This is a genomic window from Carnobacterium funditum DSM 5970, assembly GCF_000744185.1.
GTDB classification, from domain to species: Bacteria; Bacillota; Bacilli; order Lactobacillales; family Carnobacteriaceae; genus Carnobacterium_A; species Carnobacterium_A funditum.
Map to the genome: position 1 here is coordinate 346,029 of NZ_JQLL01000001.1, position 461,373 is coordinate 807,401.

Here is a 461,373-nt window from a genome sequence, read left to right on the forward strand (position 1 = left end):
AAAAAGAATTATTAGAAAACATCGTTGCATCCATTTCAACTGGAATACTGTACTACAATCAAGACAAAACACTCTTGATGTCTAATCCTTTAGGAGAAGAATTCTTGCGCAATTGGTATACTTCACAAAATATCGAAGAATATCAATTGCCAGAATTTTTGGAAACTAAAATTGATGAAGTTATCAAAGAATCTGAAAAAGTTGTTCATGATACAGTGGTAAACGATTTTTATTTTCAACTATCATTTGTGCCTTTATTTGATGAAGACATGAAAAATGTACGTGGTGTTTTAGTTTCGTTGAAAGATTTGACAAAAGAAAGACGCTTGGATAAAATGAGAGTTGATTTTATTAATAATATTTCTCATGAATTACGAACACCTTTGGTTATGATTCAAGGTTATAGTGAAGCTATTATTGACGATATAGCTGAAACTACTGAGGAAAAACACGAAATGGCGGGCATCATTAGTGATGAAACAAAACGAATGAATCGTCTTGTTAATGAGATGCTTGATTTGTCTCGGATGGAAGCTGGTTATATTGATTTGATTATTGAAGATGTTAAGTTAGAAGATTTTTTGAAAAATGTTCTATCCCGCTTTAAAAGAATCGCTAAAAAAAGCAATGTGCAATTATCATTGAAAATTGATCCAGATATTCAATCTTATCCGATGGATACAGATAGAATGACTCAAGTGTTTGTCAATTTGATTCATAATGCTATTTATCATACTTCAACGACCCATCGAGAAGATGCGAAGGTAGAAATTCGAATTCAGCTAGATAAAATCATAGATGAAATTCAAATGGATGTCGTTGATAACGGTCCAGGTATTTTAGAGGAAGATATTCCTTATATTTTTGATCGATTTTATAAAGCGGATAAATCTCGTGTAAGCAATAAATCTAATAGTGTTGGAACCGGAATCGGATTGTCAATAGTCAAGAACATTGTCGAAGAGCACGGTGGATATATTGAAGTCACTAGTTTGCTGAATGAAAGAACTACTTTTAGGATTCACTTCCCGTATTTAGAGAATGCAAAAGATGCTAAGGAATTGTAAGAGAACTTGCAAATAAAACTGAAATAGCTTATACTAAATTTGTACATTAGATGTACTAATAAAATAGACGATTCGTCTTCAGGGGCAGGGTGTAATTCCCGACCGGTGGTATAGTCCACGAACCAGATAGCATTTCTGGTTGAACTGGTTTAATTCCAGTACCGACAGTAAAGTCTGGATAAAGAAGATGGGGCTTATTTGAATATGATACTGTTCATATGCTCTGTTTAATTTTTCTGAAGAGAAATTAGACGAGCGTATTTTTTTATGGTGTTTTTTTTAGTAAGCTCAAGAATGCTCAAGCTGATGAATCCTTTTAGGAGGATTTTTATGCAAAATTATAATACAAGAAAATTAGTTGGGGTTTCCATGCTTGCTGCGGTTGCGTTCGTACTAATGTTTTTTGCTTTTCCAATTATACCGGGAGTTACTTTTCTGAAAATTGATTTCAGTGATATCCCTGTCTTGCTAGGTATGTTTTTATATGGACCGGTAGCAGGAATAGCAGTAGCTGTAATTCGAACGATTCTTCACTATGTGCAAACAGGAGGAGACGCAGGGTATCCAATAGGGGATATAGCTAGTTTAATAGCCACTGTAGCTTATTCTTTACCTATTTACTACGTTATGAGAAATAAGACGGAAAGCGCTAAGAATGTTCTATTGGCTAATGTTTTAGGTACAGTATCATTGACCACAATACTATCCGTGTTAAATGCTTATGTGCTCATTCCACTTTATTTTTTAGTACTGAATTTCAGTGTCGGACCCATACAAAAATATATTTTTTACGGCGTCATTCCTTTTAATTTAATTAAAGGAATTGTAGTCAGTACAGTTTTCATCGCTTTATATAAAAAGTTGAAACCTTGGATAATACAAAATCAACTTATTGAACTAACTTATTCCAAATATACAACAACAGAAAAAAAATAAATAAAAAATGATTTCGTGAATCTTACGAAATCATTTTTTATTTATTTTTTAAAGAATTTCTATCTATTTTTTGGTATATTAATCTTATACCACGAATGGAAAATAAGAAGGAGTTGTGCTGTTGTGGAAAGTTTATCATATCTTGATTATTTTTATTTATCTTTATTTTCACAAGCCCACTCAAAAAAATCTTCTACGATTTATCATATACTTACCGGTAAAAAAACAGCTTCTATTCTTTATAGTGCTGAAAAATACCAATTAACTCATTTTTTCTCCTTATTTCCAAAATTAAATCGAGTTGAATTTAATAATAGCATAAAAAAAATGACTAATTTGAACTATCTTTTATTATCAGAAGAAAAAGAAGACTATTATTTATCAACTAGCGGGGAAAAGAATTATTACGATTATTTTGTCGATCATTATTATCCTAAACAGTTAAATCAGCTACAAAATGGACTCGCTCTTATCCATTTTTGGCGTACGCTTACATTAGTTACACAGGTTCTTTCTGAAATTAGGTATAAAAACAAACATTATGTACCGATAGAAAAAGAATGGGAAAAACAAATTTGGCTCAAAAAATGGCTCAAAAAAAATGGCGAAAATAAACAAGAATTAGCTATAGAATTTGGAAAAGAGTGGATTCTAATTTTGGATAAACTACCTTTATTAAATGCAGAAATAGTAGCAGTTAATCTATCTGGTCATGAGAATACTGGTAAGACTCAAAAACAACAAGCAGAAAAGTATAAGAAAGAGTCTGTTGAAGTCAATTTACTATTGTTAGATTCTCTAGCTTTGATTGGAAAAATAATGAAGCAACATCAAGAAAAAATGCCTTTGTTTTTTTCTATTTACAAAGAAATGCTTCACACTTATGATGGAACCACAAAAAGTACAGCGATTACTAGACAGTATCTATCAAAGGGTTATTCGCTTGAAAAAATTGCAAAGCTTCGTCAACTTAAATCAAGTACGGTTAATGAACATGTTATTGAGATAAGTATTATGGATCCTTCATTTAATCTTTCTACTGTTTTACCGATAGACAAGCTTGAAGAAATTAAGCAACTCTTGAAAGAAATGCCGACTATTACGTATCAAGAAATAATCAGAATAAAGCCGGAAGCTCTATTTTTATGGTACCGTCTAGCTCAAATAGAAAGGAATCGGGATAGTGACTAATCAAGAAAAAATTAAAAGTATTCTTCTCAAACAGTTCGGCTATACTCATTTTCGTAAGGGACAAGAAGAAGCTATTTTAGCAGCCTTAGCTGGAAAAGATACGCTTGTTATGTTGCCAACAGGTACGGGTAAGTCCGTTTGTTACCAAATAACGGGTTACAGCTTAGAGGGTATCGTTATTATTGTCTCGCCCTTGTTATCATTGATGCAAGATCAAGTCGATCAAATGAAATTACTGGGAGAAAAAAGAGTTACAGCAATAAATAGTTTGATGAGCAGTGAAGAAAGAAGATGGGTATTATCTCGTTTAAATGAATATAAATTTATATTCTTATCACCAGAAATGTTGCAGCAAAATTATGTATTAGCCAAACTTAAAACGATGGAAATTAGCATGATGACCATTGACGAAGCTCACTGTATTTCGCAATGGGGGATGGATTTTCGCTTGGAGTACCTAGGGTTAGGAACGGTTCGAAAAGAATTAGGCTATCCATTAACGATGGCTTTAACAGCGACAGCTACTGAAAGGGTTCGCGAAGAAATTTTAACGTCGCTATGTTTAGAGCAAAATAACACAGCACAAATTCTTTATTCGGTTGACCGTCCAAATATTGCCTTAAAGACAATAAACTGTCATCAGGATAAAGATGAGCGATTGTTAAAAGAAATAAAAAGTTTATCCAAACCAGGTATCATTTATTTTTCTAGTAAGAAAAAAGCGGATAGGATTGCTTTGTGGTTAAAAGAAGAAACAGGATACACTGTTGAAAGCTACCATTCTGATATTATCAATGAAGATAAAATCAAAATACAACAACAGTTTATACAAAATGAAATAGACATTATTTGTGCGACCAGTGCTTTTGGGATGGGAATCAATAAAGAAAATATTCGGTTTGTTATTCATTATCATATGCCAGCTAATGTTGAATCTTATTTACAAGAAATTGGAAGATGTGGGCGAGACGGGCAAGAAAGTATAGCAATATTACTTTATCAAGCAGGCGATCAATTTCTTCAAAAACGGTTACAAGAACAGAGTTTACCAAATACAGCTATGTTAGAGTATGCCTATCGTCATGGAAAAGTATTTGAAGGAAGTTCTAGTGAGACTCAACAACAAATGATTGAAAATTATCTTTCTTCAGGTACGACGATAGAGCAAGCTAAATCTCAGATACTTGGAAGAGTACTCCAAAAAGATCGACAATTAGATTATATGATGCAATATAGTCAAACAACAGATTGTAAAAGAAAGTATCTTTTACACTATTTTAATGAAAAATTAACTGAAAAACCAATTCATTGTTGTTCAAGTTGTGGCTTTAATGATGATTTTTATGACAGTATACAAGAGAAAGACACGTCAACTCATTTTTATGAATCAAAAAATTGGAAAGAAAAAATAACAAAACTGTTTTTGTTAGAGAATAAGTAAGACAAGTTTAATTAAATTATGTTACAATAAAAGCGAATATCTTTAGGAGGAGTACTTTATGGCTAAAAAAAATTCTAAAAAGAATCAAGATAAAGAAATCTGGTCACGCAAATTTGAAACTAACGATGATAATGAAAACAATAAATATTCAAGAGCTGCTCGAAAAAAAGCTGAAGGAGGAATTTCTCCAATATTAACGTCTCTTTTTATTTTTTTAGCACTGTTGATTATATTGCCAACAGCTACCTATCTTTGGTTTATGAACGAGCGCAGTGATGCGGAAGAGTTTAAACCAGATAGCGATAAAATAACCATTACGCAAAATAGTAGCAGTAAAGAATCTAGTTCTGAAAAACAAGATTCTTCTTCTGAAAAAACTTCAGTATCCGTATCAGAAGAAACTAGTACTCTAGAGATTCCAGCTAAATCAGAATCCAAAGTTGAAGATGAAGTAATTGAAGAGGTACCAGAACAATCCGTTCCAAAAGAAGAAGAAGCACCAGAGACAGCAGTAGTTTCAGAAACTGAAATCGAAAAACCAGCTTTAGAAGAAACCGGTAATACGTATACAGTAGTTGCAGGAGATAACCTTTATCGGATTGCCTTGAACCATGGAATGACAACAGACGAATTGAAAACAATAAATGGTATATCTGGTAACGATGTCGCTGCCGGGACAGTATTGAAAGTAAAATAATTACATGTTTGAATAAATAAAAGCCGTCTTAGGACGGTTTTTATTTTGAAAACAGAAAGAAGGTCTTTTAAAATGACTAATAAAATGATGATTGCTATTGATGGACCAGCTTCTGCTGGGAAAAGTACGGTTGCTAAAATATTAGCGAATGAGTTAGGCTATATTTATTGTGACACTGGAGCGATGTATCGAGCGTTAACATACGAAGCGTTGCAACAAGAAATCGATTTAGAAAATGAAGAGGATTTAATTTATCTATTAAAAAATAGTGAGATTTCTTTCGAACCTTCTGAAAAAAGCCAAAGGGTCTATGTAAACCAAGAAGAAGTAACAGAAGCTATTCGTCAACCAGATGTAACTAATTCAGTTTCTGTTGTTGCGGCACACGGTAAAGTTAGAAAAGAATTAGTAATAAGACAACAAAAAATCGCTGATGAAGGCGGAGTCGTTATGGATGGGCGAGATATTGGCACAACGGTCTTACCAAATGCAGAAGTGAAAATTTTTCTGATAGCTAGTGTGGAAGAACGAGCTGAAAGACGGTATAAAGAAAATAGGTTGAATGGGATTGACACTTCTTTAGAAATACTAAAGAAGGAAATTTCAGATCGCGATTACAAAGATTCACATAGAGAATCTTCTCCTTTAACTAGAGCAGAAGATGCTGTATTATTAGACACAACTCGTTTAGATATCCAACAAGTTGTTAGCAAGATAAAAGAAGTTGTCGCTTCAAAATCTATTCTGGGTTAACGAGTAGTAGCCTATTTATTACCAGTTGAGTGATATCCTATCTATAAAAAATAGGCCATTTTCTTTATAGATAAAAGAATTTCGGACAATAAACACAAAATTTGGTTTATTTTAAATAAAAAATTAAGAAATAAACGAGTAAAGCTGTTTTCGTAGGCCTTTTTGTAGCATTTTTTTATAATATTGGTTAAAATAGAATAAGAAAGATTTATTTGGCTAAATTAGGAGGACAAAAACATGACAGATCAAAAGGACAAAAACGAAGGATCAGAACAAGAATCAATGTTGGAAGCTTTAGATAGTGTGCAAGAAATTCACATTGGTGATACTGTTCAAGGAGAAATTTTAAAAATTCAAGATAACAAACAAGCAATTGTCGGTATTCTTGGCGGAGGTGTTGAGGGGGTAATTCCTAATAATGAGTTATCTGCCGTACCTTTTGAAGATGTTACAGAAATTGTAAACGTAGGCGATATTGTCGATTTAGTTGTAATCAAAGAAATAAAAGAAAAAGATAATGGTAGTTTTTTATTATCTAAACGTCGTATCGATGCTAAACAAGTATGGGAAAAAATCCAAAAAGATTTTGATGAAGGAACCATTATTGAAGCGCCAGTTAAAGAAGTTGTTAAAGGTGGATTAGTTGTAGATGTAGGAGTTCGAGGATTTGTACCAGCATCAATGGTAGATATTCAATTTGTAGATGATTTTTCAAGTTATAAAGGAAAAACATTAGCTTTTAAAATTATGGAAATAGAACCTAGCGAAAATCGTTTGATTCTTTCACATAAAGCCGTTCTACAGGCTGAAAGTGACTTAACTAAAAAGAAAGTTATGCAAGAATTAAAAGAAAACGAAATTGTAAAAGGAAAAGTTGCTCGTTTAACGAATTTCGGTGCTTTTATTGATTTAGGTGGAGTTGATGGATTAGTTCATATTTCTCAAATTTCCTATGAACATGTCAAGAATCCAGCTGATATATTATCAGTAGGACAAGAAGTTGACGTAAAAATCCTCTCTGTTGATGAAGAAGCTGGACGCGTCTCATTATCTATCAAAGATACGCTACCTGGACCTTGGGACAATATTGAAGAGCGTGCCGCAGTAGAAGCTGTTTTAGATGGTACGGTTAAGAGATTAACAAGTTTTGGGGCATTTGTTGAAGTATACCCTGGAGTAGAAGGGCTCGTTCATATTTCTCAAATTTCCCATAACCATATTGCTACACCTCACGAAGTTTTAAGCGAAGGTCAAGAAATTAAAGTAAAAGTGTTAGATTTAAACACTGAAGATCAACGCTTATCATTGAGTATTAAAGCATTAGAAGATAAACCAAAACAAGAAGCAAAACATGAAGAAGAAAAATATGACATACCAGAAACAGATTCAGGCTTTACCATTGGTGATATTCTTGGAGATCAACTTTCCGATATTACTTCTGATGAAGAAGACACAAACGAAAAATAATCTATTTTAAACACAAAACAAAGACATGTGGCATATTCTTTAGCCACATGTCTTTGTTTGTCTAAAATGTAAAATAAGAATAAAAAGATGAAGTTTTCTATAATAAGCGGTTTCATTAAGCAAAAGCTTGCAAATTCAAGCTTTGTTCTATAAACTAACTAGATGAATAAGAAATTAATTAGAAGGGGGCTAAATCAATGGCTAAACCAGTTATCGCCATCGTTGGTCGTCCAAATGTAGGGAAATCAACAATTTTTAACCGAATCGTAGGCGAACGCATTTCAATCGTAGAAGATATTTCAGGAGTAACAAGAGACCGTATTTATTCTCAAGCTGAATGGTTAGGGAAAGAATTTAATCTGATTGATACAGGTGGAATTGACTTAGGAGATGAACCATTTCTCGATCAAATAAAATATCAGGCAGAAATTGCAATGGAAGAAGCAGATGTTATTATCTTTATTACGAATAGTAGAGATAGTGTAACGGATGCAGATGAAAATGTAGCGAAGATTTTGTATCGCACAAATAAACCAGTGTTGTTAGCAGTAAATAAAGTAGATAATCCAGAAATGCGCGCGGAAATATTTGACTTTTATACTCTTGGACTGGGTGATCCCTATCCTATTTCAGGAAGTCACGGGTTAGGTCTTGGTGACTTACTTGATGCAGCAATCAGCCACTTCCCTGAAGAAACAGAAGAAGAGTACGATGATTCAGTAATAAAATTCAGTCTTATCGGACGACCAAATGTTGGTAAATCTTCTATTGTTAACGCTATGCTCGGTGAAGAACGTGTCATCGTATCAAGTGTAGCGGGTACAACTCGTGATGCAATTGACACAGAGTTTACAGATGGTGAAGGAACGGAATTTGTAATGATTGATACAGCGGGTATGAGAAAACGCGGTAAAGTATATGAAACAACTGAAAAATACAGCGTAATGAGAGCTCTTAGAGCGATAGAACGTTCGGATGTTGTTTTAGTTATCTTAAATGCTGAAGAAGGCATAAGAGAACAAGATAAAAAAGTTGCCGGCTATGCACATGAAGCAGGTAAAGGAGTTATCATTGTTGTAAATAAATGGGACACTCTTGATAAAGATAATAATAGTGTTAAAGATTTTGAAAAAGATATCCGTAGTGGGTTTGCCTATTTGAGTTATGCTCCAATTGTTTTTGTTTCAGCCATAACGAAACAACGCTTGAATAAATTACCTGAGTTAATTAAACGAGTTAGCGAGAATCAACGTTTACGTATTCAGTCATCTGTCTTAAACGACGTGATTTTGGATGCTGTAGCAATGAATCCTACTCCTACTGATAAAGGGAAAAGATTGAGAATCTTTTATGCTACTCAAGTGGCCATAAAACCACCAACATTTGTCGTATTTGTAAATGATCCTGAGATGATGCATTTTTCATATTCCCGTTTCTTAGAAAATCGGATACGAGATACATTTGTTTTTGAAGGAACTCCAATACGAATCCTTACACGTCAAAGAAAATAATGCTTAAAATGATGGTTTGAAAGAAAAAAAGTCGTATTTTAACATATTTATCAGAGTGTTACAAACAATACTATTTTTTACATGTAAAAGCTGAATAAATATCGCAAAATCGATTAAAATCATTGCAGTAACAGCATTTATATGATATCTTTTTAGATGAAATGTAATTTGCAAGGTTTAAAAAAGCATTTCGTACAGCTTCATTTTTGGACCACTCAAAAATGATATTATGATTTTTATTTGCTTCGTAAAAAAAGCATTTATTCTTCTTTTCGGGGAGGTGAAATATACATGGCTAATAAAGCAGAGTTAATCGAAAACGTAGCAACTTCTACAGGTTTGACTAAAAAAGATGCAACTGCAGCAGTAGATGCTGTCTTTGAAACAATCCAAACAACTTTGAGCAAAGGTGAAAAAGTTCAAATCATTGGTTTTGGTAACTTCGAAGTTCGCGATCGTGCTGCACGCAAAGGACGTAACCCTCAAACAGGGGAAGAAATCCAAATTGCTGCAAGCAAAGTTCCAGCATTCAAACCAGGTAAAGCACTTAAAGACGCAGTAAAATAAGTAGTACTTAAAGACCCTTGAGAAATCAAGGGTCTTTACTTTTTTTAATTTTTTTCTTTATAACTATCAAAAAACTAGCAGGAATTTACCATCCGCTAGCTTAAAGTTTTTTGAATAGGGTAAAATGTTTAAAGATTGTAGCGAGAGAGAGACACTATTCGTCAATTTAGCATGGTATTTGTTCAAAGCAATTGATAAGTGCTTTTACAGATACACCTAGTAGGGATAATAAAGAGACCTACGAACATCTAAGGGCTATAGGGGTTAAATTTTTGTCGGAAAGGCTAAAATGACATCTTACAAGCTTAAATGACGAAATAATCGAATCATTATCTCAGGAGTTATCATTCGAGAGACAGAAAAGGAAGGTTTATTTTAAAAAAATTTTTTCTCTTTACTCAAATTCTAATTCAACTAGCATCTCATCTAGACTTTCTAATGATTCGGTTTTTTCTATATACTCAATCCAAGATTTTCGAGGATCAGATGAATTTTCTTTAACCACCCATTTAAATTTATCGTAGACATTTTTCATTAATTCTAACCATAATTTATCAACGGCTCGATCCATTTTTGCTTCATTCCATTTTTTAGCAGGTGCTCTTCTGACATTTCGAGCCACTTGGTCGTCCAAAGCTTTTTGGTAGAACGCATCTTTAGCGCTTAAATTCTGTTCCATGTATGCTACAAATTCTTTAAAGTTCATTAATTTTCACCACCTAAAAGATATTATTACTAGAAGTAACTTTGATAAATCAAATATATTGTTTCGTTCAATTCGGAAAATGTTCAGCCTAACTTCCTGTATCAGTAACTTTACCATGAAATAATAACTTTATGGTCTAATTTTTAAAATAAATGAAGGAGAAGCTAAATGAAAGAATACTGACGGTGAAACTTTATGTAAGATACGATGTGCAAATGATAGCATATTGAAAATAGTTATAACAGATATCTCTATAGAAATATCAATTAATCTAGGTATATGTGCCTTTGGATTTCGACAAAAACACTCTATTTTTTTTAATTTTATTGTATAAGCTTTTGCAAATGTCCATAGAGAGATGAGTACCTTTAATTAAACAATAGATTGTTTAGTAGAAAAAGATGTGTATACAAGAGTCGTTTAATTTTGTTCTAATGGAGTCTTTTTTACTTCTGCAACCTAAAACATTTGTCCCCAAATGAATCTTGAAATATGTTAAAATTAACGTACATAAAATTAGCAATTGTATATGAAAGAGGTGGGTTAAATGCATAATGGAGATAAAATGATTGAAGCTCTTGAGAGCAATCAACTTGAGGAGGCAAATACATTTTTCAAACAAGCTCTGCAGGTTGATTCTGATGAACAGTTATATGATTTAGCCGATAATTTATATCATTTAGGTTTTTTAGAAGAAACAAAAAGAATTTATAAACAATTGTTAGAAACGCATACTGAAGATGACGAACTAAAAATTGGCTTAGCTGAAATCGAAATTGAATCCAATAATATAGACGAGGCAATGGAATGGCTTCTACAAGTATCAGAAATGAGTGAGTCTTATCCACAAGCGTTACTTGTTCATGCTGATTTATATCAAGTACAAGGACTATTTGAAGCAAGCGAACAAAAACTATTAAAAGCAAAAAAATTACTACCTGACGAACCCGTTATTTACTTTGCTTTAGCAGAACTTTATTTTTCAATGGGTAAATACGCTCAAGCGATTCGTGGTTATGAAGAATTGATGACTCAAGGCAATAATGAATTCTCCGGTATAAACTTAGCCTCTCGTTGTGGCGCTTCATATAGTGCGCTAGGCGACTTAGAACAAGCAAGTTTATACTTTGAACAGAGTGTGGAAGAAAATGAAACAGTAGATGCTTTATTTGAATTAGGGATAACGTACTTTCAACAAAAAGAGTTTAAACGTGCAAACGAGTTGTTTTTTAAATTAAAAGACTTGGATCCAAGTTATACTTCTGTTTACCCCAATTTGGCAAGAGGTCTAGAAGAAGAAAATCACCTTGAAAAAGCAGCTGAAATTATACGAGAAGGACTGCAAATGGACCAATACAATTATGAACTATTTTCTGTAGGTGCAGAAATTGCTCTTAAGTCAGAACATGAAGAAATAGCTGAAGAATATTATCTTGCAGCTCAGGTATTAGCACCTGAAAACGAAGGGCTGCAATTAGCTTATATCAATTTATTATTGAAACAAGAACGCTTCGAAGATGCCATTAAGATTATCGAAGAAGCATTGTCTCATGAGCAAGTTGATCCTCAATTTTATTGGAACGCTGCTTTAGCGTATGACAAATTAGAAAATTATGAAAAGGCAGATAAGTCTTTTCAACAAGCCTATTCTTTATTAAACCAAAATAAAGAATTTTTGAAAGACTATATTTACTTCTTAAGAGAATCTGGGGAAAGACTCATTATCAAAACAGTATTATCTGAATATTTGTTATTAGAACCATCTGATGGAGAAATGTTGGAGCTTTCGGAAGCTATTAATACAAACTATTAGTGTATTAGGTTATAATGATAGTGAAATTCGAATAAGGAGGTCTTAAAATGAACATCAAAGTATCTTTAGAAGCAAAAAAAGAATTTCTTGGATGGTTTCTAGATCGACATCAACTGAAAAGAAGAGAATCGATGTGGATATTAAACTATTTGTTAAATCATGATATTGTTTTAGGTAAAGTTCACTTTGTTGAGCATGTTGAAACCACACCTAGAGGAATGATGATGTCGACTATCGAAACAGATAGCAAGCCGTTTTTATTTTATAAAGAGGGTGTCTTATTCGAAGATCCTGAACAAGCGTTTCATGAAGTCAGATTAAACTGGCATGAAAATATTTACCTGGAATTAATTTTTGAAGAATCTTGGAAAGCACACCAATATCTCGGTGTTTTAGAAGATAACCCATTCCATAAGTGGAATGACTACATTGATACAGAACTAAATAAAGAAGTGGAAAAAGCTTTGGCCACACTATCACTAAATAAGAAAATCCAACTGATGATGGATCGAATAGATACTGCTTTAGAAAATGATGATCGAGAAAGTTTCATTCGGTTGTCTAATAATCTGAAAGAAATCAAAAAAAATATAGCCACGCATGAAAAAAAACCAAATCATTAAAATGGTTGGTTTTTTTTGATATTCAGAGCGTATTAAAATAAACTTCAACTCTTGCATCTTATCCCTTTTTTGGTACTATTAAAAAGAATCAAATTAGAATTAGTGAGGGTATTTTTACTTTAAAATAACAAAATAACAAAAAGTAAATTGATAAAAGTAGAAAAACCAAGAAAATTGTTAATTTAAATAGTCTGATGAAAGGATGAAAAAAATGATTAAAATAGTAGTGGCAGGATTTAAAGGGAAGATGGGCTCAACGGCAACAAAAATGGTTTTAGAAAATGAAAATTTTACTTTAGTAGGTGTCTTGGATCCGATAGTAGAACAAAAAAAGCTAAATGAAATTCCAGCGTTCTCTTTTGCTGATGTGCCGATTTTTAATGACAAAGAATCGATGGTCAAAACAGTTGATGCAGATGTTTGGATTGACTTCACGATTCCTGATGTAGCGTATGAAAATACCCGATTTGCATTGGAAAATGGCATTCGGCCGGTAGTAGGAACGACTGGTTTTTCTGAGAGTGACGTTAAAGAATTAACAGAATTATCGATTTCTAACAAAACTGGCGGATTGATTGCTCCTAATTTTGCTGTTGGAGCGGTATTGATGATGCAATTTTCAGCTAAGGCGGCACAATATTTCCCGGATATAGAAATAATTGAACTGCACCATGATAATAAATTAGATGCACCAAGCGGAACAGCCATTAAAACAGCTGAAATGATTTTTAAAGAAAGAGGCGAACACAGTCAAGGACACCCGGATGAAAAAGAAAGTTTAGTGGGGGCTCGTGGAGCTGATTATAAAGGCATGAAAATTCATAGTGTCCGTCTTCCTGGATTAGTAGCACACCAACAAGTACAATTTGGTAGTGTGGGCGAGGGACTTACCATACGACATGATTCATACGATCGTTCTTCCTTTATGACAGGAGTAGCTTTAGGCTGCAATAAAGTGATGGAGTTGAAAAAAGTTGTTTATGGATTGGAAAATATTTTATGATAAATGAAAGTCCTTTGTTTAGTAAGGCGTTACCTATTATTGAAGACATAAAAAAAGCCGGTTATGAGGCCTATTTTGTGGGTGGCTGTGTTCGTGATGCTTTATTAAATAAAGAAATCAATGATGTTGATATAGCTACTAGCGCGTTCCCGGCAGAAGTTAAAGCTATTTTCCCTAAAACCATCGATGTGGGAATTGAACACGGAACAGTGATGGTTTTGAAAAATGATGAGACCTATGAAGTAACAACCTTTCGAACAGAATCTACTTATCAAGATTTTAGAAGACCTGATCAAGTTGTTTTTGTTCGCTCACTAAATGAAGATTTAAAGCGTCGCGATTTTACGGTCAATGCGCTTGCGATGACTCAAGATGGTGAAGTCATTGATTTTTTTGATGGGGTCAACGATTTAAAAAATGGATTAATAAAAGCCGTTGGTTCTCCTGAAGAACGTTTTTTCGAAGATGCGCTTCGTATGATGAGAGGTGTGCGTTTTGTTAGTCAATTAAATTTTATAATGGATTCTGAAACAAAAAAGGCTATTCATATTCATCATGCTTTACTAGAGAAGATAGCGGTTGAAAGAATTCAAGTAGAATTTATAAAACTATTACTTGGCGAAGGACGTCAAAAAGGGTTGAATTTATTTGTTGAATCAGAATTATATCTTTATTGCCCTGGATTAGCAGGTTACCAAAAAGAATTAGTTTGTTTCTCTACTTTAAGAAACAGCCAAAATCACAAATTAATGTCTTCATTATCTGCTTGGACGTTACTATTATTTGCTTTGGGGAAAAAGGAAGATGAAGTTAATCTGTTCTTGAGATCGTGGAAATGTTCGAAGAGAATGATACAGCAGGTTAAGATAGCTTTAAAGGCCTTGACTATAAGAACAAAACAGCCATTAGATGATCTTTTATTGTACCAATCTGGTTATGAAATTATCCGAGAAGTAGAAGAACTGTTAACGTTTTTAAACAAAACTGCGGATTTAAGCAGACTTCAAAAGCTAAACAACCAGTTGCCAATAAAAGATAAAAAAGAAATAGCGGTTACCGGTTTTGATTTATTAGCTTATTTTGATGCAAAGCCGGGTAAGTGGCTAGGTGAAGCTTTAGATAAAATAGAAGTAGCAATTGTACTAGGCGAAATAAATAATGAAAAAGAAGCTATTTTAAGTTGGTTATCAACAACGGACAAAGTAAACATATAAGAAGCATAAAAAATAACCTGTTAATTTTGTGATTGCAATAATCTGAAAATTAAGTAAAAAATTATTAAGAGCCTCTACTTAGAGTTGAAACCAATCAACTCTAAGTAGAGACTCTTTTTATTTCATTAGTCATTGCAATTAGATTGAAAAATTCTTTAATAGGGGAAAGTTTTTAGAATTCGTGGATTGTAAGATTAAGCTATACAAATAAAAAAGCCATTCGTGATACACTCTAATTGTATTTCCAACCATAGAAAACAAGGAGTGATCACAAATGACCTATACCCATATTACCATGGATGAACTAGTGATGATAGAAGCTTATTACCATCAAGGTATTCCAGTTGCTAAAATAGCTGCTTACTTGAATCGTACTCGAACACCGATTAATAATGTTATCAGGTTCTTCAGAGCAGGACATACAGCTTTCGAGTATTACCTACGGTATAAGAAAAACAAGAAGCAGTGTGGACGCGAAAAAGTTGTTTTACCAGAAGAACAACATCTTTATATCAAGGAAAAAGTAGCTGAAGGCTGGACGCCTGATGTCATTATTGGCCGTAAAGAAATGACAATAGACTGTTCCGTACGAACACTTTATAGACAATTTAAAGAAAAAACATTCGATGAAGCTACCCTTCCAATGAAAGGGAAAAGAAAGCCTAACGGACATCAAGAACGTAGAGGTAGACAAGCTTATAAACGAAATATCTCTGAAAGAATAATAGATTATCCAACATTTAAAGAAGAATTTGGTCATATCGAAGGAGATACCATTGTAGGTGTCCGCCACAAAAGTGCGGTCATTACTCTAGTAGAGATTTTATCGAAAGCTATCATTACCTTAAAGCCCAAAGGGCGTAAAGCCTGCGACATTGAGAGTGCTATGAATCAATGGTTCCAATCCATACCAAAAAAATTATTCAAATCAATTACTTTTGATTGCGGTAAGGAGTTCTCCAACTGGAAATCTTTGTGCAACCAGCATGATGTCGCTATCTACTTCGCTGACCCTAGAACGCCTTCACAACGAGCTTTAAACGAGAATTCTAATGGGCTTCTTCGAAAAGATGGATTGCCAAAAGAAATGGATTTCAACGAAGTTGATCAGGCTTTCGTATCGTCTGTTGCACACAAACGGAATATAATTCCAAGAAAGTCATTAAATTACCAAACACCGCTGGAAGTTTTTATGAGTTACATGGATGAAGATATTTTGTATAGCTTAATTTGACAAATCAGAATTTAAATAAACGTAAATAAAGAAGAAAAAGAAGAAGAATTTAATTTTCGTCTAATTAGTTGGTAAAACTATTCTGGTGTGAAATTCTATGAATGATTCAGATAAAAGAGAAGTATAATCGGTTAATGCCCTAATAAAATAATATGTAAAAAAATTAACTAACCATATCTAATAGAAAACCATAGTCATAGCTGATAAGTTATGACTATAGTTAGGATTGTTCAATAAAATCAACGCTGTATTATGGAAATAGAGAAATAGCCTATTATTTCTGGGAATGCTACTATTATCTACTCAGACTATTTTCCTTTGTCTTCCTCTTCAGCTTCATCCGAGGACTCGCTCTTAACAGTTCCCTTTTCATCAGCGAGGTTGGTATCGCCGGCTAAATCCTTATCAATGTCATAGGAACCTGCTACTTCAGAAAAGTAACGGTTGTAACGCTTTTTAAATTGTTCCAGGATATACTCTAGGAATACTTTAATAATTGCAAATAAAGGTACGCCTAAAATTAATCCGATAATCCCTAAAAGATTTCCCATCACTAATAAAACAATAATGATGGTTAGTGGATACATCTTTAGGTTTTTACCCATAATAGTCGGTTCAATAATATTTCCTTGAATAAACTGACCACCTCCCCATACAAGAGCCATTTTGAATAACATCCATGGTGAAGTGAAAGCAGCGACAATCAAAGCGGGAATAATGCCAATCGTTGCACCAATAAAAGGGATGATAGCTGTAACGGCAGCGATAATAGCCAACACAAAAGCATAATCCAATCCGATAATCAGATACCCAAAGAATAATAAAATTCCTAAGCTGAGAGCAACTAAAATTTCTCCTTGAATATACGATCTGACTATATTAGAAACACGAGTCGAGACCGTTTGAACATCATCACGAAAAATAGGAGGAATTATCTTCATCATAAAAGGTTTGAATTTTCCTTTGTCTGCTAGCATAAAGAAGAGAACAACTGGGAAAGTAATAATAACCGATACGACAGTTGAGATAGTGGAAAAGACGCCAACGATTTTTTGGGAAGAACTCCCAATCCAGTCCATTACTTTCGTAGGGATATTTCCGACTGTGCTATCCAAACTATTCATAGCATCTTTATAATAACTTTCAAACACACTTCCGGAAACAACCCCTTCCAAACGCTGTTTTAACGTATCGACATAATTAGGGAATTCTAAAACAAATTCACTGATTTGTTCGGATAAAATAGGAATCAAAAGAACCAATCCGTATCCGACTAGAATTAAGAAAATAACAAAGACAATAGCAGTGCCAAATTTCCTTTTGAGACCACGTTCCTCCATCCAGGAAATTAAAGGATCCAGTAAGTGATAAAAGACTACCGCAAGAATTAAAGGACCGATAATAGTAGTAAAGGCAACTTGTAATGGTTGGAAAATAAAGGATACTTGATTGAAAATCATGATAAGGAGAGCCACTAAAATTAACACAACCAAAGTGAAAACTAATTTTTTGCCGCCCCAGAAATTAATGAAATGCATATCTTCATATATTTTTGTTTTTTTATTATTATTTTCTTTTTGCATGATTCCACCTCTTTTGAATACTATTTTTCTTTATTTTAGCATACAACCACCTGATTTATCTTCTCTCAAGGTATGAAAAGAAGACCTGAAAATAAGAAAGTGAAGTACAATAGGTACTCATTATATCATTTTTTAAAGCAAGAGTAGTATTCTCAAGGCTATCTTATTGAGTAACTTAAATATAAAAATTCTGACTCAAAATGATCTTGAATTTGTTCAACAACCATCGGAATACCATAATCAATTGGAATAGGTACATCTATTGATAACCTATTATTTCCTTTCTGTTCCTTTCCTTTCTTTCGCCAGGAAGGAATTCAATCCAGCATTCAATTAATTTTTAGATCATAAAGAAAAAAATCTGATTTTCATCTCATTATCTAATAGAATTTTTCTTTTGTAAAATTCTATTAGTGATTCAGGTATAACACTAACTATTAAATAATTTAAAAGATTGTACATTTAATCACAATAAAATAATCGAAACACTTTCTTTTTATTTAATTTATGATAAAATGAAATTGTTCAATGAGTATTACTACAAGCGAAGGAGAGATAATATGAAAAAAGAAGTAACTGCGTTAAAGTTCTACTTAAGAAATGGTGAAACATGGACAATTAAAAAAGAATACATTGGAGATTTATGGATTAAACAAATTAGTAAAAGTTTTGGACGCATTGGAGGCGGCGAGTTAGAAGAAATCTACCCTTGCGAATCTTTAAAAATTGAAATCCTTCCAAATGCAGAGCAAGTCAAATCCGCTGATATTAACCTAGGTGGTTTAGAATTAGGGATGTTTGAAAGAATAACAAAACAACCAGATATTGAAAAGATGGATATTCTTTATGCGGTACCTGGAGATAAAACTGCAGAAGAAATAAATGAGAAAGATAGAGTCTACTTCCCATATCAAGCAGGAGATGTTGATGGAAATGATAATGACTATCAAACTGGATTTATTTCTGAAGATGGCCATTTATTTATTGTTATTGATCCGAATAAAACAGCTGAAGAGATTTACTCAAATAAATAAAAAAAATAACTACTACGGCCGTAAAATGTCGTAGTTTTTTTGTGTTTTTTATTGGTTCATAGTATGATAGTCAAAGAGAATAATTATTAAGAAATAAGAATTAGGTGACTAAAGTGAAAGAAAAAGTTACATATGCAGTTGTGGATATTGAAACAACTGGCGGCAACGTAGCAAATGGAGATCGTATCATTCAATTTGGCTGTGTATTGATAGAAGAGGATAAAATTGTACAGCAGTTTGCTGTTGATATTAATCCATTAGCGAATATACCCAAAAAAATTGAACTATTGACCGGCATTACAAATCAAACAGTTGCAAATGCTCCTTATTTTGAAGATGTTGCTCCAACGATTTTCAACTTACTAGATGGGTGTATTTTTGTTGCGCATAATATCCAATTTGATTATGTTTTTTTAACTCAAGAGTTAAAAAGATGTGGCTTGCCTTCATTGAGAAATAAAGGAATAGATACGGTTGAATTAGCACAGATTATTTTGCCGACAGAACCGAGTTTTCGTTTAAATGATTTAGCAACAGCATTTGACTTCACACATCAAAACCCCCATCAAGCTGATAGTGATGCTTATGTAACAGCAGAATTATTTTTACTATTGAAAAGAAAGTTAAAAAAACTACCCTTGGTGACTGTTGAGCAATTAGTTGAATTAGCTGAACATTGTACAATGAATACAAATTTATTCTTTATGGATGCGCTAAATGAAATGTATGATGAGCGTCTGTTACTGCCCAAAACATTATTCGTTAAAGAAGGATTGGCATTATGTAAAAAACAGGTATTAATGGAACAAAACTCTCATCGTATCCAAGCATCTTACCCTGTTGATACTGCAGATAAGGAAAATTTATTTCATAATCAGTTAACTGTTCGATTATTGCAAAACGAATTGATGGATGAAATATATGAGTACTTTTTTGAAAATAACTTAGAACATTTTGTGATTGAAGCTGCTACTGGAATTGGGAAAACATTAGGCTATTTATTGCCCTTATCTTATCTTGCAACACCAGAGAACCCAGTCATTATCAGTACCCATACAACACTCTTACAAAAACAATTATTTGAAAAAGATATGGTACAGTTAAATTCAATTGTTCCATTTACAGTTCAGGCGGTTATTGTAAAAAGCAAGCAACACTACCTACATTTATCTAAGTTTCGAGAAGTCTTAAAAGAACCGTTTGAAAATTTAACAGATACTATTTTAAAAATGCGGACATTAACTTGGTTAACTGAGACAGTTACAGGGGATATAGACGAATTAAATTTGACCAATTATTTGCAACCATTTTGGGAGAAGGTTCGTCATAGAGGATGGACCGATAACCGTTTAAAAGATCCCTTCTTTGAGCAAGATTTTTATCATCATGCACAAGAAAAGATAAAACATGCCAGTATTATTATTACAAATCATGCTTTTCTTTTCCATGATTTAAAACGTGATGAGCCAGTTTTGCCGGCATCAGAACGGGTTATCATTGACGAGGCTCATCACCTGCCAGATGTAGCAACAGAGGCTTCGAGTGACAGTTTTTCTTATTACCATAATCAAAAAATGATTAAAAAAATTGGGAAGCTAACAGATGAGAAAAGTTTTGTAAGTCAATTGAATCATTTGAGCCAGAGCACTACAATAATAAACCCATCACAACTTAAGTTGATGGAAATGAGTGTTTTAACTTTAGAAGAAGATCTATCTGATTTTTTTGAAGCCGTGCTCCTATACGCTCAACAAGAACTGATGGATTCAAATACCACTACTAATCAAGTAGATTTACAATTTTTTAAAACAGAAAAATGGACGGTAGACTTAAAAAAACTAACTAAAAAAATTAGTACCGTATTAAATGATTTAGTGTTTTTTGGACAGGAAATTATCCGTCAAACGTCCTCTCAAAGAGAACAATATACTTACTTAGAGAGGTATTTATTAGATGATTTTTTTGAAGTGATAACGATTGTTGAAAAACAAAAAAATATTTTTATTCGTATTTTCCAAAAAAATAAACAAAATGAACTAACTTGGTTTTCATTCAAACAAAAAAATCCAAAAAATAGTTTTGTAATTAAACAATCTATCATTGATAGCAGTTTATTCATAAAAAAATATTTAGTAGAAAAAAATAAATCTATTTTGTATATTGGAGCAACATTGTCTATCAACTCAGATTTCACCTATTTTGAAAATCAATTGGGCGAATTTAATTTACGGAGATTGTCTATATCCAGTCCTTATAACTATGAAAAACAAGCTCGACTTTGGATTCCGGAAGATTTAAAACCAATTAAACAATTATCAAAAGCAGATTATGCTGAAATGATAGTGGGATATTTAGAGTCAGTAGTTAAGATAACAAATGAAAACATGATGGTTTTATTTACAGCGAATGAAACGTTACAAGATGTTTATGATTTGCTCCAACAACAGTCTTCCTTTTCAGGTCGAGAGTTATTGGCACAAGGAATCTCAGGAAGTCGAGATCGGATGTTAAAACGATTTTTCAATTCAACTGGTGGAATCTTATTAGGAGCAGACAGTTTCTGGGAAGGTGTCGATTTACCAGGAAAGTCATTAAAAATAATTGTAGTGACTCGCTTACCATTTGAATCTCCTGAACGTCCTTTAGTTAAAGCGAAATATAATTGGTTAGAAGAACAAGGCTTAAATCCTTTTGTAGTAGATGCTCTTCCTAAAGCCACTCTTCGGATGAAACAAGGCTTAGGACGCTTGATACGTTCTGAAACGGATAAAGGTGTCATGATTGTTTTAGATGACCGTTTAGTTAAAATGGCTTATGGCCAAAAAATAATGAAGTCTTTACCAGTTCACTTAGTAAAAGAGGTCGTTTCAAAAGAAGAGTTAAAAAGAAAACTGACTCTTTTTTTAAATGAGCGTTGAACTGATTTTAAAATACACGACTAACTAAAGTGGGGATAAAATGAAAAAAGGTATCATCAGTCTCTTAACAATCACAATGGGAATAGTCATCATTTTTTCTGTTTTCATTTATACGAAAAGTAGGCAGCCCTTGATGCAGGCCAGAGAAGAGACAACTAAAATTGCTCAAGAAAGTTCTAATTTAATGACTGTAAATAAGTTTTACTGGTATAACAATAAACAAACTTATTTTAGTGTCTCTGGAGTAAATAAAAAAGAAGAAAGCATGATGGTGATTGTTGAGCAAAAAGGCGGGAAGGTTATTGTTTTAAATCCAGGGGAATTCATTAGTGAAAACGAAGCAAAAAAAATAGCTTACACAGAAATGAAACCTAAAAAAATGTTAGAAACTAGAATCGGTTTAGAAAACGGCATACCCGTTTGGGAAGTAACTTACGAGCAAAAAAATGGAAAATTAGGGTATTATATTGTAACAGCTAAAGATGGTAAATGGGTTAAAGACATTAAAAATATTTAAATTCATTGAGTAAACCAAAGGAAATAAGAAATTTTATTAATTTTTAATGCTAACTTGCGTAAAGTTAGTTATACTTAAGAAGTATGAACATCATTTTGAAGAATGAAAGTAATTTATATGAAGTTAAAGGGGTTTAGGACTGTGAAAAAAATTTCGATTATAGAATCTAAAGATAATGTAGGAAAAGAAGTTACCATAGGCGCTTGGGTAGCAAATAAGCGTTCTAGCGGAAAGATTGCTTTTTTACAATTGCGTGATGGTTCAGCTTTTTTTCAAGGAATTGTAGTGAAAAGTGAAGTTGGAGAAGATGTATTTCAATTAGCCAAAGGTTTAAGTCAAGAAACGTCTATTTTGATTACTGGGGATATACAAGAAGATAGTCGTTCAAAGTTTGGCTATGAGATTGTTGTAAAAAATATTGAGGTTATTGGTGAAAGCCATGATTATCCCATTACACCAAAAGAGCATGGAACAGAATTTTTGATGGATAACCGCCATTTATGGTTGCGTTCAACAAGACAACATGCCATCATGCAAATACGTAATGAAATCATTCTAGCAACTTATAAATTTTTCAATAAAGAAGGATTTATAAAAATTGATCCGCCCATTTTAACAGCTAACGCAGCTGAAGATTCAACAGAACTATTCCATACTGAATACTTTGATGAAGAAGCTTATTTATCACAAAGTGGTCAATTATATATGGAAGCCGCAGCGATGGCATTTGGAAAAGTTTTTTCATTCGGGCCAACATTCCGTGCAGAAAAATCTAAAACTCGACGTCATTTAATTGAATTTTGGATGATGGAGCCTGAAATGGCATTTATGGATCATGAGCAAAGCTTAGAGGTTCAAGAGCAATATATTGCCTACATTGTTCAAAGTGTTCTAGATAACTGTGATCATGCGTTATCGGTATTAGGGCGAGATAAAGAAGTGTTGGAAAACTATACAAAATTACCGTTCCCAAGAATTTCTTACGATGATGCAATCACATTATTAAATGATAATGGTTTCGATGAAATCAAGTGGGGAGATGATTTTGGTTCTCCTCATGAAACATTTATCGCTGAGCAATTTGATAAACCAGTCTTTATTTTAAACTACCCTAAAGCCATTAAAGCCTTTTATATGAAACCACATCCAGATCGCGATGATGTTGTGCTATGTGCCGATTTGATTGCTCCTGAAGGATACGGAGAAATTATTGGAGGTAGTGAGCGTGAAGTTGATTTTGAAGCATTAACAGCTCGCATTAAAGAATTTGGTTTAACTGAAGAAGACTATGCTTGGTATTTAGATTTACGTAAGTATGGCTCAGTTCCACATTCTGGTTTTGGATTAGGATTAGAAAGAGCTGTAACATGGATTTGTGGTACAGAACACATTCGCGAATCTATCCCGTTCCCGCGTTTATTGAACCGTATTTATCCATAGATAGAAGATCATAAAAAACAGTAACTTAAGTTTTCTTAAGTTACTGTTTTTTATCAAGTAGTAAGTAGGCGAGTTTCGATAAACAATCCTTTATTATTTGAATGCAGGAATGAAATAGAGTTAGGAGAGAAAAATGAAATGGATAATCAACTTTTAAAAGAATGGTTGGCTGCTGGAAATACGACAATTTCAAATATTCTTTTAAGAAAATATAGAGACATCGGCTTAACAAATGAACAGTTAGTTTTACTATTACAGTTAAAATCTTATTTGGATAGCGGAATATTTTTCCCTGATACTGAAGAAATTGCAAAGCGAATGGGTATTTCATCTGCAGATGCTTTTCAGGGTATTCACGATTTAATCCAAAAAAATGTACTAACCATTGAAACTGAAAAAAACTCCGAAGGAAAAACAAATGACCGATACAGTCTTTCTTTACTTTGGGATAAATTAGCTTTGTTATTGGTTCAAACTAAAATAACTGCCCAACATCAAGAACAGCAGATAGTTGAAAAAGACCTGTATCAACATTTTGAATCTGAATTTGGTCGAGCGCTATCTCCAATTGAAATTCAAACCATTGGGATGTGGTTAGATGATGATAAATACTCTATTGAATTGATTGAAATGGCTTTAAGAGAAGCTGTTTTAAGTCAAGTATACAATTTGAAATACGTTGATCGAATATTATTAAACTGGGAACGTAAAAATATTCGTTCTAAAGCTCAAGTAGAAAAAGAGGCTCAAAGTCGTCGACAAAAGAATGGACCAGAGACCAAACGTCCAACAGATAAAAAATCAGGAGCAAAAGTACCGCTTCACAACTGGTTAAATGATTCAAACTGAAAAAAAGGGGGGCTTTAACTTGTTGAGCAAAAAGAAAACAATTGAACTCATTGAAGCGATGGGGGAACTTTTTCCAGATGCAGAATGCGAATTGGTTCACCGTAATACCTTTGAACTATTAATTTCTGTATTGTTGAGTGCACAAGCAACTGATGTATCAGTGAATAAGATAACTCCTAATTTGTTTGAAAAATACCCAACCCCTGAAGCTTTTTCGAAAGCACCAATTGAAGATATAATGGAAATGATTAAAACGATTAACTTATATCGAAACAAATCAAAATATATTAAAGCTTGCTCTCAAAAATTAGTCGCTGACTTTAATAGCGAAGTACCCCAAACAAGAAAAGAATTGGAATCTCTATTGGGTATTGGCAGAAAGTCTGCGAATGTCGTTTTAAGTGTTGCTTTCAAGATCCCTGCTATAGCCGTAGATACACATGTTGAAAGGGTAGCTAAGCGTTTAGGTATTTGTTCTCCGGATGCAACCGTTCGTGAAGTAGAGGAGACACTTATGAAAAAACTACCCCCAGAAATGTGGAGCATCGCGCATCATCGGCTTATATTTTTTGGACGTTATCAATGTACAGCTAGAAGTCATGATCATACTGTTTGTCTTCAGTTATTAGGCCAAAAATAAAAATTCAAATTAAAAATAAAACAGACTAAACCAATCTTTTTCAAGATGATGGTTTAGTCTGTTTTTTTGGTTTTAACAGAGTTTCTTACTCTTCTTTACTTACAGAATCTTTTTTAGTTGTTGGTTTCGAAACTGGATTTTTTAAAGATTCACTTGAACTGCTACTTTTTATGCTGTTTTGACTTGCAGATTCATCTTTACTTTCAGAACTACTTTCAGAACTGTTTTCTGGTTCGGAACTTTCTAAGGAACTTTCTAAGGTGCTTTCTACAGAACTTTCTACAGAGCTTTCTTCTGAACTTTGAGATGAACCATCTGCTGAACTGCTATCCTTTTCTTCCTTTTTTGGAGGAATAGTGAGAGAGGTCGTTGCTTTTGGGCCAATTTTATCTTTAATTTTAACCGATAGAGTAATATCCGTTTTTCCTTCAGAAGGATTTTGAACGATATAAGATAAATCTGAGGTTTCGAATGTTTGACCTGCAACGGTTAAGATATAACTAACAGAATCCGTTTTATTGCTAGGGTCATATTTGTCCCATTTGATAGCTATTTCTTCTTTTTCTTTATCGTATTTTGCTGTCAGGCCGCTCGGAGCTTTTAATTTTTCTCCAAAAGTAGAAGAGACACTAGTCGGTTGCGTTCCTTTGACAAACAATTCTTTAACAATTTTATCAGTAGGAGTGTTTGGACCTGGAAGTTTTGCTGGATTTGACCCAGCTTCTATGGCAACTTCTACAACTGAAGAAGGTTTTTTCCAATCGGTGTTCTCGACAGATTGAGAAACGTAAGACATCAACGAACGATAAATTTTTCGTGGCAATTGTTGAGAACTAGTACTCAAGAAATTTCCATCTTCAAACTTTTTGTCGTATCCTACCCAGACAGCGATAGAATAGTTACTGGAATAGCCATTAAACCATGAGTCTGGCGCGCCATCATTTGGAATATTGTATTTTACTTTTTCTTCATCTGTATAGTTTGTTGTTCCAGTTTTACCAGCTTGAGGTACTCCTTCAATTGGAACCAAATTTTGGTTTGAACCTGAGTTAACAGTGTCTTTTAAAATATCCGTTATCATATACGCTGTTGAATCTTTCATGGATTGTTTAGATTCAGGAGTTAAATCAATTTCTTCACCATTTTGCAGTGTAACTGTTGAAACAGTATAAGGTTCAGTGTACATTCCACCGTTTGAAAAAGCAGCAAAAGCAGCCGAAAGCTCAATTGGCGTAATTTCTCCACCAATAGCATTTGATTCAACTAAACCTACTTCATTGTTCCATTTAGAAGGGTCAATGCCAACATTTTTCAAGAAGGATGTTGCATCGGCATAGCCAACTTCTTGAAGAGTTTTAGCAGCTGGAACATTTCGAGAATCGATTATTGCTTTTCGCATACTGATTGGCCCTAGATATTTTCTGTCATAATTATAAAGAGAACCACCAGTATTGTATTCGTAAGGTTCATCTACTATCTGCTGATAGGTAGAGTAATTTAAATATTCTATAGCTGGTCCATAAGTAGAAAGAGGTTTTATAGCTGAACCAACACTTCTATTCATTTCAGCAGCACGGTTAGTTCCTAATTGTACTTCTTGATTTCTTCCACCACCCATTGCCTTTAATTGCCCAGTTTTAGCATCCACCATGGACACAGCAGCTTGTAGATTTTGATCTGGAAAATTGACGTACTCATCAGAGTTTAGAATATCAAACAATCTTTTTTGTGCATCCATATTTAAATTAGTTTGAATGGTTAAACCAGCTGTATGAGGGTCCAAATTAGTTTTTTCTTCAACTTCTAAAATAACTTCTTTTAAGTAAGAATCAAAAACTAATTCGTTTGACTGTTCTTCTGTACGGTTAACAAGGTTTTCTTCTACTGAAATTGATTTAGTTTTTTTTGCATCTTCAGCGGACAATTTGTTGTTTTCTACCATCATATCTAATACTAAATCTCGACGCTCCTTAGCTTTATCGGGATAAGTTTTAGGATTGTAGGTATTAGGAGATTGTGGCAATCCAGCTAACATAGCTGCTTCTGGTAAAGTTAAGTTAATTAATTCTTTACCATAATAATAATCACTGGCGGTACTCATGCCATAATTATTATCAGACATGTAGACCTTGTTAATATAAAATGTAAGAATTTGTTCTTTAGAATATTGACGTTCCAATTTTAAAGCTAGCCATGCTTCTTGAGCTTTTCTCTTTAACGTTTGATCGGCTTCGTCTGTAGAAAAAACAGATAATTTGATTAGTTGCTGTGTAATGGTACTTCCTCCTTGAGAAGCAAAACCATTTGTTACGTTAGCTAACGCGGCGCCAGCAATACGAATTGGATCAATACCGTTGTGTTTATAAAAACGTTGATCTTCGATAGATACAATAGCATCTTTTAACACTTGAGGCACTTGATCTTCAGTGACAACGTCACGTTTTTGTCCACCAAGAGTGTAAATAACGTTTCCTTTATCATCTAAAATATCAGATGAAATAGAACCAGTAATGTCTTCTTCAGTCAGCTCAGGTGCAGAGCTAGCATAATAGACAAACAATCCTGCGCCTCCTATAAAAATGGCTGCTAGAAGTGCAATAGCCATTAAAATAACTTTCTTAAAAATTGGCTTTGAAGCTTGTTTTTTATTTTTTGTAGATTTAGAACGTTTCTTTTGGTCGGATTTTTTCTTAGAGACGCGTGACATGGTTTCTTTTTTTTCTGACATATATACTTCTACTCCTTAAAATTATATAAGATAGGAAAGCAGTCCTGCTTTTCTTTTTGTATCCTAACTCTAACTAGTTATTTTTAGCAATTAATTGATCGACAACTGATAAATAAGGAATTCGTGGCGATAATCCATAATACATCTCATAACCTATTTTTTCAAGGTTTTTTAGAGGGATAGATTTCCGACCATTTTCTTCTTGTTTGTGCCAGTATTCAATCAGATAACTTGCTTCTAAAAGAAAGAGTCTATTGCTAGATGAAAAACGTAGAATTACAAAACAAATAGCTGATTGCTTAAGACATTCTTGCATATGTGTTATTTGATGTTGATGGAAATTTTTTAAAGGAAAAGATTCTTTATTTTTTGTTTCTTTCGCTTCGAAATCCAAATAAAAACTGTTGTAAACACCGTTGTAGTCAGTAGTTGAAGCTTGGCGAAAATAGGCTTCTTTTATAACAGCAGCACTTCTTTTTGGGTAATCAACCTTAACAATCTGTATAGGAGTTGGCTTTTTGTGAATAACTGCCTTGTTAAAGGCCAGGTAATAAGCATTGCTTTCATTTAATTCCTCTTCTAGGGTCATGCCTCTTTTACTAAAGGATACCTCTTTCTTTTTCGTTTGCTTTTTACCATTTTTTTCGGCATCATGAGAGTAACTCTCGCCATTAGGGTACCTTATAACCAATCTTATCACGCTCCTGTGATTCATTATATCAAATACTTCGCTCGAAAGAAAAGGAGAATGAGAATACATGGTAACAAATTTATTAGTTAGCGGCTATCGGTCATTTGAATTGGGCGTATTTAAAGACGATGATCCTAAAGTTGTTATTATAAAAAAATGTTTAAAAGAAGAAATCAGATCCTATATTGAAGAGGGGGTTAAGTGGATATTAACTACTGGACAATTTGGTATTGAACAATGGACGATTGAGGTAGTCGATGAATTAAAAATAGACTATCCGGAGATCAAACAAGGAATAATCTTTCCCTCTTTAGAATTTGGTTCAAATTGGAATGAAAAAAATCAAATGAAATTAATGCAATCTAAGAAAAAAGTAGACTTTGTAGAATCGGTGTCCCATCAGCCGTATAAAGATCCATCTCAGCTTAAAAACCATCAAGCATTCATGCTCGAACACACTCAAGCGGCTTTATTGGTTTATGACCCAGAGAATGAAGGGAAAACAAAATGGCTTTACCAAGCTATTTTAAAAAAGCAAGAAGTTGGAGAGTATGATTGTCGATTGATCGATTTTGATCAATTACAAAATACAACTATAGATGAATAAGTGTTAATCAACAATTAAAATGCATTTTAAAGAAGAAAATATAAATTAATTAAAATTTAGTTTATATTTTTACTTATCTTTGCTATAATAGCAACAAGAGATTAATGCCGTATTATCAATGAAAGATAAAAAGAGGTGTAGTCATGGCAGATAAAGTATTAACAACCAAAGACATATTACAAAAAGAGTTTAAAACTAGTATGCGAGGATATAACCCTACGGAAGTAGATGAATACCTAGACGATGTGATTCGTGATTATGAATTATATAATAAAGAACTTACACAGCTAAAAGCTGAAAATGAAAGGTTATTAAGTAAAGTAGATGAATTAACAAAACAAGCTACTTTAACTAAGCCAACCTATTCAACGCAGCCCAGTAGTACAGTAACAAATTTCGATATTTTAAAACGTTTGTCTAATTTAGAAAGACATGTTTTTGGTTCAAAACTAGATGAACATGATGAACATGAAGAAGAGTAGTAAATAATAAGTTTAATAATCATTTGTAAATTTCGGGTAATTGCAGTCTAGCTTGACTAGATTGAGGAAAGTCCATGCTCGCACAAGCTGCGACGCTTGTAGTGTTCGTGCTTAGCGAAACAATAAGCTAAGGCCTTTATCTTTTGATAAAGTGACGGCAGAAAAAAAGTCTAAGGTCTTTAAAAACTATGACTGAGTATTCTTGAAAGTGCCACAGTGACGAAGCAATGTTGGAAACGGCATTGGTGGAACGCGGTAAACCCCTCGAGCGAGCAACCCAAACTTTGGTAGGGGCACTTTTCCTAGGGAATTGAACCGATGGAAGAGGCAGTAATTGCAGACAGATAATTACCTCCGGATAAAATGACCCTGACAGGATATCTGAGACAGAACATGGCTTACAGAAATTTACAAATTCAGGTATAAAACCCTCCTTTTCGGAGGGTTTTATATTTATATTATGTATCAATGAAGAGCAAATAAAAAACAAGCAAAAAAGAATTGGAGCTAATAAAATGAGACAATTTAAACTTGTTGCAACTGCCGCTAGCGGTATCGAGGCATTAGTTGGAAAAGAATTACGAAGTATGGGTTATGAATGTGAAGTAGAAAATGGAAAAGTATTTTTTAATGGGACAGAAGAAGATATTGCCAAAACGAATGTCTGGTTAAGAACTGCAGACCGAGTTAAAATAATTGTTGGTGAATTTGATGCTTTTGAATTCGATGAATTATTTGAAAAAACAAAAGCTTTACCATGGGAGGATTTACTTCCCATGGATGCTAATTTCCCAGTTGCAGGAAAATCAATCAAATCAACTCTTTATAGTGTATCTGACTGTCAAGCATTGGTAAAAAAAGCAATTGTAGACCGTTTAAGCGCGGTTTATCACCGTAAAACGCGATTGCCTGAAACAGGTGCTTTGTACCAACTTGAGGTAGCTTTACTAAAAGATAAAGTAACATTAACACTAGATACTACGGGATCAAGTTTATTTAAACGTGGTTACCGAATTGCAAAAGGTGGAGCACCACTAAAAGAAAATATGGCTGCAGCTTTAGTCTCTTTGACAACTTGGCGCAAAGACCGTCCGTTTTATGATCCAGTTTGTGGGTCTGGTACCATTCCAATTGAAGCTGCTTTAATTGGTCGTAATATTGCACCAGGAATCAACAGAGGTTTTGCATTTGAGAACTGGGAATGGTTTGATAAAACTATTATTGATAACGTTCGAGCTGAAGCCAAGGCTGCAATTGATCACGATGTTGAATTAGATATTATGGGCTCAGATATTGATGCTAAAATGATCGAAATAGCTAAACAAAATGCGATTGAAGCAGGTGTCGGAGACAGTATCGTCTTTAAACAAATGCAATTAAAAGATTTCACTACTGAAAAAGAGTATGGTGTTATTCTAGCTAATCCTCCTTATGGTGAACGATTAGGGGAAGAAGAAGAAATACAAGCACTCTATAAGCAAATGGGTCAAGTATACCGGCCATTAAAAACGTGGAGCAAGTATATTATAACAAGTGATTTAACGTTTGAATCTGTTTATGGTGAACGCGCTACCAAGAAACGAAAATTATATAATGGGGCCCTTAGAACAGATTTATTTCAATATTGGGGAACACGCCCACCACGTACAACTCGTAATTAAAAAAGATCCAATAAAAAAAACGAAAAAGATTAGAAAATTAATCTTTTTCGTTTTTTTGTTTGTTAAGTAGTATTTTTAATCTTTTGTTTAAGGCTTGGCGAGCAAAGTGATCAGCTTCTTTGTTTTGCGATTCTGGAATCCACTGAATAATAAAGGACGGAAATGATTTTAATTGTTCATTAATAAAAGACAAATATATATTAAACAGATTATTTTTCACATAATTGCGCTCGATGGCAGAAACAACAATTTTACTATCTGAGTAGATGACTAATGTATGATTCGTTAATTGATTTTCAATAAGATAATTCAAACCAGACGAAATAGCTTCAAATTCTGCTTGATGATTGCTTAACTCATCTTCAAGGGGGAAGGATAACTGGATATGTAGTTCGTTTCCAATGATAATAATACCAACTCCGCTAGGCCCAGGATTTGATTTAGTTGATGCGTCAGTGTACATTCTCAACATGTATTATTTTCCTTTCGGCTTCTAAATTTGTTTTTTTAAAAACATATGCTATGATAAATGCAAAATAACTATTATGAGATAGAGGATGAAAAATGAAAAAAGTGAAAACTGTATCAAAAATCCGGCTTTCTTTAGAACCGGCGTTTCAAATAATATATTGGTCCATTTGTTGGCTTACTCTTTTTTTAAGTCTGATTCTTATTTTGGAAAATCAACACCCGGTCTTTAGTTTTGTTATAGGGAGTTTTTGGTTTGTGCTTTTATACTTTGGATTTGGCTCTACTGCAACATTTTCAGAAGATAAATTAGATATTCGTTATTTTAGAGGGATAAAAAATAAAAGCTATCCACTATTATCAACCTTTACTAAGCTGTCTTTTTCAGAACATCGACTGATTAAACTAGAAGGAAAAAATGTCAAAGAACCACTGATACTCTATTTAAACAAAAAAAACAAGAAAGTTTTCATAACTTTTATTCAACAATCTATTCCAGAAATTAAGATAGAAGAAGTCAATGATAGTAGAAAAAATGAACTAAACCAAGAATAGCAAAAAACGATACCTCACTATGAGGTTATCGTTTTTTTCTTAGGGAAATAAATTATAGTTAACCATTTACTTTAAAGAAGTTCTTCAACGACAACACTTGTAGCCTGAGGGCCTCTAGTACCTTCAACGATTCTAAATGAAACATGTTGGCCTTCGGATAAAGTTTTAAAACTGTCTCCTTCAATTCCAGTAAAATGAACAAAAACATCATCTTGGTCATTGTACTCGATAAAGCCATAGCCTTTTTCGTTGCTAAACCACTTAACAATTCCTTTTTCCATCTGTCAGTCCCCCTTAATAAATTTTTCGACAAAATTTAGCCAACTTGTGCGTAAAAATAAAGAGGATACAAGAAGAAATGGCCTAATTCCATTATAAGAATGTTAACCGCTTTCGTCAACAATAGTTAACGCAATAGTTTGTATCTAACACAGACTACTATTTATTATGTTCATAATCATCATTTTTATTTTTGGTTGTCTATTATGTAATAAGAAACAAAAGAATAAAAGTAGCCTATAAAACCAAAGATTTCTAAATACATAGTTTAGTTAGAAGATGAGGAGCGTAACAGACTTCTCTCGTTGTTGTACGTATCTTTCGTTCATATCTTATTGATGAAAAATAGAACGAGTTGAAACAAACTTATAAAGCGGATGTAAGCTATGAAAACTATTTTAACTCAGCAATTAATGCAGCTAGCAAAGGAACGAAATAGCGAATTTCTGTTGAAGGTTTTTTATGGGGAGCTGGTCCAGAGCATCCTCGTTTTATGCTGGTTGGAGAGGCTCCTGGAGAAGTGGAATCGCTAAATGGCATACCGTTCACTGGCCGAGCTGGAAAAGAATGGATAAAATTTTTTGAGTTTTTAGAGATGCCACGAGAAAAAGTAGTCATCACGAGCATCTTTAGAAGTAGGCCGTTTTATGAAAGGGAAAAATTAGATAAGAAAACTGGTGAACGTTTTATCCGTAAGTGCAATCAGACACCTACCTAGAAAGAAATAGTAGCTCATGGCCCATTATTAGATTTTGAAATTAAAACGATAACTCCACCTATTATTTTAACAATGGGAAATGTAGGATTACACAGATTAATTGGCAATTAATCCAACATCATGGAAATTCATGGCCAATTATACGAAGGTCCCGTTTTAGAATTAGCTTCAATAGACTCGACTCCTTTTACTTGGACAGAGAAATATACCGTATATTTCCAATAGTTCAGCCTGCTTCTATTTTTTATAATTGAAAATGACTCGATTTAATTTATCAGGATTTAGCATGGTTTAAGCCACACATTTAAAAGAATATGAAGTAGCTGTATCTTTTGTGTTAAAATGAGGAAGATTAAAAAATGAGTGCTTACTACGGGAAAGTGGAGATTGAATATGAAAGAAATGAAAGTAATCAATTTAACGAAAACTTATGGAGAAAAAACTTTATTTGACGACATTAGCTTCTCAATTCAAACAGGAGAACGAGTTGGTTTAATTGGTGTAAATGGTACCGGTAAAAGCAACTTATTAAATGTTATCACAGGTAAAGATAGTGGTGAAAAAGGTGAAATTCAAACACCTAAAGGCTATACGATGGGGTATTTATTGCAAGAACAAGAGTTTGACGAAGAACTGACTGTTTTTGACACCATCTTTGAAGGCGATACTCCTATTTTAATTGCTTTAAGAAATTATGAGAAAGCACTTGAAAATTTAATTTTAGATCCAATGAATGAAAAGTATCAAAATGCTTACTCTAACGCAGAGCAAGGCATGAATGACCACGATGCTTGGTTAGCTGAAACGAATGCAAAGACTATCTTAAGTAAGTTAGGCGTTATTGATTTAGAGCAATCCATTGCTACATTATCTGGAGGACAAAGAAAACGAGTTGGACTAGCTCAAGTATTAATACAAGAGCCTGATTTACTAGTGTTAGATGAGCCAACAAACCACTTAGATTTTAAAACAATTACGTGGTTAGAAAATTATTTGAGTTCCTATCGAGGTGCATTATTATTAGTAACGCATGACCGTTATTTCTTAGACAGAATTGCAAATCGAATGATTGAATTGTCTCATGGGAAAGCGATTATGTACTCTGGTAACTATGAAAGTTACATTATAGCTAGAGCAGAACGTCAAGAAGCTTCCATTCGTGCAGATCATAAGAGAAAACAACTTTATACAAAAGAATTGGCATGGATGCGAACTGGAGCAAAAGCTCGTTCAACCAAACAACAAGCTCGAATTAATCGCTTCTCTGATTTAGAAGAAAATCTTCATCAATCAAATGTAGATGATTCAGTTGAAATGAATCTAGAAGGATCGCGCATTGGGAAACGTGTTTTTGATTTAAAAGATGCCTCATTAACTTTTGTGGGCCATCCTATCATCGAAAATTTTAATTTATTGATTCAAGCAAAAGACAGAATTGGTATTAGTGGTAAAAATGGTGCTGGAAAATCAACTCTATTAAATGTACTCGCTGGAAGAATAAAATTAGATTCAGGAGAACTTGTAGTTGGTGAAACAGTTAAAGTTGCTTACTACACACAAATGACTGAAGAAATGGATCCTAAAAAACGAGTCATTTCATTTTTACAAGAAGTAGGCGAAGAAGTAGAAACAACTAATGGAGAACGCATTAGTGTGACCAATTTATTAGAACAGTTTCTATTTGAGAAATCGAGTCATGGTACGTTAATAGGAAAATTATCCGGTGGAGAAAAAAGAAGATTGTATTTATTGAAATTATTAATGCAAAAACCAAATGTCTTATTAATGGATGAACCAACGAATGACTTAGACATTGCAACGCTAACGGTCTTAGAAGATTATATTGAGACCTTTCCTGGTGCTGTTATTTCTGTATCGCATGACCGTTACTTCCTTGATAAGACGACAGAAAAATTGTTAATCTTTGAAGGAGAAGGTAAAGTTATTCCTTACTTTGGAAATATTACGGATTATATAGCGGAAGAAGAAGATGAGAAGATAGAATACCAAGAAAAAAAATCTTCTGAAAAAACGATTAATAAAGATGGGGATTCTTCTTCAAAAACTATAGAAAAAGAAGATACAAAAGAAAAATTAACTTATTTAGAGCGCAAAGAATGGGATAACATGGAACAAGATTTACTTGGTTTAGACGCTGAAATTATGCGAATTCAAAAAGAAATGAGCGAAAATGGCAGTAACTCCGCTTTATTGCAAGAACTACAAGAAAAACTTTCCACCCTTGAAAAAACGGTCGAAGAGAAAATGACAAGATGGGAATACCTAAGTCAGTTTGAAAACAACTAAAGCATCCAGGAGGAATAATTTTGGAAACGGAATATTTAAATTTAGGAGAAAAAGTCATGTTAGAAGGCACATTAAAACAGGATAGGACGGGAACAGGAACAAAAAGTCTATTCGGCCATCAGATGCGCTTTGATCTTCAAAAAGGTTTTCCTTTATTAACAACCAAACGCTTGCCTTTTGGGTTAATCAAGAGTGAGTTGTTGTGGTTTATTAAAGGAGATACGAATATAAAATATCTTTTGCAACACAATAATCATATCTGGGATGAATGGGCGTTTGAACGCTATGTAAATAGCGTCGATTACTCAGGACCAGATATGACTAATTTTGGAAAAAGAGCGATAGTAGATGCTGAATTCAAGCGTGTATACACATCTGAAAAAGCTCTCTTTTGCCAACGGGTATTAGAAGATGATGAATTCGCTACGCAATATGGAGAATTAGGAAATGTGTATGGCTCGCAATGGCGACACTGGAAAACATCACAAGGAGAAACAATAGATCAATTAAAAGATGTTATTGAGATGATTAAATCTAATCCTGATTCCAGAAGATTAATTGTTACCGCTTGGAATCCGGAAGATGTACCAACTGTGGCTCTTCCTCCTTGTCACACTTTATTTCAATTTTATGTTGCGGACGGGAAATTAAGTTGTCAATTGTATCAAAGAAGCGCAGATATATTTTTAGGCGTTCCTTTTAATATTGCAAGCTATGCTTTGTTGACTCATCTTATAGCACATGAAACAGGTTTAGAAGTAGGCGAATTTGTTCATACTTTAGGTGATGCACATTTGTATTCCAATCACTTAGATCAAATGGCTGAACAATTGACAAGAAAACCTAAAACATTTCCTGTTTTAGACTTAAATACTGAAAAAATGAGTATCTTTGATTTTGAAATGGGAGACATTCAAATAAAAGATTACGATCCACATCCGAGCATTAAAGCTCCGATTGCTGTTTAAAAATTACTAAAGAAATGGGTGATACAAATGATTGCATTTTTATGGGCACAAGACGAAAATGGAATAATTGGAAACCACGGCACACTTCCTTGGACTTTACCTAACGATTTAAACTATTTCAAAAAAATGACACAAGAAAATGCAGTCGTAATGGGTAGAAAAACATTTGAAGGAATGGGCAAACGACCATTACCCAATAGAGTAAATATCATTTTAACAACAGATCAAAATTATCAAGCTAGTGGTGTTGAAGTCATGCATAGCGTAAATGAAGTGATAGCTTTCGCTAGGCAATATGAAAAGGACACTTTTATCACTGGTGGAACAGCTGTTTTTAAAACATTTATGCCATTTGCAGAGGTATTGTATAAAACAGTCATACACGCCGAATTTGAAGGAGATACGACAATTCCAGATATTGATTGGAATAAGTGGAAACTCGTTCACACTGAAGCAGGTTTGGTGGATGAACGCAATAAGTATCCTCATGACTTTGAAACGTATTACAAAAAGTGAAATAAAAAATGCATCTCTCAAAAAATGAGGATGCATTTTTTATGTTTATTTTACATTTAATCAATCAAACATAAAATAGACAGCATAAAAAAACTTCAAGTGCAGGTCGCAGGTCCACTGCTAGAACCGTTAGATAAAAGAACAATCCTCCTCCAATAGTCAAAAAATAGTCAAAAAAAATACTCTGTGTTATCGCGTCAAAACTGCATTTAGAACTAAGCACTTTCTTGAGAAAACAGTATGAGGGTGTGTATTTTTTTCATTCATTTAATAAGCCTTCTTTTTTATACCCTTCTCTGCTTAAACCTTTCTAGATAAGTATACGAGGATTCAAGAATCTGTTATACTACTTTATATGTACTCTCTACAAGTAAATAAAACCACTGTCTGAAAAATGAGTAAAAATTAAGCTTACTTATATCAGGGTTATAAAAGAAATTTTATTTAGAAAGATGGGATAAAAAAGAAATGAATAAAATAGCTATAGTAACTGATTCATCTGCCCAATTAAGTTCAGATGAGATTAAAAGATTAGGTATTCATGTCTTACCCTTAACCATTTTAATCGACGACAAAACCTATATAGATGGAGAAAATATTCAAAAGGTTGAATTCATGAACTTAATGGAGAAAACAACCAACTTACCAAAAACGAGTCAACCTCCTCTTGGCAAATTTTTAGAACTTTATGATAAGCTTGGAGAAGACGGTGGTGAAGTGATTTCTATCCACATGACTGAATCTTTAAGTGGGACAGTTAATGCTGCTAGGCAAGCTGCTCAAATGACAGAGACTAAAGTAACAGTCATTGATAGTAATTTTACTGATCGTGGACTTGCTTTTCAAGTTATTGAAGCTGCAAAGTTAGCAACTAATGGCGCCAATGAAGAGACCATTTTAAATAAAATCGAAGCAGTAAAGGCACGTACAAGTTTGTTTATTTGTGTTAGAACGTTAGATAATCTAGTTAAGGGTGGAAGAGTTAGCCGAGTAGTAGGTACAGTCTCTAATCTAATGAATATGAAGTTAATTTTTGAATTAGTAGACGGGAAATTGGAAAGTCGAGTAAAAGGTCGTGGCATGAAGCCAATAAATAAATGGAATCAAGCATTAAAAGAAACGTTAACGCAGACCAAAAATTTAGCTGAAGTTTCGTTTTCACATGCTGCTGATTTTGATTATGTAAATGATTTGAAAGAAGATTTCCAACTTGTAATGCCAGATGTTCTAATGACAATGGATCATACGGGTCCAATCATTGCGACTCACACCGGAAAAGGCGCGTATGCCATCATTTATTATGAAAAACAGGGAATTTAGATTTAGTGGTAAATGGAGGTGAATCATACGATGAAAGTAGTACGTTCTTTCTTAATTACTTGCCTAATCTTAGCAATAGGTACGTTTATCGTTTTTCAAGGATTAAATTTAGTTATGAATAAAGATAAAATACAAGAAAACAAGCAATCGGCCAATCCAAAACAAACTATTCATTTTTTAGCAATAGGTGATTCATTGACCAAGGGTGTAGGGGATAGTACTCAAAATGGTGGCTATGTACCGTTAGTTGCAAATCAATTAAAAGAAACTCGTGGAATAGACAACGTAACCACAAAGAACTATGGTATAACCGGTGAACGAAGTGATCAGATTTTAAAAAGGGTTCAACAACAAGAAGACCTTCAAGTAGATATAAAAAGAGCAGATATTATCGTTTTATCAGCGGGCGGCAATGACCTTGTCCAAACGTTTAAAAAAGAAAAACTTAAAATTAACCAAGAGAGTTTTCTTCAACCAGAAAAGAAATATAAAAATAATCTTTCTATGATCTTAAAAAAATTGAATAAACAAAATCCAAAGGCTCAAATTTATGTTTTCGGTCTGTATAATCCATATGATTCTCTTTTCCCAGAAATGACTGAAATGAAAGATATTCTTCTTTCATGGAATACAGCTACTAAATTGATAGCTGAAGAGAATAAAGCTACTTATTTTTCATTGAGCAGTTTATTTAATGGAGCAGAAAGACCAACCATTTCTAAGATAAATAAGTCATCTGAGAAAATAGATACCAGTTCTTTGTTATACGAAGAAGATTTGTTTCATCCAAATGATAAAGGTTACCAGTTAATAGCCAATGAGTTATATCGTGCTATTATAGACCATAAAAAAATATCCGATTAATGACTAAACTTTATTAGAGAGGAATTTAATATGGAAGAAAAGAGTGAAAAGAACAGACTTAATTATTGGAAATGGGCATTTTTATTGCTGTTATCAATTGTGTTAGGGAGCGTAATTTGGTTATCCTCTCAATTAACACCTTTTATCCAAGGTGAGCCTAATTTATCTTTAAATGAGTCTAAAAAAGAAGAAATGACTTTTCAAATTCAAGCGCGTAAAAAAGATCTGAATCAATTAGTTACAAAATATATTGATGAAGAACTATCAAATAAGCAAGTTGACTTTAATTTTATTTTAGATGAACAAGCTCAACTATCAGGAACCTTTCAATTATTTAGTCGTGATGTAGGATTTTCATTGTTTTTAGACCCGTTTGTAATGGAAAATGGAAACCTTCAATTTAAAGCAACTAGAATTTCAGTTGGAGCTTTAGATTTACCTATTTCCTTTGCGATGAATCTGATAAAGTCTCAGTTAAAAGTCCCAGAGTGGGTAGCTATTGATACAAAAAAAGAAATCATTGTGTTTAACTTAAATGAATTTTATTTAAAAAGTGGCATGCATTTTACTGCTGATAAAATAGATTTGGAAAAGGATGACATCCGTTTAAATGTTTTTTTACCCAATAATTAAAGCTACAAAAACAAATTTTCTGATTCCTCTAGAAAAAATATAGAAAAAAGGAGCACAACACATTTATGCGAACTTCATTTTATCACTATTTAATGACAGAAAGAGACCCACACAAAAAAGATACTATTACATTATTTGCTAATGAGGCCTATCTTGATGTTGGCTTTCCGAAACAGTCAGATGATTATCAAAAAATAAGCCATTATCTAGAATTAAATGGCGATTATTTACCAGAAATGTCTATCTTTGATGAAGCTTGGGAAAGATATTTAGAAAAAGATAAATAATGGGAGGAGTAAAAAAATGAGCACACATATTAATGCAAAAGAAGGAGAAATAGCTGAAACGATTTTATTACCTGGGGATCCATTACGTGCAAAATATATTGCTGAGACATTTTTAACAGATGTAGTGCAATACAATACTGTCCGTAATATGTTTGGTTATACAGGAATGTACAAAGGAACAAGGATTTCTGTTCAAGGTACTGGGATGGGACTTCCATCAATGATGATTTATGCAGAAGAACTTATTACAAAATACAATGTTCAAAACTTAATGCGCGTCGGTACTGGCGGCGGCATGAAAGATACCATTAAAGTTAGAGATGTTGTTTTAGCGCAAGGAGCGACAACGGATTCTAGTATCAACCGCCATACATTCCACAATCAGGTAGATTTTGCTCCACTGGCTAATTTTGAACTATTGAAAACAGCTTACGATATAGGGATGGAAAAAGGGTTGAATGTGAAAGTCGGGAACGTTTTATCAGCGGATCGTTTTTATAATGAAGAGTTAGATAAAAAGAAATTAGCTGATTATGGTGTTCTGGCTGTTGAGATGGAAGCAGCAGGATTATATACATTAGCAGCTAAATATGACCGTAAAGCATTAACAATACTGACAATAAGTGATCATTTATTAACAGGAGAAGAGACCACATCTGAGGAGCGAGAAACTACTTTTAACGACATGATGATTCTTGCTTTAGAAACAGCTATTAAATTACCTCAAGCCTAATCATTAAACGAAAGAACACGTATACCTATTCGAAAGGAGTTGCCATATGCAAGATGAACCAGAAAAGAAAAAACAAAGTAAAGTTAAGATAAAAACTTATTTAATTTCTTTGTTTATCGTTGCTGCTGTTTCAATCGGTGGAACTTATATGCTGACAAACCAATCAAATCAAGACATTCCCGTTAAAAAACAAGACGATACTCAATCAGGGAAACTATCTAAAGTTGAAGCGGTGTATGATCAACTTTTAAGTCAATATTTTAAAGATGTTGATGGTGATATGCTTATCGAAGGTGCATTAACTGGAATGGTTGACGCAATTGGAGATCCCTACACACAATATCTCGATGTTTCAGAAGCAACGTCTTTAAATAATACTATTTCAGCTTCTTTTGAAGGTATCGGTGCTGAAGTAATGAAACAAGGTGATTCTATTATGATTGTTTCTCCTATAGCCGGTTCTCCCGCAGAAAAAGCGGGATTAAAACCCAATGATATCCTATTAAAAGCTGACGATAAAGACTTAACAGGACTATCTTTAAACGAAGCGGTTTCATTTATCAGAGGTGAAAAAGGCTCTAAGGTTGTTTTGACGATTCGACGTGGAGAAACTCAGTTTGAAGTGTCTGTTACTCGAGATACAATTCCAGTAGAAACAGTCGTTTATAACTTAGATAAAGAGCATCCAACGATTGGCTATATTTCTATTAATAGTTTTTCAAATCCAACGTATGACGAATTAGTCACGGCTGTAAAAGAGTTGCGCACTCAAGGAGCTAAATCTTTTATTTTTGATGTTCGACAAAACCCTGGTGGTATATTAGATGGAGCTTTGAATATATCTAATATGTTTGTTGAAGAAGGTTCTATTATTATGCAAACACAAGAAAAAGACCAAGAACCCGTTAAATTAACAGCCGATAAGGAAACAATGGGTGAATTTAAGGTCACAGAACCTTCTGTACTTTTAGTAGATGAAGGAAGTGCTAGTGCATCAGAAATCCTTGCCGGCGCATTGAAAGAGGCTGCTGATATCCCTATTATTGGAACTAAGACATTTGGAAAAGGAACGGTTCAAACCGTTGCTAGTTTTTCAGATAATAGCGAGTTGAAATTAACGATTGCCAAATGGTTAACACCATCGGGTAAATGGATTAACGAAAAAGGAATAGAACCTACTATTCCAGTTGAATTACCGGACTATACAAAACTATTAATCATTGACAGCACAAAAGAATACCAATTAGGGGACGTTTCAGACGAAGTTGAAAATCTTGAAAAAGTATTTGAAGCTTTAGATTATGAAACAGGTCCGGTTGATGGGTATCTCGATGAGCAAACGGTTTCAACAATCAAAGAATTTCAAACAGAGCAAAAATTAGAAACAACTGGTGTAGTAACTGGAGATACAGCTGCAGCAATGATCGAAGATTTACGTACTTTAATAAAAGATAATGACACACAATATGAAAAAGGATTAGACTATTTGAAAGAATAAGCTACTTCCGTTAATAAGATTAAAAAAGGGATTTAGATGATTATTTCCCCCTTTTTTAATCTTACTTTTATTGAAAATAAATAGTTATTTCCATCTTTTTCTTGTATGATAGAAACAAATAGACTAGTTTGGAGCGACAGTTATGGAGAAAAAAACTTGGAAGAGCCATTTGTGGGATTGGTTTAAACCCTTTTTGTTTGCGGTGGTACTGACAATTTTCTTTCGGAATTTCATTTTTTTGCCAATGACTATTGAAGGTGCTTCAATGATACCAACATTTCAGCAAAATGATGAAATCATAGTAAGAACGATATACCACATCAATCGATTTGATTTGATTGTTTTTAAAGATGATTCTAACCGAATACTAGTAAAAAGAGTTATTGGGTTACCTAATGAGACACTGCAGTATGAAGACGATCAATTGTATATAGACGATGTATTAATCAAGGAACCATTCCTAAACAATTCATTAGTCGAGCGTGCTAGTGGGACGTGGACATCTAATTTTACGTTAGAAGAAATAACAGGTCAGATAACCATTCCTGAAGATGAATATTTCGTTCTTGGAGATAACCGTAGATCTAGTAATGATAGTCGTTATTTTGGTTCTGTTTCTGCATCTGATATTATTGGTGAAACATCGATGATTTATTATCCATTTAAACGTTTATCCTTTGTTCAATAATTTAATAGAAAGTAGTGGTAATCAGTGAGTAAAACAACTTATTCAGATGGAAGAGATTCACAGACAGAAAGTTTCGAACCAAGAAAAGCTCGATATACGAATGGTGGAGAATATTCAAAAAATAATAAGAAAAAGAGTTTTGCTTCTGAGGCAGGAAATACTTTATTATATGTTATTATAGCCATCATTATTTTTTTTCTTATTCGTCAATTCTTGTTTGTACCCGTAAGTGTTGATGGCGATTCAATGTATCCCACACTTCACGACAATGACCGTCTAATTTTAAATAAAGTCGAAAAGACAAATCGATTCGATATCATTGTTTTTCCAGCACCTGACAATCCTGATGAGCCAACTATTTCAGATAAGCAATACATTAAGAGAGTTATTGGTGTGCCTGGTGATGAAATTATGGTGGTTGATGAAACATTATATGTAAATGGTGAAGTGGTTAAAGAACCTTACCTAGAATCGGTTAAAACTAAATTGGTTCCAGGAGAAACGTTAACCGATGATTTTACTTTAGCATCCGTGACAGGCATAGAAAAAGTTCCAGATGATTCCTATTTTGTAATGGGGGATAATAGGACTAATTCGTTAGATAGTCGAATATTTGGGTTTATCGATGAAACGACTGTTTCAGGAACAATAGATGTTCGTATTTGGCCTTTGAATAGTTTTGGTATGCTAAATAATTAAAAAAGAGACACCACCAAAAAAAGGAAGAGGCCTTTTCGCCCCTTCCTTTTTTGGAATGGTGAAAGGAGAAAAGATATGACAACAATTCAATGGTTCCCAGGACATATGGCTAAAGCCAGAAGGCAAGTTACAGAGAAACTTACATTAGTCGATGTTGTATTTGAGCTAGTAGATGCAAGAATTCCATTGTCTAGTCGTAACCCGATATTAGATGAATTAATTGGAGAGAAACCCCGTATAGTTATTTTAAACAAAAGCGACTTAGCTGATAGTGTCTTAGTTCAAAAATGGGTTGCTTATTTTAATAATCAAGGTATTTCAGCTGTTCCTATTGTAGCACAAGAAGGCATGGGGATGAAAAAAGTTATGAGCGAAGCGAAGAGATTATTAAAACCTAAATTTGATCGTATGGCAGCACAAGGACGCAAACCTCGTCCAATTAGAGCCATGAGTATTGGTATTCCAAATGTAGGTAAATCTACCCTTATTAATCGATTCATAAAAAAAAATGTAGCTCAAACGGGTAACAAACCTGGGGTAACTAAAGCCCAACAGTGGCTCAAATTAAATAAAGAACTTGATTTGTTAGATACACCAGGAATTTTATGGCCGAAATTCGAAGATCCTGAAGTAGGTAAGAAACTTGCTCTAACAGGAGCAATCAAAGACACCATTTTACAATTAGATGATATTGCTTTATATGGCTTAGAGATAATGAAAGAAAAATATCCAGCAAACCTTGCTGCACGTTATCAATTATCTGAAACAGAGATGGCATTAGAATCGCCAGAGTTATTGATGTTAATAACTGAAAAAAGAGGATTCATCGATGATTACAGTCGAGCAGCAGAAATGATTGTTTATGAAATACGTAGTGGAAAAGTTGGTCGCTATACTTTAGATGATATTCCCGAAAAATCTCCTAACGAAACGAGAAAAAACTAAATGGAAAAACCATTATCTGTTGCTGCAATTAAAGCTCTACTAAGCGAGATTGATTATCCACTAGATGAACGCATTTCTATTTTTCAAGTGGACCAAAGAAAAGGTGTTGTAGCAGCTTTAAAGACTTGGGAAAAACGATTAGAAAAGCAGCAATTAAAAGAAGATAAATTCAAAAAAATGCTGCAAAACGAACAAGCAATTTGGGGTAGAGGATTATCTTTTATTGCTGGAATTGATGAAGTTGGTCGTGGACCTTTGGCTGGTCCAGTAGTAGCAGCAGCTGTCATTTTGCCAAAAGATTTTCAAATCCTAGGAATCAATGATTCAAAGCAGTTATCAAGTGAAAAAAGAGAAAAATTTTTCATAGAAATACAAGAACATGCTTTAGGAATAGGAATAGGCATAAAGGATCATAGTATCATTGATGATATTAATATATACCAAGCAACGAAGTTAGCTATGTTGGAAGCTGTTCAACAACTGCCACAGACTCCGGGATATCTATTGATTGATGCTATGAAATTGCCAACAACTATTCCTCAAGAAAGTCTAATAAAAGGCGATAGCAAAAGCCTATCTATTGCTGCAGCCAGTATTGTTGCAAAAGTGACTCGTGACCGTATGATGAGCGAATATGATCTTTTGTATCCTGGCTATGGATTTGCTCAAAATGCCGGATATGGAACGAAAATTCATTTAGAAGGTTTAGCAAAATTGGGTGTTTGTCCAATACATCGCCACTCTTTTGCACCTGTTAGAAATACAGTAAACAAAAAAAGATTTTGAACCAATGACACAATACTATCCAATTACATCACGGATAGTATTTTTTTGTAGTAAATAAAATAATGAATGGAGTATAGCATTGCGGATAATTTACTAGAGGGATGCACCATAAAAACAGAAACCCAAAGGAGAAAGCAATGGATAAACAGCTTCTGGAACAAAAAATATTTCATTTAGCACATTGTCAAGGAATAGGCCCAATCAGTCAGGTTAGAATGATCTCAGCGCTACTAGATAATAGTCGATTAACAGCTTACCAATTAGCCATATGCGCTCATTTACCAACTAAAAATAAAGATGCTTTTTTAGAAAGCTATGCCCGTATTGAACCAGAAAGACTAAAGGAAAAGTATAAACTACAAGGAATTCAATGGATTACATTATTGGATAGAAGCTATCCTGAATATTTAAAAAACATTTATAATCCGCCAGCAATTTTATTTTATAGAGGAAATTTAAAACTATTAGAAAAAAATTTGTTAGCTATTGTAGGTTCAAGAAAAAATACGCCTTATGGAACTCTAATATTGGACAAATTATTACCTGAATTGATTGGAAAAGGACTCGTTACCGTCAGTGGATTAGCAAAAGGAATTGATTGCGCTGTTCATCAAAAAACAATGTTGCTAGGTGGAAAGACTATCGCCGTAATTGGAACGGGTTTAGACTACTCCTACCCTTATGAACATAAAAAACTACAGAAAGATATCGGGGATCACCATTTGGTTATCTCAGAATATCCATTAGGAGTAAAACCATTGCCTTATCATTTTCCAATGCGAAATAGAATCATTGCTGGCCTATCTTTAGGTACATTAGTTGTAGAAGCAAAAGAGCATAGTGGTAGTTTAATTACAGCTAATTTAGCTTTGCAAGAAGGGCGAGAAGTGTTTGCTGTTCCTGGATCAATTACGAGCCTTTATTCAGCAGGAACAAACAATTTAATTATGCAAGGAGCAAAATGTGTTCTGTCTGCTACTCATATTTTAGAAGAGTTTATTTTTGATAAAGATAGCCATTAAATGACGCTAATTATTTATATAAACACTCTCTTTTCTTCTATATTATAGATAAAAATATAGATAAAAAAAGACCTTTTTCAATTTTTTTTAATTACTATAGTTGACAAATGGGTATGAGATGGCATAAGATGATTAACGATTTCTCTTTTGATTTAAAAATGATCAAAGATAGAAAATATGAGCTCACTTGAAAGGAGCATTTCATTGGCCTATAAATACCTCGTAATTGTTGAATCACCAGCTAAAGCAAAAACAATTGAAAAATATTTAGGTAAGAATTACAAAGTGGTTGCTAGTTTAGGTCATATACGTGACTTACCGAAAAGCCGCATGGCAATTGATGTAGAAAACAATTATCAACCCGAATACATTTCGATTCGAGGCAAAGGACCTTTAATTAAAGAATTAAAAAAATTCGCGAAGAAAGCTGAAAAAGTTTATCTCGCAGCTGACCCGGATAGAGAAGGGGAAGCAATAGCATGGCATCTTAGCCATTTGTTAGGATTAGATATAAACGATAAGAATAGGGTAGCGTTTAATGAAATTACCAAAGAGGCTGTTAAAGGGGCTTTTAAAGAGCCTCGTTCGATAGATATGCAATTAGTGGATTCTCAACAAGCTCGCAGAATACTTGATCGTCTTGTAGGGTACACGCTTAGTCCTATTCTTTGGAAAAAAGTAAAAAAGGGATTAAGTGCGGGACGTGTTCAATCCATCACACTCAAACTAATTTGTGAACGAGAAAAACAAATTGCTGACTTTAAACCTGAAGAATATTGGAGTATTGAAGGAAACTTTAAAAAAGGCACTAAAAAATTTAAAGCACATTTTCACGGTTTAAATAATAAAAAAATGGACCTTAAAAATGCAGCAGATGTTAAAAAAGTTATTCAAGCAATTAAAGGCGATGAGTATGAGGTAACAAAAGTAACCAAAAAAGAACGCAAAAGAAATCCAGCATTGCCGTTCAAAACAAGTAGTATGCAACAAGAAGCTGCTAGGAAATTAAATTTTAGAACACAAAAAACAATGATGATTGCTCAACAGCTTTATGAAGGGATTTCTTTAGGGCGTGGTGGAGCGGTAGGCTTAATCACTTACATGAGAACAGACTCAACAAGAATAGCAGATTCTGCTAAAAATGAAGTCGTCGAATACATCACGAAAGAATTTGGTCCAGAATTCTCTGCTTCAAAACCACGTGTAGGTAAAAAGGCAGCTAGTGCACAAGATGCCCATGAAGCTATTCGTCCATCCAGCGCGATGCGAACACCAAAAGATATTGAAAAGTATTTAACAAAAGATCAATACAAACTATATAACCTCATCTGGTCAAGACTAGTCGCTAGTCAAATGACACCTGCGATATTTGATACAGTAAAAGTTGATATTACCCAAGATACCGTTTTGTTTAGAGCAAATGGCTCAACGTTAAAATTTCCAGGATACCAAAAAGTATATATTGAAGGTACTGATGATGGTAAGGAAGAAAAGGCCAATATTTTACCAGAACTTACAAAAGGAAATTTAGTGACCGCTGTTGATATTGAATCAAATCAACATTTTACTCAACCTCCTGCACGTTTTTCTGAAGCTACTTTAATCAAGACATTAGAAGAAAACGGCGTTGGACGCCCATCAACATATGCTCCTACACTTAACACTATTCAAAAGAGGTATTATGTTAAGATCCAAAGTAAACGCTTTGAGCCGACTGAATTGGGCTTAATTGTCAATAATTTAGTGGTAGAAAACTTTCCACAAATTGTTGATATTCATTTTACTGTTGAAATGGAAGAAGATTTAGATGCGGTTGAAGAAGGAAAAGAAGAATGGACAAATGTTATTGACCGTTTTTACAAACCCTTTATTAAAGAAGTAGAGAATGCTGAAGAAAATATTGAGAAAATTCAAATCAAAGATGAACCGGCTGGATTTGATTGTGAGTTATGTGGACACCCAATGGTCATCAAACTGGGACGATATGGAAAATTTTATGCTTGTAGTAATTTTCCAGAATGCCACAATACAAAAGCGATTGTAAAAGAGATTGGGGTAACTTGCCCATTATGTAAAGAAGGACAAGTAATTGAAAGAAAATCTAAGAAAAATCGTTTATTTTACGGATGCGATCGTTATCCTGCTTGTGAGTTCGTATCATGGGATAAACCAATTGGCAGAAATTGTCCAAAATGTGATCATTATTTAACTGAAAAGAAAACTAAAGGAAAAACACAAGTTGTCTGCAGTCATTGTGATTACAAAGAAGAAACTCAAAAATAAAGGTCGGATAACTGACCGATAACTAAATGATACTAAATTGTTTAAAAATTCAGTAAATTTGAAATGCAATCAAGTTAATCAATTGTAATCCTTTTACTTCTATGATAAAGTAATTTTGTCATATGAGTGGAGGGATTTTTTTTGAGCAATCATGAATTAAAAAAGATATTTTTATTGTATTTAATTACTGAACGTCATTATTCTGAACTCACTAAAAAAGCTTATGAGGAAGATATTAATGACTTTTCGGATTTTTTGTCGGCCACTGGTGAACCGCGTTATGAATCAGTCAGCCTACAGGATGTTCGTATTTTTTTAGGAGAATTAAGTGAACGTCAGTTAAGTCGAAATACGATTTCTAGAAAAATATCTAGTCTTAGAGCTTTTTATCAATTTCTTTTAAAAAATCATGTGGTAACTGAAAATCCTTTTTCTTATATTCATCTAAAAAAGAAAACGCTTCGTTTACCTCGTTTTTTCTATGAAAAAGAAATAGATGCTTTATTTAAAGCTGTTAAAGGCGAAAAGACATTAGATTTTCGAAACGAAGCTCTTTTGGAAGTTCTTTATGGAACTGGAATCCGTCTCAGTGAATGCAAAAACATACAAATGAAAGATATTGATTTTGATTTAAGCGTTGTTTTAATTCATGGAAAAGGAAACAAAGAACGCTACGTTCCATTCGGTCATTATGCAGCAGCTGCGATTCAAGAATATCTTGAAAAAGGTCGAACGGTGTTGATGAAGAAATACCAAAAAGAACATTCCTATCTTTTTGTAAATCAATATGGTGTACCGATATCAACTTCTGGAATTGAATACGTTCTAAATCAAATCATTAAAAAAAGCAGCTTAACTTCTAAAATACATCCCCACATGTTAAGACATACTTTTGCAACACACTTATTAAACAACGGAGCAGATATGAGAACAGTCCAAGAATTATTAGGACATGCTAGTCTATCTTCAACGCAAATTTATGCCCATGTTACAAAAGAGCATTTACAAAAAAATTACCGTAAGTTTCATCCAAGGGCTTAAACATACAAGGAGAACAAATGGTATATTAATGGAGGAAAAATGATGACAACATTTCATGCAACAACAATATTTGCAATACAACACAATGGTACTTGTGCGATGTCTGGAGACGGTCAAGTTACGATGGGTGAAAGTGTCATAATGAAAGGGACCGCTCGTAAAGTTCGTCGGATTTATAACAACCAAGTATTAGTCGGTTTTGCCGGTAGTGTAGCTGACGCTTTTACTTTAGAGGAAAGATTCGAAGGAAAATTAAATGAATACAAAGGAAACTTGACTCGTGCAGCAGTTGAATTAGCAAAAGAATGGCGTTCAGATCGAGCACTTCAAAAATTAGAAGCTTTACTTATTGTTATGAACAAAGATGAAATGCTAATGGTCTCAGGATCAGGAGAAGTGATTCAACCAGATGACGGCATTTTAGCTATCGGATCTGGTGGGAATTTTGCGCTTGCTGCAGGAAGAGCGTTAAAAAAATATGGTAAGGATTTAACTGCAGTAGAGATTGCAGAAGAAAGTTTAAATGTTGCAGCAGATATTTGTGTTTATACGAACCACAATATTATTGTTGAAGAATTATAAGGACGTGATAAAATGATAAATACTTTAGAAAATATGACACCAAGAGAAATTGTTAGCGAATTAGATAAGTACATCATTGGTCAAAAAGAAGCAAAAAAATCTGTTGCCGTAGCTTTGCGTAATAGATATAGACGTCTGCAATTAGATGAGGCCATGCAAAAAGAAATAACGCCTAAAAACTTGTTAATGATTGGACCAACAGGGGTTGGGAAAACTGAAATTGCTCGCCGCTTGGCATCGATTGTTAAAGCACCATTTATTAAAGTAGAAGCTACTAAATTCACAGAGGTTGGTTATATCGGACGAGATGTTGAATCAATGGTTCGCGACTTAGTGGAAGCAGCAATAGTGATTGTAGAAAAGCAACAATACTCAAGAGTGTATATCAATGCTGAAAAAAATGCGGTTAATCGTTTAGTCAAAATTTTAGTTCCAGGTATTAAAAAAGAAAAAAAGCAATCCAATGCATCAAATCCATTTGAGTCTATGTTTCAAAACATGAACTTAAGCCAGGAAAAACCTGTTGAAGAGGAAGAGGAAGTTAACGAAACCATTACACTTAATCGTGAAACGATAAAAAAACAAATTCGTAGTGGACAGTTGGATAATAGAGAAGTAACCATCGAAATAGAAGAGCACAAAAAAGGAACAAGCTCTCCTATGAATGCTGGTTTGGAACAAATGGGAATTGATTTGAATGAAACATTGGGTGCTTTGCGTCCAAAGAATAAAGTCAAGCGATCCGTTACTGTAAAAGAAGCTTTAGAGATTTTGATTCAAGAAGAATCAGAAAAATTAGTGAATCAAGAAGATGTTTATTCTCAAGCTATCCACTTAGCGCAGAATTCTGGAATTATTTTTATTGATGAGTTTGATAAAATCACGTCTAAAAGTAGTCAATCTGGCGAAGTATCTAGAGAAGGCGTTCAAAGAGATATTTTACCAATTGTTGAAGGGTCACAAGTGTCAACTAAATATGGCACAATACAAACCGATCATGTTTTATTTATTGCTTCTGGTGCTTTCCATGTGTCAAAACCAAGTGACTTAATTCCTGAATTACAAGGACGTTTTCCAATCCGAGTAGAACTAGATGACTTAACAAAAGAAGATTTTGTTAAGATTTTGACAGAACCCAATAATGCTTTAGTTAAACAATATATTGCAATGATTGCTACTGATAATATTGATGTAATTTTTACTTTTGAAGCGATAGAAAGATTAGCCGATATTGCTTATCGTGTAAACCATGAAACAGAGAACATTGGCGCTCGACGTTTACACACAATTTTAGAAAAACTATTAGAAGATTTACTGTTTGAAGCTCCTGATATGCAAATGGGCGAAATTACTATTACAAAAAACTATGTAGATGAAAAAATTGCCCATATTGTTGAAGACAAAGACTTAAGTAGATATATATTATAATAGTTACGTGGAGGAATAACACATGAGTGGATTGCTTCAAAAGATGCGTATGATTAATAATATGCTCCAAAAAAAAGGTGGCGTAGTAAATACTGAGATAGCTAAAGAAGGTCAGTTGCTTTTTAATGATATGGCAAGTATTTTAGCCGACATTTTAAATGTAAATGCTTATTTAATCGATGAATCAGGAACTCTATTAGGTTTTAGCGAAAAGCATAAAATTAATAATGAGCGTGTAAAAGAAATGCTAAAAGCTGAAAAATTCCCTTTTGGCTATTCTAACAGTATGCTCGAGATCACTGAGACACGTGCAAATATTGGGATAGAGAGTGATTATACAATCTTCCCAATTGAAACACGAGATATGTTTACAAATGGCCTAACGACGGTCATCCCAATCTACGCAGCAGGTGAAAGATTGGGGACTTTAATCTTAGCGCGCCTTTTCCCAAAATTTGATGATAACGACTTAATTTTAGGAGAACATGCTTCTACGGTAGTTGGTATTGAAATCTTATATAAAAAATCTACTCAAATAGAAGATGAAGCTAGAAATAGTGCAATGGTTCAAATCGCTCTTAAGACATTGTCTTATAGTGAAATGAAAGCTGTAAAAGCTATTTTTGAAGAACTGGATGGCACAGAAGGTCGTTTAACTACGTCCACCATCGCTGATAAAATTGGTATTACACGTTCAGTTATTGTAAATGCATTGAGAAAATTGGAGTCTGGTGGTATTATCGAGTCTAAATCCCTCGGGATGAAAGGAACTTATATTCGTATCCACAACAAAAAATTTATAAGTGCTTTAGAAAAAGAAACGTTTTATTAAGACACTTAAGATGAAAAGGGAGTTGGTAACTGTGATTAAATTAGAAAACCACTATATAACTGTTACAATTAATGAAAAAGGTGCAGAACAAACGAGTTTGAAAAATAAACAAACCGGTGTTGAATATATATGGCAAGGAGAGGCATCTGTTTGGGGGAGGCATGCTCCTGTTTTATTTCCTTTTGTTGGACGTTTAAAAGACAATCAGTATCAATACGAAGATAAAACGTACAGTATGCCACAACATGGTTTTGCTAGAGATCGAGTGTTTGACGTTACAAAACAAAGTGAAACAGAAGTAACGCTATCTCTTTTTTCAGATAAAGAGTCTAAAGACGTTTACCCTTTTGATTTCCGCTTGAGTATTACCTATCAGTTAAACGAACAATCGGTTAACGTAAGTTATCAAGTTGAAAATGTTAATCAGAATCAACCTATGTATTTTTCAATCGGCGGACATCCTGGTTTTAATGTGCCCTTAACTGAGGATACCACTTTCGAGGACTATTACTTAAGTTTTTCTCCAAAACGTTCAAGAACGATTATTCCTTTAAAAGGAGCTTATATCGATTTCGAGAATCGTACTTTAGGACAGACAAATACAGATATAGCTCTAAGATGGACCCTTTTTGATGATGATGCTCTTATTTATGAAACTAAAAATAAAAATATTTTTTCTATTCTTTCGGATAAAACAAAACGTGGCATTTCTTTTCGTTTTGAAGGATTCCCATACGTAGGTATCTGGTCACCTGCAAAGTTAAAGGCACCTCTCGTTTGCATAGAGCCCTGGTATGGGATAGCAGATACAGCTGATGCAAGTGGCCTATTAGAAGAGAAGTTAGGGATCCAACAGCTAAAAGCTGGCGAAGTGTTTGATTGTGATTACACAATTACTATTCACTAAAGTAATAAAAGCCTGACAGATTATACCTGTCAGGCTTTTATTTCCTGTTTTATATTATTGCTGATGATTCTTTTTGTTTTTTGTATACCCGTATCCAAAAGGAACTTTACTTTCTGTACCAAGTCGAATTCTTTTTATGTTCTCTTTATGCCGGTAAATAATAAAAATGGCTAATATACTTGCTATGATTGTCAATATCCAGTCATTTGTTATCAGGCTAGAAGGGGCAATAATTAGTGAACCAAGGATACTTGAAAAACTAACCATCCTTGAGAAATATAAAATAACTAAAAATAACGAAACACAAAAAACGAAAAATGGTGGATTATATGCTAATAAGACACCCGCACTAGTGGCAACTGCTTTCCCACCTTTAAATTGAGCGAAAAGTGGAAATGTATGCCCGACTACTGCTCCAAGTCCAACGACCATAGGATTTAAATCAGAATTTAAAAGATAAGGGAGACTACCCGCAGCTGTTCCTTTTAACACATCGGCTAACAAGACGGTGACTCCAGCTTTAAAGCCTAAAACGCGAAAAGTATTTGTCGTTCCTGAATTACCACTTCCAAACTCTCGGATATCTTTTTTATATACTTTTTTACCTAGCCATACTCCAGATGGAATTGAACCGAGTAAATAGGCTACCATAAACATCAAAATAATTTTTACCATCTTATTCACTCCTAACTCAGCAAATTATTTGCCAATACGCTATATTTTACCATTTATTTTATTCTAAGGCTAGTGAAATTAAAACTGAAGATGTGCTGAAAACAAGATAAAAGTAAGTTAAACAGGACCTGAAAAAACAGTTACATAGAATTTTTGCTTGCTTTTCAATAACGGAACTAGTTTAATAAGAAGGCAGAGTGTATTTTTAAAATAACCGAACGTACTTTCGTTTTTTTAAAAGAATTAACGATTTTTACTTTTCAATCACATATAGTTAGAGTATTATTGAATAGATACTTAAAGAATCAAACGGATGAATACGAAGTGATGTACTAACTTAATGACCAAGAATAGATAGGATTAAGTTAAAGTGGTTTTTAAGTTTGACACTAAGTATCACGTAATAAGGATTTAAGGAGTTTTTTGAATGCCCAAAAAGATAAAAACAGCATATGACGATACGTCCATCCAAGTTCTAGAAGGACTAGAAGCTGTCCGTAAAAGACCTGGTATGTATATTGGTTCGACTGACACAAGAGGATTACACCATTTAGTGTACGAAATCGTTGATAATTCTGTGGATGAAGCTTTATCAGGCTATGGAAATGAAATTGTTGTTACCTTGCATAAAGACGATAGTGTTAGTGTGAAAGATAATGGTCGTGGAATGCCAACCGGAATGCATTCTTCAGGAATCCCTACTGTACAAGTCATATTCACCATTTTGCACGCTGGTGGTAAGTTTGGTCAAGAAGGCGGATATAAAACATCAGGTGGTCTTCACGGCGTAGGAGCAAGTGTTGTTAATGCACTATCCGAATGGCTGACAGTCAACATTGTTCGTGATGGTGTAGAATATCAACAAAAATTTATCAATGGTGGAAAACCATCTGGAATGTTAACAAATAAAAAAAGTAGTCGTCAAAAAAATGGAACAACCGTTCATTTCAAACCAGATACAAGCATTTTTTCAACCATCAAATACTCGTACGATCTGTTATCAGAACGATTAAGAGAATCTGCTTTTTTATTAAAAAACTTGCGCATTGAATTGATTGATGAAAGAAGCAATCAATCTGAAGTTTTTCATTATGAAGAAGGAATAAAAGAATTTGTTGCTTATTTAAATGAAGACAAAGATACACTGACTCCGATTGCTTATTTTTCTGGAGAAAACAATCAAATTGAAGTAGAATTTTCTTTCCAATATAATGATGGGTACTCCGAGAATATCTTGTCTTTCGTTAATAATGTCAGGACTAAAGACGGCGGAACACATGAATCTAGTATGAAGACAGCTTTGACGAAAACTTTTAACGAATATGCCAGAAAAGTTAATTTATTAAAAGAAAAGGAAAAAAATCTTGAAGGAAGTGACTTCAGAGAAGGACTTTCTGCAATTATTTCTGTACGAATACCTGAAGATATGTTGCAATTTGAAGGACAAACTAAAAGTAAGCTTGGATCAGCACAAGCACGAGGAGCTGTCGAAGCGGTTATAAGTGAACAGTTAAGCTTTTACTTAGTAGAAAATGGCGAAAATAGCCAACAGCTTATTCGTAAAGCTCTTGCTGCCAGAGAAGCAAGAACTGCTGCCAGAAAAGCACGTGAGGAAAGTCGTAATGGGAAAAAACGCAAAAAAAATGATTCCTTATTATCCGGTAAGCTAACGCCCGCTCAAAGTAAAAATGCCAAGCGAAATGAATTATTTTTAGTCGAGGGAGATTCAGCGGGAGGTTCCGCTAAACAAGGGAGAGATCGTAAATTTCAAGCTATCTTACCTTTACGTGGAAAAGTAATCAATACTGAAAAAGCAAAGTTACAAGATATTATGAAAAATGAAGAAATTAATACAATGATTTATACTATTGGTGCAGGTGTGGGTCCGGAGTTTGATATAGAGGCTTGTAATTACGATAAAATCATCATTATGACCGATGCGGATACAGATGGCGCTCACATACAGGTTCTACTACTGACATTTTTCTACCGATATATGAAACCTTTGTTTGAGGCCGGAAAAATATATTTAGCCATGCCTCCTCTTTATAAGCTATCAAAAGGAATAGGTAAAAAAGAAAAGATTGCTTATGCATGGACAGATGATGAACTTGTTGGGATAACAGAAACTTTCGGGAAACAATATATCTTACAACGCTACAAAGGACTAGGTGAGATGAATGCTGACCAACTATGGGAAACTACTATGGATCCAGATACAAGAACGCTTATACGTGTGAGAATCGACGATGCTGCGCAAGCAGAGCGACGCGTATCTGTTTTAATGGGCGATAAAGTTGAACCTCGTCGTAAATGGATTGAATCTCATGTAGAATTCTCTCTTGAAGAGGGCAGCAGTATCCTGGATAATGAACAACTTATGGAGACATCGGAATTAGAAAACGAAGGAAGTGCTATAGATGGAAAGTAGATCGGATGTTCAAGAATTGACTCTTGAAGAAGTGATGGGAGATCGATTTGGTCGATATTCAAAGTATATTATCCAAGAACGTGCACTGCCTGACATTCGTGATGGCTTAAAACCTGTTCAACGTCGGATATTATATGCAATGAATGTAGAAGGAAACACGTCAGAAAAAGGATTTCGAAAATCTGCCAAAACGGTGGGGAATGTGATTGGTAATTATCATCCTCACGGCGATAGTAGTGTGTACGAAGCGATGGTACGATTAAGTCAGAACTGGAAACAACGAGAAGAACTAGTTGAAATGCATGGGAATAACGGAAGTATGGACGGCGATCCTCCTGCAGCAATGCGTTACACAGAAGCTCGCTTGTCTAAAATTTCTTCAGAATTATTAAAAGATATAGACAAAGAAACGGTTGATTTCGTCTTGAATTTTGATGATACGGATGAGGAACCGACTGTTTTACCCGTTAGGTATCCTAATTTACTGGTTAATGGAGCAACAGGTATCTCAGCAGGTTATGCAACCGATATTCCTTCACATAATTTAAGTGAAGTTATTGATGCAACGGTCTATTTGGTTGATCACCCTAAAGCAACAGCTGTCGATTTGATGACCTATCTAAAAGGTCCTGATTTTCCAACAGGTGGTATTTTACAAGGAGTAGATGGCATAAAAAAAGCCTATGAAACGGGCAAAGGAAAAGTGATTCTTCGGTCGAAAACACACATAGAAGAGTTAAGAGGCGGCAAACAACAAATCGTTATTAGTGAAATTCCATATGATGTTAATAAAGCTGTGCTTGTTCGGAAAATGGATGAAATTCGTCTGTACAAAAAAATTGACGGTATTGCAGAAGTTCGTGATGAGTCAGATAGAACAGGGTTGCAAATTGTTGTAGAACTAAAAAAAGATGTTAATGCGCAGGGCATATTGACCTACTTATTAAAAAGTACCGATTTACAAGTTTCGTATAACTTTAATATGGTAGCTATTGATAAAAAGAGACCACAACAAGTGGGAATCGTTAGAATGATAGAAGCTTATCTTGAACATCAAAATGAAGTAATTGTTCGACGAACTCAGTTTAATCTTAGAAAAGCAGAAACTAGGGCACATATCGTTGTCGGTCTGATTAAAGCACTTTCTATATTAGACGAAGTTATTACAGCTATTCGTGCTAGTAAAGATAAGAAGAATGCAAAAGATAATCTTATCGAACAGTTTAAGTTTACCGAAGAACAAGCAGAAGCGATTGTGTCTTTACAATTGTATCGTTTAACCAATACGGATATCACTGCTTTGGAAAGTGAAGCTGAAGCATTAGAAAAGGATATTGCATCCTTTAAAAAAATTCTTACTAGTTCTGTTGAAATGAAACGTGTAATGAAAAAAGAACTTTCTGAAATCAAGAAAAAATATGCTAGTCCCCGTCGTACAGTCATTGAAAATGAAATCGAAGAATTAAAAATCGAAACAGAAGTTTTGGTCACACAAGAAGAAGTGATGGTTTCGGTAACTAAAGAAGGTTATATCAAGCGGACTAGTTTGCGTTCATATGGAGCTTCAAAACCTGAAGAAATCGGTGTTAGAGAAGGAGATTACCCTATTTTTGTAGAGCAGTTGAACACATTAAATCATTTGCTCTTGTTCACAACTAAAGGAAACATTATATATCGTCCAGTCCATGAAATAGCAGAATTCAGATGGAAAGATATTGGAGAACATCTTTCTCAAAATATTGCGCTCGGCCAAGAAGAGACGATTCTGAAAGTTTTCGGCTTAAAAATATTGGATTCTTCAGCAACCTTTACTATTATTAGTAAAGAAGGATTTATTAAACAATCGAATGTAGATAGTCTTTTTGGTCGCAGTTACCTTACAAAGTCATTTATAGTGATGAAATTGAAAACAGAAACAGATAGAGTTGAAAATGTAATCTTCACAGAAATTCAAAAAGATAAAGATGTTTTCCTTATTACTCGAAGAGGATTTGGCTTAAGGTATCCTTTAGCTGAAGTGCCGATAGTAGGAGCAAAAGCAGGTGGGGTTAAATCAATTAACCTGAAAAAAGATGACTATGTAGTTAACGGCATAGTTTTTGATGCAACGGCTTCAAAAACCGAAGTATTAATTCTTACCCAAAGAGGTTCCGTTAAAAAAATGAATATCAATGATTTTGATACTCTAGGAAGAGCAAAACGTGGTTTATTAGTACTAAGAGAATTAAAAAGTAATCCACACAGAGTAGCGTTTTTATTATGTGGTAGTAAAGGTCAAGAATATACTGTACTGACAGAAAAAGATAAAGCAATCCATTTATCAAGTTCTACTTACCAGATAAGTGATCGTTACTCTAATGGTTCATTTATTTTAGATGAAGTAAATGACGGAATCCCTTTAGACGTTCAAAAAGATATTTTTTATGCATTAAAAAAAGAGTAGTTAAAAAGATGAACAGATAAAACTGTTCATCTTTTTTTCTGTACTACAAGACTTGAATTAAAATAAGCATGTGTTAGTACAGTCGTGGGAATAGCGCTTTATTCAATTTTTTTCTTTTACATGTGAATTGATAATCATTCTCAGTTAGATGTAATGATTAAATTAAATACACCTATATATAAGGGTTTTTAAAATGAATGTGACGAAAAAATGAAATTTATTTTATTTTAGGCTACTAATTAGTTTGTTTTATAATGTTCATGTGTTATACTGAGCAAGAAGAAGCTGTTACAGTCAAACGATAGTTAACTAACAAGGAGGCTCATTAAAAATGGAACAATGGACAAAATTTAAAGGTAGAGTATGGCAAGAAGAAATCGATGTTCGTGACTTTATTCAACAAAACTTTAATCAATATAACGGTACTGATGAATTCTTAGCAAGTCCTACTGAGGCAACCTCAGCACTTTGGGAACAAGTTATGGATTTAAATACACAAGAACGCGATGCAGGCGGAGTATTAGATATGGATACCAAAGTTGTATCAACGATTACTTCTCATGCAGCTGGTTATTTAAACAAAGAATTAGAACAAATCGTAGGTTTCCAAACTGAAAAACCATTCAAACGTGGATTGCAACCATTCGGTGGTATTCGTATGAGTGAACTATCTGCTGAAGCATATGGTTTTGAAATTGATCCAGAAGTTTCACATATCTTCCGTGATTACCGTAAAACCCATAATCAAGGCGTTTTTGATGTTTATACGCCAGAAATTCGTGCTGCCCGTCGTAGCGGTATTATTACAGGTTTACCAGATGCATATGGCCGTGGTCGTATCATTGGTGATTACCGTCGTGTGGCATTATATGGAATAAATCATTTGATTGCAGATAAGAAAAAAGACTTAGCTAACACTGGTTACGGTACAATGAGTGACACCGTTATCAGAGATCGTGAAGAAATCAATGAACAAATTCGTGCATTAGCAGAATTAAAAGAATTAGGAAATATTTATGGATTTGACATCTCACAACCTGCCAGTAACGCAACAGAAGCATTCCAATGGTTATATCTTGGTTATTTAGCAGCAGTGAAAGAGCAAAATGGAGCAGCGATGTCTTTAGGTCGTACTTCAACATTCTTGGATATTTATATAGAAAGAGATTTAGCAGCTGGAACATTAACAGAAGAACAAGCACAAGAAATTGTTGATCACTTTGTTATGAAACTTCGTTTAGTTAAATTCTCTCGTACACCTGAGTACAATGATCTATTTTCTGGAGACCCAACATGGGTAACAGAGGCCATTGGTGGTATGGGTGAAGATGGACGTCATTTAGTAACAAAAAGTAGTTACCGTTTCTTACACACATTATCAAATCTAGGACCTGCTCCAGAACCAAACTTAACTGTATTATGGTCAACTCGTTTACCTGAAAACTTCAAAAAGTTTTGTGCTAAAGCATCTATAGAGTCTAGTGCAATCCAATATGAAAATGACGATGTTATGCGTCTTGAATGGGGCGATGACTACGGAATAGCTTGTTGTGTATCAGCAATGCGCATCGGTAAACAAATGCAATTCTTTGGTGCTCGCGCTAACTTAGCAAAAACATTGTTATATGCTATTAATGGTGGAGTAGATGAAAAATCTAAAGTGCAAGTTGGACCTAAATATCAACCAATCACTTCAGAATATTTAGAGTACGATGAAGTAATGGACAAATACGATACGATGATGGAATGGATTTCTGGGTTATATTTAAACACGTTGAATATTATCCACTTTATGCATGATAAGTATTCTTATGAAAAACTTGAAATGTCATTACACGACACTGATGTAATGCGGACAATGGCTACAGGAATTGCTGGATTCTCAGTTGTAATTGACTCTTTATCAGCAATTAAATATGCTAAAGTTAAAACAATTAGAGATGAATCTGGTTTAGTTATCGATTACGAAATTGAAGGAGACTATCCTAAATTCGGAAACAATGATGATCGTGCTGATGAAATTGGTATCTGGTTATTGAAAACATTTATGTCAAAAGTGAAAAAACATCCAACTTATCGCGAATCAAAACATACGACATCTATTCTTACAATTACATCAAATGTAGTTTATGGTAAGAAAACAGGTAATACTCCCGATGGTCGTCGTGCAGGTGCACCATTTGCTCCAGGAGCAAATCCTATGCATGGTAGAGATACACATGGAGCGTTAGCAAGTTTGAATTCAGTTGCTAAAATTCCATACAAATATTCGTTAGATGGAATTTCAAATACATTTTCTATTATTCCAAAAGCTTTAGGAAAAGAGAATGACGTTCAACAATCTAATTTAGCTAGCATGTTAGATGGATATGTTAAAAAAGGTGGACACCACTTAAACGTAAATGTCTTTAATCGTGAAACATTATTAGATGCTATGGATCATCCAGAAAACTACCCACAACTTACGATTCGTGTATCAGGTTACGCAGTTAACTTTATTAAATTAACTCGTGAACAACAAATGGATGTTATTAATCGTACTATGCATGAAAGCATGTAATTAATAGATTGATGATTTAGAATTTAAAGATAAAGGAGCTAACTATCATGTCTGATTCAGCTATCGGCTATGTTCATTCAACTGAAAGTTTTGGTTCAGTTGATGGTCCAGGAATTCGTTTCATTGCATTTATGCAAGGGTGTCGTATGAGGTGTGAATTCTGCCATAATCCAGATACATGGAATATGGGCGGCGGAACACCTTATACCGCAGATGAGTTATTGGGAGAAGCATTAGCTTACCGTGAATACTGGGGAGAAGAAGGAGGAATCACAATAAGTGGTGGAGAACCTCTTTTGCATATTGATTTTTTAATAGAATTATTCAAAAAAGCAAAGGCTGAGGGTGTGCACACAACATTAGATACTTGTGGCCAACCATTCACTTATGACGAACCTTTCTTTAGCCGTTTTGAAGAATTAATGAGTTATACAGATTTATTATTATTTGATGTGAAACAGATTGATGATGAAAAGCATAAAAAATTAACAATGATGTCAAATAAGAATATTTTAGATATGGCTCGTTATTTATCAGATATTGGCAAACCAGTCTGGATTAGACATGTTTTAGTTCCAGAACGATCTGACTTTGATGAAGATTTGATAAGATTAAACGATTTTATCGAATCGTTAGATAATGTTATAAAGGTTGAAATTTTACCTTATCATAAGTTAGGTATTTATAAGTATGAAGCATTAAAAATACCTTATAAACTAGATGGTATTGAACCACCTACTGCAGAGCGTGTAGAAAATGCAAAACGATTATTAAATATAGACCGATATAAACAGTCTATATTATTATAATTTACGTTTATTTTAAAACTTTACAAAAAAAGAGTAACTTCTAGTTGCTCTTTTTTTATTTGTTTATTACACTACCACTATAAACTAATCTTTGAAAAGAATGAGGTGGAAGAATGATAAAAGATAAAAATCTAATGTTTTATTCAAAAGCATTAGATTATTTCCTGCAAATTGTAGAAACAAGGAACTATACCAAAGCTGCTACTATTTTAGGAATCTCTCAACCAGCTCTAACGCAACAAATAAAAAAAATTGAAAAAAAGGTGGGGGCGCCTTTATTTTATTCAAGTGGAAGAAAACTGTATCTAACCGATGTTGGTCATTTAATGTTGCAAATGGCACACTCTATCAATACGATTTTAAACAATACCGCTGATACAATCCAGACAACAATTAACTCAAATAAAGGTGAGATAAAAATCGGTTTATTATCATCGATAGAAGATAAAATATTTACTCAGTTTATTAATGCGTATTATAAAGATAATCCAAATATAAAAGTAACATTATATATGTTAACGCGAGATAATATTTGGAATAAGTTAGAAAACAATCAAATTGATCTTGCAATCATGTATTTACCAGATTATAAAATAAAAAATTGGGACCCTTATATTAGTAAGAAAATAATTGATGAAGAATTAATGTTTCTGCCCCATAAAGCAGAAATGATTAATCAGGATTCTATAAAGCTTATTCAGACGATTAATCAAAAATGGGCCGTTTATCCAGATACATATTATATTAATGATTTATTACGTGAAGAATTTAAAAATCAATTAACGAATTGGCCGTCTATTTCCGCTTATTTAACGACTCCAGAACAACTGTATCGTTTCAGCAAAACAACTAAAAGCTATACAGCATTACCTCGTTCTTTTGTTGAAGCTCAAAAAGAAGAAAAAGAAATAAAAGCAATGAGCTTTGATCCTAAAATTTCATTTCAGCTCTCTTTTGTTTATCGAAATGATAAAGAACAAGTGCCACGAATTAACAAATTTTTAACTAATTTCACTGCATTTTTAAAAGAAGAAACTTATTATAGTAGACTAAAAACATAATTTAGTGAATAATAGAGATATAATTAAGATAATAAAGGAGAGTTTTAATCATGAATAAAGTTTTAATTTTCGGTCATAAAAATCCAGATACAGATGCTATTGCATCTGCCATTTCATTTGCCTATTTACAAAATGAATTAGGAGTAGAATCAGAAGCAGTTGCCCTAGGTGAAGTTACTGAAGAAACACAATATGCTTTGAATCATTTTAACTTTAAAGCACCACGAGTCATACAAACAGCAGCAAACGAAACAAATCAAGTTATGTTGGTGGATCACAACGAATTTCAGCAAAGTGTTTCAGATATAGATAAAGTGGAAGTACTGGCTGTAGTAGATCACCATAGAATTGCAAACTTTGAAACAACTCATCCATTGTATTACCGTGCTGAACCTGTTGGATGTACAAATACTATTATTTTGAAATTGTTTAAAGAGAATGACATTGCTATTCCAAAAGAATTAGCAGGATTAATGTTATCAGCTATTATTTCAGATAGCCTGTTGTTTAAATCACCAACTTGTACTAATGAGGATGTAAAAGCAGCTAAAGAATTAGCTAAACTAGCAGAAACAGATACCGATGCCTATGGTTTAGAAATGCTTAAAGCAGGTACAAATCTTAGTCATAAATCTGCAACTGAATTACTTGATATGGATGCAAAAAGTTTTCCGATGGGTGACAAAAATGTTCGTGTAGCTCAAGTAAATGTAGTAGATGTGAATGATGTGTTTTCTAAACAAGTAGAAATAGAAAAGACAATGTTAGAATTAAGCCTAGTAAATCAGTATGACTTATTTATCTTAGTTGTAACAAACATATTAGATAGTGATTCAGTCATATTAGCAATGGGTGATCCAATTGCAGCGGTTGAAGAAGCATTCAAGATAAAGTTAGAAAACAATAGAGCTATTTTAAAAGGTGTTGTTTCAAGAAAGAAACAAATTGTCCCACAATTAACAGAAGTATTGACTAAATAGATAAAAGTTTAAACTAGAACAAACTATAAGAGGTTTGTTTTAGTTTATTTTGTTTAAAGTGAATTTTAAGAACAGCTATAGACATAGACCAACGAATTAAACTGGAATGAGCTTAAAACATACTAGAAAAACAGTATAAATTGATTGAATGGTATTTTTTAATAAAGTTAACTACTCCGTATAATATATATTATGTAAACTAGATAAAATTTGTAAATGATCCTCTGCTATCTACAGGATCTATTTTAGCCATTCTCTCTTATAGCGAATTATGATATAAAAATGCAAAAAATATTTTTATTCTATTTTATTTTTAAAGTTAACACTTCGTACGTTTTTATATCTGTTTATTTTGTCTATTATTCTATTTTATTATTACTTTAGCAGTATTTATAACCGAACGGAATTTATAAACGAATAAAATAAATTAGTTAAAATATAATTAGTAATTATATAAAAATTCAAATGGTTTAAACAAGTTGCTATAAAGTTGTTAAAATAAAAAATTATACGCAATTTATCATTTAGACTAAATTGCGTATAATTTAAGTTTGGATTTTCAAACTATTTTGTTGATCTATAAGATTTATACAACTAACTAGTTAAAATTTGCTATAATGATTCTCAAATAAACGGATTTAACTTAATATAATGGACTATATATTGATTTTACACGTATTTAACTAGATTTAACATGACTTATATTGATTTTAAATCGATTTAAAATGACATTTTAATACAAAAAATCAGTAAAAACAAGGTGTTTCACGTCTGTTTTGCTCTGCCCCGCCCTTCTTTTTGAAAGAATCAACGAAAGATCGAGGCCCTAGAATGAAATTCGAAATAAGTTGTCTTAATTTTCTCCATTTATTTCCAAAATTGCCATTTACTTTTTTTCTCTTCAAAATTTTCATGAAGTGGTTTCTTTGATTTTTTTAAACGATTTTCAAATTTTTCTTTCATAAGTTTTTCAATATTTTTTAAATCTGGATATTTTCCATCTTTTTCACCTTTTGCAATAACTGTTAGGACCTCTATATAGCTCAATGCTAAAGCTGTAGTCATAATAGATGCAGTAGCTCCACTGATTACTCCTCCGACAATTGTTCCTACACCTGGGATGAATTTAATAACATTGGAAACAATGTACCTGCCGGCGTAAGTAGCTCCTCCAGTTCCTCCAACTGCAGCTAGCATACTTGTGATCGTTGCTTTATCCATTGATATACCAAAAATTGCTGTAATATGAGCTAGCAAAGTTAGTTGCATTGGAACTAACACTGAAGCATCTGAGAAAGGAATTGGCATAAAGCCTACTCCGAACGAGGTAGCTATATATTTAGAGGCCCAACTTCGTGCAGATTTTGCTTTCCGTTCAATATCTACTTGTTGGGCGTTATTAAAAGCTCTTTTTTGTTCCTCTGGAATGATTTGAAAGCTCATTTCGATAAGTTTTTTCAATCCGAATGGCGTGATTGAAACCTCATTTGAAATAACAAATTCTTGTGCCATGACATTTACTACTCCATAAATAGGTAAGTTTAAATTTTCAATATACTTCTTAAATTCTTTTGCCTGATTTCCAATGGATTGTGTTAAAACAACCACAACCGGAATTTTAGTGCTTAATTTTTTAATTAAGTCTAATTCTAAGGGTTCTATTCTTGAAGAGTTGGCATTCACACAATAATAAACTAAATGAATCTCTTCATCAGAAGTAGAAGTTGTTTTTTTACCTTCTGATATCGTATCAAAAATTTCTTTTAATACCTCTTGTTGTGCTTCATTATTTAGTTCTAAACCTCGTGTATCGTATAAGACAACTGGTACGCCATCTTTTGTTATCCTTCTTAAGTGTTTAGTAATAGGACGACCAATCCCGGTTTCAGCTAGATTTTCACGAAAAACGCTATTAATTAGCGTACTTTTCCCAACGCCAGTTTTACCAATTAATAAAATACTGATGGGTTTTATGTTCTTTAGTTCGTTTTCTGTTTTATTCATAATATCATCTACAATATTAAAATTCTTAGCCATTTTTTTCATAATACCCTCCTAAATCTGATGTATAAAGCAGCTGTTTAATTCTTTTTTCAAATTAATTTGCTTGTAGTAGCTCAAATCAGATCTTTAAATGTATCGCCATTTTCTGAATATTCAGATTTAAATCCTCTGTCAAACCCGATACATCCTTTGTTCAGAAGTTCCATCCGTAAAGTTAACTGATACAATATACCCTTGTGCTTACTGTTGAAGACGCCTATCTCCACCGGCTCCAGCAGCGTGTATTGTTTCTTGGTAATCCCCCTCTTCTAAGTAAGCAATTCCTTGAGCTTGGTGAGCACAAAATCCTGCCAAAGAATCCACTTGAAGTCGAATTTAACTTGCTATTTATTGCATTCCGTTTCGCTTAACTGGTTTCGAATAGTGCTTAACTGGTTTGAAAAACCTCATTGAGTTTGTACCTGATAAACAACTTCGTGAGCCAAAACAGATGCCTTTATAAAATCACTAGCTGCATTAAATGGTTAGCTTAATTTATTATAAAAACTTAAATCAATAAAAGGTTTGAATCTCCTGGACAATAAAAAGATCCTGTTAAATCTCCTTACTGTTCCATAAGCTGATTGAACTGACCCAGTGAAAAAGTACCAATGTTGATTCTTCACATTGGTAACTATAATCTTGAAAATCATATTAGTAGAATAACAATACTATCTACCCCACCGCTAATTAACGTCTTCCCTTCTACACTACTTCCTCTACGGTCTTATATCTTTGCAACGCATAGATGTCATCGTCCTAAATTAAATTTTTATCTATTAAATTAAAACTATCATATCATTTTTTATATTAAGACAATAAACGATAAGATGCTTTTAATGAATATTTGTAAAATTATTGGGTGATTTAGTCATGAATCACTCAGAAAAGTAAAATTTTTTAAATGACATCAAAAAACCTCAGAAATAGATAACCTGAGGTCGTTCCTTAAAAAACAAATTTTATTGTTGGTCATTTACTTTTAGTTGTTCTACTTTATTAGGCTGCCATCCTTTAGTGTCAATCCAACTTAAAAAGACACGATAAGTTTTTGTTTGCTGAGTGTCAGAAATTGTAGCAACTACTTTTTGATCTCCGTTATTTTCTACACGCCATTCGATCATATCTGCTACAGAAAGACCAGTAGCAGTTGCACTTGCTTGTTTTATCTCTATTCTATCTTGTGAGCCATCATTATAATCCGTTGTATGTGTGCCTTCTTGTTTTGTTTCTACCGGTTCCCAATTCCCAGTAACAGCTGATGTAACATTATCATCTGAAGGATCTGTTTTTTCAGTTTTTATCTTTTCTTTATCTTCTTTATCTTCTTTATCTTTTTCGCTATTTTTCACTTCGTCGCTTTCTTTTTCTACTTTATTAGATGAAGAAATAGACGAAGACTCTTTCTCAACTGACTCTTCTTTCACTGGTAAAGAGGTACTCTCTATATCACTTGAAAAAGTTTCCATAGATTCATTTGAAGCCTTGTCTTCACCACCACCAAGTACCCACACACCAAAGATAAGCAGCATAAGGACCATTGTAACAGAAATAATCAAGATCACGACTCTCGAAATAGTACGGTTTTTCCCGTTTTTATTAGAGCGCGTTGGTTTATTAGCATTTTTCATAAAAGTACCTTCCCTTTCTATATCTACTTATAAGAATAGCATAGTTTTCATTGAAATGGCTATTGGTAATAGGTTACAATTGTATGCCTCTATTATTACACTTTATTTCTTTATTTCATTATCATTTTTTATTAGATAGTAAAAAATAAATACTTTTTCAACTTAGTACGTTATACTAAATATGCAACAAAATTAAGAATTCAATGAATGGAGTGGTAAAATGACAAAAAAAATTCGTATCGGTTTAGTAGGCTATGGGAATATAGGAAAAGGCGTAGAATTAGCGCTGGCTGGATTTCCTGATATGGAAGGGATTGCCGTATTTACCAGACGTAACCCTGAAGAGTTAGATTCTAAATTTAAAGCTGTCAGTTTAGACAATATTCTGGACTACAAAGATCAAATCGATGTATTAATTTTATGTGGAGGATCAGCAACAGATTTACCTGAACAAGGTCCCGCTTTAGCAAAAGATTTTTCAACAATTGATAGTTATGATAACCATAACAATATACCACACTATTTTGAAAATATGGATACGTCAGCTAAAACTGCTAACCAAGTTAGCATCATTTCAGTTGGATGGGATCCTGGCTTATTCTCAATCAACCGTGCTATTTTAGAGTCTATATTACCTAGTGGAGAAACCTATACATTTTGGGGAAAAGGATTGAGTCAAGGACACTCAGATGCTATTCGTCAAATTAGTGGTGTGAAATATGGTGTTCAATATACTATTCCGATTGAAAAATCATTAGAAGAAGTTCGAAGTGGTAATAATCCTGAACTTTCTACTCGTGAAAAACATGAGCGCGTCTGTTATGTTGTAATTGAAGAACAGGCAGATCAAAAATTAATTGAAACAACGATTAAAACAATGCCAGACTATTTTGAACCATATCATACGACTGTTCATTTTATTGATGAAGAAACATTTAAAAAAGATCATAAAAAAATGCCACATGGTGGGTTCGTTATACGAACAGCTATTTCAGGTAATGATAATAAACAAAAAGCGGAATTCCAACTTGAATTAGAAAGTAATGCTGAATTCACCTCTTCTATTTTAGTTGCTTATGCACGTGCTGCTTATAAATTTAAAAAAGATGGGAAAACAGGTGCTTTCAGTGTACTAGACGTTCCACCAGCTTATTTATCAGCTAAAAGTTCTGCACAACTTAGAAAAGAATTACTTTAAAACAGATTAAATAAAAAAATGACACTATTTTCTTTTTTATAGAAAATAGCGTCATTTTTTTATTTAATTTGATTTGAAACGTTTTAAAGGTCTAGCGACAATTGGGGCAATAATTCCTGCAGCGACTGCTTCAGCAATCCCATTAGTTAATACAATCGCTCCCAAAGCCTTAGCTAGACTAGAAACATCGACATTCAAAGCCATTGCGTAATCATCTTTATAAAAAATATAAATGAAAAATAGAACCAATATCGTATTAGTTAAAGAAGCTAAAATAGAAGAGATAATCATCCCAATCGATTCTTTCCCATTTTTCTTTTTGATAAGATGAAAAACATAACCAGCAACAAAACCGACAAGAATACGAGGAACAATAGAAATAATTGGGTTCGTAAACAACAATAAATCTAACGGGGAGGCCGGCGCAATAAATGCCTTAATTAAGCGACTAACTCCCCAAACGCCTCCGATAATCATGCCGTCTTTTGTTCCCAATGTCAATGCTGCAATAATAACAGTGATATGTATAATTGTTGGATTTAATGGTGGGATTGGAATATATCCTAAAAGTGGAACAAAGTTTTGTACTAAAATGATAGCTGATAAAATCCCTAGAATAGATATACGATAAGCCTTTCTATTTCTTTGATACATTTATACCCCTACTTCCTATATAAAAAATTATAAAAACAACTCATTTAATTAGTATAATACAACATTTTAAAAAGAATAGCATTAGAAAAAAGCAGAATTTATTATAATTTTAAGAAAATAGTGTAAGTTGTCCTATAGGGAAAGGCAAAGAATCTGTTGAATGTCCAATTTCTTTTGTTTTAATAACAGAAAAGTTGTATTTCTTTGCAAAATACAAAAGCAGCTCTATTAATTCACTTTCTTGGTTTTCACTTTCGATAGTAGTAAATTGGCCTAATAAAATAGCCTGACACGATTGCATGATTCCGGTTTGTTCTAGTTGGTTTAAATAACAGGATATTTGCTCTATTTTCCCTCCTCTAGCTTCTAATAATAAAGTGAAATTAGAGCATGTAGGCCAATAAGGAGTTCCTGCAAGTTTTAACATACAACGAATATTTCCACCTATCACAATACTATTAACCATTTTAGGTTCTGTTAACCACGTGTAATTTAAGTCTTCCAATGTCAAATTATCCATAAAAAAATGTTGAAAAGTATTTTTTTGTTTTATATCTTTTAATAGATTTGACAATTGATAATTATACCCGATTGAGCCCGTCTGTGTGAAAACAGCGTTTAGTACAACCGTCAAGTCACTATAACCAACAAATGGTTTATTAGCTGCTTCAATAGCCGTGTAATCAAGATGTGTCAAAATACTATTAGCTGAATCACCACCGGATAAATCAAATATCATTTTTATGGAAAAATCATTATAGAAGGTCATTAAAGCTTGAGCTCTTTCCATAGGTGTGCCGCTAAATACAGTTTTGTTTTTTTGAAAGATTGTTGGGGCTAAGATAGGTTGTAAGTGGAAATAATCTTTTAAAAGTTGGACCAGTTTTGTTATTTCAGGTTCCTCTTCTAATCTCTTTCCGTCAGAACAGCAAATTAAGCCAATTTTATCACCTGCTTTTAACATAAAGTAGATTCTCCTTTTTATGTTTTTATAAAAAAATAAAAAGCCGACGATCAAAAATTTGATTGTCGGCTTTTTTGTACGATTAGTCTTTAGTATTTTCAAAAGCAGCAATATAAAGTTTCATATATTCAGGTAAATCAGGCGGTCTACGACTGGATATGATATGCCCATCTGTAATAGCTGGGACATCATGCCAGATTGCTCCTGCGTTGGTCATGTCGTCTTTGATACCCGGCGTACTCGTGACATTAACTCCGTTTAAGATACCCGCAGAAATTAATACCCAACCAGCATGACATATTTGACCAATTGGTTTCTTTTCTTCGTTAAAATAAGTTATGAAATCAATGACTTCAGGATAACGTCTTAATTTATCCGGAGACCATCCACCAGGCACCAAGATACCATCATAATCTTCTTTTTTTATCTCATTAAAACCAAAGGCAGAAATCGCAGGGACTCCATATTTACCAGTGTATTGTTTATTTGCTTCTTCCCCGACTAAATCAACTACAGCTCCAGCTTCACGCAATCGATAAACTGGATACCATAATTCTAAATCTTCAAAATCGTCACTTACTAATGCAATGATTTTCTTATTTGTTAGACCCATTTTTTGTCACTCCAATTCATTTATTATTATCTTAGTGTACCAATTAGTCTAAAGATTTGTAAATAATTTTGCTTGTATCTAATAAAAATTGACTAGACTCACTATAAATTTTTATTGAAATGAGATAGGAAAATAATTAAAATGAAGGGTTACTAGCTTTTTAATTCATTCGCTAAACGAATTCGTCGATTGACGCGACCTAATAGAACCAACAATAACTTTTTTTCATCATTTGGCCAAGCTTTAAATAAATCAGTCACATAAAATTCAATCTCAAATTGCACAGCATTTATCAGTTGATGGGCCTCTTTTGAAATGCTTAAATATTGAAGACGTTTATCTGTTTTTGATTCTTTAAAAACAAGCCCTTTGTGGACTAAAGAATTAATCTGTCTGCTAAGTGTTGATTTATCTAACGAAAAAATTGCTGTCAATTCTTTTAATGTCAAAGGCTGTTCAACAAGTTGACTCATGATATAAAAAGAGGATGGATTAAGTTGATTCTTTTTTAAAATCTTTGTTTCTATTGTAGCATAGAGTTTTTGGAATTCGTTTAATTGATCAACCAGTTCATGAGCAGATATGTCTATTTCCATAAAATAATCCTCTTTTCTTAACTATGTTGTATAACGAAACTAATCTAGTTTCATTATACAACATATCACAATAAAGCTTTTAAATCAACAAGAAACGTCTTTTTATAAAATAGTTTTGATTTTTTTCCACTTACAAATTTTGGAATTAACTTAATAACATCTCGTCACTTAACAGTTGGCTTTTTGTGCTCTTTTGAAATAAATCTAAAACTTCTTCAACAGTTAAATCCTGTTTGTCTTTACCGGAAAGATCAATAATAACTCGGCCTTTATCTAACATAATTAAACGATTTCCATAATTAAGAGCATCTTGCATATTATGGGTGATCATCAAAGCAGTTAAGTCTTCTTCTTCAATTCTTTTGCGAGTTAGTTCTAAAACAACACTTGCTGTTTTTGGATCTAGTGCTGCTGTATGTTCGTCTAATAACAGTAATTCTGGTCTTTTCATTGTAGCCATCAAAAGAGCAATCGCCTGTCTTTGTCCACCTGAAAGTAATCCCATTTCACTATCTAATCTTTTTTCTAAACCTAAGTCTAATTTTATCAATAAACGTTCAAAATATTCTCGTTCTTTTGATGAACTTCCTCTCCTCATAGTCCTTTTTTGACCACGACGGTAAGCAATCGATAGATTTTCACTGACCGTCATTCTTGGCGCGGTTCCCATCAAAGGATCTTGAAAAACTCTTCCTATCATATTCGCACGTTGCTCTTCTTTTAATTTTTTAATTTCTTCATCATTAATTTTGATTGAGCCCTTATCAATTAGAAAAGTTCCGGCAATGCTATTTAATAAAGTAGATTTCCCAGAACCATTCCCACCAATAATTGTGATAAAATCACCTTTTTTTACAGTTAAATTTAATTGGTTTAAAACGTTATTTTGATTAGGAGTACCTGGGTAAAATGATTTTGAGATATCTTTTAAAATTAAAACGTCATTTTGTGTCATCATTAAAACCTCTCTTTAGTAAAAAAATTTAAATTTAGCTTTTGCCTTAAACTTGGTAAAGCTAAAAATATAGCTAGTATGAAAGCTGATATTAATTTTAAATCGTTTGGTTGCAGTCCGATGAGCAAAACAAACATAATGATGAACCGATAAATAATAGCACCTAGTACCACACAAATTAAGCGATTAACAAACGATAAATTACCAAAGATAACTTCACCAATAATAACGGAAGCTAAACCAATAACGATAGTTCCAATACCCATGCTAATATCTGCATAACCATTGTCTTGAGCGATTAAAGCTCCTGCTCCAGCTACAATACCATTTGAAAGCATCAATCCTAATATTTTAGTTTGGTCAGTAGAAATTCCTAGTGAGCGTGCCATTTTCTCATTATCACCAGTAGCAATAATGGCTTGACCTAATTCAGTTCGGAAGAACAGAAAAAGAAATAGTATCATAAATGTCACTAAAACCAGACCTATAAAAATAGTATCAAACTGATTAGGTAAAGATAAGGATTTAAATAAATCAGTTATTTTAGCTTCTCCTAACAGGCTTAAATTTGCTCGATTCATAATTCTTAAATTAATGGAATACAAACCTGTCATTGTTAAAATACCGGCGAGCAAGCCTGGTATTTTAGCTTTAGTAATTAAAAATCCGGTAATAGATCCAGCTAATGCACCAATAAGAAAAGCTATTGCAGTAGCCACTAGCGGATGTATTCCGGCTATAATCAAACGAGCGCATACTGCTGCGCCTAGTGGGAATGATCCTTCAGCCGTCATATCTGGCAAATCTAAAATACGATAAGTTATAAAAATTCCTAAAGCCATTATACCCCACAATAACCCTTGTGCAGTAGCTGTTGTAATTAATTCCATATTTTTCCCTGCCTTCTTTAGTCTATTGACTGTTCATTTTATCTAAAACGTGTTGGGGAATAGTAATTCCTAGTTGTTTAGCTTTTTCTTCATTAATGATTATTTCTCCTTCTTTTAAATACTGTATAGGCATAGTTTGGGGGTTGTTTTCTCCTTTAAGCACAGTAGCAGCCATCTTACCTGTTAATTTTCCTAACTCGTACTGATTTAATCCGACAGTGGCTAACCCACCCTCATTAACCATGGTGTCGACAGCTGGAAATACAGGTATTTTCTTGTTATCTGCTGCGGCTACTAACGTACTCATTGCGCTTGCAATCGTATTATCAGTAGGAACCCAAACTGCATCTACTTGGTTAATCAATGAAGAACTTACTTGCGAAACATCGTTCGTGGAAGAGACTGTTGAAATAATTGTTTCATATCCCATTGATGCGGCTATTTCTACAGCTTGATTCGCTTGAACGATAGAATTATCTTCGCTTGACGAATAAAGAATTCCTATTTTTTTTGCATTTGGAAGAATTTCTTTTATTAACTCAAATTGTTCTTTTATAGGTGTTAGATCACTTACTCCTGTGATATTTCCACCTGGCTTTTTATTGTTTTTTACTAAGCCAGCACCTTCTGGATCCGTCACTGCCCCAAGAATAATAGGGATTTCCTTTGAACTATTTGCTAAAGCTTGAGCAGAGGGTGTAGCAATACCAATCATCAAATCTGCATTATGGCTAACGAAACGTGTGCTCATTGAATTTAAATTACTCTGATCTCCTTGTGCATTTTGAAAATCTAAATCCATCGTCTTACCATCCACAAATCCTTCTTCGTTTAACGCGTCAATAATGCCTTCGTAAATAACGTCTAATGCGGGGTGGCTTGTTAATTGTAAGACTCCCACAACAGGTAACCTTTCCTTATTCACTTCAATTGAGTCACCTTTTTCTTTAAAAAAAGCGATAGTTAATACAATGCTCAACAAGCTGATAAAGCCAATCATTTTTTTCATTCTTCCTGCCTCCAGTCATTTTTCTTTCATTTTTTTGAAATGGTAAGACTTATTTTTTACTGTTCCTTTTTAGATGTTAAAAACTCATAAAAAAATAAACAGCTACACAAGAAGCACTTGTGGTAGCTGTTTACATACAACAACTCCACATAGAATAAATAAAAGTCTACTCTATGCGGAGTTATTTCCCGATTGCTTAAATAAACCAACATAGATACTCATTCAGAATACTTCCTGAAGGTTGTATCTATGAAACTATCTCATAAATCAACCTGTCTATCTTGATTATGCCAACGGCTATTTAGTTCCTTACTAACGATTACAAAATTTATCATGATAGACACTCCTTTATATTGGTTTTAAAAGCTATTTACGTTAGTTTACTAGGAGTTTTAATAAGAGTCAAGTATATATTTAAGAAATAGAAATAAAAATTTAATCCGATAAACAAACAGTTCGGTTTTCAAGTGGTTGAAGTGGCCGATTTGTTTTTCCAACATTTTCTTTAAAGGCTTGCAGTAAACCTTTACGCATGTATGTTTGATTTTTAAAAACAATCCAATTAACTGGACCAATAGTTGGAGGCGTTGTTAAAGAGCCGGTATAATGAAAGTACTGCCTTTTAATGGGCAATAATTTAGCGACATCAACTGGCACCAACAATCCTCTTCCTGAAATTCTTGGATTTAAAGCTAGACTATCTATTCGAGACTTTTCTAAATTTGCTGGTTCTTTATTAGGAATCACAGTAATACCTAATACTAAGAGCTCGTTATCCTTAGATCTATGAACTAGATGCATTTCTAAAGGAAAAGATTCTTGGTTAATGTGATGTTCACTAGGCAAATGAAAATGGATATCGTCTAAAACATATTTTTTATAATCGAAAAAAAGAACATTTAATTTCTCGTTCGGTAATGGTGTCAAATGAACGGTATGATTAAAAAATGACGTTTCAAATTGAGTTAAATGATACCTTAAGTTTAAGGATTTTTGATTTTGATTTTTTTTAGTATATTGCTCACTTAATTGTATAGGTGACTGTAAACTGCCTTCTTCTGCTTTTTTAAAAGCTTCACAAATGTTTTTCCAATTTTCTGGTCTTCGTTCTCCTTCGTAATACCAATCCATCTGTTTCTCCTTTATCATCATAAATTTATAAAAAATAAGTTAAATAGATAATACCTTTTTTGAGCAGACTTTTTCAAGTAATTTATCTTCTAGACGAATAATGTTATAATAAAAAATGAGAAGATAAACTATAATTGGTCATTTAATCAATTATAGTTTAATTTTAATAGCGAAATCAGCTAAGCTTTTTTCACTTAAGTTATAGAAAGAAGGATAAAAAACATGTCATTTGATGGAGTATTCACTCATGCAATGGTTGATGAATTAAAAATAGGTCTTAAAAATGGGCGGGTCTCAAAAGTACAACAACCGTACAAAAATGAAATTGTTCTTGTTATGCGCGCAAACGGAAAAAATCATAAACTACTCTTATCTGCTCATCCCAGTTATGCTCGTATTCAACTGACAGATATTCCATATGAAAACCCTAGTGCACCACCTAATTTCTGTATGGTTATGCGTAAGCATCTAGAAGGAGCTATTTTAGAAGATATACAACAAGTAGGCAATGATCGTATGATTCATTTTACGTTTAAAAGTCGTGATGAATTAGGAGATATTCAAAATGTTATGTTGATTGTTGAATTAATGGGTCGACACAGTAATCTATTTTTAGTAGAACAAGATACCAACCGCATCATTGATACAATCAAGCACGTTCCAGTAAGCCAAAATACTTTCCGAACCATGATGCCTGGTTCAACGTATGTTAACCCACCTTACCAAGACAAGGCCGATCCTTTTGAAACTGGAAAAACAAAAGCGATACAAGACGTTGAAAACGAAGAAGAATTGTCCTTACAACAACTCATTCAAAAAGAGTATCAAGGTATTGGGTCTGAAACAGCTAAGGAGCTAGCTTATCGCAGTGACGGTCAGTTAGAAAAATTCCAAGAAACTATGGACTCATTTGTTGAAACGATACGGATAAGAAAACTTACGCCTACTTTAACCACAATGAATAAAAAAATATTTTTCACACCAATTCCCTACGTTAGTTTAGATGGAGAAACTGAAACTTATCCTACTTTAAGCATTCTGTTAGATCAATACTATCAGGTTAAAGCTGAAAAAGATCGCGTGCAACAACAAGCTTCTGATTTAATCCACATTGTTCAAGTTGAACTGCAACGCAATATTAAAAAAATGAAAAAACTTAAAAAAACGATGCAAGAAACTGAATTAGCTAATGACTATCGCTTACGCGGAGAGATACTGACAGCTTATCTACACGAACTACACAAAGGTCAAAAAGAAGTTACTTTACCCAATTTCTATGATGATGATCAGCCACTAACGATTCATTTAAATCCGAGAAGTACGCCATCTCAAAATGCACAAAAGTTTTTCTCAAAATACCAGAAACTAAAAAATGCTATTATCTTTGTAACGGAACAAATCCAGTTAACAAACGAGGAAATCGATTACTTAGATTCCGTGTCCACGCAATTGGAGCTTGCTACACCGAAAGATGTTGCTGAAATTAAAGAAGAGTTAGTCCAACAAGGTTATTTAAGAAAAAAATACAAAAAGAATAAAAAAAAGCAAAAGAAACAAAAAGCGAGCAGTCCAGATAAATACATTTCTAGCGATGGAGATACGATATTAGTAGGAAAAAACAACTTACAAAATGACTTGTTAACAATGAAAACAGCTAGAAAATCCGATATTTGGCTTCATGCTAAAAATATCCCGGGTTCTCATGTTATCATTCAAAACAACAGTCCTTCTGAACAGACCATTAGCGAAGCTGCTAACATTGCTGCCTATTTTTCTAAGTCTCAACTTTCAGCTTCTGTACCAGTTGATGTCGTAGAAGTTAAAAAGATTAAAAAACCGAATGGTGCGAAACCAGGATTTGTTATTTATGAAGGGCAACAGACTGTTTTTGTAACACCAGATAAAGATTTGGTTAAAGATTTAAAAGAATAAAAGATACCTATCTATTTATTAAAGCACCACTCCTATTCTTTATACTCATATACTTGAAAATATAATCAAAAAAATATACGCTATAGCTATTCTTTATTCGCTATAGTGTATATTTTTTTAGTGCTTAATCATTCCAATGGATAGGATCTTGCTTCCATTTTTTCAAAAGAGTCATTTCTTCTTTTGAAATATCTCCAGTTTCTAATGCCACTTCAATTAAAGTTGTATAATCGGTTAATGTTTTTAAAGGCATCTGATGGTTTTTAAAGTTTTCATTTCCTTTTAGCAATTCATATGTGAAGATAGCTGCTATTCCAAGAACGATAGCATCACTTTGAATAATGGCAGTAGAAGCCTCAAGAACACTTCCTCCTGTTGAAATGAGATCTTCAATGACTACTACTTTTTGTCCAGGTAATATTCGTCCTTCAATTTGATTCCCTTTGCCATGTTCTTTAGCTTTTCCACGTATATAAATCATTGGTAAATCCAAGATATCCGCAACCCATGCAGCATGAGGTATACCAGCTGTAGCTGTCCCAGCAATCACCTCTACGTCAGGATAGTTTTCTTTTATTAATTCAGCCATATTTTGTGCAATTTCTTTCCGAATGATTGGATAACTCATTGTAATACGGTTATCGCAATAAATTGGGCTTTTCATGCCGCTAGCCCAAGTAAAAGGCCTAGCGGGACTTAAACTAACCGCCTCAATATCTAATAAATGTTTTGCAATTATTTGTTTACTATTCATTTAATTTCCGACTCCGTTCCATTGATTTTTGATTGCAAGATATGCAGTTAACGGGTCTGCTGCCAATGTAATCGGACGTCCAACGACAATATGACTTGCTCCATTTTCTTTAGCAAAAATTGGGGTTGCGATTCTTTTTTGATCTCCTTGTTCAGCGCCATTTAATCGTATTCCCGGTGTGACGCATAAAAAATTAGAAGTCGTTTGTTCTTTTATCAAACGAGCTTCTAAAGCTGAACAAACAACCCCATCTAAACCAGAATCCTGGGTTAATTGTGCGGAATGTATCACACTTTGTAATAAAGGGACTTCAATCAACTGTTCAGTGCGCATAGCTTCTTGCGTGGTAGAGGTTAATTGAGTAACGGCTATTAATTTGGGGCGCTCACTTCCGGCTGGAGTTCCGGCAAGGATTCCTTCCATTGCCGCTTTCATCATTTCTTTTCCACCCGCAGCATGTACATTTATCATATCAATATCTAAAGCGGCCAACCCTTGCATAGAACGTTTGACGGTGTTCGGGATATCGTGTAACTTTAAATCTAAAAAGATTTCATGTCCGAGACTTTTTATATACTTCACAATTTCTGGACCATTTTGGTAATACAGTTCCATCCCAACTTTTACAAATAAAGATTCTTCTTTAAATTCACTTAAAAAATGGTTTATTTCTGAGCTTGTAGAAAAATCTAATGCAACAATTGGTTTAGTATTCATTCCGTCTTCCTTCTTTCACTTCTGTTATTAACCCTTCAATACTCTCTATCCCTAATTCTTTCATTCGGATAGGAAGAGCTTCTATTATTTCTTTACATGCTAGTGGGTTTTTGTATTGAGCCGTTCCAATAGCAACAGCACTCGCTCCAGCCATAATCATTTCGAGAACATCATCAGCGGTAGAAACGCCCCCCATCCCAATAATCGGAATAGAAATAGCCCTTGAAACTTGGTAAATCATCCGTATTGCTAGTGGTTTGATTGCTGGTCCAGATAACCCTCCAGTTTTATTTGAGAGGTACGGTTTTCTTGTATCTAAATCAATCGCCATACTTAAAAGTGAGTTAATCATACTGATACCGTCTGCACCACCCTTTTCAGCTGCTTGAGCAATGGCAACAATATCCGTTACATTGGGCGTCAATTTCACATAGACGGGCACAGTGGCTATTTTTTTGACTGCTTCAGTCATCAAGCGAACGGCTTCTGGATTAGAACCAAACGTTAAGCCGCCTTCCGCAACGTTCGGACATGATACATTCAATTCAATAGCTTTTACATAGGGCGACTGGCATAATTTTTTTGTTACTTCGACGAATTCTGCTGTCGTTGTACCAGCTACACTTGCGATAACAGGAGTGTCGAAATCTTTCAATGCAGGCAACTTTTCATTCACAACGACATCTACACCAGGATTCTTCAAGCCAACCGCATTCAAAAGGCCAGTGTCTAAATGATGGTAACAAGGTTTTGGGTTTCCTACTCGAGCTTGGCTAGTTGTTGATTTAATAATGATAGCGCCTAATATACTATAATCAAAGTCATCCCTGTACCGCTCACCGAGTCCAAATGGTCCGCTGGCTGGCATAATAGGATTTTTTAGTTTAAGACCAGGTAACGTAACTCCTAATTGATTCATCTATTTTCCTCCTAATACTTAGGTCATTTTTTACTTTATATCAGAAATATTCATTTAGTTGCTTAGCCATTTAACTCTTCTAATTTTGTGCTGATAAAAAAGCGAATGCTATAATGATTGAGTCATAAATGTCCTAGCTTCTAAAACACTTAAAATAGCTGCGGCAGTATCCAGAGAAGTCAATAAAGGGATCCCATGTTCGATTGTGCTTTTTCGAATAAGCTCTCCATCTTTCACATCTTTTTTTGTACGACCTGTTGTATTGATAACCAGTTGGACTTTTCCTTTAGCAATAACGTCTAAAATGTTCTCTGATCTTGTTTCATCTAATTTAGCAATAGTTTGAACAGGTATCTTTTTATTGGCTAAAAACTTTTCCGTTCCGCTCGTTGCAATAATCTGATAACCAATTTGATGAAACCGTTGTGCTATAGAGTAAGATTCTTCTTTATCTTTATCGGTTAAGGTTAACAAAACTGTGCCATAATCAGCTAAATGCAAAGAACTGGCTTCAAAAGCTTTGTAAAGAGCCTTCTCAAGAGTGCGATCGCTACCCATCACTTCACCTGTTGACTTCATTACTGGGCCTAAAAGCGCGTCCACTTTTTGCAGTTGAGCAAAAGAAAATACTGGCGCTTTAACATGAACTAGCTTGGATTCTATTGTTAATTCAGTTTGATACCCTTGACTTTTTAAAGACTGACCTAAAATAACATTGGTCGCAACTTCAGCTATCGGTATTCCGGTTACTTTGCTTAAAAAAGGAGCTGTGCGACTTGCATGAAAATGAACTTTACTAATGTAAACTTGGTCTTCCAATACAACAAATTGACAATTTATCAATCCAATACAGCTTAAATGTTGGGCCAATTGTTTGGTATATTGAATAATGATTCGTTTTGTTTCTAACTTTAAAGATTGTGGCGGGTAAACAGCCATTGAATCTCCAGAATGAATTCCTGAACGCTCAATATATTCCACAATTCCAGGGATTAAAATAGTTTTCCCATCACTGATAGCATTTACTTCTATTTCTATCCCATTTATATACTGAGAGATCAATAAAGCTGAATAGGGAGAATGATTGAGTGAACGGGTCATATATTTTTTTAAATCTAGTTGATTTTCAATGATTTCTAGCTTTTTCTCGTTGAATTTTGAAACCGGTCTAATTAATACTGGATATCCTATTTGGTTTGCATTAGAAAGAGCATCCTTTTTATTTGTGACTATCGCGCTGATCGATTTAGGGATTCCTGAGTCATTTAGTGCCTCTTCAAAAGATATAGGACTCTGGCTATGAATAATATCAGAAACTGTTGTACCCAATAATGAGACCCCTAATTGATTTAGCGATTCAGCTAACTTAAAGGCTGCCTGTCCACCAAACTGTATCATTACACCAATAGGATTTTCTAAACGAATCACATGCATAACATCTTCTAATGTTAATGGTTCAAAATACAATTTATCAGAAATCAAAAAATCAGTTGAAACCGTTTCAGGATTGTTATTTATAATAATCGCTTCATACCCAGCTTTTTGAATGGCTTTAATAGAATGGAAAACAGCATGATCAAACTCTATACCTTGACCAATACGTGTTGGTCCTGACCCTAAAACTAAAACTGACTCTTTTGAAGTTACAAAACTTTCATTTTCCTCTTCATAAGTACTATAAAAACCAGCTACCTTTGCCTCAAGATCTTGTGAATAAGGCCCTAACTTTTTATAAACAGGAATAACATTATGCTCATAGCGAAATGCTACAATTTTTGATGCAGTTGTTTCCCACAGCAAAGCAACAAACTCATCTGAAAAACCAAAAGATTTAGCGTATGCTAGCTTATCTTGATCAAAGTAATGATTCCTCAACTCTTTCTCAATTTCGATAATATGAGCTAACTTATCTAAGAAAAACAAGTCAATGTTTGTTTCTAGAGCTAGTTTTTCGATAGGGTAATCCCTTCGGATAATTTCAGCTAAATAAAACAAACGGTTATCTTGAGCATGGCTAACTTTTTGGAACACTTCTTCGTCTGTAGCAAAAGCTGTTTCTTCTAAAAAGACATGGGAAACACCAATTTCTAAAGAACGAACGGCTTTTAATAATGATTCTTCTAGGGTTCGCCCGAACGACATAGTCTCTCCAGTGGACTTCATTTGCAAGCCCAGCCCCCTATCCCCTTTTTCAAATTTATCGAACGGCCAATGAGGAATTTTTGAAACGATGTAATCCATTGCCGGTTCAAACTCGGAAATAAATTTAGTTGTACCTGGGTTTTTTATTTCATCTATTGTCAAGCCAACAGCAAGTTTGGTTGCGACTCTTGCGATAGGATAGCCCGTTGCCTTACTGGCTATTGCAGTTGAACGATTGACACATTGATTCACTCCAAGGATAAAATACTCTAAGGTGAGGGGATCTAAAGCAAAACGAATCGTGCAACTTCCTTCAATTTTTAAAGCGCAGATAATGGTTAAGGCAGCATCACGAAGGATTTGATGTTGTTTATCCGTTAACGTTTGGCTAGGAGCGAACACAATGGAGTCTCCTGTATGTATACCGACAGGGTCAAGATGTTCTAAATTGCAACTAACCATGGCTTGGTTTTTTTTATCGCGAATGACCTCGTATTCTACTTCTTTATACCCTGCAACATTCATTTCAATTAAACACTGATTAATTGAAGAACGCATTAAACTTTTGCTAACAGCTGTCTCTAACTCTTCTATATTTCTACAACTTACTTTAACAGATCCTACTTTATTGCTCATAGACATGACTACTAAAGGAAATACCACTTTTTCAGAAAAAAGAACGGCCTCTTGAACAGTTTTGACAATAACACTTTCAAGAATGGGTTCATTTAATTCTTTCATTAGCTTTTTGAATAAATCCGGGTGCTCGGTTTGTTTAATAGCTTGTAGTTTCGTCCCTAATAACTCAATTCCTAATTCATCTAAAAGACCTGAATCAGCTAATTCCATTGTTGCATTTAAAGAAGTTCGTCCACCTAATGTTGGAATAAGGGCATCTGGACGTTCTTTGCGTAATATTTTGGAAATAAACTCCAAAGTAAGAGGTTCAATGTAAACACGATCAGCAATCCCTTTATCCGTCATGATAGACGCAGGATTTGAGTTAATGAGAATAACTTCATACCCTTCCTCTTTAAGGGATAAGCAAGCTTGTGTTCCCGCATAGTCAAACTCTGCTGATTGTCCAATAACAATTGGTCCTGAACCAATAACCACTATTTTAGTTAAGTCTGTTCGTTTGGCCATACACTCTTTTCCCCCTTCCAAAAATCAATCAACTCCATAAATTGATCAAATAAATGTGTTGCATCATGCGGTCCTGGTGCAGCATCTGGATTAAATTGAACACTGAACGAAGGGTAATGACGGTGTCTTATTCCTTCAACAGAACCATCGTTTAATTCGACATGAGTAACCAACAGATTCGTTTGATCAATTGATTCATAATCGACTAGAAATCCATGGTTTTGTGTAGTTAAATAAAGACGATCTGAAGCCATTTCTTTTACTGGATGGTTTAAACCTCGATGTCCTACTTTCATTTTAACGACACTACAACCATTAGCTGATGCCATCAATTGGTGGCCTAACCCCGTTCCAAATACAGGGACTTTACTTTGAATGGCTTTAATCATCGTTAAAACTTGAGGCAAGTCATTAGGATTACCAGGACCATTTGTTAACAATATGCCATCAGGCTCTAAATTTAAAATAGCTTTAGCAGGTGTATCGTAAGGCAGTACCGTTACTTGGCAGTCTCTTTTATTTAATTCTTTTAACAAGCTATGTTTTAAGCCAAAATCAATAACAATAATATTCCGTCCATTCCCTGGACTAACATATGGTCTAGATGTAGACACTTGCGCTACTTGTTGAATAGGTAAAACCGTCGCCTTTAATTGATCGAAGGCATGATTAAAATCGTCTTGAACATCAACGATTGTCCCACGCATGACCCCTTTTCTTTGAAGAAGATGCATTAATTTCCGAGTATCGATTCCAGCAATTCCTGGAATTTTTTTATTTTTCAAAAATTCGTCTAAATTCATATGACTATGCCAATTCGAGGGCACACGTGCAAACTCTTTAACAATAACCGCTTTACAAGTTGGCTCAATAGATTCATAATCATTCCGATTAATCCCTGTATTTCCGATTGAAGGATAATTAAAAACGATCATTTGACCATTGTATGACTGGTCAGTAATTATTTCTTGGTATCCAGTCATCCCTGTTGTAAAAACCACTTCTCCGATAGTATCAATTAAAGAACCAAATCCTTTTCCTTTAAAGACTGTTCCATCTTCCAACAGTAATATTCGATCCATACTTAACGCTCCTTTTTATAAACAACTTTTCCATCAACGATGGTCATTAATGTTGTGCCTTTTACTGTCCAATTAATAAATGGTGTATTTGTAGCTTTAGATAGAAAATCTTTAGCAAAAATGCCCTTTTCTGTATTTAAATCAAATAAGGCAATATCTGCTGGATAGCCAGTTTTTAGTACACCAGTATTTAATCCAAAAACAGTTGCCGGCTTAGTCGTTAACCAGCTAACTAATTGGGATAATGTCACTATACCAGGACCTACTAAAAATGTATAAAGTAAAGAAAAAGCTGTTTCACTTCCTGTAATGCCAAACGGTGAATTTAACATACCCTTATTTTTATCTTCCTTTGTATGTGGAGCATGGTCAGTAGCTATCATATCAATTGTACCATCTAGTAAACCTAAAATCAGAGCTTCACGATCTTTTTTGCTTCTTAAAGGTGGATTCATTTTGTACATACTTGTGTCTGAAGGAATGTCTTCTTCTGATAGCAACAAATGATGTGGAGTAACTTCAGCTGTTACAGATATCCCAGCACGCTTTGCATCTCTTATCACTCGAACACTTTCTTTTGTTGAGACATGACAGACATGATAATGAGCACCTGTAGCTTCACTAATCAATACATCTCTGGCAATATGACTAGCTTCTGTAATACTTAATATGCCAGGTAGACCTAACTCTTTATTACGGACTCCTTCGTGCATCACTCCACCAAATAGTAGCGAATCATCTTCTGTATGAGCAACAATGGTTGTTTTATTCTTTGCCGCTTCTATCATAGCTTTATACATGGTTTTTGCTGTTTGCACACCGACTCCATCATTTGTGAAAGCAAATGCCCCCGCAGCTAATAGAGCTTGTTGATCGGTTAAGTGATGGCTTGTTAGTCCTTTTGTTATGGGAGCATATTGCAAGACATTGATTACAGCATCCACTTTTATTTTTTCTTGAACAGCGCTCATCTTTTCAACTGTATCTGGTTCTGGATTGAGATTAGGCATAGCACATATTGTGGTGAAACCACCTCTAGCTGCTGCCATAGTTCCTGTTTTAATTGTCTCTTTATCAGGAAATCCAGGTTCTCTTAAATGAACATGGACGTCAATTAACCCTGGTGTCATTAGGGCTCCTTGTGCATCAATAATGTCTAGACTGTCTATTTCATCCGGTTGAGCTAGCGTTTGTCCAATTCCGATAGAATGGATACAACCCTTATCAAGTATAATCTCAGTACGGACGAATTGTCCATTTTGACTTATCGTAACAGCGTTTTTAATCCATAATGACATGATTATCCCCCACTATTTTCATTTTTTTTATTTTCCAATACAGCTTCTAAAATAGCCATCCTTGTATAAACACCATTTGTCATCTGAGTTACAATCCGTGATCGTGCGCATTCCATTAGAGAACCTTGTAGTTCTACATCGCGATTAACTGGCGCAGGATGCATAATGATTGCATGATCTAACATGTGGCGTTCTCTTTTTTCGTTCAATCCATACATTTTTAGGTAGGCAGATTTAGAAAAAGCACCATATGTTTCATGTCTTTCATGTTGTACTCTTAAAAGCATGACAACGTCGACACTTGCTATCAAATCATCTAATGGTACGTATTGACCATATTGATCAAATGATTCATCGTACCATTCAAGTGGACCTGAAAAAAAGAGAAGAGCGCCAAGTCGTTGCAACATTTGCATATTTGATCTTGCAACACGCGAATGGGTTAAATCTCCGACAATCGCTATTTTTAATCCTTCAAAATAACCGAATTCTTCATAAATAGTCATCAAGTCTAATAGACATTGGCTAGGGTGTTGACCTGCCCCATCACCGCCATTAATAATGGCACAAGATATTGTAGAGCTTTCAACGAGTTCTTTATAAAAAGCTTCTGAACCATGACGGATAACAGCGACGTCTAAACCAATAGCAGACATAGTTAAAACAGTATCATACAAGCTTTCTCCTTTAGAAACACTGCTAAGGGATGGTTCAAAATCGATTGTTTTCATGCCGAGTTTATTTTCTGCCATTTCGAAGCTTTTGTGTGTTCTTGTGCTATTTTCAAAAAATAAATTAACGGCATATTTATCTTCATAGTATGGTGGGATTGCACCATTTTTAAATTCTTTTGCCCGCCTTATCAATTGAAGTATCTCTGTATTCGTTAGCATTTCAATTGAAACAAAATGATTTAATTGATTTACTTTTACTGTTCCATCCATTTTATCTCCCCCAATCAGATTTTTGCTAAATAAAAAACCCAAAAGTCTAAAGGAGACCGTTGGGTTCTATCATTTTACTTTTACACACAGTAATCCTGCACTAGTAAAATGTGATAGTGACCTTTTGTGTCTCTCTGGACTCAATTAAAGCTTCACGTTAGTTAATTTAATTTTTGAATTAAAACATGATCTTCTCCGTCAATTTCTTGAACGGCAACTTTGATTTGCTCTTCTAATGAAGTTGGAATATTTTTCCCGACAAAATCGGCACGAATCGGTAACTCCCTATGACCTCTATCCACTAAGACCGCTAAAGATATTTTCATCGGTCTGCCAATATCCATTAGTGCATCTAAAGCAGCACGAATCGTTCGTCCAGTAAACAAAACATCATCAATTAAAATAACTTGTTTGCCTTCAATACTTACAGGTATATTGGATCCTTTTATTTCTGGCTCACGGTTATCACTTGTGTGAACGTCGTCGCGGTATAATGAAATATCTAACTCTCCTACTGGAATGGATACTGCTTCTAGTTCTTTCATTCGATTAGCAATCCGTTGTGCAAGATAAATACCTCTGGTTTTAATTCCGACTAGAACCAAATCCTCCAATCCTTTGTTTTGTTCAATTATTTCATAAGTAATTCGCGTTAACGCACGTTTCATTGCGGCTCCATCAACTACTTCTACTTCAGATTTAAACTTCATTTTTCATCTCCTTTAGGAATAGTATCGTGTTTTTATTTTTAGTAATAAATAAAATATTAAAAAAATGCCCTCTTAGCCTATTAGGTAAGAGGGCATCTAGAGAGAGCAACTATTTTTATCTAAAAAATAAAATTAGCGATTCACTCGTACGTGTATGCTCCTTCTTAGTCTCACAGGACTGGAATTAAAGGATTTCTTCAATTTTCTTCTAATCAAAACTCTACATTGTTGAATACAAAAAGTCAACGAGTTTCTCTTAATTCAGTAAGGGTATCTTCAAATAATTTAGGCAGCGGAGCTTCAAAAGTTAAAAAGTCGCTTGTCTTTGGATGCTTAAATCCAAGAACACGGGCATGAAGATACTGTCCTTTTCCGGGAAGTGTTTTTCTCGGTCCATAAATGGGATCTCCTGCTAAAGGATAGCCAATATATTTCATATGAACTCTGATCTGATGAGTTCTTCCCGTCTCTAATTTGAGAGATACCAACGTAAAATCTTTAAACCGTTCTAAAACTTGAAAATGGGTTACAGCTGAACGTCCGTCATCGATGATATCTTGTTTTTTACGGTCATTCTTTGAGCGTCCTACAGGTGCGTCAATGGTCCCTTTATCATGAGGAATGACCCCGTGAACTAGCGCATAGTACTCTCTTAAAGAAGTATGATCTTTTAACTGCGCTGCAAGATTTTCATGAGCTAAGTCATTTTTTGCAACCATCAACAAGCCACTCGTATCTTTATCAATACGATGCACAATTCCAGGTCGAATCGTTCCATTTATTCCGGATAAATCTTTTACATGATACATTAATGCGTTGACTAAAGTTCCTGTTTGGTGTCCAGCCGACGGATGAACAACCATTCCTTGCGGTTTGTTAATAACCAACATATCTTCGTCTTCATAAACGATTTCAATAGGGATATTCTCGGCTTCAACATTAAGCGGAATTAAATCTGGTTCAATAATAGCGATGATATCTCCAGATTGCACTTTATAATTGGGTTTTGCAGCTTTGTTATTAACGGTCACATCGCCTTCTTTAATCCACTGTTGGACATGAGAGCGAGTGAACGTCGGAAGTAATTCAACAATCACTTTATCCAAACGGCCGGTTTCGTTTTCTATTTTAAATTGATAAGTTTGAGACATGTAAAAACTCCTTTTTAATTGTAAACTAATGGTTTAAATCTCTTTTTTTCTCTTGTTCATCTAAAAATACGTACAAAATCATTAGTGCTACGCCAATGGATAACGCCATATCAGCAACATTAAATATTGGGAAATCAATAAACTCCAAACGAATCATATCTACAACGTATCCTAAACGAATGCGATCTATCACATTACCTATGGAACCTGCCAGAATAAACGATAAGGATAAGGATAGCAATCCACTTTGATGGCCATATTTTTGCAAATAATAAATGACCACGACAACAACAACAAATGTAACGCTATAAAAAAACCACATTTGTCCTTCTAAGATACTCCATGCAGCACCTGTATTTTGTAGATACATCCATGATAAAATATTCGGAAAAACTTCTACCACTTCATGTAAGTTTATATTTGCGACGGTCAAGTACTTTGTTAATTGGTCGATTCCTATAATCAAAAGAGCTAGAGCATAATATAAAAACATTTGTAAACCTCACTTTATCACAATATATGAATATGAACTGTCCTTTCATTTTACATGATAACGCCGATTAGTGATAGGTTTTTATTATTTTTATCTATTATAAGTAATATTAGTTGGCGTTTATCTTAAATAGGGTGTACAATTAATGTCAGGCAAAGAAAGGAGATTATTATGAAAAAACCTATTATTGAAAAAGTTTGGCAAATCAAAGGTTTGCTATTTAAAAATGATGATTACCAATTTGCGCTAGATTTAGAAGATAGCGAAAATCGAGTGAAGATGCGTTATATTATTATCGAGTCCCATTCTGTTTCTTATCAAAACGATTTAGAAATTGGGTATAATCAAAAAGATTATTGTGTATTCATCAGTAAAGATGATGCTAAAAAAAGTTTGTATTCCATTGCATAGGTAGACATAGTAATTCGTCCATAAGGGTTACCGTCTTCTTTTTTTTAAATCCCCTCCTTTAATTGGATGAGGATTATTTTTTTGTCATTTTTTCTAAAATATTATAAAAATATGAATAAAAACTAAAGTTATCATTTTGGAAAAAGGCTGTCTTTTGATATAATAATTCACGTTGTTGTTAATGGAGCTATGTCTTTATCGGATTATAGTCCTTCACTGTTTAAAATTTGATGAAAAAAGGAGATATAAACTAATGAAAAAACATGCTACAGCAGCTTATGTTATGACTGCAGCTTTCTTTTTAACTGGTTGTGCAAATGACGGAATTGTGGAGGCTTTAAAGAGTACTGAAACGATTGAACCGATTCAACAAACGATTGTTTCTGAAATAAATGCTGTTACAAAGCAAGAAAAGGGGTTACAAGAAACCTTCGAATTGGCTTTATCTAAGGAGCAAAAAACAAATCCATTTACGGATGAAAACTCGGCTGTATTCAAAAATATCGAAGAACGCAAAAATTCAGTTAAAACAATCAACGAATCAACAACTAAACTAAATACTACTCAAAAAAGTTTAGTTGAAAATGATGGTGACAAACTACCTGAAGATACGATGAATTCTTTAACAGATAGTATGAAAGAATTAAGTACCTCTCTTAATGAATACACTAAACAATACAGCAAAAACCTAGTTGAAGAAGAAAAATACTTTAAGTCACTCGGTACAAAAGAAGCTACTTATCAAACACTAACTGATGGAATGACCACTGTTAATGAATTGGATACATCAAATAAAGAACAATTAAAAAAATTAAATAAACAATTTAACCAATTAAACAAGTACCGTACAGAGGCTGAAAAAACATTAAACTCATTGTCAGACTCAACAAAATAACGATTGGAGTGATAAAAAAATGAAACAAGTAGTTTCAATTTGTGGAGTAACTTTAATCAGTGCTTTGCTTCTAAGTGCCTGTCAAACAAACGATCCAGTTGCTTCCGGAACAAAATCAGACACTTCCTCTCTTACTCAGTCTAGCGAAAGCGACTCGAGTGCGATGAACGTATCGAGTGAGAGTGATTCATCTGAAAAGGGAACTGTAGCTGAAGAATCTCAATCTATAGAATATACCTATCAAGTCAATCCAGCTATTTTTACTATTGAACCAATGAACGAAGCAGATAATAAAAAAGTCGCTTTATTAACGTTTGATGATGCTCCTGATAAGCATGCAGTTGAGATTGCTAAAAAGTTAAAGTCTATTGATGCACCGGCTGTTTTTTTTATTAATGGTATGTATATAGAATCAGATGAAGGCAAAGAAATGCTGAAAGAAATATATGATATGGGATTCGAAATTGGGAATCATTCACAAACTCATGCAAACTTAAGTGCCATTAGTCCAGAAGAACAACGCGAAGAAATAGTAAAAACAAATGAGTTGATTTATGAAACAATTGGAATAAAACCTCGTTTCTTTAGAGCTCCATTCGGAGTAAATACAGATACATCAGCAGAAATCATCGAACAAGAAAATATGGTATTTATGAATTGGACCTATGGTTATGATTGGGAAGCAGAATATCAAAATCCCCAAGCCTTAACGGATGTTATGTTACATACGGAATACTTAAACGAAGGAGCAAACTTATTGATGCATGATCGCTCTTGGACAAATGAAGCAGTTGTTGGTATTGCAGAAGGTCTGAGAGAAAAAGGATATACATTAATAGATCCAGCACTTATTCTATCGCCAGAAAGAGAGGAATCTACTAAATAATGAATTACAATAAAATAACAACTAGTCTCTTATTAAGTTTGTTACTACTTGTGTCTTTTCCCTTAATAACTCAAGCAGAGAAACCTGTTAAGAATCCATTAATTGAAATTAATAGCCTCCCTCTTTTAAGTATCCCGAAACAATTTCCTGCACAATTTGCTTATGATAGTGGAATTGAAATTGCTTATCCTGAAGATGGTGTCAAAGGGGTCTACCTAACAGCTTACTCTGCTGGTGCACCAAAAAGAATGGCGGAATTATCTGAATTCGTCACATCCAGTGGTTTAAATGCGATGGTTATTGATGTAAAAGATGATATTGGACATCTGACTATGGATGTCAAATCAGATAATAAACTCATTCAAGAAAGCACACAAAACTATGTATCCGATCCAGAATTAATGATGAAAAACTTAGAAAAAAATCAAATTTACCCTATTGCTCGAGTCGTTGTTTTTAAAGATACTTTGCTAGCAGAAGCTAAACCAGAATTATCTTTTAAACGTTCGGACGGCAGTGTTTGGAAAAACAGTAATGGTGATGCGTTTGTGAACCCCTTCTCCAAAGAAGTATGGGATTACAATATTGAAGTAGCCAAACAAGCAGCAAAAATGGGATTTAAAGAAGTGCAGTTTGATTATGTTCGTTTTCCAGAAGGATTCGAAACTCAAAGCGATAGCTTAAGTTACACTCGTGGTGCTTATAAAGATAATGAGTTAGATGATGTGCAGCAACGTGTGGCTGCTGTGACGGACTTTGTTGAATATGCGCGTGAAGAACTACGCCCATACGGAGTCGAAGTTTCTGTAGATATTTTTGGTTATGCTGCTACGGTTCCAGAAGCTCCAGGAATTGGACAAAACTTCAGCAAAATTTCTGAAAATGTTGATGTGATTTCTTCGATGATTTATCCTAGTCATTGGGGGTCTTATTTTGGAATTGCAAAACCAGATTTAGAACCTTATAAATTGGTCCAAGAATACATGAAAGTTGAAAATAAATTATTAAGTACATTAAAAACGCCTCCTAAGTCAAGACCATGGTTGCAAGACTTTACTGCATCTTATCTAGGAGCTGGCAACTATATAAATTATGGTGCCCCTCAAGTATCTGATCAAGTTCGAGCATTACATGAAGCTGGCGTAAATGAGTTTCTATTATGGGATGCAAAAAACAGTTATACTCCAGGCGTAAATTACAACTTAAAATAAAAAACTCTTTTTTATAAAAATAATGGCTCCCTTCTTGTCTTATTGTATAGACGAAAAGGGAGCTTTTTTATTCTTTTTAGGCTAAGGTACTGAAACCAATTCATTGTTAGCTAGCAAACACAGGTAAGCTTGTGTAACTGGTTTATTTAAGATAAGTTCTAAGGCATTTCGATACAAATTCATTTGACCTTTATATTTTTCTAACATTTTTTCGCCGGCAGTAGGCCCATAGTGAGCAACTTGATCTGTTTTATAGTCAAAAAGAATAAGTTCATTCTCATATTCTAAATACCCATCAATAATCCCATGAATCAAAACATTATCTTCAGCATCAGGGTCTAAATCTGTGAATATTCTGTCAGCTTTTATTAATAACGAAAAAGGTGCTTCTCTTTTAACTTGTTGAGGATAAGTTAATAATAATTGTCCCAATTGACTTTCAAAAAAGTGAATAATTTTATCACTTTCTATTTTTTCAGCTACTTCCGATTGCATCATTCCACGATCAGCTAAGTTCATTATTAATTCAGTAATGGAACTAGCTGTAACAGGAGCAAAGAGATTAATAGATTGCATCACTAAATGTGTTGCCGTTCCAATTTCCGCATTTGTCGGGGCGCTCATTTCTGCCATAAATCTAGGACGCAGCAACTTGTCTTCCACGTAACGATTTTGATTTCGTGGCTGATTAACGTCTATTTTTACCATCAGCTCATCAGCAGGTTCTTCAAATAATCGTTTTATTTCTGAGACAGATTGATAACTAGTTGTATGAGTAGACCTTTCATAGCGATAAGAGTAATCCATCAAAGCTACTGCTTCATCCAATAGTTCTTGTTCCTCTATAACTAGTTTATTTTTTGAAACAGAAGCATCTAGTTTTTCAACCCACTTTTCATCTATCTCAAGGTCTTCTTGGATCATTTGTTCCTGAATCATACTTTCATCATAAAAATGAATCGAAAATTTAGCTGGATGATTTTTAACGTAAACGTTATTAGCTGTTATGGAAAGAAAGTCATTTTCTCCATCTGAATGTCTCATTAATGAGAGTCCAACCCACTTCATTAAGCTAGTTGCTGTTAGGCGAATATCGCTAGGCAAAACAGTTGGTTGATGACCACCTATTATTCCCCACTCTTTGTAGGCAGATTCTTCATCTTTATAAGAACCAATTAAAAATAATTTTTCCTCTGCACGTGTTAGAGCTACATATAATTTCCGCATTTCTTCTGATAACAGCTTAGCTTTTCGCTCAACCTTCAAAGCGATACCAGGTAATGAGGGATACCGAATGTGGCTTTCTTGATCTTTATATTCTGTTCCAACTCCGTACACCTCATTAAATAAATAACTTTTTCTAATATCTTGCAAATTAAATTGCTTCGTCAAATCCAACACAAATACAACGGGAAATTCTAATCCTTTACTTGCATGAATCGTCATCACACGTACCGCATCTTCATCTGCTGCGATAGCTTTTGGTTCAGCTAAATCTTTATCTTTTTCTTGCATTTTTTCAATAAATCGAACAAATTGAAAGAGTCCTTTAAAACTAGTTTGTTCATAGCTAGCCGCTCTTTCGTATAAGGCATGAAGATTTGCCTTACGTTGTCGTCCAGAACTCATGCCGCCTACATAATCAAGGAAATGAGTGTCTTTATAAATTGACCAGATTAACCCCACTAAATGCTCTCTTCTAGCTTCTTCTCTCCATTTTTTTAAATGCGTTAAAAATAAATCTATTTTATGAAATAACGCAGTTGTAAAAGCGCTAGCTTTATCTTCTCCAGGATAAGAGGCATAAAATTGATTAAGCGCTTCGTAATAGTCCCCCGTTTTTTGACTAATCCGAATAGAAGCCAATTCATTTTCATTTAGTCCAACAATTGGTGAGCGCAAAACAGCGGCTAAAGGAATATCTTGATAAGGATTATCAATAATTTTAAGCAAAGACATCATAATCGTAATCTCTGTAGTCTGAAAATAATTTTGTGTATCATTAACATGCAATGGAATAGACAGACGATTAAATATTTCTAGTAAAACCAAATTATTTTTCTTAGTAGGCGTCAGCAATACAATATCTTGGTATTTAATAGGACGATTGCATTTCAGTTTTTTATCATAAATGGGGAATTCTTCTTGAATCAATTGCTGAATTTTTTGCCCCACCATTAATAGTTCTCCTTGTGTCTTATCTTCGATTTGCATATCATAATCTAATGATTCTTCATCCGAATCTTCATCAGTGGTTTCTTTTCCTTTTTCATAAATGAGTATCTCTGTTGCATGCTGATTTGTTTCAGGAAAATCATTGAATCCTTGAATCAATTTAGCTGGTTCATTATAATCCATTTGACCAACTGATTTATCCATAATTTGTTCAAAAATTAAATTCGTAAATTGTAAAATTTCACCACGAGAGCGAAAATTTTCAGCTAAAATGATTCGCTCCCCCCCGTTTCTTTCGCCATATTGTTCGTATTTTTCTAAAAACAACCCAGGGTCAGCCAATCTAAAGGAATAGATAGATTGTTTTACGTCTCCCACCATAAAGAGATTTCCGTCTTTTGTGTTATCTTGCGTTAACCAATACATAATATTTTCCTGAAGCTGATTGATATCTTGGTATTCGTCAATCATCACTTCTTTAAACTTTTCTCTGTAGTGGATAGAAGCCTCTGTCGGCGTCCACTTCTGTTCTTCATTTTTAGCTAGAATTTGCAAAGTAAGGTGTTCTAGATCGTTAAAGTCTAATAAATTCCGTTCATTTTTTCTTTCACGGTAGGCTTGTGTAAAAATTTTTGTTACACGAGCCATTTCTTGAACAAGTGGAATAGCTTTTGACATCATATCAATTTGTTTTTCTAATGGTGTATTAAAATAAGCCTCTTTCATTTCCCCATAACGAGTCTTTGCTTGATCCCTAAATACTTTCATTTCGCTGCCCGCTTCTATCAAGCTATCCTCTACTGATTTTTTAACCGGTTTCCAACGAATGAATTCAAACGATTGTACTAACTGGTATGCATCTTGATAGGCATCAGCTTGAATAAGCTTGAATACCTCTGCAAAATGTGCTGCTTCGCTAGCAACTATTTCCGTTTGTTTCGCTAACTCCTCAGCACCATCCCCAATTTCAGCAGCAGTTATGTCTAATTCATTTAAACTAATTAAGATATCAGACATTTGAGGTTTCAATAATTTTTGAAATAACGTTCCTTTTGAAAAAGATTCAAGCTCGTTTTCATATAGGTCATAAAGGTGATCCAACCAATAAGCCGGATCGGGATTAGCTCTAGAAAATTCATAAAGTGAAAAGATAAGATCGGTCAACCCAACATCGCTACGGTCATTAGAATAAGCACGTGCTAAATCATGGAACGAATTTGTTTCAGACCCATAAAGAGATTCTCTAACCTCTTCCCACACGGCTTCTTTTAGTAAAATAATTTCTGTTTCATCTGTCAGTAATCTAAAAATCGGATCCAAGTCAATTAAAAAATAATAACGACGAATGACTTGTAAACAAAAAGCATGCAGTGTGCTGATAGATGCTTGAGTTAAGAGAGACATCTGTCTAACTAAGTGTTGCTTTTGTTCAGGATTACTTTCGCTAGTTATAGCTTGTTGAATAGCCGTTTTTATTCGTTCTTTCATTTCTCTGGCAGCAGCTTCTGTGTAGGTGACAATCAATAAGTCATCTACGTTAACACCAGCTTTAATTTTTTCAATCACTCGTTGTACCAAAACAGTTGTCTTACCTGAACCAGCTGAGGCAGAGACTAGAATGTTATGACCAGATTCATAAATAGACTGCCATTGACCATCTGTAAATCGGCTATTTAACGGTTTAATTGGCAATTGACTCATTCATTCCCCTCCTTTTCTTCTAAAATCATTCTAAGAATATCTTCGCGTGTCCGTTTCTCTTCTCGTCGATAATTATTTTCTGGTAGCATATTATCAAACTGAGAAACTGCCCTAAATTCGCCGTTTACAGTAGAAATATGTTGTCTTTTTTCATAAAATGGGTTCAGTGTTGTTACACCCTCTATAATTGCATTTCCAGCCTCTAAAATTAGTTTTTGATTGTGCATTCTTAAAGCAGCCATTTCTTCGAGTGTAACAAACTTACTCGATTTCAACGATTCATTTTTAAGTTGTTTAAACGGGTACACTAATGAAGCAGCGGTAGGTTCAATCGTATGGTCAAGAGCTAGTAGTAATTCTTCTTCTTCCAACAGAAGGCCATCTAATTTAAATTCTTTTAGCAATTCTGTTGTGATGGATTCTTCATTTTTTATTTGAGTATCTTTGATAAAGGGATTTTTTACATGAACATAAAATGCTCCTGCTGGTTTAGCTGAGTGGCCAATTAACTCATTGGCATTTAACAAAGCAGTATCCAAGTAGGTAATCATCTGCATTGCTAAGCCATAATAAGCATCAAAATAATTAAAGGTATGTGCACTTGATTTATAATCCACAACACTTAAATAATGTTGATCTTCTAGTACTAACGAATCAACACGATCAATTTTACCGCGTATGAATAATTGCCCCCCATTTTTCAAAGGAAAAGATAGACCTTCAACACCTTTTTGGTTTGCTAGCTGACCAAAGAGTACTTCTGTTTGAACAGTCTTCGTATTCGTTCTCCTGCTCTGATTACCAAGAGCCCACGCCATCTTTTTAACGGTTTGGCTTAATTGACTGCGGATGAACTTCATACGGTTAGAAGCCGATAGAATTGAGAATTTTGGTTTTTTAAACATAACGGCAAGAACTTCATCTGTAATAAGTTCAACGGTTTGAGTATTCAACTCGGACAGCGTCAAATCTCGGGTTAACAGGGATTTAAATAACTGATCTAATGCATCATGAAAGAATTCCCCAGTTCCTGCTGGAGATAGCCCAAATCTCTCACGTTCTTTTAATCTAAGTCCATATTGTAAAAAATGATTATATGGATCAGCATAAAAAGTTTCTAAGCGAGACACCGATAAATACAAATCTTTTCCGTATAAACTTGTGGCTATCTGACTTTTTAAAGGATGTGGGATATTTTTCTTTACTAAGCTATTCAACAAGTGATGAAAAACAGTTGTTAAGTTTTTGTCTCGTTTAAAATAACGGTAAATACCTGTCCAAAATGGCGACAATTGTCCTTTTTGATCTTGTTCTTTACGGAGAACCAATAAAAGCTGGCTCATTGTACTTTGTTTCGTCCCTACAAAACTTAACGTTTCCTTAAAGGTAGGATTTTCTAACGAAATGACTTCTCCAACTTTGAATTGAATCGGAAGAGCGAACCCTTTTACTATGCGTTCCACATAAGGGGAAATTTTTGAACCTTCTTTGGAATCACTGCTAAGCGGATAAGAGAAAATAAGTTTTTCTGAAGAATCTAAAAAAGCATTGTAGGCAATAAATGGTTCAGATGCCATCAAAACTTCCGATGATGGTTTTAGATATTTTCCGGATACTAAAAATTCAGCAAAAAAAGACCGATCTTCATTTGTTAACATACTTTTATTTTCATTTTTAGCAGGCAAATGAATATCTGTCATACCTAGTAAAAAGGTTACCTTCGCTGTGCCTATACGTGTCCCTTCAAGACCAGAAAAAATAACTTGATCAATATTAGGCGGCACAATACTATAGGATGCATTTTCAAAACCAGCAGATAAAATAGCTTGGAAACTTTCCATTTCAAAGTTTTCTTCTCCTAAGACTTCTACGTATTCATCTAACAGTTGTAGAAGAACCGACCAAATCTGTTCATGCTTTTTAGCCGTTTCTAACTCATTGCTTTCAATAGCTTGATCTCTCCAAAAAGTTAATTGTGTATCCACTCCGATTTTTTCCAAAAAAAGATACATTATTTTTGCAGCTTCAGCACCCGTTTTAGCTTTTTCAAGTTGAGTGAAAAAAGGCAATAAAGCATCTTTTAATAAAAACCTAACTTGATTAGCCGTTTGCTCAATTAACTGATCGGAGTCTGACTGGAAATCTGTGTCATCATAATAAAATTTAGTATAATGCCATGGATCTTTCATCGTCCAATGGAATCCTTCATAGCCATATGCCAATACAACATTTTCTGTAACGTCAATCTTATCACGAAAATCGTTAACGTGATTTTGAATGGATTGGATTCGAGACTTTCTTTCAACAGGCAGTTCAGCTGTTAATTCAGGAACAAATAACTCTGTCCGCAATAAGCGCATGACATCTGCATAACGCCAATTTTTACGTTTAATCGTCAATAAAGCATCAATAAACTCAACTAATGGATGTTGGTTCATTAAATCTGCACTATCGATAAAGGTTTCAATACCATTTTCCGCAAAAATTGGACCTAGAATCGTTAAATAATCGTTAGTATTTCGAGTTAAGATTAAAATATCTTTGTACCGATATTTTTCACTTTTTATCATTTTTCTGACTTCTTTTGCTACATGTGTTACTTCGGCTTGTTTATCTTCAGCTGCCCATACTTCAATGCAATCATCCATTGGAATTTGTTGTTTTCTATTGCTAAAGTCAATTGGAGTTAATTTATTTGTTTCAACCCAAAAGTCTTCTAATTGATTCAATTCTTCACAATATGAAGCATTAATTTGTTGAATGATTCGATCAGGAGCAACTGGTATATTTTCAATACGAGCAAGTTGATATAATTTGTAATAGGTTTCGCCAGCTGCTTGAAATAATTCATGCATTTCAGGTTTCTCGCTTGGATAGCCTTTATCTAATGTTAAAGAAATGGTAACTTTTTTAGCTGACTGCATTAAAGCTAGAATTAAAGCTTGTTCTTGAGCAGTAAAGCGAAAATAACTTTCAATATAAATAGTTGTATCCGAAAGATCCATTTTACGTAATTTTTCAATTAACGCTGTTAAAATATCCTCTGTTTCAATATATTTCCCTGCCAAAGAGGCATCAAAGGCTTGATACAATAATGAGATATCTTTTAATTTTAATTGGAAATCAACCTCTTGCGGGCTGGACCCTAAGCTGTTAACCAACACAACTAAGTCATCTTGTGTGATTCGACCTGTTCTTAATTCTAAAAATAAATCCGTTAGTTGTTGAACAAAACCGGTTTTCCGCACTTCCCCACGATAAATAACCAGTTGCTCTTCATAATCAATTAATAATTTACGGACAAGCATAGATAATCCCGAAGTCGTTAGTTGTGGTTTGATAAACGTATCGGTATCTTGAAGCCAATACCACGCTAAGCGATTAAAACTAAAGACTTGAAGATTCATCATACCCATCATCTTATTTTCGTTAAATGGCGGAAGTTCTCCAATTTTTTCGAGTACGGTCATTTCAGCCTCAAATTTAATATGATCGGGAACTAAGTAAAATACCTTCGCTTGTTTATTTGTGGCAAGTATATTAGCGATTTCATCTAGCATAAAGCCTCTTTTATCACGGTTAGCTCGGCCTAATATAAACTGCAACCCCATATAACATTCACCTCATCTACTATTTTTTATATCTCTAATCTAAGAGATAGTCTTATTAGCGTGTCCAATTAACCTCCGCTGCATAACTAAGTATAACAAAAACACTTCAAAAGTTAGGTTTTTAAATCTAATTTTGAAGTGTCTATGATGGATTAAATAAAACGTGCGATTTAATAGATTAGTCAAAAACTAAAAAGTAAAGAATAATACTAAGCATCACGATTATTCCAAAAGAATAGGTTATTTTAAACTTAAGTTCTCTGGTCTTATGTCTAAACAGATACATGCCAAGTAGACCACCTAAACCTCCGCCAACCAGTCCGAGTGTCAATAATCTTTTTTCAGGAATTCGCCATTTGTGTTGTCGAGCTTTCTTCTTATCGAGTCCCATCAAAATAAATAGCCAGCCATTTAAAGCAACGATATAAGCTACTAAATAAGTTACCATTAGTTTTTGTTTTTTGCATTTAAAGAAACAATTTCAACAATGACATCTGTAGCTCTCTGCATACTTTCTACTGCAACGAATTCATAACGACCATGAAAGTTTTCTCCACCTGCGAATATGTTTGGGGTTGGCAATCCCATAAATGAAATTTTGGAACCATCCGTCCCACCTCTAATGGGTTCAATAATTGGCTTGATACCCAGATTTTTCATCGCTTGTTCGGCTAGATCAACGACTGTCATATTTTTTTTGATGATTTCGCCCATATTGTAATAAGAATCTTTTAACTCAACAAAAATGCGTTCAACTCCGAGTTGTTCATTTAATTCTTTTGCGACGTGTTGAATGAAGGCTTTACGTTCTTCAAATTTAGCACGGTCATGATCACGAATAATATAGTCCATTCGAGCCTCTTCTACTTCTCCAGTCATACCTAATAAATGGAAAAAACCTTCTCTGCCACTTGTTTTTTCAGGAACGTCATTTTGAGGTAAAGCAGCATCAAAATCTAATGCGATTTTTAATGCATTAACCATCGTATCTTTTGCTGTTCCAGGGTGAACATTTTTACCTTGAATGTTTACAATTGCTGAAGCAGCATTAAAACTTTCGTATTCTAATTCCCCGACCGGTCCACCATCCATTGTATAAGCAAAATCGGCATTAAAATTTGCTACATCAAAAAGATTGGCGCCGATTCCAATTTCCTCATCAGGACCAAAAGCAATTCGAACAGTACCATGCTTAATCGTTGGGTCAGCAATTAAAATTTCCATCGCTGTCATAATTTCAGCAATACCAGCTTTATCATCAGCACCCAATAAAGTAGAGCCATCTGTAGTAATTAACGTTTTTCCAATATAATTTTTTAAATTAGGAAAATCCTTGGGTGATAACACAACATTTTTTTCTTCATTTAAAATAATTGTAGTTCCATCATAATTTTCATGAAACTGTGGATGAATATTTTTGGAATTAAAGTCAGCTGTATCCATATGTGCAATGAAACCAATTGTTGGAACGTCCTCATCAGTGTTTGCTGGTAATGTAGCTGTTACATAGCCATTATTTTCATTGTAAGAAATATCATTCAAACCAATGGTAGTCAATTCAGCCATCAGCGTTTTAGCAAATGTTACTTGTGAGAGTGTTGATGGAATCGTTGTACTTGATTCATCAGAACGTGTCTCCGTTTGAACATATCGAACAAAGCGAGGAACTAAATTTTTATACATAAAAAAACTCCTTTTTTAATACTCAAATTTTAATCATTCTACTTCATCTTTTAAAAGATGAATCAGATAAAACGATAAGGATCGGTATTTAATGTTGATGAACTAACGTCTAGATCCCAATTCAGTTCTTTACTCCAAGTGGTAAACAGACCCACAAGTTCTGTTTTACAAATACTTTCAATATGATGCCCAGGATCAATGACAGTCAGCCCGGAAGCGAGCATATCATGGCCAACATGATAATAAACGTCTCCTGTAATGTAAACCTCTGCGCCTTTTTTTACAGCATCTGGGTAAAATTTCCCAGCATCGCCACCACAAATAGCTACCCGTTGAATCATTTGAGAGGGATCATTTGTTATATACCGTAAGCCAGTTACACCAAAAACAGATTTTATTTTTATTGCAAATTCCTCTACAGAAATTGGGGCCTCTAGATTACCAACGCGTCCTAACCCATATTCGTCTAGGTAATTTTCTATCGTATAAATATCGTAGACCGGTTCTTCATAAGGATGGGTAAAAAAAAGTGCTTTTTCAACTTCAGAAGTTAATCTTTCTGGGAACATGACTTCAATACGCGCCTCTTGAACTTTTTCAATTTGATCTATTTGTCCGATATGTGGATGTGCTTGATTAACCGGAGTAAAACTTCCAGTTCCTTCAACAACATAAGTACAGTCCTTGTAGTTAGGGCCCACTTCCCCGGCACCTGCTTGAGTCAGTGCTTTAATCATGCTATCTTCATTAGCTAGTGGAACAAACACAACCAATTTTTTATATTTTTCTTTTTTTGTAACGGTCATAATTTCAGTATCCGTAATCCCAATTGCTTTTGCTAACCAGGCGTTCATACCATTCGTTGCTACATCAAGATTTGTATGGGCAGCATAAACTGAGATATTATTTTTTAATAGATTGGCATACATATTGATTTGTGGATCATCCGTTATGAGATTTTTTGCAGGCCGAAAAATGGGTGGATGATGGGCGAAGATTAAGTCCACTTTTTTTGAAATAGCTTCTTGTACAACTTCAGGGCGAACATCTAAAGTTACAAGCACTTTTTTTATTGGTTTATTTAAGGTTCCAATGGCTAATCCAACGGGATCTCCCTCTTCAGCTAAGTATGTGGGTGCAAATTCTTCAAATTTTCGAATCAGATCATACCCTAAGATGTCTTTCACTTTAACAACTCCTTAATAGCATCAATTTTGTTCTTAAAATCATATATTTTATCAGACTGATCTGTAGAAGATTTAGTTAAATCAGCTAATATCTGTTCGTTCTTTGCTAATTCAATCATCCATTTTTTTATAAATAATGGAGACCTTTCTTCTCTTAAGAAAAAACCAAATGCAATATCCTCCCCCAAAAAGGGAACGTTTAGTTTATTAGACTTTTCAGCGATTATGATTTCATATATTTTTTTATTTTCTTCGACTAATTCTTCTGCAATAACTTGATAGTTGTGTTCAATCAGCCACATTCTTAATTCGGCCTCATCTTTATTTGGCTGCAAAACGAGTCTTTCTTTACCTGTTAATTTCCCCATTTGATAACCTTCATCTAAAATGGTCGCGATTAAAACTCCACCCATACCACAAATTGTAACAACGGAAATCTGATCAGCATCAGGTGTAATTACTTCTAGTCCATCTCCTAATCGAACAAATACTTCATTTTGTAAGTTTAAACGTTTCACCTGATTTTCGGCAATCTGAAACGGTCCTTCAATAATCTCACCAGCAACAGCAAACTCAATCTTACCCTCCGTCGCAAGGACACAAGGTAGATACGCATGGTCTGATCCAATATCGGCTAGTCTTGAACCTTCAGGTACATAACTAGCTGCTCTTTCTAAGCGTAATGATAATTGTTTTATCTTCATTAATTTCCTGTCACTTCTTTCATTATAAAATTAATTTTTAAAGAAACTTTCATCTAATAAATAGCCTTCAGCTGCTTCTTTTGTTTTGAAAATGGCTTCCATTTTACCATCGGGCAAATTAACCGACCACATAGGGTTATCATATATCAAACGCAATACATCTCCGTTTTGGTCAAACCACAACTCGGAGTAACCTTCTTCATATCCGTCACTTGTTTTTTTCAAAAAAGCTAAAGCTTTATCAAGCAATCTCCTTATTTCTTGTTCATCAGCATCTAGTACTGAAATGTATCCTTTACTTGTTTCTTCTTTAGGTAAATACCCTGCATAAATGAGCGCATTCCCATTTTGATGGAGAAAACGAACGACTACCGTTTTGTCAACTGCGCTACTTTCAAAATGATAGTTGATTCTGTTCAATGAAACAGGTGCTGCGGTTAACTCTTTATACTCATCAAATAGAGCTTTTTTTTCTTCAAATGATAACATGTATTCTCATCCTCTCAAACTATCCTACTTTATTATTATAACAGTTTTTTTTAAATCGTGCTTTAATATGTTCAAACAAAAAACCAAGCAAACGGAAAATTCACCTGCTTGGTTTTTTACGAATATTTAGTTTATTCTAAGAAATCTTTTAACTGTTTTGAACGGCTTGGATGGCGTAATTTACGTAAAGCTTTGGCTTCTATCTGACGAATACGTTCGCGAGTTACACCGAATACTTTACCAACTTCTTCCAAAGTTCTTGTCCGACCATCATCAAGACCAAAACGTAAACGTAAAACATTTTCCTCTCGATCCGTTAATGTATCTAACACATCTTCAAGTTGTTCTTTCAACAGTTCATATGCTGCATTTTCTGCCGGGCTTGTTGCATCATGATCTTCAATAAAATCTCCTAAGTGAGAGTCATCTTCTTCACCAATTGGGGTTTCTAATGAAACGGGTTCTTGAGCAATTTTTAAGATTTCGCGTACTTTTTCAGTTGGGAGATCCATTTCTGCACCGATTTCTTCAGGTGTAGGTTCTCTTCCTAAATCTTGCAACAATTGGCGTTGAATGCGAATCAATTTATTGATGGTTTCAACCATATGCACGGGAATACGAATAGTACGCGCTTGGTCAGCAATAGCACGTGTAATCGCTTGGCGAATCCACCAAGTAGCATAAGTTGAAAACTTAAATCCTTTGGTATAATCAAATTTTTCTACAGCTTTCATTAACCCCATATTACCTTCTTGGATAAGATCTAAAAATTGCATTCCGCGTCCTACGTAACGTTTAGCAATACTAACAACTAAACGTAAGTTAGCTTCTGCTAATCGTTGCTTTGCTTCTTGATCGCCAGCTTCAATTTTTTTAGCCAGCATAACTTCTTCTGCAGCAGTTAATAAATTAACTCGGCCAATTTCTTTCAAATACATACGGACAGGATCGTTAATTTTTACGCCTGGAGGAGCCGTTAGATCTTCTGGTTTCTCAGCTTGTCCTTTTCGCTCTTTAGCTAACATTTGACGAACAGTTGGACCACCATCATCTCCCACAACACCAATTCCGCTATCTTCTACTTGTTGAATAAGTGCATCCATTTTATCGGCGTCTAATGTATAAGGAGTAGCCAATTTATTGGTTAAATCATCATAATGAATCGTTCCACTAGGTTTGTATTCTTTAATTACTGTCTTTACTGCATCTTTGTAAGATAATGTTATTACTTTTTTTTCTTCAGCCATAAAAAAATGCCTCCCCTTTTTCAATCTCACTTTTTTTTAACGCTACCCATTTTTTAATAAGCGGGACAGATCGACAATCTCAATCATTAATATTCTTAATTGAGCTTGATCACCTTTTTTAGCAGCCTCGGTCATTGCGTCTTTCGTTTGTTTCAATTGAGATTCTAATAATGATTTTCTTGAAATAACATCAATGTAGTCTTTAATTTCTTGTGGAGTAATCTCAACACCAAGAGATTGAAACTCAATTTCAACTATTTTATTTTTTAATTGAGTTTCTTTTACAAAATCGATAAAAGCCTCAATTGAAGTATCTGACAGAGTATATTGCGCATGTTCTTGAAAATTTTCATAATACAAATACAGCATTTGGTAATCATCATGAACAAAATAGAACTCTTCTGACAAATTTTTAATTTGAATCCTAACTTCTTCAAAATGAAACAATCGATTGAGTAATAATTGTTCAGCTCGTTCAACAGAGTCTAATTTCCCTCTTTGATTATGAACTTGAGGAAAAGTCGTTGAACGTACGTCTGGACTAGGTGTGTTCTTTTTGGGTTCTTTAGAACGTTTTTTTTGTTGCTCATAAAAGCGTAACTGAAACTGTTCGTTCAAAGAATCAATAGAAATATCAAATTCAACAGCTAATTGTTTCAAGTACATTTCTCGTTCGACTGCAGATGTGATTGTCAACATTTCGGTTAATATTTTCTCAATGTACCCAAGTCGCTCGCTTTCGTTCTTTAAGTTCACATCACGACGATAATAGTCCATTTTAAAACTAAACAAGGTATCTCTTCCGTGAGAAATAAGCTCTTTAAATACGGACGCACCTTTTTCGTTAATAAAATCATCCGGATCCATACCGTCAGGAAAAGATAGAATAGCTAAATCAAAATCTGATTGTTCTGTCAGTAAATCAGCTGCTCGTTTAGCAGCCTCAACCCCGGCATCATCACCATCGTAAGCAACCAACACTTGATCCGTTATCCGTTCTAGCATCTGAATCTGTTCATTCGTCAAACTTGTTCCCATTGAGGCTACACCATTTTGTATACCCACTTGCCAAGAAGCAATAACATCCATAAAACCTTCAAATAAAACAACTTCTTTTTCCCGTCGAACAGCTGGTCGTGCTTTATCAAAATTAAATAATACGCTTCGCTTATTGAAAAGATATGTTTCAGGACTATTCAAATATTTAGGCCCTGTTTCGAAGTCTGAAGTTTCAAACAGTCTCCCAGAAAAACCGACTACTTTTCCTTGTTGGTTACGAATAGGAAACATAATTCGATTGGAAAAACGATCTAGCAAGTCTCCATTTTCTTTTTCAATAAACAAACCAGATTCTTTTAACAATTCTTCTGGATAATCTTTGCCAACTAAATACTGTTGCAACAATGTACGCTCATGCGGAGCAAAACCGATACCAAACGTTTCAATTGTTTCTTGTGTCAATCCTCGTTTTAACAAATATGCTAAAGCTTCTTCACCTGCAGTTGTTTGTAACAAAATATGATGGAACAATTCAAGACTCTCCTCATGAATTTTAAAAAGAAAGTCTTTTTTTGAGTCTTTATTTTGCAGTTTTGCTTGTTCTCCACTAACTAATGCTTCGTCGACTTCAATCTGACTTAGTTCAGCTGTCTTCAAAACGGCCTCAGGAAAAGTTAACCCATCAACCTCCATCAAAAAAGAATAAACGTTTCCTCCGCGACCACAACTAAAGCAATGAAAAATTTGCTTTTCTTCAGTCACAGAAAATGATGGAGTTCGTTCATCATGGAAAGGACAAAAGCCAAAAAAGTTTTTCCCTTTCTTTTTGAGTTGTACGTATTGACTAATAACATCTGTAATATTGGTTTCTTGCCTGATTTTATTGACGGTTTCTTCAGGAATCCTCATTGCCAAACCATTCACCTCTTTAGTCAAATAAAACGCACTTTCTGACTACCAATGTAAGTAGCTAAGAAGTCGCACCAAATAAATCAGTGCGACTCAGTCTCTCCATTCTCTATAGACAGAAATATTCAAGTTTTATTATATCATATAAAACAGGTGTAGACAACATATTAACACCTAATCGTTTTTTACTTTCATAATCGAAGACGTAAAGCTTTTCCTAGCATTCAAAGATTTCCAAATAATAGAAGCAATTCCGAAATCAACCATGCTGTGTATAATGGTACCAATCCCTACCATTAGAAAAACAGATTGTAAAAATCCTTGATTATAATACGTATCTGTTACATTTCCTCCAAAGTAAAAAAAAGAAACGACTGCTACTTCTGCAACGGCATGAACCACACCAATAACAAATGAAAAAAATTGTGCTTTTAGTGGATTACCAATGATTTCTGGGTGGTTTTTCACCCAAAAGGCCCCTACGATAGCAAATATCACATGAGTCAACGCTCTTAATGCAACAACCAAAGGAAATCCGCTAATCAAAAATCCAAAAGCTGTTCCCAAAGCAACGAAAACTGCAATAGCTGGAGAAATAAATAGAGCAATAAATATAGCTACATGGCTTCCTAAGGTAAAAGAAGCGGGTTCTAAAATAATTTTAACTGGGGAAATAATTGGTATCATAATACCAATAGCTATAAGTAAAGCTGATATTGTTAATTTATGAACGTTTTTTGTATGCATCTGAACATCTCCAATTTAATATCATTGCGCAAGTGTCAAGACACCTGCATAATTATATTATAAAGAAATTAAATTAGATGTCAAGACAGTTATTTAATCTTGATACAACAGGTTTTCAACTGATAGCTGCTGAATGATTCTATCAAAAATTTCTTTATCTTTACATGCAATTGTATGCAAATGAACACCTTGTGTTAACTCTGACAATAAGTTTGCTTGTGATTTATTTATTTTTCGAAGAAATTGGTCAGCATCATGTCGAGATCCAATATTCAACTGTCCTTTTAACTCACCGTAGACGGGATGCTCTACAATGACGTCAATTAGCTCTCCACCATTGTCCACTATTGCATATAATTCTTTTTGAGTTTCGTCAGCTTTATGTGTACAAGCAATTTTTCTTATATATCGCTCATCTTGACTTTCTTCAATATTTAAAACATACCCTTTAGGTGTTGCTGTAATATCTATTCCTGTAGCTCTAATTAAAGCAATATCGCCAACAATAATCTGGCGACTAACTTTTAATTTTTTCGCTAATACAGAAGCACTTATCGGCGTTCTGTTTTTTTTTAAAGTACCTACTATGTTGTTTCTCCTTGTAGAAGGCTCCATATCTTCATTCCTTTCAGTTTAGTAAACAACAACATAGACATTATTGAAGTTGTTATTATTTAAATTTATTTAAGAACAGTCTAATAATATTATTAATACGTTTTTCATCTTATGTTTCGTATTTATTCTATTAGACTAAAAATTGAGCTTCATACAATCGCCGATAGGATCCATTTAAGGCCATCAATTCATCATGACTCCCCTCTTCAGATATGCCTCTTTCATTTACAACAATTATCCTAGTAGCATGTTTAATCGTCGCTAAACGATGCGCGATAATGAGAGTTGTCCTTCCCACCGACAAAGAGTTCAAAGAATCTTGAATAGCTTGTTCGGTTTCGGTATCCAATGCTGAAGTGGCTTCGTCTAAAATTAGTATCGGTGGATTTTTTAAGAACATTCGAGCAATGGATACGCGTTGCTTTTGCCCCCCTGATAACTTAACTCCACGTTCACCAATAATCGTGTCTAAACCTTCAGGCAAGTCTAGTATAACTTGTTCTAGGTGTGCTAAACGAACGACTTCTGTTATTTCATCTTCACTAGCAGCCAATTTACCGTATAAAATATTTTCGCGTAGGCTGCCTGGAAATAAGAATACATCTTGTTGAACAATTCCTATTTGATTTCTCAGCGATTCCATCGTCACATCTTGAATATTTATCCCGTCAATTAAAAGTTCACCTTCATTTATTTCGTAGAAACGAGGCAATAAATTACAAATAGTGGTCTTTCCTGCTCCACTTGGTCCGACAAAGGCAATTGTTTCTCCTGCAGTAATAGATAAATCAATGTGATCCAAAACTTTATTAGTTGAATCATACCAAAATGAAATGTCTTTATATTGAATATTTCCTTTGACTGGAGGAAGAGCTTTAGCATTTAACTTATCTTGAATAGTAGGTTTTTTCCCTAGTTCTTCTTGGAAGCGTTTAAATCCTGCAATCCCTTTTGGGTAGCTTTCGATCATTGTATTTACTTTTTCAATTGGGCGGACAAAGATATTAGCTAGCAATATAAAAGCCACAAAATCACCGTAAGTAATTTCTTCTCTGATTGTATAGAACGCTCCAAAAAATAAAGCGAACAAATTAATTAATCGGATTAAAAAATAATTATAAGAAGAACTAATTCCCATCATTTTATAAAAAAGCATTTTTGATTTTCTATATGCTTGGTTTAATAGTTCGAATCGGCCAGCTTCAAATTTTTCATTAGCAAAAGCTTGAACTTCTCGAATTCCACTGACCGAAGCTTCAATTCCAGCATTAAACTTTCCTAAATTTCGATAAATTTCTATATTAACACGAGTCATTTTTTTATTAAAAAATATTAATGCGATCATGATAAAAGGAATCAAGATAAATGTTGCTATGGCTAACTTGACGTGAATCGTCAACATCAAAATAAAAGCCCCAATTAAGGTTATTAAAGTAATAAAAATATCTTCAGGCCCATGATGAGCAACTTCAGATATCTCAAACAAGTCTGTTGTTAAACGTGCCATTAACTTACCCGTTTTTTTATTATCATAATAGCTAAAAGATTGTTGCTGAAGGTGTGAATAGAGTTCGCAACGCATGTCTGTTTCAATATTAACGCCTAGAGTATGACCAAAATAAACGACAACATATTGAAGGACAGTATTTACCATATATAAAAATAAAAGTGAAAGAGATGCTGTGACAATTAATGACCAATTTTCTGTCGGTAGCATGTCACTTATTACACGATTGACAACAACTGGAAAAGCTAACTCTAATGATGCTGCTAAAATAGCGCAACAAAAATCAAGATAGAATAATTTTTTATAAGGGCGATAATAACTAAAAAACTGTTTTAACATAAAATCCTCCTTTATCCATTACTTTATCTATTATAGGTAATAAACCATATAAATGAAAGGCGCAATATGTTGCTTTTCATTTACATGGTTTGATAGTTTGATGAACTTAATCTACCATAACGCTATCCCCTCTTTCTTTCAGGTTTCAAAATTCCTATTCGCTAACACCTTTCGAGGCAAGACACCCCATTAACACTATAGTTAGGTTATATTTTTTATCTTTTGCTACACATAATAAAGTAATAGTTCTTTTTTTAACTTTTTTTTATTAAATTGACAAAATGATTGCTGTCTTTATTACTTTTTAATTCATTTAAATAATTTTTTTAAAACTATTTTTAAACTGTTCAAAATTTTCGGAATTGTAACCAAATGCTTTCTGATTTTATCAGATGGTGCAATTTATTTTTCCCATAGATCGTATTGAGCTTTTTCTTTAGAAATACCTCTCGGTCAGATTCAATCAACTAAACTTCGGAAATAATCGTGTTTTTCAACATCTTCATAAATTACGTTTCATTTTCACTCTATTTCTTCCTTCTATCAAAATGATGAGTGACTGAATAAAAAACCCTACTAAAGAAATGATATCTTTAGTAGAGCAAAAAAAGCAAAAAATGTTTATTTTTTTATTTAACAACTAGTTTATCAATACTTGCAAAAGAAAGCGTCAGTCTTGCAATCTGCATTAATAAAGACAATCGATTGTTCCGGATACTTTCATTGCCCGTCATTACCATATTTTCATCAAAGAAATCGTCTATGAAAGGCTGTAAACTTTCTAATTCCTTAAATTTTCCTTCTGTTTCCAATTCATTAAAACTAGCTTGTATTTTTTCTACTTGATTAGCTAAATTGGCTTCAGAATCTGTTTCAAATAATGACACATTAATTTTATGGTCTATAAAATCAATAACCTTATTATTTTTTCTTGCTAAGTTTAAAACACGCGTTAGTGATTCTATTGTTGGTTTAAATGAACTATCTGTTAAGTGTTTTTCTAACGTACGACTTGTTTCAAGTATATCTATCAGATTTTCTTGATTCGAATGCAAAGCTGCGTCAATAATATCATAACGTATTTTTTCATTACGCATAAATTGTTGTAGTCGTGCTTTTATAAAATCAACTAATTCAGAGCCAGTCTTTTCATAACCTGGTAGCAACTCTTTTGAATCGGCTGTTAGTGTACTAAGAATATCTTTTCTAAGCGTATCTATTGGGAAGAACCAATTTTCTTTTTCTATAATACGAACTAATCCATATGCTTGGCGTCTCAATGCAAAAGGATCATTGGATCCTGTTGGGATTTTTCCAATAGCAAAGAAGGACATCATACTTTCTAGTTTATCTGCTAATGCTAAGACAGCTCCGATTGAACTTTTAGGCAGCTCGCCATCGCTTGAGATAGGTAGATAATGCTCACGGATTGCTGTTGCCACAGCTGGTGATTCTCCTTGTAATAATGCATATTTTTCCCCCATTATCCCTTGCAGTTCTGGAAACTCCCCAACAACGTTGGTAACTAAATCAAATTTATATATTTCTGCTGCACGATTAAGACCAATCATTTCATCGTCAGTTAAACCAACACTTGTTCCGATAGTTGCTGCAAAAGAGCGAACACGTTGGATTTTTTCATAAACAGATCCAATTTTTTCATGGAATGTCACTTGTTTTAATTGTTCCACACATTTTTCAATCGTTCGTTTTTTATCTTCCTCATAGAAGAATAATCCGTCTTCTAAACGTGCAGTTAAGACTTTTTCGTTACCCCTAACAACATTTTCGATAAACTCCGCATTTCCATTTCGAACTGAAATAAAGTACGGTAACAAATTCCCAGAATGATCAGCAACATCTACATATCTTTGATGATCTCTCATAGAAGTAATTAAAATTTCTTCGGGTATTTCTAAGTAAGTTGGGTTGTACTTACCATAAAAAGCTGTAGGATACTCAACTAGATTATTTATTTCTTCTAGTAAATCAGGATTGATTGAAACATTCCAGTTGTGTTCTTTTGAGATATCTTCAATTTGAGAAATAATCATATTTTGACGTTTGTTGCTATCTGCAATCACAAATTCTTTTTCCAAATCATTCTCATAGTCTAATGCGGTTGAAAATGTTACCTGTTTACCCAAGAACCGATGCCCCCTACTAGTATTGGAGGTATGGATATCCAATAAAGAGAATGGAATAACCTCTTCATCCAACATAGCTGTAATCCAATGAATTGGTCGAATATAATTAAAGTGGTAGTCAGCCCAGTTCATACTTACTGGGAAAGTCATCGCTGTGATTACTTTATCTAAATGAGTTAAAATAGATTTTGCTGCTTGTCCTTCAATGAACTTATCCACATGAACGTACTCAATACCATTAATTTCTTTAAAATAAATCTCTTCTACACTTAACTTTTGTCCGCGAACAAATCCCATTGCTGCTTTACTCCAATTTCCTTCAGCATCTAATGCAATCTTTTTTGCAGGACCTTTAACTGATTCTTCAACATCTACTTGTCTATCAGATAAATCTTTAACCATAACAGCTAGTCTTCTAGGTGTAGAGAAAGCTAAAACTTCCCCATAACTTAGTCTATTATCGTCTAGAAATTGTTTCATTTTTTGAACTAATTGTTGACTGCTGGGTGAAACAATATGTGCAGGTATTTCTTCTAAACCGATTTCTAACAACAAATTTTTAGTCATATTAATTTACCTCCTCAGTTGAATTCGAATCACTTTTGAGCAACGGATAACCAAGTTTTTCTCGTTCATTAACAAACGCAAGCGCAATAGCTCGTGCCATCTTACGAATTCGAGATAAATAACCCGCACGTTCAGTAACTGAAACAGCTCCACGTGCATCTAATAAATTAAATGTATGGCTACATTTCAAAACATAATCATAGGCAGGGTGGACCAATCCTGCTTCAATTTGAATCGTAGCTTCTTTCTCATAGTCTTCAAATAATTGAAGCAATAAGTCTTGATTGCTATTCTCGAATGCATATTTAGAATGTTCGAATTCAGGTTGAATGAAAATTTCACCATATTTCACACCCTTAGTCCATTGAATATCATAGACACTGTCTACTTCTTGAATATAAGAAGCTAACCGTTCTAGTCCATAAGTGATTTCACTGGTTACAGGATGACATTCTAAACCACCAACTTGTTGGAAGTAAGTGAATTGAGTAATTTCCATTCCATCTAGCCAAACTTCCCAACCTAAACCGGCACATCCCATTGAAGGATTTTCCCAGTTATCTTCAACAAAACGAATGTCATGTTTTAAAGGATCAATGCCTAATAAAATTAAACTATCCAGATAAAGTTCTTGAATATTTTCTGGAGAAGGTTTCATGACTACTTGAAATTGGTGATGCTGAAACAAACGATTAGGGTTTTCTCCGTAACGACCATCGGCTGGACGTCTTGACGGTTCAACGTATGCTGCATTCCATGGCTCGGGTCCAATAGCTCTTAAAAAAGTATAAGGACTCATTGTTCCCGCTCCTTTTTCAGTATCATACGATTGCATTAATAAACAACCTTTATTTGACCAGTAGTTTTGTAAGGTTAGAATAATCTCTTGAAATGTTAACGGTTCTTTTTTCATTCAAAACACTCCTTTTAATAGTTTAATGTAAAATAAAATAAAAAAGTCGTCCCTATGTTGACAAATATCAACATAGGGACGACTTATCATCGCGGTTCCACCCTAATTCCAGTAATTTAACTACTAGCATCTTTATTGGACAGCTCCAGAATGCCTTTCGATTTCTATCTAGATTTGGCTTTCACTATCCCAAATTCGCTGAAACAAGATTATATAAAATCTACTATATTTCTTTCTACGCTGCTTATTCTATTACTACTATCATATCTCTCTAAAGAAACATTTGTCAATCATTTCTTTTAAAAAAGTCACTCAATTGAATCCGTATGATCTGGCTTTCTATCCAATATTAACTCTCCCCACTGATACATTTGATCAATGAATCGTTTACTTTTTAATTTTATACCAACTGACTCATCGTAAATCATATCTAAAACAACTCTAATTTCTTTTTTCGTTTCATCTTTTACTTTAATTGTTCCTAAATGATCCATCGAAACGATTGAAAATAAACGTAAAAAATAGATAGCACGTTGACTAGCATGATAACGATGCTTGTCTAGGCTCCAATGAGTTTGACAAAGCAATCCACCATAACTTCCAGAATAATCAAATAGACCAGTTGTTTTTCCGCATACTCGACACCCTCGCCATTCAGGAGCAACTCCAAAATAGGGCAAAATTTGAACTTCAAAAATATTCACTAAGATTTCTGGGTCTGTACCATTGTCTATTTCTAAAAGCAACTGTTTTACTTTATGAAACAAAGTTGGATCAGATATACCATCTTCAATAGCTACATCCGTTAGACTTAGTATATAAGTTGCATAAGCATTTAAAAAGATATCCGTATGCAACTGATTAAGATGAGTTAAATCTTTAGCGTCTCGTATAAAACCCAGGCCAGTCTCTTTAATATCTGTAATATAAGTGGCTATCGTGAAAGGAAGTACAGCAGCTTTTAGATTACTGTTTGATTTTCGAGAGCCTTTAATAAAAAACATTCTTTTTCCAAGCCTTGACGTAAAAATTTTAACAAGTCTATCGCTTTCTCGATAATTACGAATAGAGATGACGATACCTTCTGTTTCTTGTAATTCTGACAAGCTACCTACTCCTTTCGTTGATTGCTTTTATATCTTACAAATTAAATAGAAAAGAAAATCCCACTAAAATAAGTGAGATTTTGTCTAATTTGGTCAATAAAAAGATTAATAATCTTCTTTACGGTAACCAAAATCTTGCAAGTTTGTTTGGCGATCACGCCAGTCTTTTTGAACTTTTACCCAAAGATCTAGATAAATTTTGTCTCCTAATAAAACTTCGATATCACGACGAGCGCGGATACCAATATCTTTTAGCATTTTACCGCCTTTTCCAATAATAATCCCTTTTTGACTAGAACGTTCAACAATAATCGCTGCGTGCACTTGAACTTTGCCAAGTTCATTTCTTTGCATGCTTTCAACTACTACTGCAACTGAGTGGGGTACTTCTTCACGGGTCAATTGCAATACTTTTTCACGTATTAATTCCGATACAATGAAATATTCAGGGTGATCCGTTACTTGATCTTCTGGATAAAATTGTGGACCTTCAGGTAAATACTTAAGAATTTCAGAGAGTAAGGTATCCACATTATTTCCTTCAGTAGCTGAAATTGGGATGATTTGTTCGAATTCCATTTGTGTCCGATAATCATCAATAATTTCAAGTAATTTATCAGGATGAATTTCATCAATTTTATTAATCAACAAAAATACAGGAGTCTTTTGTTCTTTTAATTTATCAATAATAAAATTATCGCCAGGACCACGTTTTTCAACCGCACTTACCATAAAAAGAATAACATCTACCCCTCTTAAGCTACTTAATGCAGACTCTACCATGAAATCTCCTAAACGGTGTTTAGGTTTATGAATTCCTGGAGTATCAATGAAGACAATCTGAGAATCATCAGTCGTATAAATTCCTTGGATTTTATTTCTAGTTGTTTGAGCTTTGTCGCTCATAATCGCAATCTTTTGACCAACCACTCTATTTAGTAAAGTTGATTTCCCTACATTTGGACGTCCCACAATGGAAACAAATCCTGATGTGTGTTCTTTTTTATTCTCCATTAAACCATATCCTCCGATTGAAACGCACCAGGTAAAAGTTCTTTTACTGTGGTTTCGTATTTATCTCCGTTTGTATTTGTTAACAGTACCGGCATATCCGGCTCACAAAATTCTACCATAACTTGTCTACATGCGCCACAAGGAGATATGGGCCCATTTGTTTTACCAGTAACAACTAACTGCTTAAATGATTTTTTCCCTTCAGAAACGGCTTTGAAAATAGCCGTACGTTCAGCGCAATTGCTTAATCCATAAGAAGCATTTTCAATATTACAGCCACTGTAAATTATACCATCATCTGTTATAAGTGAGGCACCTACTGGAAAGTTTGAATATGGAACATAAGCATTTTCTAACATCTCTGTAGCTTCTTTTACTAATTGTAGTGTTATCTTTTCATTTTTTTCCATAAATTTAATTCTCCTTTTTTAAATAAATCGTTCTAAAAATTTAGGCAAAATAATAATAGCTGCGGTGATAATTGAAAAAAAAGCGGTAGTTAGAACAGCAGCAGCAGCCATATCTTTAGCCTTTTTAGCTAAAGGATGGTATTGGTTCTTTGTTATTAAATCAACAACATTTTCAATAATAGTGTTTAAGATTTCCATGACTAAAACTAAAAAGATGCTTAATATAATCCAAAGCCATTCATATTTTTGTAATCCTATAAAAAAGGAAATAAGTAATATAACGACTCCTAGAAAAAGATGAATACGCATATTTCGTTCTTCTTGAAATACGGTTTGTATTCCTTTGAATGCGTATTTAAAGGAATCAATGAAGCGTGAGTTTTTACATACAGTCTTATTATCTTTCCAGGCCATAGGCATCCAATATCTCTTTCTGTAAGCCAAACATTTCTTTTTCTTCATCTGGCTCCATATGATCATACCCATTTAAATGCAAAAATCCATGAAGAGAAAGAAAACCAAGCTCACGATCAAGCGTATGTCCATACTCACTTGCCTGTTCTATTGCTTTATCCACTGAGATAACAATATCACCGATATTTCTAGGTACTGTTCCTTCAAAACCTGCTAAATCTAATATAAAATCATCCTTAACCTCATCTTCAAGTGCAAAACTGATAACATCCGTTGGTATATCTTTAAACCGAAATTCTCGATTGATCTCTTTTATTTTTTCATTGTCAACAAATAAAATAGACATTTCAGTCTCTTCTTCTAAGTGAATGTAATCACCAGAGAACTCTAAGATAGATTGAATCATTTCTTTTTGTTCTGCAGTTATTTTGTTTGTTTCATCAAATAAATCTATTTCCATACTTTGAGATCCCTCCTAAATGCAATGAAAAAATTTTATGCATTATTTTTGTTTGTGTCTTTTTCTGATAAACTCGGATACTCAATCCTCGAATGAAACGTACCGTTTAGTCCTTCACAAATAGATTGTTCTACTATTTTGAGTTCTTTAATAGAAATTGAGCATTCATCGAACTGTCCATCGGTCATTCGATCGTTAACTAATTGATGGATGAAAATTTCAATCGTTTCCTTCGTTGGATTTGTCATCGATCTTACTGCAGCTTCTGCGCTATCAGCTATATTAATGACAGCAGCTTCCTTTGTTTGTGGCTTGGGACCCGGATATCTAAATTCTGCTTCTTGAACCGTTTCGTCTAATTCTTTAGCCTTAATATAAAAGAACTTCATTAACGTTGTTCCATGATGTTGAGCACATATATCTATTATCGATTGTGGCATTTTTGCCTCTTTTAATATTTTTACCCCTTCGCTAACGTGTCCAAAAATAATATCTCTACTTTCAAATGGTGTTAGCAAATTATGAGGATTTTCCATTCCTGAAGATAGATTTTCTACGAAGAAAAGAGAATGCCTCAATTTACCAACATCATGGTAATAGCAAGCAACCCTTGCAAATAAAGAATCACCACCAATAGATCCTACAGCATTAGCACTTAAATTAGCAACCATGAGGCTATGATGATATGTACCTGGAGTTTTTGTAACAAGCTCTTTTAATAAAGAATTAGTAGGATTCTCTAATTTCATTAAAGTTAACACCGCATTGTCTGCAAACAATAATTCAATATAGGGTGAAAATAGGATAGCTAAGAAATATGAAAGAAGTCCACTACCCAAAGCAAATAAAATAATCAATAGTGACTCTCTAGATAAAAATGGTAAGTTTAAATAGAGAATAAGAGAACTAATAAATAAAGCATTGAAAAAAGAAATCCACATAAATGTATTCAAAAATTGATTGATGATCCTTTTCTTTGTAATCATTGTTCCCATCATACCACTAAATAAATAGAATAAAGTGAACATAATGATACTATTCGTACCTGTGTTTTCTCTGAATAAAAACACTGAAAATGCAACTAGAAAACCATTTGCAACTATGCCATATCGCCTTGAGCTAAATGTAGTCAATAAAATTGGAGCTAAGGCGGCCGGGTATAACAAGTTGATATTTGCTAAGCCTGATTGTTGCATCAACGATAGGCCTTTTAAGACCATTAATGTGCTAGTCATAATTAATGTATACAACGTTAATTCTTGCCCTTTCTTTAATAGAGAATCTTTTTTTGTTTTTCCTAAATAAAACAAAACCAATGCTTGTGATAATAAGATTAAAAATAAACTATAAAAAAGATGATAGGAAGACGTATTATCTAATAAACCAAGTAATTTAATTTGGTTCATAACGTTGCTATCGATAACATGTCCCTCTTGTACAATCACCTGTCCTTGTAAAATTAAAGCTGGTTGGACAGAAATCTTAGCACTTTCACGTTGTTTTTCTGTAACTTGTTCATTATAAACATTGTTTTCAACTAAAGAATTGTCTAAAATCAAACCGGCTACACGCTTTTGGTCAGCTTTGAACTCCCAATAATCTAAACTAGCAATAGCTTCTTGCTTTTTTTTGCTAAGTTCATCAACTCTGATAGGTATTGACATAGCCTCAGAAAGGGTTTTTGTGGTAGCTTTCTCAATCTGGTTCACGATTACTTCAGTTGCCCCAAGCAGTTCAAGAATGGACCATTCTGGCAACGAGGAAACAAATTCTTTTGTTTCTTCATCATTATTTATTAACTTAGTATTAAAAAGAACAAGTTTTTCATTGGGTGTTAATTTTTTTATATTGGCATTTGATGTCGTACTTTCTTCTTTTGAATTAGAATTTGTTTTACTCGTTGCTTCCTTTAGTTTTTCTTGAAACTGTTCTTCTGCCAATTTGTTCGCTTCTTTAACAGTAGCAAACAACAAATGAATTTTTTCAGTTTGTATATCATTCAAGTCGGCGTTATAAGAATAGACCGGAGCAACATTATTAGCTGCTATTTGTCGATTATCTATTGTTTTTTCTAAGTCTTCCACTGTCGACTGAGCACGAATAGTTTCATCAGCAACTTGGTAAAGCTTGATGTCTAATTCTCTTGGTTTCACACTACTGAACATGATAAAAAAAAGTACAGTAGAAAACAATAGTAACAAAATAGGAATATACATTTTCCCCATTTTATTTTGTATAGCAGTCAAACGTCTACGCATTTATTCACATCCTAACTACAATCAATCACGACTTGTTTATTAACTAGGTTTCTTTTTTTCATCATATGCTTCTATGATACTTGCAACAACAGGATGTCTTACAACATCCTTCGAATCGAAATAAACAAAATCGATATTAGTTACATGACGAAGAATAGTTTCAGCATGGATTAACCCACTTGTGGCTCCTTTTGGCAAATCAATCTGAGTAACGTCCCCATTAATAACCATTTGCGATCCGAACCCTAGACGTGTCAAAAACATTTTCATTTGCGAAACGGTTGTATTCTGTGCTTCATCCAAAATAACGAAAGCATCTTCCAATGTACGACCACGCATATAGGCAAGAGGAGCAATCTCTATTACACCACGTTCCATTAGACGGTTGGTGTGCTCTAATCCAAAAAGGTTGTACAACGCATCATAAATAGGTCTCAGATAAGGATCAACCTTTTCTTTTAAATCTCCTGGTAAAAACCCTAAATGTTCTCCCGCTTCAACGGCAGGTCGAGTTAAAATAATTTTTTTGACATCTCCATTTTTTAAAGCATTGATAGCCATGACAACTGCCAAATAAGTTTTGCCTGTTCCAGCAGGACCAATACCGAAAGTAACCGCATGATTATTAATTGATTTAACATAACGTCGTTGACCGAAGTTTTTTGCTCGTATTGAGATTCCTTCAAAATTTTTACCTATTTCTTTATCATACATACTTATAAAATAATCTAATGTACCATCTTGCGCCATTTTGATAGCTGTTACAACATCAGGTTCGCTAATCGAAATACCTCGATTAATCAATTCTTGTAATTTATTTAATATATTTTCAATAGTGTGACCTAATTGTTCAGGGCCAACAACTTCTATTTTATTCCCACGACTATTAATTGCAACATTCAACGTATCTTCAACTAATTTTAAGTTTCTGTCTTGTACTCCAAATAATGCATTCATATCTTCTGTTTTATTTAATTCAAAGTCATAAGTTTCACCTGTTTTACTAGACAAACATTCGACACCCTCTCTTATTCTACTTCTTTTCTTATGCGATTAATTTAAGTAATTTATCTCGAATTTCAATAGGTACTATCGGATATATTATTATTTTACCACAAGTATGTTATTAATTTGTGGATTTGATTCTTTATATAAATATTTTCATATGAAAATATTTATATTATGTAATTGATGAAGTGTTTTATAGGCTGTTTTATAGTTTAAAAGTGAAAATAAAAAAGTAAAGGAATGGTCCTTTACTTTTTTATTAATATTTAATTTAATTGATCTTTAACTAGGCGATTAATCACATTGCCATCCGCTTTGCCTTTTGTTATCGGCATAACGACACCCATAACTTTACCAAAATCTTTCATTGATGTAGCATTAACTTCAGAAACAGCATTTGAGATTATCACTTGTAATTCTTCTTCAGAAAGCTGTTGAGGTAAATATTTTCCAACGAGTTTGATTGCATTTTGCGTTTGCTCAACCAAGTCTTCTCTATTAGCTTTTTCAAACTCAATTAAAGATTCACGTCGTTGTTTCATTTCGCGAGAAAGAAGTGTTAATTCTTCATCCTCACTCAATTCATTACCTGTTTTAATTTTTTCGTTTTGAAACGCTGCTTTTAGCATACGTAAAACAGCTAAAGTATTTTTATCTTTAGCTTTCATAGCAGTTTTGATATCATCGTTTATGGTTGTTAGAAGTGACAAGACTTTCTCACCCTCAATTCCTATGCGTTATCTGATTAGAACTTACGTTTTCTAGCCGCCTCAGATTTCTTCTTACGTTTCACACTTGGTTTTTCGTAGAATTCGCGTTTACGGGCTTCTTGCAAAGTACCAGTTTTTGAAACGGTGCGTTTGAAGCGACGAAGAGCATCATCAAGAGATTCATTTTTCTTAATAACTGTTTTTGACATAGTAAATTCCCTCCCTCCGTGCTTGTAAAAGTAACCGTTATTTGTTTATACCCTTATCTTTTTGTACAAACTAAGAACTGTCCTTCCTTATTATATCGAATGTATTTTTTTACGTCAACAACGTATTTGCTTTTTGTTTAAAAAAAACAGAAAAATAGCATTAAACCCGCTTTATTTAGACACTAAGTTTTATTAGAGTTAGGTTATTAGTTGTTTTTTGCTGCACATTCTTTGCATTTACCAAATATTTCGAAGCGATGTGACTCAATTTCACATCCATTTAGTTGCTCTTCAAAAAAATTCATTGGACACATTTTGATATTTTTTGTCATACCGCAATTTGTACAAATAAAATGATGATGATGTCCTTGGTGCATACACCCAAAACGGAACATTTTTTCTCCGTTTAATTCAGTTTCTTCTAAGACATCTAATCTTACAAAAGTATATAAATTACGATAAATAGTATCATAACTTATTGTAGGATAAATTTCTTTTAATAATAAATGAACTTCTTTTGCAGGTAAATAACGATCCTCATTAACGAAAATCGATAACATTTGCTCACGTTTATCTGTATATTTATAACCATTTTTTTTCAAAATTCCAATGGCTTTTTCAACTGCAGTCATTTTTTAAAGCATCTCCCCTGATTCATTCCTTCTATCTATTATAACCTATCTTTATTCTATTAAGCAAGAAGCCTATTTTATTGACTTCTGCCTTCTTTTATTACAAAAAATCAGTTATAATTAGAAAATAACCATTTAGATGGACAGTTTTTTAATGGCATCTATTAGAAATGAGGGATAACATATTGGAAAAACAAAAGAAGATTAACCTATATATTATTTCAGATTCTGTTGGCGGAACAGCCAATAAATTAGGACAAGCAGCAATGGCTCAATTTCCGGGTGTCGATGCAAATGTATCTGCCTATCCATTTATTAGAGGGGAAGATACACTTTATTCCATACTCGAGAAGGCTAGTAAAGATAACGCCTTAGTTATTCACACGTTAATTTCATCTACACTAACTAGTTTAATTGTTTCTTATTGTCAGGGCCATGATTTATTTTGTTTTGATGTTTTAAATCCTGTTGTCAAAGAAATTGAACAACGTACGAATACTAAGCCTTTAGAAGAACCCGGTGTATTGCACCAATTGAACGATAATTATTTTGACCGCATTAGCGCAATTGAATTTGCTGTAAAATACGATGATGGCAGAGATCCAAAAGGCTTTTTAGAAGCGGATATTGTATTATTAGGAATATCTCGTACTTCTAAAACACCGTTAAGCATGTTCTTAGCTAATCAGAATTATAAAGTTGCAAATCTACCCTTAGTTCCTGAAGCTCATATCCCAGACACGTTATGGAAAGTTAATCCTAAGAAAATTGTTGGGTTAACAAATGATCGCCGTGTACTAAACTCCATCAGACGTGAACGTATGATTGCTTATGGATTAAACCCAGAAACAGGTTATTCAAAAATTGACCGTATCGATGAAGAATTAGCCTTTGCTACAAAATTATATGATGAACTCAATTGTTTAGTAATTAATGTAGCAACGAAATCAATTGAAGAGACTGCTGCTATTATTATTAATACATTGCAATTAGATTCAAAAAAAAGAACATTTTAATTAGTCAACTTTTTAATAGAGTCTATAGCATAAAAAAAGAATTGGGACATAAAGCGTTTAGACTCGAATCCCTTCACGAATAGCGCTCGATGGACGTTAGTTTTTTTGAGCACGTCTAAAATGAAATTTGGGATAAATGAAGAGGCTGGGACATAATGTCCTAGCCTCTTTGTTCACTTATTACTAAAATCCACGACTAGAACCGCCGCCGCCAGAGCTACCGCCACCGCCAAAACCACCGCCGCCTCCGAAACCGCCGCCGCCAAATCCGCCACCTCGGCCACCTCGACCGCCTCGGTTTCCTGCAGACATACCGATTAGAAATGGCAATATACTAGAACGACGACCACCTGAACCGCCGCCACCGCCGCCGGAAAAGAAACTACTTACAAGAAAAAAGATAATTAAAATAATAAAAACTGTGGAAATCCCACCATCATTTCCATCATCATAAGCCGTTTCGTCGACTTCATAACCCGAAAATACAACTTCATTATCAAACATGTATTCTTTATTTACTTTAACCGCAGTCTCAGTGAAGATGTTTTTTAATGCTGTATCAAAATTGTTGTTTTTTAAATCTTCTATATTGCGATCTAAGATAGCTCCCGTTCCACTATCAGTCAAAGCACCTTCTAATCCATAGCCAACTTCGAATCTAATTTCGCGTTCTGATTCACTCATCAGTATTAAGACACCATTATCTAATTCACTACCACCAATACCCCATTGTTTAAACAATTTTTCACTGTAGTTTTCTATGCTATCACCGTCAAGAGTATCAATCGTTGCTACGACAATTTGTGGTTTTTCTTTTGTATCTTCATAATGCTTATTTACATCAATAATAAATTTCTCCGTTTCCGGTGAGAGCATATCCGCTTCATCAGAAACATAAAAATTTTTAGATGGTTCCGGGTAATCAGAAGTCGCCATTACTTTTAAGGGATTAAAGTAAAGAAAAGTTAAACTGAATGCGACTAGAAAGTAAATAATTTTATTACTCTTCTTGTCTATTTTCACATATTTTCCTCCTCTAAATAAATTGTACGATTGAATAAAATAAACTAGTTTATTCAAAATTCACTTCTGGAGCAGTTTCAGCACCTTCTACAGCTTTAAAGTATGGTTTCTCTTCAAAACCAGTTGCGTTTGCAATAATAGATCCTGGAAAACGTTTAACTTTATTGTTGTAGCCTTGAACAGCGTCATTGTAACGTTGTCTTTCCACTGCTACACGGTTTTCTGTCCCAGCTAATTCATCCATTAAAGCTGTAACATTTTGGTTCGATTTTAATTCAGGGTAATTTTCAACCACCACTAACAATCGAGACAAAGCTGAAGTCATCTCATTATTGGCATCAATTTTTTCTTCAACAGAACCAGCACCACTTAATTTAGATCGTGCATCTGCAATATTTCCAAACACAGTTTGTTCTTGCGTCATTGCACCTTTGACTGAGTTAACAAGGTTTGGAATCAAATCATTTCGTCTTTGCAATTGTGATTCGACTTGAGACCAAGCAACATCAACATTACTCTCTTCTTGTATTAACCCATTATATGAACTGATAAATGGTACTATTAAGATTAACAATGCTATTACAACACCAATAGCTATTTTCATCCCTTTTTTCATTTAAATTTCCTTCTTTCTATTCTAAATATAGTATTTTTGTATCTCAACTAATTTTAACACAATTTAATCATACTTGAAAAAAGAAAAAAACATATGAGACTTTAGTCGGAAAATTAGATAGATTTTAACGAATAAAAAAGCTGGATTTTCAATAACTAATGCCTTCCAATCAAATCTAATTATGCCATAAATTAGATTTGATTGAAAAAAAGAACCAAGAACATTAGAAAACTAGCATTCTTGGTTCTAATTCATATATGGTTATTTAATTTTTATTGCTTTTACCTTTCTTAATATTCTTTTTGATTTAGTATATCCTCTAATAGATTAGGATTAAATATCTGGGTTCTCAACATCTTGATTTCATGACCATAAGGTGCTAGTTTGTTTTTTTTGTCTTCTCCAACAAAAGGAGTTTCTAAAATTTTTGGTAATGTTTTTAGTTTGGGATGATGTACTACAGCGTTCAAAGCATCAAATCCTATTGTTCCAAAACCAATATTAGCATGGCGGTCTTTATGACTACCCTGTGGATTTTTTGAATCGTTAACATGGATGACTTTTAACTTCTCTAACCCAATAATATCATCAAATTCCTGTAAAACACCATCAAAATCATTCTTAACATCGTAACCTGCATCATTAATATGGCAAGTATCCATTGTAACTGACAGTTTTTCATTCATTGTGACGCCAGAAATAATTTCTGCTAATTCTTCAAAAGAACGACCTATTTCTGTGCCTTTTCCAGCCATTGTTTCTAAGGCAATCTGTGCCAATTGATCTTTATGCAGTACCTCATTTAAACCTTTAATAATTTGTTTAATCGCTGCTGAGGCTCCTTCTCCAACATGAGCTCCAGGGTGCATAGTAATTTGTCTAGCACCTAATGCTTCAGCACGCACTATCTCAGCTTTTAAAAATTCAATACCAAAAGAAAAATTCTCAGGTTTTAATGTATTACCCAAATTAATAATATAAGGGGCATGGACAACCATATCGGACAACCCATGCTCTTTCATATATGCCGTACCTGCTTCAATGTTCATATCTTCTATCGGTTTTCTTTTCGTATTTTGTGGCGCTCCGGTATAAATCATAAAGGTACTCGAATTATAACTCGCCGCATCTTCTGCTGAACCTAACAACATTTTCTTGCCATTCATTGATACATGTGATCCTAACAATACCATATTATCTAATCTCCAATCTTTTTTTAAAACTCGTATCCATTGTAAGACAGTTTGTTCAAAAGGACAAATTAAAAAAACTGTTGTCTATTGTAAATGGAGGGAATGTTCAGATTTATACCAGTCAATCGCACTAACAGTTTTTTCTAAAACGACTGAGGTATCAGTAAGTAAATCAACGACGTGTTGATTTCTTTTTGTAAAAAGAATCGATAAGTATAAAATACTTACTGTTTTTAAAATAAATCTACCAAAGCCTTCTCTAATAATTACTGTTAACCAACTTAATTTTTCTTCTTTAAAAGATACGACTCTAAGTCCAAAAATCATTTTCCCAATTGTCTGTCCATTAGTTAGTTTTGTAATTAGAATAAAATACAATAAAAATAGACCTAATTGACTAATTGAAAACAAGGAAAAAAATTCAGTTCTCATTGGTGTTTTAGTTATTATAAAATAAGAACTGACAATTAATCGATTCAAGCTTTCAATAACTAGTAAGTCAATGAGATAGGCAAATAACCTAAACCAGAAACCTCCGTAAAAATAAGAAGGATAAAAATTAAATGGAGTTTTTTCAACTTGTTGCTGCTTTTGTTGTTCTTGCCAATAAAGTCTACGTTCATTTCTTAATTCTTCAGGAGTACGTACTTTTATTTCCTTTTCTATTTCTTCTTCGTTATCCAGCTGTTCTACCTGTTTTCCATTTTCTTTGTCTAGTTGAATTAAACGCTTTTTTCGGTTACTATCCTCTTCTTCTTTTGCTAAAAATTGTTTTAATTCACTTAAATCTAATTCTTTTGTTGTACCTTTTTCGGTTGATTTAAAATTATTATCCACTCTATTCACCTCCATATAGGTACATCATTCTTGGAGATTGAGCGTCACTAAGTTGCTTTGTTAATTCTGTAACTACTTTTTCTGATCCATTTTTTTGAGAGACAAACTGACTTACTTTAGAAGTCAGGAGAGATTTAAAAGATAATGAACCAGTTGAGTACTGAAAAACTTCTGCATCTTCAATTTGATTGTCTTTTTTGAGTGCTTCTAAAGCATCTTCTTGGTAACCAATTTGATCAATCAATCCATTTTTTTTTGCTTGTACTCCATCAAAAATTCTTCCATCAGAAATAGCTTTAACTTCATTTATGTCTATATTTCTACCTTTAGTTACAACCTGAATAAAACGATTGTACGAATCGTCAACTAGGCCTTGTAAAATAAGTTGCTCTTCATCTGTCATTTTTTTACTTGCAGATCCAATGTCTTTGAATTGACCACTTTTTATGGTTGTGTCTTCAATACCTATCTTTTCATATAGTTCACTTAGGTTTAAACTACTCATAATCACACCAATTGATCCAGTTAACGTTTCTTTGGATGCGAAGATTTTATCTGCAGAAGCCGCAATATAATAGCCCCCACTAGCAGCAACATTCCCCATTGAAACGTATATTGGAATTTTTGTAACTTTTTGCAACTCGTCTATTTTATCTTTTATTTGAGCACTTTCATATGTACCGCCTCCAGGAGAATTAATGGCTAGCAATACACCTTTAACAGAATTATCTGTTTTTATTGCTTCTAACTGTTCCATGAAAAATTGATGATTGTATCCTGATGTATCGAACAAAGTGGAAGCTTGATCTGCTAAAATAGCTCCGTTAATCTCAAGGAGTGCAATACGTTCACTTTGATTTCCTTTAAGTACGACTGTTTCACTTAGTACTTGTTGTCCTAATAATGTATTGGCCGTCTCCATTACTGCATTATCTGAATTGCCTGTTGGATTAATTTTTAAAGTTAAATCATTAATAATAAAAGATAGTACAAAAAGTCCTATTGCTATAGCAACAGCAGTCCATCTCTTCGTTGTCATTATTTTTCCCCCTTTTAATTCTCTATCTTTAATTTTACAACAATCGTAATTTATTTCAAGTAACTATTTAATAAAAATAAGCATTAAGAACCTCCTTAAAAAGTTTCTTAATGCTTATTATAAATCATTAATGAAAAGTACATCTCATATGTGATTTATTCTTCTGTTTTAAGTGTTTTTATAGACAAGTCAGTTAATTGCTCATTACTCACTAAACTTGGAGCTTTTGTCAATGGATCAACTGCTTTACCATTTTTTGGGAATGCGATAACTTCACGAATATTTTCTTCGCCAGCTAATAACATTGCAAATCGGTCCAGTCCTAATGCGATTCCGCCATGAGGTGGGAATCCATATTCTAATGCTTCTAACAAGAAACCAAATTGAGCGTTTGCCTCCTCTTTTGTAAAACCTAGCGCTGAAAACATCTTTTCTTGAATTTCACGAGAATGAATTCTTAACGAACCACCACCTAGCTCATAGCCATTTAAAACAATATCATAAGCTTGTGCTTGAACTTTTTCTGGTGCAGTTCCCAATAATTCAACGTCTTCTTCTCTGGGCATTGTAAAAGGATGATGGGCAGCACTGTAACGGTTAGCTTCCTCGTCATATTCTAATAAAGGCCAATCAACAATCCAAAGGAATGCAAATACAGAACGATCAATCAAATCCAATTCTTTAGCTAGTTTAGAACGTAGTGCACCTAGTGCATCCGCTACTACCGATTTTTTATCAGCAACGAATAGCAACAAATCACCTGGTTCTGCTTCTAATCGTTTAATCAATTCTTGAGGATTTTCTTTAAAGAACTTAGCGATAGGACCTTTGAGTTCCTTTTCTTCTACTTTTAACCAAGCTAAGCCTTTAGCGCCGTAGATAGAAACAAATTCTCCTAAAGCCTCGATATTTTTTCGAGAAAATTTATCAGCTGCTCCTTTAACATTAATCGCTTTAACTTCACCACCGTTAGAGATTGCACCACTAAATACTTTAAAATCTGAATCTTCGACTAAATCACTGATTTGAATTAGTTCTAAACCAAAACGGACATCAGGTTTATCGCTACCAAAACGGTTTATCGCTTCATCGTAGCTCAATTGAGGAAAAGGTCTTGGTATATCAATGTTTTTTGTGTCTTTCATAACCTTAACTAACATTTCTTCGGTAAAACTCTGAATGTCTTCTGCTTTCAAAAAGCTTGTTTCAATATCAATCTGAGTAAATTCTGGTTGACGATCTCCACGTAAATCTTCATCTCTAAAACAACGAACGATTTGATAATAACGATCGAAACCTGCACCCATTAACAATTGTTTGAACAATTGAGGAGACTGTGGCAATGCGTAAAAATGACCGGGATGAACACGTGAGGGAACTAAATAATCACGAGCACCTTCAGGAGTTGATTTAGTTAAATAAGGTGTTTCTATATCAATAAATTCATTATTGTCTAAATAATTACGAACAGATTTTGTCATTTTATGTCGCAACATGAAGTTTTTAGTCATTTCTGGCCGTCTTAAATCTAAGTAGCGATATTCTAGTCTTTTGTCATCAGAAACAGCTACTCCATCTTCAATATAAAAAGGAGTTGTTTTAGACTCATTTAAGACTTTTATCTCTTCAACTTCTACTTCTAATTCTCCAGTAGCGATGTTTCTATTGATAACATTTTCATCACGTGCTACCACTTTCCCTTTTATTTCTAGTACATATTCACTACGTACATTTTCAGCAATAGTCAATGCTTCTTTAGAAAAAATAGGATTAAAGACAACTTGAATAATCCCTTCGCGATCTCGTAAATCAATAAATATTAAATCACCTAAGTCGCGTCTTTTTTGAACCCAGCCTTTTAGAGTTACTGTATGGCCTAATAAATCTTTTGTAATTCTTCCGCAATATTCGGTCCGTTCTGCCATTTTTTCCAACTCCTATTATTATCTATTTTTCTTTATTAAAAAAATCATTGAATGCAGTCATATCGGTTGTTTTTAAATTAAATACTTTTTCAAAATCTTTATAAATTTCTGTTAGTTTAACGCTTGATTCGCTATTATTTTTCATTACTTTAAAATTAGCTTCTCCCTTACCTAGTTCTTCTTCACCGATAGTCAAAACGGCTTTAGCATTTAACTTAGAAGCTGTTTTAAACTGTGCTTTGGCTTTCCGATCAAAGTAGTCTCGATCTGCAGAAAATCCAGCCTTGCGAATCGCTTGTACCAATTTTAACGTTTCTACATTTGTAGATTCACCTAAGCCCACAACATAAACGTCAACTTCATGCGAGTTAGGTATCTCAATTTCTTCAGCTTCTAAGGTTAAGATTAAACGTTCCAAACCTAACGCAAAACCAAAGCCAGGAGTAGTAGGTCCTCCTATTTCTTCTACAAGTCCGTCATAGCGACCACCTGCACAAATAGTTGTAATTGCGCCAAAGCCGGGTGCATCGCTCATGATTTCAAAAATAGTATGGTTATAATAATCTAAACCTCTTACCATATTGCTATCAATTTGATACGGAATCTCTAACACGTCCAACATTTCTATGACGGCTTCGAAGTGTAGCTTTGATTCTTCATTTAAGTAATCCAAAATAGAAGGTGCATTTTTAATGATTTCTTGATCATTTTTATTTTTGCTATCTAATACTCGCAATGGATTTTTATGCAATCTAATTTGTGAGTCCGTACTTAATTCATCAAAGGAAGGTTCTAGATAAGCAATTAATGCTTCGCGGTAGGCCTTCCTACTTTCTATATCTCCAAGTGAATTGATGACTAAAGAAAAGTGTTGCAGTCCAAGTTCATTAAACAAATCTATTGCTAAGGCCATTGTTTCAACATCAGTAGCTGGGTTCATACTGCCAAATACCTCAACGCCTAACTGATGAAATTGTCTCATCCGTCCGCCTTGTGGACGTTCGTATCGAAACATAGGTCCCATGTAATAAACTTTATAGGGTTTTGCATATTCTGGTCCAAATAACTTATTTTCAACATATGCACGTACAACTGGCGCTGTTCCTTCAGGACGAAGAGACATGTGACGTTTGCCCTTATCGTAAAAATCATACATTTCTTTAGAAACAATATCGCTTGTTTCTCCTACGCCACGTGAAAATAAATCATAACTTTCAAAAATGGGCGTCCTAATTTCGCTAAATTGATAATCTCCTAAAATTACTTTTGCTGTTTCTTCTATAAATTGCCACTTTAACGAATCAGACGGCAATAAATCTGCTGTTCCTTTTGGTCTTTGAATTTGCATAATGTTAACACTCCTTAGTTTAATAAAGATTTATTTATTTTGTTTAAAAAAAATCAAAAAAAAGCCCTTATTCTATAACAGAATAAGGACGAGTTTAGTTTTTTTCTCGTGGTACCACCTTTTTTTGAAAGCAAGAGCTCTCCTCAACGATTAACGCTCGTAACGTAATAGCTTTTCACTATTAACCCTCCAGAATGTCATTCAGACTTATAATGGGAACCATTTTCAGCCAAGATGGTTCTTTCTTTTTGCTCATTAAAAAACTTACTTTCTCTTTCAACGGGTCTTTTATGTTCTAATAATATTACATTACAAGAAAGCATAGTACTTGTCAAGTTTTGAAAAGCAGGAATCTTTCAGCTGTTTTTGAATGTTTAACTGATTGATTTAGTATTTCATTGCATAACAGGTACTTTAATTGCTATAATTAAATTAAACGTTTGCACTTATTTGCAATAAGAAGGTAGTGAGTGATTAAATGAAAAAAATTGATGAATTAAAGCAACAAAAAAACTTAATTGTTTTTCTAGCCATTATTCTATTTATTAGTATAACAGCTTTTTCAACAATCGTTCTTGCTAACAAAAATACTGTTAAAGTTGATGCAAGTGTTGTAAATATACGTACCGGACCTGGATTATCCTATGACATCATGACACAAGTCGTTGGTGGCGAAAAAATAAATATTTTAACTGAAGAAAATGAATGGTATAAAATTCGATTGAGCAACGATCAAATTGGTTGGGTTGCTAGTTGGTTGATAGGAAATACGGAATTCAGTGCCGCTTCAAACAAATTAGGTAAAATTTCTGTAGAAACAGCTAATATTAGAAGCGAAGGCAATTTAGAAGCCACTATTTTAGGTAAAGCTACTAAAGGAACCGAGTTAACCGTTCTTTTCCAACAAAATAATTGGACTCAAATACAATACAATGGTCAAGTTGCATGGGTTAGTTCTGATCTAATTGAAATAACAGCAGAAAAAAAATCAATCATTCCAACTTCGATTACAGCTAAAAAAAATGAAGACGCCTCAATTGAAACAGTAACTGTTCGATCCGAAGGTACAAATATCAGAAATGGTCCATCTATAAACGACACTATTCTTTATAAAGCCTCAAAAGGAGATAATTTTACTTATCTAAGTACCAAAGGAGAATGGTATAAGGTTAAAAATAGTGATGGTAAAACTGGTTATGTTGCCAATTGGGTAGTAGATCTATCAGGAAACAAGACTGCAGCACCTTCAGCTAATATCACATCCTTAGCTGAAGCAACTATTGTCATTGATGCAGGACACGGCGGCGAAGATCCAGGAGCTCCTGCATCAAATTATAATGAAAAACAAGCTACTTTAAAGACTGCAATTGCTCTGTCCAGTCGACTTAAACAAGCTGGAGTCAATGTTATTCTAACTCGAAACTCGGATGAATTTGTTAGTTTAAATCAACGAACAGTCACCAGTAATCAAGTTTCTGCTGATGCGTTTATTAGTATTCATTATGATTCGACTGAAATACCTAATGAGGTAAGTGGAACAACCACTTATTATTATCATGAAAATGATAAAAATTTAGCCGAAACAATTAATAAGCAGCTTCAAGTCAATAACCCTTTGCCAAATAATGGCACCCGTTTTGGCGACTACTATGTTTTACGTGAAAATTCTCAACCTGCGGTACTATTGGAACTCGGTTATTTAAATCATACTGTAGACCAAGCGACTATTTATACAGATTCTTATAGTGCATTCGCTGTTGAAAGTATCTACCAAGCATTAAACAATTATTTTTCTTCCTAAAGATAAAAAATACCCGTCTCTCACTTTTTATTGTGTGAGATGGGTATTCTTTTTATTTATTCTTGCTATCAATTACGATTGTCACAGGTCCATCATTTATCAAAGAAACTTGCATATCTGCGCCAAATAGACCTTCTACAACATGTAGATTATTGTTTCTTAATCCTTCATTGAAAGAGTCGTACAAAGGAGTAGCCACTTCGGGCTTTGCCGCTTGGATAAAACTTGGCCGGTTTCCTTTTTTTGTTTCTGCATGCAAAGTAAATTGAGAAATAGATAAAATATCTCCTTTGACATCTTGAATAGATAGATTCATTTTATCGGATTCATCCGAAAAGATGCGCATGGTTGATATTTTTCTAACTAGGTAATCCACATCCTCTTTCGTATCGGCAGATTCAATTCCTATTAATAATACTAAACCGTGTTCAATACTAGCGATAGATTTATTTTCAATTTTAACTTCTGCTTTCTTACTTCTTTGAATGACAATTCTCAAAATTAACCTCATTTCTATCCCAACAATTAACTTAATTAAGACGATATTCTATGAACGTTATAGACATCTGGAATCATTTTAATTTTATCTATAATTCTTTCTAAATGATTTAGATTAGGAATAGCAACTGTCAGTGTAATCGTCGCCATGCGATTATTGTCTACTTTACCACTGACATTGTTTAAGTTACGCGTCATAGTGTTTACGACTTGTAATACTTCATTGAGTAATCCAGAGCGATTATATCCTTCAATTTGAAGATCCGCATCGTATTCTTGTCCTTGTGATGAAGTATCTTCCCACTCTACTTCAATTAAACGATTTTCGGCATCTTTTGCAGATTTTACGTTAGGACAATCTGCTCTATGAATAGATATTCCTCTTCCTTTAGTGATGTACCCAACGATAGGATCCCCGGGAACAGGACTACAACAACGGCTAATCCTTACTAGTAAATTATCCACACCTTGGATAACGATTCCGCCTTCGTGGCGAACTTTAAGTTTATCTGTTTCTTTTTTTGATTTGACTTCGATGTTATCGATTTCTAGAGCTTTCTTTTCACTTTCTCTTGCACGTCTTTCTTTTTCCGTTAATCGATTAGCAACAGCTAGTGCAGTAACTTCACCATAACCGATAGCAGCATACAAGTCCTCTTCAATAGTAAAATTAAACCTATCTAAAAGTATTTTCATATTTTGTTTTGTTAAAAAATCTTTTGGCAAGAATTGCATTTCTTGAAGTTGTTTTTCAAGCGATTCTCGTCCTTTTATAATGTTTGCTTCACGATCTTGTAATTTGAAGAAACGTTTAATTTTATTTTTTGCTTTACTGGTTGAAACTACGCTAATCCAGTCTCGGCTGGGACCATATGAATTTGGTGAAGTTAAGATTTCAATAATATCTCCAGTTTTCAACTTATAGTTCAGAGGAACAATTTTACCATTCACCTTAGCTCCAATAGTTTTATTTCCGATTTCAGTATGAATATGATAAGCAAAATCTAATGGTCCTGCTCCTGAAGGCAATTCACTTACATCACCTTTTGGAGTAAATACATAGACTTTATCTTTAAGAATATCACCTTTCACGCTTTCCATAAAGTCACTAGCATCATTGGATTCACTTTGTAATTCTAAAATATCTCTAAACCAAGATATTTTTTCTCCTACATCTGTATTTTCCATCTTTTTAGAAATGCCTTCTTTATATGCCCAATGTGCAGCGACACCATACTCAGCTACCTGGTGCATTTCTTCGGTTCGTATTTGAACTTCTACAGGTCTTCCGTTTGGTCCGATAACTGTTGTATGGATAGATTGGTACATGTTCGATTTTGGCATCGCAATATAGTCTTTAAATCTCCCTGGCATTGGTTTCCATCGCGTATGAACGGCTCCTAATACAGCATAACAATCTTTAATTGAATCGACAATGACGCGTATTGCCAGTAAATCATAGATTTCATTAAATTGCTTCTTTTGATCTTTCATTTTAATATAAATAGAATAAATATGTTTTGGTCGCCCATAAATATTTGCATTTATGCTTAACTCATCAACAGAATCTTGAATAATTTGAATGGTATTTGAAATATATGATTCACGTTCATCTCTTTTAGAATTCATTAAATGTACAATCCGATAATACTGCTGCGGATTTAAATAACGTAAAGAAGTATCTTCTAATTCCCATTTCACTTTGCTAATCCCTAACCGATCAGCTAAGGGTGCATAAATTTCTAGCGTTTCGTTAGCAATACGTCTTTGTTTATCTGGTCGATGGTATTTTAACGTACGTAAGTTATGCAACCGATCGGCTAGCTTAACCATGATAACACGCAAGTCTTTTGCCATTGCTAATAACATCTTCCGATGATTTTCTGCTTGTTGTTCTTCATGTGACTTGAACTCGATTTTCCCTAATTTTGTTACTCCATCGACTAACAGAGCTACTTCAGGAGTGAATTCTCTAGAAATATCGTCAAATGTAATGTCGGTATCTTCAACTACATCGTGTAAAAAACCGGTTGCAACAGTTACTGGATCCATTTGTAATTCAGCTAATATGCCTGCAACTTGGATTGGATGAATAATATAAGCTTCTCCAGATTTCCGTAACTGTCCCTCATGTGCTTTTGTTGCAAAGTCGCATGCTTTTTTGACAAAAGCTACATGGTTGCTATTCATATAGGCAACTGTCAAAGCAATGACTTCTTGAGAAGTATAAATTTTATTTTTGGGCATATTGTCACCTTCTTTTTTTAGTTAATCTTGTTATCTATTAGTTTTAGTCTATTTATTTTTTGCAATCAAAGTAGTTAGACCTTTAGGAAAAAGTATTTCAAGATTAATAACTTCCTATGATTATACCGTTAAAAATCGATTATTTCAATGCTTGAACGAGTTACATTAGCTATTATGATAGTGACCATAGGTTCAATTAATTCTTAATCTTCATTGTTCCTCGCTCGGCAAATAGTGAAAAAAAGTGCCGTTTTAACGACACTTTTTCCTTATTTCCAGTATGATAAGATACGTAGTTTTTCTGGTTCATACGGATTTATTGTTTTTTATTTAACTCAAAGTGGTAGGAAATAGCAGCTAAGGCATATAACGGAGCCGTTTCTGTCCTTAATATTCTTGGGCCTAGCGAACAAATCGTCATACCAACTTTAATAAGAGAGCCAATTTCTTCATGACTTAACCCACCTTCAGGACCAAAAACAACTAATACCTTGTCATTAAATTGTAACTTATTTAAGGTTTTTGCAAAGTTTAGAACTTCACCTTCTTTAGCACTTTCTTCATATGCGACTAGGCATGCATCATAAGAATCAGCTAAATTAAGTAGCTCTTTAAAGGTAACAACTGGTGATATTTCTGGAATTCTAGTTCTATGAGATTGTTCGGCTGCTTCTTGAGATATTTTCTTGAGACGCGTTATTTTTTTTTCACTCTTTTTCTTATCCCATTTTGTTATGGAATAACTTGCTTGAAAAGGAATAAAAAAAGAAGCACCTAATTCTGTTCCTTTTTGAATAATGTAATCTAATTTATCTCCTTTTGGCAATCCGCTAGCAATAGTTACTTCTATCGGTAATTCTTTTTGACTTATTTCATCTGATACCCATAATAAAGCGACTGAGTCATTTTCTATTTTCACTATTTTTGCTATAATAGCTTTTTGATCAGGAAAGACTAAATAAATTTGATTTCCAATCTCCATGCGCATAACCCGCGTAATATGATGGTATTGTTCATCTGATAAAATAATTTCCGTTGTTTGATAAGTAGTTTTACGTTCTTCAGAAATAAAGTAGCGCTGCATATCACTCTTCCTCTAATGGTTTTTTAGCAATAATTGCAACCCAATCTTTCATTTGTAATAGTTGGATAATTTCAAAGTTTTGTTCTTTTAATTGTAATAATATTGTTTCTTTTTTTGTATCAATAATTCCAGACGTTAAAAATAATCCTCCTGGTTTTAAAACAGACCAAGCTTGAGGGATTAAAGGTGAAATTATTTCAGCAAGAATATTTGCTACTACAATATCTGCTTTAATTTCAACATCTTTCAACAAATTATTAGCAGCAATTTGTACATCCACTGCGTAATCATTTAACATAATATTATCATAAGCTGACTTAACGGCGACTTCATCTAAATCGTACGCAAAAACTTTACCTGCTCCGAGAGCCTTAGCAGCAATACTTAACACACCAGATCCAGTTCCAACATCTAGAATAGTCTCATCACCTCTTATACAATTCTCCAATGATTGCAAAGATAATATTGTCGTAGGATGTGTTCCTGTTCCAAAAGCTAAACCCGGATCTAATTTAATGATACATTCATCCGGATGTTGCGGTTCATACTCTTCCCAATTAGGAACAATAGTTAAAAAACGAGTGATCTTCAAAGAATGATAATACTTCTTCCAGGCGGTAGCCCAGTTTGTTTCAGCTACTTCTGTAACTATCATAATATTTGGCTCAATAGATAAACCTTTTGATTTTAATTCAATAATTTGTTCTTTAACACTAGAAATAATTTCTGGTGAAAATATCATTTCTGAAAAGTATGCCTTAACAAGCGCTCCTTCTTCTAAAAAATCAGCTCTATCTAGTTCCCATATTTGCCCAAAACCGTCATCTGGAACGTTAAAAAAATCTTGACTATCTTCTATGGAGACACCCTCGGACCCTGCTTCAATCAAAATATTTGAAACAGCATCTACAGATTCAGTAGCTATCTGTACACTTACTTCAATCCAATTCATTTTATTCGTTGTCTCCTTTTAATTTATCGCTTATTAAATCTTAAAATTTTGGGTACTCTACTCTTTCTAAGTTGTAGCGATTAGTATCTTTGAACGTTTGAATAGTTTGTTCAAAATTAACTTGATTCCATTCTATTTCGAATGTTTCAATAGTAGAATCAGTAGCAAAATCTAGTAAATCTGATTGACCTTCTGTTACTACAATTCTCAACATTTTTACAAAAGCATCAATAAATCCTTTTTCAATACCCTTTTTAAAGTCAAAAGGAAAAGCTGCTAAATAATCATCTAGTATTATTTTAGATTTTTCAGGATTGTAAAAACAAACAACATCTTCAAATTGAATGATATTTTCTGTATTTACTGTTCCTTCAATATCTTGAATAACCAATTCAGGTTCTGTTTCTGCATATAGTGTAAAGGTTACTTCAATGACATTTTGTCTTTTTTTCCATTCAATCGACCAGTCAAAATCTAAGTTAGCTTCACTCATTGTGCTTTCTAGGTAATCAATCATATCATGTTTTGTCATTTTAGTTCCTCATTTCTTTCAATTATATGGTTATCTTTATTTTTCATTTAACGTCCTTATCTATTTTTTCTTTTTCTCCGGAAATATTAGGGCTTTCTGACACAATATAGCGCAATAAAATTTCCGACCATATACCTCTATTCGAAATACCAATTCGAGTGGCAGTATCCTTTTTTTCAGGGTATCTTCTCTTGATTTGGGAAAAATAAAAAGATCTTAAATATTCAGAGTTCCATTATCTTTTTTATCTACTCCCATTGACTTAGTTAATTTTCCTGGGCCACACGTTAGCAATCGTTCATTTTATTCATATCTGTTTCATCAGTTCAATTACTGTACAAGGTTCAATAGCTGGAATAAATATAACCAGTAATAGCCTGTTTACCCATGAAATATACACTTGTGGTCTGCCTAAACACTCAATACCGAGTAATTTCTTATTTTCTTTAATTTGAATTTAGTCAAAAATCCATTTAATTTCACTTTTGCTTTAAATAAATAACTAGTCTTTAGCTACAAGTATACAACAAATAGAAGGTATTCGTAAATAAAACTAAATTTAATCGATTTACTTTAAATTAAAACATAACAAAAAGACAGCAACGATTTCACTTGTGCTGTCTTTTTTGGTTCTATTTCATTTAAATCTATAGACGTTTTTTAATCATTCTCGAAAGAAAAAAAATTTTCTTTTGTTTTTTCAAAAGTATCTGAAATTGTATGAATAGATTGATTAGTTGCCACATGTCGAGCAATTTTAACAGAATGGTCGCCTATTCGCTCTAAACTAGAAACATTTAGTTTTTTTTGATTCTGATTTGCATAGGTATTTTTTATTCTAAACAATATCCGTTTTTTTATTATTTTCTATATAATTCGTTAATTTTTCCATTGCAGTAATGAGTGTTTTCATGCTAGCTGCATAACTAATACGGACGTAACCTTCCCCACCTGGACCAAATGAGTCGCCTGGGATTAAAGCTACCTTATTTTTTTGAGCTAAGTCTACACAAAAACTCATACTATCTTGAATATACCCTTCAGGTATTTTAGCAAATAAGTAAAAAGCACCATTTGGTTTAGGACAAGTAAAACCAATTTTTTGGATACGTTCATAAACATAATCGCGTCGTTTCAAGTATTCGTTTTTCATGAGCTGAGCATCATTTATACCATCTGTAAATGCAGCTAGAGCTGCTTTTTGAGACATAGTTGCAGTAGAAGTAATTAAAAACTGATGAACTTTATTGATTTCTTGTATAATTTCTGCAGGACCACAAAGTAACCCTATTCGCCATCCTGTCATGGCATGAGATTTTGAAACACCATTAATTAATAGTGTTTGTTCGGGTAGGTACTTAGCAATTGAAACATGTGAACCACTGTAAGTTAACTCGCTGTATATCTCATCACTTAATACGAACAAGTCGTGTTTTTTTAATTCATTAGCTAAATTCACAACTTCATCTCTAGTATACGTAACTCCTGTGGGATTATTAGGGTAATTCAGTACAATAGCCTTTATACTTTCTCCATGTTCTAAAATGGCTTCTTGAATCATTTCCGGAGAAAGAACAAAATGATTACTTGAAGTATCGATAAAAATTGGCGTGCATCTACTTAGAATTGTGACGGGGATGTATCCTGGATAGATTGGTGTTGGAATTAACACTTTTTCGCCAGGATTTAATAGTCCAAATAAAGCTACATATATTGCCTCAGTTGCTCCTGCTGTTACTAAAATTTCCGAATCAGGTTTGTAATCCAAATCATATTTCTCTTTTAAAAAAATAGCCGCTGCTTGTCGTAAGGGAAGTTCGCCAGCAGTTGGTGCATAATGAGTATGATTCTCCTCAATTGCATTCATCCCAGCCAATTTTATATGTTCAGGTGTGTTAAAATCTGGTTCTCCTAAAGTTAATTTAGTCATTCCTGGTATGAGAGACACCTCTGCATCAAACTTCAAAATTGAAGAAGATTGCAATAATGACAGTTGTTGATTTAAAAGATTCTTTCGTTTATTCATTTGTATTCCTCCTTTTACCTTAATAAGATTTTCAATCGTTTAACTACTCTTAAATCAACAATAAAAGAAAAGTATATCCTATTACTCCTGATAAAAAACTACTTAAACTACTTTCTTGTTCTTCAGGTAATTCGTCTTTTAATGCATTTAAAACGACTCCCCCTGCTATAAAAGCTTGTAAAACGGAAAGAACGAATTCGTTTACTTCAGTTGTCACACCTATAATCCACCCAATCACAGGTGCCAGTGTTAAAATATATCTACCATACTGATCATAAATTTTCATATGATCTCTTCTCAACGACCAATCATTTGTCACCAAATGAACACTTAAAGCTAAGAAATAAAAAAGTATACCAAAATAATTTTCAAACTGTTCCTTCACTAGAAGATAACCTATAATCGTATTATAAACAGTGAATGCACTTATATGAATCCAGAAAACGGATAGATTAGTTTCTTTTATCTCTTTATTGTATAAATTTTTTTTAGATACCTTCACTAAACGTTCTAATGAGTAAAAAATAACCAATCCTAATAAAGCGACAATATAAATATGATTTTCTATGTTTCTCCAAACACTGTTTTGTAAATTTCTTAATATAATTTGTTGGTATTCATTCAATTTTGGCAATAAATCAACAAAAACATAAGAAACAGAAACACCCGCAGAAAAGGATAAAAACTTACTACGCGGTACTTTATTTACAAATTGCATATACTTAGAAAAATAATGGATTAAGGTAAATCCTATAACGCATACAAAACTAATTATAAGATACATTAATAACGTCCTTTCCATTCTTATATAGAGATGTTTTTTCACATAAAACGTTTACACTATTATCAAAAACAAAAAACTCCTAATAAAGATTTACACTCATCTTTTATTAGAAGTTTCACGATAAAACAGTGCTCTTTTATTCATTCAACCTGTTAATTATACTATAATCTATTTGTCGTCATCTATCTTAAGAACAGACATGAAGGCTTCTTGAGGAATTTCAACGGATCCAACTTGTTTCATTCTTTTTTTACCAGCTTTTTGTTTTTTCAGTAATTTCTGGCGACGTGTTACATCCCCTCCGTATAATTTAGCTGTTACATCTTTACGCAATGCTTTAATCGTTGAACGAGATAATATTTTACTACCGATTGCAGCTTGAATTGGTATTTCAAATTGTTGTCGGGGAATAATACTTCTTAATTTTTCAACAATTGCTTTTCCTCGATTGTATGAAAAATCATTATGAACAATAAAACTTAATGCGTCAACTGTTTCGCCATTTAAAAGAATATCCATTTTCGCTAAACGACTTGCTCTATAACCTATCATTTCATAATCTAAAGATGCATATCCTTTTGTACTAGATTTCAATTTATCAAAGAAATCATACACAATTTCAGACAAGGGAATTTCATAAATAACATTAACACGATTGTTATCTAAGTAATCTAAAGCAATAAAATTACCACGTTTATGCTGGGCTATTTCCATAACCGTACCAACATAATCATTTGGGACCATTATATTCGCTTTTACATAAGGTTCTTCAATCGATTCAATTACTCCAGGTTCTGGCATGTCCGCTGGGTTTGAAACGATTATTTGAGTTTGGTTAGTTAGGTTAACATGATAGATTACTGATGGTGCTGTTGTAATCAAGTCTAAATTAAACTCTCTTTCAAGTCGCTCTTGGACAACATCCATGTGTAAAAGTCCTAAGAATCCACATCTAAAACCGAAGCCTAATGCTTGAGAAGTTTCTGCTTCAAATTGTAAAGCCGCATCATTCAATTCTAGTTTTTCTAAAGCTTCGCGTAAATCAGTAAAACGTGACGAATCAACTGGATACATCCCACAATACACCATAGGATTCATTTTTCGATAACCATGCAATGATTCTGATGCTGGATTATCTGCTAATGTTATCGTATCACCAACACGAGCATCTTGAACGGTTTTAATATTAGCCGTTACATAACCAACATCTCCCACCATTAAAAAGTCACGTTTGATTGGTTTTGGTGAAAATATGCCAACATCTGCAACTTCAAATGTTTTGTTGGTATTCATCAATTTCATTGTATCGCCTGGTTTAATAATTCCGTCCATAATACGCACATTCAGTACAACACCACGATAAGAATCATAAGCCGAGTCAAATATAAGTGCTTTCAATGGAGCATCTAAATCGCCATCTGGTGCAGGGACTTTCTCCACTATTTGTTCTAAAATGTCTTCAATACCCAGACCAATTTTAGCACTGGCTAAAACAGCGTCGCTTGCATCAAGTCCAATAATATCCTCAATTTCTTGTCTTACCCTTTCAGGATCCGCAGCTGGTAAATCAATTTTATTAATGACAGGAAGAATTTCTAATTCGTTATCTAAAGCTAAATAAACATTGGCTAATGTTTGAGCTTCAATTCCTTGAGCAGCATCTACGACTAGTATTGCTCCTTCACAAGCAGCCAAACTTCTTGATACTTCATAAGTGAAATCGACATGGCCTGGTGTATCAATTAAATGAAATGTATACGTCTCCCCATTTTTGGCTGTATAATTCAACTCTACTGTGTTTAATTTAATTGTTATGCCTCTTTCACGCTCTAAGTCCATTGAATCTAATAATTGTTCTTGCATATCACGGTCTGCTACAGTACGTGTCATTTGTAAGATACGGTCAGCTAGAGTAGATTTCCCATGGTCGATATGAGCGATAATAGAAAAGTTTCGAATATTTTTTTGTCTTTCAACTAGTTCTTTTTTATTCATCTAATTAATGCCTACTTTCATGTTTTATTCCAAAAAGTGTCATTTTAAATTATAACAGTGAAACTGCTTAATTACAATCTTTAGAATAGCTGCTATATCGTAAAAAAAGAAGCCTAGATAATGTATTACCTAGGCTTCTTTTTTACTTTTCATTTTCGATCTTTTTTAAATGCATCTTTTACTTTGCCAAAAAGAGACTCATCTTGCTCTGTTACTTCAATACCACTTTCTTTTGCAAATTCACGTAAAATTCTTTTTTGTTCAGAAGACAAATCTTTTGGTGTGATTACTTTTATTTTAACATGTTGATCGCCATTGCCAGCTCCTCTCAAGCGTGGAGCTCCTTTACCCTTTAGTCTGAAATTAGTACCTGTTTGAGTACCAGCCGGAATTTTCAACTTAACTTTCCCATGAACCGTTGGCACTTCAATCTCATCACCCAAAGCTGCTTGTATAAAACTGATTGGCAATTCATAATAAATTTCTGAGCCATCACGATCAAAGAGATCACTTGATTTCACATGGAAAACAACATATAAATCTCCGTAAGGTCCACCATTTTTCCCAGCTTCTCCTTGCCCATTTAAGCGCATTTGATTGCCATCTTCAACACCTGCTGGAACCGTTACTTTTACAGAGTGTTTTTCTTTAACATGACCTGAACCATAACAAGTTGGACATTTTTCTTTGATCTCTTTACCAGTTCCTCCACAAACATCACATGTTTGGCGAGTCATTACTCGACCAAGTGGCGTGTTACGCTCTACATTCAGAGTTCCTGAACCATGACATTTAGAACAAGTTACTGGGTTAGTTCCAGGTTTAGCCCCGTCACCATGACACGTTTTACATTCTGCTTCTCTATTATACTGGATATTTCCTTCTTTACCAAAAACTGCTTCTTCAAATTCTAAATCCATTCGATATTGCAAATCCTCACCTTGCCGTGGAGCATTAGGATTGGCTGTACGACCACTGCCACCGAAGAAAGATTCGAAAATATCTTCAAATCCACCGCCGCCGAAGCCGCCGCCACCAAAACCACCGCCACCGTAGCCGCCGCCACCGCCACCGTTCCCAAAGTTGGGATCTGTACTTGCATGACCATATTGATCATAAGCTGCTCGTTTATTTCCATCACTTAATACTTCATAAGCCTCAGTAATTTCTTTGAACTTTGCATCTGCATCTGCTTCTTTATTTATATCTGGATGAAATTGTTTAGATAGTTTACGGTATGCTTTTTTTATTTCTGGCTCTGTAGCACTTTTTGATACTCCTAAAATTTCATAATAATCTCTTTTTGCCATGATTTCCCTCCATCGTCACAAAGATAACTTTTTATAGAACACGATTGCTCAAATCCAACTTCAAGAGCATATCATATCTAGAAGAAAAAGCCAAAAGCATTTTGCCTTGGCTTTTACTTTATCATCCTATTTGTTGATTATTTGTTGTCATCTACTTCTTCAAAATCAGCATCAACAACATCGTCATCTCCACTTTGCTCAGCTTCAGGCTCAGCTTCTGCTTGAGCTTGTGCAGCTTGTTCATAAAGCTTTACAGTTAAAGCCTGAACGATTTCGTTTAATTCGTCACGCTTAGTTTTCATTGCTTCTAAATCATTAGATTCAACGGCTGCTTTTAATTCATCACGAGCATCTTCAGCTTTTTTAACTTCTGCTTCATCTGCTTTGCCTTCTAATTCACCTAAAGTTTTATCTACTTGGAATAACAATTGATCTACTTCATTACGTAAATCAACTTCTTCTTTACGAGCTTTATCAGCATCCGCATTAGCTTCTGCATCTTTAACCATACGTTCAATCTCGTCCTCTGATAAACCTGATGATGATTTGATCGTAATGGTTTGTTCTTTTTGAGTACCTAAATCTTTCGCACGAACGTTAACAATTCCGTTTTTATCAATATCAAATGATACTTCAATTTGCGGAATTCCACGAGGAGCTGCAGGAATATCAGTTAATTGGAAACGTCCTAAAGTTTTGTTATCTGCTGCCATTGGGCGTTCGCCTTGTAATACATGTACGTCAACTGCAGGTTGATTGTCTGCTGCTGTTGAGAATACTTGTGATTTAGTTGTTGGAATAGTTGTGTTTCTATCGATTAATTTTGTGAATACGCCACCCATAGTCTCAATACCCAATGATAATGGTGTAACATCTAACAAGACAATATCTTTAACATCCCCAGTAAGAACACCAGCTTGAATAGCCGCTCCCATAGCAACTACTTCATCAGGGTTAACTGATTTATTTGGTTCTTTACCAGTTTCTTTACGAACAGCTTCTACTACGGCAGGAATACGTGTAGATCCACCAACTAATATAATCTCATCTACTTCAGAAGCAGAAAGACCGGCATCTTTTAAAGCTTGGCGAACAGGATTTTTTGTACGTTCCACTAAATCATATGTTAATTCATCAAATTTTGCACGAGTTAAGTTAACTTCTAAGTGTAAAGGACCTGACTCTCCAGCTGTAATAAATGGCAAGCTAATTTGGGTTGCATTTACACCTGACAAATCTTTTTTAGCTTTTTCAGCTGCATCTTTCAAACGTTGAACAGCCATTTTATCTTTTGATAAATCAATACCGTTATCTTTTTTGAACTCTTCTGCTAAATAGGTAATAATTTTTTCATCAAAGTCGTCTCCACCCAAATGGTTATCTCCAGCTGTTGAAAGAACATCAAAGACACCGTCGCCTAGTTCAAGGATAGATACGTCAAATGTACCGCCACCAAGGTCAAATACAAGCACTTTTTCTTCTTTATCTGTTTTATCTAAACCGTATGCTAGTGCTGCTGCAGTTGGCTCATTAATAATTCTTTCTACTTCTAAACCAGCAATTTTACCAGCATCTTTAGTTGCTTGACGTTGTGCATCATTAAAATAAGCAGGCACTGTGATAACAGCTTTATCTACTTTTTCACCTAAATAACTTTCAGCATATCCTTTTAAATACTGTAAAATAGTTGCTGATATTTCTTGAGGAGTATATTTTTTACCGTCAACATCAACAGAGTAACCAGCCTCACCAATATGGCGTTTGATAGAACTAATAGTATGTGGATTTGTTACTGCTTGACGTTTTGCAACTTCTCCTACTTGCATTTCTCCATTTTTAAATGCGACAACAGATGGTGTTGTTCTATTGCCTTCTGGATTTGCTATAATTTTAGCTTCTCCGCCTTCTAAAATAGCTACTGCTGAATTTGTTGTACCTAAGTCAATACCAATAATTTTACTCATAATTAATTACCCCTTTTTCTTTTCATTTTTTTTTATTCTAAGTCTTTATTGAGCAACGATTACCATTGCTGGTCTTAAAACACGATCATTTAAAGAGTACCCTTTTTGAGATACATTTACAACTGTATCAGTTTCTTGCCCATCTTCCAATGGGATAGTTTGAATGGCCTGATGAAAATTTGGATTAAAAGGTTGATTCAATGGATTGATCATTTGAATCCCTTCATTTTCCAATGCCACTTTAAAAGAATCCATTACCATTTCTAAACCTTTTTTCAAGTTTGCTCCTTGCTCGTCTGTAACTTCGATTGACAAAGCACGTTCTAGGTTATCAATTACTGGTAACAACTCCGTAGCTAAAGATTGTGAGCGATACTTTGCAGCATCTTCTTTTTCTTTTTGATTTCGTTTGCGAATATTAGCTAACTCAGCTTGTAAACGAAGATATTGATCCTCTTTCTCATTTAAATCCATTTTTATTTTCTCTAATTCATCAATTTCTTCAACAACCGTTTCCTCTTGAGATTGAATTTCTTCAATCGTTTCAGAAGATTCATCATTGTTATTTCTACTATTTTTTTCTTCTTGATCTTCAGACATAATACATAGCTCCTTTTTAATTAATCTTCCATCGAATGGTAGTAATCAATTACTTTTTTTGAAAGCTCGTTTCTAAAAACATCCACTAAACTAATCATTTTTGAGTATGGCATACTAGTTGGTCCCAACAAGGCAATCAGTCCCGTTCCATAACCTATAACGTTATACCCTGCAGTTATCAAACTAAACCCCTCAAATCTTTCATCGTCCAACTCTTGACCAATCTTTACTTCAATTCCACTGTGATGAGGAGTTAATAAATGTGCTAAGTCATTTTGGTCTTCCATTAAAGAATAGATTAATTTGAATTTCTCAACATCCATCCCCATAGAATAATCTAGCATATTCATTCTTCCACCAACATGTATCTGATCACGTCCAGCCTGTAAAATAAACGTATCAAGCGCAGAAGAAATCCCTGCTGCTGATTTGGCATATTTATTGATTAAAGCAGGTATTTCTGTTTCCAGCTTTTTAAATACTTCAATTAAGGTATGACCCACTAATCGTTCATTAAAAATATTTACCATCTTTTCTAAATCACTAGACTGAATTGTTTTTGGTAAAGAAAACATTCGATTTTCTACGTGCCCTTTATCTGTCACTAATATGACCATTACTTTATTTTCTGTCAAAGGGACTAACCTGAACCCGGTTAATCGACTATCTTTTAATTCAGGTCCTAAAGATATAGCTGTATAACTAGTTAACTGCGAGAGCAATTCAGCAGACTGGATAACTATTTCATCTAGTTGATGAAATTCGTTGCTAAACGATTTTTTAATCGTTATTAAATCCTTCTTTTGAACTTCTATCGGGTGGATAAGATGGTCAACGTAAAAACGATATCCTTTTATTGACGGTATTCTTCCTGAAGAAGAATGAGTTTTTTCGATGAATCCTAACTCCTCTAGATGAACCATTTCATTACGAATAGTAGCGGAACTATAATCTAATTCTGCCTCATTCATTAATGTCTTAGATCCAATAGGAGTGCCATTATTTGTGTAGAGAAAAATGATGGATTTTAATATGAGAATTTGTCTTTCTGTTAACATAGAAACATCACCTCTTTATTTAGCACTTAAGACAGATGAGTGCTAACACAAGTATTAATCTACCAAATATATGTTACCTTGTCAACGATAATACCTCATTTATTGTTGAATTTTTTTAGAGAAACTCACTATATAAATAATTTCACACATTAAATTTAATTCAAAAAAAATAAGCCCTAGAATAAATTTTTTTATTCTAGTAGCTTATTTACATTTTACTATCAACTGATAATCAGTTGAGGTGAAACTCTTATCATACTTGTTTCATATCCATCAACGCTTCATTTGCATTCATAAGTTCTTTTTGTATTTGTTTAAAACCTGTACCACCAAAAGAGTTGCGTCGTTCTACTGCTGTTTTTGAATCTAAAACAGCATAAATATCTTCTTCAATCAATTCAGAAATGGCGTGGTACTCAGATAAAGGTATATCTTGCAAATAATTCTCTTTTTTTATGCAATCTAGCACAAGCTTGCCTACTATCTCATGAGCTTTTCTAAAGGGAATGCCTTTATTCGCTAGATAATCTGCTAACTCAGTTGCATTTGAATAATCCTTAGTCGTAGCCGTGTACATTGTGGATTCGTTAATTTTCATGGTCTCAAGCATACTAGAAAATATGGTTAGACAATCTTTAACCGTTTTGACTGTATCAAACATGCCTTCTTTATCTTCTTGTAAGTCTTTGTTATAGGCTAATGGCAAACCTTTCATTGTTGTTAATAAGCCTATTAAATTACCATAAACACGTCCTGTTTTCCCACGGATTAACTCAGCCATATCTGGATTTTTCTTTTGAGGCATAATCGAACTCCCAGTTGAGAATGCATCTGTCAATGTCACGAACTGATATTCATGACTAGTCCACAAAATAATTTCTTCGCAAAAACGCGATAGATGCATCATCAAAAGACTACTATTACTCAAAAACTCTAAAATAAAATCGCGATCACTAACCGCATCTAGGCTGTTAGAATAGTTTTTCTTAAAACCAATCAGTTTTTTTGTATATTCTCGATCAATAGGAAAAGTTGTTCCAGCTAGAGCTGCAGCTCCTAATGGGGAAATATCAATTCTTTTTAGACTATCTTGATTGCGTTCAAAATCACGTTTAAACATATTATAATAAGCAAGTAAATGATGGGCAAAAGAAATGGGTTGCGCATGTTGCAAATGAGTGTACCCAGGCAAGATTGTTTCCACATTTTTTTCAGATTTATTAATCAAAACACCCATAAGTAATTGAATCGATTGATTGATTTCGATTACTTCTTTTTTCAGATACAGATGCATATCCGTTGCAACTTGATCATTTCTGCTACGTGCCGTATGTAGCTTACCTGCTACTGGCCCAATATCGTCATGAAGCAACTTTTCTAAATTCAAGTGAATATCTTCATTTTTGATGGTAAATACTAGATGACCTTTTTTATTATCTTCGAGTAATTTTTCTAGACCTTCGATAATTTCATTTGACTCTCCAACGGATAGTATACTTGTTTTAGCCAACATTTTTACGTGTGCTAAACTGCAAATTAAATCTTCTTCGGCTAACTGTTGATCAATGTCAATCGAAGCTCCAAAAGCATCAATCCATGCATGGCTTTCACCTTCAAATCTTCCACTCCATAATTTTTCCATTCAATTCATCCTAACATTTCTTAATAGAAAACTTTTTCTTTTATGACTGTTTCTTCAAAACGATCAGTCGAATGGTGAACTTCTGCGTGTACTTTGGTAGAAAGCCCCCATAATTTAATAAAACCGACTGAAGCTTTTTGATCAAACGTATCAGCCGAAGTATACGTAGCTAAGTTTTCATCATATAGGGAATTAGGGGATTTTCTTCCTTCAACAATTGAATGGCCTTTGAATAATTTCAAACGTATTGTACCATTCACGTATTGTTGTGTAGCATTTAAAAAAGCAATCAAACTATCTGTTAAAGGATTAAACCATAAACCGTTATAAATCATCTCCGTTAATTTTTGTTCGATTGCTGGTTTAAAATGACCAATTTCTTTTACAAAAGTCAAATCTTCAAGAGCTTTATGTGCCGTCATCAGAACCATGGCTCCTGGTGCCTCATAGACTTCACGGGATTTAATTCCAACTAACCGGTTTTCAATATGATCAATTCGTCCAATTCCATGTTTTCCTGCTATTTTATTAAGGTATTCAATCAATTCCACTAAGGAATACTGTTTGCCATTTATTGCAGTAGGTTTCCCAGCTAAAAAGTCGATTTCTAAAATTTCTGGACTATCTGGTGTATTTGCTAAATTAGCCGTTAACTCATACGCTGCTTCTGGCGGTGCCGCCCAAGGATTTTCTAAAATACCACATTCATTCGCTCTTCCCCACAAGTTCTGGTCAATGGAAAAAGGATTATCTAAATCAATAGGCACCGGTATCTCATGCTTAATAGCATAATTGATTTCTTCTTCTCTTGACCATTGCCATTCACGGACGGGTGCAAGAACTTTTAAATTTGGTGCTAAAGAGTGTATTGCTACTTCAAAGCGCACTTGATCATTACCTTTTCCAGTGCACCCATGAGCAACTGCACTAGCACCTTTTTTGATAGCTACTTCCACTAATTTTTTCGCAATTAATGGACGAGATAAAGCAGAAATCAATGGATAAGTGCCCTCATAAAAAGTATGTGCTTGCAGAGCTATTAAAGCATATTCTTCTGCGAATTCTTTTTTTGCATCGATTGTATACGAAGAAATGGCTCCAATACTTAAAGCTTTTTCTTTAATAAAATCTAGATTTTTCCCCTCACCTACATCTAAACAACAAGCAATCACATCGTAACCTTCTTCAGTCAACCATTTAATGGCAACAGATGTATCTAAACCTCCGGAGTATGCTATAACTACTTTTTCATTTTCCATTTGAACACCTCTTTATTTTTAATTAACTCACGATAAACATTATAATACCATTTCAAAACGATTAAAACAAGATTAGAATGTGTTTTTATTCTTAAATGTGTATTTTACCATGATATTTTAGTTTTAAAATGAATATTAAACGTTTTTATACATTAAGTATTCAAAAAATCAATTTTCATTAGTTGTTGAATCAAAAAAATAAAATCCTTTGTTTTCTTATTAAAGAACACAAAGGATTTATCATTTATTATTATGAGTGTAAGGGAGCAATCGTTTCCTGTTTTATATGGTTTTCTCGTTTTTTTTATTTTCTATTAAAAAATAATCACGTGTATCTTTTTCGTCTTGCTTTAACTGAGCAATTAAAGCTTCAACTGAATCAAATTTCCATTCATCTCTCAAAAAATGCTGCCATAAAACCGTTACTTTTTCTCCATATATATCTTGATTAAAGTTTAAAATATATACTTCAACTGTCAATGGACGGTTTATTTCGAATGTAATATTATGCCCAATTGATGCCATGCCTTGGTAATGTTTGTTTCCTATAAGAATTTCAACTACGTAAACACCAACAGTGGGTAAGCGTATGTCTTTCGTCACATCAATGTTAGCCGTTGGGAAACCTAGTAATCTACCTCGAGCATCTCCATGAATAACACGTCCAGTTGTTTCATACGTATAGCCTAACAACCAATTAGCCTCTTTGATATCTCCACTATCTATTGCTTTTCTAATTCGTGTAGAACTGATTTTAGCATCATTTGTTGTTTGTTTTTCAATCACAACAATCTCAAAACGATTTTTAGCATACTGTGGCAGATGTTCCATAGAAGCCACCTCTTTTTTCCCATATGTGTAATCAAAACCTGCGACGACTACCTTTGCATTTAGGGCTACAATGTATAAATCAACGAAGGATTGAGGGTCTAAAGACGCAAAGGCTGAGGTGAATTCTATTTCGTATAAAATGTCTACACCTAAATCAGCCATGATGGCTTCCTTTTTTTCTACAGTCGAAAGATAAAGCATATCTTGGGCTGCTATTTTTTTGAAAACAATCGAAGGATGCTGATTGAAAGTCATTACTGCTAATTTACAGTGTTTTTTCAAAGAAAGATTTTTAGCTTGATTAATAACTTCTTGGTGCCCCCTATGAACCCCATCAAAAAAACCTAAAGCCAAAACGACATTCGCTGAAGGAATTTGACTTTTCTTATAAGGGTGACGTAATTTAATAATTTCCATACTAGAAAAGCTCCTTTACTGAAATGATCGCAATCCTTTTATTGGTTTCACACAATTTTCTTTAACTGGATGTTTCCCATAAATACTCCAAGCTAAAGTATCATACATGATCACTAGTGGAAATGTAACATCCTTGCCAAATACATCAGCTGGTAAAACAGCACCATTCTTCACTTTATTCCATAAAGTTTCGTCTATATCGACTGAGTCAAGTTCTTTTATACCAAACTCTAAAGGGTATAAACAATCTTGGATTGTTTGATTGCTCATCTTATCAGCAACTTGTGATAAGGTTAAACAATTTTTTGACTGAAACGTTCCGCTTGAAGTACGAGTTAAATCTGACATATGTGCTGGGTAGCCTAGAGCTTCACCTAAATCTACAGATAATGTTCTTACATATGTGCCTTTGCCACAATCTACTTCAAATCTCCAAGATACCGTTTTATCCTTTTCATTTAAAACTGGTATTGTTGTGCGAACAAATTTATTAATAGTTGCTTTTCTACTTGGTCTTTCAACAGTTTCACCTGCTCTTGCATATTCATAAAGTTTTTTCCCGTTTATTTTTACAGCCGAAAACATAGGTGGAATTTGAGTAATAATGCCTTCCATTTCAGACATTGCTTGATCGATTTCTTCTAAAGAAGGCATTACATCTACAGCACGACGTTCAACAATTTCACCGCTTTTATCTTCAGTAGTTGTAGAAAAACCTAAAGTAATTTCTCCTATATAACTTTTCCCAGTTTCCATCATATACTCAACAACTTTTGTAGCATTTCCTATACATATCGGTAAAACGCCATCGACATCAGGATCCAAAGTTCCAGTATGACCAATTTTTTTTGTTTTCAATATTTTTCTGAGTTTAAAAACGCAATCATGACTTGTCATGCCACGTTCTTTCCATAATGGAAGAATACCATCCAATACAAATCCCTACCTTCTTTTTTAACTCTACTATTGTATCCTATTTTGAATTCAGTCGAAATAAAAGCGCAAAAAAAGCTACAGATAATAAATATCTGTACATCATCTATTATTTATTGATAACAATAAATTCTTTTTCGCGCATTTCGAATAATAATTGATTTTTTGATACTACTCCCCAACTAATTGTTCGTCGAAATTGTTCTTTGTTTAATTCCTCACCATCCCAGCAACTATAAAGCTCTATTTTATTTGAGTCTTTAAAATAAGTTGTTAAGAAAGATAAAAATCCTGTTTGCTGAGTTTTATTTACTGCTCGAGCTTCATCCATCATCTTGTGGTAATCTGCTACATCTTTTAGCGTGAAACCATCCGGAATAGCTGTGTCATTTTCAATGGGTTCCCATACTGGGAAATCAGTCGTTTTGTAAACATAAGGGGTGCTAAAATGTTTTAAGATATCTCCATTTTTAACTAGTTCTAGGATTTCAAAAGTCCCAACAATCTCTGCTTCTTTATCATAAAATTTAATTTGATTCATAGTAACTGTGTCATCATCTGTTTGCACACGGATATAAGACAATACCATTTCATCCGTCACCCCTGCATCTAACGTATCGCGAGCAATTAAAGCAATCACATTTGGATCTTCTGGTGCTCGTATAACTATTTTTTCTTCTGTGCCAATATATGAATATAAAGTCAATATATTCAACCTCCAAATAATTTTATTTAAATAAAATTCTTAAATACTATACTGTTTAAACTTCATTAAAAAAATAGAGGCTGAGACAGTTGTCTCAGCCCCCTTTCACGTATCCGGATTTTCATTTTAGAACGTGCTCCAAAAAGCAAACCCAACGTTCACTTCACGAATAATACTCGATGGTCTGTGACCATCTTGCGCTTTTTAGTGAAGCGATGCTGGTCTAAACGTTTTGTGTCCAACTCCCATTTTCATTCTCGAATCGTTCTAACGGAGAGTATTTCAAAAAATAAATACAACTATTACAGACGAATCCAACTTAACAGTCTGCGATTAGACTGTCACTATGTTTCTAATTGTTCTAGTTTTAAGTTTTTTTAGTCCTTCGTTTCTTTTTATTCTTTGTTTAAATCACGTAACAATTCGTCAATTCGGCTACCATACAAGACAGATTCATCAAGCGAAAAAGTTAATTCAGGAGTTTTATAAAGCGTCAAGCGTTGGCCTAATTCTCTTCTAATCAACCCAGTTGCTTTATCTAAGCCTAACTGAACCATTTCAAGATCTTTTTCTTTTTCAGATAAAATACTGTAGTAAATCGTTGCTTGTTGCAAATCTCCAGTTACTTTTACTTCAGTAATTGTCACATTTGAAACACGCGGATCTCTCACACGTTTGACTAAAATATCATTGACTTCTTTTTGAATTTCTTGAGCTACTCGCCCAGTTCTAAAATTTGCCATGATGTTCCCTCACTTTCATCATTTTTTCTTTATTTATTAATAAAAAGAAAAGATTACTTTCGTTTAATTTCAACCATTTCGTATGCTTCAATAACGTCATCCACTATTACATCATTGTAATCTTTAATCATGAAGCCACATTCGAATCCTTTTTTAACTTCTTTTGCATCATCTTTAAAGCGTTTCAAACTAGCTAATTCGCCTTCAAAAATCACAATATTGTCTCTGATTAAACGAATACTACTGTTACGAGAAATGTGACCATCCGTCACGAAACCACCAGCAATTGTTCCTACTTTAGAAACCGCAAATGTCTCACGAACGACTGCTTGTCCAGTAACTTTTTCTTCATACTCTGGATCCAACATGCCTTTCATTGCTGTTTCAATTTCGTCTATAGCATTGTAAATAATCCGGTGTAGACGAATATCAATTTTTTCTTGGCTAGCTTGTTCTTTAGCTTGTGGAGTTGGTCGAACGTTAAAACCAATGATGATGGCATTACTTGCTGCAGCTAATGTAATGTCACTCTCATTAATAGCTCCAACTGCCGTGTGTATGATTTTCACACGCACGCCTTCAACTTCAATTTTTTGTAAACTAGAAGATAATGCTTCTGCTGAACCTTGTACATCCGCTTTAATAATAACATTAACTTCTTTTAGTTCTCCTTCTTCTAAACTAGAGAATAAATTATCTAATGTCACACGGTTAGTCGTTAAGCGTTGGCTAGCCATCGCTTTTTGTGCGCGTGTTTCTCCAACTGAGCGTGCTGATTTTTCATCATCAAAAACAACAAATTGATCGCCCGCTTGTGGAGCTGTATTTAAACCAGTAATCTCCACTGGAGCAGAAGGTCCTGCTTTTTTAACACGTCTACCAAGTTCGTTAACCATAACTCGTACACGTCCATATGTGTTGCCGACTACAATTGGATCTCCAACTCGCAATGTTCCTTCTTGAACAAGTAAAGTAGCAATTGGTCCCTTACTTTTATCTAAACGAGCTTCAATTACTGAACCTAAAGCTGCTCTCTTAGGATCTGCTTTTAAGTCTTCTACTTCTGCAACTAATAAAATCATTTCCAATAATTCATCTAAATTTTTAGCAAATTTAGCAGAAATTTCAACGAATATAGTGTCTCCACCCCATGATTCAGGAATTAAACCATATTCAGTCAATTCTTGCATTACTCGTTCTGGATTAGCTGTAGGCTTATCAATTTTGTTGACAGCTACAATAATTGGAACTTTTGCAGCTTTAGCGTGATTAATAGCCTCGATAGTTTGTGGCATAACGCCATCATCAGCGGCTACTACAATAATGGTGATATCTGTAACATCTGCACCACGAGCACGCATTGTAGTAAAGGCTGCGTGTCCTGGCGTGTCTAAGAAAGTAATTGTCTTACCGTTAGATTTCACTTGATATGCACCAATATGCTGGGTAATTCCGCCGGCTTCGCCCAAGCTAACTTTTGTATTTCTTAAAGAGTCCAACAAAGTCGTTTTACCATGGTCAACGTGTCCCATAATTGTTACAACTGGAGGACGTGTTGCCAAGTTTTCTTCTTTTGTTTCTGTTTCAAAATAAACATCTAAATCAGATACGTCTACTTTTACTTTTTCTTCTGTTTCAATACCATATTCTGTTGCAAGAAGCTCAATAGCTTCTTTATTTAAACTTTGGTTTAAGGTAGCTACCACACCAAGTAGGAAAAGTTTTTTAATAATTTCTGCAGGTTCGCGATAAATTTTCTTTGAAATCTCCGCTACAGTCATTCCATCAGTATAGACCAAAACATCTGGTAATTCTTTGAATTTACGAGGAACTGGTGGGGCTACTGGTCTAGTTTCTCCACGTTTTCCTTTTTTCTTACGTTTGTTAAATCCACCATGAGTACCTTGTGCCCCACGATATCCTCCACGTTTTCCGCTAGTTCCGGTTGTTGTGCGTTGTTCCATTGGGTTGGTCGTACGTTTTACAATTGAATCTGCTTTCTTTTCAGCAGGTTTTGCTGCTGGTCGACTATTTGTTGATGGTGTCGTTTTTTTATTATTTTCTGTCTTAACTATTGAAGATGGTTTTGATTTCGTTTCAGGTTTTGTACTATTATTGGATGGTTTCTGTTTGTTTACTATACCCTTACCGCCTTTTTGTGTTGTATTTTTTTTTGTTTCTTCTTCTTTTTTCAATGTAGGTGTATTCCTTTTCTTGTTTGCAGCAAATGTCTCATTTAGCATCGCAACTTGTTTGTCTTCCATTGAAGACATATGACTACTATAATTAATTCCTAACTCCTTAGCTTTTTCAATTACTTTTTTAGTAGGTAAATCATGTTTTTTTGCAAATTCAAATACTCGCAAATTAGCCATTCTAACAACCTCCGTTAATTTAGTAATAATTCCCGGATTTTTTTCCCAAAACCGTTATCTAAGGTTGTACATATCGTACGCTCTTTTCCGATAGCCTGACTTAATTCTGATTTTGTAAAATGAAGAACTATCGGAATATTATAATAACGACACTTATCCGAGATTTTCTTTTTAGTTTGATCACTAGCATCAGTAGCAATTAACACTACCTTTGCTTGCTCTTTTCTAATTTCTTTTAATGTTAAGTCTTCACCTGTTACCAATTTGCCAGCTTTCATTGCTATTCCCAAAAGATTAAGTGCTTTTTGATCTTGATTCATAAATTCATCCGCGCTTTCTGACGTGATACATAATCTAGCAGTTCTTGATAAAACGAGTCAGTTAAAGCTGTCTCAAACGTACGGTCTAAAATACGTTTATCCCAAGCAATCTTTACAATAGCTGGATCAATTGAAACATACGCGCCACGTCCAGTCATTTTTCCACTTGGATCAATACTGATTTCGCCCTCTTTATTTTTTACTATACGAATCATTTCTTTTTTAGGTTTCATTTCATTTGAAGCAATACATTTACGCATAGGAATTTTACGCTTTTGCATATCTTTCACCTCTATTATTCTTTGTGTTCAGCTTCGTCTTCAGCCAATTCAATCATTTCTTCGGCTTCTTCTGAATCTAATATGCCTTCTTCTACTTCATCGTCTATCTCTATTTCATTCGTAAAGTCCTCTTGATCTTCTACTGTTTCAATCACTTCTGTTAGTGTATTTTCTTGTTCCGCACTCATTGTTTCTTCAATAGCAGAAACGTAATCTTTCGTGCGTTCTAAGCCAGCTTCTTTTTCAACAACAAGCGAATCTTGCATATCTGATTCTGACTTGATGTCGATTTTAAACCCAGTTAGTTTAGCAGCTAGACGAGCATTCTGCCCACGCTTACCGATTGCAAGAGACAACTGGAAATCTGGTACCACAACGACACAGCTACCTTCTCTTTCGTTAAAAGTAACATCAACAACTTGTGCAGGATTTAATGCATTAGCTATGAAAGTTGCAGGATCTGCGCTCCATTCAACAATATCCATATTTTCGCCTTTTAATTCATTTACAATCGCTTGAACACGTTGTCCTTTAGGACCAACACAAGTACCTACTGGATCAATGTTTTCGTCTCTCGACATCACAGCAACTTTGGCTCTGTCGCCGGCCTCACGAGCGATTGATTTGATTTCAACAATACCATCATATATTTCTGGGACTTCTTGCTCAAATAATCTTTTTAATAAATCAGGATGACTACGGCTCACAAAAATCTGTGGCCCTTTTGATGTATTTTCGACTTTTGTTACATAAACTTTTATACGGTCATGAGGTTTATACACTTCATTCGGTATTTGTTCTTGTTTAGATAATACCGCTTCAATTTTCCCAAGATTCACATAAATGTAGCGATGGTCTTGTCGTTCAACTATCCCTTGCATTATATCATTTTCATAAGTAATAAATTCGTTATAGATGATACTACGCTCTGCTTCTCGAACGCGTTGCATAATAACCTGTTTTGCTGTTTGTGCTGCAATTCTACCAAAATCTTTAGGAGTCGTTTTGAAACGAATTGTATCTCCTAATTCGTAAGCATTATTAATATCTAAAGCATCTTCCAAACTAACCTCTAGACGTGAATCAAATACGACATCAACAACTTCTTTTACCGCGAACACAAGAATGTCACCTTTTTTTATATCAAATTCAACTTCTACATTTTGTGCTTGCCCGTAATTTTTTTTATATGCAGAAACTAATGCAGCTTCCAAAGCATCAATTACGATTTCTTTTGCAATGCCTTTTTCTTGCTCTAGGGTCTCAAGGGCATTTAGCATTTCTTTGCTCATTTCATTTTCTCTCCTGTCCAATAACCGTTTAATTTAAAACTGAATTGCTAGTCTAGCTTTTGCAATTTTTTTACGATCAAATTCGATTTCTTTTAATCGAGTTTTAATACGTACTGATAAAATCAAGGTTTCTTTTGTAACTTGTTTTAATGTTCCTTCATAAATTTTTTCACCATCAAAAGCCTCATACAATGAAATATGAATATATTCTCCAACAGCTTGAATATAATCTTCTTCTTTTTTTAACGGTCTTTCAGCTCCAGGTGAAGATACTTCTAAGAAATAAGCTTGCGGTATTGGATCTGGATCCATTGCATCCATTTTTTCGCTAATTTTCTCACTAATAAAAGCACAATCTTCCAAAGTAATACCCTCTGGTTTATCTATATATATCCTCAAAAACCAATTTTTACCTTCTCTAACAAATTCTGCGTCAACTAACTCAAATTCAAAACCGTCGACTATGGGTTGGACAATATCACTAACCGTTTCAACCACACTTGTCATCTTATACCGCCTCCTTTTAGATACATATACCTGTCTGCCGAAAAAGAGTGAGCGTCGCCGCTCACTCTTTACCAAGATATCTAAATACAGTTAAATAATAACACAAATCCCTAACCATAGCAACAAAACCAATGGTAAATACGTGTTTTTTTATCTTAGAGTTATCTTAATAGACAAGTTTACATTGCTAACCTAGTCTATCTTCTCTATCTAAAATAAATCAAATAGGGAAAGTTGATTTTCGTCGGGCATTCCTTTTAAGACACCATTTTCATTCATATACTCAATAACTGTTTTAGATACTTTTCCGCGTTTACTTAAATCCTCTTTAGATAAAAAGGGTTTATCTAATCTAGCTTCTACTATTTGATTAGCCACATTGGCACCTAAACTTGGTACAGCTCTAAAGGGTGCAATCAAAGAAGTGCCTTCAATGACAAAATCTTTCGCGTCAGATTTAGCTAGATCAATCATTTTAAAATTCATTCCACGCTCCACCATCTCATTGGCTAATTCTAAGACAGTTAAAACATTTTTTTCTTTTGTTGAGGCATCCAGGCCTTTATCTGTAATTTCTTTCATTTTAACTTTTATACTTTCTTTTCCTTGGCACATAGCTACTAATTCAAAATCCGTAGCACGAACAGAAAAATAAGCAGCATAATACAAAATAGGAAAGTGGACTTTATAATAAGCTACACGAAGAGCCATTAAGACATAAGCAGCAGCATGTGCTTTAGGAAACATATACTTAATTTTTAAACATGAGTCAATGTACCATTCTGGAACTTTTTCAGCTCGCATCTCTTTTTGCCATTCATCAGGAATTCCTTTGCCTTTACGGACAGATTCCATAATTTTAAAGGCTAGTCCATCCTCTACACCATTGTGCATTAAATAAACCATGATATCATCACGACAGCCAATAACTTCAGATAAAGAAATATCATTTTCGCGTATTAATTCTTCTGCATTGCCTAACCACACGTCGGTTCCGTGAGAAAGTCCTGAGATCTGAAGCAACTCAGCAAACGTTGTTGGCTTCGTTTGTTCTAACATACCACGAACAAAGCGAGTACCAAATTCTGGAATACCCAATGTTCCTGTTTTAGATTGAATTTGTTCAGCGGTAACATCTAGTACTTCTGTTCCACCAAAAATTTTCATTACCTCTGGATCATCTGTTGGTATTGTTAGAGGATCAATTCCCGATAAATCTTGCAACATCCGAATAACAGTAGGATCGTCATGTCCTAAAATATCTAATTTTAACACATTATCGTGAATGGAGTGAAAATCAAAATGAGTTGTTTTCCATTCAGAGTCCTGTGCATCAGCAGGAAATTGGATGGGCGTGAAATCATACACATCCATATAATTTGGAATAACAATAATCCCACCTGGGTGTTGACCGGTCGTTCGTTTAACACCCGTCGATCCTTTAGCTAATCGATCAATTTCTGCTGCACGAAAATTCAAATTTTGATCTCGCTCGTAAGCTTTCACATATCCAAATGCTGTTCGGTCTGCTACTGTACCGATTGTACCTGCTCTAAAAACATACTCATCTCCGAAAAGAACTTTCGTATAATCATGTGCTTTTGATTGATAATCGCCAGAGAAATTTAAATCTATATCCGGGACCTTGTCGCCATTAAAACCTAAAAATGTTTCAAATGGAATATCATGTCCATCTTTATGCAATCTAATCTGACAATTTGGACAGATTTCTTCAGGTAAATCATATCCCGAACCAACAGAACCGTCTGTAAAGAACTTGGAATATTTACATTTTGAACAACGGTAATGTGGTGGCATGGGATTAACTTCTGTAATTCCAGTCATAGTAGCCACAAAACTAGATCCAACAGAACCACGCGAACCAACCAAATATCCTTCTGAAATACTTTTATGAACGAGTTTTTGTGAAATCAAGTAAATAACTGAAAAGCCATTACCGATGATACTGGTCAATTCTTTTTCCAATCTTTTTTCAATAATTTCTGGCAAAGGATTTCCATATAAGCGATGGGCTTCATCGTAACTTAATTTACGGATTTCTTCTTCTGAACCTTCAATTTTCGGGGTATATAACTCTGTTTTTACAGGTGTCATTTCAGCAACAGATTCAGCTATCATTTGAGTATTTTCAACAACAATTTTGTGTGCTGTCGACTTACCCAAGAAAGCGAAAGCCTCTAGCATGTCATCAGTTGTTCTAAAATGTACTTTTGGCAACTCACTTCTATTTAACGGATTCGCTCCACCTTGAGAATTTATCAATATTTTACGATAAATATAATCTTCAGGATTCAAATAATGGACATTCCCTGTAGCTACAACGGGCGTATCAAGTTCTTCTCCTATTTGAACCATATTCCGGATGATTTCTTCTAAATCATCCTCCGAATTAACAAGTTCTTGTTCTAGTAAAGGTGCATACACTTCTTTAGGCATGACTTCTAAAAAATCATAAAACTTTGCTTTATTTTTAGCTTCTTCAACGCCTTTTTGCATCATCGCTTCGAATACTTCACCTTGGTTGCATGCAGAACCTACGATTAGGCCTTCACGTAGCCTAATCAGTTCTGATCGAGGAATTCTTGCATTTCTAAAAAAATACTGTGTCATCGATAATGAGACTAATTTAAACAAGTTTTTTAATCCCGTTTGTGTGGTTGCAATGATCGTACTATGGAAAGGGCGAGCACGTTTGTACGAATCCCCTTCACCAATTCGATCATTTAATTGATTGTGATTAACTATTTGATAGTCTTCTTCAGCTTCTTTTAAAAACAACCAACAGAGAAAGCCTGTCGATTCAGCATCATAAATAGCCCTATGATGTTGCTCTAAAGCTACACCATATTTTTTAGCCAAGGTATTTAATCTATGACTTTTTAATTGTGGATGAAGAAATCTAGATAACTCCAGTGTATCAATGACTGGATTACTATTTTCAGCCAAGCCTTGTCTTGCGTTACTTGTATTTAAAAAACCCATATCAAAACTAGCATTATGTGCAACTAATATATGTTCTTTTGCAAAATCTTCAAACAAGGCTAATACTTCTTTTTCAGTTTTTGATCCTCTAACCATATCATCAGTGATCCCTGTTAAATTTATTGTCGTTTGTGATAGAGGATGACCGGGGTCAATGAAATATTCGAACTTTTCAATCACATTTCCTTTATACATTTTAACAGCTGATAATTCAATTATCTTGTTATAAACTGCAGACAACCCTGTAGTCTCTACATCAAAAACAACATAAGTTGCTTCGGCTAACTCTATATCACTAGAGTGATACGCAATCGGAATCCCATCATCAACGATATTAGCTTCTATACCATATAATATTTTTACACCGTATTTTTGTCCAGCTTGAAAAGCATCTGGAAAAGATTGAGCTCCAGCATGATCGGTTATCGCTATGGCTGGATGACCCCATTTTGCTGCTTGAGCAACTAAATCAGTAATGTTATTTGTTGCATCCATTTGACTCATATTACTATGCAAGTGCATTTCAACACGTTTACTATCTTTTGGCGCCATATCTTTTCGTTCTTCATGGAAGCTTTCGGAAATATCTTGGGCATTTAAAACTAAATCTCGCATAAAATTATCCTCTTGGACACTTCCACGTGCTTTCACCCACATACCTTTTTTGATGGCCGCGAAAGCCGCTTCGTCTTCAGGTGTATTCGAGAATTTTTTGACAGTAAAAGATGAAGAATAATCAGTAATTTTGACAATCAATAATTGACGTTCTGAACGAAGAACACGAATTTCCACATCAAATACAAAACCTTCAATAGTTACTCGTCTTTCTTCTTCTATAATCTGATCCATTTGTTTAATTTCTTCTTTATCAGCTATCTTCCGGCCTAAAACGATTGGTCCTTTAGCAATATTTTCAATTCCTTTTTCTTTATTGTATTTCTTTTCGTCTTCAGCTTTCTTTAAGTTTTCACCTGCTCGTATACTTAATAAAGCATCAGCTTCTTCTTTTTTTTCTTTAAACTCTGTTATTTTATTGTTGTAACTGTCTTCATCGATAACTGGTTCTATTTTAAAAGATGGAAAGCCTAAACTTTGATAGGCTACTTCCACGGGTGGTAGATACTGATTAATTAAACGACCTTTTACTACTTCATTCTCAACTAAAAACTGAATTTTTTTCCCATTCAATAAAGGAAATTGCTCTTGAAATGCACGATTACATAATGGTGATGAAACACCACTTCTTTTTACGACTGAAGGCCAATACTGTTCTAGCTTTTCAACCGTTATGTGAGGGTTTATCGCTTCAATCGATACTTCGATAGCCGCGATAGAACTAAAGGTCAATTGAAGTTTTTCAATAAACAGTTGATAAACTTCAAAAGGCAAAATATCTGTAAATCGCAAGTTAAAATGCCATGTTTTTGAAAATTTATGCACTGTTACTTTTTTTATTTCACCTTTTTCAAAATAAGATTGATATTCTATTGCGTTTTGTAACCCTATTTGCTCCAGCAATTTCTGAAATAATTCTTTTTGATTTAAACTCATAAACGACTGACTCCTTTCAATTACACTCACTTACTCTAAATAAAGACAGCAAAGGAAGCACAGACAAGTAAAAATGTACTTGTATCGGCTCCCTTTGTTTCTTTATCCTTTAATTATTTTCAGGATTCAGTAAAATTGCCATTGTTGAAATCATTTCATCTTTTCTAACTTCAATCGTTTCACCAGTTTTGCGAATTTTAATTTCTACTATGTCCTCAGCGGCTTTTTTCCCCACGGTTATACGAATAGGCAGACCAATTAAGTCAGAATCAGCAAATTTCACCCCTACCCGTTCAGCACGATCATCTAATAAAACTGAAAAACCAGCTTGTTGTAGAGAGGCATATAATTCTTCAGCCAAGTTGACTTGGTCATCTGATTTTATATTAACTGGTACTAAGTGAAGTTCATAGGGGGCTAACTGTCGAGGCCAGATTAAACCTTTATCGTCACTTTTTTGTTCAGCTATCGCTGAAAGCAATCGGCTAACACCAATTCCATAACAACCCATAATGACAGGGATAGAACGCCCATTATTATCTAACACCGTTGCACCCATTGACTCACTATAACGAGTACCTAATTTAAAAATATGTCCAATTTCTATTCCTTTTGAAAACTTCAGTACTCCTTGTCCGTCTGGAGAAAGTTCCCCTTCCTTAACAAAACGTAAATCCACAAATTTTTCGATAGAAGCATCCCGTACAGGATTAACATTTATGAAATGATGGTCTTCTTCATTCGCGCCTGCAACTGCATTTACCATATCTTGAACATACAAATCCCCCAAAACGCGAATGTCCTCTTTAACATTCATAGGGCCAACAGAACCAAAGTTTACTCCCAAAAATTGATTTGCTTCTTCATCTGTTGCCATCTCTAAGGCATTAACATTTAAAAAGTTCTTAAGTTTTACATCATTAACTTCGTGATCACCTCGAATGACAGCTAAAACAGGTATGCCATCAGCAATGAATAACATACTCTTCATCACATCGCTTGTTTCTACTTTCAAGAAATCCGCTACTTCTTCAACCGTTTTACAGTTTGGTGTAGCTATTTTTTCTAATTCTTTCTCAACTTTACTTGATTTTTTATGCATGTAAAAACTAGTTGCCATCTCTAAATTAGCTGAATAATCACTAGAATCAGAATAAACGATAATGTCTTCACCTGCATCAGAAATAGCTGTAAATTCTTTTGAATCACTTCCACCCATTGCACCAGCGTCACCAATGATATTTCTAAAATTTAAACCGCAACGATCAAAAATACGCGTATAAGCTTCTTCAAAATTTAAATACGTTTTATCTAAACTTTCATAGCTGTCATGAAATGAGTAAGCATCTTTCATTAAAAATTCTCGACTTCTTAGTAATCCAGAACGTGGTCTCTTTTCATCACGATATTTAGTTTGTATTTGGTATAACGATAAAGGGAGGCGCTTGTATGAATTAATTTCATCTCGAATTAAGGCAGTAAAAGCTTCTTCATGTGTTGGTCCTAACAAATAATCTCTACCATGTCGATCAGTTAACTTCATTAAGTCTTCTCCATATGTTTCATAACGTCCTGATTCTTCCCATAACTCACGAGGTAAAAGAGATGGCATTAACATTTCAACAGCATCAATCTTTTCAAATTCTTCTCGGATAATCAATTTAATCTTTTCTAAAACTTTATTAGCTAAAGGAAGATAACTATATACTCCACTAGATATTTGTCTGATATACCCTGCTCTCAATAAAAGTTGATGACTCAAAACTTCAGCATCGTTAGGGGTCTCACGCAAGGTTGGCACGAATAATTTTGATTGTCTCATGACTGGTTATCTCCTTTAGTATTTAAGATGTAGTATTTTATTTATATACTTTTTTCTATTTCAAAAAGTAGGTTTGAATATCATTCCATGTTACTAGGACCATTAATATGAGTAATAATCCTACTCCAATTAATGTGATAATTCCCTCTTTTTCTTGGCTTAAGGGTTTCCCTCTAATTCCTTCAATACTATTTAATAGCAATTTACCACCATCTAAAGCTGGTACGGGTAAAAGATTAATAATTCCCAAATTGATACTTAAAATGCCCATCCAATTCAATACTCCAATGTAGCCTGTTTTAACAACGGCTTCAGTCGTCGCATAGATAGCTACTGGACCACCAAACATATCAACCGAAAATCCTTTAGTAAAAATAGAGCCTAACGCAGTCAATATCTGTACAATTACCATCCATGTGTACGTAAAGCCAAACAACAGTTTAGCCATAAAAGATGTTTCGATAGGAGCTTGTACCCCTATCATACCAATTTTTGAACCGTCATTTCCTTTTACCGCTTCAGGGATGACGACAATTTTCTTTTCAGAATTGCCAGTTGATTTTACAGTAAACATCAATGATTGATCAGGACTTTTTTGAATAACTTTTACTATTTCTTTCCAACTATCCATCGGTTGATCATTGATTGCAACAACCTGATCTCCTTCTGATAAGCCCGCTTCATAAGCTGGCTTATTATCTACGATTGATCCTAATTTATTTTCATCACTGACCACTCCTCCTTGTAAAAAAGCCATTAGAGTAAACGTGATAATAGCTAAAATAATATTATTCATAGGACCAGCAAAGTTAGTCATCATTCTTTGAGGTAGACTTGCTGCCTGGAATTGAACATCAAGTGGAGCAATTTGAACTTCTGTTCCGTCTTCTTCAATTAAGAGAGCGTTTCGTTTTACTGGGTAACGAACCAGTTGATTCTCATTACCAGAAAGGTAGCCTTCTATATATAAATCGTTCTCTAAATCGATAGCACTAACTTGTATAGGGACAACTTCAAGTAATTGTTTTTTCTTGAAAGTATTGATTGTTGTTACTTCATCCTTTTCGTCTAATAGGATTCCTACAGACATACCTGGTTTAATTTCTGTTTCTTCTTCATAACCGGCCATTCTGACGTAACCGCCGATTGGCAGAATACGTATAGTAAAAGTGGTCTCATTTTTGCGATAAGAAAAAATCTTTGGCCCAAAACCAATAGCAAATTCTCTAACTAATATCCCCGCTTTTTTTGCAAAATAGTAATGTCCAAATTCATGAAAAATGACTAACACACTAAAAACGAATATGAAGGTAATAATTGTTGTAACCATTCTATCTCTCCTTTAAATCCAACTCAAAACTTTTTCCCGAGTATCCTTATCGACTTCTAAAAGAATAGCGAGATCCGGTTTTTGTAGTTCTTTTTCTTGGTAAACAGCTTTATAGACTAATCTTTCAATGTCTAAAAAAGATATTTTTTTTTGAATAAATGCCTTTACAGCTATTTCATTCGCTGCATTCATAACTGTTGGAGCTGTTCCACCTATTCTTCCAGTATCAAAGGCTAATTGCAATAAAGGAAATCGTTGAAAATCCATTTCTTCAAAATGTAACTGTCCAATCGCTGCTAAGTCAAAGAAATGAGGTTCTTTAATTGGCATACGCTCAGGAAAACCCAAAGCATATTGAATGGGTTCTCGCATATCGCTAGCACCGAGTTGAGCTTTGATTGTTCCATCAACAAATTGTACCAAAGAATGTACAATGCTTTCACGATGTAAAAGAATCTTAATTTTATCATAATCCATATCAAATAACCACCGGGCTTCTATGACCTCTAACCCCTTATTCATCATTGAGGCTGAATCGACAGTAATTTTTTCCCCCATTGACCAATTTGGATGATTCAAAGCATCTGCAACACTCACATTAGCTAAATCAGCTCTCGAATAATCACGAAAACTTCCACCCGATGCTGTAATAAGTAATTGACTAACATGGTTAATATTTTCACCTTGTAAACACTGAAAAATTGCAGAATGCTCACTGTCTAAAGGGAAGATTTTTACATTTTTTTTTGATGCTAACCCCATTACTAAGTCTCCAGCTATGACGAGAGTTTCTTTATTAGCGAGTGCTATTTCTTTCCCTGCTTCTATTGCTGTTAACGTTGGTACCAAACCAATACTTCCCATTAAAGCTGTTACAACTGTATCTACTTCTTCTATCACAACTAATTCAGACAATCCTTCTTCTTCGTATGTAAACCGAACTTTAGGATAATCTAATTTTAAACGCTGAGCCATTTCTTGCGATTTAACCGCTACTACTTTTGGTTTTAATAATTCAATCAATTTTCTTCCTTTTCTTTCATTTTCATGAAAAGAAAAGGCCACTATTTCAAATAAATTAGGATAAGATTGAACAACTTGAATCGTATTCGTTCCAACTGAGCCAGTAGCACCTAATAAACAAATTTTTTTCATGATAACAAAGCAATTACCTTTAGAAAGATAATGACTTCTTCACTTCCTTTCATGAATTAAACTAATGTCAGTAAATATAATACTGGCATTGCAAATAAAATACTGTCAAAACGATCAAGAATACCTCCGTGACCGGGTAGTATCTTTCCAGAATCTTTTACTTGATAATGGCGTTTTAAAGCTGATTCAACTAAGTCACCTAATTGACCGGAAACTGAAATCAGGATTGCCAATATAACCGTCATTCCAAATGAAAAATCTAATGGAAAAACAAAAAAATAAATAGTCGCCACAACAAGTGCGCTAAAAACGCCACCTAATGAGCCTTCAATTGTTTTATTTGGACTAATGTGTGGCGCAAGTTTATTCTTACCAAACTTACGACCTACTAAGTAAGCACCTATATCCGTTGCCCAAACAATAAATAAAGCTAACAACAACAACCCCAACCCTTCAAAACGGATGAGTAGAAAGTACTTAAATCCAAACCCAATATAGATAGATCCTAAAATGGCCATAGCTGCGTCATCAAAGTTAAATTTGTTTTTTGAAAATACAGTCGAAACTAACAAAAGTAATACACAAATATAGAATAACATATTTGCTGAATACAACGTCCCTAATATTCCTTGCTTTGAAGGAATTAATATAAGCAATAGTGCGATACTAGCTATTAGGCCTTCCACAGATAACAACGAATGTCCTTTCATTCTAAATAGCTCAAATAAAGCAATAAGACTCAATATAGCTAATGCGGTCGTTAAAATAACAGATCCCATATATACAATAGGTACAAACACGATTAAAGAAAGTATTGCTGTGATAATTCTTTGTTTCACTAATTATTCCCTCCTAGATATTATAATCCACCAAAACGTCTGTGTCTTTTTTGATACACGGCAATGGCATTTTCTAATGATTGTTCATTAAAGTCTGGCCAAAGTTCTTTTGTGAAATAAAATTCACTATAAGCATTTTGCCAGAGCAAAAAATTACTAATTCTTTCTTCTCCACTTGTTCGAATCAGATAATCAACTTCTTGATTATCACCTAATGATGCCGTCATCAACTGTGATTCAAAAATAGCTTCATCTATTTCTTCTAACTTTAAAGTATTGTCTTTCACCAATTTCGCTATTTTTTTAGTAGCTTCAAGCATCTCACTTCGACTGCCGTAATTTAATGCGAAATTCAATATCATGCCAGTATTGTTTTTTGTATCTTCAATAGCTTTCGTGACAGCTTTCTTCGTGTGTAACGGTAACTGATCAGTAAATCCAATAACCTGAACTTTAATATTTTCTTTAATTAATTCAGGTACAAATGTATCGAAAAAGTCTACTGGTAATTGCATCAGAAAATTCACTTCTGGATCAGGTCGTCTCCAATTTTCAGTCGAAAAGGCATATAAAGTTAAAACGTTAACGCCAATCTGGCTGGATCGTCTTGTGATTTTTTTGACTGTGTTCATACCTTCTTTATGTCCTGCAATTCGAGGTAAAAATTTTTTTTGAGCCCAACGTCCATTTCCATCCATTATAATTGCGATATGAGAAGGTACCTCGTCCATTTCATCAAAAGGACGTGAAGCAATTTTATTTTCTTTTTGTTTCTTTTTTTTAAAAAAATTTATCATTTAAACTTCTCCAATCCATTCATCGACTTATACCATTGTATCAAAATCTATTATAAATGCCTATAATAAATAAACATCTTAAGAGATTCCTAGATATTTAAACAAACAAGTAAACAATGAGTATCAGATGATATGATAAAAAAATTTTTAACCTCCAGAAATCATAAAGTTATTTATTTTTTTAAAAAAATGGTATACTTTTTTTAAATTCAAAGTGGCAGACCAACGAACTGAAAGGATGATTAAAATGAGTAAGCTAATCAAACGAATGCTAGTCAGTTTTATAGTATCTTATGTAGCCGCACGAGTAACCAGTTTCTTGCTAAAAGAAGAAAAAACTGAACCAACTAATAAATAATTACAAAAAACAAAACACCTCATCAACCTTCAACAAGGTCGATGAGGTGTTTTTATTCAAAATCTATACATTAAACATCTAACAATTCTTTCTCTTTTTCAGAAGCAATAGCGTCAACATTTTTAATACTTTCATCTGTCAACTTTTGAATATCTTCTTCATAAGAATGAACGTCATCAGATGTTAATTCTTTATTTTTTTCAGATTTTTTCAATTCATCAATTGCCTCACGTCTGATATTACGAACAGAAACTTTTGAATTTTCAGCTTCTTTGCCAACTTGTTTAGCTAATTCTTTACGTCTATCTTCTGTTAACTGAGGAATAACTAGACGTATAACGTTGCCATCGTTGTTAGGATTGATTCCAATATCACTTTGCATAAGAACTTTTTCAATATCCTTAAGGACAGTTTTATCAAACGGAGTAATCATCAACACACGTGCTTCCGGAATAGAGATTTGTGCAATTTGATTCAAAGGAGTTGGAGCTCCATAATAAATAATTTGAATGCGATCTAATAGCGCAGGATTTGCACGTCCTGCTCGAATAGTTCCTAATTCACGTTGGAAAGCTTGCTCTGCTTTCAACATTTTTTCTTTTGTCTCTTTTAATAATTCTATACTCATTATCTTTTCCCCCTAACGGTAGTCCCAATCGTTTCTCCTAAAACAACTCGTTTAATATTCCCAGGTTCATTAAGATTAAAGACAACTAAAGGTATATTGTTATCCATACTTAATGAACTTGCTGTTGAATCCATGACTTGAAGACCTTTATTAATGATATCTAAGTGCGTTAACTCGTCATATTTAATAGCTGAGCTATCTATTTTGGGATCTGCTGAATATACACCATCAACATTATTTTTTGCCATTAATATCACATCGGCACCAATTTCAGCTGCACGTAAGGCTGCGGTTGTATCTGTAGAGAAATAAGGGTTTCCAGTACCGCCTGCGAAAATAACCACACGGCCTTTTTCCAGATGTCTTTCAGCTTTACGACGAATATAAGGTTCAGCAATTTGTCGCATTTCAATAGATGTTTGGACTCTTGTTGGAACTCCAACATTTTCGAGACAATCTTGTAATGCTAAAGCATTCATAACGGTTGCTAACATCCCCATATAGTCTGCTTGAGCTCTTTCCATTCCCATTTCAGAACCGACTTGACCACGCCAGATATTTCCGCCACCAACAACTATTGCAATTTCTATACCTAATTCCTTTACTTCTTTTATTTCTTTACATATATTATTGATAACTGGCGGTTGAATGCCAAATCCTGTATCTCCAGCTAAGGCTTCTCCACTAACTTTTAAGATAACACGTTTGTATTTCGGTTCAATCATTTTTTCCCCTCCATTGACTCTTACACACTTTGTTTAGTCTACCATATTTCATAAAAAACTTCATTTGTAATCTATAATAATTAAATTTATTTTTTACTAACAAATTTATTTTTGTCCATGATGTAAAACGATTAAGTGGCATAAAAAAAAGGGAACACATCTAAAATGTGCTCCTTTTTTTCATTTTATTTGTTTACTTGATTCATAACTTCTTCTGCAAAGTTTTCTTCACGTTTTTGGATACCTTCTCCAACTTCGAAACGAACAAATGATTTTACTGAAGCGCCTTTAGAAGCTATATATTTGCCTACTGTCATATCTGGATCTTTAACAAAAGGTTGATCTACTAAGCAAATTTCAGCTAGATATTTATTCAAACGACCAACAATCATTTTCTCAACGATGTTAGCAGGTTTGCCTTCATTTAAAGCTTGTTCTGTTAGTACTTTAGTTTCATGATCAATTTCTTCTTGAGAAACTTGCTCGCGAGAAACATATTTAGGATTGATAGCAGCAATATGCATTGCAATATCGCGCGCTAATTCTTCGTCTTTTGTACCTTCAAGAACTGCTAAAACTGCAATGCGGCCACCCATGTGAGTATATGCGCCAAATGCATCTTCATCAGTTTTTTCAACACGTGAAAAACGACGCAATCCAATTTTTTCACCAATCTTAGTCGTTGCTGAAAGAATTTCAGATTCAACTGTTCCGTCTCCTGCTTCTAATTTCTGAGCATCTTCAAGAGTTGAAGGATTTCCTTTAGCAATAGTTTCAGTAACGTCTTTAACTAATTTTTGGAATTGCTCATTTTTTGAAACGAAATCTGTTTCAGAGTTAATTTCGGTAATTGAACCTACGTTACCTGCAACAAATACTCCTGCTAATCCTTCGGCAGCAATACGGTCAGCTTTTTTAGCTGCTTTCGCCATACCAGTTTCTCTTAAATAATCTACTGCAGCTTCAATATCTCCATCAACAGCTACTAAAGCTCTTTTTGAATCCATCATACCAACGCCTGTCATATCGCGTAATTCTTTAACTAACTTAGCTGTTACTTGTGCCATTATACTATTCCTCCTAATAAATTCTTATACTTTATAAAAAAAGCTGTCTCCGCTAAATTGAAATGATGCCGCTTCGTGTAAAGTCGCTTCTCACTTCTCCTTTTGCTCGAGACAGCCGTTGTTTATTTAATTATTCAGCGTTATTGCCTTCAACAACTTCAACAATTTCTTCAATTGATGCAGTTTCAGCAACTACAGGAGCTTCAGCTGTAAAAGTTTCTTCAACAACTTCGTCTTCTCCTTGATTTCCTTCAATCATAGCATCTGCCATTTTTGAAGTAATCAATTTAACGGCGCGAATTGCGTCATCATTTGATGGGATGATTACATCAATCTCATCAGGATCACAGTTTGTATCAACCATTGCTACGATAGGAATGTTTAATTTGTGAGCTTCTTGGATTGCAATACGTTCTTTACGTGGGTCAACAACGAACATAACGTCTGGAATTCTAGGCATATCTTCAATTCCACCTAAGAATTTTTCTAAACGATCGCGTTGTTTTAACAAGATTCCAACTTCTTTTTTAGGAAGAACTTCAAAAGTTCCGTCTGCTTCCATTTTGTTAATTTCTTTTAGACGTTTAATACGTTTTTGGATTGTATCCCAGTTTGTTAATGTTCCGCCTAACCAACGGTGGTTTACGTAGAATTGACCTGAACGGATTGCTTCTTCTTTAATTGCTTCTTGAGCTTGTTTTTTTGTACCTACGAATAGAGCGATTCCGCCGTTCTCAGATACTTCTTTCATGTATGTGTATGCAGTATCAGCTAACTTAACCGTTTTTTGTAAGTCGATGATGTAGATACCGTTTCTTTCTGTAAAGATAAAACGTTTCATTTTCGGGTTCCAACGACGTGTTTGGTGACCGAAATGCACGCCTGCTTCAAGCAATTGTTTCATTGAGATTACTGCCATGATTTGTTTCCTCCATTGGTTTTATTTTTTCCTCCCCCAAGTTCAACTGTAAGGAGACTTGAATGCTCAAGCACCGTCCTTTACATCCGCTGGGGTGTGAAATTATTTGGTATTTTAATACCATTTATTATTATACGGTTTATTACTAAATAAATCAAGTGAAAAGAACAATATATTCAATTTCTTGAAAAATGTTCTTTTTCACGGTTTGACATACGCTGCTCCAGCATGTTGCTGTTCAATAATCTCTAAAATACCTGAAGAAACAATTGTTACCGCTGAGTTTAATTGCTCTCTTTTAATACTGTGTCCCTGCATAGAATTATTACAAGCTACAAATAAGATGTTTTGCTGCACAAAAGCCTCAACTGTTTCTGCAATTTCAGGATTTAAATAGCCTTTTATAGCTGAACCATTAACTACTACTTCAATCTCAAAATAGACTTGTTCTTTTTTGAGATTGCGTATGTTCCCTAGTACTGTTGACCATTTCTCTTCTTCATCAATATGAATGACAACTTTTCTCATACAGCATCTACCTATCTTTTTAGTCATCTGGTTGCATTTTTAGTTTCCAATACTTAATATTTCACGAATATCTGCTTCTGTTAACTGAGTCAATGATTGTTGTTCTTTGCCTTCAGAAGTAATCACTTGATCAAACAATGCTTTTTTCTCTTGTTGCATTGAATTAATTTTTTCTTCTATCGTTCCTTCCGCAATTAGGCGCCATACCTCGACAACTTTCTTTTGACCTAAGCGATGAGCACGTCCTGCTGCTTGCTCTTCTACTGCGGGATTCCACCATAAGTCATATAAAATGACGGTATCGGCTCCCGTTAAGTTTAAGCCTGTCCCACCGGCTTTCAATGAGATAAGGAAAATTTCTTTTTCTCCATCATTGAAACGGTTGACCATCTCTAAACGATCTTTAGGTTTTGTTTGTCCACTTAAATAAAAAGTGTCTATTCCTTCAGCAGCGAGTTCTCGTTCAATGATTGATAACATAGAAGTAAATTGAGAAAAAATCAGTACGCGCTTTTTGCTTTCTTTTGCTGTTTCTAACAATTCTTTTAATTGCTCTAATTTTCCTGATTCTCCTTGATAATCATCTAAGAATAAACGAGGATCACAACAAATTTGACGTAATCTAGTCAGGCCTGAAAGTATCTCGATTCTATTTTTTCTAAAATCATCTCCTGACATTTTCTGTACACTTTCTTGTATTCTTTGCAGATAAGCTAAATAAACTGTTTTCTGTTCTTTTGTCATTGAACTATAAAGATTAGTTTCTATTTTATCTGGTAATTCTTTTAATACATCCTTTTTGAGTCTTCTCAGCACAAATGGTCGAATCATCTTGGAAACTTGTTCATAAGGTAAAGTCTTAAATTGTTTAATGGTTGGGAAAAAACCTGGCATAATTAATTGGAAAATTGCCCATAGTTCTTCTATTTTATTCTCAATCGGAGTTCCACTTAACGCAAATCTTTTTTTGATGCTTAATCCTCTAAGCGCTTGAGCTGTTTTAGTATGATAATTTTTCACCATTTGTGATTCATCCAGCACTAATAAACTGAACTCTTGTTTTTTATAAATATCCGCATCCTGTCTAAAACTTGGATAAGAGGTGATTAATACTTGATTTTTCTTTACAGATTGGATAATAGTCATTCTTTCTTCAGCTGTGCCTGCAACAACAAAATTTTCAACAGAAGGTGCAAATTTTATTAATTCATGATTCCAGTTGTAGATTAAAGAAGCTGGCGCTACAATTAAAAATGGACTATTTTCTTTTTTCTCTTCAATTTCAGACAAGATATAAGTAATCACTTGGATGGTTTTCCCAAGCCCCATGTCATCAGCGAGGATACCCCCAAAACCATATTTAGAAAGCATTTTAAGCCATTTAAATCCGACTACTTGATACGCTCTTAAATCGGCATTAAGATTTTTTGGTAAGTCCACCTCAAATTGATCTGGAAAATTTAAATCTTCAATTAAATTTTGAAACTTTCTAGACAATGTCTGTTTATTTTTTTCTTCTAGACCGAATTTTTCATGTAGCTCTAAACCACGGTAACTAGGTAAACTTATTTTACCGTTTTGAAAACTTTTCGATACACGTAATTCAGTAAGAACGTCACTAATTTGTCTGAATTTTTCAGTTTCTAAATCAATTATCGTCCCATTGTCTAATTTATGAAAAGATTTATTTTCACTTAAACTTTTCAAGACGCTATCAATTTCTTCTGGAGTAATCCCTCCGATATCAAACCGTATATCTAATAAGGAACCATCGTTTTGGACATCAATATTGGTTTCTGGATCGATTTGATCTAGAAACATGCTATCTAATAAATCATCTACATAAACTGTTGCATCTAATTCTAAAGTTGGAATCTCTTTAGTAAATAAAGTATAAAAATCATCATCTCTCACCATACGCTTTGCATAAGTTTTTTTTGTGCGGTGATACTCAAACTCTTTCAGGCGATTTAATACGTTCATTTCTTGTTGACTATCACGAATAATCTGGACGCCAGGATCTGGCAAATGATTTTCTTCGACATTCGTGGATAAGACTAGTTGCTTATAATTAAATTCAACTGTTGCATGAACAGTATCTTTATCGTACTTAAAATAGATAGTTGTCTTTAAAGGCTCTTGAATAAAAGAATTTTTAAGTTCCTCGTCAACGCTCACTTCACCGATTTTAGTCAACAATGGCATTACATATGCAGTGAAATCGGGCATATTTTCAGGTTTTATTTCAATATTGTTCCCATCGTAACGTTCTAGGAAGTAATCCAATGGCTGACTAGCTCGCATTTGTTCCTTAGAAGGTTGGAAAATAACATTAGATGAAACGAACCACTGGTACTCATCTAAGTATGCATCCACTAAATTTAAAATATCTAAGGTAATTGATTTATTTTTTTGAAATAATTCAAATGAGATTGGCAATTGATTCTCTACAAATATAACTTTTTTATATTTATCTTTACCATTAATGAATTGAAGATTGCCACTATCTTGTAACAGCTGTATCGTAACCTCTGCCAGAATAGGCATTAATATTAAATATCTTTTATTATTAGTCAATAGAACAGTCTCTTTTTGGTTGCCTACCATTAATTGATTAGAATGTAATTGTTTCTGAAGTAAATCCATAATTTCTTGATCTTCTTTAGTTAAATGAACTTGCTTGAAATCAATCGTTTGATTTGATTTAAGATTAAAAACACTTTGTGCCAAATAACTTTCAAAAAAAGCTGGTAAGTCTTTGACAATATACAGTTTCTCAACTCCAACTCGAATACTAAGTGCTAGAACCTCTGTTTTCGAACGTACCAGCGCCGTACTTAACGGTTTCATTTCTATCTTGTATTCAAATTCTAGCGTACGCTCTTTGCCAGAGGTCGAAAGTGATTCTCTATGCTCATTTAAGAAAATACGAGTAAAGGATTCGGTCAATTCTTGTCCTGGACTAGGTGAATCTGTAGCCACTTCTTTTGCATTGTCTTTTGTCATTACGCGACTAATTCCTCTGTCTCGTAATTCCAACTCAACAGCTACAGTATGTTTACAATAGCCATGTTCCTGCCAATACACACATTCGCAAAAATCTTCTTCTTTAGTTGTGCCGTCTAATTCAATTCGATACCTTTGGTCTCCCATAACTTCAGCGTTCCAAACTTTTTTTTCTAAGTTTGAATTAACTGAAAGAACTCGTTTATCAGCAACATATTTTCTTCCTTGATCAATAATCCGTTCCGGAATACTCCACTTCATTCAACGTTCCCCTACTTTCATACGTTTTACCTATTTTCATCTCGAATTTTTCTATCTCTCCATTGTACGTCATTCTCAAACAAAAAGAAAACTATTTCATTTTTAATAAATAGAATTTTACTTCAGGTTAAATGAGTTCTAAACAGATACCAATAATTATTTAGATTTTTTATTTTGTGTAATTCAAAAAAGCTTGCTAAAATAGTCTATCTCGTCCATAATTATATCATTATTATAGAATTTTAGTTTGTAAATTATGAAAGGTTGAGGTCTATTGTTTTTCAGAATATTACGCCGCACAATTAGTTTTTTATTATTGCTTTTAAACGGCAATGCACATTATCAAAACAGAGCAAAATTGCCTAAGGAAGGTTCATTTATATTAGTAGCTCCTCATCGAACTTGGATTGATCCAGTTTATCTTGCTATCGCTGCTAAACCACATGAATTTGCATTTATGGCAAAAAAAGAATTATTTAAGAACCCTGTTTTGTCTTGGGTCATTCGACATGCACATGCTTTTCCAGTCGACCGAAAAAATCCAGGACCGAGTGCAATAAAGGTACCCGTTAAAATTTTAAAAGAGGGCCAGTTAAATTTGGTTATCTTCCCAACTGGAACTAGACATTCTTCTGAATTAAAGGGTGGGGCAGCAACTATCGCTAAATTAAGTGGTGTTCCAATTATACCCGCCGTTTATCAAGGCCCATTAACACTAACTGATTTAATTAAACGAAAGAGAGTAACAGTACGTTTTGGTGATGCTATCACAATAGATAAAAGCACAAAATTAACAAAAGAAAGACTAAAAGAAATTGAATTAGAAATACAGCAATCCTTCAATCGACTAGACTACGAAATTGATCCGACCTATGTTTACAAAATCACTCCGGAATAATATAAAAAAAGCTGTTTAAACAAAAAACAGCTTTTTTAATTTACTCCTCCACTATTTTAAAGTTGGTATATTTCATAATAAGCCCCATTTTGGCTAAGTAGCTCATCATGTGTGCCTCATTCTATAATTCCACCATGATCTATTACAAGAATCATATTAGCATCACGAATCGTTGAAAAACCAGGTACAATAGCTAATGTCGTTTGCCTTTTACGCATTCTTTTAAGACCTTCTTGTTTAAAAAGCCAATTTTTTGTAAACTTCCACTATCTGGTTTTATTAAAAAAATTTTTTAATAAAAAAAGCAAACAGAGATATCCTGCTCGCAAAATTTAAAAAATAAGTGTAATACTAAGTATTGCTTATTTTTTTTTATTTTTTTTTTCTGATTGAACTTTCATAGAAGCCATCATTTGTCTAATTTTCTTTTCAGATGGTTTTTGACCCATTTGCATCATCAACATACGTAATGTATCTTCGTTGATAGGTGGATTTTTTTTGAAATAATCCATCATATATTTTTTTGCTAGGAAAAATCCACCAACTAAACCGGCAATTAATGCAACAACTATTAAAAGAATTGCTAAACCTGTATTCATTTATACTCACTCCTTTCAAAATTTCTCACTGACTAATTGTACTAGAGTTTAGACTAAAAATAAATAGGTAAAAAGCTTTCAATAGAAAAAACTATGTAAATTGATTTTCTATCAATTTACATAGCCGCAAATTAAGGTTTAGCTTTTATAGTTCATTGTACTTTTCAATAATATTATCCACTGTAAATCCATATTCTTTGATGACTTTATCTCCAGGTGCACTTGCACCATATTTGTCAATAGCAATCATAGTCCCATCTAATCCTACATAACGTTCCCATCCGAAACTTGAACCCATTTCGATAGAAACACGTTTACGAACTATATTTGGAAGAACAGATTCTTTGTAAGCAGCATTTTGTTTTTCAAACAAATCAAAACTTGGCATAGAAACGACAGAAACATCTTTTCCGGCTGCTTTAAGAACTTTTTGTGATTCCATTGCTAATGCAACTTCAGAACCTGTTGCAATTAAAATTCCTTCTGGAACTTCACCATCTTGTGGAGAAAGTACATAGGCACCCTTAATAACATTATCTTGCGCCAATTCTTTTGTTTTAGGTAAAACAGGTAAATTCTGACGAGATAAGACTAACATTGTTGGGTGATCTGTTGAAGTTAGTGCAATCTTCCAGGCAGCAACCACTTCATTGCCATCAGCAGGACGCAATACAGTCAAATTAGACATACCACGTAAACTTGAAAGATGTTCCACAGGTTCATGTGTTGGCCCATCTTCTCCAACGGCAACTGAATCGTGTGTAAAGACATAAGTTACTGGTAATTTAGAAATTGCTGCTAAACGAACGGCCGCTCTTAAATAATCTGTAAAAACGAAGAATGTTCCCACGTAAGTTTTTGAACCGCCATGTAAAGCAATTCCGTTTGCTGCAGCTGTCATAGCAAATTCACGCACACCATACCAAATATTTCTTCCTTCATATTGACCAGGTTGGAAATCTTTTTCACCTGCTACCATCGTATTATTTGAAGAAGATAAATCTGCAGAACCACCCCAAAAAGCGGGAACAGTTTTAGAAATAGCTGTTAATACTTGATTGCTGGTAACACGTGAAGCTAAAGCAGAATCTCCCTCTGAAAAACTTGGCAACTCACTATCCCAATCTTTTGGAAGTTCATTATTCATTGCTTGTTCAAATTGATTTGCTAGTTCAGGATAAGCCGTATGATACTCGTTAAACGATGTGTGCCATTCTTTTTCTGAATTTGCACCTTTGTTAATCATGTCTTCTTCAAAACGTTTGCTTACTTCTTCTGGAACAAAGAAATCTTTTCCTTCCCATCCGTAAGCTTTTTTAGCTGCTTCAATACCTTCTGGACCTAAAGGAGCCCCATGGACTTTATGAGTTCCTTCATTTGGTGCGCCAAAACCGATAATTGTTTTTACTTCAATGATAGTAGGTTTTTTTGTTTCAGCTCTTGCAGCATTGATTGCCGCATTGATTTCTTCAATGTCATTACCATCTTTTACTAAGATATGTTGCCAATTGTAGGCTTCAAATCGTTGCCCAACATTTTCGGTAAATGCTTTCGATGTTGGTCCATCTAAAGAAATATCATTTGAATCATAAAGCATAATTAGTTTCCCAAGCTCTAAATGACCAGCCAAACTAGCTGCTTCAGATGAAACCCCTTCCATTAAATCTCCGTCTCCACACAATGCATATGTGTAATGATCCACAATTGTGTAATCTTTTTTATTATAAGTTGCTGCTAAATGTGTCTCTGCCATTGCCATACCTACTGCATTTGCAATACCTTGGCCTAATGGACCTGTTGTTGCTTCGACACCATCTGTTAAATGTACTTCTGGATGTCCAGGAGTTTTGCTATCCCATTGACGGAAATTTTTCAAGTCATCAATTGAAACATTGTAACCCGCAAGGTGTAATAAGCTATAAAGCATGATAGAGCCATGTCCTGCAGAAAGAACGAAGCGATCACGATTCACCCATTTTGAATTTTTAGGATTCACTTTTAAATGTTTAGCCCAAAGTGTATAAGCCATCGGAGCTGCTCCCATTGGTAATCCCGGGTGTCCAGAGTTGGCTTTTTGAACCCCATCCATACTTAGTGTTCTAATCGTGTTAATCGCTAATTGGTCAGTGTTGTCAAACAATTAAATCATCCTCTCAATTATGTTACTTTTATTTTACTGTTTTATAACATTCAAATCAACGTTTGAATGCAATTTATTAAAAATAATTTAATATCCGCTTTATTTTATCTTTAACGGTCATGAAGACCTTTTTCTTTTTGAATTTTTTTTAATTTATCTGGTGTTACGTCAGCCCCAGTTTCATCAACTACTTTTAATCCTTCAATGTGATTACGCATGCCACCTCTAAAGGCAGCTAGATAAGCTTCTCTTAGTTTTTTTTGTTCTGTTTGTTCCGATAAACTTAAGCCTTCATTTTTAGATTTTTTTGCTAGAACGTTAATTCTTGTTAATTTATCTTTAGATAACATTTCATTCACCTCATTATTTTCATTATTTGAATACTATACCAAAAAAAATTACTCTATGCATTAAAATCGTTTTTTACACTAGCGAACATTTGTTTGATTCAGAGGTTGATTTATGTTATTCTAAATAAGAAATAATAAAAGAATTGAGGTGCATCTATTTATGCGTAAAACACCAGAATCAAGACAAATCGAAGTTTTGCAATACATTCATGACCAAGTAAAATTAAAAGGTTACCCGCCAACAGTACGTGAAATTGGAACAGCTGTTTCACTATCTTCTACTTCAACTGTTCACGGCCATTTATCGCGGCTTGAAAAGAACGGCTTTATACAAAGAGACCCTAGTAAACCGCGTGCTATTGAATTAACCTCTAAAGGGCTAACAAAATTAGGCATTCAACTAGAACAAATCCCTTTATTGGGCACAGTAGCTGCTGGTGAACCCATTTTAGCAGTTGAAGAAGCTTCTGATTATTTTCCACTTCCTCCTAATTTAAGACAAGAAAGCAATACTCTTTTTATGTTGACAATCAGAGGTGAAAGCATGATTAATGCTGGTATCTTTGATGGTGATGAAGTGATTGTTCGCAAACAATCTAGCGCAAACAATGGCGATATTGTTATTGCATTAACAAACGAAGACGAAGCTACGTGCAAAAGATTTTACCGTGAAGACCGCTATTATCGTCTGCAACCAGAAAATGATTCTATGAGCGCTATTCTTTTAGATGAAGTTACTATTCTTGGTAAAGTAGTCAGTTTGTACCGTAGCCATATTTTTTAACCATACTTATTGTTTAATTTCAGAACAGAAATGATGCTATTTTTAACGTATCGATAGATAAAGTTTAGCTATAAAAAATGCACCTCTTTTATTTATGGAAAACAAACCATAGATAAAAGAGGTGTTTTTTTGTAACCATTAAAAAAATCAGCTATCTTTTGAGTCCTTTAGTCCGTTAAAAGAAATCTATTTAAGAACTTTTTAGTACTCCATTAACGCTAAAATATCATAACCTTCAATTTTATTGCGTCCTTTTAAATCACTTAACTCCACTAGAAAGGCTGTCCCAACAACTTCTCCACCTAATTGCTCAATAAGCTTGATAGTTGCTGCAATGGTACCACCTGTTGCTAGCAAGTCATCACAAACAAGTACTTTTTGGCCAGGTTTAATCGCATCTTTATGAATTTGTAAAACGTCATTGCCATATTCTAAACCATAACTAACTTCTACGGTATTACGCGGTAATTTACCTTTTTTCCGAGCAGGAGCAAATCCAATCCCTAATTCATAAGCTACTGGACAGCCCACGATAAAACCTCGTGCTTCTGGTCCTACAATCATATCTACGCATTTATCTTTTGCATATCTAACTATTTCATTTGTTGCAAATCGATAAGCTTCGCCATCGGCCATTAAAGGAGAAATATCACGAAAAATAATCCCTTCCTCTGGAAAATCAGGTACATCAGCTATATATTTTTTTAAATCCATTAATTTCTTCCTCCGTTTCGATTTTACAGTTCTTTCTCTAGCTGGATTTTCATCCATTTTTCAAGTTCTGCAAAGTGACTGTATATGAGAGCTTCTTCTGCAGCAAATTTTTCGAGCCGCTTTTGATAAACTTTTGTATCTATTAATTCTTTTTTTTCAATATTTGATACAATATTCATAATACCATCTTGTATTGTAACAAAACCTGCTTCAAAAAACACGGAGATTATAAAAATGAGCATATTTTCTTTTAGTTTTAAATGTCCGGATAAAATTTTCGTTTTATGTCTTACGTCAATATCCATATGCGATGCAATATATTTAAAAACATGTGAGAATTGTATCCGACTCGGTATGCCCTCTAAATATACACTTTCTTGATTAAAGAAACTTACATAGATGTTAGAAGGTTCACTATTTTGTAATAGCTCTCTTAATAATGTCAAGTTATCTGGACAATCGACTAAAATGAGTTTAGTTGTTTTCATTTCAAATTGCTTATTTTCTTTTTGGTTTGAAATCAAATGAGAATATCCAGTTACCGGTATTTTTTCTTGGTATTTATTATAATTCTTATCATTGAAAAAAACGTAGTCAGCACTAGGTAGTTGCCATATACTTGGTGAAACTTGGGTACTTCTTAAATCAAACAATTGCGTGCCTTTAACTACTAAGTCGTCTAACATCAGCTGAGGTTTCCTTAATCCATTCCATTCATTGATATTCAGTTTACCTGTTATTGAAATTTCTGCTTCAGCTCCAATATTCTCAGCCATGGATCCAAGATGAAAGCCAATTGCATCTAGAGTTGCTTTCTCTTCAATTAAATTAAGTTTTAAATGTGTTTTTTCGCTACCGATTCTTTTAATTTCTTGAACTCGTACTTGCTCAAATAGAAAAACAGGTTTTGGATTTTCTGTTCCGAATGGAGCTAATTTTTGTAGTTCTTCGATTGCCTTTATGCTCACATCAGAAATGTGTAGTTTTTCATCAACAAAACAGGCGTTTTCTAATTGATTGGGCCCTTCTTTTTGTTGCAAGAATGCATTCAATTCTGTTCTAAGGTTAGCTATGCTTTCAATTGGCAGAGTTAACCCGGCGGCCATTTGATGTCCTCCAAATTTCGTTATTAAATGATCAGTATCTTCTAAAGCATGAAACAAATGATACGTTGACGTACTCCTACCAGAACCTTTTGCATATCCTTTTTCATGATCAATGTTAAGAACAATAGCTGGTTTTCCAGTTGTTGCTACTATTTTACTAGCAACAATTCCTAATACACCCTCGTGCCATCCTTGTTTTGCTAAAATATAAATGCCTTGGTCAGAATCTTCTTCTACCATTTCTAATGCTTCAGCAGTTATTCTCTTGACAATCGACTGTCTTTCACTATTTTTTACGTTTACCATTTCTGATAAGCGTACGGCTTCTTCATCATCAAAAGTAGTCAACAATTCAACGGCAGGCGCAGCATCTCCTAAACGTCCAACAGCATTCAAACGTGGAGCTAAGGCGAAACCAATCGTTTCTTCATCTGCTTCATTTTGCTTGATACTTGCAACTTTACATAAAGCAATTAATCCTATTCTTTGTGATTCTTTCAATACAGCTAAGCCTTGCTTTACTAAAGCACGGTTTTCACCCGTTAAGCTGACTAAATCAGCAATTGTTCCTATAGCTACTAAATCAAGCATCTCTAAAGGTATTTCTCCTAGTAAGGCAGTAGCTAATTTGAAAGCCACACCTACTCCTGCTAAATTTTTGAAAGGATATTGGCCATTTGGATGTCTTGGATGAATTAAAGCATAAGCATCTGGCAAAGTACTTTGCAATTCATGGTGATCAGTGACTATCACATCAACTCCTAGCTCATTTGCTTTAGCAATAGCCTCATGACCCCCTACTCCATTGTCACATGTTAAAATCAAGCCTGTTCCTGCTGAAATTAATTTTTCGAAGACCCTTGTGTTCGGTCCATATCCATCAGTAAAACGATTAGGAATATAATAATTAACCTCTCCTCCTATCATTTCAATCGTTTCTTTTAAAACTGCAGTACTGGTAATCCCATATAGTGATAGGTAACCTTTTGATACTATCTCCAGGTTTTCCCCCACTCCACACCGTGCGTGAGATTTTCACCTCACACGGCGTTCCATCGAATTTATTTTTCCGCTTTTAGAGTTACTTTCTTGAATCAAGTTACAATTCGATATTACCAGCTATTATTCTGTACTTGTTCAACCTGTCCAAAAATTTCCCGTTCAATTGAAGTTCTTACATTAGTTTATCAATTGTTTTAGAATCTGTAGCATGAATAAGTTTGTGAACTTGTTCAGTTACTAAGATTAAATTATCATAGGAATCATTTTGGCTTTTGAACCGTGGTTCAATATGATGACATCTAAGGTTAACTGAGGTTAACATTTCTTGCGATATCTTACATTTGCCTTTTTGGGCTGAGTACAAAGATAAGCGATTGTCATTGTATTCCATGGTTCTTTCCTTTACAGGATTTTCCATGATATGCCTCAACATAAATACATTTTCAAAAGATAGTTGGTTATGAATCAACTTCCTACCTTCTTCTGTACATTTGTTTACCTTCGTTTTCTTCATCATTGGATTCTTATGCTTTATATACCCGATGGGTAGTAAAGGCTGTTTCCTTATGAATCTGATTTGTTTACTTCGCCCATATTCCTTATTGATAAACAGAGAGGCTATATGCCCCTCCTTTTTAATCCTCTTTGCCAATTTATGACTCTTGAACATTCCTTGCATTCTATACGCCATTAAACCTAAATCAAAAGATATCATTGTTGCAATTCGGAAATACTGATGTATTCCGACAACCGTTGAGTTATACAATCCGATTTTTCTTACTTCATCGTTTGTACCCTTCGGGTATTTTATTTGCTTAATGATTTCTCTCAACTTCGATTCAGTTCGATAAAATGCTTTATCAGATATGTGGCTTCTGACTATCCACCTATTACCTTTTGGAATGACTTTCATCTTAAAACCTAAGAACTCAGAGTATTCTGATTTGAGATTTACAATTTGGGACTTTTCTTCACTTATTTCTAAGTGCAATCTCTTTAAGAGCCAGTTCCTGCAAGCATAAAATATTTTTACCGCATCTGATTTATTCCTGCAAAATATCTTAAAATCATCAGCATATCTCACAACAAACATTTCTTTTAGATTGCTTTTTCTTAGCTCTTTATATTGATTCCCTTTATCGATACCCTTGCCTTCTTTTGTTCTATCAACTGGCATTACTGTTTTAGTTTTGACTTTCATCTGTTCCCATTGGCTTGCTATCCACCAATCAAATTCATTTAGCACAATGTTACTCAATAACAGAGAAAGAATACCACCTTGCGGTGTTCCTTTATCGTTTTTAATCCTTGTGCCATCATTATATTCGACGGGCGCTTTAAGTATTTTACTCATTATGGAAATCAAATTTTTGTCTCTGATACCCAATGACCACATTTGTTTTAGAAGTTTGCTGTGAGATACATTATCAAAGAAACCCTTAATGTCTATATCAACAACATAATGTAAATGTTGCATTTGCATAAACCTGTAGCAATGTGCTATGGCATGCTTTACAGAGCGGTTAGGTCTAAATCCATAACTGTGATTGTAAAACTTAGCTTCACAGATAGGTTCAAGAACCTGAAGAATCCTTTGTTGAATGAGTCTATCCCAAATGGTTGGAATTCCTAACGGACGTGTTCTGCCGTCGGGCTTTGGAATCTCAATTCTTCGTACTGCTTTAGGATGATAGTTAGAAAACTTTTTCCTTATAACAGTTAGGTATTTTTACTCAGACATCTTGTTTATCTCTTTAAGCGTTCTCTTATCTACTCCAGGGGTATTACTACCCTTATTGTTTTTAATGTTTCTGTAGGCAAGAAGTAAATTGTTATCGGTAATCATATATTCCATCAGGTGATGAAATACTTTACCCTCCTTACTTTCACTATACAGACGGTCTGAAATTTCCTGAGTATCATAATATTCAGCATTTCGTAACTTTTGTACTTTTAAGCCGGTATTATCTTTGTTCCTTGTTCGCCTCATAGTCATCGCCTCCCTTCATCGGGGATTGATTCTATTAGTCTTACTCGAACCTATGAGTCTTCGTAAACTTAGCGAATTAATGAAAAATAAAATTCGACTCGAGCCTATCCCTCCACTACTTATTATCGTAGCTTCATAGGTACTGTGGCTCTACTTTCACTTGGACTAATTAGCTTATTATTCTCTAACGAGATTTTCGTCTAAACTGCTTCATTTGCTGGTAAAAGCATCCACATCCCAAGTTTCCCACGTTCCGATTAAACTATCTCCTGCTATATATCTTTAGGTTTCTTCTATAGGCCGTTGCACTCGAATGCCCCCGTGAGGCAATATGGTATTTCATGACACCAGATTCTTACTTTACCACATGCAATGAGATTGACTTTTGGCGCAATCCCAACAACGCATTTCTACGTTTCCTATGTATCGACCCGTACATTCAAAGATTCGTCAGTTTCCTGTCAAGAAACATTCTAACCATGGATATTTTATGAGACCCCCAGCCTATAGGAAGCAGAATCCACCTCTGGACTTTTTTCGTGTGAGATTTGATTCTCACTTACGGCTTCTCTCAGCTGTCTTCACCGAGCTTTACACTTTCGAAATTTCACCTTTTCTAAAGCATATCGGAGGATTAGGGATGTCGTTTCAGGGCGTTACCCCGTCATTCCAACATTCATTCAATCAGTTCTCCAGTCCTGTTATTGCTTCAGTCCTGTGTGTAAGTTTTTCGCTTACAAACGTGTCGCACCTGCATCATAATCACCATAAACTGTGATGAGTTCACCATTTTCAATGGCACTCGTAATACGAGAAACAGCTTTGTCCATATCTTTTAAAAGATAGGGATCATGAATCCATGTATCATCAGGGGTAATAAAATCCTGTATTTTATCAACAGACTTTAAGCCTCTTTGAAGACAAAGTGAAATAAATAATGGCGTATAACTAGATTCAAGTTCTTTTTTTTCTTTATCATTTAAACTATCGAATGGTGTTTCTTTTACTTTCCATTTTTTTTGTACGTTTGACAAATCGTCTCACTCCCAACCTTTAATAGTATACCAAAAAATCAATAAAAAAAGGATGAACAACTAAAAAACAATAAAAAACTTTCCTATTTTCAGGAAAGTTTTTTTATTGTTTAAGTTTTAAGATTCTGTAACGATTATCCCAATTCCAATCAAGCCAGGACCAGTGTGAACACCTAAAGCCGGACTAACCTCACCTTCGAAAATCGTATCAAACAATGGCAATTTTTCTTTGAGTACGGAACGTATCTCATTTACTTGATTTTTAGCTGTCTTTCCTCCATAAGCAATAGCCAAATTGTATTTTTTTGCGGTTCCTGCAAAGTCAACAGCTAAATCAATTGCTTTTTGTACACTTTTTTTACTTCCTCTTATTTTCGCAACGGTATGATAGACACCTTCATCATTACAAGTAATGATAGGTTTTAAATTAAGCATATTTCCTAAAATAGACGCTACCAACCCAATTCGCCCCCCTTTTTGTAAATATTCAAGAGTAGGAACATGAAAGAACATTTTTGATTTTAAAACATCTTCTTGTAATTTCATTTTAATTGTTTCCCAGTCTAATCCAGCCTCAAGATATTTATATGCTTGAACAGCAATCAGACCACTACCAATACCGATATTTTTTGAATCTATTGTCAAAATATCCATATCTGTGAAACTTTCCGAAATCACTCTTACCATATTATTGGTTCCACTTAATCCACTCGAAATAGTCACGCATATTACTTTCTTAAACCCATCATCTTGTATCTTTTTAAAAATATCTGAGATAACTTCTCCACTTGGAAGGGAAGTTGTTGGAATCTCTTCCGATAGACGATCATAAACATCTTGAGCGGTAATATTTACATTATCGATAAATTCTTCATCTTTATAAATAATTTTAAGTGGGATAACATTCATATTACCTAATTCAACATACTCTTCAGGAACATTAGAACCTGAGTCAACCAAAAATGCAACTTTGTCTTTATTCATTTAAAATACCTCACTAATCCATTTTTTTATTTTTTTCTATTTCAGAATTTCTTTTTTCAACTAATGCTAAAACTTTTTGAGTCGTAATTTTTGATGCAACTGCTATCGTTGACGTACGAACAACGAGGTTTTCTATTTTAGTATTATTAGGTAATAAAGGTAAAAATTGTTTTTTTTCAACTTCAATATGTGAAGCGATCGCAATTAAAGCAGTCTCTTGTTCTGTGCAAAATAAATCATACGATTCTCTAATACCACTCACGGATGCTTGATAAACGATACCCTCTTTCACTTCAGAAATGGTCAAAACTTGTTTCAATACAGATATGGCAATCAAATAAGCTAAATGTTTTTTGTTGTATCTTTTTTTTACAGGAGCGGGAATTAAATCTAACTTAACGTAATTATTTATCATAGATGCTGTAATAATTTTATTTTGTTTATCTGCTTTAAACACATAGAGATAATTATCTATTAAGTTTAACACCTGATCCATATATAAATCAAAATCTGGTAACTCTTCCCAACGAGGAAAATGAAATTGTGTTATTTCTTTTGTCCAATCAATGAGTTCTTTTTCCAAATCGTTCAATTTATCACCTATTTTCTTTAGCTTTCATTTAAAATATTTTACCATATATGTTGTAACTAGACAAACTAGTTGTAACAACTAGATAAACAGGAAATAAAATAACATAAATGCTACTAGTAATAGACTAAAAACGGATTATTTTTTGCTAGATAATCATCCTATGTAAATTAGTATACGTTTTTTAAAACCTTCCTCTATCGAGTTCTTTAAAAAAGAGGCAACACGAAATAACATTCGTATTGCCTCAAAATGTAAGGTTTTCTTCTGAAATTTTCCTATCGTCAACACTATAAAAGAATTTTAACAATTAGTTGAAATCACTTTTTATTTAGAACGGATTCTGAATTTGTATTATGAGTCATTCTATCTATTAATTCTTTTTCTAGACTGTTAATTTTAGTCGTTTTACTTGCTATCTCTTCATCTTTTTTTGTAATTTCTTGTTCATATTTCATTTTTTGTTTTTCTAATTCATTTTGTTTTTTTTCATCTGATTTTGATAGTTCAACTTCATAATTTTTTATTTGTTTTTTTGTTTTAAATGCTGTATTTGTTGCAATTAGAACGGTAACTAAAGCTCCGATAAATAAAGACCCTAATATAATCATAATTAATGGCCACGAAACTAGCGCAAAACCAAAGTTAACCGGTACTACGTCTACATTCAATACTGCAAATAATGAAATCAACAAAATAAGAATGATTGCTAAAATAGTAGCCCATTGTTTTTTCATCATATACCCCTCAATTCATTATAAATTTTTCCACACTCTTTGTTGCTACTATTCTAGCATAATAAAGTCCGTGTCCCTAATGAAACCCTTTTATTTATTGTTGAAAAGTTTCAGAGCTATAAAGTCCCCAGTTTTCGGAAAAAGAGTGTAAAATTTGCTCGCTAATTCCATTGAATAAGGCAAGTTTAACTCTCTTTTTTGCGTCCCAATTAGTCCAGTAATTCGTTCAGCAACCGATTCGGATTTTAAAACTATTTTCTTAACTTTTTTTAAATAGGTTCCACTTTGATCTGCAATGTCAAAAAAATTCGTATCGATTGGACCAGGGTTAACTGTTGTAACGGTTATACCTAATGGTTTTAATTCTAAACGTAAGGCATTAGAATACCCTATCACGGCAAATTTTGTTGCAGAATAAATACTTGATTTAGAAGTAGCCATTTTACCGGCTTGTGATGCGATATTAATGATATGTCCTTGCTCTTTTTCAGCCATCTGTATAGCAACTAATTGTGTTACATACATCATTCCTAACACGTTTACTCTAAACATATTTTCTACAATCGACATGTCAAACGTCAAGGCTTCTTCAAAATGACCAAATCCAGCATTGTTAATTAAAACATCTACATCTCCAACTTCTTGATAAACTTGTTCAATTACCTTTTGTATTTCTTCTGGATTGGATACATCTAAACGATAAGCATATGCTGGTTTGTTTGATAATGCCGAACAGTTTTTTTTCACTTTTTCTAAAAGCTCTGTTCTGCGCGCAGTTACAACTACAATTGCACCTTGTTTGGCAACTTGATAAGCTATTTCTTCGCCTAACCCAGCAGAAGCTCCAGTAATAAAAACTATTTTATCTACTAAATGATTAGTGTTATTTGTCATTTCTTATTGCCCCTTTTCTAATGAATTATTTACTTAACGGGATATTATATTCTTCAAAATCTTTTGCAACTTTAGTTTGTTTAAAATACTGTTTAGCTTCTTTTTCTAGTGCAATAACGTCTTTACCTAAATAGCGCGCACTAATATGAGTTAAGAACAACTGTTTGACATTGGCTGCTTTGGCGACACTAGCAGCATCAACATTTGTAGAATGATTATAGTCTCGTGCCATTTTTTGATCCGAACCTTCAAAGGTACTTTCGTGCACAAGAACGTCAGCATTTTTTGCTAATATCCTACTATTTCGTGTCATTTTTGTATCTCCTAAAATAGCAACGACTCTCCCTTTTTGAGTTTCGCCAATATAGTCTAATCCATTGAAACTACGTCCATCTGATAATGTAATCGTTTCACCATTTTTTAATTTGCCGTATAAAGGTCCAAATGGAATTCCGCTTTCTTTAAGTTTTTCCACCTGCAGACTACCTTGATGATCTGATTCTTCAATACGATAACCAAAAGATTCTATCCCATGCTCTAAAGGTAAACAACTAACTTTGAATTGGGAATCTTCAAAAACTACTCCTGGTTCATCAATTTCATTGAATTTCAGTTGAAATTTCAAATTTGTCCCTGACACCTTTAAGCTAGTTAGAATAAAATTTTTAATGCCTTTAGGCCCATAAATAGTTAATGGGCTTTCTCCACCTTGAAATGATCGACTACTAATCAGACCTGGCAATCCAAAAATATGATCTCCGTGAAGATGAGTAATAAATATTTTATCAATTTTTCTTGGTTTTAAAGTTGTATGCAAGATTTGTTGCTGTGTAGCTTCCCCACAATCAAATAACCAGATACTATTTCGTTCTGCTAATAATTTTAATGCAATACTAGTCACATTGCGACTTTTAGCCGGAACACCTGCACCGGTTCCTAAGAATAATATTTCCATTTATACACAATCCTAACCACTTAATATTTATTCAAGTATTATTTAACGTATCAATTTCATTCTATTTTAACAAATTTATCATTATTTAACGATAAACAAATGAACTGAAAAAAGGTACTCCAATTGAATGCTTATTCAATTGGAGTACCTTTTTGTTAGTTCTTACTTTATTCAACAAATTCAAATTCATATTTCATAATACGAACGATGTTGCCATCAACAGCTCCGCGTTCACGTAACTCTTCATCAATACCCATTGCTCTTAATTGACGAGCAAAACGACGAACAGATTCTTCGTGTTCAAAATTAGTCATCTTAAATAGTTTTTCTAATTTGTCTCCTGAAAGTACCCATGTAGCATCGGAATCACGAGTAATTTCATAACCTTTATCTTCAGGAGTATGTTTATACAACACTGTTTCTTCTTCTTGATCTAATACTTCTAGCAAGAATTCAGAAGTTACATCTAATATATCTACAGTCGCATTAAGTAGGTTAGAAATACCTTTATGCGTAATAGCTGAGATTGGGAATACTAGAATATCATCTTCATATTCATCTTCTTTTAATAGTCTTAGTCTTTCCTTAAACTCTTCTAACTTTTCTTGCGCACCAGGTACATCCATTTTATTTGCTACGATTATTTGTGGTCGTTCCATTAGTCTCAAATCATAACTTTCTAACTCGTTATTAATCGTTACGTAATCATCATAAGGATCTCTGCCTTCACTACCACTCATATCAATAACATGTAAAATAACGCGGGTACGTTCAATGTGACGTAAGAATTGAATTCCTAGCCCAACCCCTTGTGAGGCTCCTTCAATTAATCCAGGTAAATCAGCCATAACAAAACTTTTACCACTTTCCATTCTGACCATTCCTAAATTAGGAACTAGAGTGGTGAAATGGTAAGCTCCAATTTTTGGACGTGCTGCAGTAACGATTGAAAGTAGAGTTGATTTTCCAACTGATGGAAATCCTACTAGACCTACATCTGCAAGTACTTTTAACTCAAGTTCTAGATTTCGTTCTTCTCCAGGTTCGCCATTTTCTGCAACTTCTGGAGCAGGGTTTCTTGGTGTAGCAAATCGTTTGTTTCCTCTTCCGCCACGGCCACCTTTTGCAACAACTAATTGTTGTCCTTCATGGATTAAGTCACCTAATACAATACCTGTATCGATATCACGCACAACTGTTCCTGGTGGGACTTTGACTAGACTGTCCCCAGCACCTCTGCCATGCATACTTTTACCCATTCCATTTTCTCCATCTTCAGCTTTATAATGACGATTAAAACGAAAATCCATTAAAGTTCTTAATCCTTCATCAACGATGAAAATCAAACTTCCGCCTTGTCCACCATCTCCGCCAGCAGGACCACCATCAGGAACGTATTTTTCGCGTCTAAAAGCCACCATTCCATTACCGCCATTGCCGGCTTTCACACTAATTGTTACTTGATCTAAAAACATTGACATTTTTAATTTCCTCCTCATTTTTTTGAGTTTATGAGAGATTTCTTTGATTTTATCTTTTGGGTTACTCTTTAGACGTACCGATAATCCTTGTTGTTACATTTGTTCCAAGATGTAATCAAGTTTGTTCTTCATCACGTATCCTCTAAAAAAATGAAGTATTGTGAGTGTACCCCATTCTAATCCACTATCTATTGTACGTGTATTTTACCTTTTTGTCTATTTAAACCTAAAAAAATTAATAATTCCCGATTAATTTAGTGCTAGTAAAATACTTTTATTTGAAAGTATACTAATTCCTTATTTAGTCTGCTTTTTCGAAAAATGGATACTCGGCAAAAAATTTAAGCGATTATCTTTCACGTTATCGTTCCATTTCCTCATAGAACACTGAACACTAATTTTATTTTAATTGTATTATTTTTTGGTTATCTATCGTATAATAATAAAGATAAAATTAAAGGATGTGCAATGTGAAATTTAATAAGTTAATAGTTGGAGGTTTGTTATTTCTTATAGCAGTTGCAATGATTATTTATGGCCTCTTCTATCTGAATCCTACTAAACAAACTACTGATAGTCATCAAGAAAGTGAAGTTATTGAGGCTGATTATTTCCCTCAATTATCAAGTGAGATAGAGAAAACGGAAATAGGAGCTGACTTAACAACTTCTATGGGGATTATTTCAATTAAACTATTCCCAAAATTTGCTCCTAAGGCCGTAGAAAATTTTGTTGAACTTAGTAAAGAAGGATATTACGATGGAACTATTTTCCATCGTGTTATCCAAGATTTCATGATTCAAGGCGGTGACCCCGAAGGAACTGGATTAGGTGGAGAAAGTATTTGGAAAAAACCATTTGAAGTAGAGGTCTCTGATCATCTTTATCATATTAGAGGGGCTCTATCCATGGCAAAGACAAACGCACCAATATCGATTGGAAGTCAATTTTTTATTGTTCAAAACCAACAAGATATGTCTCATTCTGTTTCTGAGGCAACACCAAATGAGATAGTGAAAACTTACAAAAAAGGTGGATATCCCTCTTTAGATGGATCTTATACCATTTTTGGCCAAGTTGTTGAAGGAATGGATGTTGTTGATAAGATTGCTGCTTCGGAAACCAATGGCAATGATCTGCCTACTACTCCTGTTACTATCGAGTCCATCGAAATACAAAATTAAAAAAGAAGACAAGGAGCATATCAACTGTTCCTTGTCTTCTTTTTTAATTTGTTCTAGTTTTTAAAAAAATTAATGCGACCAATAAAGCAAAATTTTTGTCAATTAATGAAAACGATTACCTTTTTTGGTTGCTTTTGAACGTTTTTGGTGGTATTATTTTTTTGAAAGGAGAATCGCGATGTTAACTGAAGAACGTCATGAATATATTCTTACTCAATTGAAAAAATATGGATTAGTCAAATCCCAAGAGTTGATGCAACACTTAGATTGTTCAGAATCTACTATTCGTAGAGATTTAGCTTTGTTAGAGGACGCAGGAGAATTATCACGGATACATGGCGGGGCGAAGAAGGTCTATCAATTAGACAAGGAACTATCGATATCTGAAAAATCATCCATAAACGTTCAAGAAAAAAAAGAAATCGCAAAACTTGCTTCTTTATTTATCGAAGAAAACGATACAATTTATCTAGATGCAGGAACCACTACTCTCTATTTAATTCCTTATTTAAAAAATAAACACGTCCAAGTTGTTACAAATGGTATTCAACATGCTGTATTATTAGCTGATCAGCAAACCAAAACAATTCTACTTGGCGGAAATATTAAATCAAAAACGAAAGCTATTATCGGAACTACGACTATTAGTCAACTCGAAAATTATCGCTTCAATAAATGTTTTTTAGGAATCAATGGTATTGATAATGAATTTGGTTACACTACTCCTGACATCGAAGAAGCCGCTGTCAAAAAACAAGCCCATCTGCATAGCTCTAAAACGTTCATATTGGCCGACAAAACTAAATTTAATAAAGTTAGTTTTGTAAAAGTTTGTGAACTTGAAGATGCTATTATTGTGACACAAGGTCTTGATTCTACTGCATATAAAAGTTACTTTAGCAAAACAACTATTAAGGAGGCTGCAAAATGATTTATACCGTTACACTCAATCCTTCGATTGACTATATTATCGAAGTCCCTACTTTCAAATTAGGATCTTTGAATCGGATGACTCGTGATCTCAAATTGCCCGGCGGAAAAGGTATAAATGTTTCTAGAATCCTTAAACAATTAGGATATCAATCAACAGCCTTAGGATTTTTAGGCGGTTTTACAGGCAAATTTATCCAAGATTGGTTAAATGAAGAAGAAATAAGCACAAAATTTACTCTTATTAAAGGGGATACACGTATTAACGTAAAATTAAAATCTAATCAAGAAACTGAAATTAATGCAGTTGGACCAATAATTATCAGTGATGAGGCAAATGAGTTCTTACAAAAATTTGATCAACTTTCACCGAATGATGTAGTGGTTCTTTCTGGAAACCAACCCGCATCCCTACCTGATGATTTCTATCACCGTCTGATATTAAAAATTAAATCTTCTGGTGCAAAATTTGTTATGGATACGACCGGTCAGACTTTATTAGATTCCCTTACTTCGCATCCTTTATTAGTTAAACCAAATCATCATGAGTTAGCTGAAATGTTTGACGTTACGTTTAACTCAGTTGAAGAAATGATTCCTTATGGCCATAAATTAATTGAAATGGGAGCAACTTATGCCCTTGTCTCAATGGCTGGAGATGGAGCCTTATTCTTTTCAAATGATGAGGTATATCGATCTAGTGTTCCAAAAGGGATAGTTAAAAATTCAGTAGGTGCTGGAGATTCTATGGTTGCAGGCTTTATTGGTACATTAATAAAAGAAAACGATCCACTATTAGCTTTTAAAACAGGTGTAGCAACTGGTAGTGCAACAGCCTTTTCAGACGATTTAGCCAAGAAAAATGAGATTGAGCAGTTGCTTTCTCAGGTTACTATTACTTCAATTAAACAATAATAATTAGGAGGAAGCCCAATGAAAATAACAGACTTATTACTCAAAAATACAATGATTATGGATTTAAAAGCTACAACGAAAGAAGCAGCGATTGACGAAATGATTGATAGTTTAACACAACACAGTCGAATCAGTGATTCTTCTCTATTTAAAAAAGGAATTATGAATCGCGAGTCTCAAACATCTACAGGTCTTGGCGATGGCATTGCAATGCCTCATGCAAAAAATTCAGCTGTTAAAGAAGCTACAGTCCTTTTTGCTAAAAGTTCAAGTGGCGTTAATTATGAGGCTTTAGATGGCCAACCAACTTATTTATTTTTTATGATTGCTGCTCCAGAAGGCGCAAATGATACCCATTTACAAGCCTTAGCTAGCTTAGCTAGACTATTGGTGAACCCCGATTTTGTAGCTTCTTTGAGAAATGCACGCACACCTGAAGAGGTTCACTCTTTATTCGAAAGTGCTGAAAAAGAGCTAATCGAACAAGAAAAAGAAGATCAAAAAACTCAAGAAACTATTAATCCTGACTCTTCCCGTCCTTTCGTTATTGCAGTTACAGCATGCCCTACCGGTATTGCTCATACGTATATGGCAGAAGATGCTTTAAAGAAAAAAGCTGCTGAAATGAACATTGATATCAAAGTGGAAACAAACGGGACTGAAGGTGTCAAGAATCGGCTATCTGCAAATGATATTGAACGTGCCGCTGGTGTTATTATTGCGGCAGATAAAAAAGTTGAAATGGATCGCTTTAATGGAAAACCTGTACTTCAACGTCCTGTCAGTGATGGGATTCGTAAACCAGAAGAACTTATTGAAAAAGCTTCTAAAAAACAAGCTCCTATTTATCATGCTAGTAGCGAAGATGGAATAACTAGAGAAGACAATAGCAATGAATCTGTATTCAATAAAATCTACAAAGACCTGATGAATGGTATTTCTCATATGCTACCATTTGTAGTTGGTGGCGGAATTATTTTAGCTCTTTCTTTTCTATTTGAACCTTATTTTGGATCTGAAAGCGAACTATTTATTTTCTTAAATACAATAGGTGCTAATGCTTTTAATTTCTTAATCCCAATACTAGCCGGTTACATTGCTATGAGTATCGGAGATAGACCTGGTCTCATGCCTGGTATGGTCGGCGGGTTTATGGCAGTCCAAAGTAATGCTGGTTTCTTGGGCGGATTAGCGGCTGGTTTTATTGCAGGTTATACTATCCTACTTCTAAAAAGAGTATTAAAAGGTGTACCTAAATCTTTAGAAGGATTAAAATCAATTTTACTTTACCCTGTTCTTTCTTTATTAATTCTTGGGTTCTTAATGTACTTTATTATTGATCCTGTTTTCTCTACTATTAATACAGCTATGATTAACTTCTTAGAAAACTTAGGAACAGGTAATGCGGTTCTATTAGGAGCCTTATTGGGTGGTATGATGGCTATTGATATGGGTGGGCCCTTCAATAAAGCGGCTTATACCTTCTCAATTGGTATTTTTACGGATACAGGTGATGGCAGTCTCATGGCCGCTGTAATGGCGGGTGGAATGATCCCACCTCTAGCTATTGCTTTAGCAAGTACCCTTTTCAAAAATAAATTTACAGACGATGAAAGAAAATCTGGATTAACAAATTATATTCTTGGTCTCTCATTCATTACCGAAGGTGCAATACCTTTTGCAGCGGCTGATCCTATGAGAATTATCTCATCATCTGTTATAGGAGCTGCAATTGCTGGAGGATTAACACAATTTTGGAATATCTCTATCCCTGCTCCACATGGTGGTATTTTTGCGATAGGCTTATCTAATCATGCTTTATTGTTCTTATTAACATTGGCGATTGGAATGATTGTTTCTGCATTGATTCTAGGTTTTTGGAAGAAAAAAATCCCCACAGTAACTAAATAAATAAAATAATAAAAACCGTATTAAATTACTCTCTGCTCATGTAGAATGGCAAAAGAGTAATTCAATACGGTGTTTTTTTGTGCTTCATTTAGATAGTCTATTTTATTTACAACTCGATCAGCCTAAAGTACCTTTGCTAAGAAACTTTTTGTACGTTCATGCTGTGGATGTTCAAATATCTGTTCGGGTTTTCCTTCTTCCACAATATAACCTGCATCCATAAAAATAATACGGTCGGCTACTTCTTTGGCAAAGCCCATTTCATGGGTTACTACTACCATCGTCATACCTGATTCCGCCAAATCTTGAATAACCTTTAAAACTTCTCCAACCATCTCTGGATCTAGCGCAGAAGTTGGTTCATCAAACAGCATGACCTTTGGATTCATCGCCAATGCTCTAGCAATGGCAACCCTTTGTTGCTGTCCACCTGATAAACTAGCTGGGAAAGAATTTTCTTTATCCGAAAGTCCTACTTGATTTAATAGCTTCAAAGCCTGATTCTGAGCCTCTTCGACATTTATTCCTTTAACTTTAATAGGAGCAATTTTCAGATTTTCTATTACAGATAAATTCGGAAAGAGATTAAAGCTTTGAAAAACCATTCCCATTTTTTCTCTTAATTTATTTATTTTATTTTCATTTAATTCCATCAAAACAAGATCTTCAAAGATAATTTCTCCACTGGTTGGCATTTCTAGAAGATTCAAACATCTTAACAAGGTACTTTTCCCAGATCCTGAAGGACCGATAATCACAACTACTTCATTTTTTTTAATTTCTCCATTGATATCTATTAATACTTCGTTTTTACCAAATGTTTTTTTTAAGTGGTTAAATTTAATCATAGTCCATCTTCCTCTCATAATGATTTAAACATTTAGTTAAACTAAATGTTAAAATAAAATAAATAACCATCGTAACAGCTAAAGGAGCAATTCCTCTATATGAAAGAGACGTAACAATCTTAGTTTGGAAAATTAAATCACCAACTCCAATAATAGACACAATTGAACTTTCTTTGATTACTGTAATAAATTCATTTCCTAAAGCAGGCCAAATATTTTTTAAACCTTGTGGAAAAATAATATAACGCATAGCTGTTTTCTTGCTCATGCCTAAACTTCTAGCTGCCTCAGTTTGCCCTTTACTTACTGAATTCAAACCTGAACGAATAATTTCACATATATAAGCTCCGCTATTTAAAGATACCGCTATAATACCTGAAGCAAGTGCTGGGATATTAATTAAATACCCAACTGCAAAGTAAATGAACATAACTTGAATCAGCAGAGGTGTCCCCCTAACAAATTCTACATAAGCCGTTGCTGGTATACTAATAAATTTATTATCAGACATTCTCATTAAAGATAAAATAACGCCTAAAATAGTACCAAAAAAAACACTTAGAACAGAAATCAAAATAGTATAGCCCGTTCCTTTAGCAAAATAACTCCAATAATTAACCATCGTTTTTGATTTTGATCCCTCTTGACTTTGTTGGCCTCGACTTTCTTTCAATAATTCGCCAGCCTCTTTTAAATAGTCTTTAGTTAAATTATTTTCTTTAATTATAGCAATAGATTGATTTATACTTGCGACAAGGTTCTCTGAGCCTTTTTTTACTGCTACCGCTGCTCCTTGTTCATCTTCTTCTAATTCAAAACCACCGTCAAATGTCGCTAAACCATCATCATTTGCAACATATGCCATTGCACTGGGTTTTTCCATAATAATAGCTTCTATTTTATTAGTCTTTAAAGCTAAAATTAAATCTGTCATTTTTGATAAACTCATTATTGACGATTCTGCCATTTGCTCTTTTGCTAATGATTCTTGGATTGACCCAGTCTGCACTCCTATCTTTTTTTCATACAAATCTTCCTTAGATGCATAAATTTTATTATCTGAGGGACGTACAACAAGGCTTTGTCCACCAATATAGTAAACCTCTGAAAAATCAACACTCTCTTTCCTCTCATTCGAGGCACTCATTCCTGAAATAATGATATCAACTTTCCCAACTTCTAATGCTGGTAACAAACTTTCAAATCCAATATCTCGGACTTTTAACTCAACACCTAAATCTTTAGCTATTTTTTTAGCAATAGAAATGTCCATACCGACTATTTCATCTTTTCCATCAAGATTTGCATGAAATTCATAAGGTGGAAAGTCTGCACTAGTTCCAACAACTAATGAATTTTTTGATTTGATTTTTTCTAATGATTTATCTGTCGCTAATACATGGAGTGATGGTAAAAGAGCGCTCATTAAAATTAATGATAGAACGATAGCCATTATTTTTTTCTTCATACTTATTCCCTCCTGTTTTTTAAGTCTTTTGCAGTTTAACAGAATAAGAATATTTATGCAATATATCTTTATTTTAATCATTATTTCCCATTATAATCATACATTATACACTTAATTATGTATAATAAAAACTTGTTATCCTAGGATAAATAGCGTATTATCTCTTTATTATCAGTTTATTTGAAGAACAAAATGGTAGTATTCTATCATAAATAGGGTTAAACTAAGTATAGGCACAATACAGGAGGTATTTTTATGGGACAATTTGTTAAATCTGATACGAGTATAGATGCACTATTTTCAAAATTTGTACTTGATCCTGAAGAAACTCTCAATACAAAGGAAAAAACACATGAAGAAGCTGATAAGAACAAGATGCAAGACGATAGCGAAAAAAAATAAAACAACTCTCTTTTCAATAATTGAAAAGAGAGTTGTTTTATTTTATTCCATTCTTCTTCGACTTTTTTCTTCTGAAAAACCATCGGGATAACGTTCTTTTAATTTTTCAATGTTTTGAATAGCAACATTTTCAAAAGGTATATCAGCCCATTCTGCAATTTGAGATAAATACCAAAGAACATCTCCCATTTCTTTAACTAATTCTCTTTTATCTAAATCGTGTCCATGGAACGTATATTTTTTAATCAAATCGACTAGCTCCCCAGATTCGCTGGCTACTCCTAATGCACAATTAGTCAATACTTGTTCATTTCCATACAAAGTGCGGCTTGCTAGTTTTTGATATTCATTAAATTCCATTTTCAAAACCCCTTTTTCATTTGTACAAATACATTTACAAGAATAAACTTTTATTTATTTCTTTTTAGTCAAGTAACTTTCAATTAATCGCCATGCTTCTTCTTTACCTTCACCGGTCTCTGATGAGAATAGAACAAAATCATCTTCTGGATCGAAGCCAATGGATTCTTTAGATATTTTTGTATGTTTATTCCATTTACTTTTAGGTATTTTATCCGCTTTTGTTGCAACGACAATTATAGGAATACCAAAATGTTTAAGAAATTGATACATTTGTTTGTCATCTGCGGTAGCTGGATGTCTAAAATCAATTATACATAGTGTTACTCTTAGAGGATCTCTTTGAGTGAAATAAGTTTCTAGCATTTCTCCCCATTTTGCACGTTCAGTTTTTGAAACTTTTGCATATCCATATCCAGGAACATCTACAAAATAAAATTTGTCTTCAATGATATAGTAATTAAGGGTTTGTGTTTTACCAGGTTTACTCGATGTACGCGCTAATCCTTTTCTATTAATTAATGTATTTATAAAAGAAGATTTTCCTACGTTTGAACGACCTGCTAAAGCAATTTCAGGCAATCCAGTCTTTGGATATTGGGCAGGTGAAACAGCGCTGATTACAATATCGGCTTTATTAACTTTCATATTTTTATCTCCATCTCTTATCTGAATTCTTCTATAATTTTAACATAAATTTATATCAATATCATTCCTTTCTTTTTTTAGATAAAAGAGTATTATTCATTAGGTGAATACTGGTATTGCTTTTAGAGCAATTCCTAGAATAGACATCTTATTCCTAAAGAAAAATAAAGAACCTCCAAAAAGTTGCCTCTTTGGAGGTTGAAATTAAATTACTATTTTACAAAAAATCATTCCATTTTTTGTCCCTTTTCATTGTAGAAATCTGGAATACCGCTCCCACTAACTGTTTCATTAGTTATAACACATTTTGCAATTTCGGGACGGCTTGGTAAATCAAACATAATTTCTAACATGATATTTTCAATAATTGACCGTAATCCACGAGCTCCAGTATTACGTTCAATGGCTTTTTTAGCAATCTCTCTAAGAGCCGTATCTTCAAATTCTAGTTCTACATTATCCAAAAGCAACAATTTTTTGTATTGCTTTTCTAAGGCATTCTTAGGTTTAGTAAGAATATGAACTAAATCATCTTCTGTTAATTTTTCTAAGGCTGCCATTACTGGTAAGCGTCCAATGAATTCTGGAATTAACCCAAATTTCAATAAATCTTCTGGAATAATTTTTTGCATGACACTTTCGTCAATGTTCCCAATTTTTTTAGAAGAACCAAATCCAATAATTTTTTCTCCCATTCTACTTTTAACAATCGTTTCAATTCCGTCAAAAGCTCCGCCGACGATAAAGAGAATATTGCTTGTATCTAATTGGATAAATTCTTGATTAGGGTGCTTTCTTCCTCCCTGAGGTGGAATATTAGCCACAGTACCTTCTAGTATTTTTAATAAGGCTTGCTGGACACCTTCACCACTGACATCACGCGTGATAGAAACATTTTCTCCCTTACGAGCAATCTTATCAATTTCATCAATATAAATAATACCTTTTTGAGCGCGTTCTACATCAAAATCAGCAGCTTGCATTAATTTTAATAGAATATTCTCAACATCTTCACCCACGTAACCAGCTTCAGTCAAACTAGTTGCATCCGCAATAGCAAATGGCACATTTAAGATACGAGCTAAACTCTGTGCTAAGAAGGTTTTACCTGAACCCGTTGGTCCAATCAAACAAATATTACTTTTTTGTAACTCAACATCATCATCTTCTGCATCTACTTGATTAACACGTTTGTAGTGATTATAAACGGCTACCGAAAGAGATTTCTTAGCTTGTTCTTGTCCTATAACATAATCGTTTAAAATGCTTCTAATTTCTTGTGGTTTAGGTACTTCTAAAAATTCACCATAGCCTGCATCACTAAATTCTTCGTCAATGATTTCTTTACATAAGTCAATACATTCATTACAAATATAAACACCAGGACCTGCAACAATTTTTTTAACTTGATCTTGTGATTTTCCGCAAAATGAACAATTTATAGGACCTTTTGTTTCTTCATCAATAAACATTATTTTTTGTCCACCTCTATTCTTATTCCTACTTATCGTAACAATACATTTTTTTAACACCAATAAGTTTTTTAAACACTCATAATCATAGCATAACCTAAATTTATTTTCCATACTTCTAACTTTAAAACTAGTTGATTTTTATGATAATAAAGGAAAGAACTTCAAAAGTTACTTACCCTTTGAAGTTCTTTCCTTCAATTTTTTTCAACTAAAACTATTCTAAGCTATTTATTTTTCTACTGATGTAGATGTAATCAAATCAATTGCTTTTTTCATTGAAATATCATGTTTTAGCATATCTGGAGATAAGGCAGCGCGAACAGCTTTTTCTTCCATTCCATATTGTACAGCTAATTCTTTGATTTCAGCTTCTACTTCTGTTTCAGATGGTGCAAATGCTTCCGCTTCAACAATTGCTTCAAGAACTAAATTAGTACGTGTTCTTAATTCAGCATCACTTTCCATTTGTTTATGCAAATCTTCTTCTGTAGTCCCAGTAATTTGGTAATACATTTCAGGAGAGATACCTTGGCGTTGCATGTCATTTAAGAATGTATCCATTTGACGGTGAACTTCATCATGTATCATTGATCCTGGTAATTCTTCAATTGTAGCATTTTCTACTGCTTGACGGATAGCTGTTTCTTCTACAGCTTCATCTGCTGCTGCATTTTTAGCTTCAACTAATTTTTTCATTGTTTTTTCTTTTAATTCGACTAAGGTTTCAACTTCTTCGTCTACGTCTTTAGCAAATTCATCATCTAGTGCAGGTAATTCTTTAGCTTTAACTTCATGTACTTTTACTTTAAAGACTGCCTCAGCACCCTTTAAATCTTCTTCATGATAGTCGTCAGGGAAAGTAACCGTTACATCTAATTCGTCGCCAGCTTTAGTGCCAACTAATTGCTCTTCAAAACCTGGAATAAATGAGTTTGAACCAATTTCTAATGATTGGTTCTCTCCTTTACCGCCATCAAACGCAACTCCGTCTTTGTATCCGTCAAAATCAAGGACTACTGTGTCGCCTTCAACTGCTACTTCTTCTTTTAGGACAAGTTCAGCTTGTTCTTCACGCTTTGTTTCTAAATCAGCATCTACGTCAGCATCTTTAACTTCGCGATCTTGCTTATCAACTGTTAATCCTTTATATTCACCTAATTTAACTTCAGGTTTTACTGTGACAATTGCTTCGATAACCCAAGGTTGTCCAGCTTCCATTGATTTAACATCAATTTTAGGTTGTTCAACAGGTTCGATTCCAGCTTTTTCAATTGCTGCTTCGTATTGTTCTGGTAATACTGCATTCAAAGCATCTTCATAAAGAGCTGCTTCTCCGTACATTTTGTTGAATACTTGACGTGTTACTTTTCCTTTACGGAAACCAGGTACATTTAAAGTACCTTTCACTTTGTTGAAAGCTGTATTCATGCCTTCTGAAATTTTTTCTTCTGAAATTTCAAATGTTAGTACACCATCATTAGTGCCTTTTTTTTCCCAATTTACAGTCATGTATAATTCCCTCCGAAACAGTCTATTATTTGGCAATTCTTTTCAAAATTGCATACTCCTTAATCTTACACTATCCCTTTATTTTTGTAAATACAAACAGAGTAAAGACTGTATTTAACCCAATATTTTTTATTAAATCCACTTTTGAATTTCATCATTTAAACGATGCATCCACTTGTTCATTGTATTCGATTCCAACGATACTGAATCTTTTGTGCTTACTTCATGCACTTGGTCATACCTTTTTAAATATAAAGAGACCCATTGACTTGGGGATTCAATGACTTCATCGATAAAAGGATACAATAACATAAAATGTAGATTAGCTTCTTGATTAATAACTTGAAATAAAACAGGATCATTATTTTCAATCGTTTCTTTTAAAATCCCTTCTATCTCTTGAACGGTTTTATTTTTGGCTACTGGTAGTATTTCTACGGGTTTAATAACTCGTTGTTCACCAAACCACTCTAACACAAACGTATTATCGACCTTTTGTTCTATAAGATATTCCAGCACAGTCGTCTTTGCAATTCCATTAACAAATGGATTACTTAGTAAAGTTGTTGCTGCTTTTATAAACAGCGGTAAAGGTAACTGATTTACTTCTTTTATTGTACGTGCTTGAATTTCGAACGATTGATTTCCCATTGAAAATACATTTTTTAAGATTGCTTCATATTTTTTTTCATTTTGCAACTGTACTTGTTCTTTTTCTTTTTCTATACTTTTAGATAAAGAATGCCATTTAGAAGCATCTTTCTTATTTTGAGCTAGTTTACTTTTTACTATTTTTTCAGCTTGGATAAAATAATGTCCTTTGATTAAAATAGATACATAAAAGGCTGTCAAATTGTCTTCACTGTTGTAATAATCTATTTCTTCATCTGTTATGGCTTTTGCTTTTTTATATTCTCCATTTTGATACAGTGTAGTAGCATAAAGCGCATTTATTTTTGGTTCTTGCTTAATTGCATAAGCTTTTTCGAAACAAGTTTCTGCTTCTTTCATATCCCCTAAATCAACATATTTAAGACCTTTATTAATGTACGCCTCATAATTGTTAGGGAATTCGATTTTTTCACCCATATCTTTCACCCATTCTTCTTTCATAGCTCTATTTATAGCTTTGTTTCAGTGTAACATAGGTTGAAATGGTCTACACATTATTTATTTTCCATTCACTTCTATCAGTTGTTAATCTAAAAAAACAGCTCCATTAACTTGGCGAACTCACTTTAAAAAATTAAATTTTTTAAAGTGAGTTCAGCCATTAAGTGAGCTGCATTTCTTTTTAATATTTTCTGAAACGTTGGTATCTTTCTTCTACTAACTGACTGGATGATTTAACGGTTAAATCACCTAGCGTTTTTATTAATTCGGCTTTTAGATTTTGTAGTATTGTATCATTTTCCAGTAATCGGTTTTGATCAGTCTCTGGAATAATCTGGTCAATGATAGCTAATCCCAATAAATCTGCAGCTGTTAGTTTCATTATTTCGGCAGCCTCATCAGCCTTGGAAGCATCTTTCCACAAAATAGAAGAGAACCCTTCTGGTGAAAGAATAGAATACATTGTATGTTCCATCATCCATACTTGATTCCCCACTGCAAGTGCAAGTGCTCCGCCACTGCCACCTTCTCCGATAATAATAGAAATAATTGGAACTTTTAACTGACTCATTTCCATTAAGTTTCGAGCAAGCGCCTCGCCTTGGCCACGTTCTTCTGCTTCCACACCACAATAAGCGCCTGAAGTATTAATAAACGTTACGATTGGTCTTTGAAATTTTTCTGCTTGTTTCATTAAGCGCAGTGCTTTTCGATACCCCTCAGGATGAGGAGATCCAAAATTACGTTCGATATTTTCCGTTAATTCATGACCTTTTTGATTGCCAATAACTGTAACAGGTTGTCCATTTAGAGTCGCGACTCCACCCACAATGGCCTTATCATCACGAAATGAACGATCCCCATGAAATTCTATGAAATTCTCGAAAATTTCTTCAAATATTTCTAAAGCTGTCAATCGAGATGTTTTCCTAGATAGAACAACAATTTCACTTGCTTCACTCAATTGTTTCACCTTCTTATATACAAATTCTCTTTCCGATAGTTGATTTTATTGATGAAGTTTTAAAAGAAGACCTAAAGTTTCTTTGAGCTCTACTCTTGGAACAATTTTATCAATAAACCCATTTTTCAACACGGACTCCGCTAATTGAAAATCATCTGGTAAGGTTTCTTTAATGGTTTGCTCAATGACACGTCTACCCGCAAAACCCACTAGCGCTCTAGGCTCTGACAAAATAATATCTCCTTGCATAGCAAAACTGGCAGTGACTCCACCAGTTGTCGGATCGGTTAATACAGTAATGTACAATAGACTTTCATTACTGTGACGTGCTACTGCAGCACTGATTTTAGCCATTTGCATTAGAGATAGAATTCCTTCTTGCATACGAGCACCACCTGAAGCTGTAAAAATAATAATAGGTAATTTTTCTTCCAGTGCACGTTCCAGTGTTCTAGTAATTTTTTCGCCTACAACACTGCCCATGCTACCCATAATAAAACTAGAATCCATTACACAGATTGCTGTTTCATTTCCTTCAATACAAGCCTTACCCGTTACAACAGCTTCATGTAATTTAGTTTTCGCTTGTACAGTAGTAATTTTTTCTTTATAACCTGGAAATTCAAGAGGATTTTTAAAAGCAATATCTAAATTCCATTCTTCAAAAGTCCCTTCATCTACTGTTAATTGGATCCTTTTCTTAGCATCTATTCTAAAAGTATACCCACATTTTGGGCATATCTTTTCTGAGCCTAAATCTTTGCCGTAAATCGATCGTTTACAATTCGGGCATTGCGTAAACATTCCTTCTGGAATTTTTGGAGCGTCTTTTTCATCTTCTAGCTGTGAACTTTTAGTAATAGGGATAAAAGCTCTTTTTTTAAACAGTTTCACTTTCTCACCTCTTTATGCACTTATCAATTATTATTCGATACGTGGTTTCCAGTCTTTAAGAAATGTGTCTTGCAGGAAACTAGTATCATATGACCCACTGACAAAACGTTCATCTGTCAATAAGTCCTCTTGGAAGAATTGATTGCTTATAATCCCTTTGATAACAAGCTCACCTAAAGCACGCTTCATTTTTGCAATGGCTTCAGTACGATCAGCACCTTTAGTTATAATTTTAGCTACCATCGCGTCATAGTAAGGTGGAATGACGTACCCTGCGAACATGGCGCTTTCTATTCTTAAACCATTCCCACCACTCGGCATCATTAAATAAGTGATTTTACCTGGTGAGGGTGCAAAATTAAATGCTGGATTTTCAGCATTTATACGGCATTCGATTGTATGACCCGTAATTTTCACATTTTTTTGTTTAATGGTCAGTTTATGACCGCTAGCAATGGTCAGTTGTTCTTTGACAATATCAATTTCTGTTGCCATTTCAGTAACTGGATGTTCTACCTGGATACGTGTGTTCATCTCCATAAAGTAAAAATGACCAGTTTGATCCAATAAAAATTCAATTGTTCCAGCATTTTTATAGCCCACAAATTTTGCGGCACGTACAGCCGTCTCACCTAAATATTTACGTTGTTGTTCACTGATTGCAACGGAAGGAGATTCTTCAATAACTTTTTGATTATTGCGTTGTAATGAACAGTCTCTCTCTCCTAGATGAATAACATTTCCATGGTGATCAGCTAGTATTTGAACTTCAATATGACGTGCATGTTCAATTATTTTTTCCATGTACATACGATCGTCTCCAAAAGCAGCTTTAGCTTCACTCTTAGCACTATTAAAAGCAGCATTTAGTTCAGCACTTTTATAAACTTTTCTTATCCCTTTTCCACCGCCTCCAGCAGCAGCTTTCAACATAACTGGATAACCTAATTCGTCTGCAAGTTCTTTTGCTTTATCAGTATCGGTGATAAAACCTTCACTTCCAGGAATAACTGGTACGCCTGCTTGAATCATTAGATCTCTCGCATTAGATTTATTTCCCATTTGTTCAATGGTTTCAGAATCTGGGCCAATAAAAACAACATTCATTTCTTTACACATCATAGCAAATGTACTGTTTTCTGACAGGAAACCAAATCCTGGATGAATAGCCTGTGAGTTGGTTACATCTGCAGCACTTAAAATACTTTGCATGTTAAGATAAGAATCTGTAGCTTTTGCTGGTCCTATACAAATAGCCTCGTCAGCCAATTGCATATGCAAAGCATCACGGTCGGCTTCTGAATAAACAGCTACTGTTTGAATACCGAGTTCGCGACAAGCTCTAATGATCCGAACGGCTATTTCACCACGGTTCGCTATTAATATTTTTTTAAACATACCTTATCTTCCAATTATGAAGGTTAATTCAGCTTCACAAACTTTTTTTCCATCAACGTATGCTACGCCTTTACCGATACCTGCATAGTCTTTTAATTTAACAATATCTACAACCAGCATTAGTTGATCACCAGGAACAACTTTTTTACGGAATTTCACTTTATTCATTCCACCTAAGTAAGCTGTTTGACCTTTAAATCTATCCAGCGTTAACAAGGGAATAGAGCCGGCTTGTGCCAATGCTTCTAAAATATACACTCCAGGTAAAACGGGCTCTCCTGGGAAATGTCCTTGAAAAATTTCTTCATTAATTGTCACATTTTTTAATGCTGTAACGTGCTTACCTGGCTCCATTTCATCTACACGGTCAATAAAATAGATTGGGTAACGGTTCGGAATTAAAGCTTGGATTTCTGCAATATTCATTTTAGTCATGTTTTATATTCCTCCTATATAATTCTGAAAAGTGGTTGATTGTATTCAACTACTTGCTCATCTGCTACATAAATTTCTGCAATTGTACCTTCAAATTCACTTTTGACTTCATTCATCAATTTCATTGCTTCGATGATACAAAGGATATCTCCAACTATAACCGGATCGCCGACTTTCTTGAAAACTGGCTGTTCTGGACCAGAAGACATATAGGTAACTCCAACTAACGGTGAGGAAATAACGTTGCCTTCTTTTACTAGTTCTGTCTCAGGTTCATTAGAAATAATTGCTTCCTCTTTTTGAAGGGAAGCTTCTGAGTTAATAGACGTCTTTTTTTTAACAGATGTAGCTTCACTTAACTGACTAAAGTCAGCCGAATGAGTTGTGCTTTGCATAGGATTTGTATTTTTGCTCATTCGCATTGAAACATTATCCATTTGTAAATCAAATTCTGTTAAATCTGATTGATCCACTAATGCAAGTATTTCTTTGACTTGATTAAAATCCATTATTGCCCCTCCCATTTTTTGAAACAAGTGACAGCATTATGGCCACCGAATCCTAATGAGTTATTTAAAGCATACTTCGTTTCAGTCTTTCTACCTACTCCTGGTATATAATCCAACTCACATGCTTCATCTTGGACTTTCAGGCCGATTGTTGGAGGTAAGAAACCTTCTTGAAGTGCCTTGATACATGCGATTGCTTCAATTGCACCAGCAGCACCTAATAAATGCCCTGTCATACTTTTAGTACTTGAAATCGCAACTTTTTTAGCTAATTCTTCGCCGAATGCATATTTAATCGCCATTGTTTCAGCAGAATCGTTTGCTGGTGTACTTGTTCCATGAGCATTGATATAGCCAACAGTCTCTGGTGTAATACCTGCTTCTTCCATTGCATTGAGCATCGCTTTTCCAGCTCCACTACCATCAGGTGTTGGTGCAGTCATATGATAACCATCTCCGGTCGAACCATATCCTACAATTTCACCGTAGATTGTTGCTTTTCTTTCTAATGCATGGTCTAGGCTTTCTAGCATCACAACTCCTGCTCCTTCACCCATTACAAAACCAGTACGTTCTTTGTCAAATGGAATAGATGCACGATCTGGATCTGTACTAGTAGAAAGCGCCGTTAATGCAGCAAAACCAGAAATACCAATCTCATCAACTGTTCCTTCTGCTCCGCCTGCTAAAATAACATCCGAATAGCCATGTTTAATATTACGATACGCTTCTCCAATAGAGTTATTTCCTGAAGCACAAGCTGTCACAATAGAAGTATTAATCCCTTTTGTGCCAATTGCAATTGAAATATTACCTGCAACCATGTTGCCTATTGCCATTGGAACGAAAAGTGGCGCCACACGTTGCGGTCCTTTATCGTGCATTTTTATAATTTGTTCTTGCATCGCATTTAATCCACCAATACCAGAACCTACAATTACTCCAAAACGATCCATATCCGTTTTTTCTGTATCAATTCCACTCATCTCAACAGCTTGGACAGCTGCAGCAACACCGTATTTAGAAAATTCATCCATTCTTTTAGCGATTTTGCGAGGCATATAATTTGTTGGATCAAAATCTTTTAATTCGCCAGCAACACTTATCCCTGTTTCAGTTGCATCAAATTTCGTAATTGGTCCAATGCCATTTTTACCTACTTTTAACCCTTCCCAAAATTCATTAACTGAATTGCCTAAAGGGGTAACTGCACCCATTCCTGTAATTACTACACGATTTGTCATTATAAAGTCTCCTTTTCTAACCATTCATTACCATACCACCGTCAACATTGATTACTTGACCGGTAATATAGTTATTTTCACTTAAAAATACTGCTACACGAGCAACATCATCGACATTCCCAAAACGTTTTAACGGAACTTGCCCTACTGCTAATTCTTTCATTTTATCTGATAGTACATCTGTCATTTCTGTTTCAATAAAACCTGGCGCGATAGCATTAACTGTGATTCCTCTAGCAGCTAATTCTCTAGCAGCTGATTTTGTTAAACCAATAACACCTGCTTTGCTGGCAGCATAGTTGGCTTGACCAACGTTTCCTACTAAACCAACTACACTAGACATATTGATAATCGTACCACTTCGTTGCTTTAACATAACTTTTGTTGCGTGACGGATAGTATTAAATGTTCCTTTTAGATTGACTGAAAGAGTTTGATCAAAATCATCCTCAGACATACGCATCAAAAGTTTATCATTGGTGATTCCTGCATTGTTTACTAAAACATCAACACTACCAAAAACTTCTTTGGTTTCGTCAATCAACTGTTTCGCTTTATCAAAATCACTCATATCTCCTAAAATGGTATGAACTTTTGCTCCATAAGATTCGATTTCTGTAATTAATTCGGCGGGGATAGGATTACGACCATTTAATACAATGTTCGCACCTGTTTTTGCAAAAGCTATGGCAATTGCTTTACCTATTCCTCTTGAACTACCAGTAACAATAACTGTTTTATTTTCTGTCGTCATATGCTCATTCCTTTTTTAAAAGATAATGACTGCACTGCTTTGAACAATTCCAGTCATTTTATAGTGTCGTTAATTTAGTTAGTGTTTTTTCTAAAGATATTTTATTTTCAACATTCATAGTCGTCACAGATTTATCAATTTTTTTAATAAAACTACTCAATGTTTTACCTGGACCAACTTCAATAAACGTGTCTACGCCTAAATCAATCATTTTTCTAACACTGTCTTCCCAATAAACTGGGGACATAACTTGCTTGACCATAATTTCGGCAATTTCTTCTTTAGATGAAAATTCTTTAGCCGTTGTATTGCTAACGATTGTTAATGTCGGTTCATTAATTGTTATGTGTTCAATTTCTTTCGCCAATTGTTCTGCTGCCGGAGCAAGTAAAGAGGTATGAAATGGTCCACTTACTTGTAGTGGAACAACTCGTTTAGCGCCTTTTTCTAATAAAAGTTCTCCAGCTTTTTCGACTGCCTCTTCTAGACCAGCAATGACAATTTGACCAGGCATGTTATAGTTTGCAGGGGAAACAACGCCTAAATTACTGGCTTCTTCACAGGCTTCGATAATACTAGCGCGATCTAATCCCATTACCGCACTCATAGCGCCTAGACCTTCCGGAACAGCTTCTGTCATATACTGTCCTCTTTTTTTAACTAGTTTGACTGCTGTTTGGAAATCTAATACCTCAGCTTTGACAAAAGCACTGTACTCTCCAAGACTAAGACCCGCCACCACTTCTGGCACTATCCCTTTTTCCCTTAACAAAGCATCTATTGCTAGACTAAGAGTTAAGATAGCTGGTTGTGTATAGGTTGTTTTATTGAGTAAGTCGTTTTCTTCAAAACAAAGAGCCGCTACATCCATATGTAAGGCTGTACTAGCTTCATCAAATACAGTTCTAACTACTTCATACTCTTCATAAAGATCTTGGCCCATTCCTGAATATTGGGCACCTTGACCACTGTATACAAAAGCAATCTTCATTTGTATGACTCCTAACTATTAAGCTTATTATAAAAAAATTAAACTAAGTTATTATTTAGCTATTCTTTCATTTAAAAAAATACCAGAAATCCTTGGAAGCCAATAGGAACTTCTTTCAGCTTTCTGATATTTTCATTAATAAAGCATTACTTATTTAAAAGACCCAATAGGCCCGCTTGTTTTTCTACAACTATTTTGTATTCATCCATTAATTCATGAATGATTTCCTCACAGCTTTGCTCTTTTTTGACTAGTCCAGCACTTTGTCCAGACATAAATGAGCCACTAACTTTATCGCCATCTACTACAGCCTTTTTCAAAGCGCCTTTTCCTAATGCTTCTAAAAGAGAAAGGTCCGGTTTTTCATCACTTGTAATAGATTTTTCTACTTTTAAGTATTCTCTTGTTAGTTTATTCCGCAATACTCTTACTGGATGTCCTGTAATCAATCCGGTTACGACAGTATCAATATCTTTTGCTTTTAAGATAAAATCTTTAAAGTTTCTATGAGCATTACACTCATAAGCAACAACAAATCTTGTACCTAGCTGAGCTGCAGAAGCACCTAAAGCCATAACAGCTGCTACTCCACGTCCATCTGCAATACCACCAGCTGCAATAACTGGTATAGAGACCTGATCAACCACTTGGGGAACAAGATTCATAGTCGTTGTTTTACCGATATGACCGCCTGCTTCCATTCCTTCACAGATAACAGCATCTGCACCTTCTTGTTGCATTCTTCTAGCTAAAGCAACAGAAGCTACTACAGGGATCACAACAGTGCCAGCAGCTTTGAATTGTTCCATGTATCTTCCTGGACTACCCGCACCTGTTGTAACGACTCTTATCTTCTCTTCGCAGACTAATTTTACAACTCCATCTACGTGAGGTGAAAGAAGTAAAACATTTATACCAAAAGGTTTATCTGTTAATTTTTTTGTTTCAGCGATTAATCCACGAACAGTCTCTACGTCAGCATGTCCACAAGCTAAAACACCTAATCCACCTGCATTTGATACTGCACTTACTAGACTTGGGTCTGCAACCCAAGACATTGCACCTTGGATAATAGGATATTTAATACCAAGTTTTTCGATTAATTCAGCTTGCATACAGGATTCCTACTTTCTCATTGTTTCTACTTATTTTTTAGCTAATTCAGCTTCTACAAATGTTGCGATATCTTGAACGGTGTTTAAACCTTCTTCTGATTCAATTTTGATATCAAATTCATCTTCAATATCATTAATAATTTGGAATAAATCTAAACTATCTGCTTCTAAGTCCTCACGGAAATTGGTCGCTAATTGTACTTCTTCTTCCTCTTTGTCTAATTGGTCCACGATAATTGCTTGAATTTTTTCGAATGTCATTTTTGTTTCCTCCATATAATATAATTTTTTTGCTTAATTTTATAGCTTAGGCCAACTACTTATTTCTTTTTATTAAATTCGGATTAGTATTGAACCCCAAGTGAGTCCTCCACCAAATCCAGTTAATATAATTTTTTTACCTGTTCCCAGAACCAAGTCACCTGATGAAACGAGTTCATCAAATAAAATTGGAATACTAGCTGCAGAAGTATTTCCGTAATTGGAAATATTTAAAGCAAATTGTTCAAATGGTATTTTTAATTTTTTAGCAATGGCTTGGATAATACGAGAATTGGCTTGATGTGGTAAAATCCGTTCGACATCTGATAAATCAATCCCTGCAGTTTCAACAACCGCTTTGATACTTTTTGGTACGCTGCGTATTGCAAAATCAAATATTGCTCTACCTTCCATTTTCAAGTGGATATCTGCTGGATTTTTTTCATTTTGACTATAAGGATTAGAAACAGGTAATGCACCAGTTGTTAAAGCTAAACCGCGACTACCGTCAGAATGAATATCTTCTGCTATAAAACTGCCTTGCGAAGAGGTGTTCTCTAGCAATACACCGCCAGCACCATCTCCAAATAAAACAGCCGTACCACGATCATCCCAGTCTATGATTTTAGACATTACTTCGCCACCCAAGACTAAAGCATAGTGAAATTTACCACTACTTAACATTTTTTCAGCAACGGATAACGCATAGATGAAACCTGAACAAGCTGCACTTACATCAAAAGCCATACTTTTACTTGCTCCGATATAATCTTGTACCAAACAAGCTGTTGAAGGACTTAAATAATCAGGAGACATTGTTGCAACAATAATTAAATCAACTTTATCAGCTGAAATAGTAGCTTTTCCTAAAACATTTAGAGCTGCCTTTCCACATAAAACTGATGTATTTTCAGTTTCGCTTATTCGTCGATTTTCAATTCCTGTTCTCGTTTTAATCCATTCATCACTCGTATCCATCATAGTTTCCAACAATCTATTAGAAACTACTTTTTTTGGAACATAACTTCCGGTACCAATAATTTTTGCTTGCATCCAGTTCAACTCTGTTCTTATAAATTATTTTTTATTTCGTCCAGAAAACTATGCAGATTTCTTAAACCTTTAATTAATGTTTCAGCCTCTTTTTCTTGCATTCCAGTAATAGTTTCATTGACCATGTTACGATGAAATTTATCATGTACTCGATAAAGTAGTCTACCTTTGTTTGTAAGACCTAGTTTAACAACTCTACGATCTTTTTCACTTCTGATCCGTTCAACATATCCTTTTTTAACAAGATTATTAACCGAAACGGTTAGTGTCCCTGCAGTAATGGCTAACTTTTTTGCAACTTCTGAAGTTGTATTAATGCGATCCATTCCGATAGCTTCAATTGTATGCATTTCTTTTATTGAAATATCTTTAAACGTACTACCTTGAAGGGCATTTTCTTCAATCATTATAATTTCGTTAAATATCGTAATCAAGTAAGCATTTATTTCATGCTCCAATGCTTTGTCCACATCAACTCCTCCGTTCCTTTATTTTACCTACCAATATATTACTTTGAACATCAAACTATTTGACTATCAAACTATATTATTAAAAATGATAACTGTCAAGAAAAAAATTAATTCGATTACTTACTCCCGTATATCCATTTAAATAAAAACACGACTAAAGCCTAGTACATAGCGTTAAGACATGAACTCTTTCATAAATAATTTTAATACACTTTTGTATGTTAGGCATAATTCATTTGATATTATTGTATTTTCAAAAAATATATTTTTGCGAACAAAAAAAAGACTGAGAAAAATATCCCAATCTTTTTAAAACTATTTATTTAATTGTTTTTAATTATGAATAAATTCGACAATATCTTTAAAATTGACAATTGTTTTAGATTCCATGATATCTTTCATCTTTTCAGATGATTTTTCCCAGTAGATCTCAACAACAGCACTATTATTTAATAATTTTACAATAGTTCCTGCCATTTTTTCATCTCTAAATAAAAAGATGATTTTATCACCTAAGTCTGGTCTGAAAGAAGCTTTAATTTCATCAATAATTTCATTTGCTTCATCATATGGCACTCCCAAAAGAGTCGCAATTCTTGATTTGCTAGCTCCTTTTCGTAACTCAACCTCAACTAACGATTGAATTTCTTTGGTTATTTTGTCTTCCACATAAATCCCCTCATTTCTTTCGTTCTTGAAGAACGTTACCCGCATCTTAAATCGTTTGCTTATCTATCATACCACATTTCTCATTGAAATGAAATAAACGAATAATTTCTCCTTAAGACTATGGTTAAATACGGGTTTCATTAATAAATATACTTTTAAAAATAGTTTTAGCGGTATTCTTTTATGATATACTGTAAAATTATTTTTAAACAAAAAGAAAGGCCCAAAAAATGAGCCTTCCCTTTCATTTTGTAGCTAGTCCCTTTAATGCTATTGATTGGTTTAATCGCATGAGATGTTATCTTCTTGTCCCATACTACTTTATCTCTTATTGACTTATTCGGTCTAAGGAACTTCGCCACATTATGAAATTTTTTCCAATGATCCAAACTTTCACTTAAAGAGGACCATTGAATAATACTAGAGTCTAGAAGCTACTCTAGAAAAGAAGACATTGTACCTTGTCCTTCTTTTCACTGTTATAGTACCAAAAAAACCCTTACATTGCAATTTTAACGCTTTACTTGATTGATATTATTTTCACTCTATTCTTTATACATTTTTATAAAAATTTTACCATATAAAAAGAAAGACAACAGTAAAAACAAGCCTATTATTATTATCAATATACTAGCTATCAAATCAGAAATAAATGGAAAGGCAATTAAAAAAATGATACAGATATAAAAAATTGCTGTCGCTATCTTTCCATACCACTTAGCCCCATCTAATTTTTTTCCTTTACGTAAAAGGATAAGGTTATTAATCATCATAAATAATTCTTTCACTAGGAATAACACGACAATAATTCTCATCCAATTAAATTGTCTGGTTAAACAAAACACAACTACTGCTTGCGTTAGCTTATCTGCTACCGGATCTAATAATTTACCTAGTTCAGTAATCTGATGATATTTTCTGGCTATCCATCCATCTAGTAAGTCTGTTAGTCCAGATAATAAAATGATAAATGCAGCCAAATAGTATTGCCATGGCTGTGTTGCATTTAAATAAATTATACTAAAAATTGGAATTAACATTAATCTAATTAAAGATAGTATATTGGGTATGGTAAACCAATCTTTTTTATCAAAAGATAACACAATTACTCAGCTCCTACTCTATGCAGGTACTAGACTCACCCTAATTATTTGTAAAGCTATTTTTTAATTAAATTTCTAACGTTGGCGTTTATAAAAATAAGTATCAGTGAATTCATACAGAAACTTATTAGTAGGTTTATTCTCACTTTATTTTCCTTTTAGAGTTCCCTTTTCAAAAATACGAGCTCTGCTAAATTTCTTCATAATCAAACGAATCAATAGTATAAATCATCTCATTAAAATCCTTTAAATCATTGAAAATTTCTTCTGTCTCTTTTGGTATGTCAATATAAACTGGCATTGCCGTGTTAGGTTTAAATATACCGAACCTATCTTCCGAAAGAACAAATGTTGCTTTATCTAGAATAACTTCATCTACAGTATTACTAAAGCTAATTGTCATATTTATATTTTTCATTGTCCTATTTGTTAAATTAACTAAAATAAAAATTGCTTGCGTTTTTCCAGATTCATTTAAGGTCATACCAGTAAAATGTATAGCGACATCATTGGGAATACCAATTTTTTCGGCCTGTCTCATTCTCTCTTCAACTTCTTGTAAAACAGGATCACTTTCTAATGTAAATCCATTTTCAATATCAGATTTCTGTGGAACTAAGGGTATTTCGTCGGTCGTTATGTCTAATATATTTGAATCATTCTTTTCAGAATTCTCCACAATACCACCTGTTCCAGCTCCGCCTGGTTCAGAAGAATCCGTTGTCGTATCAGCGCTTGACTGCTTTGATTCCATACTAGAAGATGCCGATTCGATGGCACTTTCTTCAAAGCCTTCTTTTGTGATAGAAGATACTACCGAACTATTTGAGGAATCTGTGTTGTTTTCTCCAGCTAAATTACATCCACTCATAATTAATGAAATACCTACTATTAGCATTAACTTTTCCATGATGCTTCCCTCCTTATTTATTTGGCTTCATTATAGTTGAAATTGTCTATCCTTGTTTTTACATTTCCTTCTGTAATAGAAAAAAATAAGTCTTCTTTTTCTTTAGGAACTGTAAGAGTAAATGGAATCACCGTCATAGGTTCTGATATACCAAATACTTCGCTAGACATATAATAAGGTGCATTTTCCCACACCATATTCCCTTCAGCATCACCATAGTTAAAATTAAACCGAATATCTTTCATACCAATAGGTGTTCTATTGATAACAAAAAAATAAGCGGCGGTATCGTTTTCATTTTTTTCAGAAAGTTTGGAATGCAGTACGGTAACATCATTTTCAAATCCTAAATTTTCTGTTTCATCAACTATTTTTTTTAGTTTTGACATTATCGGATTGTTTTCAACTGTTTGACCTTTATCACTATTTTGTTTGGGCAACTTAAAGGTTAAACCATTAGTTGAAGATTCTTTATCTTCAGAGATAGTTTGATTCGCATTTTTATTAGCTATATCATAGTTAAATGATTCAACTTTTTCGATAACTTGTTCGTTACCTATTTCTTTAAGCTCTTTTTCATTTTCTGGTTTAACAACAAAATACAGTGGCATAACCGTATTCGGTTGTAATACTCCAAATCGTTCTGTCGTTAAATGAAAAGGTTTTTGATCAAAAATAAGAATTTTATCAACGCCACCAAATGTATAGGTAAATTGCATGTTTTCTAACGGGTCTTCAGTGCGGTTAATGATTAAGAAGACACCAGCTAAATTTGGAGATTCTCCAAACGTTTGACCACTATAGACAATTGTTACATCATTTTCAAAACCCATATCTTGATTTTCTTTAACAAATTTTTGCATGTCCGAAAGCGCTCTATCATTTTCAGTCGTTAAGCCTTGATTTATTTCATCTAATTGAGGAACAAATGTAAGAAGTTCCTTTTCTTTTTGTGGTTTTTTTTGAACCTCATTTCCATCTGAGAGCAACCTTATGTCTGAGCGAGTTTGAGATTGGCTTTCCGTAGATGAAGAATTTTTATTAGCATCATTACTGTTTATAAAATTGCAGCCTGATAATATAAATGCTAAAACAAGTAAGAAACTCATTTTTTTCATTTTATCCCTCCTACTTTATATAGATTTACAGTCATTTACAACATACTTGACTCCCATTTTTTAATTAAAAATGAACATTAAATTGAATAATTAATTATTTAGGACTCAATTATTTTATCACCCTATTTTAATATTATTGTACCTTATATCTCATTTTATATAAAATTATATCCTTTGAAGCATCTTGCTATTCTTACTATTTAAAAAAGAAGAGTATGAAGAATTAGTGATGTAGCTAATCGTAAGGATTCATCTTAATAACATTTATATTTAAAAAATAAAAGAGACTGGGATTTTTTTCCCAGTCTCTTTCATTTATTCAAATTTTCATTCTAGATTGTGCTTAAAAAAACAAACCTAACGTCCGCTTCACGAATAACACTCTACTATTGGTGACTATCTTACGTTTTTTTGGTGAAGTGTGATTTAAGTCTAAATACTTTATGTCTCACTCATTTTTTTCGTTTTATCTAATTAATTTGTCCACTTTTCATAGTCATCATTTTCCATCGATTCAACCATCCCTACTAAATAACCATTTCCTACTTGTGAAAAGAAATCGTGATTAGAAGTACCAGTAGAAATGCCATTCATGATTACTGGATCAACATCGTTAGCTGTATCGGGAAATAAAGGGTCAAAGCCTAAGTTTTGTAGAGCTTTATTAGCATTGTAGCGTAAAAATACTTTCACCCGTTCTGTCCATCCGATTTCATCATACAAATCCTCCGCATATTTCACTTCATTTTGGTACAATCGAAATAATAGTTCGTATGTCCAGTTTTTTAATTCTTCTTGTTCTTCACTACCTAATTGATTGTAGCCTATTTGGAACTTGTATCCAATATACGTGCCGTGAACAGACTCATCACGTAAGATTAATTTTATAATTTCCGCTACATTATGCAATTTGTTGTTGCCTAAATAATGCAGTGGTGCAAAAAAACCTGAGTAGAACAGAAATGATTCCAACATCACACTCGCCACTTTGCGTTGTAAAGCAGTTCCTTCTTTATAAATACCGTTTATAATTTCTGCTTTTTCTTGCAATAATTCATCGGTATTGATCCATTGGAACAGATTTTCAATCTCTGATTTAGAGTTTAGTGTACTAAAGATAGCACTGTAACTTTTAGCATGCATCGATTCCATGAATTGAATGTTATTATAAACAGCTTCTTCATGTTGAGTCCGAATAGAATCTTTTAATGATTCTACTCCATCTTGTGATTGCAACGTATCTAAAAGTGTCAAACCTCCAAGTACTTTAGCTAACATATCTTTTTCATTTTGTGGCAAACGTGCCCAATCACCCAAATCATTCGATAGTGGGATTCTTGTATCTGTCCAAAATTGTTCAACTAGTTTTTCCCATGTTAGTTTATCAATCATATCTTCAATATTGTTCCAGTTTATTGCATCGTATCTATTTATCATCGTTTTATTCACTCCTCTTAAATACTACAGTTTTCGCAGTCATTTGATCCTATCTCTTCTGAGTTCTCTGTAAAAGTACGTACGTAGTAAAGGGATTTAATCCCTTTGCGCCAAGCGTAGTGACGTAAAATATTTAAATCACGAGTTGTTTGCTTTGTCGTACGTCCCTCTTTCCATTCGTACAGACCTTCTGGAATATCCGAACGCATAAATAAAGTTAGGCTCATCCCTTGATCAATGTGTTTTTGAGCAGCTGCATATACATCGATAACACGGCGCATATCAATATCGTAAGCAGATTTATAATAAGGTAACGTCTCATTGGATAAGAATGGTGCAGGATAGTATGTTTTTCCTGTTTTCTTTTCTTCACGTTCTTCAATCAGACGAGTGATTGGGTGTAAACTTGCTGAGGTTTCATTCACATAACTAATTGATCCTGTTGGAGCCACAGCTAAACGATTTTGATGATACAAACCATCAGTCATGATAGTATTTTTAAGATTTAGCCAATCTTCTTTTGTCGGAATAGATAAGTTTTTAAATAAACTTTCAACTTTTTCACTATCAAATGTGTGATCATTTTTAATATATTTATCAAAATACTCCCCAGTTGCATAAGAGGACTTCTCAAAATTATGGAACGTTTTTTGACGTTCTCTTGCAATTCTATTACTAGATTGCAACGTATAATAGTTTAGCATCATAAAATAGACATCAGTAAATTCAACTGACTCAGGTGACCCATATTCTATTTGATTTAAAGCTAAGAACGTATGCAGCCCCATAGCACCAAGTCCGATAGTATGATACTTATCATTCCCATTTTTAACAGAAGGGACTGCAGCGATGCTAGATTGATCTGTTACCATCGTTAATGCACGAACCATCGCATCAACAGATTGACCAAAATTAGTCGTTTTCATTAAATTAACGATATTTGTAGAACCTAAATTACAACTAATGTCCGTTCCTAGTGTTTCATAAGTTTGATCATCATTAATTAGTGATGGTTCTTGAATCTGTAGGATTTCACTACATAAATTACTCATCGTAATGGTTCCATAAACTGGATTTTCTCGATTTGCTGTATCGATATTGACAATATAAGGATAGCCCGATTCTTGTTGTAACTTCGATATTTCATTTTCTAGTTCACGTGCACTAATTTTTGATTTACGTATTTCTTCGTTGTTCACCATATTTTCATACTCTTTTGTGATATCCACATAAGCAAATGGTCTGTTGTAAATACGCTCAACATCATATGGACTAAATAAGTACATTTGCTCATCATGAGCAGCTAGTTCGTAGAACTTATCCGGTACAACTAAGCCAAGTGATAATGTTTTAACTCGAATTTTTTCATCAGCATTTTCTTTTTTAGTCGATAAGAAAGAAACAATATCTGGATGAAACACATTTAAATATACTGCTCCAGCACCGTTACGTTGACCTAATTGGTTAGAATAACTAAAACTATCTTCTAATAACTTCATAACTGGTATAACACCACTTGAAGCATTTTCAATTTGTTTAATTGGATCTCCTGCAGCACGTAAGTTTGAAAGATTAACACCTACTCCTCCACCGATACGAGATAATTGCAATGCACTATTTATCACACGTCCGATGCTGTTCATATCATCTGTTGCTTGAACAAGGAAACAAGAAACTAATTCGCCACGTCTTTTACGCCCAGCATTTAAAAAAGTTGGTGTTGCTGGTTGATAACGTTGATTTATAATTTCGTCAGCAATTGTACGCGCAACTTCTTTATCTCCACCAGCTAGATATAAAGCATTGAAAACAATGCGATCTTCATAACGCTCTAAGAAGCGTTCTCCATCATTCGTTTTCAAAGCATATTGTGTATAAAATTTAAACGCAGACATAAATGAGCGGAAACGAAATTTACGACTATAAATATCTTCAAATAATTCTTTTACAAATGCACGCTCATATTGGTTTAAAAATTCTTCTTCAATATAATCTTCTTTTATCAAGTAATTTAATTTTTCATCTAATGTATAAAAGAAAACCGTATTAGGATTAACAAATTCCAAAAAGTAAGCTCGGACTGCTTCACGATCTTTATTTAATGGAATAGTTCCATTTACGGGGCGATTTAATTCATTGTTTAATTTAAAATACGTAACATCTTTTGGTTTGGTTGATAATACTGGTTTATCCAAGTTCTTTCACCGCTTTCTTTAATTTTCGAACATCTTCTTCATTTCCTTGAAACTCAAAAGCATGTAATAAAGGAACATCGTATTTTTTTGCTATATCTTTTGCTGTAAAAACAAATAATTTCCCGAAATTTAAATTTCCTCCACCAACTACACCTTTGAAATACGAAAGATTATCTCCTGTTTCAATAAAATCATTCATCATTTCAGTTGCTTCAATTTCATATGTCGGGACAACTACTATAAATGGCTCCTTAATAAAAATATAAGGATTCGTGGGAGTGATCTCCAACAAATCCATATCTAGCTTTTTAACAAACTTTCTAGTTTGTCCTGTTAAAGACATATAAACAATTTTCATACTAGTTGATCTAGAAGATCGGGACGAAAACCATTGAATGCTTCTTTACCTTCAACTGAGATAACTGGAACAGAAGTAAAGCCTAATTCTTTTACTTCTTCTAGTGCGACTTCCGATTCAAAAATATCTTTTATCGTGTAGTCCACACCTTTGTCATCTAAATATTTTTTAGTGAAGTTACACTGCATACAATTTGGTTTTGAATAAATGATTATTCTGTTATGAGCCATTATAATTACCCCTTTGAATTAAAATATTGGTATTGAAGTTACGCTTCTTGTAGCAGCTGTAACTCCTTTCTACTTCTAATATCTTACACAAAATTTAGTGGTTTTACAAACATAACATATACCATATATAGATAACACTTATATTCACAAGTTATTTTCACACTACATATAGTATTTCTTGTGAAATGGCAAGATACAATAAAACCAACTATCTACACTCTTTCGTCTCTAATTTTCTACCGAATTTCACAATAAGATAAAAAAGCATGCTTGTTTTATTTTTATATTTAATCGAGTAACACTTTTAAAATATGCTTTTTCACATGTTTCATAAATAACGAAAATAAAAATTTTTTATAGCTAAAAAATTACCATGTGAAAAAAATATATATGTATGCTATATATATGAAATAAAATAAAATAAAACAAATACAAAATAGTATTGACTTTTTATTCATTTTCCCATATAATAAATTCTGTTGTTAAGAAATGTCTCAGTAGCTCAGCTGGATAGAGCATTCGCCTTCTAAGCGAACGGTCGGGAGTTCGAACCTCTCCTGAGACGTAAATAGCATGAAAATTAAGTAACAAAAACATCAATGCAACAACATTTTTAGTATAAAATTAAATAATCAATTGCAAACTAGTTCGTAATTGATTTAGGTTAAAAAAAGCACTCACTTAATTGTGGGTGCTTTTTTTATAAAATCTTATATAGACTACTTATTACATATTTATGTATACTCAGATTATGTTTATACATAAATAATAGCCTACATAAAATCATGTAGGCTATCGTCAGACCATTAAATAAATTTATTACAGCATAAATCTATCTATTATTTAAAGTATATCGTAAATTTTGAGCAAATACACTGTATTTATACACCCTTAATATCTATTTATAGCCGTCTAGCCTCTTCTTAATGCTTCTACAGGATCTAATTTAGCTGCTTTATTTGCGGGCAGCAAACCTGCAAGAACACTAATAAGAACACTAACGAGAATTCCAGCTATTGCAAATGTAGGAGTCATATGAAGGACTGTTGTATCAAAGGTTCTTTCAATAAATACATTTCCAAAAAAAGAGAATCCTAAAGCAAATCCAACACCAAGTATTCCACTAAATAATCCAATTAAAAATGATTCAGAAACAAAAATTCTTCTGATATCTTTTTTACGACCACCAATAGCCTTGATAACACCAATTTCTTGAGTTCGTTCTACAACGCTGATATACAAAACAGTCAGTATCATGATTGCAGACACTAGTAAGGAAATTCCGGCTACCCCTGTCAGAATGTACGTAAAAATATCTAACATTTTGCTAAAGATATCGGTCAAGATATCTGCAGACGAACCTGCATAACCTAATTCTTTTACCTGATCCTTAATTTCTTTCGTAAATTCTTCAGACTCAGAAGTAAGATAAAGAACATTTGCATCTATCTCTTTATCTGCTTCTTTATTCAAATTTTTAAAGGTTTCCATAGTCATAAACACAGAATCAAAAATACCTGCCGGGCCTGCTGAATCTCCTGGATTAAAAATACCACTAATTGTATACGTACTTTCCAACGTATCCTCACCAGTATCAATCTTTACGTTAACTTCTTCCCCAATCATATCAGCTGCATTATCCTTTATACTTGTCGCAAGCCCTTCTGTAATTAACACTTCATTATTTTTAGGTAATTCTCCAAAAATAATATTAGAAGGCGTGATATCTGGCGATACTGTACCAAAATTCATATAAGTGTAACTTTCATTCTCGAACTCAATGGCATTTTTAGTAAAAGAGAATGAAGTGAATCCTTTTGTAACATTTTTTACATTGTCAATCTCTTGAAGTTCTTTAATATTTTCTTCTCCAAATGATACTTTACTTCCTGTACCTGGTGGGCCGGTGAATTCTACTTCTGTACTTTGGTTACCACCACTATTTTCTCCGGGTAAAGTAGGTACTTCTTCATTGGTTTTATTTTCTTTACCTTCTTTTTCTTCTCGTTCTTTTTTAGCCTCTTCAGACTCTGTTGCATCGGTCATCGAGGCTTCAATGACTAAAGGATTGACATTTTCATTCATCGTTTCTGTTAAGTAATCATTAACTCCTTTTCCTAAAGATAACATAAGGACGATACTCATAATTCCAATACTTCCGCCTAATGCAATTAAGACATTTCTCCCTAACTTTTCTTTCATATTTAAAAGGGCCATACGTATGGCTGAGAAAAGGGATAAGTTTTTATTTTTTTGTTTTTCATTAAGTGGACGTAAAGTAAAGGTATTTCCTACTTCCTTTAATGAACCTTTTTGTTTATCATCGATGATTTCACCGTCTGCAATAGTTACAACACGGCTAGACCTTTCTGCTACAAGTTCTGAGTGTGTCACAAGAATAACAAGCTTTCCACTTTCAGCGATTTGCTGGATAATATTAAGTACTTGTTCACTTGTTTCCGAGTCCAAAGCTCCTGTTGGTTCATCTGCAATAATAATGTCTGGATCATTTACTAGCGCTCTAGCTATCGCAACACGCTGTTTCTGACCTCCAGATAACTGATTTGGTTTCTTTTCATATTGATCATTTAATCCTAATTGATCCAAAATAGTTTTTGCTCTTTCAATACGAGTTTCTTTGTCCACGTTTGACAAAGTCATAGCCAATGTAACGTTATCTAAAATCGATAAATGAGATACGAGATTAAAGCTCTGAAAGACAAACCCTATTTTTTCTTTGTGGTACTGAACCATTTGATTTTCTGTATATTGTTTAATGTTTTCTCCATCTACTAGAATTTCTCCAGTAAATTTTGAGTCGAGTCCACCAAAAAGGTTCATCAACGTTGATTTCCCACTACCTGACTCTCCAATAATAGATACTAACTCACCTTTTTCAAATGATAAGTCGATATCCTTCAATGCATGGAATTGTTTATCATCTCCAATTGGATAGTGTTTATTCAGTTTTTTTACTTCTAGAAAAGCCATTACTATCTCACACCTTCCGCTCTGATTATAAGTGAGCAATCACTCACTTATATACTTTAATACTATAAATCTATTCACAATCAATGTCAAGTTGTTTCTTGGGCGATAGTCCTTTAATTAAAAAATTGACCATATTTTCCAATTCTTTTGTCTTTTCCTTCTCTGTAGAGGGGATTAATTCACTTGTTAAAACAAAAGTCATCAATGTACCTGCTATAAATCGAAACAATTCTTTATTCGGAATATCTATTACTTGTTTTTCTTTTTTATAATAGTTAAGCATATCATTAATTGCTTTTACATTCTCTTTCGGGATTAACGTTAAAAGGTTTTTCCGCATACTTTCTTGGTAAATTAATTCCATATATAGAATTTTGAAAACTTTAATATTATCCCCTGCATAGGTCACTTTATTGCCTACTATTTCTCTTAAAAAAATAGGGAAAGGATATTTTTTTATATTTTGATTGACTATTATTAACTGTTCTTTCCATTCTTGAGCTAAAGTATGTTTTAAAAGCGGTATTAACGTAGCATATAATAAATTCTCTTTAGATCCAAAATGTTTAAATATCGTTCCTTCTGCTACATTTGCTGCCGTTGCGATATCTTTTGTTGAGGTATTTGAATAGCCCTTCCCAGAGAATAATTCTAAACTTGCTTTAAGAATATCTCTCATTTTTGGAGTCAAGCTTTTATTATCTCGGATACGTTTTTCAAACAGCACGAGTATTGAATCCATTTTATTTTCCTCTTTTCCTAGAATTTATTTTAACTGGTTTGATACAAAAATAATACAAACAGACTCAATAGCTTTTTTAGATTTTTATGAAATTGAAAGCCAACATTCACTTTAAAAAGTTCGTACTTAATCTATTTAATAGCTCTACTACTTTTTCGCTTAATTAATAGTGCCGATCTGGATCAACAAAAGGTGTTTTATTATTAGGGTTAAAACCACTAATAGATAAAAATTCAGAATGAAGAATACGTCTGACATCATCATCAGTCAATGTAGCATCATTTTTTTCTTTTTTATTACTTTTGCGTGCTCCTGATTTCTTGAGCTCATAGATACGTTTAATACCAGCCATATTAATTCCTTCAGCTATATAGTCTTTTATCTCGAGAAGTGCATCAACATCGTTTAAAGAGAACATTCTACGGTTACCTTCGTTTCTTTCAGGTTGTATTAAGTTCTGTTCTTCATAATACCGTATTTGTCGTGCGGTTAAATCTGTTAATTTCATAACCGTACCTATTGTAAAGACGGCCATTGAACGCCTTAGCTCTTTTTCTTTCATTTTAATCCTCCTCTTATTACATTTTAAGAATAGCAATATTTTTTTCAGCTGTCAATCATTAATTAACCCTCATGTTACATGTTCTAACATTGATTTATTTTTATAACCTTTATTGTGTTAAAAATGTAAAAAAAGAACAACCATTTGGCTGTTCTTTTTTTAAAAAAATTTCATCTACTTAAGTTCTTACCAACATCAAATGTAATTTGTTTAATATAAAGTCATATATTTTTCTTGTTCCCATTCAGAAACTTGTTCACGATAAGCTGCCCATTCTACTTTCTTCGATGTAATAAAACTGTTATATATATGTGAACCAAGTGCATCTTTAACTATTTCATCTTGACTCAAATATTTTAAAGCGTTGTGCAGCGTTGTTGGTAAATCAATGATTCCTTTTTCATGACGCTCTTCAGAAGTCATACGATAAATATTGCGATCAATGGGTGCTGCAGGGACCATTTCATTTTTAATTCCATCTAATCCTGATTTTAATAGGACTGCCAATGCAAGATAAGGGTTAGCACTAGGGTCAACACTACGTAACTCAATTCGAGTAGACATACCACGAGAACTTGGTACACGAATCAGAGGTGAGCGATTACGTGCGCTCCAAGCTACATAAACTGGAGCTTCATAACCAGGAATCAACCTTTTATAAGAGTTGACCGTCGGATTACAAACTGCCGTATAAGCTAAAGCATGATGTATTGTTCCAGCTAAAAATTGGTAGGCAACTTTACTTAATCCTAAATCATCAGATTCGTCACAAAAGGCATTGCCGTTTTCGTTAAATAAAGACATATTAAAATGCATTCCTGAACCACTTACACCTTCTAAAGGCTTAGGCATAAAGGTTGCATGCAATCCATGTTCACGAGCAACCGTTTTGACAATTAATTTAAAAGTCTGAATATTATCACAGGCTTCCAGAGCATCAGCGTACTTCCAATCAATTTCGTGCTGTCCAGGAGCTGCTTCATGATGACTAGCTTCAATTTCAAAACCTAAGTCCTCAAGGTGCAATACTATTTCACGACGGCAATTTTCACCTAAATCAGTTGGAGCGAAATCAAAGTAACCAGCATTATCGTTTAATTCAAGTGTTGGTTTGCCATTTCCATCTAATTTAAACAAGAAAAATTCAGGTTCTGGTCCTAAATTAAACTCAGTAAAGCCCATTTCTTCCATTTCCTTTAAAGCATGTTTTAAATTTGTACGTGGATCACCAGCAAAGGGCGTATCATCTGCATTATAAATATCACAAATTAAACGAGCAACCTTCCCATTTTCACTTCCTATTTCCCATGGGAAAATCAACCAAGTACCTAAATCTGGATATAATAACATATCACTTTCTTCAATTCGGACAAAACCATCAATAGAAGAACCGTCAAACATCATTTCATTATTTAATGCTTTATTTAATTGACTGATAGGTACTTCAACATTTTTAACAGTTCCATCTATATCAGTAAACATCAAGCGTAAAAAACGAACATTATTTTCTTTTGCGTTGCTGACTATTTCTTCTTTAGTAAAATTTTTCATAATTATAAAATTCTCCCTTTCATAGTGGAGCTTTTTTTATTTTCTTCGTTTATTACTTTACCAAGGCTTAATGTGATTGTCAAAATTTTTATAACATGTACATGTTAGTTTTTAAGCTATGGTTAAATGAGTAAACCAAAAAAAAGTAATGCTAACTATCACAACAAAAACTATGATAGTTAGCATTACTTTTTTGATAGCATGTTTTATACTATCTTTTTAAAATAATTTTAAAAAAATAATTCTGAAACTGCTGAACTAACTGCTAATTTAATATGCTCATAAGTCAGACCACCTTGAACATAAAGAGTATATGGTGGACGAATTGGACCATCGGCCGTTAATTCAATACTAGATCCCTGTATAAACGTTCCAGCAGCCATGATTACATCATCTTCATAACCAGGCATATAAGAACCAACTGGCGTTACATGAGCATTAATTGGAGAATATTTTTGAATGGTCTGCGCAAATTGAATCATCTGCTCTTTATCATTTAATGAAATCATTTGTATGAGATCTGTTCTTTCATCATTCCACTTGGGAGAACTCTCTATACCGCATGATTCTAAGAGAGCAGCGGTATAGACTGCCCCTTTTAAAGCTTCCCCAACTACATGAGGAGCCATAAAAAAGCCTTGATACATTTCTTGTAGACTATATAAAGAAGCTCCAGCTTCTCGGCCAATTCCAGGGGACGTTAATCGGTAGGCACAAGCTTCGATTAAATCTAACTTACCAACAATGTATCCACCCGTTTTTGCTAAACCTCCACCAGGATTCTTAATCAAAGAACCTGCTATTAAATCAGCTCCAACTTCTATTGGTTCTTTTTGCTCAACAAATTCGCCATAGCAATTATCAACAAAAACAATCACTGATGGATCAACAGATTTGACGAATTGAATCATTTCTTCAATCTTTTCAATTGTAAAAGAGGGACGATCAGCATATCCGCGCGAACGCTGAATGGCTACTACCTTTGTTTTCACTGTCATTTTGTCTCTTACTTGTTCTAAATCAACACTACCATCTTTTAAGAGCTCAACGTAATCATAGCCCATCTGGTATTCTTTAAACGAACCAATGCCTTTTCCAGTCACACCAACAATTTCTAATAAGGTGTCATAAGGAGTTCCAGTAATATATAATAAATCATCACCAGGTCGCATAATACCGAATAAAGCCGTTGCTATTGCATGAGTTCCAGAAATAATTTGTGGTCGAACAAGTCCTGCTTCTGCTTTAAATACATCAGCATAAATTTCTTCTAGAATATCTCGACCATAATCATCGTAGCCATAGCCCGTTGAAGGATTAAAATTTTGTTCAGTTACCTTTTTATACCTAAAACTTGATAACACCTTAAATTGATTTGACAAAGCATTTTCATGTATTTGTTCATGAACAGGTTTGATTTTTTCTTCAACATTTTTTATTCTTTTATTTAACGTTGTATCATATTGGCTATTCCAACTCATTTTAATTGATTCTCTCCATTCCACTTTGACTCTTTTTTGATAAATCCCTTAACGAGATAATTATTTGCTTCTTCTACATATTCCTCTGATGTTAACAGCGTTTCTTGTTTCAGACGGACCAATTTATGCCCCTCGGATACGTTAATCCTAATTTGATAAGGAATCATAATACTTTTCATTCGATTTATAATCTCCTCTAGCAAGATTACTACATCGGATGAATCTCTTGCTGATATGAAAACATTAGGAAACAATCCAGGTGAAAATAACTGATCTGCTAAATCTTTTTTATTATAAACGGTTAAAAGCGGAATATGATCCATACCCAAATCTTTTAATAATTTTATTACCGTTCTCTCATGCCCTGCCATATTTTCAGCAGAAGAATCAACCACATGCAATAATAAATCAACATTGCGTGTTTCTTCTAAGGTTGATTGAAAGGCTTCAATCAGCTCAGTTGGTAAATCTTGAATAAATCCAACTGTGTCAGTCAATGTTACCATTGTCCCTGTCGGCAATACCAGTTTTCTTGTTAAAGGATCCAAGGTAGCAAATAACTGATCTTCTTCATGCGTATCTGCTTGAGTAAGAGCATTTAATAATGTCGATTTCCCAGCGTTCGTATAACCAATCAAACCAACTTGAAATATCCCACTTTCTTTACGCTGTATCCGACTTCGACTACGATGTTTTTCGGTTTCTTTTAATGTTTTTTTAATATCGTTAACCTGGTCACGAATATGACGACGGTCTGTTTCTAATTTCGTTTCACCGGGACCTCTTGTTCCAATACCACCACCTAAACGAGATAAACCGATTCCTTGTCCAGCTAAACGAGGCAACATATATTGTAGCTGGGCTAACTCAACTTGTAATTTACCTTCCTTACTTTTAGCACGCATGGCAAAAATATCTAATATTAGTTGAATTCGATCAATAATTTTTATATCAATCACTTCTTGAATATTTCTAGTCTGTCCAGGAGTCAATGCTTGATTAAAAATCACCACGTCCGCTTCCGTTTCTTCAACTAGCTGAGCTAACTCTTCTAATTTGCCTTTTCCTAAAAAGGTACGAGAGTCGACACGCTCTCTTTTTTGCGTCAACTCTCCAACAACTCTTCCTAATGCTGTTTCTGTCAATTGAGCTAATTCTTTTAAAGAATAGGTGAAATCAGAATTTGTTTCTCTTGTTTGAACTCCAACTAACACAACTTTTTCTTGTTCTTTTTTTGTTTCCATCTCTATGACCTGCCTTTCTTTTTATAGCTACACAGTCAAAAAATAGTTAATTTCTTCTTTTAATTTTATTTCAGTTTCTGGTTCTTTTACTAAATCCCACCAACTAACATTTTTAGTTCGATTTCTAAACCACGTTAACTGTCTTTTAGCGTATCTTCTTGAATTTTTTTGAATTTCAGTAACCACATTTTCAATAGATTCCTCTTTATTAAAATACGGAATCCACTCCTTATAACCAATCCCTTTTAAAGCTTGAGCATTCTGGAGATTCTGGTCAAATAACCATCGGGCTTCTAACTCGAGGCCTTCATCAATCATTTTGTACACACGTTCGTTAATACGATTGTATAAAATAGAACGATCCGTAGTTAAGCCTATTATTTTTTCATCAAATAACGGTTCTTTGTCTTCATGTTCTTCTTGGTATTTAGAAAAAGGAATACCAGTCGTATGGTGAACTTCTAATGCACGAATAACACGTCTTACATTATTAGCATGGATTGTTTTCGCTGCTACTGGGTCCAGTTTCTCAAGTTCATTCCATAAGTGCGTTACACCAAAAAGCTCAGCTTCTGATTCTTTTTGTACACGAAAAGCTAAATCACTTTTTCCAGCGCCTCCCAAACTAATATCATGTAATAGGGATTCAATATATAGGCCCGTCCCACCGACAATAATCGGAATTTTACCTCTAGCTGTAATGTCTTGAATCAATCGTCTTCCTTTTTTTTGGAAATCAGATACCGTATAACTTTGACTAACAGTTACTTCATCAATTAGATGATGAGGTATTCCCGCTTGTTCTGCTATGGATACTTTTGCTGTACCTATATTTAACTGCTTGTAAATTTGCATTGAATCCCCGCTGATGATTTCACCATCGTATTCTTTTGCCAATGCAATACTTAAACTGGTTTTCCCGACTGCAGTAGGACCGACAATCACAATAACTTTAGATCTAGCCACTTTTTTTCTCCTTTAACATACAAATTATTTCTCATTTCGAATAGCAATAGCCTTTTTTGGAAAATCTGTAAAAATACCGGTTACTTTTTTATTGAAACAATAAATTAAGTCTTCTTCACTATTAATCGTCCAAAGTCGGACTGGAACTTTTGAAGTTTGATCTAAATCAACACTTTTAAACCATTCCAAACTAGGATGCCACATTTCGACAAGAATACGCTGATTTAATAGGGTTCTATTTTCTCCATAATCTTCGAACAATAAAGCAATCTCAGCTTTTTCATCTATCTTTTTAAGTCGAATAAGACTCTGATAATTGAAACTTGAAAAAACAACTGAGAATGCATTTGATTGCTTACGAAGTATGTCTAAAACTTTTTTTTCAATACCTTTATAAGCATACTTATTTGTTTTAAGTTCAATATTCAATAGACCTTTAAATTGAGTCTGGTTTAATAAATCTACCACCTCTTGTAAACTAGGTATGGAACACATTTTATAGTTTGAGTTGAACCAACTACCCATATCCAACATTTTTAATTCTTCTAAAGAAAAATTTCGAACTAAACCTTCTCCGTTACTCGTTCTATTTACCGTTTCATCATGGATAACAACCACATTTCCATCGCTGGTTAAATGAACATCTAATTCAATCCCGTCACTTCCTACTCGAATAGCTTCTTCAAAGGCAATTAGCGTATTTTCTGGATGAGTCCCTTTACTTCCACGATGAGCGATAATCTCAGTTTTTTTCATAATTTTACGCTGCCAAAAATCTTGAAATAAGACATTCCATTAGGCAACTCAACCTCTCCTTTCTACAGACAACTATTCACCTTGTCGCCATCTTATAAAAGTCGATTACTTGATTAGTTAATTTTAAAAACACTATTAGAATAGTGTTTATTATTAAATAAAACAACTAATAATGTCTATAAATAATTGTGTTTTTTTTAGGTACTTCTAGTTTTATTTGTTTGAAATCTAAGAAAATAATGATTCCATTAGAACTGAATAAAATAAAAGATAACATCTTTATTGTAACACAATAGCTGAAAAAATCGGTATACTATCGGTATACTTAAGTACAGATAGTAAAGTCATTACTCGTTTTTCTGTTTGATTTGGCGTAAAATAGAGTTAACCAAAATGAATGGAGGGTTGTCAAATGTATCTAACACTTGAAGAAACCGCAGAGTATTTGGATATTGAAATTTCGGAAGTTTATCGTCTTGTTCGTGAAAAACAAATTCGTACTGTATCAGATGGGGAAGATTTTTTGGTCAATAAGCAACAATTCAACCTATATTTAAAATCATTAGAAACATACAAGGCAGAAATACAAGATTATTTGAACGAATTGCCTCCAGAAGATATTGATATCAAAGACGAGGATTAACATTAATCAAATAGATAAAAAAATCGCCTCTTTAAAAGAGACGATTTTTAATCTATTTGTGTTTTTTAATTTTACCCGTCCAATCACGGTAACCGCCCTTCAAGCGGTACAATTCTGTGTAACCAGCCTTATGCAACCTAACAGCTGCTCTGCTACTTAATGTTTTATTGTAATCATAAAGATAAACAGGTTGATCTTTTCTAATTTCAACCATTCTTGTTTTAAATAAAGAATAAGGTATGTTTCTAGCTCCAAGAATATGTCCAGCATCAAAATCATTTTTTTCACGAACATCTATCAATTGAACCCTACGCATTTCTTTTTTAAATTCTGCAGCAGTCAATTCGACTGATGCACGTTTACGGTTAAAATATTGAAAAAGTTCATAACCGCCCCATACAATAATAATAATCAATAAAACAATGTTCAATATTACATTAGCGTTCAATTCAAAATACCCCTCTCATCTCATACTCACATCAATAATTGTACACAAGAGAAAGGCGTTTTACTAGTTTTTTTTACAAATAAGCTTAAGTTTGTCGATTTAATAAGAAAAATTACTCAGACTGAATTAATGGATATAACTTTTGTTTCTCTAAGTCAATCATATATTCATAACGCCAGCCATAAAGACTGTAATTTCCATCCTTTGAGATACTAATTGGCGCATTATCGGGCAAGTCAATAATTGGCTCAATTTTTTGCGTGTCAAAATTTAGCTTACTAAACTGAAAATCTCCAGACTTTATTTCTAACTGTGTTGAATTCTTGGCAAATATCCCATAAATGGCTTGCTCTCTACTTGATTGAGTTAAATAAGGAAAAACTAAGCGATCATTCATTGAGACTTTTGGAATGGTTATGAAACCATTATCTACCATAAATGGATATTGTCGATTTAATAATAATTCATCTTTACTAAAGTCAGATGGAGAAAACGTAATAAAAGTATCGTTGTTTAAATAAAAATCTGCTACTTGACTGCGGATTTGAGTAACTTTTTTTGTACGGATATCTCCCATATACAAATTACCTGTTTGCAAGGAAAAGTCATTTAGGTTGTCTACATACAGATAAAGATTTGCTGAATACCAAATGGGCGTTAATGAACTAGATTTGACATCCGTTATTTGATTGGTTTTGATATCCCATTTCTGAACAATCATTTCTTCTTCGTGCTTATAATAAGAAATAAACAAATTATTCTGATCAACAGGATTCCAATTTATATTTAAATAACCATTCGTTTGAATAGTCGTTTTTTGTTCGATTGTTCCGGAAAGGTTGATTATTTTTAATTCCCGATTATCCTCACCAACAGTTTGAATAAATATTTTTTGTTTGTCTTCTGAGATAACTGCCGTTAATATAATAGCATCAGCCTCATACACTGTAGTCAATTTTCCATTAAATAGGTTAAAGAGATACAACATATCTCTTTTTTCTTTCACTGCATGAACAAGAACTTCTTCATCAGATACCCAACCAATAATTTTTCTAAAGTTCTCATATTCAAGAGGAAGTTCATGGAGAACTTTTTCTTTTTCCTTTTTTTCAGGAATGGTTGATGCTTTGCTGCAACTTATTAAAAAGAATACGCAAAAAAGCAACATTAACATTAACGTTAACTTCATCATAGTAGCTATAGCTGTTTTCATGTTATCACCTTTTGTTTCTGGTTATTATTAAGCTGGATGCTACCTACCTCTTTCTTTATTCAATTGCGATAACTAATTATAGCATAGCCTTTTTTCTTTAGCTTGTTTTAACTATTGGTGTACTTCAAAAAAAAAAGAGCAGTTCAATTAACTGCTCTACCAATAATTTATTTTAATGAGAACCTTTTTGAAAATCATCTTTTTTAGACATGAGTTCTTTTATTAAAGAACTTGCACCGATAACACCAGCATCATTTCCCAATTGCGCTAAACGAATTTTACAGCTATTTTGAACTGCTGGAAAAGTAAAGGTATTAAAATAATCTTGAATTTTATCAAGTAAAAATTCGCCAGCATTTGAGACGCCACCACCAATTACAATCGTGGAAGGGTTTAAAATGTTGGCTATATTTCCACAGGCCAAGCCTAAATAAAAAGCTACTTTATCTATTACTTTTACTGCTAAGTCATCATTTTGTTTAGCATAATCAAATACATCTTTAGCTGTTACAAGCTGACCATCATCGATGGCTATTTTCAATTTTGATTCTCCAGCATATTTATCTGCATAATCACGTGCTAAACGCACCACTCCAGTTGCACTTGCAACGGTTTCAAGACACCCTTTTTTCCCACAAGTGCATTGATAGCCCTCTGGTTCAACCGTAATATGGCCTACTTCACCGGCAGCACCTACCGTTCCGTGCAATAAATTTCCTTCTGCCACGATTCCACCTCCAACTCCGGTGCCTAAAGTTAGAAATACCATATTGTCACCATTTTCTCCCGCACCTTTCCAACGCTCACCAAGCGCAGCTACGTTGGCATCATTATCAATCGCAAAAGGAATACCTGTTCCAGACTCTATTATAGTTTTCACTGGCTGCAATGATTTCCAATTAAGATTATAAGCACCCGCTACCGTACCATTTACTCGATTTACTGTCCCTGGAGAACCCATGCCAATTCCAATAAAATCATCTTTTGACATGTTATAGCGTTCAATGTGTTCATTAATAGAATTTACAATAGATGGAATTATTTTAGATCCTTCATCAGATATATCAGTTAAAACACTCCATTTTTTCTGAATTTCTCCCGTTTCAGTCAATATTGCTAATTTAACTGTTGTTCCACCCAAATCAATTCCAATTAATTTTTTTGACATAACTTTTTCCTCCAGTATTTTTCATTTTTCTTTTTCTTTTTCTATACTGTGCTCTTTTTTTAGAATTAGAAGCGCTTTAAAATATTCAGTGTCTTCGATTAAACCTTGATTGTGTATTTTTTTCAACTCAATCATCATTAGTTCAATGTCCCACATTCTCTTACCAACATATATAAAAATACCGTACCTCTTTAAAATCTGTTGAACATCATAAAGTGTTTTCAAAAAAATCACCGTCTCTTATCCTAATAGTAATTGGATTCTCCAATAACCTAAAGCAATCAAAAAAATTGATAACATAATAAAAATCCCCGCATACAAAAGACGTTTCTTTAGTGAATTTGACGATGAATCTTTGACGCTAATTGCCGTTGAAAGGAGATAACCTCCAGCAAGTCCACCGATATGCCCTGATAAATCAATAGTTGAGTCGAAAACACCAAAAACTAAATTAATAACGACTAAAAGCAAAAAATTTCGCGCCATCTGTTGAATGGCAGGATTATATGGATAAATTTTCCCTAGTACCAAAGAGGCTCCAAACAGCCCGAAAATTGCCGTACTCGCTCCAGCTGAAATAGAATTATTAAACGCAAAGCTAGCTATGTTCCCTGCAAAACCACTTAATAAATATATTAATCCGAAGCGCCAATGACCAAAATAATTTTCTAATTGAATGCCCAAAAAATATAAAATAACGGAATTAATGAGCAAATGCATCCAGCCTATATGTAAAAACACCGGTGTAATCAAACGCCACCACTGTCCTAAAACAATAAAAGGATTAAACTTTGCCCCATATTCAATTAAAGTATTTGTATTTGTGCTTCCCCCATTAAAAGTCATTAAGATAAATAAAATAATTTGAATACTTAAAAATAAATAGGTTAGTAAGGGCTGTCTGAAAAAACGCTTTACTTTCATTTGTGTTTGATAATCCAATAGCTTCACTCCAATCTTTAGCCTATTTAAACAACAGTATATACAAATACAATGCATTTTTAAAATAGAAACTATCGTCTAATTATAACATATAAATAAACCGTTCACGCCAACAAAATTTAGACAGTTCATTTTATTTTTTAAGTATTTATATGTACTGCAAAAAAATTGTATTTATAGCTATTATTTTTTTATAAAAAAACCCCAGTATAGACAATATTCTGTCCAGTCGCGGGGTGAATTCTAATAAAAGTTGATTTTATTCCATGTTTTTGATGTTTTCACTTAAACTCTTAACAGCTTCTAGATTATGGCTTTCTTTTTTTTTGTTTTCTGATTCTTTCCAAACATTCCTGTTATTTTCTGCCATTTCAGAAAAAGACGTCCTTACCGAAACAATCTGCAAGGGATTCACGTAGATAGATTCACCTTCTATAGTTTCTAATAATATTAATCTATTATCCAATAAACCATCTTCCGTACTCATCACTTCGATAAAAGCACTTTGAGATAAGTCAACATTTAGTGAATAGCCATTACTAAAAAAAACTTCACATGTTTCCATTCCTAAACCACCCTTTCATTAGCTAATAAAAGTATACCAAATGAAATAGTAGACAACAAATAGAAGAAACCGTATTTTTCATTTCTTTGTGTTAATTATCTTTTCAGTTGTAATCAAAAAATCAATTTGGATATCAAATGAGTCGACTTTAAATGAATTTATTTTTTGTTCATTTAAAACTAAAGAGATTGTTTTTCCTTTATAATCTGCTAAGAACCGATCATAATATCCGCCACCAAATCCTATTCTAAAACCAGATTCACAATAAGCTAGTCCGGGAACCACAATTAACTCAATCTCAGACTTTGAGATTGCTAACAAATCAGGGATTGGTTCTCTAAGCCCAAAAGATGAGATTTCTATTGGCGTGTCTTTAGTATAAACAACAAAATCCATCTTTCTATCTTTTTTAGCACGAGGAATAACAACTACTTTATTCTCAGACCAAGCTTTTTCAATTATAACTTGGGTGTCTAATTCTAAATCCTGAGACATCGTTACCGCGATAGTCTTTGCGTTACTCCATTCAGAAGTTTGAAATAAAGTTTTAATTATGACTTCTGCTTGTTTTTCTTTTTGTTCAACGTCCAATTCGTTAAGTTGTTTAATCACTTTTTTTCGAATGTTCTTTTTTTCCATATTAAACTGCCTCCAAAAAAAAACGCTAAGAATATAATATCCTCGCGTTTTTGCTATTTATACATAAAAAGGTTTGTTGTGAAACAAAAAAAACAACAGAAATTCTGTTGTTATTTTGTTTCACGATGTAAAGTAACAACACGTTCGCGAGGGCAATATTTCTTAAATTCTACACGATCCGGATTATTACGTTTGTTTTTCTTTGAGATGTAATTACGTTCTTTACATTCAGTACATTCCAATGTGATATTTACACGCATGATTTTCCCTCCAAGCAATAAACAATATTTGAAGTTACATTTCGTAAACTTCTGACTTAAATATCATATCATTTTTTTTTGAAACATGCTAGTATTTTTTTTAAACATGTAAAGTTTTTTTACTTTACGTCACTTACCATTTATTAATTAAATTAAGTTTATTTTACAAACTACTTTTATAAAGTGAAATATGTTAAAATCATTTTGAAGTTTAAATAAAAGAGGTGAAAATAGTGGACTTATGGATAATAGTTATTATCTTGTTAGTTGTTGCCATTGCTTTAATTGGATGGTCTTTTTATAAAAAAGATAATGGTGAAGCAATTAAGGAAGAATTTGAAGAACTTTCTCTACAATTATTACAAGATATCTACGGATTAAAAAAACGTATTTCTGTTTTAGAAGAAGAATTAAACATTCATACAGAAGAAAAAGCTGTATCAGCAAAAATTCATGATGTATTGAAAAAGCACGTCATTACCCTTTATACTCAAGGCGTTTCTTCTGAAGATATAGCAAACCAAACAAGATTATCACAAGCAACCATCAAAGTTGTGATAGATGAATACATTGACAAAAAATAAAATTAGAACAAAGGAGTTTTTAAATGAGCAAACCTGCATTACGTTTTTTAGCACTTGGTTTCTTAATCTCTGCCATTGTTCTTGCCGGGCATCGTTTCTTTCTATACGAACCTCAATTAAATGCTGAAAATCCGGTTACTGTCGAGACCAAAAAACCAAGTAAAGAAGAATTGTCATATAAAGAGAAATATGAAGAGTTATTAGCTGAAACAGAAGTAGCTGAATTAACTAAAGAGAACTCAACGAGTTCTGATAGTTCAACTAACCTTGAATCTGATGAAAAAGCAGATGCATCAAAAAAAAATACTGCAACTAAAGCAACAATCATTGTAAATAATGGTGATCCAAGTAGCGTCGCAGTGCAACAAATAAAAAATCAAGGCATTATTGAGGATTCTGCTGAATTCGAAAAATTTCTTGATCAAAATAATTATATCTCATTAATTAGACCAGGTACTTACGAAGTTTCTAGCGAAATGGACTTCCAACAGATTGCAGATATTTTAATGGATCGTTAAAACAAAAAAATATAAACCTGTTAGCTTTATGACAAGCTAACAGGTTTATATTTTTTTATTGTTTATTCAGTTTCATTTTTCTTTGTATCTGCATCTAGATTTTTATATTCTCCTACGCGGAAGTAAGCATCCAAAACTTGACGACCAATTTTTGTATTTTCACCATTCGTATTGCTTAAAGGTAAATATGGAACGACGACTGTTACAGTTATTTCTGGATTATCAAACGGTGCATATCCAATAAAAGTACGGTTAATAACCGCTGATCCGATTGCACTTTCTACTGGCCCATAATAGCTAGCTTCAGCTGTTCCAGTTTTTCCGGCAGCTTCATATTCAGCTCCAATAAAAGCTCCTCTTGCAGAACCGTTTGCTCCATTTACTACTTGATACATTCCTTGTTGCACACGAGAAAATTCAGTCTTACCTACATTTACTGTATTTAAAATTTCTGGTTCTATCTGTGTTTCAATATTCCCCAAATTCCCATTCTCATCTGTGTTTCTAATTTCATCCACGATTCTAGGTGCGATTCTTTTCCCACCATTAGCAAGCGTGTTAACATATTGACTCATTTGAATTGGCGTATAAGTATCATATTGACCAAATGAGAAAAACAACGGTTCAATTCCATCAGTTCCGGGGCCAACAAATCCTGAACCTTCGTTTGGCAAATCAATCCCAGTTTTCAATCCTAAACCAAATTGTGCATAATAATTCCTTAATTTAGATACAATTTTTCCTCCATCAATATTTAATGTACCACCCGGTGTATAAGTGTATTGGCCACCCATGCGCATAGCAACTTTTGACATGTAAACGTTCGATGAACGTTCGAGAGCTGAAATATCATTGAGTTCCACACTTCCACTTCTATTAAATACTGAACTAATGGTTTCACTACCTGGGAACTTCAACGGCTCATCAACAAGCGTGTTGTCATCAAGCGTTAAAACACCATCCATGTATCCAGCTAAAACGGTAGCCGGCTTAACAGATGACCCCACTGAAAAGGCTCCGTTAATAGCACCTAAAGCATGATCTTCAATTTCGCCTGTTTCCGAATTTATTTTTTGACCGGTCATCGCCATTATTTCACCTGTATTTGGATCAGATGCAATAACATATACTCTATCATTTAAACCTTGTCGATTTTGTTTTAATGAATTACGAGCGATATCTTCAACAATTTTTTGGAAATTCATATCGATTGTTAAGACGAGATTATCCCCTTTTTTTCCAACGTAACTTTGAACCGTATTAACAATATCTCCATTTTGATTGGTTTCTGTAGCAGATTTTGATTTTGATCCACTAAGTACTTGTTCATACTGTAACTCTAAGTCGCTGCTACCTACACGGTCATTTCTAGCATATCCTTTTGCGAGATAGGTTGCTGCTTTATTGTCTGGTAACCCTTTTGATTCAGTTGTGACTTTCCCTAAAATACTTCCTAACATATTACCTCGTGGGTAGGTTCTAACCCAATCTGTTCCTGTATCTATTCCTGGTAAAGTTAATAAGTTTTCACTTACTTTAGCTACTTCTTCATCTGTTACATTTTCACTTTTAATATTAATAGTTGACAGTGCATAGGCCCCGTTCATTCTTTTAAAAATAGCAGCTGCTTTTTGTTCCTCAGTTGAAAGCTGGATATCTTCATCCGTTATATAACTGATTTGTGCTTGGTAAAATTCAGTTCCTGTTAATGCCAACTCTTTTTTTGATAATCGTTTATTTAGATTTTCTTCATTTATTGCTATCCAAAAATCTTGTAAATCTCTTTTTGATAACTCAAATTTTTTATCTATTTCTAATTGCGTCGTATGTGGTATATCTATAAACTTAGCTAATTTTGAAGCTAGAGTTGCCATATCTTTTGCGGATACTCCCTTGCCTCTTGTATAAGTTATAGCTTGTAGTGGATTATTTCCTACTAATTTTCGATATTGACTGTCATAAATTTCTCCCCGAGGAACAGTTCCTGTTGCTAACGTAGTTTCTGTACGTTGAACTTGTGTTTCGAATTCTTCTCCTTGTACTATTTGCAAATAACCTAACCGTAAAATAAGGGCTGCAAACAACAAAAAAACGGTGAAAAACAAAAGATTTAAACGAAAAGGAATATGCGACTTTTTTTTATTGCTTTTCTTTTTATTCGATTTCAATATAGCACCTTCCTATTCAACTTAACTTTGTCTATTGTAACAAATTGTACCAAAATTAACCATTGAATGACTGAAATTTTAATTATTCCTTATTAATTTATGCTATTCTAGAGATTGAATAACTATATATAGTTTAATGACTTATTCTATTGGAGTGATTATATTGCAATTTTCTATTAAATCTCTTTTTAACAATCAGTGGCCTTTATTATTAGCATTTTTTATTCCAGGTTTTATTCTAGCTGGAATTTATATTGTACAAGGTGTTTATCCTTTTGGGAACAGTTCTCTACTGACCGTAGATTTAGGACAACAATATGTTGATTTTTTTTCTTATTATCGACAAACTTTTTATGAAGATCCCAGCAGTTTTTTTTATTCTTTTTCAAAAGCAATAGGTGGGGATATGGTAGGACTCTGGGCATATTATTTAACCAGTCCATTTAATCTTATCTTTTTGATTTTTCCACAAAGTCAAATTTCTTTAGCTATTACTTGCTTAACCCTATTAAAAATTAGTCTAGCTGGTTTAAGTTTTGGATGGTTATTAAAAAAATCTTTTAATGGTCATGGGTTTATTTTAGCAGCTTTCTCTGTTAGTTATGCCTTGATGGGCTATACCATTGTAAATCAATTGAATGTCATGTGGCTTGATGGACTTATTTTTTTACCATTAATTGCAATGGGCATTGAAATCCTGCTCTTTGAAAGAAAAGGATTAACTTATTCTCTCTTTTTGGCATTAGCTTTATTTTCCAACTATTATATAGCGTATATGATTTGTCTTTTTTTAGTAGGTTATTTTGTATTTCGTTTGGTTGGTATGTCCTATTTACCTAAATTAACATTTAAACAAAAAATCAAAGCAAATCTATCCTCTATTTTATTATTTGGATGGCATTCTTTACTTGGAGCAGGATTGAGCGCATTTTTACTTTTGCCTACTTTTTATTCTCTTTTAAAGAGTAAAGCTAGTTATACTAAATTAATTTTTGATTGGGATTTTTCTTTTCCATTTCACGAAATGTTATCTAAGTTAATGATTGGTGCCTTCAATTTTGATCAGATGCCTTCAGGATATCCAAATATTTTTATTGGTAGTCTAGCTCTTATTTCTTTTGGTTTTTATTTTTCTAACCGATCTTTTCCTCTACGCGAGCGAATAACTGGATTGTTACTGATTGTTTTTTTTGTTGTATCGATGAATTTAAAAGCATTTAATATGGTATGGCATGCTTTACAATACCCTATTTGGTACCCCTATCGATTTTCTTTTGTCGTTTGCTTTTTTATGATTTTAAATGGTTATAGAAGTTTTATGAAGATGCACGGTTTAAGACCACTTGAAACATTTTTTAGTGTTATTTTAATAACTATAATAGGAATAAGCGTATATGAAAATGAGTATGATTTTATTCAACCAAGTCAAATTGTCTTAACTATCGTATTTAGCTTGCTAATTATCTTTATGCTCATAATCAAACCACAACGTTACTATTGGCTTCCTTTTATATTTTTTCTAGTAACCCTCATTGAAATGGGAGCAAATGCACAGATTGATTTATCTCGTTTGAGTTATGTTAAACAAGATTCTTTTTCAACCTACCAGCATTTGTTAAATTCCGACATTTCAACTATTAAAAATAAAGATTCTGACTTTTATAGGATTGAGAAAACTTTTTCTAGATCTAAAAATGATAGTTTTCAAGCTAACTTTCCTAGTGTTTCCCATTTCAGTTCTACTTTCGAAAGAGAAATACCGAATTTTTTCGGTCACCTTGGATTACCAGTTGGTGATGGTTTTGTTTCTTATTCCAATGGAACGTTGCTTACTGATTCAATACTAGGAATTAAATATTATATCAGTGAGCAAAACGAACTTTATCGAGGACCTCAAGGGAAAACAGGCTTGCTAAAAAAAACTTCATTGTTGGAAAAAATAGAAAATAACCAAACAGCTAATTCTATTAATACAAGCTTTCAACTTTCTTTAATTCAAACTAAGCCTGATTTGCGTGCCTACCAGCCCTTTCATGAATCTGATAAAACAGTTTTATACGAAAATCCTTACGCACTCCCAATTTTATTCGGTAGCAACAAAGAGATTTTAAATATTAAACCAATCAGCAATCAGCCTATTCAGTTTCAAGAAGATATATTACGTTCTTTAGCGGGATTATCCAATAAAACTGAACTATTCATTCCGACTGTCTTTGACACGACTGTTTATCAAAATGTTTCTGTAAGCCATTCCTCTCAAAATCAGTCTTACGTAAAACAAATTTTTAATGAAGATGCGTCTGTCACTTTTCAGTTTAAACCAGAAACAAATGATTCGTATTATCTGACATTAGACCCCAATGTCAAAGAAGAAGATGTCACTTTTTATTTGAATGGTATCCCATTTACTCAATACTCCACTTATCGTGATTTATTGGTTTTAAATCTAGCTCATTTAAATAAAGATGATACGATTACTTTTAAAGTAGCACTTAAAAAATCTAGTCTATCACTAAAAGATTTTGAATTGTATCGGCTAGATCAAAAGTTGTTCTCTTCGGCGATTAAAAAATTACAACAAAATAATCTAACTATAGAAAATCAAAGCAATACCTTGATTCAAGGAAACCTAACCATTCAACCTGATCAACAACTCCTTTTTACTTCTATTCCTTATAGTCAAGGTTGGTCAGCTTTAGTTGATGGTGTACCAGTGGAAACTAAAAAGGCTTTAAATAGTTTGTTGGTTATACCAATTAAGTCTGGAAAACACTCAATAACATTGAAATACCAGACTCCTTGGTTAAAAGAAGGCATTATTTTAACCATTATTGTAGTAGGCGTTTTACTACTTACACATCTAATTGAAAAAAAGGTTGCGTATTGCAACATATATGAACGAGGCTATTCTGAGTAAAAAAATAACCATTAAGATACCTTCTTAATTAGTACCTGCAGATTTTAATAACTTAACGGACGAGAGTTTTTATGTGGGTGTTATTTTTAAAAATTGTACACTTACTGATATTACTTTTGAAAAAGTTTGCTTTAAAAATGTTGCATTCGTGAATGTCAATTTTAAACAGTATGTTTTTTATCAAATAGAATTAATCGCTGTTCATTTTGATAATTGCGATATTAGCAATACAGAACTGATTGAATCAATCATTCAATGCACTCACTTTTCAAGCACTAAACTTTTTGGAACAAACTTTGCTCAATCTTCTATGATGGATGTCTTATTTACTAGATGCTTTGCTAATTATAGTTCTTTCAATTACACTTCATTAAAAAAGTTAGTTTTTACAAGACTACTTTAAATGAGAGTGACTTTTTTGAGATTAATCGGAAAGAACTTTCTTTTAATCAATATGATTTAAATGAAATCAATTTGATGCAAACAAATTTGAATACATTGGATTTAAGTTCCTCTACCTACTTTCGATAAATTTGGTGTTTCTATTAATTTGCTAAAAGGAATTACCTTACGCGGTGTGCAAGTCTTAGTTATCGTTAGTACTTTAGGCATTAACATTAACTAAAAAAACCCTTAGAAAATGATCATTTTCTAAGGGTTTTTATTTATTAATTATTTTGCTGCTGCGTAATTTTTTGCTGCTTCATCCCAATTAACTACATTCCAAAAAGCTTTGATGTAATCAGGACGCACGTTTTTGTAATTTAAATAATAAGCATGTTCCCATACATCAAGTCCCAAGATTGGAGTTTTTCCTTCTGATAATGGAGAATCTTGATTAGGTGTTGAAGTGATAACTAATTTGTTTTCATCTAACACTAACCATGCCCAACCGGAACCAAATCTTCCTGCTCCTGAAGCTGCAAATTCTTCTTTAAACTTATCTAAGCTACCAAAAGTTGATTCAATATCTTCTTTTAATTTCCCAGTAGGTTCACTTTTACCATTTGGAGAAAGAATTTTCCAAAAGAAGCTATGGTTGACGTGTCCGCCTCCGTTATTGCGAACTGCAGTACGAATATCTTCTGGAACAGCATTTAAATCAGAAATTAATTCTTCAATTGATTTTTTTGCTAATTCTGGATACTTTTCAACTGCTTTATTTAAATTTGTAACATAAGCATTGTGATGTTTATCGTGGTGTAAGTGCATTGTCTCTTCATCGATAGTTGGTACTAATCCATCATAAGCATAAGGTAGTTCTGGTAATTCATAAGCCATAGTTAAATTCCTCCACGTGTTTATATTATTTTTTCTCTGTTACCATTTAAATGTAACACCTTTCATAATAAAATTCAAAGTCTTTGCTTACAATTAATACAATAAATTATTTATTCATTTTAAAGTAGATTTTATTAGCAATCATTGAGTTTTCTATTATAAAAGCTTACAATAATAAAGAACGATTTTTATCAAACTATTAGGAGTGATTGATATTCAACTTTTTAACTTAATGAAAGCTTCTTTTTTTAATCCAGAAAAGTTAAGCTCGGCACGTACTTTAAATAAGAAAAAAATAATACTGTATTTAGTCATACTTTCTTTCATTACAGCTATCCCAACTTGGATTCAAGGAAATCAATTATTAGCTGACTTTAAAAGAGACGGCCAAAAAATAGCCGAACAATTGCCCTCTTTTAAAATAGAAGATGATAAGTTAGTAACTGAAGAAAGTACTAAAAGCTTTATTTATCAGACAGATTCAATTATTTTTACTTTTGATCCTACCGGTGAACAAACAGCTGAAGATGTTGAACAGAATACTATTGGTACAACAATAGGACTTGCCTTACTTAAAGATGGTTTATATCTCAGTGCACCAGGCTATCCTGGAAATATATCTTATTCTAGAATGAATGGACTATCAGATACTTTTTTTAAAGACTTAGTACTAGGAATGCAAAGAGTTAATATTTTAATCCTAATCTTTTCATTTATTTTAATTTGGTTAGCCAGTTTAGTGATTGTCATCATCTATAATTTACTTTACACGGTTTTCGCTAACCTAGTAGCTACTTTTAGTCGTCGTTCTCTTCGTTTTTCTGATAATTGGAAGATCGTTTTATTTGCATCTACTTTACCTACTGTTTTCTTCGCTCTATTGAATAGTTTTCAGTTGACTCCTTATTTCCAACTTGAAGCAACGTTAGCTATAACGACTTATTTCTATTATCTATCCATAAAAAAAATACCTAAAGAAAAAACAATTAAAAAGTAAACCAAAAACCAGTGTGTTACATTTTATTATGTAACACACTGGTTTTTTTGAAGAATTCAATTACTATTCTTTATTTTATTTATTTTTGTTTGCTTTTTTTATAGCATTTGCTTGTGAACGACGCTCTGTACGGCGTTTTTTCACATTACTTGCTTTAATGACTCGACCCATTTTTTTCTTATATCCTGGTTTGATATTCTTTTTAGCTTTTTTCAACATTCCTCTAGTTTCGCCATCAAGAGATTCTGTTTTTTTCTTTTCACGTTGTGCTCGTCGTTTACGGTCAAAGGTATCAACAATCTCTCCATGTTTGATACTTTTCGGTTCAAATGTAATCCCCATTTTTTCAATATCAATGACAAGGTTTTCCTCGCTTGGTGAGTACAATGTAATAGCTGTTCCTTTTAAGTCCTTACGACCTGTCCGGCCTACTCTATGAATGAAAAAATCTAAGTCCCGAGGGATTTCAGCATTAATTACATGAGAAACTCCATCGATATCAATACCTCGAGCAGCTAAGTCTGTTGCAACAACAAATTGGTAGTCTAAGTTTTGAACTTGTTTCATCACACGCTTTCTCTCACGTGGCGGAATATCTCCATGAATTTTGGCTACTTTAATTCCTCTTGATTTTAATCCTTCAGCTATTTCATCTACTTTTACTTTTGTATTGGCAAATATCATCACTAAATACGGTTGTCCGATTGTTAACAGCTCATAAATAACATCAATTCTCTCACGGCCTTTTGTAGAAATAAGCCAGTTTTCAATATTCTTAGAAATAATGTCTTTTGGTTGAATTTGCTCGTATAAAGGATTATCCATATATTTTTTCAAGAAAGGTTTTAACTTATTTGGGATAGTTGCTGAGAAAATGAGCATTTGCAATTCTGTTGGTAATTTGCTGGCAATTTTATCGATATCTTCTAAAAATCCCATATCCAATGTCATATCGGCTTCGTCTACCACTAAAACAGGTGCTGTATAAATTAGCAAAGCTTTTTCATTCATCAAATCTAAAATCCTACCTGGTGTTCCGATAACAATATGAGGTTGTGTTCCTGCTAATTTAGCAATTTGACGTTTTTTATCTGTGCCACCTACATAAGTTTGAATGTTAATTTTCTCTGGTGCATTCTCTACTAATTGTAAAGCAGCTTTAGATATTTGCTCAGCTAATTCTCTACTTGGTGTAGTAATAACAACCTGGACTTCTTTTTTGGCAGGATTAATGCCATCAATTAAAGGCAATAAAAATGTATGTGTTTTACCTGAACCAGTTTGGGATTGTCCGATAACACTTTTCCCTTTTTTTATAGCTGGAATAAGTTTTTCTTGTACTTCTGTAGGTTGTGTAAAACCTATTTCGTTAATTGCTTCTATTAAAAATGGTTGTATGCTAAATCTTTCAAATGTATGTTCCATCTATTCGTACGCCTCTTTTCTATCGATACTCTCTTGCATCTGTTACATTATAACATAATTCCACTTGCTCCGTTAAGAAATTGTTCATTTTGATGAGTCATTGCCATTATATATAAAGCCTAGATTTTCTATCTTATTAATCCCTTGAACTTTTTAGCGGTATTTCACTTCCATTATCTCAAAAATAATTAAACATGAATAAACTAGAAAAATTGATTCCTATATCATATACTTGTATAATATAAAAGATAACCCTTTTAGGGGAAACATTAACTAGTAGTGTTATATCGATTGAAGGAGTGATTACGGCATATGAGTAAAGAAAAGAACGGTCTATTCACCATATTTGGTGGAACAGGAGATTTAGCAAAAAGGAAATTATATCCTTCTCTTTATCGATTATACAAAAAAGGATACCTTAAAGAAAAGTTTGCAGTCATTGGTACTGCTAGAAGAGAATGGACTGATGATTTTTATCGTGAAGTCGTTGTTGAGTCAATCCAAAATATAACTGAATCACATGAGCATGCAATAGAATTTGCAAGTCATTTTTATTATCAGTCTCATAACGTAACGGATATAGAACACTATGATACCTTAAAGAAATTATCCGAAAAACTGGATAAACAATATCAATTAGAAGGAAATCGCTTATTTTATTTAGCAATGTCTCCTAATTTTTTTGGTGTTATCTCACAAAATTTAAAGGACCGAGACTTAATAACAACTACTGGGTTTAATAGATTGATTATTGAAAAACCATTTGGTCAAGATTTTGAAAGTGCCTTAGTATTAAATAATCAAATCAGAGCCTCTTTTGAGGAAAACCAAATATACCGTATAGATCATTATTTAGGGAAAGAAATGGTTCAAAATATCTCAGCTATCCGATTTGGTAATTACATGATTGAATCAATGTGGAATAGTCGTTACATTGATAATATTCAAATTACATTAGGTGAATCTCTTGGCGTGGAAGAACGTGGTGGATATTACGATACGAGTGGTGCTTTAAGAGATATGCTACAAAACCATATTTTACAAATCATTTCTTTATTAGCCATGGAACCCCCTACTCGCTTAAAAGATAAAGAAATCCGAACTGAAAAAATTAAAGCCTTGAAAGCTGTTCGACTATTAGAACCAGATGAAGTTTCAGACTACATGATTAGAGGTCAATACGGTCCTAGTCACAACGATATTAGCAAAAATTTAAATGGGTATCGTGAAGAAATGAATGTTGCACTAGATTCTCAAACAGAAACATTTGTTGCCGGAAAAATTATGATTGATAATTTTAGATGGACTGGTGTTCCCTTTTATTTCCGTACTGGGAAACGATTAACTAAAAAAGGGACACAAATTGATATTGAATTTAAAAACGTTCCGTTAAACTTGTTTGATAATAATGATGAACCTTTACCGGCTAATGTTCTTACCATTTATATTCAACCTACAGAAGGTTTTTCTTTAGAATTAAACACTAAAAAAATAGGTCTTGGTTTAGCGACAGAAACGTTACAGCTAGAGCATAAATATTCTGCTGAAACTACTGCAAATAGCCTTGAAGCCTATGAAAAACTTATTTTAGACTGTTTAAATGGAGATTCAACCAATTTCACTCACTGGGATGAAGTGGCGACTTCTTGGAAATTTGTTGATATTATCCGTAATCAATGGGACAAAGAAAAAGTAGATTTCCCTAATTATGCCAGTGGGTCTATGGGACCTATTGATAGTGAACAACTATTAATTAAAGACGGTTTTAAATGGCATTGGTGTCCTAACAAAAAATAAATGCTATCAGCTAGAATAATACAGTCATTTTTATAATCAAATAAGATAAAACCACAAAAAAGGATTTGGCAGATTAAACGCCAAATCCTTTTTTCATTTTATTGGTTTAGTAGATGTTGCTCTGAGTCGTTCTTGATTATCCGGATCTCCACCATAACGAGTTTCTGTATTCAGTGAAGCAATCCTATCCATATCTTCTTGAGTTAGAGTAAAATCATCTAGTTCACTATTTTCCTTAATTCGATTTCTATGAACAGATTTAGGTATGATAACTATACCACGTTCTAAATGCCAACGTAAGACAACTTGTGCTGGGGTTTTGAAATATTTTTGACCTATTTCAGCTAAGATAGGATGAATTAATAACTCTGATTTTCCTTGTCCTAAAGGTCCCCATGCCTCGTGGATGATTCCATTTTCTTTCATATAGTCATGCAATTCATTTTGCGGGAATTCAGGATGAGTTTCAATTTGGTTAATCATCGGCTGTAGTAGGCCTTCATTCTTCAATTCTTTTAAGTGATGGATTTGAAAGTTTGAAACACCAATAGCTCTAATTTTCCCGGCTTCATATAACTCAATCATGGCTCTCCATGTATCTACAAACTTTTCTACAGGCCAGTGGATTAAATATAAATCCAAATAGTCTGTTTCTAATTTATCTAATGTTTCTTGAAAAGCTATTTTTGTTTCTTCGTATCCTTGATCATAATTCCAGACCTTTGAAGTTAAAAAAATGTCCTCACGTGAAATACCAGCTTCTTTTAGTCCCTTTGCAACATACTCTTCATTCTCATATATTTTAGCTGTATCAAAGTGGCGATAACCAAATTCAACAGCGGATTTGATTGCTTCGATTAGTTCATTTTCATCCTTCATTAAAAAAACACCTAAACCTATCTTAGGAATTTCAACTCCGTTGTAACATTCATAACTATCCAACAATGCATAATTCATTTACCAACAGCTCCCTCAATTGTATTTACCTATTTATCATAAGGTAATTTTGAGTTTGATTACAAGTCAGATGATTCCAAACAATCCTGTGCATTGAAAAAAACTTTTAAGTCTTGACGAAGATTTTTGATTTTTCCTATTGTATCACTTTCAAAAGTCAATACTAATAATGGTTCGTGTAAGCTCATCCGTAGTAAAAACCAGCCAGCACCGTAGATTCCTTCAGTATTTACCCTTACGCCTTCACTATTATTAGGTTCAATGGTCAAATCGGGCATACCTTTAATAAATTTACTAAATTTTTCGATTGTGTCTAATCCTATTTTTTTAATGGGTTGAGTCAGAATACGAAAACGGACTTCATCCGTTTCTAACGGTTGTTCCAACGCTTCAATTAAGCTTCCAATTTTTTTATTTTCTTTGCGCAAACGAGCATCAGCAATTAATATTTTTGCAACTAAATAAGCACCATCATCTAAAAAGTAGTTTTCTTTAAGTGCTGCATGCCCACTTGTTTCTATAGCTAAAGAAGTATGGATACCTTCATGGTTTAGCTTTAATGCTTGATTGATGACATTACGGTATCCTGTTAGGTAACGATTCTGATTGCCACCTAATTCTTCTATAAAGGTTTTCAAATGTTCTGAAGTAGCTGAATTTGTTACAATTGTCGTTCCTGGATTCTCATCTATAAGAATAGCAGATATAACAGCTATCAAGTTGTTCCTATTTAATGGAACACCCTCATGGTCGACTAATGCAGATCTGTCTACATCGGTATCAAAAATAATTCCTAAATCAGCCTGATGCTTTAAAACTGCTTTTTGAATGCTAGTCATGGCTTCCTTGTTGTCTGGATTAGGGATATGATTTGGAAATGTCCCGTCTGGATCTAAAAATTGACTACCTGAGATAGTTGCACCTAATTTTTCTAAAACTTCAGTTGCAAAAAAACCTCCAGCTCCGTTACCTGCATCTACAATAATGTGTCTACCAGCTAACGGTTTTTCATGGCTTTTAACATCATTTATCCCTCGTTTGATTTTTTCTCTCAAATCGGCTGCGTAGACTTTTAGTAAATTAGCCTTTTTTACAGTTCCCTTACTTTCTGCATCAGTTAGTTTTTTCACATCAGCGTTTTTTAAAATAAACTCAATATCTTCATGTTCTGCTCCGCCATCTTTTGTAAATATTTTTAAGCCATTGTATTCGTAAGGTAAATGACTCGCAGTAATCATAACTGCTGCATCACAATTAAAATCTTTGTATTGTGTTGACATGAACATGGCTGGCGTTGTAGCTAGGCCGACATCAACAACATCAATTCCTAGTTTGATTAACGTATTCATTGCGATTTTTTGAATTCTATTAGCAGACAGTCGACTATCATAGCCTATCGCAACTTTTATACTATTCGTTTGGTAATTTAATTTTTTAATGTCTTTTAGCCATACTAATAAACCATAGCTGATTTGTTCAATTCGTTCATCGGTTAACGTTTGTTCATTATTTTTTGTTTGAATAGCAATTCCTCTAATATCAGATCCATTTTGTAAGTTTGTTAAATTAAATTCAGATAGTGTTGCCATGATGAACCTCCCTTTATACATTTATCCATTTGTGTAAATAATCATACATCTTAACTGCATCTTCTCCATTTTTCGAAATAATCAAACAGGTATCATTACCAGCAATTGTTCCTACTTTTTCAGGAAAATCAATAGCATCCATTAAAGCTCCGATAACATGAGCATTACCTGGAATAGTCATCAAGATGGTCAGAAATTCAACACGCGTTAATTTAATCACAACCTCACTTAGAGATGATTGTAGTTTTTCTTCAGTAGACATTTTATTATTTTGGAAAAGAGCATACTTAACGTTTCCACTGGAAGTCGTCGTTTTCACTAAATGCATTTCTTTGATATCACGTGAAATCGTTGCTTGTGTTGCTTCTACTCCCTCTTCTTTTAAGTAGTGCAATAGCTCTTCTTGTGTACCCACATCATAGTTATTAATGATTTGCTTTATAGCTAGTTGTCTATTAGGTTTTTTCATACTGCAAGACCTCCTCATAATTAAACGATTTAATGATATTATACCAAAAAAAGGATGAATACGCTTAGATTTATTGAATTATCTATAAAAGAAATGAATAAAAATTCTTTTTTAAAATCAATGGAATTAATGTAAATACTTTGCTATAATTAATTAACCAGAAAAAAATATTGATTCGATGATAAAGAGAGTATTGATTTAGGTTGTTCACAGCGAATTGGGATAGTGTGAGCCAATGACAAACAAATCAAGAACCGCACTTTTGAGAAAATAATTTGAAACTAGTAGAATTATTCGGTTTTGTTTGCCGTTATCTAAAAACAAGTGGTTTTGTCCTTTAGATAAAACAACAAGAGTGGTACCGCGGGCTCAACCTCGTCTCTTTTTTGATTTATTTGTAAATCAAATCAGGGCTTTTTTTGTATTCTGGAGCTTCAATTAATAGATAGATAAAGTAGCTATAAATAGGAGGAATAAAAAATGAATTATAAATTACTCGTTGCCACTGCTCTACATGAACAAATTGGTGAAACACTTACTGTTGATAAAATTTTTAACTTACTTGAAAAACCTAAAACAGCTGAACATGGTGATGTAGCTTTCCCAACATTTATATTAGCAAAAGTCTTTAAAAAAGCTCCTCAGCAAATTGCTGCAGATTTGGGTGGAAAAATCTCTTCATCCATTATCGAAAAAACGGAAGTCGTTGGACCTTATTTAAATTTTTTCTTGGATAAAAAAACAGTTAGTGCTGCTGTATTAGCAGATGTTTTAACACAAGGAGAACATTATGGTGACTTAGCCATTGGTGAAAACCGGAATGTTCCGATTGATATGTCTTCGCCTAATATTGCAAAACCTATTTCAATGGGACATTTACGCTCAACGGTTATCGGAAATGCTTTGGCTAATATTTACAGCAAAGTTGGTTACCAGCCAATTAAAATTAACCACTTAGGCGACTGGGGAACTCAATTTGGGAAACTAATTGTTGCTTATAAATTATGGGGAAATGCAGACGCTATTGATGCTGAGCCAATTACTGAATTATTGCGACTTTATGTTAAATTCCATGCAGTAGCTGAGGAACAAACAGAATTAAATGAAGATGCTCGTGTATGGTTCAAAAAATTAGAAGATGGCAATGAAGAAGCCGTTTCCCTTTGGGAATGGTTCCGTGAAGAATCATTAAAAGAATTCAACCATATTTATGATTTGTTGGATATCCAATTTGACGCTATCAGTGGCGAAGCTTTCTATAACGATAAAATGGACGAAGTTGTCGAATTGCTCGAAGAAAAGAATTTATTAAAAATCAATCAAAAAGCTAGTATTGTTGATTTAGATAAATACAACTTAAACCCTGCATTAATCAAAAAATCTGATGGTGCCACTCTTTACATCACTCGTGACTTGGCAGCAGCCTTTTACCGTAAACGGAATTATGACTTTGCACAAAGTTTGTATGTCGTTGGAAATGAACAAAGCAATCACTTCAAGCAATTGAATGCTGTGTTAAAAGAAATGGATCTTAGCTGGGCAGATGATATGCAACATATTGCCTTTGGTTTAATAACTCAAGGTGGGAAAAAATTATCTACACGTCAAGGTAAAATCGTGTTACTTGAAGAAGTTTTAAATGAAGCTATTAACTTAGCTCATAAACAAATTGCAGAAAAAAATCCTGATTTACCAAATAAAGACGAAGTCGCTAGCCAAGTTGGAATCGGCTCTGTTATCTTCCATGATCTTAAAAATGATCGCTTAAATAACTTTGACTTTGTATTAGAAGAAGTTGTTCGTTTTGAAGGCGAAACTGGTCCGTATGTTCAATATACTAGAGCTCGCGCAATGAGTATCTTACGCAAAGCTGGAAATCCAACAGACATTAACCTTAATGATACCTATGCTTTAAATGACGCTTATAGTTGGGAAATTGTAAAATTATTACAAGAGTATCCAACCCTTGTACAAAAAGCTTATGAAAAACGTGAACCGTCAGTTATTGCTAAACATTCTCTACAGTTAGCTCAGGCTTTCAATAGATATTATGCAAATAGCAAAGTACTAACTGAGGATTCAGAAAAACCCGCACGTTTAGCTTTAGTCAAATCAGTCGCAACAATCTTAAAAGAGGATTTGAGACTATTAGGAGTAAAATCTCCTGATCAAATGTAAAAAGTTCATTAACTTTCAAAAATGACAGCAACCAAAAACAACCTGTTAACTAATGATAGAATTAGTTAACAGGTTGTTTTTTGGCATCCGTTTTTTATTTCCCTGACTTTTCTGCTGATTCTATCTCTCCATCCATAATTTGTTGCTTAAACCCTTCAATTTTATTTATTATTTCTTTTGAAAGTTGACCACCAGTTAAACCAACTCCATCTTGAGATAAGCCATAATTTAATACTTCTCCCCTAGGAAAATCTCCTTTTGATGCTCTGTCCGCAATATCTTGAATTGCCTTTCCCGTACGTTTTAATGTGGAAGTAAGCGTGCTATTTCCTTCGTTGTATTTACCTTCCTCAGCTTGGTCACAATCTGCACTAATAACCCATTTCTTAACATTTGGGTTTAAGTGCATCAAATCTTCCGCCTCAGAAAATACACCATTACCTGAATCCCTTGCTACTTAGAAGATGACATCTGCTCCACTTGCATACATTACAGCTGCAATAGCTTATCCTTTTGCAGAATCAGCGAACGAGCCTACGTATTCAACCTGAACCTTTCTATTGGGTTTTACTATTTTTACTTCTTGAACAAATCCTGCTTCAAATTTATCGATAGCCTCCGATTCTTGACCACCAATAAATCCTACTTTATTAGATACTGTTGTTGCAGGAGCTACAACACCTGCTAAAAAAGCTGATTCATTGTCTTTAAAAACTAATGAAGCAACATTGTTTGTTTTTGGCATAGCAACATTAATAATAGCAAAATTTGTTTCAGAAAATTGAGGCGCTACTTCTATAATAGCTTCAGTCAATTTAAAACCCATTGCTACAACAGTATCAAATTTATTATTAGCTAGTGTTCGTAAATTCATGACATAATCAGAAGCGGATTCAGCTTGAATAGAGTCGTAACCTTGAATCCCTTTTGATAAAACATTCTTTTCACCTCATGCTTCTAACCCTTCCCAAGCTGATTGGTTAAACGATTTATCGTCAATACTACTAAAGTCAGCTGCTAATCCAACAGTGCTAGGCTTTTTTTTGTTACTTTTTGCTTTAGCAGTATTCTCGGCTCCGCATGCTCCTAATAAGATACTGATACTAACTACAGCTGTGACAAGGCCTAAAGAATCATTTTTTCAAATTTAATAACTCCTCCATTTTACCATTTTTTTCTTTACACTTTCATCCTATCATTTTAAAAAACTCTTCAAAATTAAACACGATAAATTATAAAAAAATAGTTTCGAACATTCGTTTTTAAGACATAAAAATAATTTTTTTTTATGATTAAGAGGTTAATAACTGTTTTTTAATAAAAAACACAAAGGGATAGTTATCTTTTTATTGCAATCAGTTTTCAAAAGAATTATGATGGTAAATGGCATCATTTTTTATTAATTTTAGGAGGAAATAGTTTGAATAAATTTTTTCAATTAGAACAAAATAATACGACTGTGCAAACAGAAATTTTAGCAGGTTTAACTACCTTTTTAACAATGGCTTACATCATTGTAGTTAATCCTGTTATATTATCAGCAGCAGGTATTCCCTTTAATCAAATCTTTATGGCAACGATAGTCTCAGCAGTAGTTGGAACGACTTGGATGGCTTTAGCTGCTAATTATCCCATTGGAGTGGCTCCTGGACTAGGGTTGAATGCTTACTTTGTGACCGTTGTTGCTAGTGGTGTGGATTATAAAACAGCTTTTTCTTCTGTTTTTGTAGCCGGTGTTATCTTTTTGTTACTATCTTTTACAACTTTCAGAGAAAGATTAATTGGAGCTATACCTGAATCTTTAAAATCAGCTATTGCGGCAGGTATTGGTTTATTTATAGCTTTTGTGGGTTTACGTCTCTCAGAGGTAGTTGTTGGAAATGAAGAAAATTTAGTGGCTTTGGGGAACTTAAAAGATCCTAGTGTATTACTGACTTTATTTGGTATTATTTTAAGTATTAGTTTAATGATTTTAAATGTAAAAGGTGCTTTATTTATTGGAATGATTGTTATCACAATTATTAGTTATTTTATGGGTATGATTCAATTTGACGGGATTATTGCTATGCCAGATTTTGGTTCTGATTTAATGATTACTAATCCAATATCTCCATTTATAGACATTGTTTCCAATGGTTTGTATGGTGCCGTTATTTCATTTTTATTAATTACTATTTTTGATACTACAGGAACAATGATTGCCGTAACAAAACGAGCTGGCTTGATGAAAGATGGAAATTTGAAAAATGCTAAGCAAGCATTGCTTTCAGACGCAATTGGAACAACAGTAGGCGCAGTTTTTGGAACTAGTCCGACGACAGCATTTGCAGAATCCGGAACAGGTGTTGCAGCTGGAGGACGTACCGGTTTAACTGCTTTGACAATTGCCGTGATGTTTGCATTGTCGAGTTTCTTTTATCCTTTATTTAATGTAATTTCAAGTGTACCCGCTATTACTTCTCCTGCTTTAGTCATTGTTGGTACGGTTATGATGGCCAGTACAGCTGAAATAAACTGGTTTGATTTATCAGAAGCATTTCCAGCCTTTATCGTCATTCTAACTATGCCTTTAACGGGAAGTATTGCCACAGGTTTGGCATTAGGCTTTATAAGCTACCCTATTACGAAATTTTTTAGTGGACAAGCAAAATCTGTTCATCCTTTTGTTTATATTTTTGCTGTTCTTTTCATTATTCAACTCTTTTTCTTAAGCTAAAAAAAATCCTTATTTTCTCTATTATTGAGAAAATAAGGATTTTAATTTATCTACTTTTAACTAACAAATCAATAGCTTCTTGAATACTCTCTTCATGACTAGAACTATTATCAGCGACACATTCTACTAGATTTTCAGCTACTATAATCCCCATAGCTCGGTCAATACTCGTACGTATAGCAGATAATTGTGTGACAAGATTTTTACAGTCCTGCCCCTCTTCAATCATCTTTAAAACACCTCTCATTTGACCCTCAGATCTTTTTATCCGATTGATTACTTTTATATTTGGTTTATATTCATTTTTTTTATTTTCCAACTAAAAACACCTCCTTAGTACATTTTAATCCCTATTATTTTTTTTTTGATTTCTCTTTAAAGTAAATTTAGTTGGAACAGGATCATACCCACCACGAACAAATGGATGGCATCTTAATATTCTAGCGGTACCCATTACTGTTCCTTTTAAGGAACCATGTCGTTCAATAGCTTCAATTGTATAACTTGAACAGGTTGGATAATAACGACAAGTCGGCGGAAACATCGGAGAAATACCTTTTTGATAGCCTTTGATACTTTTGATAAGAATTTTTTTCATACTTTCCCTCGCCTTCTCACTATCCATTATACCCGTCCCCGTATATTTTGTAAAGCCTAATGCTTATTTTATGCGTAGATTAATGGCATTTCTATAAATTATTTTAAGTTAATCGTTTCAAAATCAAGAGAATCATTAGTTGCTCTCTCTTCTGATTGTGCCTTGTACATTTTAGCGTACTCGCCATTCAAACTTAATAAAGTAGCGTGGTCTCCTCTTTCTACTATTTCCCCTTTATTCATAACCAAGATTTGGTCTGCATATTGGATGGTAGATAATCTATGGGCAATAATAAATGTAGTTCTACCTTCTTTCACAACGTTCATAGCATTTTGAATTAATTCTTCTGTTTCCGTATCAATGTTAGCAGTAGCTTCATCTAATATTAAAATTGCTGGATTAAATGCTAGTGCACGAGCAAAAGAGATTAACTGTTTTTGTCCAGATGACAAAGTACTCCCCTTTTCTGTTACAGGTTCATCAATCCCTAAAGGCATATCTCGCAATAGGACTTCTCCACCAACAGCTTTAATAGCCTCTTTAACTTTTTCACGTGATATTGTTGGATCATTTAACGTAATATTTGATGCAATTGTTCCTTTAAATAAATAAGGATCTTGTAACACAATTCCCATTTGCTTCCGTATACTTTTTCGTGAAATAGATGTCGTAGTATAGTCATCTAGATAAACAGCACCTTTATCAGGATCATAAAAACGAAAAAGCAAGTTTATAATAGAACTTTTACCTGATCCAGTGTGACCTATTAAAGCTGTTGTTTCTCCTTTTTTTGTTTTAAAGTTGATATTTTTCAATACATAATCGTCTTTTTTATAAGAAAAATACACTTGGTCAAAAACTATTTTATTCTTTAATGACTCAAAATCTTGCTTACTTTCTACTTCAACTGGTAAATCAACTATATCAAAAACACGTTCTGCTGATGCTAACGCAGTTTGTAAATAAGACCATTGAGAAACAATTCCTTGTATCGGTTGAAATAAACGAGTAGTATAATCAATGAAAACGTACAGAACTCCAACTGTTACTATAAGCGACTCATCTAGATAGCTCCTTCCGAAATATAAAATCAATAGTAGCAGTGAAAAGCTTTTTATAACCTCTACAAAGCTATAAGATGCGATTGAATCTAATAACACAAATTTTTGACTGTAATCAAACCATTTGTTATTAGTCTCATCAAATTCTTTTTCAATCGATTCTTCTTGTTGAAAAGCCTGAATAATGGTCATGCCTCGAATCGTTTCATTTAACTTTCCATTTATTTCTCCAACTAATTGGCGAATTTTTTTATTAACTGGTGCTGCATATTTTTGGTAAATAATTGCCCAAAATAAAAATATAGGGATCAATGCAAACGATAGTAAAGCATAAAAACTATTTAACTGAAATAAAGCAATATAGATACCGATTAAATAACTAAAATTTGTTAACATTTGGCCAACTGAAATTACATAAAAAATACGAAGTTGTTCCGTATCGTTCGTTATACGAGAAACAATTTTACCAGCGGCAACTGTATCAAAATAACGAATTGGCAATTTTTGTACGTGAGTGTATAATTCATTCCTTATTAACTTTACAACTATATTAGCACCTACAGTTAACAATAAGAAACTGAAATAGCGAAAAAGTGCTGTTAAGAGAGCCAAAATTAAAAAAATACTCAAAAACACCAACAATTTATTTGCTTCAAGCGACGATTCACCTGAAGGCGCAATAATATCATCAATCACATAACGAATGACTAGTGGACCGCTTAAATCAGTTATTACAGCTAGATTTAATAGTATCAGTCCTACTAAAAAATAGCTTTTTTTCTTCATTGAATAAGACCAAAGTATTTTTAAAGTTTTCATAAAATTTATTCCTCCTCTTTCAATTGCTGACGAATAAATTGTTTTTCGTACCAACCTTTTTTGTCCATTAATTCTTTGTGTGTCCCTTTTTCAGTTATCATACCGTTATCCATCACAATAATTTGTTTTGCATGATAGACAGAAGATAAACGATGAGTGATAATAATGGTTGTTTTATGTTTTCGGTTTTGTTTTAAATTGTGAATAATCTTTTTTTCTGTCTCAACATCAACAGCTGATAAAGAATCATCTAAAATTAAAATAGCTGAATCTTTAATTAAAGCCCTAGCAATAGCTATCCGCTGTTTTTGACCACCCGAGAGTGAAATACCTCTTTCTCCAATTTGAGTATCCACTCCCTCTGGCATTCTATCGATATCTTTTTCAAAGTTTGCCAATCTTAATGCCTCTTTTATTTCTTTTCCTGATGCGTCTTTTTTCCCAAAAGCAATATTATCACGAATTGTACCAGAAAATAAAATATGTTCTTGAGGGACATATCCAATTTTTGAACTTAGGTGCTCTTGCTTTATCTCACCAAGCGGAACATCTCCGATGGTAATCTGTCCTTGGCCACTCGGGAATTCTCTTAATAATTGACGAATAAGTGTTGTTTTTCCACTTCCTGTTTTGCCAACAATTCCCAAGGTTGTGTCTCTTGGAACTTCCAAATTAATTTGTTTTAAGCTCAGTTTCTTTGAATCTGGATAACTAAAAAAAACCTGTTCAAATTTTATCGTTTCATTTTCCAAAATATTCTTATAGCCTTTATTCTCCATTTGATCATCTGCATTCAATACTTCCATCACACGATCCATCGAAGCATTTCCTTGTTGGAGTAGATTAATTAGTTCACCTATTGACTGAATTGGCCAAATCAACATACTAAGATAAACTTGAAATGAAACTAACTGTCCAATAGTTAGTTCGTTTCTAGAAACTAAAATAGCTCCTAATCCAAAGGCAAGGACATAACTTAGTCCCAATGTAATTTTTATTAGTGGTTGAAAAGCAGAATTTATTTTTGCAACAGAGATGTTTTTTTGTAAAACCTCTGATGTTTTTGAATCAAACTGAGCTGACATAGCTTCTTGTCTTCCATATGCTCTTATAACTCGGATACCTTCTACGGCTTCTAATACTTCATCATTAATTTCAGCAAAAGCATCTTGCGATTCTTTATAGCGGACATGTACCTGATCACCTAATCTTTTTAATAAGTATCCTAATATAGGTAGCGGTAAAATACAGGCTAAAGTTAGCTTCCAAGACACCGATAAAAACATGGTTAAAAGAATAACACCAAAAAAAGCTGTAGAATCCATCGTAATCATAATGCCATATCCAGCCATTTCAGAAATAGCATCCAAATCATTTGTAGCCCGTGCCATTAAATCACCTGTTCTAAATTTTTGATAAAATACAGAACGCATCTTTAAAAAATGATTCATTAATTGTCCGCGTAACTTATTAGTTAACACATTTTTCCCGCCAAATAGTTGATAACCCCAAAAAATTTCAATTCCATAAGAAAAAATAATAGAAAAAATAAATAAAAAAGTTTGTCTAATCAATATTTTATCTGTTAATTCATTCAAGTAAATTCCATCGATTACCTGTCCAATAATAAAAGGAGGAATCAAAACGAGTCCATTTCCGATCAACATAGCAAAAATTGCCCATCCATATCTTTTTTTATTCTCTAAAAAAAAAGGAGTTAGCTTTTTAAATAAATGAAACATCATAAAACCTCTTTTCTCTTAATCCTCTTTATTGTAGCGGTTACAAAAAATGATGGCAAGTCTGTTGTAAGCCTTCTTCATTTCATTCACTAAACAATTTTTTATAAACCATTTACGGAATAAAAAAAATACTAAAGAGCCAATCCTCTTTTTAGTATTTTTTATTGGTATTAATCTAACTTATCATTCTCGTAGTGGTGTGTTAATTCCATATCCATAAAATTTTGTTGACGTAGTGCTTCATATACTAAAATAGCTGCTGTATTGGATAAGTTCAACGAACGTACATGCGTATCATCCATAGGAATTCTTAAGCAATTTTCTTCGTGCTTTCTCATAAATTCTTCTGGTAAGCCTGTTGTTTCTTTTCCAAACATAAAATAGTAGTTTTCTTCTGGATTAGAATAATTTGGTTCACTATATGTACGATGCCCAAATTTAGTAATCAAGTACAGATAATCGCTTCCGACCGTCTCCATGAAAGCCGATAAATTGGGATGATACGTAATGTTTACATCATTCCAATAATCTAATCCTGCTCTTTTAAGATGTTTATCATCTGTTGAAAAACCTAATGGTTCAATCAAATGCAAATGTGTGTTCGTACCGGCGCATGTTCTGGCTATATTTCCAGTATTAGCTGGTATTTGTGGTTCAAATAATACAATATGATTCGTCATGTAACGCATCCCCCTGAATATTACTTTCTTTTTTCTTTTTTTATATGAATAGAAGCAATAGCCTGACTTATTTCAACTTTAGCTTCTTCGTCTATTTCGCTTTCTAATGCTTCTTCTAAAAATTCAATAATCATTTCATCTTTATAAGAAACAATCTTAGCTATCGACCAGGCTGCTGTTCCACGAATAACAGGACGTGGATCTTTCTCCACACAATGTAGCAAATCAGGTAAAGCTGATTTGTCACGATAGTTTCCCAAAGCAATAATCGCATTTCTTTGTATGGGTTTCTTTCCTCGCCATGAACCAGCCATGTAGCCAAAGGTTTCTTTAAAGTCTCTATTGCTTATAGTAAGAAGCGGTTTTAATTTCGGCATAACAGTCTCTGGGTCTGGTTCCATTTCTGGATGAAATCGAGCATTTTTTCCCTTGTTATATGGACAAACTACTTGGCAAATATCACACCCATAAATGACATGTCCCATTCGTCTGCGAAATTCTTCAGGCATCATGCCTTTTGCTTGAGTTTGGTAAGAAAGACATTGTTTCGCATTCATACGTCCATCTCCCAATAAAGCTCCAGTAGGACAAGCACCCACGCATCTTGTGCAGTCACCACAACCAAAAGGAATCTCTTCATCAATTGGGAAATTTAAATTAGTTATAATTTCACCTAAATAAACATACGAACCAAATTCCTTGGTAATCAACAAACCATTCCTACCAACAAAACCTAGTCCTGCTCTTTTAGCAACAGCAACATCTACTAATTCGCCCGTATCAACCATTGGCTTATAAGTAACTGAATCGCCAGCTTCTTTACGAATATACTCAATTAACTGATTCATTTTCTCTCGTAAAATAACATGATAATCCGTTCCCCAAGAAGCTCGAGCAAATTCGCCACGTCTTTCACCTTTTATACGCTCTGGAGGATTTTCTATTTTAGTCGGATAGGCTAAAGCAATTGAAATAATGGAACGTGGGCTTTTGAAAATCAATTCAGGATGAATTCGTTCTTTAATGTTCTTGTGTTCAAATCCAGAATGGTGTCCTTTTTCTTGTTGGGCTATCAGTTTATTTTCTAAATCTGAAAAAGGTTCTGCCGTTGTAAAACCAATTTTGTTAATTCCTAATCGTTGACTTTCTTCAATAATTTTTTCTTTCAACTCTACCTGTAAAATGACCAAAACAGTTCACTCCCTCCATTAAAACTCTTTATATATTCTAGCATAACAGCTTAATAAAAAAGTGTGTTTTTCATTTGCTTTATTTAAAATTAATTATAGCTATATTTTTAATGAAATAAAAAAAACGTATCATTTCGGTGTCCAGCACTGCGAAATGATACGTTAATGATGCATTATTAACTTTCACTAACTTTTATCAAAATCTGATGGATTCCTGATAAAAACGAATGAATAATAATAGCTTATACGTAATATAACACCCACAGGTATAACTTGCAAGATAGAATTTACCTTTTTAATTATATAAATTACGTTATATAAATATATTTTCTTTACATTTAAAATACTGTCACGCTTTATTCTTACCTATTAATAAACAAACATCAACAGTAACACTTGATAATGGATGATCTAATGCATATTGCTTTGCTTCTGTACTAGCTCCCCAACTTAAAGGCGTCATCTCCATTAAATCTAAAAAGTCTTGTCTTGTTAAAGAAAATGAATAGCTAATTCGTTTTGTTTCAATTTCTAAAAAATGTTCTTTAAACTTATCAACAACTAACTGATTAGAATAGGTTTGTTTTTCTTTTTGATCATGATAAAGTAACTTTCGTAGTTCAATCAAATAATCTTTTTCGGGAACAACTTTTATAATAATTCCATTCGATTTTAGTAAACGTTCAAATTCTTCATAATTTGAAGGCGAGAAGATATTTAATAATGTATCGTATTTTTTTGTTGCAAAAGGAGATTGGGCTAAGTCTGCCACACAAAAAAGAGCACTTGTAAAGTTACCAGCTGCTAATTGTATAGCATCTTTAGATATATCAAATCCAATTTTATTTCCAGATAAACCCAATTGTGTTAAATAATCCAACTGAGATCCTTCACCGCAACCTACATCTAATAAACTACCATCTTTCTTATTTTCAATGTGTTCATAAATCGCTTCTAACAAAGGGTTGAATAGACCGGCTTGCGCAATCTTATACCTCGCTTCTAGCATTTTTTTATTGTATTCATTTTTTGAACCTTTTGATAAGAAATAGAGGGTCCCTTTTTTTGATAAGTCGAATGAATGACCATTTGTACATTTTAAACTATGTTTTTCAATTTTTTTAATTTTAAAATGACAGACTGGACATTCGAATAAATCCATATTATTTTGTAAAAATTGATTAGCTAATTCTATTTTTTTCACACTATACCCTCTTTCTAAATATTGTGTTCATTTAAATAATGGCTCACTTGTTATTTTCTATATTATAGCATTATTGAGCTCTCAAAGCTTTAGTTTTCAGACATGTTGCTTTTTCATTTTTTTAAAAAAGTAGTATCATTTGCCACTTTTTGGAGTGAATGTTATAACTAATATAATAAGATGTTTATTTTGAGAGGATGATGAAAATGCCATGGAATATGACTGATTACCCAGCTTCTTTAAAAAAAATCGACCCATTACTCCGAAAAAAAACGATCGACATTGCTAACGCTTTGCTAGAAAATGGTTATAAAGATGACCGTGCAATTCCTATTGCAATTTCTCAAGCTAAAGAATGGATAAACAATGCTAGCGAAAAAGAAATATACGAACTAAAAAAAGAGAACAATCTTAATAAAAATGATAAACATGAGACATCTGGCGGGAACATTGATTTATTAGATAACGATGTAATTGTTTTTTATACTGCTGATCGATGGGCAGTAAAAACAAAAGGAGCTAAACAAATTAGTGAAACTTTTGATATGAAAATCAGAGCAGTGTCACGTGCTAAAGAGATTGCAGCCAACAAGGAATCAAAAATTATAATTTACAATAAAGATGGTACTAGAGAAAATTAAGAGTCTTATTTTTTATATGAATATGAAATTTAAAAGAGAAGTCATCCCAAAAAAGTGGGATGACTTCTCTTTTTTAAATCTATTTCATATTTTCTTTTAAACTAACCATCTCAATGCACAATCCAATTGCATCCATCGCTTGTTCTAAATCAGTTAGTTCGACTGAAGTCGGAGCTAAACGAATACTATTATCTTTTGGGTTATCTCCTTTCGGATAGGTTGCTCCTGCTTTAGTCACTTTAACTCCAATCTTATCCAGTGATTCAACAATTTTCGTAGCACATCCATCCATAGTTGTTAAATGGACAAAATAACCACCTTTTGGATCGCTCCAAGTTAACAAATCACTACCTTTAAATCGCTCATTTAATTTTTTTTGAATCAAATCAAATTTAGGTTTTAATATAGTGGCATGTTTCTGCATATGTTTTGCTAATTGTTTCCTATTTCCCAAAAATTTTACATGTCGCATTTGATTTAATTTGTCAAAACCGATAGTCTGATAACTTAATTCTTTTGCTAACATAGCTGTATTTTTTCCTGAAGCAGCCACTGCTGAAACACCTGCTCCTGGAAAAGTAATTTTTGAAGTTGAACAAAACATCCAGGGGCGTTCTGGATAACCAGCTTTTTTACATGCTTTTAATATATTTTTTGCAACTTTAACATCCTCAGTTAAATGGTGAACAACATAAGCATTATCCCACATAATAGTAAAGTTTGATGCTTTAGTAGGCATTTTTGCTAAACGGTCAACAACTTCATCTGAATAAATAATACCGGTTGGATTACTATAGGTAGGAACACACCAAATTCCCTTGATAGATGCATCTTGGACTACTAAACGTTCAATTTTTGTCATATTTGGTCCATTTTCATCCATCTCAACTGGAATCATTTCGAAACCTAACTTTTCAGCCATTGAAAAATGTCGGTCATAACCTGGGCTTGGACATAGGAACTTGATCGGTCCATCTTTTTTCCAAGGTGTTGATCCCATAAATAATTTTGTTGTTAAAACTAAATACATTAAACTCAAACTTGAATTGCCACCAATAATTATTTCTTCCATTTCTGATCCTAAAATAGTAGAAAATAATTTTTTTGCTTCTAGAATACCGGTTAACTCTCCATAATTACGGATATCAATTGTATTATTGCTCAGAAAGTCTTCAGGTTTTTTAAGTATACCTAACATTTTCTCAGACAACATCAACTGATCTTCGCTCGGGATACCCCGTGTAATATTTAAATTCATTGGATTCTTAACATATTCATTGTATTCTTCTTCTAGAAAAATTAATTTTTGATTCCTTGGTTTTTTTTGAAAATTCATCTATCTGTTCCTCTTCTCTTAAATAGCATTCTTTATAAAATTATAACGAAGTTCTACTTAGATATCAAAAGTATTTTTCTTCAAATATAAATCAATTAAGCACAAGTACTAGCTATATAATTAAACAAAGAATAGATTAGTTGAAAAATTCAAAATAATCAATATGTTACTTTTTAATCTTTTATAGTGTTATTCATCGCTATTAAAACTTCATTTGGTAGAATATCCAAGCCACCCTCTACATTCATTTCTATAATATGATCAACTCTCATTTGTAATCTTTCACGAACTAGTTCTTTATAGGCCTTATCTTCGAAATCTGGTTCATACCCCTCTATTTTCATATAACTCAAATGTTCAATAGTCCCAAAAGATTCAAATTTTGCTGTTGCGTCTACAATACTTTCAATACTTCCAAGCGTAATAGACGGTGTAATTTTTTTATCTAAGAAGAACCCCGTGTTGATGATGTAGCAATCAATTCCATTTACTTCAAAAAGATACTTAAACTGTTCATAGTCTTCTGATAACGGGTATACTCTAAAAGGATTAGCATATGGCACAATGACTAACTTATTCATATCTACACCTTCTTTTAAGCGCTCAGCTGTCGAACGTTTTGTAGCGAGTGTAGCACCAAAACTAGCTGCTAAAATCGGATCATCAACTTTAATAACTGGTGGAAGGCTATCATCTTTCATAATCCAGTAGATAGCATTAATTGGTTCCTCGAATCGATCAACTCTATTCGGTGTAGAATAACGCGATTTCACGGTACGTCCATTTCCATTTCTTACATCTTCAGTCAACAAGACCTTATTTTTAGCACTATCTAATGTTACAGCCACATTTTGTGCCGTTACAAAGTAATCTACTTCTTCATGATCTGAAGGGTAATCTTGTGTCTTATCAAAATAAGAAGGTTCTAATGCAATTGATGATCCATCTGTTAACGAAATAATAAACGCATCATCATGTAAGACTTCAATTGGGTATTTGCCATCATGCTTAGCATGTGTCAGTGTTGATTTACCTGATCCAGATAAACCAAAGAAAGCTGAAACATAATTCGTATGATCAGAAAGCTCGAATTTTTTTTGTCCACCATGACAAGAAGCAAAACCAATTCTATGAGCCGTTCCCCATGCCAAAGTTAATGTTGCTTTTTTTAATTCCCCAAAATAATTCATCCCCAGAATTATAGCTGCATTATGATCTGTATCAAAATAAGCTAAGCCAAGAGGATAATCGGGATGTTTCCAGTAAGGATCAGAATAAATATAAATATCTCCTGCATCTATCTCATGTGAATGAGAATACATATCATTATAAAACTCATTTGTAATTTGAAAATTTAGTAACCAAGAATACAAATTATTTTCCTGCCCTGCTGGAACAGAAAGATGGGCTTTAATCATAAATTCTTTATCTAAACCCACGTATGCACTCGCTTTATAACGTTTTTTTAAAGATCCTTGATAAACAGCCTCTCTAGTAATTCCAGCTAATTTTATATCCTCTTCTTTATTGTTGCCAACAATTCTTCTCGCAATAGCGGTTCTCCCAACAATTGCTCCGCCATTTTCTACTAATACTTTTGCATCGTTTGGAAGACCTAATTTTTCTGGATATTTTACTAACAAATCTGTCACTATTGTACCTGGAGATTGCCAAGCTAGATCATATGCTTGGCTTATATTCGTTATTTCTTTCACATTATTACTGTACATAGCTGTCTCGACCACAGAACGTAATGGTGAAAAAATAGGGTTCTCTTTTATAATTTCTGATTTTTGAAAAGTTTCTTTTGTTGACATCTAATCCGCTCCCTTATAAAAAGATATAAAAACAACACATCTTAATAGAAATATTAAACTGAAATCCTCCTTTTCATTATTATATCTAAAACAGTGTTTATAATTAAATCGTTTTCATTAATTACTCTTATCATATCAAAAATACCATTAACTTTACAATAAAATGATACAGAAGATAATATTAAAATAATTAGGGTTCTATTTAGTGTAGCTACAGAAATTCATTTTCATACAAAAAAAACACCACAACGTTATAAAAACGTTTGATGTCTTGTTTTATACCGGCGGCCGGAATCGAACCGGCACGCCCTCGCGGGCACAGGATTTTGAGTCCAGCGCGTCTACCAATTCCGCCACGCCGGCAAGATAGGTAAACAATCAATAAAATCGAATAAGGCGGTAACCGGATTTGAACCGGTGATGGAGGTTTTGCAGACCTCTGCCTTACCACTTGGCTATACCGCCATCCTTAAATTTGATTGTTTAAAAAATAAAATAAAACTGGGCTAGCTGGATTCGAACCAACGCATAAGGGAGTCAAAGTCCCTTGCCTTACCGCTTGGCTATAGCCCAATAAAAAAAGGCGACTGATGGGGATCGAACCCACGTATGCCGGAACCACAATCCGGTGCGTTAACCACTTCGCCACAACCGCCATAATAAAAGGTTTATTTTAAAAAGTAACACAGGGATAGTAGGATTCGAACCCACATCGATGGTTTTGGAGACCATAATTCTACCATTGAACTATATCCCTATAAAAAAAGGATCCCTTGCTTAAAAAAATGGTGGAGGGGGGCAGATTCGAACTGCCGAACCCGAAGGAGCGGATTTACAGTCCGCCGCGTTTAGCCACTTCGCTACCCCTCCGCTATTTAAAAATGGTGGCCTGGGACAGAATCGAACTGCCGACACCTTGAGCTTCAATCAAGTGCTCTACCAACTGAGCTACCAGGCCTAAATATGTTTTTATAAAAAACAACGGTCTCGACGGGAATCGAACCCGCGATCTTCTGCGTGACAGGCAGACATGTTAACCCCTACACCACGAGACCTTTAAAGTTAAACATGGAGGTTGACGGGATCGAACCGCCGACCCTCTGCTTGTAAGGCAGATGCTCTCCCAGCTGAGCTAAACCTCCGGTAATACAAAATGACCCGTACGGGATTCGAACCCGTGATACCGCCGTGAAAGGGCGGTGTCTTAACCACTTGACCAACGGGCCAAAACTAGTATAACGGAGAGTAAGGGATTCGAACCCTTGAGACAGTGTGCACCGCCTACATGATTTCCAATCATGCTCCTTCGGCCGCTCGGACAACTCTCCAAGGTAGTTCTAATAGAACTCTCTATTTATTTTTCCATAGATAACTATGTACTCCGCAAGCAGGATTCGAACCTGCGACATCATGATTAACAGTCATGCGCTCTACCAGCTGAGCTATTGCGGAATGATGAAGATGCGCGGCAGCGTCCTACTCTCACAAAGGGAAACCCTTCACTACCATCGGCGCTAAGAAGCTTAACTGCTGTGTTCGGCATGGGAACAGGTGTGACCTTCTTGCCATCGCCACCACACATCTTACATATAAGAGAACGTTGTTCTCTCAAAACTGGATAGTGTTTAACTATAAGGGCTTAAAACCGTTTCTTCATCGTTTAAAAATTGGTTAAGTCCTCGACCGATTAGTATTGGTCCGCTCCATACATCGCTGTACTTCCACTTCCAACCTATCTACCTGATCATCTCTCAGGGGTCTTACTCACTTACGTGATGGGAAATCTCATCTTGAGGGGGGCTTCACGCTTAGATGCTTTCAGCGTTTATCCCGTCCACACATAGCTACCCAGCGATGCTCTTGGCAGAACAACTGGTACACCAGCGGTGTGTCCATCCCGGTCCTCTCGTACTAAGGACAGCTCCTCTCAAATTTCCTGCGCCCGCGACGGATAGGGACCGAACTGTCTCACGACGTTCTGAACCCAGCTCGCGTACCGCTTTAATGGGCGAACAGCCCAACCCTTGGGACCGACTACAGCCCCAGGATGCGATGAGCCGACATCGAGGTGCCAAACCTCCCCGTCGATGTGGACTCTTGGGGGAGATAAGCCTGTTATCCCCAGGGTAGCTTTTATCCGTTGAGCGATGGCCCTTCCATACGGAACCACCGGATCACTAAGCCCGACTTTCGTCCCTGCTCGACTTGTAGGTCTCGCAGTCAAGCTCCCTTCTGCCTTTACACTCTACGAATGATTTCCAACCATTCTGAGGGAACCTTTGGGCGCCTCCGTTACACTTTAGGAGGCGACCGCCCCAGTCAAACTGCCCGTCAGACACTGTCTCCCAGCCAGATTATGGCTGTGGGTTAGAGTGGTCATACAGCAAGGGTAGTATCCCACCATTGCCTCCACCAAGACTAGCGTCCTGGCTTCATAGGCTCCTACCTATCCTGTACAAGCTGTACAAACACTCAATATCAAACTGCAGTAAAGCTCCATGGGGTCTTTCCGTCCTGTCGCGGGTAACCTGCATCTTCACAGGTACTATAATTTCACCGAGTCTCTCGTTGAGACAGTGCCCAAATCATTACGCCTTTCGTGCGGGTCGGAACTTACCCGACAAGGAATTTCGCTACCTTAGGACCGTTATAGTTACGGCCGCCGTTTACTGGGGCTTCAATTCTGAGCTTCGCTCGAAAGCTAACCCATCCTCTTAACCTTCCAGCACCGGGCAGGCGTCAGCCCCTATACGTCATCTTTCGATTTAGCAGAGACCTGTGTTTTTGATAAACAGTTGCTTGGGCCTATTCACTGCGGCTGACCAATTGGTCAGCACCCCTTCTCCCGAAGTTACGGGGTCATTTTGCCGAGTTCCTTAACGAGAGTTCGCTCGCACACCTTAGGATTCTCTCCTCGACTACCTGTGTCGGTTTGCGGTACGGGCAGATTGTTTCTAACTAGAAGCTTTTCTTGACAGTGTGACATCAGGAACTTCGGTACTTAATTTCCCTCCCCATCACAACTTGTCCTTAATAGAGGCAAGCATTTGACTCACCTCAAGACTTGTTGCTTGGACGCACATATCCAACAGTGCGTATTCCTTAGCCTACTGTGTCCCTCCATTGTTCAAACAAAACAAACTGGTACAGGAATCTCAACCTGTTGTCCATCGTCTACGCCTATCGGCCTCGACTTAGGTCCCGACTAACCCTGGGAGGACGAGCCTTCCCCAGGAAACCTTAGTCATTCGGTGGACGGGATTCTCACCCGTCTTTCGCTACTCATACCGGCATTCTCACTTCTAAGCGCTCCACCAGTCCTCACGGTCTAGCTTCGACGCCCTTAGAACGCTCTCCTACCATAGAACCTAAGTTCTATCCACAGCTTCGGTGTTATGTTTAGCCCCGGTAAATTTTCGGCGCAGGGTCACTCGACTAGTGAGCTATTACGCACTCTTTAAATGATGGCTGCTTCTGAGCCAACATCCTAGTTGTCTAAGCAACCCCACATCCTTTTCCACTTAACATAAACTTTGGGACCTTAGCTGGTGGTCTGGGCTGTTTCCCTCTCGACTACGGATCTTATCACTCGTAGTCTGACTCCCGGATATAAATCAATGGCATTCGGAGTTTATCTGAATTCGGTAACCCGAGAAGGGCCCCTAGTCCAAACAGTTGCTCTACCTCCATGATTCTAATTCCGAGGCTAGCCCTAAAGCTATTTCGGAGAGAACCAGCTATCTCCAAGTTCGATTGGAATTTCTCCGCTACCCACACCTCATCCCCGCATTTTTCAACATACGTGGGTTCGGTCCTCCAGTGCGTATTACCGCACCTTCAACCTGGACATGGGTAGATCACTTGGTTTCGGGTCTACGACCACATACTCATTCGCCCTATTCAGACTCGCTTTCGCTACGGCTCCGTCTCATCAACTTAACCTCGCATGGGATCGTAACTCGCCGGTTCATTCTACAAAAGGCACGCTATCACCCATTAACGGGCTCTAACTACTTGTAAGCACACGGTTTCAGGTGCTGTTTCACTCCCCTTTCGGGGTTCTTTTCACCTTTCCCTCACGGTACTGGTTCACTATCGGTCACTAGGGAGTATTTAGCCTTGGGAGATGGTCCTCCCGGATTCCGACGGAATTTCTCGTGTTCCGCCGTACTCAGGATACTGATCAGAGTGAACGAAGTTTCAGTTACGGGGCTTTTACCCTCTTTGGCGGACCTTTCCAGGTCGCTTCTCCTACTTCGTTCATTTATGACTCTATGTGTTCAGTCCTACAACCCCAGAAAGCAAGCTTTCTGGTTTGGGCTATTCCCGTTTCGCTCGCCGCTACTCAGGGAATCGATTTTTCTTTCTCTTCCTGCAGGTACTTAGATGTTTCAGTTCTCTGCGTCTACCTCTATTGACCTATGTATTCAGTCAATAGTAACACCCGATAAAGAGTGCTGGGTTTCCCCATTCGGAAATCTCTGGATCAAAGCTTACTTACAGCTCCCCAAAGCATATCGGCGTTAGTCCCGTCCTTCTTCGGCTCCTAGTGCCAAGGCATCCACCGTGCGCCCTTATTAACTTAACCTATGGTCATGTTAACTACTTCATTCACCTCATGGTGAAGAAATACATTAAAAAATAAAACGCGATGTTTTCTTGGTTTCTTGCTTTTCTTACATGTTAAACACTATCCAGTTTTCAAAGAACAACTAACTTACTGTTTGAGAAGATTAGACCTCTCAAAACTGAGCAAAGTAAAACAACTGTGACGGTTCCGTTATATCCTTAGAAAGGAGGTGATCCAGCCGCACCTTCCGATACGGCTACCTTGTTACGACTTCACCCCAATTATCTATCCCACCTTAGGCGGCTGGCTCCCAAAAGGGTTACCTCACCGACTTCGGGTGTTACAAACTCTCGTGGTGTGACGGGCGGTGTGTACAAGACCCGGGAACGTATTCACCGCGGCGTTCTGATCCGCGATTACTAGCGATTCCGGCTTCATGCAGGCGAGTTGCAGCCTGCAATCCGAACTGAGAATGGCTTTAAGAGATTAGCTTGACCTCGCGATCTTGCGACTCGTTGTACCATCCATTGTAGCACGTGTGTAGCCCAGGTCATAAGGGGCATGATGATTTGACGTCATCCCCACCTTCCTCCGGTTTATCACCGGCAGTCTCACTAGAGTGCCCAACTGAATGCTGGCAACTAATAATAGGGGTTGCGCTCGTTGCGGGACTTAACCCAACATCTCACGACACGAGCTGACGACAACCATGCACCACCTGTCACTTTGTCCCCGAAGGGAAAGCTCTATCTCTAGAGTGGTCAAAGGATGTCAAGACCTGGTAAGGTTCTTCGCGTTGCTTCGAATTAAACCACATGCTCCACCGCTTGTGCGGGTCCCCGTCAATTCCTTTGAGTTTCAGCCTTGCGGCCGTACTCCCCAGGCGGAGTGCTTAATGCGTTAGCTGCAGCACTGAGGGGCGGAAACCCCCCAACACTTAGCACTCATCGTTTACGGCGTGGACTACCAGGGTATCTAATCCTGTTTGCTCCCCACGCTTTCGAGCCTCAGCGTCAGTTACAGACCAGAGAGTCGCCTTCGCCACTGGTGTTCCTCCATATATCTACGCATTTCACCGCTACACATGGAATTCCACTCTCCTCTTCTGCACTCAAGTTCTCCAGTTTCCAATGACCTTCCCCAGTTGAGCTGGGGTCTTTCACATCAGACTTAAAGAACCGCCTGCGCTCGCTTTACGCCCAATAAATCCGGACAACGCTTGCCATCTACGTATTACCGCGGCTGCTGGCACGTAGTTAGCCATGGCTTTCTGGTTAGATACCGTCAGGGGATGAGCAGTTACTCTCATCCTTGTTCTTCTCTAACAACAGAGTTTTACGATCCGAAAACCTTCTTCACTCACGCGGCATTGCTCCGTCAGACTTTCGTCCATTGCGGAAGATTCCCTACTGCTGCCTCCCGTAGGAGTCTGGGCCGTGTCTCAGTCCCAGTGTGGCCGATCACCCTCTCAGGTCGGCTACGTATCATTGCCTTGGTGAGCCATTACCTCACCAACTAGCTAATACGCCGCGGGTCCATCCATAAGCGGCAGCCGAAGCCACCTTTCATCCGTTCGCCATGCGGCAATCAGAATTATGCGGTATTAGCATCCGTTTCCGAATGTTATCCCCCACTTATGGGCAGGTTACCCACGTGTTACTCACCCGTCCGCCACTCCTCTTTCCAGTCGAGTGCAAGCACTCAATAGGAAAGAAGCGTTCGACTTGCATGTATTAGGCATGCCGCCAGCGTTCGTCCTGAGCCAGGATCAAACTCTCATAAAAGTTGAACCAACCCGTTAGGATTGCTTCGCTTTTTAACGATGCTTGAAGCTCATTAAAATGACTTGCTAGCGAATAATTATTCACTTTGTTTCTTTTGGTTCGACCCTTGGTCGAACCGCCGTACACAGTTTATTGTTTTACTTTGTTCAGTTTTCAAAGGTCTAATTTGTTTGCCGTTGTCGTTTTGACAACTTCTAAATATTACCAGAAGTTATTTAATTTGTCAACAACAAAATTGAATTTATTTTTTGGATTTTTATTCATCTTACTAAATAAATAACTGATTTATTGCCTCCACATTTTATCATGATATCTACAATCAAGTCAACAACAATATCGACTTATTTATTTTATCAGATACCTATATTTTCTTATTGGCAACTCATAGTACTTTACAGGGTAAATCATATCTTGTCAATCACTTATTAACTTAATTTCTCTTTTTTATTTTCAAATTTTAAAACTATATCGCTAATTTTAAAAAATAATATTCTTTGTTCAAACTAATTTATTTTGCTTCATCTGTGTACTGTCTAGGTTACACAATATTTTTTATATTTCTCATGTTAAAGAATTACTTAGACAAAAGAACGTTTATTCTTGATTCAATAGATCACGTTCTGTTTGTCGTTGCTTGTAGTACTCTCTTTTAAAATAGAATAAAAATAAGTATGCATTATTCATGCCTGACATTAGTTCATATCCCTATTTAAAAAATTGATTAAATACAAAACAAGTGTGAGATTCTCATCGCGAAATGAGAATCTCACACTTTTTATCTTTTTTAACGACGTACTTCTTTAATACGAGCTGCTTTACCATGTAATGCACGCAAGTAGTATAATTTAGCACGACGAACTTTACCAAAGCGGATAACTTCGATTATTGCAACACGTGGAGTATGCAATGGGAATGTACGTTCCACACCAACACCATTAGAAATTTTACGAACAGTATATGTTTCGCTAACTCCAGCTCCACGACGTTTTATTACTACGCCTTCAAACAATTGGATACGTTCTCTAGTACCCTCAACAATTTTAGCGTGAACACGGACGGTATCTCCTGGACGGAAAGCCGGAATATCTTCGCGTAATTGTTCGTTTGTGATTGATTCAATTAAGTTCATGTTTTTTTCTCCTTCCAACAAACATTCATACATCACCATTTGGACACAGCGGAATATCGTTATTTCAGCAGGTTTTACCCACTCACCAAGATAGTCTACCATATTCTAAAAAGAGTGTAAAGTAAATTTCCTTATTGTTCTATAGATTATTTTTCATTTATTATTTCATCTAACCATTTTTTTTGGTCTTTTGTAAATACTGTTTCTGTCAACATATCTGGTCTTCTCAAATATGTTCGGCGCAAAGATTCTTTTTCTTGCCATTCTGCAATTTTTTTATGGTTTCCACTAATTAAAACATCAGGTACTTTCATTCCTCGAAAGTCTGCAGGTCTTGTGTATTGAGGATGTTCCAAAAGGCCTGTTGAATGTGAATCTGCTTTAGCAGATTCTTCATTGCCTAAAACTTCCGGCAATAAACGAACAGCAGCATCAATAATAACCATCGCTCCCAATTCTCCACCAGTTAAAATGAAATCTCCAAGAGAAATTTCATCCGTCACTAGTGTCCGTATCCTTTCATCATAGCCTTCATAATGACCACAGATGAAAACTAAATGACTTTCTTCAGTTAATTCTTCAGCAAGACTTTGTGTGAATGGAACCCCTGCTGGATCTAATAAAATAACCCTTTTCTTTGTCTCAGGATTTTCAGACTTAATAGCATCTAAAGCACTAAATATAGGTTGAGCGGTCAACAACATACCTGCTCCTCCACCATAGGGATAATCGTCCACATTACGGTGTTTATTTTCGGAATAATCACGAAAATTTCTTACTGAGATGTCTACTAATTTTTTATCAACTGCTTTTCCAATAATTGATTCTGTTAACGGACCTTCAAACATTCTGGGAAATAAAGTTAAAATATCAATTTTCATTAATCTAATAACCCTTCCATCACATGAATGGTAACGTGTTTATTTTCTAAGTCAACATTTAATACGATATCTTCAATATAAGGAATCAATAGATCTTTGCCCTTAGGACGTTTTATTACCCAAACATCGTTTGCTCCAGGAGATAATACTTCTGTAACTTCCCCAAGTTCCTGCCCTTCTTCATCTTGAACAGATAATCCAATAATTTGATGCAAGTAATATTCATTTTCTGGTAAGTCTCCCAATTGATCAGAGGTTACTTTTAAAATTCCATCACGGTATTTTTCAACATCGTTGATATTAGAGTGATCTTGAAAAGAAAGTATATCAAACATTTTGTGTTTCCGATGACTTGCGACTATCAATTCAATCATTTTATTACCAGGTTGATCAAGCAATAATTTCGAGCCCTTCTTGTAACGCTTTTCTGGAAAATCTGTTCTCGAAATAACACGGACTTCTCCTTTAATTCCTTGAGTATTCACAATTTTACCTACATTATATAATTCAGTCATAGTATCCCTCGTTTTTTTATTATGTCTATTTTTTATTGTACCATATGTTTCGGTCACACTTATTAATAAGAGTGACTAAAAAAGAAAAAAACCATTCCTTAGAAATGGTTTTTTACTTCAAGAATTCTGGCTATTTTGAATAATTAGTCTTGTGCGTTTTGGCCCTTCGACTTTAACACTGTAGATAATTGCTCGAATAGCTTTTGCTACGCGACCTTTTTTCCCTATTAGTCGTCCGATATCATCAGGATGGACGGATAATTGATATTCTGAAAATTCATCTTTTTCAACAATATCAATTATTAATCTTTCCGGATAATTAACAAGTGGACGAACAATGGTAAGAATTAAATCATTCATGTCAGCCATCGTTCTCATCCTTTTTATTTGCTATTTTTTGAATCATGGAATTTTTTCATAACGCCTTCTTTTGAAAGGATATTACGAACTGTATCAGATGGTTGCGCACCTTCAGCTAACCATTTCAATACTAATTCTTCATTCAATTTCACTTCAGCTGGGCTAACAACTGGGTTGTATGTGCCTACTGGTTCGATAAAACGTCCATCACGTGGAGCGCGAGAATCTGCAACTACTATACGATAAAACGGATTTCTTTTAGAACCCATGCGTTTCAAGCGGATTTTTACTGCCATATTTATTACACCTCCATTAACTCTCTCTCAATAAGTATATTAACAGGAAATTTCATCCTTGTAAAGTGTTTTTTCTTTACAGTCTTTTTTTATTTTTTTTCAACCTTTAACGCTTCTTTTTATTTTTCTTTTTGACCTTCTTTTTATTTTTACGAGTCATAGATTTCATCGCCATCTTACCCATTTTTCCTTTAACACCTTGACCAAACATACCATCCATTCCATCAAAGTTTCCTTTAGTCATTTTGCTCATCATTTTTTTCGATTCATTAAATTGTTTAATCATGCGGTTAACTTCTGCAATTGGTCGTGCTGAGCCTCTCGCAATTCTCCGTCTTCTGCTTTGAGATAACAGATCAGGATTCTTACGCTCTTTAGGTGTCATAGATAAAACGATAGCTTTCATACGCGCTGTATCTTTTGGATCTATTTGAAGGTTCTCAAGTCCCGGCGCATTGCTCATGCCTGGAATCATTTTAATGATATCTTCTATTGGCCCCATATTACTAACTTGGTCCATTTGATCAATGAAGTCATTAAAATCAAAACTATTATCTTTTAATTTTTTTGTCATTTCTTCATTTTTCTTCTCATCAAAATCCTGTTGAGCTTTCTCGATTAGAGTAAGCATATCGCCCATACCTAGAATTCTATTTGCCATCCTGTCTGGATAAAACGGTTCTAATGCTTCTAATTTCTCACCTTGGCCAACAAATTTAATTGGTTTCCCGGTTACTGAGCGAATAGAAAGAGCTGCCCCGCCACGAGTATCGCCATCTAATTTCGTCAAGATTACACCCGTAATATTTAGCTGTTCATTAAATGAAGCTGCAACGTTCGCCGCTTCTTGGCCTGTCATTGCGTCTACTACTAAGAAAATTTCTGTAGGATTGACAGCAGCTTTTATATCAGAGAGCTCTGTCATAAGCTTTTCATCTATTTGCAAGCGTCCAGCCGTATCAATAATAACAAAATCTCGATGGTCATCTTTCGCTTTTTGAATCCCTTGTTTAGCAATTTCTACAGGACTGACTTGATCTCCCATCGAGAATACTGGAATATCCAATTGTTCTCCCAATGTTTCTAATTGTTGAATAGCAGCAGGACGATAAATATCGGCTGCTATCATCATTGGACGTTTATTTTGTGTTTTTCTTAAATGATTTACTAATTTACCCGCAGTTGTCGTTTTACCTGCTCCTTGTAGCCCAACCATCATAACTACAGTTGGAGCTTTTGCTGCCATTTGAATTGTGCTTTGCTCGCCACCCATTAAGGTTGTCAACTCTTCACTAACAATTTTTAAAATTTGTTGACTTGGTGAAAGACTTTCTAATACTTCTGATCCAACAGCACGTTCACTAACAATTTTCACAAAATCCTTTACTACTTTGAAGTTAACATCTGCTTCTAGCAAAGCTAGTCTTACTTCGCGCATCATTTCTTTTACATCTGCTTCTGATACCTTACCTTTGCGACGCATTTTTGCCATCGCATTTTGCAATCTTTCTGATAATCCTTCAAATGCCATTTAATTCACCATTCCTTTATTCTGCTGATTCTTTTTTCAACTTTTGAATATAACTTTGTAATCTACTATCATTTGGGTAATGAGTGGTTATATAGCTTGAAAACTCATCAAGCGTTTTTTCTGTCTGATTAAAGTTTTCTACCAAATGAAGTTTTTTTTCATAATCTGTTAAAATTTGTTCTGTTCTCCTAATGTTATCATATATAGCTTGTCGGCTCACATCAAAATCTTCTGCAATTTCACCCAAAGAATAATCATCTGCAAAATAAAGCAACATATATTTTTGTTGCTTTTCAGTGAGTAAAGATCCATAAAAATCGAAAAACGCATTCATGCGGTTCGTTCGTTCTATTTCCATTTTAACTCTTCCTTCTTTATCCGACCTGTTTTTACAGTGAGTCTCATTTTAGCACCTCTTAAGCGTACTCATTATCCGTTAAATAGTCAATAGTTTTAAGATGTTTCCTTCCTATTTCTACCAAGAATGAACGATATGTTAAACAAGTGAATTTTATAGTTTTAATTAAAGAAAAAAAGAACCTTTAAGGCTCTTTTTTCATTAGTTTTAATACAAAAAATTAAGGTTACATCGAATCCTTAATCAATGCACTGAATAATCCGTAGATATACTCGCCTGGATCAAACTCTTGTAAGTCATCTACTGCTTCACCTAAACCAACTAACTTAACCGGAATATCCAATTCTTTACGGATAGCTAAGACAATTCCACCTTTAGCCGTTCCATCTAATTTTGTTAAGACAATTCCAGTCACGTTCGTTGTTTGCTTAAATTGTTTAGCTTGCACCATAGCATTTTGACCAGTAGTTGCATCTAAAACTAGTAAAACTTCATGTGGTCCGTTACTAACTTCTTTTTCGATGACACGTTTCATTTTTTCTAATTCATTCATTAGATTAACTTTATTTTGCAAACGTCCAGCTGTATCAACAATCAAAATATCTGCTTCTTGTTGCTTAGCTTGACGTACAGCATCAAACACAACTGCCGCCGGATCACTACCGGCTTTTCCTGTTACGACTTGAGCTCCAACTCGCTCTCCCCATACAACTAGTTGCTCTATCGCTCCTGCTCTAAAAGTATCTCCTGCAGCCAGAACAACTTTTTTACCTTCTGATTGATAACGTTTTGCCATCTTTCCAATAGTGGTCGTTTTACCTACACCATTTACTCCTACTACCAAGATAACAGATAAACCGTTTTTGTTAAAATTAATTTCTGGTTTTTCAGTATTATCTTTTTCATAAATTTCGACCATTTTTTCAATAATAACTTGTTGTACTTCACCTTCACTCTTAGCATTTTTCAACTTAACTTCTTGTCGTAAAGCATCACTAATTTCCATCGATGCTTCATAACCGACATCTGCTCCGATAAGAATTTCTTCTAATTCTTCAAAGAAATCTTCATCGACTGTTCTGAAGTTTGCAAAAAGTTCATTCATCCGACTTGAAAAAGATTTGCGTGTTTTTTCTAATCCTTTTTCATATTTTTCTGACACTTCGGTTGTTTCAATTTTTTCTTCTCCTGTAAATGCTCGTTTTATCTTATCAAAAAACCCCATTGTCTTACCTCTTTTCTTTTTTTATTCATATTGAACTTTTTTTAGTCATTTTAGTTTATTGGAGAGCAAATTTTTTAATAGCATGGGCCACACCATGATCATTATTATTTTTAGTTATAAACTGAGCTATTCCTTTTATTTCAGAAGTGGCATTTTCCATAGCTACTCCCATTCCAGCAAATTCAATCATTGCAAAATCATTGGCCTCATCACCTATAGCCATTACTTCATGAGTCTCTATTCCTAACCGCTCACAAAGAATAGCGATTCCTTTACCCTTATCTACTTCTTTATTCAACAATTCCAGTAAAACGGGTCTAGACTTCATTATATTAAATCTTTCAAAAAATTCTGAGGGTATTTTAGTAATGGCCTCATCTAAAGATTCTTCTTCATAACAAAAAACTATTTTATTCACAGCTAAATCTTCAGAAAGGTCCTCAAGAAAAACCGGTACAAATGGTAAAGCATTCATCACGGTTGGATACAAAGAATCTCGTCCCACAGGATAAGGAGGTTCGTATACTTTTTCTAAATCAATGAAATTACAAGGAATATTGATATCTTGACTCAAGTTATACAATTCTTGTGTATCTTCTCTTGACAATGTCTTTTGCGATAAAATTTCACCAGTATCCGTTTTTTGAACTAATCCACCATTATAAGTAATTCCATAGTCTCCTGATTCTCTCAAGCCTAACTCTTCTAAGTAATGAATCATTCCTAAAAGTGGTCTACCTGTGCACAAAACAACTTTTATTCCTTGTTCTTTTGCTTTTTTAATAGCCTGTTTATTTTCATCGGAAATTATTCGATCTTTCGTTAACAAGGTACCATCTAGGTCAATCGCAATTAATTTAATCATTTAGTCGACTCCTTTAAATTTAATCTATCGTATTTACACTATCTCGTTCAGCTTCTTCTAGTCGAACAGAAACAATCTTAGATACGCCTGATTCTTGCATCGTAACGCCATACAAAACATCCGCTTCTTCCATTGTACCTTTACGATGAGTAATTACAATGAATTGTGTATCTCCATCAAATTTCTTTAAGTAGCGACCAAAACGCACTACATTAGCTTCATCTAATGCAGCTTCAACTTCATCCAAAATACAAAAAGGGACTGGTCTAACTTGAATGATAGCAAATAACAACGCAATAGCAGTAAAAGCTCGTTCTCCACCAGACAATAAACTTAACTGTTGTAATTTTTTACCTGGTGGCTGTGCAATAATTTCAATTCCAGTTGTTAGTATATTATCTGGATCAGTCAAACGTAATTCAGCCATCCCACCACCAAACATTTGAGGGAATACTGTACTGAAATGAACACGAATCGCGTTAAACGTCTCTGTAAATCGAAGAATAACTTCTTCATCCATTTCATTCATTGTTTCGTATAAACTTTCTTTTGCTTCTAACAAATCATTGCGTTGTTCTACTAAAAATGTATACCGCTTATGAATGCGATCAAATTCTTCAATTGCACCTAAATTAACATGACCTAGCTCTTGAATACTTCTCTTAAGCAATTTTACTTTTTGTGTCGCTTCTTCAACGGTAACTTTTAAAGTATGTTGTTGTTTGGCAACTTCAAAATTTAAGTTGTATTCTTCATTCAAGTAACTTAATCGAGTATCCATTGCAACATCATTTCTGTTTAACGAAACCTCTACTTTTGTTTTTTGTTCCATTACATAACGTTGTTGATTATTTTTTAAGGTTAGGTCTTGTTCTACTTGGTCTAATCGTTCCTGAAGCAGCAAGGAATTTTTTTTATGTAGAATCAAAGATTGCTCTAATTGCTCTTTCTCTCCTTTTAATTTAATAGATTTGACTATTAAATCATTTTGAGAGAGCTTTTGATCTCCATTTGATTGAGAAATTTGATGGATAAATGTTTTGAGTTCATCTAACTCTTGTTGCTCAGTTTCTAATTGATTTTCAATCCTATTCTGTTCATTTTTTAATCCTGTCATCTGTTCTTTAACTGTTGCCGATAAAGTCATTAATTCTTGCACGGTTTGAAGAATTGTTGCTTGCAATTTTTCTCTTTCTTCGTTTTGAGAAGAAACCAGTTCAAGTTGGTGTTTGATTTGATCCATTTTTTCTTGAAGCGTAGCCCATTCTTCTTTTATAGAATTAAGTCGTTGTTCATAACTAGCTTCTTCTTTTTTGTCTTCTTGTTCTTCAAATTTGGTGCCTTTCAATTCTCTTCCTAAGCGGTTGAACTTTTCATCAGTAATTTCGCACCTATTTTTTAATTCTTGTTCTTTTAGTCGTTGTTGCTCACCTAATTCTCTAACTTGTTCTAACGTTTCTTCTTCTTTTGTTAATGCCTGTTTTAAATTTTGAACCTCTACTTCTTTAGATAACAACATTTTTTCCATTTGATTAATTTGTTTGCTTAGCGCTGTTAATTCATTCTTACGCGAGAACAAACTGCTTTGGGTGCCTTTTTTACTTGCTCCGCCAGTCATAGAGCCACCAGCATTCATAACATCTCCTTCAAGCGTCACAACACGATAGCCAAATTGAAGCATTTTTGCAATTTTATTAGCGGACTCTAAATCTCGAGCTACAATCGTAGTACCTAATAAGTTTTGGATAATTGAAGCAATTTCTTCAGGGTAATCAATGATTTCATATGCTATTCCAATAAAACCTATACTTTTTTTCACTTTAGTTTCAATTGTAAGTGGTAAACGACGAGCTTTAATGGTTGTTAAAGGTAAAAAAGTCGCACGTCCAGAACGTTTTTGTTTTAAAAAATGAATGGAATTACGTGCGCTTGTCTCATCCTGTACAATAATATTTTGCGAAGCAGCCCCTAAGGCTATATCAATGGCTATTTCACTTTCTTTAGGAACAACTATTAACTCAGCAACAGCCCCTATTACTCCACCAATTTGATTTTTGTGCTTTAGTATTTCTTTTACCCCTTGATAAAAACCAGTATAATCATCTTTTAATTCTTGTAAACTTTCTTTTTTAGCTTTAGCTTGTTGAACAACTCGTAATGCATCATATAATTTTTTGTTTTCATTTTCTAAAGAGACACGTCTATTTTGAATCGTCGTTTGTTGTTCTTGATAATATAAAAGTTTTTCTGCAATTTCTTGTTGAGTCAGTTTCATCTCAGAAGTTGTTTTCTTTAATTCTATTTCTGCTTGTTCTTTTTCTAATTCCAAGGCAGATATCCTAGCGTTGGATTTTAATTTTTTTTGATGAAGTTGGTTGAGACTTTTGTTCGAATAGTTTTGTTCATTTCTTAGGCTTGTTTGTTCTTGCATTAAATCAACGTATTTGTTACGCAGTTGCTCAATGGTTTCTTTACTATCAGAAGATAATATTTGTTGTTCTTTTTTAGCTTTCTTTAATTGATCTTTAACTGATTTTTGCTGTTCATTTTTCTGAGCAATTTTTTTAGTTAATTGTTGCAATTTTTCAGTTGATTGAATCATTTTTTGCTCAGCTTGCTGATGGTGCTGTTCATATTGTTGACGACTTTGTTTTGTATGTTTGGATTTTTCATTCAATACTTGCTTTTTTCCTTCTAGCTGTTCATAGTTTTGCACAATTACCATTAAGGAATGCTGTTCATTGTCAATCGCTTCCGTTTGCTCTTTTTTTTCAGTTTTTAAAGTCAACAGTTTTTTCTCTAGTCCAACACTTGACTTTTGCATTTGGTCTAATCGTGTGTTGAAAGAAGTAAGTTCTTGATTTTGGATATCCGTTTGATTTTTTAATTGTTCTATTTCAACAACCGTTAAAGCTATTTCTACATCGCTTAATTGTTGTTTTTGCATCAAATAATCTTTTGCCATGCTACTTTGTATTTTAAGAGGTTCAATTTGGGTGTCTAACTCATACACAATATCTTGAACGCGACTCAAATTATCTTCTGTCTCAACTAATTTTTGTTCAGCTTTTTTTTTGCGTGTTTTATATTTGAAGACCCCTGCAGCTTCTTCAAAGATAGATCGACGATCCTCTGGTTTACTATTAAAAATAGTTTCTACTTTCCCTTGCGAAATAATTGAAAAAGATTCTTTCCCTAATCCAGAGTCCATAAATAACTCCACAATATCTTTGAGTCTGCAAACTTGTTTGTTTAGATAAAATTCACTATCTCCATTTCGATGCAGTCGTCTTGTAATATTTATTTCAGCAAAGTCTAAGGGTAGAAAATGATCTTCATTTTCTAAAACTAAAGTCACTTCTGCAAAATTTAATTGTTTTCTTGAATCAGTTCCGGCAAAAATAATATCATTCATCTTGCCTCCACGTAAACTTTTCGCAGACTGCTCCCCTAAAACCCAGCGGATGGCTTCAGTAATATTACTTTTCCCGCTGCCATTCGGTCCAACAACTGCTGTAACTCCTTCGTGGAATTCAATCGTTGTTTTCTCCGCGAATGATTTAAAACCAGCGATTTCAATTCTTTTTAGCTGCACAACTAAATGGCCCCTTTCTTAAACAATAACATTAATTAAGGATAAGCTACACATTCTAGCTTATCCTTAATTAATGTTATTTGCCTTGTAAATTCAACAAAGCATTTTCTGCAGCAACTTGCTCAGCTGCTTTTTTTGTTCTTCCTTGTCCTTGCCCTAGCATCTGTCCTTCTGCACTAACTTCAACTACAAAAGCTTTTTGATGTGCCGGACCAATTTCTTCAACTAACTGATAATCAATCGTTATTTCACCTTTTTTTTGTAAATATTCTTGTAAGTTTGTTTTGTGATCCATCACATGTGAGAAAGCACCGGATTGAATCTTAGGGAAAATGGTCTGATTTAAAAACTCCAGTACTTTAGTAATCCCTTGATCCAAATATAAAGCACCAATAAAAGATTCAAACAAATCACAAAGAAGAGCTGGTCTTTTCCTACCATCCATTCGCTCTTCGCCTTTGCCCAAACGGATATAACGATCGAAGCCACAATCTTTAGCAAATAAGCCTAAGCTTGCCTCACAGACAATTCTTGCTCTTAACTTTGTTAAATGCCCTTCCGGAAGCGTTGGGTAATGCTCGAACAGGTATCTGGAAATAATCAATTCCAATACAGCATCCCCTAAAAATTCGATTCGCTCATTATCTTTTAATTTAAGGTTCCTGTGCTCATTCACATATGATGAATGCGTGAACGCTTCTTCTAGATAAGCGGTATTATTAAATGTGATATTAAACTTATCTTTTAGTTCTTTTAAAAATGACTCATTCATATTTTTTCTCCTCTCAATCAGATTTGTTCAACTATTACTAGTATACTGTGTTTTCTTAAAAAAATAAATAGTTTCATTTTTTACTTGTTAAAGCGAAACCTAATAATTTTTTTTCTAGTAAAAAAAAAAATCCCAGCAAAATGTACCGACCCCTAGAAGTTAGACCTAAAAAATCTAACTTTTGGGGGTTTTTCATATGGCAAAATATACATTTGAACTTAAACTAGAAATCATTCAAGCCTATTTACGTGGTGAAGGGGGATATGGAACACTAGCGACTAGGTTTGGGGTTTTACACGCATACCAGGTTCGTATGTGGGTTAATAGTTATAAACAGTTTGGCGAAGAAGGACTTATGAGAAAAAGGAAAAATAATTCTTATTCTATTCAATTCAAAACAAATGCGGTAGAATTATATTTAACTACAGAGATGTCCTACTTTGAATTAGCGAATTTCCTTGAAATCACTAATCCTTCTATTCTTACACGTTGGGTAAAGGAATATCGTCATTATGGTATTCAAAGGCTCTCTAAACAACAAGGGAGGCCACCGAAGGTGTCTGATAAAAAAGATAAAGTCATTATCTCTGAAAAGCTGCCTAATAAAGTAGAAACAACCCGAATCCAAGAACTTGAAAGACAAAACCGCGCTTTACAAATTGAGATTGCTTGTTTAAAAGAATTGAGGAGGTTGCGTCGCGAGGAAACTCGACTAGAAATGAAGTTATCTCAAGAATCATCCACAACCTCCGAAGAGACTTCCAATTAAAAGAAATTCTTGAGGTTCTTAAATTTCCAAAATCAACTTACATGTATTGGCAAAAGAGATTCAATCGGCCTAATAAGGATGAAGAAGATGAAAAATTATTACTTCAAATTCGTAAAGATCATAAGGATTATGGGTATCGTCGTGCACAAAAAGAGATGGAAAAGCGAGGACGCAAAGTAAATAAAAAGAAAGTTCAACGATTAATTAAAAAGCTAAAAATCCAAGTACACTCTTATACTCGTAAATCACGTAAGTATAGTTCGTATAAGGGGACTGTTGGTCGCATAGCGAAAAATAATATCCACCGCCGGTTCTATACTAATGTAGTTCATCAAAAAATCACAACGGATACGACTGAATTCAAATACTTTGAGACGGATAAAAACGGTGTTATCCGTCAGGGAAAGCTCTATTTAGACCCTTTCTTAGATATGTATAATAGTGAGATCATCTCTTATCGTATTTCAAAAAGACCTACTGCATTAGCAATAATGGGGGCTCTTGAAGAGGCTATCGAAGCTACAAGTAACTGCCATTATAGACGTACCTTTCATTCTGATCAAGGTTGGGCCTATCAAATGAAAAGCTACTCCTATAAATTAAAAGAACACAAAATTTTTCAAAGTATGTCCCGTAAGGGAAACTGTCTAGATAATTCACCAATCGAGAATTTTTTTGGAATACTCAAACAAGAAATTTATTATGGCGAAGTTTACCGCAGCTTTAATGAATTAAAACAAGCAATAGAAAGTTATATCGAGTATTACAATAACGAACGGATGAAGAGTAAATTAAACTGGATGAGCCCTATTCAATTTAGAGAACAACAAACTGTACTCCTTAATGATTACTCTGCTTGAGTGTCTCTAAGGTCACAGCTAATCTCTAAACAATAAAAAAGCAGTCTTTGTTTAAACCATTTTTAGAAATAATTATAGTGTAAAGGTAAAAGAGCACAAAAAAAGGAGTAGAATTAACTACTCCGTTAAAAGTCTAACTATTTGGGGTCACTACAAAATCAGTAAAAAAGACCTTTGATAAAAGAAAGAATTCTTTACCAAAGATCTTTTAGAATACTTATTAAATTAGACTTCCATTGATGTAACTTACTGCATCTCCAACAGAAGAGATGTTTTCTGCATCATCATCAGAGATTTCTGTGCCAAAAACATCTTCTAATTCCATCACTAACTCAACAATATCAAGTGAATCTGCTCCTAAATCATCTTTAAATGTCATTTCTTCAGTAACTTTTTCTTCATCGATTCCAAATCTTTCAACGATTATTTTTTTTATTTTTTCAAACGTTTCATTTTTTGACAATCCTTACACCCCCGTTTGGCATTTCTATTATATTATTTTCCGTATCAGACATATTTATTTTACAGATAGTTAAAGATAATGTCTAGCTTTTTTATATTTTGATTTTTTTAATCCATTTTATATTTTGATCTTTTCAATCCATTTATTCTTGTTTAGCTTCGAATTGAGAAACAAGATCATCAATAACTTTTGAAGCTAACATCTCATGTATTTGCTTAATGGTAAAATAAACTGCTTCTTTTTCAGTAGAGCCATGAGTCTTAACAACAGGTGCTTTAATTCCAAATAAGACGGAACCACCGTGTTTTGAATAATCTAATACATCTTTCATTTCAGATAGGCTATCTTTCAATAAAAGACCACCTAGTTTAGCTTTAGCGCCATTATCGTATACAGCTGATTTTAATAGCTGCATCATTGACATCGCGGTCCCTTCAATCGTTTTTAAAACTGCATTTCCTGTAAAACCATCTGTGACAACAACATCAGCTACGCCATTTAAAATATCTCGGGCTTCTACATTTCCAATAAAATGAATCGTTGGTTCATCTTTTAGAAGCTTGAATGCACGTTTAGTAAGATCGTTACCTTTATTTTCTTCTGTTCCATTATTTAATAAACCGACCGTTGGTTTTTCAATCCCTTGCACAAATTTAGCATATTCACTTCCTAAAATAGCATATTGGTGAATATTTTCAGGTTTAGAATCTGCATTAGCACCAACATCCATCAGATTGAATCCTTTGCCAGATTTTGTTATAACCGGTAAAGTTACTAATAAACCTGGACGATCAATCCCTTTAATACGTCCAATGATTAACAATCCAGCCGTTAACAATGCACCGGTGTTTCCAGCTGAAAAGAGAGCATCTGCTTCTTTGTTTTTAACAGCTTGTGCCGCTAAAACCATTGAGGCATTTTTTTTACGACGGATTGATCGAATGGGATCATCCTCACTCTCTATTTTTTCATCCGTGTGAACGATTTTAATATTTGTCTCATTTGATAAGTAAGGTTTAATCGCTTCTTCATTTCCGTATAAAATAAATTCCATATCTTTAAATTCATTAGCTGCGAGTACAACACCTTCGACTATTGCTCTAGGTGCGTTATCTCCACCCATTGCATCTACTGCAATTTTCACACTTTATTCCTCCTTCTTTTCACATTAAATCATTGTCTTTATAACCATTTTAGATTTTGTCTTATTTTAGTATTAAATCATAATTTTAACAATACTTGTTAATTAAAGTTTTGTTCAGATTGGTTTTCCAAATTAAGTGATTGTCGCAGTTGTAGATACTTGGGATCATACATAAATTCAGGGTTGTTAACCAGTTCTGTTGCTTCTTGCCTAGCTGCCTCTAACGCTCCAAAATCACCAATAATATCCCCTACTTTAAAATCAGGAAGTCCTGATTGTTTCGATCCAAATAAATCTCCTGCGCCTCTTAATTCCAAGTCTTTTTCGCTTAAAACAAATCCATCCACTGTTTCAGTCATAATTTTCATCCGTTCAATTCCTGTTTCACTTTTAGGGTTAGCTACCAAAATACAGTAAGATTCTTTGTGACCACGCCCAACACGACCTCTTAATTGATGAAGTTGGGATAAACCAAAACGATCTGCATCGTAAATCACCATAGTTGTGGCGTTAGGTACGTTTACTCCTACCTCAATAACTGTTGTAGAAACTAAAACAGCTAGCTTATTTTCTTTAAATTGATGCATCACCTGTTCTTTTTCGGCTGGTTTCATTTTTCCATGTAGCAATCCTACTTGATAGCGTGATGCGTAATAAGCAGACAGTTTTTCATAAATATCTGTTGCATTTTTTACATCTAAACTTTCTGATTCTTCTATTAGTGGACAAATAACGTAAGCTTGAGAGCCCTTTTTTAATTGGCGTTCAATAAATTCCAGAGTCAACTCAAAATTTTTAGGTCTAGTCCATGTTGTTTCAATAGGAATTCGTCCAGCTGGCAACTCATCAATAATAGATACATCCATTTCTCCGTAAGTTGTAATGGCTAATGTTCTTGGGATGGGTGTCGCAGTCATAAACAATACGTCCGGCTCCTTGCCTTTATCTCGCAATATTTTCCTTTGATTCACTCCAAAGCGATGTTGCTCATCTGTTATGACCAATCCTAACCGAGAAAAATACACATCCTTTTGAATCAAAGCGTGGGTTCCGATGACAACATCCAAGACGCCGCTTTTTAACTCTTCTAAAATAACTCGCCGCTCTTTTGTTTTTGTTGAGCCTGTCAACAATGCAATACGGACTTCTAATGGATCAAATAATTCACTCAAACTCTCCATGTGCTGCTCTGCTAAAATCTCAGTTGGAACCATTAATGCAGATTGAAAATTCGCATTCGCAGCTGCAAACAAAGCTATGGCAGCAACAATAGTTTTTCCACTTCCTACATCTCCTTGAAGCAATCTATGCATGTGCATAGGTTCTTTTAAATCGATACAAATTTCATTTACAACTCTTTTTTGAGCAGTTGTTAGTTCAAAAGGTAAAGAATGAATAAATCGTCTTAAATCTTTAACATCGTATTTTATTTGCAACCCATAACCAACCGCTTTTTGTTTTTCCCTTAAATTTTGGAGCTTTAATTGATACAATAAAAATTCTTCAAAGATAATCTCTCTTCTAGCTTGCTTTGATTGTTCTTGTGAAGTAGGAAAATGCATACCGTAAACGGCCTCATTATGAGTAACCAATCGATATTTTTTCTTTAAGTATTTAGGAACGTTTTCCGGAATAAGTTCTTGGTAATCTTGATACGCTTTTTTGACTAAAACAAAAATTGTTTTTTGTTTTATCCCTTTATTCGCTTTATATATAGATTCAAAATCATTATTTTGATCTGAGGAACTAGTACCTAGAATTTTAATACCCGTTAAACTTTTACGTTTGGCATCCCACTTACCAAAAACTGCTAGTTCTTCACCAGCAACAATCTTACTTTTTAAATAGGACTGATTGAAAAAAGTAATCACGATTACCGCATGTTCAATGACTAGTCGAAATGATAATCGATTCTTTTTGGGACCAAAACGGCTGACTACTGCTTCTGAAACAACATTCCCCTTTAACGTCACTTTTTCTTGATCTTCTATTTCTAGTAAATTCTTTTCTTTGATATCTTCATAACGAAAAGGAAAATGAGAGAGCAAGTCCAAAATAGTGAAGATACCTAGCTGATTTAACGCTTCTTGACGTTTCTGACCAACCGAAGGAAGAACAGATACTGGATCATAGATGGTTTTCCCCATAGTAGTTCAACCTTAAATGCAAAAAAAATAGCACCCGGTTGTTCATCTCCTCTCAATCACTTTTTTTAGATTACTATTCATAATTTTTTTAAAAATAGACAACAATAGTAAAAATAAGAGGCTATTTTTATTATTGTTGTCTATTATATTTAAATTATTCTACAGATAATAAGTACGGATAAACAGGTTGTTGTCCTTCGTGAATTTCAACTTCTACGTCTTGAAATTCTTGAGTGATTTCATCAGCAATTTCATTTGCCTCATCCATATCGCCATCTTCACCTAATAAAATGGTAACAATTTCACTTTCATCAGTAATCATTTTTCTAAGCGTCTCCAAGACTGCTTCTTTACAATTTAGTTTAGAGACTTTAATTTTACCATCAATGATTCCCATGTAATCATTTTTCTTGATACTAATACCTTCAATTTCAGTATCACGAACAGCTGTAGTGATTTGTCCGCTTATAACATTTTCTAACTCCATGCTCATCTCTTTTTTATTGGTTTCTAAATCATTCAGTTCATTGAATGCTAACATGGCAGTCATTCCTTGAGAAACTGTTTTACTTGGAATAACAACCACAGGTAAGTCGCTTACTTCTGCGGCCTGATCAGCAGCCATAAATATATTTTTATTATTTGGTAAAATAATAACTTTCTCAGCATTGATAGAATCGATTGCTTTCAATATATCTTCTGTGCTAGGGTTCATTGTTTGTCCCCCACTAATTACGTAATCGACGCCTAGGCTTTTGAACAGACTTTGTACGCCTTCCCCAGCAGCAACAGCTATTACACCATATGGTGTTTTTTTATTGGGGGTTTTAGCAGCCTTTGGTTTTTCATTTACTAAGATTGTTTCATGTTGTTCACGCATGTTATCTACTTTTATTTTTACAAGTGAACCGAATTCTTGTCCATAATTCATTACTTCTCCAGGACGTTCTGTATGAACATGAACTTTAACGATTTGATCATCTGATACCACTAAAAGAGAATCTCCAATTTCGTTTAAATGATTGCGGAAAGTATCGTAGTCAAATTTTTGTTTAACTGTTTCTCCATCGCCTATTTTCACCATAATCTCAGTACAATAGCCAAATTTAATATCTTCTGTAGCAATATGATTAGAAACACTACGATGATGTTCTGCATTAACCATTTCAGTCATTTCTTTTGCAGAAGGTTGATACTCTTCATCTTCACTAATTTTACCTGATAAAACTTCTAAAAACCCTTCATAGATGAACAAAAGACCTTGCCCTCCACTATCTACTACGCCAACTTCTTTTAAGACCGGCAACAAGTCCGGTGTTCTTGCTAAAGATTTTTTTGCTTCACGAACGACAGCATCCATTACCACAACAACATCATCAGTGGATTTAGCTTGCTTTTCACCAGCTTTTGCTGATTCACGAGCAACAGTTAAAATAGTTCCTTCAACTGGTTTCATGACAGCTTTATAAGCTGTTTGGACACCATTTGTAAAAGCAGCTGCAAATTCATTTGCTGTTAATGTTTCTTTATTTTCAATTGCTTTTCCGAAACCTCTAAATAGTTGAGATAAAATAACTCCAGAATTCCCACGGGCTCCCATTAATAATCCTTTTGATAAGGCTGCTGCAAGTTCGTTGATCTTATTTGAATCAACATTTTCAATTGCTTTAACTCCACTTGCTAATGATAAGTTCATATTTGTTCCGGTATCTCCATCTGGGACAGGAAAAACATTTAATGAGTTAACATATTCTGCATTCTTGTTTAAGCGTTTGGCTCCAACTGCAACCATATTGCGGAACTGTTTACCTTCTAACTTTGTAACATTCACCACTATATCCTCCTTCATCACTTCTAATCAAAGCGACTACGACAATTTCTTTTTTTAGTCTTTCAAAACACGAACACCTTGCACGTAAACATTTACTGCTTGGGCAGAGATATCTAGCATTGTTTCTAAATCATATTTAACTTTTTCCTGCACATTACGACTTACTTCAGAAATTTTAGTCCCATAACTGACAACAATATAAACATCCACTATCACGCCATTATCTTCCTGACGTACAATTACACCACGTGAATAATTTTCTTTTTTAAGAATATCATTTAAATTATCACGAATCTGATTTTTGCTTGCCATACCGACAATACCAAAAATTTCAGTTGTTGCTCCTCCGACTACCGTTGCAATCACTTCGTTTGAAATATCGATAACACCGAATTGCGTTTTTATTTTAACTGCCATGGTAAAAATCCTCCTTTTGGCTAGTTAGCCATGAATTACTACTCCATATTTTATCATAGCTGGTTGAATATTAAAAGGTTTAAGGATGAAAACTCGCTGTTCTCTAATAGTAATAACCAGTTTTATTTTTTATTTTTTTCTTTTCTAATTTAATCTGTTATAAAATGCAAACTATTTGCTTTCAACTAAGCTGTCAAGTAAAATTCCTTGAAAGAAAAATGTTGCATATATTGTCTAATTATGATAAATTATGAAAGTATGAGTGTATAGATTGAAGCCTTGCTTCGAGATATTGGCAAAGGAGGAAAGAATAATGGCTAAAGTATGTGTTATTACAGGACGTAAAGCAAAAAGCGGAAACAACCGCTCTCACGCTATGAACAAAACAAAACGTACATGGGGTGCTAACTTACAAAAAGTTCGCATTTTAGTTGATGGAAAACCTAAAAAAGTTTGGGTTTCTACTCGCGCTCTTAAATCTGGTAAAATTGAACGCGTTTAAACAGAATAAAAAATAGAGTTGAGACAATTGTCTCAACTCTATTTTTTTAATCTTTACTTTGTATAACAGCTACCAAACCTGACTCAAAAGAAAACTGAGCTTTCTCATTTGCAAATTCGTTACTCGCTAATGAACAAGGAAAAGCAATGTCTGTTTCAGTTAACTCATACTTTACTCCAGTTAACGTTAATTTTTCAACTGACGTTAGGCAAATAAAAGCCAAATATTTTTTGTCTCTTTCTTTCTCAATCGTATAAGTTCCAGGTATAAAATAGGATAAACTGTTTTTATTATCAACTATTCTTATTTTGGAAATATATGGTTGAAAAGTAGGTAGGAAGACAAGCCATAAATTATTTAAAAAATGATCTAATCGCCCGCCAGTTGCACCAAATATGGTTACTTCTTCGGGGAAATATTCATGAAATGCTACTCTGACAGCTAACTCAGTATCCGTTGCATCTTTTTCGGCAGGAAATTGGCGCACATCCTCTACCTCATTTTTCAATTTATTAAGTTCTGCTGGAGTAATGGAATCAAAATCACCTAAAGCTAAAACTGGTTTAATTCCATAGTCTAAAAGTCTTAACGCACCTCTATCAACACCAATCCAAATTAAACTCTCGTTTGATCTATTTTTGATATCTGGCAAACACTTTTCTGGTCCTCCAACCATTATTGCAATGTTAGTCATTTTAACGTACGGCATCTTTGAGAGACATTAATCGTTCAATAGGTTTTGGCGCATCATAAATATAAGAGCCTGCTACAAAAACATTTGCACCTGCATTTTTACAGATTTTAGCTGTCTCAGGAGAAATCCCACCATCTACTTCAATTTCATAACGGTACCCTCTATCTTTTTTCAAGTTGCTTAATAATGAAATTTTAGAGACTGTTTCCTTGATAAAGCTCTGACCGCCAAAGCCTGGGTTAACCGTCATAACTAAGACCATATCTACTTCACTTAAAACCGGCATAATTGATTCTACTGCTGTTCCCGGATTGATGACCACCCCAGCTTTTACACCTTGATTTTTGATTAACTGGATTGCACGATGAATATGATAGGTACTTTCTACATGGACCGTAATAATATCTGCTCCCGCTTTAGCAAAAGCCTCAATATAATTTTCAGGATTCTCAATCATCAAATGACAATCTAAAGGTAATTTGGTTATTGGACGGATTGCAGAAACTACGTTTGCTCCAAATGTTAAATTCGGAACAAAATGTCCATCCATAACATCTACATGTATGTAATCCGCTCCTCCTTCTTCAACCAATCGAATATCTCTTTCTAAATTAGCAAAATCCGCACTTAAAATAGATGGTGAAATTTTCATATATATCCTCACTTTTCTTTTTTATTGTATTTTGGTTTTCGATTTTCGATTTCATCAAGGTACTGCAAGTAATGTTGATAGCGATAAGGTTGTATCGTACCTTCTTCAACCTCTTTTTGAACTTGGCAACCAGGTTCATTACGATGCATACAACTTCTAAAACGACAAAGCTCTTGTACTTCAACAAACTCTATAAATAATTCTGGTAACTCTTCTGCTTCAATCTCTAAAAAATCTATCGAACTAAAACCAGGTGTATCTGCTACCAATCCATCAAATAAAGGAATTAACTCAACATGACGAGTTGTATGTTTACCACGACCTAAAGCTGAAGAAATAACATCAGTTTTTAAATCTAATTTAGGAGCAATTTGGTTTAATAGTGTGGATTTGCCAGCACCCGATTGCCCCATAAATACCGTCAATTTATGGGGGAAATACGTGACCAATTCTTTAATGGCTTCATCATTTGTTTTTGAATCTGGAAGAATAACTGGATAACCTATTTTTTCATACTGCTCCTTTAGCGTAGTTACTTCTACTATTTGTTCTTCAGTCAATAAATCTATTTTAGTAATATAGATAATAGCATGTATGCCTTTACTTTCTAATGTTATTAAAAAACGATCCAATAAATTAGTAGAGAACTTTGGCTCTATGGCTGACATGATAATGATTCCCAAATCAACATTAGAAACTGTAGGACGTATCAATTCATTTTTTCGTGGAAGTAATTCTTTAAGAATACCATCAGTTTTTGTGCTACTTTCAAAATCAACGTAATCGCCAACCATAGGCGTTAATTTACGCTTTCTAAAATTGCCTCGGCCACGTGTTTGATAGGTTTCACCTTCATAATAAACGTAATAAAAACCACTCAATGCTTTTCTAATTTGTCCTTTTGGCACATTGTTCCTCCTTTATCTTTTTTATTTGCTATTTTAACTAGAAAGATATAATCCTTTTTTATATTTTAACACCAAAAAACCCGAAAGACTAGTTTATGTCTTTCAGGTTCTTCATTATAACCGGAATAAATTGTTTTTATGGAGTAACTTCATCTTCTTCAATTGTTTCACCATCTCTAACAATTTTGTATCTTCCTTTTTCTCCTTCTTGTAAAACAAAATCTAGTTCGATTTCAGTATCTTCTGATATCTCAAATTGTTGATAAACTGTTCCTAAATTGTGTTCTTGATCTTCTATATAAATAGTAATGGAGTTAGGAATAAGTTGTGACTCCTTGCTCTCATCACTATTTCCAGAAGAGTTCGTTTCTTCTGATTCTTCATAGGAAACAGCAATTTTTTTGCTAACTGTTTTTGCTAGGATTGCTTCAGGTCCTTGTGAAATAACCACTGAAATATCTGCTCCTCCATATAAAACAGTTCCTTTTGCTGGATTTTGTGATAGAACTTGCCCTTCAGCCACTTCGTTAGAATACTCTTTTATAATCGTCCCATTTAACCCATTATCATTCACATAATCTCTAACACTTTTTTCAGAATAGCCGATCAAATCACGCATTTCAAATCCAGCTTGTCCTGTGCTGACTGTAAACGTAACAGTTGTGTCTTTAGGATTAACTTCTTCGTTCTCATTAATATCTTGTGAAATAATTAAGCCTGAATCTACTGTATCGTTACTTTGATCTTCACGCTTAACAGTGAAATTTTGCTCACTTAATTCTACACGAACTTCTTCATATGATTTCCCGGTATAGTCTAGAAACTCAACAGTTTTTTCCCCAGAGCTAAGTACGATATCTATTGGTGTATTTTCTTTTACACTTAAGCCCATTTCAGGCTTAGATCGTATAATATGGCCTTCTTCGATCTCATTGTTCGCCTCTTTTGTGATTTTTCCGAGAAGTAATTTTTTTTCAGATAATACCTTAGTTGCTTCATTTTCAGTCATATCTGTTATGTTCGGTACATTGACATCTTTTGGTGCGCTATTTGCTATTATGAAAAATACCCCCACACTCAATAGGGATAAAGCCAATAAAATCCACAGTAGCACTTTACGTCTTTTATTTTTTTTCATTTGTACTTCGTCTGATTTAGTATTATTTTTTAGTTGTTTGCTATCTGACTGTTGATTTCCTTTAGTTTTAGCTTCTCCTTTTGAGATAATTCCAGCTACAGGAATTGGTTCTAAAACTTTCGTCGTTTCCATCATGCTAGATGGTGTATATTTCGGTTCATCTCTTCGGTCTGCTGATAACGCAGAAGTTAAATCATTTTGCATTTCGTAAACAGATGTATATCTATCTGCTACTTCCTTAGCTGTAGCCTTCAAAACGACATTTTCTAAAGCTTGTGGAATGCGTTGATCATATTTTTTAACGGAAGGCACCGTCTCTTGAAAATGTTTCAAAGCAATTGAGACAGCAGACTCTCCATCAAATGGAACATGACCAGTCAACAATTCATATAAGATAATCCCTAGGGAATAAACATCGGATTGATTGGTTGCCATTCCACCGCGTGCTTGTTCAGGCGATAAATAATGTACTGAACCTAATAATGAGTTAGTCTGCGTAATAGAAGTTTGAGATAGAGCAACTGCAATTCCAAAATCTGTGATTTTAACTACTCCAGATTCATCAATTAAGATATTTTGCGGTTTTAAATCGCGATGAATAATTCTATTATGGTGAGCAGCATTTACTGCAGATAAAACTTGATTCATAATATCTGTAACTTTTTGATAAGGAATTGGAAAATTAGCATGAATGTATTTTTTTAAATCCATTCCTTTAACATATTCCATTACAATGTATTGATTATTATTTTCTTCACCAATATCATACACACTCACAATATTAGGATGGACCAGTTCAGTTGCTGCAAGTGCTTCACGTTTAAATCTTCTAATCGTGTCCTGATCATCACGAAAATCATAACGTAATACTTTAACGGCTACATCTCTATCTAATATTAAATCATGCGCTAAGTAAACATGGGCCATTCCACCGCCACCAACCGTTCCGGTTATTTTATAGCGGCCATTTAATTTCGTTCCCATTTCCATACCTATTTACCCCCTTTTTCTTTAAATGGTTCAATTAGTATGACAGTTACGTTATCGTACCCACCACGTGCATTAGCTAACGAAACTAAACTTAAAACTTTTTTTTCAATGTTTACATCAGATACATTTAATATTTTTACTATCTCTTTATCGCTTACCATATTAGTTAATCCATCAGAGCAAAGCAATAACTGGTCACCTTCTAAAACAGGAATATCTATTATATCAACTTCTACTTTTTTAGAAACCCCTAAAGAACGTGTTAAAATATTTTTTTGAGGGTGTTTTAAGGCTGCTTCCGGTGTTATTTCGCCACTCTTTAATAATTCATTAACTAATGAATGATCGTCTGTGACTTGTTTTAAATTCCCACTCATAAATTGGTAAGCCCGACTGTCGCCAACATTAGCAACTATAAAAATATTATTGACTAGAACAGTCGCTACAAGAGTCGTTCCCATTCCTTCCAAATCAGGATACTGAGTTGATTTTTCGACAATGCGCTCATTTTCTTTATTTATGTGTTTTTGCATCCAATTTTTAATAGTATCAATATCATTCAAATTGTTTTTTTCCCAGGCGTTGCCTAAATGAGAAACGGCCATTTCACTAGCTACGTCTCCTGCTTTATGACCACCCATTCCATCACATAGAACAGCTAATAAAATGCCTTGGCTATTTTTAAAATATCCAGCATAATCTTGATTATTTTTCCTTTTCTTTCCAATATCGCTTTGAAAAAAAATATGCATTACTACACCTCACCCAATCATCAAAAGTCATTATATTTTAATTGCTTTTTTTCTTAAACAACTAATAAAAAAACCATCTGTTCCAAAATTTTGTGGAAAAATCTGCATTAAATTGTCTTGAACCGTCTCATTCAAAACTTCACTCGCGACAACAGGCACTTTTTCAAAATTTGGATGAGTTGTTAAAAAGGACTCTATTGTTCCCTGGTTTTCTTCTTTGGTAATTGTACATGTACTGTATACTAATAATCCATCTTCTTTTAGTTTTGGAGCTACACTTGTTAAAATATCCAATTGAATTTTTTTTAGTTGAGTGATATCTTGAGATTTTTTTGTGTATTTGATGTCTGGTTTTCTTCTCATTAATCCTAAACCAGAGCAGGGTGCATCCACTAAAATACGATCAAAACTTTCGTCTTCAAAAGCTTCTTCAACTTTCCTAGCATCCATTGTTCTACCTTCAATTACTTTATCTACACGTAGTCTTTTAGCATTATCTTCAATTAATTTCACTTTATGCGGGTGCAAATCAAGTGCAACCACTTTACCACCTGCTTCTTGTGAAAGATACGAAGCAATATGTGTTGTTTTCCCCCCAGGGGCAGCACAAGCATCTAATACTTGGTGATGTGGTTCTATTTGCATAGCCGGTGCTACTAGCATCGAAGTTTCATCTTGTATCGTTAATTGGCCTGATTGAAATAAAGGTGACGAAGCGAAATGTCCTCCTTGACTAACTATGCCTGCTGGAGAAATAGAACTTTGCTCTACATTAAACCCTTCTTCTTCCATCGCTTTTATCGCTTCTTTTACAGATAAATATTTCTCGTTAATACGAGCACTAGAGTGGCTAGGATTTAAAATAGATTCTCCCAATTTTCTTGTTTCTTCTATTCCAATATCATCAATAAATTTTTCAACTAACCATCTTGGCATACTGATTTCGATGCTTAGCTTCTCAATAGGATCTTTTATTTCGTCAATCGATTTGAAACCTTTACGTTCAGCATTTCGTAAAACTCCATTGATAAATTTACTAACTCCAATGTGTCCTTTTTTCTTCGCTACTTCTACTGCTTCGAATAAAATAGCATGAGAAGGTATTTTATCTAAATAGATCATTTGATAAATAGATAAACGCAATAAATTACGAACCCAAACATCCAATTTTTGATTCTCTTTCAAAAAAGGAGCCAAATAGTAATCTAACGTTAACTTATGTTGCAACACACCATATACCAGTTCAGTCAATAAGCGCGCATCTGCTGGGGATAAATTATTTTTTTGAATGGTTTCATTAAGTAATAGATTAGAATACGAATTATCTTTTTCTATTTTTTCTAAAATAGACATCGCTAAATAACGACTTGTTTTTTTGGTGTTGCGTTTTTGCTCATTCTTATTATTTTCCATTTTCCCCTACCTTTTCTCCAATAGTTAATTGGTTTCCTATTCCACTCAAATAAGACTTTGTTTCCATTCTACTTTTCCCAGCAGGTTGAAGCTCATTAATTTGTAAGACGGTATTGTTGCCACAAGACACAAAAAAAGCTTTTTTTTCTATTCTAATAATAACTCCTGGTTCTTTATTTGTTTTCTCTTCTAAAGGTGTTACATCCCAAATTTTCAATCGATCATCACCAATAAAAGTATAAGCACCCGGCCATGGACGCATCCCTCGTACCTGACAATCAATTTCTACTGCTTCTTTAGTCCAATCAATAATTTCTTCTTCAGGTTTAATGTTAGGCGAAAACGTTACTTTTTCTTCATCTTGTAAGGCTGGTTTAATTTTACCGGTTAATAGATCAGGTAAAGTATCGATCAATAATTCTTTGCCTAATACACTTAAACGATCAAATAGCGTGCCGACATCATCACTTTTTGTAATAGCCAATGAACGCTGAGACAAAATTGCTCCCGCATCCATTTTTTTCTCCATATACATGATGGTCACACCTGTTTCTTTTTCACCTCTAATTAAAGCATAATGAACTGGGGCTCCTCCACGGTATTTAGGTAAAAGAGAGGCGTGAACATTAATAGCTCCATGTTTTGGTGCATTTAACAGTTTTTGCGGTAAAAATTGGCCAAAAGCTGCAGTAATAAGTAAATCTGGTTGCATCTCTATTACTTTTTCCATTTCATCAGAACCAGTTATTTTCTCCGGTTGCAAAACCAACAATTTGTGTTTAAGAGCTGCTATTTTCACAGGAGTCTGTGTCATAATTTTTTTTCGTCCAACTAATCTATCCGGTTGTGTAACGACAGCTACTATCTCATATTTTTCAGCAATTAATGCCTCTAATATTGGCACAGAAAAAGCCGGGGTCCCCATAAAAACTATTTTTGTCATGTTATGTTCTCCTCCATATAATCTTCTAAGTCTTCAGGTTCAATCTTTTGAATAATTTTATCTGTAAATAATTTCCCATCCAGGTGTTCTAACTCATGCTGAAAAGCGCGCGCTAAATAATCTTCTGCTTCAACTTCATAAGCATCACCATTTCTATCAAAATAGTGCAAGACAATCATTTCTGCTCGTTCAACTGTACCGTAGACTTCTGGAAAACTCAGACAACCCTCAACATCAATCGTTTTACCTACTGATTTTATAATTTTAGGGTTTATCATTTCAAACAAGCCTGTCTCTTCATCAACTTCAACTAAAGCTATTCTAAATGATTGGTTTACTTGTGGTGCTGCAATACCAATACCATCTCCAGCTACCATCGTTTCGTACATATCATCCATTAACTGAATAATTTCATCTGTAATAGCCAGTACTTCACTAGCTGGCGTAATCAACACTGGGTTAGGGTATTTTATAATTGGTAACAATGGCATCAACTTTTCCCTGCTTTCTTTAATTAAATAAAATGCATTGGTTCAGAATCAATGGCAATTTGTAACCCTTTAGCCATCTCTTTTTGAGATTGATTTAATAGTTCTTGCAATTGTGGAAACAATGTCGGCTCGTGTTTATATTTAATAATCGTTTGATAATAAAAACGATTATTTACTCGTGCCACTGCCTTTGGTGTAGGACCCAATAAAATAGTTTCCGGTTTTAAATTTGGTCTAATAGATTCTACAATCTCTTGCATTTTTTTTGAAGCTTGCAACTCTTCTGAATGGCTAGTTGTAATTAAAATAGTGAAATAAAACGGCGGATAATTCCCTCTATGTCTTAAAAGCATTTCTTTTTTATAAAAAGCATCATAATCATGCTCTTTCGCTAATTGAATAGAGTAATGTTCAGGATTAAAAGTCTGAACAATTACCTCACCTGTTAATTCAGCTCTTCCCGCTCGTCCACTTACCTGAGTTAATAGTTGGAATGTTCGCTCACTCGCTCTGAAATCAGGTAAGCCTAATCCAGTATCTGCATTTAAGACTCCCGCTAATGTAATATTAGGAAAATCCAATCCTTTTGCAATCATTTGAGTCCCCAACAATATATCCGCTTCCTTATTTCCAAAAGCTGATAACAGTTTTTCATGGGCTCCTTTTTTTCTAGTTGTATCTACATCCATTCTAATGACCTTCGCTTCAGGTAGAATGTCTTTTAGTTCTTCTTCTATTTTTTGTGTCCCAGTTCCATAATACCTGATTTTATGGCCATTGCAACTTGGACAGATACGAGGAATAGCTTCTTCATGCCCGCAATAATGACACTTCATTGTTTTCGTATCCATATGCAAAGTTAAAGAAATATCACAATTAGGACAAGGTAAAACAAATCCGCAATCTCGACACATGACGAATGAAGAATACCCACGACGATTTAGTAAAAGGACAATTTGTTCTTTTTTAGCAATACGATTTTTTATTTTTTCTTGCAACAAATTTGAAAAATTACTACGGTTTCCACTCTTCACTTCTTCACGCATGTCAACGACCTCTACTATAGGTAATTCTTTTTTATTCACCCGCTCAGGTAATTCAAGTAATGTATAAACTTTTTTATGAGCGCGTGCGCGCGATTCTAATGAAGGTGTTGCACTCCCTAATATTACAGGACAACTATGATAGTCCGCTCTCCATATAGCTATATCTTTAGCATGGTAACGTGGATTTTCATCCTGTTTATAGGTTCCTTCGTGTTCTTCATCAATAATAATGACACCAATATTTTTTACAGGTGCAAAAATTGAAGATCGCGCACCAACAACTACCTTAGCTTCCTGTCTTTCTATTTTACGCCATTCATCATATTTTTCACCTATTGATAAGCCACTGTGTAAAACGGCTACCGCTTCACCAAAACGGCCTTTAAAAGAATGGACCATTTGAGGAGTTAAAGCGATTTCTGGTACGAGCATTAAAGCTGATTGTCCATTCTTTAACGTCTCAGCTATTGTTTGTAAATAAATTTCTGTTTTCCCACTACCCGTTACACCTTTAAGTAAAAAAACTTCTTTCTCATGATGTTTAACAGCTTTCATAATAGGAAGCAATGCTTTTTCTTGAGTATCATTCAACATAAATGGTTCAGTTTTTTTAAATTCTTTATTTTTAAACGGATCCCGATAAATTTCTTCTTCAAAAAAAGAAAGCCATTTTTTATTTTGAGCTTCTCGTAAAATAACGGGAGAAATCCCATATTTTCCAGTCATTTCTTTAGTACTGATAGGCAGATTATTCAATGATTGAAGCTGACTTAGTAAGAGCAATTGCTTTGGTGCTCTTTTACCTAATCCTATTTTTTCTTCTTCTAATTGTTCAAATGTTAAGTTGGATTGAATCATACGTCTTTTTTTTGTTTTCGCTTGATTTTTTACCGAGTAGGTTAATTCAACGAGCTCTTTTTTTTTTAATTCTAATAACTGAGGCAGTAATCCTCGTTCAGTTGCTTCATCCCAAGTAAGTTCATTCTGCCCTTTAAATAATTCATACAATAAGTCTTCTGGTATTTCATCTATTATTTTCACTTTTTTTTCGTATTTTGCTCGCAACATAGCAGGTAACATGGTTTGATAACAAGTAATTTGAAAAGAAAAAGTCCATCTCGCCATTTCTCGACCTAATAATAACAATTCATCATTTAAAACAGCTGTTAAATCCATCAAGTTAGCTATAGCTTTTAAATTCCCTTCAAAATTACTTGCTTGAGTAATTTCAACAACAAATCCTTGAACTTTTCTAGCGCCTTTTCCAAAAGGAACTTCTACCCGCATACCAGGCATTATTTTTTCATTAAATTCAGCTGGAATCAAGTAATCATAGGGTTTATTTGTTTGCATTGTTGGAACATCTACAATAACCTGAGCAATTGAAACCACTCTTTATCACTTCCTTATTTAATCATTTGCTTTATCGCTATTTTAAAAATTTCTGCAGCAACTTCTTCTTTACTTCGAAGAGAAATTTCAATTGGTTCGCTATTCGGCATAAAAATAGTTACTTCGTTTGTATTTTTATTAAATCCAACGTTTGGTTTTGACACGTCATTAGCGACTATCATATTCGCTTTTTTGCGTTTTAATTTTTCTTGAGCATAACTTTCAAGGTCATTTGTTTCTGCAGCAAAACCGATTAGAAATTGTTTTTGTTTTTCTTGACCTAATTGATACAATATATCCCTTGTTTTTTCAAACTCTATGATAAGCGATTCTTCATTCTTTTTTATTTTTTTAGCAGCTTGTTTTTTTGGTCGATAATCAGAAACAGCTGCAGCCATTACGACTATATCGGCACTATTATATGTTTTCATTACTGTTTCTAACATTTCTGAAGCTGAACTAATGTGTACAACGTCAATTCCAAAAGGATTGGATAACTGTTTCGTAGCAGAAATAAGTGTTACATGTGCTCCTAAATCTCTGGCAACACTTGCTAAACTATAGCCCATTTTTCCAGATGAGTCATTTGTTATATATCTAACAGGGTCAATACGTTCTTTTGTTCCACCTGCCGTTATAATGACATGTTTATTTTTTAAGGGTAAATCTAGTTGTTGAGATACCAAAAATTGTTTTATTGACTCAACAATCGTTACTGGTTCTGGAAGTCTACCCTTGCCTTCATATCCTTCTGCCAAGAAACCTGTTTCTGGTTCCATAACAAAGCGATTATCCGCTCTTAAGGTTGTAAGATTACGTGCTGTCGCTGGATTTTCCAGCATATGTGAATTCATGGCAGGCACAACAAAAACTGGAGCTGTCGTAGCTAATAAAGTCGTAGTTGCAAAATCATCTGCTATCCCATTCGCTAGCTTAGCAATAATATTGGCAGTAGCAGGTGCGATAACAGCTATATCTGTCCAATCAGCTAAATGAATGTGACTGACCTTATCTTCTTGTCTTTCATCAAAAGTATCAGTGTACACATGATGTTTACTTAATATTTGAAAAGTTAAAGGAGTTACAAATTCCTGGGCTGATGCAGTCATAGCGACTTTAACATTCGCTCCCTGTTTAATTAACTGCCTAACTAAATCAGCAGCTTTATAGGCAGCTATACCGCCAGAAACATATAGTACGACATTTTTATTATCTAACACCTTGTCTAGCCCCCTTCATAATACAGCTGTATATTAACCATACCTTATTACATTTTACTAAAAAATAAAGCATTTGTCTTGTAAACCTTGTAATTCATTAGTTTTACTGCTCCTTTAAAAATAAAAATACTCCAAAAACAGGTAAATACCTATTTTGGAGTAAGTGTAAAATCTTTTTAGCAATTAAATAAGTAAACTTATTCTGTAGGACCGACAGTGGTAGGATCAATAACTAAATCTCCCGCATCAATTTCTTCTAGTGCACGTCCTACGTTTTTATGTGACTGGTAGGTTTCTAACATAGGCATAGCTTTAGCTTCCAATTCGTGCGCACGTTTACTTGCTAAAATAACCAAAGAATATTTTGAATCAATTTTTTCTAGTAAACTATCAATAGATGGTAATAACATCATAATTTTTACAACTCCTCAATCATTTTTTTGTATCGATGAATCACACGCGAAACTTTCAAGTGTTCGCATTCAATGATATTTTTAATTTTAGTAACTGCCTTTTCTACTTTATCATTTTCAACAGCATAATCATAGTGTTGCATCAAGTTGATTTCTTCAATAGCTTTTTCCATCCGACTTTCAATGACACTCGATTCATCTGTTCCTCTTCCTATAATGCGCGATTTTAATTCTTTTAATCCTGGAGGAGTCAAGAAAATAAAGATCCCTTCAGGCATTTTTTCTCGCACCTGTAAAGCACCTTGAACTTCAATCTCTAAAAACACATCTCTACCACTTGCTAATGTTTGATTAACATATTCTAGTGGTGTTCCGTAATAATTTCCAACGTATTCTGCGTATTCTAATAAACCGTCTTTTTCAATTAAATCTTCAAATTGTTCTTTTGTTCTAAAAAAATAATCAATCCCATCTATTTCTCCTGCGCGTTCTTTGCGCGTAGTCATTGAAATAGAATATTCTAAGTCATTTTCTTCTTGTTCAAAAATAGCTTTTCGTACAGTTCCTTTACCTACACCAGAAGGTCCCGAAAGAACAATTAAAAGTCCACGATCTATCATGTCAAAATCCTTTCCATCCTAAAAAAAATAAGTTTATTTCTTTTTTATAAATAAATAGTGTTTTAATCAAACGTTGCTAAAAAGAGTTTAAGGGTTTCCATCTCTTCATTCGTTAAAGTCAAGCCTTTACCCATTTTTTCATGATTTGGTGCCCAATCACGGATATCAAATTTTGGTTGATTGCCATTCCAACTGACTAAATTCAATTCTTTCTGCCATCCTTTATTATTCTTAGATAGCACTGTGATTTCTTCCATTATTTCATAAGAAAATTTTTGAGACACTATCTCTCCACCTCACATATAAACAATAAAATCAAATTTTGTTAACAACTAGTTATAAGCATTTGCCTTTCAGTGTACCATAAAAAATAGAAATGGTGAATATTTTTTTTATTTTCATTTGTTCTATATAAAAAGCTATGTTATTTCCATTAGATCAATTTTTAAAAAATTATTAAACTAGTAACAACAGCTCATCTTTAATAAAAAAAAGCAGCGTGAACAATAATTGTTCACGCTGCTTTTTATAGTTTAAACAGGATGAGTTTAGTATTCTAACCCATATCTTTAACTTTCATCAATCTAGTTATATTCGCTCTTTCATTTTCATCCAGTTTCATCTGAATAAAATAAATTGTTTCTTCTAATTGAGGTATTGTCATGTATTCTAAAGCATTTACACGACGACGTGTTTTCTCAATTTCATCTGCCATTAATTGACAGGTTTTTTCTATTTCTGAAAGTTCCAATAGTTCAGTCATAACTGCAGACATTTTTTCAATGGAAGTATCAAGTTCACTATTTGAGTTCAAGTAACCATATCTTAACTCATTTGTATCTTGACTCTCATCGTATCCAAAATTCATAACTGGAACTGAAACACTCATGATATTTTTTTCATACATCTCTAACTCAACTGAACGTGGTGGTATTGCTACCAGTTCTTCAATAAAATTTTCGTTCAATAAAGCCTTAGCCATTACAAAAGATTGCATTGCGCTAGTTAATTTTTCTTCCACTATTGAACGTAATTCATTGTTTTTTCTGATTAGAGTAATAAATTGGCGCATCAATTCATCTTGTTTATCTTTCAATAACTTATGACCACGAGTTGCCGTACTTAACCGTTGCTTTAAAATGGTCAGTTCCATTCTTGTAGGGTTAACATTTAATTTCGCCATTTAGACTTATTCCCCTTTCGGCAGGTATTCGTCTAACATATCATCTTTGATTCGTTTTAATTCTGTTCTTGGCAGAATAGCTAATAATTCCCAAGCCAAATCTAGTGATTCTTCAATCGAACGATTCGTATAATTACCTTGGTTTACATACTCGTTTTCAAAACGTTCACCGAATTTAGCAAATAGTTTATCCGTTTCGGAAAGAGCAGATTCTCCTAAAACAACTGCTAATTCTTTCGCTTGTTTCCCTTCTGCATAAGCAGCAAATAATTGGTTCATTGTTGGAGCATGATCTTTTCTTGTCTTTCCTTCTCCTGTACCTTTATCTTTTAAACGAGACAATGATGGAAGTACATCAATTGGAGGTTGGATACCACTATTGAATAAATCACGTGATAAAATAAGTTGTCCTTCAGTGATATAACCTGTTAAATCTGGTATGGGGTGAGTAATATCATCTTCAGGCATAGTTAGTATTGGAATTTGTGTTACAGAACCTTTTCCACCTACTAAACGACCGGCGCGTTCATATAATGTTGCAAGATTCGTATACAAATAACCTGGATAACCACGTCTTCCTGGAACTTCACGTCTAGCTGCTGAAATTTCACGTAACGCTTCACAATAATTGGTCATATCTGTCATAATAACTAGAACATGCATATCTTTTTCATAAGCTAAATATTCAGCTGCTGTCAACGCCATTTTTGGAGTTGCAATTCTTTCAATAGCCGGATCATCTGCTAAGTTGATGAACATAACTGAATGATCGATAGCTCCTGTTTTACGAAAATCCTCCATAAAGAATTCAGCTTCTTCAAAAGTAATCCCAATTGCAGCAAATACAATAGCAAACTCTTCTTCAGAATCTAAAACGGTTGCTTGTCGAGCTATCTGAGCTGCCAATTCTTTATGTGGCAATCCTGAACCTGAAAATACAGGTAATTTTTGTCCTCTAACTAGGGTATTCAAATGGTCAATAGAAGAAATTCCTGTTTGAATGAATTCATCTGGGTAATCGCGAGCCATTGGATTAATCGGTTCACCATTTACATCTAATGTTTTTTCTGGAATTAATTCAGGACCATCATCGTTGATTCGTCCCATCCCATCAAACACACGACCAACCATGTCTTCAGAAACGTCTAGTGATAAGGGTCTACCTAAGAAACGAACTTTTGTATCTTCTAAATTTATTCCACTTGATCCTTCAAAAATTTGAACCATTGCCTTATCGCCGTTAATTTCTAAAACTTGACCACGTCTTTTTTCGCCTGTTTGCATTTGTATATCAACTAGCTCATCAAATTTAACGCCTTCTACTCCTTCAACTGCCATTAAGGGGCCAACAACTTCTGTTACTGTTTTATATTCTTTAAGCATCTGTGTCCATTCCCCCTTCTTCAACAATCTGATGGATAGTGTTTTTAATGTCTTCTTTTAATTCATTAAACTTGCCGATTTCTTCTTCCGAAATATATTTGCTACGTCCAATTTTTTCTCGAACTGCAACGGTCCCTTCAATAATTTCATTGAAATAAGAACCTAATTTCATGCCAGCTAATGCTTCGTCTTGGAAATCAAGGATAGTAGAAAGCATTCCATACTGTTTTTCTATCGATGTATAGGTATCAACATCATCAAAAGCATTTTGTTGTAAGAAATCTTCACGAATCATTTTAGCTACTTCAAGTTTTAATCGGTCTGTTTCTGATAGAGATTCAACACCTACCAAACGAACAATTTCTTGCAATTCAGATTCGTCTTGTAATAACGTCATGGTTCTTCTTACCATGCCAGTCCAATCTTTTCCTAATTTTTTTCCAATATAGGTTCCTAATTCAGATGAATACAATGAATATGAAGATAACCAGTCAATAGATGGAAAGTGACGTTTTTGAGCCAATAAATTGTCTAAACTCCAAAACACTTTTGCTACCCGCAAAGTATTTTGAGTTACTGGTTCTGATGTATCTCCACCTGGAGGTGATACTGCACCAATCGCAGTGATACTTCCTTCACGGCCTTCAGAACCTAATGCAATAATTTTACCAGCACGTTCATAAAATTCTGCAATTCGACTACCAAGATAAGCAGGGTATCCTTCATCCCCTGGCATCTCTTCTAAACGACCTGACATCTCACGAAGTGCTTCCGCCCAACGAGACGTTGAGTCAGCCATAATCGCCACACTATAACCCATATCTCTAAAGTATTCTGCAATTGTAATACCTGTGTAGATAGAAGCTTCACGAGCAGCAACTGGCATATTTGAAGTGTTGGCAATCAAGATGGTACGTTCCATAATCGATTCACCAGTGCTAGGATCTACTAATTCCGGAAACTCATTAATTACGTCTGTCATTTCATTTCCGCGCTCACCACATCCAACATAAACCACTAAATCAACATCAGCCCATTTAGCTATTTGGTGTTGCACAACTGTTTTACCCGCGCCAAAAGGTCCTGGAACTGCTGCTGCTCCTCCTTTTGCTACAGGAAATAACGTATCAATAACTCGTTGTCCTGTAATCATTGGAGCATCTGGATTTAATTTTTTAGCTGTTGGACGACCTTGTCTAACTGGCCATTTTTGCAGCATCGTAAATTCTTTTAACCCATCTTCAGTATCTAGTGTATAGATTGTTTCATTGATATCAAAACTTCCATTTTCAATGCTTTTAATCGTTCCTTCAACACCATAAGGTACCATTATTTTGTGTACAATCACTTTGGTTTCAGGAACAGTTCCAACGATATCTCCTGCAATCACTTTAGTTCCAACTTCTACAGTCGGAGTGAATGCCCATTTATCCGTACGGCTTAATGATTTAATTGAAACACCACGAATTAAATAGTTGCTATCTGTTTTTTTCATAAACTTATCTAATGGACGTTGAATCCCATCAAACATTTGTGAAATCATTCCAGGAGCCAATTCAACTGATAAGGCTTCTCCAGTAGTTTCTACTGTTTCCCCAGGTCCAATCATTGATGTTTCTTCATAAACTTGAATAGAGGCTACGTCATTACGCATTTCAATGACCTCACCAATTAATCCAAGTTTACCAACTTTACAAATATCTTGGATATTGGCTTCCTCCATCCCATCAGCCGTAACTAATGGTCCAGAGACACTCACAATTCTTCCTTTGTTCAAACTGGTAACCTCCTATAAAATATTTTGTCCAACTGCTTTTTCAACATTTTGTTGAATTCTATTTTTCCCGATATCCAATGATCCTAAATGATTCGGTATTAAAATAACCGCTGGTTGAGCTACTTGATCGTATCGTTCAATTGTTTCAGGTATTAATTTCCCTAATGGTTCGGTTAAATAAATAATCCCATAATTTTCTTTAGCTAATTGGTCTACAATACGTCTGGCTTCTTTAGCTTCAGATGCATAAAAGATATTAAAACCTAAAATTTTAAAAGGCAGAATGGAATCTTTATCACCAACTACACCTATTTTATAAGCCATAAATGATTCGCATCCTCTCTCTTATGTCTTTAATTGGAAGGTTATTTTCTTTCCCTACTAAGATTAAGCGTAAGTTTTTCACTTCGTTTTCTTTAGCATACATATAAGCCAGTATAGGCATCGGTCCAAAAACTTCCAGTTTAGCGTCTTTCATTTTCTCCATATAAGCATTATCCGTATGCAAGTCAAGTTTTACAGGTGATAGTTCTTGCGTTTCTGGATTAATAGAGTTCAAAACAATATCGCTGTATTTACCTTCAGAAAGTTTTTTTCCAGCATCAATTAAATTCTCGTTACTGAGTTGAATCAGCTCTTTTTTAGAGATACTTCCTGAACTTGATAAAATTGTTGTCAAAAAGTTTTGTGACCGTTTTTGTTTGATAGCTCTAGATAATGTAGACAAATTGTTCAAATCAATCAACATTGTAATCAAATCAATTACTTTTGAATCTCCAATACTCTCTGCTAATTGTTTCAAGTGAGTAAAATAGCGTCGATCTAAAATAATATCAATTGATTGAACATTATGGTATTCATTGTAATCTGTTTTAACTTCTTGGATGCTAGTCATGTATTCTTGACTTAGTTCATCTGATTTTTCTGTTTCTACTGCTTGTTTAAAAGATGAAATAGATTCTTTTCCAATCGGAATAAGCATATCAGAAAAATCATTTTGAGTTAAATTTTCTTTTAACATTACTTTTAAATTATGATAAGAATAACGCAATGAAAACAACTCAATTAAAGCTGGTTCAGGACTAATCGTAAATAGTTCTTCGTACATGCGTTTCAGTTCATTTACAAGTAACCTATCGTAATTTTTTGTTCGCTTTAACTCTTCGACATCATTGCGATAGGGTGTATCTTTTAATACACTTAGTGCTTCCTCGAAATTAGAAGACTGTAGCATCCGTTCAAATTGATCATTTTTAAGGAGGTTACTTTCGAAAACACGAATGCGTGCATTAGTCCCAGCAAAAGCTGTTGGCTTCATTTATTCTCCCCCTTTTTATTAAAACAATTTCTTAGAAACAGATGGTATTAATTGACTTTTAATTTCAGTGATCAAAGAATCAAACAAATAATTGTATTGGATACCTGTTTGGTCTTTAACAATAAACCCTGATTTCTTACTAATCGTTTCTGACGATAACGATACGGGTATACCTTGTTGAGTAAGACTTCTTAACCAATATTCAGACACTTTCGAACTAGAATGTTCACCAAGAACTAATTCAATGGTTTCCAATGACTTAAATTGTTCCAAGACAGATAATAAAAATTGTTGAAATTCTGTTTCGTCCCATTGTTCCATAGTTGTTTGAACTTTTTCAAAAATATTTAATAAAAAATGTTGCTTTTCAGCTAATATTTTATTTCGTTTTTGATTTTCTAAGCTGTTTTTATTCTTCTCAAAATCATCTGCCAAACGTTTGTCAATTAATTTTATTTGTCTTACTTTTTCTTCTTCTATTTTTACTTCAGCTAGTGCAATTGTTTCTTTTGCTTCTAATTCAGTCTGGCGTATTTTTTCTTGTATTTCAGCTTTCTTTTTATCAATCATACGATCAGTAATGAGTTTTAAATCTGACATGATTTCCCTCCACTCTTAACTATTTCTTGTTTATATAGAAAATAATCGATTTTCTATACGTTTAATACTAATAAGAATGAAATAACGAAACCTAAGATTGCATAAGTTTCAACCATCGCTGAAAAGATAATTCCTTTTGTTGCATGCTCTGGTTTTTTAGCTAAAATTTGGATACCCGCAGCAGCAACCCGTCCTTGAGCTATACCTGAGAATAATCCAGTGAAAGCAATTGGCATTGCAGCCATTAACAAATATAAACCTTGACCCAAGGTTGTATCAACACCTGTATTCAAGTAAATTAAGAACGCAATAACGAATCCATATAATCCTTGAGTACCTGGTAGCAATTCTAAAATCAATGCTTGTCCAAATTTTTCTGGTTGTTCTGTCGTTAGTGCGGCTGCTGCTTCACCAGTCATACCCACACCTTTAGCTGAACCAATTCCTGAAAAGATTGTTGCGAATCCAATTCCCATTGCTGCAAAAAATAAACCACCGTTATTTTCAGTTAAAAATGTTATTAAATTTCCCATTATAAAATTCCTCCATTATTGTTTTTTATGTCTCTAGTTAAAATTTTCATTGTCTTTTCTTTAAATAAATATGTTTTTCAAACGTCTTTAACGGGCTAAGTGCATGTCCGCCACCTTCATAAAATTTACCAAAAAATTCAACATATTGTAACCTTGCTGTATGCACATACGCACTCAGATAAACTAAGAAAATATTTAAAGTGTGTAGCGCGATAAACAGTACTATCCCTACAGTAAACTTAGCTACTGGTGGAAGGAAATCAACAATCATATTAAATGCTGCTGCGATACTTCCTCCTGAAACACCTAGAGCCATCAATCTAGTATAGCTGACCAAATCGCCCACATACCCAGTAATACCGTATAAATTATAGAATCCTAGGGCAGCGCCGATACCTTTGTTTTCTGAAGATAACACAGTTACGAAAATAATCCCAATAACGTTTACGCCAATTAGAATATAAGCAACTAAATTAAGAATTGGGCTTTCAAAGACCATCATCCCTAATACTAATAAACCGATACCTACTAAAATTCCAACCCAAGCCATGCCATCAACATAGCTAGAAGCGCGTTCTTGCTTTCTCCACTTGACGCCACTATTAACAAGCAACCCATATATAAGTTGAACAAAACCAAAGATAACTGAGATAATTAATATCGTTATGACATCAGATGTCGTAGACAGAAGTTGGATGGGTAATTCATACCCCATAAAGCTACCATAAATCAAACCCCAAGTAATTACGGAGTAAGATAACAAGTTGAAAAAGCGAATAAATTTAGCCATTCCACGATCAAGATTAAATAATTTTTGAGCAGCAAGAGTACCAATTAAAAGAATCAATCCGTAACCTACGTCTGCACTCATCATGCCAAAGAAAACTAAATAAAAAGGCATCATAACTGGTGTTGGATCGATATCGTTATATTTAGGCAAACTATACATTTCAGTTATACTTTCAAAAGGTTCTACAAATTTATTGTTGTTTAAAACTACCGGAACGCTATCAAATTCCTTCATTTTAATTTCTTCTGAGATAACCGCATACTTATCTTTCCCAACATGTTCGTCTAACAGTTTACTTAAATCAGAAAACTGATCTTCTTCTAACCAGCCATTTAACAAGAACAAGCTTTTACCGTTCAACAAAAGATCTTTTCCTATTTCTCTTTGATGTATATTGTAATAATATTCTTCACCTAATTGTAATTCTTTTAATTGAGGAGAAAACTGTATTAATTCTTTTTCGAGTTTTTGTTCTTTTTCTTGTAGCTGTTTATTTTCTGACATGTTTCTTTGTAACTCTTCTTTAGGTAACGATTGGTAAGGGTAGTTGAATTTAGTAAACTGAAATTGATTCAGAACGTCTTCAATTGTTTGCTGATTTTCTTTTGCAGTGATTATCAGATAAGCAGCTTCATCCTTATATTGGAAAATTTCATCAACATAATTCGGTCCAGATTCTTTTAACGCTTCTTTAAATCCTGATACATTTCCTGTAGAAATAGTTCCAACAAATGCTGAAGTTACTTTGAATTTTGCTAAATCATTTGGGTTGAAACTCAATGGTTCCCACTTGCGTAAAAAAAGTTCTTCTTCATTTAGCGTTTTTTGTTTTTGATCTAAAATAATAAGTTCTTTTTCTTTTTCTGAAACATCCTGGCAAATATCTTTCAACCGAGTAACTGAAATTGTTTCTTCCAATTCTGCCAACGTGTATTCTTCTCTCCCTGACTTTAATTTAGCAAACATTCCTGCTTTAGGAATGTGTTGATTTAAATAAGTCAAAGAATATTGAATATCCTTTAATCGTTCTTCGTATTCTGTTCTCCCAACTGCCGGTTTTTCTTTGGAGTAGTAATCAAGAAGCGTTGATTCCTCTAAAGTAGACAGGTCAAATAATTCTAATCTCTGTAGCTCCTGTACTGCTTTTAGAAGAAGGTCTTTATCTGTTTGTTCAGCCAAGAGAGTTACTTTTTTCATTTTAGCTATTGCCATAGCGATTGACGACCTCCTTAACAATGTCATTAACTACATTTGTTTTATTCATCTGAACGGACTCTTTCATCTCTTTTACTTCGACCGCGATTACTTTATTTAAATCTTCTTCTATAGAGGTGACTTTTTGATCATATTCTTTTTGTTGCTCAACTTCATATTTTTTTAATTCTAAGGATAATTCCTTTTTTTGTTCTTCAATTGTTGCTTGCTCTTCAGTTTTTATGTTTTTTATTTCAACAACACTGTCTTGTTCTAATTTCGTTGCTCTTTCTTCTGCTTCTTTGACATATTCTACAGTTTCTAGACTCATTGTCTCACCTCCTCTAAATAAAAAAATAGGCGTGCTTAAAAAGACTCCTTCTCACCCCTTGAAGAATTATCCTTGAAAGCTGTCGCCCAACCATTGTACTCTATTTAATTAAGTAAAATAAGCTTATCTTAAACAATCAGATGTTCACAAATACTTCTTCTTTAAGAAACAACATCTTTCACCCAATCTTAGTCCTTTAGAGACTATGTCTGTCTCTAAAAATAACTTATTTTTCAGCTTTTTTTAATAATATAATTAAAGCCACACGCATATTATTATACCGTTTTCGAGCCCAAATTACAATATACAAGGCCTAAATAAAATGATATTATTTTATTTATTATTTTTTTCCGCCCCAAATGAAAATAGTGCGATGGATCCGAATCCTGTATGCGCAGCAATTGTTGGCCCGTATGGATAGATTTGGATATCTTTAACTGACGTTTTTTCTAAAAGAGCCTTTTTTATCCAAGCGGCTTCCTCAGGAACTCCTACATGCCCAATAAAAATTGTTTGTTTCTCCGGTTCTATCATACCTTCAACTGTTTTTTGCACCAAAAATTGCAATGATTTTTTACGTCCACGTACTTTTGCAAATGGTACTAATTTGCCTATACCATTCATAACAATTATTGGTTTGACATTTAATAATGTTCCTAAAGTTGCTGAAACAGCTGAAATACGGCCGCCTCTTTCTAAATGTTTAATATCTTCTACCGTTACCCACGAATAAAGTTTCATTTTATACTCTTCAACCCACTGAGCTACTTCTGCTAATGATTTCCCCGCTTTTTTTAATTGTACTGCTTCATAAATCAATAAACCGTCTCCAAGACAAACTGCTAGAGTATCTATAACAGTAATATCAATTGATCCGTATTCTTCTTTTAACATATCAACAGCTACCATCGCATTATTGTAAGAACCACTTAAACCAGATGAAAATGCTAAATAAAGAACGGACTCTTTTTTTTCAATATAATATTTAAATATTTCCAAATATGTTCCAATATTTGTTTGAGAAGTTGTCGCAATCGCTCCATCTTTTACTGCTTGAAAAAAAGCTTCTCTATCAAACGTTTCCCCTAAATCATCTAGATATTCCTTATTATTCATATTAATCGTCATATTTATAATGTGGATGTCATTTTTTTCCACAAACTCCAACGGTAAGTCACAACAAGCATCTGCCATTATTTTGTATGTCATTATAAAACTCCTCATTAATCATGCCTTTTCTATTTTCATTTTTCGCTTTTCTCTTTCCCTTTCTATTATAGCTAGAATACTCATGAATGAAAACTTTATCGTTAATAATTTTTAAAAGACTTGCAAACAGGAACGTTTGTTCGTATAATAAACATATCAAACAAACGTTCGGAGGAATCGATATGGAAAAGAACCTAGCTGAGCAATATTCTATGTTTTTTAGCAAAAAAGTTTCTTTAGTCAAAAAATTAGATTCAATGAAGTCTCTATCTCAAATGCCGGAACACCAAATTTTATTTTTTTTAGCTCAGGCTTGTGAGCGGAAACGACCTATCATTCTTCAAATGAACAAAACCAATCATGTTTTATCCATCAATGAAAAAAAAGGTACTATCAGTTATTTTCAAAATAAAAGCGGCATGTTTGTTTTAGAAAGTACCAATTCTCAACTAACCCATATGCTTTCTTATAAAGATGTCCGTCACATCCGTCTTGCTTAGATTTGATAGTATGTATTGAAACTCTTTAGCTCCATTGTTTATAAAAAACATTAATAATTAAAAATATTCTAAATGAGTATCAGTTAGCAATGACACATTTTTTTTACAATTTGTGTCATTTTTTATTCTCGCGAATTGCAAGATTAAGCTAGAACCTAAAAAAGCCATTCGTGGTACACTCAAAATGTATTTCAATCAAAGAAAACATAGGAGTGACCACGGATGACCTACACTCATCTAACCACTGAAGAATTAGTAATGATAAAAACATATTTCCATCAAAAGGTTCCTATTTTGACAACTGTCAACAAACACAATATATAGTACTAGGTTAATTTTTTTTCTTAGTTTCGCACGATTTTTTTTGCTTTGTCCATTGAAATTGCAAAAGGAAATCCATTTAGGATAAAAAAATCTTTCAATTATTTTGCTGTGTGCTTACTATTTACCAGACGTCTATATCTTTTCGTTCACCTTTAAAATTGTTGTTCTTTTGATGGCGCTCCGCCAATACCGTGGCAACATCATCAATGGCAATGCCTTGATTATGCAGCAAGACTCCAAGGTGGTACAGCAAGTCAGCTGTTTCATTTGCAGTATCTTTTTTGTCTGCATTTTTTGTGGCAATAATGACTTCAACTGCTTCTTCACCAAATTTTTTGGCTATTTTATCGGTTCCTTCTGTTAATAGATAATGAGTGTAGGAAGCCTCTCCTTTCTCTTTTGCCCGGTCTTGAATGGTTTGCTCGATATCTTTCAGCGTAAAAGCTGGAGCAATATTAAAACAGCTTTCCGTGTTTCGGTGACAAGTTGGTCCTGCTGGGTCTACCAAGATGAGCAAAGCATCCTGATCGCAATCCAAATACATTTCTTTTACATATTGGATATTCTGACTGCTTTCGCCTTTTTTCCACAGTCTCTCTTTGCTCCTAGAATAAAACCAAACTGCTTCTTCTTTTTTTGTGATTTCGAAAGCCTCTTCATTCATGTACCCAACCATTAGGACGTTTTTATTCGTGTAATGTTGCAAGATAACCGTCAATAATCCTTTGGAAAAATCAGGCTTCAAATCATCGTAATTAGACATAACGCATCGATACTCCTTTCTTTGAACAGCCGTTTTTCACTTCAGCAATCGAGACTTCTTCATCATGAAAAATGGAGGCGGCTAATCCGGCAGATACATCAGTCTCCTTGAATAAGTCTGCAAAGTGCTGAGCGTTTCCTCCACCTCCAGAAGCAATGACAGGAATATGGACGGCTTGTTCAATTAGCCTCAATAGCCGATGATCAAAACCTTGTTTCATTCCATCGTAATCCATACTGGTGACTAGTAATTCTCCGGCACCTAATGCCTCAACTTCTTTTACCCATTCGAGCGTTCGCTTAGATGTCCGCTTTTTTCCGCCATGAGTATAGCAAAACCATTCTTCTTCTTCGGGTTCCCATCGTGCATCGATTGCAATACAGATGCATTGCGAGCCAAACTTCTCACTAGCCTCTTTAATGAACGAAGGATTTGCCAATGCAGAAGAATTCAAGCTGACTTTATCGGCTCCTGCATTGAGTAGCTTGGAGATGTCTTCCAGATTTTTAATTCCACCTCCGATAGTTAAAGGAATAAACAATTCCTTGGCTGTCTCGCGGATGACATCAATCATGAGTGCATGTCCCGTTTCCGTTGCAGAAATATCCAAAAATACCAGTTCATCCGCTCCGAAAGCATTGTATTTTTTCGCCATTTTAACCGGATCGCCAATTTTTCTTAATTGTTTAAATTGAATACCCTTGAACACTTGACCGTCTTTTACATCCAAACAAGGAATGATCCGTTTTTTAATCATCGTCTAGTCCCTCCCAAAAAGCATACGTGTTGGCTGCTTTTCCAACAATCGCTGCAGCAACACCGGATTTCTCTAAATTTCGGATGTCTTCGAGACTGCGTATACCGCCTGAAGCCGTAATAGGGTGTTTGGATAACCTTGCTAATGCACCGGTCAATTCCACATTTGGACCACCCATCTTTCCATCTTTTGTAGTATCTGTATAAATAATACCTCCTAGAGGCAAATCGGTTACCGCTTCGGCTACCTCGTAAATGGTCTCTTCACTGACTTCTGTCCAGCCATTCAATACGACCTTCTCCCCTTTCGCATCAAGTCCCAAGTAAATCTTTCCTGGATAGCGTGTGGTCATTTTCGCAAGCCATTCTCGATCCTGAAGACCTTTGGTTCCAACAATGACATAAGAAGCTCCTGCTTCAAGGTAATGCTGGATGGTCTTTTCAGATCGGATTCCCCCACCGATTTCTATCGGAACGGTACTTTTTTTCAAGAGTGTTTCGATATAAGCGCTAGAAGTTGGTTGTTTCTTGACTGCTCCCATCAAATCAACAATATGAATCCGTGTGACTTGAGGGTATTGATTATAAAAAGCAATGGCTTCTTCAGGTGTTCGTTTCATTTCTTCTTTAGTTGCATAATCCCCTTCTGTCAGGCGGACACTTTTATTGTCAATCAAATCGATTGCTGGCCATATCTCAATCATTCAAATCCTCCTTGCAGTGCTTGATTTAAAATCGCTAATCCTTTTTTTCCACTTTTTTCAGGATGGAATTGAATACCTAAAATGTTCTTTTTTTGCACAATAGCTACCACTTCTTGCCCATAATCAGCTGTAGCGACAATGTTTTCTTTGGTGACTGCTTTATAGGAATGAATGAAATACACATCTCCATTTAAACTCGGAAGAGTTGAGTGTAACGCATTCCATCCGAGATGAGGTACAGGGTGTGGGCTAATGATTCTTTCAACGGTACCGGGCAGATAGCCCAGACCGTCAATATCCCCTTCTTCACTGTGCTCAAACAACAACTGCATGCCAAGGCAGATCCCCACCAATCGTTTGGTTTCTTTTAACTCATTCAATAAAGGAAGCAGGTCTTGTGCGTGAATTCGTTCCATGGCATCTTTGAAGTGTCCGACACCTGGCAGGATAATGGTGTCTGCCTGCCGAAGGGTATCTCCGTCTTTGGTTACTTCTACCTCATAGCCCAGAAAACGGATGGCATTAGTTAAATTGGCAATGTTTCCCAAACCATAATCCATAATTGCTATCATTCGATCACTCCTTTGGAAGAGGGCAGACGGTTGACACCTGAATCACTCAGCGCTATCCGAACACTTTGGGCAAATGCTTTGAATAAAGCCTCAATTTCATGGTGCGTATTTCCTCCCCTGATTAAATCCAGGTGGGTTGTGTACCGGGCATGAATGACGACCGCATAGAAAAACTCTTTAACCAGTTCCACATCAAACGTTCCAACGGTCGCTTTTGAAAAATCTGCATCAAAGTGCAAATAAGGGCGTCCGCTGATATCGGTCACTGATCGAGCCAATGTTTCGTCCATCGGTACATAGGCTGTCCCATAGCGTGTTATACGCTCTTTTTCTTTACCCATTTCAGCCAACAATTGCCCCAATACGATGCCAACATCTTCAGTTGTATGATGAGCATCCACATTTGTATCCCCATCGACTGTCAAATTCAGTACAAAATGGCCGTGAAAAGCAAATAAATTCAGCATATGGTTCAAAAAACCAACTCCTGTTTCAATGTTAGACGGATCAAAACCTTGTTTCAACGACATGCGGATTTTTGTTTCTTTGGTATTGCGTTCTATAGATACTGTCATAGTCTTACTCTCCATTCTTTTATAATCGATTCGAGTTGCGTTAATTGTTCATCTGTCGCTATTGAATAGCGGACAGCTTTCTGCAGTAACGGATGGGACGAGTCAGGATACGTTCTCGGCTGAAATCCGCTTTGTTGGATGTACTTCCCTAATTCCAAGGCAACTTCACCGTAAGTAAAAACGAAGTTCGCTTGACTTGGCAGCACGGTCATCACATCACTGACTTCTTTCTTAAAAATGTCTTTCAATTTTCCAGCTAGCTTTCTTTGATGATTCATAAAGGTTTCCAGTTTAGTTGTATTTTCGAATAAGTATGCGGCTATATTGATAGATAAAGTATTGATTGGATAAGGGTGAGCGACCGAATTCAACAAGGTCATCGTTGCCGAACTGCTAGTCACTATTCCGATGCGCAAGCCCGCCAAACCATATATTTTGGAAAGTGTCTGCATGACAATAACATGCTCTCCTTCTGGACGAACGGCTTTTTGTTTCGCGAAGTCCATATAAGCCTCATCGATAATCAAATACCCATTCAGTTCTTGCATCAAATCCGCTGCAGCCTGGACAAATTCATCTGGATGAAGCATCCCAAGCGGATTGTTCGGCTGGGAACAGATGAAGAATGATGGTTTGATGTTTTCCATCTGTACAAGTGTACTTGCATAATCAAATAATCCATCCTCGTTACACTCCACCTTATATATAGGACGCTGCAATTGATTGGCGTATTCTTCGTACATTGAAAAGTCTGGCTCAAACGTCATTACAGGACCCGTTCCTAAAACCATCATACATTTTTGAATCCATTCATCTGAACCATTGGCAAAACTGACCAATTCAGGGTCCAGTCCATAGAATTCTCCGTACACCTTCGCCAGATGTTTGTACTCATCATCACCATATTGATTGAAAGGCGTTTTTAGCACAATTTCTTGCAATTCTTCATCTGTCAATGAACGGTACGGGCTTTCATTTTTGTGGATACGAATCATTTTTCTTCCTCCTTCCACCTGATAGCAAGAGAATCATGGTGTGCTTGTAATTCTTCTTCCTTTGCAATGCGCATGCCGAAGGGGGCCATTTGTTGGAACGTCTCTTTTTTCAACTGAATCACAGAATTGGTTCGCAGAAAGTCGTTCACCGTCAGTCCATTCGCAAATCGAGCATTTCCGTTGGTTGGCAGAACATGACTTGGACCTGCCACGTAGTCCCCAATTGCCTCTGGAGAATATGGACCAATAAAAAGAGCCCCCGCTGTTTTTATTTTAGGAATGTACTCTTCAGCATCCTCTGTCTGGATGGATACATGCTCTCCAGCAATCAGGTTCACGATTTCAATAGTTTCTCGTTTCCCTCTGGTCAAAATTGGATAGTGATGATCTTTCAGGCTTCCGTTGATGATACTTAACCGGCTTTGGTTCATTTTTTGCTTGTCAATTTCTGCTTCAATAGCGTCCAACTTTTCTTTATTGGTGCTGATTAAGAATGTACGAGCCATCTCATCATGTTCAGCCTGAGCCAGCACATCCAGGGCTACCCATTCTTCATTGGCAGTCTCGTCGACCACCAAAACGATTTCGGAAGGTCCGGCGATAGAATCAATTCCGACATCTCCATATACCAGTTTCTTTGCCAACGCAACGTACTGGTTTCCGGGACCTACTATTTTATCAACCTTTGGAATCGTTTCAGTCCCATAAGCCATTGCTGCTATGCCCTGAGCTCCGCCTGCTTGATAGACATGATCGACTTTAGCAATAAAGCAGGCAGCTAATGTGGTTTGATTGATTCCTCCCGGTTGAGGAGGGGTGACAATGATTGTTTCTTTTACTCCAGCTACATTGGCTAAAGTGGCTGTCATCAAAACAGTTGACGGATAACTTGCTTTTCCACCAGGCACATAGATCCCTATTTTAGTTAACGGCTGAATATTTTGGTAGCGTTCTGACTTCGGCATGGTTGACCATTTAATGGACTCTTGATAGGTATAAATTTGTTTATACGCTTCTTCCAATGCATCGCGCAGCTCGCTGTCCAATTCATTGTAGGCTTTCCTCATTTCCACAATTGGAACTTCTAACCGATCCGAATCCAATTCCACTCCATCAAATTTTCTAGCATAATCAATAAGGGCATCATCCCCTCTTTCCTGAACTGTATGGATGATATCCATTACCGCTTTGGCCTTGAAGAGATCGGTCTGATTTGAAGCTTTATACTGTCTTTTAAATTCTTCTGCTGTATACATCAATTCACCTTCAATACATTGATAATTTTTTGGATGTCCTCATACTTTGAAAAATAAGCATGTTTATTGGAAATGAGGCGAGCGTTAATCTCGTCTAGTCTTACTTGTTCGCTCAACCCATTTTCACGCAAAGTGGTCCCAGATTGAACTATATCCATGATGGCATCTGCCATGTCAATCGTCGCAGCCAGTTCAACAGAACCTTTCAAGGCAATAATTTTGACGGGTTGCATGATGGAATTAAAATAACGCTGTGTGTAGTGCACATATTTAGTCGCTACAATTGGATACTCGCTCCGAGGATGCTTACTAGCCAAAGCAAAATGACAATAACCAAATGGTAAGTTCATTAGGTTATTAAGCGGTCGATTTTGTTCAAACAATACATCACTCCCGGTTATTCCCAAATCGGCTATCCCCTCTTCCACGTAGACTGGAACATCTTCTCCTTTAACAAGCAAAAACCGAATATCTCCTATAAGGACGACTAGCTCTCTTGATACTGATTTCAATGCAGTGGACCATTCAGTCAACTGAATGGAATCAAGGTAATCGATGAAATCTTTTAGTTGTCTCCCTTTTGATAAAGCAATAGTTATCATATTGACACTCCCTTAAATTGTTATTGCCATTCCGAAAGCTTTTGAAGAACTCGTATACTGCCCTCCAGATCCAATTGGATTCACTGTATTTTTTTCATAAATTTGAATAAAAATTCCTTTGTAATAAGATTGCGTAGGGACGGCTAATAAATCAGAATAAACATACTCGACTCCCAATGAAGCTAATTGATCTTGCCACTGCTCAATTTCCTTTAATTGATCCGCTAATTCAGGAAAGTGTTTCTTTAAATAGTCCCCTTGATCAGCAGGTGCTTCTTTCATCAATCTAGCTAGTAGATGATCTTTTCCTAAACGGGAACCCAATGCATCATAGTTTCTGTCCTTAATGTATTGCTGAACCAATTCATCCTCATGTTCATCTTTGTTTAAAAGTTTTTTCAGCAACATATTATGACTGATCACTCCTACTGAAAGTGTAGTATGCAGCTCCTGTTGCAAGAAACAAATCATATCCTCCAGAACCTGAAACTGCTCCTTTATATCCGCTGAAAAGATCTCGGCTCCCAATTGCTTTCGTTCACTATCAACTGTGTAAACCGATCCGGCATAAGCAATTTTATCAGCATGCAATTGGTACTTCTTACGGTATCGCACAATTGCATTCGTCCAGTCGCTACGTAAAGCAAACAGTGCCCCGTTTCTTTCCCATTTGTGCCGACGTTCCATCAAATGTAAATCATCCTGAGACAATTCCCTCCATTGAAAGGGTTCCACTATCCCTAAATCAATTAATTCATAACTACGTTGCTGAAAATGATTCAGAAATCCCATCTCCTTCTGTTTTGTTTTCATTAAGTCCTGGTTCATCCTGATTTGATCCATAGTTGTCTCACTCCTATTTTAGTTAATTGATTTTACTGATTCTCTTCTCTAAATGAAAAACTATTTCATCCAATTTTAAAGGCATGGTACTATACATATAGGACTATCCTAATTTTTTTAATTTTACTTTTTAAAAAGGAGAAAAAAATGAAAAGAGACAATCATATCCATACAAATTATTGCCCGCATGCCTCGTTTGATTCTATAGAAATGTATATAGAAGAAGCGCTATTAAAGGGATTGAAAGAATTGACCTTTACAGAACATGCTCCTCTGCCAATCAAAGACCCTGTTCCAAAAAAGGACAGCGCTATGAAAATGGAAGATGTGGAATGCTATATAAGTACCTTGAAAGATATGCAACACAAGTATGCGGAAAAGATCCGCATTCATATCGGATTCGAAGTAGATTATATTGAAGGTCATGAAAAAAAGACAATTGATTTTTTGAAAAAATATCCAGAATGTATTGAACATTCCATACTGAGTGTTCACTTTCTTCAATTGAAACCCAATGACTATTTCTGCATCGACTATGACAGTGATTCTTTTGTACAAAAAGGAACATCTATCGGCTTTGAAACAATGTACCGTTGCTATGAAGAAACGCTCACCAAAGCACTGTCTCTTCCTTTCGGCGAATGGACACCTAAAAAGATTGGCCATCTGAACTTGATCCATAAATTCCAGAAAGCTTATATGGTTGAAGATCCTATACAGTGGGGAGCATTAATGGATCTGGCTAAAATGAATCATTACCGATTAGACTATAACTTTGCTGGGATAGACAAACCCCTTTATGAGAAGACTTACCCCGACGCCGACATGATGATGTATGCCAAAAAAATTGGACTGAATTATGAAACAGGTTCTGATGCTCATCAAGCAAAAGACATTGGACGTTACTTTTCATCTCTTGAAGAACTCTCTTGAAGAACTCTAATGAGGAGAGGAAGAGTATGACATTGTTTTTTTGCAATAGGACCTATTTCTCCTCCAATACTTCCTCTTCCATTTCCACACCAACGTGGTCAGAGACAACTGGCCTTTTTCCATCGAACACGACCTTGGAAGATTGGACGGGCATCGATTGATTGCAGAAAATATAATCTATACGGATCTAGCTCCTATTTTCTTCCCAACCATCGATGTTTTCTTCACAGATTAATAATCCATACTTTCCCTCCGTGATACTGCTCATACTGCAAAAAAATTAATTGGCACAACTCTCAGTTCAACTACTAATTCATCCGCTCTACAATCTACTAATTCAATATCGCTGCCTACATATCAGTCTTGTCCTTCTTTGCTTAGATCAATGAACTCATTAAGTGCAAAGTAAGGTTCTGTTGCAACATCAAATTTTCCTCTTTCTTGGATTTCTTCTAATCGGTTTGGCTCATCCGCCCCACTTGAATCCTAACTTGTTCCACAAACTGTGACACCCATGAGTACTGCCATTAGTGCAGCAACTATCCAAAAGCTAATTAATTTTTTCTTCATCTTGCATTCCTCCTATATTTTTCCATAATTTTGAACCTAGAATTTATATCGCAAAACAGTCAGAAAAAAAAAACTCCCGTCCTCTAGCAATAATGCTAGAGGACGAGAGTTGCCTCACGTGGTTCCACCTCAATTTATTGATACTTCACAGTATCAAACTCAGAAAGTACTATCATACTTTTGCACTGTAACGGGTGCGAGTCCCGAATCCAACTACTCCCAAAAATGGTTTCGCCGATTAGCTCAAAGATGTGTTCAATACATTTGTTTATGTGCTCTCACCAACCGCACACTCTCTGACAAACATCCTGTACCTACTCTTTCTTTTCAAAGCTTCTGTATTTCTATTCGTTTTGTAATTGTTATTTAATTTATCATATAAAAAATGATTTGTAAATAAAAACGAATTTCTTTTTTAATACAGAAGGTATCTCATTCAATCAGATTGCATTTTTTATTCATACTTTTATTTTTAGAAAGACTATTTTTAATAACTTAACTAATATTGAAGCTAGTTACACTCCACTAAACTTAATGAGTGGATCAACTCTAGACGCTACAATTTTATATAAGTTTTTTTCATTCTTGTTATTGTCCTTTTCTTTCTGATTATTTATTTACTAAATGTTTGAGAGCAGCATTATACTTTTATATAACCTCTTTTAAGACTTTTTCGAACTTATATTGTTTTTTTCTTTTCAGTGTTTTACTTATTTCTGCTTTACCTATTTTAAAATGTTTCTCAACATCGATTTGAGATTTATTGGTTGGTTTGTTAAGGTTTTTCAAATACACTTTATATTTCACTATTTATTACTACTTTTCTTAATAAATAACAATTTTTTCTAAATATATTGTAACATTTTGTGCTCTTAATGCTGCGTTCAATATTCGTTATTACATAAGTTAGACTGTTAAAATAAGAACACAGTTCTATCAAATTTTATTTCCTAACGTCCGAAAACAATGATTCTAATTATACACCTTGCTAAGGATGATAGTTATCATTTTTTTATACTAATTTAATGAAATTAAAGTTTTTGAATTGCATGAGTTGTTTCAAATAATAGAATCTAAGGAACATTTTATCGCCTCTTAGAAGTTAACTTCATTTTTCCAAAAATAACTTTTATCAAGCGAACTGTAAAAATTGATTTCATTATTGCCTTGGAGTAAAGATGAAATAGAATGTCTCTTTTTTTCATAATCTTTTCAACTTATCTAAAAAGACAACTTCCAAAAACAAGTTTCGAAGGTTGTCTTTTTCTTTTATATTAGTCTGCACAAATACTTTTTTATTTAACTGCGTACTTTACGTGTAGGATCTAATTTTTTTTCAATTATCCCTAATATAAAGTCACTAATAATTGCCATCAATGCCGTTGGGATAGCACCAGACAATATAATGGCACCTCCATCAGTTGCATTAACGCCACGTGTAATAATGTCACCTAGACCGCCAGCTCCAATAAAGGTGCCGATTGCAGTAATACCAATTCCTACAACTAGTGCATTACGAATTCCTGCCATTATAACAGATAATGACAAAGGTAATTCTACCATGAAGGTTATCTGTAACCTCGTCATACCCATACCTTTGCCTGTATCCAAAATATTGCTATCAACATTTTTTACTCCAGTATACGTATTTTTAATAATCGGCAATAATGAATATAAAAAGACTGTGACGATAACTGTCGTTGTGCCAAGACCTAGTCCAAGCATCAAAATAGATAACATAGCTAAAGACGGAATAGTCTGAATCACATTCGCAATTCCAATGACCCAATCTGCTAACTTCCCACGACGAGAAATTAAAAAACCTATTGGAATACCAACAATTGCTGCAAAGAGGACGCCGTAGATAGAAATTAAAAAGTGTCGCAAAAATTGCTCCCAAATATAAAAGCCATTTTCATTGAAGTAAAACCATAATTGTTCCCAGAGTCCTAATTTTGAAACATCCACTAGTTATTCAACCCCCTCTTTATCTTCGAAAAAATTATTTTCTTTCAAAAATTTTTGTGCTACTGTTTTTGGTTCCAATAAATCGTTATCCGCGCTAAAATTCATTTCTTGCATTTTTTCTGTTGTAATAGTATCTTTTAATTTAAGTAAAATTTCGTTTAATTCTGGATACTCTTTTAATACTTGATTTGATGCAACAGGGCTAGCATCATACGGTGGAAATAACTGCTTGTCGTCTTCTAAAACAACTAAGTCATAACTCTTTATTCTTCCATCCGTTGAATAACCCAAAATAATATCCATTTTACCTGCAGCTAGTGCATCATAAACTAATCCAATTTGCATTGGATACACACGATTAAAGTCGAAGCCATAAGTTTTTACAAAAGCGTCATAGCCATCGCCTTCACGTTCCATCCAAGAATTATCAGCACCTAAATTAAGTTCTGAAATGATATCTTCTAAGTCACTAATGGTTTTGAGATCATATTTATCAGCAGTTTCTTTTGTCACCATAAATGCATATGAATTTGAAAATCCATAACTTGGAAACCATTTTTGCTCAAATTCTTTATCAAATCCTTTAACAACAGCATCATAAGCTTTTACGGGATCTGTTAAAGGTTCTAGGCCTAATTCTCCTGTCAAAGATGTTCCAGTATAACGAGATCCAGAAATATTTGCATCCCCACCCATTAAAGCTTGATGATTCAATGTAGATGAACCTAAATTATTGATAATTTCTGCATCCATGTCTAAATAGTGCTCAACCATTCCTTCAACAATAAAAGCTAAAATCTGTTGTTCCGAGGTTGTCCCTCCTGTAATGGTAATACCTTCTTCATTAAATCCTCCGCCTAAGCCTGGAAGTGAACAACTACTTAAAAGTATAGTTGCAAAAAGAAGAATCACAATTTTACTTACTTTATTGATTGTGTTCATTAGTTAAAAACCTCCTGTATTTTTATGCTTGAACGGGTGTTACTTTTTGCTCTAATTTTCCTAATATGAAGTCTACCAATAGTGCCATTAAAGTAACGGGTATAGTTCCTCCAATAATGAATTCAGGACTGAATACATTTAATCCATTAAAAATAAAGTCTCCTAATCCACCTGCTCCGATATAGGATGCCAAAGTGGCCCATGCTATAACATATACTCCAGAAAGTCGGATACCTGCCATTATGACCGGTGCTGCTTGTGGCAATTCAACTAAGCGGATTAAGTTTATATCCGTCATCCCCATTCCTTTACCTGCATCTTTCAACCCTGCATCCACTCCTTGTATCCCAATAAATGTATTTCTTAATATCGGCAATAAAGAATAGATAAATAGTGCAACAATTGCAGGTACTTTCCCAATACCGAAAATTGGAATCATCAAAGCTAATAGTGCTAAGGAAGGAACCGTTTGCAGAATAGTTGCCACTCCAATGACAATTGACGATACTCTCTTAAACCGAGTTAATACAATTCCTAGAGGAACTGCCACGATAACCCCAAAAAATAACGCAATCATAGAAATGTACAGGTGTTCCCAAGTCTTTAACAATAGATCAGAACCATTGTTTGCAAAAAAATCAATCATGTCTCTTCCCTCCTATTCTTTGCTTTCTTTTGATGTCATAGACTCCATTTCTTTACTTTCTTCTGATGTTATAGAATCTAGATTATTTTCATTTGGCATTTTAGTTTCATCACTGTCACCCCAAATTGTGTCATAAACAATATCAACTAACGACGCGCGAGTTACAATTCCAACTAAGTGATTATTTTCATCTACAACTGGTACATTTTTAAAACCACGTTTTAAAATTCGTTGAACTGTATCTCTTAAAAGAGTTTCTTTTCTTACAAAATAAACTTTATTAGACATAATATCTCCAACACTTGTAGCTCGTTTTCTATTTAAATCAATACTTTCAATATCAATAAAACCTTTAAGTACACCAGCATCATCCGTTACTAATAATGTATCAACCCGACGATCGCGCATGATCTTAATGGCATCTGAAATAGATTTCCCTGGCGTCACAGATGCTGGATTTTTTAACATAACTTGTTCTACTGTCTGAATATTGGGTCTCGCTTGAATTAAGCGATCCTCACCAATAAAGTCTTCGACAAATTGATTTGCTGGAGCTGCTAAAATATTATCTGGGGTATCAAATTGAACAACTCTCCCTTCTTGCATAATAACAATTCTATCTGCTAATTTTAACGCTTCATCCATATCGTGAGTTACAAAAACGATTGTCTTATCTAGTTCTTTCTGTAGTTCTTTAAGTAATTCTTGCAGTGAGTCTCTTGTAATAGGATCTAATGCACCAAATGGTTCATCCATTAAAATAATATCTTGGTCAGCTGCTAATGCGCGGATAACACCAATCCTTTGTTGTTGTCCACCCGAAAGTTCTGATGGGTAACGCTCTAAGAAATCTAATGGTAAGTCAACTTTTTTCATAAGATCTTCTGCTATCTTTCTTTGTTTTTCTTCAGGCCATTTCATCAAACGAGGGACTAACACAATATTATTGAATATCGTCATATGAGGCATCAAACCAATTTGTTGAATAACATAACCAATTTTGCGTCGTAACTTTACTGGGTCTTTTTTCATAATATCTTCACCATGAATTAAAATTTGACCTGATGTAGGCTCAATCATTCGATTAATCATTCTCATGGAGGTTGTTTTACCACTTCCACTTGTACCGATAAAAACAATAAATTCTCCTTTATTAAAAGAAAGATTCATATCTTCTACAGCTTTTTTTCCACCTTTATATACTTTTGAAACATTTTTAAATTCAATCATCGTTTCCACCCTCTTATTTAATTTTTCGTTTCTTATATATAAATTTATTATCCATTAAATGGTCTACATTATCAAATTTGAGGATTTTTTTATTAAGATATGTTGTGCAAAATCTATCTATCATTTTATTATAAGATTGGGTAAATGAGATAAAAAGAAACAAACTATTCTATCCAACCATTTATTGCTCTTGTCAAATAAATACATTTGAACGAAGATGCTTACTAAATAAAAAATCATTTAATTCAAAATTTATTTATCAAACATTTAGCTGCTATTTTGTTCACTCTACAACAAAAAAAACTCCAAAAATTTTCCCATTTGGAGGAATTACGAAACTATTAATTAGATTCAGTGAACGAGTTGATCTAAAGTTCTCTACAAGATTGGTGAAAATAGTCTGGAGAATATCTGTTTAAATTTTAACCATCTTGATTGATCATCTAAAATTTCTTGAGTTAATAAATAACTTTTTTCAATATCTTTGTAGAAAATATCTCTTTGTTGTTTAGCTACTTCGGGATCATAAATAAAGGCATTTACTTCAAAGTTTAATTTAAAGCTTCTAAAATCAAAATTAGCTGTTCCTATTGAACAAATTTCTCCATCAATGACTATTGTCTTAGCATGTAGAAAACCGTTATCGTAGATGTACACTTCCGCTCCAGCAGCGACCATCTCAGCTGCATAATAAGTCGTTGCACGGTAAATGAAAGGATGGTCTGGTTTATTTGGAATCATGATTTTAACATCTATTCCTGACATCACCGCTATTTCTAGTGTTTCAAAAAGTGATTCATCTGGAACAAAATAAGGCGATTGAATATAAACAGATTCCTTAGCCATGCTAATCATTTTAATATATCCTTTTTTTATTTGCTGTATTTCTGTATCTGGACCACTCGAAACAATCTGCATATTTGTTTTTCCTTGTTTTTTTATTAGTGGAAAATAATTTTCCTGATATTCCAACTTATGATGAGTCACTGTTGCATTCCAATCCATCAAAAATCGACTTTGTAATGGTAAAACAGCATTGCCTTCAATTTTCATGTGTGTATCACGCCAATACCCGAATTTTTTATATTCTCCTAAGTATTCATCTCCAACGTTAAATCCACCAGTATAACCGATTTTACCATCAATAATAACAATTTTTCTATGATTACGGTAGTTAAACCTCAAGTTTATTATGCTAATACGTGAACCAAAAAAAGACTCGGCACGGCCTCCTGAAGATATTAATTTTTTAAAGAAATTTGGTTTCAAAGAACGTGACCCTAAAGCATCGTATATGACTAAAACCTCCACACCAGCAGCTGCTCTATCTTCTAAGGCTCGCAATACTTTTCTTCCAATTTTATCATCTTTAAAAATATAATAAATTAAATGAATGTGATGTTTAGCTTCGTACATATCAGAAATTAACGATTCATATTTTTTAGCTCCGTCTGTAAATAATTGAACTTTATTGCCTTTAGTTAAAATAGATTCATCGCTTTCAAGAAATAAACTTGCCATTTCTTTAGCATTTTCTGAGGCCTGTTTACTGGATAGTAAATCTTCATCCTCTGCTAATAGCTCTTTTTGCGCTTGTACTAATTCAAACATACCGATACTTTCTTGAGCTTTGATATCAAAAATCTTTTTACTTGATAACTTATTTCCAATGAATAGGTAAAAAACAAAACCAACAACAGGCAATAGCATTAAAACCACTAACCAAGCCCAAGTTGCTGCAATATCACGCTTCTCTCGAAAAACAGTAATCATAGCAAAAATAGTATTTAAAGTAATAATAACAGATGAGATAGATAAAAATATTTGCATATATAGTCCTTTCAAATCATTTTTCCTAATCTTACTATGTTACATACTTTTTTACTAGCTTTATCAAGGTAATTTAAGTAGTCAAATTATTATTTAGTAGAAAATATACTATCTATAATCTATTTATCTTAAAACATTTTATTTTTTATCAATTGGTATAAATAAATAAGGATTTGTCTTACTTAATAAAACTAACACTATTGCTGTAACGATAATCGTAGCTAACGCGCTACTCCCATTTGCAATAAATGAATACCACACCGCGCTCATTCCTTCGGGAGCATAGCTTCCCCAGAAATAGTATCCAGCAATAAAATGCCAAAAAAAGCGAGCAATCGTTCCTGTTATTGCACCAATAACAATATAATACATTAATTTAATAGGTTTTTTATTTTTAATAGCAAGATGAACTGAATTGGAGAATAGACCTGCCATTCCTGCAAACATAAATGCAATAAAATATTCAATAAACCCTTGTATCAAACTCAAAATTGCAACATTGCCTATTAAATAATGCAGGATTCCCCATAAAAATCCTGCAGCTAAACCAGCAATTGTCCCTCTTCTAAGTGAATATAAAACTAAAGGTATCATTCCCAGCGAAATTGTAAATCCCGTCCCAATATTAGTAGGAATAAAAGATAAAACAATTGCTAATGCTGCTACAATTGTCCCTTCAATCCAAACTCGTAAACTAATATTTTCCATAAAAAAAACCTCCTTTTAGTGTGTCGAACAGTGCCACACAAAAAAGGAGGAGCTAAAATGATTGTTTTATAATCAATTGCCCCGTCACAATCCCTACGCTCGTATTAACGAACAGGTTCGAAGGGTTAGAATCAAAGATTCAGTCTCAGCTTTACAGCACCCCTTTGTGATGGTTGTTCTATTTTATTCTTTGTTCTCAATTACTATAGTTAACTTGTATCCCATTGTCAAGTAGGTCTTTAGCAACAGCGCAAGATTTTAGAATAACAGTATACATCTTCAGAATTAATAATAACTATAATTTTTCAAGCAATAAGTTAGACATTTGTATTTAAATTATTAATCACCCGATTCAGCACTCGATTCCGAAGACAATTCTGGTTCTGGTTCTGGTTCTGGTTCTGGTTCTGGTTCTGGTTCTGGTTCTGGTTCTGGTTCTGGTTCTGGTTCTGGTTCTGGTTCTGGCTTTGGTTCTAGGACTGGATCTGAATCAGTTTCTGGTTTTACTTCCAGCTTTCCTTCCGGTTTTACTTCTGGGCTTGGTTCTGATTTTACTTTTGGGTTCGGTTTTTTATTTTCAGAAGGTCCCCACGGTTTAGCTGGCTTGGATATTGTTGGTCTCCACGTATTTTGATAGTCTTCAGATGTTGTATTGCTATTACTATCTACATCTTCTTCTAAATTATCTTGCGGGTTTTGCTCAGTTTGTTCTTCTTGTTCGACTTCTCCTTTTAATTTTTCTTCTAATTGTCGTTCTTCTAATGCTTTTTCTTCTTCCTCTTTTGTAACTAACTGCATATTAGCAAGTTTTAATCGTTTTTTTTGTTCATTTTTAATTTTCTTGTTTTTTATAGCATTAACTTTTACTTCAATTTGCTCAAGTTGTTCTTTGGTAACATTTTTTTTGACTACTTCTTTATCGTTGTCTTCAAAAAGGTTAGAGAACAACTTAATCGTTTCTTGGTTGTAATCAAACTGTTCACTCACTTTAGCTAATGTAAAGCTTAACTCTTTATGCAAAGGAAGTGACAAGGTTCGAATCTTTTTTAAAGAGTCTTTTGCTTCTTTTATTTGTTCTTTAGTTACATTATCCGATAAAATTGCATTTTTTAATAGAGCAGCTACTTTTATTTGGGCTTTATAAAATACATTTGCTGTGTCTACATCATTTAACAATTCCTTATTAATTAAATTATTTGGCAATTGTTCCACCTGTTGTAAAACACTATTTATTTGCTTTTCTGTAATGTTACTAGCTAGTTTCTCCTTTTTTTTATCTTCAAATAAACCATAAACCAATTTTTTTATGGTTTCAGTCTGATTGACTTTTTGTTCGGAATTCTCCATTTTTTCTGCTTGCACAGATTTATTATATTGGGCTCCTCCTATAATGACTATTGCAGTCAACATAACTAAAAGTCCCAAAAAAACACTTTTTTTGTTCATTTAATATTCCTTTCAATTAAATCATATTTTTATTTTTCTACTGAGAGATTTGTGTATTAGTTCATTAAAATTTTAGAATAAATAAATTTATACCTGCCGTTTTCTTTGTACCGTTTTTTTGTATCTTTGAAGCCAGTTTTTAAATATAACATTTGTCCACTAAGGTTATCATAGTCCACAGCAAGAATTACTTCATTAATTTCATTAAATCGAATTTTTATATAATCAGGCAGTGCCTCTATCGATAATTTACCAAATCCTCTTTCTTGAAATCGTTCATCCACTGAATGATCTTTTAAGAATAGACAGCTTTTACTTATTGGAAAATTTTCAATAACTTTATTTTTTTGTAAAATGAAAAATCCTACTAAATTATTTTCTGTCAAGATTAGAATAGGATACTTCTCAGTTTCATGTAAACTATTTGTCATCGCCTTTATCGGCATATCCGCATATTGATGTTCTTCTAATAAATAACTTTCTATGAGTGGTATATCCTCTATTGTGGCTTCTTTTAATTTAATTCCTTTGTATTCTATCATATCCTTCACCCCCTGTTTTAAATGAGTTTATATTTTCATGCTGCAGTAGCATCAATTCAACGTATATTTGAATCAAATTTATAACAATCTATCTATTATTTCTAAAAAAATAACTTCCAATAATTATTATAATCTCAAACCTCTTCCTATATACATATTACTTTATTTATTGGGCAAATAAAAAGAAAAAGGTGCCTTTATTCTTAAAAAAATTGCTTTTAATTTTCATGATTTTTTATTTTTTTATTTTTCACAAATTTTTTTAAAACCAATATAAAGATTCACTAGTGTTGCATAAAAAAATAATAGAGGTAGATTCACAATTTGTTAACTTAGTCACAAGTTACTTTCTTAAATTTTTACAAAAAAGTCAATTGCTAGCGCAGAGGATGACTTTTTTCAGAAAATTTTACTGTTATTCGGTTTTATCCACAACGGTTTGAGAGGATCTACACTTAATCTGGCTCGAATAGTTTCATAAAATACGTATATGGTTCAAATTGAACCGACCGCAACCGACTCACTATTTGAAAAGAAGTCTGTTTTTCTTATTTAGTTAGCTAAAATAGTTAGCTAAAATTACAAGAACTTCGCAAGGAAATATAGTTTTAGATTTCAATACCTAAGACTAAAACGGTATAACCCACCATCAAGGCAATTATAAAACCAAATACTGTAACGATTAACGCAGCTTTTTTGTTAAATGCTAGTAATGGGAAAATTCCATCTCCACTAGTTGCGATGCCTGCTGCAATTAAAGCCGCTATCGGGAAATTTGGGATAGTTATAAAGGCAACCGCAACAGAAATCATCCCGCCACAACCCGGTGTTGCCCCTATGATGGCAGCAATGACTACCACAACGAAAGCTGATGAAGTCATCCACGCATCAAAAGTCTCTGGTCCTACCAAAATATCAATAATATAGTTAGCAATTAATAGTCCAGCCAATACATAAATAATGATAGTAGAAATATCGAATACGGCATGTAATAAAGTTGCCTTCACATTGTTGTCGCAAGAACAGTCATGTCCTTTGTAATTAAATTTGTACACAAAATAATAAATAATCGAAAAAATTGTAAATAAAATGGCTACCCAAACGGATAAGTCATCATAACCTGTAATACCATCACCCCATAAAGCCATTATTGATCCAGGAAGCAAAAAAGCACTGAAAGTTAGAATGAGATAAAATCCGACATACTCAACAATTACATGTGGTATTGTTCTTGCTTTACTGGAGTGGTGGCTTTGTTCTACTATTTTTTCTGGGATTTCATGCGAATTGATATTTATTCCAATCATATCAACTAGATAACCAAAAATAATAGCGACAATGGCGCCTACTAAATTGACTATTAAAAATGCTTTTAGATTTGCGGCAACGCTCACCTCATCAGAAGCCCCCAATAACACAAATGATCCTTCTCCTAATGTTGCTATAAATGTAGCAAATAACCCACCAAATGATATTTTTCGATTTTTATACATCGATGAAACCACAATTGTTGCGCCACATCCAGGTATTATCCCTAATAATGCTCCGATAATAGGGTGAGACCAACTCGGTCCTATTTGATTATTCCCTGAGAGTTTCTCTCTTGATGCATAAGTAAGTAAGTAAACGCCGATAATTGAGATGGAGACATACCCACCTATAACACCGGTAGCTTCAAGATTGTCCAGTATGAAGCTCCATGAATTAAAATCCATAAAATGTCTCTTCCTTTCATTTTTTAGTTGCTAACTACTTAAAAAAAATATATATGATATTGCCTGAATAATTCATAGATTTTTTCAAAAGCTATTTAATGTGTATTGTAGTGCTACTTTTATTTGATTTTCTTGCACCCTTTGGGTGTAAAAAAAGAACCCCCAATCTGTTGTGGTTAAACCGACTAAACTAAACCATGAAAGGGGTTCTCTAAATGGCTACATTACACGAAAATTACTTGCTTTTCAATTCTAAAATATCCATTTCAAATAATGGTAGAAATCTTTCAACTGATTCTGGATTAATATTGGCTAAAGAGTTTATGCACAAAATTAATTTTATAAAAGTACTGAAAGAAAAACTCACTATCAAAGATAGTCGCTTATATTATAAGCATAATAATTATTCAATTATCGAACAATTACTATTCCAGTTGATTGCAGGGTATAAGACAGATTCTTCTGCTGATATCTTATCAAAAAATTCAATTTTTCAAAGTGTTTTAGGCAAAGAAAGGTTCGCTTCTCAGCCTTCAATATCTCGTTTGTTGTGTCGACTAAGCTAAGAAAATATTAGTCAATTACAAGAAGTAAACCAATCTTTAATTGACAAAGTTCGAACAACTCGTAATACAACTGAACTGATTTTCGATTTAGATTCAACACATTTAGATGCATTTGGTTATCAAGAAAATACAAATTATAATACACACTATCAAACGAATGGTTATCATCCATTGGTTGCTTTTGATGGCTTAACAGGAGATTTTTTGAAAGCAGAACTGCGTTCTGGTAATGATTATCATTGTCAATTAAAACTAAACCTAAATCCGTGAAAAAAAACAGCTGAATATAGCCTGAGAGCTTGATACAATAGTATTATGGAGATTTTTTTCTTCAAATTTTATTTCACCAAGTAGGTGTCGTTTCGGAATGTAGCAGTGTACTAGAGTTCAGAGGGGTAGTTGTGCGCAAAAACGGACAATTAGAAGTGCAGTTTGCGAATGGTAAAGAAGCCAAAGATTATATTAATCGGAAGGTTGAAAGAATTGAGTCAGAAGTGGATAAAAAAGCGCAAAAAAAAAAAGCATTAATAGTTTAATGCAACACTAGTGATAAAGATTATACAATTATTAAAAAATTGAATGTAATCCAGTTAATTTTTTTCACACTTTTTTTTTAGTATCTTAGAAGCCACCCTTTTTGCCTATCAATTTCCTTAACTGTGAATCTTAATAATGCGCTGTTTAGAGCTATTTTATTAACGTTTTCACTCTATTTAGTTTATCGATCGCATTCTAAAATCACAAGCATTATTTTTTGAAATTGATATTTCATCTAACTAAAATATCGTTTAATTAAAACAAATGATAAAAAACTCCCCGGATTATAATTTACTTCTCATAGTTGCTTTAAAACAGCGAATAATGCTGTTATTAGCGGTCAATGAAAACTCGCTTTGTTTTCATTTTAAATTTTTACATGGTATACTATATCGTGTGTAGACTCTTGAGTACAGGTTTTTCCCCAAAAAAAAACTTGTTTATTACATTTATGACAACAACAATTTGCTTATTTTATGCTTTAAAATAATTATTTTGTTGTTTTGTTTTACCCTGTAAAAAATTGTTAATAAAAAAATAAAAAAAGGAGTGGTTTTTTTGATAAAAATAAAAGTTGAAAATGTTACGAAAATTTTCGGTAAAAAAACTGATCGTGTTTCTGAACTTTTAGACCAGAATAAGTCAAAGCAAGAAATATTAAAAGAAACTGGCGTTACGGTCGGTGTCAACAATGTTAGTTTTACAATTAATGAAGGTGAAGTTTTCGTCATTATGGGATTATCTGGGAGTGGTAAGTCTACTTTAGTTCGAATGTTAAACAGATTGATCGACACAACATTAGGAAATATTTACATTGATGGTGATAACTTATCTGCTATGAACAAGACAGATTTGCGTGAAGTGAGACGTAAAAAAATGAGTATGGTTTTTCAAAACTTCGCATTATTTCCTCAACGTACAATTCTTGAAAATACCGAATATGGTTTAGAAATTCAAGGCGTAAGTAAAGAAGAAAGAGCTAAACAAGCTAAACAAGCTTTAGAAAACGCTGGTTTAGGAGATTATATTAATCAATACCCTGCTCAGTTATCCGGTGGTATGCAACAACGTGTCGGTTTGGCTAGAGCATTAGCAAATGATCCAGAAATTTTGTTGATGGATGAAGCTTTTTCTGCTTTAGACCCACTGATTCGAAAAGAAATGCAGGATGAATTAGTAGAATTACAAGCAACCGTAAAAAAAACCATTATCTTTATCACTCATGATTTAAATGAGGCGTTAAGAATTGGAGATCGAATTGCTTTAATGAAAGATGGATCTATTGTGCAAATTGGCACACCTGAAGAAATTTTAATGAGTCCTGCAGATGACTATGTTGAACGTTTTGTTGAAGATGTTGACCGTTCTAAGGTTCTTTCTGCAGAAAATATTATGAAACGACCTGAAACAATCAATATCAACAAACATGGCCCACGTGTTGCGTTAGAACAAATGAAACTTGAAGGGATATCTAGTATTTTAGTTGTTGATGATAACCGTAATTTAAAAGGTTATGTCACTGCTGAAGATGCTGCTGAGGCACGAAAACAATCTATTACGAGCTTAGAAACTATTCTAAAATCAGATATCCCAACTGTTAATCGAAAAACATCCATGAATGATATTTTTTCAGTCATTCATGATACGACAACTCCTGTTGCAGTAGTAGATCATGGGAAATTAGTCGGCATCATCGTTAGAGGAGCAGTAATAGCTGCATTAGCCGGCGAAAACGAAGAGGAGGAATTAACCAATGAATGATTTTTTAAACTTAGTTCCTAAATTGCCAGTAGCAGAACAAATTGAAAAACTAACGACATGGTTGACGCAAACATTTGCATTTTTATTTGACCCCATTCAAACTTATTCAGAATTGTTTATGGATGCACTCACTAGTTTTTTATTGTTTATTCCAACCATTATTTTCATTCTTTTAATTGCGTTAATAGCATTCTTTGTCAGTGGCAAAAAGTTTGGGCTATCCGTTTTCTCAGTTGTTGGTCTATGGTTTATTTACAATCAGGGTCATTGGGAAGATTTAATGAGTACCATCACCCTAGTTTTAGTTGCTAGCTTACTTTCAGTTATTATCGGTGTACCTTTTGGTATTTTGATGGCTAAGAGTACGATTGCTAACAATATATTAAAACCCGTTTTAGACTTTATGCAAACAATGCCTGCTTTTGTTTACCTAATACCAGCAGTTGCCTTTTTTGGTATCGGAATGGTCCCAGGAGTATTCGCTTCTTTAATTTTTGCTATTCCCCCTACTGTTCGTTTTACTAATTTAGGGATTCGTCAAGTTTCTACTGAATTAGTCGAAGCTTCTGATGCATTTGGTAGTACAGGATTTCAAAAATTATTTAAAGTAGAATTGCCTCTTGCTACCTCAACAATTATGGCTGGAATCAACCAGACTGTTATGTTAGCATTATCTATGGTTGTTATTGCATCTATGATCGGAGCACCAGGGTTAGGTAGAGAGGTTCTTTCTTCCTTACAACGTGCACAAATCGGGACAGGATTCGTATCCGGAATCGGTTTAGTTGTATTGGCAATCATTATTGACCGTATCACTCAAAAATTAAGCAATAAGAGTAAAAATTAATAAAAAAGGTGGTTTTAATTTGGTAAATACTAATATAAAACGCTTAGGACTTGTAACTGGACTTGCACTTTCATTGTTTGCTGCGGGTTGTGCATCTGATGATGGGGACACTACAAAAGACGATTCAGTAGGAGAAGGACAAGAAATTGATCTTGCGTATGTAGAATGGGATACAGAAGTGGCTTCTACAAACGTGGTTGGTACTGTTTTGGAAGAACTAGGCTATGATGTTACTTTAATACCTCTTGATAATGCTGTTATGTGGCAAGCTGTTTCTAGTGGTGAAGCAGACGGAATGGTCGCTGCTTGGCTGCCTAATACGAACGCATCACACTACGAAAAATATGGTGATAACCTTGAAAACTTGGGTGAGAATCTAACTGGGGCTAAACTTGGTTTAGTTGTTCCTAAATACATGGATGTTGATTCCATTGAGGACTTAACCGACGAAGCCAAGCAAACAATCACTGGAATTGAGCCTGGTGCTAGTATAGTAGCTGCAACAGAACTCGCACTAGAACAATATGATAGTCTGAATGGTTGGAATTTGAAGACCTCATCATCTGGAGCGATGAACGTTGCTTTGAAACAAGCTATCGAGAATAAAGAAGAGATTATTGTTACCGGATGGTCACCTCATTGGATGTTTGCAACCTATGATTTAAAATATCTTGAAGACCCTAAAGAAACTTTTGGTGGAATCGAAACAATTAATACTATGGTTAGAAAAGATTTAGAAAAAGATATGCCAGAAGCCTATCAAGTTCTAGATCAATTCAATTGGACAACTGAAGATATTGAAACAGTCATGTTAGCTATCAGCGAAGGTGAAAATCCAAAAAATGCTGCAAAAGCATGGATTGATGATAACCCTGAAAAAGTAGCGGCTTGGACTAAAGGTGTAACTGAATAAACATGGTATAGTATTTGCTTTAAAAAATATATAAAAGGTGGTTTTTATTTGTTAAAAAGTAATATAAAACGTTTAGGAATTCTAACTGGACTAGCACTTTCATTGTTTGCTGCGGGTTGTGCATCTGATGATGGAGAAACAACAAAAGACGATTCAGTAGGTAAAGGACAAGAAATTGATCTTGCATATGTAGAATGGGATACCGAAGTCGCTTCTACAAATGTTATTGGTTCTGTTTTGGAAGATTTAGGATACAACGTTAATTTGGTTCCGCTTGATAATGCTGTTATGTGGGAGGCTGTTTCTAGCGGTGAAGTAGACGGAATGGTCGCTGCTTGGCTACCTAATACACACGCATCACACTATGAAAAATATGGTGATAACCTTGAAAACTTAGGTGAGAATCTAACTGGTGCTAAACTTGGTTTAGTTGTTCCTAAATACATGGATGTTGATTCTATTGAGGACTTAACCGACGAAGCCAAACAAACAATCACTGGAATTGAGCCTGGTGCTGGGTTAGTAGCTGCAACAGAACTCGCATTAGAAAAATATGATAGTCTGAATGATTGGAGCTTGGACACTTCTTCATCTGGAGCAATGATTGTTGCTCTAAAACAAGCCCTTGCAAATGAAGAAGAGATAATCGTTACCGGATGGTCACCTCATTGGATGTTTGCAACCTATGATTTAAAATATCTTGAAGATCCTAAAGGAACTTTTGGTGGAATCGAAACAGTTAACACAATGGTCAGAAAAGATTTAGAAAAAGATATGCCAGAGGCCTATGAAGTTTTAGATCAATTCAACTGGACTAAAGAAGATATTGAAACAGTCATGTTAGCTATCAGCGAAGGTGAAAATCCAAAAGATGCTGCAAAAGCATGGATTGATGATAATCCTGAAAAAGTTGCAACTTGGACTAAAGGTGTAACTGAATAAACATGGTATAGTATTCGCTATAAAAAATATATAAAAGGTGGTTTTTATTTTGATAAAAAGTAATTTTAAACGTTTAGGACTTGTAACGGGACTAGCACTTTCATTGTTTGCTGCAGGTTGTGCATCTGATGATGAGGACACTACAAAAGACGATTCAGTAGGAGAAGGACAAGAAATTGATCTTGCGTATGTAGAATGGGATACTGAAGTAGCTTCTACAAACGTGGTTGGTGCTGTTTTGGAAGAATTAGGCTACGATGTTACTTTAATACCTCTTGATAATGCTGTTATGTGGGAAGCTGTTTCCAGTGGTGAAGCAGACGGAATGGTCGCTGCTTGGCTACCTGGTACACACGCATCACAGTTTGAAAAATATGGCGCTGACGTTGAAAACCTGGGTGAAAATTTAACGGGTGCTAAACTTGGTTTAGTCGTTCCTGAATATATGGATGTTAATTCTATTGAGGACTTAACAGATGAAGCCAATAAAACAATTACTGGAATTGAGCCTGGCGCGGGTGTAGTAGTTGCAGCAGAAACTACAATGGAAGAATATGACAATTTAGGTGATTGGGATTTAGAAACTTCTTCATCTGGAGCAATGACTGTTGCTTTGAAACAAGCTATCGAAAATAAAGAAGAGATTATTGTTACCGGATGGTCACCTCATTGGATGTTTGCAACCTATGATTTAAAATATCTTGAAGATCCTAAAGAAACATTTGGTGGAAGCGAAACAATTAACACTATGGTTAGAAAAGACTTAGAAAAAGATATGCCAGAGGCCTATAAAGTTCTAGATCAATTCAATTGGACAACTGAAGATATTGAAACTGTTATGTTAGCTATCAGCGAAGGTGAAAATCCAAAAGATGCTGCAAAAGCATGGATTGATGATAATCCTGAAGAAGTTGCAGCTTGGACTAAAGATGTAACTAAATAAAAACAAAAATATTAAAGCATTAGTAATTTGAATGTTTTAAATTAAAAATGACACCTGCTCCTTCTTTAGGAAATGGTGTCATTTTTTTATTTTTTTACCTATTTATGTTTATAAATCTCTAAGTAACAAAAAATTCGATGTTCTTATTACCCATTCAAACGCCCCATAAGGTCATTCCATTGATTCAAGATTAACTATGTGGTTAACACCATAAAATAGGCTCATGTTGTTAAAAAGAGATGATTAGGCTTATGAAATTCAACCCTTAACCCTTATCCTCAGTTAAACAAAAACTTTCAAAAAGAGAGTTTCCTTTTTGAAAGTTTTTGTTTAGTATTTTATTGGTTCTTAATTTCTTCTATTACGTGAGCTTGTCTCCATAATAATTGGTAAAATTACAGGTCTTCTTCTTGTTTGTTCAAATAAATATTTACTTAATGCGTCTCTAATTTCTTGTTTTAGACGACTCCACTCAAACTCTTTATGATTCAAATTATCTTCTACAACTTTTCTAACAATCTCATTACTTGATTGAATAAGATCCGTATTCTCTTTAACATATACAAAACCACGTGTCATGACTTCAGGGCCTGACATAATTTTTCCTTTTTTGCGGCTAATTGTTACTACAGCTACAAAAATACCATCTTCAGATAATAGTTTACGATCTCGCAAAACAATATTGCCAATATCTCCAATACCAATACCATCTACCATTGTGTTGCCAGCAGTTACTTGACCAGACATAGACATACGTCCCGCCTTGTACTCGACAACATCTCCTTTTCCAGGAATAAAAATATTTTTAAAAGGAATGCCTACTTCATGAGCTAACTTAGCATGTGCAGCTAAACGTCGATATTCTCCAGTAACTGGAACAAAGTAGGTTGGTTTAATTAGATTAATCATTAACTTTAAATCATTTGGAGTAGCATGTCCTGAAGCTTTTATATTATCAGAAATTTGTTTTACTTCTCCTCCTGCACGATAAATCATATTCTTAGTCTTATTAACGGTGACTTCCATACTAACAGAAGGGCTAGTAACAATATAAACTAAATCCCCTTCTTTTATATTAATTTGTAAATGTTTACCCGTTGCCATTCTTTGAAGGGTTTTAATTGGTTCTCCTGTCGTACCTGTTTCCAAAATAACAATTTCATTATCTGGATATTTTTCAATATCTTCAATTGGGACAATTAAATCTTCATTTGGTAAATTAATCTTTTTGAGTTTCATTGCTACTTCAACGATTTCTTCTACTTTTTTACCAGTAAAAAATATTTTTCTACCGGATTTAAAAGCTGCATCCATTACTTGTTGGATACGCAAAATATTACTAGCAACGCTAGCTACGATGATCCGTTCTTTAGTATTTCGGAATGTGTCTTCAACTTGCTCAGCAACTTTATAGTCACTCATGTTTTCGATAGAGCTTTCTGCATCACTTGAATCACTTAACAAAGCCAATACCTTAGTCTTTCCTATATCGCTTATTTTAGCTAAATCTGTCTGATAAGCAGGAGTAGCACTTTGATCAAATTTAAAATCACCGGTATAAACAATGCTACCTTCATTTGTTTTCAATGTAACACCTACTGAATCTGGTATAGTATGAGTTGTCCTAAAAAAACCTAAAACAGCATGTTCAAATTCAATTTCAGTATTTTCATCAACAATATGGTAATCGTTAAATTGGCTTACTTGACTATCTTTTTCCATAAATAATTTTGCTAATGCTATGGTTAATTCAGTACCAAAAACTGGTACATCAAATTTTTGAAGAAAATAGGGCAATGCTCCTATAGCATCCTCATGTCCGTGTGTCAAGAATACTCCAGTTACACGGTCGCGATTCTCTTCTAAATAGCTAAAGTCAGGAATAACTATGTCTATTCCCAATAGTTCTGTTTCTGGATACATTAAACCGCAATCCAAAACAAATATTTCTTCATCTACTTCCACGACGTACATATTTTTTCCGTTTTCACGTACGCCGCCTAGTGGAATTATTTTAATGTTACTCATTTCTTCACCTCTGTTTTTTTCTATTTTTATTCATTTATTTAATGTTTATATTTAAAATTTTTAATATACTTTGCGATTCTTCTTTTGTACAGTCCACCAAAGGTAATCTTACGCTTCCTACTGCTATTCCTTGATTATTTAAAACCATTTTTACAGGAGCAGGTGATGGTACAGAAAAGAGACTATTCATTTTAGGAATTAATTGACGATGTTGCTTTGCAGCTTCACTCATTTTCCCTTCGTCAAGAAAATCGTACATTTCTTTCATCTCATTACCTAATATATGACTAGCAACAGAAATAATACCTGTAGCACCTATACATTTAGCAGGAAAAGTTAAGTTATCTTCGCCAGAATACACGGAGAAATCATCACTGGTTTGCTCAATAATTTCACTTATTGCATCTAATCCCATACACTCTTTAACGCCAATAATATTTTCTAAATTTGCCAAACGAATAGTTGTAGCGGGATCAATCGAGACACTTGTTCTACCTGGAACATTATAAATAATGATTGGTAGAACTGTATTTTTAGATACAGCTTCAAAATGGGCATACAATCCAGCTTGATTTGGTTTATTATAATAAGGCGCTACAACTAATACGGCATCGATGCCCTTAATATTTTCTACTTCTTTTGTAAATGAGATTGTTTCAGCTGTATTATTTGTTCCAGTTCCAACTATAACTGGAACACGGCCACCAATTATTTCTATTGCTTTCTTATATAAATCCAATTTTTCGTTGTGAGACAATGTTGGGGACTCTCCAGTTGTCCCACCTATGACAAGTCCTTCGCTTCCATTAGCTAAAAGATAATCGATTAAAGGTTCTAACCTATCAAAATCAAGTTGTCCCTTTTCATCAAAAGGAGTAGCCATTGCTGTTATAATTCTTGCTTTCATTAAACTCATTACAGACACCTTCTCTTTCATGATTATTTTTTAGGATTTATTTGTCTTTCACTAGCCCCATGCTGTGTAGTTTCTCAGCAATTTGAACTGAATTCCAAGCCGCACCTTTAATCAAATTATCTGATACAATCCACATATGATATCCATTTTTAATATCTCTATCTTTTCTAATTCTACCGACAAACGTTTCTTTTTTGCCTTCTGCTTCAAGCGGAGTTGGATATATTTGGGTAGAAGGATCATCTTGAAGTTCTACTCCTGATGCTGATTGCAAAATTTCTTTTATAGCGTTAACCGATGCTGATTCATCTTTAACTTCAATGTAAACAGATTCTGAATGACCAGATACCACGGGGACACGTACACAGGTAGCTGAAATTTTTATTTCATTGTCAGACATTATTTTTTTTGTTTCATTCATCATTTTCCATTCTTCAAAAGTATAACCTTCTTCAGCAAATAAATCGATTTGAGGCAAAACATTAAATGATATTGGATAATGTTTTTTATCACCGGCAGAAGGCAATATATTGGCTTCATAAGGTTCATCATTCAGCATTTGTTGAGCCTGTTCTTTCATTTCTTTAACTGCTGCTATTCCAGCACCACTGACTGCTTGATAAGTTGAAACGATAATTCGGTTCAACCCATATTTTTTACGAATCGGTTCTAATGCTACCATCATCTGAATAGTTGAACAATTGGGATTTGCAATGATACCCGCATGGCCTCTTAATGCTTCCGGATTCACTTCAGGAACAACCAATGGAACAGTTGGGTCCATACGGTAGGCACTAGTATTATCAATAACAATTGCACCCCGCTTAACTGCTTCTGGAGCAAATTGTTGAGAGACACTCCCACCAGCACTAAATAATGCAATATCAATTCCATCAAATGCCTCCGGAGTTGTCTCTTCAATCATTAATTCTAAACCATTAACCATCATTTTTTTCCCTGCTGATCGTTTCGAAGCCAGGATTTTAATTTTGCGAATCGGTAAAGTTGAATTTTCAAGCATTTCAATCATTTTTGTTCCAACCGCTCCAGTTGCACCGACTACGGCTATCGTATATTTGCTCATCTGAATATTACCCCTTTACAAAAAAATTCATAGTTATTATTTAATCTTTTTAATTTACCCTACAAACGTAACCATTATTTATTTTAGCATAAATAGCAAAGAAATCATACATATGTAGATTAATCCCTCTATTTTGAATCTATTTAAACCAATATAATAGAATTGATGATAGAATGAAATAAACTGTTTAAAATAAAAATATAAAATAAACACAATATAAAGGAGACATAATGAATAATAAGAAAAAAATAGCCATTTGGACTACATTAGCCTTACTACTTTTGTTTGTAATTGGATCTATCATGCTTAAAAATTTTACTTATCAGCCCTCTCCCTCAGCTCTTCAAGCCGCAACCAATCAGGCTTCCTATACAGTTGAAAAAACAACAGATTTAGTTTATTTTAAACCTAAAGAACCTGCTATTCCCATTTCAATTATTTTTTATCAAGGCGCACTTGTCAATCAGAAGAGTTACAGCATTTGGGCTTCAAAGTTAGCTACAGAAGGCTATCCAGTGTATTTAATTCATCACGCTTTTAATTTAGCTGTTACTAGTAAAGATAAAGCACAAACAATTATCAACGAATATGCTATTGGTGATTATGTCATAGGCGGCCATTCTTTAGGAGGCGTAATGGCTAGTCGCTTTGCTCATGATAAACAAATGAATCCTTCAACTGAATCCGGTTTACTAAAGGGCGTATTTTTCTTAGCCAGTTATCCTGATCCTAAAGGTAGTTTGAAAAATAGTTTGTTACCTATTTTATCGGTAACTGGTTCAAATGATGGTGTCCTAAATCAGAAGTCATATATAGATGGCAAGAAATTTTTACCTAAAAATACGCTATATTTATCTATCAAAGATGGTAATCATGCTGGTTTTGGAAGCTACGGACATCAAAAAGGAGACAATCCTGCTACTATCAGCAATGAAGAACAACAAAAACAGCTATCTTTAATTCTTTCTTCTTGGCTTGATACGATTAAAAAATAACAATCGCTTATTTCTAAGTGTTGTTATCTTTATGGGAAATTAATCATAAAAATATCTAATAATTAGAAAAAAAGTAGACCTGCAAAATAATGCAGATCTACTTTTTTTCATTTAATCTTCTTTTTTCAATAAAGCTTTAATTGAAAGATTGATTCTTCCTTGTTTATCAATTTCAACAACTTTTACATCAATTATTTGACCCATAGTTAAAACATCTTCTACTTTAGCTACTCGCTCATTAGCTAGTTCAGAAATGTGAGCCATTCCGTCTTTTCCTTTAGCAATTTCTATAAAAGCTCCAAATTTTTCAATCCTTTTTACTTTACCTGAATAAACTTTGCCAATTTCGATATCTTTAGTTAATTCTTCAATGATTTCTTTCGCACGTTTTATCATTGTAGCATCTTCTGAAGCGATACTAATTTTTCCTTCTTGATCAATATCGATTTTCACACCTGTTTCTTCGATAATCGCATTAATTTGGTCGCCACCTCGGCCAATGACAACTTTAATTTTATCAGGTTTAATTTGCATCATTTCAATCTTCGGTGCGTATGCACTCAATTCTTTATGTGGCTCAGATATTGTAGAAACTAATTCGTCTAAAATTTCTAAGCGCGCTCTTTTAGCCTGAGTTAATGCTTCTTCCAAAATTTGAGGAGTAATTCCTTGAATTTTAATATCCATTTGTAAGGCAGTAATTCCGTCTTTTGTTCCAGCTACTTTGAAATCCATATCACCTAAGTGATCTTCAAGACCTTGGATATCTGTTAAAACAGTGTAATTTTCGTCTTCCATTACAAGTCCCATAGCAATACCGGCTACTGGTGACTTGATTGGTACACCTGCATCCATTAAAGCTAAAGTTCCTGCACAAATACTTGCTTGAGACGAAGAACCATTTGATTCTAATACTTCTGAAACTAAACGAATCATGTATGGGAAATCTTCTTCATTAGGAATAACTTGTGCTAAAGCTCTTTCTCCAAGTGCTCCATGCCCAATTTCACGACGCCCTGGTCCACGATTAGGACCGGTACTTCCAACTGAAAATTGTGGGAAATTATAATGATGGATAAATCTTTTACTATCTTCGATTCCTAAACCATCGATAATTTGGTGTTCACCAAGCGGAGCTAATGTTGCAACAGTCAATGCTTGTGTTTGACCACGTGTGAACAAACCAGAACCATGTGTTCTTGGTAAAATTCCAATTTCTGAAGATAATGAACGTATCTCGTCAATTTTACGACCATCAGGACGAATCTTGTCAACTGTAATCAAACGACGAACTTCAGCCTTTTCCATATCCTCAACAATCATTTTAATTTCTTTTTTGATTCGTCCCACTTCTTCATGACCTTCATATTTTTCATTGTAAAAAAGAATGGCATCTTCTTTAACAGTCTCAATATTTTCCTCACGAGCTAGCTTTTCTTCTGTTTTAATTGCAATACTCATTTTTTCTTTATAGGCATCATTTACTTCTTTTTCAAGTTCAGAGTCAATCTCTAATAAAGAAACTTCAATTTTTTCTTTACCAACAGCTTCTTTAATTTCTTCCTGGAATGCAACAAGTTCTTGAATAGCCGCATGTCCAAATAGCAAAGCTCCTAACATGTCTTCTTCAGAAACCTCTTTTGCTCCACTTTCAACCATATTTATAGCTGCTTTTGTGCCTGCAACAGTCAAATGAATATCTGACATCGCTTCTTGTTCTACTGTAGGATTAATAATATATTCTCCATCAACACGACCAACATCAACACCCGCAATAGGACCTGCGAATGGAATATCCGAGATAACGAGAGACAATGATGATCCAAACATTGCTGAAAATGATGGTGAACAGTCTTTTTCTACTGACATAACAACATTCGTTACTTGAACTTCATTACGGAACCCATCAGCAAACATTGGACGTATTGGACGATCAATTAATCGTGCAGTTAGCGTAGCTGCCTCACTAGGACGAGCTTCACGTTTAATAAATCCACCAGGAATTTTACCTACTGAATACATTTTTTCCTCGTAATTCACAGTTAATGGGAAGAAATCTAAATCTTTTGCTTTTTTACTAGCTACTGCTGCTGATAATACAACTGTATCGCCATATCTAATCAAGGCTGCCCCATTGGCTTGTTTAGCTAATTGACCAACTTCAACCGTTAACGTACGCCCTGCCCATTCTTTAGTAAAAATTTGTTTTTCTGACATAAATTATTGTTCCCCTTTTTTTATCAAATTACCATTCATTTCCCCAAACAGACTACTAAACAAATGTCAATCTCTAATCTATTAGAAATTCACATTTGTATAGTAGGATGGTTAATGGAACGTGTAGTTTGATTTTTTTTTATCATTATTGACTAGAATATGCAAAAAATAAAGCGAGATTCCTGCGAACCTCGCTTTATACTAAGACAAACATCTTTAACGACGTAAGCCTAATCTTTTAATTAGTTCACTGTAGCGACTAGCATCTTTATTACGTAAGTATGCTAATAAGTTACGACGGTGACCAATTTTTTTCATAAGTCCACGGTATGAGTGGTGATCTTTTTTGTGAACACGTGCATGTTCGTTTAAGTGATTAATTTCTGCAGTTAATACAGCAACTTGCACTTCTGGAGAACCAGTATCTCCTTCGTGTGTTGCGTATTCTCTCATAATCTCGTTCTTTCTTTCTTTAGAAATTGCCATTTCTAAACACCTCTTCCTTTTAGTTTGTCCTATTACCGAGTATACGTTGGTGAGTCGTTAAACCAAGTAATGGATGCATGTTATACATTTACAAACATTACATGATATTGCAAAGAAATGCAAGTATTAATTCTTTAGTCATTTCATTTTTAAGGATTTCAATTATTGATTCATGCTAACTAAATAAAGCTCTTAATTCAGACATTTAAATTAGTAAATCTTTTTACTTATATTGAGCAGTTAATTCTAATACAATATCTCTTAAATTAGCCGCTTTTTCAAAGTCAAGTGATTTTGCTGCTTCATGCATTTCATTTTCCATATTTTTAATTACTTCTTTTCTTTCCTTTTTCGTTAATTTTGCTATTTTATTTGAAGTTAATCCTTCTTTAGATTTACCTGAGACAGTCGTGGTAATAGAAATCAGATCACGTACTTCTTTGATAATTGTAGTTGGTATCACGTTGTGTTTTTTATTGTAGGCTTTTTGCGTTTCACGACGTCTTTCCGTTTCACCTATCGCCGCGTTCATTGAATCCGTTACTCTATCAGCATACATGATTACTCTTCCATTTTGGTTCCGTGCAGCACGTCCAATAGTTTGTACTAATGATCGTTCACTTCTCAAGAAACCTTCTTTGTCTGCATCTAATATTGCTATTAAAGAGACCTCAGGAACGTCGATGCCTTCTCTTAATAAATTAATACCAATTAATACATCGTAAACTCCTAAACGTAAGTCGCGAATTATTTCTGTTCTTTCTAACGTTTTAATATCACTGTGCAAATAAGATACTTTTATACCAATTTCTTTTAAGTAATCTGTTAAATCTTCAGACATTTTTTTTGTTAAAGTAGTGATAAAAACCCGTTCATTTTTTTCTGTTCTTTTATTAATTTCATTAATTAAATCGTCAATTTGCCCTTTAATCGGACGAACTTCAATTACTGGGTCAAGTAGACCAGTCGGTCTGATAATTTGTTCTACAACTTCTGGCGTGCGTTCTAGCTCATAAGGTCCCGGTGTAGCAGAAATATACATAATCTGATTAACATGTTTTTCAAACTCTTCTAAACGCAGAGGTCGATTGTCCAAGGCACTTGGTAAACGAAATCCATATTCAATTAATCGTTCTTTTCTTGCTCTGTCTCCATTATACATTCCTCTAATTTGTGACATGGTGATGTGGGACTCATCTATTACGATTAGAAAGTCTTCTGGGAAAAAATCTATTAGTGTGTATGGTGGCTGCCCAGGATTCCGACCATCCATATGTCTTGAATAGTTCTCAATTCCCGAACAATAACCCATTTCTAAAAGCATCTCTAAATCATAATTCGTTCGCTGTTCTAAACGTTGTGCTTCAATTAGTTTATCTTCTGCACGTAAAACTTTCAATCGATCTTCTAGCTCTTTTTGAATGGTTATTACTGCATTTCTTGTTTGTTCATCACTTGCTACAAAGTGAGTAGCCGGAAAAACAGGTACATGCTGAACTTCAGCTTTAATTTCACCTGTTAAGACGTCTACTTCAGTAATGCGATCGATTTCGTCTCCAAAAAATTCTACCCGGACGGCATCACTATCTCTAGAAGCTAAGAATATTTCTACTACGTCTCCACGAACTCTAAAATTTCCACGCTGAAAATCAATATCGTTGCGCTCAAACTGCATATCAACTAAACGACGTAGCATATCGTCTCGTTTCATTTCTGTGCCCACACGCAAAGACAAAACATGATCCCGATAATCTAGAGGATTTACCAGACCAAAAATACACGAGACAGAGGCTACTACAATCACATCGCGACGTTCTAACAAGGAACTTGTAGCTGAATGACGTAATTTATCGATTTCATCATTCACACTTGATTCTTTTTCAATAAACGTATCACTAGAAGGAACATACGCTTCTGGTTGATAATAATCATAATAACTGACAAAATATTCTACTGCATTTTCAGGAAAGAACTCTTTAAATTCGCCATATAATTGACCTGCTAATGTTTTGTTATGCGCAATAACTAAGGTTGGTTTATTTACTTCTTGAATGACATTAGATACTGTAAATGTTTTCCCAGTCCCTGTTGCTCCTAATAAAGTTTGCTCTTTTTTTCCCTCTTCAATTCCTTTAACTAATTCCTTGATAGCATTTGGCTGGTCCCCACCAGGTTTATAATTGGATACCAATTTAAACTGATCTTTTTCCATTTTATTTTCACATCCAGTTTCTCGAATTTTTCATGAAGAAGAAAAGTTAATCATACTCTCTAATTCCCCATTTTACCACTGAACGTACGTTCTTACAATAATAACAACCCGTATATACTTATGCTGAGCTGGATACCTATTTTAGGATACAATAAAATCTAAAAATAATTTTTATCCATCTTTGGACATGATTGTGTTTTCTAGAATGCTTATACTGTCTCAAAAAAATATAGCTATTTATTACACACTATTTATGGTATACTATTTAAGTATTAAAAGTAAGTATGTATTTTTATATAGAATTGTTTTAAAGAAATTTATTCACACTGGCGCAGTTATAGAACTGTAAGGACATAAAAGAGGTTGGGTTTATGTTGTTTAGATGAGAAATCAATTAATATAATTTGATTAGTATTTTCCCCGAATAACTTTACAAGTATTTATTTTTAATTAGAAAGCCACTCCATTGCGGAGTGGCTTTCGTCAATTTTATACACAAAAAAAGCCACACACATGATAAATCATGTGTGTGGCTTTCATAAAAAATAAGTTAACTATGGGTATCTTATTTAGCTAATTTAGCTGTTAAACGAGATTTGTCACGGTTAGCTTTATTTTTATGAATCAATCCTTTAGATGCAGCCATATCAATGGCTCTGATTGCTTCTTTGTGTAAATCTTCAGTATTTTCATCTCCAGCTTCAACAGCTTGAACGAATTTTTTAATAGCAGTACGCATAGCGCTCTTTTGAACGTTATTTTGTAAAGCAGATTTTTCTGAAGTACGGACACGTTTGATTGCAGATTCGATGTTTGGCATTTGATTCACCCCACTTTCAATTAATTACAACTTAAAATAGATTATTCCAGTTGTTTCCCACGTTAATCATTATACATAATCAGCAGCTTCATTGCAATATAAACTGTAAAGTTTTTTTACTTGATAGTCTATCTATTTATAATTTATTGAGTCATTAAATGGTTACTAGCAAATTGTAAAACAAATAACTCAAATTGCATTCCCCTATCACCTTGACCCGTTTTCAGACGATATTCTGTATCAATTAGACCGTTATAAGCATCTGCTAAAACCTGTTTATTGAATGGACGCATGTGCTGGATGCTCAACTTGATTCTATAAGGATGAATCTTCAATATCTTTGCTATATCCCCTTGCTGGTAGCCTTTCTTTTCAAGTATTTTTACTTGGAGCAATAATCGAAATTGGGCGGTCATGATAGCATTAATTTTAATAGGATCTTCTTTTTGCAATAATAAGTCATGATATAACTCAAGAGCTGGACCGACCTTTTTCTTTAGAACATATTCGTTTAAAGAAAAAATATTTTGTTCGAGTGATTTGATTATCAACTCCGAAACTGCATCTTTAGTAATGTATTTTGTCTTCTGACCAAATAAAAATAATTTTGGTAGCTCAGACATTGCTACAGTAAGTTTCGCATCCGTCAATTGAACAAATAACTCAAAAGCTTCAGGTGATATTGTAAAATCTTCATTTTCAATGGTCTTTCTTACATAACTTCTCATTTCTTTTTCTGATAAAATAGTTGTTTCAATAATAACGGCTTTTTTTTTTAATAATTTACTTATTTTCTTTCGTTCATCTAACTTTTCATAAGGTGCAAAAATAACTAAGCTTGCTGTTTCTGAAGGTTTATTTAGATAATTTTCAAACCATTTCATGTCATGTTCAAATTTAGGTTTACTTTTATCTCCTGTTAAGAAAAGCGGGCGATCAATGATAACTAACCGTCGATCCCCAAAAAAGGGTATGGATTCTGCATCCTCTAATGCTGTCCCCAAGGGAACTTCTTCCATATCATAGATGCCCAAATTTAAATCAACTTCATCCTCTTTTAAAATAGAATGAATAAACGTATCTCTAACAATCCGATTCAAATAAGATTCTGTTCCTAAAACTAAATAAATTGGTGCAATTTCGTTGTTTTTTAGTTTTGCAACTTCTTTTGAAAAATTCAATGTACGCCACCACTTTCTAATCCTTCTTACATCGTACAAATCCTAATTAATTTTTGCAAGCTCAATCAATCATTTTCTTTAAATAGCGTATAAAAAGATTCTTGGTATACTTTCTCTCCTAGTTTTATATATTCAAAATGAATAGCACCGTTCCTATCTGTTCGATAAATATGACTATTTTCTTTCTGAATTCGATTGAGCACTTCTGTATTTGGATGATTGTAACGATTATTTATTCCACAAGAAATCAATGCATATTTTGGCTGAATATGATTAAGAAAAATTTGACTGGAAGATGTTTGGCTTCCATGATGTGCTACTTTTAAGACGTCTACTTTTAAATTTGGATACTGCTGAATCAACTTTTTTTCGCCTTCTTCGATATCTCCTGTAAATAACCAAAAAAAAGAACCTATTTTCCCATATAGAACCATAGAATCATTGTTATCACCTTTTCCTGGAGATGTCGGCCATAATACTGCTAGCATTGGATTCACAAATTTTATTTCTTTTCCAGAGACTATAATTTTATGAATAGCTGTCCCGGATTTAGTCATCTCCAAAACAGTTTTATAAAATACTGGTTTTTTTAGTGCTCCAACTGGAAATAACAGTTCTTTCACTCGAATCGATTGCGATAGCTCTAACAATGCACCAGTATGGTCTTCATCTCCATGAGAAATTAGAACTTGATCTAAAGTAGATATACCTTGTGATTTTAATGTAGGTATCACTATTCGTTTGGCTATAGAAGATGGATTTTCTTTTTTTTGCCAATCTTTTGTTTCAAAAGTTAAAGTACCACCTGTATCAATTAAATACGTTCCTTTACCAAATGATTTTTTTATTAAAATCGCGTCCCCTTGTCCAACATCAATTACTATTACTTTATCAACTGGAGAATAACGTTGGTAGTAACAAAAAAAGATTAAAGAGACAACGACTAAACTTGTACTAAGAATCCGTTTTTTTATATATTTCCCATCTATTTCTAGTGTCAGAATAAAACAAGATAAAGAAAGAATAAGCAAAATCGTTAAAAAAAGTGGCACTCTTCCAGTAACTATTGTGATAAACGGTAGTTCGCTAATCGATTCAACCATTTTTTCAATAAAGGTTAATAGTTTTTCTATACTCATTAAACTGTATTCAAAAAATGGGTTTAAATACAAAAAAAATGAAAGAATTAACAACAGGATAAAAACAGGCAATAAAACCCAAGTAAAGAGAGGGACAAATAATAAATTAGCGAAAATACCAATCCACGAAAATTCAAAAAAATGATAAGATAAAATTGGTATCGAAACTAACATGAGAATAAAAGAAATAATAAAATTTGTAACTAGCGATGATCTAGAGATAGTAAGATAAGTTTGCGACAAAATTAATAAGACTAAGCTCAAAAGGTAGCTTAATTGAAATCCTATTGAAAAAACTTGATACGGATTAATAATTAAAGCGGATAACAAAGTCCATGACCAAACATCCAGACTAGAAATAATCATTCTAAAATGAGAACTTATCAATATAATCAAAGACATAACAATTGCACGATATACACTCGTTCCCCAACCAGTTAAATTTCCATAAAAAGGCAAAATAATCAACATTAAGTAAAAAGTTGTTTCTTTAGTAAAGCCAACTCGCCATAATAAATAAACCAAACCCGTTACAAAAAATTGAATATGCAGTCCTGATATGCTTAATAAGTGAATAATCCCTATTTCTTTAAAATTTTGTACCGTTATTTTATCAAGAGAACTTAAATCAGCAAAAAGAAGGGTCTTCATATATTGAGATGTCTTTATCGTTATTTTTTTATCAATATGCTTTAAAATAGCCATTCTCATATTTTCTGGAATCATTTTTTTTGTAATAGAAGCTTTAGTTTTTTCCATCGAATAAAACGTTTCAACCTTTAAAATCCAATGAATTTTTTTACGGTGTAAAAATGTTTGGTAATCAAACTGGTTTTGATTACGATTCTTTCCGGGTATCTCTAAATTCCCTGTGCTTTTAACGGTAAATATGTTTGTTTGAGACTCCCATGCTTTTTTTTCTTTTTTTGATTGAAGAGTATAAAAAACGACAATCTTTTCAGATATTTCCGGATGGTTTTCCGACTTTTCAATAGTCCCATAAAACTGTAATTGGTTTCCATCTACTTTAATTTGATCGGGCTTAATTCTAATTATAAACGATTTATCTTCAGCGGTTAAGTTTGTTTTATTTGTCCATTGATGAACGCTAGTTAATAAGATAACCATACAAGATAAAACTAATGAACCAATAATTAAAGTTCTTCTTTTCGTAACACATAAACGTAGAAAAAAAAGAATATAAATAGCTATTGTTAACCAATATCCAGATGTTAAAATCATTAGTGAACTGATCAGACAAAATATGGCTGGAAATAAGAAATAACTTCTCATTTAAAATTAACTATTGATTCTGCATGTGGCGATTTTCTCAAACGTAATCATTGGCTTAAAATTCTAATTCTTTAAAAAAGTTTTCTGATAAAAAAACTTTTTGACATTGAACGTGGGCTTGTTCAATTAAATTTAATGCATAATCATTATTATGATAATCTTCTAGATAATAAATTTTTTTAATACCTGCTTGAAGAATCATTTTAGTACATTGAAGACAAGGAAAATGAGTGACATATATTTCTGCACCTTCTGTTTGTGCACCAAATTTCGCACACTGTAAGATAGCATTCATTTCTGCATGTATTGTTCTAATACAATGTCCATCTACAACATAGCACCCTTCATCAATGCAATGCTTATCTCCGCTCACAGAACCATTATAGCCACCTGCGATAATTCTTTTTTCTCTGACTATCGTAGCCCCTACCATCAGTCTTGTACATGTACTCCTTAACGAAAGTAATAGGCTTTGTGACATAAAATATTGATTCCACGGAATTCTATCTGCCATCATTGTTCCCTCCAATTTAATCTAAATCATTTATAAAGATAATGAATAGTTGTTATAGTAAACATTTCTATCAGTATACAAAAGCTTTTCTATGTTTACAATCTTTCATTGAGAAAATGATTAGTCTTTGCCCACACTAATGAAATCAGCCAATGCTTCAAATGTTTTATCGCCAATACCAGAAACTTCTTTTAATTCTTCAACCGCTTTAAACGAACCATGTTCTTGTCTGTATTGCAAAATGCGCTCAGCTTTCTTTCCACCAATCCCTGATAATGTCTGTAGTTGAGTGATATCGGCTGTATTGAGGTTTACTTTTCCTGTCTCTTTATCGCTTAGATCATTTGGTATGCTAATAATTACTGGCGACTCCTCCTTACTATCAGTTTCATTGGAACTTTCTTGTTCAACTCCTGCTCCTATCGTTGGTATTATAATCATCATCTGATCCGTTAGCTTTTGAGAAAGATTTACCCTACTTTGATCAGCTGTTGGTAAGAATCCGCCAGCTAAAATGATGACATCAGTCAAACGAGTCGTTGCATTTATTTCATAAACTCCTGGTATTTGAACAGCACCTTTAACATCAACATAAATAGATTCTTTTGCCTCATTCTCATTTTTTAAAGGTACATTGCTACTACTTCCATCTAAAGTGAGACTATTTTGTAACTCAGAAGTTTGGCTCATATAATGATCAGCTAAGGACTCATTCATTTGATCAGATGCTTTTGTTTTAGAAAAAAGGATAAAGAGTAATAGGACGATAACAAACAAAAAGACAACAATTGTACTGATAGCAATGATCATTTTTCTTTTTTTTAACCATATTTCAACCAAATCATTCATACGGTAGCAATCTCCTTTACCTTTATCATCTCTTATAAACTATCCGCAATAATATAGTACTTCTTTTATTTTAAACAGATTTTTTTTAAGGGCTGCAAGCAAGTATAGCAGTCAATAAAAAAAACTTCTTAAGATTTTGTACCGACCCCTAGAAGTTAGACCTAAAAAATCTAACTTTTGGGGGTTTTTCATATGGCAAAATATACATTTGAACTTAAACTAGAAATCATTCAAGCCTATTTACGTGGTGAAGGGGGATATGGAACACTAGCGACTAGGTTTGGGGTTTTACACGCATACCAGGTTCGTATGTGGGTTAATAGTTATAAACAGTTTGGCGAAGAAGGACTTATGAGAAAAAGGAAAAATAATTCTTATTCTATTCAATTCAAAACAAATGCGGTAGAATTATATTTAACTACAGAGATGTCCTACTTTGAATTAGCGAATTTCCTTGAAATCACTAATCCTTCTATTCTTACACGTTGGGTAAAGGAATATCGTCATTATGGTATTCAAAGGCTCTCTAAACAACAAGGGAGGCCACCGAAGGTGTCTGATAAAAAAGATAAAGTCATTATCTCTGAAAAGCTGCCTAATAAAGTAGAAACAACCCGAATCCAAGAACTTGAAAGACAAAACCGCGCTTTACAAATTGAGATTGCTTGTTTAAAAGAATTGAGGAGGTTGCGTCGCGAGGAAACTCGACTAGAAATGAAGTTATCTCAAGAATCATCCACAACCTCCGAAGAGACTTCCAATTAAAAGAAATTCTTGAGGTTCTTAAATTTCCAAAATCAACTTACATGTATTGGCAAAAGAGATTCAATCGGCCTAATAAGGATGAAGAAGATGAAAAATTATTACTTCAAATTCGTAAAGATCATAAGGATTATGGGTATCGTCGTGCACAAAAAGAGATGGAAAAGCGAGGACGCAAAGTAAATAAAAAGAAAGTTCAACGATTAATTAAAAAGCTAAAAATCCAAGTACACTCTTATACTCGTAAATCACGTAAGTATAGTTCGTATAAGGGGACTGTTGGTCGCATAGCGAAAAATAATATCCACCGCCGGTTCTATACTAATGTAGTTCATCAAAAAATCACAACGGATACGACTGAATTCAAATACTTTGAGACGGATAAAAACGGTGTTATCCGTCAGGGAAAGCTCTATTTAGACCCTTTCTTAGATATGTATAATAGTGAGATCATCTCTTATCGTATTTCAAAAAGACCTACTGCATTAGCAATAATGGGGGCTCTTGAAGAGGCTATCGAAGCTACAAGTAACTGCCATTATAGACGTACCTTTCATTCTGATCAAGGTTGGGCCTATCAAATGAAAAGCTACTCCTATAAATTAAAAGAACACAAAATTTTTCAAAGTATGTCCCGTAAGGGAAACTGTCTAGATAATTCACCAATCGAGAATTTTTTTGGAATACTCAAACAAGAAATTTATTATGGCGAAGTTTACCGCAGCTTTAATGAATTAAAACAAGCAATAGAAAGTTATATCGAGTATTACAATAACGAACGGATGAAGAGTAAATTAAACTGGATGAGCCCTATTCAATTTAGAGAACAACAAACTGTACTCCTTAATGATTACTCTGCTTGAGTGTCTCTAAGGTCACAGCTAATCTCTAAACAATAAAAAAGCAGTCTTTGTTTAAACCATTTTTAGAAATAATTATAGTGTAAAGGTAAAAGAGCACAAAAAAAGGAGTAGAATTAACTACTCCGTTAAAAGTCTAACTATTTGGGGTCACTACATTTTGAGTAAAATCCTAAGAAGTATTTTTTATTTTAATTGATTTAAATAGTCAATAGCATCTTGAAACTGTTTGACTGGAATAATTTTCATATCCGTGTCTATTTTTTTAGCAGCTTTTAAAGCTTCTTTATAGTTTGATTGTATCGATGGATATTTTTTTTTAACAACTGGATTTATACCATCGTCCGGTGCAAAGAATATAGTCGCCCCTTCTTTACTAGCAGCTACAACTTTCTTATCTATACCACCAATTCGTCCTATTGTTCCATCAGTTGAAATTGTACCAGTGCCTGCAATTTCGTGGCCATTACGCAAGTCTTGTTCTGTCAATTGAGTATATATCTGAAGAGAAAACATAAAGCCGGCAGAAGGGCCTCCAATTTCATCTGATTTTATTGAAACAGGTATATCTGTCTCAATAGATGTATGATCCACCAAACTGATACCTAATCCTGGAAGCTTATTCTCTTCTATTTCCATTAATGGTGCAGAAATAGTTTTAATTTTACCATTGCGTTTGTAAGTAACCACTATTTCCTGCCCAATATTTTTATTTTTCACATAATCAATAAATTCAGTAGAGCTCTTAAATTTTTTTCCGTCTAAAGCCATTATAGTATCACCGACTAGTAGTTCCTCTGAAAAATTTGATTTTGGTAAAATGGACATAACATAGATACCATTATAGATTAATTTGTAGGATTCTTTCGCAGTTTTATAAGCCACCTCAATAGCCGTATTGATTGAACTATCCATATAGTACTGTTGTAAGTTAGCATACTCTTCGCTTGATTTTGACATACCCAAATATTCTTTTTCAGTTACCCCCTCACGAAAAGGCAAGTATTTTGTAAAGTATATTAATGGCGTTGCTTTACGGATAGAGACAGTAGTCAACATAAAACTTCCCAAATTATCATCTGTTCTTTTATTGACTTTAATTAATTCAGATAAACGGACAGCTGAACCTGGAGCTTCAATATAGTAAGGAAGAGGTATGACTAGCCCCAAAATAATGATAAGAATAGGTACGAACCAAATAATAGACTTAGCATTTTTTATTTTTTTCATTAGATTCATCCTTTACGTCGCAGTTGTTCTAAGATTTTTCATCCTCATACTCAAAAGCAGAATATTTCTTTTTAATCGCTATATTAACATCTGTTGGAACTAAATTTGAAACATCTCCACCAAAAAATGCCACTTCTTTAATTAAACTTGAACTTAAAAATCGGTGCTGTTGGGATGCCATCAAAATAATCGTTTCAATTTCTGGATTCTGTGTTTTATTCATTGCTGCAATATTCATTTCGTACTCAAAATCTTCAGCATTACGCAATCCCCTAATTAATGTACTTGCTCCAACTTTTTTTGCTAAATCTACCGTTAATCCATTTGTGTGTTCAATTACAGAAACATTTTCCAAATGTCTAGTTGCTAATTGAATTAATTCTATTTTCTCATCTGCATCAAACAAATTTTTTTTTGATGTATTGGTTGCTACAGCTATAAAAAGGTAATCAGCTAATTTAGCAGAACGTTCGATTGTATCAATATGCCCATTTGTCAATGGATCAAAACTTCCTGGAAAAAGTGCTTTCTTAATCATTTTCAAGGTCTCCTTCACTGACAACTTCATATAACACTATTTTACTAGCTCCATAAACCGTCGACCTAAATTGTTTAGCTAATCCGATTTCATTTGGTAAATCAACTTTTCTTCCTACTTCACAAACAATTATTGCTCTATCAGCCAAAAGATTTAGAGCCATAATCTTTTCGAGCTGTTTGACAATTTCTTGTTCAAAGTAGGGTGGATCTAGAAAGAGCATATCGAACAGGTTATTTTTAGCTGCTAACATTTCAATCCCTCGATTTGCATCACTTCGATAAACGTCAAATTTAGTTTTTTCTTTAGTCATTTCAATATTTTCTTTTATTATTTTAATTGCAGAAATATCTTTATCTATTAATACAGCATGCTCCATCCCTCTCGAAACGGCTTCAATAGATAAACCTCCACTACCTGCAAACAAATCTAAACACTTGCCACCATCAAAATATGGCCCAATAATATTAAATATTGACTCTTTAACTTTATCAGATGTTGGTCTTGTATTCTCACCTGGAACAGATTTTAATTTTCTTCCGCCATAATTACCAGAAATAACTCTCATTAAAGCACCAATCTTTCTTTACTATTTTATCTTTTAAAAAAGAGATTGGAACAAAAATCCCAACCTCTTTAGCATGTCTGAATATTTATTCTAAAATGTATTTCAACCTAAAAATTTAGCACTGGCAAACAAAGAGCGCGATAACTTCTATAGACCTTAGTCGCTACTGATAAGGTAGATGAGATTCAACTTTTTTTTTTAAGTGTTTATCATCTTCTATAAATAGCTTATCAAATTCTTCTACTTCTTTAACTTCTTTTCTAGGAGTCACATTTTTGAGAACTTCTTTAAAATCCATACTTATTAATGGCCTATACGATTGTTCTACTTGTCGAACAAAATGCAACTCTTTCAGTTTACGAATAGTGGGTTCTAAATCTGTGCGGTTTACGTAAATAACAACATACTTCATCCGCTTCGACACATAGTGAATCAAGCCAAATCTTTTGAGTGTCTTCATATGTCTTAAGCTATAAACCCAAACTACAATACCTTGTCTTTCGTTTAATATGAGTTCCAATTAAAGGTCTCCTTTCTTACTTTATATTTGCTCCTGTTTTTTTCGTATGTTCTACTTCTGTATCTAATATTAACATTACTTCTTCGTTACGAAAAGCAAATCCAAACCTTTTCATCAAAGGATCAGTTAGAATCGTTCGCTGATTCTCTAAACTAAACCAATACGTTATTAACCATGTTGGATCAGTAAATTTATTGGAGTAAACAACACGAGTATCGGCTAAACTAATTTTATTCATTTCCAAATAATCATGGATTTGTTTACTCGTTAAGGGTGTATGTTCGAAACCTTCTTCATCCTCATGTTCAGCTAGCCCCTTTTGAATAGACTCATTTTTATTTGACGTATCTATTTTTATTGAACTTTCAGTTTGAAAACTATTTCCCCCATTTTTTTCTTCACTTGATTGTTCAGAAACAGATTTACTTTGATTGATAAAAATATCATCGGCCATTGAAGAGAGTTGTTTGCTATAAGTTAATTCAGATAACCCATATCGTTGTCTTAACATATTAATCGTCATTTCTACTTCTTGCACATTTCCATCATATCTATTTTCTAAATCTGTTTTTGGTGTTTTCTTTGTAATCACTTCATTCTCAGGAATTACTTCATAAATATCAGATTGCAACAATGTCGGTTCGTCTACATAGCGAATGGCATTAATTTTATTGGTTTCTCGATCAACCATTAAAATTGCGAAAATATTTTTTTCAAAAATAACTAATGGATGATAATTCAAATCATTTTCTGACAACTCAATAATGTAATTAGTCTTCTTATAATCAAAAGAAAAAGTAGGATATAAAGTAGCTAATTGATAAACTTCTGTTATATCCATACCAACTTTAAATGGTAAAACATCGAGTGTTGATCCTAAAACAAAAATAGATGTTATCGTATCTTCTTCGGATACTGCTACTTGATAATAATCATTTTCGTTGTCTCCATAAATCCACCACTCATCTCCAAATATATTGGATTCAATACGTAACGGCTCACCAAATTTTTTTTTAAATGTATCAATTGGTTCTCCCATATAGTGACCCATTCCTGTAAGAGGAAAAGTCTCTTGTTTAACAGCAGGAATCGGACCAATTTGAGTCTCTTTTTTTAATTCCGTTGTGTTTTTCTTTTGAGTAATAATTCCAGAAGGACTATCAGAAATAATTTGAGGAATAAAATAGATCAAAATCATTAAAACTAAAAAAATTGGGATTGTTCTCAAAATAGTTTTCATGTTTTACGATACTCCTCACCTACTTTTTATTTGGCAATCATTTCAATTAATAAATCGCCTGTTTCAATGAGATTGTCCGCTTCTATATAAATTTGATCAATTACACCGTCAAAAGCAGCTTTAATCGTTGTTTCCATTTTCATTGCTTCAGTAATGACGATTGGATTTCCTTGACTAACACGGTCCCCTTTCGAAACTAGAACTTCTATAATTGAACCGGGCATTGTAGCGCCGACATGCTCTTTATTAGTTGGTTCAGCTTTTTTTCGAATAATTTTAGTACTTGTAATACTTCTATCTTTCACTATGACTTCTCTACCTTGACCATTTAAATCAAAATACATCGTACGATTACCTTCAGAATTAGGTTCACCAATCTGATTCAGTTTTATAATCAATGTTTTTCCTTTTTCAATCTGTACTTCAATTGATTCTCCAGTCCGCATCCCATGAAAGAATGTTGCTGTATCTAAAACAGTCACATCACCAAATTGTTCATAATTTTTTTGATAATCTAAGAACACTTCTGGGTACATAATATAACTTAATACATCCTCATTAGAAGGCTGCCTATCGATTAGTCTAGCTAGTTGTTCTTTTATTTGAATAAGATCAATTGGCTTGGCTAAAACTCCTGGTCGAACAGTAATAGGTTGGTTGTTCTTCAAAATAATTTTTTGTAACTTTTCTGGAAATCCACCCACAGGTTGGCCTAAATCCCCCGCAAAAAAGCTTATTACCGACTTTGGAAAATCAATTGATTGTCCTTGACTGTAGATGTCTTCTTCTGTCAAATTATTCTGCACCATAAACAAAGCCATATCTCCAACAACTTTTGAAGATGGAGTTACTTTAATAATATCACCAAACATTCGGTTGACTATTGCGTACATTTTTTTAATGTCATCCCATTTATCTTCTAGTCCGACAGCTTTCGCTTGTTGCTTAAGGTTAGAATATTGGCCACCTGGCATTTCGTGTTGATAGACTTCTGTTTGAGGTGCGCTAACTCCATCTTCAAAATCACTATAACGGGTCCTTACATCTTCCCAATAATGATTAATTTGTTGTGTATTCTCAATATTAATAGATGGAACACGTTGGGTTCCTAATAAAGCATAGTAGAGACTACTCATACTAGGTTGACTAGTAGCACCACTCATTGCACTCATCGCTACATCAACAATATCTACCCCTGCTTTAACAGCTAAAGCATAAGTGAAAATACCATTTCCACTCGTATCATGAGTATGCAAATGAATCGGAACATGAACGGTTGCTTTTAGCTCACTGATTAAACGATAAGCCGCTTCTGGTTTTAATATCCCTGCCATATCTTTAATAGCTATAATATGTGCTCCCTGGTTCTCTAGTTCCTTAGCCATATCTTTATAGTAATCAATCGTGTATTTAGTTCTTAGAGGGTCATTAATGTCACCTGAATAACAAATAGCTGCTTCAGCTATCTTACCTGTATCTCTGACAACTTGAATACTTTTCTCCATTTGAGGAATCCAATTTAAACTATCAAAGATACGAAAAACATCCACTCCGCTTTTGGCTGCTTGTTGAATAAATGATTCAATTACGTTATCAGGATAGTTTTGATATCCTACTGCATTAGAACCTCTAAACAACATTTGAAGGAGAGTATTTGGCATTTCTTTCCTTAACTTCTTTAAACGTTCCCATGGATCTTCATTTAAGAATCGATAAGCAACATCGAAAGTGGCTCCTCCCCATACTTCCGAAGAAAACAATTGCGGGATGGCTTTTTCTGTTTCTGCAGCAATATTCAAAAAATCTTGTGTGCGCACGCGAGTTGCCAGTAAACTTTGATGAGCATCTCTAAATGTTGTATCCGTCAATAAAACTTCTTTTGTATTTTTCACCCAACTTACTACAGCATCTGCACCTTTTTGATCCAAAATACTTTTTGCACTGATAGAATGGTCATTTAATAGGATTAGTTTCTTAGGTTTTCTAGCCGGCTCATAAAATTTCTTTGGAGCATGTTCGATGCCTGGAAAACCATTTACCGTAATATTGCTAATGTATTTCATCGTTTTATTCCCTCTATCACGAACTTTTGAGAATTTAAAAAGTTCAGGAGTAGAATCAATAAATGTTGTTTTAGCTTCTCCCGAAAGAAAAACAGGATGTGAAATAACATTTTCCATAAATGGAATATTCGTTTTTACACCACGAATACGAAATTCTCTCAAAGATCGTGTCATTTTTTGCGCCGCTAATTCAAACGTAGAAGCATGCGTACATACTTTAACCAGTAATGAATCAAAAAAAGGAGAAACCACGCTGCCTTGAAATCCATTACCCGCATCTAAGCGTATCCCAAACCCACCTGGAGAACGGTAGGTATCAATTTTACCCGTATCAGGTAAAAAGTCATTAAGCGGATCTTCAGTTGTTATTCGACACTGAATAGCCGCACCCATTAAAGGTATATGATCTTGAAATGGAATATTAATTTCTTTGTGGAGATCTTTTCCTTGCGCAATTAAAATTTGAGATTGAACAATATCAATGCCTGTAATTAATTCTGTAATGGTATGCTCTACTTGTACACGTGGATTAACCTCAATAAAATAAAATTCGTTGTCTTCAAGTAAAAATTCTACCGTTCCTGCATTTACGTAGCCTACGTGTTCCATCAATTGAACAGCAGATTGACACATTTTGAGACGCAATTCATCCGGTATAGAAACACAGGGTGCAACTTCTACAACTTTTTGGTGTCGGCGTTGTACAGAACAATCACGTTCGTATAAATGAACGATATTCCCATGAACGTCTCCCAATATTTGGACTTCAATATGCTTAGGATCTTGAATATAACGTTCTACGTAAATCTCATCATTTCCAAATGCGGCTTTTGCCTCACTACGAGCTCTTTCAAAACTATCTTTTACATCTTCGGCTGAATAGGCCACACGCATTCCTCTTCCACCGCCGCCTAATGCTGCTTTTATCATGATGGGATAGCCAAATTTTTCTCCAAAAGACCTTACTTCTTCAACATTCAAGACTGGGCCTTGAGAACCTGGTATAGATTTTATTCCCGCTGCAATGGCTGCTTCTTTCGCTTTTAGTTTATCCCCAAAAATATCTAAATGATGTAACTTAGGACCAATAAAAATAATACCTTCTTCTTTACAACGTCTAGCAAAATCCGAATTTTCTGATAAAAAACCATATCCTGGGTGTATCGCATCTGCATTCGAATCTTTTGCAATACGAATCATATCTTCTATATCTAAATAAGCTTCTATCGGTTTTTTTCCATCTCCTACTAAATAAGCTTCATCCGCTTTAAAACGATGAACAGAACCTTCATCTTCTTGTGAATAAACGGCAACTGTTCCAATATGAAGTTCTGTTAACGCACGAAATATTCGAATGGCTATTTCTCCTCTATTAGCTACTAATACTTTTTTCATCATTTCACTCCTAAGTCACTCAATTATTTAATTCATATTATCAAACTACATTCTATTTTAAAAAAAGACTTCTTTTAAATAGAAGTCCCTTTTTACTTGCAGTCTTTCTTTTCATAAATATCATTAACTATTATTTCCAAGTTCTTGTTTTTTATTCATTGCACTAACATTCAAGACTAATCCTATTGAAATGGTTAACACTAGTGTGCTAGAACCCCCGTAACTAATAAAAGGGAATGTTACCCCCGTAATAGGCATGAGTCCTAGAACACCACCTAAATTGATTGAACCTTGAATTAGGAACATTGTAGCAATTCCAATACAAAGCAATGATCCAAAAGGATCTTTCGTCCGAATAGCAATCAAATAAATTCTCAAAATCAAAAAAACAAAAAGGCTTAAAACAACTATTACACCTAGCAGTCCTAACTCTTCTCCCAAAATGGAGACAATAAAGTCAGTATAGGGTTCCGGCAAATAGCCTGTTTTTTGAACACTTTGTCCAATCCCTACTCCAAAAACACCACCTCTGCTAAGAGCGTAGTATGAATTAACTAATTGAAGCCCCGCACTTTCAGAAACTTTAAATGGATCCCAAAAAGCTAAAAACCGATCGTATTGATACGGTTGCAGAAAAGGCAACTTTGTCCCAAAAATTCTTACCAACTCAACCACACCAAAAATGATTGCAATACCTAGTGCTCCCATCGTGATACCCAGTTTAGTAGACACTCCGCTAGCAAATATCATAATAATACCAATGAATAAAATGATTGCTGCTCCTCCTATATCTGGTTGAATAGCAATTAACAAAAGAATGACTGCAAATAAAAATGCAGGTTGTTTCATCGAAGACCAAAAATCACGAATAATTTGTTGTTGCCTGCGAGAAAATATATAAGCAAAATACCAAATAACCGATATTTTTGCAAATTCAGCTGGTTGTACTCCTACTGGCCCAATATCAAGCCAGCCTTTTGCTCCGTTGATTTCTTTCCCAAAAACAAGAAGATAAGCTAGCAGCAATACTGTAAATATAATCGTGTACTTAATTAGTTTTTTATATTTTAAATGGCTATATTTAATTGAAAAGATAAACATACTAATAAAAAGACCTATACATACAAATACAGCCTGTCTTAAAAAATAATATTCCGGATTTTTATCTTGACCAATTGCAACGTAACTGCTCGAACTATAAACCATTAAAGTACCGAATATAGACAAAATAACATACGGGATAAAAATATATTGATCTAAATGTTTCAACTTTTTCATCATACTATCGGCTTAAAAGAAGCCTTTGGCCCCCTTTATTATTCTACTATTTTTTTTCATTATAAGCTTTCGCGTACAAATCGTTTAATTTTTTTTCTAAATCGCTTAAAATACGGTCACCTTCAGTTGAGTTAATGACTCCAATTTTTTTTGCAAAAGAAATTTCTTTTGATAGTCCAAACATTTGAGTATCAACAATTTCATTAAAAGCAGGGCATTCAGTTAGACACAACTGATTTTTTTGATTATCAATAAGTTGAAAGATTTTTGTAGCATCATCTAACAAGACATCTAAAGCCTCTTTTTTCTGAATATTATTCAGCATAAATCTTCCTCCTTTAGTATAACATTTTCATTATATCAACAATATGCTCATCCAACAATACGAAAGCATAGGTATTCTAATAAAACTAAATCCACAAGTCGTCATTATCTCTTCCTACTATTAAAAAAAGAAAAAAGACTACCTAATGATTCAATCTCATCGGGTAGTCTTTTTCAAATAAGTTTAACCTATTTGAGAAGCTTTATTTTTCTTAGCAGACTTTTCACGTTCATTTTTATTTAAAACTTGTTTCCGTAAACGAATACTTTCTGGAGTTACTTCACAATATTCATCATCACCCAAGAATTCTAATGATTCTTCTAAAGTTAAATGACGAGGAGCTTTAATCACGTTTGTCTGATCTTTGTTAGCAGAACGAACGTTAGTTTTTTGTTTAGCTTTTGTAATGTTAACAGTGATATCATTTTCGCGAGAGTTTTCTCCAACAATCATTCCTTCATATATTTCAACTGAAGGTTCAATAAAAATTGTTCCTCTGTCTTCAACACCCATAATTCCGTAAGTGGTTGTTTTGCCAGTTTCAGTTGAAACCAATGCTCCATTACGACGTCCACCGATTTTAGTTTTTAAACGTGGTAGATATTGATCAAAAGTATGATTCATGATTCCGTATCCTCTTGTCATTGAAAGGAACTCAGTAGAATAGCCAATTAATCCACGTGCAGGAGCTAAGAAAGTTAATTTAACTTGCCCGTTACCATTATTAATCATATCTTTCATTTCGCCTTTACGAGCACTTAATGATTCAATGATTGATCCCATGTATTCTTCAGGAGTATCAATTTGAACTAACTCAAAAGGTTCACATTGAACCCCGTCAAAGTCACGTAAAATAACTTCAGGACGAGATACTTGTAATTCATATCCTTCACGTCGCATGTTTTCTATTAAAATTGCTAAATGTAATTCTCCACGTCCAGAAACAATCCAAGCATCAGGAGATTCTGTATTTTCAATACGCATAGAAACGTCTGTATGCAATTCCGACATTAAGCGGTCTTCAATTTTACGTGAAGTAACCCACTTTCCTTCGCGTCCTGCAAACGGAGAGTTATTTACTAAGAAAGTCATTTGTAACGTAGGCTCATCAATATGAAGTATTGGTAGTGGATCGATATGATCACTAGGCGTAACTGTTTCACCTACAAAAATATCTTCCATACCGGATACAGCGATTAATTCCCCAGCTTTTGCTTCATTGATTTCAACACGGTCTAAACCGAAGAAACCAAGCAATTTAGTAACGCGGAAATTCTTAGTAGATCCATCTAATTTACTCAACGTAACATTATCGCCAACTTTGATCGTTCCACGGAATACTCGCCCAATACCAATTCTTCCTACATAATCACTATAGTCTAATAATGATACTTGAAATTGCAATGGCTCATCCGAGTTGTCTATTGGAGCAGGAATGTCTTTAATAATTGTATCAAAGATGTAATTCATTGTTTCTTCTTGATCCTCTTTATTATCAGACAGACTACTTGTTCCATTCATAGCTGAAGCATAAATAACAGGGAAGTCTAACTGGTCATCATCTGCACCCAATTCGATAAATAATTCAAGAACTTCATCAACAACCTCTGCAGGGCGAGCTGAGTCTTTGTCAATTTTATTAACAACTACGATTGGAACTAATTTTTGCTCTAATGCTTTTTTTAATACAAATCTTGTTTGAGGCATTGTACCTTCATATGAGTCCACGACTAAAACTACTCCGTCAACCATTTTCATGATACGTTCAACTTCTCCACCGAAGTCAGCATGTCCTGGAGTATCTAAGATATTAATATGAGTATCATTGTATTTAACAGCTGTGTTTTTAGCTAAAATTGTAATGCCACGCTCTTGCTCAAGAGCATTTGAGTCCATTGCGCGTTCAGCCAATTTGCTATGAGAATGTAATGTGTCAGATTGTTTCAATAATTCATCCACCAATGTTGTTTTGCCGTGATCGACGTGGGCAATAATGGCTACATTTCTAATATCTTCTCTTCTTTTCATTACTATATTCCTCCATGATTCTTATCATTATTTCGATTCTTCTGATTCGCTATCTATCAATATGAAAATCATTCAATCCAATTTATGCACTTGAATTTTCCGTAAGTTTATACTTATTCCAGTATGAAAACGCATTGAAAACTTGTGAAGACAACTATCAACTTGTACAGTTTAACACTAAAACAAAAGATTGAAAAGAAAAAACTTAATGTTAGCGGTATATTTTTATTTTTATTTATATCAATGTTTCAATTCAGCTTGTTTTTTTATTTTTTATTCTTTGTTTTAACCTATACTTTAGAGATAATTGCTTTACCATTTAATAGAGCCATCTCAGTTTAACCTTCTTTATCTAACTTAAATTTCTCTATTATTTCTTTATGTGCAGAAGGTGTTGCTACAATCGTTTTATTATAATGTAACATATCAATTTTTTCTCCATTTAACTGTGTATAAATTAGCCCTAATTCTTCTGATATCACTTTACCGGCACCGATATCCCAAGGCGCTAGAGATGCACCGATATAAGCAACTAACCTTCCTGTTGCTACACGTGCAGTTTCAAGACCGGCCGAGCCCACCATCCGCACGCCACTACTAGCTCTTCCAATTTTTCTCGCTTCGTCATTTTTTTCACTGGACATCAAACGATGGCTAACCGCAACTAACCCTTCTCGCAAAGGAATATCCTTCACTTTTTTTAGCGGTATTTCATTTAGACAAGCTCCTTGGTTTTTTACAGCAGAATAAAGCTCATCTTTCATAACATCATATATATACCCTAAATAACCTATGCCATTTTCATAAACACTTATCATAATAGCAAAATCATTTTTTTGCTTCACAAAATTTAATGTTCCGTCAATAGGATCTATTATCCACACAACACCTTTTAAATCAGTAATTTGATGCCCTGAACCTTCTTCCCCTAAAACCCGTTCGTTAGGAAAGTGGGTAGCTATTTTTTCAATAAAATACTGTTCAATTTCTTTATCAATACTAGTCACTAAATCCGTACGATTTGTTTTCTCTTCTATATTAATGGTCTGTTCAAAAGAAGTTCTACTTATATCAGCAGCTACATAAATCCATTCTTTTATTAATTGATCTCGCTTAACTATTTGATTCAAGAACTCACTTCCTCTCTTGTGGTTTAAGTTACCATGTTTAAAATCTGTTTTCTATTCATCTGCTTTTGTTCATAAAAATTATTTTTTTATCCGTCTTCTTAGCTTCTTGGTGCACTGCATAGACAGAATAACCAGAAATGGATTCAAATTGACGACTCCATTTTTTTTCTTCACCAATTGAAGGAATAACTTCTTTAAATTGACGATAACTTGTTAAAAATGCTTCTTTTGTTATTCCCATTTCGTAAGCTAACTCAACTGCTCTCCACAAATTTATGACCTTTGTCATTTCATCTTTTGTCCAATCATAATCCATTGGATAACTATAACTTTTATTTTCCATTATTTTCCCCTTTAACCTTTTTCTATCCAGTCTAAATAATCTCTAGTCTCTCGCGCAACTTTAAGCAATTCTTTTTTTTCTGAGTCCGAAAAACCAAGTTCGGATATTTTAATAATACCCTCTTTTCCTAATAAAACCGGAAGCGATAATGGGATATTCACTAAATCTTCTATGTCCACTAAGTGCATTAAAGTAACTAACGCTTTTTCATCAGTAAAAATTAGTTGTGTCAATTTAACTAGAGCAGAAACGTTTGTAAAATAAGAATTGGTTTCTCTTGAAAACAAATCTCTTTCTGAAAGGATTGTTTCGATGTTTATCCTATCATTTTGATTAAAATGATTTTTCTTATCCATCATTAAACTAAGAATTGGATTACCTCCAATATTAGATCGACTCCAAGTCGTTACTTTACTGTCCTTTGAGCTCCCACCCACAATAAAAGCATTAACATCTCTGGAAGAAACAGATAGCTTCTTACTTAAGAGTTGCCTAAATAGGATGGAATCTATATACGTTCCTAGTCCAACTATTTTTTCTTTAGGAAGACCCGAAAATTTCCAAACAAGATAAGTAAACATATCGGTCGGTTCAGTGGCAATTAAAATTAAACCACTAAATCCATTTGCCATAGCTTTTTTAATTACCTTGCGTATTAATGATATATTCCTTCTAATATAATCATTATCAGATTCATCAGATTTTCTTTCTTCCTGTGCTGTTATAATTAATAAATCAGTAGAAAGAAAATCTTTTGCGTTAGCGATTGCAAAAGAACTTGCCAATGAAAAAGAAGAAGCAAACTGTAAATCACGTATTTTATTCTCTTCTAAAGATGGAAGTTGATAAAATAATATTTTTGCTACTTTTAATTTTAACATACTTAAGAAAGCAAATTGATAGGTTGTTTCATCTGTACCTACAATAATAATTTTTTTCCCTTGTCCTTCACTCACTAAATCGCCTCCAACAGACTATTTTCAACTCTATTAATAAATTAAGAGAATTTTTCATGTTACTATTATTTCTTATTATACCAAATTTTTCACTGTTTATTTTATCATATACAAAAAAACACTTATTCATTTAAGAATAAGTGTTTTTTTCTTTCTGTACATGTCTTTATTGGATAAATAAAAACAATTTAAATTTATTTGAATTACATGTGAATTGGTAATCCTAATGCTAATTCTGAAGCATCCATAACCGTTTCAGCTAAAGATGGGTGTGCGTGGATAGTCAACGCAATATCTTCTGCTACCATTCCTGCTTCAATAGCTAGTCCTAGTTCAGCAATCACGTCACTAGCACCTACACCAGCAACTTGTGCTCCAACAATAAGACCATCTTCTTTAGTTGTTACTAGACGTACGAATCCATCCGTTGCATTCAGCGAAAGTGCACGTCCATTACCAGCTAATGGGAATTTAGACGCTTTAACATCCATTCCTTTTTCTTTTGCTTCTGCAATAGTTAATCCTACAACCGCTAATTCTGGATCTGTAAAAGCTACAGCCGGCATTGCTTTGTAGTCAACGGCTACTTTTTTACCAGATATTGCTTCTGCAGCAATTTTAGCTTCATAGCTTGCCTTATGAGCTAATGCAGCACCGGGAACAATATCCCCGATAGCAAAGATGTTTTTGATATTTGTACGTCCTTGCTCATCTACTTTAACTAAACCACGTTCAGACATTTCAATTCCAGCACCTTCTAAGCCAAGCTCATCTGTGTTAGGACGACGACCAACAGTTACCATTACATAATCAGCGTCAATTGATTTTTCTGTGCCATTTACTTCGTACTTAACGGTTACGCCATTTTCTGTTTCAATCGCTTCTTTAGCCATTGAAGATGTTTCAATTGTTACACCTTTTTTAGCAAAGTTAGTTGTAACATATTTAATCATATCTTTTTCAAACGTTGGCATAATAGAAGCAGTTCCTTCTAAAATAGTTACCTCTGCACCTAAATTAGCATAAGCGCCAGCTAATTCACTACCAATGTAACCTCCACCAACAACAATTAATTTTTTAGGTACTTCAGGAAGAGCCAAGCCACCAGTTGAATCGATAACGCGTTTACCAAATTTGAAGCCTTTGATTTCGATTGGACGGCTACCTGTTGCAATAATTGCATTGTTGAAAGAATAAGTTTGACCAGTTTTTTCTCCCATAACGCGTAAAGTATGCTCGTCATTGAAGTAAGCTTCACCTCTTAAAATTTCAACTTTATTTTTTTTCAATAAGCCTTCGACACCTTTTGTAAGAGTCGATACAACTTTATTTTCTTTCCATTCTTGAGTTTTAGCAAAATCTAATACAACATTTTCAGCTGTAATCCCAAAAGTCTCTGAATGCAAAGCATCTTGATAATGATGTCCAGCGCTAATCAAAGCTTTTGATGGAATACAACCAACGTTTAAACAAACTCCGCCGATGTATTCTCTTTCTACGATTGCTACTTTTTGTCCCATTTGAGCGGCACGAATAGCTGCAACGTATCCTCCCGGGCCTGACCCAATAACAACTGTATCTAACTCTATTGCGAAATCTCCTACTACCATTTTAACCTCACCTTTATCCTTCCATCAATAATAATTCTGGATCAGCAAGCAATGTTTTTAATTCATTCATTGCTTTTTGTGCAGTTGCTCCATCGATGATACGGTGGTCAAAGCTTAATGATAACTGCATAACTGGTGCTACGACAATTTCATCCTCTGCATTTACAACTGCTTTTTTAGCAATACGACCAACGCCTAAGATAGCAACTTCTGGATAGTTTATAACTGGTGTAAACCAACCGCCACCAATTGAACCAATGTTACTTACTGAAATAGAACCATTGCTCATTTCATTTGTTGCTAATTTACCTTCTGTAGCTTTACCAGAAAGTTCAGTGATTTCTCCTGCAATAGTAAAGATACTCTTAGAATCTGCATCTTTAATGACTGGTACGAATAAACCACGATCAGTATCAGTAGCAATACCAATATTAAAGTAGTGCTTGTATACTACTTCGTTTGTTGTATCGTCAATTGAAGCATTCAATGCTGGATATTTACGTAAGACAGAAACAATTGCTTTAACGACATAAGGTAAGAATGTTAATTTAACACCTTTGCCTGCTGCAATATCTTTGAAATGTTTACGGTGAGCCATTAATTTAGTTGAGTCAACTTCGTCAAATAAAGTAACATGTGGAGCAGTTGCTTTACTGTTTACCATTGCTTTCGCAATTGCTTTACGCATTGGAGTCATTGCTTCACGAGTTTCAAGTTCAGTTTGGCTAGATTTAAATGCTTTAGCTGGAGCTGCTGTTTTAGCTGCTGGAGCTTGTTTTGTTGTAGGAGCTGTAGCTGTCTGTGCTGAGCTCACTGCTGGAGTTGCACCATTTTTGTTAAAGCTAGTGATATCTTCTTTTGTTACACGACCATGTTTACCTGTTGGTGTAACTAGTGTAATATCTACATCACTTTCACGTGCGAATTGACGTACTGAAGGCATAGCTTGTACGCGTTTGTTAGAGTCAGACGACTTAACAACGCTTGCTGTTCCTTTTGTTTGAGCTGTTTCTTGAGCATTATTTTCAGCAGCAGGAACTGCACTTTCAGTGTTGTGTTCAGGTGAATCAATCTCAACAATTACTTGACCAACAGCAGCGACTGTTCCTTCTGATACTAAAATCTTTTTAACTTTTCCAGAAACGGGTGAAGCAATTTCTTCAACTGATTTATCGTTTTGAATTTCTACGATTGAATCTTCTTCTTTGATTTCGTCGCCTTCAGCTACTAACCATTTTACGATTTCACCTTCTGCCATTCCTTCTCCAACGTCTGGTAATTTAAATTGATAGAAAGAACTTCCTTGAGTACTTGGAGCTGCAGCTTGAGTTGGAGCAGCTTCTGGAACTTCTGTTTCTTCTGCTTCTTCATCTTCATGCCCTGGAGCATCAATCTCAACAATGACGTCGCCAACATTAGCAACTGTTCCTTCTGATACTAAAATCTTTTTAATCGTTCCAGAAACGGGTGAAGCAATTTCTTCAACTGATTTATCGTTTTGAATTTCTACGATTGAATCTTCTTCTTTAACTACATCGCCTTCAGCTACTAACCATTTTACGATTTCGCCTTCTGCCATTCCTTCTCCAACATCTGGTAATTTAAATTTAAAAGCCATTTTTGATTTCTTCCCTTCTTTATTAGCCATTCTATTTTCCAAAAAATAAGATTAACTAAACACTTTAAAATCAATAGATGCAACCATTTATTATTTCAGTAAATGGTTTACATCTATTATTATCTCGTCTAATGATTTATAAATTAGAAATTATAAACTTCTTTCACTTTTTCTGCGATGTCTGCAGCATTTGGCAACCAAGAACTTTCAGCTAAACCAAATGGAAAGACTGTATCTGGAGCAGCAACACGGCCAATAGGGGCTTCTAATGAAAGCACAGCCCGTTCTGCAATTTCAGACATAACCATAGCACCAACACCTGCTTGACGTTGTGCTTCTTGAACAACAACTACGCGGCCAGTTTTTTCAACTGAAGCGATGATTGTTTCAATGTCTAATGGAGAAACAGTTCTTAAATCTATGATTTCAACAGAGATACCTTCTTTTTGTAAATCATCAGCAGCTTTAAGTGCTTCGCGAACCATCGCACCATAAGTGATGACCGAAACGTCTTTACCTTCACGAGAAATAGCAGCTTTACCTAGTGGAACAGTATAAGATTCTTCCGGTACTTCGTCACGGAATGAACGGTACAATTTCATATGCTCAATGAATACCACTGGATCATTATCACGAAGTGATGCAATTAGAAGCCCTTTTGCATCATAAGGATTTGAAGGAATAACGACTTTCAAACCTGGTGATTGTGTCATTAAACCTTCTAAATTATCTGAGTGCATTTCTGGTGTATGAACGCCGCCACCAAATGGCATACGAATTGTAATTGGTAAACTACGGGTACTACTCATACGGTAACGTGTCCGTGCAGCTTGACCAGCAATGGAGTCTAATACTTCAAAAATAAATCCAATAAATTGAATTTCTGGAACTGGACGAAAACCCTGTAAAGCTAAACCGATAGCCATTCCGCCAATACCTGATTCAGCAAGGGGTGTATCGGAAACTCTGTCTTCGCCGAATTTTTCTTGAAGACCTGCAGTTGCACGGAATACTCCGCCATTTTTACCGACATCTTCTCCAAAAACTAAGATATCTTGATCACGTTCCATTTCTTGTTCAAGTGCTTCAGTAATCGCTTGAATCATTGTCTTTTGTGCCATAATTATTTATTCTCCTTTGCTTCAAAAGTCGCAATTTGTTCTTTAATCACTTGCGTTGGCTCTTCGTACATGTTTTTCAAAAAGTCTGAAACTTTTTGCTTAGGTACTTGGTCAGCTTCTTTAGCTGATGCTTTGATTTCTTCTTGGGTTTTTTCAATTAATACTTGCTCTTTTTCTTCAGACCATAGACCTTTTGCCGTTAAGAACTTACGGAAACGAATAAGTGGATCGCGTTGTTCCCAATAGTCAAAACTTTCTTGATCGCGGTAACGTGTTGGATCATCTCCAGAAGTTGAGTGAGGACCAAAACGAGACGTTACTGTTTCAATTAGCACTGGACCATTTCCTGCAATTGCCCACTCTCTCGCTTGTTTTGTAACAGCATAAACGGCTAATGGATCCATACCGTCAACTTGGATTCCTGGGATTCCAGCTGCAACAGCTTTTTGAGCTAATGTAGTAGCAGCCGTTTGTTTATGACGTGGAGTTGAGATTGCGTAGCCATTATTTTGAATGAAAAATACTACTGGAGATTTGTAGGCCCCTGCAAAGTTCATTCCTTCATAGAAATCCCCTTGTGATGAACCACCATCGCCAGTGTACGTGAATGCAACATTTGGTTTGCCACGTTTTTTCAATCCAAGTCCTGCTCCTGCAGCTTGAATAATTTGGGCTCCAATAATAATTTGAGGTGGCATAGCATGTAAAGCATCAGGATATTGGCTTCCTACTGCATGTCCGCGAGACCATAAGAAAGCTTTATAGACAGGTAAACCATGTTGAATCAATTGAGGAACATCACGGTATCCTGGGAATAATTCATCTTCTTTTTCAAATGCAAAATAACTTGCCATCTGAGAGGCCTCTTGTCCAGCCGTTGGAGCATAGAAACCTAAACGTCCTTGACGAGCTAAAGCCATTGAGCGTTCATGTAAAATACGAGACCATACCATTTTCTCCATTAATTCCACTAATTGATCATCAGATAAATCTGGCATGATGTTTTTATTAACAACTTTACCATCCTTATCTAGGATTTGTACCATTGGAAAAGCCGCATCAACGGTACTTAACAATGCTTCAAAATCTACGGGTTGTTTCTTGTTAGCCATTTTTAAACCATTCCTCTCTTTTTACATTCTAATTTTCATAAAATTCTGTTTTACACAGTTTCACAAACTGTATTAGTGCAATCTATTTGCTAATTAAATTTACCACTCTTTTTCTAGTTATGCAAGTATATCAACGCTTTCTAAGCTGCAAAATCTTATTTCCGAGGCATTCATATAAAAAATCCTTGATTTTTTTTGCAGTCGTGAAATATTTCACGACTAATTTTAGAGGGTTTTTTTCAAAAAAAGTCTTTCTTATAAAAAAAAATATCGAATAAAATTGATAAATCGAGCTTAAAACTGTTATATAATTTAAAAAAAACTGTATTACATTGAATACAGTAAACACTTGATGAAAACAATATTATTTTATTCACAAAGTAAAAAAAGATTAGAACTTTCTCATATACTCTAGTTTTTCTATTCAATTCCATTTTTTTAAAATCATTTTATTATTCTATTTAAAAAAAAGAAAGAAACAGACTTTAAAATCTGTTTCTTTCTTTTTATACGAGTCCTTGACTAATCATTGATTGAGCGATTTTCATGAAACCAGCAATATTTGCACCCACTACGAAATTACCTGGCATATGATATGTTTTAGCAGTATCTCGTACTTCAATATAGATGGATTCCATGATACTTTCTAGCTTCTCGTCTACTTCTTCAAATGACCAACTAAGTCGCTGGCTGTTTTGAGACATCTCTAAAGCAGAGACAGCTACCCCGCCAGCATTCGCTGCTTTGCCTGGTGCATAAAGGATTTGAGCTTCCTGATAGACTGCTATTGCATCTAAGTTAGAAGGCATATTTGCTCCTTCAGCAACTGCAATGACTCCTTTTTCAATCATTTTTTTCGCATTTTCACCATCTATTTCATTTTGCGTAGCACAAGGCAACGCTACTTGGTATTCCTTTTCTATGTCCCAGATACTTCCTTCATAATAATATGCTTTAGGATGGTATTGAACGTATTCCGAAATTCTTTCTCTCTCTACTTCTTTTAATTGTTTAATAGTAGTGTAATCAATTCCATCCGGATCCCAAATGTAGCCATCAGAATCTGAACAAGCAATAACTTTCCCACCTAATTCGTGAACTTTTTGAATGGCATATATAGCTACATTCCCACTTCCAGAAACAACTACTTTTTTATTTTTAAACGATTCACCAGTATCTTGAAGCATTTTATCTGTGAAATAAACAACCCCATAGCCTGTTGCTTCCGTTCTACCAAGACTACCTCCTAGAAAAACTGGTTTCCCTGTTAAAACTCCTGCTTTAGAACCGTTCAAGCGCTTATATTGTCCATATAGGTAGCCAATTTCTCTAGCTCCAACTCCGATATCGCCTGCAGGAACATCTAAATCAGGTCCAATATGCTGTTGCAATTCAGTCATAAAGCTTTGACAAAAACGCATGACTTCATTATCTGACTTCCCTTTCGGATCAAAATCACTACCGCCTTTTCCACCACCAATTGGTAGACCTGTCAAACTATTTTTGAAAATTTGTTCAAAGCCAAGAAACTTAACAATACTTTGATTTACACTTGTGTGAAAACGAAGACCGCCTTTATAAGGCCCATTTGCTGAATTAAACTGCACACGAAATCCTCTATTTACTTTGGTTTCACCTTGATCATTCATCCAAGGGATTCTGAATTGAATAATTCTTTCAGGTTCAATCATTTGTTCTAATATATTTTGTTGAATAAATTCAGGATGAGCAGTAAATACTGGTTCAATACTACCAATAAACTCTTTAACTGCTTGTAGAAATTCAATTTGATCAGGATCTCTTTTCAGTATTTTTGCATATGTGTCTTCAATGTATTTTGCTGCTTCTTGCATACTATCTCCCCTTACTTTCTTTAATTGTTAACAAACATGTTGTTTCTTGTTCCATATTATATCATATTTCTTTTTCAAAATAAAATTTTTGTTTCATCCTAATCATCATGATCATCTTTAAATTTAATTTGCCGTGCATTTTAGTTAAATAGCTGTTAAAATTATAAAGTTGATAATTACTATGCCTATAATGAGTAAAATATTCTATGGAAAATTTATTTACAGGAGTGAAGTACAAATGATTACAATGAAAAATATCATTTTGGAAGGCAACCCCACTTTACGAACGCCCGCAGAGGAAATTACTTTTCCTATTGGCGAGGACATACAAACAATGGGGCAAGAGATGTTGGAATTTTTGAAAAATAGTCAAGATGCAGAATTAGCTGAAAAATATCAACTTCGTGCCGGAGTTGGCTTGGCAGCGCCTCAGTTAGATGTTGGAAAAAAAATGATTGCTGTCCATATACCTAATGTCGATGATGAAACAAATGAACCTCTTTTGAGTACAGTTATGATTAATCCAAAAATTGTTAGTCATTCTGTTCAAAGTGCTTGTCTAGCGGAAGGAGAAGGATGCCTTTCTGTTAACCGTGATGTTCCAGGATATGTTCCTCGTCATACTAGAGTAACTGTGACTTATCTTGATTTGGATGGAGAAAAACAGAAAATCCGATTAAAAGATTATCCAGCTATCGTTATTCAACATGAAATTGACCATACTAACGGAATCATGTTTTACGATCATATTAATAATGAGGACCCTTTTCATTTAGATGAGAACGTTTCTATTCTATCTTAGTTAAATATTAAGCAACAAAATATATGAGAATTGGTTGGAACAAAGAGAGCATATTCCCTTTGTTTCAACTTATTTTTATTAAACAAACTCAATCTAAACGACAAAAAACACTGTAACGCATCCTATACTAAACTATTTACCACTATATTAAGCCCTTGCTTATAAATAAAACTACTAGAAACTATTGTTTAGTAAACAATAGTTTCTAGTAGTTTTATTTATTTCTATCTTTTTTAATGGAGATAAGGGGGATCGAACCCCTGACCTTTTGGCTGCCAGCCAAACACTCTCCCAGCTGAGCTATACCCCCATAAATAAGAAATGAATCTTATTTATTTACTGTTTTATTATATCAGATTAAGTTCTTGCAATGCAAGATAAATCCCATCTTCATTACAGCTTTTAGTTATTTTATCTGCTTTTAATTTTACCGTTTCTAAAGCATTTCCCATTGCTACTCCTATGCCTACTTCAGTAAGCATTTCAAGGTCATTTAACCCATCTCCGAAAGCAATCGTATCTTCAACTGCAAATCCTTGTTTTTTTGCAAAATCTAATACCGTATGTGCTTTAGACCCATCATGCGGGACAATATCAACTCCACTATCATGCCATCTGATAAATTTAAATTTAGGGAATTGTCCATTCTCATAGGCATTCTTTTCTTCGTCGGTATAAAATATTAATCCTTGATAGATAGGATTAGTTAAATGATAATCACGATCGTAAAGAGGCGTACTAGATCCAACACTCTTCATAGCCGTAATCATTCTGATATCATTTTTTTCGCTTCTTCTTTTCAACATGTCAGCAGATTCATAAATAATATTATGATTTAGTGCATCTGCTATTTTAATTAATCTTTTTAGTTCGCTTTGATCCAATCTATTTTCATAGACTAATTCATTGTGAAAATATCCTACTGCCCCATTGCAAAGAATATAATTATTAAATCCTAAGTCATCAATGACTGATTTAGCTAAATATAAATTTCTTCCGGTTGCAATGACAACCTCATGACCTTCTTCTTTCAACTTGTCTAAGGCTTTTTTTGTATTTGGCAAAAAATTTTTTTCATGATTTAACAAAGTGCCATCTATATCAAAAAATATCATTTTCTTTTCCATTACCCTCTGACCTCTCTCTATAATAATCTTTTATTCTTGCGCTTGTTTAAATTGACTGTTATATAACTTTTCATAGAATCCACCTTTATTTAACAGTTCTTCATGATTGCCTTGCTCTACAATTTCACCTTGGTCCATGACCAAAATCAAATCTGCATCACGAATAGTTGATAACCTATGAGCAATAACGAAGCTCGTACGTCCTTCCATTATTTTTTTCATAGCTTTCTGGATCAAAGCTTCTAAGCGGGTATCAACCGAACTTGTTGCTTCATCTAAGATAAGAATCCTAGGATTAGAAATGATTGCCCTAGAAATGGTTAATAGTTGCTTTTGTCCTAAAGATATATTAGAAGCTTCTTGATCTAACCCCATATTATACCCATCAGGCAAAGTGCGTATAAAATGATCAACGTTTGCTGTTTTAGCAGCATCTACAACTTCATATTCCGTAGCATCTAATTTACCAAAACGGATATTATCTGCTATTGTTCCATTATATAGCCAAGCATCTTGTAAAACCATACCAAACTGCGCTCTTACTTCTTTTCGATCCATAGTTTTCGTATCAATTCCATCTATTTTTATTGCGCCACTATCAACATCATAAAAACGCATCAATAAGTTTATTAGTGTCGTCTTACCTGCTCCAGTTGGACCTACAACAGCCACTTTTTGACCACTTTTTACTTGAACGTTTAAATCCTTTATCAACGGCTTACTTTTATCATATCCAAAAGTGACATGCTCAAAAGTAACATCTCCGGATACTGGTTTAGGTATATCTACTCGAATAACATCTGGTTTCTCTTCAGGTTCATCTAAAATTTCAAAAATTCTTCCAACTGCTGCTGCAGCACTTTGAAGGACTCCTGAAAGTTGGGTTATCTGAGTAAGAGGTTGATTGATTTGCCAGATATACTGCGTAAATGCTTGTAAGTTACCTAAAGACAGTGCACCTTGGATGACAAATAATCCACCTAATACGGCTACTACAAAGTACACTATATGAGTAGCAAAACCAATTAAAGGACTCATAATTCCTGAAATAAAAGCCGCTTTAAAGCCATATTCACTCAGATTTTGATTAATCACTTTAAATTCTTCTAATTTATCTTGTTCTTTTCCATATAGTTTTATCTCAGAGAATCCACTATAGCTTTCCTGAACATGCCCATTCATCGCTCCTATAGCATTTTGTTGTTGAATGAAATATGGTTGCGATTTGCGAATAATGTATTTTGAAATAAAAAGTGAAGTAGGAATCAATACTAAAATAACTGCCGCCAATGGTACAGATAAATACAACATCATCAGAACTGCAAAAACAATTCCCATAATCGAGTTTACAATTTGGATTAAACTTTGTTGCATAGCATTACTTACTGCATCTACATCATTTGTTACACGACTTAAAATATTTCCTTGTTGATTACGATCAAAATAAGAAACTGGTAATCGATTGATTTTACTTTCAATTGTATTTCTTAAATCGCGCATAGTATTTTGAACAACATTAGTCATAATATAAGCAGAAGCATAAAGAGTTAGTTGATAAACTGCTGAAACACTTAACATAATAATAAGGACTTGACGGACATATAAAAAATTAATTTTAGCTCCTGGCACCCCTTTAACTATATCGGCTACATTTTTCCCAACTTCTGTTAAAGCAAGACCAATAATAAAGGGTTGGAGTGCACTCATTAGCATACAAATCATCGTCAATACAATAGCTGAAATGAAGCCTGTCTTATAAGTCTTGATGAATTTCCACAAACGCCGAATTGCGACTAACGATCCTTTCATGTTAATTCCTCCTTCGACAATTGAGATGCAGCTATATCATAATAAATATCTGACATTTTTATTAGTTCTTCATGCGTGCCTTGCGCAACTACGATTCCTTTATCTAAAACGATTATTTTATCAGCATGCCTAATAGAACCAATTCTTTGCGCAACAATCAAAACAGACGCATCTTGAGTTTCAGACTTTAAACGCTCTCTTAATCTTGCATCTGTTTGATAATCTAATGCAGAAAAACTATCATCAAAGACATATACATCAGGTTTTTTTATGATGGCTCTTGCGATAGAAAGACGTTGTTTTTGTCCGCCAGACATGTTGCTTCCACCTTCTGCTAAGACTTCTTCATATTGAGCTGGTTTTGATAGAATGAATTCCTTAGATTGAGAGATATCAGAAGCCTCATCTACTTCATTAGTGGTCGCATTCCATTTGCCATATCGCATGTTATGAGAAATAGTCCCAGTGAATAAAAGAGCTTTTTGAGGAATGAATCCTACTTTTTTTCGTAAAGCTTTTAGTTGGTAATCTCTAACATCCACTCCATCTATTAAAACACGCCCTTTTGTCACATCATAAAAGCGAGGGATCAACTGTATCAAAGTTGATTTCCCACTTCCGGTACTACCAATAAATGCAACTGTTTCTCCAGGATTAGCACTAAAACTAACATTTCTAATAACGGGCGACTCGGTATTTCCAGGGTAAGCAAACGTAACATTTTCAAAAACGACCTGTCCATGAGTAGTTGTTTCTATTACACCATTTTCATTTTCATCAATCGAAGGTACCGTTTGAATAATTTCTTCTATTCTTTCTGCCGATACAGCTGCTCTTGGGTACATCATAAATACATTCGCAAACAGCATAAATGAAAATAAAGCGAGAAAAATATATTCTATAAATGCAATTAAATTACCTATTTGTAAATTTCCACTTTGAATTTCAATTGTTCCAAACCAAACAATTGTGATTAAAATTATATTAAATATAATAGAAAAACTAGGCATAGCTAATGCCATTAACTTAAAGAGTTTTTTTGAAACTCTTGTATAATTTTGATTAACTTTAATGAATCTTTCTTCTTGAAATTTTTCTTTAACAAAAGCTCTAATTACTCTTAAACCGGTTAAGTTTTCACGCAAGTTTTGATTGATATGATCTAAACTTACTTGTTGTTTTTCTGATAACGGTTCTGATTTCCGAGCTATTAACCATACGATTGCAAACAGAAATGGAATGGCTAGCAATACAGTATACGATAGTGACGGACTTGTTCTAACAATCATTATAAAACTAGAAATAAACATTACGGGTGTCATCATACCTAACCTTAAGAGCATTTGTAAAAAAGTCATCACTTGAAAAGCATCATTTGTTGTCCTAGTAACCAATGAGGAAACACCAATATGATTGAATTCACTATGAGAAAAAGATTGAACAGACATAAAAATATCATTTCTAATATCTCTAACAATTTCAGTAGTTATTTTACTTCCTGTATAAGCTAAGCCTATCAGACTAATTAATCCTATAATAGCTATTACAACCATCCATTCACCATAATTCATGACCTCAGAAAAATCATTCATAATAATTCCTTTGTCAATAATTAAAGCTAATAAAGTTGGTAACCCTAATTCAATAATAACAAAGCCAAATACACATAGAAAATTCAACCCTAGCAATCCCTTGTAATTTTTTAAATAACTTAACATTAATTTCACTTTGTTCATCTCCTTTTAATCCATCACGACTAAACTCTTTCTAGTTAATATAGCATAGTCTAGATAAAAGAAACATTCGTCCTTTCATTTTTTATTATTCACTAGATTTTTTTCTTTTTTTGGGTGATTAGTCTTAGTTTCTATACTTACTAATTGAACTATGTTAAAATAGTAGTATCTGTTGTGAGACTAACACAACCACCAGTTCGGGAAAAATAGTAAAAAATATTTCAGCGTTGAGTTACACTGTTTAACTATGAAATTTTTTCTGCTTGTTTTACCAGTATAATGTATGAAACAAAACTGATGTGGTTCCATCTAATCAGCACTAAGTAGTGTAATATGATGGTTTTTTTCATTATGCACCAATACGCCCAATAATCGTCTATAAAACAAATCATCATTATGATGATATTAAAAAGGAGAGAAATATATGATTTACAAAATCACTTATCAAGAATCTAATATAAGAAACCCGAAACGGGAAGAAACAAAATCTTTATATATCGAAGCTAACACAGAAATTGAAGCACGTAGTCTTGTTGAAACGAACACCCCCTTCAACATTGAGTTCATACAGCCTTTAGATGGCAGTCATCTAGAATATGAACAAAAAAACGCAGCCTTTGCTCTTACGGAGTTTGCTAAATGAAACCATCTATAAAAAACAATGAAGCAGCCGTTTTTGCCATTGGGGGTTTAGGTGAAATTGGTAAAAATACCTATGGCATTCAATTTCAAGATGAAATTATCATTATTGATGCCGGTATCAAATTTCCCGAAGACGACTTATTAGGAATCGATTATGTTATTCCTGATTATAGCTACATTGTTCAAAATATCAATAAAGTAAAAGCTTTGGTCATCACTCATGGCCATGAAGATCATATTGGTGGTATCCCGTTCTTATTAAAACAAGCGAATATTCCTATTTATGCTGGTCCCTTAGCAAGTGCTTTAATTCGGAATAAATTAAATGAACATGGATTGCTACGGGATACTGAATTACACGAAATCGGTGAAAATGACGTTATCAAATTCCGTAAAACAACTGTTAGTTTCTTCAGAACAACACATAGTATTCCTGAAGCTTTTGGAATTGTTGTTAAAACACCTCCTGGCAATATTGTCGCAACGGGAGATTTTAAATTTGATTTCACTCCAGTTGGTCAACCAGCTGATTTGCATAAAATGGCTCGTATTGGAGATGAAGGAGTCTTAGCTCTTCTTTCAGATAGTACAAATGCTGAAATTCCGACTTTTACAAATTCAGAACAAGGCGTTGGTGAATCCATTACAAATATTATGCAAAAAGTTGAAGGAAGAATTATTTTCGCCACTTTTGCTTCTAATATTTCCCGTCTAGAACAAGTTGCACAAGCGGCTATCACAACAGGTAGAAAAATAGCAGTTTTTGGTCGAAGTATGGAATCTTCTGTTGTAACTGGACGTTCACTAGGTTATATTACGGCTCCTGATGAAAAATTTATTGAGTCTCAAGAATTAAATCGTATGCCTGCAAACGAAACCATTATTTTATGTACAGGTTCACAAGGTGAACCTATGGCTGCCTTAAGCAGAATCGCTAATGGAACACATCGTCAGATTTCAATACAACCTGGAGACACTGTTATTTTTTCAAGCTCTCCAATCCCTGGAAACACAGCTAGCGTTAACCGAGTTATTAATTTATTATCTGAAGCTGGAGCAAATGTTATTCATGGAAAAGTTAATAATATCCATACTTCTGGACATGGTGGCCAACAAGAACAAAAATTAATGTTACGTTTAATGAAGCCTAAATATTTTGTTCCAGTCCATGGTGAGTATCGTATGCAAAAAATTCATGCTGGTTTAGCTGAACAAATTGGTATGTCTAAAGAAAATTGCTTTATTTTGGAAAATGGCGATGTTCTTGCCTTAACTGCAGAATCTGCTAGAAGAGCAGGACATTTTGATGCTGGAGATGTTTATGTAGATGGAAAAGGTATCGGAGATATTGGAAATGTTGTCTTACGCGACCGTCGTTTACTTTCTGAAGAAGGTCTAGTCGTTGTCGTTGTTACGATTGACTACAAATCTAAAGATATCTTAGCTGGTCCAGATATTTTATCGCGTGGTTTTATTTATATGAGAGAGTCTGGAGAACTAATCAACGATGCTCAACGCGTTATTACTAGAAGCTTGAGAAAACTAATTGCTGACAGTGATGAGCCACTCACAGAACAAGCAATTAAATCAGTTGTTATCGAGAGTCTAAAACCTTTCTTATATGAGAAAACAAAACGTCATCCAATGGTCTTACCAGTTATTATGCCGGTATAAAAAAAACCTTACTTTCTTTTTGAAAGTAAGGTTTTTTTATTTAATTATATTTGTTTGATAAACGTGTAAACAGGTTCATCACTTTCTTTATTGTAATCTACTTTCAAATCATATCCGCTAAAAAACCAGTCATCATTCTTTTCAATAAAATAGGTTACTTCATTAATTTCTATTTTAGTTAGAACATCTTCAGGTTGACAGATACTCATTCCAACTGAAAAGCCTTCATGCACATCAGTCTTTCCATATACTTTACCCATAAAACATACACCACTATCTTTTGAAACCCCAACTTCTTTTTCGAACCATTTTATTGCATTTTCAGTTAAGTCTATTTTCATTTTTTACTTCACAGAACCTAAAACTGTGAATCCTCCCTTCGTTGCTTACCCTATAGTTAGTTTAACATTATAGTTAGTTTAACATATCACTATACAAAAAACAGACGTTGAAATTTCGTTGTTTCAACAATATTTTTTTAATGAATGAGATGATGTCTAAAAGCGTATATTGTGGCTTGAGTCCGATCATCAACATCTAATTTTGCTAGTATATTAGAAACATGTGTTTTAACTGTTTTTAAGGTTATGAAAAGAGTATTAGCAATCTCTTGATTAGAATTACCTTGTGCGATTAACAATAAAATTTCTTTTTCACGTTTTGTTAAATCCTCATGAAGAAAACGCTGTCTCTTTTTCGAGAATCGCGTCATCATTTTTGCAGTAACTTCTGCTTCTAAGATAGATTCTCCTTTATAAGTAGAACGAATGGCATCAGCAATCTCTCTTGCTGTAGATGTTTTCAATATATAACTCGCTGCTCCTGCCTCAAGAGCCGGATATACTTTTTCATCATCAATAAAGCTAGTTACAATAATAATTTTTGCATCTGGCCAATCTGTCATGATAGCTTTCGTTGATTCGATACCATCCATAACATCCATTACTAAATCCATCATAATAACATCTGGTTTAAGTTCCATTGCTTTTTGATAACCTACTTTTCCGTTCTCAGCCTCACCAATAACTTCAATATCTGGTTGAATAGATAAATAAGATGAAACGCCTAGTCTTACCATCTCATGATCATCAATCAATAATACTTTTATCATTCTACTTCACTCCTTTTGATAAACGGTATCTTAATTTCTATACTAGTCCCATTATTTAAGAAACTAATGACTTTAAATGTTCCACCCATATTGCTTACTCGTTCATTTATATTAACTAGACCATAATTACCCGCTTTTTTTTCATCAGGATTAAATCCAATCCCATCATCAATCACTCGCAAAGACAACGAATCGTGGTATTGCTTTAAGTAAACTTCCAGTTCTTTAGCTTTTGAATGCCTTAACGTGTTTGAAAGGAGCTCTTGTATTATCCGAAATAAATGATCTTCCATTCCGGTTTCTAAAGTGACTTCATCTATCTCCCAAGTCATTTTTATTTGTATTTTCGTTTTTAGTTCAGTTAATAATTGTTCAATTCCTTTTTTCAACGTTTTACCTTCTAAATTAATTGGCCTTAGGTGTAGTAATAGCGCTCGCATTTCGGATTGTGATTCATTAATAATACTTTCCACCATTTTGAGTTGTTTTTTCATCACATCATCAGTATCTTCTATCTGTTCGTTGATTGCTGACAAAAGCATCATTGCTGCAAACAACTGTTGACTAACCGAATCATGTAATTCTCTAGCAATACGACGTCTTTCCATTTCTAATATTTCTTCTTTTGTCTGTCCATCAACTTGTGAAGGATAATTACTTTGTTTCTGAATTTCTTTAGATAAATCAAGTAGTTTAATACGAATAGAAGAAAGTGAATCTTTTATGTCTTCTAAATGGTCAAACTCTCCTATTTCATTATCCAATAATCCGTCTATACGATTAACTGAATAATTTCCATTAGCAAGCAAATGTAACGTTTCTTCTATATGCCGCCATTCTCTTCGTTGAAGCTCATATAACAAAAGAGATGTTAACAACCCAATAATTAATGATACGCCTATTAGGTAAAGTATATAAGGCACCTGTAAGAACTGTGTTGTAAAAATAGTAATGACCCAATTATTAGGTTGTATTGCATAGCCGTAAGATAAGGAAATAATCAGAAAAAATAAAAAGGAAAAAAAAGTAATCTGAGTAAATCGTATCCTGATATTCTTTTTTTTCATATTGTTATCACCTCTAAATCCCCAACTAGAACGGTCGTAATCAGTTTTATTTTCCTTGTATTTTCATCATACTGTTCGCTATATAACTTTACAGATTCATTGCTTAATACAAAAATATCACTTTCAAAAAATACTTTTCCTTTGAAGGCACTGTGTTCAATCATTATACCAATTCCTGTTGGAACTAAGATACGGGTCTTACCAAAGCCTTTGCGTATAATGACATAACTTTCATCTTTAGGTAAAAGCGTATTGCCTAAATCTACAATTGTATCTCCCATAAAGACAGTTAAATTAATATCATCCCACTCATAGACTGCATTACCGATTCTTTCATTCCCAAACCAACTTCTTTTAAATCGTTTGCCGTTCTTTGGCAAACTCTTTGCTGTTTCTACAATAATTATATCTTTATCTTGCCACGGGGCCTCAAAATTAGAGAATCTAAAATTTAATAATGACTTGTTACCTAAAACTACAAAAAACAGAATGGCACAAATTAACATAAACCAAACTGCACTTGTGGATAATAGAGCAATTAAAATTAAAATACTACCAATCATTAAATAATTTTGGCGTTTTGAATTATTTTTTTTGTGTTTACTACGTAATAAAACTACTACTCCTATGATAAAAGTTAACAGCGTAAAACTATTGCTCACTGATTCGTATAATAACCATACTAACAACAATGCTTCAATTAGAACAAATAATTGCCATTTTTTTTTCATCGCACTTAATCTCCTTCACATTTGGTACTTTAGCATCAGTATAAACTATTTAAAAAGAAAAAACCGCCTGCTAAAGCATGAAGTCAGTCTAAGACTAAAGTCTGATAGTATTAATAAAAAAAGAATAGCTCATTGAAACTAGCCATCCTTTTTTAATTTATTATTATTCTATACTTGTTATTTTAATTGTCATATCTCCACCTGGTGTTGAAATAACAACTTGATCTTCAACTTTTTTGCCCATTAAAGCTTTAGCAATAGGTGAATCATTTGAGATGCGACCACTAAATGGGTCAGCTTCTGCACTGCCTACAATTGTGTATTCCTCAACTTCACCATCAGGTAATTCAATAAATGTTATCTTACGACCAATTGAAACTTCATCAGTTGCACTTTTTGAGTTGTCAATTATTTCAGAAAAACGCAACATTGTTTCAATTGTCGTAATACGGCCTTCAACAAAAGCTTGCTCATCTTTAGCTGATTCGTATTCAGAGTTTTCAGATAAATCACCAAAACTGCGTGCTATTTTTATTCTCCCAACAATTTCTTTTCTTTTTACTGTTTTTAATTCTTCTAATTCTGCCTCTAGTTTGTTTTTTCCATCTAAAGTCATTGGATATATTTTTTCTATCATAAGTGAATTCTCCTTTTTAAATAAAAGCTTGTCTATTGGTTTTATAATTATTTAATTATTGAAAGTTTTTTTACAATTTCAATAGAGATAAGATACCATGTAAGCTATTATTTGTAAACACTTTACAGGCATTCTTATATAATTTTAAGTTTATATTTTCAATTTATTGTCTTATAATTTCTTTAACTGTTTTTTCGTGATAATTTGTCTGTGTTTATTAAGACTTTAATTGATATTCAAGGATACTCTTAATCTTAGTTGTCATTAAGTCAATAGCAACTTGATTTCGTCCACCCTCAGGAATGATGATATCTGCAAATTTTTTAGTTGGTTCAATAAACTGTGTATGCATAGGCTTTACAACAGTTAAATATTGTTCAATAACAGAATCTAACGTCCTACCACGTTCTTCTATATCTCTTTTAATTCTTCGAATAATTCGAATGTCATCATCTGTGTCTACATAAACTTTAATATCCATCAAGTCTCTTAATCGTTTGTCTTCTAAGATTAAAATTCCTTCTAAAATAATAACTTCCTTTGGCTCTTGAACGATGAATTTATCGCTTCTTGTGTGGGCAGCATAATCATACACTGGTTTTTTTATTGGATGATAGTGGATTAAATCCGTCAAATGTTCAATAAGTAAATCTGTATCAAAAGCAAATGGATGATCATAGTTTGTATTTAGCCGCTCTTCATACGATATCTCACTTTGATCTTTATAGTAAAAATCTTGTTCCAACATTAATATAGAATGTCCAGTGAAATGATTATAGACTGCCCGGCTTACACTTGTCTTCCCACTTCCAGATCCACCTGTTACACCAATGACAATTGGTTTGCGTTCAGTATTCATGCTTTTATTCGCCCCATTCTTGTTGAAAAGTATTGATTTTTAACCATTTCAATGCTTTTTTCTCTTCTTTATTGCCTCGAATTATTAAGGAGTGATGTATTCTTCAACTAATTCTTGATGTTCGGCATACGTTCTTGAAAAATATACTTTACCCATTGAGGTATCTGCTAAAAAATAAAGATAGCTTGTATCTGAAGGATTTAATGTAGCTTTAATTGCATCTTCTGATGGATTATTAAAAGGTCCTGGCCCGTAACCTTTATTTTGATATAAGTTATAGGGAGAAACTGTTTCTAAGTCTTTATACGTTACGATTTCTTTGTGCTTGTTTAGCGCATACAGCACGCTAATATCTGATTGTAAGGGCATTTCTGCTTCAATACGATTGAAAAACACACTAGCAATTTTTGTGCGATCTTCATATGAATTGCCTTCTCGCTCAATTAATGAAGCCAAGGTAATCACTTGCTGAACAGTCATTTTTTTTTCTTGAATAGTCGCATAATACTCTTGCATTACTTCATCCGTCTTTTTAACCATATTTTCTATGACAGTCTCAAGAGACATATCTGCTGAGAAATCGTAGGTAGCTGGAAATAAATACCCTTCCAGTACATATTTTGTTCCCTTTGCTTCAGTTGCACTAGTTAATAGTTTTGGATAGGTTTGTTTTAATTCCATTAAGAACTTTGTGTTTTTCACTTTTTTTATAAAATCTGAAGAACTATAATCAGTTGATTTTGCAACTGATTCAGCTACTTGTTCAATCGTTAATCCTTCTTGAACTAATATCTTTGTTCCATCAAAAGCAATAGGACTTCCACCTGATTGAAGAGATTGAATGATTTCCTCCAAAGTCATTGAAGGAGAAAAAAGAAAATAGCCAGCTTGAAAATCAGTTTTATTATTTAACTTTATATAAAATCTAAACACGGACGCACTTTTAATAACTTTATTCTTTTCTAAAATACGAGAAATATCTGCCGAGGAAGAACCTGAGGGTATTTCTATTTGAATTTCTTCTTCACTAGTAGCATCTAATGGTTGAAGAGAAGATGTCACATACTGGTAACTAGCTATCCCAAAAATAATCATAAGAGTAACTAATATTGTAACAATGCTCCATACAATTTTTTTAACCATCTTTTTTTCTTTTTGCCGTTCGACCAATTTAGGATTCGTTTCAATTTTATTCTGCTCGTCATTTTTTTTCTTGCTTTTTATATCTTTCTTTTCCAAAAAGAGGCCCTCCTATCAAAATAAAGAAATAAACATATTTTAATATATCTTCTCTATTTTTGCACATTTTAACTACTAACTTGAATCATTATACATGATACCATACTCAAAGTGAATAGAAAAAGAGAACGACTAGTTATTTGTGTATTATTAATGACATTCGTTTCCTTAAATTATGTAGGTTAATTTTGATTTATTTCTTGCGTTTTTTTATTTATATATAGCTTTATAAACAGTAAAATTGAGCCAACGATTCCATCATCAGCTCAATTTCACTTAATTCAATTAGTTAAAAAGAAGTCTTAATCTTCATCTTCATCTGCCATGAAAGTATTTAATACTTCTTCGATCATGTCCCACTCTTCATCTGTTTCAATGGGTTCTAAATCCCCTTGTTTGCCATCCGCTTTCTCCACGTAAGAATAGGCTTGCAACTCAACCTCTTCTCCTTCTTCAGAACCAGCAGGATAAACTAACACATAGGATTTTTCAAAATCATCTGAGTCAAATGTAAATAGAATCTCGTATAATTCTTCATTGCCTTGCTCGTCTATAATTGTGATATGTTCATGTTCTTCGTGATCGTGATCGTGATCATGTTCGTGTTCATGGGCCATATTTAACACTCCTTTATAATTGTCTATAACTCTACTAATTTAGTTTAACCTAACTCTTTATCAAAAGCTAGTTTTGATTACTATCCAAATAGTTTTGGAGAATCATAACGGCTGCAACTTTATCTATGACTTGTTTACGTTTTGCCCGTGAAGCATTCCCTTCTTCAATTAACATTCTTTCTGCCTGAACTGTAGTGAGCCTTTCGTCCTGAAAAAAAACAGGCAGGTGGAATAAATCTTTTAAAAGGTCAGCATAACGAATCGAAGCTTCTGCTCTTGGCCCAATTGAGTTATTCATATTTTTTGGTAATCCAACAACAATTTTTGAAACTTCATATTCTTTGATTAATTCTTTTAATCTTTCCATACCAAATTCTTCTTGGCTTTCATTAATTTTTATCGTCTCAATTCCTTGTGCTGTCCAACCGAATGGATCGCCAATTGCAACGCCAACTGTTTTTGAACCTACATCTAATCCCATCGTTCTCATTGAATTTCTTTACCGCTCTCTTTCAAATAAGTCTTCACCAATTCTTCTACGATCTCATCGCGTTCATGACGTCTAATTAAATTTCTAGCATCATTATGACGTGGAACATACGCTGGATCTCCAGAAAGTAGATAGCCAACTATCTGATTAATAGGGTTGTACCCTTTCTCTTCCAATGCTTCATACACTAACGTCAATGTTTGTCTCACGTCTTTGTCATGATTATCACCAACATTAAACCGAACTGTTTCATCTATTGAACTCATATTATGCACCTCGATTTCTGTAAACTATATCTTTATTCTACAAGAAAGGACTTCAAACTACAATAACTATAAACAAATGAAACTATTTTTCGTTTTTATTATAAAATAGCTTCATTTTAGATTAAATAACCAATTAAAAACAAACTTTTTTAACTGCTATTTTCTTTGCTAAAGAAAGATTTAACTATTATTTCCTACCCAATCTGCTACTTCTTGTAATGCGTCTGTTAGTCCAGCAGGATTTTTACCTCCAGCTTGTGCCATATCTGGACGACCACCACCGCCGCCACCAACTAATGGTGCAATTTCTTTAATTAAATTACCTGCAGTTAGACCTTTTTTGATAGTTTCTTGATCGATTGCAGTCAGCAAGTTAACTTTTCCACCTTTTGAAAAACCAAGAACTAAGACATTTGAAATAGCTTTTTGTTTCCAATGATCGGCAAGTTGTCGTAACTGACTCACGTCTTTAACATCTACTTGTGCCGTGACGATACTAATACCATTTACTGTTTGAATTTCATCAAAAATATCGCTTGCCTGTTCATTGGCTAATTTCGACTGTAATGATTCATTTTCTTTTTGGGTTTCTTTCAACTCTAATTGCAACTGTTGAATTTTTCTCTCTACATCTTTAATTTGTTGAGCTTTTACTAGACTTGCTATTGTTTTCAAACGTCTTTCTTGTGTTTGCAAATAATGAAAGGCTGCTTCACTAGTAATAGCTTCAATTCTTCGAACACCTGCTCCTATGCCAGATTCTGAAAGAATTTTAAATAGCCCAATTTCATCAGTGTTATTCACATGAACTCCACCACATAATTCTATTGAATAATCGCCTGCACTGACCACACGAACTTCATTTCCATACTTTTCACCAAATAGTGCCATTGCACCCATTTCACGTGCTACGTCAATAGTGGTCTCTATTGTTTTAATTTCTAAAGACTCCCAAATTTTTTCATTAACTTTGTGTTCCATTTCATCTAATTCTGCTTGAGTTGCTTGCCCAAAATGAGTGAAATCAAAACGCAAATAGTCCGCCATCACTAGTGATCCCGCTTGATTAGCATGTTCTCCTAATACGTCTTTTAAAGCACGGTGTAATAAATGAGTAGCTGTATGATTTCGCGTTATTTTATTGCGCAAGCTTTTATCCACTGCTAGTTTCATTGTTTGGCCTACTAGCACATCACTCAATACTTCAACAATGTGTAAGGATTGACCAGCTGGTGCTCTCTTAACGTCTATTACTTTTCCAATTGTATTTCCATCCGAATCTAGCAATAAACCTTTATCTGCAATTTGACCACCCATTTCAGCATAAAAAGGGGTTTGATTAAAAATCATTCTAACTTTTTCGCCTGCTTTAGCTGTCTCAACTAATTCTTCATCTGTTGCTATTACTTCAAGTCTTGCTTCTACTAAAGTTTGATCATAACCAATAAAAATACTATCAACAGCTAAATCTGAGAATAATTTTGTTTGTACACCCATTGATTTCCCATCACTTCTAGCTGATCTCGCACGATCACGTTGAGCTCCCATTTCTTTGATAAAGCCTTCATGATCGACTGATAGGCCTTCATCTTCAGCATATTCTTCGGTTAATTCGACAGGAAATCCAAAAGTATCATATAATTTAAATATATCTTTTCCAGTAATTTTATTTTCACCCGCTATTTTCAACTCCGAAATAAGTTGATTTAGAATTGATAAGCCGTCATTAATCGTTTCATGAAAACGTTCTTCCTCATTTTTAATCACTTTTTCAATAAAGGCTTGCTGTTCTAAAATTTCAGGATAAAACGAATCCATAATATTTCCAACAACTGGAACTAATTTAAACATAAATGCTTCATCAATTCCTAGTTTTTTACCATGCATCACTGCACGGCGAAGCAATCTTCGTAAAACATATCCACGTCCTTCATTTGAAGGCAGTGCACCATCACCAATCGCGAAACTTACTGCGCGTAAATGATCTGCGATTACTTTAAATGAAATATCATCTTGTTTATTTATTCCATAAGATTTATTTTGACTTAATTTTTCAGTTTCACGAATAATAGGCATAAACAAATCTGTTTCAAAATTTGTAGGAGCATCTTGTAGAATTGAGACTACTCTTTCAAGTCCCATACCTGTATCTATATTTTTATTTGGTAGTGGTTCGTAGGTCCCGTTTTCTTTATGATTAAATTCAGAAAACACTAGGTTCCATATTTCGAGCCATCTTTCATTTTCACCGCCCGGATAATTTTCAGGATCATCTTTTGATAAGTGATTAAATTTTTCTCCACGATCATAAAAAATTTCAGAATCCGGTCCGCTAGGTCCAACTCCAATATCCCAAAAATTATCTTCAATTTCGATAATATGGTCATCTCTAAGACCGACTTTGTCTCTCCATAACTTAGCAGCTTCTTTATCTTCTGGATAAACTGTTACATAAAGCTTTTCAGGATCTAATGCTAACCACTTATCACTTGTCAAAAATTCCCATGCCCAAACAATTGCTTCTTCTTTAAAATATTCTCCAATAGAAAAGTTCCCTAACATTTCAAATAACGTATGATGCCTAGCCGTTTTCCCTACATTTTCGATATCATTTGTGCGGATACTTTTTTGAGCATTTACGATTCTAGGGTTATCAGGTATAACAGAACCATCAAAATATTTCTTTAGTGTTGCTACACCTGAGTTAATCCATAATAATGTTGGATCTTCAAACGGGACAAGTGAAGTACTAGGTTCAACCTTATGACCTTTACCTTCAAAAAAATCTAAAAACATTTGACGAACTTGGTTACTAGTTAATTGTTTCATTTTCTTTCTTCCTTTCGAATTCCTTATTTTTAAAAAAAGAGTATAAAAAAAGCCAAACAACAACATTGCTAGACAAGGACGATGTAAGCGCGGTACCACCTTGTTTGCAATGATGTCATTCAACCTATTCATTACCTCTTAAGTCTCTATAACGTGAGAAACGATAGTATTGCTACTATAGTATTAAAAAAGGGAGCATTTCTTTAACTTACCAGTTTTCTTGCAGCCTTGGAAAACTTCTCTAAAGGTTAAAATATAAAAAAACATGTCCTTTTCGCTATCGTTTTAAATTATAGGAGAACTTTTACTAAAAGTCAATAACAAACCAATGAATGATTGAACTCACTAAAGAAAATTTAATAGCGCTATGGTGACCTGACTTTTCTTTAAACAGACTTATACATTTTCGATTGTAGAATCCTTAGCCATTGTAAATCCTCTACCCCAGACTTCGCTAGCGCTCATTACTACAACAAACGCATCTGGATCTACTTCTAAGATTGTTTCTCGTAAATAAGTAAACTCACGCTCACCTATTACGCACATCAGCATTTCTTTTTTGTTATTTCCGTATCCTCCAGTAATTCGTAAATTAGTGACACCTCTATTTATATTTTGATAAATAGCTGCTCTAATTTCAATAGCTTGATCTGAGATAATCATTACATTCTTAGATCTATTGAATCCAACTTGAATGATGTCAATCGTCCGGCTAATAACAAACAACGAAATAATGGAATACATAACCGTTTCTGCATCAAATGCTATCAACGCTGCAAAAATAACAACTCCATCTATTAAAGCCATACTTGTACCCAAAGGTAATTTTAAGTACACATGAATAATTTGGGCGATAATACTTGTTCCGCCTGTAGATCCCTTAGCTTTAAAAACAAACCCTAAGCCTATTCCTGTCGTGATGCCTCCAAATATTGCTGCTAATAATGGATTCATTGTTAAAGGTTCCATAAAATTTAATAAACCAATAAATGCTGGTAAAATTAAACTTCCTAAAATTGTTTTAAAACCTGCTTCTTTACCCAAAGCGATAAAACATAAGACTAATAGCGGGACATTAAATGCTAATTGTACAACTGAGGGGTTCCATTGATATAAACTATTCAAAATTGTACTTATACCGCTAATACCACCTGATACAATAAAGTTTGGCAAAAGAAATATATTGAATGAAACTGCTGCAACAAAAGAACCGACCACAATAAAGATGATGTCGATTATATGCAGAGGAAACTGATCTTTTTTAAATTTTTTTCTCACTATAAACACCTTTTTCTTTAGACTTTTCAAACTACAGACTATTCTATCATTAAAGTAGACTTTTTATACTGATTTTTGAAAAAATAATTGAATTATATCAAATAAATGGATTAAAAGATGTTGCACTGGTTGCTACGCCAAATAGGGCTATTATGAGCGCTTTTCCGTTTATTTATACAGTTGGTATTGATCCAACCGGGTTATTAGGGAATCTATTTATTTCGCTCTACATTACTCAAGATAGTTTTGGTACGGCAACAAACGTTTCCAGTAACAATGTCATCGCACTTATAATTAATAAAACCTATCATAACTATATTTTGAAAAGAACTAAACCTGTTAAAAGTAAAACTTAACGACGTGTCAGTAACTAACGTCATAAAATAGCCTATCTATGTAAAAAAGAAGCGGGGATCACTACAATGTCCCCACCTCTTTCATATATCTGGATTTTCATTCTAGAACATCCTCTAAAAACATCCCCGACGTTCACTGGTCTTCGACTATCTTGTGCTTTTTCGTGAAGCGATTCGAGTCCAACTATTTCATGCCTCACTTCCTTCTTCCTTCTTTTTTCTATTATCTTTTTAACTGATTGAATAACTACTATACTTCTCATTTACTGACCTATAATCATTCATCTATTATTTATTTTTAGGACACTATGTGTAATGAATTTTTCTATCTCTACTACTATAAAGACACCAATCCCTATAACAATAGGGTAAATCCAATCATTCAAACGAATTGGGTAAAGTCCTAATGCGTTGCTTAAGAACGGGACATAGGTGACTAATAGTTGGAAAATAATCAACAGACCCGATACTAGAAAAGCAGCTTTATTATTAAAAAATTGACGATTCAAACTGAAGTGACGTTCAGTTCTTACATTAAATAAATGAAACAACTGAGCTAAAACGAGTGAATGTAGTGCCACCGTATTCAATATTTCAACATCATATCCTGCTAGTAAAACTAGATTAACCCACATGATTGATCCGCCAATAAGCATGGAAACAAAAAGGATACGAAAGACGTAGTAAGGACTTAACAATCTTTGATTAGAATCACGTGGCGGTTTTGACATTGTGCCTTTTTCTAAAGGTTCAAAAGCTAAAGCTAAAGCGATTGTTACAGCAGTAATCATATTAACATAAAGAATTTGCACCGGTGTTAACGGTACTTCAATCCCTACCAATAATGCTGTCGTAATCAATAATGCTTCAGCACCGTTAGTTGGTAAAATAAAGAGGATCGTTTTCTTTAAGTTGTCATATACTCTTCGACCTTCTTTTACCGCATTAACAATGGTTGAAAAATCATCATCCACTAAAACCATCTCGGAGGCTTCTTTAGCTACTTCTGTCCCTTTGATGCCCATAGCTATCCCAATGTCTGCTCGTTTCAGTGCTGGTGCATCGTTCACACCATCACCGGTCATGGCACTAATGTGTCCATTTTTTTGCAATGCTTCTACCAGTTTTAATTTATTTTGAGGACTCGTTCGTGCAAAGACATCAACCTCTTCCACAATCTCTTGTAATTCTGTATCGGACATCTTTTCTAGCTCACGTCCTTCACAGACGTTATCTTGATCGGTAATCCCTAGCTGTTTGGCAATCGCCAAGGCTGTTTCTTTATGGTCTCCTGTAATCATTTTAACCTGGATACCCGCTTCTTTACAGACTTTGATGGCTTTTATAACATTCTCTCGCGGTGGATCAATGATACCTGTAAGTCCAAGTATCGTTATTCCTGATTGAATATCCTCATGATCAATGTGCTCTTTTGTCTTCGAGATTTCTTTGATTGCCATTGCGAGAACACGTTCACCTTTTTTAGACCGTTTATTCATTTGTATTTCCCAATAGTCACGTGTTTTTGAATCCAAATCAGCCATTTCAAATAAACGATCCGGCGCACCTTTAATGTAGATCTTTTTATGTCCGTTTTCTTCGACTAATCCTGCCATATATTTGTATTCTGAATCAAATGGAATTTTAGAGTTTATTTCAAGTGCATCAATAGAGGTACTTGCTTTTTCTGCTAGTGTTATTAGGCACCCTTCCGTTGGGTCTCCTCTCACGAGCCATTCATCATCTTTTTGATAAATATCAGACTCATTTACTGTTTTGGCTACGGTGAGTAACTCTTTCAAGTCTCTATCTTCATCGACATCTTTTTTATCTTCCAATTCGTTTACTATCTTACCTTCCGGTGCATAACCCAATCCTGTTACAGTATAGCTATTTTCTCTAGTGATTACCGATTGCACCGTCATTTCATTTTTTGTAAGTGTCCCTGTCTTATCTGAACAAATAACCGTTACAGCACCTAGCGTTTCTACTGACGGAAGTGTGCGCATGATTGCATTTTTACGTGCCATGGATTGTACACCTGATGCCAAAATAATAGTTAAGATAGCAGGAAGCCCTTCAGGAATAGAAGCGACTGTTAAACTAATGACGGATAGTAAAAGTTCGCCCCAGTCATAATCATGAATAGCTATGCCAGCTATGAATAACATAGTGGCCAAAGAAAGAATTACGATTGAGATCGTTTTTCCGAATTTAGCCGTTTGTTTGAGCAATGGTGTCTTCATTTCTTCCACTTCACTCATAGATCGGTTAATTTGACCCAATTCTGTTGTTTCTCCTGTTTCAACAACAATGCCTTTTGCAGTCCCTGAGGAAACCATTGTTCCTGAAAACACCATATTTGTTCGGTCCCCAAGGGGTGTATCCTTTTCTAAAGCAGCCGTTTGCTTTTCTACGGACGTTGATTCTCCTGTTAAAGAGGACTCTTCTACTTTTAGCCGTTCTGTACGAAACAGCCGAATGTCTGCAGGGACCTTGTCTCCAGAATTGAGTATCACAATGTCTCCTGGTACGAGCTCTGACGCATTTACTTCTTTTTTCTGTTCATTTCTAAGAACGACCGCTTCTAGGGACAACATATTTTTGATTCCTTCAAGCGTTTTTTCTGCTTTATTCTCTTGAATGTATCCAATCACAGCATTGATAATAGCAACAAGTAAGATAACAATAGTATCAACATAGTGACCTAAAACAAGTGTAACAACAGCAGCAAACAATAAGATATAAATAAGCACATCATTAAAATGTTTCAAAAATTTCAACCACTCGGGTATACCTTTTTTTTCAGGTAATTCATTTAATCCGTACTCTTCTTTTCGTTTTTCGACTTCCTCTAAAGTTAATCCTGTTCGACTGTTTGTCTGTTTTTCTTTTTCTGTTTCTTCACTACTTAAATGAAACCATTTAGTCTCAGCCATGACATTCCCTTCCCTTCTTAGTCATCTGATTCTTTGGAGTAAGTTTTGTCTCTTTTTGACCTTAATTTGAAAAAAGTTTTATATAAGATATCATAACATGTTAAGACACCTTATTTCTCTCATGTTATCTTATTGCATTGAAACTTATTTAGCCTATCTATGATAAATAAATTGGCTCGAAAAAAAACTCAAAAAATAGGAATGGATTTTACTCCATCCTATTTTTTTATATATGCTTACTCATATATGAATCATGAACGATTTAAAATAAGTGATTTTTTTATAGGTTTACTTTAATTAGTTGGATAGTGTCGTTTAAGATAACTGGAGAGCGATTCTGCTTCACGTCCCATAATTGTACGGTAATCCTCCGTAACGATATCCATCAGTCCACAGTTGGCAGCTTCGTACATGGAAACTAAGAGGCCACCAAATCCTTTTGGTTCATCGTAAGTCTGAGCAAACTTCTTTAGAGACATTGGGGAAAATCCAATCTTTTCGCCAGATACTTTGCTGAGTGTATCAGCCAGTTCTCTCATAGTATAAGAACGATTTTGTGTCAGTGTATACGTCTTATTCTGAAGGGAAGCGTCTGCTGCAACTTCCACAATAGCTTTAGCACTATCCTCTCGGGAAATAAAACTGACCTTTTCATGAGGCACAGGATAGACGACATTTCCCCGTTCAATGAGTTCTGGAAGATAATTAATCAAAGGATCGGCATACATCGCATTTTTCAATATCGTATATGAGAGCGATGAACAGGCCAGACGTCTGGTGGCATAGCCGTAGAAAGGACTCATTTGGAACGGATTGTTTTCCTGATCCGCATAGAAACTCACGAAAATGACGTGTTTCACCTTTGCCTCCTCAGCAGCTAGAACAACATTTTCGATTTCTGGTAGCCGTTCATAGCTCGGATGCACAATGCTGGGAATATAAACTAGGACATCCGTATCCTGCCAGGCAAGGACAAGTTCTGCCTTGTTAGAATAGTCAGCTTTTTTCACTTCCACTCCCATTTGCTTATATTTCTCAGCTTTTTTGATAGTGCGAATCGATATTCGTAATTCTTCAATAGATAGTTTTTCAGTGGCGACCTTCAGCACTTCAGTACCTAGATGACCCGTCGCTCCTGTAATTGTATAACGCATGACGGTCTCCTTTCTCTCTACTTTTTTTAAAAAAATATTCTTTTCACCTGTAGCTATATCGTTTCTTCCTTTATTTACTTGAGATTACTTATAGTATATGACAAAAGTATTTTATTAGGTAGAAATATGATAGTTCAGAGAATTTCTTTTTAAATAGAACTTTATACAATATAAGCAGTTCTTTAAGCGATATCTATTCAGACAAAAAAAGTATTTGTACTTAAGTTGGCACATTGATAAAATAGACATATTAGATAAAAATAATTCGAGATAGTGCTTAATGATTACAGCAAAATAGCAATAAATAACTAACGTGATACAAGGAAATAATTTTTGATTTGGATAACATAGTACTGAAATTCTGGGAAGCAAAAGAACAATTCCTGAAAAAGATTATTGATACCTATAGCCTTCCCCATACCGAAGAAACTGTTTACATGTCTAAAGAAATTAACCATTGCTTATGGCAAAAACTGGAACAGGCGATCATCCCTTGGGAAAGGGTAACAGAAGATGAATCATACGCATGAACTGTTACCGACCTTAAAGAAAAACGGATATCCGATATATGCTGGAATAAATAGTGTTGCGAAGAAACAATGAAAAAGGCTGGCAGATGCCAATTTAATCTACTTATTTGAAAAAATCTTCACTTCTGAAGAATTCGGAGTGGAAAAATCCGACCCATAATTCTTCACACATATTTTTGATACCTTAAATACGGATAATAAAACTGAATTTCTTATGGTAGGAGATAGTCTTACCTCTAATATTTAAGAAGCTAACAATCCAGGAATCGATAGGCGTGTGAAATTCCAAATCAATTCGCTAACACTGCGTATCCATCTTCGCCACATAAATATGCTTGTACAATTTTGAATTTAAAACTACCTGTCTATTTCATGATATGAAAAACCTCTAGAAGTTAGATTTTTTAGGTCTAACTTCTAGAGGTTGGTACAGATTATGGAAGCTTTTTTATATCATCAATTAAGCTAGTTTCACTTGTGGATTAAGAGAGTAACCACGATTCATCCACCTCTTTATTTTTACGAAATACTTTTCCATGCTCATCAATTGCTGCATGCCATTCTTTACATAACTCAACTGGGACACTTTCTGCTAAGTGATTAAACTCTCTGCGCATATGTCCTAAGTTCTTAAACTCACCAAATCCTAGCCGCTTAAACAAACGAATTGCATACTGGTCACCAATAAACACATTTCGATTGAAGATATACAGCAACATCGCATCCGCTGTTTCCGGACCTACACCTTTGATACTCAGTAATTCTCTCCGCAACGTCTCATCAGAATACAGCTCAAACTTTTCAAAATCTTCTCCATGACTGACAAACCATATCATGAGTTCTTTAATATAAGTGCTTTTCTGCTTGTAAAATCCCGCTGGTCGAATCAGTAACTGGAGCTTCTCTTCTTCCATGTCAGACAATTTGTCCACCCTTAAATACGGTTCAAGCTGTTCCAAGGCTTTTTCGACATTCTCCTGCGTTGTTTGCTGAATCAGAATCATCGAAACCCAGTCTTTTATGCGGTTCTCATCCGACCACCAATTTTGAATTCCATAATGGGCGACGAGTTTATTTAACACTCTTATTTTATTTATATCTGTACTCAATTTCATCTCAACCCTTTATCTTTCAAGTCCCTAAATTTTACACTATTTTGAGAGAAATACAAATAAGAATAACTCCCTGATAGTTAACAGTCAAAAAACTTCCAACTCAGCAGAGTAAAAAAGGTTTCTCCAGTAGTATCTTCAATACGATTGTATTATATGAAATTCAGGCATTCAGGCATTATTAGAAAACCGTCACTAAACTGATTCTCAATAAAGCCCCGCTTATTACCTTAATCATTTATACTTGTTTGAATTAAAAAGTTATTCTTAGTGTTTGCCCTAATGCTAGTACCTGTTCCTACTAAGTCAGAGTAAGTAATAATTAATGATTCATTATCTAAAGCTATTTTAAATTGAGTTCTACCATTAAACTCTTCCAGATTCTTCAATTTTATTTTAAACTAGAATCTTTCATTATTTTACTTACTTTTTTTTTTTTTTAGTTTATAATTCATTTATACTTAATCATAAATTTTTATAAAGCATTTTTATAAAGGAGTATCTATGATCAACCCAACTAAAATTCATATTATCGTTAACGAACTTTCTGGTTCAGGTAATGGAAAAAAAGTATCCACCGCGTTAATAACATTATTAAATAAAAAAAAGATTGATTTCAATTTATACCCATCTCAATATGCAGGCCATACCATACAATTAGCTGCAAATCTTTCAAATGAAAAAAACATCAACTTCACTACAAAGAAATATTTATTGCTTATCGTAGGCGGAGATGGAACATTACATGAGGCCCTTACAGGACTTGGAGAAGAACAAAAACATATTCCTTTAGCCTATATCCCCGCTGGGTCAGGAAATGACTTTGCAAAAGGGTTAACCATTTCAAAGAATGTAACTGAAGCTTTGGAACAAATATTAAATTGTAAAGAACCTAAAAAAATAGATATCCTTCATTTCTATGAAAGTTTTTCAAATGAAACAGGGTATGCAGTAAATAATATCGGAGTGGGATTTGATGCTGCTACGGTTAAGTACGCCAATTTATCAACAATAAAAAAGAAACTAAATACTATCAAAATGGGTTCTTTGACGTACGTAGTTTCATTAATTATTGTCTTATTTAAACAAAAAGGATTTCCGATTGAAGTCAAAGTAGATAACGTCCGTTTGATATTTCCTAAAGCTTTTTTAGTTACCGTTAATAATCACCCTTATTTTGGTGGTGGAATTGGAATATCTCCAAAAGCTTCGCCATATGATAATTGTATTGATTTAATTGTTTTGCAAAAGGTTTCTGTTTTTAAAATTATTTTTCTTTTTATTTTACTGTTAAGCGGTGGACGACATTTAAATCACAAAGATGTCCATTATTTGAAAGGCACTCATATTGAGATTCTTTCAAATCAGCTAGCAGATGTCCAAGCAGATGGGGAATTTTTAGGGGGAAAATCTGTGAATTTATCGATTCAATCCTCTATTCGCTATTTCTGGATCTAATAGTAAGAATAGGCGATGACTCAAGGTGCTATTCCTTCCATGCCTATCATCGGATTTATAGTATTTTTTCTTATCATATCTATGGTTAATCGATAAGATTTTGGTTTATCTTCTTTTACCCCTATTTCTTCGAATAATGAAATCTCTTCTTCCAAAATTTTTGGAGAAGTTTTTTCTTTAGTTGTTGTTTCCTCAATACTACTATCTTCTTTTTTATCTTGTAATTCATCTAACATAACAACATCTTTATCCCAAAGCCGTTCTTTTAATGTAGTCAATCTTGTAGCAGAGGATTTTACTACACATTCTTGAAATGCACTAATCTCACCACACAAGATCAATAACTCACTACTTCTCGTGATAGCAGTATACAATAAGTCTCGTCTGAGCATTCTACCATAGTTGTGCACCATAGGTAAGATAACCATTTTAAATTCACTACCCTGAGATTTATGAATAGAACAGCAATAAGCAAGCGTAATCTTATTCCATTCGTTTCTTTTATACGTTACTTCATTTGCATCAAATTGAATGATTAATTCATCCACTTTATCATCTGTTTCTTTTGCGTATACGATACTCGTTATCTCACCCATATCTCCGTTAAACACATTTAGTTCAGGATTATTTACTAAGTGTAGAATTTTATCTCCAATTCGATAAACTTTATCATTAAATTTCACTTCTTTTCGTCTTCCTGTATCATTTGGATTAAGAATTTCTTGCATCATTTTATTCAACGCATCAATCCCAGCTGGTCCACGATACATTGGCGCTAAAACTTGTATATCTTGCTGTGTGTATCCTTTTGTTTTAGCTTTAGTTACGACTTGACTAATAACTTCTTCAATTTGATAAGCATTACAAGTAATTAGTGAACGATCTTTTTTATTTTGTGAAAAATCTGTTGGCAATTGGCCATCTTTAATCTTATGAGCTAATGGGATAATTGAAGAACCGTCTTCTTGACGGTAAATTTCACTTAACTCCATACTTGATATTAATTTTGCATCAATCAAATCATGCAACACTTGCCCTGGACCTACAGATGGCAATTGATTTTTATCTCCCACTAATAAAACTTGCATATTTTGAGGAACTGCCCGTAATACTTGATTAGCTAACCAAGTATCTACCATCGACATTTCATCCACAATTAATAACCCACCCTCTAATTCACGTTCAGATTGTTGGTCTTCATTGTTACTTTCTCTTCCGTTTAATCCTAGAAGGCGATGAATTGTACTACTTGGTAATCCAGTCGTTTCATTCATTCTTTTGGCCGCTCTTCCTGTAGGTGCGGTAAGCAATATAGGAAAAGCTTTATCCGTATAATCATTTAGGTCTAGAGACAGACCATTTAATTCTGCAAATAAGGAAACTATCCCATTTAAAACAGTTGTTTTCCCGGTACCTGGTCCCCCTGTTAAAATAAATATTGGAGATAACATCGCTTCTTCAATGGCTTTCAATTGGGATTTACCATACGAAATAGCCAATCTTTTTTCTAATTTTCTAATTTCTTTTGGTATGTCATGCGCTTTATAACTTATTTTTTTACGATCCATTAATCGTTTTATTGATGAAGAGATTCCCCACTCAGATGCATATAAAGATTTAATGTATATTCTTTTGTTGTCTTCAATAATTTGATTTTCCTCAACAAGATGTACTAATTCAGAAGCAACTGCATCTGGATCAATAATGAAAGATCGACTTGATTCTAGAACTCGCAGACTTTCTTCTAATAAAGGTTTTGCTAATATATAAGTATTTCCCTGGCTTAAACATAATTCATTTAAAGCAAAAAAAACAGCTGCTTTTAATCGAGCAGGCGAATCAGCTGCAAAACCAAGTTGTTCAGCAATAGCATCAGCCTTCTTAAATCCAATATTTTCAATATCCTGAATTAATTGATAAGGATTTTCTTGAATAATTTCTAATGTCTCATTCTGGTACGTTTGATAAATATTAAATGCTAGTTGACTTCCAAAGCCATAGCTATTTAATCCAATAATAATTTTTTCCATTCCATCACTTGCTTGAATAGTTTGAACTAAAACCGCTTTTTTTTTATCATTTAAACCAGTGATCTCTTCTAAAATAGCAGGATCATCACTTATTCGATCAATAGCTTCTTCTCCTAGTACTTTCACAATATTTTCTGCCGTTTTTTTACCAATGCCTGGGAATTTATCACTGGAAAGATAATTTACTATTCCAACTACAGAGGTCGGCTTTTCTTGTTTATAACGATGTGCATTAAACTGAACCCCAAATTTGGGATGGTCGGCTATTTTTCCATAGAATCGGTAACTTTCTTCTTCTTGAACTTGACCGAAACTTCCAGTAATCACAATTTCTTTGTCATCATAGTTTGTATTTGTTTCCATTACCTTTACTAATAAAACTTTATAAAAATTTGTTGGATTTTGATAAAATATGGCTACGGTTTGTCCCACTATATATGGTTCTTCCGCTGAAAATAAAGCTAAGTTTTCTTGTTCAGCCATTTTTATCCATCCTTTCGATCGTTTAATTCATTTTCATTTATTGGTTGTGTATTATTTTTTTGACTATAAATAAAGGTCTCAATATCTTTTATTTGTTGAAGTCTTTTTTGATATTTTTTGGGATTTAGTTTTTTTGATTGTTCAAAAAAATCATTAAAAATTTCTGGTTCTTCTTTTAAAGCAGCTCCTACCAAACCTCGTTTAAACAAAATTTCATCATTTTTAGGTGATACTTCCCAAGCTTTCATATAATAATTTTTGGCTTCTTTAAAGTGACTTGTTTGCATCATACAATCACCTAATAAAATCATAATTGAACTATCTTTTTCATTATTTTCATAAGCTGTTATTAAATAAACTAATGCTTTTTTGGGTTCATTTAATAGTAAATAACACTGACCTATCATAATTGTCGCATCTTTTTTCAAGCTATCTTCATTCCCATTAAATACCTGATAAAAGTACTTTAAAGCAAGTGTAGAATTATTTTTTTGATAATATAGATTGCCAAATGTATAAAGTAATTCTATGTGGTTCGGATATTTTTCATGAGCTGTTTCTAAAACAACTTGAGCATCATCATATTTTTTAGCTAAAATAAAAATACTGGCTAAGTTGCAATAACTATCACTATTTTCATCGTTTTTTTCAATCTCTTCAAATAATAACTGAACAGCCTCATTCAATTGACCATTTTCCCATAATTGAAAAGCTTTATGATTTAGGTTCACTTTGCTCACTCCTTTATAACTCTTATCATTTTACACCAAACAAAGATAATTTTCTATATTCTGTCAGTTTACATTTTTTAAAATTAGAAAAGAAGACAGGACTAAACACAAGCCCGTCTTCTTTAGAGTATTATACGTATTGTAATTCTCTTGATGCATTGTAAGCAGCGTCAATTGTACCTCCGCCAAGACATTCCATCTCTTTATAAAAGACAACGGCTTGCCCAGGAGTAATTGCACGAACAGGCTCATCAAATTCAACTTTAGCTGTCGTTCCATCTTTATTTAAATGGACTGTAACAGCTGTATCCGCTTGTCTATAACGAAATTTAGCCGTACATTTGAATGTCGTTGCTTTTGTTTCATCTGTTGTAAAATGAATATTGGTAGCATCTAAGCGTGTAGCATATAACCATTCATGGTGGAATCCTTGACCAACAAACAATGTGTTTGTTTTTAAATCTTTTCCAATAACAAACCATGGCTCGCTAGAAGCGCCGCCTCCACCAATTCCTAATCCTTGTCTTTGTCCAATTGTATAGTACATCAAGCCATCATGTGTTCCTTTTAATTCGCCATCTGGTGTCATCATTTTACCAGGTTGAGCTGGTAAGTAATTCATCAAGAATTTTTTGAAATCTCTTTCTCCAATAAAACACACTCCGGTAGAGTCTTTTTTCTTAGCTGTTGCTAAGTTAGCTTCTTCCGCGATTCTACGAACTTCACTTTTTTCCATATTACCTAATGGGAACAACGTTTTAGCCAATTGTTCTTGTGATAATTGATTCAAAAAATAAGTTTGATCTTTGTTATTATCGATTCCTCTCAACATATGAGTGACACCATTTTCGTCTCTTTCTACTTGAGCGTAATGGCCTGTAGCGACATAATCTGCTCCTAATTCGACGGCATAGTCTAAAAAGGCTTTAAATTTAATTTCTTTATTACACATCACATCAGGATTAGGTGTCCGTCCTTTTTTATATTCATCTAAGAAATATTGAAATACTTTATCCCAATATTGTTTTTCAAAGTTTACTGAATAATATGGAACACCAATTTGGTTAGCAACTAGAGCAACATCATTATAGTCTTCAGTGGCTGTACATACTCCGAACTCATCGGTGTCATCCCAATTCTTCATAAAAATTCCAATTACATCATAACCTTGTTGTTTTAACAATAGAGCTGTAACAGAAGAATCTACTCCGCCGCTCATTCCTACCACAACGCGTGTGTTGCTATTGTTTTTCATACTTTCACCATCATTTCAAATAGATTCTGAAAATCTTAACGATTTGAAGGTCGTATTTTTTCAGTCTAGTTCATTATACTAACTTTTTGAAAGAAAGCAAGATAACTGGGCTTGCAGTTTATCTAAAAAAAGCATTAAAAATGGATAAACCCATTTTTAATGCTTTTTTCGCTTATTTTATTTTTTTTTGAAAATTCCTTTGTTTAAAAATTCTTGCATAATAAATTCGTGTTTTTCACGTATTTCTTTAAAAGTATCGCCTGTATAAATGTTAACGGCTCTAAGACCATTCATAGTAGTTGTTGCTATTTTTAATTTAGATAAATCATTGGAGATAACAATCTTCAACTTTACTTCTTGGTTAACCATAGAATCACCAGATAATGTGCGAAGATATTGGAAATTGCCTGTTTTCAATTCTTCAAAAGCGTTATCTCTTAATGTATATTTTTTTAAGTCAGGACTAAGTGTATATACATCATTTGAACCTTGTAGCTTTGCTATCTTTTCAAATGCCAATCCTTTCACCTCATCTATTATATTTGCTTTTCAGATTAAATTTATTCTTATCTACTATATCATAATTACCTATTAAATCTTACTGACTAATCACTTATTTATTTTTTTAATTTTGTTGTTACTCTAATTAATTCATCTGCTAAATGATCAATCAATTCTATAGTTGTTTCTATTCCAAAACTAATTCTAACAGATTCGTTTACCCTCTGACTTTTTTCACCATACATAGCCATTAGAACATGACTAGGATTAATATTTCCGGCTGTACAAGCTGATCCAGCAGAGATAGCAATGCCAGCTAAGTCCATTAAGAGCAATAATTGTTCTGATGAGACATCTTTGAACCAGATATTGATGATATGCAATAATCTGTTGTCAGGATGACCATTTATTTCAAATTCAACACCACCCTCTTTTAAGCGATACAACAAATGGTTACTAAAATTTTGATAATCTTTTTTACGTGTGTTTTTTTTTAATTGTGCGATTTCTACCGCTTTTTGGAATCCAGCTATTGCGGGAATATTTTCCGTTCCTGCTCTGCGTTCCATCTCTTGTTCTCCACCAAGCATAAAACTTGGCAAATGGATAGTCTCACTTATATATATAAATCCAATTCCTTTAGGTCCATTTATTTTATGACTCGAAGTGGATAACAAGTCGATGAAGTCTTTTTTCACATTTATTGTTTCTAATCCATATGCTTGAACAGCATCTGTATGAAAATACGCCGTAGATAGGCTTTCCTTAATGATCTTCCCGACTGATTCAATATTCAATATTGATCCTACTTCATTGTTTCCATACATAATAGAAACTAAAATGGTATCTTCTCTTAATGCTTCCTTTAAATCTTGTAAGTCAATCATGCCAAACTTATTAACAGGAAGATAGGTAACTTCAAATCCCATCGTTTCCAAATACTCCATTGGTCTTAAAACGGCATGGTGTTCAATGACTGTTGTGATGATGTGTTTGCCTTCTTTTTCTCGAGCAAATGCGGTCTCTATAATAGCTGTATTATCACTCTCTGTTCCACCGCTTGTTAGAACAATTTCATTTGGTTTAGCGCCAATACTTCGAGCAAATACCATTTTGGCATTATCCATAATTCGCCGGCTATCTCTTCCAAAATAGTGAATACTAGAAGCATTACCAAAATGATTTTTCATCGCATCATAAATAACTTCTATTACTTCTGGATGTACTGGACTAGTTGCAGCGTAGTCAAAATAAAATCTTTCCATTGTTATCCTCCCTTTTCATATTTTCTGTTATAGTAACAACAATATTCGTTGATATGAAGATAAAAAGAGACATCCAACGACTTTTGTCGAATCTCTCTTATCTATTTTTTTGTGCCTTAAATTATTTCTGGAAAAAGCATCTTCAAAATGCCCATTGTTAATGGTCGCCCTTGTCCTTTTGATACATAGGCATGCATATGCATTGCAGGATTAAAATTCGCTTCAATGACAGTATATCCCGGAGCTTCTTTTGTAGAGATATGAGTATAATCTGGAATTATTAAATCTACTCCACAAACCCTTGCGCCTACTGCTTCGGTCATTTCTATCGCTGCTTTTTTATAAGAGTCATCAATGATATCCGTCACGTCAGTGGAGTCTCCACCTGTACTCATATTGGAGTTTTCACGCAAGTATACTTGGATATCTTTTTTAGGGATACTATCTATAGTATATCCTTGTTCTTTTAACATTAATTGTTCAATCTCGTCTAATTGAATCGCTTCAAGTGGCGCACGGTGATTCGTTCCACGTAATGGATTTTTATTTTTTTCTGCGACTAATTCCTTTATTGTGTGTTCTCCATCTCCAATTACATTGGCAGGCGTGCGCAATAATATTGCTGCTACTTGACCATCTAGAACAAAAAAGCGGTATTCTGTTCCTTCAATGAATTCTTCTACTAAAATAGTCGAATCTTCTTTAAAGGCAAAGTCTAAAGCTGATTGATAATCATCTAAATCAGCGCCTTCTTTAAATATAGAGATACCGATGCCATAATTAGTCGATTTAGGCTTTATCACGATCCCTTTAGTTTTATACAGCCAATAATTTTCTTCAGCCTCTTTTTTATTATGGTATTCTTCCCCTGCTGGTACATTAAACCCTTTGGCAGCAAGTATTTTTTTCGTAACCGTTTTGTTCTCCATAATTAAAGGAGCGATATACTGATCTTTTGATGTCATGTTAGCATTTTTCACATACTCAACGTGGTCTTTATAACTCAATTTTAAAAATTGTTCTGTTTCATCTAAAATTTCTACTATTAAACCTTTTTGAATGGCATCAAAAATAAGCAATTGAGTTGATAATTCCATATTTGAAAACCCTCTTACCATGTAAGGTTTTTCAAGAGATTCTTTTTTATATTTTTCAGCTAATTGCATCCCAAAAGACAAATAGGTTCCATTGTTTTCAATACCTTCTACCATTCGAGCGGCTATTGTCGTTTCTGGTTTTTCGAATTGTTCTTTGGCATGCTGAATACAGTTAGTTTGAGTAAGCGAACCATTAGTTTCTTGAATCATTTCAAACATTTGATTTATAAGATCCATTCCTTCTTTATGGTACTGAGTAGCCTCAAAAGGATTTTCTAAAGCAACTATCTCGCTCATTTCTTTTCCTTTTTCAACTTCTTCCATTGTTGCTGACTCATCTTTCCAAATCATTAGCATACAAAACAAATGAATGAACTGCATATCTTGTTCAGATATCCCAAAAGCATCAAAAGGGTTCAAATCAAAAATTCTTAATTCTACATAAGAAATACCTTCCTGCAGCATCTCACGAGCTTTCTTGGTTCCTCTTAAACGTACACCTGAATAAAACTCTTTTTCTTCAGATAACATACCTTCGTTTACAGCTGTTTCTAAATTTTCAACATACTTTTCAACCGTCTCAAATGAAATAGATACATCCTCTGAATTAGCATAACCAAAGTGGCTACTACGAATACTTCTAATGTATTTTTTTGGAGGGTCTATTTCACATTTTTTATTCTTAAAGAAGGAAGAATCTGCAACAGGTGCAGCACTTAATAAATAGGTTAAAACCCATCGATAACGCAAAAAATTCCTTGCTAATTTTAAATAAAGAGAGGATTGAAAATGAACGAGATCTACATACTCCGTTTGATTTAAATACAATTGTTTTATCATTTCTTTATCAAGTTCAAAATTATAATGAACTCCGCTCAACATCTGTTTATTTTTACCATACTTATCCGCTAAATGTTTACGGTAGGCTACATCTTTTTCACTATCTAAGTTTGCTATAGGTATAATAGATTCTTCAGGTAAAACAACTGGCATACTCATCGGCCAAATAAATTCATCCTTAGAAATAGTTCTTAGTACAACATCATGAATCGCACTTAACCATCTATTAGTTTCACTAATGGAGTTAAGTGGTGGAGTAATTAATTCTAATTGTGATTCACTAAAATCGGTTTGAATATACGGATGGAATGAACGGTTTCCAAATTGAGTTGAGTGTTCAGTTAAAGACAGTGTACTCGTATTCAAAACCCGTAACCCTTCTTTTTCTATACCATAAATAGCTTTATAAAAAGCGTGATTTATTTTAAGTTCTTTTATATTTTCTTTAATTGTCTTCATCTATATGTTCCCTCTTTTTTCTTTGATTTGTCTTTCAATTTCAGTTTTGATTTTTTTTTCTGGAGCATATAGTTGTTCCCAATCTTTTGGTTTTAATACTTTGCCATCTGATATTCGATAATGAGGCTTTCCATCAGGAAATCGTTTCCCCATATTAGCCTCATGCACAATAGTTGAAATAGGTCTTGGATCTACACCCATTAAAACAAACGAACCATAATTAAAATAGTTCGCATCTATCAATGCATCAACTTGCCCGACTAAAGTCGACTTGACTTCTTTATTTTCCATTTTTATTTTAGTAATCGTTTTAACAACAGACTGTTCCCATTGGAAAACGATTTTTTCAAATGACGATAAGTCCCCTTTTACACTTGCATACAAAAATTCTAATATTTCTTCTGTTGAAAATGCCGCACGGTGTAACGCTTCTTGTGGCACTAGTGCTGTCGGACTAGTATTTTTTGGTTGATTAAAAACTTCATGGAATGCTTGTACTTGTTCAAATGTAGATGATTCCTTCATGATTGAATTTACCTTTATTCCTTTCATATCTATAAAATAATTATGTTATAGATTAAAAATGTTACTCTTATTTTATTTTTGTGAAATTAAATGTTTCCTTAATGCTGCATTTTCTGATTCTAAAATTTTACGCTTCATCTCTGACTCTTTTAAATCTTGTTGTATAATCTTTAGAAACTGAAAATTATCTCCAAAAGAACGATCTATTTTTTCTAAGCTGGCTTTTTCATTTAATAGTTTTTTCAAATCTTCCTCTATATATTTAATTCCCTCTTTAATTTCCAAGTTTTGCTCAATTAAAAATTGATTGCGCTGAAGCAGCTTATGCTGATTTTTCTCTTTTTTACCTTCTGATATTGTAATAGATAAAAGATATACTGTCGCACAGGCTATTAATAAAGGGAAAATGGTTTCAAGCAATCTTTGCGGTTGAGAAAAAGTTAACTGTACAATATTTATTGTAGCTAAGAAAAGGATCACTATCCCAACTTTAAACACTCTAGTTTGCTTTAACTTTTTTAGCTCCTTGTAATAATCTAGTTGGTTGTTCAGTTCTTGTTCGCTCAATTTATAGTTGTCTTGTATTTTTTGTATAGTTAAAAATAATTCTTGCTCTTTATTTTCTAAACTAGCCTTTTCTTGCTCTTGATAAAAAATAAATGCCTCATTTTCTTCTCTTAAGTACTTTAGATTCTCTATTATATCTTTCTGATATTCTTCTTTTTTTACACTCAGTATTTTTTCAATCTCATCAGATTTTTTCACAAGAATGTCATCCATTTTTATTTGTTTGTTTTCAAATATTTTTTTTAGAGCCTGATGTTTGATTGCATAGACTATTTCTAATGCGGTAATTTTTTTTTCCAACTGTTGCAATCTACTACTTTCTTCTTGATAAAAGCTTTTCTTATATTCTTTAGTAAGACTTCTAAATTCTACCAGTTGTTCTTGAACTTGGCGATAGATACTGTTAGTTTGGTGATAAGCTTCATTCAAGATATCTTCCGCTTCAATTTCAGCCTCTATTTGAACGCTTGATTTCACGGGTACAACATAGGATGAAACTTTCCTTTTTGTTAGCTTTGTTATCAAATTTTTCACTCCTTCATAACCCGAAAGTCCTTAGGAAAGTTTTTTATTTAGCTATTAAATTACTTAACTTGTTATTCTAATTAATGATAGCATAATTTTAAAATAATAGGGAACATTACTTACTTTTTCTCATTTTTAATTATACTATCCTGCAAACAAACGTTCGTTATAAGTAGAAGCTGAAGTCTTTAAATGATATACTGTTAAGGTAATTATTATGGAGGTGCAAAATATGAATAAACCTTTAGCATTCCGGATGCGTCCTACAAGCATCAATCAAGTTATTGGACAAAGTCATTTAGTAGGGCCTGGAAAAATCATTCAACGGATGGTTGATGCAAAAATGCTGTCTTCCATGATTTTATATGGACCTCCAGGTATTGGTAAAACAAGTATTGCTAGCGCTATTGCAGGTTCCACTCGATATGCTTTTCGGATATTAAATGCTGCTACTGATACTAAAAAGGATTTACAAATTGTTGCTGAAGAAGCAAAGATGAGTGGTTCGGTGATTCTTTTGCTTGATGAGGTTCATCGTCTAGACAAACCTAAACAAGATTTTTTGCTGCCCCACTTAGAAAGTGGTCGAATCATTTTAATTGGCGCAACAACTGAGAATCCTTATATATCTATCAGTCCTGCTATCAGAAGTAGAGCTCAGATTTTTGAATTAAAACCTCTTTCTATAGAAAATATACAACTAGCTTTAACTTCTGCTCTTGAAGATAAAGAACGTGGCTTAGGTAATTATACTGTTAATATTACAGATGAAGCTACCTTACACCTTTCAAGAACAACTAATGGCGATTTAAGGAGTTCTCTTAATGGATTGGAACTAGCAGTTAAATCAACTAATCCCGATGAGAATGGGATAATTCAAATCACTCTAGATATTGTAGAAGAATGTATTCAACGAAAAGCATTGACTCATGATAAAGACGGAGACGCTCATTATGACGTTATTTCAGCATTACAGAAATCTATTCGTGGCAGCGATGTAAATGCTTCTTTGCATTACTTAGGCCGTCTAATAGAAGCCGGTGATCTGCCTATTATTGCTAGAAGATTAATGGTGATTGCCTACGAAGATATTGGGCTAGCTAATCCATCTGCTGCTCAAAGGACTGTCACAGCTATCCATGCTTCCGAAAGACTTGGTTTTCCAGAAGCCAAAATTCCATTAGCTACTGCGGTTATCGACTTGTGCCTTTCACCAAAGTCAAATTCTTCAGTCGTTGCAATTGATGCAGCTTTACAGGATATACGTTCTGGAAAAAGTGGAGATGTGCCTGATCATTTAAGAGACTCTCATTATAAAGGTGCAAAAAATTTAGGTCGTGGTTTAACTTATAAATACCCTCATAGCTATCCAGAAGCATGGGTAGATCAGCAATATCTACCAGATAAATTAAAAAAATCTATTTATTATCACCCTAACCACACTGGGAAATATGAAGATGCATTAGCACGTCAATACAATAAGATCAACCAAAAAAAAGAATAAAATAGCGGTTTCTTTGTTGTATTGTAGGTATGTTTTTTGAATCGAAAGCATTACTGAATTATTGACAGTTTGTTAGCTGTATGCTAATATAAAGATAAGATTTCTGAGATGCTCGTCATGTCCAACATGTGTTGACCGAACAATTAATATTACCTTGGGATCCAAACTGATTCAAACAAATAACATGCCTTTTCACTTGGTAGTTAGACGTTTGACAGTGGAGCCCACCTGCTAACTGCGGGTTCAATACAACCTGGACGTATAAACGGCATCACCGGATTTCTTATTAAAGTTGAAAAACTTTGAAAGCCATTCTTTATTGAGTGGCTTTTTTCTATTTTGTCGTTTCTATTTTATTTTAAAGTGATTAAAAGTACTTATCTACAGAAAGGAACATCCAGTATGTTGTTACAAATTTTATTCGGAATTTTCGCCTTTCTTTTGTTATCCCTATCTTATTTTTTAATAAGTGGTAAAGCGACTATCTTTATTCCAAATCTTCATGCTGAGAGAAAAAAATATGCTCAAAACCTTTTTCTTATTTTTGGAATACTATTTATTTTTTCTGGAATTGCTAGTTTAGCTTTAATTTTTTATCATCCTGTTTGGCTTTCATTTGGATTCTTAGGTTTAGTAAGTCTTTTTATGATGATTTTTATTTTTGCCTTGAACTTTTTTATGTGAATTCTTAATATGAACACTTTATCTACTTTATTGAATACAAATTCTATGAAAACGAATTTATTTGAGGTACAATAATCATAGATAGAAGTACTTGTTAACTAGTTCAATAATTTAATTAGAATGGAGTGATTTATATGTTACAACAGTATAATCGGATTTTGGTTGCTATTGACGGTTCAAAAGAAGCTGAACTTGCTTTTAAAAAAGGTGTACAAGTTGCTGTACGAAATAATGCTACTTTAATTTTAGCACATGTAATTGATACTAGAGCTTTTCAGAGTATTTCAACCTTTGATGGTTCTATGGCTGAAAAAGCTAAGGAACAAGCTACTACAACTTTAGAAGAATATGTTCGCTATGCTAAGAATCACCGAGTTGCAGATATTAGTTACTCTATTGAATATGGTTCACCAAAAGTTTTAATCGCAAAACAAATACCGGAAGACAAAAATATTGACTTAATTCTTTTAGGAGCAACCGGTTTAAATGCTGTTGAACGTATTTTTATAGGTTCCGTTTCAGAGTATGTTATTAGACACGCTTCATGTGATGTATTAATTGTTAGAACTGGTTTAGATAATATTCCGGAATCATAATTTATTAAAATAAAAGGGGCATTAAAAAAGTTAAAACTTTTTTAATGCCCCTTTTATTTTGCTTTTATTTCATTAAATAAGTCAATTACTTACGTAATCTTTCTACATCACGTGCGATAACAATTTCTTCATCTGTTGGAATTAACAATACCTTTACTTTTGAATCGGTAGTAGAGATAATACGTTCTTTACCTCGTACTTTATTTGCTTCTTCATCAATTTCTGCTCCAAACCAATTTATACCATCAATAATAATTTGGCGTGTTTCAGGAGAATTTTCTCCAATCCCTGCTGTAAAGACAATCGCATCTGCACCATTCAATAAGGCAAAATACTGACCAATATATTTTTGTACACGGTTATAAAAAATATCTAAAGCTATTTGTGCTTGTTCATTTCCTGCTTCTGCTGCATCTTCTACATCACGCATATCACTAGAAACACCAGAAAGACCTAATAATCCAGATTTATTATTCAAAATATAAACCATTTCATTAATGTCACTAAGACCTAATTTATTCATTAAAAATGGCAATATAGAAGCATCAATATCACCTGAACGCGTTCCCATAGTAATCCCTGCTAGAGGAGTAAAGCCCATTGATGTGTCAAGTGATTTACCCTCTTTAACAGCTGTAATAGAACCGCCATTTCCTAAATGACAAGTAATGAGTTTAAGATCTTCTAATGGTTTACCAAGCATTTCAGCTGCGCGTTCTGAAACATATTTGTGAGATGTACCATGAGCTCCGTATTTACGGGCTGCAAAATCTTTATAATAACTCATTGGAATACTATATAAGTAGTTTTCTTCTGGCATAGACGCATGAAATGATGTATCAAATACTGCTACACTAGTGATATTTGGCAATAATTTTTTAAATGCTTTAATTCCTGTAGCATTTGCAGGATTGTGTAAGGGCGCAAATTCTGCCAAGCCTTCAATTTGAGCGATTACTTCATCAGTGACAAGAGCTGAATCTTTAAAAATTTCACCCCCAGCAACCACACGATGACCGACACCTGTAATTTCTTCATAATTTTTAATTACATTTAATTCGATTAATTTATCTAAAACCATGTGTATTGCGATTTCATGATTTTTGATATCCTCAACTACTTTATATTTTTCGCCATTGTATTTAGTTGTAAATACAGAATTTTTTAGACCAACTCTTTCAATAATTCCTGAAACAATTTCTTCTTCTGCTGGCATTTCGTAAAGAGTAAACTTTAAACTAGAACTTCCTGCGTTTATTGCGATTGTTTTTGACATAATAAAACCCCTTATTTCTCATTTTTTATATTTTCTTGTTTCCAATTTTCAACTTCTTGCATAAAATGATGCATAGAGGTTTGGTTTTTAAAATCAGGTATCTGAGCTAACAAAACTTGTTTTACTTGTTTTGCTTTATCTCCTTTTTTTTGAATTAAAAGAATAGATTTTCTTGACTTCTCAGATTTAAACAATTCTTTTGGTAAGTGAAGCATGCCTTGAAGATAAGCTTCGGATTGAATTATTTTAGTTAATGCAGCTGATTCTTTTGTTTCAAATAGTTGTGTAGGGACTAAAAACACTCCGTAACCATTATTTTTCAGGTAATAGATACTTTGTTCAATAAATAAATGATGCGCGTATGAGTGTCCTTCAGGTGCACTCGCCTTAAAACGTTTAGCATTCTTATCTATCGGATAAAAACCTACTGGTAAATCACTGACCACAATATCTACTGGATCGATAAGTAAGTCTGTCAGCGCATCTTGGTGAGTTAATTTTACTCTTTGCCCTTGAAGTTCTGTATTAATAAGAGCCAATGACAACAATAAATCATCATTGTCTATTCCTTCAGCTTCAACCTCAATTTCTTTTAAAGTCAATCCATTATAAATGGTAGACAATAAATTCCCTGTTCCAACTGCCGGATCAAGTAGACGTATTTTTTTTATATCTATATCAATAACCTTTTCAATTAAATAGGATAATATAAATCCAATAGCATCAGGTGTCATCTGATGATTCGCTTGCACTTGGTCACTTTTCGCACCTTTTAACAGCGCTAATTGAAAACTTTTTCTTATCTCTTCAGGTTCCATATTATCTAGAGGCAATTCTTGATAAAGTTCCGTCAGCATTTTTACTGTTTGGTCTGAAGGATACTTATTTTCTTGCGTTGCCTTCTTTCCATCAATAATATTTTCACCTGTCTCAGAAAGTCCTTCTAAATATGAAACACCTAATTCTTTCTGTAACAATTGAACGGAAGTATCTAATCCTGAAAATAAACGTTCGATTTCTTTTTGAGACACTTTGCCCGACCTCTTTTCTTAATCCATAGCTCTTTTATTAAAAAAATCATTCTTTACCAAACTTAATCATCTGTTTTACAAGTTAATTACTACCTGTATTATTCTAACGAATAAACGTCTAACTTTCAAGACTCATTTTTTTAAAATTATGACTATTTTTTTCTGAATTTCATCTTAAAATAATAATACCACTAATAATAAAAAAATAGGTTACCAAAGTAATTAAAACCGATTCTTTTTAAAATGATGGTATTTAAAATTACCAGCTGGTTTTCTAATCAGTAAATAAACTAACAAACCTGGAATAACTAGAGTAATCAATACTAAAAAAGCCCAAATACCGCCTCGCATTCGTCTTCTATTCGCATCATTGTATACCCAGATTTCTAATTTCAACAAACCAAAAAGAATGATGATAATGACTGCGGCACTTATACTAAAGCCTAAAATACCAATAATTAAATCAATCACTATAACTCTCCTCTCTTTCTAATTTTTTTTAATTTTTTTAAAAAAAGAATTAAAAAAGAATTAAAACTAAAAAAAAAGCTCTTCTAAAAAATAGAAGAGTTTTTTTTGTTAAATTATTGAGCAACTGGGTAAACAGATACTTGCTTTTTGTCGCGGCCTTTACGTTCGAAACGAACAACGCCATCAACTTTAGCAAATAAAGTGTCATCTCCACCAATTCCCACGTTAGTACCTGGGTAGATTTTAGTACCGCGTTGACGGTATAAAATTGATCCGCCAGTAACAGTTTGACCATCTGCACGTTTAGAACCTAAACGTTTAGATTGAGAATCACGACCGTTAGTTGTAGATCCGCCCCCTTTTTTATGGGCAAAGAACTGTAAATTCATTTTCAACATTTTAATTGCACCTCCTGTTTTTAGTCTAAAATGTAATTCAATTTGACATAATTAGGATATTCTTCTGCTATACTTTTTAAAGACAAGAGAAGGCTTTCCAAAAGAATCTGCGTAGTAGTCAATTGTTTCCCAGTGATTCCCACTGGTAATTCAACATAAAGATATCCACCTTCGACTTCATCATTTGTTTCAACCAGTGGAGTGAATCCACCCAAAACAGATAAACTATTCGTTGTCCCAATTGTTAAAGCTGATACGGCTGCACAGACAATGTCAGTTCCGTAAGCTCCTGACTCTGCATGACCTGTAACTTCAAAAGAAACAATATTGTTCTCCTCGTTACGCTTCAAAAATGCATGAATCATTCACAGACACCACTTTCTTATGCGTTGATTGCATTAATCATAACTTTTGTATAAGGTTGACGATGTCCTTGTTTACGATGTGAGTCTTTTCTGCGTTTGTATACAAAAGTCGTAACTTTCTTTTGAAGACCATGTTTTTCAACTGTACCTTCAACAACAGCTCCATCAATAGTTGGAACACCAACTTTTGTTTCTTCGCCACCTACTAAGATAACTTCATCAAATATAACTGTTTCACCAGCATCAATATCTAATTTTTCAATATAGATTGCTTGGCCCACTTCAACTTTAATTTGTTTTCCACCTGTTTTAATAATTGCGTACATTTATTCGCACCTCCTTATTAGACTTAGACTCGCCGTCATGAGCGCCATTACTGGACTTACAAACTCATTCCCGCGCGGTTGTAGTTGTGGTGCTACACATTAACAACAGTAGTAGCATACCAAAAAGAGACTTCTACGTCAATAAATAATTTTATCTTTTTGTAAAAAAATCTTTTTTTACATAATTGCTATTTTATTATTTTAAATAAAAGTATCTGAAGAGATATTTCTTGTACTAAATTTTTCTGCAAACTCAATGTCGTGAGTAACAATCAATATCCCTGTTCCTGTAGCAGCTATCTTTTGTATCATCTCACCAACTCCATTTGAAGAATGGCGATCTAATGCTGATGTTGGTTCATCGAAACAAAGTATTTCTGGACTTAACATCATTGCGCGTGCAATTGCTGCTCTTTGTTGTTGGCCACCTGACAAAGTTTTTGGGTATGAGTCTTTTTTGTCTAATAAATTCATTTGTTTTAGTAAACTTTCAGCTTTTATTGTCGCTTCTTTTATTGTCATTAACTTTTTTTGCACAGGCGCTTCAATACAATTTTGTATGACATTTAAATTAGGAAATAATTGGTAGTCTTGAAAAACCAATCCAATTTTGTTGCCATATCGATTTCTCTCTTTCTTTGAAGTGTAGTGAGTTTTTTTTTCAGTCGTCATTTTACAAAGGTAATCACCATTTATTGAAATTGTACCTGTATCCGCTTCTTCAAGATCAGTCAACAGTCTCATAAACGTTGTTTTGCCTGTTCCTGATTCACCTACTAAAGAAATAATTTCTCCATGACTTATTGTAAAATCGAAGTTATTTATTACTTTCATTTTATTGAACGTTTTAGTGACTCCTAGTGCTTTCAACAACATATAGCTCACCCTCTCAAAAATTAAATTTCTTTTCAACAATAAGCAAAATAATTGTGATTATTCCTGTGATAAAGAGATAAATGATTCCAACTGCTACAAAAGGCAGTAGTGAAGCATAGGTGTTTGCTGCAATCTGTCCGGCTCTCAATAACTCTCCAAGTCCTAGGATATAGACCAGTGACGTATCTTTTACTAGTGATATAACTTCGTTCCCGACAGAAGGAAGGACCGTACGTAAAACTTGTGGAATAATAATTCTTCTAAAGCCTTGTATTCTACCAATTCCCAAAACTCTAATTGCTTCAAATTGCCCTTGTGGCACGGATATGATTCCACCTCTAAATATCTCCGCATAATAGGCTGTGTAGTTCAAACCGAATGCAATAATAGCTGCTGTAAACCGATCAAATGTAATTCCAATTAACGGAAGACCAAAAAATACAATCATCAACTGTAATAATAAGGGCGTACCACGCATAACATAGATATACAGTTGAATAACCCAAGAAAGGAATCGTGGAGAATAAATTCGTATACACGCAACTAAAAAGCCTAGAGGGATTGTTAGAACAAAGATAATAATAAAAAGACGCATTGTTGTACCTAGACCATTAATTAAAGTAGGCATAATATCATTAATTAGATTCATATTCTTCCTCTTCTCTCATAAAATATTCAAGTAGTATGTAGTTTCTTTATTATCTTATTAGAAACTTTTTTATCATAATGTTGTTTAAATGAAACGTGTTAAGTATGTTTCATTTAAACAACGCTATTTTTCTACTCTGCAAACCATTTATCATATATCTTATCATAGGTACCATCTTTTTTAAGATCTGCTAAATTCTCATCTATAGCTTGTTTTAACTTAACATCCGACTTACGCAACCCTACTGCATATTCTTCATTACCAAAATTATCATCCAGCACTCGGTAATCCATGTCTTTATTTTGTTGCATATAATAGCGACCCATTGTCTCATCTACTACAATCGCATCGCTTCGTCCCGATGCTAAATCATTAAACACATCGTTATTAGAAGGATACTGAACTATTTCACCGTTATTAAATGTTTTAATTATATCTGAATCATCAGCCATAACTGCATCAACTGCACTTGATGATTGTTGTGCAGCCACCGTTTTATCCTTCAAATCGGCTTTGCTGTTTATTGGACTATCTTCTAAAACAATAATAAGTTGACTATTATTCAAATAAGGACTACTAAATAGTACTTTCTCTTTTCTTTCTTCGGTTATGGTATAACCATTCCAAATTACATCAATATTTCCAGCATTTAATTCTGTTTCCTTTAATGCCCAATCAATCGTTTGAAATTTAAACTCAACTCCCATACGTTCCCCGACTTCATTAGCTAAATCAATATCAAATCCAACTATTTCATCGTTTGAATCTCTATAACCCATTGGTGCAAAGGTATCATCCAGTCCCATTACAATTGTGCCATTTTCTAAAATAGAATCATAGCTATCTTCTTCTGTTGAATTAGTACTACAACCCGAAAGAACCAATATGAATAAACCTAAACCTGTGATAATCTTCAATAAATTATTTTTCATTACAAACTCCCCAATCTCTTTTTTTTTAAAACCAATTTAAATAAAAACAAAAAAGTCCTTTGACTCCCTAAATAACAGGAAATCAAAGGACGATAGTTTTTATATCGTGGTACCACCTTTTTTTGTAGTCTCTTTACAGAAAACTACCTTATCGCGTTCAAAACAACTAAACGCTAGTACTATAACGGGTACACCCGGATCAGTTTACTAAGTATGGTTCAACTGTCAGCTTGGAGATGTGTGTTCAGACTAGGCTCTTAATTGCTCGCACCAACCGCAATCTCTCTGTTGAGTTTCTAACCTTACTTTTTCTCGTCTTTGCTTTTGTTTATTTTTAAAACTATAACACATTTAACTTTTTTTGCCAAATAGTTTCTTCCAAAAACTTTCTTTTTCTTTTTTTATCGACATCAAAGGTACTGTTTCGCCTAATATACGACGAGCGACATTTCGATATCCTTGTGAAGCAGGATTTTTCGGATTTAAGACAATAGGATCTCCTTTATTAGAAGAACGAACAACGTCATCATCATCAAAAATAATACCCAATAGATCAACTGAAAGGTGTCTTGTAATTTCGTCTACATCTAGAACTTCTCCATCTTGCATCATTCTCTTGCGGATTCTGTTTATGATAAGCTGCGGAGGATCTAATTCGGTCTGTTCTAACAACCCAATTATACGATCTGCATCTCGAATAGCCGATATCTCAGGTGTAGTTACTAAAATTGCTTCATCTGCGGCAGCAATTGAATTTTGAAATCCCTGTTCAATTCCCGCAGGACAGTCAATTAAAATATAATCATATTCTTCCTTTAATTCCGCAACAATTTCTTTCATTTGTTCGCCATTAACGTCATTTTTATCTGCATTTTGTGCTGCTGGTAGTAAATATAGATTATCATTAAATCGTTTATCTTTTATAATTGCTTGATGTAATTTTGCGCGTCCTTCAACAACATCAATAATATCATAAATAATTCGGTTCTCTAAACCTAAAATAACATCTAAATTCCTTAAACCTATATCCATATCAATCAGACATACCCGTTTACCTTGTAAGGCAAGCGCAGTTCCAATATTTGCTGTTGACGTTGTTTTCCCTACGCCACCTTTTCCAGAAGTAATTACAATTGCTGTTCCCATTTAAATTAATCCCCCTGTCAATTTACCTAACATCGGCCGCATTTTACTTAAATGATCTAGATTTTCAAAATCTAATATATGTAAATCATTTATAAATGCAAATTCATTTTTCTTTACACTCAATTTTTCCGCTGATTGATTTTCTATTATTTGAACATTATCTGCTATTCGTACTTGTGCATTTGTATGAAAATCGGCAACAATAACCGCTGCTGCATCTCCTTCAAATCCTGCATGTGCAACACCGTGTAATTCCCCAATGATAAAAATACTACCATTTGCTCGAATCACTCCACCAGGATGAACCTTTCCAACAAAAAGAATGTCTCCTGGAGCTTGAAGTACTTGCCCACTACGTACTGTTTGTATCTCCATCTGTAAACTAACAGCTTGTTGCCAAGCTAGAGCTGATTCGTAAGTTAAAACAGCTGAACTAATTTTTTTTATTTCAAAATGACTATTCTCTTTAATCATTTTTGTTAGTACTTTTTTTTCTTCATCCGTTAATAAACGATTTCCAGTTATTACTTCTAGTTGAATCTTTTTATTTTTTTCGTTTGAGTCATCTTTTTTCGACTCCGTTTTAAGATGTTCTAACAACTGTTCTAACTCTTCAACAATTGCAGTAAAAGAAGCTGATTCGTTTAAAGTTAATACAAAACCATCTTTACTTCCTTTTAATGTCACACTCTGTTTCACTTCAACAACTCCCATCATCTAAATAACGAACAAGGATTCCACTATTTTTAATTCCCAGTCATTTTAAGTATTAATTTTTTTAATGGATAAAATGTGATTATAAAGAATACCAAATTCAACAATAATGTAGGACCCAAGCGGTTAGCCATAAAAGTATTCATATCAATCATAGTAAAACCTAATAATTTATAAATCCAATAGAGCATTGTTTCTAAAATAGTTAAATTAATGAAAATCATCATCCCAATAGTAATTGGATTTGGGTTTAATACCTGTTTCAATTTATTTGTAACATACACAATCAAAGGAAAAATTGCTACATATATCCCTAATACCCCTACATAGTAACTATCATACAGAAACCCAAAAACAATAGCATATAGAATCATTTTGTTTCTGGGTAGATAAAATGAAATTAATACAAGTATAAGAATAATTAATCTTGGTACCATGACATTCCCATCTTCTGTATACAAATGTTCAGAAAAAGTGCCTGAAATGAGACCATCTATCAACAGTCCCAAAAAAATTAACACTGGAGCAAAAATATTTATTTTCCAATCCCTACTCATCTTACTCCCCGCTTTCAGCTGTCCGTTGAATAAAAGTTACATAACGAATATCATCAAAGTCTGATGCAGGTATAACGTAAGCCTCTTGAGATAACCCGTGTGAATCTAGTTTTACTTCATCAATTGAACCAATTAATAATGAATTTGGTGATATGCCTCCCAAGCCGGAAGTCATCACTTGATCCCCTTTTTTTAAGGTTATCTTGGTTGTTATTTGTTTCATAATCAAACGATTAGTCTCTGAATCATATCCATTAATAATTCCATGGACGAATCCTTTTTTTGAAGAAACTGAAGCCGCAACTCTACTATTATTTTGGTCTGAAGTTGTAATCAATTGGACTTTTGAACTAGCTGGATTCACTTCTATCACACGACCAATCAGTCCATTGTCCGCCATAACAGATAACCCTACAGATATGCCACTCTGACTTCCTCGGTCAACAATAATTTGATTTATCCAATTATCAGGGTTTCGACTTATAACAGTTCCATTAATTTTCTTATAATCAGAAAGCGTATCTTGTAATTCTAGTTGTTCCTTCATTTTTTGGTTGTCTTGTTTTAAATTACCTAATTCTACTTCTGTTTCATAAAGACCATCAATTTTTGATTTTAACAATTGATTTTCTTTGTAGGTATTCCTCAAATTCTCCACCGAATCAACAAATTTGACAACCGCATTAGTTGGTTTTGATAACAATTGACCAGTCACAGCCGTAATGTCGTTTCCGAATCGTTGCACTATTGGCAATTTACCGTTTCCTGAAATAGAATAGGCTATTAAACCTAGACAAACAATTATACTAACCAACAATATAATTAATTTTTTATTTGAAAAAAATTGACGCAATTTATCACCTCATTAATTCTTCAGGCTTTGTTTATTTTACCATAACTTTAGCTAAAAAACTTAGTAATCCACTAAATTTTTATATCAAATGAAAAGATGCAGGAAGCAAAATAGCTTCCGCATCTTTTCATCATAATATATTTTTCATCTTATTTCATTCTTTTCTTTTTATATACATCTATGTGCTTAAGTGATTCTCCAGTACCTAAAGCAACGCAATCTAACGGATCATTTGCTACAAAAACGGGCACTTCAGTTTCATCAGCTATTGCATCACCAATATTTCTTAATAATGCTCCGCCTCCTGTTAAAACAATGCCGTGATCAATCACATCTGCTGAAATTTCTGGTGGTGTTTCTTCCAAAGTTTCTCTTACAGCACTAACGATGCCATCAACAACTTCTTTGATTGCTTCAGCAACATCTACCGCAGAAACCTGAATCGTTTGCGGCAAGCCAGTTAACAAATCTCTTCCTCGAACATCCATAGATCCATACTCAGCTGCTTTTTCAATTGAAGCACAACCAATTTCAATTTTAATTTGTTCAGCTGTGCGTTCTCCAATTAACAAATTGAATTTTTTGCGTACAAAATGGATAATCCCTTCATCCATACTGTCTCCAGCTAACCGGATTGAACGGCTGCTTACAATACCACCTAACGCTATCGTTGCGACATCTGTAGTTCCGCCTCCTATATCAACAACCATGCTGCCTGTTGGTTCCATTACTGGCAGACCAGCTCCTATAGCAGCTGCGAATGGTTCTTCAAGAATAAATGCATCTTTAGCTCCTGCCATCCTTGTTGCATCAATAACAGCGCGTTTTTCTACTTCAGTTACTCCGCTTGGTACACAAACAATTACGTACGGTTTAGATGTCGTTTTCCCAATAGCTTTTTCAATGTAATACTTCATCATTGCAGCAGTAGTATCGTAATCAGCAATAACACCATTTTTCATAGGTCTAATAGCTACAATTGAACCGGGGGTTCTACCAATCATATTTCTTGCATCTTCACCGACTGCTACTATGTCACCCGTCGAAATATCTTTAGCTACTACTGAAGGATCTCTCAAAACAATCCCTTTACCTTCTACAAAAACATTTGTATTAGCCGTTCCTAAATCTATTCCAATATCTTTACTTCCAAATCTAAACACGTATTTCATCCTCTCAAGTCAAACAAATCTAATTTTTTTTCATAGAATATTTTTTTTATTAATACTCATTAGATTCTACAGATAGTATAACAAAAATGATATAGAATTTCCTTATCATAATTTCATCATACTTCATTTTTTTACCCAAAACATTACTTATCCCACTATTTTAACAAAATATTTATAATTTCTAAGTAAAATCTTTAAATAGCTGAAAGATAGGTTTATTTTTTGTTATCATTTTCCAATTTTATTTTTATTTCTCTTATTTTTCTTAGAAAATATTAGACGTATTAGATTACAGTATTAGGAAAATTTAAATATAGCACAAAAAAAAGACCTGGTAAAAATTACCAGATCCCTCGAAGTTTAATTTAAATTAAGCTTTGTTTACGTTTGCTGCTTGAGGTCCACGGTTTCCTTCTTCAACGTCGAAAGATACTGCTTGTCCTTCTTCTAAAGATTTGAATCCTTCGCTTTGGATAGCTGAGAAATGTACGAATACATCGTCTCCGTTTTCGCGTTCGATAAAACCAAAACCTTTTTCTGCATTAAACCATTTTACTGTACCTTGTTCCATAATTAAATATCCTCCTCGTGCGTTTTGCACATTTTGTTAAGCCTTGCTAACGGTACGAATTGGAATGTTTTGAAACAATTCTTTTCTGTTACCTCACAAAAACCTTAAAACTAGTATAACATGTGATTCAATATATAGCAAGAAGAAATTGACTATTCCTTAAACATTCAGCTGCTTCTTGAATTATCCATAATATCTTATACAGAATTTTTTTCATTAGTGAAAAAATAGAGTTTCAGAGTGAAAACTCAGACAATGTATTTTAACCTTTCTTTTTGGCTTTACGATATCCACTATTTAATCCTGTTGGTTAGGTTATTGTTCTTTATCCAAGATTTTTTTGCGACTTATCCATTCTGAGTGTTATCCGAGATTCACAAACCTTTCAATTATTCCCCAAATAATAATCCTAGGAAATCTGATTTAAAGTTGGTATCATGCTACTTCTAATTATTTTATCAAAAGTATATATGCCGTCTTCTTTGTAACAGAGACCTTGAGTGAACCCCATTCTATGGTTGTTAATTTGCACTTCAATAATAGAATAAAGTTCTTTTGTTACACAAAAAGAGTGCAGGAAAATCAAATGAAAAAGAGCATCACACTAGACTTTTCGTAGATTTAAAGAAAAGTTATAAATTATCCATCTACTTAACCTCAATTTTCCAATCTACACACACACCCAATCACTTATTATTACAATCAGATAAAAAGGTCATAAAAAAAAGACTTAGTTAATTGACTAAGTCTTTTTACGTTTTAAGTTTAATTTAAGCTTTGTTTACGTTTGCTGCTTGAGGTCCACGGTTTCCTTCTTCAACGTCAAAAGTTACTGCTTGTCCTTCTTCTAGAGATTTGAATCCTTCACCTTGGATAGCTGAGAAATGTACGAATACATCGTCTCCGTTTTCGCGTTCGATAAAACCAAAACCTTTTTCTGCGTTAAACCATTTTACTGTACCTTGTTCCATTATAAATATCCTCCTCGTGCACTAAACACTTTGTATTTTTACGTTTCTGTCAATAGTAAGATTCTGAATATTTCAACAACAATTCTTGCACCTACATCAACTTAAACGTTAAAAATATTTTATCATAATACTATATTCTAAGCAAGTAAAACGCTTTATTTTCATTTGGTATAAAAAAAAGATCTGGTAAAAATTACCAGATCTCTCGAAGTTTAATTTAAATTAAGCTTTGTTTACGTTTGCTGCTTGAGGTCCACGGTTTCCTTCTTCAACGTCGAAAGTTACTGCTTGTCCTTCTTCTAAAGATTTGAATCCTTCGCTTTGGATAGCTGAGAAATGTACGAATACATCGTCTCCGTTTTCGCGTTCGATAAAACCAAAACCTTTTTCTGCGTTAAACCATTTTACTGTACCTTGTTCCATAATTAAATATCCTCCTCGTGCGTTTTGCACATTTTGTTAAGCCTTGCTAACGGTACGAATTGGAATGTTTTGAAACAATTCTTTTCTGTTACCTCACAAAAACCTTAAAGCTAGTGTAACATGTGATTCAATACATAGCAAGAACAACTTAACTATTTATTGGATATCCACCTATTTAGACTGCCTTTTCTGATCCATACACATAGCGAATCACTTACTGGTACGATTAGATAAAATAATAATAAAAAAAACTTAGTCAATTGACTAAGTTTTTTTACGTTTTAAGTTTAATTTAAATTAAGCTTTGTTTACGTTTGCTGCTTGAGGTCCACGGTTTCCTTCTTCAACGTCGAAAGTTACTGCTTGTCCTTCTTCTAAAGATTTGAATCCTTCGCCTTGGATAGCTGAGAAATGTACGAATACATCGTCTCCGTTTTCGCGTTCGATAAAACCAAAACCTTTTTCTGCGTTAAACCATTTTACTGTACCTTGTTCCATTATAAAATATCCTCCTCGTGCGTTTTGCACATTTTGTTAAGCCTTGCTAACGGTACGAATCGGAATGTTTTGAAACAATTCTTTTCTTATACCTAAACAAAAACTTGTATTAAGTATAACATGAACAATAAAATGATTCAACTATTTAATATGGTTTTCATATTAAAATATGCCAAGTTCTTTTAAGCTTATATAATAAGTTTGCCCAACGATGATGTGATCTAGCAATTCAATACCCATCATTTCCCCACAACTAGCCATCCGCTTGGTAAACATGATATCAGCTTCTGAAGGTTCAGGATTTCCGGAGGGATGGTTGTGACCAATAATAATACGCGCTGCTGAAAATCGAACAGCTCCTCTAAATATTTCTCTGGGGTGAGCTACGCTAGAATTCAAGCCTCCAATGAAAACTGTTTCTTTCTTAATGATTTCATTTTTAGTATTTAAGTACATCACAATCACATGTTCTTGTTGCAAATCACGCATTTCATTCAATAGCATCTCTCCCGCATTACGACTAGAGGTAATTTGCCCAATTTTAAGTTGAGATGCTTGAGAAATGCGAATACCTAATTCAATTGCTGCTCTTATTTCTGTGGCTTTAATTTTGCCAATTCCCGTTATCCCCATCAGCTCCTCTATCGAAGCTGTTTTCAAAAAATATAAATTTTCAAAAGTATTCAAAACTTTCATTGCAAGCACCATAACATTCGAATCTTTTGTTCCTGTACGGAGTAAAATTGCCAATAATTCATGGTTGGCTAATGCTTTTTCTCCATAGTTCTCTAAACGTTCCCTTGGTCTTGAAAAAACAGGTACCTCTTTAACTAGACTCGTCATTTTTCCTGTCATAAAAACACTCCTTTTCTACCTACCTTTTTAATATACGCAAGAAAAAAGAGCTATTTTCATTTTTTTATCATCACATAGTTAACAAAGCATGTGTATCATGAATAAAGTTCTTAACTTGTTGCAAATCTTTATGGATAGCTAATGTTTTTCGTATTTCTTCATCCCCAGCCTCAAAAATATCTGGCACCATAATTACATTAATTTGTGCATCATATGCTGCTCTTATACCATTAAGCGAGTCTTCTAAAATTAGTGTATTTTCTTTTTCTACTCCTAAATCAGACCAAGCTTTTTCGAATATTTCAGCATCTGGTTTTGCCCGTTTCACTTCATTTCCACCAATAAAGTAATCAAAGTAGCCTTCTAAATTTTCTCGTTTCAGAAAAAAAGAAACAACCGAATTTATATTACTTGAAGCAACAACCTTTTTTATTTGATTCTCTGCTAGGTAATCTAATAATTCCAATAACCCAGGTTTTTTGATTAATCCGTCTCTTTCGATTACTTCAATAAGCCTTTCACTAGTTTTTTTTATAAAAAGAGTAACTTTTTCATCGTCATTGAAATCTAAATATAAGTTTCTATGGAATTCTTCATCAGAAATTCCAATGTATTTAGAATAATAATCATATGAAAAATCCATACCTATAAGATCTGCTACTTCTTTATTTACTTTGTAATACATTGTTTCGGTATCAAACATTAGACCATCCATATCAAAAATGACTGCTTTGATTTGCTTCATTTTAAAACCTCCTCATTCATCAGTTGATTTTAGTAATAACTGCCGGACTTCTGAAATAAAATAAAGTGAGCCGGTAATTAAAATAATATCGTTTTCATCCATTTCTCTAATAATATCTGCTACTGCTTCTTGCCAGTATTCTTTTACCTTTATACCTGAAATTGCATATGATTCCAGTTCTTCTATTTTAACAGCTCTAGGATTAGCAAAGCTCGTTAAAGTAATATGAACATTCGCCAATTCCTTTAATAAACTTAGCATACTATTGACCGCTTTATCTTGTAGAACAGCAAAGATTAAATAAACGTCTTGTTGTTTAAAGTCAGCGTTTATCGTTTCAATTAATCTGCGTATAGCGGGCTCATTATGAGCGCCATCTAAGACTATCATAGGACTGTCGCTAATTTTTTCCATTCTTCCTGGCCAAAAAGCTAATTTAAGCCCTCTCCTTGTCGCTTCATGGTTTAGTTCTAAATTTGTCTTATGACAGTAAATTTGTAACGCTTCTAGAGCCACCATCGCATTCTCAATTTGATGTTGTCCTAACATTTTTATTTGTATCTGATTTAAATAAATGTGTTCATCTTCAAAAGTAAATTGCTCACCCCAAGTTGGTAGTGTTTGGCATTTCGAAGACCAATAATCTTCTCCAAATAATTTAATGCTAGATTCGTTTTTTTTAGCAACCGTTTGGATAACTTGCAGAGCTTCATTAGGCATCCTTCCTGCTACAACAGGAACATTTGGTTTAATGATTCCTGCTTTTTGTGAGGCGATTTCAGCTAACGTTTCTCCTAATACCTGCATGTGATCTAAACCAATAGTAGTTATGACTGAGACAACAGGAGTCACAACATTTGTTGAATCCAATAAGCCTCCTAATCCAACTTCAATCACTACTACATCAGCATGACCTTCACCAAAATAAATAAACATCATAGCAGTAATCACTTCAAACTCAGTAGGTCCATCCAACTCAGTTTCTTCCAATTCGTAGGCTAAAGGATAAACCACGTTAGCCAATCGGATAATTTCTTCATCCGATATAGGCACTCCGTTAACACTAATACGTTCATTGAACGTCTCAATATAAGGAGATGTAAACGTTCCAACTGTCTGGCCATTTGCTTCTAACATATTTCTTAAAAACGTAACGGTCGAACCTTTTCCGTTCGTACCAGCAACATGTATAGCTTTTATTTTTTCTTGTGGAGATCCTAATTTTTCTAGCATCCAGTCCATTCTCTTAAGTCCAGGTTTCATTCCAAAAATTTTTCTGCCATGAATCCAGTCCAATGCCTCTTCGTATGTTTTAAACATCAGTTGCACCTCGTCTTTTATAGTCATCGTTTTCCAATAAACAGCAAAAAAATCTTTGCCTTCTTTCATAGTAGTGAAGGCAAAGATTTTTTTCAAGTCTATTTAATTATAATTGAGTTTTTAATTTAATTATAATTGAGTTTTTAATGTCTCAATTCTTTTTAAGACAAGCGTTTGTTTTTCAAGGTATTCTGTTTCTTTTGCTTTTTCTGCTTCTACAACCGTAATCGGAGCATTCTCGATAAATTTAGCATTAGATAACTTACCTCTAACTCTTTTAACTTCACCCGACCATTTAGCCAATTCTTTTTCTAAACGAACAATCTCTTCGTCGATATTAATCAAACCTGCCAAAGGAAGATAAATCTCTGCACCCGTAATAACTGCACTCATAGCTGTTTCAGGAGCTTTAATGGTACTTGAGATAGTTAGATTTTCAGGATTACAAAAGCGTTCAATATAAGAAATATTATTTTTCAAGAACGATTCAACTTTATTATCATTTGTTTTAATCAATAGTTCCACTGACTTGGATAAAGGAGTGTTAACTTCTGAACGAATATTACGGACAGAACGAATCAATTCCATTAATACATCCATTCCTTCAGTCGATTCCTCATCCGATAGTTCAGGACGAACAACAGGATATTCTGCAATGACCAATGATTCTCCAATATGCGGAATATTTTCCCAAATTTCTTCTGTTACAAAAGGCATAACTGGGTGTAACAAACGGAGTGTCTGATCCAACACATAAGCCAAAATACTTCTTGTTGTTTGTTTAGCCTCTTCATCATCATTAAATAAGATTTCTTTACTCATTTCGATGTACCAATCACAAAAATCATCCCAGATAAAGTGATAGAGGTGCCGATTTGCTTCGCCAAATTCAAAGCGTTCAAATAAATCTGTCACTTTTTCTATTGTTTTGTTTAATTTAGTTAAGATCCATCGATCGGCCATCGTTTTTTCACCTGTTAAATCAATTTGTTCAACTGTGAAATCTTCCATATTCATTAATGCAAAGCGACTTGCATTCCATATTTTATTAATGAAATTCCATGAAGCGTCCATTTTGTCATAGCTAAAACGAACATCTTGACCTGGAGCGGAACCATTTGACAAGAACCACCGCAAAGCGTCAGCACCATACTTATCGACTACTTCCATCGGATCAATTCCGTTGCCTAAAGATTTACTCATTTTGCGACCTTCTTCATCACGAATTAACCCGTGAATAAGCACATCATTAAATGGTTTTTTACCAGTAAATTCAAGACTTTGGAAAATCATGCGACTAACCCAGAAGAAAATAATATCATAGCCTGTTACTAGTGTGTTATTGGGGAAATAACGTTTAAAATCTGCTGAGTCCTCATCTGGCCAACCCATTGTTGAAAAAGGCCAAAGAGCTGAACTGAACCAAGTATCTAAAACATCTGGATCTTGTTCCCAATTTTCACTATCTTCGGGTGCTTCCATCCCGACATAAAGTTCTCCACTATGTTTATGATGCCAAGCTGGTATTCTGTGACCCCACCATAATTGACGAGAAATAACCCAATCATGGACATTTTCCATCCAGCTTAAATAGGTATTTTCAAAACGTTCAGGTACAAAATTAACTTTATCTTCAGTAGCTTGCAAAGCGATTGCTTCTTTTGCAAGAGGTTCCATCTTAACAAACCATTGAGTTGATAATCGTGGCTCAATAATGACTCCTGTTCTTTCTGAATGTCCTACACTATGTGTCATTTTTTCGATTTTCACTAATCGTCCTTCAGCCTTTAAATCCTTAATAACAGCTTTTCTAGCCTCAAAACGATCCATACCTGCATATTTACCTGTCACTTCGTTCATCGTCCCATCTGGATTCATGACGTTTGTACGAGGTAAATCGTGTCGATTTCCTACCGCAAAGTCATTAGGATCGTGCGCAGGCGTTATTTTAACCACACCTGTCCCAAAATCCATTTCAACATACTCATCCGCAATGATTGGTATTTCAAGGTTCATCAATGGCAAAATGATTTTTTTACCAATGAGATGTTGGTAGCGTTCATCATCAGGGTGAACCGCCACTGCAGTGTCACCAAGCATTGTTTCCGGACGTGTTGTGGCAATTTCTACAGAACCGCTACCATCTGCTAATGGATAGGTCATATGATAAAAAGCTCCTTCAACATCTTTATGAATTACCTCAATATCTGATAAAGCCGTTTTTGCTTTTGGATCCCAATTGATAATATATTCTCCACGATAAATCAGATTTTTGTTATACATCGTAACAAAAACTTTCCTAACCGCTTCGGATAGACCATCATCTAAAGTAAATCGTTCACGTCCGTAATCAACGGATATCCCAACTTTCGCCCATTGCTCACGGATAACTGCAGCATACTCTTCTTTCCATTCCCAAACCGTCTCAATAAATTTTTCTCGCCCTAAATCATAACGTGAAATGCCTTCTTCAGCTAATTTAGCCTCTACTTTTGCTTGTGTAGCAATGCCCGCATGATCCATCCCTGGTAACCATAAAGTATCAAAACCTTGCATTCTTTTTTGTCTGATGATGATATCTTGTAACGTTGTGTCCCAAGCATGCCCTAAATGCAACTTACCTGTCACATTTGGAGGAGGAATAACAACAGAATAGGGTTCCTTTGTCTTATCTCCACTTGGTTTAAATAAATCTTTTTCAAGCCACTTTTCGTAACGACCAGCTTCAACTTCTTGGGGTTGATATTTTGTCGGCATTTTTAATTCTTTGGACATTTTTTAGCCTCTTTTCTTTTTATTTTTTTCTGAAATAGTAAAAAAAGCACCCGCCCTAATACAAATTTTTGTATTAGGACGAATGCTTTTTGATTCGCGGTACCACCTATATTGTATATTTCCTTAGAAAATATACCTCTCTTCACGTTTTTAACGAAACGTTATTCCGGACAAAGTTACTATTTCTTCACCTCGTCAGCTCCCAAGCTACTTTCATTTTATCATGGTCAAGAACTCTCAGCATTTGTTCTTTTCTCTGAATACCCATCTAATAAAATTACTCCTCTTGTTCATCGCTTTTTTTCTATAGTTCATTTTAGCATTGAAAAGCTGTTAATTCAATCCTGATTTTAACGAAAAGTCAGAATTAACGTGCTATTTTTGTATTTTTGATTGCTTTGTCATAATCTGGCTCATCACTCATTTCTGATACCACTTCTTTATAAACTAGCTTCCCAGTTGCGTCAATAATAAACACAGAACGAACCAAGACATTTAGTTCAGGAATAGCTATTCCATAGGCTTTTCCGAAAGATAAATCTGTATCCTGAAGCATTTCCATATCTATGCCTTCTCCTGCACACCACTTCTTTTGCTCATCTTTCGTATTTGTAGAAATAGTCATTATTTTGATTCCTTCAAGTTCACTTGCCTCTTTATTAAACGATTTTGTTTGAATCGCACAAACTCTCGTATCAATGTCAGGGATAACACTTATTAAAGTAACCATCCCTTTACAGTCTTCTAAAGTTACTATTTCATCCTTACTATTTTTGATTGAGAAGTCTGGGCCTTTATCACCAACGTTAGGTAATGTCCCCTCTACTTTAAGTGGCTTGCCTTTTTTTGTGAACTCCATATTTACTCGCTCCCATTTCTAAACATATTTACTTGTTAAGTATACGCTGTCTGAAAAGAAAAATGCAAATCCGGAATTCATCTATTTTATAAATTTAGTGTCAAAGAGTAGGTACTGTGTGTTTAAAGGTTAGAAAAGATAGTAAGTATCCTAATTTTCATTTTATCCTTTTACCGTTGGTGGAAGCAATCTACCATCATAATAGACCAGAGTTAATATTTCACCTGTTAAATCAATATAACGAACATCTACAGTTGATGGAACTATTACTCTACCAGGAGCAAAATTTAAAATAGAAGTAATTCCAGAATCAACCAACCTATCTACCAACTCTTGTGAATGCTCGCTTGGAACTGTAGAAATCGCTACATGAATGTTTTCACGAGATAAAACACTTTTCATTTGATCAATAGAATAGATAGGAACTCCTGATAAAATTTTCCCAGAATTTTCTTCACTATTTTCGAAACCACACGTTATTTTCATATTGTCATTTCTGCGGAAATTATTAGCAATCAGCGCTTTCCCGATGTTTCCTACACCTACTAAGGCTATATTGATGATTTTATTCACATTCAAAATTTCATGAAACACTTCTACTACATAATCAACTTCATAACCATAGCCACTTCTGCCTAATTCACCAAAATGAGAAAAATCACGACGAATTGTCGCTGAAGGTATTTGAGTTAATTCACTAATTTCTTGTGATTTTATCCTTTTAACTCCAGTATCTTCAAGCTTTTTCAAGCATCGATAATAAACGGGTAATCTTTTAGCAGTTGCTTTCGGTACAGACTGTTTTTCTTGCTTGATTTTCATTAGAAATCCTCCAATTGCATGTCTATTTCCTCAAATCATATCATCAATAAAAATAAAACTCAATCTTTTTGTGATAATAATCACATTCAAAACTATTTTACTACTTTTCTTAAATGAAAATAAAACACTCGCTATTATATTATAATAAAAAAGATTAGATATTTTGTTTTCTCCTGCTAGCTAACTATTAAAAGGAGTACATTTTCTAATCTTTTTTATTTATTTATAAGAGTCCAGAATATTTGACGGCTTGTTGCTTTTCTAAAGTATCTCCTACTTTTATTTCAGAAAAAACCAGATTATCCATCACACGTTGAATTAAGTCTTCTATATTCAATCTCGCTTCATATCGTCTAGTTTTTTCTAAATCTGGTTTTGTTTTAGGAGTAGTTGGCGCAAATATAGTACAACAATCCTCAAAAGGTTGTATTGATAATTCGAATGTATCAATATTTTGAGCTAAATCGATTATCTCGTTTTTATCCATTGAAACAACAGGACGGATAATGGGTGTAGTCGTCACATCATTAATGGCTATCATGCTATGCAAAGTTTGCGATGCTACTTGTCCAAGAGACTCTCCATTAATAATAGCTAATCCTTTTCGTTCTTCACGAATTCGTTCTGTAATTCGTAACATCATACGTCGTGTCACTGTCATTGAGTAACCTTCAGGTACACATCTTTTAATTTCTTCTTGAACTTCAGTAAATGGAACTTCAATGAATATAATATTTCCGACAAATGCAGCCATCTTTGAAGTTAAATCCTTGGCTTTTTGCAAAGACCGAGGACTTGTATAAGGAGGACTGTGAAAATGAACGGCCTCGATTTCTACACCACGCTTCATTGTCAAGTAACCTGCTACTGGGGAATCAATCCCGCCAGACAGCATTAGCATACCTTTCCCACTTGAACCTACTGGTAGTCCGCCTGCTCCTAATATTGTTTGACTAGAAAGAAAGATACCTTCATTTCTAATCTCAACACGTATATTAATATCAGGGTTTTTCATTTTCACTTTAATACCTTCAATATTTTTTGAAACTTCTGATCCTAATAAATGATTAATTTCATCAGTGTCTAAACTAAATTCATGATCTGAACGACGCGTGGTGATTTTAAATGATTTACCTTCTGTATATAATTCTTGGACCATATCAACTGTTACTTTTTTCATTTCTTCGATATCTCTTTCCAGTCTTACCACTGGAGAAAAATTTTGAATCCCGAAAATAGGTTTTAATCTCTCCAAAACCAAATCACTGTCTACACCATTTAATTTTAAATGCATTCGGTCTCGTTCACCCGTTACGTTAAGTTGCTCAAAATCATATAAAGCAAATTTTACATTTTGGACTAGTTTATTAATAAATTTTTTTTTATTTTTACCTTTAGTAGATAACTCTCCGTAACGGACCATCACTTCATTGTATTGCATTTTATATTCACTTCTCTTTCTTATGCATTGATTGATTGGAATTTTTTATACAGCTTTTTAAATACGCTCATAAATTGTTTTGCTTCTTCCATAGTATTTGTATCTGATAAACTAATACGAACAGCATCAACTGCAAGACTGTCCGGTACATGCATGGCTGAAAGAGTGCTAGAACTCGCTTTTTTGCGGCTAGAACAAGCACTTGTAGTGGAAATATAAATAGATTCATTTTCAAAAGCATGTAACAACACTTCTCCTCTGATACCTTTTAAAGCAAAACAAAGAATATGTGGTGCTCCTGCTTGCGTTGAAAACAGTACAATTTTTTTATAGTTGTTCAACTCATTAATTAAATAATCTCTAATTTCTCTTTGTTTTTTTTGCTTATTGGTAGCATCTGTCATGACCAAACGTAAAGCTTTCCCAGTAGCTGCGATACCAGCAACATTTTCTGTACCACTTCGTATTCGATTTTCTTGTCCACCACCATTCATTAAAGACGCTATTTTCCTTCCCTTTTTCAAATAAATAAATCCTGTTCCTTTTGGCCCATGGAATTTATGACTTGAGAAAACAGCAATATCAATACGAGAATTTGGGCCTAAATGCACCGGTATTTTCCCGATAGCTTGAACAGCATCAACCTGAAAATGAATAGATGGATAATCTTTTAGAACTTCACCAATTTCCTCAATGGGTTGTACACTACCCACTTCATTATTAACAGCCATAACAGAAACTAAAATTGTATCTTTTCGTATGGCATTTTTTAAATCTGTGATAGAAATAACCCCATTTCTATCAACCGGTAAATAGGTCACTTCAAAACCAAATTGTTCTAATTGGCCTATAGATTCACTTACAGCAGGGTGCTCCACAGTTGTTGTAATGATATGGTTGCCGTAAACTTTTTTTTCAATAGCTGTTCCTTTGATGGCCCAATTGTCTCCTTCTGTGCCACCGCTAGTAAAGTAAATTTCTTGTGGTGTAACTGCAAGTAAAGAAGCAATTTGCATACGTGATTGCTTCATCAAAGAAGCAGCTTGATCTCCCAGTGCATGCATACTAGATGGATTCCCATTGACACTTCTAGTTACCTCTATAAATGTTTGCAATACTTCTTCATTTATTTGAGTCGTTGCACTATTATCAAAATATATCATTTATCTTCACACTTTCTATTATCTATTTCACATGATTTGATATGGATTTTTCATCATTGATTTAATACAAAATAAAACAGAGTTTCCAATTAAATGAAAGACTCTGTCGTTTTTTCATCATTTCTTTTGTTTATCTTCTAGATAATTTTCTTCTATCTTTTTAAACGAGCCCGGTTCAACTTCTTCTAAAGCTGTTGAAATCTGTTCTAATGCTTTATTGTAATCAAATTCAGTATTAAATGTTGTCATGCTCTTTACAATAGCCTCTGCTATTTCTGGATGTGTATGACGATAACGATTAGCATACTGCATCATATATTCACACAACAATGCATTATCTACTATCTCTTCCGTTTTTTTAATTAAAAGTTCCACATCATCATCACATAAATCGCATAAATGTTTGATATCTTTCATATCTATTCTTAATTTATTTAATTCTTTAGATAGTTCTTCTACTCGTTCTGTCGTTGCAAAGAAAAAATCTAGGTATTGCGTTGGTAATCCAGGAAGATGTTGTTTTTCAATATACCGTTTTACTCCACGTAAATTAAATTCAAAATCATCAATTTTATCTTTGACTTCTTTTTCTTCTTGGCGTAATTCTAATAAATGTTCGTTAATCATTTTTTGTTCCACTTCAATTTGTTCGAGTAACTTCGCATGCTCTGTATAGCTTTCTTTTACTGCACTAAAAATAGCTTGTTGGCTATTTAAGCCATCTGTAAATGTATCAAAATTATCTTGAATCTCGCTCAGTTGTTCTTGCATTTTTTGAGCTTGCTTTAATTCATCGTGGTTCAATGCGTAGCTTTGAGCCACACGATCAATTTCAATTAAAAGTTTTCGATTTTTTTCAATTACAAATTCTATATAATCATCTAATACGGGCTGCTGATTTACGATGAATTTTTTTGCTTCAATTTCAATTTCCATAGCGTCATACAACCGATTAATCTCATCTTCTATTTCTGTGCTTATCGATTTAGCCTTTTCGATGTCACATTCTGTAATGGCTTCTTCGACACTTTTACATTTCATCTCTATTGATTCAACGTCTGCTAAGATAGTATCATCTAAAAAAACGAATTGTCGTTCAATAAGCTCATCATAACCCTCTTTTAATTCTTGTACTTGTTCAAAAAATTCGTTTACCAGTTGTTTTAAAAGCCCAGGTATTTGCTTGATACTATGGTTCAAACTTTTTGTATCTGCATCAATTTTATTTAAAATATTTTTAGCTTCAACATGATCTCCAGAAGCTGCTAAATCTGATACTTTTGAAAAATCAACTTCTAAAAAAGTCAATTTATTTTCTAACTTTTCTAACGCAGGACCAAATGAAAAACTTTGTGTTAATAATTTTTTTCTTATTTCTTGATAAGTTTCTTGTATTCTTTTAACTTCTAGTATATTTTGCTCTTCACTTTGAAGTAGTTCATATAAGGCAGTTTGAATTTCTTTAATATCCATTTCGATATTTTTAATTAAATTGGCTGCTTTCGTTTCTGTTGCTTTTGCTTTAATTAATTGCAGACGGTCTGCAGCTTGTTCTGCATCAAACAAATGATTTTCTAAATCTGGAAAAGTTTTAGTTTCAATTTTCTGCCATTCCGAATGCAATTGGTTGAACTTTTTTTTCGTCTGCCCTGTTAATTGTAGGTCTTTCGCTCTTCGCAAGTCATCGGGTATAGGCAAATCCATTAATTCAAATTTTTGTTTTTCTAGACCATTGATTAACGAATAATGTTTCTTTTTCATCATGAAACTTATTAAGTAGGCAATGAGAGCCAAAAAGATAATAGTAACTAAAATATATTCAAACTTCATTTTTTGTTGATACCTCCAGCCAAATTGATACGTTTATATAAGAAAAATAGTTATTATTAGTTCATATTTTTTTACGATATCAGAAAAACTTTTTAACATAAGTTGCATTTTCTTATAGAAATACCTATTGTATATAGTAACATATATAATGAAATCTAACACTACTAAAAGCGGTTTTTTATTTTATCTTATCTAGTACGTGTCTTCATTACAGGAGGAATTTCCATGTCAAAAGAATCAAATTATCGTTTAATGAATAAACAGCTTACCGCTATTATCAATGATGAAACAAACCTGATTGCTAACTTGAGCAATGCTGCAGCTTTATTGTTTGAAAATTTATCTGATATCAATTGGGCTGGATTTTATTTGTACGAAAAAACATCAGATGAATTAGTATTAGGTCCTTTCCAAGGTAAAGTGGCATGCATAAGAATAAAAATAGGTGCAGGTGTTTGTGGAACGGCGTTTGAGAAAAACGCACCGCTTATCGTTGGAGATGTCTCTAAATTCCGAGGCCATATCGCTTGCGATGCTGCAAGCCAATCAGAAATCGTTATACCCTTGGTACTGAACGGCGAAAAAATAGGGGTCCTAGATATTGATGCCCCAATAAAAAATCGATTTGATAAAATAGATCAACACTTTTTAGAGCTATTTATTGAACTTTTACAAAAAAATAGTCAACCTATGATTTAACTGTAAAAAAAGAAAGCTTGACTCTTTAGAAGCACGCATTGTATAATTGAATTTGTGTAAAATAATGCAGCGTGAGAGTGGTGTTCGCGTCAACAGTTTATTGCCAATATTGGTGCATTTGTGTAACCTGCGGCTGCAAAGGCGAAGAATGAAAAATAAACTGCACGGAATATTGAACTATCAACTTATTATTTTACTCCAAAAAAACATTATTGGAGGAATTTTATTATGTCACGTTATACAGGTCCAAGTTGGAAAATTTCACGTCGTTTAGGTATTTCACTTTCAGGTACAGGTAAAGAAATTGAACGCCGTCCTTACGCTCCAGGTCCTCATGGTCCGAACAGTCGTAAAAAATTAACTGAATACGGGTTACAATTACAAGAAAAACAAAAACTACGTAATATGTACGGCATGAACGAACGCCAATTTAAAAATTTATTTGTTAAAGCTGGTAAAATTAAAGAAGGTAAAGTTGGGGATAACTTTATGATTTTACTAGAACAACGTTTAGACAATGTTGTTTACCGTTTGGGTTTCGCGACTACTCGTCGTCAAGCTCGTCAATTAGTTAACCACGGTCATATCCTTGTTGATGGCAAACGCGTTGATATCCCATCTTACAGTGTTGCTGTTGGACAAGCTATCTCTGTTCGTGAGAAATCTAAAAACATGGAAATTATCACTTCTGCTGTTGAATCATTATTCGGCCGTCCAGAATTTGTTAGTTTCGATGGAGAAAAATTAGAAGGTTCATTGAATCGTTTACCATTACGTGAAGAATTATATGCTGAAATCGACGAAGCATTCATCGTTGAGTTCTACAACCGTTAATTCGATTATAATAAACATACTATTCTTAAAAAACACAATCAGATATATCTGATTGTGTTTTTTTATTCATCTACTAATATAATCAATCATAAAGGCTATATTAGTTAGACAGTTAAACAATTACATCTTGAAATAGTGGCAAATAAATTTAAACTTTTTCATCCTTTTTATTTCACAATTTAGACATAAAGCTATTATTCTTTTTATGCTATGTGAACACTTGATACCCTATTAAGAATAGATGCTTTATAATTAAATTATAACTAATTTGAACTTGAGGTGATAAATGTGTTGATTGAAGTAAGTGACGATTTTGGAAATGAAATGACTCGTTTAGCTGAAACTGCTAATACAACAATTAGTGAAGTCATTGAGTCAGGTTTTAAAAATTCTCATTTTCTAAAAGAAGATTTGCTATATGGAAAAGATAATTTTTCTGATTTCATTGATGAGTACCTCTCAGTTTTAAGCCGTTTAGATCGTTATCAAAATGAATTGTTGGTTATTATCAAAGAAATAGATGAGTCAGAGGCTATCCAACATGTTTTTAAAGAACTATATAGACTTGCAAACGAAGATATTTGGTTGTTGAATAAATTATTTCAAGTTTATAAGCAACCCATTAACCTAACCAATTCACTCTAATTTTATTTTAACTAAGTGATGTGATCTTAATAAAGTAGGATAGCAATAATAGAATCTTTTAAAATCAAGTATCTTCCATTTACTTTTAGTTTAATTTATGGTAGTATGTTTAGACTAGAAATCATATCTGTATTTATAATTTATCTGTTCAACTAAGACTACTTATTTAAAGGAGCGTACATTGTGTACAATCAAACCGTACTTGAGGTTTCTGGAACATCCGTCAAATTAACGCGAAATCGTTCAACATTTATCCTTTACCTCTCATCTGATGACGATGCCTTAATCTTATATGATTACATGGCTCGCTGTATCCATAAAAAATAAAAAAACGTTGATTCCAATAGAATCATCGTTTTTTTATTCATCAGTATCTATAGTAAATGAACTTATTTGAATTATTCACTTGGGTAGGCTTGAAAGGCTTGCTTATATATAGGAACTAAAGAATGATACGTTTCTAGTACAAATATATGAAGAGCTTGAGCATCTTTAAAAATCGGATCAGTAGCACTTAACTGTCTGCCAACTAAAAACTCACCTTTTTTACTATCTCTCCATCGTACAAGTCCTTTACTCCATTCACTTTCATCAATGGGTAATACTCCTTCCATAGTATGGTCATAAGAAATAACATAATCAGCAGGTAAAGCTTGAATAGTTGCATCATTATCAATGAAACTTTGTGCCATCTCTTTTTCAAACTGTGGATTATCTATAAAGGCTAACCAAATAAATAAATGCGATTGATAAAGACCCAACTGAAAATGGGGATATTTTTTATATCCTCTATTGTCCCCACCAATTGCACACCAAGTATCTTGAGGTGGATTTTTAGTTCTTCTAAGGTGTTGAGCAATATGTACGGGTAAAGAATTAGCTCCCAATAACGGACTTAAATCTTTTGAAATCTCTGTTCCTATTGTTCTAAATTTTGGTTGAATTTTTTTTCGAATTTCATTCATTCTAGACTCTAGACTTTCGATAGCAAAAACATCAAAATCTTCCTGAGTAAAGCTCACTAACTCCATCATGTCTCGCTTCCTCTCTCTATTTCTATCGTAATGCCAGTAAGGACAAAAATTTTTCGTATCTGTTAGTATAAAAATGTAATTATGCTGATCTATGTTATAATAGAACCAAATAATTTATTAATTAAAAAAGTTTTTTAAAGGAAGGGGAGATTCTCATGAGTTCAGATAATATGCAAGACTATTTAAACAAAGGCATTTATGGAGCTAATCAGACTAAACCTGAGGAACGTCAAGAATACCTTGGGAGTTTAAGAGAACGTATTTATTTATCGATGACTCTTGAACAATTAATTTCTACAGATTACTTGGATGCGCTAAAAAAAGAAATAACTAAATACCCGGGTAATACACTTTTATTCAACGGATCTGTTGATATAAAAGATTTAAATCCCTACATTAAATTAAGTAAGCAGTTGAATTGTTCATTTAGAATCGTAACAGATGAGGATGCTGAAAATTGCAACATCGGATTAATTTATATTGCTCCACAAGCAGTGAATAATGAGATTATTAATGTTGCAGAAAAATACCCAGCAGCTGATGAAGACCCCGAAAAAGAGAAACATGAAAAAAAGTCTTTTTTCAAAAAGCTTTTTTCGTAAAACCTCAATCCGATTAAATAAAGTAGCCGAAGAGATCCTATTCTTTTCGGCTACTTTATTTTTCATTAGTTCAGTCTAATTCTCATCTTCTAGCTCATTATTTCTCCATTCGAATTTAATGATTTTTTCACCACTGCCGATTACCCCTTCTCCTGTCTTAATGAATCCATTATTTTTTAAAATGTGTTGTGACTTTTTATTTTTCAAAAAAGTTTTAGCTTTGATCAATGGAAAATTCTGCGCCTCTGTAAGCCATTCTAAAAATGATTTAACTGCTTCAGTCACAAAACCTTGATCTGAATAAGCAGCAACAATCCCATATCCTAACTCTGGAATCCATGTATTACTAGAATTTCCTTGTACACTTATTTCACCAATAATTTTATTTTCTTTTTTTAAAACAATTAACCTCGTCCATTTTTCCATTTCCGGCTTTTTTTTTAACTCCTCTAACGCGAAAGGTAAGTAAAAATAAAATTCGATACCGGGCCATCCACTACTTACTTCGTAACCTGATACGTCTCTTAATTGTTTTTTTCCTGACAAAGTTGCTTCAATATATTCTATCGTATATGGAATTAATAGTAGCCTATCAGTCTCTATGATACCCATCATTCTTTCCTTTCTTTTCCAATAAATATATTTTGTAAATTCTCATTATCTTAGACGGTTTAATCCCCGTTTGTAGATTACAAACTACTTTTCAATAATTCTAAAACCATATTAGCCGATTGTCTTCCAGCCTCAATAATAAATTCATCAAAACTAATACCAGCCTCTTCGTTTGCAACATCTGACATAGCTCTCAAAATAACAAAAGGTTTTCCAAATTGGTAACAAACTTGAGCGATTGCTGCACCCTCCATTTCTGCTGCTAAAGCATCGGGAAAGTCTGCTATTATTTTTTCTGTTTGAGCTTTACCAGCGATAAATGAATCACTTGTAACAATAAGCCCTCTTACTGGATGTAAACCAACATTTTTTGCTGCAGCAATCGTTTTTTCAACAAGTTCTTCATTTGCTGTATAGCGAGCAGGCATTTGCGGTACTTGTCCCTTTTCATAATTAAAAATGGTCGCATCTACATCATGATAAGCTACTTGAGTTGAGATAACAATGTCTCCCACCGTTAGACCTTTACCAATACCTCCAGCAGAACCGGTATTAATTAAAATCTCTACATCATATTGAGAAATTAATAAAGTAGCTGCAATCGCCGCATTCACTTTACCAATACCTGATTGTACCAAGACAACTTGATGTTTTTCTATTTCTCCTGATATAAACACGACATTAGCTTGGTGCCATTCATTAGGGGTTGTCATTTTTGATTTCAACAAAATAATTTCTTCTTCCATAGCACCAATAATTCCAATTTTCACGTTTATTTCTCCTTTAAAATTAAATTAAAAACACTATTATTAATACAATAATGAGCAATAATGAGACTACAATAATAGCTTTTGTTAAGAGTTTGTCGATGTTCCGATATTTATCGTTTTCTGTTTTCCTACTTTTTAGGGATTTCCCCTCTTTTTCTAGCTTCTTTTGATAATCTTTTTCAACTTTATCACGTTCTTTCCTTCTTTTACTTCTCTCTTTTGCATCTTGCTCTTTTACTTTTCGCGACTCAGCTCTTGTTTTTTGATCCATTCTTTCGTTCACACCTCATCTATTCTTTTGTTCCATCTCTTTTTTCATTTTCCAATAAAAAAGAGCAAATACTGTTTTAGAATCAATTATTAACTTTTTCTCATAGGCCACCCAAGCTTCTTCAAAAGATAATGTTACGAGTTCAAGAAATTCATCTTCATCTTGCGCTAACGGTTGGTCTACTCTTGTTAACTCTTCAGCTCGGTAAATATACAAAAACTCATTTGAAAAGCCAGGTGATGTGTAAAAAGAAGTTTCGAGTTCAAAAACTTTTGCTTGGAAACCTGTTTCTTCTTCCAGTTCTCTTTTCCCAGTTTCTATAGGATTATCATCTGTCTTGTCAATCATTCCTGCGGGTATCTCTAAAATAGTCTTTTCAATGGCTTTTCGGAATTGTTTAACAAAAATCATTTTTCCATCTGCAGTGAAAGGCATAATTGCAACTGCCCCTGCATGTTTTACTAATTCACGGTTTGCTTTTTTTCCATTCGGTAAAAGAACTTCCTCTACCCAATATTCTGTAATATTTCCTTTATAAATACGTTGACTTTTAATTGTTTCTTCGTTAAATTCCATTAGATTTCCCCCTGCTATTATGGATACCTTCTTTCTTATCATACAGTTCTGTAATTACTTTATCAATCCTGAAATTATATCATTATTTCTAACCTATAGGGACATTAGTTAATATTAGTTACAGTTATAAATAGACCTAGATAATTCATAGATTTCCTTAAAAACTACTAAATACCTATTATGACACTACTGTTCATGAAATCGACTAGAAGTTTCTTGATGCTAGCATTAATATTAGTTTCGTGGGGGGGGGCGTACCAAATAAGATGTGATAATCTAAGTGGTATGATTAAATTGGAGTCCTAGCAACGAAGAGAAGAAAGTTAAAGATAAATTAGATAAGTTTCCACTCTAAAATCCATAGGTTTTCAATAGTGATAAAAATAGTTCTGAAAAAAATAGCATGAATTATTCTGAATAAAAATAAATAGAAATCAACCTTAAGTCTGATGGGCCTTTTATACACATCTGTGATAAAATAAAGATGTACAATAAACGGAATGATGTAGTTAAATAAAATTATGGAGTGATACAAAATGAATGATTTTTCTAAAAATGTTATCGATGTATTACGTTACGCGTTTATTAGTGTCTCGACAATTTTGATGTTTCTGCTTTTAGCCTTTATTTTTGATTTAGGTTTTTGGTGGTCATTGATTATTAGTATTGCGATTGGTAGCATTCTCTTCTATATGCAAAATGAAAATAAAACTAGTCAGTCTCACGGTAAGCTAAAAAAGGTCTCCGTTCAAAAAGAGAATTTTTATAAATCTAATGGATTAAATAAAGAAGAAATGAACTTTTTTAGAGAGACTATGTATGTTGCAAAGATGCAAATTTTAACCTTAGAAAAAAACATGCAATTCGTTTCAAAACTATCTGCTATTGAAAAACGAAACAATACGGTTCATTTAGCAAAATCTTTGTTTAAAGAAATTACAGAAAATCCTCGTCGGTTGAACGAAGCAAATAAATTTCTTTATGTTCACTTATCCTCTTTAGTTGATTTGACAAATAAATATATTGAAATTGATCAACATGAAGTGAAAAGTAAAGCAACCTACGATGTTCTCAATGAGAGTGCAGCAACTATTGATGAAATGTGCCATTTAATTGCTGTAGACTATGTTGCTTTTAAATCAGGTGATTTTGATGACATGAGTATTGAAGTAGAACTTGCGAAAAAAGCTATAGAACGAGATAATGCAGCCTTTGAAGAAATAGAAAACCAAGAACTTTAAGATCATATAGGGAGATGGAAAAATGACAGATAACACATCAACAAACAATAGTTCCTTTAAACAAGTAAACTCTGAGCTAGATGAATTATTATCAAATCCTTTTGATGAAGCTAACTTAAATACACCTTCTGTGAAAGAATCGGTTGAAAAAGATATGGTTGAAACCCAGAAAGTTGATCGTTTGATTAATCGTTTATCAGAAGAACGTCAAAAACAAGCCAGAGAGTTAGCTGATCAAATCGATGTTACCAATATCCAATCTGTTATGAGCTACGGAGCTGCTGCTCAACAAAAATTAGGTGAATTTTCGCATACTATGTTAAACCAAGTTCAAAACCAGGACACTGGTGAAATAGGTGATTCTCTAAATGATTTGATGTTTCGTTTAAATGAAGCCAATCCTGAAGATTTAAGAGCGGAAGATAACAACGTTTTTAAAAAAATATTTGGACGAGTTAAAAAATCTATCTATGAGATGACATCAAAATATCAAAAAATTGGCGCACAAATTGATAAAATTAGCATCAAATTAGATAAAGAAAAAAACGGATTAGTTAACGATAATATTATGTTAGAACAACTCTACCAAAAAAATAAAGATTATTTTGATGCTTTAAATATTTATATTGCCGCTGGTGAACTTAAAATAGATGAACTAGCTAATACGTTTATTCCTGAAGCCATCCAAAATGCTGAAAATAGTTCAAATCAAATGGACGTCCAAATCGTCAATGATTTAAATCAATTTTTAGATCGTTTAGAAAAACGAACATACGATTTAAAATTAGCACGTCAAATGACAATCCAACAAGCCCCTCAAATTCGCTTGATTCAGAATACTAATCAGGCTTTAGCAGAAAAAATTCAATCGTCTATTAATACTGCTATTCCGCTTTGGAAAAATCAAATTGCTATTGCTTTAACATTATTGCGTCAAAAAGATGCTGTTACCGCTCAAAGACAAGTATCAGAAACAACAAACGATTTATTGAAAAAGAATTCAGAAATGTTAAAAATATCTACTATTGAAACAGCCAAAGAAAATGAGCGTGGTATTATTGATATTGAAACACTACAAAAAACTCAAAATGATTTAGTAGAAACTTTACAGGAAACATTACAAATCCAAAAAACTGGTCGCTTAAAACGAAAAGAAGCTGAAAATGAATTAACTGTCATGGAAGATTCTTTGAAAAATAAATTATTAGAGTTGACTAGTGATCAATCTTAAATAAAATAATAACAAAACCCTTTATTATCTGCTATTTTTATAGTGGATAATAAAGGGTTTTGTTTTATCTTTTATTTTAAAAAATTTTTAACGGATTTTTTTGATATCTTATATCATTGAACAGTGATACAATATGTAGTGTGCACTTAAGGTTTTATCCTACATATGGTATTTTTTTACATAACTAGAATAACTTACCTACTCAGGAGGGAAATAATAAAATGGAAAATAAAATAAAAAATTATGATTATACTAACAATAAAAACACTCTTGTTGCTATAGTCATTAAACGTGACGGACGAGAAACAACTTTCCAAGAAGAAAAAATTTATCATTCTCTTTTGAAAGCAGACAAAATATTAACAAATAACTCGAAATATAAAAGTGATTATGATTTACTAGAAATAGTAAAAATAATTAAAAATGAACTAATCCACACTAATGAAAATAAGATACCCGTTTCTAAAATTCGCGAGTTTATTTTACAAGTTTTAATCAATCAAGAAAGAACTGACTTAGCTGAAACTTATACTGATTTCCAAATTCAAAAATCGATTAACCGAAAAAATGAAACAGATATCAATCATGCTATTAATACGTTGTTAAAAAAAGATCCTTCACTTGTTAATGAGAATGCTAATAAAGACAGTGAAATATTTAACACTCAGCGTGATTTAACTGCTGGAGTTGTTGGAAAGTCAATTGGCTTAAAAATGTTACCGGAACATGTTCGAAATGCCCACCAAAAAGGTGATATTCATTATCATGATTTAGATTATCACCCTTACTCTCCTATGACAAACTGCTGTTTAATTGATTTTAAGCATATGTTATCCGAAGGATTTAAAATTGGTAATGCTGAAGTCGAAAGTCCAAAATCTATTCAAACAGCAGCTGCTCAAATGGCTCAAATAATAGCCAATGTTGCTTCTAGTCAGTATGGTGGGTGCAGTGCTGATCGAATTGATGAAGTTCTAGCTCCTTATGCAAAACTCAATTTTAAAAAACACTTAACTGAATCCATTAAATGGATTGATCATTCTGAAAAAAGAGAAAAATATGCTCTTCAAGCAACAAAAAAAGATATTTATGATGCTATGCAAAGCCTAGAATATGAAATCAATACTCTTTTCTCTTCTCAAGGACAGACGCCTTTTACTACTCTGGGATTTGGTTTAGGAACAGACTGGTACGCTAAAGAAATTCAACAAGCCATTCTTTCTGTTCGGATAAAAGGACTTGGTAAAGAAAAAAGAACAGCTATTTTCCCTAAATTAGTTTTCACATTAAAAAAGGGTATCAATCTTAATGAATCAGATCCTAATTATAGTATTAAACAACTTGCAGTTGCCTGTGCGACCCAAAGAATGTACCCGGATGTTTTGATGTACGATAAGCTTAAAGAAATAACTGGAAGTTTTAAAGCACCTATGGGATGCCGCTCATTTTTACAAGGTTGGCAAGATGAGAATGGAACAGAAGTCAATTCTGGTCGAATGAACTTAGGTGTCGTTACATTGAATCTACCGCGTATTGCTCTTGAATCAAATAATAATATGGATAAATTTTGGACAATTTTAGAAGAACGATTATCTATCTGTAAAGATGCCCTTATTTATAGAATCAATCGAACCAAAGAAGCTCTTCCAAGTAGTGCCCCTATCCTTTATCAATATGGTGCTTTTGGTAAGAGATTAGATAAAGATGAATCCGTGAATGAAGTATTCAAAAATAGACGTGCAACGATATCTCTTGGATACATTGGCCTTTATGAAGTGGCTACTGTATTTTATGGTGCCGAATGGGAAGATATTCCTTTAGCTAAAGAATTCACTTTGACTGTCTTAAAACAACTAAAAGAACATGCAGATATATGGGGTAACCTCTATGGTTATCACTTCAGTGTTTATTCTACCCCTAGTGAAAGTTTAACCGATCGTTTTTGCCGGTTAGATACAGAAAAATTCGGTGTTATTCCTGATATTACTGAGAAAGAATATTATACTAATAGTTTTCATTTTGATGTTAGAAAAAAACCAACTCCATTTGAAAAACTAGACTTCGAAAAAGATTACGCTAAATTAACAAGTGGTGGATTTATTCATTATTGCGAATATCCTAATA

The 461,373-nt window shown here is 34.0% G+C and carries 411 protein-coding genes, 14 tRNA genes, 3 rRNA genes, 2 other RNA genes, 5 pseudogenes, 2 riboswitches and 7 other annotated features (2 of these 444 running past the window's edge); of the genes and pseudogenes, 108 read left to right on the forward strand and 327 right to left on the reverse strand.

All coding sequences use genetic code 11. The features are described 5' to 3' along the window. The 9 genes from BR44_RS01510 to BR44_RS01550 all read left to right on the forward strand — a co-directional run. Nucleotides 1-1,067, forward strand: partial view of a sensor histidine kinase gene (locus BR44_RS01510; protein ID WP_034549983.1) — the 3' portion only. 754 nt of this gene lie to the left of the window's left edge; the window shows 1,067 of its 1,821 coding nt (coding positions 755-1,821); its start codon lies off the left edge, out of view; its stop codon occupies nt 1,065-1,067. A 70-nt stretch (nt 1,068-1,137) separates the two neighbouring features. Next, nucleotides 1,138-1,260, forward strand: a riboswitch (FMN riboswitch). A gap of 137 nt (nt 1,261-1,397) precedes the next feature. Then, nucleotides 1,398-2,003, forward strand: coding sequence for an ECF transporter S component (locus BR44_RS01515; RefSeq protein WP_034549984.1), 606 nt, complete (start codon nt 1,398-1,400; stop codon nt 2,001-2,003). A gap of 123 nt (nt 2,004-2,126) precedes the next feature. Next, entirely contained in the window at nt 2,127-3,194 is a 1,068-nt protein-coding gene (locus BR44_RS01520; protein ID WP_034549987.1) for a YpbB family protein, read from the forward strand. Further along, nucleotides 3,187-4,635, forward strand: a complete 1,449-nt coding sequence (locus tag BR44_RS01525; protein ID WP_245592904.1) for a RecQ family ATP-dependent DNA helicase — start codon at nt 3,187-3,189, stop codon at nt 4,633-4,635. Before BR44_RS01520 ends, BR44_RS01525 begins: the two co-directional genes overlap by 8 nt. Nucleotides 4,636-4,693: 58 nt before the next feature. Next, nucleotides 4,694-5,332 carry a LysM peptidoglycan-binding domain-containing protein gene (locus tag BR44_RS01530; protein ID WP_034549999.1) on the forward strand — a complete coding sequence of 213 codons (639 nt, stop codon included), beginning with the start codon at nt 4,694-4,696 and terminating at the stop codon, nt 5,330-5,332. 72 nt (nt 5,333-5,404) lie between these two features. Then, a complete protein-coding gene (gene cmk, locus BR44_RS01535; protein WP_034550000.1) occupies nt 5,405-6,085 on the forward strand; it encodes a (d)CMP kinase in 681 nt (226 codons plus the stop codon). A gap of 237 nt (nt 6,086-6,322) precedes the next feature. After that, complete coding sequence (gene rpsA / locus BR44_RS01540; protein ID WP_034550002.1) at nt 6,323-7,552, forward strand: 30S ribosomal protein S1; 1,230 nt, start codon at nt 6,323-6,325, stop codon at nt 7,550-7,552. A gap of 197 nt (nt 7,553-7,749) precedes the next feature. Then, on the forward strand, nt 7,750-9,063 hold the full coding sequence (gene der / locus BR44_RS01545; protein WP_034550005.1) for a ribosome biogenesis GTPase Der: 1,314 nt from the start codon (nt 7,750-7,752) through the stop codon (nt 9,061-9,063). 291 nt (nt 9,064-9,354) lie between these two features. After that, complete coding sequence (locus BR44_RS01550; RefSeq protein WP_034550006.1) at nt 9,355-9,630, forward strand: HU family DNA-binding protein; 276 nt, start codon at nt 9,355-9,357, stop codon at nt 9,628-9,630. A 394-nt stretch (nt 9,631-10,024) separates the two neighbouring features. Here the strand turns inward: BR44_RS01550 and BR44_RS01555 are convergent, their stop codons facing one another. Next, on the reverse strand, nt 10,025-10,336 hold the full coding sequence (locus tag BR44_RS01555) for a hypothetical protein (protein ID WP_034550007.1): 312 nt from the start codon (nt 10,334-10,336) through the stop codon (nt 10,025-10,027). 547 nt (nt 10,337-10,883) lie between these two features. Between BR44_RS01555 and BR44_RS01560 the strand changes: the two genes are divergently transcribed. The 5 genes from BR44_RS01560 to BR44_RS01580 all read left to right on the forward strand — a co-directional run bounded on the left by BR44_RS01560 (nt 10,884) and on the right by BR44_RS01580 (nt 16,223). Next, nucleotides 10,884-12,149 (forward strand): tetratricopeptide repeat protein, encoded by a 1,266-nt coding sequence (locus BR44_RS01560; protein ID WP_034550009.1) that lies wholly within the window; start codon nt 10,884-10,886, stop codon nt 12,147-12,149. A 47-nt stretch (nt 12,150-12,196) separates the two neighbouring features. Next, nucleotides 12,197-12,772, forward strand: coding sequence for a ReoY family proteolytic degradation factor (locus BR44_RS01565; RefSeq protein WP_034550011.1), 576 nt, complete (start codon nt 12,197-12,199; stop codon nt 12,770-12,772). A 211-nt stretch (nt 12,773-12,983) separates the two neighbouring features. Further along, the gene (gene dapB, locus BR44_RS01570) at nt 12,984-13,775 is read left to right on the forward strand and encodes a 4-hydroxy-tetrahydrodipicolinate reductase (RefSeq protein WP_034550013.1); all 792 of its coding nucleotides are present in this window, start codon (nt 12,984-12,986) and stop codon (nt 13,773-13,775) included. Then, nucleotides 13,772-14,989: a CCA tRNA nucleotidyltransferase gene (locus BR44_RS01575; RefSeq protein ID WP_034550014.1), complete on the forward strand. Its 1,218-nt coding sequence runs from the start codon at nt 13,772-13,774 to the stop codon at nt 14,987-14,989. Before dapB ends, BR44_RS01575 begins: the two co-directional genes overlap by 4 nt. A gap of 274 nt (nt 14,990-15,263) precedes the next feature. Beyond that, nucleotides 15,264-16,223 carry an IS30 family transposase gene (locus BR44_RS01580; protein ID WP_034550016.1) on the forward strand — a complete coding sequence of 320 codons (960 nt, stop codon included), beginning with the start codon at nt 15,264-15,266 and terminating at the stop codon, nt 16,221-16,223. A 308-nt stretch (nt 16,224-16,531) separates the two neighbouring features. Here BR44_RS01580 and BR44_RS01585 read toward each other — a convergent pair whose 3' ends face one another. Beyond that, a complete protein-coding gene (locus BR44_RS01585) occupies nt 16,532-17,806 on the reverse strand; it encodes an AI-2E family transporter (RefSeq protein ID WP_051912456.1) in 1,275 nt (424 codons plus the stop codon). 560 nt (nt 17,807-18,366) lie between these two features. On the opposite strand from BR44_RS01585, the gene BR44_RS01590 reads away from it, so the two are divergent. The 6 genes from BR44_RS01590 (at nt 18,367) to nth (ending at nt 25,204) form a co-directional block, all read left to right on the forward strand. Then, on the forward strand, nt 18,367-18,840 hold the full coding sequence (locus tag BR44_RS01590) for a hypothetical protein (RefSeq protein ID WP_034550018.1): 474 nt from the start codon (nt 18,367-18,369) through the stop codon (nt 18,838-18,840). A gap of 113 nt (nt 18,841-18,953) precedes the next feature. After that, a complete protein-coding gene (gene dinG / locus BR44_RS01595; protein ID WP_034550020.1) occupies nt 18,954-21,758 on the forward strand; it encodes an ATP-dependent DNA helicase DinG in 2,805 nt (934 codons plus the stop codon). A gap of 40 nt (nt 21,759-21,798) precedes the next feature. After that, nucleotides 21,799-22,275, forward strand: a complete 477-nt coding sequence (locus tag BR44_RS01600) for a cell wall elongation regulator TseB-like domain-containing protein (protein WP_034550021.1) — start codon at nt 21,799-21,801, stop codon at nt 22,273-22,275. A gap of 141 nt (nt 22,276-22,416) precedes the next feature. Then, complete coding sequence (gene asnS, locus BR44_RS01605; RefSeq protein ID WP_034550022.1) at nt 22,417-23,715, forward strand: asparagine--tRNA ligase; 1,299 nt, start codon at nt 22,417-22,419, stop codon at nt 23,713-23,715. 138 nt (nt 23,716-23,853) lie between these two features. Further along, nucleotides 23,854-24,564, forward strand: coding sequence for a DnaD domain-containing protein (locus BR44_RS01610; RefSeq protein WP_034550024.1), 711 nt, complete (start codon nt 23,854-23,856; stop codon nt 24,562-24,564). 19 nt (nt 24,565-24,583) lie between these two features. Then, entirely contained in the window at nt 24,584-25,204 is a 621-nt protein-coding gene (gene nth / locus BR44_RS01615; RefSeq protein WP_034552817.1) for an endonuclease III, read from the forward strand. 85 nt (nt 25,205-25,289) lie between these two features. On the opposite strand, the gene BR44_RS01620 is transcribed toward nth, so the two are convergent. Together BR44_RS01620 and recU are read right to left on the reverse strand one after the other, a co-directional pair. Next, complete coding sequence (locus BR44_RS01620; RefSeq protein WP_051912458.1) at nt 25,290-27,932, reverse strand: PBP1A family penicillin-binding protein; 2,643 nt, start codon at nt 27,930-27,932, stop codon at nt 25,290-25,292. 73 nt (nt 27,933-28,005) lie between these two features. After that, a complete protein-coding gene (recU, locus tag BR44_RS01625; protein WP_034550025.1) occupies nt 28,006-28,623 on the reverse strand; it encodes a Holliday junction resolvase RecU in 618 nt (205 codons plus the stop codon). A gap of 67 nt (nt 28,624-28,690) precedes the next feature. Here recU and BR44_RS01630 point away from each other — a divergent pair, with 67 nt between their 5' ends. From BR44_RS01630 to BR44_RS01640, 4 genes are all read left to right on the forward strand, one after another. Then, entirely contained in the window at nt 28,691-29,230 is a 540-nt protein-coding gene (locus BR44_RS01630) for an SLOG family protein (protein WP_034550027.1), read from the forward strand. 143 nt (nt 29,231-29,373) lie between these two features. Next, nucleotides 29,374-29,712, forward strand: a complete 339-nt coding sequence (gene gpsB, locus BR44_RS01635; RefSeq protein ID WP_034550028.1) for a cell division regulator GpsB — start codon at nt 29,374-29,376, stop codon at nt 29,710-29,712. Between the two features lie 28 nt (nt 29,713-29,740). Beyond that, nucleotides 29,741-30,118, forward strand: an RNA gene (gene rnpB, locus BR44_RS11210) — RNase P RNA component class B. Nucleotides 30,119-30,227: 109 nt separating this feature from the next. After that, nucleotides 30,228-31,373, forward strand: coding sequence for a THUMP domain-containing class I SAM-dependent RNA methyltransferase (locus tag BR44_RS01640; RefSeq protein ID WP_034550029.1), 1,146 nt, complete (start codon nt 30,228-30,230; stop codon nt 31,371-31,373). A 37-nt stretch (nt 31,374-31,410) separates the two neighbouring features. On the opposite strand, the gene BR44_RS01645 is transcribed toward BR44_RS01640, so the two are convergent. Further along, nucleotides 31,411-31,845 (reverse strand): ribonuclease HI family protein, encoded by a 435-nt coding sequence (locus BR44_RS01645; protein WP_034550030.1) that lies wholly within the window; start codon nt 31,843-31,845, stop codon nt 31,411-31,413. Nucleotides 31,846-31,937: 92 nt separating this feature from the next. Here BR44_RS01645 and BR44_RS01650 point away from each other — a divergent pair, with 92 nt between their 5' ends. Further along, nucleotides 31,938-32,396, forward strand: coding sequence for an EbsA family protein (locus BR44_RS01650; protein ID WP_034550033.1), 459 nt, complete (start codon nt 31,938-31,940; stop codon nt 32,394-32,396). 71 nt (nt 32,397-32,467) lie between these two features. Here the strand turns inward: BR44_RS01650 and BR44_RS01655 are convergent, their stop codons facing one another. Beyond that, nucleotides 32,468-32,677 (reverse strand): cold-shock protein, encoded by a 210-nt coding sequence (locus tag BR44_RS01655; RefSeq protein ID WP_034550035.1) that lies wholly within the window; start codon nt 32,675-32,677, stop codon nt 32,468-32,470. Between the two features lie 491 nt (nt 32,678-33,168). On the opposite strand from BR44_RS01655, the gene BR44_RS11780 reads away from it, so the two are divergent. The 21 genes from BR44_RS11780 (at nt 33,169) to BR44_RS01760 (ending at nt 53,732) form a co-directional block, all read left to right on the forward strand. Next, the gene (locus BR44_RS11780) at nt 33,169-33,393 is read left to right on the forward strand and encodes a uracil-DNA glycosylase family protein (protein WP_245592905.1); all 225 of its coding nucleotides are present in this window, start codon (nt 33,169-33,171) and stop codon (nt 33,391-33,393) included. A 393-nt stretch (nt 33,394-33,786) separates the two neighbouring features. Beyond that, the gene (locus BR44_RS01665; RefSeq protein WP_034550038.1) at nt 33,787-35,700 is read left to right on the forward strand and encodes an ABC-F family ATP-binding cassette domain-containing protein; all 1,914 of its coding nucleotides are present in this window, start codon (nt 33,787-33,789) and stop codon (nt 35,698-35,700) included. Nucleotides 35,701-35,720: 20 nt separating this feature from the next. Continuing rightward, on the forward strand, nt 35,721-36,668 hold the full coding sequence (locus tag BR44_RS01670) for a thymidylate synthase (protein ID WP_034550040.1): 948 nt from the start codon (nt 35,721-35,723) through the stop codon (nt 36,666-36,668). Between the two features lie 27 nt (nt 36,669-36,695). Next, nucleotides 36,696-37,184, forward strand: a complete 489-nt coding sequence (locus BR44_RS01675) for a dihydrofolate reductase (protein ID WP_034550042.1) — start codon at nt 36,696-36,698, stop codon at nt 37,182-37,184. A gap of 468 nt (nt 37,185-37,652) precedes the next feature. Further along, nucleotides 37,653-38,504, forward strand: a complete 852-nt coding sequence (locus BR44_RS01680; protein WP_034550044.1) for a DegV family protein — start codon at nt 37,653-37,655, stop codon at nt 38,502-38,504. A 30-nt stretch (nt 38,505-38,534) separates the two neighbouring features. Next, nucleotides 38,535-39,368, forward strand: coding sequence for a DUF459 domain-containing protein (locus BR44_RS01685; protein ID WP_034550045.1), 834 nt, complete (start codon nt 38,535-38,537; stop codon nt 39,366-39,368). Between the two features lie 30 nt (nt 39,369-39,398). Then, nucleotides 39,399-40,001, forward strand: a complete 603-nt coding sequence (locus BR44_RS01690) for a YpmS family protein (RefSeq protein ID WP_034550047.1) — start codon at nt 39,399-39,401, stop codon at nt 39,999-40,001. Nucleotides 40,002-40,066: 65 nt separating this feature from the next. Beyond that, nucleotides 40,067-40,288: a YozE family protein gene (locus BR44_RS01695; RefSeq protein WP_034550049.1), complete on the forward strand. Its 222-nt coding sequence runs from the start codon at nt 40,067-40,069 to the stop codon at nt 40,286-40,288. Nucleotides 40,289-40,304: 16 nt separating this feature from the next. Continuing rightward, nucleotides 40,305-41,021, forward strand: coding sequence for a purine-nucleoside phosphorylase (gene deoD / locus BR44_RS01700; RefSeq protein ID WP_034550050.1), 717 nt, complete (start codon nt 40,305-40,307; stop codon nt 41,019-41,021). Nucleotides 41,022-41,067: 46 nt separating this feature from the next. Further along, nucleotides 41,068-42,519, forward strand: a complete 1,452-nt coding sequence (locus BR44_RS01705; protein ID WP_034550053.1) for a S41 family peptidase — start codon at nt 41,068-41,070, stop codon at nt 42,517-42,519. Nucleotides 42,520-42,661: 142 nt separating this feature from the next. Further along, nucleotides 42,662-43,207 (forward strand): signal peptidase I, encoded by a 546-nt coding sequence (gene lepB, locus BR44_RS01710; protein WP_034550055.1) that lies wholly within the window; start codon nt 42,662-42,664, stop codon nt 43,205-43,207. Nucleotides 43,208-43,231: 24 nt separating this feature from the next. Further along, the gene (lepB, locus tag BR44_RS01715; RefSeq protein WP_034550058.1) at nt 43,232-43,906 is read left to right on the forward strand and encodes a signal peptidase I; all 675 of its coding nucleotides are present in this window, start codon (nt 43,232-43,234) and stop codon (nt 43,904-43,906) included. 75 nt (nt 43,907-43,981) lie between these two features. After that, nucleotides 43,982-44,851: a ribosome biogenesis GTPase YlqF gene (gene ylqF, locus BR44_RS01720; RefSeq protein ID WP_034550059.1), complete on the forward strand. Its 870-nt coding sequence runs from the start codon at nt 43,982-43,984 to the stop codon at nt 44,849-44,851. After that, complete coding sequence (locus BR44_RS01725) at nt 44,852-45,637, forward strand: ribonuclease HII (protein WP_034550061.1); 786 nt, start codon at nt 44,852-44,854, stop codon at nt 45,635-45,637. Between the two features lie 137 nt (nt 45,638-45,774). Next, nucleotides 45,775-46,659, forward strand: a complete 885-nt coding sequence (gene dprA / locus BR44_RS01730) for a DNA-processing protein DprA (protein ID WP_034550062.1) — start codon at nt 45,775-45,777, stop codon at nt 46,657-46,659. Between the two features lie 204 nt (nt 46,660-46,863). Further along, a complete protein-coding gene (gene topA, locus BR44_RS01735; RefSeq protein ID WP_034550064.1) occupies nt 46,864-48,942 on the forward strand; it encodes a type I DNA topoisomerase in 2,079 nt (692 codons plus the stop codon). Nucleotides 48,943-49,083: 141 nt separating this feature from the next. Next, nucleotides 49,084-49,983, forward strand: a complete 900-nt coding sequence (xerC, locus tag BR44_RS01740; RefSeq protein ID WP_034550066.1) for a tyrosine recombinase XerC — start codon at nt 49,084-49,086, stop codon at nt 49,981-49,983. 39 nt (nt 49,984-50,022) lie between these two features. Further along, a complete protein-coding gene (hslV, locus tag BR44_RS01745) occupies nt 50,023-50,565 on the forward strand; it encodes an ATP-dependent protease subunit HslV (RefSeq protein WP_281173118.1) in 543 nt (180 codons plus the stop codon). A 15-nt stretch (nt 50,566-50,580) separates the two neighbouring features. Beyond that, on the forward strand, nt 50,581-51,993 hold the full coding sequence (gene hslU, locus BR44_RS01750; RefSeq protein ID WP_156954978.1) for an ATP-dependent protease ATPase subunit HslU: 1,413 nt from the start codon (nt 50,581-50,583) through the stop codon (nt 51,991-51,993). 22 nt (nt 51,994-52,015) lie between these two features. Continuing rightward, nucleotides 52,016-52,825 carry a GTP-sensing pleiotropic transcriptional regulator CodY gene (gene codY, locus BR44_RS01755; RefSeq protein WP_034550075.1) on the forward strand — a complete coding sequence of 270 codons (810 nt, stop codon included), beginning with the start codon at nt 52,016-52,018 and terminating at the stop codon, nt 52,823-52,825. A 10-nt stretch (nt 52,826-52,835) separates the two neighbouring features. Beyond that, the gene (locus BR44_RS01760) at nt 52,836-53,732 is read left to right on the forward strand and encodes an aldose 1-epimerase family protein (protein ID WP_034550077.1); all 897 of its coding nucleotides are present in this window, start codon (nt 52,836-52,838) and stop codon (nt 53,730-53,732) included. 54 nt (nt 53,733-53,786) lie between these two features. On the opposite strand, the gene plsY is transcribed toward BR44_RS01760, so the two are convergent. Next, on the reverse strand, nt 53,787-54,407 hold the full coding sequence (gene plsY, locus BR44_RS01765; protein ID WP_034550080.1) for a glycerol-3-phosphate 1-O-acyltransferase PlsY: 621 nt from the start codon (nt 54,405-54,407) through the stop codon (nt 53,787-53,789). A 427-nt stretch (nt 54,408-54,834) separates the two neighbouring features. On the opposite strand from plsY, the gene parE reads away from it, so the two are divergent. The 6 genes from parE (at nt 54,835) to BR44_RS01795 (ending at nt 64,691) form a co-directional block, all read left to right on the forward strand. Beyond that, nucleotides 54,835-56,838 carry a DNA topoisomerase IV subunit B gene (gene parE, locus BR44_RS01770; protein WP_034550082.1) on the forward strand — a complete coding sequence of 668 codons (2,004 nt, stop codon included), beginning with the start codon at nt 54,835-54,837 and terminating at the stop codon, nt 56,836-56,838. Further along, complete coding sequence (gene parC, locus BR44_RS01775; protein WP_034550085.1) at nt 56,828-59,281, forward strand: DNA topoisomerase IV subunit A; 2,454 nt, start codon at nt 56,828-56,830, stop codon at nt 59,279-59,281. Before parE ends, parC begins: the two co-directional genes overlap by 11 nt. 331 nt (nt 59,282-59,612) lie before the next feature. Further along, nucleotides 59,613-61,841 (forward strand): formate C-acetyltransferase, encoded by a 2,229-nt coding sequence (gene pflB, locus BR44_RS01780; protein WP_034550088.1) that lies wholly within the window; start codon nt 59,613-59,615, stop codon nt 61,839-61,841. 47 nt (nt 61,842-61,888) lie between these two features. Further along, entirely contained in the window at nt 61,889-62,650 is a 762-nt protein-coding gene (pflA, locus tag BR44_RS01785) for a pyruvate formate-lyase-activating protein (protein ID WP_034550091.1), read from the forward strand. A gap of 113 nt (nt 62,651-62,763) precedes the next feature. After that, nucleotides 62,764-63,711, forward strand: a complete 948-nt coding sequence (locus tag BR44_RS01790) for a LysR family transcriptional regulator (RefSeq protein ID WP_034550093.1) — start codon at nt 62,764-62,766, stop codon at nt 63,709-63,711. 50 nt (nt 63,712-63,761) lie between these two features. Further along, entirely contained in the window at nt 63,762-64,691 is a 930-nt protein-coding gene (locus tag BR44_RS01795; RefSeq protein WP_034550095.1) for a manganese-dependent inorganic pyrophosphatase, read from the forward strand. An 867-nt stretch (nt 64,692-65,558) separates the two neighbouring features. Here BR44_RS01795 and BR44_RS01800 read toward each other — a convergent pair. From BR44_RS01800 to BR44_RS01810, 3 genes are all read right to left on the reverse strand, one after another. After that, nucleotides 65,559-66,737 (reverse strand): YcjF family protein, encoded by a 1,179-nt coding sequence (locus BR44_RS01800; RefSeq protein ID WP_051912460.1) that lies wholly within the window; start codon nt 66,735-66,737, stop codon nt 65,559-65,561. Between the two features lie 198 nt (nt 66,738-66,935). Next, nucleotides 66,936-67,049, reverse strand: coding sequence for a hypothetical protein (locus BR44_RS11440; protein ID WP_159446078.1), 114 nt, complete (start codon nt 67,047-67,049; stop codon nt 66,936-66,938). Between the two features lie 647 nt (nt 67,050-67,696). Further along, on the reverse strand, nt 67,697-68,365 hold the full coding sequence (locus BR44_RS01810; RefSeq protein ID WP_034550097.1) for a YrrS family protein: 669 nt from the start codon (nt 68,363-68,365) through the stop codon (nt 67,697-67,699). A 220-nt stretch (nt 68,366-68,585) separates the two neighbouring features. Here BR44_RS01810 and BR44_RS01815 point away from each other — a divergent pair, with 220 nt between their 5' ends. Then, nucleotides 68,586-69,563 carry a diaminopimelate dehydrogenase gene (locus BR44_RS01815; RefSeq protein ID WP_034550099.1) on the forward strand — a complete coding sequence of 326 codons (978 nt, stop codon included), beginning with the start codon at nt 68,586-68,588 and terminating at the stop codon, nt 69,561-69,563. Between the two features lie 63 nt (nt 69,564-69,626). Here BR44_RS01815 and BR44_RS01820 read toward each other — a convergent pair whose 3' ends face one another. The 8 genes from BR44_RS01820 to BR44_RS01855 all read right to left on the reverse strand — a co-directional run bounded on the left by BR44_RS01820 (nt 69,627) and on the right by BR44_RS01855 (nt 76,375). After that, nucleotides 69,627-70,217: an ECF transporter S component gene (locus BR44_RS01820; RefSeq protein WP_034550101.1), complete on the reverse strand. Its 591-nt coding sequence runs from the start codon at nt 70,215-70,217 to the stop codon at nt 69,627-69,629. A 109-nt stretch (nt 70,218-70,326) separates the two neighbouring features. Continuing rightward, complete coding sequence (locus BR44_RS01825; protein ID WP_034550103.1) at nt 70,327-71,181, reverse strand: LD-carboxypeptidase; 855 nt, start codon at nt 71,179-71,181, stop codon at nt 70,327-70,329. Between the two features lie 82 nt (nt 71,182-71,263). Next, entirely contained in the window at nt 71,264-71,794 is a 531-nt protein-coding gene (locus BR44_RS01830) for a type 1 glutamine amidotransferase domain-containing protein (RefSeq protein WP_034550105.1), read from the reverse strand. A 152-nt stretch (nt 71,795-71,946) separates the two neighbouring features. Next, nucleotides 71,947-72,390 (reverse strand): MarR family winged helix-turn-helix transcriptional regulator, encoded by a 444-nt coding sequence (locus BR44_RS01835; protein WP_034550108.1) that lies wholly within the window; start codon nt 72,388-72,390, stop codon nt 71,947-71,949. A gap of 145 nt (nt 72,391-72,535) precedes the next feature. Continuing rightward, nucleotides 72,536-73,348, reverse strand: a complete 813-nt coding sequence (locus BR44_RS01840) for an ABC transporter ATP-binding protein (RefSeq protein ID WP_034550110.1) — start codon at nt 73,346-73,348, stop codon at nt 72,536-72,538. Continuing rightward, nucleotides 73,348-74,235, reverse strand: coding sequence for an ABC transporter permease (locus tag BR44_RS01845; protein WP_034550112.1), 888 nt, complete (start codon nt 74,233-74,235; stop codon nt 73,348-73,350). The genes BR44_RS01840 and BR44_RS01845 overlap by 1 nt, the downstream gene beginning before the upstream one ends. 22 nt (nt 74,236-74,257) lie before the next feature. After that, nucleotides 74,258-75,244 carry a tryptophan ABC transporter substrate-binding protein gene (trpX, locus tag BR44_RS01850; RefSeq protein ID WP_034550114.1) on the reverse strand — a complete coding sequence of 329 codons (987 nt, stop codon included), beginning with the start codon at nt 75,242-75,244 and terminating at the stop codon, nt 74,258-74,260. Between the two features lie 435 nt (nt 75,245-75,679). Next, entirely contained in the window at nt 75,680-76,375 is a 696-nt protein-coding gene (locus BR44_RS01855) for a carbonic anhydrase family protein (protein ID WP_034550116.1), read from the reverse strand. A 222-nt stretch (nt 76,376-76,597) separates the two neighbouring features. Here BR44_RS01855 and BR44_RS01860 point away from each other — a divergent pair, with 222 nt between their 5' ends. Continuing rightward, the gene (locus tag BR44_RS01860) at nt 76,598-78,307 is read left to right on the forward strand and encodes an NFACT RNA binding domain-containing protein (RefSeq protein ID WP_034550118.1); all 1,710 of its coding nucleotides are present in this window, start codon (nt 76,598-76,600) and stop codon (nt 78,305-78,307) included. A gap of 124 nt (nt 78,308-78,431) precedes the next feature. Here the strand turns inward: BR44_RS01860 and pyrE are convergent, their stop codons facing one another. The 10 genes from pyrE to lspA form a co-directional block, all read right to left on the reverse strand. Beyond that, the gene (gene pyrE / locus BR44_RS11785) at nt 78,432-79,061 is read right to left on the reverse strand and encodes an orotate phosphoribosyltransferase (RefSeq protein WP_034550120.1); all 630 of its coding nucleotides are present in this window, start codon (nt 79,059-79,061) and stop codon (nt 78,432-78,434) included. Beyond that, entirely contained in the window at nt 79,062-79,778 is a 717-nt protein-coding gene (gene pyrF / locus BR44_RS11790) for an orotidine-5'-phosphate decarboxylase (protein WP_034550122.1), read from the reverse strand. After that, nucleotides 79,768-80,697: a dihydroorotate dehydrogenase gene (locus BR44_RS01875; RefSeq protein WP_034550124.1), complete on the reverse strand. Its 930-nt coding sequence runs from the start codon at nt 80,695-80,697 to the stop codon at nt 79,768-79,770. Before BR44_RS01875 ends, pyrF begins: the two co-directional genes overlap by 11 nt. A gap of 108 nt (nt 80,698-80,805) precedes the next feature. Further along, nucleotides 80,806-83,985 carry a carbamoyl-phosphate synthase large subunit gene (gene carB, locus BR44_RS01880; protein ID WP_034550126.1) on the reverse strand — a complete coding sequence of 1,060 codons (3,180 nt, stop codon included), beginning with the start codon at nt 83,983-83,985 and terminating at the stop codon, nt 80,806-80,808. Further along, nucleotides 83,964-85,067 carry a carbamoyl phosphate synthase small subunit gene (locus BR44_RS01885; RefSeq protein WP_034550127.1) on the reverse strand — a complete coding sequence of 368 codons (1,104 nt, stop codon included), beginning with the start codon at nt 85,065-85,067 and terminating at the stop codon, nt 83,964-83,966. The genes carB and BR44_RS01885 overlap by 22 nt, the downstream gene beginning before the upstream one ends. A gap of 2 nt (nt 85,068-85,069) precedes the next feature. After that, nucleotides 85,070-86,365: a dihydroorotase gene (locus tag BR44_RS01890; RefSeq protein ID WP_034550130.1), complete on the reverse strand. Its 1,296-nt coding sequence runs from the start codon at nt 86,363-86,365 to the stop codon at nt 85,070-85,072. 2 nt (nt 86,366-86,367) lie between these two features. Continuing rightward, complete coding sequence (locus tag BR44_RS01895; protein WP_034550132.1) at nt 86,368-87,309, reverse strand: aspartate carbamoyltransferase catalytic subunit; 942 nt, start codon at nt 87,307-87,309, stop codon at nt 86,368-86,370. 161 nt (nt 87,310-87,470) lie between these two features. After that, a complete protein-coding gene (gene pyrR, locus BR44_RS01900; RefSeq protein WP_034550135.1) occupies nt 87,471-88,019 on the reverse strand; it encodes a bifunctional pyr operon transcriptional regulator/uracil phosphoribosyltransferase PyrR in 549 nt (182 codons plus the stop codon). Between the two features lie 242 nt (nt 88,020-88,261). Further along, complete coding sequence (locus tag BR44_RS01905) at nt 88,262-89,170, reverse strand: RluA family pseudouridine synthase (protein WP_034550138.1); 909 nt, start codon at nt 89,168-89,170, stop codon at nt 88,262-88,264. A gap of 25 nt (nt 89,171-89,195) precedes the next feature. After that, nucleotides 89,196-89,663 carry a signal peptidase II gene (lspA, locus tag BR44_RS01910; RefSeq protein WP_034550140.1) on the reverse strand — a complete coding sequence of 156 codons (468 nt, stop codon included), beginning with the start codon at nt 89,661-89,663 and terminating at the stop codon, nt 89,196-89,198. A gap of 171 nt (nt 89,664-89,834) precedes the next feature. Here lspA and BR44_RS01915 point away from each other — a divergent pair, with 171 nt between their 5' ends. The 4 genes from BR44_RS01915 to BR44_RS01930 all read left to right on the forward strand — a co-directional run bounded on the left by BR44_RS01915 (nt 89,835) and on the right by BR44_RS01930 (nt 93,066). Beyond that, the gene (locus tag BR44_RS01915) at nt 89,835-90,074 is read left to right on the forward strand and encodes a hypothetical protein (RefSeq protein WP_034550142.1); all 240 of its coding nucleotides are present in this window, start codon (nt 89,835-89,837) and stop codon (nt 90,072-90,074) included. A 253-nt stretch (nt 90,075-90,327) separates the two neighbouring features. After that, nucleotides 90,328-90,969: a YkyA family protein gene (locus BR44_RS01920; protein WP_034550144.1), complete on the forward strand. Its 642-nt coding sequence runs from the start codon at nt 90,328-90,330 to the stop codon at nt 90,967-90,969. A 19-nt stretch (nt 90,970-90,988) separates the two neighbouring features. Beyond that, entirely contained in the window at nt 90,989-91,855 is an 867-nt protein-coding gene (locus BR44_RS01925; RefSeq protein ID WP_034550147.1) for a polysaccharide deacetylase family protein, read from the forward strand. Then, nucleotides 91,855-93,066: a putative glycoside hydrolase gene (locus tag BR44_RS01930; RefSeq protein WP_034550150.1), complete on the forward strand. Its 1,212-nt coding sequence runs from the start codon at nt 91,855-91,857 to the stop codon at nt 93,064-93,066. Before BR44_RS01925 ends, BR44_RS01930 begins: the two co-directional genes overlap by 1 nt. An 81-nt stretch (nt 93,067-93,147) precedes the next feature. Here BR44_RS01930 and addA read toward each other — a convergent pair whose 3' ends face one another. The 24 genes from addA to BR44_RS02050 form a co-directional block, all read right to left on the reverse strand. Next, entirely contained in the window at nt 93,148-96,942 is a 3,795-nt protein-coding gene (gene addA / locus BR44_RS01935; RefSeq protein WP_034550152.1) for a helicase-exonuclease AddAB subunit AddA, read from the reverse strand. Then, the gene (locus tag BR44_RS01940) at nt 96,939-100,553 is read right to left on the reverse strand and encodes a PD-(D/E)XK nuclease family protein (RefSeq protein ID WP_034550155.1); all 3,615 of its coding nucleotides are present in this window, start codon (nt 100,551-100,553) and stop codon (nt 96,939-96,941) included. Before BR44_RS01940 ends, addA begins: the two co-directional genes overlap by 4 nt. A gap of 178 nt (nt 100,554-100,731) precedes the next feature. Further along, a complete protein-coding gene (locus BR44_RS01945) occupies nt 100,732-101,001 on the reverse strand; it encodes a DUF1294 domain-containing protein (RefSeq protein ID WP_034550158.1) in 270 nt (89 codons plus the stop codon). Beyond that, nucleotides 101,001-102,236 (reverse strand): peptidase T, encoded by a 1,236-nt coding sequence (pepT, locus tag BR44_RS01950; RefSeq protein WP_034550159.1) that lies wholly within the window; start codon nt 102,234-102,236, stop codon nt 101,001-101,003. Before pepT ends, BR44_RS01945 begins: the two co-directional genes overlap by 1 nt. Nucleotides 102,237-102,298: 62 nt before the next feature. Continuing rightward, nucleotides 102,299-103,423, reverse strand: coding sequence for a Nif3-like dinuclear metal center hexameric protein (locus tag BR44_RS01955; protein ID WP_051912462.1), 1,125 nt, complete (start codon nt 103,421-103,423; stop codon nt 102,299-102,301). Next, nucleotides 103,420-104,127 carry a tRNA (adenine(22)-N(1))-methyltransferase gene (locus BR44_RS01960; RefSeq protein WP_034550161.1) on the reverse strand — a complete coding sequence of 236 codons (708 nt, stop codon included), beginning with the start codon at nt 104,125-104,127 and terminating at the stop codon, nt 103,420-103,422. The genes BR44_RS01955 and BR44_RS01960 overlap by 4 nt, the downstream gene beginning before the upstream one ends. A 30-nt stretch (nt 104,128-104,157) precedes the next feature. Continuing rightward, nucleotides 104,158-104,616 (reverse strand): hypothetical protein, encoded by a 459-nt coding sequence (locus tag BR44_RS01965; protein WP_034550162.1) that lies wholly within the window; start codon nt 104,614-104,616, stop codon nt 104,158-104,160. 131 nt (nt 104,617-104,747) lie between these two features. Continuing rightward, nucleotides 104,748-105,863, reverse strand: a complete 1,116-nt coding sequence (gene rpoD, locus BR44_RS01970; RefSeq protein WP_034550164.1) for an RNA polymerase sigma factor RpoD — start codon at nt 105,861-105,863, stop codon at nt 104,748-104,750. Nucleotides 105,864-105,905: 42 nt separating this feature from the next. Next, the gene (gene dnaG, locus BR44_RS01975; RefSeq protein WP_245592980.1) at nt 105,906-107,771 is read right to left on the reverse strand and encodes a DNA primase; all 1,866 of its coding nucleotides are present in this window, start codon (nt 107,769-107,771) and stop codon (nt 105,906-105,908) included. Nucleotides 107,772-107,945: 174 nt separating this feature from the next. Next, nucleotides 107,946-108,518 carry a hypothetical protein gene (locus tag BR44_RS01980; RefSeq protein WP_034550166.1) on the reverse strand — a complete coding sequence of 191 codons (573 nt, stop codon included), beginning with the start codon at nt 108,516-108,518 and terminating at the stop codon, nt 107,946-107,948. A 93-nt stretch (nt 108,519-108,611) separates the two neighbouring features. Further along, nucleotides 108,612-109,133 (reverse strand): transcription repressor NadR, encoded by a 522-nt coding sequence (locus BR44_RS01985; RefSeq protein WP_034550167.1) that lies wholly within the window; start codon nt 109,131-109,133, stop codon nt 108,612-108,614. A gap of 130 nt (nt 109,134-109,263) precedes the next feature. Further along, nucleotides 109,264-110,979, reverse strand: a complete 1,716-nt coding sequence (locus tag BR44_RS01990; RefSeq protein ID WP_034550168.1) for an ABC transporter ATP-binding protein — start codon at nt 110,977-110,979, stop codon at nt 109,264-109,266. Between the two features lie 629 nt (nt 110,980-111,608). After that, nucleotides 111,609-113,693, reverse strand: a complete 2,085-nt coding sequence (glyS, locus tag BR44_RS01995; RefSeq protein ID WP_034550169.1) for a glycine--tRNA ligase subunit beta — start codon at nt 113,691-113,693, stop codon at nt 111,609-111,611. Between the two features lies 1 nt (nt 113,694). After that, nucleotides 113,695-114,606: a glycine--tRNA ligase subunit alpha gene (glyQ, locus tag BR44_RS02000; protein WP_034550170.1), complete on the reverse strand. Its 912-nt coding sequence runs from the start codon at nt 114,604-114,606 to the stop codon at nt 113,695-113,697. Between the two features lie 308 nt (nt 114,607-114,914). After that, nucleotides 114,915-115,712, reverse strand: a complete 798-nt coding sequence (recO, locus tag BR44_RS02005) for a DNA repair protein RecO (RefSeq protein ID WP_034550171.1) — start codon at nt 115,710-115,712, stop codon at nt 114,915-114,917. Between the two features lie 105 nt (nt 115,713-115,817). Further along, a complete protein-coding gene (gene era / locus BR44_RS02010; RefSeq protein WP_034550173.1) occupies nt 115,818-116,726 on the reverse strand; it encodes a GTPase Era in 909 nt (302 codons plus the stop codon). After that, on the reverse strand, nt 116,726-117,136 hold the full coding sequence (locus BR44_RS02015; protein ID WP_034550175.1) for a cytidine deaminase: 411 nt from the start codon (nt 117,134-117,136) through the stop codon (nt 116,726-116,728). Before BR44_RS02015 ends, era begins: the two co-directional genes overlap by 1 nt. A gap of 18 nt (nt 117,137-117,154) precedes the next feature. Further along, a complete protein-coding gene (locus tag BR44_RS02020; protein ID WP_425393556.1) occupies nt 117,155-117,550 on the reverse strand; it encodes a diacylglycerol kinase family protein in 396 nt (131 codons plus the stop codon). Continuing rightward, nucleotides 117,534-118,010, reverse strand: a complete 477-nt coding sequence (ybeY, locus tag BR44_RS02025; RefSeq protein ID WP_034550179.1) for an rRNA maturation RNase YbeY — start codon at nt 118,008-118,010, stop codon at nt 117,534-117,536. The genes BR44_RS02020 and ybeY overlap by 17 nt, the downstream gene beginning before the upstream one ends. A gap of 35 nt (nt 118,011-118,045) precedes the next feature. Beyond that, nucleotides 118,046-120,268 carry an HD family phosphohydrolase gene (locus tag BR44_RS02030; protein WP_034550181.1) on the reverse strand — a complete coding sequence of 741 codons (2,223 nt, stop codon included), beginning with the start codon at nt 120,266-120,268 and terminating at the stop codon, nt 118,046-118,048. A gap of 39 nt (nt 120,269-120,307) precedes the next feature. Beyond that, nucleotides 120,308-121,225 (reverse strand): PhoH family protein, encoded by a 918-nt coding sequence (locus BR44_RS02035; protein ID WP_051912702.1) that lies wholly within the window; start codon nt 121,223-121,225, stop codon nt 120,308-120,310. Nucleotides 121,226-121,542: 317 nt separating this feature from the next. Then, on the reverse strand, nt 121,543-121,986 hold the full coding sequence (locus BR44_RS02040) for a GatB/YqeY domain-containing protein (RefSeq protein WP_034550185.1): 444 nt from the start codon (nt 121,984-121,986) through the stop codon (nt 121,543-121,545). Nucleotides 121,987-122,021: 35 nt separating this feature from the next. Further along, nucleotides 122,022-122,195: a 30S ribosomal protein S21 gene (rpsU, locus tag BR44_RS02045; protein ID WP_034550187.1), complete on the reverse strand. Its 174-nt coding sequence runs from the start codon at nt 122,193-122,195 to the stop codon at nt 122,022-122,024. Nucleotides 122,196-122,401: 206 nt separating this feature from the next. Continuing rightward, complete coding sequence (locus BR44_RS02050) at nt 122,402-122,827, reverse strand: Fur family transcriptional regulator (protein WP_034550189.1); 426 nt, start codon at nt 122,825-122,827, stop codon at nt 122,402-122,404. Between the two features lie 170 nt (nt 122,828-122,997). Between BR44_RS02050 and BR44_RS02055 the strand changes: the two genes are divergently transcribed. Then, nucleotides 122,998-123,843: a pyruvate, water dikinase regulatory protein gene (locus BR44_RS02055; RefSeq protein ID WP_051912464.1), complete on the forward strand. Its 846-nt coding sequence runs from the start codon at nt 122,998-123,000 to the stop codon at nt 123,841-123,843. 183 nt (nt 123,844-124,026) lie between these two features. Here the strand turns inward: BR44_RS02055 and BR44_RS12020 are convergent, their stop codons facing one another. From BR44_RS12020 to hisS, 7 genes are all read right to left on the reverse strand, one after another. Continuing rightward, on the reverse strand, nt 124,027-124,866 hold the full coding sequence (locus tag BR44_RS12020) for a TPM domain-containing protein (RefSeq protein ID WP_051912466.1): 840 nt from the start codon (nt 124,864-124,866) through the stop codon (nt 124,027-124,029). Nucleotides 124,867-124,915: 49 nt separating this feature from the next. Beyond that, nucleotides 124,916-125,482, reverse strand: coding sequence for a LemA family protein (locus BR44_RS02065; RefSeq protein WP_034550191.1), 567 nt, complete (start codon nt 125,480-125,482; stop codon nt 124,916-124,918). A 290-nt stretch (nt 125,483-125,772) separates the two neighbouring features. Continuing rightward, nucleotides 125,773-126,675, reverse strand: a complete 903-nt coding sequence (locus tag BR44_RS02070; protein WP_034550193.1) for a deoxyribonuclease IV — start codon at nt 126,673-126,675, stop codon at nt 125,773-125,775. Nucleotides 126,676-126,759: 84 nt separating this feature from the next. After that, nucleotides 126,760-127,512, reverse strand: a complete 753-nt coding sequence (locus BR44_RS02075; RefSeq protein WP_245592906.1) for an RDD family protein — start codon at nt 127,510-127,512, stop codon at nt 126,760-126,762. A 1-nt stretch (nt 127,513) separates the two neighbouring features. Then, nucleotides 127,514-128,551 (reverse strand): signal peptide peptidase SppA, encoded by a 1,038-nt coding sequence (sppA, locus tag BR44_RS02080; RefSeq protein ID WP_034550196.1) that lies wholly within the window; start codon nt 128,549-128,551, stop codon nt 127,514-127,516. A 155-nt stretch (nt 128,552-128,706) separates the two neighbouring features. Then, nucleotides 128,707-130,476: an aspartate--tRNA ligase gene (aspS, locus tag BR44_RS02085; protein ID WP_034550198.1), complete on the reverse strand. Its 1,770-nt coding sequence runs from the start codon at nt 130,474-130,476 to the stop codon at nt 128,707-128,709. A gap of 22 nt (nt 130,477-130,498) precedes the next feature. Beyond that, entirely contained in the window at nt 130,499-131,824 is a 1,326-nt protein-coding gene (gene hisS, locus BR44_RS02090; protein WP_034550200.1) for a histidine--tRNA ligase, read from the reverse strand. 81 nt (nt 131,825-131,905) lie between these two features. Continuing rightward, nucleotides 131,906-132,113: a binding site (T-box leader), on the reverse strand. A gap of 189 nt (nt 132,114-132,302) precedes the next feature. Between hisS and BR44_RS02095 the strand changes: the two genes are divergently transcribed. After that, the gene (locus BR44_RS02095) at nt 132,303-133,625 is read left to right on the forward strand and encodes an N-acetylmuramoyl-L-alanine amidase family protein (RefSeq protein WP_034550202.1); all 1,323 of its coding nucleotides are present in this window, start codon (nt 132,303-132,305) and stop codon (nt 133,623-133,625) included. Nucleotides 133,626-133,677: 52 nt separating this feature from the next. Here the strand turns inward: BR44_RS02095 and dtd are convergent, their stop codons facing one another. The 30 genes from dtd to BR44_RS02245 all read right to left on the reverse strand — a co-directional run bounded on the left by dtd (nt 133,678) and on the right by BR44_RS02245 (nt 170,478). Then, nucleotides 133,678-134,124 (reverse strand): D-aminoacyl-tRNA deacylase, encoded by a 447-nt coding sequence (dtd, locus tag BR44_RS02100; protein ID WP_034550204.1) that lies wholly within the window; start codon nt 134,122-134,124, stop codon nt 133,678-133,680. Between the two features lie 35 nt (nt 134,125-134,159). Continuing rightward, complete coding sequence (locus tag BR44_RS02105; RefSeq protein WP_034550207.1) at nt 134,160-136,370, reverse strand: RelA/SpoT family protein; 2,211 nt, start codon at nt 136,368-136,370, stop codon at nt 134,160-134,162. Nucleotides 136,371-136,686: 316 nt separating this feature from the next. Further along, nucleotides 136,687-137,454: a 16S rRNA (uracil(1498)-N(3))-methyltransferase gene (locus tag BR44_RS02110; RefSeq protein WP_034550209.1), complete on the reverse strand. Its 768-nt coding sequence runs from the start codon at nt 137,452-137,454 to the stop codon at nt 136,687-136,689. Nucleotide 137,455: 1 nt separating this feature from the next. Beyond that, nucleotides 137,456-138,406, reverse strand: coding sequence for a 50S ribosomal protein L11 methyltransferase (gene prmA, locus BR44_RS02115; RefSeq protein ID WP_034550211.1), 951 nt, complete (start codon nt 138,404-138,406; stop codon nt 137,456-137,458). Between the two features lie 40 nt (nt 138,407-138,446). Continuing rightward, the gene (locus BR44_RS02120; protein ID WP_034550214.1) at nt 138,447-138,938 is read right to left on the reverse strand and encodes a DUF3013 family protein; all 492 of its coding nucleotides are present in this window, start codon (nt 138,936-138,938) and stop codon (nt 138,447-138,449) included. Between the two features lie 660 nt (nt 138,939-139,598). Continuing rightward, on the reverse strand, nt 139,599-139,784 hold the full coding sequence (locus BR44_RS11635; protein WP_034550216.1) for a PhoU domain-containing protein: 186 nt from the start codon (nt 139,782-139,784) through the stop codon (nt 139,599-139,601). Next, complete coding sequence (locus BR44_RS02130; protein WP_034550219.1) at nt 139,777-140,964, reverse strand: pyridoxal phosphate-dependent aminotransferase; 1,188 nt, start codon at nt 140,962-140,964, stop codon at nt 139,777-139,779. The genes BR44_RS11635 and BR44_RS02130 overlap by 8 nt, the downstream gene beginning before the upstream one ends. Nucleotides 140,965-141,013: 49 nt before the next feature. Beyond that, entirely contained in the window at nt 141,014-141,682 is a 669-nt protein-coding gene (locus tag BR44_RS02135; RefSeq protein WP_245592907.1) for a hypothetical protein, read from the reverse strand. A gap of 234 nt (nt 141,683-141,916) precedes the next feature. Beyond that, on the reverse strand, nt 141,917-143,743 hold the full coding sequence (gene lepA, locus BR44_RS02140) for a translation elongation factor 4 (RefSeq protein ID WP_034550224.1): 1,827 nt from the start codon (nt 143,741-143,743) through the stop codon (nt 141,917-141,919). Nucleotides 143,744-143,892: 149 nt separating this feature from the next. Continuing rightward, nucleotides 143,893-145,056 carry a molecular chaperone DnaJ gene (gene dnaJ / locus BR44_RS02145; RefSeq protein ID WP_156954867.1) on the reverse strand — a complete coding sequence of 388 codons (1,164 nt, stop codon included), beginning with the start codon at nt 145,054-145,056 and terminating at the stop codon, nt 143,893-143,895. 134 nt (nt 145,057-145,190) lie between these two features. Beyond that, nucleotides 145,191-147,017 (reverse strand): molecular chaperone DnaK, encoded by a 1,827-nt coding sequence (gene dnaK, locus BR44_RS02150; RefSeq protein ID WP_034550228.1) that lies wholly within the window; start codon nt 147,015-147,017, stop codon nt 145,191-145,193. 45 nt (nt 147,018-147,062) lie between these two features. After that, nucleotides 147,063-147,617: a nucleotide exchange factor GrpE gene (grpE, locus tag BR44_RS02155; protein ID WP_034550231.1), complete on the reverse strand. Its 555-nt coding sequence runs from the start codon at nt 147,615-147,617 to the stop codon at nt 147,063-147,065. Nucleotides 147,618-147,637: 20 nt separating this feature from the next. Next, on the reverse strand, nt 147,638-148,675 hold the full coding sequence (gene hrcA / locus BR44_RS02160; RefSeq protein ID WP_034550234.1) for a heat-inducible transcriptional repressor HrcA: 1,038 nt from the start codon (nt 148,673-148,675) through the stop codon (nt 147,638-147,640). A 253-nt stretch (nt 148,676-148,928) separates the two neighbouring features. Further along, the gene (gene argH / locus BR44_RS02165; protein WP_034550236.1) at nt 148,929-150,317 is read right to left on the reverse strand and encodes an argininosuccinate lyase; all 1,389 of its coding nucleotides are present in this window, start codon (nt 150,315-150,317) and stop codon (nt 148,929-148,931) included. Nucleotides 150,318-150,337: 20 nt separating this feature from the next. After that, the gene (locus tag BR44_RS02170; protein WP_034550239.1) at nt 150,338-151,576 is read right to left on the reverse strand and encodes an argininosuccinate synthase; all 1,239 of its coding nucleotides are present in this window, start codon (nt 151,574-151,576) and stop codon (nt 150,338-150,340) included. A gap of 282 nt (nt 151,577-151,858) precedes the next feature. Then, nucleotides 151,859-152,824, reverse strand: a complete 966-nt coding sequence (gene ribF, locus BR44_RS02175) for a riboflavin biosynthesis protein RibF (protein WP_034550241.1) — start codon at nt 152,822-152,824, stop codon at nt 151,859-151,861. A 15-nt stretch (nt 152,825-152,839) separates the two neighbouring features. Continuing rightward, nucleotides 152,840-153,757: a tRNA pseudouridine(55) synthase TruB gene (truB, locus tag BR44_RS02180; RefSeq protein WP_034550243.1), complete on the reverse strand. Its 918-nt coding sequence runs from the start codon at nt 153,755-153,757 to the stop codon at nt 152,840-152,842. Nucleotides 153,758-153,866: 109 nt separating this feature from the next. Then, on the reverse strand, nt 153,867-154,463 hold the full coding sequence (locus BR44_RS02185; protein ID WP_034550245.1) for a hypothetical protein: 597 nt from the start codon (nt 154,461-154,463) through the stop codon (nt 153,867-153,869). A 395-nt stretch (nt 154,464-154,858) separates the two neighbouring features. After that, on the reverse strand, nt 154,859-155,206 hold the full coding sequence (gene rbfA, locus BR44_RS02190; RefSeq protein ID WP_034550247.1) for a 30S ribosome-binding factor RbfA: 348 nt from the start codon (nt 155,204-155,206) through the stop codon (nt 154,859-154,861). Nucleotides 155,207-155,259: 53 nt separating this feature from the next. Continuing rightward, the gene (infB, locus tag BR44_RS02195; RefSeq protein ID WP_034550248.1) at nt 155,260-157,581 is read right to left on the reverse strand and encodes a translation initiation factor IF-2; all 2,322 of its coding nucleotides are present in this window, start codon (nt 157,579-157,581) and stop codon (nt 155,260-155,262) included. Between the two features lie 14 nt (nt 157,582-157,595). Continuing rightward, the gene (locus BR44_RS02200) at nt 157,596-157,901 is read right to left on the reverse strand and encodes a L7Ae/L30e/S12e/Gadd45 family ribosomal protein (RefSeq protein ID WP_034550249.1); all 306 of its coding nucleotides are present in this window, start codon (nt 157,899-157,901) and stop codon (nt 157,596-157,598) included. After that, nucleotides 157,898-158,182 carry an RNase P modulator RnpM gene (gene rnpM / locus BR44_RS02205; RefSeq protein ID WP_034550250.1) on the reverse strand — a complete coding sequence of 95 codons (285 nt, stop codon included), beginning with the start codon at nt 158,180-158,182 and terminating at the stop codon, nt 157,898-157,900. Before rnpM ends, BR44_RS02200 begins: the two co-directional genes overlap by 4 nt. 14 nt (nt 158,183-158,196) lie before the next feature. Then, nucleotides 158,197-159,474, reverse strand: coding sequence for a transcription termination factor NusA (nusA, locus tag BR44_RS02210; protein WP_034550251.1), 1,278 nt, complete (start codon nt 159,472-159,474; stop codon nt 158,197-158,199). 33 nt (nt 159,475-159,507) lie between these two features. Further along, complete coding sequence (gene rimP, locus BR44_RS02215; RefSeq protein ID WP_034550252.1) at nt 159,508-159,981, reverse strand: ribosome maturation factor RimP; 474 nt, start codon at nt 159,979-159,981, stop codon at nt 159,508-159,510. A 210-nt stretch (nt 159,982-160,191) separates the two neighbouring features. After that, nucleotides 160,192-164,535: a PolC-type DNA polymerase III gene (locus BR44_RS02220; RefSeq protein WP_034550254.1), complete on the reverse strand. Its 4,344-nt coding sequence runs from the start codon at nt 164,533-164,535 to the stop codon at nt 160,192-160,194. Between the two features lie 109 nt (nt 164,536-164,644). After that, entirely contained in the window at nt 164,645-166,357 is a 1,713-nt protein-coding gene (locus tag BR44_RS02225) for a proline--tRNA ligase (RefSeq protein WP_034550256.1), read from the reverse strand. A gap of 55 nt (nt 166,358-166,412) precedes the next feature. Then, nucleotides 166,413-167,687, reverse strand: coding sequence for an RIP metalloprotease RseP (rseP, locus tag BR44_RS02230; RefSeq protein WP_034550258.1), 1,275 nt, complete (start codon nt 167,685-167,687; stop codon nt 166,413-166,415). Nucleotides 167,688-167,699: 12 nt separating this feature from the next. Continuing rightward, nucleotides 167,700-168,842: a 1-deoxy-D-xylulose-5-phosphate reductoisomerase gene (locus BR44_RS02235; RefSeq protein ID WP_034550259.1), complete on the reverse strand. Its 1,143-nt coding sequence runs from the start codon at nt 168,840-168,842 to the stop codon at nt 167,700-167,702. A 56-nt stretch (nt 168,843-168,898) separates the two neighbouring features. Further along, the gene (locus tag BR44_RS02240) at nt 168,899-169,681 is read right to left on the reverse strand and encodes a phosphatidate cytidylyltransferase (RefSeq protein ID WP_034550262.1); all 783 of its coding nucleotides are present in this window, start codon (nt 169,679-169,681) and stop codon (nt 168,899-168,901) included. A 20-nt stretch (nt 169,682-169,701) separates the two neighbouring features. Continuing rightward, a complete protein-coding gene (locus tag BR44_RS02245; protein WP_034550264.1) occupies nt 169,702-170,478 on the reverse strand; it encodes an undecaprenyl pyrophosphate synthase in 777 nt (258 codons plus the stop codon). Between the two features lie 214 nt (nt 170,479-170,692). On the opposite strand from BR44_RS02245, the gene BR44_RS11445 reads away from it, so the two are divergent. After that, the gene (locus tag BR44_RS11445) at nt 170,693-170,836 is read left to right on the forward strand and encodes a hypothetical protein (RefSeq protein WP_156954869.1); all 144 of its coding nucleotides are present in this window, start codon (nt 170,693-170,695) and stop codon (nt 170,834-170,836) included. A 70-nt stretch (nt 170,837-170,906) separates the two neighbouring features. Here BR44_RS11445 and frr read toward each other — a convergent pair whose 3' ends face one another. From frr to BR44_RS02275, 6 genes are all read right to left on the reverse strand, one after another. Next, complete coding sequence (frr, locus tag BR44_RS02250; protein ID WP_034550266.1) at nt 170,907-171,464, reverse strand: ribosome recycling factor; 558 nt, start codon at nt 171,462-171,464, stop codon at nt 170,907-170,909. After that, entirely contained in the window at nt 171,464-172,189 is a 726-nt protein-coding gene (gene pyrH / locus BR44_RS02255; protein WP_034550268.1) for a UMP kinase, read from the reverse strand. Before pyrH ends, frr begins: the two co-directional genes overlap by 1 nt. Before the next feature lie 185 nt (nt 172,190-172,374). Then, complete coding sequence (gene tsf, locus BR44_RS02260) at nt 172,375-173,256, reverse strand: translation elongation factor Ts (protein ID WP_034550270.1); 882 nt, start codon at nt 173,254-173,256, stop codon at nt 172,375-172,377. A gap of 130 nt (nt 173,257-173,386) precedes the next feature. After that, nucleotides 173,387-174,175 (reverse strand): 30S ribosomal protein S2, encoded by a 789-nt coding sequence (gene rpsB / locus BR44_RS02265; RefSeq protein ID WP_034550272.1) that lies wholly within the window; start codon nt 174,173-174,175, stop codon nt 173,387-173,389. A gap of 201 nt (nt 174,176-174,376) precedes the next feature. Next, nucleotides 174,377-174,703, reverse strand: coding sequence for a DsrE family protein (locus BR44_RS02270; protein ID WP_034550274.1), 327 nt, complete (start codon nt 174,701-174,703; stop codon nt 174,377-174,379). Between the two features lie 39 nt (nt 174,704-174,742). Then, nucleotides 174,743-177,970 carry a DEAD/DEAH box helicase gene (locus BR44_RS02275; RefSeq protein ID WP_034550276.1) on the reverse strand — a complete coding sequence of 1,076 codons (3,228 nt, stop codon included), beginning with the start codon at nt 177,968-177,970 and terminating at the stop codon, nt 174,743-174,745. Between the two features lie 274 nt (nt 177,971-178,244). On the opposite strand from BR44_RS02275, the gene BR44_RS02280 reads away from it, so the two are divergent. Next, a complete protein-coding gene (locus tag BR44_RS02280) occupies nt 178,245-178,868 on the forward strand; it encodes a lysophospholipid acyltransferase family protein (protein WP_034550278.1) in 624 nt (207 codons plus the stop codon). Between the two features lie 362 nt (nt 178,869-179,230). Here BR44_RS02280 and BR44_RS02285 read toward each other — a convergent pair whose 3' ends face one another. The 3 genes from BR44_RS02285 to BR44_RS02295 all read right to left on the reverse strand — a co-directional run bounded on the left by BR44_RS02285 (nt 179,231) and on the right by BR44_RS02295 (nt 181,957). Continuing rightward, nucleotides 179,231-179,467 (reverse strand): YneF family protein, encoded by a 237-nt coding sequence (locus tag BR44_RS02285; protein WP_034550280.1) that lies wholly within the window; start codon nt 179,465-179,467, stop codon nt 179,231-179,233. A 145-nt stretch (nt 179,468-179,612) separates the two neighbouring features. After that, the gene (gene tkt / locus BR44_RS02290) at nt 179,613-181,607 is read right to left on the reverse strand and encodes a transketolase (protein WP_034550282.1); all 1,995 of its coding nucleotides are present in this window, start codon (nt 181,605-181,607) and stop codon (nt 179,613-179,615) included. 110 nt (nt 181,608-181,717) lie between these two features. Further along, complete coding sequence (locus BR44_RS02295) at nt 181,718-181,957, reverse strand: DUF896 family protein (protein ID WP_034550283.1); 240 nt, start codon at nt 181,955-181,957, stop codon at nt 181,718-181,720. A 160-nt stretch (nt 181,958-182,117) separates the two neighbouring features. On the opposite strand from BR44_RS02295, the gene lexA reads away from it, so the two are divergent. Further along, nucleotides 182,118-182,741 (forward strand): transcriptional repressor LexA, encoded by a 624-nt coding sequence (gene lexA / locus BR44_RS02300; protein ID WP_034550285.1) that lies wholly within the window; start codon nt 182,118-182,120, stop codon nt 182,739-182,741. Between the two features lie 201 nt (nt 182,742-182,942). Here the strand turns inward: lexA and BR44_RS02305 are convergent, their stop codons facing one another. From BR44_RS02305 to obgE, 10 genes and pseudogenes are all read right to left on the reverse strand, one after another. Next, nucleotides 182,943-183,455 (reverse strand): adenine phosphoribosyltransferase, encoded by a 513-nt coding sequence (locus BR44_RS02305; RefSeq protein ID WP_034550288.1) that lies wholly within the window; start codon nt 183,453-183,455, stop codon nt 182,943-182,945. Between the two features lie 23 nt (nt 183,456-183,478). Next, entirely contained in the window at nt 183,479-185,575 is a 2,097-nt protein-coding gene (gene recJ, locus BR44_RS02310; RefSeq protein ID WP_034550290.1) for a single-stranded-DNA-specific exonuclease RecJ, read from the reverse strand. A gap of 85 nt (nt 185,576-185,660) precedes the next feature. After that, nucleotides 185,661-187,553 (reverse strand): annotated as a pseudogene (gene ltrA, locus BR44_RS02315) (group II intron reverse transcriptase/maturase). 734 nt (nt 187,554-188,287) lie between these two features. Continuing rightward, nucleotides 188,288-188,587 (reverse strand): hypothetical protein, encoded by a 300-nt coding sequence (locus BR44_RS02320; protein WP_034550293.1) that lies wholly within the window; start codon nt 188,585-188,587, stop codon nt 188,288-188,290. Between the two features lie 117 nt (nt 188,588-188,704). Then, on the reverse strand, nt 188,705-189,571 hold the full coding sequence (locus BR44_RS02325) for a DegV family protein (protein WP_034550296.1): 867 nt from the start codon (nt 189,569-189,571) through the stop codon (nt 188,705-188,707). Nucleotides 189,572-189,584: 13 nt separating this feature from the next. Beyond that, entirely contained in the window at nt 189,585-190,163 is a 579-nt protein-coding gene (locus BR44_RS02330) for a DUF1836 domain-containing protein (RefSeq protein WP_034550298.1), read from the reverse strand. A gap of 317 nt (nt 190,164-190,480) precedes the next feature. Next, a complete protein-coding gene (locus tag BR44_RS02335; protein WP_034550301.1) occupies nt 190,481-190,897 on the reverse strand; it encodes a LapA family protein in 417 nt (138 codons plus the stop codon). A 90-nt stretch (nt 190,898-190,987) separates the two neighbouring features. Beyond that, nucleotides 190,988-191,791, reverse strand: coding sequence for an SDR family NAD(P)-dependent oxidoreductase (locus tag BR44_RS02340; RefSeq protein ID WP_034550304.1), 804 nt, complete (start codon nt 191,789-191,791; stop codon nt 190,988-190,990). 25 nt (nt 191,792-191,816) lie between these two features. Beyond that, on the reverse strand, nt 191,817-192,746 hold the full coding sequence (rnz, locus tag BR44_RS02345) for a ribonuclease Z (RefSeq protein ID WP_034550306.1): 930 nt from the start codon (nt 192,744-192,746) through the stop codon (nt 191,817-191,819). A gap of 167 nt (nt 192,747-192,913) precedes the next feature. Further along, a complete protein-coding gene (gene obgE, locus BR44_RS02350) occupies nt 192,914-194,221 on the reverse strand; it encodes a GTPase ObgE (protein ID WP_034552838.1) in 1,308 nt (435 codons plus the stop codon). Between the two features lie 476 nt (nt 194,222-194,697). Between obgE and BR44_RS02355 the strand changes: the two genes are divergently transcribed. The 4 genes from BR44_RS02355 to BR44_RS02370 all read left to right on the forward strand — a co-directional run bounded on the left by BR44_RS02355 (nt 194,698) and on the right by BR44_RS02370 (nt 199,167). Next, entirely contained in the window at nt 194,698-195,411 is a 714-nt protein-coding gene (locus BR44_RS02355) for a peptidylprolyl isomerase (RefSeq protein ID WP_034550309.1), read from the forward strand. A gap of 178 nt (nt 195,412-195,589) precedes the next feature. Next, nucleotides 195,590-196,342, forward strand: coding sequence for a DeoR/GlpR family DNA-binding transcription regulator (locus BR44_RS02360; RefSeq protein ID WP_034550311.1), 753 nt, complete (start codon nt 195,590-195,592; stop codon nt 196,340-196,342). Continuing rightward, complete coding sequence (gene pfkB, locus BR44_RS02365) at nt 196,339-197,256, forward strand: 1-phosphofructokinase (protein ID WP_034550313.1); 918 nt, start codon at nt 196,339-196,341, stop codon at nt 197,254-197,256. Before BR44_RS02360 ends, pfkB begins: the two co-directional genes overlap by 4 nt. An 18-nt stretch (nt 197,257-197,274) precedes the next feature. Continuing rightward, a complete protein-coding gene (locus BR44_RS02370; protein ID WP_034550315.1) occupies nt 197,275-199,167 on the forward strand; it encodes a PTS fructose transporter subunit IIABC in 1,893 nt (630 codons plus the stop codon). 122 nt (nt 199,168-199,289) lie between these two features. Here the strand turns inward: BR44_RS02370 and BR44_RS02375 are convergent, their stop codons facing one another. Together BR44_RS02375 and BR44_RS02380 are read right to left on the reverse strand one after the other, a co-directional pair. Beyond that, a complete protein-coding gene (locus BR44_RS02375) occupies nt 199,290-200,015 on the reverse strand; it encodes an amino acid ABC transporter ATP-binding protein (protein WP_034550317.1) in 726 nt (241 codons plus the stop codon). Next, nucleotides 200,008-201,483: an ABC transporter substrate-binding protein/permease gene (locus BR44_RS02380; protein WP_034550318.1), complete on the reverse strand. Its 1,476-nt coding sequence runs from the start codon at nt 201,481-201,483 to the stop codon at nt 200,008-200,010. Before BR44_RS02380 ends, BR44_RS02375 begins: the two co-directional genes overlap by 8 nt. A gap of 255 nt (nt 201,484-201,738) precedes the next feature. Between BR44_RS02380 and BR44_RS11450 the strand changes: the two genes are divergently transcribed. Then, nucleotides 201,739-201,885, forward strand: a complete 147-nt coding sequence (locus BR44_RS11450; protein ID WP_156954871.1) for a hypothetical protein — start codon at nt 201,739-201,741, stop codon at nt 201,883-201,885. Between the two features lie 42 nt (nt 201,886-201,927). Here the strand turns inward: BR44_RS11450 and BR44_RS02385 are convergent, their stop codons facing one another. The 25 genes from BR44_RS02385 to nrdH all read right to left on the reverse strand — a co-directional run bounded on the left by BR44_RS02385 (nt 201,928) and on the right by nrdH (nt 225,098). Continuing rightward, a complete protein-coding gene (locus tag BR44_RS02385; protein ID WP_034550320.1) occupies nt 201,928-202,245 on the reverse strand; it encodes a nucleoside triphosphate pyrophosphohydrolase family protein in 318 nt (105 codons plus the stop codon). A 54-nt stretch (nt 202,246-202,299) separates the two neighbouring features. After that, on the reverse strand, nt 202,300-202,893 hold the full coding sequence (gene yihA, locus BR44_RS02390; protein ID WP_034550322.1) for a ribosome biogenesis GTP-binding protein YihA/YsxC: 594 nt from the start codon (nt 202,891-202,893) through the stop codon (nt 202,300-202,302). 227 nt (nt 202,894-203,120) lie between these two features. Next, entirely contained in the window at nt 203,121-204,365 is a 1,245-nt protein-coding gene (clpX, locus tag BR44_RS02395; RefSeq protein WP_034550325.1) for an ATP-dependent Clp protease ATP-binding subunit ClpX, read from the reverse strand. 231 nt (nt 204,366-204,596) lie between these two features. Then, nucleotides 204,597-205,877 (reverse strand): trigger factor, encoded by a 1,281-nt coding sequence (gene tig / locus BR44_RS02400; RefSeq protein ID WP_034550327.1) that lies wholly within the window; start codon nt 205,875-205,877, stop codon nt 204,597-204,599. Nucleotides 205,878-206,009: 132 nt separating this feature from the next. After that, complete coding sequence (locus tag BR44_RS02405; RefSeq protein WP_051912471.1) at nt 206,010-206,990, reverse strand: tetratricopeptide repeat protein; 981 nt, start codon at nt 206,988-206,990, stop codon at nt 206,010-206,012. Between the two features lie 181 nt (nt 206,991-207,171). Beyond that, nucleotides 207,172-207,954 (reverse strand): acetyl-CoA carboxylase carboxyl transferase subunit alpha, encoded by a 783-nt coding sequence (locus BR44_RS02410; protein ID WP_034550330.1) that lies wholly within the window; start codon nt 207,952-207,954, stop codon nt 207,172-207,174. A gap of 45 nt (nt 207,955-207,999) precedes the next feature. Next, complete coding sequence (accD, locus tag BR44_RS02415; protein WP_034550332.1) at nt 208,000-208,848, reverse strand: acetyl-CoA carboxylase, carboxyltransferase subunit beta; 849 nt, start codon at nt 208,846-208,848, stop codon at nt 208,000-208,002. 30 nt (nt 208,849-208,878) lie between these two features. Then, nucleotides 208,879-210,246: an acetyl-CoA carboxylase biotin carboxylase subunit gene (locus tag BR44_RS02420; RefSeq protein WP_034550335.1), complete on the reverse strand. Its 1,368-nt coding sequence runs from the start codon at nt 210,244-210,246 to the stop codon at nt 208,879-208,881. A 3-nt stretch (nt 210,247-210,249) separates the two neighbouring features. Beyond that, nucleotides 210,250-210,681: a 3-hydroxyacyl-ACP dehydratase FabZ gene (gene fabZ, locus BR44_RS02425; RefSeq protein WP_034550337.1), complete on the reverse strand. Its 432-nt coding sequence runs from the start codon at nt 210,679-210,681 to the stop codon at nt 210,250-210,252. A 14-nt stretch (nt 210,682-210,695) separates the two neighbouring features. Then, a complete protein-coding gene (accB, locus tag BR44_RS02430) occupies nt 210,696-211,190 on the reverse strand; it encodes an acetyl-CoA carboxylase biotin carboxyl carrier protein (RefSeq protein WP_034550339.1) in 495 nt (164 codons plus the stop codon). Beyond that, on the reverse strand, nt 211,190-212,434 hold the full coding sequence (gene fabF / locus BR44_RS02435) for a beta-ketoacyl-ACP synthase II (protein ID WP_034550341.1): 1,245 nt from the start codon (nt 212,432-212,434) through the stop codon (nt 211,190-211,192). Before fabF ends, accB begins: the two co-directional genes overlap by 1 nt. Before the next feature lie 16 nt (nt 212,435-212,450). After that, nucleotides 212,451-213,188 (reverse strand): 3-oxoacyl-[acyl-carrier-protein] reductase, encoded by a 738-nt coding sequence (gene fabG / locus BR44_RS02440; protein ID WP_034550343.1) that lies wholly within the window; start codon nt 213,186-213,188, stop codon nt 212,451-212,453. 58 nt (nt 213,189-213,246) lie between these two features. Beyond that, complete coding sequence (gene fabD, locus BR44_RS02445) at nt 213,247-214,179, reverse strand: ACP S-malonyltransferase (protein WP_034550344.1); 933 nt, start codon at nt 214,177-214,179, stop codon at nt 213,247-213,249. 146 nt (nt 214,180-214,325) lie between these two features. Further along, the gene (fabK, locus tag BR44_RS02450) at nt 214,326-215,294 is read right to left on the reverse strand and encodes an enoyl-[acyl-carrier-protein] reductase FabK (RefSeq protein WP_034550345.1); all 969 of its coding nucleotides are present in this window, start codon (nt 215,292-215,294) and stop codon (nt 214,326-214,328) included. Between the two features lie 30 nt (nt 215,295-215,324). Then, nucleotides 215,325-215,555 carry an acyl carrier protein gene (locus BR44_RS02455; RefSeq protein WP_034550346.1) on the reverse strand — a complete coding sequence of 77 codons (231 nt, stop codon included), beginning with the start codon at nt 215,553-215,555 and terminating at the stop codon, nt 215,325-215,327. A gap of 72 nt (nt 215,556-215,627) precedes the next feature. Next, nucleotides 215,628-216,608 (reverse strand): beta-ketoacyl-ACP synthase III, encoded by a 981-nt coding sequence (locus tag BR44_RS02460; protein ID WP_034550348.1) that lies wholly within the window; start codon nt 216,606-216,608, stop codon nt 215,628-215,630. A gap of 17 nt (nt 216,609-216,625) precedes the next feature. Next, nucleotides 216,626-217,078, reverse strand: a complete 453-nt coding sequence (gene fabT, locus BR44_RS02465; RefSeq protein WP_034550350.1) for a fatty acid biosynthesis transcriptional regulator FabT — start codon at nt 217,076-217,078, stop codon at nt 216,626-216,628. Nucleotides 217,079-217,411: 333 nt separating this feature from the next. Next, nucleotides 217,412-217,792, reverse strand: a complete 381-nt coding sequence (locus tag BR44_RS02470; protein WP_051912473.1) for a hypothetical protein — start codon at nt 217,790-217,792, stop codon at nt 217,412-217,414. 500 nt (nt 217,793-218,292) lie between these two features. After that, nucleotides 218,293-218,850 carry a CDP-alcohol phosphatidyltransferase family protein gene (locus BR44_RS02475; protein ID WP_034550353.1) on the reverse strand — a complete coding sequence of 186 codons (558 nt, stop codon included), beginning with the start codon at nt 218,848-218,850 and terminating at the stop codon, nt 218,293-218,295. Between the two features lie 190 nt (nt 218,851-219,040). Further along, a complete protein-coding gene (locus BR44_RS02480; RefSeq protein ID WP_034550355.1) occupies nt 219,041-219,760 on the reverse strand; it encodes a hypothetical protein in 720 nt (239 codons plus the stop codon). Between the two features lie 17 nt (nt 219,761-219,777). Continuing rightward, the gene (locus BR44_RS02485; protein WP_034550358.1) at nt 219,778-220,878 is read right to left on the reverse strand and encodes a membrane lipoprotein lipid attachment site-containing protein; all 1,101 of its coding nucleotides are present in this window, start codon (nt 220,876-220,878) and stop codon (nt 219,778-219,780) included. Nucleotides 220,879-221,352: 474 nt separating this feature from the next. Next, entirely contained in the window at nt 221,353-222,315 is a 963-nt protein-coding gene (nrdF, locus tag BR44_RS02490) for a class 1b ribonucleoside-diphosphate reductase subunit beta (RefSeq protein ID WP_034550360.1), read from the reverse strand. A 17-nt stretch (nt 222,316-222,332) separates the two neighbouring features. Next, the gene (gene nrdE / locus BR44_RS02495; RefSeq protein WP_034550362.1) at nt 222,333-224,510 is read right to left on the reverse strand and encodes a class 1b ribonucleoside-diphosphate reductase subunit alpha; all 2,178 of its coding nucleotides are present in this window, start codon (nt 224,508-224,510) and stop codon (nt 222,333-222,335) included. Continuing rightward, nucleotides 224,503-224,868 carry a class Ib ribonucleoside-diphosphate reductase assembly flavoprotein NrdI gene (nrdI, locus tag BR44_RS02500; RefSeq protein WP_034550364.1) on the reverse strand — a complete coding sequence of 122 codons (366 nt, stop codon included), beginning with the start codon at nt 224,866-224,868 and terminating at the stop codon, nt 224,503-224,505. The genes nrdE and nrdI overlap by 8 nt, the downstream gene beginning before the upstream one ends. Beyond that, on the reverse strand, nt 224,865-225,098 hold the full coding sequence (nrdH, locus tag BR44_RS02505) for a glutaredoxin-like protein NrdH (protein WP_034550367.1): 234 nt from the start codon (nt 225,096-225,098) through the stop codon (nt 224,865-224,867). The genes nrdI and nrdH overlap by 4 nt, the downstream gene beginning before the upstream one ends. A 491-nt stretch (nt 225,099-225,589) precedes the next feature. Between nrdH and BR44_RS02510 the strand changes: the two genes are divergently transcribed. Next, a tRNA-Arg gene (locus BR44_RS02510) sits at nt 225,590-225,663 on the forward strand. A gap of 347 nt (nt 225,664-226,010) precedes the next feature. Here the strand turns inward: BR44_RS02510 and BR44_RS02515 are convergent. The 8 genes from BR44_RS02515 to BR44_RS02550 form a co-directional block, all read right to left on the reverse strand. Continuing rightward, nucleotides 226,011-228,089, reverse strand: coding sequence for an ABC transporter ATP-binding protein/permease (locus BR44_RS02515; RefSeq protein WP_034550369.1), 2,079 nt, complete (start codon nt 228,087-228,089; stop codon nt 226,011-226,013). A gap of 70 nt (nt 228,090-228,159) precedes the next feature. Then, entirely contained in the window at nt 228,160-228,831 is a 672-nt protein-coding gene (locus tag BR44_RS02520) for a TetR/AcrR family transcriptional regulator (protein ID WP_034550371.1), read from the reverse strand. Nucleotides 228,832-228,994: 163 nt separating this feature from the next. Next, nucleotides 228,995-229,393 (reverse strand): MerR family transcriptional regulator, encoded by a 399-nt coding sequence (locus BR44_RS02525; protein WP_034550373.1) that lies wholly within the window; start codon nt 229,391-229,393, stop codon nt 228,995-228,997. Nucleotides 229,394-229,603: 210 nt separating this feature from the next. Continuing rightward, nucleotides 229,604-230,944 (reverse strand): type I glutamate--ammonia ligase, encoded by a 1,341-nt coding sequence (glnA, locus tag BR44_RS02530; protein ID WP_034550375.1) that lies wholly within the window; start codon nt 230,942-230,944, stop codon nt 229,604-229,606. 230 nt (nt 230,945-231,174) lie between these two features. Further along, complete coding sequence (locus tag BR44_RS02535) at nt 231,175-232,425, reverse strand: methionine gamma-lyase family protein (protein WP_034550377.1); 1,251 nt, start codon at nt 232,423-232,425, stop codon at nt 231,175-231,177. Continuing rightward, nucleotides 232,422-233,669 (reverse strand): GTPase HflX, encoded by a 1,248-nt coding sequence (gene hflX, locus BR44_RS02540; RefSeq protein ID WP_034550379.1) that lies wholly within the window; start codon nt 233,667-233,669, stop codon nt 232,422-232,424. The genes BR44_RS02535 and hflX overlap by 4 nt, the downstream gene beginning before the upstream one ends. 27 nt (nt 233,670-233,696) lie before the next feature. Further along, on the reverse strand, nt 233,697-234,635 hold the full coding sequence (gene miaA, locus BR44_RS02545; RefSeq protein ID WP_034550380.1) for a tRNA (adenosine(37)-N6)-dimethylallyltransferase MiaA: 939 nt from the start codon (nt 234,633-234,635) through the stop codon (nt 233,697-233,699). Nucleotides 234,636-234,659: 24 nt separating this feature from the next. Continuing rightward, nucleotides 234,660-235,391, reverse strand: a complete 732-nt coding sequence (locus tag BR44_RS02550; RefSeq protein ID WP_034550382.1) for a glycerophosphodiester phosphodiesterase — start codon at nt 235,389-235,391, stop codon at nt 234,660-234,662. Between the two features lie 412 nt (nt 235,392-235,803). Between BR44_RS02550 and BR44_RS02555 the strand changes: the two genes are divergently transcribed. Beyond that, nucleotides 235,804-236,034 carry an excisionase family DNA-binding protein gene (locus tag BR44_RS02555; RefSeq protein WP_034550384.1) on the forward strand — a complete coding sequence of 77 codons (231 nt, stop codon included), beginning with the start codon at nt 235,804-235,806 and terminating at the stop codon, nt 236,032-236,034. 52 nt (nt 236,035-236,086) lie between these two features. Here BR44_RS02555 and BR44_RS02560 read toward each other — a convergent pair whose 3' ends face one another. The 8 genes from BR44_RS02560 to rpmG form a co-directional block, all read right to left on the reverse strand. Beyond that, entirely contained in the window at nt 236,087-236,482 is a 396-nt protein-coding gene (locus tag BR44_RS02560; protein ID WP_034550386.1) for a rhodanese-like domain-containing protein, read from the reverse strand. 112 nt (nt 236,483-236,594) lie between these two features. Continuing rightward, nucleotides 236,595-237,695 (reverse strand): YqgU-like beta propeller domain-containing protein, encoded by a 1,101-nt coding sequence (locus tag BR44_RS02565; RefSeq protein ID WP_034550388.1) that lies wholly within the window; start codon nt 237,693-237,695, stop codon nt 236,595-236,597. A 172-nt stretch (nt 237,696-237,867) separates the two neighbouring features. Beyond that, nucleotides 237,868-238,863: an ROK family glucokinase gene (locus BR44_RS02570; protein WP_034550390.1), complete on the reverse strand. Its 996-nt coding sequence runs from the start codon at nt 238,861-238,863 to the stop codon at nt 237,868-237,870. Between the two features lie 21 nt (nt 238,864-238,884). Continuing rightward, nucleotides 238,885-239,088 carry a YqgQ family protein gene (locus BR44_RS11700; protein WP_034552842.1) on the reverse strand — a complete coding sequence of 68 codons (204 nt, stop codon included), beginning with the start codon at nt 239,086-239,088 and terminating at the stop codon, nt 238,885-238,887. Between the two features lie 15 nt (nt 239,089-239,103). Further along, nucleotides 239,104-239,805: a rhomboid family intramembrane serine protease gene (locus tag BR44_RS02580; RefSeq protein ID WP_034550392.1), complete on the reverse strand. Its 702-nt coding sequence runs from the start codon at nt 239,803-239,805 to the stop codon at nt 239,104-239,106. Between the two features lie 259 nt (nt 239,806-240,064). After that, entirely contained in the window at nt 240,065-240,370 is a 306-nt protein-coding gene (locus tag BR44_RS02585) for a hypothetical protein (protein ID WP_034550395.1), read from the reverse strand. Between the two features lie 78 nt (nt 240,371-240,448). Further along, nucleotides 240,449-241,009, reverse strand: a complete 561-nt coding sequence (locus BR44_RS02590) for a 5-formyltetrahydrofolate cyclo-ligase (protein WP_034550397.1) — start codon at nt 241,007-241,009, stop codon at nt 240,449-240,451. A 110-nt stretch (nt 241,010-241,119) separates the two neighbouring features. Further along, nucleotides 241,120-241,269 carry a 50S ribosomal protein L33 gene (rpmG, locus tag BR44_RS02595; protein ID WP_034536796.1) on the reverse strand — a complete coding sequence of 50 codons (150 nt, stop codon included), beginning with the start codon at nt 241,267-241,269 and terminating at the stop codon, nt 241,120-241,122. Between the two features lie 233 nt (nt 241,270-241,502). Between rpmG and BR44_RS02600 the strand changes: the two genes are divergently transcribed. After that, a complete protein-coding gene (locus tag BR44_RS02600; RefSeq protein ID WP_034550400.1) occupies nt 241,503-241,853 on the forward strand; it encodes a FeoB-associated Cys-rich membrane protein in 351 nt (116 codons plus the stop codon). A gap of 23 nt (nt 241,854-241,876) precedes the next feature. Next, nucleotides 241,877-242,371, forward strand: a complete 495-nt coding sequence (locus tag BR44_RS02605) for an MltG/YceG/YrrL family protein (protein ID WP_034550402.1) — start codon at nt 241,877-241,879, stop codon at nt 242,369-242,371. Nucleotides 242,372-242,433: 62 nt separating this feature from the next. Here BR44_RS02605 and BR44_RS02610 read toward each other — a convergent pair whose 3' ends face one another. Beyond that, nucleotides 242,434-244,539, reverse strand: coding sequence for a peptidoglycan D,D-transpeptidase FtsI family protein (locus tag BR44_RS02610; RefSeq protein ID WP_034550403.1), 2,106 nt, complete (start codon nt 244,537-244,539; stop codon nt 242,434-242,436). 154 nt (nt 244,540-244,693) lie between these two features. On the opposite strand from BR44_RS02610, the gene BR44_RS02615 reads away from it, so the two are divergent. Both BR44_RS02615 and BR44_RS12125 read left to right on the forward strand, forming a co-directional pair. Further along, nucleotides 244,694-247,456, forward strand: a complete 2,763-nt coding sequence (locus BR44_RS02615) for a YfhO family protein (RefSeq protein WP_245592981.1) — start codon at nt 244,694-244,696, stop codon at nt 247,454-247,456. Nucleotides 247,457-247,604: 148 nt separating this feature from the next. Then, nucleotides 247,605-247,859: a pentapeptide repeat-containing protein gene (locus BR44_RS12125; RefSeq protein ID WP_425393571.1), complete on the forward strand. Its 255-nt coding sequence runs from the start codon at nt 247,605-247,607 to the stop codon at nt 247,857-247,859. Nucleotides 247,860-248,128: 269 nt separating this feature from the next. On the opposite strand, the gene BR44_RS02625 is transcribed toward BR44_RS12125, so the two are convergent. Beyond that, nucleotides 248,129-248,737 (reverse strand): superoxide dismutase, encoded by a 609-nt coding sequence (locus BR44_RS02625; RefSeq protein ID WP_034550406.1) that lies wholly within the window; start codon nt 248,735-248,737, stop codon nt 248,129-248,131. 205 nt (nt 248,738-248,942) lie between these two features. Here BR44_RS02625 and BR44_RS02630 point away from each other — a divergent pair, with 205 nt between their 5' ends. Next, nucleotides 248,943-249,734: a DUF1189 domain-containing protein gene (locus tag BR44_RS02630; protein ID WP_169740187.1), complete on the forward strand. Its 792-nt coding sequence runs from the start codon at nt 248,943-248,945 to the stop codon at nt 249,732-249,734. Between the two features lie 75 nt (nt 249,735-249,809). On the opposite strand, the gene BR44_RS02635 is transcribed toward BR44_RS02630, so the two are convergent. After that, nucleotides 249,810-251,159 carry a DEAD/DEAH box helicase gene (locus BR44_RS02635; protein ID WP_034550412.1) on the reverse strand — a complete coding sequence of 450 codons (1,350 nt, stop codon included), beginning with the start codon at nt 251,157-251,159 and terminating at the stop codon, nt 249,810-249,812. 312 nt (nt 251,160-251,471) lie between these two features. On the opposite strand from BR44_RS02635, the gene zwf reads away from it, so the two are divergent. After that, the gene (zwf, locus tag BR44_RS02640) at nt 251,472-252,956 is read left to right on the forward strand and encodes a glucose-6-phosphate dehydrogenase (protein ID WP_034550414.1); all 1,485 of its coding nucleotides are present in this window, start codon (nt 251,472-251,474) and stop codon (nt 252,954-252,956) included. 93 nt (nt 252,957-253,049) lie between these two features. On the opposite strand, the gene BR44_RS02645 is transcribed toward zwf, so the two are convergent. From BR44_RS02645 to argR, 3 genes are read right to left on the reverse strand one after another with little or no spacing between them, the layout of a single operon-like run. Next, a complete protein-coding gene (locus tag BR44_RS02645; protein WP_034550415.1) occupies nt 253,050-253,913 on the reverse strand; it encodes an aldo/keto reductase in 864 nt (287 codons plus the stop codon). A gap of 59 nt (nt 253,914-253,972) precedes the next feature. Then, nucleotides 253,973-255,502, reverse strand: coding sequence for a phosphohexomutase domain-containing protein (locus tag BR44_RS02650; RefSeq protein WP_034550417.1), 1,530 nt, complete (start codon nt 255,500-255,502; stop codon nt 253,973-253,975). A gap of 13 nt (nt 255,503-255,515) precedes the next feature. Then, complete coding sequence (gene argR / locus BR44_RS02655) at nt 255,516-255,971, reverse strand: arginine repressor (RefSeq protein WP_034550418.1); 456 nt, start codon at nt 255,969-255,971, stop codon at nt 255,516-255,518. A gap of 169 nt (nt 255,972-256,140) precedes the next feature. Further along, nucleotides 256,141-256,357 (forward strand) — a binding site (T-box leader). A gap of 94 nt (nt 256,358-256,451) precedes the next feature. Between argR and argS the strand changes: the two genes are divergently transcribed. Next, nucleotides 256,452-258,149 (forward strand): arginine--tRNA ligase, encoded by a 1,698-nt coding sequence (gene argS / locus BR44_RS02660; RefSeq protein WP_034550420.1) that lies wholly within the window; start codon nt 256,452-256,454, stop codon nt 258,147-258,149. A 94-nt stretch (nt 258,150-258,243) separates the two neighbouring features. Here argS and BR44_RS02665 read toward each other — a convergent pair. Then, nucleotides 258,244-259,071: pseudogene (locus BR44_RS02665) on the reverse strand (BMP family lipoprotein). Between the two features lie 498 nt (nt 259,072-259,569). On the opposite strand from BR44_RS02665, the gene BR44_RS02670 reads away from it, so the two are divergent. Next, nucleotides 259,570-260,865: an NCS2 family permease gene (locus BR44_RS02670; RefSeq protein WP_034550423.1), complete on the forward strand. Its 1,296-nt coding sequence runs from the start codon at nt 259,570-259,572 to the stop codon at nt 260,863-260,865. 46 nt (nt 260,866-260,911) lie between these two features. Here the strand turns inward: BR44_RS02670 and BR44_RS02675 are convergent, their stop codons facing one another. From BR44_RS02675 to BR44_RS02705, 7 genes are all read right to left on the reverse strand, one after another. Then, on the reverse strand, nt 260,912-261,184 hold the full coding sequence (locus tag BR44_RS02675; protein ID WP_034550424.1) for a metal-sensitive transcriptional regulator: 273 nt from the start codon (nt 261,182-261,184) through the stop codon (nt 260,912-260,914). A 24-nt stretch (nt 261,185-261,208) separates the two neighbouring features. Beyond that, a complete protein-coding gene (yidD, locus tag BR44_RS02680; protein ID WP_034550427.1) occupies nt 261,209-261,463 on the reverse strand; it encodes a membrane protein insertion efficiency factor YidD in 255 nt (84 codons plus the stop codon). Nucleotides 261,464-261,561: 98 nt separating this feature from the next. Beyond that, a complete protein-coding gene (locus BR44_RS02685) occupies nt 261,562-263,343 on the reverse strand; it encodes an ABC transporter ATP-binding protein (protein WP_051912479.1) in 1,782 nt (593 codons plus the stop codon). Nucleotides 263,344-263,348: 5 nt separating this feature from the next. After that, nucleotides 263,349-265,085: an ABC transporter ATP-binding protein gene (locus BR44_RS02690; protein WP_034550429.1), complete on the reverse strand. Its 1,737-nt coding sequence runs from the start codon at nt 265,083-265,085 to the stop codon at nt 263,349-263,351. A gap of 170 nt (nt 265,086-265,255) precedes the next feature. After that, nucleotides 265,256-265,765, reverse strand: coding sequence for a tRNA (uridine(34)/cytosine(34)/5-carboxymethylaminomethyluridine(34)-2'-O)-methyltransferase TrmL (gene trmL, locus BR44_RS02695; RefSeq protein ID WP_034550431.1), 510 nt, complete (start codon nt 265,763-265,765; stop codon nt 265,256-265,258). A gap of 20 nt (nt 265,766-265,785) precedes the next feature. Next, entirely contained in the window at nt 265,786-266,955 is a 1,170-nt protein-coding gene (queG, locus tag BR44_RS02700) for a tRNA epoxyqueuosine(34) reductase QueG (protein WP_034550432.1), read from the reverse strand. A 349-nt stretch (nt 266,956-267,304) separates the two neighbouring features. Beyond that, on the reverse strand, nt 267,305-268,159 hold the full coding sequence (locus BR44_RS02705) for a methyltransferase domain-containing protein (RefSeq protein WP_034550435.1): 855 nt from the start codon (nt 268,157-268,159) through the stop codon (nt 267,305-267,307). Nucleotides 268,160-268,365: 206 nt separating this feature from the next. On the opposite strand from BR44_RS02705, the gene BR44_RS02710 reads away from it, so the two are divergent. Next, a complete protein-coding gene (locus tag BR44_RS02710) occupies nt 268,366-268,800 on the forward strand; it encodes a DUF2188 domain-containing protein (protein WP_034550438.1) in 435 nt (144 codons plus the stop codon). 79 nt (nt 268,801-268,879) lie between these two features. Here the strand turns inward: BR44_RS02710 and BR44_RS02715 are convergent, their stop codons facing one another. From BR44_RS02715 to rnc, 28 genes are all read right to left on the reverse strand, one after another. After that, nucleotides 268,880-270,136, reverse strand: a complete 1,257-nt coding sequence (locus tag BR44_RS02715) for an aspartate aminotransferase type Ic (RefSeq protein ID WP_034550440.1) — start codon at nt 270,134-270,136, stop codon at nt 268,880-268,882. Nucleotides 270,137-270,309: 173 nt separating this feature from the next. Then, nucleotides 270,310-271,953 (reverse strand): phosphoenolpyruvate carboxykinase (ATP), encoded by a 1,644-nt coding sequence (locus BR44_RS02720; RefSeq protein ID WP_034550442.1) that lies wholly within the window; start codon nt 271,951-271,953, stop codon nt 270,310-270,312. A gap of 279 nt (nt 271,954-272,232) precedes the next feature. Continuing rightward, nucleotides 272,233-272,316 (reverse strand) — tRNA-Leu (locus tag BR44_RS02725). 31 nt (nt 272,317-272,347) lie between these two features. After that, nucleotides 272,348-272,418 (reverse strand) — tRNA-Cys (locus BR44_RS02730). A 36-nt stretch (nt 272,419-272,454) separates the two neighbouring features. Further along, nucleotides 272,455-272,526, reverse strand: a tRNA-Gln gene (locus BR44_RS02735). Nucleotides 272,527-272,535: 9 nt separating this feature from the next. Next, nucleotides 272,536-272,608, reverse strand: a tRNA-His gene (locus BR44_RS02740). A gap of 31 nt (nt 272,609-272,639) precedes the next feature. Continuing rightward, a tRNA-Trp gene (locus tag BR44_RS02745) sits at nt 272,640-272,710 on the reverse strand. Between the two features lie 29 nt (nt 272,711-272,739). Continuing rightward, nucleotides 272,740-272,823, reverse strand: a tRNA-Tyr gene (locus tag BR44_RS02750). Nucleotides 272,824-272,835: 12 nt separating this feature from the next. After that, a tRNA-Phe gene (locus BR44_RS02755) sits at nt 272,836-272,911 on the reverse strand. A 24-nt stretch (nt 272,912-272,935) separates the two neighbouring features. Beyond that, nucleotides 272,936-273,008, reverse strand: a tRNA-Asp gene (locus tag BR44_RS02760). Nucleotides 273,009-273,022: 14 nt separating this feature from the next. After that, a tRNA-Val gene (locus tag BR44_RS02765) sits at nt 273,023-273,095 on the reverse strand. A 12-nt stretch (nt 273,096-273,107) separates the two neighbouring features. Continuing rightward, nucleotides 273,108-273,179 (reverse strand) — tRNA-Glu (locus tag BR44_RS02770). A 13-nt stretch (nt 273,180-273,192) separates the two neighbouring features. Continuing rightward, a tRNA-Ser gene (locus tag BR44_RS02775) sits at nt 273,193-273,281 on the reverse strand. 51 nt (nt 273,282-273,332) lie between these two features. Next, nucleotides 273,333-273,405 (reverse strand) — tRNA-Asn (locus BR44_RS02780). 11 nt (nt 273,406-273,416) lie between these two features. Then, a 5S ribosomal RNA gene (rrf, locus tag BR44_RS02785) occupies nt 273,417-273,532 on the reverse strand. Between the two features lie 88 nt (nt 273,533-273,620). Beyond that, nucleotides 273,621-276,541 (reverse strand): 23S ribosomal RNA (locus tag BR44_RS02790). Between the two features lie 204 nt (nt 276,542-276,745). After that, a 16S ribosomal RNA gene (locus tag BR44_RS02795) occupies nt 276,746-278,307 on the reverse strand. Together the 16S, 23S and 5S rRNA genes with 12 tRNA genes alongside form the textbook arrangement of a ribosomal RNA operon. A gap of 784 nt (nt 278,308-279,091) precedes the next feature. Further along, nucleotides 279,092-279,436 (reverse strand): 50S ribosomal protein L19, encoded by a 345-nt coding sequence (gene rplS / locus BR44_RS02800; protein ID WP_034550443.1) that lies wholly within the window; start codon nt 279,434-279,436, stop codon nt 279,092-279,094. Nucleotides 279,437-279,582: 146 nt separating this feature from the next. Next, nucleotides 279,583-280,317, reverse strand: coding sequence for a tRNA (guanosine(37)-N1)-methyltransferase TrmD (gene trmD / locus BR44_RS02805; protein ID WP_034550444.1), 735 nt, complete (start codon nt 280,315-280,317; stop codon nt 279,583-279,585). Beyond that, entirely contained in the window at nt 280,317-280,832 is a 516-nt protein-coding gene (gene rimM, locus BR44_RS02810; protein ID WP_034550445.1) for a ribosome maturation factor RimM, read from the reverse strand. Before rimM ends, trmD begins: the two co-directional genes overlap by 1 nt. A gap of 117 nt (nt 280,833-280,949) precedes the next feature. Then, nucleotides 280,950-281,201, reverse strand: a complete 252-nt coding sequence (locus BR44_RS02815; protein ID WP_034550446.1) for a KH domain-containing protein — start codon at nt 281,199-281,201, stop codon at nt 280,950-280,952. Nucleotides 281,202-281,215: 14 nt separating this feature from the next. Further along, nucleotides 281,216-281,488 (reverse strand): 30S ribosomal protein S16, encoded by a 273-nt coding sequence (gene rpsP, locus BR44_RS02820; protein WP_034550449.1) that lies wholly within the window; start codon nt 281,486-281,488, stop codon nt 281,216-281,218. Nucleotides 281,489-281,594: 106 nt separating this feature from the next. After that, nucleotides 281,595-283,019, reverse strand: coding sequence for a signal recognition particle protein (gene ffh, locus BR44_RS02825; protein WP_034550451.1), 1,425 nt, complete (start codon nt 283,017-283,019; stop codon nt 281,595-281,597). A 16-nt stretch (nt 283,020-283,035) separates the two neighbouring features. After that, a complete protein-coding gene (locus BR44_RS02830) occupies nt 283,036-283,377 on the reverse strand; it encodes a putative DNA-binding protein (protein ID WP_034550453.1) in 342 nt (113 codons plus the stop codon). Between the two features lie 226 nt (nt 283,378-283,603). Beyond that, nucleotides 283,604-284,602: a signal recognition particle-docking protein FtsY gene (gene ftsY, locus BR44_RS02835; protein WP_034550456.1), complete on the reverse strand. Its 999-nt coding sequence runs from the start codon at nt 284,600-284,602 to the stop codon at nt 283,604-283,606. Between the two features lie 55 nt (nt 284,603-284,657). Next, nucleotides 284,658-285,467 (reverse strand): sugar-phosphatase, encoded by an 810-nt coding sequence (gene yidA, locus BR44_RS02840; RefSeq protein ID WP_034550458.1) that lies wholly within the window; start codon nt 285,465-285,467, stop codon nt 284,658-284,660. A 19-nt stretch (nt 285,468-285,486) separates the two neighbouring features. Then, on the reverse strand, nt 285,487-289,062 hold the full coding sequence (gene smc / locus BR44_RS02845; RefSeq protein ID WP_034550461.1) for a chromosome segregation protein SMC: 3,576 nt from the start codon (nt 289,060-289,062) through the stop codon (nt 285,487-285,489). 76 nt (nt 289,063-289,138) lie between these two features. Then, complete coding sequence (rnc, locus tag BR44_RS02850; protein ID WP_034550463.1) at nt 289,139-289,834, reverse strand: ribonuclease III; 696 nt, start codon at nt 289,832-289,834, stop codon at nt 289,139-289,141. A gap of 196 nt (nt 289,835-290,030) precedes the next feature. On the opposite strand from rnc, the gene BR44_RS11220 reads away from it, so the two are divergent. Beyond that, nucleotides 290,031-291,463, forward strand: a protein-coding gene (locus tag BR44_RS11220; protein ID WP_425393555.1) for an IS3 family transposase whose coding sequence is annotated in 2 segments (ribosomal slippage) — nt 290,031-290,505 and nt 290,505-291,463 — 1,434 coding nt in all. Because the reading frame shifts where the segments join, the coding sequence is not laid out codon by codon here. Between the two features lie 220 nt (nt 291,464-291,683). On the opposite strand, the gene BR44_RS02865 is transcribed toward BR44_RS11220, so the two are convergent. The 5 genes from BR44_RS02865 to BR44_RS02885 form a co-directional block, all read right to left on the reverse strand. Continuing rightward, complete coding sequence (locus BR44_RS02865) at nt 291,684-291,926, reverse strand: acyl carrier protein (RefSeq protein ID WP_034550465.1); 243 nt, start codon at nt 291,924-291,926, stop codon at nt 291,684-291,686. 142 nt (nt 291,927-292,068) lie between these two features. After that, complete coding sequence (gene plsX / locus BR44_RS02870) at nt 292,069-293,070, reverse strand: phosphate acyltransferase PlsX (RefSeq protein ID WP_034550466.1); 1,002 nt, start codon at nt 293,068-293,070, stop codon at nt 292,069-292,071. A gap of 98 nt (nt 293,071-293,168) precedes the next feature. Next, nucleotides 293,169-295,217 (reverse strand): ATP-dependent DNA helicase RecG, encoded by a 2,049-nt coding sequence (gene recG / locus BR44_RS02875; RefSeq protein ID WP_034550467.1) that lies wholly within the window; start codon nt 295,215-295,217, stop codon nt 293,169-293,171. Between the two features lie 154 nt (nt 295,218-295,371). Beyond that, on the reverse strand, nt 295,372-297,048 hold the full coding sequence (locus BR44_RS02880) for a DAK2 domain-containing protein (RefSeq protein WP_034550468.1): 1,677 nt from the start codon (nt 297,046-297,048) through the stop codon (nt 295,372-295,374). A gap of 54 nt (nt 297,049-297,102) precedes the next feature. Next, nucleotides 297,103-297,465, reverse strand: coding sequence for an Asp23/Gls24 family envelope stress response protein (locus tag BR44_RS02885; RefSeq protein ID WP_034550469.1), 363 nt, complete (start codon nt 297,463-297,465; stop codon nt 297,103-297,105). 313 nt (nt 297,466-297,778) lie between these two features. On the opposite strand from BR44_RS02885, the gene rpmB reads away from it, so the two are divergent. Further along, nucleotides 297,779-297,967 carry a 50S ribosomal protein L28 gene (gene rpmB, locus BR44_RS02890; protein ID WP_034550470.1) on the forward strand — a complete coding sequence of 63 codons (189 nt, stop codon included), beginning with the start codon at nt 297,779-297,781 and terminating at the stop codon, nt 297,965-297,967. Between the two features lie 46 nt (nt 297,968-298,013). Here rpmB and BR44_RS02895 read toward each other — a convergent pair whose 3' ends face one another. The 23 genes from BR44_RS02895 to BR44_RS03005 all read right to left on the reverse strand — a co-directional run bounded on the left by BR44_RS02895 (nt 298,014) and on the right by BR44_RS03005 (nt 320,957). Beyond that, nucleotides 298,014-298,676, reverse strand: coding sequence for a thiamine diphosphokinase (locus BR44_RS02895; RefSeq protein ID WP_084676079.1), 663 nt, complete (start codon nt 298,674-298,676; stop codon nt 298,014-298,016). Next, complete coding sequence (gene rpe / locus BR44_RS02900) at nt 298,663-299,313, reverse strand: ribulose-phosphate 3-epimerase (RefSeq protein WP_034550475.1); 651 nt, start codon at nt 299,311-299,313, stop codon at nt 298,663-298,665. The genes BR44_RS02895 and rpe overlap by 14 nt, the downstream gene beginning before the upstream one ends. An 8-nt stretch (nt 299,314-299,321) precedes the next feature. Continuing rightward, entirely contained in the window at nt 299,322-300,221 is a 900-nt protein-coding gene (gene rsgA, locus BR44_RS02905; protein WP_034550477.1) for a ribosome small subunit-dependent GTPase A, read from the reverse strand. A 136-nt stretch (nt 300,222-300,357) separates the two neighbouring features. Then, complete coding sequence (pknB, locus tag BR44_RS02910) at nt 300,358-302,349, reverse strand: Stk1 family PASTA domain-containing Ser/Thr kinase (protein ID WP_034550480.1); 1,992 nt, start codon at nt 302,347-302,349, stop codon at nt 300,358-300,360. Between the two features lie 2 nt (nt 302,350-302,351). Further along, entirely contained in the window at nt 302,352-303,101 is a 750-nt protein-coding gene (locus tag BR44_RS02915) for a Stp1/IreP family PP2C-type Ser/Thr phosphatase (protein ID WP_034550484.1), read from the reverse strand. Between the two features lie 30 nt (nt 303,102-303,131). Continuing rightward, the gene (gene rsmB / locus BR44_RS02920) at nt 303,132-304,514 is read right to left on the reverse strand and encodes a 16S rRNA (cytosine(967)-C(5))-methyltransferase RsmB (RefSeq protein ID WP_034550486.1); all 1,383 of its coding nucleotides are present in this window, start codon (nt 304,512-304,514) and stop codon (nt 303,132-303,134) included. Then, nucleotides 304,504-305,457: a methionyl-tRNA formyltransferase gene (gene fmt / locus BR44_RS02925; RefSeq protein ID WP_034550488.1), complete on the reverse strand. Its 954-nt coding sequence runs from the start codon at nt 305,455-305,457 to the stop codon at nt 304,504-304,506. The genes rsmB and fmt overlap by 11 nt, the downstream gene beginning before the upstream one ends. Next, nucleotides 305,454-305,948 (reverse strand): peptide deformylase, encoded by a 495-nt coding sequence (def, locus tag BR44_RS02930; protein ID WP_034550491.1) that lies wholly within the window; start codon nt 305,946-305,948, stop codon nt 305,454-305,456. The genes fmt and def (BR44_RS02930) overlap by 4 nt, the downstream gene beginning before the upstream one ends. Nucleotides 305,949-305,971: 23 nt before the next feature. After that, nucleotides 305,972-308,386 carry a primosomal protein N' gene (priA, locus tag BR44_RS02935; RefSeq protein ID WP_034550492.1) on the reverse strand — a complete coding sequence of 805 codons (2,415 nt, stop codon included), beginning with the start codon at nt 308,384-308,386 and terminating at the stop codon, nt 305,972-305,974. Between the two features lie 14 nt (nt 308,387-308,400). After that, nucleotides 308,401-309,606 (reverse strand): bifunctional phosphopantothenoylcysteine decarboxylase/phosphopantothenate--cysteine ligase CoaBC, encoded by a 1,206-nt coding sequence (gene coaBC / locus BR44_RS02940; RefSeq protein WP_034550493.1) that lies wholly within the window; start codon nt 309,604-309,606, stop codon nt 308,401-308,403. A gap of 197 nt (nt 309,607-309,803) precedes the next feature. After that, a complete protein-coding gene (gene rpoZ, locus BR44_RS02945; RefSeq protein ID WP_034550494.1) occupies nt 309,804-310,019 on the reverse strand; it encodes a DNA-directed RNA polymerase subunit omega in 216 nt (71 codons plus the stop codon). Nucleotides 310,020-310,024: 5 nt separating this feature from the next. After that, complete coding sequence (gene gmk, locus BR44_RS02950) at nt 310,025-310,639, reverse strand: guanylate kinase (protein ID WP_034550496.1); 615 nt, start codon at nt 310,637-310,639, stop codon at nt 310,025-310,027. A 62-nt stretch (nt 310,640-310,701) separates the two neighbouring features. After that, nucleotides 310,702-310,923: a YdbC family protein gene (locus BR44_RS02955; RefSeq protein ID WP_034550498.1), complete on the reverse strand. Its 222-nt coding sequence runs from the start codon at nt 310,921-310,923 to the stop codon at nt 310,702-310,704. A gap of 272 nt (nt 310,924-311,195) precedes the next feature. Continuing rightward, entirely contained in the window at nt 311,196-311,822 is a 627-nt protein-coding gene (locus BR44_RS02960) for a V-type ATP synthase subunit D (protein WP_034550499.1), read from the reverse strand. 6 nt (nt 311,823-311,828) lie between these two features. After that, nucleotides 311,829-313,205 carry a V-type ATP synthase subunit B gene (locus tag BR44_RS02965; protein WP_034550501.1) on the reverse strand — a complete coding sequence of 459 codons (1,377 nt, stop codon included), beginning with the start codon at nt 313,203-313,205 and terminating at the stop codon, nt 311,829-311,831. After that, nucleotides 313,198-314,982: a V-type ATP synthase subunit A gene (locus BR44_RS02970; protein WP_034550503.1), complete on the reverse strand. Its 1,785-nt coding sequence runs from the start codon at nt 314,980-314,982 to the stop codon at nt 313,198-313,200. The genes BR44_RS02965 and BR44_RS02970 overlap by 8 nt, the downstream gene beginning before the upstream one ends. 12 nt (nt 314,983-314,994) lie before the next feature. Beyond that, the gene (locus tag BR44_RS02975) at nt 314,995-315,306 is read right to left on the reverse strand and encodes a V-type ATP synthase subunit F (RefSeq protein ID WP_034550504.1); all 312 of its coding nucleotides are present in this window, start codon (nt 315,304-315,306) and stop codon (nt 314,995-314,997) included. Next, nucleotides 315,296-316,300 carry a V-type ATP synthase subunit C gene (locus BR44_RS02980; RefSeq protein ID WP_034550506.1) on the reverse strand — a complete coding sequence of 335 codons (1,005 nt, stop codon included), beginning with the start codon at nt 316,298-316,300 and terminating at the stop codon, nt 315,296-315,298. The genes BR44_RS02975 and BR44_RS02980 overlap by 11 nt, the downstream gene beginning before the upstream one ends. A gap of 18 nt (nt 316,301-316,318) precedes the next feature. Next, nucleotides 316,319-316,900, reverse strand: coding sequence for a V-type ATP synthase subunit E (locus BR44_RS02985; protein WP_034550509.1), 582 nt, complete (start codon nt 316,898-316,900; stop codon nt 316,319-316,321). 53 nt (nt 316,901-316,953) lie between these two features. Next, complete coding sequence (locus BR44_RS02990; RefSeq protein WP_034550511.1) at nt 316,954-317,433, reverse strand: V-type ATP synthase subunit K; 480 nt, start codon at nt 317,431-317,433, stop codon at nt 316,954-316,956. A gap of 46 nt (nt 317,434-317,479) precedes the next feature. Then, the gene (locus tag BR44_RS02995) at nt 317,480-319,435 is read right to left on the reverse strand and encodes a V-type ATP synthase subunit I (RefSeq protein WP_034550513.1); all 1,956 of its coding nucleotides are present in this window, start codon (nt 319,433-319,435) and stop codon (nt 317,480-317,482) included. Further along, nucleotides 319,422-319,748, reverse strand: coding sequence for a hypothetical protein (locus tag BR44_RS03000; RefSeq protein WP_034550515.1), 327 nt, complete (start codon nt 319,746-319,748; stop codon nt 319,422-319,424). Before BR44_RS03000 ends, BR44_RS02995 begins: the two co-directional genes overlap by 14 nt. Nucleotides 319,749-319,793: 45 nt before the next feature. Continuing rightward, nucleotides 319,794-319,840 (reverse strand) — a sequence feature (sodium ion sensor (DUF1646 type); this cis-regulatory element may regulate processes involved in with the transportation of sodium ions). Nucleotides 319,841-320,081: 241 nt separating this feature from the next. Next, complete coding sequence (locus BR44_RS03005) at nt 320,082-320,957, reverse strand: DegV family protein (protein WP_034550518.1); 876 nt, start codon at nt 320,955-320,957, stop codon at nt 320,082-320,084. Between the two features lie 182 nt (nt 320,958-321,139). Here BR44_RS03005 and BR44_RS03010 point away from each other — a divergent pair, with 182 nt between their 5' ends. Then, complete coding sequence (locus BR44_RS03010) at nt 321,140-321,457, forward strand: hypothetical protein (RefSeq protein ID WP_034550519.1); 318 nt, start codon at nt 321,140-321,142, stop codon at nt 321,455-321,457. 445 nt (nt 321,458-321,902) lie between these two features. Here the strand turns inward: BR44_RS03010 and hisIE are convergent, their stop codons facing one another. Genes hisIE through BR44_RS03055 form a run of 9 tightly spaced genes read right to left on the reverse strand, consistent with a single transcriptional unit; the run spans nt 321,903 to nt 328,847 of the window. Beyond that, nucleotides 321,903-322,544 carry a bifunctional phosphoribosyl-AMP cyclohydrolase/phosphoribosyl-ATP diphosphatase HisIE gene (hisIE, locus tag BR44_RS03015; protein WP_034550520.1) on the reverse strand — a complete coding sequence of 214 codons (642 nt, stop codon included), beginning with the start codon at nt 322,542-322,544 and terminating at the stop codon, nt 321,903-321,905. Then, nucleotides 322,537-323,301, reverse strand: a complete 765-nt coding sequence (gene hisF, locus BR44_RS03020) for an imidazole glycerol phosphate synthase subunit HisF (protein WP_034550522.1) — start codon at nt 323,299-323,301, stop codon at nt 322,537-322,539. Before hisF ends, hisIE begins: the two co-directional genes overlap by 8 nt. Next, nucleotides 323,294-324,004, reverse strand: a complete 711-nt coding sequence (hisA, locus tag BR44_RS03025; protein WP_034550524.1) for a 1-(5-phosphoribosyl)-5-((5-phosphoribosylamino)methylideneamino)imidazole-4-carboxamide isomerase — start codon at nt 324,002-324,004, stop codon at nt 323,294-323,296. Before hisA ends, hisF begins: the two co-directional genes overlap by 8 nt. Beyond that, a complete protein-coding gene (gene hisH / locus BR44_RS03030; RefSeq protein ID WP_034550526.1) occupies nt 324,001-324,576 on the reverse strand; it encodes an imidazole glycerol phosphate synthase subunit HisH in 576 nt (191 codons plus the stop codon). The genes hisA and hisH overlap by 4 nt, the downstream gene beginning before the upstream one ends. Beyond that, the gene (hisB, locus tag BR44_RS03035; RefSeq protein WP_281173123.1) at nt 324,573-325,166 is read right to left on the reverse strand and encodes an imidazoleglycerol-phosphate dehydratase HisB; all 594 of its coding nucleotides are present in this window, start codon (nt 325,164-325,166) and stop codon (nt 324,573-324,575) included. The genes hisH and hisB overlap by 4 nt, the downstream gene beginning before the upstream one ends. Then, nucleotides 325,148-326,146 (reverse strand): aminotransferase class I/II-fold pyridoxal phosphate-dependent enzyme, encoded by a 999-nt coding sequence (locus tag BR44_RS03040; RefSeq protein ID WP_034550529.1) that lies wholly within the window; start codon nt 326,144-326,146, stop codon nt 325,148-325,150. The genes hisB and BR44_RS03040 overlap by 19 nt, the downstream gene beginning before the upstream one ends. Beyond that, the gene (gene hisD / locus BR44_RS03045; protein WP_156954873.1) at nt 326,143-327,402 is read right to left on the reverse strand and encodes a histidinol dehydrogenase; all 1,260 of its coding nucleotides are present in this window, start codon (nt 327,400-327,402) and stop codon (nt 326,143-326,145) included. Before hisD ends, BR44_RS03040 begins: the two co-directional genes overlap by 4 nt. Beyond that, complete coding sequence (hisG, locus tag BR44_RS03050) at nt 327,402-328,004, reverse strand: ATP phosphoribosyltransferase (protein WP_034550533.1); 603 nt, start codon at nt 328,002-328,004, stop codon at nt 327,402-327,404. Before hisG ends, hisD begins: the two co-directional genes overlap by 1 nt. A gap of 12 nt (nt 328,005-328,016) precedes the next feature. After that, nucleotides 328,017-328,847 (reverse strand): ATP phosphoribosyltransferase regulatory subunit, encoded by an 831-nt coding sequence (locus BR44_RS03055; RefSeq protein ID WP_034550535.1) that lies wholly within the window; start codon nt 328,845-328,847, stop codon nt 328,017-328,019. A gap of 147 nt (nt 328,848-328,994) precedes the next feature. Here BR44_RS03055 and hisJ point away from each other — a divergent pair, with 147 nt between their 5' ends. Then, nucleotides 328,995-329,780 (forward strand): histidinol-phosphatase HisJ, encoded by a 786-nt coding sequence (gene hisJ / locus BR44_RS03060; protein WP_034550537.1) that lies wholly within the window; start codon nt 328,995-328,997, stop codon nt 329,778-329,780. A 665-nt stretch (nt 329,781-330,445) separates the two neighbouring features. Further along, nucleotides 330,446-330,690, reverse strand: a binding site (T-box leader). A gap of 959 nt (nt 330,691-331,649) precedes the next feature. Here the strand turns inward: hisJ and BR44_RS03065 are convergent. The 9 genes from BR44_RS03065 to BR44_RS03105 form a co-directional block, all read right to left on the reverse strand. Next, nucleotides 331,650-332,318: an ABC transporter permease gene (locus BR44_RS03065; protein ID WP_034550538.1), complete on the reverse strand. Its 669-nt coding sequence runs from the start codon at nt 332,316-332,318 to the stop codon at nt 331,650-331,652. A 3-nt stretch (nt 332,319-332,321) separates the two neighbouring features. After that, nucleotides 332,322-333,251: an osmoprotectant ABC transporter substrate-binding protein gene (locus tag BR44_RS03070; protein ID WP_034552847.1), complete on the reverse strand. Its 930-nt coding sequence runs from the start codon at nt 333,249-333,251 to the stop codon at nt 332,322-332,324. Nucleotides 333,252-333,282: 31 nt separating this feature from the next. Beyond that, a complete protein-coding gene (locus tag BR44_RS03075; protein ID WP_034550540.1) occupies nt 333,283-333,906 on the reverse strand; it encodes an ABC transporter permease in 624 nt (207 codons plus the stop codon). 12 nt (nt 333,907-333,918) lie between these two features. Then, a complete protein-coding gene (locus BR44_RS03080; protein WP_034550542.1) occupies nt 333,919-335,136 on the reverse strand; it encodes a betaine/proline/choline family ABC transporter ATP-binding protein in 1,218 nt (405 codons plus the stop codon). 378 nt (nt 335,137-335,514) lie between these two features. Then, a complete protein-coding gene (gene cls / locus BR44_RS03085; RefSeq protein ID WP_034552849.1) occupies nt 335,515-336,966 on the reverse strand; it encodes a cardiolipin synthase in 1,452 nt (483 codons plus the stop codon). A 138-nt stretch (nt 336,967-337,104) separates the two neighbouring features. Then, nucleotides 337,105-337,674: an energy-coupled thiamine transporter ThiT gene (gene thiT / locus BR44_RS03090; protein WP_034550544.1), complete on the reverse strand. Its 570-nt coding sequence runs from the start codon at nt 337,672-337,674 to the stop codon at nt 337,105-337,107. A gap of 73 nt (nt 337,675-337,747) precedes the next feature. Then, a riboswitch (TPP riboswitch) is annotated at nt 337,748-337,848 on the reverse strand. 165 nt (nt 337,849-338,013) lie between these two features. Then, complete coding sequence (locus BR44_RS11455) at nt 338,014-339,120, reverse strand: hypothetical protein (protein ID WP_051912480.1); 1,107 nt, start codon at nt 339,118-339,120, stop codon at nt 338,014-338,016. A gap of 56 nt (nt 339,121-339,176) precedes the next feature. Further along, the gene (locus BR44_RS03100; protein WP_034550546.1) at nt 339,177-339,662 is read right to left on the reverse strand and encodes a GNAT family N-acetyltransferase; all 486 of its coding nucleotides are present in this window, start codon (nt 339,660-339,662) and stop codon (nt 339,177-339,179) included. Between the two features lie 608 nt (nt 339,663-340,270). Further along, nucleotides 340,271-341,377: a putative manganese transporter gene (locus BR44_RS03105; RefSeq protein WP_034550547.1), complete on the reverse strand. Its 1,107-nt coding sequence runs from the start codon at nt 341,375-341,377 to the stop codon at nt 340,271-340,273. A 215-nt stretch (nt 341,378-341,592) separates the two neighbouring features. Between BR44_RS03105 and BR44_RS11800 the strand changes: the two are divergent. The 6 genes and pseudogenes from BR44_RS11800 to BR44_RS03135 form a co-directional block, all read left to right on the forward strand. Beyond that, nucleotides 341,593-342,210, forward strand: a pseudogene (locus BR44_RS11800) (transposase); the annotation flags it as partial. A 134-nt stretch (nt 342,211-342,344) separates the two neighbouring features. Next, nucleotides 342,345-342,479, forward strand: coding sequence for a hypothetical protein (locus tag BR44_RS12025; RefSeq protein ID WP_281173124.1), 135 nt, complete (start codon nt 342,345-342,347; stop codon nt 342,477-342,479). Nucleotides 342,480-343,038: 559 nt separating this feature from the next. Continuing rightward, on the forward strand, nt 343,039-344,241 hold the full coding sequence (locus tag BR44_RS03115; protein WP_034550550.1) for a quaternary amine ABC transporter ATP-binding protein: 1,203 nt from the start codon (nt 343,039-343,041) through the stop codon (nt 344,239-344,241). Continuing rightward, nucleotides 344,234-346,001 (forward strand): annotated as a pseudogene (locus tag BR44_RS11805) (ABC transporter permease/substrate binding protein). Before BR44_RS03115 ends, BR44_RS11805 begins: the two are co-directional and overlap by 8 nt. A 48-nt stretch (nt 346,002-346,049) precedes the next feature. Next, nucleotides 346,050-346,943 carry a glycine betaine ABC transporter substrate-binding protein gene (locus tag BR44_RS03130; RefSeq protein ID WP_034550555.1) on the forward strand — a complete coding sequence of 298 codons (894 nt, stop codon included), beginning with the start codon at nt 346,050-346,052 and terminating at the stop codon, nt 346,941-346,943. A 55-nt stretch (nt 346,944-346,998) separates the two neighbouring features. Continuing rightward, nucleotides 346,999-347,886: pseudogene (locus BR44_RS03135) on the forward strand (glycine betaine ABC transporter substrate-binding protein); the annotation flags it as partial. 348 nt (nt 347,887-348,234) lie between these two features. Here the strand turns inward: BR44_RS03135 and BR44_RS03140 are convergent. From BR44_RS03140 to BR44_RS03150, 3 genes are read right to left on the reverse strand one after another with little or no spacing between them, the layout of a single operon-like run. Beyond that, on the reverse strand, nt 348,235-349,914 hold the full coding sequence (locus BR44_RS03140; protein ID WP_034550558.1) for a ribonuclease J: 1,680 nt from the start codon (nt 349,912-349,914) through the stop codon (nt 348,235-348,237). 34 nt (nt 349,915-349,948) lie between these two features. Then, a complete protein-coding gene (gene dapA, locus BR44_RS03145) occupies nt 349,949-350,830 on the reverse strand; it encodes a 4-hydroxy-tetrahydrodipicolinate synthase (RefSeq protein ID WP_034550559.1) in 882 nt (293 codons plus the stop codon). A gap of 37 nt (nt 350,831-350,867) precedes the next feature. Beyond that, nucleotides 350,868-351,914 carry an aspartate-semialdehyde dehydrogenase gene (locus BR44_RS03150; protein WP_034550560.1) on the reverse strand — a complete coding sequence of 349 codons (1,047 nt, stop codon included), beginning with the start codon at nt 351,912-351,914 and terminating at the stop codon, nt 350,868-350,870. Between the two features lie 230 nt (nt 351,915-352,144). Between BR44_RS03150 and BR44_RS03155 the strand changes: the two genes are divergently transcribed. Further along, the gene (locus tag BR44_RS03155) at nt 352,145-352,909 is read left to right on the forward strand and encodes an alpha/beta hydrolase (protein WP_034550562.1); all 765 of its coding nucleotides are present in this window, start codon (nt 352,145-352,147) and stop codon (nt 352,907-352,909) included. A gap of 111 nt (nt 352,910-353,020) precedes the next feature. Here BR44_RS03155 and pnp read toward each other — a convergent pair whose 3' ends face one another. The 8 genes from pnp to BR44_RS03195 form a co-directional block, all read right to left on the reverse strand. Then, entirely contained in the window at nt 353,021-355,126 is a 2,106-nt protein-coding gene (gene pnp / locus BR44_RS03160) for a polyribonucleotide nucleotidyltransferase (protein ID WP_034550564.1), read from the reverse strand. 216 nt (nt 355,127-355,342) lie between these two features. Beyond that, nucleotides 355,343-355,612 (reverse strand): 30S ribosomal protein S15, encoded by a 270-nt coding sequence (gene rpsO, locus BR44_RS03165; protein ID WP_034550566.1) that lies wholly within the window; start codon nt 355,610-355,612, stop codon nt 355,343-355,345. 223 nt (nt 355,613-355,835) lie between these two features. Continuing rightward, on the reverse strand, nt 355,836-357,824 hold the full coding sequence (gene uvrB / locus BR44_RS03170; RefSeq protein WP_034550567.1) for an excinuclease ABC subunit UvrB: 1,989 nt from the start codon (nt 357,822-357,824) through the stop codon (nt 355,836-355,838). A 565-nt stretch (nt 357,825-358,389) separates the two neighbouring features. After that, entirely contained in the window at nt 358,390-358,644 is a 255-nt protein-coding gene (gene rpsT, locus BR44_RS03175) for a 30S ribosomal protein S20 (RefSeq protein WP_034550569.1), read from the reverse strand. Between the two features lie 143 nt (nt 358,645-358,787). Then, nucleotides 358,788-359,825, reverse strand: a complete 1,038-nt coding sequence (gene holA, locus BR44_RS03180) for a DNA polymerase III subunit delta (protein WP_034550572.1) — start codon at nt 359,823-359,825, stop codon at nt 358,788-358,790. A 65-nt stretch (nt 359,826-359,890) separates the two neighbouring features. Next, on the reverse strand, nt 359,891-362,206 hold the full coding sequence (locus BR44_RS03185; RefSeq protein WP_084676152.1) for a DNA internalization-related competence protein ComEC/Rec2: 2,316 nt from the start codon (nt 362,204-362,206) through the stop codon (nt 359,891-359,893). A 106-nt stretch (nt 362,207-362,312) separates the two neighbouring features. Beyond that, nucleotides 362,313-362,774 carry a ComE operon protein 2 gene (locus BR44_RS03190; protein ID WP_034550575.1) on the reverse strand — a complete coding sequence of 154 codons (462 nt, stop codon included), beginning with the start codon at nt 362,772-362,774 and terminating at the stop codon, nt 362,313-362,315. 117 nt (nt 362,775-362,891) lie between these two features. Beyond that, nucleotides 362,892-363,620 carry a helix-hairpin-helix domain-containing protein gene (locus tag BR44_RS03195; RefSeq protein ID WP_034550577.1) on the reverse strand — a complete coding sequence of 243 codons (729 nt, stop codon included), beginning with the start codon at nt 363,618-363,620 and terminating at the stop codon, nt 362,892-362,894. Between the two features lie 192 nt (nt 363,621-363,812). Between BR44_RS03195 and BR44_RS11235 the strand changes: the two genes are divergently transcribed. Next, a protein-coding gene (locus BR44_RS11235; RefSeq protein ID WP_425393555.1) for an IS3 family transposase occupies nt 363,813-365,245 on the forward strand; the annotation gives its coding sequence in 2 pieces (ribosomal slippage) (nt 363,813-364,287 and nt 364,287-365,245; 1,434 coding nt in all). A gap of 183 nt (nt 365,246-365,428) precedes the next feature. On the opposite strand, the gene BR44_RS03210 is transcribed toward BR44_RS11235, so the two are convergent. The 17 genes from BR44_RS03210 to gdhA form a co-directional block, all read right to left on the reverse strand. Continuing rightward, complete coding sequence (locus tag BR44_RS03210; protein WP_034550579.1) at nt 365,429-366,481, reverse strand: SepM family pheromone-processing serine protease; 1,053 nt, start codon at nt 366,479-366,481, stop codon at nt 365,429-365,431. A 19-nt stretch (nt 366,482-366,500) separates the two neighbouring features. Beyond that, entirely contained in the window at nt 366,501-367,010 is a 510-nt protein-coding gene (gene coaD, locus BR44_RS03215) for a pantetheine-phosphate adenylyltransferase (protein ID WP_034550580.1), read from the reverse strand. Further along, a complete protein-coding gene (gene rsmD, locus BR44_RS03220) occupies nt 367,003-367,578 on the reverse strand; it encodes a 16S rRNA (guanine(966)-N(2))-methyltransferase RsmD (protein WP_034550581.1) in 576 nt (191 codons plus the stop codon). The genes coaD and rsmD overlap by 8 nt, the downstream gene beginning before the upstream one ends. A 163-nt stretch (nt 367,579-367,741) precedes the next feature. After that, nucleotides 367,742-368,098 carry a YlbG family protein gene (locus BR44_RS03225; RefSeq protein WP_034550582.1) on the reverse strand — a complete coding sequence of 119 codons (357 nt, stop codon included), beginning with the start codon at nt 368,096-368,098 and terminating at the stop codon, nt 367,742-367,744. A gap of 16 nt (nt 368,099-368,114) precedes the next feature. After that, nucleotides 368,115-369,338 carry a CAP-associated domain-containing protein gene (locus BR44_RS03230; RefSeq protein ID WP_034550585.1) on the reverse strand — a complete coding sequence of 408 codons (1,224 nt, stop codon included), beginning with the start codon at nt 369,336-369,338 and terminating at the stop codon, nt 368,115-368,117. Nucleotides 369,339-369,364: 26 nt separating this feature from the next. Continuing rightward, nucleotides 369,365-372,796, reverse strand: coding sequence for a pyruvate carboxylase (locus BR44_RS03235; protein WP_034550587.1), 3,432 nt, complete (start codon nt 372,794-372,796; stop codon nt 369,365-369,367). A 123-nt stretch (nt 372,797-372,919) separates the two neighbouring features. Then, nucleotides 372,920-374,077, reverse strand: coding sequence for an FtsW/RodA/SpoVE family cell cycle protein (locus BR44_RS03240; RefSeq protein WP_034550588.1), 1,158 nt, complete (start codon nt 374,075-374,077; stop codon nt 372,920-372,922). A gap of 43 nt (nt 374,078-374,120) precedes the next feature. Next, nucleotides 374,121-374,399, reverse strand: coding sequence for a DUF1507 family protein (locus tag BR44_RS03245; protein WP_034550590.1), 279 nt, complete (start codon nt 374,397-374,399; stop codon nt 374,121-374,123). A gap of 183 nt (nt 374,400-374,582) precedes the next feature. Next, on the reverse strand, nt 374,583-376,427 hold the full coding sequence (gene typA / locus BR44_RS03250) for a translational GTPase TypA (RefSeq protein ID WP_034550593.1): 1,845 nt from the start codon (nt 376,425-376,427) through the stop codon (nt 374,583-374,585). Nucleotides 376,428-376,765: 338 nt separating this feature from the next. Then, on the reverse strand, nt 376,766-377,557 hold the full coding sequence (locus tag BR44_RS03255) for an inositol monophosphatase family protein (RefSeq protein ID WP_034550595.1): 792 nt from the start codon (nt 377,555-377,557) through the stop codon (nt 376,766-376,768). Between the two features lie 55 nt (nt 377,558-377,612). Continuing rightward, the gene (locus BR44_RS03260; protein ID WP_034550597.1) at nt 377,613-377,900 is read right to left on the reverse strand and encodes a UPF0223 family protein; all 288 of its coding nucleotides are present in this window, start codon (nt 377,898-377,900) and stop codon (nt 377,613-377,615) included. A gap of 11 nt (nt 377,901-377,911) precedes the next feature. After that, nucleotides 377,912-378,856: a lactate/malate family dehydrogenase gene (locus BR44_RS03265; protein ID WP_034550599.1), complete on the reverse strand. Its 945-nt coding sequence runs from the start codon at nt 378,854-378,856 to the stop codon at nt 377,912-377,914. A 203-nt stretch (nt 378,857-379,059) separates the two neighbouring features. Further along, on the reverse strand, nt 379,060-380,466 hold the full coding sequence (gene lpdA / locus BR44_RS03270) for a dihydrolipoyl dehydrogenase (RefSeq protein WP_034550601.1): 1,407 nt from the start codon (nt 380,464-380,466) through the stop codon (nt 379,060-379,062). Between the two features lie 13 nt (nt 380,467-380,479). Further along, a complete protein-coding gene (locus BR44_RS03275; RefSeq protein ID WP_034552861.1) occupies nt 380,480-382,084 on the reverse strand; it encodes a dihydrolipoyllysine-residue acetyltransferase in 1,605 nt (534 codons plus the stop codon). A gap of 143 nt (nt 382,085-382,227) precedes the next feature. Beyond that, the gene (locus tag BR44_RS03280) at nt 382,228-383,205 is read right to left on the reverse strand and encodes an alpha-ketoacid dehydrogenase subunit beta (RefSeq protein WP_034550603.1); all 978 of its coding nucleotides are present in this window, start codon (nt 383,203-383,205) and stop codon (nt 382,228-382,230) included. 2 nt (nt 383,206-383,207) lie between these two features. Beyond that, nucleotides 383,208-384,317 (reverse strand): pyruvate dehydrogenase (acetyl-transferring) E1 component subunit alpha, encoded by a 1,110-nt coding sequence (gene pdhA / locus BR44_RS03285; protein ID WP_034550604.1) that lies wholly within the window; start codon nt 384,315-384,317, stop codon nt 383,208-383,210. A gap of 506 nt (nt 384,318-384,823) precedes the next feature. Further along, entirely contained in the window at nt 384,824-386,170 is a 1,347-nt protein-coding gene (gene gdhA, locus BR44_RS03290) for an NADP-specific glutamate dehydrogenase (RefSeq protein ID WP_034550605.1), read from the reverse strand. A gap of 238 nt (nt 386,171-386,408) precedes the next feature. Between gdhA and def (BR44_RS03295) the strand changes: the two genes are divergently transcribed. Beyond that, nucleotides 386,409-386,972 carry a peptide deformylase gene (gene def / locus BR44_RS03295; RefSeq protein ID WP_034550609.1) on the forward strand — a complete coding sequence of 188 codons (564 nt, stop codon included), beginning with the start codon at nt 386,409-386,411 and terminating at the stop codon, nt 386,970-386,972. Nucleotides 386,973-387,209: 237 nt separating this feature from the next. Here def (BR44_RS03295) and BR44_RS03300 read toward each other — a convergent pair. From BR44_RS03300 to BR44_RS03315, 4 genes are all read right to left on the reverse strand, one after another. Next, nucleotides 387,210-387,282 (reverse strand) — tRNA-Ala (locus BR44_RS03300). Nucleotides 387,283-387,319: 37 nt separating this feature from the next. After that, nucleotides 387,320-388,099, reverse strand: a complete 780-nt coding sequence (locus BR44_RS03305) for a Cof-type HAD-IIB family hydrolase (protein ID WP_034550611.1) — start codon at nt 388,097-388,099, stop codon at nt 387,320-387,322. Nucleotides 388,100-388,129: 30 nt separating this feature from the next. Continuing rightward, nucleotides 388,130-389,908: an ABC transporter ATP-binding protein gene (locus BR44_RS03310; RefSeq protein ID WP_034550613.1), complete on the reverse strand. Its 1,779-nt coding sequence runs from the start codon at nt 389,906-389,908 to the stop codon at nt 388,130-388,132. Continuing rightward, nucleotides 389,905-391,635, reverse strand: a complete 1,731-nt coding sequence (locus BR44_RS03315) for an ABC transporter ATP-binding protein (RefSeq protein WP_034550614.1) — start codon at nt 391,633-391,635, stop codon at nt 389,905-389,907. Before BR44_RS03315 ends, BR44_RS03310 begins: the two co-directional genes overlap by 4 nt. A gap of 433 nt (nt 391,636-392,068) precedes the next feature. On the opposite strand from BR44_RS03315, the gene BR44_RS03320 reads away from it, so the two are divergent. Both BR44_RS03320 and rnjA read left to right on the forward strand, forming a co-directional pair. Beyond that, the gene (locus tag BR44_RS03320) at nt 392,069-392,287 is read left to right on the forward strand and encodes a DNA-directed RNA polymerase subunit epsilon (RefSeq protein ID WP_034550616.1); all 219 of its coding nucleotides are present in this window, start codon (nt 392,069-392,071) and stop codon (nt 392,285-392,287) included. Beyond that, complete coding sequence (rnjA, locus tag BR44_RS03325; protein WP_034550618.1) at nt 392,284-393,960, forward strand: ribonuclease J1; 1,677 nt, start codon at nt 392,284-392,286, stop codon at nt 393,958-393,960. The genes BR44_RS03320 and rnjA overlap by 4 nt, the downstream gene beginning before the upstream one ends. 44 nt (nt 393,961-394,004) lie before the next feature. Here the strand turns inward: rnjA and BR44_RS03330 are convergent, their stop codons facing one another. From BR44_RS03330 to BR44_RS03385, 12 genes are all read right to left on the reverse strand, one after another. Beyond that, nucleotides 394,005-394,301 carry a HesB/YadR/YfhF family protein gene (locus BR44_RS03330; RefSeq protein ID WP_034550619.1) on the reverse strand — a complete coding sequence of 99 codons (297 nt, stop codon included), beginning with the start codon at nt 394,299-394,301 and terminating at the stop codon, nt 394,005-394,007. A 137-nt stretch (nt 394,302-394,438) separates the two neighbouring features. After that, the gene (locus tag BR44_RS03335) at nt 394,439-395,071 is read right to left on the reverse strand and encodes a response regulator transcription factor (RefSeq protein ID WP_034550620.1); all 633 of its coding nucleotides are present in this window, start codon (nt 395,069-395,071) and stop codon (nt 394,439-394,441) included. Then, complete coding sequence (locus tag BR44_RS03340) at nt 395,068-396,138, reverse strand: sensor histidine kinase (protein WP_034550622.1); 1,071 nt, start codon at nt 396,136-396,138, stop codon at nt 395,068-395,070. The genes BR44_RS03335 and BR44_RS03340 overlap by 4 nt, the downstream gene beginning before the upstream one ends. Beyond that, nucleotides 396,135-396,869, reverse strand: a complete 735-nt coding sequence (gene liaF / locus BR44_RS03345; RefSeq protein WP_034550625.1) for a cell wall-active antibiotics response protein LiaF — start codon at nt 396,867-396,869, stop codon at nt 396,135-396,137. The genes BR44_RS03340 and liaF overlap by 4 nt, the downstream gene beginning before the upstream one ends. A 163-nt stretch (nt 396,870-397,032) precedes the next feature. After that, nucleotides 397,033-397,506, reverse strand: a complete 474-nt coding sequence (gene greA / locus BR44_RS03350; protein WP_034550626.1) for a transcription elongation factor GreA — start codon at nt 397,504-397,506, stop codon at nt 397,033-397,035. Between the two features lie 217 nt (nt 397,507-397,723). Beyond that, complete coding sequence (udk, locus tag BR44_RS03355; RefSeq protein ID WP_034550627.1) at nt 397,724-398,365, reverse strand: uridine kinase; 642 nt, start codon at nt 398,363-398,365, stop codon at nt 397,724-397,726. A gap of 84 nt (nt 398,366-398,449) precedes the next feature. After that, on the reverse strand, nt 398,450-399,604 hold the full coding sequence (gene mltG, locus BR44_RS03360; protein ID WP_245592908.1) for an endolytic transglycosylase MltG: 1,155 nt from the start codon (nt 399,602-399,604) through the stop codon (nt 398,450-398,452). A gap of 302 nt (nt 399,605-399,906) precedes the next feature. Further along, nucleotides 399,907-400,221: a DUF1292 domain-containing protein gene (locus BR44_RS03365; protein WP_034550630.1), complete on the reverse strand. Its 315-nt coding sequence runs from the start codon at nt 400,219-400,221 to the stop codon at nt 399,907-399,909. 67 nt (nt 400,222-400,288) lie between these two features. Next, complete coding sequence (ruvX, locus tag BR44_RS03370; RefSeq protein WP_034550632.1) at nt 400,289-400,711, reverse strand: Holliday junction resolvase RuvX; 423 nt, start codon at nt 400,709-400,711, stop codon at nt 400,289-400,291. After that, a complete protein-coding gene (locus BR44_RS03375) occupies nt 400,708-400,977 on the reverse strand; it encodes an IreB family regulatory phosphoprotein (protein ID WP_034550635.1) in 270 nt (89 codons plus the stop codon). Before BR44_RS03375 ends, ruvX begins: the two co-directional genes overlap by 4 nt. A 180-nt stretch (nt 400,978-401,157) precedes the next feature. Continuing rightward, entirely contained in the window at nt 401,158-403,806 is a 2,649-nt protein-coding gene (gene alaS / locus BR44_RS03380) for an alanine--tRNA ligase (RefSeq protein ID WP_034550637.1), read from the reverse strand. A 396-nt stretch (nt 403,807-404,202) separates the two neighbouring features. Continuing rightward, nucleotides 404,203-405,084 carry a YitT family protein gene (locus BR44_RS03385; protein WP_034550638.1) on the reverse strand — a complete coding sequence of 294 codons (882 nt, stop codon included), beginning with the start codon at nt 405,082-405,084 and terminating at the stop codon, nt 404,203-404,205. An 86-nt stretch (nt 405,085-405,170) separates the two neighbouring features. Between BR44_RS03385 and BR44_RS03390 the strand changes: the two genes are divergently transcribed. Continuing rightward, on the forward strand, nt 405,171-405,440 hold the full coding sequence (locus BR44_RS03390; protein ID WP_342668079.1) for a cation:dicarboxylate symporter family transporter: 270 nt from the start codon (nt 405,171-405,173) through the stop codon (nt 405,438-405,440). 281 nt (nt 405,441-405,721) lie between these two features. Here the strand turns inward: BR44_RS03390 and BR44_RS03400 are convergent, their stop codons facing one another. Continuing rightward, nucleotides 405,722-408,379, reverse strand: a complete 2,658-nt coding sequence (locus tag BR44_RS03400; RefSeq protein ID WP_034550642.1) for a cation-transporting P-type ATPase — start codon at nt 408,377-408,379, stop codon at nt 405,722-405,724. Between the two features lie 293 nt (nt 408,380-408,672). After that, nucleotides 408,673-409,533 (reverse strand): NmrA family NAD(P)-binding protein, encoded by an 861-nt coding sequence (locus BR44_RS03405; RefSeq protein WP_034550644.1) that lies wholly within the window; start codon nt 409,531-409,533, stop codon nt 408,673-408,675. Nucleotides 409,534-409,871: 338 nt separating this feature from the next. Here BR44_RS03405 and BR44_RS03410 point away from each other — a divergent pair, with 338 nt between their 5' ends. After that, nucleotides 409,872-410,063: a hypothetical protein gene (locus tag BR44_RS03410; RefSeq protein WP_034550646.1), complete on the forward strand. Its 192-nt coding sequence runs from the start codon at nt 409,872-409,874 to the stop codon at nt 410,061-410,063. Nucleotides 410,064-410,545: 482 nt separating this feature from the next. Here BR44_RS03410 and BR44_RS03415 read toward each other — a convergent pair whose 3' ends face one another. Together BR44_RS03415 and BR44_RS12250 are read right to left on the reverse strand one after the other, a co-directional pair. Next, nucleotides 410,546-411,178, reverse strand: a complete 633-nt coding sequence (locus BR44_RS03415; protein ID WP_034550647.1) for an endonuclease III domain-containing protein — start codon at nt 411,176-411,178, stop codon at nt 410,546-410,548. Nucleotides 411,179-411,405: 227 nt separating this feature from the next. After that, on the reverse strand, nt 411,406-411,564 hold the full coding sequence (locus BR44_RS12250) for a restriction endonuclease FokI recognition domain-containing protein (protein ID WP_483771099.1): 159 nt from the start codon (nt 411,562-411,564) through the stop codon (nt 411,406-411,408). A gap of 115 nt (nt 411,565-411,679) precedes the next feature. Here BR44_RS12250 and BR44_RS03420 point away from each other — a divergent pair, with 115 nt between their 5' ends. Further along, nucleotides 411,680-412,633 (forward strand): diacylglycerol/lipid kinase family protein, encoded by a 954-nt coding sequence (locus BR44_RS03420; protein ID WP_034550648.1) that lies wholly within the window; start codon nt 411,680-411,682, stop codon nt 412,631-412,633. Between the two features lie 20 nt (nt 412,634-412,653). Here the strand turns inward: BR44_RS03420 and recD2 are convergent, their stop codons facing one another. From recD2 to BR44_RS03460, 8 genes are all read right to left on the reverse strand, one after another. Next, the gene (gene recD2, locus BR44_RS03425; protein WP_034550650.1) at nt 412,654-415,146 is read right to left on the reverse strand and encodes an SF1B family DNA helicase RecD2; all 2,493 of its coding nucleotides are present in this window, start codon (nt 415,144-415,146) and stop codon (nt 412,654-412,656) included. 2 nt (nt 415,147-415,148) lie between these two features. Beyond that, the gene (locus BR44_RS03430; protein WP_051912484.1) at nt 415,149-415,877 is read right to left on the reverse strand and encodes a tetratricopeptide repeat protein; all 729 of its coding nucleotides are present in this window, start codon (nt 415,875-415,877) and stop codon (nt 415,149-415,151) included. Between the two features lie 130 nt (nt 415,878-416,007). Beyond that, the gene (gene mnmA / locus BR44_RS03435) at nt 416,008-417,132 is read right to left on the reverse strand and encodes a tRNA 2-thiouridine(34) synthase MnmA (protein WP_034550651.1); all 1,125 of its coding nucleotides are present in this window, start codon (nt 417,130-417,132) and stop codon (nt 416,008-416,010) included. A gap of 177 nt (nt 417,133-417,309) precedes the next feature. Further along, nucleotides 417,310-417,651: a cysteine desulfurase gene (locus BR44_RS03440; RefSeq protein WP_034550652.1), complete on the reverse strand. Its 342-nt coding sequence runs from the start codon at nt 417,649-417,651 to the stop codon at nt 417,310-417,312. 98 nt (nt 417,652-417,749) lie between these two features. Further along, a complete protein-coding gene (locus BR44_RS03445) occupies nt 417,750-418,898 on the reverse strand; it encodes a cysteine desulfurase family protein (RefSeq protein WP_034550655.1) in 1,149 nt (382 codons plus the stop codon). 116 nt (nt 418,899-419,014) lie between these two features. Beyond that, a complete protein-coding gene (gene gshAB / locus BR44_RS03450; RefSeq protein ID WP_034550657.1) occupies nt 419,015-421,294 on the reverse strand; it encodes a bifunctional glutamate--cysteine ligase GshA/glutathione synthetase GshB in 2,280 nt (759 codons plus the stop codon). Beyond that, nucleotides 421,295-421,819, reverse strand: coding sequence for a pyrophosphohydrolase domain-containing protein (locus BR44_RS03455; protein ID WP_034550658.1), 525 nt, complete (start codon nt 421,817-421,819; stop codon nt 421,295-421,297). Nucleotides 421,820-421,891: 72 nt separating this feature from the next. Beyond that, nucleotides 421,892-422,911, reverse strand: coding sequence for a V-type ATP synthase subunit I domain-containing protein (locus BR44_RS03460; RefSeq protein ID WP_034550660.1), 1,020 nt, complete (start codon nt 422,909-422,911; stop codon nt 421,892-421,894). 232 nt (nt 422,912-423,143) lie between these two features. Here BR44_RS03460 and BR44_RS03465 point away from each other — a divergent pair, with 232 nt between their 5' ends. From BR44_RS03465 to BR44_RS03475, 4 genes are all read left to right on the forward strand, one after another. Then, on the forward strand, nt 423,144-424,415 hold the full coding sequence (locus BR44_RS03465) for a replication-associated recombination protein A (RefSeq protein ID WP_034550661.1): 1,272 nt from the start codon (nt 423,144-423,146) through the stop codon (nt 424,413-424,415). Between the two features lie 97 nt (nt 424,416-424,512). Further along, a non-coding RNA gene (gene ssrS / locus BR44_RS11240) (6S RNA) lies at nt 424,513-424,700 on the forward strand. Between the two features lie 120 nt (nt 424,701-424,820). Continuing rightward, on the forward strand, nt 424,821-425,099 hold the full coding sequence (locus BR44_RS03470) for a hypothetical protein (RefSeq protein WP_156954880.1): 279 nt from the start codon (nt 424,821-424,823) through the stop codon (nt 425,097-425,099). A 134-nt stretch (nt 425,100-425,233) separates the two neighbouring features. After that, on the forward strand, nt 425,234-425,695 hold the full coding sequence (locus BR44_RS03475) for a universal stress protein (protein ID WP_034550664.1): 462 nt from the start codon (nt 425,234-425,236) through the stop codon (nt 425,693-425,695). A gap of 85 nt (nt 425,696-425,780) precedes the next feature. Here the strand turns inward: BR44_RS03475 and BR44_RS03480 are convergent, their stop codons facing one another. The 27 genes from BR44_RS03480 to BR44_RS03610 form a co-directional block, all read right to left on the reverse strand. After that, nucleotides 425,781-426,971, reverse strand: a complete 1,191-nt coding sequence (locus tag BR44_RS03480) for an acetate/propionate family kinase (RefSeq protein ID WP_034550665.1) — start codon at nt 426,969-426,971, stop codon at nt 425,781-425,783. A gap of 11 nt (nt 426,972-426,982) precedes the next feature. Beyond that, nucleotides 426,983-428,002 (reverse strand): class I SAM-dependent methyltransferase, encoded by a 1,020-nt coding sequence (locus BR44_RS03485; protein ID WP_034550667.1) that lies wholly within the window; start codon nt 428,000-428,002, stop codon nt 426,983-426,985. A 222-nt stretch (nt 428,003-428,224) separates the two neighbouring features. Further along, a complete protein-coding gene (locus BR44_RS03490) occupies nt 428,225-428,473 on the reverse strand; it encodes a hypothetical protein (protein WP_034550668.1) in 249 nt (82 codons plus the stop codon). A gap of 113 nt (nt 428,474-428,586) precedes the next feature. Continuing rightward, nucleotides 428,587-428,871: a 50S ribosomal protein L27 gene (rpmA, locus tag BR44_RS03495; protein ID WP_034550669.1), complete on the reverse strand. Its 285-nt coding sequence runs from the start codon at nt 428,869-428,871 to the stop codon at nt 428,587-428,589. Nucleotides 428,872-428,891: 20 nt separating this feature from the next. Beyond that, nucleotides 428,892-429,236, reverse strand: coding sequence for a ribosomal-processing cysteine protease Prp (locus BR44_RS03500; RefSeq protein ID WP_034550670.1), 345 nt, complete (start codon nt 429,234-429,236; stop codon nt 428,892-428,894). Between the two features lie 17 nt (nt 429,237-429,253). After that, entirely contained in the window at nt 429,254-429,562 is a 309-nt protein-coding gene (gene rplU, locus BR44_RS03505; RefSeq protein WP_034550672.1) for a 50S ribosomal protein L21, read from the reverse strand. A gap of 15 nt (nt 429,563-429,577) precedes the next feature. Then, nucleotides 429,578-429,652, reverse strand: a sequence feature (ribosomal protein L21 leader region). Nucleotides 429,653-429,763: 111 nt separating this feature from the next. Further along, complete coding sequence (locus tag BR44_RS03510; RefSeq protein WP_034550673.1) at nt 429,764-430,438, reverse strand: amino acid ABC transporter ATP-binding protein; 675 nt, start codon at nt 430,436-430,438, stop codon at nt 429,764-429,766. Nucleotides 430,439-430,451: 13 nt separating this feature from the next. Further along, nucleotides 430,452-431,087 (reverse strand): amino acid ABC transporter permease, encoded by a 636-nt coding sequence (locus BR44_RS03515; RefSeq protein WP_034550674.1) that lies wholly within the window; start codon nt 431,085-431,087, stop codon nt 430,452-430,454. 131 nt (nt 431,088-431,218) lie between these two features. Next, nucleotides 431,219-432,019, reverse strand: a complete 801-nt coding sequence (locus BR44_RS03520; protein WP_034550675.1) for an amino acid ABC transporter substrate-binding protein — start codon at nt 432,017-432,019, stop codon at nt 431,219-431,221. Between the two features lie 82 nt (nt 432,020-432,101). After that, nucleotides 432,102-432,347: a binding site (T-box leader), on the reverse strand. Nucleotides 432,348-432,370: 23 nt separating this feature from the next. Beyond that, complete coding sequence (gene minD, locus BR44_RS03525; RefSeq protein WP_034550676.1) at nt 432,371-433,165, reverse strand: septum site-determining protein MinD; 795 nt, start codon at nt 433,163-433,165, stop codon at nt 432,371-432,373. Then, on the reverse strand, nt 433,166-433,864 hold the full coding sequence (locus tag BR44_RS03530; protein ID WP_034550677.1) for a septum site-determining protein MinC: 699 nt from the start codon (nt 433,862-433,864) through the stop codon (nt 433,166-433,168). Between the two features lie 47 nt (nt 433,865-433,911). Beyond that, a complete protein-coding gene (mreD, locus tag BR44_RS03535; protein WP_034550678.1) occupies nt 433,912-434,436 on the reverse strand; it encodes a rod shape-determining protein MreD in 525 nt (174 codons plus the stop codon). A gap of 1 nt (nt 434,437) precedes the next feature. Beyond that, a complete protein-coding gene (gene mreC / locus BR44_RS03540) occupies nt 434,438-435,289 on the reverse strand; it encodes a rod shape-determining protein MreC (RefSeq protein ID WP_034550679.1) in 852 nt (283 codons plus the stop codon). A 149-nt stretch (nt 435,290-435,438) separates the two neighbouring features. Further along, on the reverse strand, nt 435,439-436,452 hold the full coding sequence (locus BR44_RS03545) for a rod shape-determining protein (protein WP_034550681.1): 1,014 nt from the start codon (nt 436,450-436,452) through the stop codon (nt 435,439-435,441). Nucleotides 436,453-436,831: 379 nt separating this feature from the next. Further along, nucleotides 436,832-437,032, reverse strand: a complete 201-nt coding sequence (locus BR44_RS03550; protein WP_034550682.1) for a cold-shock protein — start codon at nt 437,030-437,032, stop codon at nt 436,832-436,834. Nucleotides 437,033-437,802: 770 nt separating this feature from the next. Further along, entirely contained in the window at nt 437,803-438,003 is a 201-nt protein-coding gene (locus BR44_RS03555) for a cold-shock protein (RefSeq protein WP_034550683.1), read from the reverse strand. Nucleotides 438,004-438,225: 222 nt separating this feature from the next. After that, nucleotides 438,226-438,426, reverse strand: a complete 201-nt coding sequence (locus tag BR44_RS03560; protein ID WP_034550685.1) for a cold-shock protein — start codon at nt 438,424-438,426, stop codon at nt 438,226-438,228. A gap of 297 nt (nt 438,427-438,723) precedes the next feature. Next, on the reverse strand, nt 438,724-438,924 hold the full coding sequence (locus tag BR44_RS03565; RefSeq protein ID WP_034550683.1) for a cold-shock protein: 201 nt from the start codon (nt 438,922-438,924) through the stop codon (nt 438,724-438,726). A gap of 162 nt (nt 438,925-439,086) precedes the next feature. Beyond that, entirely contained in the window at nt 439,087-439,779 is a 693-nt protein-coding gene (gene radC, locus BR44_RS03570) for a RadC family protein (RefSeq protein ID WP_034550686.1), read from the reverse strand. Nucleotides 439,780-439,849: 70 nt separating this feature from the next. Further along, nucleotides 439,850-440,524, reverse strand: coding sequence for an HAD family hydrolase (locus BR44_RS03575; protein ID WP_034550688.1), 675 nt, complete (start codon nt 440,522-440,524; stop codon nt 439,850-439,852). Nucleotides 440,525-440,536: 12 nt separating this feature from the next. After that, nucleotides 440,537-441,913, reverse strand: a complete 1,377-nt coding sequence (locus BR44_RS03580) for a bifunctional folylpolyglutamate synthase/dihydrofolate synthase (protein ID WP_245592910.1) — start codon at nt 441,911-441,913, stop codon at nt 440,537-440,539. 60 nt (nt 441,914-441,973) lie between these two features. After that, the gene (locus tag BR44_RS03585) at nt 441,974-444,619 is read right to left on the reverse strand and encodes a valine--tRNA ligase (protein ID WP_034550690.1); all 2,646 of its coding nucleotides are present in this window, start codon (nt 444,617-444,619) and stop codon (nt 441,974-441,976) included. A gap of 71 nt (nt 444,620-444,690) precedes the next feature. Then, nucleotides 444,691-444,922 (reverse strand) — a binding site (T-box leader). Nucleotides 444,923-444,986: 64 nt separating this feature from the next. Continuing rightward, nucleotides 444,987-445,478, reverse strand: a complete 492-nt coding sequence (gene tpx, locus BR44_RS03590; RefSeq protein ID WP_034550691.1) for a thiol peroxidase — start codon at nt 445,476-445,478, stop codon at nt 444,987-444,989. A 162-nt stretch (nt 445,479-445,640) separates the two neighbouring features. Continuing rightward, nucleotides 445,641-446,300, reverse strand: coding sequence for a redox-sensing transcriptional repressor Rex (locus BR44_RS03595; protein ID WP_034550692.1), 660 nt, complete (start codon nt 446,298-446,300; stop codon nt 445,641-445,643). 223 nt (nt 446,301-446,523) lie between these two features. Continuing rightward, a complete protein-coding gene (gene thiI / locus BR44_RS03600; protein ID WP_034550693.1) occupies nt 446,524-447,741 on the reverse strand; it encodes a tRNA uracil 4-sulfurtransferase ThiI in 1,218 nt (405 codons plus the stop codon). A gap of 20 nt (nt 447,742-447,761) precedes the next feature. Further along, entirely contained in the window at nt 447,762-448,904 is a 1,143-nt protein-coding gene (locus BR44_RS03605; RefSeq protein ID WP_034550694.1) for a cysteine desulfurase family protein, read from the reverse strand. Between the two features lie 117 nt (nt 448,905-449,021). Then, nucleotides 449,022-450,734 carry a septation ring formation regulator EzrA gene (locus tag BR44_RS03610; RefSeq protein ID WP_034550695.1) on the reverse strand — a complete coding sequence of 571 codons (1,713 nt, stop codon included), beginning with the start codon at nt 450,732-450,734 and terminating at the stop codon, nt 449,022-449,024. A 225-nt stretch (nt 450,735-450,959) separates the two neighbouring features. On the opposite strand from BR44_RS03610, the gene BR44_RS03615 reads away from it, so the two are divergent. The 3 genes from BR44_RS03615 (at nt 450,960) to BR44_RS03625 (ending at nt 452,912) form a co-directional block, all read left to right on the forward strand. Continuing rightward, a complete protein-coding gene (locus BR44_RS03615; protein ID WP_034550696.1) occupies nt 450,960-451,433 on the forward strand; it encodes a GAF domain-containing protein in 474 nt (157 codons plus the stop codon). 228 nt (nt 451,434-451,661) lie between these two features. Continuing rightward, nucleotides 451,662-452,267 carry a 30S ribosomal protein S4 gene (rpsD, locus tag BR44_RS03620; protein WP_034550697.1) on the forward strand — a complete coding sequence of 202 codons (606 nt, stop codon included), beginning with the start codon at nt 451,662-451,664 and terminating at the stop codon, nt 452,265-452,267. Between the two features lie 288 nt (nt 452,268-452,555). Continuing rightward, the gene (locus BR44_RS03625; RefSeq protein ID WP_034550699.1) at nt 452,556-452,912 is read left to right on the forward strand and encodes a hypothetical protein; all 357 of its coding nucleotides are present in this window, start codon (nt 452,556-452,558) and stop codon (nt 452,910-452,912) included. 398 nt (nt 452,913-453,310) lie between these two features. Here BR44_RS03625 and BR44_RS03630 read toward each other — a convergent pair whose 3' ends face one another. Further along, entirely contained in the window at nt 453,311-453,946 is a 636-nt protein-coding gene (locus BR44_RS03630; RefSeq protein WP_245592911.1) for a DUF1054 domain-containing protein, read from the reverse strand. Nucleotides 453,947-454,101: 155 nt separating this feature from the next. On the opposite strand from BR44_RS03630, the gene BR44_RS03635 reads away from it, so the two are divergent. Beyond that, nucleotides 454,102-454,548, forward strand: coding sequence for a YueI family protein (locus BR44_RS03635; RefSeq protein ID WP_034550700.1), 447 nt, complete (start codon nt 454,102-454,104; stop codon nt 454,546-454,548). Nucleotides 454,549-454,623: 75 nt separating this feature from the next. On the opposite strand, the gene BR44_RS03640 is transcribed toward BR44_RS03635, so the two are convergent. The 4 genes from BR44_RS03640 to BR44_RS03655 all read right to left on the reverse strand — a co-directional run bounded on the left by BR44_RS03640 (nt 454,624) and on the right by BR44_RS03655 (nt 456,777). After that, complete coding sequence (locus tag BR44_RS03640) at nt 454,624-455,163, reverse strand: GNAT family N-acetyltransferase (protein ID WP_051912486.1); 540 nt, start codon at nt 455,161-455,163, stop codon at nt 454,624-454,626. Between the two features lie 74 nt (nt 455,164-455,237). Next, nucleotides 455,238-455,930: a 5'-methylthioadenosine/adenosylhomocysteine nucleosidase gene (locus BR44_RS03645; RefSeq protein ID WP_034550704.1), complete on the reverse strand. Its 693-nt coding sequence runs from the start codon at nt 455,928-455,930 to the stop codon at nt 455,238-455,240. Nucleotides 455,931-455,949: 19 nt separating this feature from the next. Further along, nucleotides 455,950-456,201, reverse strand: coding sequence for a cell wall synthase accessory phosphoprotein MacP (macP, locus tag BR44_RS03650; RefSeq protein ID WP_034550705.1), 252 nt, complete (start codon nt 456,199-456,201; stop codon nt 455,950-455,952). 15 nt (nt 456,202-456,216) lie between these two features. Continuing rightward, nucleotides 456,217-456,777 carry an NUDIX hydrolase gene (locus tag BR44_RS03655; protein ID WP_034550707.1) on the reverse strand — a complete coding sequence of 187 codons (561 nt, stop codon included), beginning with the start codon at nt 456,775-456,777 and terminating at the stop codon, nt 456,217-456,219. Between the two features lie 536 nt (nt 456,778-457,313). Between BR44_RS03655 and BR44_RS03660 the strand changes: the two genes are divergently transcribed. From BR44_RS03660 to nrdD, 3 genes are all read left to right on the forward strand, one after another. Continuing rightward, on the forward strand, nt 457,314-458,018 hold the full coding sequence (locus tag BR44_RS03660) for a 5-bromo-4-chloroindolyl phosphate hydrolysis family protein (RefSeq protein WP_051912488.1): 705 nt from the start codon (nt 457,314-457,316) through the stop codon (nt 458,016-458,018). Nucleotides 458,019-458,040: 22 nt separating this feature from the next. Next, on the forward strand, nt 458,041-459,249 hold the full coding sequence (locus tag BR44_RS03665; protein WP_034550708.1) for a toxic anion resistance protein: 1,209 nt from the start codon (nt 458,041-458,043) through the stop codon (nt 459,247-459,249). Nucleotides 459,250-459,470: 221 nt separating this feature from the next. Then, nucleotides 459,471-461,373, forward strand: the 5' portion of a protein-coding gene (gene nrdD, locus BR44_RS03670; RefSeq protein ID WP_034550709.1) for an anaerobic ribonucleoside-triphosphate reductase. The gene runs 284 nt beyond the window's last position; the window shows 1,903 of its 2,187 coding nt (coding positions 1-1,903); the start codon lies at nt 459,471-459,473; its stop codon lies off the right edge, out of view.

Excerpts from the sequence above, each read along its gene's own strand:
- BR44_RS03420 (WP_034550648.1), top strand. The coding sequence starts at position 411,680 with ATGATCAACCCAACTAAAATTCATATTATCGTTAACGAACTTTCTGGT.
- BR44_RS02565 (WP_034550388.1), bottom strand. The coding sequence starts at position 237,695 with ATGAAAACAGCTATAGCTACTATGATGAAGTTAACGTTAATGTTAATG.
- era (WP_034550173.1), bottom strand. The coding sequence starts at position 116,726 with ATGGAGAATAAAAAAGAACACACATCAGGATTTGTTTCCATTGTGGGA.
- BR44_RS01965 (WP_034550162.1), bottom strand. The coding sequence starts at position 104,616 with ATGTTATCATTTGAAGAAAAAAAAGCTCTATTTGATGAGTATAAAGAG.
- pdhA (WP_034550604.1), bottom strand. The coding sequence starts at position 384,317 with ATGGCTAACAAGAAACAACCCGTAGATTTTGAAGCATTGTTAAGTACC.
- BR44_RS03560 (WP_034550685.1), bottom strand. The coding sequence starts at position 438,426 with ATGGAACAAGGTACAGTAAAATGGTTTAACGCAGAAAAAGGTTTTGGT.
- BR44_RS02335 (WP_034550301.1), bottom strand. The coding sequence starts at position 190,897 with ATGAAAAAACAATGGGCTACTATTTTAGCAATCATTCTTATTTTGTTG.
- BR44_RS02605 (WP_034550402.1), top strand. The coding sequence starts at position 241,877 with ATGAGCAAACCTGCATTACGTTTTTTAGCACTTGGTTTCTTAATCTCT.
- hslV (WP_281173118.1), top strand. The coding sequence starts at position 50,023 with ATGATGACAACATTTCATGCAACAACAATATTTGCAATACAACACAAT.
- der (WP_034550005.1), top strand. The coding sequence starts at position 7,750 with ATGGCTAAACCAGTTATCGCCATCGTTGGTCGTCCAAATGTAGGGAAA.
- pepT (WP_034550159.1), bottom strand. The coding sequence starts at position 102,236 with ATGTATAAAAATTTAGTTCCTCGCTTTGTTCGATATGTTCAAACGGAG.
- hisH (WP_034550526.1), bottom strand. The coding sequence starts at position 324,576 with ATGATAGCAATTATGGATTATGGTTTGGGAAACATTGCCAATTTAACT.
- BR44_RS03340 (WP_034550622.1), bottom strand. The coding sequence starts at position 396,138 with ATGAAAAAAAAGAATATCAGGATACGATTTACTCAGATTACTTTTTTT.
- BR44_RS01810 (WP_034550097.1), bottom strand. The coding sequence starts at position 68,365 with ATGAAAAATGCTAATAAACCAACGCGCTCTAATAAAAACGGGAAAAAC.
- BR44_RS01890 (WP_034550130.1), bottom strand. The coding sequence starts at position 86,365 with ATGTCATTATGGATTAAAAACGCTGTTACGATAAGTCAAAATGGACAA.
- BR44_RS02135 (WP_245592907.1), bottom strand. The coding sequence starts at position 141,682 with ATGCAATTTGTAAATAAAGTACCGCGTAGTAAGTTTTTATCCTTTTCT.
- BR44_RS02555 (WP_034550384.1), top strand. The coding sequence starts at position 235,804 with ATGTATCTAACACTTGAAGAAACCGCAGAGTATTTGGATATTGAAATT.
- BR44_RS02200 (WP_034550249.1), bottom strand. The coding sequence starts at position 157,901 with ATGAATCAAGATCAAAAAGCACTTAATCTTTTGGGAATAGCAATGAAA.
- BR44_RS03000 (WP_034550515.1), bottom strand. The coding sequence starts at position 319,748 with ATGAGTCTAGAAACTGTAGAATATGTCAAAGAAGCAGAAGAAAGAGCA.
- BR44_RS03405 (WP_034550644.1), bottom strand. The coding sequence starts at position 409,533 with ATGCGTTATACAATTACAGGAGCGACGGGTCATCTAGGTACTGAAGTG.
- BR44_RS02980 (WP_034550506.1), bottom strand. The coding sequence starts at position 316,300 with ATGAAGCCAACAGCTTTTGCTGGGACTAATGCACGCATTCGTGTTTTC.
- pyrR (WP_034550135.1), bottom strand. The coding sequence starts at position 88,019 with ATGAAGTTTAAATCTGAAGTAGAAGTAGTTGATGGAGCCGCAATGAAA.
- lepB (WP_034550055.1), top strand. The coding sequence starts at position 42,662 with ATGGAGAAAAAAACTTGGAAGAGCCATTTGTGGGATTGGTTTAAACCC.
- BR44_RS02380 (WP_034550318.1), bottom strand. The coding sequence starts at position 201,483 with ATGAAGAAAAAAATAATGGCTATCGTTCTATCATTAATTTTAATGAGC.
- accB (WP_034550339.1), bottom strand. The coding sequence starts at position 211,190 with ATGGATTTTAATCAAGTCAAAGAAATACTTGCATTAGTGGATCAATCA.
- tsf (WP_034550270.1), bottom strand. The coding sequence starts at position 173,256 with ATGGCACAAGTAACAGCTAAGTTAGTTAAAGAATTACGCGATATGACA.
- pfkB (WP_034550313.1), top strand. The coding sequence starts at position 196,339 with ATGATTTATACCGTTACACTCAATCCTTCGATTGACTATATTATCGAA.
- BR44_RS03080 (WP_034550542.1), bottom strand. The coding sequence starts at position 335,136 with ATGATTGAATTTAAAAATGTTTCAAAAGTATATAAAGGTGGAAAAAAA.
- hisF (WP_034550522.1), bottom strand. The coding sequence starts at position 323,301 with ATGATTAAAAAACGGATCATTCCTTGTTTGGATGTAAAAGACGGTCAA.
- BR44_RS02030 (WP_034550181.1), bottom strand. The coding sequence starts at position 120,268 with ATGCGTAGACGTTTGACTGCTATACAAAATAAAATGGGGAAAATGTAT.
- glyS (WP_034550169.1), bottom strand. The coding sequence starts at position 113,693 with ATGACTAAAAATTTGTTGTTAGAAATCGGTTTAGAAGAAATACCTGCA.
- hisG (WP_034550533.1), bottom strand. The coding sequence starts at position 328,004 with ATGATAACTATTGCTTTATCAAAAGGGAGACAACTAAAAGATTTCATC.
- rplS (WP_034550443.1), bottom strand. The coding sequence starts at position 279,436 with ATGAACTTAATTGAATCAATCACAAACGAACAATTACGCGAAGATATT.
- BR44_RS01815 (WP_034550099.1), top strand. The coding sequence starts at position 68,586 with ATGACAAAAAAAATTCGTATCGGTTTAGTAGGCTATGGGAATATAGGA.
- BR44_RS02015 (WP_034550175.1), bottom strand. The coding sequence starts at position 117,136 with ATGGAAAAAAATGAAAAGATAACACTACAATTAGTAAAAGAAGCTACA.
- rnjA (WP_034550618.1), top strand. The coding sequence starts at position 392,284 with ATGAAACCATCTATAAAAAACAATGAAGCAGCCGTTTTTGCCATTGGG.
- BR44_RS01980 (WP_034550166.1), bottom strand. The coding sequence starts at position 108,518 with ATGCATACAAAAAACGTTCATAAATTAACAATATCAGCTTTACTTATA.
- fmt (WP_034550488.1), bottom strand. The coding sequence starts at position 305,457 with ATGACAAAAATAGTTTTTATGGGGACCCCGGCTTTTTCTGTGCCAATA.
- BR44_RS01590 (WP_034550018.1), top strand. The coding sequence starts at position 18,367 with ATGAAAAAAGAAGTAACTGCGTTAAAGTTCTACTTAAGAAATGGTGAA.
- BR44_RS03185 (WP_084676152.1), bottom strand. The coding sequence starts at position 362,206 with ATGATTTTAACATCTGGATATTGGTTAACAATAGCTATTTATATTCTT.
- plsY (WP_034550080.1), bottom strand. The coding sequence starts at position 54,407 with ATGGTAAAAATTATTTTGATGTTTATGGTAGCCTATTTACTCGGTTCA.
- BR44_RS01915 (WP_034550142.1), top strand. The coding sequence starts at position 89,835 with ATGAAAAAACCTATTATTGAAAAAGTTTGGCAAATCAAAGGTTTGCTA.
- BR44_RS01925 (WP_034550147.1), top strand. The coding sequence starts at position 90,989 with ATGAAACAAGTAGTTTCAATTTGTGGAGTAACTTTAATCAGTGCTTTG.
- argR (WP_034550418.1), bottom strand. The coding sequence starts at position 255,971 with ATGAAAAAACCTAATAGACAACTAGCTATAAAGCAAATCATTAATAAC.
- dprA (WP_034550062.1), top strand. The coding sequence starts at position 45,775 with ATGGATAAACAGCTTCTGGAACAAAAAATATTTCATTTAGCACATTGT.
- pnp (WP_034550564.1), bottom strand. The coding sequence starts at position 355,126 with ATGTCAGAAAAACAAATTTTTACTAAAGAATGGGCAGGGCGTACGTTA.
- parC (WP_034550085.1), top strand. The coding sequence starts at position 56,828 with ATGGAAAGTAGATCGGATGTTCAAGAATTGACTCTTGAAGAAGTGATG.
- rsmD (WP_034550581.1), bottom strand. The coding sequence starts at position 367,578 with ATGAGAGTTATTTCTGGTAATTATGGCGGAAGAAAATTAAAATCTGTT.
- BR44_RS01895 (WP_034550132.1), bottom strand. The coding sequence starts at position 87,309 with ATGGATGGAACAGTAAAAGTAAATCAATTAAATCATTTTGTTTCAATT.
- yidA (WP_034550458.1), bottom strand. The coding sequence starts at position 285,467 with ATGATTAAATTAATTGCGATTGACCTAGATGGTACCTTGTTAACGAAA.
- rnz (WP_034550306.1), bottom strand. The coding sequence starts at position 192,746 with ATGGAAATATTATTCTTAGGAACCGGTGCAGGTGTTCCGGCTAAAAGT.
- BR44_RS02645 (WP_034550415.1), bottom strand. The coding sequence starts at position 253,913 with ATGAATTATGCATTGTTGGATAGTTATGAATGTTACAACGGAGTTGAA.
- BR44_RS03055 (WP_034550535.1), bottom strand. The coding sequence starts at position 328,847 with ATGGATCAAATCAGGATGAACCAGGACTTAATGAAAACAAAACAGAAG.
- BR44_RS01620 (WP_051912458.1), bottom strand. The coding sequence starts at position 27,932 with ATGTCAGAAAAAAAAGAAACCATGTCACGCGTCTCTAAGAAAAAATCC.
- hflX (WP_034550379.1), bottom strand. The coding sequence starts at position 233,669 with ATGGAAACAAAAAAAGAACAAGAAAAAGTTGTGTTAGTTGGAGTTCAA.
- BR44_RS03150 (WP_034550560.1), bottom strand. The coding sequence starts at position 351,914 with ATGAGCAAATATACGATAGCCGTAGTCGGTGCAACTGGAGCGGTTGGA.
- sppA (WP_034550196.1), bottom strand. The coding sequence starts at position 128,551 with ATGACAACGAAGAGATGGACTGCTGTTGCTATAGCAATAGGACTTTTT.
- minD (WP_034550676.1), bottom strand. The coding sequence starts at position 433,165 with ATGGGAACAGCAATTGTAATTACTTCTGGAAAAGGTGGCGTAGGGAAA.
- coaD (WP_034550580.1), bottom strand. The coding sequence starts at position 367,010 with ATGATTAAGAAAGCACTTTTTCCAGGAAGTTTTGATCCATTGACAAAT.
- BR44_RS01515 (WP_034549984.1), top strand. The coding sequence starts at position 1,398 with ATGCAAAATTATAATACAAGAAAATTAGTTGGGGTTTCCATGCTTGCT.
- hisJ (WP_034550537.1), top strand. The coding sequence starts at position 328,995 with ATGAAAAGAGACAATCATATCCATACAAATTATTGCCCGCATGCCTCG.
- uvrB (WP_034550567.1), bottom strand. The coding sequence starts at position 357,824 with ATGGAAAAAGATCAGTTTAAATTGGTATCCAATTATAAACCTGGTGGG.
- BR44_RS01860 (WP_034550118.1), top strand. The coding sequence starts at position 76,598 with ATGTCATTTGATGGAGTATTCACTCATGCAATGGTTGATGAATTAAAA.
- BR44_RS02830 (WP_034550453.1), bottom strand. The coding sequence starts at position 283,377 with ATGGAAATAGAACGAACGAACCGCATGAATGCGTTTTTCGATTTTTAT.
- cls (WP_034552849.1), bottom strand. The coding sequence starts at position 336,966 with ATGCAAATATTTTTATCTATCTCATCTGTTATTATTACTTTAAATACT.
- BR44_RS03665 (WP_034550708.1), top strand. The coding sequence starts at position 458,041 with ATGACAGATAACACATCAACAAACAATAGTTCCTTTAAACAAGTAAAC.
- BR44_RS02960 (WP_034550499.1), bottom strand. The coding sequence starts at position 311,822 with ATGGCGAAATTAAATGTTAACCCTACAAGAATGGAACTGACCATTTTA.
- BR44_RS02270 (WP_034550274.1), bottom strand. The coding sequence starts at position 174,703 with ATGAGAAAAGTTGTCATTCATATTGATGAAGAAGAGAAATGGTCAACA.
- BR44_RS03280 (WP_034550603.1), bottom strand. The coding sequence starts at position 383,205 with ATGGCACAAAAGACAATGATTCAAGCGATTACTGAAGCACTTGAACAA.
- BR44_RS02515 (WP_034550369.1), bottom strand. The coding sequence starts at position 228,089 with ATGGCTTTTCTAGAAGTAAAAAAACTGAATAAACACTATCCAATTGGA.
- BR44_RS02975 (WP_034550504.1), bottom strand. The coding sequence starts at position 315,306 with ATGGCTTATAAAATAGGTGTAGTTGGTGATAAAGATTCCATTCTGCCT.
- BR44_RS02035 (WP_051912702.1), bottom strand. The coding sequence starts at position 121,225 with ATGAATGCATTATTTGGAGTACAAGACAGAAACTTAAAATTAGTTGAA.
- BR44_RS01840 (WP_034550110.1), bottom strand. The coding sequence starts at position 73,348 with ATGATGACACAAAATGACGTTTTAATTTTAAAAGATATCTCAAAATCA.
- gmk (WP_034550496.1), bottom strand. The coding sequence starts at position 310,639 with ATGATAGATCGTGGACTTTTAATTGTTCTTTCGGGACCTTCTGGTGTA.
- ribF (WP_034550241.1), bottom strand. The coding sequence starts at position 152,824 with ATGGAAATTATTAAATTACGTCACCCTTATAAGAAAAGTCAAATTCCT.
- BR44_RS01725 (WP_034550061.1), top strand. The coding sequence starts at position 44,852 with ATGGAAAAACCATTATCTGTTGCTGCAATTAAAGCTCTACTAAGCGAG.
- BR44_RS03105 (WP_034550547.1), bottom strand. The coding sequence starts at position 341,377 with ATGGATTTTAATTCATGGAGCTTCATACTGGACAATCTTGAAGCTACC.
- def (WP_034550491.1), bottom strand. The coding sequence starts at position 305,948 with ATGCCATTGTTACCAATTATAAAATACCCTAACCCAGTGTTGATTACG.
- BR44_RS02065 (WP_034550191.1), bottom strand. The coding sequence starts at position 125,482 with ATGAAAAAAGGGATGAAAATAGCTATTGGTGTTGTAATAGCATTGTTA.
- BR44_RS01930 (WP_034550150.1), top strand. The coding sequence starts at position 91,855 with ATGAATTACAATAAAATAACAACTAGTCTCTTATTAAGTTTGTTACTA.
- hrcA (WP_034550234.1), bottom strand. The coding sequence starts at position 148,675 with ATGTTAACAGAAAGACAAATTCTCATATTAAAATCCATCATTTTTCTC.
- gdhA (WP_034550605.1), bottom strand. The coding sequence starts at position 386,170 with ATGCAAGAAGCAGCAAAATACATTGAAGACACATATGCAAAAATACTG.
- BR44_RS03310 (WP_034550613.1), bottom strand. The coding sequence starts at position 389,908 with ATGAAAGGATCGTTAGTCGCAATTCGGCGTTTGTGGAAATTCATCAAG.
- BR44_RS02535 (WP_034550377.1), bottom strand. The coding sequence starts at position 232,425 with ATGAGTTGGAATAGCCAATATGATACAACGTTAAATAAAAGAATAAAA.
- BR44_RS01885 (WP_034550127.1), bottom strand. The coding sequence starts at position 85,067 with ATGGATCGAATATTACTGTTGGAAGATGGAACAGTCTTTAAAGGAAAA.
- rplU (WP_034550672.1), bottom strand. The coding sequence starts at position 429,562 with ATGTACGCAATTATTAAAACAGGTGGAAAACAAATTAAAGTTGAAGTG.
- liaF (WP_034550625.1), bottom strand. The coding sequence starts at position 396,869 with ATGAAAAAAAAATGGCAATTATTTGTTCTAATTGAAGCATTGTTGTTA.
- BR44_RS02485 (WP_034550358.1), bottom strand. The coding sequence starts at position 220,878 with ATGAAAAAAATGAGTTTCTTACTTGTTTTAGCATTTATATTATCAGGC.
- addA (WP_034550152.1), bottom strand. The coding sequence starts at position 96,942 with ATGAGTCAATTGCCAATTAAACCGTTAAATAGCCGATTTACAGATGGT.
- BR44_RS02220 (WP_034550254.1), bottom strand. The coding sequence starts at position 164,535 with ATGAGTTTAAATCAAAAAGAATTATTTCAGAAATTGCTGGAGCAAATA.
- fabD (WP_034550344.1), bottom strand. The coding sequence starts at position 214,179 with ATGAAGATTGCTTTTGTATACAGTGGTCAAGGTGCCCAATATTCAGGA.
- BR44_RS02690 (WP_034550429.1), bottom strand. The coding sequence starts at position 265,085 with ATGTTTCATTTATTTAAAAAGCTAACTCCTTTTTTTTTAGAGAATAAA.
- BR44_RS02570 (WP_034550390.1), bottom strand. The coding sequence starts at position 238,863 with ATGTCAAAAAAATTAATTGGAATTGATTTGGGTGGAACAACAGTTAAA.
- BR44_RS03555 (WP_034550683.1), bottom strand. The coding sequence starts at position 438,003 with ATGGAACAAGGTACAGTAAAATGGTTTAACGCAGAAAAAGGTTTTGGT.
- BR44_RS02235 (WP_034550259.1), bottom strand. The coding sequence starts at position 168,842 with ATGAAAAAAATTTGTTTATTAGGTGCTACTGGCTCAGTTGGAACGAAT.
- BR44_RS01940 (WP_034550155.1), bottom strand. The coding sequence starts at position 100,553 with ATGGGGTTGCAGTTTATATTAGGCCGAGCTAACCGTGATAAAAGAGGC.
- BR44_RS01555 (WP_034550007.1), bottom strand. The coding sequence starts at position 10,336 with ATGAACTTTAAAGAATTTGTAGCATACATGGAACAGAATTTAAGCGCT.
- BR44_RS02895 (WP_084676079.1), bottom strand. The coding sequence starts at position 298,676 with ATGCCGTACGTTAAAATGACTAACATTGCAATAATGGTTGGAGGACCA.
- BR44_RS01575 (WP_034550014.1), top strand. The coding sequence starts at position 13,772 with ATGATAAATGAAAGTCCTTTGTTTAGTAAGGCGTTACCTATTATTGAA.
- recG (WP_034550467.1), bottom strand. The coding sequence starts at position 295,217 with ATGGGGAAAACCATCTATGATCCAGTATCTGTTCTTCCTTCGGTTGGT.
- trmL (WP_034550431.1), bottom strand. The coding sequence starts at position 265,765 with ATGACGAATCATATTGTATTATTTGAACCACAAATACCAGCTAATACT.
- BR44_RS01680 (WP_034550044.1), top strand. The coding sequence starts at position 37,653 with ATGAATAAAATAGCTATAGTAACTGATTCATCTGCCCAATTAAGTTCA.
- BR44_RS01825 (WP_034550103.1), bottom strand. The coding sequence starts at position 71,181 with ATGTTAAAAGCAGGTGATAAAATTGGCTTAATTTGCTGTTCTGACGGA.
- thiT (WP_034550544.1), bottom strand. The coding sequence starts at position 337,674 with ATGGAAAATATTAGTTTACGAGTTTGGATTGAAGGGACAATTGTAGCA.
- BR44_RS03190 (WP_034550575.1), bottom strand. The coding sequence starts at position 362,774 with ATGATGGCAGATAGAATTCCGTGGAATCAATATTTTATGTCACAAAGC.
- BR44_RS01610 (WP_034550024.1), top strand. The coding sequence starts at position 23,854 with ATGGATAATCAACTTTTAAAAGAATGGTTGGCTGCTGGAAATACGACA.
- frr (WP_034550266.1), bottom strand. The coding sequence starts at position 171,464 with ATGAGTATAGAATTATTAAAAGAGACAAAAGAAAAAATGTTGAAAGCA.
- pyrE (WP_034550120.1), bottom strand. The coding sequence starts at position 79,061 with ATGAATAGTAAACAAATAATTGCAAAACATTTATTAGATATTGAGGCG.
- BR44_RS01790 (WP_034550093.1), top strand. The coding sequence starts at position 62,764 with ATGATAAAAGATAAAAATCTAATGTTTTATTCAAAAGCATTAGATTAT.
- ybeY (WP_034550179.1), bottom strand. The coding sequence starts at position 118,010 with ATGGAAATAGATTTATTTGATGAAACAAACAAAATAACTGCAGAACAA.
- BR44_RS01695 (WP_034550049.1), top strand. The coding sequence starts at position 40,067 with ATGCGAACTTCATTTTATCACTATTTAATGACAGAAAGAGACCCACAC.
- BR44_RS01945 (WP_034550158.1), bottom strand. The coding sequence starts at position 101,001 with ATGGTAACTTATTTAGTAGCTTATATCGTTGCTTTAAATGGCTGGCTA.
- BR44_RS02480 (WP_034550355.1), bottom strand. The coding sequence starts at position 219,760 with ATGGAAAAGTTAATGCTAATAGTAGGTATTTCATTAATTATGAGTGGA.
- yihA (WP_034550322.1), bottom strand. The coding sequence starts at position 202,893 with ATGAAAGTTAATAAAGCCGATATTGTAATCAGCGCTGTTTCACCTGCC.
- BR44_RS03615 (WP_034550696.1), top strand. The coding sequence starts at position 450,960 with ATGTCAAAAGAATCAAATTATCGTTTAATGAATAAACAGCTTACCGCT.
- BR44_RS01665 (WP_034550038.1), top strand. The coding sequence starts at position 33,787 with ATGAAAGAAATGAAAGTAATCAATTTAACGAAAACTTATGGAGAAAAA.
- BR44_RS02305 (WP_034550288.1), bottom strand. The coding sequence starts at position 183,455 with ATGGATTTAAAAAAATATATAGCTGATGTACCTGATTTTCCAGAGGAA.
- BR44_RS02635 (WP_034550412.1), bottom strand. The coding sequence starts at position 251,159 with ATGGAACATACATTTGAAAGATTTAGCATACAACCATTTTTAATAGAA.
- BR44_RS01565 (WP_034550011.1), top strand. The coding sequence starts at position 12,197 with ATGAACATCAAAGTATCTTTAGAAGCAAAAAAAGAATTTCTTGGATGG.
- BR44_RS02525 (WP_034550373.1), bottom strand. The coding sequence starts at position 229,393 with ATGAAAGAAAAAGAGCTAAGGCGTTCAATGGCCGTCTTTACAATAGGT.
- BR44_RS02405 (WP_051912471.1), bottom strand. The coding sequence starts at position 206,990 with ATGAAAGAAGAATGGGTGAAAGATATGGGTGAAAAAATCGAATTCCCT.
- fabF (WP_034550341.1), bottom strand. The coding sequence starts at position 212,434 with ATGACAAATCGTGTAGTAATTACAGGAATGGGTGCAGTTACCCCTTTA.
- fabK (WP_034550345.1), bottom strand. The coding sequence starts at position 215,294 with ATGCAAGCTGAATTAATCGAAAAACTTGGTATTAAATATCCTATTATC.
- BR44_RS03260 (WP_034550597.1), bottom strand. The coding sequence starts at position 377,900 with ATGGAAAATAAAAGTTATAGTTATCCAATGGATTATGATTGGACAAAA.
- BR44_RS03580 (WP_245592910.1), bottom strand. The coding sequence starts at position 441,913 with ATGAAAGAAGGCAAAGATTTTTTTGCTGTTTATTGGAAAACGATGACT.
- BR44_RS01655 (WP_034550035.1), bottom strand. The coding sequence starts at position 32,677 with ATGGAAAAAGGAATTGTTAAGTGGTTTAGCAACGAAAAAGGCTATGGC.
- BR44_RS03415 (WP_034550647.1), bottom strand. The coding sequence starts at position 411,178 with ATGAAATTGAGTACAGATATAAATAAAATAAGAGTGTTAAATAAACTC.
- argS (WP_034550420.1), top strand. The coding sequence starts at position 256,452 with ATGAATTATAAATTACTCGTTGCCACTGCTCTACATGAACAAATTGGT.
- zwf (WP_034550414.1), top strand. The coding sequence starts at position 251,472 with ATGAGTAAAGAAAAGAACGGTCTATTCACCATATTTGGTGGAACAGGA.
- BR44_RS02815 (WP_034550446.1), bottom strand. The coding sequence starts at position 281,201 with ATGGCTGACATGAATGATTTAATTCTTACCATTGTTCGTCCACTTGTT.
- ruvX (WP_034550632.1), bottom strand. The coding sequence starts at position 400,711 with ATGAGAACGATGGGATTAGATGTAGGTTCAAAAACAGTTGGCGTTGCA.
- rpsB (WP_034550272.1), bottom strand. The coding sequence starts at position 174,175 with ATGGCAGTAATCTCAATGAAACAATTGCTTGAAGCAGGCGTGCATTTC.
- nrdF (WP_034550360.1), bottom strand. The coding sequence starts at position 222,315 with ATGATAAATAGATACGATGCAATAAACTGGAACAATATTGAAGATATG.
- typA (WP_034550593.1), bottom strand. The coding sequence starts at position 376,427 with ATGAAAAGAAGAGAAGATATTAGAAATGTAGCCATTATTGCCCACGTC.
- BR44_RS01830 (WP_034550105.1), bottom strand. The coding sequence starts at position 71,794 with ATGGGTCTAACAAATAAGAAAATCATTGCATTAGTAAGTGACGATTTT.
- aspS (WP_034550198.1), bottom strand. The coding sequence starts at position 130,476 with ATGGCAGAACGGACCGAATATTGCGGAAGAATTACAAAAGATTTATTA.
- BR44_RS03585 (WP_034550690.1), bottom strand. The coding sequence starts at position 444,619 with ATGTCCAAAGAATTAAAAATGCCGACAAAATATCAACCCCAAGAAGTT.
- BR44_RS01650 (WP_034550033.1), top strand. The coding sequence starts at position 31,938 with ATGAAAAAAGTGAAAACTGTATCAAAAATCCGGCTTTCTTTAGAACCG.
- BR44_RS01705 (WP_034550053.1), top strand. The coding sequence starts at position 41,068 with ATGCAAGATGAACCAGAAAAGAAAAAACAAAGTAAAGTTAAGATAAAA.
- glnA (WP_034550375.1), bottom strand. The coding sequence starts at position 230,944 with ATGAAAAATTTTACTAAAGAAGAAATAGTCAGCAACGCAAAAGAAAAT.
- BR44_RS03610 (WP_034550695.1), bottom strand. The coding sequence starts at position 450,734 with ATGAAGTTTGAATATATTTTAGTTACTATTATCTTTTTGGCTCTCATT.
- BR44_RS01530 (WP_034549999.1), top strand. The coding sequence starts at position 4,694 with ATGGCTAAAAAAAATTCTAAAAAGAATCAAGATAAAGAAATCTGGTCA.
- pflA (WP_034550091.1), top strand. The coding sequence starts at position 61,889 with ATGTCTGATTCAGCTATCGGCTATGTTCATTCAACTGAAAGTTTTGGT.
- BR44_RS02370 (WP_034550315.1), top strand. The coding sequence starts at position 197,275 with ATGAAAATAACAGACTTATTACTCAAAAATACAATGATTATGGATTTA.
- BR44_RS02720 (WP_034550442.1), bottom strand. The coding sequence starts at position 271,953 with ATGTCAACAAAAGAAACTTTTCAAAAATCAGAAATTATAAAAGAGAAC.
- BR44_RS02470 (WP_051912473.1), bottom strand. The coding sequence starts at position 217,792 with ATGCGGGTAACGTTCTTCAAGAACGAAAGAAATGAGGGGATTTATGTG.
- BR44_RS03245 (WP_034550590.1), bottom strand. The coding sequence starts at position 374,399 with ATGCTGAATAATATTCAGAAAAAAGAGGCTTTAGATGTCTTGTTAGAT.
- BR44_RS03140 (WP_034550558.1), bottom strand. The coding sequence starts at position 349,914 with ATGAGTAACATTAAAATAATTCCACTAGGCGGCGTACGTGAAAACGGA.
- BR44_RS02360 (WP_034550311.1), top strand. The coding sequence starts at position 195,590 with ATGTTAACTGAAGAACGTCATGAATATATTCTTACTCAATTGAAAAAA.
- BR44_RS02715 (WP_034550440.1), bottom strand. The coding sequence starts at position 270,136 with ATGAATTTTCAAAAAAAACCAAGGAATCAAAAATTAATTTTTCTAGAA.
- BR44_RS01835 (WP_034550108.1), bottom strand. The coding sequence starts at position 72,390 with ATGGAAATAGACATATCTGCTCATGAACTGGTTGATCAATTAAACGAA.
- BR44_RS01855 (WP_034550116.1), bottom strand. The coding sequence starts at position 76,375 with ATGGATTGGTATTACGAAGGAGAACGAAGACCAGAAAATTGGAAAAAC.
- nrdI (WP_034550364.1), bottom strand. The coding sequence starts at position 224,868 with ATGAAAATTGTTTATATGTCTTTAACAGGACAAACTAGAAAGTTTGTT.
- tpx (WP_034550691.1), bottom strand. The coding sequence starts at position 445,478 with ATGGAGTTCACAAAAAAAGGCAAGCCACTTAAAGTAGAGGGGACATTA.
- carB (WP_034550126.1), bottom strand. The coding sequence starts at position 83,985 with ATGGCCAAACGAACAGACTTAACTAAAATAGTGGTTATTGGTTCAGGA.
- ffh (WP_034550451.1), bottom strand. The coding sequence starts at position 283,019 with ATGGCATTTGAAGGATTATCAGAAAGATTGCAAAATGCGATGGCAAAA.
- hisD (WP_156954873.1), bottom strand. The coding sequence starts at position 327,402 with ATGTATACAGCAGAAGAATTTAAAAGACAGTATAAAGCTTCAAATCAG.
- BR44_RS02965 (WP_034550501.1), bottom strand. The coding sequence starts at position 313,205 with ATGCTTAAAGAATATAAAACAGTAACAGAAGTTGTTGGCCCCTTAATG.
- BR44_RS03605 (WP_034550694.1), bottom strand. The coding sequence starts at position 448,904 with ATGATATATTTTGATAATAGTGCAACGACTCAAATAAATGAAGAAGTA.
- BR44_RS03335 (WP_034550620.1), bottom strand. The coding sequence starts at position 395,071 with ATGATAAAAGTATTATTGATTGATGATCATGAGATGGTAAGACTAGGC.
- BR44_RS02245 (WP_034550264.1), bottom strand. The coding sequence starts at position 170,478 with ATGATAAATTTTTTTAAAAAAAAGAAACAAAAAGAAAATAAAATTGCT.
- cmk (WP_034550000.1), top strand. The coding sequence starts at position 5,405 with ATGACTAATAAAATGATGATTGCTATTGATGGACCAGCTTCTGCTGGG.
- BR44_RS03455 (WP_034550658.1), bottom strand. The coding sequence starts at position 421,819 with ATGAAGGAATCATCTACATTTGAACAAGTACAAGCATTCCATGAAGTT.
- BR44_RS02460 (WP_034550348.1), bottom strand. The coding sequence starts at position 216,608 with ATGCAAGCAAAAATTATTGGTACCGGAAGTTATGTTCCAAAAAAAGTA.
- trpX (WP_034550114.1), bottom strand. The coding sequence starts at position 75,244 with ATGAAAAAAATGATTGGCTTTATCAGCTTGTTGAGCATTGTATTAACT.
- BR44_RS01905 (WP_034550138.1), bottom strand. The coding sequence starts at position 89,170 with ATGTCTCAAACTTATCAATTTAAAATAGAAAACGAAACCGGCCGTTTG.
- def (WP_034550609.1), top strand. The coding sequence starts at position 386,409 with ATGATTACAATGAAAAATATCATTTTGGAAGGCAACCCCACTTTACGA.
- rpmA (WP_034550669.1), bottom strand. The coding sequence starts at position 428,871 with ATGTTGAAAATGAATTTACAGTTCTTTGCCCATAAAAAAGGGGGCGGA.
- prmA (WP_034550211.1), bottom strand. The coding sequence starts at position 138,406 with ATGAATTGGATTGAAGTAAGTGTACAGATAGCTACTGAATCTGTAGAT.
- nrdH (WP_034550367.1), bottom strand. The coding sequence starts at position 225,098 with ATGGCTCATAACAGAATAATCATTTATTCAAAACCAAATTGTATGCAG.
- dapB (WP_034550013.1), top strand. The coding sequence starts at position 12,984 with ATGATTAAAATAGTAGTGGCAGGATTTAAAGGGAAGATGGGCTCAACG.
- BR44_RS02710 (WP_034550438.1), top strand. The coding sequence starts at position 268,366 with ATGCCATGGAATATGACTGATTACCCAGCTTCTTTAAAAAAAATCGAC.
- BR44_RS03565 (WP_034550683.1), bottom strand. The coding sequence starts at position 438,924 with ATGGAACAAGGTACAGTAAAATGGTTTAACGCAGAAAAAGGTTTTGGT.
- BR44_RS01875 (WP_034550124.1), bottom strand. The coding sequence starts at position 80,697 with ATGAATCAATTAGGAGTTACGTTACCTGGTCTTAAACTAAAAAATCCT.
- BR44_RS03445 (WP_034550655.1), bottom strand. The coding sequence starts at position 418,898 with ATGGAAAGATTTTATTTTGACTACGCTGCAACTAGTCCAGTACATCCA.
- rpmG (WP_034536796.1), bottom strand. The coding sequence starts at position 241,269 with ATGCGTGTAAATATCACATTGGAATGTACTGAATGTAAAGAACGTAAT.
- BR44_RS02055 (WP_051912464.1), top strand. The coding sequence starts at position 122,998 with ATGAGGGATAACATATTGGAAAAACAAAAGAAGATTAACCTATATATT.
- BR44_RS03640 (WP_051912486.1), bottom strand. The coding sequence starts at position 455,163 with ATGATGGGTATCATAGAGACTGATAGGCTACTATTAATTCCATATACG.
- BR44_RS01820 (WP_034550101.1), bottom strand. The coding sequence starts at position 70,217 with ATGTATCAAAGAAATAGAAAGGCTTATCGTATATCTATTCTAGGGATT.
- lspA (WP_034550140.1), bottom strand. The coding sequence starts at position 89,663 with ATGTTTTTATATTATGCTCTAGCTCTTTTGATTATAGGAATCGACCAA.
- BR44_RS02420 (WP_034550335.1), bottom strand. The coding sequence starts at position 210,246 with ATGTTTAAAAAAATATTAATAGCGAACCGTGGTGAAATAGCCGTTCGG.
- BR44_RS01600 (WP_034550021.1), top strand. The coding sequence starts at position 21,799 with ATGAAAAAAGGTATCATCAGTCTCTTAACAATCACAATGGGAATAGTC.
- BR44_RS11450 (WP_156954871.1), top strand. The coding sequence starts at position 201,739 with ATGGGACAATTTGTTAAATCTGATACGAGTATAGATGCACTATTTTCA.
- pyrH (WP_034550268.1), bottom strand. The coding sequence starts at position 172,189 with ATGATTGAACCGAAATACAAACGTGTTATCTTAAAAGTTAGTGGAGAA.
- glyQ (WP_034550170.1), bottom strand. The coding sequence starts at position 114,606 with ATGAAAAAAGAACCGTTAACATTTCAAGAGATTATTCTAACCTTACAA.
- BR44_RS03320 (WP_034550616.1), top strand. The coding sequence starts at position 392,069 with ATGATTTACAAAATCACTTATCAAGAATCTAATATAAGAAACCCGAAA.
- yidD (WP_034550427.1), bottom strand. The coding sequence starts at position 261,463 with ATGAAAAAAATTCTTATCAAAAGTATCAAAGGCTATCAAAAAGGTATT.
- BR44_RS03040 (WP_034550529.1), bottom strand. The coding sequence starts at position 326,146 with ATGATTCGTATCCACAAAAATGAAAGCCCGTACCGTTCATTGACAGAT.
- BR44_RS01550 (WP_034550006.1), top strand. The coding sequence starts at position 9,355 with ATGGCTAATAAAGCAGAGTTAATCGAAAACGTAGCAACTTCTACAGGT.
- BR44_RS02225 (WP_034550256.1), bottom strand. The coding sequence starts at position 166,357 with ATGAGACAATCAAAATTATTCGTGCCAACCTTGCGTGAGACCCCTAAC.
- BR44_RS03195 (WP_034550577.1), bottom strand. The coding sequence starts at position 363,620 with ATGAATGATTTGGTTGAAATATGGTTAAAAAAAAGAAAAATGATCATT.
- BR44_RS02070 (WP_034550193.1), bottom strand. The coding sequence starts at position 126,675 with ATGGTATTGTTAGGATCACATGTATCAATGAATGGCAAGAAAATGTTG.
- fabZ (WP_034550337.1), bottom strand. The coding sequence starts at position 210,681 with ATGACTAAAATGAATATTGCAGAAATCCAAGCTTTAATTCCGAACCGT.
- radC (WP_034550686.1), bottom strand. The coding sequence starts at position 439,779 with ATGACAGGAAAAATGACGAGTCTAGTTAAAGAGGTACCTGTTTTTTCA.
- hisIE (WP_034550520.1), bottom strand. The coding sequence starts at position 322,544 with ATGTCTAATTACGATGATTTGAAGCCTGATTTTTCCAAAGGATTATTG.
- greA (WP_034550626.1), bottom strand. The coding sequence starts at position 397,506 with ATGATAGAAAAAATATATCCAATGACTTTAGATGGAAAAAACAAACTA.
- BR44_RS03005 (WP_034550518.1), bottom strand. The coding sequence starts at position 320,957 with ATGACATACAAAATAATGGCAGATGCTTGTTGTGACTTACCGTTGGAG.
- BR44_RS02275 (WP_034550276.1), bottom strand. The coding sequence starts at position 177,970 with ATGAAGTGGAGTATTCCGGAACGGATTATTGATCAAGGAAGAAAATAT.
- thiI (WP_034550693.1), bottom strand. The coding sequence starts at position 447,741 with ATGCAATACAATGAAGTGATGGTCCGTTACGGAGAGTTATCTACTAAA.
- BR44_RS01845 (WP_034550112.1), bottom strand. The coding sequence starts at position 74,235 with ATGGAATTAATTACAACAGCTACTGCACAAGGGTTATTGTGGGGTATA.
- BR44_RS01960 (WP_034550161.1), bottom strand. The coding sequence starts at position 104,127 with ATGAAGATAAAACAATTATCATTACGCTTAGAAAGAGCAGCTAGTTAT.
- obgE (WP_034552838.1), bottom strand. The coding sequence starts at position 194,221 with ATGTTTTTAGATCAAGTAACAATTAGTGTGAAAGCCGGCAATGGCGGT.
- argH (WP_034550236.1), bottom strand. The coding sequence starts at position 150,317 with ATGGAAAAATTATGGAGTGGAAGATTTGAAGGTGAAAGCCATGCATGG.
- BR44_RS03305 (WP_034550611.1), bottom strand. The coding sequence starts at position 388,099 with ATGGAAAAGAAAATGATATTTTTTGATATAGATGGCACTTTGTTAAAT.
- rnc (WP_034550463.1), bottom strand. The coding sequence starts at position 289,834 with ATGAATGAGTCATTTTTAAAAGAACTAAAAGATAAGTTTAATATCACA.
- BR44_RS01690 (WP_034550047.1), top strand. The coding sequence starts at position 39,399 with ATGGAAGAAAAGAGTGAAAAGAACAGACTTAATTATTGGAAATGGGCA.
- BR44_RS02385 (WP_034550320.1), bottom strand. The coding sequence starts at position 202,245 with ATGGAATTTAATGAATATCAAAAACTAGCAAGCCGCACTTTGTATGGA.
- BR44_RS03510 (WP_034550673.1), bottom strand. The coding sequence starts at position 430,438 with ATGTTGTTGAAAGCACTAGGAGTCACTAAAACGTTCAATAAAATGAAA.
- deoD (WP_034550050.1), top strand. The coding sequence starts at position 40,305 with ATGAGCACACATATTAATGCAAAAGAAGGAGAAATAGCTGAAACGATT.
- BR44_RS02020 (WP_425393556.1), bottom strand. The coding sequence starts at position 117,550 with ATGGCCTGGAAAGATAATAAGACTGTATGTAAAAACTCACGCTTCATT.
- gpsB (WP_034550028.1), top strand. The coding sequence starts at position 29,374 with ATGGCAGATAAAGTATTAACAACCAAAGACATATTACAAAAAGAGTTT.
- BR44_RS03400 (WP_034550642.1), bottom strand. The coding sequence starts at position 408,379 with ATGGCTGAGACTAAATGGTTTCATTTAAGTAGTGAAGAAACAGAAAAA.
- rpoD (WP_034550164.1), bottom strand. The coding sequence starts at position 105,863 with ATGGCTGAAGAAAAAAAAGTAATAACATTATCTTACAAAGATGCAGTA.
- BR44_RS03075 (WP_034550540.1), bottom strand. The coding sequence starts at position 333,906 with ATGATTGATTTTTTTGCAAACAATGGTTCTGATCTATTGTTAAAGACT.
- BR44_RS03230 (WP_034550585.1), bottom strand. The coding sequence starts at position 369,338 with ATGAAAACTATTTTGAGAACAATCCCAATTTTTTTAGTTTTAATGATT.
- BR44_RS03520 (WP_034550675.1), bottom strand. The coding sequence starts at position 432,019 with ATGAAAAATAATTTATTGAAGATTATCACAGGTTTAGGTTTATTCATA.
- BR44_RS01920 (WP_034550144.1), top strand. The coding sequence starts at position 90,328 with ATGAAAAAACATGCTACAGCAGCTTATGTTATGACTGCAGCTTTCTTT.
- rimM (WP_034550445.1), bottom strand. The coding sequence starts at position 280,832 with ATGACTGAATTATATAATGTAGGTAAAATTGTGAATACTCAAGGAATT.
- BR44_RS01800 (WP_051912460.1), bottom strand. The coding sequence starts at position 66,737 with ATGAAAAAAATGGCTAAGAATTTTAATATTGTAGATGATATTATGAAT.
- tig (WP_034550327.1), bottom strand. The coding sequence starts at position 205,877 with ATGACTGTAAATTGGGAAAAAAAAGGCACTAATGATGGTGTACTAACA.
- BR44_RS03100 (WP_034550546.1), bottom strand. The coding sequence starts at position 339,662 with ATGATAGAATACAAAGGAATTAAATTAAAAGAAGCCACAATAGAGGAT.
- BR44_RS01585 (WP_051912456.1), bottom strand. The coding sequence starts at position 17,806 with ATGCAAAAAGAAAATAATAATAAAAAAACAAAAATATATGAAGATATG.
- BR44_RS11780 (WP_245592905.1), top strand. The coding sequence starts at position 33,169 with ATGCTGGTTGGAGAGGCTCCTGGAGAAGTGGAATCGCTAAATGGCATA.
- BR44_RS02375 (WP_034550317.1), bottom strand. The coding sequence starts at position 200,015 with ATGATTAAATTTAACCACTTAAAAAAAACATTTGGTAAAAACGAAGTA.
- BR44_RS02295 (WP_034550283.1), bottom strand. The coding sequence starts at position 181,957 with ATGTTATCTAAAGATAAATTAACAAGAATTAACGTTCTAGCAAAAAAA.
- BR44_RS03210 (WP_034550579.1), bottom strand. The coding sequence starts at position 366,481 with ATGAATCTAATGAAAAAAATAAAAAATGCTAAGTCTATTATTTGGTTC.
- BR44_RS03365 (WP_034550630.1), bottom strand. The coding sequence starts at position 400,221 with ATGGCCCATGAACACGAACATGATCACGATCACGATCACGAAGAACAT.
- BR44_RS01990 (WP_034550168.1), bottom strand. The coding sequence starts at position 110,979 with ATGTTAAAACAGTTTTTTAGTTATTATCGCCCTTATAAAAAATTATTC.
- dapA (WP_034550559.1), bottom strand. The coding sequence starts at position 350,830 with ATGAGTTTAATGAAAGCAAGAATTATAACAGCAATGGCTACTCCTTTT.
- BR44_RS01685 (WP_034550045.1), top strand. The coding sequence starts at position 38,535 with ATGAAAGTAGTACGTTCTTTCTTAATTACTTGCCTAATCTTAGCAATA.
- ylqF (WP_034550059.1), top strand. The coding sequence starts at position 43,982 with ATGACAACAATTCAATGGTTCCCAGGACATATGGCTAAAGCCAGAAGG.
- rpsP (WP_034550449.1), bottom strand. The coding sequence starts at position 281,488 with ATGGCAGTAAAAATCCGCTTGAAACGCATGGGTTCTAAAAGAAATCCG.
- BR44_RS02625 (WP_034550406.1), bottom strand. The coding sequence starts at position 248,737 with ATGGCTTATGAATTACCAGAACTACCTTATGCTTATGATGGATTAGTA.
- BR44_RS01580 (WP_034550016.1), top strand. The coding sequence starts at position 15,264 with ATGACCTATACCCATATTACCATGGATGAACTAGTGATGATAGAAGCT.
- pflB (WP_034550088.1), top strand. The coding sequence starts at position 59,613 with ATGGAACAATGGACAAAATTTAAAGGTAGAGTATGGCAAGAAGAAATC.
- BR44_RS02120 (WP_034550214.1), bottom strand. The coding sequence starts at position 138,938 with ATGACAAAACATGATATGATTGATTACCTAGAAAGCACAATGAGTGAA.
- BR44_RS03630 (WP_245592911.1), bottom strand. The coding sequence starts at position 453,946 with ATGATGGAGTTAGTGAGCTTTACTCAGGAAGATTTTGATGTTTTTGCT.
- BR44_RS02050 (WP_034550189.1), bottom strand. The coding sequence starts at position 122,827 with ATGACTGCAGTTGAAAAAGCCATTGGAATTTTGAAAAAAAATGGTTAT.
- BR44_RS02585 (WP_034550395.1), bottom strand. The coding sequence starts at position 240,370 with ATGGAAACATGTGAAGTTTTTTTTAGTAATGGCTATTCACTAAATGTT.
- mnmA (WP_034550651.1), bottom strand. The coding sequence starts at position 417,132 with ATGAAAAACAATAGCAACACACGCGTTGTGGTAGGAATGAGCGGCGGA.
- BR44_RS02590 (WP_034550397.1), bottom strand. The coding sequence starts at position 241,009 with ATGGAAAAAAAGAACATTCGAAAAAAAGTGATTAAACAACTTAACGAA.
- rpsD (WP_034550697.1), top strand. The coding sequence starts at position 451,662 with ATGTCACGTTATACAGGTCCAAGTTGGAAAATTTCACGTCGTTTAGGT.
- BR44_RS03235 (WP_034550587.1), bottom strand. The coding sequence starts at position 372,796 with ATGAAAAAAGTATTAGTAGCTAATAGAGGAGAAATAGCCATTCGAATA.
- alaS (WP_034550637.1), bottom strand. The coding sequence starts at position 403,806 with ATGAAACAATTAACTAGTAACCAAGTTCGTCAAATGTTTTTAGATTTT.
- BR44_RS02130 (WP_034550219.1), bottom strand. The coding sequence starts at position 140,964 with ATGAATAAACGAAAGAATCTTTTAAATCAACAACTGTCATTATTGCAA.
- BR44_RS02325 (WP_034550296.1), bottom strand. The coding sequence starts at position 189,571 with ATGAATAAAGACAAAGTTGCATTTTTGGTTGACTCAGGTTCTAATGTT.
- pknB (WP_034550480.1), bottom strand. The coding sequence starts at position 302,349 with ATGGAAATGGGAACGAAATTAAATGGCCGCTATAAAATAACCGGAACG.
- BR44_RS03010 (WP_034550519.1), top strand. The coding sequence starts at position 321,140 with ATGGAAAAGAACCTAGCTGAGCAATATTCTATGTTTTTTAGCAAAAAA.
- BR44_RS01560 (WP_034550009.1), top strand. The coding sequence starts at position 10,884 with ATGCATAATGGAGATAAAATGATTGAAGCTCTTGAGAGCAATCAACTT.
- hisB (WP_281173123.1), bottom strand. The coding sequence starts at position 325,166 with ATGGAGAGTAAGACTATGACAGTATCTATAGAACGCAATACCAAAGAA.
- dnaK (WP_034550228.1), bottom strand. The coding sequence starts at position 147,017 with ATGAGTAAAATTATTGGTATTGACTTAGGTACAACAAATTCAGCAGTA.
- BR44_RS02995 (WP_034550513.1), bottom strand. The coding sequence starts at position 319,435 with ATGGCAATAGCTAAAATGAAAAAAGTAACTCTCTTGGCTGAACAAACA.
- recD2 (WP_034550650.1), bottom strand. The coding sequence starts at position 415,146 with ATGGCTGAACAAGAAAACTTAGCTTTATTTTCAGCGGAAGAACCATAT.
- BR44_RS03480 (WP_034550665.1), bottom strand. The coding sequence starts at position 426,971 with ATGTCAAAAACAATCGCAATAAACGCAGGAAGTTCTAGTTTAAAGTTT.
- fabG (WP_034550343.1), bottom strand. The coding sequence starts at position 213,188 with ATGACGACAGAAAATAAAACAGTTATTGTTACTGGTAGTTCAAGAGGA.
- BR44_RS03465 (WP_034550661.1), top strand. The coding sequence starts at position 423,144 with ATGAATAAACCTTTAGCATTCCGGATGCGTCCTACAAGCATCAATCAA.
- BR44_RS02455 (WP_034550346.1), bottom strand. The coding sequence starts at position 215,555 with ATGACATTCGAAAAAATTCAAGCAATTATCGTGGACCAATTAGACAAA.
- BR44_RS02095 (WP_034550202.1), top strand. The coding sequence starts at position 132,303 with ATGAAAAAAATTGATGAATTAAAGCAACAAAAAAACTTAATTGTTTTT.
- BR44_RS03595 (WP_034550692.1), bottom strand. The coding sequence starts at position 446,300 with ATGAAAATCAAGCAAGAAAAACAGTCTGTACCGAAAGCAACTGCTAAA.
- rpmB (WP_034550470.1), top strand. The coding sequence starts at position 297,779 with ATGGCTAAAGTATGTGTTATTACAGGACGTAAAGCAAAAAGCGGAAAC.
- trmD (WP_034550444.1), bottom strand. The coding sequence starts at position 280,317 with ATGAAAATTGATATTTTAACTTTATTTCCCAGAATGTTTGAAGGTCCG.
- hisA (WP_034550524.1), bottom strand. The coding sequence starts at position 324,004 with ATGATTGAGATATGGCCAGCAATCGATTTGATTGACAATAAAAGTGTC.
- clpX (WP_034550325.1), bottom strand. The coding sequence starts at position 204,365 with ATGTTTATTGATGAAGAAACAAAAGGTCCTATAAATTGTTCATTTTGC.
- parE (WP_034550082.1), top strand. The coding sequence starts at position 54,835 with ATGCCCAAAAAGATAAAAACAGCATATGACGATACGTCCATCCAAGTT.
- udk (WP_034550627.1), bottom strand. The coding sequence starts at position 398,365 with ATGAATACTGAACGCAAACCAATTGTCATTGGTGTAACAGGTGGATCT.
- hisS (WP_034550200.1), bottom strand. The coding sequence starts at position 131,824 with ATGCAAATTCAAAGACCAAAAGGAACAGCAGATTTATTGCCGTCTGAT.
- BR44_RS03575 (WP_034550688.1), bottom strand. The coding sequence starts at position 440,524 with ATGAAGCAAATCAAAGCAGTCATTTTTGATATGGATGGTCTAATGTTT.
- BR44_RS03240 (WP_034550588.1), bottom strand. The coding sequence starts at position 374,077 with ATGATGAAAAAGTTGAAACATTTAGATCAATATATTTTTATCCCGTAT.
- BR44_RS03275 (WP_034552861.1), bottom strand. The coding sequence starts at position 382,084 with ATGGCTTTTAAATTTAAATTACCAGATGTTGGAGAAGGAATGGCAGAA.
- mreD (WP_034550678.1), bottom strand. The coding sequence starts at position 434,436 with ATGAGTAGGGATTGGAAAATAAATATTTTTGCTCCAGTGTTAATTTTT.
- ftsY (WP_034550456.1), bottom strand. The coding sequence starts at position 284,602 with ATGGGGTTTTTTGATAAGATAAAACGAGCATTTACAGGAGAAGAAAAA.
- lepA (WP_034550224.1), bottom strand. The coding sequence starts at position 143,743 with ATGAATAAAAAAGAACTAGTTGAAAGACAAAAAAATATTCGAAACTTT.
- BR44_RS02110 (WP_034550209.1), bottom strand. The coding sequence starts at position 137,454 with ATGCAGCGCTACTTTATTTCTGAAGAACGTAAAACTACTTATCAAACA.
- rpoZ (WP_034550494.1), bottom strand. The coding sequence starts at position 310,019 with ATGATGTTATTACCATCTATTGATAGTTTACTAGAAAAAATTGATTCA.
- BR44_RS02990 (WP_034550511.1), bottom strand. The coding sequence starts at position 317,433 with ATGGGAAATTTAATAACATTTTTAACTGAAAATAACGGTGGTTTATTT.
- codY (WP_034550075.1), top strand. The coding sequence starts at position 52,016 with ATGAGTGGATTGCTTCAAAAGATGCGTATGATTAATAATATGCTCCAA.
- BR44_RS01630 (WP_034550027.1), top strand. The coding sequence starts at position 28,691 with ATGGTAACAAATTTATTAGTTAGCGGCTATCGGTCATTTGAATTGGGC.
- rpe (WP_034550475.1), bottom strand. The coding sequence starts at position 299,313 with ATGAAAATTTCACCATCTATTTTAAGTGCGGATTTTGCTAATTTAGAA.
- BR44_RS02885 (WP_034550469.1), bottom strand. The coding sequence starts at position 297,465 with ATGGCAGTTAAAATAAAAACGCAATTCGGTGTTATCGATATTTCAAAC.
- BR44_RS01640 (WP_034550029.1), top strand. The coding sequence starts at position 30,228 with ATGAGACAATTTAAACTTGTTGCAACTGCCGCTAGCGGTATCGAGGCA.
- dnaG (WP_245592980.1), bottom strand. The coding sequence starts at position 107,771 with ATGAGGATTCCTGAAGAAACCGTCAATAAAATCAGGCAAGAAACCAAT.
- BR44_RS03500 (WP_034550670.1), bottom strand. The coding sequence starts at position 429,236 with ATGATTCATGCATTTTTGAAGCGTAACGAGGAGAACAATATTGTTTCT.
- rpsT (WP_034550569.1), bottom strand. The coding sequence starts at position 358,644 with ATGCCAAACATCGAATCTGCAATCAAACGTGTCCGTACTTCAGAAAAA.
- pyrF (WP_034550122.1), bottom strand. The coding sequence starts at position 79,778 with ATGAATACTAAACCAATTGTTGCATTAGATTTTTCTACAAGCTCAGAA.
- rpsO (WP_034550566.1), bottom strand. The coding sequence starts at position 355,612 with ATGGCAATTTCTAAAGAAAGAAAGAACGAGATTATGAGAGAATACGCA.
- BR44_RS03515 (WP_034550674.1), bottom strand. The coding sequence starts at position 431,087 with ATGAATCTAATTAATGATATTATGCCTACTTTAATTAATGGTCTAGGT.
- BR44_RS01675 (WP_034550042.1), top strand. The coding sequence starts at position 36,696 with ATGATTGCATTTTTATGGGCACAAGACGAAAATGGAATAATTGGAAAC.
- BR44_RS02985 (WP_034550509.1), bottom strand. The coding sequence starts at position 316,900 with ATGTCAGATTTAAAACTCATTACTGATCGTATGATTGATAAAAAGAAA.
- BR44_RS03655 (WP_034550707.1), bottom strand. The coding sequence starts at position 456,777 with ATGGAATTTAACGAAGAAACAATTAAAAGTCAACGTATTTATAAAGGA.
- infB (WP_034550248.1), bottom strand. The coding sequence starts at position 157,581 with ATGGCTAATTTGCGAGTATTTGAATTTGCAAAAAAACATGATTTACCT.
- rpsA (WP_034550002.1), top strand. The coding sequence starts at position 6,323 with ATGACAGATCAAAAGGACAAAAACGAAGGATCAGAACAAGAATCAATG.
- BR44_RS01985 (WP_034550167.1), bottom strand. The coding sequence starts at position 109,133 with ATGGAGCCTTCTACAAGGAGAAACAACATAGTAGGTACTTTAAAAAAA.
- BR44_RS02550 (WP_034550382.1), bottom strand. The coding sequence starts at position 235,391 with ATGAAAAAAACTGAGATTATCGCTCATCGTGGAAGTAAAGGGACTCAT.
- BR44_RS03660 (WP_051912488.1), top strand. The coding sequence starts at position 457,314 with ATGAATGATTTTTCTAAAAATGTTATCGATGTATTACGTTACGCGTTT.
- grpE (WP_034550231.1), bottom strand. The coding sequence starts at position 147,617 with ATGTCTGAAGATCAAGAAGAAAAAAATAGTAGAAATAACAATGATGAA.
- BR44_RS11455 (WP_051912480.1), bottom strand. The coding sequence starts at position 339,120 with ATGAACAAAAAAAGTGTTTTTTTGGGACTTTTAGTTATGTTGACTGCA.
- nusA (WP_034550251.1), bottom strand. The coding sequence starts at position 159,474 with ATGAGCAAAGAAATGCTAAATGCCCTTGAGACCCTAGAGCAAGAAAAA.
- BR44_RS02105 (WP_034550207.1), bottom strand. The coding sequence starts at position 136,370 with ATGCCCAAAAATAAAATTTATACTTCTCAAGAAGTCATTGCTTTGACA.
- BR44_RS01645 (WP_034550030.1), bottom strand. The coding sequence starts at position 31,845 with ATGTTGAGAATGTACACTGACGCATCAACTAAATCAAATCCTGGGCCT.
- BR44_RS03550 (WP_034550682.1), bottom strand. The coding sequence starts at position 437,032 with ATGGAACAAGGTACAGTAAAATGGTTTAATGCAGAAAAAGGTTTTGGT.
- gshAB (WP_034550657.1), bottom strand. The coding sequence starts at position 421,294 with ATGAAGACAATTAAAGAAAATATAAAAGAACTTAAAATAAATCACGCT.
- BR44_RS03375 (WP_034550635.1), bottom strand. The coding sequence starts at position 400,977 with ATGAGTTCAATAGATGAAACAGTTCGGTTTAATGTTGGTGATAATCAT.
- lpdA (WP_034550601.1), bottom strand. The coding sequence starts at position 380,466 with ATGGTAGTAGGAGATTTCGCAATAGAGTTAGATACAGTTGTTATTGGG.
- BR44_RS01760 (WP_034550077.1), top strand. The coding sequence starts at position 52,836 with ATGAAAAGGGAGTTGGTAACTGTGATTAAATTAGAAAACCACTATATA.
- BR44_RS02520 (WP_034550371.1), bottom strand. The coding sequence starts at position 228,831 with ATGGATTCAATACTCGTGCTGTTTGAAAAACGTATCCGAGATAATAAA.
- rbfA (WP_034550247.1), bottom strand. The coding sequence starts at position 155,206 with ATGGCAAATTTTAGAACTGGGCGAGTAGCTCAAGAAATTCAAAAAGAA.
- lexA (WP_034550285.1), top strand. The coding sequence starts at position 182,118 with ATGCGTAAAACACCAGAATCAAGACAAATCGAAGTTTTGCAATACATT.
- rpsU (WP_034550187.1), bottom strand. The coding sequence starts at position 122,195 with ATGTCAAAAACAGTTATTAAGAAAAATGAATCTCTTGATGATGCTCTT.
- rimP (WP_034550252.1), bottom strand. The coding sequence starts at position 159,981 with ATGACAAGTGTGGTTGAAACGGTTAGTGATATTGTCCAACCCATAGTC.
- BR44_RS03635 (WP_034550700.1), top strand. The coding sequence starts at position 454,102 with ATGAGTTCAGATAATATGCAAGACTATTTAAACAAAGGCATTTATGGA.
- BR44_RS03475 (WP_034550664.1), top strand. The coding sequence starts at position 425,234 with ATGTTACAACAGTATAATCGGATTTTGGTTGCTATTGACGGTTCAAAA.
- BR44_RS02285 (WP_034550280.1), bottom strand. The coding sequence starts at position 179,467 with ATGAATACAGGTTTAGCAATTCTTTTAATAGTTGTTGCATTAATTGCC.
- rsmB (WP_034550486.1), bottom strand. The coding sequence starts at position 304,514 with ATGGAAAATAATAAGAATGAGCAAAAACGCAACACCAAAAAAACAAGT.
- BR44_RS03330 (WP_034550619.1), bottom strand. The coding sequence starts at position 394,301 with ATGAAAATAGACTTAACTGAAAATGCAATAAAATGGTTCGAAAAAGAA.
- BR44_RS02915 (WP_034550484.1), bottom strand. The coding sequence starts at position 303,101 with ATGCATATTTTTTTTCAAAGCGATATTGGAAAGAAAAGGAAAAATAAT.
- macP (WP_034550705.1), bottom strand. The coding sequence starts at position 456,201 with ATGGATCAAAAAACAAGAGCTGAGTCGCGAAAAGTAAAAGAGCAAGAT.
- BR44_RS02685 (WP_051912479.1), bottom strand. The coding sequence starts at position 263,343 with ATGAAAACTTTAAAAATACTTTGGTCTTATTCAATGAAGAAAAAAAGC.
- BR44_RS02650 (WP_034550417.1), bottom strand. The coding sequence starts at position 255,502 with ATGGCAACACTATCTGAATTTAATTTAACAAACTTACAAAATGGATCT.
- BR44_RS02340 (WP_034550304.1), bottom strand. The coding sequence starts at position 191,791 with ATGACAAATAACACTAATCATTTAGTAGATAAAATAGTTTTTATTACT.
- rnpM (WP_034550250.1), bottom strand. The coding sequence starts at position 158,182 with ATGCAAAAGCGTAAAATTCCTATGCGTAAATGTATTGCTTCAAATGAA.
- BR44_RS01795 (WP_034550095.1), top strand. The coding sequence starts at position 63,762 with ATGAATAAAGTTTTAATTTTCGGTCATAAAAATCCAGATACAGATGCT.
- BR44_RS03155 (WP_034550562.1), top strand. The coding sequence starts at position 352,145 with ATGAATAATAAGAAAAAAATAGCCATTTGGACTACATTAGCCTTACTA.
- rseP (WP_034550258.1), bottom strand. The coding sequence starts at position 167,687 with ATGGTTACAACAATTATTACCTTCATATTCGTTTTTAGTGTGTTAGTC.
- BR44_RS02170 (WP_034550239.1), bottom strand. The coding sequence starts at position 151,576 with ATGGAAAATGAAAAAGTAGTTATAGCATACTCCGGAGGTTTAGATACA.